This window comes from Chryseobacterium indoltheticum (assembly GCF_003815915.1).
Classification (GTDB): Bacteria; Bacteroidota; Bacteroidia; order Flavobacteriales; family Weeksellaceae; genus Chryseobacterium; species Chryseobacterium indoltheticum.
The window spans coordinates 3,400,178-3,861,550 of the sequence record NZ_CP033929.1 but is presented as its reverse complement, the minus strand read 5'-3'; the positions used below and the strand labels follow the sequence as shown (position 1 = coordinate 3,861,550).

Here is a 461,373-nt window from a genome sequence, read left to right as displayed (position 1 = left end):
TTTAAAGAACTAATCTGATTTTCTAATCAAAAATAATTATAAACCGCTTCTTGGAGGCGGTTTTTTTGTGCTTGTTTACTTTTTTATATTTATTAAATTTAAAATATGTGGTATATTATTATTAATATGGTATTAATTTTGTATAAATTATTATGAATTAACCAAAATATCACATTATGAAAAAAGTATTTACTTTTATCGGACTTGTTTCGATGACAGCATTTTCTAATGCTCAGATTGTTATTAATGAAATTTATACAGGTGGCGGGCTTTTAGGAGCAGCCATTACAAATGATTTCATAGAATTGAAAAATATTGGTTCTTCTAATGCTTCTCTCAATGGCGCAACTATTCAATATGCATCTTCCAGTGGCGCTTTTACTCAGTACAACACGATACCTAACATTACGTTGACTCCGGGACAGACGTACTTAATTCAGCAAGGCTCTGATGGTTTAGGCGGACTCGTTAATTTACTTAACCCCAACCTTATTGTAACTGTTCTTTTGAATTTTGATGGTTCACCTGGTGTCGGTGTTGGTATTGGTCTTTCACTTACTTCTGGAAAAGTCGCTTTAGCGAGTAATGCAACGCAGGTTACGTCACCAACTTCTACCAATGTGTTAGACTTTGTAGGCTACGGTTCGGCAAATCAGTTTGAAGGTGCGGGGTCAGCTCCGTCGCCAACCATTTTAAATTCGATTTCCAGAACGATTGGGGATACCAATAATAACAATGTAGATTTTACGGCGACTTTACCTACGCCACAATCAACATCGGGAACTTTAGCGGTAAATGATATCAATAATCTCTCTAAAAAAGCAGGGTTTATCAAAAATTCACTGGTTAAAAATGATGAAATTATTTTCGATGCAGAAGTGAAAAACCTAAAAGTATATACATTATCTGGTCAGTTGGTAAAAACAGCTTCTGTAAAAGATGGAGCTTCTTTAAATGTTGCTGAATTACAAAAAGGTAATTATATTGTAACAGGATTGGTGAATAATCAACCGGTTTCTCAGAAGATTTTGAAAGATTAATTATAGATTAAATTTATATTAAGGAGTTGTCGTCAGACAACTCTTTTTTATTTTAATACCAGCCTCTCCTCGCTGCATTAATGATCGTACTCAGATTCAGAACCAAAGTATATCGTATTCTTTTTCCATAGTCTTTAAAGCCGGGCTCAAAACCTAAAGAAGACTGCACCGGAAGGTAGATTTCAAGAAAATCAGGGATTAAACGGACTTTCAAACCGCTGTCCCAGATAAACTGTGTTGGGTTATTTTTGTTTTTATATACACCGGCATCTGCATATACATGGAAAATTTTCCAAACGCTGGAGTCTACATTGAAAGAAGTAATCCATTGATTAACGGTTCCCGGAATGAAAGATTTAAAACCACCATCAGCTAAAATAAACTGTTGGGATAAAATTCCACTTGATGCACTTTGTCCTAAAAGATTGTATGAAAAAGAATAATCTGAAACCCTTGAAATTCCATAATTAAACGTATTGTTCCGGGTTTCGTTTCTGACAAAATATCCGGCAAAAAGCCTTAAGCTAAGCTTCTGTCTTGGTGCAAATTCCCATCTGTAAAAACCTTCCGCAGTAATTTTGTTGTAATCTTCCATTCCCTGAGTACTCAGACTGAAGCTTTTCTCGTGAATCATCTGATTATCGGTGTAGCCATACCCAACTGTCCAAAGATTATACTTGTCGTAATCACGGTTGGCAATCATTTTAGCGTTAAGATCACGTTCAAAATAAGTGTAAGAAATTCCTAAACCACGGCTTACCGTACTTCTCGGATTTTTTCGGAAATTAATATTCGAGTACAGTGAATTTTTCTGATAAGCCAGATCATAATCGTAATGGAAATAGGATCCCGAAACCCCAAAAGTCAATCTCTGAATCACACTTTCTGCAGGCAGAAAAGAGTAGGAAACTGATCCCGAGCCTGTCATTTTTCCTGTTCCTGTACTGAATGACGGAGTTAATGAATACAGAAATTTCTGATCAAAAAGTGATTGGTTTTTAAAATTCACACCGATCAAAAATTTATCGTAAGTATTGGTGAAACGTATTCTTGGATTCAGGTATATTTCATTAAACTCAGGATTCGGAATATCTTTTATGAGTTTAAATTTAACTTTTTTTGCATTCGAAAATAATCCTTTTGTATAAAGAAAGTTATCTCTGTAATTCGCTTCCGGAAATATATAATCGTTATTTAAAGTGATTTTATAAATATCTTGTGACGGAAGACTTACCGTTTTCAGTTTTTCATTCTCTTCGGTTTCTATCCAGTAAGAAGTTCTGTCGCCGCTTCTGGTTTGGGTTTCCAGCTTTACAGGGATCGCTTCATCTGTATTTTTTGCAATTTTAATATCAAGCAAATCATTATTTACTCTGAAATTCTTCAGTTTAAAATTGACTCTGTTTTTCTGCTTTAAAAATCCTTTCAGATATGACGTTGAAGGTTCTTCTTTTGCAAGTTGATCTAAAAAATCTTCCGGGTAAGCTTGTTTATCCGTATTTTCAGCGATGTAGTTTTTTAATAAGCTGTTAAATTTTTCTTCACCCATTTTATCGGCAGAATAACTGAAAAGACTTCCCGTTTCAAAACTGCTAATCGCCATGTCGTTAAAGTTACTCAAGACAGAAAAAGGCTCATCGATTTTCTGATCGAGATTCTGAGACATGATATATTGGTAAGCCAAACCGTAACGATCTAATAATTTTACCCTTGAAGCATGGAATAATTTTAAAGGTTTAATTCCTAACAAACTGGTCTCAGGAAGATTTCCAAGGAGTTTTGCGTCTCCATAGAATTTTTTGAGATACTGAATTTCAAGATATGATTTTAAACCATTTTTGAACCAATGATTTTCTTGTTTATCGGTTATGATGCTTTCATCAAGAATTTTCTTTGAGATGATTCCAAAGTAGTCCAAATCGATATTTTCAGCATCCGAAAATAATTTAAACCTAAATTTCCAGAATTTAATATCATTATTTCCGAAAAAATCTTCTTTTGCTCTGAATTTCTCCGAAATAAAAAGCTGTTCAGGTACAAAACCGATTTTATCTTTAATGAATCTCAATTGCAACGGAAGGTAAAACTCAAGATTCTGAATGTCCTGTTTGCTGATATTGTATCCAAATTTTATTTCGGTCTTAATATCATCTGTATTTACTTTTATCGTTGGAAAATTATTCTTTGAAATAATAAATTCGGGATCCGAATCTAAATATCCTTTAAACGAATTAGGCTGTATCTGCTGAAGATTACTTTGGATAAAAGAATTTGTAGGAGTATCAAAATCAACCGACCAATACGTGTTGAAGTTTACAGATTCTTCAATATCGTGATAATCTCTTCCGGAAATATTCTCCGGATCAAAATGATCGGGAACAATAAAGAAATATTTTAGTGCAATATCCTGCTCGGAAGTGCCGTAACCGGTAAATTTTTTGTCAGGAAGCTGCAGTTTATATTGCAGTTGAAACTTAATGCTTTTTCCTGTTGGTAACGCTTCATTTAAATTAAGAAATAAATTTTCTTCGGAAGTATTGGAGACTACAACAGGTTGGTTTTCTGTAGTTTTAATGTTGAGTTCTAAAACTTTTCCTAGCTCTTTCTGTTTTGCAAAATGAAGACTGTTGTTGCGGTCTTCCAGTTTTCTGTACACTAGAGAAGTTCCTCTTTTGTTGTATGCAGCGATCCAGTTGAGAAGTTTAATGTTGTTCAGAGCTTTATCAGAATGATTATGATAGACAATATCCTGATTGATTTCAAGCGTTTTTCTGTCCTTCGATAATTTTGCATGAATGTAAATACTATCCTTTTGTGCAGAAACCTGTACAACTCCCCAAATCAAAAAAAGGCCAATGCTAAACTTTTTCAATATCTCAATAAAGCTTCAAATATAACGTATTTTAGATACAATTCTTATGATTTTTAGTTAACATTTATTAAAAATAAGAAGTATTCTATGTGCTCCATAAAATAAAATTTGCTCCCAAGTACATGAGAGCAAATAGTGATTTATTTATTTTATAATGAAGCTAAATAGGCGTTCCAACCTTCGTTTTTATATGTAAGAGCAGCTTCTGCGGGATCTTCAGATTTGTAAATTCCTCTTCCTACGATGATAAAATCGGTGTGAAGTGTTTTGAAAACATGATCCGGAGTATTGTACTGCTGACCTTTTCCGTCACCTGAATCTGCTAAATTAACTCCTGGAGTAAATAATAAAATTTCTTCAGGAAGTGCATTTTGAGAAACTCCGCCAATTACGTTGGGATGAGATAAAGCTATTTTTAAAGCCTCTTCTCTGTAGCTGTTTGTCGTTAAAGTACCTTTTGAAGACATTCCGATAATGGCAACAACACCTACATTTTTGAAGCAGTCTAAAGATTCGAAACCTCCAATAACCTGTGAAGTTACAAAATCTGCCCAGTCTGTAATTTTGAAAACTCCGCTTGTGAACTGTAGTTCCTGTGTATTTCCGATGTCGGCAAATTTTCTGTCTTCCATCAGTAAGAAGTTGTGCTTTGTAGCCAATTCTTTCAAAGGAACGATCGTATTTTGATAATCGAAATCTGAAATAATATCGATATGTGTTTTTAAAGCAATAATATTTGGTCCCACTTTTTCAGCCAGTTCCAATAGCTCTTGGGTAGTTGTGACATCAGCCGACGCAATCAGGTTTGATTCTTTGGCTAATGCGGTTTCTAATAACTTTTTTGAAACAGAATGCTGGGCATTTTCAAATTTTTCCTGGTAAGAAAGTCTTTTCTTTTCTTCAAACTGAATATGATTTCCCTGCAAAAAATCCTGAATTCTTTTTACTTCGTCATCGCTCAATTCACCGTTTTCCTGAAGAATAGTACAAACTTCAGAAATATTAAATAAAGTATGAACTCTGAAACCTTTGCTTTCCAAAAGCTGTTTTCCGCCTTGCTCTCTGTCTAAAACCACAACGATGTCGGCTACTTTAAGATCTTCCTGTTCTACTTCAGCAATGGTCTCGATCAAAGATTTCCCGGAAGTGATGACATCTTCTACCAACAGGCAGTTTTGCCCTTTCTGGTAAATTCCTTCGATCATTTTTTTTGTTCCGTACTCTTTTGCTTCTTTTCTTTTTATAATTAATGGGATGTAGCTTTCCAGTGACATTGCAGTTGCCATAGGAAGTGCTGCGTAAGGAACTCCGCAAATCAGATCAAAATTATCTAAAGGAAGCATTTCCAGTAAATAATTGGCTAGGTTTTTTAAAATTTTAGGATCTGATGCCAAAGGTCTTAGGTCTACATAAAACGGGCTTTCGATACCGCTTTTTAATGTAAATCTTCCGAATTTGATGATGCCCAGTTTGTAACACTCCAAAAAGAATTCTTTCTTACTTTCCATTAATTTTTTATTAGATAGTGCAAATTTAAGGATTTGATGTTAAAGTCAATTGTGAATTATGAATTTTGCTATAAAAGAGATTTTAAAATTTACCATTAAGAGCATTAACAGTTGAAGAATTGTTAAGAATCAATAAATGATTTAGGGATGTTGCTTAATGATTTACTTTAGTAAAACATAAAAAAGTCTTAATTGAGTTAATTCTTAAAAATTTAATTTCCTTAATGTTTAAAAATCATCTTGATTAAGAAGTGCGTATTAAAAAAACATCCCCGAAAGGATGTTTAGTTAAATTATTTAAACGATTTCTGCATCAATGATTTTCCCACCGTTTGTACTGTACTTTTGTTCGGCTTCCCAAAGTAAAAACTTATCCACTTCCCTGATTAGCTTAGGAATAGCTAAAGATAAAACTGCCAAGTCATCTAAAACTCCTGCTACAATAATAAAATCTGGAATGATATCTATAGGAGAAATTACATAAAGAAGACCAACCAACGGTAAAATAAGATCGATTGCTTTTACCGGATACATCCCTTTTCTCCACATATTCATCATTCTGAAAATATCGGGTATTTTTTTTACGAAGCCTTTGTGGGCAATTGCCTCTTTGGCAAGACTGAGTTTTGAATATTTCATTTTGTGTTTGCTTTTAAAATAATTTTCAACTCTTTGAAATTCGCAAAATTTGTACCAACTTAATCAAAATTTTAGTTAAAGTTATTTAACAATATTATCTATAAACTGATGAATAGATTCTGCATCCCAGTCAGTTGCAGCATCTTCTTTAATCAAAATTCTTCCGCTCTTATCAAGAAGAAAGGTCGTAGGAAAAGCTTTTGGAAGTATCTTTTCAGAGATCGGGCTTTGTGCGATATACACCGGAACAGTGTAATTATTTTCTTTTAGAAATTTTCTTACGGTAGCTTCTTCATCTTTCATTGCGATCAAAACAAAATCTATATTTTCTTTTCTTCTATCGTACAATCTTTGTATTGACGGCCACTCTTTTCTGCACGGAGGACACCATGTTCCCCAAAAATTCAGAAAAACAGGTTTGTTCTTAAAGTTTTTCAGATTGGTACTCGGTACGTTGATGCCCTGCAAGTCGACATCGTAATCTTCATCACTGATGTGTACCGCATTTTCTATCGTAGCAATTGGGAAAAATTGATCTTTTAGAAAATTACGTATTCCGGGAACAAAAAAAATAACGCCTAAAACTACGAGGATAACAACGTAAGTAGTCAGTTTTTTCATAGATATATATTTACAGTAATTCTAAAATTTCCTGAATGGCATCTTTGCCTCTGTTTCTGGAATAATATACCTGAAGATCGTTGTAAAAACTCTCTCTTGGATAGGCTTCAGGATCGGCTTTAAATTTTAATAATAATTCATGCCCGAATTTTGGACGTGGTCCCCAAGAATTTTTCACATTAAAGTTTTCATCTAAAATAATAACTTTCGGAATAGACTCTGTTCCGTTGGTCAAAAACTGATTAATTAAACTTTTATCGCTGTCTCTCAAGAAGATTTTCACTTCATTATGACCCTCAAAAAACTTCGCCAAAGCAGGAACCGTCGCACTGGCATCACCGCACCAGGCTTCAGATATAATTAAAATCTTCCCGTTGAAATTTTTTGATGTAAGCTCATTGATCTGTTCTTCGTCGATGACAAATTTTTTCAGCGTTCTATCCATTCTCTGGATCCCAAGCTCGTAATACATCTTATATTCAGCATCGTGCGGAGTCGCAGGATTTTCAAGTCTTTCGTTGGCATTTTGAAGATATTCTTCAAATGATATGGCTTTGTCCCAGTAATTTTTCATTATTACTAAAATTAAATTTAAAAATGATTAATATTTCGTGTTTTATTGATCAGAAACAGATCAGCTAAAACAAATGCGGCTAAACTTTCCACCACGGGAACCGCTCTCGGCACCACACAAGGATCGTGTCTTCCTTTTCCTTCTACCGTTACTGCATTTCCGTCTTTATTAACGCTATTTTGAGGTCTCAAAATGGTTGCTACAGGTTTGAAAGCAACACGGAAATAGATATCCATTCCGTTGGAAATTCCACCCTGAATTCCACCTGAAAGATTTGATTTAGTAGAAAAATCGGTGTTAAATTCATCATTGTGCTCACTTCCGGTCATTTTCGCACCACAAAATCCGCTTCCATATTCAAAACCTTTGCAGGCATTGATGTTAAGCATTGCTTTTGCCAGTTCGGCCTGAAGTTTAGAAAAAACCGGTTCACCAATTCCCACAGGAACATTTTTGATGACGCAGGTAATCGTACCGCCAATGGTGTTGCCTTCTTTTTTGATCTCTTTAATTTTTGAAATCATTTTTTCGGCAGTTTCGGTATCGGGACAACGTACTTCATTGCTTTCAGTTTTAGAAAAATCTAAATCCTGATAAGGTTTTACACAGAAAATTTCACCTACGGAAGAAACATAAGCGTTAATTTCAATATCTTTTAAAAGTTGTTTTGCTAAAGCTCCGGCAACCACCCAATTGATGGTTTCTCTTGCAGAAGATTTTCCGCCGCCGCGATAATCTCTGATTCCGAATTTCTGATCGTACGTGAAATCTGCATGACTTGGGCGATAAGAAGTCGCAATATGATCATAATCTTTTGATTTCTGATTTTCATTTTCGATCAAAAAGCCAATTGGAGTTCCCGTGGTTTTACCATCGAAAATTCCGGAAAGAAATTGTACGGTATCACTTTCTTTTCGTTGGGTAACGATTGCTGATTGACCGGGTTTTCTGCGATCCAGCTCATATTGAATTTTTTCGAAATCGACTTCCAGACCTGCCGGGAAATTATTGATGATTCCGCCGTAAGCTGCGCCGTGACTCTCGCCAAATGTGGTAAGGCTGAGAAGATTACCTAAAGTATTGAACATACTACAAAATTACCGTTTTTTATTCAGATAATAAAGCCTTTGGCAATTGGTTTACTGATAACTCTTTTTGATGATTTCGATTGTTTTGTCGACTTCCTTTTTTTCTTTAATATTAAGCTTCTTCCAGATAAAACCCTTTTTCAGGTTCTTTTTATCAATGAGTTGTGGGAAAAACATTTCTTTTTGATAATCAATAATATAGCTTTCGGAGATTGCAGGAATAGGAGTGTCAAAACTGAAAGGATATCTTTTTGAAACGTTAAATTTAAGATCACCAATTTTAAAAGAATTGTATTGATTATAGATATAGTAAGAAGGCTTTAAAACCTGTTTTACTTCGAATTGAGTTAAGTTTCTACCCAATCTAAAACTTGGGATGAAGTGCTGAACGATTTTTGGATAGGAAAAAAGACTTACAAAAATTATAGCTAAACCCGAACCAATTAAAAGCGCATATTTCTTATTTAAACTTTCGAAAAAGACTACGAAAAACATAACGAAAAATACATCGATGAAGAAACGGTATTGTGCAGAAAAAAGTAATACCAAAATGCTTTTAATCAATATTGAAATACAAATTAAACTGATGATTTTTTTTCTTTTAATAATAGAAAACACAGTGAATCCTATTAAACTTGTAACGAAAGAAATGTTGATAACTGATTTGATTCCGTCCAGAAAAAGCCAGTTTTTAATATAATCAAGCCATGAGAATTTTAAAATTTCGGCATAAGAATACTGCTCATCAAAAGTTTTTACTTTGGCAAATTGTGATGATGCTTTTAAAAGTTCCGGATTGGGTTTCCAGGAAATTCCTAAATCAAATATCGTAAAAGGAAAAACAGGATACCCAAATGTCCAAATATTTTTTATGATAAATAGAAGAAAAACCAATGATCCGAAGATAAGTTTTTTATACTGAAATTTAGAAATGAAAATAGAATAGAGCAGTACGAAAAGCGGCAACCAGATCACGGTTGGTTTAATTGAGAAAGTAAAAACAGAAAATGCGAATAAAAAAGAAAGGTTTTTGTTTCCGGATAAAATTTCATTTAAAATAATCAGAGAAAATACAATTGCGGGAAGATCCGGGCTTGGCGATTGTGAAAAAACAAGTAAAATGGGAATGAAAATAATTTGAACCCAGCTTTTATTCTCGACAATATACATTCCGTATATAATCAATAAAACGGCATTAAGCTTAAGAAAAGGATCTGCAAAATTACTGAACCCTGCCTGTATAATATGCCAAACCGACATCTGTCCCAGTACCAGATCGAGATTTGAAATACCTTTAACCAAGCCATATTCTGTGAGCCATTTTATTGTAGGAACATAATATCCGAAATGGTCTGCAATAAAAGGATAAAAAGAGCCTGAAAACAAGATCAATATTACTAAAACACCCAAAACGATGGAATCTCTTTTTGAAATTTTAAAACAATTTGTATAAAGTTTGTCTTTAAAAAAGTAAAAAATCCCGATTAGAATTGCAGGCATTTCAACGTATAAATTCAGCGGAACAAAAAATGATAAGACCGTGAAAATTAAGCCGATCGAGAAGATCCCGGTTAAGGTTTTCCCTGAGATTCCGGATAGATTTTTCCCAACTATAATTTCAGCCAGTTTACCCCAGCCCATTAAAGTTGTGATTAGAAAAATTGCGGAGAATAGGATTAATAGCATAAAAAAAGATTGCCTAAAAATAAGCAATCTTTCATGTTTTTGAAAATATTTAATTATTTGGGTTGTACACGACCACTTTTTCTATCTTGTGATCTACCTAAAGTATATCCTGTTGCACCCCCGATAATACCACCAACTACGGCACCACCACCACGGTTTTTCTTATTAACAATTGCTCCCAGAGCAGCACCACTTACTACACCAATTGCGGTACCTTTTGCAGCTTCACTTATCCCTTTTTTCTTAGCTGTTGTAGTTCCTTGTGATGAAGAGTTGCTTGCCTGGCTTCCATTATTAGAAGAAGGCGCATCTCTGTATATTGTTTTGGTTTCTTTGATTACCTGAGGTTTTGCGGCAGCTGCTGTTTTAGCTTTTTCAACTTCAGCTATACTATCGCTTTTCTTTTGTGCCTCGTAGGCAAATCTTTCTCTCTCGATTGCCAACTTTTGCTTTTCGATATCAAGCTGTCTTGCCTGAAACTCCAGTTTCTGCTGTTCTAATGTTTTTTCAGCAACTTTATTATCATCTTTCTTACAGGCGGTCAATGTAAATATTGAGATCACTCCTGCTAAAACTATATTTTTCATAACTCAAATTTTTCTATCTCTTAAACTTTTGAAGTCTAGACAATGATAATTTCAATTATGAAGCCAAGGTTTAGTTAAGGAATGTTAAAATTTTAAAAACGTTAATATATTCGATTGCTGCAGAGATTCAAAATTTACCAGTACTGTTTCATTTTAATGTAAATCTCTAATTGTAGAGAATTTGTTTTTTGTTATTGTCTGTAATACATATATTTATACTACTAAAACTAACCAATGGAAATGTCAGATTGTATTTTACTGTTTCAGAATTTTATATTATTAGGAAGTGCTTTACTAATTATCTTTTTGATTTCTGTTTTTCTAAATCGACAAAGCAGTAATTCGGGATTTTGGTATTACAGCCAAGGATTTCCTCATTACAAAAAGTATTTTTCGAAAAGAAAGGCTTATTGATTTTATTATAAGTGAATTACTGCAAATATTCAATTTGTTTAACCATTTTTACGCATAAAAAATCCCTAAACTATTGTAGATTAGGGATTAAAATAAGAGGTGCCTAGCGGATTCGAACCGCTGTAGATGGTGTTGCAGACCACTGCCTAGCCGCTCGGCCAAAGCACCATTTTTAGGTGGTGCAAATATAGGAAAATAAAAATATTCTCCAAATTTTTTACGCAATTTCTTTTACTCCAATTGCATCAATTTCGTTCTTACTCTGTCTTTCAGCCTCATAATTTCTGATGTTGATTACTCGAGTATCGCTCCAGCTATCATGCCATCCGTTTTCTCCAAAAAAAGATAAGGCATCGAAAGGAACCAATCTAATTATGTTTCGATTAAAATAATCTTTCACAGTAGGTTCTGTTCCATCTGTCATCAGTACTTTTGTGCCGGTCACGAATTTTCCCAGACTTCTTCCTTTGGTAAAATATTCCATAAGAAAAATATAGAAGAAAAATATAACGCTGGTGATGATAATATCTGCAACTCTTCCTAATTCTGCTAGCTGATCAAAGAATTTTGTGAAATAATACATTCCAAAAATTCCATCAAGAATGCCGCCTGCAAGACCTAAAGCGAAAAAAATTAAGTTAAACGCAATTCTGTCAACAAGAATATTTGCGAACCTCATCCCTTTTGTAGCTCTGTGTCTGTCAATAATTTGTAAATATTTTCTCATGATTATATAGTTTTAGTTTAAAATCCTTTTAAGGTAAATCTCAAGTTTGCATTAATATCAATTACAGCTGTAATTCCGGAGTCGTTCAAAAGAATCTGATGGGGTTTCAGATTAAAAACCTTACCGGTCATTCTCAATCCTTTATAATATTCTTTATTGAAAGCTTCTTCGATACTTTTTTTAGATGATGTTTCAAGATCATTTGTCAGAATTCCGTATTCATCTTCTATCATCTTCACAATTTTCCCTTTGAAAAGAGAAGTTGCTAATTTCTGCAGCATATTTGATGTTCTAAGCTTGAATTTGGTGTCGGAAAGTACAATTTTCCTTTTAGCTTCGTCATAAACAGGAATACCTGAAATAAAAGCGGTTCCGTTCACATAACCCTCCGTTTCAGCCTCGATCATAATACGGTTTGCTTCTCCGTAAACATTGATATCTGTAATTTTAACTTTAGAATTTCTGATATCAAATTCTTTATTTAAAAATGTTTTTTTTGCAATACCGGTCGCTTCAGAAAAAGGAATGTTAGCAGTAGTCTGCAGTAAAAATTGATCTGCTAAAAGAGGAATAAAATTAAAATTCATCACCATTTTTACAGGCTGCGAAGCTTCTGGTTTTGTTCCTGTGTAAGTTTCCGAAAAAATATCGATGCCGATATTGGTATTGATTTGATTGCCGTAGAATTTCAGCGGCGTAATATTTACGTTGATCGGCGTAATTTTCAACCAGGTATTATATTCTTCAGAGATATTGAAAGGCTGAGAAAATGCATTCCACGCCAAAACAGCATATTGTTGAAAGTTGAGCTGTTCGGCCATTTGTTTATCAATAATTTTGGAGAAATTCTGCTGTTGCTCTTTCAAACTTTTTTCGACTAAAGACGTAATAGGAATCTTAATTTTTCCAAAATCAAGCACCGGTTTTTTTACCCATTTAAAACCCATTGGTTGTGTCGAAGTGCTTATCGTCCAATTATTTTTAAAGCTTAAGGCCGTTTTAAAATACATTACCGTTTCAAAAGTCGTTTCCTGATACGTATAAACTCCCAAAGTTCCGAGACCTTTTTCTGCCCATATTTTTAGAGGAACTTCAATCAGTATGTTTTGATTGACATCTCCGACTAAGCGTATCGGTCGTGTTTTCCAGACTTTTACTTTAAACTGGTCATTATCGTTATCAGTATAAGAATCATCCTGAAAGATCATGTCTTTTACCGAAGCATTAATAATATTGCTGATTTCCGATAACGGAATGGTTACCGGCATTGTTATGCTCGACTTTATTTTCGGAAAATTATAAATAGGATTGCCGGAAATGTTGCTTTGTCCAAAAATACCGACAGAAAACAAAAGAAATAATATTTTGAATATCTTCATCTCACTGTATTTTTATTTTTAAACCGAAAATTACTCATTTTCTGTAATTCCGCCCAATAAAAAGCTTTTTTCCAGCTCAATACTTGCACCTTTCATTTCGCCCTTCATTGGCGGGCTTGTTTTGGTAATTCTTAATTTGATGTAAGAGATCTGATTAAATTTCTCGTTGATTTTTGTGATAATTCTTGCTGCAACATGTTCCAACAATTTAGATTGAATCTTCATCTCATCATGAATGATATCGTTAATATCAGCATAACTGATTGTGTCATTCAGATCATCAGAAGCTGCAGCATCCCACAAATCTGTGTGAATTTCAGCGTTTAAAATATAATATGTTCCGATACTATTTTCTTCGGGAAGAACGCCGTGATAAGCGTATATTTTTACATCTTCTAAAAAGATTTTGCTCATGTTTTTTTATATTAGACAAAAGTATTATATTTAATAAATAAACAAATCAAATAAATATGAAAAATCTAAAAAAATTAAACAGAGGAAGTTTAAAATCAATTAACGGTGGAGCAGGTCCTTGTAATGCAAATTGTCCTCCGGGACCTTACGGCCCAGGCCCTGATTTTCCAAGTTCGTGTGAGGCATACAATGCTTTACCAAAATGTTGCCAATCTAAAGTTTTAGTACATATGGATTGCGTAGATGGAGGACTTTCATAAATTTTAATGACCTCTCAGTGGAAAAGTAAAAGAGCTGTCTCATGTGAGGCAGCTCTTTTTATTATTTAATACTTTTTGAAAAGTCTGGCGGTAAGTCAACTGGCTTAAGTACTTTCTGAAGAATCTTTAAATATTCAAAGGGATTATTTGGTTTCTTTCGTGTAAAAATCAATAGTGATAGTTATTGATGCAACTAACTAAAGAGACTTCGAATTGTGGATATATAAATAAAAAAAGTACCCGTTATAGAGTACTTTGCATTTTAGCAATTTTCTGGAATGTATTGTCCTTTGGGAACGCATTGCGGGATTCCGTGACATCCTATTTTGCATTCATAGCTAATTCTACATTCTAAATTACATTGTAAATTTAAATCTCCACCTTTCAGTTTTTTTAAGCTTGATCGGTCTAATTTTTTTAAATTTTTCATTGAAAGTATTTTTTTGTATTCCAAATATAATGAATTTTTTTTAAAAAAATATTTAATATTTTAGAGGAATATTTATGAATTTATTTAATACTTTTCGAAAGATCAAGCATTGCCTCAATTGGCTTCAGCGCTCTTAGTCGAAGTTCTTCTTCAATGATAATCTCAGGAAGTTCATATTTCATGCACAAATACAGTTTTTCCATTGTGTTTCGCTTCATATAAAAACATTCCGAACAGTTACAGCTTTCGTCAAAAACCAAGGCTGGAATTAATTCTTTGTGCGGTGCACGCTTTCTCATTTCGTGAAGAATTCCTTCTTCAGTGGCAATGATAAATTTCTGACAATCATCTTTTTCAACAAAATTCAAAAGAGCAGAAGTAGAACCGATGAAGTGAGCCAGTTTTAAAACAGCTTCTTCACTTTCAGGATGTGCAATCATCTTTGCATCAGGATTATCTGCTAATTGCTGCGCAATTCTTTCCATTGAGAAAGCTTCGTGTACGATGCAGCTTCCGTCCCAAAGAATCATGTCACGACCGGTTTTTTTAGATAAATATCTGCCTAAATTTTTATCCGGAGCGAAAATAATTGGTCGGTCGGTCGGTAAAGCTTCAATCACCGTTTCAGCGTTTGAACTGGTTACAATGATGTCGCTTTCTGCTTTTGTTTCTGCATTACAGTTGATGTACGTTGCGATTAAAGCGTTCGGATGTTGCTCACGCATTTTTCTCAAACCTTCACCACTGCAGCCGTCTGCCAAAGAGCATCCAGCCATTGTATCGGGAAGGACAACTTTTTTCGTCGGATTCAAGATTTTTGCAGCTTCGGCCATGAAATGTACTCCGCAGAATACAATCATGTCGGCGTCTGTATCTTTTGCCTGCCTTGCCAATTGAAGAGAATCTCCAAGGAAATCAGCAATATCCTGAATTTCTCCCGGTTGATAATAATGCGCCAAGATAACGGCATTTTTTTCTTCCTTCAGTTGAAGAATTGCTTTTACCAAGTCTTCTCCCTGAGGAATATCAATATCTTTTAAATCTAAAAATCCTTTTACAGGAAGTGTAGATTTGGCTTTTTCTAATGTTTCGGTGCTCATTTCAGCCTCAATGTTTTTGTTCATTAGAAATTAGAAGTTAGAAATTAGAAGTTAGCAATGATGTTGTTTGAATTTATAGTTTTCAAACTTCCATCATCCAGCTTCCATCATCCAGCCTTTAATTCCCAATAAAATTTTTTATTAAACTTTCTATTTCTATTTTTGCTTCACTCAAATCGCTGTTAATGACGATTTTGTCAAATTCTATCGCGTAGGTGAGCTCTTCTTCGGCTTTTTCCACGCGGGTTTTTATGGTTTCGGCATCATCGGTGTTCCTTGAAATCAATCTTCGTTCCAATTCGGCAATCGAAGGTGGTTCTATAAAAATGGATAATGCTTTTTCTCCAAAATATTTTTTTAATGAAATTCCGCCTTTTACGTCTACATCAAAAATAACAACTTTTCCCTGATTCCAGATCTTTTCTACCTCAGATTTTAAAGTTCCGTAATATTTATCAGTATAAACTTCCTCAAATTCAACAAAAGCTTCTTCAGAAATTTTCTGTCTGAATTCGTCAGGAGAAATAAAATGATAATCAACAGCGTGAGTTTCACTTCCTCTCGGCTGTCTCGTTGTGCATGAAATGGAAAATTCCAATTCCGGAATTGCTTCCAGAGAATGTTTTACCAACGTTGTTTTTCCACTTCCCGATGGCGCTGAAAATATGATAACTTTATTCATGTTTTTTAGTTATGAATTATGAATTATGAGTTATGAATTATGAGTTATTCGAAAAATATGCAAACAAGCAACTTATAACTCATCATTTATAACTTATAACTGTTTACAACACGTTTAACGTTTGCTCTTTTATTTTTTCCAAATCATCTTTCATCATCACGACCAATTTCTGAATTTCAGCGTGATTGGCTTTTGATCCTAAAGTGTTGATTTCTCTTCCGATTTCCTGTGAAATAAACCCAAGTTTTTTTCCATTAAAATCTTCATTTTCCATCACTTCAGAGTAATATTTCAAATGCTGTGAAAGTCTCACTTTTTCTTCCTGAATGTCTAATTTTTCAGTGAAATATGCCATTTCCTGGTAAAATCTTGTTTCATCAACGTTTTCAAACTCTTTTAAAGTTTTCATGTAACGTTCTTTCACTGCATCAATTCTCACTTGCTCATAAGGAACAACTTCTGCCAAAGATCTATCAATATTTTTGATATTTCTTTCCAGTTCTTCGTGAAGAATTTTTCCTTCAGTCTTTCTGAATTCCTGGAATTTGTCGACTGCATTATTTACAATTTTCGCCAAAGATTCCCATTCACCTTCAGTTAATTCATCTGGTCTTGAAGTGATTGCATCCGGAAGCCTTACCGCCATTTTAAGGTATTCAAAATCAGGTCCGTCAGAAGCGATATTTTTAAGCTCATTCATGTAAGAATCGATCAAACTTCTGTTGATTTTCACATCATTGGTTTCTTCAAGATTCTCAATATTAATGTAGCAATCTACCTTTCCACGGATGATTCTATCGTTTAGAATTTTTCTTACTTCAAATTCTTTTTCTTTGTAACGTAAAGGAATTTTAATATTTAAATCAAAGCTCTTACTGTTCAGTGATTTAATATCGATCGAAATTTTTTTTCCTTCAAAAACACCTTCGGCTCTACCAAAGCCGGTCATTGATAAAATCATAGTTTTTTATTGTCGTACAAAGATAAACATTTAATTTAGCAAACTGGAAATATCCGTGATATAGAAAGTGAAATTATGACGAAGAAATAAGAGGTTTTTTCACTTTTAAAATGACTGTAAGCGTATGAAAACATTGATTTCTGTAGTGGGAACTACCGGTATTGGAAAAACAAAACTCGCCATTGATTTAGCTCGCCAATTCAATACAGAAATTATTTCCTGTGATTCCCGACAGTTTTTTAGCGAAATGAAAATCGGAACGGCGGCACCTACTGAAGAGGAGCTTTCACAGGCAAAGCATCATTTTATTGGTCAGCTTTCGGTAAAAGATTATTATTCTATCGGTCAGTTTGAGCATGATTCTTTAGAATTACTCGACCAACTTTTCAAAAAATACGACATTGTCATTATGGTTGGCGGAAGCATGATGTATGAGAAAGCGGTAATTGAAGGCTTAAATGATTTGCCTGAAGCAAATGACGAAAATCAGGAAAAACTGGAGGCGATTTGGCAAACTGAGGGAATCGAAAAACTTCAGGAAATGTTGAAAGATTTAGATCCTGAATATTATGAAAATGTTGATATTCATAATCAAAGAAGGCTTTTGCGAGCAATTGATATAATTTGGCAAACCGGAAAAACATATTCTGAAAATATTTCTCACGACAAAAATCCAAGAAACTTCCAAACAATAAGAATTGGCATTGAAGCGCCACGGGAAACGATTTATGAAAGAATCAATCTACGTGTCGATAAAATGATGGAAAACGGCTTGCTCAATGAGGCTAAAAATCTTGATGATTTAAGAAAATCGCAGGAAGGAAGAACTTTGGCATCACTCAATACAGTTGGTTATTCTGAGCTTTTCAAATATTTTGATGGAGAATGGGATTTGGATTTTGCGGTTTCTGAGATTAAGAAAAACTCGAGAAGATTTGCAAAACGCCAATTGACTTGGTATAGAAAAGAAGAAAATATTCATTATTTGCAGGTTGGATATTCAGAGAAAGATTTTAATGGGTTGATTGAATTTATAAACGAGCAAACTAAAAAGTAATTTTTTAGCGCAAAGTTTTATCTAAAAACTGTATCATCTGTAAGGTGCAAAGAATAGCGACAAAGTCGCCTAAGGCAGTAGCTTCGTCAGAATCAATTTTATTGATTCCAACCTTTGCTCCTTAATAATATTCAGAGTAAAAATAAACCTTTGCGTTAAAAAAAATTAGCGCACACTTTGTCATTCCGAAGGAATCTCAACAACGCAATTACAGAACTCTACAAACAAAGCTTAGATTCCACGCTTCACTTCGTTTCGCTCTGAATGTCAAAAGGAGTGTTTAGATAATAACTTTAAACAAAAAATGCGATCCCGAAAGACCGCACTTCAAACAATATAATTAAATTTACTACTTCCATCCGCCACCTAAAGCTCGGTACAAATCTACAATACTGCTCAATCTCTGTCTTTTTACGGACGCAAGATTCAGTTCAGCCTGTAAAGAATTTCCCTGAGCGGTAATCACTTCTAAGTAATTTGCCATTCCGCCTCTGTAAAGCATTTCGGCGCTTTTAATTCCATTTTTCAACGTTGCAACTTGTTCGGTTGCTTTTTGTTCCTGAACTTTTAAACTTTCGTTTGAAACCAAAGCATCAGAAACTTCGCCTACCGCATTCAAAACAGACTGACGGAACGCCAAAACGTTTTTCTCTCTCTGAATTTTAGCAACATTTAAATCTGTTTTCAATTGTCTTTTCTGAAAAATAGGCTGAGTCAATCCTCCTAAAACAGATCCAAACAATGAAGCCGGAATTGAAAACCAGTTATCAACTTTAAATGAATTAACTCCACCGGTTGCTGTAATTTTCAATGCAGGATACATATTTGCCTGAGCAATTCCCACGATTGAATTTGATTCCAATAAAACCAATTCCTGCTGACGAACATCCGGACGGCGACTCACCATCGCTGCAGGAAGTCCCGCAGAAATATCCTGTGGTAAAGAAGTGTCCGACATTTCAATCGTTCTGTTGACTTTATTTGGATTTTCACCAACCAAAATACTCAATGCATTTTCCTGAATGGCAATATTTTGCTCCAATTGAGTGATCAAAAGTTCTGTCGATTGCTTTTGAGCAGTAGCTTGCTGAACTCCCAAAGAAGTCGTGTCACCGCTTTGCCATAATTTTTCTGTAAGCGAAAGCGTATTGGTGCTTAAATCTAAGTTTGATTTTGCAATCTGTAATTGTTTATCAAGCATCAATAAATTGTAATATCCCTGAGCAATCGCTGCGACAACCTGTGTCTGAATCGCTTTTGTCGCTTCATAAGTCTGCAGATACTGCATTTTTGAAACTTCCTGCTGATTTTTAATTTTCCCCCAAATATCTGCTTCCCAAGATAAATTAAATGCAGCATTATAATCTTCAACATGACTTTGACCTAAAAATAAATTTAAACTTTGTCCATTCATGCTGTTTTTTGAAGGCTTTGAAATCTGCGCAGAAACTCCGAAACCAACATCAGGATATTGAAGATATTTTGCCTGTTTCAGTTTTTCCTGTGAAGAAGCGACCTGTTTTAAGGCAATCTGTAAATCGTAATTATTTTTAATTCCTTTTTCAATTAAATCCTGTAAAATGGGATCGTTGAAAAACTGTTTCCATTCTAAGTTTGCGACGCTTGCAGTGTCTGCGGTTGCAGTATATTTGAATGTTTCGGGAAGTTCGGGTTTCGTTTCCTGATAGGCCAATTTCGGCACACAAGAAACTGCACCTAATGCAATCCCAAAAGCGATGATTATATTTTTTACTCTTTTCATAAGTCTATATATTTAAATTGATCACAAAACTTTGAGTAGTAAGCAAAGTTGTCTTTAGTAGGAGAAAATACTTTGCTTAATTTGAACCATGAAGAACAATTAAGGAGTTAAGTTTGGGTTAAGAAAAATCAATAGATTTTTAAGAATTGTACTTCAAGCGAAGCTCATCTTAATATTCTTAACTTCTTAATAAAAATCTTAATGGTTCAGAAATTCTTAAAAATTAAATTTGAAGAAAAATTTTTGTGCGAATTTCAGATCTCAAAGTTTTGTTAATCATTTTTTTATTAATGTGCTGTTGCCAAAAGTTCTTCCTCCAATTTTTGTTTTTGAAGTCTTTTGTTTTTTCTGCTCGGCATTTTTTCATGTAAATATTGGAAGATCACATACATCACCGGAATGATGAAAATTCCGAAGACAACTCCTGTAAACATTCCACCAACGGTGCTGATTCCGATGGAATGATTCCCTTTTGCTGCTGCACCTTGAGTCCAAACTAATGGAAGCATACCGATGATAAAAGCAAATGAAGTCATCAAAATGGGTCTCAAACGTAATCTTGAAGCCTGAAGAGCCGATTCAATCAGTGTTTTTCCTGCTTTTCTTCGCTGAACGGCAAATTCGACAATCAGAATCGCGTTTTTCGCCAACAATCCGACGAGCATAATTAGACCAACCTGAACGTAAATGTTATTATCAATTCCAGCTAATCCTGTGAAAGCAAATACTCCAAAAATCCCAGTTGGAATCGTTAAAATAACTGCAAATGGAAGAATATAACTTTCGTACTGAGCTGCCAATAAGAAATATACAAATAAGATACTTAGCATAAATACAAAAGCAGTTTGTCCACCGGTTTTGATTTCTTCACGGGTAATTCCTGTCCATTCGTAACCATATCCACGAGGAAGTGATTTTTGAGCAACTTCTTCTACGGCTTTGATGGCGTCTCCGGTACTGTAACCAGGTTTCGGAGTTCCGTTGATCGTAACAGCGTTGAATAAGTTGTTTCTTGAAACCGTTTCAGGTCCGAAAGTTCTTTTTAAAGTGACCAAAGTCTTTACAGGAACCATTTCACCTGTTTTATTTTTAACATAAATTCCTTCCATGGAATTCGCATCGGTTCTGTAAGGAATATCTGCCTGTGCCATCACTCTGTAATATTTTCCAAATCTGTTGAAATCTGATACAAAACTACTTCCATAATATATCTGCATCGTCTGCATCAATTCTGTCACAGAAACTCCCAGCTGATTGGCTTTATCGGTGTCTACATCAATTGTATATTGAGGATTTCCGGCTGCATAAGTGGTGAATGCAAAAGCAATTTCCGGACGTTTCATTAATTCTCCGATAAATGCCTGAGTGGTTGTTCCCAATTGTTCAAAAGAACCGTTCGTTTTATCCTGCAACATGAATTCAAACCCTGAAACGTTACCAAAACCCTGTACAGTAGGGAAGTTGAAGAAGAATGCACTGGCATCTTTTACCTGAGCAACTTTTCCTGTCAGGGCTGCTGCAATCTGATCCGGATCTTTCACTTCGCCACGATCTTCAAAGTCTTTCAATTTAATAAAACCTGCAGCATAGGGTGATGCATTAGAATTACTGATGAAGTTCATTCCGTCGGCAACCCAAAGGTGGTTTTTTGCTTTTTCGCCGTTGATGATTTTGTCAATTTGCTCAGTTGCTCTGTGCGTTCTGTCTAATGAACTTCCCGGAGGCGTATTCACAGCATACAAAACAAATCCTTGATCTTCGGTAGGAATAAATCCTGTAGGAGCTTTATTGATTAAGAAAACACTTGCCGCCGTGATCAACGCTAAACCTGTAACGGCAACCCATTTATTTTTAATTAAAAATTTAAGGCTGTAGATGTATTTTCTGGTCATGTTGTTGAAGCTTTTGTTGAAAGCGTTGAAAAATTTCGCTCCAAAACCTTTTTTCTGACCGTGCTCGCCATGTTCTCCCTGAGGATCATTTAATAATAAAGCACATAAAGCAGGACTTAAAGTCAATGCATTAACCGCTGAAATCAAAATCGCAATCACCAAAGTAAAAGCAAACTGTCTATAGAAAACTCCCGCCGGACCTTGCATGAAACCAACCGGAATAAATACCGCACACATTACCAATGTAATGGAAATAATCGCTCCCGAAATTTCACTCATTGAGTTTGTAGTCGCCTGTTCAACGGGCATTCCTGTCTGTTCCATTTTTGAATGGACGGCTTCTACGACGACAATCGCATCATCCACAACAATTCCAATGGCTAAAACCAAAGCAAATAAGGTCAACATATTGATACTAAAACCAAACATCTGAAGGAAGAAAAATGTACCGACAATCGCTACCGGAACGGCAATCGCAGGAATTAATGTAGATCTGAAATCCTGAAGGAAAATAAATACCACAATAAACACCAAGATAAATGCAATTACTAACGTTTCCACAACCTGATGAATCGACGCATCCAAGAAGTCTTTGGAATTGTACATGATGATGGGCTCAACTCCCTTTGGAAGTGAAGTTTTCATCTGCTCAACCTGCTTTTCAATTTCAGTTAGAATTTCGTTTGCATTAGATCCTGCAGTTTGTAAAATCGCAAAACCTGCAACCGGTTTTCCGTCAACTCTGTTCGCAGCGGTGTATGTGTAAGAACCAAATTCTACTCTTGCAACATCTTTTAATCTTAAAAATGATCCGTCGCTATTAGACTTGATGGCGATATTTTCGTAGTCTGCATTTTTGTTTAATTTACCTTTATATTTTAAGATATATTCGTAAGTTTCCTTGCTTCCCTGCCCTAAACGTCCCGGTGCAGCTTCTAAGTTGTGATCTTTTACTGCTGCTAAAACTTCCTGCGGAGAAAGATTGTTGGCGGCTAATCGGTCTGGCTTCAGCCAAAGTCTCATTGAATAATCTCTCGTCCCGAAAACCTGTGCCTGAGCAACTCCCGGAATACGTTGAATTTGTGGAATTACGTTGATTTTCAGATAATTTTGAAGGAAAAGTTCGTCATATTGTTTTGGGTCATCACTCGAAAGTCCCATAAACATAATCATACTGTTCTGAACTTTCTGAGTTGAAATTCCAGCCTGTACAACCTCCTGCGGAAGCTGGCTCATCGCTTTCGAAACACGGTTTTGAACATTTACCGCTGCATTATCAGGATCAGAACCTTGTTTGAAAAACACACTTAAAGTCATTGATCCGTCGTTACTTGAGTTAGACGTCATGTACGTCATGTTCTCAACACCGTTCACCGCTTCTTCAATAGGGACCGCAACGGAACGGGCGACAACTTCAGCATTCGCTCCCGGATAAAATGCTGTCACCTGCACACTCGGTGGTGCAATATCGGGAAACAGCGTAATCGGAAGGTTGAAAACCGACATTGCTCCCAACAGCAACAATATAATGGAGATAACCGTAGAAAGTACCGGTCTATCTATGAATTTTTTTAACATAAGAAGTTTATTTTTTAATGTTGTTTAAACGCTTTTCTGACTTTTGTATTAAAAGTTTTTAAGCGGTTTTACAAAGGTCTTGCTTTCAAAAGGCTATCAGAAGAGATCGCTTTTGGCTGAATCGCAACGCCATCTTTCAATGCTCCGATTCCGGTGTAGACGATTTTTTCGCCTGCAGCAAGTCCTTCAGAAATAAAGTAATAACTATCTGTTTTTCCAGAAATTGTTATTGGTTTGCTGGTTACTTTTTTATCTTTTCCAACTACATAAACGTAGGTTTTATCCTGTATTTCGAAAGTTGATTCTTGTGGAATGACAAGCGTGTTTGCAAATAGTTGCGGCATACGAACTCGGCCTGTATTGCCAGTTCTCAATGCTCCGTTTGCATTTGGGAAAACTGCGCGAACGCTGATTGCTCCTGTGGTTTTATCAAACTGTCCGTCGACGATGCTCATCTTACCTTTTTCAGGATACGTGGTGTTATCTGCGATAACTAAATCTACCATCGGCATATTTTTAAGCTTCTCGTTTAATGTTGCTCCGGGATATTTTTTCTGGAAACCAATGAAATCAAGTTCACTTAAAGAGAAGTATGCGTAAATTTCACTGATGTCTGATAATAAAGTCAATGGATTAGCATCTGTTCTTGAGATCAGACTTCCTTTTTTGTAATGAATTCTTCCGATGTAACCGCTTACGGGTGCAGTTATGGTTGTGAATCCTACATTGATTCTAGCTCCGCCAACTGAAGCTTTTGCCTGTGATCCTGCTGCAACTGCTGCTGCATAATTGGCTTTTGCAGTTCTCAGTTGTACATCAGAAACTACTTTTGCGGCAACCAACGGCTGAAGTCTGTCAACCTCAACTTTAGCTTTTTGAATATTGGCATTGGCAACCTGTAAATTGGCGTTTGCCATATTCATCTGCTCTCCGTAAGCTCTTGAATCTATTTTGAATAATGCTTGTCCGGCTCTTACATAAGCGCCTTCTTCCACATAAATTTTATCTAAATATCCGTCAACCTGAGATCTGATTTCTACATTATTTTTTCCTTCCAATGCGGTTGGAAATTCCTGATAAATGGTTGCTGGTGATGTAGTAACGGTGTAAACTGGCAATTCGGGAGCGGGTGGAGCAGCATTACTGCCTTCTGCTGCTTTTGTGCAACTTTGTAAAAGAATGATACTCGATATAAGTACAATAATTCTTGCTTTTGCAGTTGTTTTCATTTTAAGTTTATTTTTTTTAATGAAGTATTAAATTAGGTAATGTCGTTTTTTAATTAATATTGTTATGTTTTCTAACGGCGTTAACTTAAAAGCTAAAAAAAATAACAGATTTTAATTGTCGGGTCAATGTGTCATTTTCATGAATATAATTTTAAATTGGATTTTGTTTATGAAATATATGTTGATTGTGTTATTTTATCTAACGGTGTTAATATGAATAGGCAAGAGCATTCCACAAGAATTTGGTAGGCTAATAATTATTTAATTTATATGAAAACCTTGATAATCAGTATCAATTTTTCCTAACGGTGTTAATATTAAGTTCAAAAAAAATTTACAAAGATTTAATAAAAGCCGAAACAGTTTCGTCTAAAGTCGTTTTATTCATTGTTGATGGGATGTCATCATTTCTCATCATCATAATAGAAATCAATCCATGAACCGCTGAAAACAATGCGTGAGATGAATGACAGGCATTATCCTGATTTGAACCTTTTTTCTTAATAATTTCAAAAGTACAGTCAAAAATCATATCCTGAAAAGAAGAAAACTCTTCTTTCATCAAACCCTTTCCGCTGCATTGCATTCCCAAACCAAACATCAATTGGTAATATTCTTTATTTTTAAATGCGAAATTCCAATAAGCGTCAACAATTGCTGTCAACTGATCTTCCGGAGTTTCGTGTTTTTTCTGAGCTTTTAGTAATTCTATTTGAAGGCAATGAAATCCGTTGATAGAAATTTCATATAAAATCGCTTCTTTGTTTTCGAAATGATCATAAACAACAGGAGCGCTGTACTCAATCGCATCAGCTATTTTACGAATAGAAAGCGATGCCCAACCGTCAGTTTTAGCCAAGGTGAATGCAGCCTGCAAAATATTTGCACGGATAGATTCTTTTTCTCTTTGACGACGTTCATGTAAACCCATGATTTTATTTTACTAACAGTGTTAGCAAAACTACAAACTTTTGAACACATCTTCCAAACAAATTTTTAAATTTAATTTTGAAGAAAAGACTTTCAAAAACTTCTATCATTGTCAAATGTTGACGGAATGGGAGTTCGCATGAGTTATTTTTTAATTATTGTAAAAATTAATAGAATAAATAGCCTGACTCAATTATATGATTGTTTTAGCAACTACTAAAAGAAATCTTTATCTTTGTGAACAAATAAAAGATATGAATACTCCCTCAAATATGTTGGCGTTAGGCACAAAAGCCCCGTTTTTTGAACTTCCGAATCCTTCAAAAAGTAATGAAATTCAGTCATTAGATGATTTGAAAGGTGAAAAAGGTACATTGGTGATTTTTATGTGCAATCATTGTCCGTTTGTGCTCCACATTATCGATAAGTTGACAGAGCTATACGAAGATTATAATGAGGCAGGAATTGAGTTTATCGCAATTAACTCTAATGACGTAGAAAAATATCCTGCAGATTCTCCTGAAAAAATGATTGAATTCCAGATTGAAAGAAAATTTGATTTTCCGTATTTATATGACGAAAGCCAGTCTATTGCAAAAGCGTACGACGCAGCTTGCACACCAGATTTTTTCTTCTTTGATGATAAATTAGACCTTATTTACAGAGGTCAGATGGATGATTCAAGACCTGGAAATCATAAAGATGTGACGGGTGAAGATCTGATTATTGCTTTTGAAAATCTTTTAATCGGTGAGCCACAGGAAGAAATTCAAAGACCAAGTATTGGTTGTAATATCAAATGGAAGTAATTTTTCATTCTAAATAAAAAAAACCGTCAGATTCTGACGGTTTTTTTGTGAATCAAAGTCTATTTTAAAAACGGATTATACTGTTTTTCAAAACCAATCGTTGTAGGATTTCCATGACCCGAAAAAACTTGTGTTTCTTCATCCAAAACAAATAGTTTTGTTTTAATTCCTTCAATCAATTGATCATAATTTCCTTTGTACAAATCTGTTCTTCCGATGCTTCCTTCAAACAAAACATCCCCGGAGATCATAAATTTTTGAGTTTCGTTATGATAAACAACACTTCCCGGAGAATGGCCCGGAACATGGTAGATTTTAAATTTTTCACCGTCGAAATCGAGCTCGTCGCCTTCTTTGATGTAATTTAGGTCAACCTTAATATGATCAAGCGTAAAGCCAAATCTCATTCCGCTGATCTGAAACATATCCAAAACTTCTTTGTCATCCTGATGCATCGTGACAGGAACTTTAAAAGTATCATAAGCCCACTGTAAACCCAAAACGTGATCAATATGAGCGTGAGTCAATACTATTTTTTGAATGTTTAAATTATTTTCAGTGATGAAATTTGAAATTGACTGAGTTTCCTGCTCATTCATATTGCCAGGATCAATCAACCATGCATTTTTATTTTCATTAAAAAGAACATAAGTATTTTCACTCGCAAAATTGAACACGAAGGCCTGTATCTGAAACATATTCTGAATATTTTTTTATCAAAAATACAATATTCTTTAGAGATTTGTTATCTTCGTCATAATGAAAACGTTGCAGATATTTTTACTCAGTTTAGGTTCGCTGGCTTTCGGGCAGAACATTCAAAGTATTCAGTTGTTTAATCCTCAGACCAATGACGAGACGCCGGTAATCACGATGAATCAGCAGTTGGTGTTGAGTTTCGATGATTTAACCAATTCAAGCGAACTTTACCGATACACCATTAAGCATTTCGACAGAAATTGGGAAGATGACAATCTGTTTTTCAGTGAAATTGCGAATGGTTCGATGAATGCGTTGCTGGATCAGTTTCAGTATTCTTTTAATACGCTTCAGGCTTACACCCATTATACTTTGAAGTTTCCGAATGAAAAAATACAACCAAAAATTTCAGGAAATTTTGAATTAATTGTTTACAAAAGCTCGGTAGACCAGCCACTTTTCAAAAGACGATTTTCTGTCGTGGAAGATAATGTGAATTTAGCGTTGAATATTTCAAGAATTGCAGATGCCAAAAATCCGAATATCAATCAGAGAGTAGAAGTACAAGCCGTTGCAAAAGCAGGTGATTTAACTTCAAATGTAAATTCTATTTCACTTACCGTGATGCAGAATAACAATCCCAATATGAAGATTACGAATCAGAAACCGAGCGCAACAATGGGAAATAAATTGCTTTTTCAACAGTTGAATCTTGCTTTCCCCGGAAATAATGAATTTTATTATTTTGACAATAAAAATATGAGAATGGCTGCAGATATGGTGCGTGAAACCGGGATTGTAGATGGCGTAAATCAAACATATCTTCATCCGGTTTGGGCATATCCTTTAAATTATCAATATCAGCCTGATGTAAATGGAGCCTGGTATTACCGAAGAAATGATTTAGGCTTAGAAAGAGATGCTGCTCGTGAAGCTGATTATGCTTGGGTGCACTTTTCTTTAGATTCTGACCCGATGGATAAAGAATTGTATATCGTGGGCGGGTTTAATGATTTTAAAGCAACCAAAGAATTCCAGATGCATTATGATGAAGCCGCTAAACAATACATTGCAAAAATTTATATGAAGCAAGGTTTTTATAATTATATTTTAGCTTCCAAGGAAGCAAACGGATCATTGAATCTTGGAGAAGTTAACGGTAATTTTTGGCAGACAGAAAATTTGTATCAGGCATTTTTATATTATAAACCTTTCGGAAGAAATTATGATGGTTTGGCAGGATACGGAGAATTCAGAACGCCGGTGAGATAATACAGGAATTTTATATTTTAAAATAAAAAACCTTCCAAATTTTGCACATTTGGAAGGTCTGTCGAAAGTGTTTAATGTCTTAATAACTAGACATCAACAGAAAAATTAAACTATATAATAATGTCAAAAAAGTTCTATACAAAAGGATTCTTAATTATTTTCCTTAAAAATTGCCGTTATAAAAAGACTATCATTATCTTCAAACAAATAATAAATCTGTACCGGGAAATTTTCCGTTTTATAAACCTGAAGTTCCCTGGTTTTTATATCTAATTTTTCGTAATCGTTCAAAATAGTATTGATCGATTCTTTTAAATCATTCAAAAAATACTTGTCTTTATTTTCCTCCTCCGCATTAAAGACCCGCATCAGCATTCTAATGTCATTTTTTGCAATTGATGACAGTAAAACTTTCATTACGCACAGATTTTTTCTAATTCTGATATGTTTTCAAAGAAATCAAGTTTCGTAGCAGGATTTTCTGTGTGAAACTGAATTCTGCTGGAAACTTCATCAAGCTGAAACTGCGAAGCATTAGATTTTACAGTTGCATCGAGATTGTCAACAATTCTAATGAATGCCTCTGCAAGTTCCGGAGTGAAATTTTCAATCTTCTTTTTTAAGATTTCTATACTTGTATCCATTATTTCTAAAAATTTTAGGTAATGTCTATCTTTTGATAGGGTAAAAGTATGAAAAATATTTAAAAAATAAAATATACCCCTATTAAAATTATACTTATTTTCTAAAAAATTAATTTATTAATGGTTTTTAGTGTTTTTTTTGGGGGGGTGTTATTGGAATTAAATAGAAAAAGGACATCTGATTATCAAATGTCCTTTTGTATTTTTAAAAATAAGATTTAAACTAGATAAAACTCATTAAGCTTCTCTTCACAGAGAGTTTTTACAACGTCAATCCAGCGGTCTTCATCGTTCAGACAGGGAATATAGTGGAAATTTTCTCCGCCACCATGCTCAAACTGATGTTTTCCTTCTACAGAAATCTCTTCCAAAGTTTCCAGACAGTCGGAAACGAAAGCCGGACAAACAATTGCAAGGTTTTTAATTCCTTTTTTGCCGATGGTTTCTAAAGTTTCATCAGTGTAAGGTTCCATCCATTTGTCTTTCCCTAATCTTGACTGGAAAGTGACCATCACTTTTTCTTTAGGCAAACCTAATTTTTTAATCACAGAATTGGTCACATCAAAACATTGATGACGGTAACAAAACTGATGACTCGGATTATTTTCTCTGGAGCAGCAATCATTCAGATTACAGGTGTTTGTAGGATCTGTTTTATAGATGTGCCTTTCCGGAACGCCGTGATACGAAAACTGTAATGCATCAAAATTTTCAGGAAGTTTTTCTCTGATGCTTTCTGCAAGACAGTCGATGTAAATTTCTCTATTGTAAAAAGGCTGAATGTAATTGATTTTAATTCCCGGGAATTTCTTCTTTCTTACTTCTTCTGCTTTTTCAATCACAGTTTCCGTTGTGCTCATCGCATATTGCGGATACAACGGGAAAAGAACAATCTCAGAAACTCCTTGATCGACTAACTTCTGAATACCGGCTTCAATACTTGGTTGCGCATATCGCATCCCGATTTCTACCGGAACATCAACGAGTTTTTGAAGTTTTTTCTGAATTTTCTGAGTGATCACAATCAATGGCGAACCTTCATCGGTCCAAACTGTTTTGTAAGCTTCGGCAGATTTTGTGGGTCTTGTATTTAAAATAATTCCCTGTACCAAAAGTGCACGGAAAAACCATCGGTAATCAATCACCTTTTCGTCCATCAAAAATTCATCCAGATATTCTCGTACATCAGGTACAGAGGTAGATCTTGGTGAACCGAGATTCACTAATAATATTCCTTTCATATATATAAGTAATGAGTAATTGGTAATGAGCAATAAGCAGTATTTAAAATTACTTATTACTTATTACTAATATTTTTATCCGTTTACGGCTTCCACTCTTTCTACTAATTCCGGAACGAATTGTTTTAAAATATTTTCAATTCCGCCTTTTAAGGTAGCTGTTGAACTTGGGCAGCCTGAACAAGCACCTTGTAGCAACATCTTTGCCGTTTTGTTGGCAGCATCATATTCCATTAAAGAAATTTTTCCGCCATCGTTCTCTACTGCAGGAGCAACATATTCATTTAAGATATCTGAAATTTTCTGCTCGTCATCGGTGTAATCTCTGTTGATGATCTTTTCTACAGGATTTTCGTGTTTTTGAGATTCTATATTTGAAATTATACCTCCGCTTTGAAGATATTCTGCAATATAACCACGAACTGCCATCATTACCTGATGCCATTCAACAGAATTGTCTCTGGTAACCGCTACAAAATTATCTGAAATAAATACTTCTTTCGCAAAATCAAATTCTGTAAAAATAGCCTGAGCCAAAGGAACTCCTTCAGCTTCGTTTCTAGATTTTACTTCTACAAAACCGTCCATCAGCATTTTGCTTGCCACAAATTTCATTGCATTAGGATTCGGAGTCATTTCAGCATAAATCTCAATCATTTCTTTTTTCTTCTGAAGGTAAATTCTTGGATTTGCCAGAAGCTCGTCTTCAATTACATTTTTCAGACTGTCAACAACATGTTCCCATTCTACAGTATCCTGTTTTGCAATTGCTACAAAGTTGGCGGTAATAAAAACTCTTTCAACAAAAGGATAATTAAAAAGCTCTTGTGCCAAAGGAATTTCTGATATATCTGAATCTCTGTCCAACTCTAAAGACCCGGGAATCAAGTTGTAATCAGCAACAAATTTCATCACTTTTGGGTTTTCTGTTGGTTCTATAAGTATCGTACGCATTTTTTCGTTAAATTTGAGAATACAAAAATACGGATTTAGAAGTTAGAAGCTAGATGTTGAGAGTTAGATTTTTGCTATCACTGTAATTTGCAATTTCAGATTTAATTTTCAAATTAGCTTATTATCAAATTTTCAAATTATTTTAAATGGCACTTATAAAAGAACTTTTAGGAAAGACACCGCAAATTGGAGCAAATACATTTTTGGCAGAGACCGCAACTATTATTGGTGATGTCGTGATGGGGCAAAACTGCAGTATTTGGTACAATGCAGTAATAAGAGGTGATGTGAACTATATCAAGATGGGCGAAAAAGTAAATGTGCAGGATAATGCCATGTTGCACTGTACGTATGAAAGGTTTCCTCTGGAAATCGGCAATAATGTTTCGATCGGTCACAACGCAATCGTTCACGGATGCAGAATTCACGACAATGTTTTAGTTGGAATGGGTTCTATCGTAATGGATGACTGTACAATTGAAGAAAACTCTATTGTTGGCGCAGGTTCTGTGGTAACGCAAGGAACTCATATCAAATCTGGTGAGGTTTGGGGTGGTGTTCCTGCCAGAAAAATTAAAGATATTTCTGCGGTACTTCTGGAAGGTGAAGTGAACAGAATTGCAGATAATTATGTGAAATATTCTTCTTGGTATAAAGATTAAGGTCACAAAAAAATAAATGTAAAAAGCTCTGACTATTAGTTCAGAGCTTTTTTAGTAAATAGTGTCTTTTTAACCGCAAAAGATTCAAAAGATTTTTCTGGGCTTAAATTATTCAAAAGTTTGCAAAAATGATTGACAATGTAGGTTTTTTACATTTTGTAAACTTTTGAATTTTATTTTCGTTATTATTTCTTTTGAATCTTTAGCGGTTAAAATATTTTTTATCATGCAGTAAAAAACTAATTTAAATTATTAATAAATCAAAACTGCTTTTTCGTCTTGGCATCTTATGCCCGATGGTTCTGCAATCATCATACAATCTGAAGTAATGCCGTATTTTTTATTAAATTCAGACATGGTCTGGGTATAATTTTCAATTCTTGTAAGAATTGAAGTCTCCAGTTTTTTAGGATAAGCAATATATGAGACGGGTCCACCGCAAGCTTTAGCTCCCATTGGCGCAAAAGCCCAGTCTGAAGATGTGGTGCATTTTTCTTTAGCGATTTCAGATTCGATGATGCTTTTTAATTTATCTAAATTGGCTTCATCATATTTTTTGCTGCTTTCATCAGCAGGTCTATCCAGAATATCTATGGGCAAATTCGTATTGTCAGCAGACTTTGAGGAGGCGCATGAAGTCATTGTAAATGCGCTGATTAATGCAAGAGCTGAGTATTTAATGAGAGAATTTTTCATAAATTATTTTTTTTAAGCGAATCAAAGTTTATGCCTATTCACATTTTCCGTAATTTTGCAGACGATGAACAATCATTTTTTTGACTTAATTGAATACACCAGCCGAAGCGTTTTTCTTACAGGAAAAGCAGGAACGGGGAAGACCACATTTCTAAACGAATTTGTAAAGAAAACGAAAAAAAAGCACATTGTTGTAGCGCCCACCGGAATTGCTGCAATCAATGCTGGCGGAGTTACCATTCACTCGATGTTTGGGTTGCCTTTGCGTACTTTTTTGCCGACCACAGACCGTATCGACAGTAGTTTGGCGAATAATATTATCGATCTTCAGCAGCATTTCAAATATAGAAAAGATAAGCTTAAACTCTTAAGAGAAGTTGAGGTTTTGATTATTGATGAGGTTTCGATGCTTCGTGCCGATGTTTTGGATATGATGGATTTTTCTTTGAGATTTATTCGTAGAAATAATCAGCGTTTTGGTGGCGTTCAGATGTTGTTCATCGGAGATTTGTATCAGCTTCCACCGGTGGTGAGAGACGAGCATGTTTTAAAAATGTTTTACAATTCGCCTTTCTTTTTCGACAGTTTGGCGATTAAAGATATTCCGTTACTGACGATTGAATTGACAAAAGTGTACCGTCAAACCGATCAGGAATTTTTAGAAATATTAAATGCTATTCGTGACGGCGATGTTGCCAATATAGATTTTAATCATCTGAACGAAAGATATGATCCGGGTTTTGAAGCCGGAGAAGAACCTTACGTTTATCTCTGTTCGCACAACAAAATGGCAGACGATATCAATCAAGAAAAACTGAAAGATATAAAAGTAAGTCCCAAGTCTTACGAAGCTAAACTTTTTGGTGAGTTTAAAGAAAATCAATATCCGAATGAGCAGTTTTTAGAATTAAAGGTCGGAGCTCAAGTCATGTTTATCAGAAATGATATTTCAGGTGAAAAAAAATATTTCAATGGTAAATTAGGCGAAATTTCTTCTCTAGACGAAAACGAAATTAAAGTCATTCTTGACGGAAGCGAAAGAGAAATTACGGTAAAAAGGGAAGTTTGGGAACAGAAAAAATACTCTCTCGACACCGATAAAAATATCAAAGAAGAAGTGTTGGGAAGCTTTGAGCAGTTTCCTATAAAATTGGCTTGGGCGGTGACGATTCACAAAAGTCAGGGTTTGACGTTTGATAAAGTGATTATTGATGCCGGAAAAAGCTTTACTGCGGGTCAGGTTTACGTTGCCTTGTCACGTTGCCGAACGTTGGAGGGAATTGTTTTAAAATCTAAAATTACTCCAGAAGTTATTTTTAAAGACAACCGTATTCTGAAATTTCAGGGCGAAACGCAGGCAAATGATAACGTAGAAAGTATTTTAAATCAGGAAAAATACGATTACAGCATCAGAAAACTGCTTCGTACGCTAGATTGTCAATGGTTTTTAAAAGAAGTAGAACAGTGGAATAACCTTTCAATTGTTACCAAAAGTATCGACCGTTCAAAATCTAATCAGCTGTATCTTCAGTTGAAGCGAGATGTTTTGAATTTGGGTAAGATTTTTGAAAAACTGGAGCGGATTATTTTCCAGAAAGTGAATCTATTTATTGAAAAGAAAGAAGACTGGTCAGAGATTGAAAGCAAATCAAAAGGGGCGGTGAATTTCTTTTTTACAGAAATCAGAGATAAAGTTTTTAATCCGCTAAAAGATTTTTATGCTGAAATAAAAGGCGCCAAAGGATTAAAACAATACAATGAAGAACTCAAAAACTGGCTTGAAGATATTGAAGAATACCTGAACAGTCTAAAGGAAATTCATTTGCTGGAAACCAAACTTCTGGATGAAAAAAATGATAAGGAGGTCAGCATGAAAATTGCAAAAGTTCCGTCTCAGGTTCTTACTTTCCAGTTGTTTGAAGAGGGGAAAACGATCTCGGAAATTGCGATGGAAAGAGGTTTGGTAAAAGAAACGGTGATTGGTCATTTGGCGAAATTTGCTGAACAAGGTTTGTTGGATATTGCAAGAGTGATTACTTCCGATAAAATTAAAACGTTTAAGGAAATGTTTCACAGAGATCCAAAGGAAACTTTAAATGAATGGAAAACTGCGTTACCAAATGATTTTGAATTTAATGAAATTAGGATTTTGATTAATCATTTTACGTATCAGAAGGAGAAAAATAATAGCTAAAATAATATTATTTCACCTTCCTGTAATGTTTCATATTCAAAATCAGTATGATCATAACCATTGTTTATTTTCCATTCTTTATTATAGATGAATGAAATAAAATCTCCAATATAAGGCCTTGATTTATTGTGGATTATAGGATGTTTGTATTCTAGCCAAATTTTCAAAAAATCATTTTTTTGTGCTGAATAATTTCCAAAAATTTTTGTGGAATTCAGTAATGAAACAATTGTTTCGGCCAAAAGTCCGTTATTTAATTTGTTTCGTGATGATTGGTATTGATAGAATTCAAATCCAAGATCGTCTCTAAATTTTGATGATGATAAGTTCCAGAAAATTCTCGTTTCGTGATATTGGGACGTAGTTAAATTAAGTTTATATCTTCTTGAATTTTTATTGTGAATAATTTCTTCATGAAAGTTTGAAGAACTCCCATCTTTTATAATGAATTCAATTTTATTTTGTGAATATATCATTACGTAAAAATTTTACCTTAAATATAAAAATATTGTACAACTTCTAATAGTTTTTCCCACAACACACCAATCAATTCCATCAATTACAAAAAGTAACCAATGCAATTTATTAGCCTTAACTTTGCTTGGTTAAATTTAATAAATGAAAAATTTTAATATATCCGTGCTTGATTTGGCTCCCGTAAAACAGGGGAAAACCATTCACGATACTTTTCAGGACAGTCTGTCTTTGGCAAACTTTGCTGAAAATTTAGATTATAAAAGATTCTGGCTTGCCGAACATCACAATATGGAAAGCATTGCCAGTTCCGCAACCTCGGTTTTGATAGGTTTTATCGCCAACGGAACAAAAAAAATAAGAGTCGGCTCTGGAGGAATTATGCTTCCAAATCACAGCTCTTTAGTTATTGCCGAACAATTCGGAACTTTAGAATCACTTTTCCCGGGAAGAATTGATCTTGGTTTGGGAAGAGCTCCGGGAACAGATGGTCTGACGGCGCAGGCTTTAGGAAGAAATCCGGCAATCATCAATGAGCAATTCCCGAGACAGATTTTAGAATTGCAGAAATACTTTTCCAAAGAAAATTCAAATGCTTTGGTTCGTGCAATTCCGGGTGAGGGTTTAGATATTCCGATGTATATTCTCGGTTCTAGTACAGATAGCGCCTGGTTGGCTGCAGAATTGGGTCTTCCGTATGCTTTTGCAGGACATTTTGCTCCTGAACAAATGGATATGGCTTTTAAAATTTATAGAGAACATTTTGAGCCTTCAAAATATTTAGACAAACCTTATGTTTTGGCTTGTGTGAACGGTGTTGCTGCAGAAACTTCTGAAGAAGCACACTTTCTTTCTACGACTTTATTTCAGGCGTTCATTAATATTATCAGAAACGACAGGAAACCTTTTCCAGCACCGATTGAAGATATGGATACTGTTTGGTCGGCGACGGAAAAATCGATGGTTTTACAGAAATTAAAATTTAGTTTTATCGGAAATCAAGATGAAATTGCTGAACAGATTAAAAACTTTCAGGAAAAATATCAGGTGGATGAATTGATGATCAATTCTCATATCTATGACCACCAGAAAAGACTGGAATCGTATGAGATTATAAGGAAAGCCACAGATTCTTTGTTTTAATTTTAAATCCCGCAGATTTCACAGATTGACGCAGATATTTTTAAGTTTAAAATGAAAATCAAACATTTTGAAAATTATGTATTCTCAATATTTCAAAGCTTTGGCTAAAAACTTATATGACTCATGTGTTAAAATCTTCTGCAACTTTTATAGTTAAGCGAAAGCGGTCGCACAAACCGCTCATATTAATTGTTGATGCTTATTTTTATGAGTATCTTTGCGAAAATTTAAAGTAAAAATGTCTGATATTAAATTAAATACTATTCCTGAGGCCATTGAAGACCTTAAAAATGGTAAAATAATCATAGTGGTAGACGATGAAGACAGAGAAAATGAAGGTGATTTTCTTTGTGCTGCCGAACTAACGACACCTGAACTGATCAATTTTATGGCTGTTCACGGAAGAGGGCTTATTTGTATGCCGCTTCCTGAAAAAAGATGTGATGAATTAGGATTAGATGTAATGGTAAGCCGAAGCAGCGATCCTAAAGAGACTGCATTTACCGTTTCTGTAGACCTTTTAGGTGACGGAACTTCTACCGGAATTTCTGCTCAGGACAGAGCAAAAACCGTTTTAGCTTTGATGAATGAAAAGTCTAAGCCTACAGATTTTATGCGTCCGGGTCATATTTTCCCTCTTCGTGCAAGAAAAGGTGGCGTTCTGAAAAGAGCGGGCCACACCGAAGCAGCAATCGATCTTACTTGTCTTGCAGGTTTGAAAGAAGGTGGAGTGATCTGTGAGATTATGAATGAAGACGGATCGATGTCTCGTTTGCCGGAATTGTTTGCTTTTGCTCAGAAACATGATATGAAGATCGTATCTATTGAAGATCTGATTCATTATCAGCTTAAAAAAGGAAATCTTATCGAAAGACTGGAAGAAAGAAAAGTAAACACTGCTTATGGTGAATTTGACTTTTTTGCTTTCAGAGAAACCTCAAACGATCAGATCCACTTTGCTTTAACAAAAGGGAGCTGGGCTGTAGATGAGCCGGTTTTGGTGAGAGTACAGTCTTCTGATTCTTATTTTGATGTGTTGACAAGATTAAATAACGGTGAAAAACCATTGTTGGAAAAAGTAACATCAATGGTGAATGAAGCAGGAAAAGGAGCGATAATTTTTATTAATAATGTATCTAATTCTGAAAATACACTAAAAAAATTACAGCAGTTTTTAAATTATCAGGACGGACAGCAAAAGCATCCAACTGCTGCTTTCAATTACAGAGATTACGGAATCGGAACTCAGATTCTGAAAAATTTAGGAATTAATAAATTTAAAGTAATCACTCAAAATCCTACTGTAAAACCTCAGGTTGGAGGTTATGATGTTGAGGTGACAGAGATGGTTCAACTTTAAAAGTGAAATATTAAAATGTGAATTGTCAAAAGTCAATTTTGCTTCGCAAGTGAATTTGTTGCAGTTTTTGAATTGACAATGAAATTAATTGACTTCAGAGAAAATTCACTATTCACAATAAAAAATGGCTTGATTTTCTCAAGCCATTTTTATTTCGTCGAAATTTCTAAATCCGTTTAGAAAATCTTTAACATTCATTCTTTTCTTTCCTTCCAACTGTAATTCTGAAGGGAAATACATTCCGTCTTTTGTATAGATTTTAAATTCATTTTTTGAAATTTCTAAACTTCCGATTGGTTTTCCGTGATCTGAAAGTTCAAATTTTCCGTTGTATATTTTTAATCCTTTTTCTTCTTCACCAATTTTTAAAGTCGTGAAAGCTGCCGGATAAGGCGACATTCCTAAAATAAACTGATGAACTTCTTTTGAATTTTTCGTCCAGTCGATTCTGGTGTCTTCTTTGAAGATTTTAAAAGCATTTTTAGGATGTTCTACTTCAGGCTGAGGTTTTTCTATGATTGAATTTTCTGCTAGTCCATCCAATGTTTTTACCACCAATTTTGAACCCATTTCCATTAATCTGTCGTGCAAACTTCCTGCATTTTCATTTTCTAAAACCGGAATTTCTTCCTGTAATAAAATATTTCCTTCATCAATTTTTTCGTTAATAAAGAAAGTGGTTGCACCAGTTTTTTCTTCACCGTTAATTACCGCATAATTAATTGGAGCGGCACCTCTGTAATCTGGAAGCAATGAAGCATGAAGATTGAAAGTTCCCATTTTTGGCATTTCAAACAATACTTTAGGCATCATTCTGAAAGCGACTACTACAAAAACATCAGCATCTAATTTTCTTAATTCTTCTAAAAATTCAGGATTTCTCAATTTTTCAGGTTGAAAAACAGGAATATTGTTTTCGGAAGTATAAATTTTTACAGGAGACTGATTGATCTTTTGTCCTCGTCCGCTTGCTTTATCGGCAACGGTTACAACGCCTACAACTTCGTGATGAGATTGATGAATGGCTTCCAATGCAGTCTTTGCAAACTCCGGAGTGCCCAAAAAAACGACTTTCAATGATTTCATAATGCAAAGATAAACTCTTGAGTTATAAGTTAGAAATTATGAGTTATGAATTTTTTAATTGTTATTACTTATTACTTATGTCAACGCATACGTTCTAAAATTCAGCATTTTTACTTTTCCGGAATCTAATAAGAAAATAAGATTTTCTAATATATTTTCTTTGGTCTGAAATTGTAACTGCACAGAAATTTCTTCAATAGTTGCTGGCTTTTTATTTAAAACATTCAAGATTTCCAGAGAAACATTTTTACCAAAGATAGATTGTTTGTTTTTTTCGCATACAGTGCATTGTCCGCAGTTTTTAGTGTTTTTTTCGCCAAAGTAGGAGAGGATCAATTTCATTTTGCAGTATTGATTGTCCTCGATGAAAAATTTCATCTCTTCCCATTTCTGGATTTTGTTTTTCTGAATATGCTCAAAAAGATTCCAATATAGGCTGTTGATAGCTCTTTCGTCCCGTGGTTTCAAAAATTTTACACTTGCCAAAGCTCCATCAATATATTCAAGATAATTTTTCTGCTGTAATTCTTTCAGACGTTCTTTGATCAGATGAATACTCACTCCTATTTTATTGCTTACATTTTGCTCGCTAAACATCACTTTGTGTGTTGTAATTCCTGAAACGGAACGCAAAAGAAGTTCGATAAAATAAGCATCTTTCTGGGGAAGCTGATCAATTTCATCAGGCTTAATTAAAAGTTCGAGTGACGATAAACTTTTGTTGCTGTTGTGGAAAATGATTTCCTGGGTATGAAGGAAATTCAGAACGTTTTTAATCTTCGCTGTTGAAAGTTTCGTGAAACTTTGGATTCCTGAAGCATTTAATTGGAAAACTTTTTCGGGAAGCTCAAATTCAGCCACCTGAAATTTGGAATACAAATAAGAGATAATCTTTAGAAACTCAGCTTTATTTGGAATCTGATTTCTTAGAATTTGATCAAAATTTGAAATCTCCTGTTTGTTCCAAAGCATGAATGCATAACTTTTTTTTCCATCTCTTCCGGCACGCCCTATTTCCTGATAATAATTTTCAATCGACTGAGAAGGAGAGAAGTGAATGACGAAGCGTACATTATCTTTATCGATTCCCATCCCAAAAGCATTGGTTGAGATTAATACATTTTGATCACTGTTGTTCCAGAAATTTTGTCTTTCGTTTTTTTCTTTTGTTGATAACCCTGCATGGAAATAATCAACATTCTGAATCTTATGTCTGTGAAGAAATTCAGTGAGTAATTCGGCATCTTTTCGGGTTCTCACATAGATGATTCCCGACTCTTTAGCGTATTTAAGGATGTTAAAAACCTTTTGATATTTATCTGAAATCTCTTCGGTGAAAATTTTAATATTGTCTCTTTTGAAACTTTTTTGAAATACCTGTGGATCTTTAAGTTCCAGTTTATTTTTAATTTCATCTAAAACTTTTGGAGTTGCCGTTGCGGTTAATGCAAGACACGTAATTTCCGGATTGTTTTTTCTGAAATCTTTAATGTTCTGATAACTGGGTCTGAAATCTTGTCCCCATTCTGAAATACAGTGCGCTTCATCGACTGCAATAAATGACAACTGAATTTCCTCAATTTGTTGAATAAATAATTTATTGGTTAATCTTTCGGGTGAGACATATAATAATTTTGTGAGGCCGTCTTTGCATCTGTTATAAATGACTTCGGCATCAAACTCATCCAATTCCGAACTAAGATATTCTGCTTCAATTCCTCTGAATTTTAATTGGTTGACCTGATCTTTCATCAATGCCAATAAAGGTGAAATGACAAGACAAGTTCCTTCCTGAAGCAAAGCGGGAAGCTGATAACATAATGATTTTCCGGCACCGGTGGGAAGAAGAACTAAGGTGTCTTTTCTGTTAATAACAGAGTCTATAATCTGTTCTTGCGCATCTCTAAATTGATCGTAACCCCAAAAATGTTTAAGGGTTTTATTTTTAAGTTCATTAAAATCTTGCGAGGAAATCATAAGGTAAATGTAAGGAAAGTATTGACACAAAAAAAGCCACGCAATGCATGGCTTTAATTATATAATAAGAATTTTTTATTATTTAGCTTCGAAGTAAACTCTTCTGTTTGCTCTGTTTTTCCATTCAGGACATTTGGTAGCAGGATCACACTCTGGGTACTTAAGGTCTTTTTCACCTCTACCTACAGCGTTTAATTTAGAAGAATCTACACCATTTTTGATCAAATAGTTTTTAACACTGTTTGCTCTTCTTTCAGACAATTTTTGGTTGTACTCGTCAGAAGCTCTGGTATCAGTTGCTCCAATTACGGTATAGGTACCGCTTGAAGAGTTGATATAGCTTACAGCATTGTTTAGGATAGGTGTGTTATTTGGTAAAATTCTGTCCGAATTTAAATCAAACTCGATTCCTTCCATGTTAGTCACAGTTTCGTCAATTGGTCCTACCGGAGTAGTCGGCGTCAATGGACATCCCTGATTTTCTACCGGGCCAGGAACTGTTACACACTTGTCGTAAAGATCGATTACACCGTCTAAATCTGCATCAAGAGCTACACCAGCACCGTCAACTCTTGCTCCTGCAGGAGTATCAAGTTGTCTGTCCCAATCGTCGCAAACTCCGTCATTATCGGCGTCTCCTTTTTTACAAACTTCAATATCCTGGTTTTTGTTAGCCAAAACATCTAATTTATAATAAATCTCTTGTAATGGGTCATGCCACATTAGGTGAGATTCGTGTTTTCCTAATTTTAAAGATAGACCAATTGTAGCGTTGAAGAAGTTATCAGAAACCTGCTCTTCTCTTTGATTAATAGCGCTATATTGAGCTCCACCACCGTCAAATTCATCATCACCTGTGTAAACATACATTAGTCTTCCTTCAAGATCTAATCTTCTGTTTACTTTAAATTTAAGTCCAGCTCCTGCTTGTCCGAAGAAAGAACCAAATTTAAAAGGTTTAATTTCTGTCATTAATCTCTGTCCGTTAGCATCTTTCTGATAGGCTCTGTAGGCAATTGTACCAATACCTGCATAACCATGTAATGCCCATCTGTACGTAGACTTGTTATCAACTCTTCTTAAAAGATTTGAAAAATTAATATCTCCCAATAAAGAGATTGCATCATATTGTGTTCTTGCACCTACTTCATTTAAATTATTAGAAGGAGCAGGATCTTTTGTATTGAACCAACCTTGTCTTGTTTCACCTCTGTCATACTGTAAATTAATACCGAAAGCATGAGTAATTGCTTTGTCGACACTCACATAAGCAGAGTAACCGAAAAGATTTTTACCGTTACCGTTTTTAATGGAAGTTAAATCTCCCGATTGAAGTAAAGGTACACCTGCACCAAATGACACTGCCCAATCATTAAATCTTTTAGATTTTTGAGTGAACGGTGAAACGTTGGCAGAGCCAGAAGAAAATGTATTTGGATACTCGTCGGTAGAAACTACGGCTATTGAATCTTGTGCATAGCTCGCTGTAGGAACAGCTAGTGCTAAGGCAACAATTGCTAAACTTAATTTCATAGTATGTATTTTTTTATTTAGTTAATTAAATGAATTATTATTTGATGCTTAATTGGTTGGGCAGCCATTATTATCAACTGACCCAGGAACAGTTACGCATTTATCATATAAATCGATGACACCATCAAGATCCAGATCCAATGCTACACCGGCACCATCAACTCTCGCTCCTGCAGGAGTGTTCAGTTCTCTGTCCCAGTCGTCGCATACGCCATCATTATCGTTGTCCCCTTTCTCACATACAACCAGATCACTTGCTGTATTTTCTAGTACATTTGCTCTGTAATAAACTTCTTGTAAAGGATCGTGCCACGTTAGGTGAGACATATGTTTACCTAATTTAAATGATACACCTAAATTAACGGTAAGCATATTATCTGATCTTTTATCATTGATCATGTTATATTTTGAGTTACCACTGGTAGGATCGTAATCTGCAGGCTCTGCATAACCGCCACCGTCAAATTCATCATCACCACTGATAACATACATTGCTCTGGCTTCGATATCGATAAGTCTAGAAACATTATATTTCAGACCCGCACCAAATTGGTAAAAAAATGAGCTAATATCAAGTTTTTGATCTATAAACAAAGGTACTCTTCTAGGTGAATTGCTCCATCTAAATTCATCATTATCGTGTAAAGATGTGTTGAAGCTCATTAAGCCGATTCCTCCATAACCATGGAAAGCCCATCTGTAAGGTGAATGATTATCTGCTCTTCTCAGAAGATTAGACAAATTAACATCTGCTAATAGAGCAATCTGATCATATTTTGTCTTTGCTTCTCCTACACCCGCTGTTAACCCACGAGAACCCCACTGTATTCCTTTTTGGTTGGTTTCACCTCTTTGGTAGGCAAGGCTTATTCCGAATGTATGAGAGATTTGTTTGTCGATACTTACATAGCTGTTGTATCCCCAATTAACCTTTTTATCATAAAAAGAAGTAAGATCCGAGTTCATCATAAATGCTGCACCGCCACCTACAGAAATAGACCAATCGCTGAATCTTCTTGCTTTATTGTCAAATTTTTGAATATTTGCAGAGCCGGAAGAGAACGTATTGGGATACTCATTGGTAGAGTTTACGGAAATACTGTCCTGTGCATAGGTAGCAATAGGCAAAGCGGCCAATAATAATAAACCTAATTTCATACAATATGTTTTATGTGTTTGTTTTTTTAAATAAATCCTTTAATAATATCCTGGAAAATTCCCTTTCAAAAAGATGTCTGTTATGAGGGATTTCTAATCTTTCTGATACAAATTTTAATTCACCATACTTTACAATATCAATATCTATAATTCTGTCTGTATAAACTTTTGAAACTGTAGAATCAGTAAGCCGACCCATATCAATTTCTATTTTTTTCACGTAATCAAGCAGTTGTATAGGTGATAGGTGAGTAGATATTATTGTTGCAATATTACAAAAAATATTAGAACTGGCAAATTCTACGGGTTCTGATGTTAAGTATTCACTTTTTTTTAATATTGTACAGGTCTCACTTAGTTTGTTTAAAGCGGTGTCAATATTATTTTTTTGGTCACCAATGTTACTTCCTAGTAACAAAACCACCTTATGTTGCGACATATCGGAAAATGATTGTTTATGAAGAGTTTCTTTAAAAATGTATTCGCAAATATAGTGGCTATTGTCATATTATGTTTCGTGTTTTTCTTCTTTTTTATTATTATGATTGCGATCAGCTCAGTGAGTGGAGAGAAATCTGTTAATGTAAAAAAGAATTCTGTTTTAACTATTAATTTAAAGACATCTATTATTGATAGTCCTACAGAAGAACAACAAAGTATCTTTAATTTAAAAGATAAAAATACAAACATCCTGATTTATGATGCTGTAGAAGCTATTCATAAAGCAAAAAATGATGATAATATTAAAGGTATAAGTATCGAAACAGATAATATTAATGCAGGAACTACGCAGATTGATGATCTGAGAAATGCCATCGAAGATTTTAAAAAGAGCGGAAAATTTGTTTATGCATACGGGAATTCTGTTTCTCAGGCTTCTTATTATCTAGGTTCTGTTGCAGATCAGTATTATCTGAATCCGTCTGGTGGAATTGAGCTTAAAGGTCTGGCAACTGAAGTTACTTTCTTTAAAGATTTTGCCGAAAAATATGGTATCGGTATTGAAGTAATCCGTCACGGTAAGTTTAAATCTGCTGTTGAGCCTTTTTTAAGAAATGATATTTCTCCCGAAAATAAAGAGCAATTGAGTACTTTATTGAATGATATCTGGGGGAATACTTCATCAAAGATGGCAGCTTCAAGAAAAATGCAGTCTGAGGAATTCAAAACTGTTGTTGACAGCTTATATGGAATGATTCCTGATTTAACTGTAAAATATAAATTGGCAGATAAACTGATTCAGAAAACTGAATATGATCAATTGATCAGAACTAAGCTAAGTCTTGCTGAAAAGGATAAATTAAACAAAGTTTCACTTCAAAAATACATCGATTCATTTGATGATAAAGACAGCTCTGGTGAAAAAGTAGCGGTTTTGTATGCATCAGGTTCTATCAATAATGGCGATGAATACAGTGATATTTATTCTGAAAAATATATCAAATACATTAAAGAGCTTCAGAAAGATGATAAGGTAAAAGCGGTCGTTTTAAGAATTAATTCTCCGGGGGGAAGTGCAAATGCTTCTGATGAGATTTTATTTGAACTTCAACAGTTGAAAAAAACAAAACCTCTAGTAGTTTCTTTTGGTGATTACGCTGCTTCAGGCGGTTATTATATTGCAATGGGTGCCGATAAAATTTATTCTGAACCGAATACTTTAACAGGATCTATCGGAGTTTTCGGAGTATTGCCTTACTTTAAAGATATTGCCAATAAAAACGGCGTGCGTTCTGATATTGTTGCTACCAATGCCAACTCAGCGTATTATTCTTCATTGCACGGTCTTACGCCTTATGGAGTAAATTTAATGACGAGAAGCGTAGAAGGTACTTACAAAAGATTTGTATATTTTGTAACACAGAACAGAAAGAAAACTTTCGAGCAGATCGATAACATCGGAGGCGGAAGAGTTTGGAGCGGAGTTCGTGCAAAAGAAATCGGTTTGGTAGACGAATTGGGAACTTTAAATGATGCCGTGAAATTTGCTGCACAAAAAGCAAACTTGAAATCTTACAACGTTGCTTCTTATCCTAAAAGAATGACTGCTTTTGAGCAGATTTTTGATGACATGAATGAAGACGACATCTCTGCAAGAGTGATCAAAAACAAAATTGGTAAAGCAAACTATGAAATTCTGGAACAGCTTACCGATGAGAAATTAAAATCAGAGGTGAAAATGGAAATGCCTTACAGAATCAAAATCAACTAAATTATATTGTTCATAAAAAATCCCGATTTGAAAATTTCAAATCGGGATTTTATTTTTTTTTAAAGGATTTTTTTATTTCCTAGTAGCCATTCCGTAAAGCCAAAGTACAATGATAGCACCACCAATGGCAAGGAACCAGCTTCTGAAGTTCCAGAAAGAATCTACATCACCCCAGTGAAGAATATATACTCCAATAAGGCCACCGATGAAGGCACCAACGATACCAAGAATAATCGTGATAAGCCAGCCACCGCCTTGTTTTCCAGGCATAATCATTTTAGCAAGTGCTCCTGCCAATAGACCAAAGATAATCCAAGTAATAAATCCCATAATTTTAATTTTTTAATGTTAATAATTTGAATAATTTGTTTTCAAAAGAGAATTTATCTCTTCTTGAAGAACGAATCTACAAACTCTGTACCATTAAAAAGTTGAAGGTCTTGCATCTTTTCTCCAACACCTATATATTTTACCGGAATCTGAAACTGATCTGAAATACCAATGACAACTCCGCCTTTTGCGGTTCCGTCTAATTTGGTTACTGCTAAAGCATTCACCTCAGTTGCTGCTGTGAATTGCTTGGCCTGTTCAAAAGCGTTTTGTCCTGTAGAGCCGTCAAGAACCAATAAAATTTCATGAGGCGCATCAGGAATTACTTTCTGCATCACCCTCTTGATTTTAGAAAGCTCATTCATCAAATTAATTTTATTGTGAAGCCTTCCTGCCGTGTCAATAATAACCACATCAGCATCTTGAGCAACGGCGCTTTGCACGGTATCAAAAGCTACAGAAGCAGGGTCAGAGCCCATGTCCTGTTTTACAATAGGAACGCCCACTCTTTCACTCCAGATAACAAGCTGGTCTACTGCTGCAGCTCTAAATGTATCTGCAGCACCCAAAACTACCTTTTTGCCTTCAGATTTAAACTGATGAGCCAGCTTTCCGATAGTGGTCGTTTTTCCTACGCCGTTTACGCCGACAACCATAATAACGTATGGTTTTTTACTTGTATCAATGTTGCCGCTTCCTGCATGAGGATTTTCCAAAAGAAGCCCGGAGATTTCTTCACGTAGAATTTGGTCTAATTCGTTTACGCCGACATATTTGTCTCTGGCAACACGTTCTTCAATTCTCTCAATGATTTTAATGGTCGTAGAAGCGCCAACGTCTGAAGCAATAAGTATCTCTTCCAGATTATCCAGAACCTCGTCATCTACTTTGCTTTTGCCGACTACGGCTTTAGTCATTTTTTCAAAGAAACCCTGATTAGATTTTTCCAGACCTTTATCTAAAGTTTCTTTTTCTTCTTTTTTGAAAATATTTTTAAACCAACTCATTGTATGAATTATGGAATTTTAATTAATGATGGAAGCTGGGCGTAGGAAGTTGGATGTTAAAACCACAATGTCTTATTTTGTAAACATCCGGCATCCAACATCTGACTTCCAGCTCAGAAAGCAAAGATAACAAAAAAACTACCCAAAATATGAGTAGTTTTTTGTATTGTAAATAAAGTTGTGAATTATTTTTTCAAATAACCGTCAACTTCGTCTGCATTCATTACTTTTTCTTCGAAAACGTAAGCTCCTGATTTAGAAGACTTCACCATTTTCACGACTTTAGTCATTTTTTTTGACTGTCCGCTTTGTAGGGTTGCTACTACTTTCTTTGCCATGGTAAATTATATTTATAAATTACTTGATTTCTTTGTGAAGGGTAGATCTCTTAAGAACCGGATTGTATTTTTTCAATTCCAATCTTTCTGTAGTGTTCTTTTTATTTTTTGTAGAAATGTATCTAGACATTCCTGGCATACCGCTTTCTTTGTGCTCTGTACATTCAAGTATTACTTGAACTCTATTTCCTTTTTTTGCCATGATTTTAGTTCTTTTTAATCAATCCTTCTCTGATGCCTCTTTCGATAGCCTCTTCGATTCCAATCTTGTTAATGATTCTCAATCCATGAGCTGAAACTTTAAGCGTAACATGCTTGTCTTGCTCTGGAAGGTAAAATTTCTTTTCCAATAAGTTAATTTCAAAACGACGCTTCGTTTTGTTATTAGCGTGGGAAACGTTGTTACCAACCATTGCACGCTTTCCTGTTATCTGGCAAATTCTTGACATATCTCGATGTTCTTATTTGTATAATATTTGAGGTTGCAAAATAACGAAGTTTTTTTTAGATAGACAAGTCTTTGTATAAATTTTATAATAAATATTTATCATTTTTAATGACTTACCCATTCATTTACATTCTTTAAAGTCTCTCAGATGCGGTCATGTGATAAATATCAGTCTTCATTTTAAACCTGAAATAATATTTGACAGTATCTTTGTTTTTAATTAATCTAAATAAAAATAAAATGAAAAAGTTGTATATTTTTGCTTTTTTTATTCCCATGATGTTTCAGTCTCAAACTTTTTCTGAAGTTTCCAGCAGCATAAAAAATTTCTATTACGGATCCAGCGACATCGGGGATTTTAATAATGACGGAAAACCGGATGTTGTATACAATGGTGCTGTAGATAATAATGCAGACGGAACCGCAGATGTTACATTTAACGAAGCTTATATTAATAATAACAGTGTTTTTTCTGCTTATGGAGATTTAGGAACAGATGTTACGCATTTAGGAGATATTAAATTTATAGATTATAATAATGACGGATTATTAGATATTGTTTCTACAGGTTTGAGTTATCAGGATGTTGTTAATTATAAGCATTATCGATTTTTAAATACAGGATCAGGCTTTTCGAAAGTTGAAGATACTGCCGGAAAAGTTTACGGCTCTATAGAAGTTTTTGATTTTAATCATGATGGAAAACAGGATTATGCAATCAACGGGCCTCAATATGTGCACGGAACCGGTTTTGTCTATGATTTAAGTTTTTACAAAAACTCAGGAAATGGTTTCCAATTAACTCAGTCATGGCTTTCCGGAACGCAGAACGGAAGTTTTAAAGTTTTAGACCTGAATAACGATCAGCTTTTAGATGTAGTTATTTTCGGGTATGACAAAGATACAAATCCAGTTTTTAAAGTATATCTAAATTCGAATGGCACACTTCAGGAATCTCAGACTTTATTGCCTTTAGCCAGTGGGAAATTGGCTTATGCAGACTTCAATGCAGATGGTTTTTTAGATTTGGCGGCGATTGGTCAGGATGGAAATTATGATGAATATCTTGGAGTCTTTATGAATGACGGAACGGGACAGTTTACAACACATGCAATTTCCGGAGAAGGGCTTTCTGCTTCAAGTGTAGATGTTGGAGATCTTAATAATGATGGGTATTACGATTTTGTAGTCATTGGTGATGATAAAAATAATGACGGAGCGGTGAATGTTTTTCTTTACAATCCGGCTTCTCAATCTTTTACAAAAGCGAGCAATACTTCTTTGTATAATCTTGGCGGAACAGGAAATGTAAGGCTTTTTGATTATGACGGAAACAATCATCCAGATGTTTTAATGACGGGTTTCGATTGGGCTGATCCTGATTTAAATTCATTCACTAAATTGTATAAAAATACATCTACGGAAACAAATTTAAAACCAACCGCTCCAACTCATTTAAATTTAAACAAAAACGGGAATACATTCAATTTTACATGGAGTGGCGCAACCGATGATAAAACTCCGGTCAATGCTTTACAATATGAAATTAAAGTCGGAACAAGTCCGGGAGCACAAGATGTAGCGAAATATATTGTGACCACACCTTCCTGGTTTTTAACACTTGATTCTTCTATTCAGCAAGTATATTGGAGTGTAAGATCAATTGATGCATCCAAAGTTTACTCCGATCCATCGGTAGAAAATACATTAGGCGTAAATGATTTTTCACCGAAGACAAAACTGTCGATATATCCAAATCCGGCTTCTGAAAAAGTTTTTATTAAAGGTGAAAAAGCTTCTGCAGTAGAAATGTACTCAATGGATGGTAAAAAACTCAATGTACAGCTTAACAGCGATCAGTCGGTAACCGTTTCTGATCTTCCAAAAGGAATGTACATTCTGAAAATTAAAATTAAAGATAACTGGATAACCCAAAAACTAATGATCAAGTAAATAGTAGTTTGAATTTGATTTTTAAACTTAAATTAAACAGAGAAAACCAGCTGAAAGGCTGGTTTTCTATTTATATGAAACTTTCAATATTTAAAAGTTTACTTTTTGTTTTCCTTCTTTATTTTATTCTGAAACCTTTTAATCAGAAAATAAAAAAGCAAAAATCCCAACGAAAAAATAGAAAGTCTTGAGAGAAAATCTCCTGCTCTTACATAAAATGTCTCACCTTCATAAAGATTAACTTTAGCAAATAAAGTAGTCTGATCGCCGTAGAAAGTGTCTTCTAAAATTTCACCTTTTGCATTAATATGGGCAGAAATTCCACTGTTTGCAGAACGTACAATTTCTCTTCGGGTTTCGATGGCTCTCATTCTTGCGTAAGAAAGAAGCTGTTTGTGACCTTCTGTTACGCCCCACCAAGAATCATTGGTCATGATTCCGAGGAAATTGGCTCCTTTTTTTACGTAATCAGTTACAAATTCACCATAAATACTTTCATAGCAAATAATCGGTGCGATCTTTCCTTTATTATAAGGGTTTGAAAATGCAACACGCTCTTTATCTGTTCCAAGCGAAGCAACTGTTCCTCCCAGATTGATCATCGCATCGCCTAAAAGAGGTTTTAAAACATTCATGTAAGGGAAAATTTCAACACCCGGAACAAGCTTTCCTTTGTGATAGACTTCAACCTTTTGATTCGGAATAATCTGAACTGCAGAATTATAACTTTCTACCCAAGCTCTGTCATTGATTTGATAGGCATCTTTGGGTAAATTATTTTTATCAAAGAAATATTTGTGAGAAGAAATTCCTGTCGCAAAAACAGAACCTGGATGTTTTGCAAGAAAACCTTTTACGTTATTAAGTAGTTCACTTTTTTCAAAAGCAGTTTCAGAAATAGAGCCTCTCCCGGGAATTGCCGTTTCGGGAGCGATATAATAATCAATCTTTCCTTTGGTATTGTTTTCAGCTAAAGCTAAAAGCTCATTCTGAATGGTGATGCTGTCTTTAGAGTATTTCTCACCATAAGGATCAAGATCCGGCTGCAACATTAAAACGCTGACTTCACCAATCGGTTTTTCATTAAAACTATTGAATTTTATCAACGAAATAATCATCGGAAGACCGATCAAAAGTACCGTTGCAGAAACATTGATGATTAAATCTTTTCTTTTTCTTCCGGCTTCCCAAATTCTGATGGTGTAAAAGATGAGTAAATTAACTAGCAAGATCCAGAAACTTCCGCCAGTTGCGCCCAGAGTATCATACCACTGAATAAGTTTCGGATATTCTGAAAAAGCATTTCCAAGATTCAGCCAAGGCCACGTTAATTCCCAATTGAGATGAAATTTTTCAAAACTCATCCATATTGCTACTAAAAAAGCCATTCCCCAATACGTTCCCTGTGCATTTTTATACCAATGATAACATTGAAAAACCAATGAATATAAAAAAGAATTGACCAAAACCGGAAATACAACGGCCATCATAGAATGACTTCCATCCGGGTTTTTTGATCCGTACAGCCAGCCTGTGGTCACAAGATTCCAAATAACAAAACACAGATAAGAAAGACCGAAAACGACCCAACTTTTTCTGTTGTAATTTGAAAATTTAGAAACGCCATGTTCCATCATCAGAAGCGGAACGAGGGCAAAGAATATAAAAAACGGAACTCCGTAAGTCGGCCACGAAACCGATAGCAACATCGCTGAAATGAGCGTAAGTAAGACGTATTTCATTAATTTAGTTTAACACACAAATTTACTGTTTTTGAAATGAATAACTTTGCAAATGATGTTAAAGAAATTTTATAAATTCATCATTTTACCGTATGCCATTTTTTTGCTCTATCTGATGTTTTTCGGAATGGGAAGATTGCAGTATGAGGATAATATTGTGAGAATTAAGCCGATTGTTTCAACAATTTGGTTTGTTCAGGAAACAATAAGCTGGCTTGATATTATTAGAATTGTCTTGGGAAATGTGGTAATGTTTATTCCTTTTGGTTTCTTAGGCTGGATTTTTCCACAGTTGAAAAATTTAAAAAATCTAGTCATCACTTTTGTTTCTGCCATTGTGATTGTAGAAGCGTTGCAGTATTTTTCAAGATTGGGAGTCTTTGATGTGGATGATGTTATTCTGAATACTTTTGGAGTATTTCTGGGTTGGCAAATTAAAAGAGTCTTGGAAACTAAATTAAGCAAATTTGTAGTTGAATAATTCAACGTCAAGTTTGTCATTCTGCAGGAATCTTAGCTATTTTAAAAATCTTGTATAGATTCCTACGGAATGACAAATTAAATGTATTAATTAGTGAAAAAATTACCCATTCAATTCCTTAGCACGTTTTTCAGCATTTAAAATTCCCTGTTGCAGAATTTCTTTAAAATTATTTTCTTCAAAAGTTTTTAATGCGGCTTCTGTCGTTCCGCCTTTTGAGGCCACATCTTTTATCAGGTCTTCCAGGCTTTTATCAGAATTATTGATCAAATGATAAGCGCCCAACATCGTTTGCTTTACGAACAGTTTAGACAAATTTTCATCAATTCCCATTTGTGTTCCGGCTTTAATCATTGCATCTACGATATAATAAAAATATGCTGGTCCGCTTCCGGAAAGTGCGGTAACTCCGTCTAGTAAATCTTCATTTTCCAAATAAACAGATCTTCCGGTGCTGTTTAGAAGTCTTTCGATATTCATTAACTGATTAAAAGAAATTCCTTCTGCAGAAGTATAGCCGGTAATTCCCATTCCCAAAAGAGTAGGAGAGTTGGGCATTGCTCTTACAACGGATTTGTGATGTAAAGACTTTTGGATTTTTTCAATTTTAATCCCTGCCATAATCGACAATATCATCTGATTTTCGTTTAAAGAAAACTGAAAACTTTCCGCTACTTTTTGAAAATCCTGTGGTTTTACGGCAATGATGATTAAATCGGTATCTAAATTTTTTACCTCTTCAAATACAGAAATTTCAGATTTGGGGAATTCTTCTTTTATTTTCAGAATTTTTGATTGACTTCTGGTGATTAGGTGAAGGTTTTCAGGTTTTATAAGTTCATATTTCAAAAATGATTTTGAAAAAGATAAACCCATATTTCCGGCTCCGATGATGGCGATTTTCATTTGCGATGTTTTTTTATTTATTCTTTTAAATATTTTCTGAATGTCAAAGAATAGAGATCATTGAAAGTGATGAAGTTAATGTTTTTAAATAGAATTCTATCAGGTGTTTTTTCAATTTTTCCCGTAGCGTCGTAATTTTTAATGACGACTGACTTTTCATTTATTTCTAAAATTTCTCCGATTGAAAATATGTTTTTCTTTTTTGTGGAACTTTCGACGATGCAGTGAAAATTTTGCTTTTTTAAAGACTTAAATAAGGACTCAAAATTCTTCAATGAAGTATTGCTGATGATTTTTTGATTGAATTTTATCAAGCCCTCTTCTGAAAATATTTTCTCAGAAGTTTTTTCGAATTTCTTGTGACGAGTGCCTTCAATTCTGTTGTAAGGAATGATTTTAATTCCGTCTAAAGTAAAATTGTGAGACTCCTGAATCATCAGAAAGTTTTCAGAAACATTCAGGATAAAGCCTGATGTAAGTTCTTCCGGACATTCTTCGGAAAAGAAAACTTTTACATAATGAGTTTTATCGATATGATTGTGAATCGTCTGTTTTAATTCTTTATCAGAAGATTTTTTACCAGTCATAGCTATTTTAGAAATATTTGAACTAAAATAAGCTATTCTATTAAAACGAACGAAGAATTGATTTTAAAAAGAGATTAATTTATTCCACAGGAAACTCAGGTCTTCTCATTTTATATTTTGTTCCTGAAAGGGATTCAAGAAAAGAAACTAAAGCTTTTACTTCTTCTTTATTTAGATGTAGAGGTTGCATTAAAGGGGTCTGTATAAAAATTCCATAGATCTGTGCAGCTTCATGGTTGTAAGTGTTCCATTTTCTTTTCTGTCAATAGTGGTTAAACCTTTACCTTTTTCGACAAAATGACGATCTCTTCAAGTTTATCGATAGGTTGAAGCTGAAAGTTTAATGTTTTTAAATAACTGACAAATGTCAGACGAGTGGTATGAAGAGGTTTTGGCTAAAGAATATTCACTTCTCGTTCGAGTTCAATGCCGAATTTTTCTTTTACGGAATCAATAATTAAAGCTGAAAAATCAAAAATTTCTTTTCCGGAAGCATTCCCTGTTGCGTTGATGATGACTAAAGACTGTAATTGATGTGAAGCAACGTTCCCGATTTGTTTTCCTTTCCAGCCACATTGCTCGATAAGCCAGCCTGCAGGAACTTTTACGAAGTTTCCGTTCGGATAACCTTGAATATTTTCAAATTTTAATTTTAAATCTTCAAACTGAGCTAAAGGAATAGTTGGATTTTTAAAAAAACTTCCGGCATTACCAATTTTTTTCGGATCTGGAAGTTTGCTTTGTCTAATGTTGATCACAGCTTTTGAAACATCCTGAATTGTTGGATTTATGATGCCTAAATTTTCCAGTTCAGATTTTATGGCGCCATATTCTGTTTTAATGCTGTGGTTTTGAGTGGTCAATTTAAAACTAACTTCCAAAATCACATATTGGTTTTTTCCTTCCTGCTTAAAAATGGAATCTCTGTACCCGAATCTGCATTTTTCCAGATCAAAAGTTTCAACTTCTAATGTTTGTAAATTCAAAACTTTACAACTCACAAAATGATCTTTTATTTCGGTTCCGTAAGCACCGATATTCTGCATTGGTGAAGTTCCCACATTTCCAGGAATCAGAGAAAGATTTTCGAGTCCGCCATAGTTTTTACCCAAGCAATACATGACGAATTCATGCCAGTTTTCTCCGGCTTTCGCAGTTACTAAAACTTCGTTTTTATTTAAAAATTCTTCAGAAATTCCTTTTAAATTTAACTGTATCGCTAAACCGTCAAAATCTTTTGTGAAAAGAATATTGCTTCCACCACCCAAGAATAGGAGAGGGAGCGTTTGAGTGTTTGAGTGTTTTAGAGTTTCGATTAATTCTTCTACAGTATTTACTTCAACAAAATATTTTGCTTTTGCTTCTACTCCAAAAGTATTGAAAGGTTTTAGTGAAAAATTTTCCTGCATTGGATTTAGTAAATGTTTAGAATTAATTTAAAAATGAAAATTTATTGATATTCCTGAGGAATAATCTTTAAAAGCTCTTGCTTGAAACGGGCAAACTGGTTGTAATGGATGTCGTTTTGCGAATTGACGTACACATGTGATTTCTTACTGGTTTTGATTTGAAAACTCTCATCAATTCCATCAATTGGCTGAATGCTTGATGAGCTTTTGATGCTGTCTAAATTCTTGATTTTAAAAGATGACGTAAGGTTTTTCCATGTTTCCGGATTTATTGCCGAATGCCATTGCCTGTGTGTTTTTTCTGAAGTTTTCCCTGTTTCAAGATGAATGGAATCTTTGGTGACTTTGATGACCTTATAATAACCGAGCTCGCCCCCAATCTCTGAGAAACCGATGAAAGTGATCGCTTCGCTTTTAGAATTCGAATTTTTATCAGCAATTTTATCGCTGCACGAAAAAAAAATCAGCAGTAAAAACATTGAAACGAAAATTTTCAAATCACTTATTTTTACTGCCGACATATTTGTATTATTAAAGATTGAACTCTAATTTATATTTTTCAAGTGCATTTTTTAAGATCTCCGCACTTTTTCTTAAATCTTCTTCTTTCAAAACGTAAGCAATTCTTACTTGTTTTTTTCCTAATTCAGGATCGCTGTAAAAACCTCCTGCAGGGGCAACCATAATGGTTTCGTTATTTAGGGTGTATTTTTCAAGAAGCCATTGTGCGAATTTTTCAGTATCGTCTACCGGAAGTTCGGCAACGCAATAAAATGCTCCTTTTGGTTTTGGGCAAATAACTCCCGGAATTGCATTTAGTAAATCAACCAAAACATTTCTTCTGTGAGTATATTCTTCTCTTACAGCTCTGATGTATGCGCCGTCATTTTGATGAGCGGCAGTTGCAGCGATCTGTCCCAAAAGTACCGGACTTAATCTTGCCTGTGCAAAAAGCATTGCAGCATCGTGGATCTTTTTTGAACGGGTAATTAAACATCCGATTCTTACGCCACACATTGAGTAACGCTTAGATTCAGAATCGATGATGATACAGTTTTCGCTTAGTTCAGGAAAAGCAAGCATTGAAACTTGTTGTTTTCCGTCATACACATATTCTCTGTAAACCTCGTCAGAAATGACAACAATGTCATATTTTAAAGCAATTTCAGCTAATTTCTGAAGTTCTTCACGGGTGTAAAGATATCCTGTAGGATTTCCAGGGTTGCAGATAACGATTGCTCTTGTTTTAGCCGTGATTTTCTTCTCGAATTCTTCAATCGGAGGAAGTGCAAAACCAGTGTCAATAGAAGAAGGAATGGCAACTACATTTACATTGAATGTGCTTGTAAATCCGTTATAATTTGCATAATAAGGTTCAGGGATAATCACTTCGTCACCATCATCACAAAGAGTAGAAATGGCGAAATTTAAAGCTTCAGATCCACCATTGGTAACGATAAAATTATCAGGAGTAAGATCTGTAAAATCTAAAGAGTGGTAATATTCTGTCAATGCTTTTCTGTATTCAATATTTCCTTCTGAAAGAGCATATTCCAAAACTTTTAAATCAATGTTTTTTAAAGCATTCAAAGCGGTTTCAGGAGTTTCTATATCCGGTTGCCCGATGTTCAGGTGATATACTTTTGTACCTCTTTGTTTGGCCTGTAAGGCAAAAGGAACCAGTTTTCTTACCGGCGAAGGCGGCATCTGTTGTGCTCTGTTTGAAATGTTTGGCATTGTCTAAAATTTGTATGCACAAAAATAACAAAATATTTCGGCTCATGGGAAAATATCTTAAATGATATTAATAGTATTATGCTCTGAATAGGAATTGCATTTTTAGTGTTAATAATTCAAAAATGATATAGTTAGAAATTGTGTAATTGTTTTAGGATTGATTATAATTTGTTAATATTCAAAATTTATTAAAAATAATTTAAAATTAGAATTGTGGATTTGAATTTAATTCATAGTTTTACGGCGAACTAAATAAAAAATAATTATGAAAAAACATCAACCAGCTCTTTTGCTGGGTGTGCTGGGACTTCTGACCAGTTCGCTTGCATTAGCACAAAATTATCAGACAATGCCGATACAGTCAGGTTTTAACGAAGACGTTATAGCTAATGGAATTGGTACGGCATTAAGCTCTACATCAGCAATTTTAGATGGAGATTCTTATGTTTTTGTAGCTAAAAACTTTCAGGCTACAGCAACCAGCCCAGCAATTACTTACGGAGTTCCTATTGATGGAATTATCAATTCTGCTGTTATTTCAACTCCTGGTTTAAGTTATCAGCTAGGGAATCTTAGTACGGTAAATTCGCTAAAATTATCTAACACAAATCTTACAGGAACCATGGTGTTTACTACACCAAAAGCTGCTACGAAACTGTATATGCTGTCAACAAGTGGAAGCGCTGCTTCTACGCTTACAGTGACTGTAAACTTTACTGATGCTACCAGCCAGCAAATAACAGGTATTGCAGTTCCTGATTGGTACAACGGATCTGGTTTTGCGGTTCAAGGTTTAGGAAGAATTAATAGAGCAACTGACGGATTGGATGCAGCAGGTGGTACCAACCCAAGAATGTATCAAGCTGCATTAGATATTGATGTAGCAAACCAGGCAAAGCCAATTCAAAGTGTAACAATCACAAAGACTTCTACTTCTAATGGATTTCCTAATGTTTTTGCTTTCTCGGCGGATGCTTATTCAACTTGTGCGCCTCCTGTATTGCAAGCTGCAACAAATATAACGGCAAATGGCGTAACCCTTAACTGGACTGCTTCATCAAGCTCGCAAGCTACTACTTACGGGGTTTACTACAGTGTAAGTTCTACGGCTCCAACTTCTTCCACTGCGCCGATTTTAAATAATGTTTCTGGAGTTACCACCCCTGTCGGAGGTTTAATGTCGAACACGACATATTATTATTGGGTAAGAACAAATTGTGGAGGTACAACAGCTCAAAGTGTTTGGTCTTTTGCAGGAACTTTTAAAACGGCTTGTGGACCGATGACCTCTTTATCTGAAAATTTCGATTCTTATGCTACAGGTACGACGCTCCCGGATTGCTGGGTTAGAAATTTTGTTAATGGAACCATGTCAATAAGTTCTTCTACACCGGCATCAGGAACAAGAAATATTTATCAAACAAATACTTCTACTCAAACACCGAGTACAGTTGTCTTACCAGAATTCAGCAACATTAATGCTGGTACTCATTGGTTAAGATTAAAAGCAAGGGTGAGTGCTGCAACCGGTACATTGAATGTTGGATATGTTACGAATCCTACAGACCCAAGTACTTTTGTGTTGCTTCAGGCCTTAAGCATTGCCAATACAAACTATACAAGTACTAATCCTCAATATACGGTGATTGTTCCTTCTTCTGTTCCTGCAAATGCAAGATTGGCGGTACGAAACACCGCAGACGGAAAAGGATATTACTGGGATGACGTTATTTGGGAACCGGTTCCTTCATGTTTACCTCCTACAGCTGTCACTCCTTCTGCTATTACTGCTAATACTGCTACGGTTTCATGGGCTGCACCTTCTTCTGTTCCGGCAAGTGGATATGAAGTATATTACAGTACAACAAATACGGCTCCTACTTTCACAACTGTTTTAAATGCTACAAACTCTGCAACCTCTGCTACGACCTCCGCACTATTGAACGGATTGTCTGCAGTGACTACTTATTATGTTTGGGTAAGATCAAAATGTTCAGCCACTGATGTAAGTGAATGGTCATTTAGTTCAACATTTACCACAGAATGTGCTACGGTAACTGCTCCTTTCAGTCAAACATTTGATAATGGAGCTCTTCCAAACTGTTGGCAGAATCTAAATCCTACAACTACTGGAACATACGCTTTTTGGAGATTTTCTGGAAGCCCAGGTTATGGTGTAAGTACATCATTTAATGGAAGGACGGCTGGGACATATGCTTGGGTAGATGCCAGTTCACCTTATGATGGAGTGCATAATGTTCAATTAGTTACTCCTTTTATAGATTTAACGGGATTAACGCAGCCTTATATTTCTTTTGAATGGTATAAAAATCACTCATCATCCAGTTCAACTATAATACCATCAACTTTTGCTGATAATAAACTTATTGTGGAAGTGAATAATGGAAATGGTTGGGTGTCTGTATTTAATGATAGCTCAAATTCTGGACAATGGAGAACAGTAGAAATTCCTTTGCCTTCTTCTTATATAGGAACGACTATTCAGGTTAGATTTACTGTGGACAAGGATACGGCTGGTAATGCATACTTTTATGATGATTTGCTGTTAGATAATATTGAAGTAAAACAAAATCCTAATTTATCAACTTCAGAAGTTGCTTCAGCTAAAAAAGATGTTAAAGTTTATCCTAATCCATTCAGGGATATCATTAATATTTCTGAGTTAAAGGATATTAAGACAATCAGAGTTACTGATGTAGCGGGAAGAACTCTTAAAACTATAGAAAATCCTACGAAGGAAATCAGTTTAGGCTCATTAAATTCAGGACTTTATTTGATTACAATGTATTTCAAAGACGGTTCTCAAAATACGGTGAAAGCCACTAAAAAGTAAATTATTTTTGAATTATTTTTTTTAGCAGCCTTGCATTTATGTAAGGCTGTTTTTATTTTCAGAAAGATTTCAATTTAATTAAAGCCTTTTATTTTAAATTTGTTAAAAATTGAAACAATGCAAATTCCATCAATATCAGTAGAAGATTATATCTCACAAATTCCGGAAGAAAGACAGGAGGTTTTCAAAAAAATGTTTGATACAGTCAACGATAATTTACCTCAAGGTTTTAAGCAAGGGGTAAGTTATGGAATGATCGGCTGGAATGTTCCTTTAGAAACTTTTCCGGCAGGTTATCATTGTACGCCGGGATCGCCACTGCCTTTTATGAGTGTGGCTTCACAGAAAAGTTTTATCGCTTTGTATCATATGGGGATGTATGCAAAACCCGAACTTTTAGATTGGTTTGTGGCAGAGTTTCCAAAGCATTCAAAAAGAAAACTGGATATGGGAAAATCTTGTATCCGTTTCAAAAAAATGGATGAAATTCCTTTTGAATTAATTGCCGAACTGAGTAAAAAAATGACTGTAGATGAATGGATCAATATTTATGAAAACAATCTTAAAAAATAGATTCCGAATAAACTTGCTTTTCTTCTTTTCAATTCTTTTTTTCGTTTTAAGTTGTAAAAATTCTCAGACTTTAGGCTTGAAAAACGGAGATTTACTGTTTGTGACGGCAAAAGAAAGCGGTTTGTCGGGTGCGATCAATAATGTAACGCAAAAGCAGAAAAATGCTTCGTTTGATCATATCGGAATTTTACAAAAAGATAAAACAGGTGTCTTTGTTCTTCACGCAGCACCAAAAGGTGGTTCTCAAAAACAAAATTTGAATGAATTTCTAAAAGATCAGGTCAATGACGGACAAAAAGTGGTTGTTTATAGGTTAAAACCTCAGTTTCAGAAAAATATTCCTGATGCAATTGAGAAAGCAAATTCTATGGTGGGCAAACCTTACAATTTCAATTATATTTTAGACGATAATTCTTATTATTGTTCAGATTACATCGAAAGAGCATTTAGAAAAGATAAGATCTTTACATTAGAACCGATGACTTTCATTGATCCCAAAACCGGGAAAACAAATATGTTTTGGGAAGAATTTTATGCTAAAAAAAATCTTAAAGTTCCGGAAGGAGAACTGGGTTGCAATCCAAATGGTCTGGCGGGTTCAGACAAAATCGAAAGGATAAAAGAATTATAATAAAAATTTATTTTTGCCACGAATACACGAATTTAATTTGGAAATAATTTAAAATTCGTGCATTCGTGGCTTTTTTATAATCATTTGAGTGTTGTAAAAATGGGAGAAACTGGAGGGCTTCTCTTTTTTTGTGCTAAATTTTAAAATTATTACCCTACTAATTTGGTAGACTAATATTTTTTTATACTTTTGTGAAAGAATTAATGAGAAAATATTTAAAAATATGTAATTCAGAAAGTATTATTTAATCAAAAATGTTTTAGTTATGATTACAACCAATTTGCAGGCTTTGCCAAAAAATGTAAACCTTATCAAGAAAGAATTGATCCTTGAAGTAGAACTGAATGGAAAAATGAAATTCGATCATCTTTTAAATGCTATTTATCAGCAGATGGGAATTTGTTACAAAGTATTAAGCGCAAATGTGGAGTATATGAACGGAAACAATTTTGGCTCATTTCAATTATATATCAATGCAACAGATGAAGAATCTCAGGAACTTGAATTTTTCCTGAATAACAATAAACTCTTGAATACCACTGTCGAATATACCTGCAGAAAGTATTCATAAAGCTGTACGTCCATATAGTTTGAGGAGCGTTCAATTTATTGAGCGCTTTTTTTATTTTTTTAATCTAATTATGTTAAGATTATTCTGGATTACCGTCTGTTCGAGTAAAATTCTGCAAGAATTTGTACTGAGAAATTTTGTTATCAACTTCTCGATAAGATTTTCCAAAATCTACTCGAAGTAACGGAATTAATATTCATTATAGATTTTATTCAATTCTCAGAGAAAAAGATTATTTTTAATCTAAATTAAATTACAAAATTATGATTGCACTTATTGTTATTGGTGTGTTAGTTCTTGCAGTACTTTACGGAGTATCCATTTACAATCGCCTTGTAAAACTTAGAAATCTCGTTCAGGAAGCTTGGAGCAGTATTGACGTAATGCTTAAAAAACGTCACGATTTGATTCCCAATTTGGTTGAAACGGTAAAAGGCTACGCTACTCACGAACGTGAAACATTAGAAAATGTAACAAGAGCTAGAAATTTAGCAGTAGGCGCAGATTCTGTAGAAGGAAAAGAAATTGCTGAGAAAAACCTGAACCAGGCAATGGTGAATTTATTTGCAGTTGCAGAGCAATATCCCGATCTGAAGGCCAATGCAAACTTCCAGCAACTACAGGCTGAGTTGAGTTCAATCGAAAACGATATAGAAAAATCCAGAAGATATTACAACGGAACGGTAAGAGAAAACAATACTTTGGTAGAATCTTTCCCCAGCAATATTGTCGCCAATATGTACAAATTTGAGAAGTCTAAATTCTTTGAGCTTGATAATATTGCCGAAAGAGAAGTTCCTAATGTAAAATTTTAAGGAATGAAAAAGATTGTAGCATTTCTTTTTCTCCTTTTCTTTTCTCTGGGTTTCGCACAGGATGCTGACGGAACTGTAGCTGTTGGTGAAGAACAAAGCGGTTTGCTGAGCGGTTCTGAAAAGATTTTATCCTTTCATGCAGATATTGATGTAGATAAAAATTCTGGACTCAGTATTACCGAGAAAATAAAAGTTCACAGCCTCGGTGAAAATATCAAAAGGGGGATTTTCCGATCGCTGCCTTTGGTAAGAAATCTGAACGACAGAACTCAAAAAGTGAAATACAATATCGTTTCGGTAAAGAAAGATGGTGTTGATGAAGATTTTCACGAAGAAATTGAAGACGGTTATCTTAAAGTGTATGTCGGAAATAAGGATGTCATCTTATCTCCGGGAGATTATAATTACGAAATAAAATATACTACCGAAAAACAAATTGGTTTTTTTGAAAAGTATGATGAATTATACTGGAATGTGAATGGCAACGACTGGAATTTTCCCGTTGACAGTATTTCGGCAAGAGTAAATCTTCCGCAAGGAGCAGGAATCTTACAAAACTCTTGTTATAAAGGTGGCTACGGAAGTACTTCTCAGGATTGTATGGCTAAAGTTCTTTCTGAGCATTCAATCGAATGGAGTGCGAAAGATTTGGGATCTGGTGAAGGTTTAACAATTGCAGTTGGCTTTAAAAAAGGAATTATGGTTCCGCCGCCACCGCCCACTTTTCTTGAGAAATTTGGAATTCTGATTGGCGGAATTATCATCTTTTTAGGATTGCTGTTGTATTATTATTCAACATGGAAAAAATACGGTGTTGATCCTGAAATGCCTACTGTTTATCCACAATTCAATTCGCCCGAAGATTTGTCACCGGCTTCTTTAGGCTTTATAAACAGTGAAAGTTTTAAGAATAAATATCTGACTGCTGCTTTGGTTAATTTAGCCATAAAAGGATATGTTCAGATTGTTGAAGATGAAGATCCCGGAATTTTTGGTTTGTTTAAATCGAAACAGTTTACAGTAAAAAAGCTGAAAAATCCAGATCAAGATTTAGCAAAAGAGGAAATTAATTTGATGAACAATTTGTTTTCAAACCTTTCAGATAGCATCAAATTCGACGGAAAATATGATTCTAAAATCGAACAGGCTGTTAGAAGTTTTCAATCAACGCTTAAATTTCAGCATGATACATTGTTAAATGCGGGGAATAATTCTAAAAAGCTCATTTTACCAATTTTAGTCATTTTGGGAGTTTACTTTCTCGGACTTTTTGTGAGTTTTACCATTTTCCCGGAATTTGAAAAAGTATTTTTAGGAATTTTTATTCTTGCTATTTTAACGGTGGCTTTTGTGATTGCGATCGTTTTATTCAAATTCTATCCTGGTTTGTTTAAAATCTTCCTGATTTTCCCTGTCATCGCATTGGTGCTTTTGGGAGTTCTTCTTTATAAAGGAAGCGATTTTACGATTGACAATAATTTTAATGTATGTTATATTTTTATTGTCTTGAGTTTTATGTCTCTCGTGATTTATCAGTTTTTAATTAAACGACCTTCAGAAGAAAAACTTAGAAAAAAATCTTTGATTGATGGCTTTAAAATGTACATGGGAGCCGCTGAAAATCAACAAATCAAATTTCACAATCCACCGGAAATGACGCCACAATCTTTTGAGAAATTGTTGCCTTTTGCGATGGTTTTGGGTGTGGATGATATCTGGGGTAAGAAATTTGACGATTTGCTCAAAAAAATGTCTTACGAATATCAAAGCAATTGGTATGTTGGCTCATCCATGAATCATTTTGCGATGGCAAGTGTGCTCAATTCAAGTTTAACACAATCAATACAATCTTCAGCGACACAACCTTCAAGTTCGGGAAGCAGTTCTGGTTCCGGTTCAGGCGGCGGCGGATTTTCCGGCGGCGGTGGCGGTGGCGGTGGCGGCGGTGGTTGGTAAAATTTTAGATATGAAAAATTTTATACAAGTCTTTGCTGTATTCTTCTGTATGCTTGTTTTTGCACAGAATGAGGTGGTTGCATTACCTGTTGTTGAGGAAGATTCTTTAGGTTTTAATCAAAATAATATCCAGAGGGAAAGAATTGTTTCTTTTCATTCTGATATTCATATTGCCGAAAACGCTGACGTTACTGTAACAGAAATCATCAAAGTTTTTGCGAATGGCAATGAAATTAAAAGAGGGATTTTCCGTGCTTTACCAACGGTAAGAAAAATTAATGGCAGCAAAGAAAGTGTTTACTATAAAATCATTGCGATTGAAAAAAATGGTGTAAAAGAACCTTATAAAACCAAGAAAGAGAATGGTGTTTTTACGATTTATATTGGTAATAAAGACTATCAACTTGCCTCAGGTTTTTATACTTACAAAATTGTTTACCAAACGCAGGATCAGATTGGGAATTTCAAAGGATATGATGAGTTTTACTGGAACGTCAATGGAACAGATTGGTCTTTTCCTGTGGAAGATATTCAGGCAACGGTTCATTTACCGAAAAATGCAGATATTCTCCAAAATTCCTGTTATACAGGTAATGAAGGGAGTACAGAACAAAACTGTACCAGTGATTTGATCTCTTCCACGCAAATTATTTTTAAAGCAAACCATTTAAATGAGCATCAAAATCTTACGGTAGCTGTAGGTTTTAAAGCCGGTGTTTTAAAAGAACCTTCTGTTTTTTCTAAATGGATTAAAAGAAACTGGACGAGCCTTTCATTGGTTATCGTTGGTTTTTATCTATTGTTTTTCTACTATAAAAACTGGAGAAAATATGGAAAAGATCCAGAAAAACCTGTCGTTATTCCACAGTTTAATGCACCCAATAATCTGTCGCCTGCATCTTTGGGATATATCGATAAAGGTAAATTTGATGCCAATCTGGTGACCGCAAATCTTGTCGATCTTTCTGTAAAAGGTTTTGTAGATATTGATGAGGTGAAAGATATTAAAGAAACTTTTCTCTCAAAAATGTTTACTTTAAAAAAGCTGGGATCAGAAAATGATAATTTGCAGGGTGATCAAAAGCTGCTTCTGAAAAATTTATTTGGAAAAGAAAAGACAATTTCGGTAAGCGGAACGTACAATTCTAAAATCAAAAAGGCGGTAGATAATTTCAAAGAATTTATTATTGATGAAAATAAAATTTTTGTAGATAAAGTATCCAATAAAAAAATTGTTTACAAAGCCCTGAAAATTATTCTTGTTACTTTTTTTCTTGCATTAATTGTAAACTCTTTCGTAACATGGAGTTTTCAAACTTTAATGATAGCTTCTGTTATCAGTATTTTTGCGAGTCTGTTTGCTGTAATATTGGTAGCGACATGGCAGGAAGGAAACAAACTGATTTTTCTAGTAGTATTGTTTTTCTCGCTGACATTTATTATTCCTATGTTTTTCATGGCATTTGGAGGTTCTGATGATATTACAACCTTTGAATCGAACTGTTTCAAGTTTTTAATATTTGGGATCATTTCCATTTTAATATTTCGTTATTTGGTCAATAAACCGAGTGAAGAAAAAGTAAAAATGGAATCTGAGATTGATGGTTTCAAAATGTACCTGAGTGCTGCTGAAGAAAACCAACTGAAATTTCATAATCCTCCGGAAATGACTTCAGATGTATATGAGAAATTTCTTCCGTATGCTATTGTTTTTGGAGTCGAAGGAATTTGGGGGAAAAGATTTAGAGATAAACTTCAGGAAACTATGGATTCTGCTGAACCGTATGAAAATGTTCAGTCTCATTTTGGATATGGATTTGCGGGTGCTTTTACAAGTACGCTTAGTGAAACCACGGTAGCTCCGGTGAGCAGTTCTTCATCTTCGTCCTCATCAGGTTCTTCATCGAGCTCGTCCTATTCTGGTGGTTCCGGATCAAGCGGATCTTCCGGTGGCGGGTCTTCCGGCGGCGGAGGTGGAGGCGGTGGAGGCGGCGGTTGGTAAAACAATCTTCGCTCAACAGATTCAAAAAATTGTTGAATTTAAATCTGCCTAAAACTTAAATGTGTTTAAAATTTAATAAAAAAAAGCGTTCAGAAAATTAATTCTGAACGCTTTTATATTTTAAATTGAATCGTAAAAGTTAATTTTGCTAATAACTAATAACTAATAACTAATAACTAATAACTAATAACTAAATCAAATTCTCTCAATATCTGCTCCTATCGCTTTCAATCTTCCATCGATATTTTCATACCCACGGTCGATTTGTTCGATATTATGAATAATTGATTTTCCTTCGGCTGAAAGTGCAGCAATTAAAAGTGCATTTCCTGCTCTGATGTCCGGAGAAACCATGGTTGTTCCACGAAGTGGAGATTCCTGATTTAAACCGATAACTGTTGCTCTGTGCGGATCACACAAAATGATCTGAGCGCCCATATCGATTAATTTATCAACGAAAAATAATCTCGATTCAAACATTTTTTGATGTACCAAAAGACTTCCTTTAGCCTGTGTTGCCACGACTAAAATAATAGAAAGTAAATCTGGAGTAAATCCTGGCCAAGGCGCATCTGAAACCGTAAGAATAGATCCGTCGATAAATTTCTGGATTTTATAATGTTCCTGAGATGGAATATAAATATCGTCACCGCTTTGCTCCAACTGAATTCCCAGCTTTCTGAATGTGTTTGGAATAACTCCTAATTGATTCCAGTTTACATTTTTGATGGTGATTTCAGATTTTGTCATCGCAGCAAGACCGATCCAAGAACCAATTTCTACCATATCCGGAAGCATAGTGTGCTCAGTTCCGTTCAAATGAGTTACTCCTTCAATCGTCAATAAATTTGAACCGATTCCTGAAATATTTGCACCCATTCTGTTCAGCATTTTACAAAGTTGCTGTAAATATGGCTCGCAAGCTGCGTTGTAGATTCTGGTTTTTCCCTTCGCTAAAGCAGCAGCCATCACGATGTTTGCAGTTCCGGTTACAGAAGCTTCTTCCAAAAGGATAAATTTTCCGTTAAGCTCTTTAGCTTTTAATGAATAGAAATATTCTTCCTCATCATAATTAAATTCTGCACCAAGTTCTACTAAACCCTGAAAGTGAGTATCTAATCTTCTTCTTCCTATTTTGTCACCTCCGGGAGTCGGCATGTAAGCTTCCCCGTAACGAGCCAACATCGGTCCCATCAACATGATTGATCCTCTCAGTTTGGCACCGTCTTTTTTAAATTCGTTAGATTTTATATAATCAAAATTGACATTATCTGCCTTGAAAGTGTAATCTCCATGAGCGTTTTTGGTAACTTTTACCCCGAAGTCTCCCAAGATCTCGATTAGTCTGTTGACATCATGAATGTCTGGAATATTTTTAATTCTTACCTCTTCATCAGTTAACAAAACTGCACACAAAATTTGAAGAGCTTCATTTTTCGCTCCCTGTGGAGTGATTTCACCTTGCAGTCTTTTTCCTCCTCTTATTTGAAATGTTCCACTCATTACCTTCTGTTCTTATGATTATTGTTGTTATTGTTAAATCTTCTTTTAGCGGGTTGGTTTTTGTTGTTTGTGTTTTTATTGTTATTATTCCTGTTGGCATTGGTAGCGTAGTAGATTTTGCTTTTTTCTAAGCTTTCTATACCGGTAAGGTCTAATCTGTTTTCAGAAAGTTCTTTCAGATGACGGAAAATCACATCATCTGTTACATGTTCTTTATTATAAACATTGTAAGACTTTTTCATGTTGTTGGCAATCACTTCGATTAAAGCCTCTTTTTCGTCGCCTGCGTCAAGCTCGATTGCTTTTTCTATAAGCTGAAGAATACTTTTTCCGTAAAATTTGAAATCACCCTGAAGTTTAGGATATTCCATTCTTTTGGGCTTTTCTTCAAGTTCTTCTTTTGTAGGGAAAGGATATGGGGAATCTACATCCAGGTCATGATTGGCAAGAATGTAAAGGTGATCCCAAAGTTTATGTTTGTAATTTTCTTCGTCGCGGAGCTGTGGGTTTCTCTGACCCATAAAATCAATGATTGCCATTGCCATTTCGTTTCTTTCGTCTTTGTCTGAAACTTCTTTGCAACGCTCAACCAACTGTTGTATTATTCTGCCGTATTCCGGCATATTGAGATGAGTTTTTTGGGTATTGTATTCCATAGTCTGCAAATATATGGATTAATAAAAATAATGTTCCGAAAAACTTAAATGTTTATAAAAATTTAATGGAAATATTTAAAGTATTTATATAATAATCAGATACCAAATTCTGAACCAAATCAGACTTCGATAAATTTCTTTTTCTGATGTTGATCGGGTAGGAAGCACTTTTGAGCCGAAAGCTTCATTCTGTTTTCAGAAATTTTATCATAAACCTTGTCACTTATAAAGGCCGGAATTAATTTCCCGATCACTGATATATTATAAATTCCACCGAGAAGAGTGGCGATTTTTAAAACAGCTTTAGATTTTACAAGATAATAGCGATGAGGTTTCCAAAGGTACAGGGTGTTGAATTGTTTTGTTTCTAAACCTCTTTCCGATAAAAATTTCTGCCCGAAGTCTGATTGCAGAGAAGAAAACATAAACTGATCTTTTTTATCTCTTTCAAGAATCCATTGTACCCAAAAATTGCATACACCACATTCGCCGTCAAAAAATACAATATGTTTTTGTTCCCAGATTTCAGACATAGTTCTTATTGGGTTTTAAATTTTGTTTCCTGAATTTCTCTTTTGAAATAAGTAATCAGTTCTTTTCTTTGAGCATCGGTAAGCTTTGCATCCTGATGTCCCAGAAAATAAGATTCTAAAGGCATTTCATGTTTCTCAAGCATTTCTACACATTCTTCCATTTTATGAATTTGCCTTTTTGGTTCGTAAGTGGCAAATGTAGAGAAATTAAGATGCTTTCTTCCTTCATCAATATGATTTTTTATCCACCAAGAAGCCGGAGCGATACTCGTGTACCAAGGATATTTCGTTTCATCAGAATGACAGTCGTAACATGAATTGGTGATCATTTGCGCTATTTCCGGAGATGTATTGGTTTTAATTTTTAAAAAATCCATTCCCGGATTTAGCGGTTTGTTCGTTTTATCAATCGGAAAAAATTGAATGATTATAAACGCAACAAGAATAACAACAATTACTTTTTTCATAAGATTTGAGTTCTAAACAAATAAAGATATTAAATTTTAAGGAATTAAAAAATATGTTAAATATTGAAAACAACCTTTAAAATTGAATTATTCTAAATATATGAAGTTGTTATTGTTTTTTATCTAATATAATGCCAGATTTCATTACCTTAATTGCATTATTATATATCTTAGGATTAAACTAGTATTCAAAAACATGTTATAGTTTTTAGCTATCGTAAAAATATTATTAATAGATTGTATTTATTAAAAGAGCGTTGTAAGTTTGTATTGATAATAACATTAAATAAAAATTAAACTATATGGAAAACGATTTAAATGACATTAGTAAATGTCCGTTTCACAATGGAACGATGAAAAAAGAAAATGTTGCAGGACACGGAACCAACAATAAAGATTGGTGGCCGGATCAGTTGAGAGTTGATATCCTGAGACAGCATTCTTCTTTATCAAATCCTATGGAAAAAGATTTTGATTATGCTGAAGCATTTCAAAGTCTCGATCTTGAAAGTGTGAAAAAAGATCTCCATGCATTAATGACCGATTCACAAGATTGGTGGCCGGCAGATTTCGGTCATTACGGTCCTTTATTTATCCGTATGGCTTGGCACAGCGCAGGAACGTATCGTGTAGGTGACGGAAGAGGCGGTGCGGGAGCAGGACAACAGCGTTTTGCACCTTTAAACAGCTGGCCTGATAATGTGAGTTTAGATAAAGCAAGAAGATTACTTTGGCCGATCAAACAAAAATATGGTCAAAAAATATCTTGGGCTGATCTTTTAATTCTTACAGGAAATGTTGCGCTTGAATCAATGGGTTTCAAAACTTTTGGATTTGCAGGAGGCCGTGAGGATGTTTGGGAGTCGGATCAGGACGTTTATTGGGGAACTGAAAAAACCTGGCTGGGTGGCGATATGCGTTATGCGCATGGTTCAGACGGCGTTGTAGAAGGTCGCGGTGTTCTTCCAACCGATGATGATGCCGATGGAGATGTTCATTCAAGAAATCTTGAAAAACCTTTGGCGGCGGTACAAATGGGGCTTATCTATGTAAATCCTGAAGGGCCGGACGGAAATCCTGACCCAATCTTAGCAGCAAAAGATATTCGTGATACTTTCGGAAGAATGGCAATGAATGATGAAGAAACAGTTGCGTTAATCGCAGGCGGACATACATTTGGTAAAACTCATGGTGCAGGTCCTGCAGATCATGTAGGCAAAGAACCTGAAGCAGCCGGAATTGAAGCACAAGGATTTGGATGGAACAGTTCTTATAAATCTGGAAAAGGTCCTGATGCAATCTCAAGCGGATTGGAAGTAACATGGACTGAAAAGCCAACAGAATGGAGCAATCTTTTCTTCAAGAATCTATTTGAAAACGAATGGGAATTAACTAAAAGTCCGGCCGGAGCTCACCAATGGGTAGCGAAAGACGGAGCCAACATTATTCCTGATGCATTTGATCCTGATAAAAAACACAGAGCAACGATGCTTACCACAGATCTTTCGTTAAGATTTGATCCTGTCTATGAAAAAATATCAAGAAACTTTTTTGAAAATCCTGATGCTTTTGCAGATGCCTTTTCTCGTGCCTGGTTTAAATTGACTCACCGAGATATGGGGCCAAAAGTTCGTTATTTAGGTCCTGAAGTTCCGGCAGAAGAATTAATCTGGCAAGATCCAATCCCTGAAGTGAATTATGAATTAATTGATCATGCTGATGTTGAATTGCTGAAAAGCAAAATATTAGATTCTGGGTTAAATATTTCTGAATTGGTTTCTACGGCTTGGGCTTCTGCGTCAACTTTCAGAGGAAGTGATAAACGCGGTGGTGCAAATGGTGCAAGAATTCGTTTGGCTCCGCAAAAAGATTGGGCGGTAAATAATCCTGTTCAGTTGCAAAAAGTTTTAGGAGTATTAGAAAATCTTCAAAAAGAGTTTAATGATGCTCAGGGTGGAAACAAAAAGATTTCATTAGCTGACTTAATTGTTTTGGCAGGAAATACAGCCGTTGAAAAAGCAGCCAGAGATGCTGGGCAAAATGTTACAGTTCCTTTTGCTCCGGGTCGTATGGATGCTTCACAAGAACAGACAGATGTAGAATCAATGGGATATTTGGAGCCTGCAGCTGATGGATTTAGAAACTATTTAAAGAAAAAATTCTCTGTTTCTACAGAATCCTTATTAATTGATAAGGCGCAATTATTAACCCTTACTGCACCCGAATTAACGGTGTTGATTGGTGGAATGCGTGCCTTAGATACCAATTTTGATGGTTCTAAAAATGGAATATTCACTCAACGTCCCGGAGTTTTGACTAATGATTTCTTCGTAAATCTCTTGGATATGGGCACGCAATGGAAAAGTATTTCAGAAGATAGCGAATTGTATATGGGAACTGACCGATCAACTGGGCAACCAAAATGGACGGCCAGTCGTGTAGATTTAGTTTTTGGGTCAAATTCTGAATTAAGGGCGATAGCTGAAGTATATGCTAGTTCAGATGCTCAGGAAAAATTTGTAAAAGATTTTGTCGCAGCTTGGACTAAGGTAATGAACTTAGATAGATTTGATTTAAAATAATTTTTAATAATCATATAGTATGAAGACAGTCGTTTGGCTGTCTTTTTTGCTTTAGTTATTATGGTAATTGGTGTAATTTTATTAAAAAATTGAATGATAAAAAACCACTATTTCAAAATATCATATTCACAATCAAAGAGATTTTTACTGCTTAAATAATAAAAGCTTACCTTTGCAAAAAATTGAGCTCCAAAAGTTGGAGTAACTCATTGATAATCTTGTCCTATCGCTTTGTCGAAGGATTATTAAACATTTTTTATGTCAAATATTGTTGCTATTGTTGGGCGTCCCAACGTAGGAAAATCCACGTTATTTAATCGTTTATTAGAAAGAAGAGAGGCTATTGTAGACTCTACTGCAGGGGTAACCAGAGACCGTCATTACGGAAAATCTGACTGGAATGGTGTAGAATTTACCGTAATTGATACCGGAGGTTACGATGTTAATAACGATGACGTTTTTCAGGAAGAAATTTCTAAGCAGGTACAGTTGGCTATTGACGAAGCTACATCAATCATTTTTATGCTGAATGTAGAAGAAGGTCTTACGGATACGGATCATGAGATCCACGAAATGCTGAGAAGATCAAACAAGCCTACCTATATTGTAATCAATAAAGTAGATTCTGCTAAAGAAGAAGTGGATGCAACCGAATTTTATCAGTTAGGAATCGACAAATATTATACTTTATCTTCTGCAACAGGTTCTGGGACAGGAGAGATTTTGGATGATATTGTAAGAGATTTTCCATCTAAAGATTATACAGATCCTTTCGAAGGATTGCCAAAAATTACCATTGCAGGCCGTCCAAACGTAGGAAAATCTACAATGACCAATGCATTGCTTGATGCAGATAGAAATATTGTAACTGATGTTGCAGGAACTACAAGAGACAGTATCCAGACATTATACAATAAATTCGGACACGAGTTTGTTTTGGTAGATACTGCCGGAATGCGTCGTAAATCTAAAGTAAATGAAGATTTAGAATTCTATTCTGTAATGAGATCAATTCGTTCTATTGAGTATTCTGATGTGGTTATTATCATGGTTGATGCTACTTTAGGATGGGAATCTCAGGATATGAATATCTTTGGTCTTGCTCAGAAAAACAGAAAAGGTATTGTGATCGTTGTCAACAAATGGGATTTGGTTGAAGATAAGCAAACCAATACAATCAGAGATTTCGAAAAATCTATCAGAGATAAAATCGGACAATTCAGTGATATTCCAATCTTGTTTGTTTCGGCTTTAACGAAGCAGAGAATTTTGAAAGCAGTTGAAATGGCAATGGTCGTTTATGAAGATCGTAAGAAGAAAATTAAAACTTCTAAATTAAACGAAATTATGCTTCCGATTTTCGAGCAGACTCCACCACCTGCAAATAAAGGTAAATACATTAAAATCAAATATTGCGTACAGCTTCCAACTCCGTCGCCACAGTTTGTATTCTTCTGTAATCTACCGCAATACGTTAAAGAACCTTACAAGAGATTTACTGAAAATCAATTGAGAAAAGAATTCGGATTTACCGGAGTTCCGATCGAAGTATATTTCAGACAAAAATAATTTTACCAAATCCCTTTTAGATTTTCTAAGAGGGATTTATTTTTATTTCATAATTTTGCAATAAGCTTATTCAAAATAATGACAGTAATACTTTCACAACAATTTTCTTTAATAAATTCATATATTAACGAACTTCGAAATGTAGAAATTCAGCATGACCGAATGAGATTCCGTAGAAATATGGAAAGAATCGGAGAAATTGCAGCGTTCGAAATCAGTAAAAGTTTAGAGTATGAAGAAATTGAGATTCAGACTCCTTTAGATACAATTAAGGTTAAAGAAATTGCTGTTCAACCGGTAATTACCACCATTTTAAGAGCCGGAGTTCCTTTATTTGAAGGTATTTTAAATTATTTGGATAAAGCAGATTGCGGTTTTGTTGCAGCGTATAGAAAGCACGACGCCAACGATTATTTCTCAATAAAACAGGATTATCTTACCTGCCCGAATATTGACGGAAGACCTTTAATTGTTGCAGATCCTATGTTGGCCACCGGAGCTTCTTTAATTGAAGCGATCAAAGATCTATTAACAAACGGAACGCCTACTCAACTTCATATTGTAGCAGTAATTGCTTCAAGACAAGGTGTAGAAACGATCGAAAAAGCGTATCCCGATGCGAAAATTTGGGTAGGAGCAATAGATGAGAATTTAACATCAAAAGGATATATAACACCAGGTTTGGGTGATGCCGGAGATTTGAGCTACGGAGAAAAACTTCAGAGATAGTTTTAAGATATTTTAAATTTAAAATAAATTATTGGTTGTATTTTTTAAATACGACCAATTTTTCGTTTGTATTACAAGTGTTATTCGTCCATTGCTATTACCAAAACACTTACTTTGTTATTTCGTGCTTTCAGGATTTCCCAGGCAATTGAAGCCAGTGTATTTCCTGTGGTGAAAACATCATCTATCAATAAAATATGTTTATCTGTAATGTTTTCAGTAATTGAAAAAGTATTCTGAGTTTCCAGACGATGTTGCTTGTCTTTCAATGCCTGAGCTTTTGAATAGTGATTTCTTTTAATTAAATTATGACTAAAAGGAATCCCATAAAACCTCGATAATGTTTCCGTAAACAAATGCAGTTGATTATAACCTCTTTCCTTCAGCTTCTTCGGATGCAATGGAACAGAAACCAACACATCAGGTTTTTCTTTTTTGAAATCTAAACGCTCCGTCGTCCATTCTGCTAAAATCTTTCCGGCTTTTTCACGGCTTTTATATTTTAATTCATGAATGATTTTTCTACTTAAATTTTCCTTTTCAAACTTCATTAATGCAAAAGCATTTTTGATAGGAAAAAGAAGTTTACATTTCTCTTTAATATAATTTTCTTCAAAAAAATTGAAATGTGTAAAGTGAATTTGTTCAAAGCAAAGATTGCAGACAAGTAAATCACCGTCAATAATCCGGTTGCAATGAATGCAACGATTCGGAAAGAAAATATCTAAAATCATTTGTGTGTTTATTGTAACTAAGATAGTGAAAATAGCTGGAAGATAGATGTTTGAAGTTGGAAGCTTTTATTATGACACTTGCTTAAATGCTCTTAATCAAAATAAACTTTGTTTATTTCTAAAAAAAATATACACTTGTTTCAGCGAGTAGTAATCTATAGAAGTTCTTAAATTCTTAATTATCTTAATGTTAAAGTTTTACAGAATTTTATTATAAAAATATTCTCAATGCATTAAACTTCCATCATCCATCATCCAGCTTCCAACTCCCAACCTAAAATCCCTACGAATCTTCTCAATAGAATTTTTCATACTCGAGTTAAAATATTCTTTTTCAAGACGAATTGGCGGCGACTGCCTGACTTCGCAATCTGGAATACTGCACGATTCACAAGTCACACCGACATTGATGGTTTTTAAAGTTTCCGATTTAATGAAATTGATCTTTTTTATAGTTTGCGAGTTCAATAAAATTCCTAAACAATAACTTCTGTTGCTTCCATCCGAAAACGGATTCTTCTGTGAAGTGGAAATCACCAGATAACTTACGCCTTGATCTTTGTAATGAGAAATTTGTGCATCCGTTAACGTTTCATTTTCTGTTAAATCATATAGGTTTTTTATGGCAATCCACCTTCTGCAGTAATGTTCGTTGGTGGCGTTGGCATGTGGAGCCTGTTGATGATTAAGATGCAATTCCTTTAAGATCTGAATTTTATCTGAATTTTTCTTCTTAACCAGACATAAATAAAACAAATCTTTAATTCCCAACTCTGAAGAAAGAATATTTGTTAATCTATAATAAAATGTTTCCGGCGAATGAGTGAAATTTTTAATTAAATCTTCGAAATTAGTGGGTTTCCAATCGTTTTGCAGAAAAAATTCGGAAGTTTTCTCAACTGTTTTTTCTTTTGAAATCAATAAAGCTCCTGCGAAATAGGACGCATAAAAATTATTTAGAATTTCTTCAAAACTTCCAAAATCCAGCCAGGAATACGTGTTTGGACGATTCTTTAGTTCTAAAACATTGAATCCGATTTCTTTAGCAAAAATAAAAGTCTTCTGATCTTGCTCTAATTTTTTGTTTAAAAGCAACAGTTTTTTTTCAGGGATAAATAATGAACGTAGATGATCCAACGTTCCGTATCGTTCAAAATCTTCAGATTGAATAGCGTAATTGAATTTTTCAGTCAGAATTTTTTCTAAAACATCAGGTTGTAAGTTTTTGCTGATTTCCAACAGATTTTCTTGGGCAAATTGTACAATTTTATCCTCAATTTCAGGAAAATAATTATCATACAATTCCTGAAACGAACGCAAAACTGCAAAATAAAATCGCTCTTTTCCTAGATTATAATTCTGTGAAATCTCTATAAGAGCATTAATAAAAGCAGTTACTTTTTTCGGAGCATCGCTAATGATGCTGATGAGATTATTTTTGTTAATTCCGAAAAGATCCAAAGGAATTTCTTTAAAAAAATCAGATTGCAGAATTTCGTTAAAAGGGGCTAAGCTTTTATCAAGTTTTGTCGAAACCAAATCATCAAAAGTACAGTTCAGAGATTCTGAAAGCTGAATAATCTTATCATGTTTCGGATATTTTTTTCCGTTTTCAATTTCATTGAGATAAGATTTTGATAAACCGGTCTTCACAGCAAGATCCTGCAAAGACCAATTTTTCTTTTGTCTCTGCTGTTTTAGTTTCAGTCCGAAAACCGTTTTGATAAAGTTACTATCAGAATTCATGATTCAAATATAATATTTAGAAGCGATTTTTAGCATAATAATTTTTAAAATAAATTTAGCGAACGTTCGCTGTATGTGAAAATTTTTATTTAGGTTTGTAATGTCGAATCACAAAATCAATAGGTTATGAAAACAAAAACACAATTAAAAATAAAGTCTCAACACGAGTTTGAAGAAATTTTCACTAATGATTTAATCGATTTTTTGGTAGAGCTCCACCAAAATTTTAATCAAAAGAGAATTGATCTTTTAGAAGCAAGAAAAAAGACGCAACAGGAATTTGATCAAGGAATTCTTCCGAAGTTTTTACCTGAAACTAAAGAAGTCAGAAACGGAAATTGGGTTTGTGCTCCGCTTCCGGAAGATTTGCTCGACAGAAGAGTGGAAATTACCGGACCGGTTGACCGAAAAATGATAATCAATGCTCTTAATTCTGGTGCGTCAACATTTATGGCAGATTTTGAAGACAGCAATTCGCCAACCTGGAAAAATTGTATGGAAGGACAGATCAATCTTTCGGATGCAATTAGCCGAAGAATTGATTTTAAAAATGAACAGGGAAAATCTTATCATTTGAATGAGAAAACGGCTGTTTTACTGGTTCGTCCAAGAGGTTTGCATTTAAATGAAAAACATGTTGAAATTAATGGTGAACAAACTTCTGCTTCGCTAATCGATTTTGGAATTTACTTTTTCAGAAATATAAAAAGGTTGCAGGAAAACGGAAGTGGAGCTTATTTTTATCTTCCAAAACTAGAACATTACAAAGAAGCTCGTTGGTGGAATGATGTTTTTGTTTTTGCTCAAAATTATTTTCAAATTCCGAAAGGAACTATTAAAGCAACAGTTTTGGTTGAAACAATCACGGCTTCTTTTCAGATCGACGAAATTTTATTTGAATTAAAAGAACACAGTTCCGGTTTGAATTGCGGACGCTGGGATTATATTTTTTCATTCATTAAAAAATTCAGAAATCTTCCTGAGTTTATCGTTCCCGACAGAGATCAGGTGACGATGACTTCACCTTTTATGAGTGCTTATTCTAAAAGAGTAATTGAAATATGTCACAAAAGAAATGTTCATGCAATTGGCGGAATGGCGGCACAAATTCCTATTAAAAACGATTATGAAGCGAATAGCCAGGCTTTCGGAAAAGTAAGAAATGATAAAGAACGAGAAGTAAAGAACGGTCACGACGGGACTTGGGTGGCGCATCCGGCTTTGGTTTCTGTAGCGAAAGATATTTTTGATCAATTTATGCCAGAAAAAAATCAAATCGATAAAAAGTTTGAATATCAAATTACTGAAAAAGATTTGCTGGAAATTCCAAAAGGTGAAATTACCGAAAAAGGAATTCGTAAAAACATCAATGTCGGAATTCTTTACATCGAATCCTGGTTAATGGGAGCTGGAGCAGCAGCTATTTATAGCCTAATGGAAGATGCCGCAACAGCAGAAATTTCGAGAACCCAAATCTGGCAATGGCTGAAAAATGAAGCGATATTAAATGATGACAGAACATTGACGAGAGAAATGATCCTTCAATGGGAATTTGAAGAATTGGAACGAATTGAAAGATATGTGGGTGAAGAACGTTTCAAAAATGGAAAATTTAATCTGGCAAAAGAACTTTTCAACGAACTGATTTTCTGTGAAAACTTTGAAGAATTTTTAACCTTAAAAGCATATCCATTTATTTAAGTGGGAGAGTGAGTGAGTTTGAGGGTTGTAGTGTCTGAGTGTTTAAAGCGATTTAGGAGCTACTAACTAACTAACTAACTAACTAACTAACTGTAATTAACATCAACAAATAATTGAATCATAAATAGTATGAAAACAAGACAAGATCAAATACAGGAAATAGAAAAAGACTGGCTGGAAAACCCACGTTGGAGCGGTGTAAAAAGACCTTATACAGCGGAAAATGTTTTAAAGCTTCGTGGTTCTTACAAATTAGATTATATGATTGCGACTGAAATGTCAAAGAAATTTTGGAACAAACTAAATTCTCAGGATTTCGTTGCAGGATTGGGTGCATTAACAGGAAATCAAGCGGTGCAGGAAGTTGACGCAGGTTTAGAAGCTATTTATCTTTCAGGATGGCAGGTTGCGGCAGATGCGAATTTATCTGGTGAAATGTATCCTGATCAATCATTGTATCCTGCGAATTCAGTGCCTTCTGTAGTGAAAAAAATTAATAATGCTTTGTTGAGAGCTGACCAGATACAATCGGTAAACGGAGGTGGAGAAAAGGAATATTTAGTTCCAATCATTGCCGATGCAGAAGCTGGTTTTGGCGGAAATCTAAATGCTTATGAATTAATGAAACAAATGATTGAAGCCGGCGCTGCGGCCGTACATTTTGAAGATCAGTTATCTTCTGCTAAAAAATGTGGTCATTTAGGCGGAAAAGTTTTGGTGCCGACTCAGGAAGCGATCAACAAATTGATTTCGGCTCGTTTGGCGGCTGATGTTTTGGATGTTCCAAGTTTAATTATTGCAAGAACAGATGCTGATGCTGCGGATTTACTGACTTCAGATATTGATGACAGAGATAAAAAATTTGTAACAGGCGAAAGAACTTCCGAAGGTTTTTATGTGGTGAAAAATGGAGTAGAACAGGGAATCGACAGAGGTTTATCATATGCTCCTTACGCAGATTTAATCTGGATGGAAACTTCAAATCCCGATCTTGAGCAGGCAAGACAATTTGCTGAAGGAATTCATGCCAAATTTCCGGGAAAAATGCTGGCTTATAATTGTTCGCCATCTTTCAACTGGGCAGCAAGACTGAGCGTTGAAGAAATGTTGAATTTCAGGGAAGAATTGGCGAAATTAGGCTATAAATTTCAGTTTATTACGCTGGCTGGTTTCCATGCATTGAATACGGCGATGTTTGAATTGGCTTTAGCATATAAAGAAAAAGGAATGGCTGGTTATTCTGAATTGCAGGAGCGGGAATTTGCTTTGCAGCAAAAAGGTTTCAGAGCGGTGAAACATCAGTCTTTTGTGGGGACGGGATATTTTGATGAGGTTCAGAATATTGTGACAAGCGGTTCTTCGGCCACCGTTGCGATGAAAGATTCTACAGAAACAGCACAGTTTCATTAAAAAAATTAGAGATAATTTGTTGGAAAAACGCAAAGGCGCAAAGCTTAATTGAATTATAACGTTTAAGGCGCAAGAAAATCAAAGATAAAATCTTTGCACATTAAAAGAAATGCTTTGTAGATTTTCTTGCATCTTTGCGTTTTCCAACAGAAAATTATTAAAAAGTTCCATTTTAAATAAATTTAGTTGTTTGAAACCTTCTCTTTGAGGAGGTTTTTATATTTTATGCCTTATTTTTGAGTAAATATTTGAAGAAGATGAGTTTGATTTTTGAAAAGCAAATAAAAATTACGGAAGAGTATATCGATTTAAATAATCACGTCAATAATGTGCAATATGTAAAATGGGTAGAAGAAATTGCCGCTGAACATTGGGATTCTGTAAAACATAAACTAGATTTTCCGCATGATATCTGGATGCTTCTCGATCATCATATTCAATATAAAAAACAGGTCTATTTAGGAGATATAATTACAATAAAAACCTATCCGAAATCACCGGAAGGAATCCGGCAGCCCAGAAAAGTTGAGTTTTACTGCAATGATGTTTTGGTTGTCGATTCTCTTACGCTTTGGGTTTTTATTGATAAAAATACGCAGAAAATTAAGAGGCTGGATGAGAATTGGCTGAGTTTACTTTGATTTTTGATAAATATGTTTATTTTCGTGCATCTATAAAACTACATGGAAACAAAATATACAGAAGATCATTTTGAAGAGTTCGAAAAGTACGATGTCCTTACCGATAAAGATATTTTTACAAAAATCTGGACTGAACCAAGAAGGATTTTCAAATTTATAAATGATACTCAGTACGAAAAATATTTATACATTCTGATGATTTTTGCAGGCATGGTAAGAGCTTTTGATCGTGCCTCTTCAAAAGATTTGGGTGACCATTCTTCTATGTTTTCAATTGTTTTTGGCTGTGTAATTTTGGGAGGAATGTTGGGATGGATTTCCTACTACATTTATGCCGCGCTATTAAGCTGGACAGGCAAATGGCTAAACGGCGCAGGAAATACATCTTCAATTTACCGGATGATGGCTTATGCAATGATTCCTTCAATCATCGGATTGGTGTTTGTATTTTTACAGATTGCGGTTTATGGTCTCGGTTATTTTAAAAATAATTCAGATTATCTCGAATCCGGTATTGCGGGAAGTATCGTTTTTTGGATTTCATTTGCCATGGAAATTCTTTTATCACTTACATCTCTTGTTTTTACGGTGATCGGGCTTTCTGAGGTACAGAAATTTTCGATAGGAAAAGCAATCGTCAATCTTATTTTACCAATTGCTTTTATTGTGGTGCCGATTGTGCTTATCGTAGCTATTTCTATGGTGTTTTAGTTTAATTAAAAATAAAGTCGAAGGAAAGGTTATTCGTTTAAATATTGAATTTCCTTATCTTTGTGCCATGATACGTATTACAAAAATTTTTACATTCGAAACTGCTCATGTTTTGTACAATTATGACGGAAAATGTAAAAATATGCACGGGCATTCTTATAAGCTTTTCGTTACGGTAAAAGGAAAACCTGTAAATGATCTTGAAAATCCTAAAAACGGAATGGTGGTAGATTTTGGCGATATTAAAGATATTGTAAAGTCTGAGATCGTTGATGTTTGGGACCATGCTGTTTTAATTAACGGAGTTTCTCCGCATAGAGAATTGGGTGAAGGTTTAGAAAATCAAGGTCACAAAGTGATCTACTGTACTTTTCAGCCAACTTGCGAAAATATGTTGTACGCCATCGCTGCAAAAGTAAAATCAAAACTTCCGGAAGGAATTTCTTTAGCATATCTTAAACTTCACGAAACCGAAAACTCTTACGGAGAATGGTTTGCAGAAGATAATTAATATTTTTTTACTGAATTTAAAATATAAAAGGTGCTTAAAACAACCATCAATTTAGAGCCGGGAAAAAAAGTATACTTTGCTTCGGATCAGCATTTTGGAGCTCCCAATCCTAAGGAGAGCAAAGTGCGTGAAGAAAAATTTATCCGATGGATGAATGAGATCAAAGAAGATGCTCAGGTTTTATTTTTGATGGGTGATCTCTTTGATTTTTGGCACGAATGGAATCACGTGATTCCAAAAGGTTATGTGCGTGTTCTCGGAAAAATTGCCGAGTTGAAGGATTGTGGTATTCAGGTTTATTTTTTTGTAGGAAACCACGATTTGTGGATGAAAGATTATCTTGAAGAAGAAATTGGCTGCACCGTTTTTTATAAGAAACAATATTTTGAAATTTCCGGAAAACAGTTTCTTTTAGCACATGGTGATGGTTTGGGACCTGGAGATAAAGGGTATAAAAGAATGAAAAAAGTCTTTACAAATCCTGTTGCGCAGTGGTTTTTTAAATGGCTGCACCCAGATATTGCGATGAAGATTGCGTTGTATATGTCGCAGAAAAACAAAATGATTTCAGGAGATGAAGACAAAGCTTTTTTGGGTGAGGATAAAGAGTTTTTAATTATCTATTCTAAAAAGAAGCTCGAAACAGAAAAAATAGACTACTTTATTTATGGTCACCGTCATTTGCCGATGGTTTTAGATTTAGCTGAAAATTCAAAATACATCAATCTGGGAGACTGGATTTCCTATTTCACCTACGGAGTTTTCGAATACGACTTTCAATTGAAGATTTTTGAGAAACAGGAATAAAAAAATTACCCCATAAATGAGGTAATTTCCGAAATAAAGGTATAAACCTTTATTACTAATCCATATTCCGGGGTTTCAATTGCAATAACCCGACCAAATCTTTAATTTTAATATTAAAAAATAATTAAAAGCTATGCTTGTTATAATAAATGCTTCATTTTGAGCTAATAAGAGGTTTTAAAATATTTATATCATTGGAAAATATATTCGACATAAAGACAGAGCATGACTTTTTGGCTGCATCAATCAGGACATTTCGTTGTCAGTATGACAATATAGAAGTGTACAGAAAGTTTGTTGATTATCTGAAAATCAATCCGGAAGAAGTGAGAAGTTTAGACAAGATTCCATTTTTGCCTATCGAAATGTTCAAAAATCATCAGATTTTAGATAAAAATGTTTCAACTGATCTGTTTTTTCAGAGTTCAGGAACAACGCAGATGAATTTGTCTAAACATTTCATTGCCGACGAAAATATATATAAGGAAAGTATTTATAGAAGCTTTGAACAATTCATCGGAAAACCCGAAGATTTTATTTTTCTCGGATTGCTGCCAAGTTATCTCGAGAAACAGAACTCTTCGTTAATTTACATGGTTGATTTTTTAATGAAAAAATCGGGAAAACCTGAAAATGGATATTTCCTTTACAATCATGAAGATTTATTTAAACTTTTAAATGATCTAAAAGATAAAAAAGTCATTCTTTTCGGAGTTTCTTTTGCGCTTTTAGACTTTTTAGATTTCTGTAATTCAAACTCGCAAACACTCCGGTTTTCTAATGCGCTTACTGTGATTGAAACCGGTGGAATGAAAGGCAGAAAAGAAGAAATGACCAAAGATGAATTATTGGTAATTTTGCAGGAAGGCTTTAAAACAGACAAAATTTATTCTGAATATTCTATGACCGAGCTTCTTTCGCAGGCATATTCTTTAGGACAAAACGAATATCAATGTCCAAACTGGATGCGCATTTTAATAAGAAATGTAGAAGATCCGTTTAGTTATGAAAAACATGGAAAAACCGGAGCGATTAATATCATCGATTTGGCAAATATTCACTCGTGTTCGTTTATTGCCACTCAGGATTTAGGGAAAATTGTTTGTGATAAATTTCAGGTTTTAGGAAGAATTGATCATTCAGATATTCGGGGTTGCAGTTTGTTGGTGAGCTGATTGGGTTGGAGAGTTTTAGAATGGGAGAATTTTAGAGTTTAATAATTGTTTCTTAAAAGTAATTAATGTTAAAAATAGAGGAACTGGTTCATGCTTATATTCATTCTCAATGTGATTTTGAGAAGGAGATTGTGTTGACCAATCATTTTCAGGCAGATTGGGAAGCGGATATTTTGGTGATTAATGCTGAAGGTTTCAGTCACGAAATAGAAATTAAATTGTCTAAAAGTGATTTTAAAAATGATTTTAAAAAATCATATGTTAATGCTTCGACCGGTGAGAAATTTCTAAAGCATGATAAGATTTGTTGCGGCGATTATATCTGCAATTCTTTTAGCTTTCTTTTGCCAATGGGAATGATTGAGCATTCTGCGATTCCTGAACATTGCGGGATTATTGAGTTTTATCATAATGTAGATTCTTGGGAAACCGAATTTTATTTAATCCGAAAACCTGTGAAAGTTCATGAAGACACTTATTGGAATCTCACTGATAAAGATCTTTTTATAAGAAAAATGGCACTTAATCTATTATATAAAAAAATGGAGGTGAAAGGAAAACATGAAGAGCTGATCTTTAAAAATCCTTTTGAGATCAAGAAAGCAAAATAAAAATTCCTGCCAAAAAGACAGGAATTGATTTTTATATAGAAGTTTATTAATTTGCTGATTCTGGTTTTTCTATCATAAAATTATAGGTAAAAGCTGCAAAAATTCCTCCTAAGACGGGAGCTGCAATGAATAGCCATAGCTGAGTAAGAGATTCGCCACCAGCAAATATTGCCGGGCCGATACTTCTTGCCGGATTTACAGAAACTCCAGTTATTTTAATTCCAACAATATGAATTAAAACCAAAGAAAATCCAATTGCTAAACCTGCAAATCCACCATTGATATTTTTTGTGGAAGTTGATCCTAAAATTACCATCAAAAAGATGAAAGTGAAAACAAATTCTGCAACAAAAGCCGCAAGAGTATTATATTGATCGAGGTAGCCTGTTCCCCAACCGTTGGATCCTAAGGCCCAGGGTTTCATTTCTGCGCCAGGATGATTGGTGAAAATAAGATAAAGAATACCTGCTCCAATAATGGCTCCTAAAATCTGAGCAATAACGTAGCGAACTGCTTCGCCCATTTTCATTCTTCCTGCTGCAACCATTGCGATAGAAATTGCAGGATTGATATGGCATCCCGAAATGTGGCCAATTGCATAAGCCATTGCAACAACACTTAGACCAAATGCGAAAGAAATTCCTAAAAGTCCTACTCCTGTAGTTCCGTCTGCACCTGCGATTACAGCGCTTCCGCAACCCATTAAGACCAAGACCATAGTGCCGAACATCTCAGCTACGAATTTTGAGGTTTTTGAAATCATCTCTTATTGTATTTTTATGATTAGTAAGCTAATTTACAAAAATAAATAATTCAATGATTTTTTATTTTCAGTATTTATTATTACATGATATTGGATTTATTTTTGAGGATATTTATGGTAATTAACTTTTTTTAAGGTATTTTTTTTAATCGTAAAATAGTATGTCATTGCATTAAATTAATATCTTTGAACGTAAGAAAGTCAATATTTATCCGTTTTACATTTTAAATGATATTTAATGAGGAAGTATCTATTTATAATCCCTTTATTTTTTAATCAAATTTTTCACAGTCAGCAATCCAAAAAAACGCTGCCTTGTTATGATCTTACGGAAGTTTTAAAAGTTGAGCCAACTCCGCTTTATAAACCACATTTGGATGCTTCGAAAAGCTTTAATGTGAAACTTCTGAAAAATACAGCAACCGTTCAGAAATATATCAATAACGGGAAATTTCATTCCATCAAAAAATCAGGAAAAGGCTTTAAGGTTCAGAAATTAGATTATAGCAGAGCCTGGATGGTTTCTAAAGGAAAGGCGACTTTAGAAAAAATTGGTGCAAGATTCAGTAAAGAAACAAAAGGTCATACTTTTACAGTTTCATCAATTACCAGAACAATTGAAGATCAATGCAGGTTGAGAAGAGTGAATTCTAACGCAAGTTTAGGGATTAGTTCGCATAATTACGGTAATTCATTCGATATTTCTTACGTAAGATTTAATGGTGTTTTAAAGAATAATCCAAAAATGGAAGCTGCATTAGAAAAGGTGCTGAAGTATTATGCGGCTGCAGGGCGCATTTATTACATAAAAGAAAAACAACAGAGCTGTTTTCATGTGACGGTGAGAAACTATTAAATAATTGTTAATTATTTATGATTATTTGTATGATTGTTTTTGTCTTAATAGATTTATTGAATAATTATTTAAAATATTAATATGAGAATTTTAACAAAAGCTGATTATGATTCAGCAGTTTTAGAATGGGAAAAATTTAAACAAAATCAGGATGATTTGGAGATTGTTTTACCAAAAAACTCAATTTTTAATGTCTATTCAGAAAATATTGAATGGCTTAAAGAAAGAAATAATAATAGTGAGTTTTGCGCAGAAATAGGAATCTATAATCAACAAGTTATTCTTATTACAATTCCTCTTGATGAAGATGGAAGAGCTGTTGCAATTGAGGAATATCCTTATTGTATTTTAGAGCTTTTACAAAATAATTTAGAATTTGTAGAAGTAGAAAGCTCAATGACTGTAAAAAAAACAGTTCTTTCTACAAATTTTGAAGAAATTAGCAATGAGTCGGAGGTTATCAATTCGGTAATAAATGAACCGTTAATTGATAAAGAACTTGCTATTTCAATACTCCAACTTTGGCAAACAGAGGGATATAATTGGCTTGATGCAGAAAAAAAGGAAAATGGAGGTGTAAATATTTTTGAAAAATTCTACGTTCCTTCAGTGCCAATCTTGTCTTCTGAAAATGAAATTAATTTTGTGAGTGCTTTTGCATTGAGATATTCTGAAATTTATAAGAAAGAACTTCCAACGTTATTATTCATTTCTACTTCTAGAATTGAGCAAGTGTTAAGCTTTGAAACTATTTCTAATACTTACGATTATGCAAAACCTTGTCCGCCGATTTGTAAAATACCGGGAACAGGAACAGGAACAGGAACAGGAACAGGATCAGGATCAGGATCTTCAGGAACTGGAACATCTGGAGGTGGAAGCGGAAGCGGAAGCGGAGGCGGTGGATGGTAATTTTGATAGATTATTGAATTCAAATTTAGATGAATAGTTGCCTATATTAGGAAGTTTCCATAATTTTATGCTCCTAAACTAACCATAAGTATGACAACATTAAACAGAGAAGAGTTTACAAGTGCAATTTCCGAATGGAAAGCAATATCAGAAAAATATCAGGAACTTAAACAACTGATTTCTACAAGTAATATTTTTGAATTTGGTATTGAACAGATTCAATGGCTGATAGAGAGAAATAAGTATAATGAATTTTGTGTAGAAGTAGGAGTGTATAAAGGTGCAATGATTCTTATTTTATGTCCAATCGATGAAAAAGGTTTTAAAATTGAGGAAGATGTTTATCCTTTCAGTTCACTTGCAAAATGTGATGGTGACATTAGATTGTTGGAGACAAAAGAATATACAATTGTAAAACATGCTGTTCTTTCCAATGATCTTCGTAAAATAGACGACAGTGCTGATACGTATTTTCCGATTGCAAATGTTCCTTTGTTGGAACAAGATAAAGTAGTTGCAGCTATTGAAAGCTGGAGAAATGATGGGATGGACTGGTTCTATAATGAATGTGAAAAATACGAGCAAACTAAACTGAGAAATATTTTTGAAAGATTTTATGTTCCAAATCAAGATTTCAATCAAACTGGAAAATATCTTGACAAATTGATTTGTTCTTTTGGGTTAAAATACTCTGCAATCTTTCAGCAAACTTTAGTAACTCTTATCTTTATTTCATATTATAAAGGAGATAAACTAGGAAATGGTGTAGGAACGAGTATGGAAATGATTTCAAATACTTATGATTGGTCAAGACCCTGTCCTCCCATTTGTAGGTTGTAGTGTAAAATGCATAACTATTTTATCTTAACATGGGGAATAACAAATTTTCTTCTTCTTGTTTCTTGCATTTTTGGAGTTAAAAAATATTCAACATTAAGAAAAGAAGAAAAACAATATATTATATATATTGTTTTTCTTTTTATAATTGAAGGTGTTACCAATCTTTTGACACAATATTATAATTTTGAAAATACTTCGTTCTTGTATCCCATCTATATAGTAGGAGAGTTTTTAATATTATCAAATTTGTTTATTAAAAAATTAAACCTTTCGAAATATTGTAATATCCCCATTCTTATTTTAACTCTAGGATTTATTATTTTGAATCAGTTTTTTTCGATTCTTAGCAATGAAGATTATGGAAAAGTAATCTCAAATGTTATTATTATCTGTTTTTGCGGTTTTGTTTTATTACAAGAAATCAAGGGTACTCGACACAAAAACCGTTTTCTATTGGTAGATGCATGTATGTTTTTCTATTATGCAGTATCTGTTTTTGTATTTATTATTCAAAATCAAATAGCAGTTTTAAACGAAAATGATTACTATATGATTTTAGGAGTTAATAATATTTTATCGAGTATTTTGTATTGTTCAATCGTATATACCTTTTTAAAATTAAAGAAGTAACCTTAAATATCAATCTGCTTATTCTGATAATTGTAACACTTGCAATTATCGTGTTTTTTATATTGATGGCTTACAAAACTTTTGTAGACCGTATTATAAAAGAAAAAGAAATGCAGAATTTAGCAGAAATTCAGCATCAGAAAAAGCTGGTTTTAGAAAATACCAAAGTGCAGGAAGAAGAGCGTAAAAGAATTGCGATTTCAGTGCATGATGATATAGGAAACAGATTAAACATTCTCTCTTTATGGCTGAATAATCTTGATATCGAAGATGATTCTACTTCTGAAGTTATTGCTAATCAGATTTCAGAATTAATAGACAGTACCAGAAATATTTCGCACTCGCTTTATCCTGTGAATTTAGAAAGATTAGGCTTGATTTTGTATATCGAAGAGCTGATTACCAATTTGTCGGCAAGAATCAGTATTTCACTTTTTGTTTTCCCAAAATACATCCAGAAAGATCTTTTTATAGAGGTTCAAATTTATCGGATAATACAGGAGTTTACAACAAATGTGATCAAACATTCAAGTGCAGATAAAATTGATATTCTCATTAAAGATTTTAAAGATTTTACAGGAATTGTTATCTTTGATAACGGACAGGGATTTGATTATGAAAAGGTGAAAAAAGGAATGGGAATCAAAAATATAGAATCAAGGCTACAGTCTATGGATGCCCAATTCAAATGGAAAAGTATCATAAATAAAGGAAGTCGATTAATATTTAAAATTCAGAAAAAATAATGAGCCACCATATAAAAATTGCCTTGGTTGATGATGAGCAGTTGATTCTTGAAGGAGTAAAAATGCTGTTGTCAAAAGAAAAAAACTTTTCGGTAACGATGATGGCAAATAACGGAAATCTCTTTCTCGAGAATCTTGAGACATGTTCTACAGAAGATTTCCCGGATATTGCTTTAGTTGACGTTCAGATGCAGCCTATGAACGGTTTCGAATTGGTGGAGATTCTCAAAGACAAATATCCTGATCTTAAAATTATTATCCTTTCGTCCCATTACAAAACATCGGTTCTTGGCTATATGGTCAAGTTGGGGGTTTCTGCTTTTCTGCCGAAAAATTCCGATAAAAAATTATTTATAGAAGCGATATCAAAAGTCTTCGAAAACGGCATTTTCTTTACGAATGAAGATCATGAGATGCTTCTTTCTTACATGAATAGTACTTCCAAAAAAAAGTCACTCTTTAGTATGGATGATGATCTTTCTGAAAGAGAAAAAGACGTCGTGAAGTTGATTTGCCAGGAATTTACCAATCACGAGATTGCAGAAAAACTCTTTATTAGTCCGCGAACGGTAGAAAGTCACCGGCAAAGAGCTATCGAAAAAATTGGCGCTAAAAATACAGTTGGAATTGTTATTTACGCCATTGTTAACAATATTTATTCTCCTGCTTAAAAAAACATATAATCCGTATTTATACGGATTTTTATATTTGGGTATTTCTACTCATTATACTTTTTATTTTACTGCGTTATTTTGCTGTGCTTATTTTAACGGAGTTTTTTTCTTTAGTAATGAGTAAATACACCTGCTGAGTTTCTGAAATAAATTCTAGGCAAATGTTTTTAAAAATTTAGCGGGGAGCTGTCATTTTTGACGGCTCTTTTTTTATTTTCCTGTCATTCATTTCTTTTCCGTATTTTTGCACCCGAAAAAGATTCATATTCAATATTCACTTTTAATATTCATTTCAAATGCTTTCTGTTCAGGGTTTAGGATTACATCATTCAGGTAATTATTTATTTCAAAACGTAAATTTCACCATCAAAAAGGATGATAAAATTGGTTTGGTCGGTAAAAACGGAGCGGGGAAATCTACGCTTCTGAAGATGCTTTCCGGCGAAATTACTTTCTATGAAGGAAACGTAGTTCCTGAAGGAAATATTACCATCGGTTTCCTGAAGCAGGATCTTGATTTTGTGAAAGGAAGAACTGTCTGGAATGAAACCATGCAGGCTTTCGAGCAAATTAATGCATGGAAAGATGAACTGGAAGAAATAAATCATCAATTGACGGTAAGAACCGATTATGAAAGTGATTCTTATACAGATTTGATTAACAGAATGACCGATTTGAATGATCTTTTGATGCATCACGATGCCTATAATCTGGAAGGTGATATCGAAAAAGTTTTGTTTGGTTTAGGTTTTAAAGCGGATGATTTCCAAAAAATAACTGACGAATTTTCCGGAGGCTGGAGAATGAGAATCGAATTGGCAAAATTGCTGCTTCAGAAAAACGATTTGATGCTTCTCGATGAGCCTACCAATCACCTGGATATGGAATCGATTATCTGGCTCGAAAACTTCTTGAAAGATTATCCGGGAGGAATTCTTCTGGTAAGTCACGATAAACAGTTTATGACAGCCGTTTGTAACAGAACTTTTGATGTAAATAACAGAAAAGTAGACGATTATAAAGCCAATTATTCCAAATATTTGGTGATGCGTGAAGACCGTCGTGAAAAGCTGATTCAGGCTAAAAAGAATCAGGATGCGGAAATCAAGCAGATGGAAGATAACATCAACAAATTCCGTGCAAGTGCTACAAAAGCTTCTTTTGCGCAGTCTTTGATTAAAAAATTAGATAAAATAGAGCGTATTGAAGTGGATAATGAAGACGTTTCTAAATTCAATATCCGTTTCGTACAGTCACAGGTTCCCGGGAAAGTTATTTTCGAAGCCGAAAATCTAGGAAAAGCGTATGGCGAAAAACAAATTTTTGATGATGTAGATTTTATCGTTCAAAGAGGCGACAGAATTGCTCTTCTCGGACAAAATGGACAAGGAAAAACAACTCTGGCAAAAATTCTTTCAGGCGATATAAAAGATTATTCAGGAAGCTGGAATTTAGGCCATAACGTCAATATTGGTTACTTTGCTCAAAATCAGGAGGAAGTTTTAACGCCAAATAAAACGGTACAGGAAGAAGCCGAAGATGCAGCAACCGAAGAAACAAGACCTAGAGTAAGAGATTTATTAGGATCTTTCCTTTTTCAGGGTGAAGCTGTAAATAAAAAGACAAAAGTACTTTCCGGAGGTGAAAGAAACCGTTTGGCGCTTTGTAAACTACTTCTTCGTCCTTTCAACACATTGATTATGGATGAGCCTACCAATCACCTGGATATTCAGTCTAAGGAGATTATCAAATTGGCTTTGCAGAAATTTGAAGGAACGTTAATCGTGATTTCTCACGATAGAGAATTTTTACAAGGGCTTTGTGACAAGATTTACGAATTCCGTGACGGTAAAATGAAAGAATTCTTAGGTGACATCAACGAATATCTTGTTTTCAGACAGAAAGAAAGCATTAGAGAAATCTCTGCAGAGAAGGCAAAACTTCACACAGATGATATTAAGGCTAAGGTTGAGGTTAAAGTGGAGCCAAAAGCTGATGTGCCATCGACTGTGATGGTAAGCAAAGAACAGAAAAGTATTCAGAATAAACTAAAGAAAGTAGAAGAAAAAATTTCTGAACTGGAAACAGCAATAGAAAATTTCGAAGCGTCTTTCACCAAAGAAAATCCTTCTGAAGAAACGTTAGAAAAATACAATAAAACCAAAGAAGATCTCGACCTTGCATTGCAGGAATGGGAACATTTGGGAACACAATTGGATTAATTTCTAATTAAATACTAAAAAATATCCGTCTCATTTGTCATTCCATAGGAATCTAAACTTTGATTTTTACAATTCAATCTCTAAAAATTCCGCATAGATTCCTACTAAATGACAAACAGGATGAAGGAAACAGTTAGTATTAAAGATGTCTGAGGTTCTCGAAGCGTCTCAAAATATTTTTTTGGATGGTTTGTAACAAAACAGCATTCATTTCTACATATTATTCAAAGCATTTTAATAAAACTTTATCTAAGTTTTTAATTTATTTTTATAATTTTGCCCAATGATTTCTAAGAAAGGTAGACAATTAAAGAATTTTATCTCAAAGCTGATGCTTGGGATTTACTTCTTTGCGCTCTTTTCTTCAAGCTTTCACAGCCATGAGTCTGCAGATTTTAAGCATTTTAATCTTAAAAAAACTGAAAACTCTATTTCAAAAACTGATGCGAAAGAAAAAGCAGGCGACTGTTTGGCTTGTCATTTCTTAGCAACAGGAAACACTTTATTACCAGACGAATTTAGTTTCACGTTGATCAAACATACTCATGAGGTAGAGCAGGTTTTTGCTGTACAGGAAAAAATCTGGTCACAAACTAAATTTTCATTTCAACTTCGCGGACCTCCCGCAATTTCATAATCAATAGATTCTTTTTCGGATTTTTTTTGCTTTAAATTTTTCAAATTTGAATAGTTTTAGCTGCATGATGTTATTTTAATTAAACTAGACTTTTTTAAAACTGTTAAGGTAAATTTAGGAGTTAAGTTTCATTAAGAGAATCATATAGATTTTTTAGGTATCTCTTAAAAAGCTAAGCTGAATTTAATTATTCTAAACTACTTCAATAAGATCTTAATGATTCAAGATTGAACGTAAAGGTTTACAGTTTCAAGTAAAAAATCCAATTCAAAATTTTTAACGGATGTATTTTTCATGTTATTCATTTATAATAATGAGTAATTTGAAACATACACAATCAATCTATTTTACAATGAAATTGATATATAGTGTACTGCTTATCCTATGCGGATTTGCAATAACAAACGCACAGAAAACTTACACGGTAGCGGGAACTGTTCAGGATTTTCACGATAAAACCATGCTGGAAAATGCAGTGGTGAAAATCGGAGATTTTACAGCCAATACCAATAAAAAAGGGGAGTTTTCATTTAAAAATATTCCTGCAGGAAATTATCAGCTCATTGCTAAACATGCTCTGTGTGATGATTATACTGAAAATGTAGGAGTCAACAGAGATTTGCATTTAGCAATTACTTTAGAGCACCATATGGGTGATATAGAAACCGTAACCATACACGGAAGCCACAAAACCAAAGGTTCTGTGATTATGCGAACACTTGATAAAACGGAAATCGAAAGAAATTCTACAGAAAACCTGGGGAATTTGTTATCGAAAATATCTGGAGTTACGGCACTTAAAACAGGTAATAATATTTCAAAACCTGTAATTCACGGTTTGTATGGAAGCCGAATTGCAATCGTGAACAATGGCGTGAAGATGGCGGAACAGGAGTGGGGTGTAGAGCATGCTCCCAATGTAGATGTAAATGATTTTGAGCACATCGATGTCGTGAAAGGTGCTTCTGCATTGAAGTATGGAAGCGATGCTGTCGGCGGAGCAGTAGTTTTGGAACCTGCTGTTTTGCCCAAAAGAAATACCATTATGGGAAATATAAAACTTTCCGGTATTTCTAATGGTAGAGGAGGTGAAATATCAGCGAACGTAGCTAAAACGTGGACTAACCAATGGTTTGTAAAAACGGGCGGGAGTTATAAAAAGTTGGGAGATTTATACATTCCACATCACACGCTTCAAAATACAGGAGCTGAAATAAACTCTTTTAATTTCTCGTTTGGAAATCATGGTTTTATGCAAGGTTTTGATGTTTCATACAGCGGAATCAATCAGGAATTCGGGATTTTCAAAGGTGCGCATTTAGGAAATAATGTAGATTTCAGAAACGTCTTCAAGTTCGGACAGCCTTATTACCTTGATAATTTCAGTTATGATATTGTGAATCCTAAGCAGGAGGTTGAGCATCATATTGCAAAACTGTCGGCTTACAAACGTTTTGAAAACTTTGGAAAACTAAGCTTTCAATATAGTTTTCAGATGAATCGCCGTAAGGAATTTGATATCAGAAGAGGAGAGCTCAATGAACTTCCTTCGATGGATCTGCGGTTGATTACACATTCTGCCAGTCTTACTCATCTTTTAGAACGAGGAAACTGGAGCTTAGAAAGCGGTCTTTCGGCAGGTTTTCAGGATAACTATCCAAATCCTGCAACGAAAGCAAGACGTTTAATTCCTGATTACTATAAGTATGATGCAGGTGCTTTTTCTGTATTCAAATATAAATTCAGTTCAACGCTAAATGCAGAAGCCGGGGCGCGATATGATTTCAGCAGATATGATGCTTACAAATATTATGATGCAAAAGACTGGAACGAAAAATTTGCAAGTCGTTATCCCCAGTTCTTTGTACAGGAAGCCGACAGCCGAATTTTGACACGTCCTATCCTAGATTATCATAATTTTTCTGCCAATTTGGGATTCAATTATAAGCCCGATAATAATTTTGAACTTAAATTAAACTTCGCACGAGCAGACAGAACTCCGAACCCTGCAGAACTTTTCTCTGATGGGCTTCATCATTCTGCTGCAATTATCGAGGAAGGAGATTTATCTATTCAGAAAGAAACGGTTTATAATGCTAACCTTTCGATGATTGGGAAATTCAATGTTTTGAAAGGATTGCACGTTGAGGTGAATCCATATTACATGATTTCAGACAGTTTTATCAATCAGGTGCCAACGGGTATCGAATCTTCAAACAGAGGAGTTTTCCCGGTTTGGAGCTATCAGCAGATTAAAGCCAGAATTTTCGGAATTGATGCAGATGCAGAACTTAATATTCTTGATAATTTAAAATGGAATACGAGTTTCAGTGCATTAAAAGGAGATGATCTTACCCATGATGAGCCTCTGATCTTGATGATGCCGGCTAATCTGAGAAATGCGGTTGAGTTTAAACTGAATACACCCAAAAACTTCTATGTACGCTTGGAAAACGAAAGTGTCTTCAGACAGAAACGTTTCCCGATCAGAAATCAATACCTTGATTTTATTGAAGATGGCACTACATTCAATGAAGAACTCGACCTCAGTACACCTCCTTCAGCATACACATTATTCAATGCATCTGTAGGTGCAGACCTATTTAAAAATCTGAATCTAAATTTCAGAATCAATAACATTTTTAATACAGAGTATCGTGAATATCTTAACAGACTGAGATATTTTATGCCGGAATCCGGTAGAAACTTTATCGTTACTCTGAAATACAATTTCTAATTATTAATACTTAAAATTAAATTTAAAATGAAAAAATTATTCAACATAACACTATTACTTTTAGCTACAGTTTTTATCTTATCATGTAGAAACGGAGATGATGATATCCCGGAAGATATCCATGAGCATGACGAGATTGGTAAAGTGGTTTTAACATTGACCAATAAAGCCGATGCTGCAGATATTCAAACGGTAAACGTAATTGGTGGAGTTGCAGATGCTCACCTTCACTTGCACCAGGGAGATACCTATACTGCTGTACTGGATTTTCAGATCAAGCATGACGACCATTACCATTCTTCAGATGAAATTGTAGAAGAAAAAGATCATCATTTTATCACTTTTGCACCTGCAAATGCTGATATCGTTGTCTTGAGAGCTGCAAACGACATTGTAAGAACAGACGGAAACAAAATAGGGTTAAAAACAGAATGGACCATTAATTCTACACAATCTACAGGAAAAATGAATATTAAATTGATTCATGCGCCTACTTCTGTAAATCAAAACTATCCTTCTGCTACCAACCAGTTGGGGCAAACTCAGGGAGGCGAAAGTGATGTAGACATTACTGTTGATACACACTAAAAGTTAGCTCAGACAAATTTTTTAAAGTATAAAAGACATTATTTCGGTAATGTCTTTTTTATTTTAACGTATTATAACAAAAGGAATGTCTTGTTTTAATAAAAAATTCATATTTTTGCAACCTAAAATTTTAATCAATAATGAAGGTTACCGCAAAAAACCATGATGATGTAAGTGCATTGCTTACAGTAACATTGGAGAAATCTGACTACAAAGAAAAAGTAGAAAAGCAATTGATTAATTATGCTAAAAATGCACAAGTTCCTGGTTTCAGAAAAGGGAAAGTGCCTTTGAGTATGGTTAGAAAGCAATATGAAGCAGGGATTGCATTCGAAGAAATCAACAAACAAGTTTCTGATGCTTTAAATAACTATATCAACGAAAACAAACTAAGATTAGTTGGTCAGCCGGTTCCACAGCCTGTAAATGATTTTAATCATAATGCAGAGCAGTTGGAAGTAGCTTTCGAAGTAGGTTACGAGCCTGAGTTTACTATTGATTTGGCTAAATATGAAGCACCTCACTACAAAGTTTCGGCTTCTGAAAAAGAAATCAACAAGAGCATAGAAAATATGCAGAAGCGTTTTGCTGAGCAGGTTCCTCAAGATAAGATCACTAAAGATTCTTACATCAACTTCGAGATTACTCAGGTTGTAGAAGAAGGTGCAGAAGGAGAGCACAATCACGCACCAAAAATGGCTACCATTACAGCTGAAAACAAAGCTGCTTTCAAGTTGCTTAAAGGTTTGAAGATGGATGAGTCTGTAAAAGTTTCTAAAGAAACTCTTGCTGCTGACGAAGATTTGGCTAAAGAATTAGGTTTCGCTAAAGAAGAAGTTGAGCATTTACACCACGCTGAAGTTGAGGTAAAAGTAAAAGATTTCTATAGCTTAAACTTGGCAGAACTTAATCAGGAGTTATTTGATAAAGTTTACGGTGAAGGAAACATCAAAACTGAAGAAGAGCTTAAAGATAAAGTAAAAGCTGAATTGGATGAATACTTCCAGCAAAATGCAGACGTACACTTTGTAAATAAAGTGTTGGAGCAGGTTTCTGAAAAAGAAGAAGTAAAACTTCCTGAGTCTTTCCTGACGAAGTGGTTGATCTTCTCTAACCAGAACATCCAGTCTGAAGAGCAGGCGCAGGCAATTCTTGAAGCTGAGAAAACTCAATTGAAATATCAAATTATCGAAGGTAAATTGATGTCAGACAACAATATTCAATTAGATTATGCTGATGTTTTGGCTCAGGCTGAGCAGTTGGTAAAAAATCAATTGGCAATCTACGGAATTCACCACTTAGGTGATGAAGAAGTTCAAAAATATGCTGCTGAAATGTTGAAAGACCAAGAGCAGGTAAGACAAATTTCTTCTGAAGTAGCAATGGCTAAATTGAAAGACGTTATCCTTGAAAAAGCAACTAAAAAGGAAACTGAAATCTCTCACGACGAGTTTTTAGAAGAATTGAAGAAATAATTTATTCTGATATAAATATTTGAAAACCTCCAAGAAATTGGAGGTTTTTTTGGTTTGTAACCTAACTGAGAGTAATATATAAATAATATATTTTTCACTATTTACTGTTTTGTTAATACAATATCTTTAGTTTCCGTAATCGACCACTTTACCCTGTGCATTGGTTTTATAAAGCTATCCTCTGCCTTTTTCCAGTTCGGGAAGAAGCTTTGCTTTATGCTTACTTTCATCAAGAGAAATTCTTTTCGAGGTAAGCTGAAATTTTGAGCTGTCATTAATAAAAGACTGACCTCGGGAAATTGATCCGTTCTACAGGAGTAAGCTGTGATAGCCACTATAAGAATCAGACACAGCCTGAGCAATAGATTTTTTTCATAAATTAAATGTGATTTTTAAAGCGGTAATATACTTTTTCATAGAATAACAACAAGGAGATAAATAAGAAATATTTTTTCATCTGCCTATTAAAAAATTCTTTACATTTGATTTAAGATTGAAGAATAAAACTCAATCCTACAAAACACAAAAAAATGAATGAAAAAAAACAATCCTCAAAAACAGGGCAGTAACTCCTAAAATACCCCTCCGAAAGCCTCCTGTACACTAGTAAGAAACTTTCGGCAACTCTTGAAACCTTCTTTCACCCCTGCGACAGACTTACGGGAACCCACGAAAAGGCAAAACACCCTAGTAAGAAGCTTTCGGGAAATCTTTAAAAATATTTTCAAAATATCATTGAATCAATAACTTAATAAAACACAAAACAATGAACGCAATTGATTTATTTAAACTTCGTAATGCAGAATACCTACAATACGTAAAAGACTATCTGGCCATCCTTAATCTGAATAATCCACAACAGTTGGAGATTGAAGCCAAGCTTACCGATCTCACAGCCAGAACCACAGAGCTGGAAACCCTTTACAAAAAAGCACTGGCAAGCGAAAAAACACAGGAACTATTGGCTCTCGATGAAAGAAGAGATGATGCCGTGAACGGTATTTTTTATTTTCTTTTGGGCAACACCTATCATTTTGAAACCGACAGACAGCAAAAGGCAGAGTTGCTTCTTGGCAATATGGCGCTCTATGGAAGTGGTATTTCCAGGCTCAATTATCAGGCAGAGACCGCCACCATCAATAATCTTCTCCGTGATTGGGAAAACAAATCGGAGCTTGCAGATGCCATCATCTTATTTGATCTGTCATCATGGGTAAATGAAATGAAAGCTGCCAATGAAGAATTCAATACTCAATATCTTTTGCGTACGCAGGAATACGGCGATGCTAATCCTGACACCATTAAAAGCAAAAGAGAAGAGACCAATCTTGCGTACTATGCGCTTAGAAACAGGGTAGATGCACTGCATCTTTTGATAGAAACACCACCCTCACCTTACGCCACCGTGATCAATCAGCTGAATGCATTGACGGATCAGTATAATGTATTGCTGGTTAACAGAAAACCTGGCTCGGCAGATCCGGCTAACCGAGAAGGTTTGACTAAATAATAACGCCTTAATAGCCTTGTCAAGGCTCCTTATCAAAATGAAAACCTCCAAGAAATTGGAGGTTTTTTTGGTTTCAAAAAGAAGAGATCTGGATTTCATTTTTTTTAATTAATCTACTCGAAAGTTAGAGTTACAAGTACATCAAAGTCAGAAATTTTTGCCAATAAAGTTAATGTTGATATAAAGTCTATAGTTTATTAAAGAATTTAATCTGCAGATTATTTCATTTTTATGCAATATGATTATCTTTATGCCTTTAATTTAATAATGAAATCATATTATGCTTTTGCGAGAAGTAAATAGGTTTCACAAGCTTTTAAACAAATAAATATTTTAATATGAAAAAGATCATCATTCCGTTTTTCTGTGCGGTACTATTTACCACTACTGTGAATGCGCAGACGGCAACGGTAGAAACAACGTCAGCGGTAAAATCTAAACTTTCTCCTCAACAGGTTATTGATAATTACCTGAACGGGCTTGGCGGGAAAAGTAAACTTGAATCTGTAAAAACAACGATTACAGAAAATACAATGTCTATTCAGGGAATGGAAATTGCGATGAATACCAAAAAAATGGGTAACAAATTCAAATCTGTGCAGTCGGTAATGGGCCAGGAAGTTACTCAGATGTTTGATGGCGAAAAAGGATACGTTAACCAGATGGGTACAAAAAGTGATTTGCCTGCAACGGCAATTCCTGAATTGAAAAAAGGGAAGACGATTGATGCTTTAGGATATGATGCGGCCAATTTCAGTGGGGTAACCGTAGAAAAATTAGACGGTAAAGATTATAATGTACTGACTTCAGATAAAGGTAAATTCTATTTTGATACGACGACAGGTCTTTTGTATAAATCGAACTCGCCAGTGGGTGATGCGCTAATTAAATCTTACATCACCGTAGACGGAATCAAATTTCCGGGAGATATTGAAGCTGAAGGAAACGGGCAGAAGGTGGTTATTAAAACATCAAAAGTTACCATTAATTCTGGTGTTACTGATGCAGATTTTAAATAATCATTATCAATTATATATTGGAAACCGGCTTTTGCCGGTTTTTTTGTTTTTAAACTTTAACGCAAGTTTAACTAAATAGTTAGTGATTAAATTTCTTCAGTATGGGATTAAATGTTATTTTTATCTCAGATAAAATAAATCAAATTGTATGAAAAAAAATCTATCGTCCATAATTGCGGTCATTTTTATGTCGTCTATGGCTTTTGCACAGAATATTCCTATGGATGCTTCTGTAAGAACAGGTACTCTTCCGAACGGATTGAAGTACTACATTAAAAAGAACACATTACCCGAAAAGAAAGTTGATTTCAGACTGGCCATCAATGCCGGATCTATTCTTGAAGACGAAAACCAGAGAGGTCTCGCTCACTTTATGGAGCATATGAACTTCAACGGAACCAAAAACTTTCCAGACAATAAATTGGTAGACTTCCTACAGTCGATCGGGGTGAAATTTGGTCAGCACCTTAATGCTTACACAAGTTTTGACGAAACCGTTTACATGCTTCCCGTTCCTTTAGATAAACCAGGCAATCTAGATTCCGGTTTAAAGGTAATGGAAGACTGGGCTTTTAACGCAACATTGACCGATGAGCAGATCAACAAAGAAAGAGGTGTTGTTTTAGAAGAATTAAGATTAGGCTTAGGTGCAGATAAGAGGATGTCTGATAAATATTTGCCAAAATTATTACACAAATCACAATACGCCAATAGATTACCAATCGGTACTAAAGAGGTGCTTCAGAATTTTAAGCCTGAAGTAATCAGACAATTTCACAAAGACTGGTACAGGCCAGATTTGATGGCATTGGTGGTAGTGGGAGACATTAATGTAGATGAGGTAGAAAAGAAGATTAAAGAAAATTTCAGCAAATACAAAAATCCTTCTAAGCCGAGAGAAAGAAAATCTTTTGATCTTCCGAATCACACAGAAACTTTGGTGGCGATAGAAACCGATCCGGATGCTACCAATTCTATGGTTCAGTTTATCATGAAGGATGAAGGCTCGTATACACCGGATGTTACCGTAGAGCAATACAATCAAAGTTTAATCGAAAATCTTGCAACTCAGATGCTTAATAACAGATTGAGAGAATTGGTAAATTCAAACAATCCTCCGTTTACGTTCGGATCTGTTTATCACGGCGGAACGTATGCAAGAACTAAGGAAGCTTTCCAGGGATTTGCGTTGGTAAAAGAGGGCAATCAGATAAACGCTTTGAAAGTACTTTTAGAAGAAACTGAAAGAGCAAAAAGATTTGGCTTCACACAAAGTGAGCTCGACAGAGCAAAATCTCAGGTGATGTCTAATATGGAAAGCTCGTACAACAACCGCGACAAAACGGAAAGCGACGTTTTGGTAGACGAATATGTAAGAAACTTCCTGGAGCAGGAACCAATGCCGGGAATTGCCTGGGAATTTGAAGATGTGAAAAACTTCTTGCCGTCAGTTACGTTGGCTCAGACCAATAATGTGATCAAGAAAATGGTAAAAGAAGACAGCAGAGTAATCATCATTACCGGTCCTAAAAAGGACAATGTAAAGATGCCTACAGAAGCTATGGTTCTAAAGACATTTGAAGATGTAAAAATGGCTGACCTTAGACCTTATGAAGAAAAGGCGACCATTAAAAATCTGGTAAAACCATTTAAATCTGACGGGAAAATTGCTAAAACTGAAACCGATGCAAAATTAGGCACCACAACATGGACGCTAAGCAACGGAGCAAAAGTAACGTTCAAAAAAACAGACTTTAAAGATGATGAAATTGTTTTCTCAGCAAGAAGTTTAGGTGGAAACTCGTTATTGAGCGACGCAGATTACAATAAAACTCAGTTTGCTTATCAGGCATTAACAGAAGCAGGAGTAAACGGCGCATCTAAAGCCGAACTTACCAATTATCTGGCAGGAAAACAGGTAAGCGTAAATCCTTACATCAGCAGCACTTTGGAAGGAATATCAGGTAGAACCAATCAAAAAGATCTTGGTACGGCTATGGAGCTTCTTTATGCCTATTTTACAGGCTTAAATTACAATCCGGAAGCGTTCAATGCTTATATTGTAAAGCAGTCTGCCATGTTGGATAATATTCTGTCTAATCCCCAGACGTATTTTGCAAGTGAACATGCTAAGTTTACGAATCAGAAAAATCCGAGATTTATCGGCATTCTTCCATTGGCAAAAGACTGGGCGGCGACTGATTACAAAAAAGCATACGATGTTTATAAAGAGAAATTTGCCAATGCCGGAAATTTCCATTTCTATTTTGTAGGAAATATTGATGAAGCTACATTTAAAAATGAAGTTTTACAGTATATCGCAAGTTTACCGACGACCGGAAAAACAACCAAATTCAAAGATACCGGCTACAGATCGATAACAGGAGATCATACCAAAGTATACAAAAAAGGTAAAGATCCGAAGAGTCTGGTGCAGATCGTTTATTCGGGTGAAACTACTTACAACGAGAAAGAAGCTTTGGCACTTGCAGCTTTAGGTGAAGTGGCTACCATCAAAGTAATTGAAAAACTGAGAGAGGACGAGAGCGGAATCTACGGCGGTGGAGCAAGAGGATATATGGGGAAAGTACCTTATAATAACTACAGCTTTAGCTTAAGCTTCCCTTGCGGACCTGAAAATGCAGATAAACTGACGAAAAGTGCAATTGCAGAAATTCAGAAACTGATCGATAAAGGGCCTGAGCAAAAAGATCTTGATAAGTACAAAGAAGGGGAGATCAATGATTACAAAACAGACATCAAAGACAATTCTTACTGGATGAATGCTATTTCTAAAAATCAATTAGACGGAAGCGATAAGTATGACATCTTAAATTATCAGGAAAAAGTAAAAGCATTGACTGTAAAAGATCTGCAGGATGTTGCTAAAAAATACCTGACAAAAAACAGAGTCGTTGCTACTTTAATGCCTGAAGACGGGTGGGAAAGTGCTCCTAAGAAAGAAACTTCTGCAGCAGTAAAAGCCAGCGCAGTAAAATAATCTTAATTGATTACATATAACGAAACCACCGCAGAAAAATTTCTGCGGTGGTTTGTTTTTAGAGTAATGCTGTGATGTTTTTAATTTAATAGGACTTCATCCTTTTCTTTATTAAGCCGTTCCTTCGGGACCTTAAATCATTGAAAAAAATAATGATTACAACAAAATCATTTATTTTTCAACTATCAACTATCAACTATCAACTATCAACTATCAACTATAATTATTTCCCATATTCTTTCTTCCACTCTTCCGCAACATCGCTCAAAGTAGTGTAAAAATCTTCACCGTATTTTCTGGTAAGAGGGGTTTTAAGAAATTTGTATACCGGAACCTGAAGTTCTTTTCCTAATGTACAAGCATCGTTACAAATGGGCCATTCATGATAGTTTAAAGCAGAAAATGTAGAATATTCTGTAACTCTTATAGGATATAAATGACATGAGATTGGCTTTTGCCAGTCAATAGCACCATCTTCGTATGCCTTTTCGATCCCGCATTTGGTAATTCCTCGATCATCAAAAGTTACATAAGCGCATTCTGCATCTTCGATCATCGGCGTTACGTACATTCCGTCCATAGGATCGGTTGTCCATGTTCCTTGCTCGTCTAATGCTTTAATTCCTGCTTCTGTAAGATAAGGCTTTATTTTATCATAAATATTATCTAAAATCACAAGCTCGTCTTTATCTAAAGGCGCTCCTACATCACCTTCTACACAACATGCACCTTTACATTTGGTAAGGTTACAAACAAATTCTTCAGAAAAAATATCTTCAGAAATTAATTTATCGTCTATTTGAATCATAATCTTTTTTTTTAAAATAAATTGAAATGCGTACCTGCCTTAAAAGCAACTAAGCTTATAATTGTTAACCATACACTCGCTTCCTGCATCCAGTATTTGGGTAAAAACTTCATCATACGGCTTAAAATAATCGTTGACGGAAAAGCCAAAAGCAATAAATACTCATAGGTCTTATCCATATAAAGAATGATCGTTATAAGCTGTGCTAACGAAAAAACGAGCAGGAAAGTATATTTGTATCTGCTAACCGGGCTTTTCTTATTGTAATGCGTAAAGTGATCATAAATTGCATAGATCAGCATCAAAGCAATTGGAATCAACGAAAAGAGGTCTAAGTAATCAGTTACCATTTTCATTTTTCCGAAAGGAATATAATCTGTATTCCATGAGCTGAACTGAAAGAAAAACATTACCGAGAAATAGCTTAACCCAATCATGACAATTCCCAATAGAAATCTGAAAATATTTAGGCCAATTCTTTCTGAAGTAACAATAAGGTGAATCAGTACAAAAATCATCATCGGCCAGGTGGTCGGCAGAAATATAAAGTTTAACGCAACAATAGAACCTACCAAAACATATGACTTCTTTCGGAGGTCTTCATTAGTACTTGTTAAAAGTAGCAAGAGGAAAGAATTGGTAAGAATGGCAACGGCAATTCCTAGGTCGATACTACCGTCATAAAGTCCAAAAATAAAAAATGTGTAGAGGAATAATGGCAAATGAGTATGATAATTGAGATCTATCGCATTAAAACAGAAATATCCCAGCGCAATTCCAATAAAAGTAATTCCGGCAATAACGCCCTCATAAGTATTGAAATTCAGTATGTTAAATAATATTACGATTAAAAGAAGAAAACCAATATACACAGGAATTGAAAAAATATTGCTTTCTTTTGAAAGTAATCTAAACATTTTTTATAAATTTGTGCAAAGTTAATTTAAAAAAGGAAAATAATGACGTCTTTCTTTCTATTCTTGAGTGATGCATTCAAATGGGCATTTGGTTTCTACGATATTTTCGGAAACGTATTAAACTGGATTTTGTTCGCAGTATGCTGTGTACTATTCACATATTGGTGCTACGTTTTGGTAGTAAATCTTGGAAACAACAAAGACAAAGAGTATTATTCTCCGACAGAAGGGAAGAACCCTTACTACGATCCTGCGATCTATAAAAAAGAAGGTTAATTAATTGGTTATATAGAAAAAGACCGGTCAAAATTTTTGATCGGTCTTTTTTATTTTTTCAGTTGGAAACTATTCATGAATGGGAAGAACCAACACCGGAATTTTTGAACTTTTCGTTAATCCTTTGGTTAAACTTCCTACAAAAACATCGTAAATGCCACTTCTTCCGTGAGAACCCATTACAATGTAACTGGCGTTTTTAAGGTCAGAATATTCCAGGATAATATCTTTTGCGATGCCCTGCTTCAAAATATGCTCGCATTCTACATCGTGAGCAAGAATTCTTTGGTTGATCTTATTCAGAAGCACCAATTCTTCTCTGATCTCATTTTCTTCTACTTCCGGAAAATACTGATATCCCATATCTCCGATGGCAAAACCAATATCTGTCGGCGCAACATGTATGAGGCAAATCTTTCCGTTTACTTCTTTGGCAAATTTTACGGCACCGTCTACAAGCTGATCTGTTTTCTCTCCAAAATCTACAGGTAAAATAATATTAATCATAAGTTTGAATTTGTAATTTTAGTCTTTTAAAGATATGAAAAAAACAGACCAACTCAAATGATAATGTTACATAATTCTTAGATCCAAGACTTTTTCATTTTCAAGATATGCTTCCAATACATCATTTTCAGATACCTTTCCTACACCTTCCGGAGTTCCTGTAAAAATCAGGTCGCCCACTCTCAATGTAAAATACTGTGAAACGAAAGCAATAATATCATCAATACTGAAGATCATATCTTTTGAGTTTCCTTGTTGTGCTTTTTCTTTATTTTTTAGAAGTGAAAAATTCAGAGATTCAAGATTATAATTTTCTTTTTTAAAGAAATTTCCTACTACTGCAGAGCCGTCAAAACCTTTTGCCAGTTCCCAAGGAAGACCTTTAGATTTCAGATCGCTCTGAAGATCTCTTGCTGTAAAATCTATTCCCAAGCCAATCTCATCATAATGTTTGTTAGCGGCTTCTTTCTGAATATATTTTCCACCTTTTGAGATTTTTACCACCACTTCCAATTCGTAATGTACATCATTCGAGAATTCAGGGATGTAAAAATCATTGCCTTTCAGAACTGCGGTGTCGGGCTTCATAAAGATCACAGGTTTATCGGGAATAGCATTTCCCAATTCTTTTGCGTGCTCGCTGTAATTTCTTCCTATGCAGATTATTTTCATAATTTATTTATTTGTCATTGTGATGAGCCAAGCGAAGAAGCAGTCTCAGAATCACTTATTATTCATTTTATTTATTGCTAATTTTTTTTAGAAGCTTTTTCCCGCTTTTCGCTGTATCTTTTGTTACGCTGCGCTGCACAAAAGGATGTCGCTGCAATCGGGGCTAATAAAAATTGTTGTGTTAAAAACCACCCCGTCAAAAATTTCTTTGAAATTTTCGCCACCCCTCCAAAGGAATTTCGCGTGTCATTTCAAATGTATCATTGCGAAAAGTGGAATTAGCTTGTGCTAAGTTTATTTAAGCAAAACAATCTCAAAATTTATCCTCAATCATTTAAACTTCCATCACCCATCTTCAAACTTCCAACTTCCTAATGCGTAAACACATTTTCACAATAGTAACAAACATATCTGTCGCTTGAAAGCAAAGAAATTCCAAAGAAACTTGTCGAGCTGTCATCTTTATAGATGTGATTTGAACCACATTTCGGACAGACAAAATCAAATTTCGGATCTTCAACAGTATGTTCAACTTCTAAAGAAAATTTGTTGTTTTCGTGATAATCAGCTAAAATCTTTTCAGCGTTTTCAAAATCATCTTCAAAAACCTGTAACTGAATTCCGCCAACAGCCTGCGAAAGCAACCAATCTGATTGTATCAATTGTTCGTTTGCGATAAAACTGTTAATGTTGCTCTCGGCAAGAATCTGCTTGTCGCGATTGGCTTCAAGTGCAGTTTCGTAAAATTTAAACTTAACTAAGTTGCTCATCCTTTTTAATTTTTTATAACTCAATTTTCATACCTTATAGAAAATTAAGATATTTTTATCACATAAGAGACAAAGGTTTATAAAATAAATTAAAGTCTTTGATTTCTTTTGCTGTTGAAAAAAGATTAAAACTTACTTGAAAGCTGAATTTTAGTGAAAACTTTTTTCGTGTATAAAGGGAAATCGGCATTTTGAAGCCATCCGAAATATCCCAAATCTTTTTGGAAAACTTCTTTTACAACCTGACCTTTGTATTTTCCGAAAGCAAAAATTTCCTGATCTTTTGCGTTATAATGAATCATTCCTGCTAAATCTGCAAATCTGTTCTGAGTAGAAAACTCACTGAGTTCGGCAACTTCATTAGGAAGATCATCGTATTTTCCAACTTGTGCGTCCAAAACTTCGAACGTTGCCAAAACATCGGCTTCTGCAGAGTGAGCGTTTTCTAAAGTTTTTCCACAGTAAAATTGGTAAGCGGCACCCAAATTTCTTGGTTCTTTTTTATGGAAAATTGTTTGTGCATCCACTAATTTGAATTTGTTTAAATCAAAATCAAATTCGGCACGCAGTAATTCTTCAGCCAACAAAGGAACATCGAAACGGTTTGAATTAAAACCTCCCAAATCAGCTCCGGAAATCATCTCAACAATTTTTGGGGCAATTTCTTTGAAAGTTGGTGCGTCTTTGATGTCTTCATCATAAATTCCATGGATTTCACTTGACGAAACAGGAATCGGCATTTCGGGATTTACTCTCCATGTTTTGCTTTCTCTTGAAGAATCGGGATTTACTTTTAAAATACAGATTTCAACAATTCGGTCTTTTCCAACGTTGGTTCCTGTTGTTTCAAGATCAAATACACAAAGCGGTTTGTATAGTTTTAAGTTCATTTTTTTCTGAGTTATGAGTTGTAAGTCATGAATTATGAGTTATTGAGAACTAATAATTCATAACTATTTAAGTTGTTTTTGAAAGATAATTGAAATAAAAATATAATAAAGAATAACCATCGGGATTCCGACGATTTTAAATATCGCTAAAATAAGAATTGAGCCAATTAATAAAGCTAATTTCGGATAATTATCCTGTAGTTTCATCGATTTGAATTTCATGGCAATCATTTTAATCGGACTGATAAGGATCCAAGAAGAAATAATTGTTAAAATTATTAATGGAAATAACCCAATTTGAAGAATATTAAAGTTTGAAATATTAAAGAATTGTGGCACTTGATGAGGGCCTGATTGTGATATATAATAAATCCCAAAAATCAAAATTGTATTTGAAGGAGTATTTAAACCTTTAAAATAATATTTCTGTTCTTCGTCAAGGTTAAAAATTGCTAATCTCAAACAAGAGAAAAGCGTAATTAAAAATCCGAAATATTTAATTTCAACAGGAAGCTGCAATCCGAAAACTTCATTTCCGAAAGGTTCCAGCATTTTAAACATCGCCAATCCCGGAATGAACCCGAAACTTACCATGTCTGCCAAAGAATCTAGCTGGGTCCCCAAATTGGAATTGGCTTTTAAGGCTCTTGCCACAAAACCATCGAAAAAATCTAAAACCAAAGACAAAATAATGCAGATTGCAGTCGTTTGGTAATCACCTAAAATCAAATGTACAGCACCAACGCAACCCGAAAAAAGATTGCCCAGCGTAATGGCGTTTGCCAGATTGTTCTTAATGAAATTCATAGAAGCAAAATTACATTTTTTAAAAATTTTAACCTTAATTAATGTCAACTAAAAATTACAATCCTTTGAAATCGCTATAACTAACAGTGATAGATAAGTCAATGTATATTGGCGATTGCATATAACCTTTAAAAAAATAAATATCTACATATGAATTTAATGTAATTTTGCAACCGATAAATAATTGACTTTTAAAAACATTACTATTTAACAAATGAAATTTTTCAAAGAATTCAGAAAAGAAGAAATCTTCGTTCTATGTTACAGGATTTTCTTGGCTTTTGTTTTTTATCAGATTGCGAGACTTTTGTTTTGGTTTTTCAATAAAGATTTAATAAAAGTAGACAGCATTGTAGATTATCTGAGCTTGGCTTATCATGGGATTGCTTTTGATCTTACAGCGATTTTGTATGTGAATGCTTTGTTTATTTTGTTAAGTTTAATTCCGATTGTCATCAATACAAAAAGTGGGTATCAGAAATTTATGATCTGGCTGTATTTTATCAGCAACGGAATTGCGTATGCGATGAATTTCGGGGATTTTATTTACTATAAATTTTCCCAGGCAAGGCTTACTTCTGCAGCTTTTCAGGTAGCAAAACATGAGACGAATATTTTAAAAGTATTCACCGCTTCTATTACAGAGCATCCTTTTGTGATTATTTGGTTTGTATTTTTAATGGCTGCATGGGTATTTCTGTATAAAAGATTTAAAATTGATTATAAAAAACCGGTAAAGCTCATTCCTTATTTTATTTGGTCTGTGGTGACTTTGTGTATTTCTGCGGTATTAATTGTTGGCGGAATAAGAGGTGATTTCAAACACAGCACAAGACCAATTAATTTGGTTGATGCGAATAAATTTGTAAAAACTCCGCTTCAAGGGAACTTAGTTCTGAACTCTACTTTTTCGTTTTTCAGAACAATGGGAACGAATAATTTTAAAGAAGTTCATTTTGTCGATCAGAAATTTATTGATGAAAATATCAATCCCTACAAAACTTACGACAAACAGGTTCAGGACAAACCAAACATTGTGATTTTTATTGTGGAATCTTTCGGTAGAGAATATTCCGGAGCTTTTAATAAAGATAAAAACATTAAAGATTATGTTTCTTACACGCCGTTTATCGACAGTTTGGCAAATGAAAGTCTTATTTTTCCTAATACTTTTGCCAACGGAAGGCAGTCAATTCACGGAATGAGTAGTATTTTGGCAGGAATTCCTAGTTTGATGGATGCTTTTACGAGTTCGCCTTATTCTAATCAGAAAATTCAGTCGATTGTTTCGGTTTGTAATGATATGGGTTACGATACATCATTTTATCACGGTGCTCCGAATGGTTCGATGGGATTTTTAGGTTTTGGAAATATTCTTGGTTTTAAACATTATTTCGGAAAAGATGAATACAATCACAATGAAGATTTTGATGGAATGTGGGCAATCTGGGATGAACCGTTTTTACAATATTTTGCTAAAAATGTAGGGAAAACAAAACCTTTTATGGCAACCGTTTTTACAGCATCTTCACACCATCCGTTTAAAATTCCTGCAAAATATAACGGGAAATTTAAAAAAGGGAACATTGAAATTCATGAACCGATGCAGTACACCGATTATGCGATTAAAGAATATTTTGAAACTGCTAAAAAACAGCCTTGGTTTAAAAATACCATTTTTGTCTTTACAGGAGATCATACCAATCAGGTGTATTATTCTGAATACGAAAAAGCGATGAACCGTTTTGCGGTGCCGTTGATTTTTTATTCTCCAAATCCTGAATATCAATTAAAAGGGGTGAATAATGAATTGGCGCAGCAAATTGATATTTATCCTACTTTGGCAGATTTAATCGGATACAATAAAAAAATTAGAAGTTGGGGTAGAAGTTTGGTGAGCGAAAAAAAATATCAGCCTTTGATTGTAAACTCAGACGGAACTTCGGAGCAGTTTATCTATGGAAATTATATTTACAGATTCGATGGTAAAAATATTATCGGAATTTATGATAAAAGCGATTTAGGTTTTCAAAACAATCTGAATGATAAAATAAAATCTCCGGAAACCGAAAAAGGAAAACAAATGGCAAAAGCATGGTATCAGGATTATATGAGCCGCGTAATCAATAGAAAATTGAATTAATTTTTTATTTGTTTAATTTTAAAAAATGCTCTTTCTGTTGTTATATATGCAAAGGATAATAAAAATGTTTGTGCGTTTAAAATTTATGTCTATTTTTAACTAATTAAGAATTTAAGAATCTATAATTTAAATTAAACTCTATAATATGAAAAAATTATTAGCAACATTTGTACTTTCACTATTCAGTGTGATGTCATTTGCACAAATCGAAGGAAAATGGAAAACAATAGATGATGAAACAAAACAAGCAAAATCTATCGTTGAAATTTACAAAAAATCTGACGGAAAATATTACGGAAAAGTTTCTCAGTTATTAATAAAACCAACAAATCCTAACTGTACAGGCTGTAAAGACGACAGAAAAGGGAAACCAATTTTGGGATTGGAAATCATCCGTGGTTTAGAAAAAGACGGTGATGAATTTACAGACGGAACAATTACAGATCCAAAAACAGGTAAAACTTACAAATGCACCATTACAAAAAGCGGTGATAAGCTGAATGTGAGAGGGTATATGGGAGTTTCTCTTTTAGGAAGAACGCAGGTTTGGCAAAAAGTAAACTAAACAGTTTAAAATAATATTAAATATAAGACAACTCAGCAATGTGTTGTCTTTTTTGTTATGTAAATAATAAAAAAACACTATTTTTGTACTCTAAATTTTTCAAATAAATATGGCAGAATATACTTTTCGTGAAGTGATTGCGCAGGCAATGAGTGAGGAAATGCGTAAAGACGAATCCATTTTTCTAATGGGAGAAGAGGTTGCAGAATATAATGGTGCATACAAAGCTTCTAAAGGAATGTTGGATGAGTTTGGTGCTAAGCGCGTAATCGATACACCTATCGCAGAACTTGGTTTTACAGGAATCGCTGTGGGCGCTGCAATGAATGGTAACAGACCAATTGTAGAATATATGACATTCAACTTTGCGCTTGTTGGTATCGATCAGATTATCAATAATGCTGCAAAAATTCGTCAGATGAGTGGTGGTCAGTGGAACTGCCCGATTGTTTTCCGTGGTCCTACAGCTTCTGCAGGTCAGTTGGGAGCAACGCATTCTCAGGCTTTTGAAAACTGGTTCGCAAACGTTCCGGGTCTTAAAGTAGTCGTTCCTTCAAACCCTTATGATGCGAAAGGATTATTAAAAACTGCAATTCAGGATAATGATCCGATAATTTTCATGGAATCTGAACAAATGTACGGAGACAAAATGGAAATTCCTGAGGAAGAATATTACTTACCAATAGGAAAAGCTGATATCAAAAGAGAAGGTACCGATGTAACTCTAGTGTCTTTCGGGAAAATCATGAAATTAGCTCTTCAGGCAGCTGAAGATATGGCTAAAGAAGGTATTTCTGTTGAGGTTATCGATTTAAGAACAGTTCGTCCTTTAGATTTCGATACTGTTTTAGCTTCAGTAAAGAAAACAAACAGATTGGTGATTTTAGAAGAAGCTTGGCCATTTGGTTCTGTATCTTCAGAGATTACTTATATGGTACAGCAGAAAGCATTTGATTATCTGGATGCGCCAATCAAGAGAATTACTACTCCTGATGCTCCGGCTCCATATTCAGCAGCTTTATTCGCAGAATGGTTCCCGAAACTTGAGAAAGTAAAAGAGGAAATCAAAAAAGCGATGTACGTTAAATAATTATTATACGATTATAGAAAAAAACTTCCGAAAGGAAGTTTTTTCATTTATACAATGCATGACTATTTTAGTTGAGGGTCATAAATTTAGTATACATTTGCGCTTTCAAAATAATTAGCTGACATGGCAGAAGTTACAGAAGGAGGTCATCATATAGACCTTAAAAAGCTTTCATTTGTAGGAGTTATTGTTTCTCTGGGGATTGTTTTCGGAGACATCGGTACATCACCGCTTTACGTAATGAAAGCAATTGTCAATGCAAGGAAAGATGGCTCAACGATGCCTTTCGACACTTATATTGAAGGTGCACTTTCTTGTATTATCTGGACTCTAACTCTTCAGACGACTTTAAAATATGTGATTATCGCTCTTAAAGCAGATAACCGCGGTGAAGGTGGAATTTTAGCTTTATATTCTTTAGTTAAAAAGCTGAAAAAGAAATGGCTTTACGTCGTCGCTATTATCGGAGCATCAACCTTGGTTGCAGATAGTGTGATTACGCCTTCTCTTACCGTAATGTCTGCGATTGAAGGGCTTAAAATCTACAATCCTGATACGCCGGTTGTTTTTATAACACTTTTTATTCTCTTTATCGTTTTCGTCGTACAACAATTCGGAACCGCTTCCATTGGGAAATTCTTCGGGCCTATCATGGTGACGTGGTTTTTGGTTTTGGGAGGTTTCGGATCAATGCATATTTTTGATCATATCGAAATTTTAAAAGCATTCAATCCCGTATATGCTTATAACCTGATTACCCATTCGCCAAGTGCAATTGTAATTATGGGTGCTGTGTTTTTATGTACAACAGGAGCTGAAGCTTTATATTCGGATCTTGGGCATTGTGGAGCAAAAAATATCCGTGTAAGCTGGATTTTTGTTAAATTAATGCTGATTTTGAATTATTTAGGACAGGGTGCTTGGTTATTAGATAATTACCAGCAAGTTTTCACGGGTGTCAATCCTTTCTTTGGAATTATGCCTGAATGGGCGGTTTTACCGGGAGTGATTTTGGCAACTTTGGCTGCAATTATTGCAAGCCAGGCGGTAATTACCGGTTCATTTACGATGTTTTCAGAAGCAATGTCAATTTCATTCTGGCCCAATCAGCATATTGAATATCCTTCTGGAGTAAAAGGACAAATGTACATCCCGAGAATCAATTGGGGATTGATGTTTTTCTGTTTTATTGTTGTTATTTTCTTCCAGAAATCAGAGCACATGGAAGCAGCGTATGGTTTAACGATAACCATAACAATGTTGATGACCACTATCTTATTAACATATTGGTTAAGCCGGACGAGACTTAATAAAGTGTTCCTTTTTGGTTTTGTAGCGATTTATCTTTTCCTTGAATCTGGATTCTTCTATGCTAATGTGATTAAATTCTTCGATGGCGGTTGGCTTACAGTAGTTTTGGGTGGTTTTATTGCAGTTTGTATGTATGCATGGTACAACGGAAGGCTATTAAAATCAAACTTTACAAGCTATGTGAAAATTGATAAATACGTCTCTATTATTAAAGATATGAAGCTCGATGAGACAATACCAAAATATTGTACCAATCTTGCCTATCTGAGCCGTGCAAAGCGTAATGATGAAATAGAATCGAAAATTATTTATTCGATTATCAAAAAACAACCGAAAAGAGCAGATCATTATTTTATTTTGAGCATAGTCAATCAGGAAGATCCTTATACTTTCAAATACAGTGTTGATGAGATTTTGCCGGGAACAATCTATAAAATAAATTTCCTTTTAGGGTTTAAAGTTGATCGCAGAATCAATGATTATTTCAATATGGTTTTAAAAGATCTTATGGCAGACGGTACAATTCCATCGCGAAGCAGCCACCCTTCTTTGAGGGCTCACAATATTCCGCCAGATTTGAAGTATGTGATCATAGATAACACCTATATTAACGATATTCTATTAACGGTAAAACAAAAAATAACGTTAAATATTTATAATTTTGTTAAATATATAGGGAGTGATGACTTCAAATCTTGGGGGGTTACTTCACACAATGTTGTCGTAGAATCGGCTCCACTAACGGAAGAAACCATCTCAAGCAGTAAGATTCAACAGTCGGAATTCCGAAGATCAAATTTTTAATACTTGCATTACAGAGCTTAAATACATGATATTGATTTAAATAAAAATCGATAAATTTGTAGTAATAAATTTTTTAATGGATACTTTACAAAAAGAAAAAAATATAGCTTTAATAAAAGACGTTTTACGAAATTATTTACTTGAAAAAGGCTTTCGTAATACGCCTGAACGATACACAATTCTGGAGGAGATCTATAATATGGATCATCACTTCAATGTAGATGATCTGTATCTTCTGATGATGCAGAAAAAATATCATGTTTCTAAAGCTACGATTTACAACACTATCGAGATTTTCCTTGATGCAGGCTTGATTCGTAAACATCAGTTTGGTGAAAAAACGTTGACTTCATCTTCTTACGAGAAATCTTATTTTGATAAACAACATGATCATTTGGTGATTTACAAAAAAGATTCAGATAAAGAGATTGAAGAAATTATCGAATTCTGCGACCCTAGAATTCAAGGAATTAAAGAAGCTATAGAAGGAGCTTTCGGCGTAAAAATTGATTCTCATTCGCTGTATTTTTATGGCACTAAGAATGATTAATCAATGAGACTGATTCTTTTTCTATTCTTATTTATTTCTTCGTTTGCTCTTGCTCAGGTTGCCCCAAAACCTGTGCAACGAGATCCTTATTTACAAAATCCTGTCAAAAATCAGCCTCCGAAAAATCAACCCGGGAATAAGGTAAAGATTATTCACGCTGATGAAATTAATAAAGACACCAAATATGATGGCAATCGTTATCTTACAGGAAACGTTGTCATAGAGCATCAGGGGTCTATTCTTTCTGCCGATGAAGTGGTGATGTATGATGCAGAAAACTTTGTAAAAGCAATAGGCAATACAAAACTTCAGAACAGCGATGGCTCGGTAATTACATCCGGCGAAATGGAATACGACGGAAATACCCAAAAAGGTGTCGGTAGAAAAAATGTAGTGCTTACAGATCCTAAAGGAACAGTCATCAAGACCGACATTATGTATTACGACAGAGTCTCTAATCAGGCTTATTTTAATACGGGAGGTACTATCAATGATGGCAAAAGTACGACGTATACAAAATCGGCAACCTATTTTTTGACAACCCGAGTGATTGATCTTACAGGAAGAGTGAAAATTGTAGATAAAGATTATACTTTAGAAGGAGATAATGTGGTTCAGAACCAAAATACAAACATTGTTACCATCAACGGTTATACTACAATTACCAACAATAAGAATCCAAAGAACAGAATTATTACCGAGAAAGGAACTCATAATATGAATACCAAAGAGTCTTTTCTTACGAAAAACTCCAGGATTTATTACAATGACAAAATTCTTACAGGAGATGAGATGTATTACAATCAGCTCACCGGATTCGGAAAAGCTACAGGAAATGTAACGCTTGACGATCCTCTAGAGAAAAGATATGTGAAAGGTGGGTATGGTGAAATTTTCGAAAAGAAAGATTCAGCAATGATGACCAAAGAGCCTTATGCTGTTAAGATTTTTGAAAAAGATTCACTTTATTTTGCATCAGAAAAAATTCTGACTTATCAGAAGCCCGATACCGCAGATATTACCAAAAAGAAAAGTTACTTGAGAGCTTTCAAAAAAGCCAGAATTTACAAATCAAATGCACAGGGAAGAGCAGATTCTATCGCCTACAACGAGACAGATGGAATTATGCACATGTATACGGATCCAATTTTGTGGAGTGGCGAAAAACAGGTAACAGGTGATAAAGTGGAAGCTTATTTTAACACAGAAACCGAAAATATCGATTCTTTAAAAGTGATAGGAAATGGTTTTGCGATTGCGAAAGTAGATTCTTTAAATCTTCTGGATGAATTTCATCAGGTAAAAGGAAAGTTGATGACGGTGTATTATGAAGGGCCGGATATCAAAGAAATTAAAGTAATCGGAAATGCCGAAGCAATAACGTATGCCGATGAATTTAATAAGAAAACAAAGGTTAACGACAGAATAGGCGTTACCGTTTCATTGTGTGGGATTATCGGTGCGTTGTTTGATCAGCGTCAGGTGCAGATTATTTCCTGCAGTATTGGTGCGGCTGCAAAGACGTATCCGATGAGCCAGATTTCACCTGAGCAAAAAAAGTTTGAAGATTTCAACTGGAATACCAAAGACCGAATACGGAAATGGCAGGATATTCTCGTCGACTCACCAAATTATGAAGAAATAAAATACGAGCCCAACGATGCGCTTTACAATAAAGTACAGGAAGTTGCAGAGAAAGAAAAGGCTAAAGAAGAAGCTAAAAAACCTAAAAGGGTAAGAAAATAAATAATATAAAAGACCGGTTTTTGAAGCTGGTCTTTTTCTTTTGTAAATATTTGCTTGTTTTGGAGAGCCTTGTCAAGGTTCAAAGCCTTGAAAATGGTTAATCTTCTACTTAGTTATTAATTCATACGCATGAACTTATAAAATGATGCGTATGAGTTATCCAATTCATGCGCATGGTTTACCAAACTTATGCGCATCAATAAAAACTGCTAATATGCATATCTTCAAAATGTTTGGTTTTTTTTAATATTTTCCATGTTTTCTTTTCGTTTAGCTTTATTATTAGAGTTTAAATTTCTGCATCTGATGAATGTTTTTTAGCTTTGCCTAAAATTTTTCATACAATGGAAATGCAAAACGATTTTTTTAAATATCAGGCTCAAACGACGCAATTTGCAGTAGGTTTTGAAGTAGAAAAAGCAGAAGGAAGCTATATTTTTGGAAAAGACGGAAGAAAATATCTCGATTTTGTAGCAGGGGTTTCTGCCAATACTTTGGGGCATTCGCACCCGAAAATAGTTAATGCTATTAAAGAGCAGGCTGATAAATATCTTCATGTGATGGTGTATGGCGAATATGCACAGGAAAAGCCTGTAGAATTGTGCCGATTATTAGCTGAAGCAACTCCTGATCCTTTAGAAATTACTTATTTGGTAAACAGTGGGGCAGAAGCAATCGACGGCAGTTTAAAATTAGCAAAAAGATATACTGGTAGAGAAGAAATTGTTTCTTTCAAAAACTCTTATCATGGCAATACGCACGGTGCATTAAGTGTTTCAGGAAATGAAATCCACAAAAGAGAATTCCGGCCTTTATTGCCAATGGTTTCTTTTATTGAGTTTAATAATGAAAACGATTTCGATAAAATTACAGAAAGAACAGCCTGTGTACTTCTTGAAACCATTCAGGGAGCTGCGGGATTTTTAGTTCCGGATACTGATTATTTAATTAATCTAAAAAAGAGATGCGAAGAAGTAGGGGCGCTTCTTATTTTAGATGAAATTCAACCAGGTTTTGGACGAACAGGAAAACTCTTTTCCTTTGAGCATTTCGGTATCGTTCCCGATATTTTGGTGATGGGAAAAGGAATGGGCGGTGGTGTTCCTGTCGGAGCATTTATGAGTTCTAAAAAAATAATGGATACGCTTTCTCATTCTCCCAAATTAGGTCATATCACAACTTTTGGCGGAAATCCTTTGATTGCTGCAGCTTCACATGCAACATTAAAGGAAGTTTTAGAAAGCGGGTTAATGAATGAAGTTGATGAAAAAGAAAAGTTATACAGAGAACTTTTGGTTCATCCTAAAATAAAAAACATAAACGGTAAAGGGTTGATGCTTGCTGTAAATCTTGGAACTCCGGAGTTTACACTCAATGTTGCCAAAAAATGTATGGAAAAAGGTCTTATTGTCTTCTGGCAGTTGTACCGAAATGAATACCTGAGAATTTCGCCGCCGCTTACTATATCTAAAGAAGAAATTACAGAAGGATGTAAGATTATTCTTGATGTTTTAAATGAAGAAGAGTAGAAATATCAAGCTATAAAACCATACTTTTTCTTGACGTTTTTTGATGTAATTTACTTTTAAAAACCACTATTAAATTTCATTTTGAAGCAATGGAAATATTTCTGATAAAAATCATAAAAATATAGATAGAATTTTGCGTAATAAAAAAATTAATTTATATATTGCGTGACGTTAAAAACAAGTTATATGGCGAAACATAAAGTCCATTACGAATTCCCAATGCACTGTCTTTCAGAGATTTTGTATGAATATTTGGCAACTGCCGAGGGATTGTCTGAATGGTTTGCGGATGAGGTGATAGAGAAAGGCGATGATTTCTTTTTCAGTTGGGGTGGAGGTCCTGCTGAAAAGGCTACTTTAATCAGATATAAGCCTGAAGGTTTCGTACGTTACAGATGGGAAGAAGACGAAGGAACAAAAAATTTCTTCGAAATGACTATTACAATTGATGATATTACAGAAGATCTAGCTTTAAATATTACAGATTTTTGTGAAGAAGGTGATGAAGAAGAAAATGCAATGTACTGGGAAAATCTTATAGAAAACCTTAGAATAAAATTAGGTGCAGCTTAATTCAGCGGTACTGTTTAATGAACAAAACTGATGAACGATTTATCGTTCATTATTTTTTTTTAAAAGAATTAAATTTTGAAAAATACCTATTTTACATCTGACGAACTTGAACTGAAAAACCGTGCATTTCTTTCCGGAGATGCTGTGAAGGTTTCTTTCTTTATCAGAAATTCAAAATTAATCATGGATGAAGAATGCTATTTCTTTTTAATGGCTTCCATGAGAAAAATGAGAATGAATATTCCTCTTAGTTACACGCTGGAGTTTTTTCAGAATCTTTTTAATGCAAAAGTAATCGAAGGCGAAGGAGTTCAAAACGGAATTATCAATTTCCTTGTATTCAGAAATTCAGACGGAGCTATTTTATCTAAATCATCTGTTTCATATTATTTTGAAGTAGACGAAATGGACGATGTTCTTTCTATTCATCAAAGACCTTTAGAATTAGATTTAATTAAGGAGATCAATGTTAATAATAATCTTTTGAGTAACATCAGAGTTCATTGTCCGGAAAATATTTATGGTGGAATTTACGCTCAGGAAAATGATTTGGATGACGTGATTTTATTAAATCCAAACAAGCGTATTGCCCGTTCTACAAGCGGAAATCTTTTGTTCCTAGAAGGAGATGTTATCAAGATACCAAAACAGTCGGAAGGAGCTTATATTTCGCCTTTGCTGGAGAATTTTGTGACCTTTTTACACAAAAATAATCTTGCCGATACGCAGGAACATGAAATTATTGCTTTTGAATCTCAGAAAGCGGAAGAAATTCTGTTGATTTCAGATGAAAAAGGAATCTTTTCTGTAAAGAAAATTAGAAATAAAACTTTTGAAAACGCCCGCTTCACCGAATTGGTTGAAAGCTGGAGAAATAGTTTCTAAAATTGACAAACCCGGTAAACAACATTTAAAGTCCTTTACCGGGTTTTATTCTGATTAAGATCAGAAACTGTATTTTTATTATTGTTCGTTGATGAAATCAGCAAATTTCTGGGCAATTTCTCTTTGTCCGTCGCTGTTGTTCATGTATTCTCTTTCTTTTGTATTATTAATGTAGCCTAATTCTACCAAAACTGCAGGAGATTTTGAATTTCTAAGGATGTGTAGATTTTCTTCTTTAATGCTGCATTCTCCCAACTTTTTAGATAATTTTTCAGCTAAAGATTTTGATTCTGAAGTTTTCTGCATGAAAATTTCGTGACCGCTTTTATTGGTGTTTGCTTCAGGAGTTCTGTTGATGTGAAGCGAAATGACCATTTCGGGGTTCAGCTTGTTGATTTGTTCCGTACGCTCTGTAAGTGTGGTGCTGGTATCCTCGCTTCTTGTTAAAATCACCTCATATGTACCGTCTTTATCACTTGCTTTTTTGATTTGCCGAGCGATATTTAAAACCATATCTTTTTCTGAAACACCATTCATAGTGGCTCCAAAATCATTTCCGCCATGTCCGGCGTCTATTACGATAATCTTTTTGGTTTCGGTTGAGAAAGAAAGCATTGCAGCAGATGCGAACGATACAGCTAGTAATTTTAATGCTTTCATGATTAATTATTTAAGAGTTATCAAAGAACGTGAAAAGTATCTTAAAAATTGTACAAGAAAAGCTTAAAACTTTGTTAAATTTTAAATCGCTTCATTGTGAAGTAATGACTAATTTAGGGAAATGTCTTCAGGTGCATTTGCCCACAGAAGAAACTCACCACCAAGGTTTTGCATAATCGATTTCCATAATGTATGATCATTGGGAAGTGTATAATCTAGGTTATAAACATCTACAACCGTCCATACTTTTTGCAAAACTTCATTTTCCAGCTGTGAGGCAGACCATCCCGAATATCCTGAAAATATTTTTACATCCTGAATGCTGATTTCATTCTGCAAAACAGCATTTATGATCAGTTCAATATCTTCTGTAAGGTAATATTCATCGTTAATGGCGGTGAAATTTTCCGTTACTTTTTTTCCTTTAATAATAAAAAAAACTTTGTCGTTTTCTACAGGCCCGCCATCGTAAACTTCAATATCAAAATCAAAAAAATTCTTGAAACGATTACTCATTTTGCTGTTCTTCTTATTAAGGATCAAGCCAAATGCTCCATCTTCGGTGTGATCTATAATCAGCACGACCGATCTCGAAAAAATATCGCCGGAAATATCAGGTGTGGAAATTAATATTTTACCTTTGTATGAGTAATTCATACTCAAATTTAATAAAAATTATTTATGGAAAACCTCCACGATAAAAGAAAAATATACGAAAAATCTCAACTTATTGAAACTGAGATTAAAGAGAATCCGATTGAGCAATTCAGAGACTGGTTCTTGGATGCGTCAGAAAATCCTTCGATTTCTGAAGCCAATGCAATGGCGGTTTCTACGTTGGAGGAAGATGGTTGTCCGCGTACAAGAATGGTTTTATTAAAAGAATATACTTACGAAGGTTTTATTTTTTATACCAATTACGATAGTAGAAAAGGAAAAGCGATCGAAAAAACGCACAAAGCCTGTCTTCATTTTTTCTGGCCGGGTTTAGAAAGACAGATTATCATCAAAGCAAATCTTGAAAAAATTGCTGACAATTTAAGTGACGGTTATTTTCATTCAAGACCGAAAGGAAGCCAGCTTGGTGCTGCAGTTTCGCCTCAAAGTCAGGAAATCCCCAACAGAAAATTTTTAGAAGAAAAATTAAAAGTATTAGAAAAGGAGTATGAAAATAAAGAAGTTCCAAGACCGAAAAATTGGGGTGGTTATATCGCAAAACCTTACGAAATAGAATTTTGGCAGGGAAGACCCAACAGATTGCATGACAGAATTATCTATACATTAGAAGATATTGACTGGAAGATTTCTCGATTGGCACCATAATTTGATTACTAAAATGTTGCGTTATTATTTGTAATAAAAAAACCCCATCAAAAGATGAGGTTTTCTTTTTTATAATCAAAAGATTATTTTTTCTTTTTACCAGCTGCAGGAGCATTTGCTGTAGCAACAGCAGCAGATAAGTCTGCACCTGCTTTAAATTTAGCAACAGTTTTAGCTTCGATGTTAATTGGTTTTTTAGTTGCAGGGTTAATACCTTGTCTAGCCGCTCTTTCAGATACTGAGAAAGTACCGAAACCTACTAGAGACACTTTTCCTTCTTTTGTCTTCAAAGTAGTAGTTACGTTAGAGATAAATGATTCTAATGCAGCTTTTGCAGCAACTTTAGTAATACCTGCGTCTTTTGCGATGGCGTCGATTAATTCAGACTTGTTCATAATTTTTAATATTAAAAGTTAGTTAGTTATAAAAGCAAATTTAAAACAATTTTCAAATTGTGCAAATTTTTTGTAAAAACTTATTGATTTTTTTTACAATTTCTCAAAATCAATTAAAATTTGATAATTCAGGTTTTTACGAAAAATCTACGTTTCGAGGAACTAAAATCATGCCAACTACTTATGTATATTGACTTTCCTAAATTTACATTATTTGTTTTTACATTTATTAAATTCCTAATTTAGTATCAAGAATTGATTTTTTTTATGATATGCTTGTTAAGTTTGTAAAATAAATATAGATAATTTAGTTTGAATAAAATTAATGACCTCAATTTATGATAGTTGTAATTTTCATTTTAAAATGATTTTATTAAATATTATTAATAAATTTGCACCATGTTAATAGAAGTATTTAAATCTAAAATTCACAGGGTACGAGTTACGGCTTCAGACCTTAATTATATTGGAAGTATTACCATTGACGAAGATCTTATCGAAGCAGCCGGTTTGGTAGTCGGAGAGAGAGTTTATATCGTTAATGTCAACAACGGAGAACGTTTTGATACATACGTGATCAAAGGAAAGAGAAAATCGGGTGAGGTTTGCCTTAATGGTCCTGCAGCAAGAAAAGTACAGCGTGATGACATTATCATTATCATCGCTTACGCACAGATGACCCCAGAGGAAGCACAGGAGTTTCAGCCAAAAATAGTTTTCCCGGACGAAAAAACCAATCTTCTTACTTAAGATATGGAGAAGAAATCTAATAAAACTTTAAAATCTTTTTTAACCATAGTAATTTCGCTTGCTTTTGCAGGCTTTTTTTTGTGGTTGGCGCTTAGAGGATTCGATTTTAAAGTCGTTCAAAAATCATTGGCTAAAGCAAATTACCTTTGGGTGGCTTTTGCTGCTGTATTTGCACTTTTAGCCTATTGGTTCAGGGCCATTCGTTGGAATTTATTATTAGAACCGATGGGACATAAGATTTCGAGTTCTAATGCACTTTGGTCTTTGTCTTTCGGTTATCTGATGAATCTTACAATCCCGAGAAGTGGAGAAGTGGCTAGGGCTACAGCTTTATATGGAGTTGAAAAAGTTCCTGTAGATAAATCTTTTGGAACAATTATTCTGGAAAGAGTGGTTGATTTGATCTGCATGTTGGGATTTTTAGGATTAACCTTGATTTTTAAATATGATGCCATCTTGGCTTTTTATAAAAATTCGGGGATCAATATTAATCCGAATAAAATACTTATTGTTATTGGAGGATTGGCTGTAGCAGGAGTTTTATTTTTTGTTTTTAAAAATAAATTTGTTAATGTTCCTGTTTTAGGTAAAATAATAGGTTTTATTGATGGTATTCTATTAGGTCTTACATCAATTTTTAAACTTAAAGAAAAAGGAAAGTTCATTCTATATACGATAGGAATCTGGATTTCTTATTATTTTGCAGCCTATTTGGTTTGTTTTGCTTTGCCTGAAACATCAGATTTTACTTTCGCAGACGGCTTTTTCATTATCGTTGTAGGAACTTTGGGTATGATCATCCCTGCAAGTGGCGGAATTGGCGCCTTTAATCTTGCTATGAAATATGGTTTTATGGCATTATTTCTTGCAATGGGGAAAAGTGCTGAGTTTGGTGGCGAAATGGGTTTGACGTATTCATTTATCTCGCTTCCGTTACAGATCGTGGTTATGTTGGTAATGGGATTAATTTCCATTCCGATGTTGGCAAAAGCACGTAATACTATCACTGAAAAATAAAAATTACTTATTTTAAAATATATAAATCCTGTTTCATTTGAAGCGGGATTTTTTTTGCTTAAAAATTTTATCAAATATTAAAAAAAGTTTAAAACTGTATGACTTTTTATCATTAATTTGGTTAATTCAAAAATCAAATCTATCTTAAGGGAAAAATTATATTTAGAGATTATGGCGATTAATTTACAGAAAGGGCAAAAAATAGAATTAGGGCTTACAAAAATGACAATCGGTTTAGGATGGGATCCGAATGAGAGTCATGCAGGTGGTACTTTTGATTTGGATGCTTCAGCAATTATGATTGACTCCGACAGAAAGCTTGTTGGTGACGAGTATTTTGTTTTTTATAATAACTTAAATTCTCCAGACGGAGCTTTACAACATACAGGAGATGATCCCGATGGGAAAAGTAGTGATGGAGATGATGATGAAGCTATTGTTATCGATCTTGAAAAAGTAGATCCAAGAGTGGAAGAAATTCTTTTTGTGGTAACGATTGAAGATTTCGAAAGAAAAAAACAAAACTTCGGAATGGTAAGAAACTCGTACATCAGGGTTGTTGATAATAATAACCAGCAGGAAATTGCAAAATATGAATTAGATGAAGATTTTTCTATTGAAACCGGCGTTGAATTCGGACGTCTTTACATAAGAAACGGAAGCTGGAAATTTGAAGCTTCAGGGATTGGGTACAGAGCAGATCTTGGTTTCTTTTTAGAGAAATACTATAAAGGTCAAATCATCAAATAAATAATAGATTACATTACTAGAAATCGCACAAGCTTGTAACCTTTGCTGAGTGAAACGCCTTTGCGAACGAGAATATTCTCAATTAGATAAAAAAAATCTTTGCGCACTTTGCGTTAAAAAAAAACAAATTTAAAACAACACAAAAAAGATATTAAAAATGGCAATTAATTTACAGAAAGGTCAAACGATAGATTTAAGGAAAAACGACCGTGGAGAAAGTGTTTATGACCTGTCTCAGGTAACCATCGGTTTAGGATGGGATGTTCGTAAACAAGGAGGTTTTTTCGGGAAAATGTTCAGTAAAGAAGCAGAATATGATTTGGATGCAGTTGCTTTTCTTCTTGATGGAAACGGAAAAGTTGCCAACTTAGGAAGAACGGTTCAGACTAATGACGGAAGACAAATGGGATTGTATCAAGGAGATGTAATTTATTTCAATTCGATGCAGCATCCAAGTGGTCATATCTGGTTAACCGGAGATAACAGAACCGGAGCCGGAGATGGTGATGATGAGCAAATTATTGTAAAATTGGAGCAGCTTGACGAGCGTTATCAAAAAATCATCTTTGTAGTAACCATTTATATGGGCAGAAAAAATAATCAGCATTTTGGCATGATTGATAATGCGTTTATCCGTGCGGTTGATGCAAGAGGAAAAGAAATTACAAAATACAGTCTTTCGGGTGATGCGAGCATGAACGGAATGTGTTCTATGGTTTTCGCTGAAGCATACAGACACAACGGCGACTGGAAATTCCGTGCTTTAGGTGAACCCAATCACACTGACAGTTTTGTAGATATTCTTAAAAACTATTCTTACTAATCAATTTAAACAATTCTATTTTTAAAGTATTACGTTTGCGCACTTTGCGTTAAAAATAGAATCATAAATAAGTTTTATCAAGATTAAATTTTCTTTTAATAGGAATTTAGTTTTGATGAAACTTTTAAAGTTTAGCAAAATGAACAGAAGATTATTAGCGTATTTTCTGCTGGATACTTCCGGCTCGATGAATGGCGAACCCATTCAGGCGCTGAACAATGGTTTCAACGGATTAATAAGTGCGCTCCGCTCAGATCCGCAAGCGATGGATACATTGTATTTAAGTGTCACTACTTTCGATCGTGAAGTAAAAAATATTATTCCGATGGTTGATTTGGCGAGTTTTCACCCAATGGAAATCACGTGTCCCGATAGCGGTCCAACTCACACAGGAGCAGCCTTGGAATTGGTTTCAGCATTACTTCAGGTAGATTTAATTAAAGGATCAACTGAAGTAAAAGGCGACTGGAAGCCTCTTCTTTTTATTTTCACCGATGGTAAACCTTCAGATATTCAAAAATACAGACAGATGATTCCTGTAATTAAAAATATGGATTTTGGTGTCATTGTTGGATGTGCTGCAGGTCCAAAAGCTGATGAAAGCTTCCTGAAAGAACTCACCGATAATGTAGTAAAACTAGATACAACCGATGCTGCAACCTTATCTTCATTTTTTAAATGGGTAAGTTCATCCATCACCATGGGTGGAAAATCACAAGGAACAGGCGAAAACATCAGCCTTCCACCACCACCATCAGAATTGAATATTATTATTTAAAATCTGTCACTAAAAATTATAAAAAATCAAACCATTAAGATGATTTAAGTAATTAAGTTTCATTAAGAAAATCAAATAGATTTTTTGAAAAGCAGGCTGCTAAAAGCGACGCCAAAACTTAATATTCTTAAATCCTTAATAGAACCTTAATGGTTAAATTTAAAATCTTCTAAAATTAAAAATGATGAGAAGACTTCCCATTTATTTTTTGGTAGATATTTCCGAATCGATGATTGGCGAGCCGATTGATCAGGTTCAGGAAGGTATTTCAACCATTGTAAGAGAACTAAAAAAAGATCCCTATTCATTAGAAACCGTCTGGATTTCCGTTGTTGGTTTTGCCGGTGAAGCAGAAGTGATTACGCCGTTGCAGGATATTATTTCCTTTTATCCGCCGAAAATTCCTGTAGGAAGCGGAACTTCTTTGGCGAAAGGTCTCTTTAAAGTAATGGATTGTATCGATAAAGACATTGTAAAAACCACTTACGACAGAAAGGGTGACTGGAAACCTCTTGTTTTTCTTTTTACAGATGGTGTTCCGACCGATGATGCACAAATTGCCATCGAAAAATGGAATAAAAACTATCACAGAAAACCAAATACGATTGCCATTTCTATTGGGGACAATACCAATTATAAATTGTTGGGTTCGCTTTCAGATAACGTCTTGTTGTTTAATAACAATTCAGAAAATTCTTACAAAGAGTTTTTCAAATGGGTAACAGATTCCATTAAGACGACAAGCCAAAGCGTGACGGAAGCCAATAAAGAAGGAATCAATCTATCTAAAATCGACCACAGTATTTTAGAAAAAGTTGATCCCGAAGCTCAGCAAAGATTTCCAGATAATAATTTTGTAGTGTTAAACGGAAAATGTTCAGATTCCAAGAAACCATATCTAATTAAATATAAAAAAGCATTTACCGACTCCGGAATTGCAGGGATGCAGACCCGATATTACCGATTGGAAGGTACGTACAGAATAGACGATGCTTCGTATTACCGACTTTCTTCGGCACAGAAAAGCAGTCAGAAAATTTCTGTGGAAGAACTTCATGGTGCTCCGTCTTGCCCACATTGTGCTAATCCGATTGCTTTGGCGACTTGTTCTTGTGGTGGAATTCACTGTTTAAAAGGTGAAGGCTACAACGAATGTCCTTGGTGCGGAACCGGCGATCATTACGGATTCAGCAATGAAGGGTTTGATATCAACCGAACTTTAGGCTAAATGGAAAATACAATCAGGCAGATTTTGGAAAATCACGATATCCATGATCGTAAAATATTGGATAAAATAGTTTCAAAGCTGTTGACCCAAACGGAGATTCAAACTCATGTACAGCTGATTATAGAAGCTCAGAACAAAATTATGCACGAAGCAATCATTTATAAAGAAAGAGAAGAATTTGCTGACGCATTTTTTCCGATTACCAATGCACATTCCAAAAAGAAATACGAATTTGTTTTTCCGATGGCGCAATTTCCGAATATCAGAATTAAAAATATTTCTGGACTGGAATTGGCTGGTTTAAATTTTGAAGAAAATACAATCAAAGGAATTCCTTTTGAAAGCGATACTTATGATTTGAAGATCGAATTTTTTCATATTAACGACGAAGAAAATTCTGAATTTAAAAAAGCTCAACTTTTCGTCAACGCAGATCCAAAAGATTTGTGGAAAAACATTCCTTCCGATAAAGAAGCACCTTTTCACAAAGCAGATAAAGCAAAATTTAAAGGAAATTTTTCAGATAAAAAAATTGTGATCGCTTCACAAAGAGGTCGTTCTCATGCTCATGAAGGAAAGTTCAGAGATGATGATTTTGCGGTCAATGAATTACCCAATTCCTGGAGTATTATTTCAGTTTCCGATGGAGCAGGCTCTGCGCAATTGGCAAGATATGGCTCTGAATTGGCTACTCAATCAATCAACGATTATTTTAAAAATGCAGAAGTTTTAACCGAACTTGATATTCATCTCAATAAAATTTTCAATTTAGAAAATGATTATTCAGAAGCGAAACAAAATATTATAAAAATTCTTTATGAAGGAGTTTCTGATACTTTTAAAACTTTGAAGGAAAAGGCAGATGAGTATGAAGTGACTTTAAAAGATTTGCATTCCACTTTAATTTTTGCTTTGGTTAAAAAGTTTGACTTTGGATATATTATCTTGAGTTTTGGAGTAGGTGATTGCCCTATTAATCTGATTAACGAAGATTTTTCTGATGTTAAATTGCTAAATACAATGGATGTCGGCGAATTTGGAGGCGGTACCCGTTTTGTTACAATGAATGAAATTTTTGATGAAAATATTTCTTCACGTTTCAAAATAACGCATGCTAAAGATTTTTCTAAATTGGTTTTAATGACCGACGGAATTTACGACCCGAAATTTATCACCGAAAATAAACTGGAAGACATCGAAAGCTGGAAAACTTTTTTTGAAGATTTAAATGGTAAAAATGAAGATGAAGCGAAAGTAGATTTTCAAAACGATGAAACAATCGATGAACAATTACTTTCCTGGATGGATTTCTGGAGCAAAGGAAATCATGATGATCGAACTTTGGCGGTGATTTATTAAATATAAAGTTAAGAAACTTATGAAAATAAAAGATTTATTAAAAATCGTTTTTAGAATTTTTGGTCTTTACACAGTTATCAATTTATCATTTACATTTTTTCCTGAACAAATTGCGATTGCATATTTAAGTAGTTCTGGAGCTTTTTTACCTTTTGATCCAGATAGCTCAATAATGCAGACCTGGATTTATTTTATAGTGGTTTTATTATTAATTACAGCTGTATTTTACTTATTGATTATAAATCCGGATATTATTATTAATAAACTAAAACCTAAAAGTTTTTTAGAAGAAACGATTAATTTTGATAAATTAAACTCCGAAAGTTTACTTCAAATTGCAATATTATCCATTGGAATCTTAATATTGTTTGATTCCATACCCAATCTCATAAATAAATTATCACTTCTTTTCAAACTGCAAAGTATGAACGAACATTTAGACGATAATTTTAATACCGTTAGTTTAAATTATGAAATTATTACAGAATCAGTCAAAGTGTTGTTGGGCTTAATTTTTATAATATTTCAAAATCAAATAGGTAAAGTTTTGTATCGCCAAAATGTTAAATAAGAATCTTTCATGAAAAAAACAACCTCCGTTTCCTCGATTTTAGATGCTGCAAAATCCTATGAATATGTAGATGAAAACCCTGTAAAAGGTGGGGTGAAAGACGTTTATTTTTCGCCTGACAGAAAATATGTGGTGGCTTTTTACAGAACACCTTTAGAAAACGAACAAAAAGAAAGAATCAAAAGAATTGTTTCAACCTATTTGGTGAATATTCAGAATGGAAATGCTTCAGAATATTATTTGGATGAGGTTTTCAGATGGCCTTATGATATCGTTCAGAAAAATAATTTAACAGGAATTGTTGTTCCTGTCTACAGTCAAAAATTCTTTTTTGCCAAAGGATATGTAGGTTCAGACAATATTGCGGGCGGCGATAAAGTAGGAAAGTGGTTTACGGCTCCGATGTTTAGAAATCAACATTATCCGCTTCGTCTGGATAAATCTGAATTGGGAGATTGGTTAAGTTACTTTCAAATCTCCATCAATATTACTCGAGGAATTAAAAAACTGCATCAGATGGGTTTGGCGCATTCAGATCTTTCTTATAATAATATTTTGGTTGACCCGGTGACGAGATCTGCCTGTATTATTGATATTGACGGATTGGTGGTTCCAAAATTGTTTCCACCTGAAGTGATTGGAACTGCAGATTTTATTGCTCCGGAAGTTTTAAAAACAAAACATTTGCATCTGCATGATCCCGGAAGACAGCTTCCGAATCAGAAGACAGATCTTCATGCTTTGGCGGTTCTTATTTATATGTATTTGCTTCGTCGACATCCTTTAAGAGGTGGTAAAATTTGGGATCTTGATTCTGATAAAGATGAAATATTATCGATGGGAGAGAAAGCTCTTTTTGTAGAGCATCCAACGGATTCCAGCAATAAAGTACGAGTAGAATATCTTAAAAAATGGGATGCTTTTTGGGGTGATCCCAATAAAATTCCATACACCGTTACCGGACCTTATTTATCTGAATTGTTTAAAAAAGCTTTTATCGACGGGCTTCATGATCCGATTAAAAGACCTTTGGCGAATGAATGGGAAACGGCTTTGCTGAAAACAGTAGATTTAATTCAGCCTTGTCATAATCCTGAATGTAATGAGAAATGGTATGTTTTTGATAATACGCAAACTCCGAGATGTCCGTTTTGTGGAACTTCGCACAAAGGAACTTTACCGGTTCTTGATCTGTATTTTAAATATGATGATGAGGTTTGGAAACCCGAAAACCACCGATTGATGGTCTATCATAATCAATATCTTTTTAAATGGCATGTTTCACGAAAAATAATCCGCAATGAAAGTCTGACTTTTGAAGATAAAAAACCAGTTGGGTATTTTACTTTTTATCAGGATAAATGGGTTTTGGTGAATCAGACGTTGACTTCTATGAAAGATTTAAACGAACAAAAAGAGATTCCGCCCAATTCAATGGTTGAATTGTCTGAAGGCAAAAAAATATTGCTTTCCAATGAAGAAGGCGGAAGAATTATTTATGTGACGATGGCGAATCAATAGAAGATATGTTTAACTAAAAGAATGTTTAACCATTAAGAAACATAAAGTTTTGTAAAAAAGAATTATTAAGAATTTGACTTGTTTAATAATAAGCATTATGCTTAAGAATATCTTTGATATTTTCTTAATCAATCTTAATCGTTTAAATTTCTTAATGGTTTAATTGTCATTTGATTTACATCAATTCAAAAAAATCTCTTTTCCCAATCTTTATTTTCGTCTCTTTTAAAAGCTTAATTTCTGCATTTGGATCATTGATTTTCATATTGTTAATTTGAATTCCGCCGCTTTCAATTAATCTTCTGATAAAAGATTTACTTTCGTTGTTTTTCAACTGATGACAAAGTTCAATCAAGCTTATTTTCGATTTGTTTGGAAATAATGATTCAATAGAAACTGGCTCAAATACTTTCTCCTCAAAATTTTTATTCTGAAACTGATTGATGAAAAACTGTTCTGCAAGCTCAGCAAATTCTTCATTATGGTATTGAGAAATAATATTTTTAGCAATGACTTTTTTGATGTTCATTGGGTTTTCACCGTCTGTAATTCGAGATTTTAAATTCTGTTTTTCAGTATTAGAAAAGTTAGTTGTCAAGTCGATAAATTCATTAATTAAAGCATCAGGAATGGACATTGTTTTTCCAAACATTTCATTGGGTTCGTCTGTTAAGCCGATGATATTATTTAAAGATTTACTCATTTTTTCTTTTCCATCAAGTCCTTTTAATAAAGGCATACACATCAAAATCTGTGGTGACATTTGATGAGTTTCCTGCAGTTGCCTTCCCATTGTGCAGTTGAAAAGCTGGTCGGTTCCGCCCATTTCAATATCACATTCTATTTTTACCGAATCAAATCCCTGTAAAATTGGGTACACCAATTCATGCATTGCAATCGGGGAATTTTCTGTAAATCTTTTGTTGAAATCATTTCTATGCATCAGTTGAGCCACCGTAACTTTTGACATCAACTGAATAACTTCTGAAAAATTCAAAGAATCCAGCCAGTCAGAATTAAAAACAATTTTCGTTTTTTCTACATCAATTACTTTTGAAAGCTGGTTGATATAGGTTTCTGCATTATGCTGTACTTCTTCAGCGCTCAAAGGTTTTCGGGCTTTGTTTTTCCCGGTTGGATCACCTATTCTTGCCGTAAAACTTCCGACGATGATGATAATTTGATGTCCCAAATCCTGAAACTGTTTTAGTTTTTTCAAAACAACGGCGTGTCCCAAATGTAAATCCGGCGCAGTGGGGTCAAAACCAAGTTTGATGACGAGTTTTCTGTTTTCTTCTTTGGCTTGTTTTAATTTCTGTTCCAAACCGTTTTCAGGTAGAATAATTTCTACGTTTTCTTTTAGTATATTAATCATTTTGTTACGTTTTAAGCATAAAAAAGCCCGAACAATTTGTTCGGGCTCTTCAATATTGTAGTTTAAATTTTATTGAATTTTAGGTATAGAAATACTGCCCGAACGATAGAACGGGTAATAATAATTGCTGAAAAACGGTAAGCGTAAAATGCTGTTTAATTGTTTCATTGTTTTGCAAAGATAGAAATTTAGATTGAAAATTGTATCTGTTTATTACAAGCAATCATTTTTCAACTCGATCGGATTTTCAAAACTTTTTAAAAACTCTATTTACTATTTATCAAATTTCTCGATTACTTTTATAAATAAAAACCCCAAAAGCATTGCTTTCGGGGCTGTATTTTGTTTAAGATTAAATCTTATTATTTTCTCGGTTTTTCTACTCCGATCCATGCTTCACCTTCTCTTTTTACCTGGCTTAGAATGAATGTTTCAAAATCGTCTGTCTTGTATTCGATGTTATCTTTATTTTGCTCGAAAGGCATAATGTAGAAGAAATCTTTATCTGTTTTGTCAGCTTTAGACCCTTTTTTTACAGTAGGCATATATTTTCTTTCAAACTTGTACTTCGGAAGATATTGCTTTACAGAAGCATAAAATTTAGCATTATCTTTTTCGTTAGGAATGATATCAACGATTTTAAATTTATCATTTTTCTTGTCAACCCAAAGATAATAATTGGTCTCTTCTTGTGTCTTTTTATTTAGAGAAGCAAATCCAAAAAATTCTTTAGGAACCAATTGCTTGATTTTTTCAGCGTCTACTTTTGTGAAATATTCACCTTGTGAAGGGTCTACATACGTTTCCAAATTGTAAAGCAAAACTTCATTGTTCTGGAAGTTTTTGTTTTTGAAATATTGGTCTAAAGATAATTCTGCTGTTTTTCTAAGTTCTTTTCCTCTGTCATCCAATTTTTTTGTTGGGTTTTGAGGATTTACTTTTTTTACAAAATTGTAGAGTACAACAGGTTTTACATCTGCAAGGTGAGGAAATGTTTTAAGCTGTTCAGCTTTTACCAACCAATAATATTGCTGATAGTAATCATCTTTGTCAACTGGTTTTACACTTTTATAAGAAAGAGCGAGTTTTTTAGAATTGAGAAATTTTCCGTATTTACCTTGTCCGAAAGCTAAGCTTGTACACAGTAAAGCAAAAAAAATAGTAATGTTTCTTTTCATTTTACAACAGAGATTATTTTTTATTTTCCAAATATAATTATTTATTAGATAATAAGTTTAATACTTAGTTAAATTATACAAATATTATTGATTTTATTGAACGAAAAATCCTGTACGGATACAGGATTGATAAATTTGGTCTATTTTAGTAAGACGTTTCATGTACTTTTACAGCTCGTCCACTCGGGTCGTTCATCTTTTTGAATGCTTCGTCCCATTCTAATGCGATAGGAGTGGAGCATGCTACAGAAGGAACCGATGGAACGGTTGCAGCTGCAGTTTCGCTTGGGAAATGTTCTTCAAAAATTGTTCGGTATCGATATTCTTCTTTGTTTTGCGGAGTGTTTAATGGAAATCTGAATTTTGCATTCGCCATCATTTCATCAGAAACATATTTTTCAGCAATATCTTTTAAAGTGTCGATCCACGAATAACCAACGCCATCGGAAAACTGTTCTTTTTGTCTCCACGCAATAGAATCTGGTAGAAGATCTTCAAAAGCTTTACGTAAAACCCATTTTTCAATTTTTCCTTCTTCTTTGCGAATCATTTTATCTTCGGGGTTTACATTCATCGCAATATCCATGAATTCTTTATCCAAAAACGGAACTCTTCCTTCAATTCCCCAACTCATCAGTGCTTTGTTGGCTCTTAAACAATCGTATAAATGAAGTTTATTAAGTTTTCTTACCGTTTCATCATGGAATTCTTTAGCGTTCGGAGCTTTATGGAAATACAAATATCCACCAAACAATTCGTCTGCACCTTCACCTGAAAGCACCATTTTTATTCCCATTGATTTGATGACTCTTGCCAAAAGATACATCGGAGTAGAAGCTCTGATTGTTGTTACATCGTAAGTTTCCAAATGATAAATCACATCCCGAATTGCGTCAAGACCTTCCTGAACGGTAAAGTTAACTTCATGATGAATAGAACCGATATGTTCCGCCGCTTTTTTTGCAGCGGCCAGATCGGGAGAACCAACCAATCCAACGGCAAAACTGTGCAGCCTCGGATACCACGCTTCCTGGGTGTCGCCACTTTCTATTCTCTGTCTTGCAAATTTTGCGGTAACAGCAGAGATAATTGAAGAGTCTAATCCTCCCGAAAGCAAAACGCCGTAAGGAACATCACTCATCAATTGTCTGTGAACAGCATCTTCCAATCCTTTTCTGATTGCCTGAATATCTGTAACGTTGTCTTTTACGGCATCAAAGTTCTCCCAATCTCTTTTGTACCATTGCTGAAGCTCATGCCCTTCAATATTATATAAGTAATGTCCCGGTAAAAAAGTTTCAATTTTTTTGCAGATTCCTTCCAGGGCTTTCAGTTCTGAGGCAACATAATAGTTTCCCTCTCTGTCCCAACCTTGATAAAGCGGACAAATTCCCATGTGATCTCTCGCAATCAGATAAATATTGTTTTCAATATCGTATAATGCAAAAGCAAAGATGCCGTTTAATTTTTCAATAAAATCTTTTCCGTATTTCTGGTAAAGAGCAAGAATAACTTCGCAATCAGACTGAGTTTGAAATTCATAATCGGGAAATTCTTCTTTTAGTTCTCTGTGATTGTAAATTTCACCATTTACGGCAAGTACAATTTTTCCATCTTTTGAAAACAAAGGCTGTTTTCCTGAAGCCGGATCTACGATAGCTAATCTTTCATGAGAAAAAACAACTTTTTCACTTTGAAAAACTCCACTCCAATCCGGACCGCGATGACGGATTTTCTTAGACATTTCCAAGACTTGAGGTCTTAATATTTCGGTTGACTGTTTTGCGTCAAATAGGCAAACGATTCCGCACATATATTATTTATTTGAAACAAAACTAGATATATGATTTAAAAATTACAACTAAAAATTTCATTTGGTTTAAATTTTTAACTTTAAAGGAGTTTTTAGTTAAATAATTCAATCAACACCGTTGAAATTTACAGATAATCTGAATTTTTTTCACAATATATTTTTTGTGGTTCATTAAGAGACAATAATTAAATTTTTTTTCAGATTTGTTATAGCTAATTCAAATATTTTTCTCACCTTTGTTGCTCGAAATAATTTTTTTTCATCATTTGTGTTTTTACCTCCTTGTAATAATATTGCAAGGAGGTTTTGTTTTTACTCATTACCAAGTAAAACACCCGAAATATTCCATGCGCTGAAGCTTGTTCCTTCCGGCTCTCCTTGAGGGATTTTCACCTGAATAGTATGTTTTCCTGCTTTTAAATCTCCTAAAGAAATGAAAACTGGATTAGTTACCGTTCCGGGACACCAGTTGGATCTGCTTAGATCTGAAGATGAAAGTCCGTCAGCAAAATTTCCCGAAGCCGGATTGAATAATCGGTAAGAACCGCATTCTGTTCTCCACGGTGTAAATGAAAATGCTATTTTTCCGTCCAGATAAATTGAATTGGCTTTAGGAATAAACTCGTCGCCGTTTTCCCAGCCTCCATGTCCGGTGGTAATGTATCTTAACTGTGCATTTTTAAGATCTTTTTCTAAATTAAATTCCACAAAAAGTCCTTTGTCGTTGTTAAACATCGTTGCATAATCCTGACCGGCCATTTCCATAATATTGGTTGTGTTGAAAAGCGGAATAACTTTATTATTTTTGTTAACAATCTGTTCGCTGTTGTGAATTGTAATATCTAAACTCACTTTGTGACCGCCTTTGTCATAGTTTCCAATGAAAGTCCCGATCCAGAGCTCTTTTTCAGAAAGGGAAGGCTTTAATTCTGTAATATCCTGACGAAACGGACTTATAGTTTGCCAAGTTTTGTCTTTTAATTCAATATGATTGAATTTATTGATGCCGAAAGAGGTGAAAAATCGCATCAATTCAACTGCCGGCTGATAATTTTGGTTAGAAACGACTCCGTAATATTGTTTTCCATTGCCATTTTCGTATACGGGAAGTGTTTTTGCACCTTTTTCTAATCCATCAAAAAATGTTTGTGACTTTTCTTCAGGAATAAAAAAAACGGTTCCTGTTCTGTCGTAAGCATCGCCGTTGGATTGTTGCTTCAATTCGACAAAAATATTATCGCCTTTAGCAATTTTAGGAAATTTTATCTTCTTTAAAATAATAGTTCCATTGGCAAATCTTTTTACTTTTTCATCTGATTTTGATTGGTCTGAGAAATTAATTATTTCATTTTCGAAAACTTTTAATGTCGTAAATCTGCTTTTCCAAAGTAAATCTTTATAGCTCAAAAGATCTGTCGTAGGAATAGTCTTGCTAATAATCTTATCAATTCCAGTTATTTTAATTTTCTTCAGCGAAACAGCAGTTGTTGCTGAATTACCGTTTCTTTCAATTTGTAATACCAATCCTAAATTCTGTCCCAAACTTGATGGTCCGCCTTTGATTTTTAAATCATTCGTATACCAAACTTCAATCGTGTTTGAATTGATTTTTGTAACTGCTTTTTTACAATTGTAGCCTAAAATCTTTTTAGTTTGTGCAGTCAACTCAAATTCTTGTTTAGCAATTGATTCTTTGTCTGAAGTAGAAATAGCTTCATTCGGTTTTAAAAAAGCATACGAAACAATCGTATTCGAAGGTTTTTCAATCTTGCTGATTTCAAACGGATAATCACTTTTCTGTTCTTTAATTTTTGTATTTAAAATAAAGTTTTCATTTTCATTAACCCAAACAAGAACTGAATTTTGATTGGGCTGAACTTTTCCGTTGTACGAACTTTCATATTGGATTTCGTAGGTCTGGGAAAAACTTAAAACAGATAAGAAAATAGAAAAACTTACTAAAATTGTTTTAAACATAATGTATTGATGGTTTTTACAAAGATAATGTTTGATTTAGATAATAAAAACTCTGAGAAAATCCTTGAAAATTAGGCTTGAGTTTAATAAAAAAACTACTCCAAAAAATAGAGTAGTTTAATATAGTTTATTGTGTGAATTTTTTAAGAAAGTCTCTCAATCAAAGCCATGTAAAAACCATCGTAACCTTCACTTGGCATTACTCTCTGATCTTTGATCATTTTATAATTAGGATTGTTTTTGATAAATTCATCTACTTGCAAATTGTTTTCAGAAGGCAGAATAGAGCATGTTGCATACACCATTTTACCACCAACTTTCAGCATTTTAGAGTAATCCTGCATGATTTGCTGTTGCTCTTTCTTAATTCGATCGATAAAATCCTGATCGATTTTCCATTTACTGTCGGGATTTCTTTTTAAAACTCCCAAACCAGAACATGGCGCATCAATCAAAAGTCGGTCTACTTTATCGTGAAGACGTTTGATTACTTTCGTATCAGAAATCATTCTCGTTTCAATATTGTGAGCTCCGGCTCTTTTTGCACGACGCTTCAATTCGGCCAACTTCCATTCGAAAATATCAAGAGCGATAATTTGTCCTTTGTTTCCCATCAAAGCTGCTAAGTGAAGGGTTTTTCCACCGGCACCTGCGCAAGCATCAACTACTCTTTGGCCTTCTTTTACATCCAGAAAATAACCGATTTTTTGTGAAGAAGCATCCTGTACCTCAAACAAACCTTCTTTGAAAGCCGTGGTAAGAAATACATTTTTCTTTTCCTCAAGCTGTACCGCATCAGGATAATTTTTAATAGGATAAGCAACCACATCTTCATCTGCAAGATCAGAAATAAGCTCTTTTGGAGTAGTTCTCAGAGAATTCGCTCTTAAAACGGTCGGTGCTTTTTCATTTAAAGCAAACATTTCCTTTTCCCACTTATCGCCCAATTCTCTTTCTAGAGTTTCAACAAGCCATTCCGGGATAGAATGTTCAATTGCTTTGGTAGGAACGGTTCCTTTTCTAAGTTTTGTAGTAATGTCGGCAATCTTGATTCCTTCAAATTCTTCAAATCTTTTGTAATTGGTCTTGCTCCAAAGCAGATAAGCAATAATCAATTTATAGATGTTGGTGGGTTTCACACTTTCACCCATGTAATATTCAAGGCGTTTTTTCCAACGGATAATATTATAGAAAATCTCAGAAACAACGGCTCTATCCTGGCTTCCCCATTTTCTGTTCGCTTTCAAAAGTCTTTCGATTACTTTATCGGCATATTTGTTTTTTTCGAAAAATGTTTCCTGTAAAGCATCGTGAATACCGATTGCCAGGTTTCTGTGAATTAATTCCATAAATTGCTGTAAGCTGTTTGAACTTGCAAAAATACGAATTTATGTTTAAAGTTAATGATTTGTAGTGATGACTTATAAATTGTGATTTTTGTGTTATAATTAATTTTTAAAAAAGAGGTTGTTTACTTTTGCCTAACTTCTAACTTCTAACTTCTAACTTCTAACTTCTAACTTCTAACTTCTAACTCAAAAACCTACCTTTGCAAAAATTAATAAAATGAGTGACGCAGTTATTTGCCCGAAATGTAGTTCTGAATTTACGTATGAACAAGATAACTTAATGGTCTGTTCACAGTGTTTCCACGAATGGGATCCTAAGGAAGTGGGAAATGAAGATAAGATTTTAGACATCAATGGAAATGAGCTCCAAAATGGAGATTCGGTAATTGTAATGAAAGATCTTCCGGTAAAAGGTGCTCCGAAACCTGTAAAATCAGGAACTAAAGTGAAAAATATCCGCTTAAGACCAAACAGCGATCATAATATTGATTGTAAAATTGATGGTTTTGGCGCAATGGCTTTGAAATCTGAATTTGTAAAGAAAGCTTAATATATAAGAAATGTTGGTTTTTGGTAATTAGAATTGTCTTTAAACTAATTGCCAAAAATCAATAAAAAAAGGAAAGAGTTGGACAGGGTAATCTTTCAAAGACTTTATTGCATTAATGCTAATGTAGGTCTGGAAGGCAGAAAGAGAATTAACCAAAAATTTCCTTATGTTGTTGTCTTACAAATATATAGAAATATTACAGAAACGGTTGGCTAAATCATTGAAAATTATCCACATACTAACATTAAGTGGTTTAATGTTTTCTTAATATAACACTTAAAGATATTATTCGAAAGTAATCTGAACTGAATTTTCAAGCAGCTGATTACTAAATATCACCATTTCCCTGTTTTTAAATTTAATCTTATTCCAGTAATGATTTCCTGCGAATCTGCTTTCCAAAACTTCAGCTTCAACACCATTTTCAGATATTTTGATCTGATGTGGATAATAAAAAAATCTGGAAACCGGTAAGTATGAAATTTCATTCTCACTGAAAATATTTACTTCCCCAAAAAGCTTTGCTACATAAGGATTGTAAGGATCTTTATATGTTTCTTCTGCGCTATTATTTTGAATAAGTCTTCCGTTTTGTAGAACGATAATTTGATCAGTCCATGCAATAATATCCTGCAGTTCGTGAGTAGAAATTATCAAAGAGATATTATTTTCTTTTACATACCTGAACAGTTTTTCGCGAAGCTCAATTTTTCTTGCAAAATCAAGATTACTAAACGGTTCGTCAAGTAAAAGTAACTTTGGAAGTACAGAAAGTGCTCTCGCAATGGCGACTCTTTGCTGTTGCCCGCCACTTAAATTTTTTGGTAAAACATTCGCAAATTCAACCAAACCAACAACATCCAAAAGTTCTAAAACTTTCTCTTTTTTCTTGGCTAAATTGATATTGGAAATAAATTTACCCACGTTATCTGCAACCGTTGCATAAGGCATCAAATCAAAGTTTTGTGCTACAAACTTCATTTCAGCTTCACCCGGAACGAGATTTCCTTTAGGACCCATCAGTTTTCTGCCTTCAAAAACAATTTCCCCCTGATTCCAGTCGTGTAACCCGTAGATAAGACTTAGTAACGTAGATTTTCCACAACCGCTTTCACCTGCCAATGCGATGATTTTACCTTCATCCAGTTTCAGATTAAAGTTTTGAAAAAGCGGTTTTTCCTGAGAATGAGAAAAATATAGATTGTTTATCTCTAATAGCATACTGCAAAAATAAGGGTTTTTGAGGAAGACTGGCATATTTTTAGTAATTTAGCCATGCATAAATTATATCAAAATGAAAAGAATATTATTTTCTCTCGCTATTCCGGCTTTATTAACTGTTGTTTCTTGTTCTAAAGAAAAACCGGTAACAAGTGATACCAATGAGGTTACAACAACGAAAGACGGAAGCCGATTTGTTTTGGATACTTTAAACAGTAATGTAGAATGGAAAGGGTATAAAGTTTTTAAATCTGAAAATACGAGTCATTTCGGAACCATCAAATTTGAAAGCGGTGATGTAACGATAAAAGACGGGAAGCTCGAAAGCGGAAAATTTGTGGCTGATATGGCGTCTCTAAGTTCTGAAGATTTAAAAAATGATGCGGAAAAATTAAAAAAACTTAATGGTCATTTGAAAAGTGCTGACTTTTTTGAAGTTGAAAAATTTCCGACAGCATCTTATGAAATTACAAAAGTAAGCCCTTCCGCAGAAGGTGATTATAATACCGTATTAGACGGGAATTTAACGGTGAAAGGTATTACAAAACCTGTTCAGTTTAAGGCGAATGTTGCTGTAAACGGGGGAGAAGTGAGTATTGCAACTGAACCTAAAGATATTATGAGAGAAGAATTTGGAGTGAAATTTCAATCTCCTGCTGCAAATGGGGTAATTAAAAATGAAGTAACGCTGCAGATTAAGGTAAAGGCTTTAGAAAAAAAATAAGTTAAGTAACAAAGATGGGTAAGGCAATTTTAATAATCAGTATCGCTTGTCTGATCTTTTTATTAAGTCTTCAGGTTCTTTATTATATTTCTTATAGCAATCAGATTATTCAGATTTTTGCAGAAATGTTTACCATTTCATCTATGATGTTTGTGATTTTTGCATTTTTCTTCAGTTTGATCAATGTATTTAGAAAAAAGAAAGAGTATAATCTCGTTTTTGGAATTAATGTTTTAACAATTTTGATAAGTGTTGCTGCAACAGTTTTAGATTAAATGAAATCAACTTTAATAAAAAATATATAATCTGTTTCTCACGAGACAGATTTTTTTATGATAAATTGAAAAGGTTTTTTAAACTGAAAATCGTATTTTTGCAAATACATTTTTTTGAAAGGGTAAAACAATGATTGAAAAGATAGAAGAATTGCTTGTTGAGGTCAATGGCTTCAATACGACAAGTAAAGAGGAAATAGAAAACTTCCGAATCAAGTATAATGGGAAAAAAGGAGTTCTGAATGATTTTTTTGAAAAATTTAAAGAAGTTCCAAACGACCAGAAGAAAGAGTTCGGACAGAAAATCAATACTCTGAAGCAAGCGGTAAATGTAAAGCTGGAAGATCTAAAAAATGCTTCTGCTTCTTCTATTATCCTGGAAAAAGAAGATCTTACAAAACCTGCTTTTCCTTTAGATTTGGGATCGAGACATCCCATTAATTTAGTAAAAAACAGAATTATTGAGATCTTTAAATCCATTGGTTTTGCCGTTGCAGACGGGCCGGAAATTGAAGATGACTGGCACAATTTTACTGCGCTTAATCTTCCGGAATACCACCCGGCAAGAGATATGCAAGATACTTTCTTTATCGAGCAGAATCCTGATATTTTATTGAGAACGCATACTTCTTCGGTACAAATTCGTTATATGGAAGAAAACGAACCGCCTATCAGAATTTTGTCTCCGGGAAGGGTTTTCAGAAATGAAGCTGTTTCTTCGCGTTCGCATTGTATTTTCCATCAGATCGAAGGTTTATATATTGATGAAAAAGTAAGTTTTGCAGATTTAAAGCAAACGATTCAGTTTTTTACAACTGAGCTTTTTGGTAAATCTAAAATCAGAATGAGACCTTCATATTTCCCTTTTACTGAGCCAAGTGCAGAGATTGATGTGTATTGGGGATTAAATTCTGAAACCGACTATAGAATTACAAAAGGAACAGGTTGGTTGGAAATTATGGGCTGCGGAATGGTAGATCCAGCTGTTTTGAACAATGTAAATATCGACTCTGAGAAATATTCAGGTTATGCATTCGGAATGGGAATTGAAAGAATTGTAATGCTTCTTTATCAAATGAGCGACATTAGAATGTTTTTTGAAAACGATATCAGAACTTTAGAACAGTTTAAAACATTATAATTTAAAATATTAAATAAATTTAAATCCTGTGAATTTTCGCAGGATTTTTTATTAACTTTATAAAATCACTTAAAGACGAAGTTTTTTAAAAAAACATACAGTCTTTTGATGAAATTTAGAGAATAAAATATAGTTGTTTCAATAAATATTTTAATCTAAATAAGTGATAGTGTGCCAGAATGTTTTTTACAGCCTGTGAATCAGACTTTTAATCTGGAATGATTGTAAAAAGCTTTAAATACATGTATATGAAATCAAAAGAAGACCGTCCAAAATCATTGAATTTTAGATTCAGAAAAATTGTTCACTACTCTCTTATCTTTTGTATTCTATTAATACAGCTTATTATTGCAGCTTTTTTTTATAACGAATTTATCAATAGAAAAAATTTAGCATTTATAGAAAATCAACTGAAGGAAGTGCTTTCTCTGGAAAACTTAACAGATGATTCTCGAAAAGAGCTTTTGAATGCTCAGGATTTTCTTCAGCAATATTTAACTAAGGCTGACGAAAAATATTTGAATTCCTATTTTGTGTCCTTAGATAAACTTGGTAAAAATTTAGATAACATCAATCGATATGAGTCTAAATATCCGAGGCTAAAAAATATATTAAAATTTAAAAAAAATGATTCTCTAGGAAGTAAAAACCTAAAGACGTTGATTGATTCTACTTATCAGTATTCTACAAAATCAAATTTTAGGGCTCCAACTTCTATACCTTCTATTAAAAAATATGATGGCAATTACAATCTGGATAAATATGATTTTCAAGTAGAAACAAAAACGATTACAGATACTATTAAGAAAAAAGGACTTTTTGGTCGTTTGGGAGACGCCATCACAGGAAAGCAAAGAGTGCGTAAAGAAAGTACGATCATTACTGTAAATAAAGGTAAAATACCTGAAGCCGCTGCCATAAAAGCAGATATGGACAGTATTATGAGCCTTGTTCAAAATCACTATTCTGGTGAAATAAAAAAAATGCAGGTGCAGGTTGCTGGAAAACAAAATGACGCCAATAAGTTTTATACCATTTTTAATAATCTTCTGGTGTATAGTAATGGCGTAATGAATATCTATGATTTTGCGATTAAAGATTCTAAAGCTGATCTTGAAAAGCAATATGCTCTCCTAAATTCTGAAAATAATAAGATTAGAACAAATCTGATTTTGGGGGCAATGGCTTTGATGTTTATCGTTTCCATATTAATTATGTATCTGACAAGAATTGCATTTGTATACGAGAATCAGCTGAAAGCAGCCAATAAGCAAATTAAAGAAAACCTTAATTTTAAAAACAGAATTCTAGGAATGCTGAGCCACGAATTGCGCTCGCCTCTGAAGATTATCGGCATTTTTATCAGAAAGATTGATAAAAAAACCAATGACGATAGTATTAAAGAATATTTAAAGTCAATTAGTTTTACCAACAAAACTTTATTGATGCAGGCAAATCAGATTTTAGAATATACCAAAAATCAACATGTAGAAAACCATCTTGTTCCTGTAGTTTTTAATCTTAAAAACGAAGTGACCTCTATTTTAAACTCAATAGAACCATACATTGAAACAAGAAATAATAAATTTATTGTTGAAGAAAATATTGATCCGGAAATTGAAGTGTATTCTGATAATACGAAGATTAATCAGATCTTTATGAATATACTTGCCAATGCAAATAAATTTACTGAGAACGGAGAGATTAAGGTCGTAACCAAAGCTGAATCTGTTGATGAAAGCTATGTTTCTCTGATGACTACAATAAGTGACACAGGGGTTGGTATTTCTAAATCTGATCTCGAAAAAATATTCGAGCCTTATTATCAGGGAGTTTTATCTGAAGGGGTTGAAAATTTGGGCGCAGGTTTAGGTTTAAGCTTATGTAAGGAGATTGTAGAATTGTATTCTGGAAATATCTCGGTAGACAGCGAACAAAATGTCGGTACAACAGTACGTTTTACTATTAATTTGAATATCAATAAATGAATAATTTAGAAACTAAAACCATTAATTTTTTACTTGCCGATGATCATAGTCTCATAAGGCAAGGTATAGAATTTCTTATCGAAGAAATTGGTTTTGAAGGCGAAATTTTTCACGCATCCACTCTAAAGAAAGTTTTAGAAACGGTAGGGGTGCAGCAAATAGAAATTGTAGTAATAGACGCTATTTTCCCGGACGGAAACAGCTTAAATATAATTGCTGAAATCAAAGCGCTGAAACCAGAAATTAAAATTCTGGTTTTTTCCGGAGTTGATGAAAATATACAGTCTATAAAATATATTAATGCCGGAGCAAACGGCTTCCTCAGTAAAATGAGTGAAGAAAAAGAGATAAAAGAAGCAATTCTTAAAATTCATGAAACCGGAAAATATATTTCCTCAATTACACAGAATTTACTGATTGATTCTTTACACAACCGAAGCATCATTAATCCTTTGCAAAAGCTTACGGAAAGGGAGCTGGAAATCGCGGAAATGTACGCAAAAGGATATGGTAATCTCGAAATTGCAAATAATCTGAACGTAAAACAAAACACGATAAGCACGATTAAAAAAAGGATTTTTGATAAACTACATATCGAGAACATTGTTGATTTGGCTGAACTGATCAAAAATCAACATTAGTTTTTATCCTTTTACTATTAATTTTATAGATAAATATCGACAATCATGTCATAATACATCTACAATACATATTGTGGAGATTCCCCTGTATCTCCCTATTTTTACACTATAGAAATACGGGAAAAATTATCTCTTTAGGAATGATTTTTAATTTGTAAATCTAAAATAAGTTCAGGTTTTGAAAATACTAAATAAATAATTGTCATCATTACAGCTGAAAAGCTCTACGAAAGATGCCTTTAATCAAAAAGAAATAATAAAACAGTAAATATAATCACGGAACTGAAAGGCTTTGTCCTATATACCGGAAAAGAAAGTTTTATAATAATCCTAGAAAATGATTTCAAAAAGCATGTTAATTTAGGTTATGGAACCTTCGGATTTTTTCGGAGGTTTTTGCATTTAAATAGTTGTTTTTTTGCAGAGCTCGACGTAAGAGATGTGAATGCAACTTAATTATGTTGTCGATAAATATCTATAAGAACATCGAAATACATCTACAATAAATTGGCTGAATAAAACTCAATATTTTCTTATTTTTACATTATAAAGATGAATGGAAGAATTTTTAAGTCGCTAATCCAAAATAAACTCAGAATTTTCAGATTATTTAAATAATAATTAATTAAGTTTTAAACTTAGTTTAAAAGGGTGAAGGATGAAAAATAATTAGCGACTAAACATTAAAATTAATTTTTTTTATACTAAAAATACAGATTGATTTTAAGAGAAATATAATCTTCTAAATGTTTATTGCAGAGTTAAAAAAAAATTGTGATAATGGAAACGATAAAGTTTTTTTATAATAGTCCTAGAAAATGATTTCAAAAATATGTAAATTTAGGATGTAAGGTCTTCGGAGTTTTTCGGAGGCTTTTTGTTTATTTAGCAGAGCTCCAATTTTTAGTTTTCAACATTATGTATTAAAAATCAGAATTTACAATCTGCTTTCAGTAAAATAAAGATTTACTCAATAGTTTTTTGTAGATAAATATCTACATGTGGATCGAAATACATCTACAATGTCTATAGTGTAATTACTGTCATATCTTCCTATTTTTACATTATAGAAACGAACGAAAAAGTTCTTTAGAACGTTTTTTATTTGTTATCTAAATAAGTTGAGATTTTAAAAATATTTATTAAAATAAATTTAAAATTTTGAAATTGGTTGAAAACACGAATGATGAGAAAAAAAGTATGCCGAGTTCATTACAACTTATAAAAACACAATTGATTAACCTAAGTGTCATCTTTACAGAGCTGAAAGGCTCTGTAACAGGTGCCTTAAATCAATTTTAAATAATTTATTCAAATAATAAATGCCCCTTAGGTTACTTATAAAGTTAAAACTTTATAATAAGTGAAAGGGTGGAGTTTTTCATAAATACTTTGAATAGTATTCTACAAGTTTGTTAATTTAGGTTGATAAGTCTCCGGAAAAGTTCCGGAGACTTTTTCTATTTTGTAAACTTCAACGGAAATTTCACATTTTTATAATCATCAATACTTGCCTTTAAAGAACCAACTGCCAATTCAGCTTTTAGCAGCAACGGAATATGGTTGTAATCATTACTTACCCACATTGTAACACCTTCTTTTTCTTTAAAAACTCTTCCGCTCTTTACCGAAGGAATGATCTTTAAAGCACTGATGGTTCCGTATTTTGTCTTTAAATTTTCAGTTCCGGTCACTTTAAGCTGGAAAGGAAACATTTCGTCATCAATCCACACATTCATATTAATAATAGTTCCTACTTTTAGTTCAGCAGGAGTTTTGCTTCTGAGATAGTAAAAACATGAGAGCATATCTTGCACACCTTTTACAGATTTTATGGTTTTTGAACCATTGGCAGGCGTTTTTTTATCAGTTAAAACCAATGTGTGACTGTCGTGGTTAAAAACAGTTTGCAAGTGTTGTCTGTAGCTACCTTCTTTCACATTTCTTACATAAAAACTAGGCAATTCTGTAGCGATATTGATATAGCTTTCATATAAATCTTCAACTTTAAAAAAAGCTTTTACAGCACCTGTTGTTTGCCCGGTTCCTTTTACGTATAAGTGTGGGGCGCCTTTATAATTAACTTTTTTGGTCGTGAGATTGGCCGATCCGGCGTTTAAAAACCCATAGTGTATTCTTAAGGTGATCGATTCGCCGTCTGCCACATTGTTAAGTTGTGAATAGCCCAAAAAGAAAGCAAATATTGCTGTAATGGTAAGTAACTTCTTCATAATTTAAATTTTGCAAAAACACTGCCAATTTTTTCATTATCAGCTTATTGCGTCTTTTTGATAAATCTCAGTTTTTTATTTGAGCATAATTAAATATGCTTCGCATTAAAATTAGTAAATTTGCAGCTACAAATTATTAAATTATCATCATATTATGATCACTACAGATATATTGATTATCGGAGCAGGACCAACGGGACTATTTGCTGTGTTTGAGGCTGGTTTGCTTAAAATGAAATGTCACATCATCGACGCACTTCCTCAACCGGGAGGTCAGTTAGCAGAATTATATCCTAAAAAGCCGATTTTTGATATTCCGGGTTATCCGTCTGTAAATGCAGGTGAGTTGGTCGATAATTTAATTGAACAGATCAAACAGTTTCAGCCGGGATTCACTTTGGGAGAAACCGCTGTTTCTTACACAAAAGTAGATGACGAGTGGTTTGAAGTAATTACTAATAAAGGCACCGTTCACAGATGTAAGGCTATTGCAATTGCAGGAGGTTTGGGAACTTTCGAGCCGAGAAAGCCTACGATGGAGAACATTGCAGACTACGAAGAAAAAGGCTTGGAATATTTTGTAAAAGAGCCTGAGCATTTCAGAAATAAAAAAGTGGTTATCGCCGGAGGTGGAGATTCTGCTTTAGACTGGAGTGTTTTCTTATCTAATGTGGCAAGTGAAGTGACTTTGATTCACAGAAGAAATGAATTCCGTGGCGCTCTGGATTCTGTAGAGAAAGTTCAGGAACTGAAAAATCAGGGTAAAATTAAATTGATTACTCCTGCTGAAGTTACTGCGATTAAAGGTGACGGAAAAGTAGAAGCGATTACTGTAGCAGTTGACGGGCAAGATCCTTATGATATAGAAACAGATTATTTCATTCCATTATTCGGTTTGACTCCAAAATTGGGTGAAATTGGAAATTGGGGATTGAATATTGAGAAAAATGCAATTGTGGTAAACAATGCTTTAGACTATCAGACTAATATCAGCGGAATTTATGCAATTGGTGATATCAATACATATCCGGGGAAATTAAAGCTGATTCTTTGTGGTTTCCACGAAGCTACTTTGATGTGTCAGAGTGTTTATAACAGATTAAATCCTGGTAAAAAATTCGTTTTAAAATATACGACAGTAAGTGGAGTAGATGGTTTTGACGGAAGCCGTAAGGAAGCTGAGAAAGCAGTTGTAAAGAAAATAGATTAATTTGGTTTTTAGGTTTTGGTTGATGGTTGTTAGTTAATGCATTTCTGAAAACCAACAACCAACAACCATCAACTAACAACATTTATAATAATGAGCGATATAAATATAAAAATCACCGATAGAGAAGGTGTTACTCACGAAGTGGTTGCTCCAACGGATATGTCGATGAATTTGATGGAAATTATCCGTTCGTATGAATTGGCAGAAGAAGGTACCATCGGAGTTTGTGGCGGTATGGCGATGTGTGCTTCATGTCAGGTTTATGTGATAAGCGATCCCGGACTAGAGCCAATGGGCGATGAAGAAGATGCAATGCTTGGTGAAGCTTTCCATGTGAAAGAAAACAGCAGATTGGGTTGCCAGCTACACATGGCGATGGAGATGGAAGGTCTTGAAGTGGAGATTGCTCCGTATCCTTAGAACATTTTATACATAATAAAAAAACTCCCGAAGGTTTTCTTCGGGAGTTTTTTGTTGATAAACTTTATGTTTTGCTTTCCAAATAATTAATTAACCAAAGTATCGGCGCACCTTGTATCAAGGAAATCTTTATTTTACTATTAGTCACATTTTCATTTAAAGATTTTAAATAGTCTACTTGTCTTGCAGTAATTTCTTCCTTGTGCTTGACCAGATTTTCTTCCAGTTGGGTTAAATCAAATATCTGTAAATCTTTAAGCTGTGACGAGAAATTGTTTGATGAAATATAGGTAGAATCAAACTTAGGATTTTCGGTAAGCTTTAGAGCTTTCTTGATCTCATTTTCAATTTCACGTAAAAGCTGATTCTTTTTCACGAACGCAATAATCGTAGATTCATTAATTTCTATGGATTTCTCTTTGCTTTTTAAATTTTTACTGACCGTATTTTCAAAGTCCTGAATTTCTTTTTTTAGCTTCGTAAATTCAATATCCGCTTGTTCAAGTAATGCGGCTACTCTGTAGAATGTTCGCTTTGCTTTTTGAGGAATCTGAGTAAAAGATTTATAGCCCAGATCATGTTCTATCTCTGCCCACGAATGTTGAAGTATACTCCTTATCTGAATTTCAAATTTAATATCTTTATACTCCTCATATCCTGCTGTTTGTGCTTTATGATCATTTAGTTGTAAAATATAATGAACGCTTCTGTACCCGAATTTATCAATCTCAATATTTCTTTTATCAATTGAGTTTTCCCAATCGATTTTAAATTCTTTATTTAGGATTTCCTCTATTTTTGAAATATCGTCTTCAAAATAAGTAATAATTCGCAATGCCAAAATATCTGTAATATCCTCCAGCTTTTCATATTTATTCTTTTTAATGACTTTTTGAGCAAGGCTTTCTTTGGTTTTTATCCGGCTTATGATTTGATGGATTGAATAATTTTTACATAATTTCCTTAAAATTTTTTCGACTTTGAAACTAAAGGAAGAATACAAGTGAGATTTTTCCTCATATTGAATTAGTATTTTATTTAAATCCTCGTTTATCATAATAATTAGCCATTATTTAAATTTACAAACTTTTAATTATAATCATTTATTAGTTACTTTTAAAGCCTAGGTTTTTTCTAAACTTCCTCCTTTGAAATCCATTTTCCGACAGACGGAGCCCGGTAATTTTTCATTTTCTCCAATAATTCATCAATAGAATCACTCACCAGAAGCATTTCCTGATTGATTTGTTTTAAGAATCCTTTATCAACCATATTCTGTACCAGCTTGATCAAATCATCATAAAAACCATTGATGTTCAGAATGGCAATCGGTTTTTTATGAAGTCCGAGTTGCGCCCAGGTTATCATTTCAAAAAACTCTTCTAAAGTACCATAACCGCCGGGAAGTACAATCACGCCGTCACAAAGATCATTCATTTTGGTTTTTCTTTCGTGCATGGTTTCTACCAAAATAAGTTCGGTAAGGTCTTGATGAGCGATTTCTTTAGATTGCAAAAAGTGGGGTAGAACTCCTATTGCTTTTCCGCCCTCCTGTAAAACTCCGTCAGCGACTGCACCCATCAATCCGACATTGGCACCGCCATAAATGAGTTGAATATTTTGTTTTGCCAAAGTCTGTCCTAGCAAAATTGCCTGTTCTTTATATATTTCATCAGAACCAAAACTTGATCCGCAGAATACTGTGATGCTTTTCATTATTTTAATTTTTCAATTATTTTTTCCATTTTATTTTTACGGCAGACATGATTTCCAATTCTAGTCTTGTGTCTGATAAAACTTCAAATCCGTTTTTTAAATAGAATTCGAGTGGTGATTTGTAAAAACTACCGTTTCGTTTTTTGTCATCGCTATGGTCGATAACCCAGCCGTTCATCTCTTTTTTATTTTGTTTAAGCTCATTCAGAACTTTTGTTCCCCAACCTTTACCATGAAGATTTTCTGAAAGAATAATTGCAAACCATGTTTCATTTTCTCTTTTAAAAGTAATTGCCCAGCCTTGAATTTTTTCATCATTATTTGCTAAAAGAAAATGCTTGACTTCATTGAGCTTTTCAAGATAACTTTCGAAACCGCCCATATTTTTATAAGCAAGTTTTTCCGGATATTCATTATTCCACAATTGTAAAACCTGTTCTTTTTGTACTAGATTAAGTTGATGGGTGGTTGTGATTTTCATAATAATGTTTTATCATTTTTGAGATAAACTCTAACACAAATTTTCATTTTATCATTCAATAGGGGTGGGCTTCAGCCCACCTATAAAATTAAATTTTCCATTGGCTTTAGCCAAAACCTACATAAAATTATATTTTTCTCTAAACTCTTGATATTCTTCTTCAAAGGTTTTCTTCTGATGATGAATATGTTGGTTTTTAATATAATTTCGAACTTGTTCAACCATTGATTCTGAAACAGAAACCGCAAAATATTCTTCTTGCCATGCAAATTTTTCTTTCGTCAAACAATTTTTATTAATCCAATAAGAAGACTCACCTTTTATTAACTGAACAATATTTTCAATGTTTTGATTTGAGCTTAAAGAAATTAAGCAATGACAATGATCAGAATATCCATTGACTATATCCATGAAAATTCCTTTTTCTGTTGCGTTTTCTTTAATATGTCTCCAAACTTTAATACGCTTTTCTAATGTGCTAAAGTATGGAATTCTATTTTTTGTTGAAAAGACAATATGGATATAAATTTTGAGATAAGACATTTGTGTTGTTTTCTCAAAATTAGAAATTAATTTTTTAAGTTTTGGCTAAAGCCAAAGGAATGTTTTTTTATCACAAACGGGCTAAAGCCCGTTCCTATTGAATAACATCATATTGTGAATTTTTGATTTGAACGTATTTTTGTCATTCAATAGAGGTAGGCTTTACCCCACCTACAAAATATGATTCTTCCTTCGGCTTCAGCCAAAACCTAGAGTATTAAAAACAAAAAAATATCCAAAATCAATCGACTTTGGATATTTTCAATATAAAAATCACATTCTTATTTTAACGGAATGTTTGCTAAAATATCTTTCGTGAAACTCCAGAATTTCTGGGTTGAAGAGATATTTGCCTTCTCATCCGGAGAGTGAGCTCCTCTAATGGTTGGTCCGTAACTTACCATTTCCATTTCAGGATAATTTGCACCGATAATTCCGCATTCCAAACCTGCATGACAAGCAACAACGTGTGGTTTTTCTGCAAATTTTTCGGTGTATATTTTTTCTAAAACTTGTACAATTTCAGAACCTGGTTTTGGTTTCCATCCCGGATAAGAACCGCTGAATTCAACGTTCATTCCGGCTAATTCTGATACCGATTTTAATTGTTCTGCAACAGAATCTTTAGACGAATCTACCGATGATCTTGAAAGATTCAATATTTTCAAACCACCTTCTTTTAATTCTACTCTTGCAATGTTGTTTGACGACTCTACCAAATCCTGTACATCCGAGCTCATTCTGTAAACGCCGTTGTGAAGAGATTTTAAGACTAAAATAATCTTCTTTGAATCATCCACAGAAAGTGCTTTATCAGAACTTGTAGAGTTTTCAATATTAATTTGAAGATGAGCTTCAACAGATGCAAATTCTTCTAAAATTTCTTTTTTGATTCCGTTGGTTACGTTTTCAATAAATTCACCAGCATTTCGCACAGAAATTAAAGCTACAGATTCTCTTGGTATTGCATTTCTCAAACTTCCACCGTCAATAGAGATCAATTGAACGTTTTGATTTTCCAAAGCTTTGTAAAGAATTCTTCCCATGATGATATTGGCATTTCCAAAACCTTTATGAATATCCATTCCTGAGTGACCGCCTTGCAAACCTTTTACTTCGATTCTCACGATTTGTCCGTTAGAAGCTTCTGTTGGATAGTTTTGGGTTACCGTAACATCAATTCCACCTGCACATCCGATGTCGATTTCGTCATCTTCTTCTGTGTCTAAATTTAAAAGGATTTGTCCGGTCAATTGTCCGGGTTTTAAACCTAAAGCTCCGGTCATTCCGGTTTCTTCATCAATAGTGAAAAGAGCCTCCAAATCCGGATGTGGAATGTCTGAACTTTCAAGAACCGACATAATGGTTGCAACGCCTAAACCGTTATCTGCACCTAAAGTTGTACCTTTTGCTTTTACCCAGTCTCCGTCGACTTCCATCTGAATCCCTTGAGTTTCAAAATCAAAATTCACGTCGTTGTTTTTCTGGCAAACCATATCCAAATGCGACTGCATAACGATTGATTTACGGTTTTCCATTCCCGGAGTAGCCGGTTTTTTAATAATCACATTTCCTACTTCATCTACAGTGGTTTCCAGTCCTAAATTTTCACCAAATTCTTTGATGAAAGCGATTACTTTTTCTTCTTTTTTCGACGGTCTCGGAACTGCATTTAATTTGGAAAAATTCTTCCAGATAATTTGCGGTTCTATATTGGATAGTTCCATAAAAATTTATTTTTATCAAAATTACGAAATCGCTATGATTTAGAAACAAAAATACCAACTAAAACTCGGCGATTGCATATGATAAATAAAAACATAAATAAATACATATGAAATAAAAAATGCTCCCGAAATTCAGGAGCAGTATTTTTAGAAGCAAAAAGAGGGTTAGCATCCGCATTCACCATAAATAGGTGTTTTGGTAATGCTTCCGTCCGGTTTTTCAATGGTTAAAGTACCTTCAAAAATTAAAGCTTCTTCTTGTTTTATTTTTTTTCCTTTCACAGAGATTTTATAATTCTCATTTTCAATTTCCTTGGTCAGCTCTTCGCCAGTTTCCATATCGCTTGAAGAAATCAAATTCATGGCGATTCTTTTTCCGTCGAGCTTCATGTAAGCTGTTTTTCCTGCATCATCGGCGTAAATGTACTGTTCGTTTTCAAAATCTGCTTTGTTTTTTGCAAAATAGCAAGAGCATTCTTTGATTTCTTTCGGGAAAGGAAATACATCAACTAAAACTTTCTCAGGTGCAGAATCTGTTTTAGTAGAATCCTGAACCACATTCAAAGAGTCTGAAGGTTTTGAATCTGTAACGGCTTCTTTTTCCTTTTTACAGGCAACTAAAATTAATGCTGAAAAGAGAATGATAAAATATTTCATGTGTTTAAGTTTTTGTCTATAAAGATTGTAACTAATTTAATGAATAACTGCTTCAAAATGTAAGCCATCATCAATAGTTAATTGCAATCTTGGTATTATCCTCTTGCTCTTTCAAGTAAAACCATCATTAATAGAGATAAAACGACTAAACTTTCGTCTTCATCATCAATATCAATCAGTCTGTCAAGCTGAAATCTTCTTCCAAACATCGAAGGCATTTTTTTTAGCTTAAAATATTCTTTTCCGTCGATTCCTTTTACGGTGTAAGACGGGTTAAGGAAATATCCGGTAAACATTCCGATGATTGGGATTTCACCAACCATTCCGTCGAAAAATTTTACCCAAGCATTATCTTCCGTGATGGTAAATTTTTGCTGATCAGCCTCGTCTAAAACATTGTAAGAAGATTTCCAGATAGAACGCATTCCTTTTCTTGCCAATCTCCCGAAATTTTTTCCGATCGTATCTTTAATAGAATAAGATGCATTAAAATCAATCCATTGGTTCGCCTGAATTCTGAAAAGTTCTTTGGTTTTGCTTTCGTCATTGAAAACGATAACATCTTCTTTTAGTTTAAACATCTTCTGACGAACGTAAGCTACATAATTTCCTTGTCTGTCTGTAATGTTGAAATCGCTGGCAAGCGTTGTGATTTTAAATTTAAAATCCAGCGGATAGTTGAGATTGTTAAGTACCATTTAGTTTATTTCTGTTTAATATTTTGATGATCAAAGATAGTGGTTTTTTCAGATTTATGGTTGATAAGTGACTAATTCTGCAAGGTGAAACTATCACTTCAATTTTAACCTGTAAACTTATCGGCCTAATTGAATTTTGACTATTACATTTTACAACTATAATTCTTATTTTTGTGCTATGGATTACCCAAGTAAAGTATTGGCAAAAGCAGTTGAAGAGATTTCCGGGCTTCCGGGTATTGGGAAGAAAACTGCTTTGCGTCTTGCGCTTCATTTACTAAAACAGCCCAATTCCAGAGCGACAAGTTTGGGGACTTCAATTATCAATCTGGTCAATGAAATTAAATATTGCAAAGAATGCCACAATTTTTCAGATTTTGAGATTTGTGAAATTTGCAGTAATGATAAACGCAGTAATGAGCTGATTTGTATTGTGGAAGATGTACGTGACGTGATTGCTATCGAAAATACCGGAAAATACAGAGGGAAATACCTTATTTTGGGCGGAAAGATTTCTCCGATGGAAGGGGTTGGTCCTCACCAATTAAATATTCCTAGTATTGAAAAGAAGTTGCAGCAAGGTTTGGCAAAAGAATTTATCTTTGCTTTAAGCGCAACAATGGAAGGCGATACTACAGCGTATTATATTTACAAAAAATTCAAGAACTCGGGGGTTCAGTTTTCAAGTATTGCAAGAGGGATTTCCGTAGGTGATGAATTGGAGTACGCAGATGAAATATCTTTGGGTAGGTCGATCACCAACAGGCTTCCATATAACGAAAAGGATTAAAAATGAATAAGAAACTTTCAATCATTATCGTTAATTATAATGTGACTCAGCTTCTGAGAAACTGCCTTCTTTCTATTCAAAAATATTGTGAAGGAATCGATTACGAGGTTATTGTGATTGATAATAAGTCTACTGATAGTTCTTGGGGTGACCTGATTCCCGAATTTCCGGAAGTACATTTTATTGCTTCTGAAAAGAACGAAGGTTTTTCCAAAGCTAATAACAGAGCAATAGAAACGGCAGCAGGAGAATATCTGTTGATTTTAAATCCGGATACAGAACTGGAAGGTTTTTATTTAAACGAAATTTTAAATTTTGCTGATTCTAAAACCAATTTCGGATGTCTGGGCGTGAGAATGCATGATGCAAACGGAAATTTCCTTCCGGAAAGTAAACGTTCGGTTCCTGATATGATCAATTCTTTCGAAAAATTATTTACCAATTTCAAAAAGAAAAATTCAAAATCATATTATCGAAATGATGTAGATGAATATGGTGTTGCAGAAGTAGAAGTTATCACCGGAGCATTTTTCCTGGTAAAAAAAGAGGTTTACGAGAAAGTTGGTGGTCTTGACGAAAGATATTTTATGTACGGTGAAGATATTGATCTGTGCTATACTTTATTGAATAACAATTATAAAAACTATTATTACGGAAAAGCATCTATCCTTCATCATAAAGGTGAAAGTACGGTGAAAGATGAGTTGTATCTTGAGCGATTTTACGGAGCGATGCAGATTTTTATTGATAAATATTATAAAGTGAATAAACCTCTGCAATATTCATTTATGAAAGCCGGTCTAAGGCTAAGGCACAAAATAGAAAAAATAAAACTCAAATAAAAAAGCAACTCAATGAATTGAGTTGCTTTTTTTATCTTAAATAAAGTACTTCTTATTTATTTGCCGGAACACTTACCGGAGCCGTAGATTGAGAAGCCGGAGCTTTCTCTACAGGAGCTTCAGATTTAGTTGGAGCTTGTGGAATAGTCGGTGCTGCTTGTTTAGGTTTCCCTGTAACAACAACGCTTATCAAAATAAGAACGATGATTACCGCTCCTAAAGTCCAGGTTGACTTTTCCATAAAGTCATTCGTTCTCTGTACTCCAAACTGTGCAGGAGATGCACCTCCGAATGTACTAGAAAGACCGCCACCTTTTGGGTTTTGAGCCATAACAACGATTACCAATAAAACGCTGGCAATCATAATAAGAATCATTAATAGTGTAAATATAGTATCCATTAATTTTAATATCTTTTTGAATGGGCAAATTTAATGTTTTTTTACCGAACTGCAAAATAAGATTTAAGCTAAAATAAAAACGGCAGCGATTGCTACCGTTTTTATTAAAATATATTAATTCTTATTTGAAGTCAGAATCTTTAGCCTGGTTTACTTCGTATGATTTTACTTTCATCACCATTTCCGCACCCATTTGATTAACTGTAATCGTATAAGGCATTTTCACACCAGCAACGTCCTTGTAATCTGCAAAAGTTGTAGGAACTGTAAATGTTTGTCCCTGCGTTGATACAGTTTCAGTTTCACCAGTTTTAAGACCAGTTTTTACGCTATAATAATATGCCTTATCACCAGATTTGATTGCATAAGAATCTTCACCGTTGATTTTTTCAATTCCTGTCAACTTGTAATCTCCAGATTTAGAAAAACCTAATTCTTCGAAAAGCTCTGTGGTTTTCAGGTTATCAGCAATTTGTTCCTTAGTCATCTGAACTTTTTGTCCACCTTGCTCCGAGTATCCTGTTTTACCATCAAAAACCTGTTTCTGAAGAGTCATTGCCCCCATAGAAACGATTTGTATTTCTTTTCCTCCTTGAGCTTTTGTTGTTTTTATATCGATGTTTTGTCCTTGCATAGACATTGAACCAGTCATTGTGTAAGAATTCACTTTCGACAAATTAGCTTTTCCACCAATTGCATTAATGTACTTATCAACAACAGAAGCTACAGTTACACTTGGGTCAACTTTTTGTGCTGTCGGTTTAGCAACAGGATTTGCATACGCATCATAATATTTTACAGGGTAACCTAATTTTTCTAATCCTTCAGAAATATCAGATGCTTTACCAGCAATGAAAATTCTGCTTTGGTTGGGTAAAATAGTTGTTTTTACTGCATTAGAAACATCAGCTGATGTTACTTTATCAATAGACTTTAAATAATTGGTGTAGAAATCATCCGGAAGATCCTGAACTTTTTGGTTTACAGCAAATCTTGCAATGGTTGCAGGTTGCTCTAATGCCATAATAAAGCTTCCTTTCAATTTAGCTTTAGCATTTTCAAGTTCGTCAGCTTTTACCGTAGAGATTGCATTAATTTCATTTAAAAACTCTTTTACAGCTTTATCAGTTACCTCATTTCTTACACTTGCTTCTGCAGAGAAAGAAGGTGAGTATTTGCTTGCGCTCATATCGGAATAAGCTCCGTATGTAAATCCGTTTTTCTCACGAAGATTCATGAAAAGTCTGGCTTCTCCACCACCACCAAGAATATAGTTGGCGATTGTTGCAGGGAAGTAACTAGGATCTTTCATTTTCAATGTGTTTAGGTTTCCTACAGACACTACAGATTGTACTGCAGAAGGAACGTCTACTACATTGATCTCGGTTTTTGCAACATTAGAAGCTGGTTCTAATGCAGCGAATTTTGTATTGGCTTTTTTCCAGTTGCTGAAAGCTTTTTCAACCATTGGTTTCACCTGATCATATTTTACATCCCCTACAATTACAAGATATGCATTGTCTGGAGCGTAATATTTTTTATAAACATTCTGAACGTCAGCTAACTGAATTTTTTTGATCGATTCTTCAGTTTCAAATTCACCTCTTGAAGTGTTTTTTCCGTACGCTAATGCGTTTGAAACTCTTGAAGCGATTGCATCTGCGCTTTTTTCTGAAGATTTCAGACCTTCAACAGCTCTGTCTTTAGACTTTTGAATTTCGTCAGCAGAAAATTTAGGATTGATGATTGCATCAGCCATTAAACCTAAAACTTCAGGGAAGTATTTTGAAAGAGAGTTTGAAGAAGCTCCTGCAGAAGAGAAGTTTAAGTTAGCTCCTAAGAAATCAATTTTTTTATTGAATGCATCTTTGCTTAAAGTAGTTGTTCCGTTACCAAGCTGATCTGCCATGATCTCGCTTACTCCAGCTACATCACCTTCGAAGTAAGGTTGTCTGTCCATAGAAAGACTTACATTTACTCTTGGCAATTTGTTGTTTTCAACCACCATTACGGTCATTCCGTTTTTAAGCTGAAAAGTTTTTGGTTTCGCAATGTTGATTGCAGGAGTTGGTCCCGGCTTTGGCATTGCATTGATATCAATTTTTTGTGCAGAAAGCATTCCTGAAAATAAAAATGCTACGGCTATATAGGTAAATTGTTTTTTCATTGTAAAAAATTTAAATTGTATAATCATATTTTAAAACACGAGGTTTTTATATGATTACTTTTTCTCAGGTAAGTAATTAAGGACAACTCTTTGGTTAGAATTCAAATACTTTTTAGCCGCATTCTGTAAGTCCTGCTTAGTAATCGATTTGTAAATGTCGATTTCTTTATTAATCAGGTTAGTATCTCCCATCAATACGTGGTTTGTAGCTAAAGAAGCTGCAATCCCCTGAATGCTTGAGTTAGCATTTACAAACTGATTTTCATACTGATTCTGAAGTTTTTGATAATCTTCATCAGAAATTAAAGTAGTCTGAAGTTTTTTGATTTCGGCATCAATGTCTGACTGTAAAGTCTGCTTCGTAGTTGCTCCCATCGGGATTGCAAAGAATGCGAAAATACCGTAATCTTCAAGACCTTGGTTGAAAGCTGCTACCTGAAGTGCTTTTTTCTCCTGATCTACCAATTTTTTGTATAAAACTGAAGACTTACCGTTGCTTAAATAAGATGAAAGCATATCTAAAACATAAGCATCTTTTTCTTTGTTACCCGGCGTTCTATATGCAAAAACATAAGCAGGAAGCTGGATGTTTGGGTCGTATGCCGTTACTTCTTTTTCTTTTGTGATAGGCTCATCTTTCGGGAAGTTTTTAGGATATACGGTTCCTTTAGGAATAGCTCCGTAATATTCTTTAATCCATTTTTTGGTCTGCTCAGGCTTGATATCACCAGCTACAACTAAAGTTGCGTTGTTTGGAACGTAATATTTTTTGTAAAACGCCTTGAATTCATCCAATTTTGCAGAATTCAAATCATCCATAGATCCAATTGTAGACCATGTATATGGATGTTTGGTGAAAAGATTTTTCTGTACGTTTGTGAAAAGATTTCCATAAGGCTGGTTATCCATTCTCATTCTCTTTTCTTCTTTTACAACTTCTCTCTGGGTATCTACACCTATCTGGTTGATCTCTGCATGACGAAGTCTTTCAGACTCCATCCAAAGACCTAATTGCTCATTGTTTGAAGGGAAAGTTTCGTAGTAATATGTTCTGTCGTTCGTTGTGTTTGCGTTATTTTGTCCACCATTTGAAGAAACTATTTTAAACCATTCTCCTCTTTTGATATTTGGTGTACCTTCAAATAAAAGGTGCTCAAAAAAATGGGCAAAACCTGTTCTTCCAACTACTTCATCTTTTGCTCCCACATGATACATTACACCTGTTGTTACCACCGGTGCAGAATTATCCTGATGTAAGATTACGTGTAAACCATTTGGTAAATCATACTCTTCAAACTTGATTTGTTGTGCATTCAGCATTGCTCCAAAAAAGGCAGCTGCTGCAACACTAAGAAGTCGTTTTTTCATAAAATAGAAATTGTTTTGTCAATTAGTGTCAAATTTAAATTAATTGTTACAAGTTTTTTAATATTTTTTTAAGAATTTTACAGGAGTTAAATTGGGAATAAAAAGGTTTTAAAATTTTAATTATTCTCAAATTTCATTATGAAGCAGTAAAATACCACAGCAAAATTCAAATTTGAATTCTCCTTATAATACACTAATTTTGTGTTCCCAAATTTTTTTGCAGTATGGATTATCTGAAAGGACTCAACGAATCACAATATGAAGCTGTTACCACTTTACAAGGACCTTTGATGGTGCTTGCAGGAGCCGGTTCCGGAAAAACGCGTGTACTTACAATGCGTATTGCGCATTTGATTACCAATGGCGTGGATCCTTTCAATATTCTGGCATTAACCTTTACCAATAAAGCGGCAAAGGAAATGAAGGAACGTATCGCCAAAGTGGTTGGGCAAAGCAATGCACGAAGCCTTTGGATGGGAACTTTTCACTCAGTTTTTGCAAGAATTCTACGAAGTGAGGCGCATTATTTGGGTTATCCGTCCAATTTTACGATTTACGATCAGCAGGATGCTTTGAATGTCATCAGAAAAGTGTTGAAAGACATGAATATTGATGCCGATTTATACAAACCTAAAAAAGTTCAGGCGAGAATTTCCAATTACAAAAATAACCTGATTACCGTAAAAGCATATTACAACAATCCTGAATTAATGGAGGCTGACGAAAAAGCCAACATGAAATTTATCGGGAAGATTTATGAAAAATACGTAGAAGCCTGTTTCAAAAATGGCTCAATGGACTTTGATGATTTATTATTGAAAACCAATGAACTTTTAACAAGGTTTCCGGAGGTTTTAGCAAAATATCAGGATAGATTCAGATATATTCTTGTGGATGAGTACCAGGATACGAATCATTCTCAGTATTTGATTGTAAAAGCTTTAGCATCAAAGTTTGAGAATATTTGTGTGGTTGGAGATGATGCGCAGTCAATTTACTCTTTCCGTGGTGCCAATATTTATAATATTTTAAATTTCAAAAAAGATTATCCGGATGCCGTGACGGTTTCTTTGGAGCAAAATTACCGTTCGACACAAAATATCGTCAATGCGGCGAATGTGGTGATTGCTAAAAATTTGCAGCAGTTTAAGAAAAATGTCTTCAGTGAAAATGAAGTCGGTGAAAAAATCAAGGTTTACCGCTCGCTTTCTGATGCAGATGAAGCCAATTTCGTCGCCGGAAATATTTGGGAACTGAGCAATCGAGAACAGAAAAAATTCAGCGATTTTGCAATTTTATACCGTACAAACTCTCAGACACGAGCTTTTGAAGACTCTTTGAGACGAAAAAATATTCCGTATAAAGTATATGGAGGTTTGTCTTTCTACCAAAGGAAAGAGGTGAAAGATTTGATCGGTTACCTCCGTCTTTTAGTCAATGAAAATGATTCTGAAGCTTTAATGAGAGTAATCAACTATCCGACAAGAGGAATTGGTGAGACGACTCAAAATAAATTAATTGTTTTTGCGGATTCGCAAAATCTTCCGGTGTCTAAAGTTTTAGACAATCTGGGAATATATGCGCCACAATTGAAATTCAACAATGGCGTTTTAACAAAACTGAGCGATTTCTGGTCAATGATCAAAGCATTTCAGGTTTTGCTTAAAACTGAAACCGCATACAGCGTTGCAATGGAAGTGGCAAAACGAAGCGGTTTGATTAAGTTTTTAAAAGATGATCAAACTCCTGAAGGAATTTCACGTGTAGAGAACGTTCAGGAATTGATGAACTCTATGCAGGGTTTCATTGAAGAGCAACAACAAATTGAAGACGGAGATCCAAGCTTACCAAATTTCCTTGAAAACATTGCACTTTCTGCCGATACCCAGCGAAAAGATGACGATGAAGATATGGTTTCGCTGATGACGATTCACCTTTCAAAAGGTCTTGAATTTCCGGTAGTCCATTTGGTTGGATTAGAGGAAAATCTATTCCCAAGTTTTATGAGTTCGGCAACCCGTGAAGATTTGGAAGAAGAAAGACGTTTATTTTACGTTGCCTTGACAAGAGCTGAAAAACAGGCATTTTTCTCATATGCCGTTTCCCGTTTTCAATGGGGAAAAATTACCGATGCCGAGCCGTCAAGGTTTTTGAGTGAAGTAGATGAAGAATATATTGAATTTTTGAATCCTGCGATCGAAAAGAGATTCATCAACAATGCAGGCATCACTTCAAATATTTTTGATGAGCATCCTTCAGAAATGAGAAGCTTTAAAAAAGTTGAAAAGAAAACAATATCTAAGACTGAAAATGATAAGCCGATTGCTGAGCCGAGAAAATTGAAACCGGTAAGTACTGCAAAAATTATCAATCCAAGCGGAGCTTCTTCGCAGGATATTGAAGTGGGTGACAAAGTGAGACACGACCGTTTCGGAATAGGTGAAGTAAAATTCCTGGATGGAACTGATCCTCAGAATATCAAAGCAAAAGTTGTTTTCTTACACGAAGGAGAAAAGAATTTGATCTTGAAATATGCTAAGCTGACTAAGATTTAAAAACGAAATTTCATTATAAATTATTAAACAGACTTTCTTAGAAGGTCTGTTTTTTTATAAATTGTTATCTTTAAATTCCTAAAAATTTAAAATGAAAAAACTTCTTATATTTTTATTCATAACAATCACTTCAATATCAATATTTTCTCAGGAATATCAAACCATTTCCAATGTTCATTATTACGATGAGAAAACAAATAAATCTGATGTTTATATTAACGAAAGATGTGTTTTGGATGTGTATGTTCCAAAAAATATAAAGAATTTTTCAACAGTCATTTGGTTTCATGGTGGCGGAATAACGGGTGGAGAAAAACATATTCCCGAAGAACTAAAAAATAAAGGAATTGCGATCATCGCTGTCAACTACAGACTGTCACCTAAAGTAAATGCTCCAAAATATATCGAAGACGCAGCGGCGGCAACAGCCTGGGTTTTTAATAATATCAAAAAATCTGGCGGAAGTGAGGATTTAATTTTCATCTCCGGACATTCGGCGGGTGGTTATCTCGCTTCGATGGTAGGTTTAGATAAATCTTATTTACATAAATATAAAATAGACGCCAATCAATTGGCCGGAATTATTCCTTTCAGTGGACAGATGATCAGTCATTTTACCACCAGAAAAGAAAAAGGAATTGATGAACTTGATGCACGAATTGATGATATGGCACCGCTCCACTTCATCCGCACAGACGCACCGCCATTGCTTTTAATAACTGGTGATCGTGAAAAAGAACTATTAGGGAGATACGAAGAAAATGCTTACATGTGGCGAATGATGAAACTGAAAGGGCATAAAGAAACCACACTGTACGAACTTGATGGCTTCGATCATGGCGGAATGGCTCATCCTGCTTTTCCATTGCTTTTAAATGAAATTAACAGGATTGAGAAACTTAAGAATGTACAGTAATGAGAATGTTTCTGGCTATCTTATTTTTTCTGAATATTTCATGTGAAAATAAGGAAAGGTATACAGTAATTGGTGTGTGGGAATTAAGCGAATCTACAACAGATAATGGGGCAAAATTTGTTAAAAATGATGATTTTGAATACCTTATTTCATTTAGTAAAGATAGTATGTATACCCAAAGTTTAAATGGTAAAATATTTTCTGGGATATATAAAATCAGCCATAAAAATATTTTGGAATTAATTGACCCTGTGATAAATGATACTGTTTTATATTCTTACAGATTTGAAAAGGAAAGATTAATTTTAGATGAAATAGATTTGAAAGGAAGTTTTATTTGCGATGAAGGTTGTTCAAAAATTTTCGTAAAAATCAAAAAATAAAAGAGACGCAAAATCAAATTGCGTCTCTTTTATAATCTAAAAATTATCTCTCGACTAATTCTTTCACCGTCTCGCCATAGAAATCGGTATGTGAAGTTTTAACTTGAAGCAGCTGGTACCATTTTCTAAATGCACCAACAAAAACCACAAGCATCAGTACCATTGCCACGACTGCTAACGTTGCCAATAAATATTGCTGTTTGGGAATGTAAATATCCATTACCTGAATATATCCTGCCCAAAATGTGATAATCGCCATAAAAACTCCTGGGATCGCCGAGCAAAGTGCATATTTTCCTCGATTTAATCTAATAAGCATCGTTGTACAGACAATCAATCCGCAGGCTGCGAGCAACTGATTACTGATTCCGAAGAGTGGCCAGATGCTGCTTACGTTTCCGGTAAACACTAAATATCCCCACGCAAAAGTGAAAAGCAAACTGCTGATGATAATTCCGGGAGTCCAGTTTTTATCATTAAATTTAGGTATTACAGATCCCAGCATTTCCTGTAAGAAAAATCTTCCGACTCTTGTGCCTGCATCAATAGCGGTCAAAATAAATACGGCTTCAAACATAATTGCGAAATTATACCAATACGCCATCAGCTGATCCATGTAAGGGATTTTATTGAAAATATGAGCCATTCCGACTGCTAGAGAAACGGCTCCTCCGGTTCTTCCGTGCAGATCAATTCCTATTCTTTCTGAAAAATAATCAATATCAACACCGTGTAAACTAGGATGTGTTGCTAAGAAAGCGTCATAGGTATCTTTTGGTGTGTTGATGGCAAAATAATCTCCGGGCATCAAAGTACAAGCAGCGATTAATGCCATTAATGCAACAAATCCCTCTACAAGCATTGCTCCGTAACCTACAAATAGAATTTCCTTTTCTCGGTTCAGCATTTTCGGAGTCGTTCCTGTCGCAATTACTGCATGGAAACCTGAAATCGCCCCACACGCAATGACAATAAAAATAAAAGGTAAAACCGGACCGCCGATTACGGGGCCACCGCCGTTCACAAATTCTGTTAAGGCCGGCATTTGAATGGTTGGGTGAATGACTATAACCCCAATGGCCAACATGATAATTGTTCCTATTTTTAAGTAAGTTGATAGATAATCTCTTGGTACCAAAAGCAGCCAGACCGGAAGCACAGAAGCTAAAAATCCATACAGAGGAATTGCAATAGAAATCGTTGTAATATCCCATGAGAACATATTATTTATCGTTTCATTTTGCATTAAATTATGTCCGCCAATAATTCCGGCGATCAAAAGAATACCGCCCAGAATACTTGCAAAAGTCACAGAGTTTTTTCTGTATCGCATGATCAATCCCATGATAATAGCAATCGGCATTGTGATAACCACGGTAAACAATGACCACGAAGCTTCATGCATCGCATTGATACAGGCTAATGAAAGTCCTGCCAACGTTAAAATTAAGATGAATAAAATCGCAAAACCTGCAACAGTTCCGGTTGTTTTACCAATTTCTTTGGATGCGATAGTTGCTAAACTTTGTCCTTTGTGTCTTACAGAGGCAAAAAGTACGACCATATCGTGAACGCCGCCTCCCAATACACAGCCAATTAAGATCCAGATGGCACCGGGAAGATAACCGAATTGAGCAGCCAAAACAGGTCCTACCAATGGTCCTGCTGCTGCAATTGCTGCAAAGTGATGCCCAAAAAGAACATTTTTGTTGGTGGCTACATAGTCTTTTCCGTCTGCAAATTCTACAGCGGGAGTAGTATTTTTGTCATTCAGACGGAGTACTTTATTGGCTAAATAGATTCCGTAAAAACGGTAGGCAATCGCAAAAATGAGCAGTGAGGTAAATACTAAAGTCAGTGCATTGATTCCATTTAGAAATTCCATATTATTTCAATTTTATATGATTAAATAATTAAGGTTATTGCTTTTTTACTATTAGTAATTTAAGCATTTGGCCAAGTTACCTGTTTTTCATATAAAATAGAACGATATGTATATCAATCTAGCAAATTTGTACTGTTTTAGAAAGTGGATTTGAATTTAAATAATTGATTAATAATTGTTTAGATTATTGCTTCAATTTGAAAAAGTATATAATTTAATAATGTAATTAATGATGAACAACTGTTGTTTTTTCATGTGAAAGAATGAACTTAATCATTTCATCGTTAAGCTCGTCCTGATAGGTTTTATCTGTATTTTTAAAGCCATGGTTGCCTTTTTTCACAACGATTAATGAATGTTCGGTTCCTGCTTTTTTCAGCATTCTGTTGAGTCTCTTCGAATGTCTTAATGGTGCTACTTTATCTTTATTCCCGTGAAGCATCAGTGTAGGAACTGTATTTTGAGTATAATTAAGCGGAGATATAGTTTTGCAGACCTCAATCACTTTTTGTCTGTTTGTTTTAATATCATATCCGGTAAGTCCATGCGCAAGATTGGTTCTTATGTCGATGATTTTTTGCGAAATTAAACCTACAATAAAAAGCATTGGTTTGGGAGCTCTTGTATGAAGCAGTGTGTTCATATCAGTCGGTCCGAAATTATCAACTACATAATTTACTTTCGCCGAATATTCTGAAAGCTCAGGATCTCCCAAAAACTCATTATCCTGCGTGTAGGCGCTCAAAAGTGATAAGTGAGCCCCTGCAGAAACGCCCCACATTCCGATGTTGTTTTCATCAAGGTGATATTGATCTGCGTTTTTACGAATCCATCTTATCGCATCCTTGGTATCCTGAATGGGCGCCGGGAAGTGCAGATTCTCGGAAACCAAACGGTAATTGATGCTGATGACAGTATAGTTTTTTTCTAAAAGTTTCAAAATGGTATTTTCAACATAATTATCTGCAGTAATTATTTTGTCACCTTCCACCCAAGCTCCGCCATGAACATAAACCACAACGGGAATTTTTTTATCATCCGTATTTTTTGGGCGGTAAATATCGAGCTGTATTTTTTTACCACTTTCGTCAGTTTTATACGCAATATTTTCTGAAACATTGGCTGCCTGAAAAAGGACTTGGCTTTTCTGTTTCTGTGAAAACCCAAATGTAGAGATGGTAATTATAAGCACAAAAAATAGGTTTGTAAAAAACCTATCTGTATGTTTATGTAAAGTGTAAAAGTTCATATTCTATTGTAAATGGTTTGTTATTTCACCAATTCCTCAAATAGTTTTTCAAAAGTTTTGTCCAGATCTTTTGATTTTCCGGGATGAGGTCTTGAAGTCTGTACCACCAAACTTCTTACCGCAGTGAGCCACCGGAAACGTTCAGGGATTTCTAATGATGCAATGGGACCGCCATCTTTTGTTCCGTCTGCTATTTTTTTGAAAGCTTCAAGATTCTGATAGACATCTTCATAATCCAATTTGCTATGCATCAGTTTGAATTTATCTGGACACAAATAAAATGCCATTCGGATAAATTTTTCTCTCTTCGAAAACATAACCAGGCCAATATTGAAAAATTCTTCTCTTTCAACCTTTGGTACCAAACGTATTATGGCGTATTCGTATATTTTATCCTCTTGCATTTTTTGCTTCGTTTACAAAGATTTCAGAATTTTCTAATCGGGTTTTCATAAAGTTGAAATAGACTTCTCGTATTTCATCCGGGCTCTCTTCGGCGTCATCCCAATGCAGCCAATCTTGCGGTATTAGATTGATAATTGCTCTGAAAACCTCATCATTCAACACCTCATGAGCAAATTTATCGGCTTCATCCAACATGGTTGCCTGAGGAAGCAAAACGTGATCTTTCACATACTTAAAAGGAGTTTTTGCCGCAGTGTCAAAATTCTGCCAAGAATGGTGAAAGTAAAATGAAGCACCATTATCAATCACCCACAATTCTTTATGCCACATCAAAAGGTTGGTATTCCTGAAAGTACGGTCGATATTCGTAATAAACGCATCGAGCCAGACAATTTTTGAAGCCAAAAATGGATCGACTTTAATACTCGGGTCAAATGCAATCGACTCTGAAAGATAATGAAGTCCTAGATTGAGACCTTCAGAGAATTTCAATAAATCCTGAATTTCTTCATCAGCTTCTGTTCGTCCAAAATCGACATCGAGATTGGCGAAAACAAGCTCTGGAATAGGTAAACCTAAAGCTTCTGTGATTTTTCCTCCTAAAAGTTCTGAAATCAACATTTTTACACCATGACCGGCTCCGCGAAATTTTAAAACATATTTAAAATCATCATCGGCTTCTGCTAAAGCAGGAAGTGAGCCGCCTTCGCGAAGCGGAAGAATATAGCGCTGTACGGTAACTGTTCTTAAATCCAACATGATGCAAAATTAAGGTTTTCCTTTGTGTTTAATAGTATTTGTATTATTTTTAGGTTTAAAAATATGAAAATCACAAAAAGTAAAAATATCATTCTCTCAAATCCGGAAACCAAAACGTTTTTAGCCGATGCTTTTTATGCTGAAACCGATAAGAAATTGCCTTTAGTGATTTTTGTGCACGGCTATAAAGGGTATAAAGATTGGGGAGCGTGGAATTTGATGGCAGAAAATTTTGCAGAAGCTGGTTTTTTCTTTGTTAAATTTAATTTTTCCCATAATGGAACTACTGTTGACAATCCTGAAAATTTTGCAGATCTGGAAGCATTCGGAAACAATAATTATTCGAAAGAACTTTCAGATTTAAATTTTGTGATAGATCATTTTGCTAAAGATTCAAAAATAGACAATCAGAAAATAGTTTTAATCGGGCATAGCCGCGGCGGTGGAATTTCTATTATTAAAACCTGTGAAGATGAAAGAATTAACGGGTTGGTTACTTTGGCAAGTGTAGATACTTTAGAAAGATTTCCTACAAAAGAAAAATTTGAAGAGTGGAAAGAAACTGGTGTGTATTATGTAGAAAATGGGAGAACGAAACAACAAATGCCGCATTATTACCAATTTTTTGAAGATTTTAAAAATGATGAGCACCGCTTCGATGTAGAGCGGTCAATGGAAATGGCAAAAGCACACGTTTTAATTATTCATGGGACTTCTGATGAAAGCGTAAGTGTAAAAAATGCTGAACATCTTCATATTTTAAATCCAACTTCTGAATTATATTTAATCGAAAATGCAAATCATACTTTTGGAGCAAAAGAACCTTGGGAAGAAGATGATTTACCAAAAGATCTGAAAGAAGTTGTAGAAAAATGTATTGAATTTGTTAATACTAAAATTGTAATTGACTAAAAAAGGAGTGAAAATTTTCACTCCTTTTAATTTGAATCTAAATTGATTTAATCAAAATTTTCCAGGCTTCTTCAATTTTACTTTCAAGTAAAAATTTCTGAGCTTCAAGATGAATTTTTTCATCATCATGACAGTTTTCAGAAGGTAAAACTTCCACATTGGCCAACATTCCCAAATCGTTTCCTGTAAAAATTTTGCTGTATTTTATAGAATCAGGAAGAAGATCAAAACCAATTCCTTTAGTTACTAATGGTTTTGGGACTTCAAAAAGATTATTTTCATTGTTTCTAGAATACCAGTTTCCTCCAAGGCGTGCAACCATATCCAGTTTTTTCTGATCCAGATTTCCTTCTTCATTCAGATATTCTTCTCTAATATGAATTTTCTGTACTTCACAAATAACCAAATTACCAGCGCCACCTTGATCTCCTAAAGATTTTACTTCTAAAACTTTACATTCAAAATTAACAGGACATTCTTCTATTAATTTTGGTTTAACCAGATCAGCATCTTTCATCGTCAAACCAGATTTAATAAATTCGTTAACTCCGTCACCATATTCTGTTGAAGCTAATGAAATCTGCTGTACGATCGGAAAGTTTACGGTTCCAATAACTACTTCAGAAGTTTCTAAAACATTTTCTAAAGTATGTTTTGTGGTATTGTCTCGCACTCTTCTCGATGGTGAAAAAATCAAAATCGGAGGAACGGTACTGAACATATTAAAGAAACTAAACGGCGACAAATTGCTTTCACCATTTTTATCAACCGTAGAAGCCAACGCAATCGGCCTCGGTGAAACAGCAGTCTGCATTATTGTTTGTAATTGTACAGGAGTTATTTCGGATGGGATTACTGTTTTCATTTTTATTATTTTACACTTAATTAGGCTTAAGTATTCAAATTATGTTAAAAAAAGATGCTTCGAATTCGCTCAGCATGACATTTCTAATACTAACTGTTTTGCAGAATGTTTTAGCGGTGTTATGCTGAGCCTGTCGAAGCATCTAAATATTCTTATTTAAAAATATAATTATTTAGTCGGAATAATTTTTCCAGAAACCTCACCGAAACCAACTCTCATTCCATCTTTTTCAGCCCAAGCTTTCATCGTTACAGTATCATTGTCATCGATGAATTTTCTTTCCTCACCATTGCTTAACGTAATCGGGTTTTGCCCTCTCCAAGTTAATTCCAGCATAGAGCCGAAAGATTTTGGATCACTTCCTGAAATCGTTCCGCTTGCGTACATATCACCAACTTCTACGTTACAGCCATTTACCGTGTGATGAGCCAGTTGCTGAGTCATGTTCCAGTACATGTGTTTGTAGTTGCTTTCAGAAATTAAGTTAGCTTCACCATTTTCAGGCTGTAAATAAACTTCTAAATTGATATCGTAATTTTTATCCCCTTCAAATTTTAAATAATCTAAAACTTCAGGATCTTGTGTTGGAGAAGTTGTTTTGAATGGTTCTAAAGCTTCCAGAGTAACTACCCAAGGAGAAACTGATGAGCCGAAATTTTTTGCCAAAAACGGTCCCAACGGAACATATTCCCAAGATTGGATGTCTCTTGCCGACCAGTCGTTGAAAACAACCATCCCGAAAATTGCGTCTTCAGCTTCTTTTGTAGAAATGCTTTCGCCCATTTCGGTGTTTTTGTTGACGATGAATGCTATTTCAAGCTCAAAATCTAATTGTTTGCATGGTCCGAAAACCGGTTTGTCTGCATCTGCAGGTTTCATCTGACCTTTCGGACGATTGATATCAGTTCCCGAAACAACGATTGATGAAGCTCTTCCGTGATAACCGACAGGCAAATGTTTCCAGTTTGGAAGTAATGCGTTTGCCGGATCTCTGAACATTTTTCCGACATTGGTAGCATGCTCAATGCTGCTGTAAAAATCGGTGTAATTTGGAATGTGAACAGGCATCATCATTTTTACCTGATCCAGATCGTAGAATGCTGCTTCTATCGTTTTTTCATCCTTAGATAAAATAGAACCTTCAAGTAATAACTCCTGTATTTTAAGACGTACGGCGTTGGTAACTGGTTTCCCAAGTTCGATAAATTCGTTTAAAGTGTAAGCTTCAAAAATATTGTCATCAAGACCTTCGATTTCTTCAAAATACGCTAAATCATATAGGGTTGCCAGATCTACGACCTGGTCTCCGATTCTTGTACAGCATCCAATGAATTCTTTATTGAAAACAGCTACTCCAAAAGGAATATTGTGGATTGAAAAGTCTGAATTTGATGAATATTCTACAAATGATTTCATAATTTTTGTAATTTAATTTAGATTAGAATAAATCAATAATGATTTTACTTTTTAGCTTTAATCTTTGGGTTAGAAAAAGATTCTTCATCGATCCATCTGTCTTTGTTGTTGACGTCGATAAGGTACAAAATACCATCCTGTCTGGTAAGTAACAGGGTTTTGGTAACCGGAATCGGAACTTTTTTGCCTTCGAGCAAATCTGCTCTCAGCGAAATGATGTTTTTTCGGCTTCTTATAATATCACCGGAAAATACATTAGAAGTACTTTCTCCGGTAGCTTTATCGTCAAATATTTCAACATAAGTAGCTTGCTGGCCTTTTATAACAATGAAATTTCTTTCTGTATGATCTGCCAGATCTTTAATGAGAACAAACTTCTTATTATCTATATTGACAGATTCCAGATTTTGATTAATACCTTTTCTCTCTTCAAGACGGGTAAGAATTCCGTTTAATGTTCCATATTGGGCTTTAAAGCCAAAAGTGGCTCCCAAAAAAAAGATTCCTATCAAAAGTTTTCTCATAATACTGTGTTTTATAAAAAAGTTTTGTCAAGATCTGCATCCTGACAAAACTCTGTATTTATTATTTTATATTAAAGATTTCCTCTTTTTTCCTGCTCTCTTTCTAATGCTTCGAACAATGCTTTGAAGTTACCTGCACCAAAACTTTGTGCACCGTGTCTTTCAATGATTTCGAAGAATAGAGTAGGACGGTCTTCTACAGGTTTTGTGAAGATCTGAAGCAGATATCCTTCCTCATCATGATCAATAAGTATACCTAAAGACTGAAGTTTTTTAAGATCTTCGTCAATGTGCCCAACTCTTTCAGGAACCAATTCGTAATAAGCTTCCGGCGGAGCTGAAAGAAATTCTACACCACGCTTTTTAAGCTCAGTTACTGTATGAATGATATCTTTTGTTGCCACAGCGATGTGCTGTACACCTTCACCTTCGTAGAAATCTAGATATTCTTCAACCTGAGATTTCTTTTTACCTTCTGCAGGCTCATTGATCGGGAATTTTGCGAAACCGTTACCGTTCGACATTACTTTAGACATCAAAGCAGAATATTCTGTGTTGATTTGCTTATCGTCAAAAGAAAGGATGTTTACAAATCCCATTACTTTTTCGTACCATTCAACGGTAGGAATCATTCTGTCCCAATCTACGTTTCCTACACAGTGGTCAACGTATAATAGACCAGCTTCTTCCGGTTGGTAAGCGCTTTCCCATTTTTCGTAACCAGGCATGAAAGGACCTGTATAATTTTTTCTTTCGATAAACATGTGAACAGTTTCTCCGTACGTGTAAATTCCTGACATTCTTACTTCACCGTGCTCATCAGTTAAAGTTACTGGCTCTAAATATGGTTTTCCACCTCTTTTTGTTGTTTCTTCGAAAGCAGAATAGGCATCATCTACCCAAAGTGCCAAAATTTTAACACCATCACCGTGTCTTTTTACATGCTCATTGATTGGAGAGTCAGACTTAAGACCTGTTGTAAGAATCAATCTGATTTTCCCCTGCTGTAGAACGTAAGATGCACGATCTCTTACACCTGTTTCAGGACCTGCATAAGCAACTGACTGAAAACCGAATGCGGTTTTATAATAATGTGCAGCCTGCTTAGCGTTACCTACATAAAATTCAATGTAATCTGTACCATTAATTGGTAAAAAATTCTCAGCTTGAGCAATTTTTTCGGCAAATGTTAGTGTTGACATATTTTCTATTTTTACTTTTATTTAACGGTTGCAAATTACAAAATTCCTGTAAATAATTAAAAACAAAATTGTTATGCAATCGATTGTCTTATTCGTAAGGAATATTAAAGTTTGTTTAAGTATGTTTAAGTTTATTGTTATTTTGTCATTTACTTTATATTTGTTAAAGATACAGGATGTTGAAAACAAAATTATTTCAAACAAAGAAAGCCGTAATTATTTACGGCTTTTACTTTTTATTATTTAACCTTCCCGCATCGGGATTATAATTATCCCATATTTTCCACTCATTATTTATTTTGCGGATAAAATAAATTTGTGTGTTGAGCTGGTTGACAAAGTGCTCTTCTCCGGTTTCTCCTACCTTGAAGAGAAGATTCCAAAATTCCTGGGTCTCAAGAATCTTTTTATCGGGATCGTCTGTTATAATGTTCACATCAAATATTTCAAAATTTGAACGATTGTTTTTAGTGACAAGTTCAAACTGTTTTTCACAAAGTTCTTTACTGAACGCTGATGCTCTTTCAAGAAACGGAGAATTGTCAAATACCCAATCCTCGAATAAGTCTAATTTTAATGTGGGGAAATTTTTATATAATTTGAAAACGGCTTCGCAATACTGATAAACAATATCTGTTGAAAAAACATCGCTGCTTGCTTTTTCTTCGAGTATCTTGTTTTCTTTAATATCATGAATGTATGAGTTGAGATCTTTGAACCCCAAAAAGATGCATATTTTATCAAGTGTTTTTAAAAAACGCAAATCATTGTGGGTTTTATCTTGATAATCATTTTCGAAAAAACGCTGTAAGGTGATGTGTGAAATTGTATTTCCTAACTCAAATATTTTATCATTTTTGAGTTCTTCAGATGAAGCTAATTCTTCTTTAATGATTTCTGACAGAATGATGTAATGACTTCTTTTCCATTCCCCTACTGTTCCTAAAACTGAATCTTTAATTTTTGGATGCTTGGCAACCTTTTCTTTTATAGAATTATAAATCGTCTTCATTAATGTAATATTTAAACAACAAAAGTTTTTGACAAAGGATTGCCAAAAACTTCATGGTTATTTAACTAATGTAAGAACTTTTTTTGTTTGAAAAGCTATGTTTTTTATTTTTTTAATGTTTAAACCTCTCATAAGCTGCTCTTTCCAGCATTTCCCGGTCATCAGGATGTGCAATGCTGATTAATTCTTGTGCTCGCTGACGAAGATTTTTACCGTATAAATAAGCCGTTCCGTATTCGGTTACCACCCAATGAATATGGCCTCGTGTCGTCACTACTCCGGCTCCCTGTTTTAAAAAAGGTACAATTCTGGAAACTCCTCTTTTTGTTCTTGAGGTAATGGCAATAATTGGTTTTCCGTCTTCGCTTAATGCAGCTCCTCTCATGAAATCCATTTGTCCGCCAATTCCGCTGTATTGCATTGTTCCGATAGAATCTGCACAAACTTGTCCGGTTAAGTCGATTTCGATAGCCGAATTGATAGCAACCATTTTTTTGTTTCTCATAATATTAATCGGGAAATTAACATTACTTACATCATCAAATGAAAAAACGGTATTATCATCTACGTAATCATATAATTTTCTCGTTCCGAAACAGAAACTCGTAATGGTTTTGTTATCGTTGTAGCCTTTATATTTATTATTGATGACATCGTTTTGAATCAAATCGATCACTCCATCACTTAACATTTCGGTGTGAACACCCAAGTCTTTGTGATTTCCGAGACATTTTAAAACCGCATCCGGAATGGTTCCGATTCCCATCTGAAGAGTTGATCTGTCATCAATAAGTTCGGCAACATTTTTTCCAACCAGCATTTCATCGGGACCTACTTTAGCACCGTAATCAACGGTTGGAAGTTCTTCCTCATGCCAAACCAGTTTATTAATTTTACTGATATGGATCATTCCGTCACCATGAGTTCTCGGCATCAAAGGATTTACGATAGCGACAATAGTTTGAGCGGTGTCTACAGCTGCTCGTGCAATATCCACAGAGGTTCCCAATGTACAGAAACCATGTTTGTCTGGCGGAGATACAGTGATGAAAGCTACATCAAGCGGTAAAATATTTTTTCTGAAAAGAATTGGGATTTCACTTAAAAATACAGGTACAAAATCTCCTCTGTCAGAATTCACGGCATCACGCACCGGCGTTGAAACAAATAATGAGTTCACAAAAAATTTGTCTTTGTATTCTGGTTTGGCAATTTCTACATTTCCCTGTTGGGTAATAGAAACCATTTCTACGTTATCAAGTCGGTGAGACTGTCTTGCCAATTCGTCAATTAAATGATTCGGAGTACATGCGCTGCCGTGAAAAAACACGCGGTTTCCGCTCTTTACAGTATATACAGCTTCTTCTGCACTTATATAATTGTACATTTTCTAAAATTTTACAGTTATAATTCTACGGTTTTCGTTGATTGTTTAAAGTTACTTCATATTGTTAGCACCGGAAATAAATAAGAGAAAATATTTATCATGTTTTAGTGAAATTACTAAAAATAAAGGACTGAATGTGTAAATCCAGTCCTCAATTTTTTTTAACAAGTTTAGAGCTTAAAGCTAATTGCCAAAAGCTGTATTATTCCTGCGAACGATCTTCCAGACTATGATCTTCGCTTTCCAGCCAAGAAGTTTTATAAGAAGGATCTTCCACTTTCATTGCCTCTTCGGTAATTTTTAAAGGACGGAAAGGGTCTACCATTACAGCATATTCTTCAGTGAATTTTTTACCGATGCTTCTTTCCATTGCTCCGGGATGAGGCCCGTGAACGATTCCTCCAGGGTGAAGTGTAAAATCCATTAAATCAATATGATTACGGCTCATAAAATCACCTTCTGTGTAGAATAAAACTTCGTCAGAATCAATATTCGAGTGGTTATAAGGTGCAGGAATTGCCATCGGATGATAATCATACATTCTTGCACAAAACGAACAAACTACAAAATTATGTGCCTCAAAAGTCTGGTGAACTGGCGGCGGTTGGTGTATTCTTCCTGTAATCGGTTCGAAATTTTTGATATTAAATTTATAAGGATAAAAATAACCATCCCAACCTACAACATCAAATGGATGCGTTGCATAAATGAAATCGGTAATCTGGTTTTCTTTTTTTACTTTAATTAAAAATTCTCCTTTTTCGTCTTTGGGCTCAATAAAAGTAGGCGCGATGATGTCTCTTTCGCAAAATGGAGAATGTTCCAAAAGTTGTCCGAATTCGTTTCTGTATCTTTTTGGAGTGTAAATCGGTGAGTGGCTTTCAACTACGAAAAATACGGTGTCTTCAGACTGTAATTCAACCTGATAAATTGTTCCTCTCGGAATGATCAGATAATCGCCAAAAGAAAATTCAAGATTTCCAACAAAAGTTTTCAAAATACCGCTTCCGTTGTGAACATATAAAAGCTCATCACATTCGGCGTTTTTGTAAAAATAATCCATTGATTTCCTTGGTTTTGCCAATCCCATTTTGAGATCATTGTTCACCAAAAGAAATTTTCGGCTGTCCATAAAATCGTCTTCGGGAGTGACATTCATTCCTTTAAACATTCTTGGAGTCACGTTTTTGTCTACGGCAATTTTCGGAGTCACATCTTTAGGTTCGCCAATCGATTTTATTTGAGTGGGGCGATGAGTGTGATATAGCAAAGAAGAAATTCCATGAAAACCTTCCGTTCCGAAAAGCTGTTCGTAATAGAATTTATCTTCTGGAGATTTGAAAACTGTATGCCTTTTTTGAGGGATATTTCCCGACTGATGGTATCTCATTTTACTTTTATATGTTGAATCTCAAATTTAATATTTTTTAATGAATTGAAATTAAAAACAAATTTTATTTAAGTTTTGTTGTTCTAAAAATAAATGTTAGTTTTGTCTAACAATTTTATTTCATGAAACGAATATTACTTTCTGCCGTTTTACTATCATCATTTTGTTTTGCTCAGAAAACAGACAGTTTAGGTTTGAATAGAACTCAAAAAACCGATTCTGTTAAAGTTTCTGAGAAAAAAGAAATGAGAACAAATGATATCGAAGATGTTGTAATTACCGGAACCATAAAACCAATTAGCAGGTCGAAAAGTCCGGTTGCTGTAGAAATTTACAGTCAGAAATTTTTTCAAAAAAATCCGACTCCAAATGTTTTTGAAGCGATTGCAATGGTAAATGGTGTAAAACCTCAGCTGAATTGCTCGGTTTGTAACACGGGAGATATTCACATCAACGGTTTGGAAGGGCCTTACACGATGATTCTGATTGATGGAATGCCAATTGTAAGTTCACTTTCCACAGTGTATGGTTTGAGTGGAATTCCAAATAGTTTAATTGACAGAATTGAAGTGGTAAAAGGTCCGGCTTCGTCACTTTACGGATCTGAAGCGATGGGCGGAGTTATCAATATTATCACAAAAAATGCTTTGACAGCTCCGAAATTGAGTATTGATCTGATGACAACAAGCTGGGCAGAAAATAATGTCGATTTGTCTACGAAATTTAATGTATCTGAAAATATAGCTTCACTTTTAAGTTTAAATTATTTTAATTCAACCAAAAGATTTGATGAAAATAGAGACAATTTTACTGATGCAGCATTACAAAACACAATTTCAGTTTTCAATAAATGGAATTTTAAAAGAAAGGAAAACCGACAGGCAAGTTTTGCATTAAGGTATTTATATGAAGACCGTTTTGGCGGAGAAATGCAGTGGAATAAATCGTATCGTGGAAGTGATGAGGTGTATGGTGAAAGTATTTACACAAATCGGGTAGAAGCTTTTGGAGCCTATCAATGGCCGATGAAAGAAAATATTGTGACGCAGTTTTCTTACAATTTTCACGATCAAAACTCTTTTTACGGAACCAATCCTTTTGAGGCGACTCAAAAAGTAGCCTTTGCTCAAACGTATTGGGACAAAAAACTAGGAAATCATGATTTGATTTTAGGCGTTACTTTCAAAAGAACTTTTTATGATGACAACACGCCCGGAACTTTATCCAGCGATGGATTGACCAACGAACCGATGAAATCACCGATTTTAGGAGCTTTTATTCAGGATCAATGGGAAATTAATCATAAAAATACTTTGTTGTTAGGATACCGATTTGATTATGATAAAATACATCACGCTGTGCATTCGCCTCGTTTTGCATGGAAATTTTCTCCGAATCCTTATCATACTTTGCGCTTCAATTTCGGAACGGGTTTCAGGGTTGTCAATTTATTTACAGAAGATCATGCAGCGTTGACGGGCTCTCGAGATGTTGTAATCCAGTCTAATTTAAAACCGGAAAAATCAGTTAACGGAAATCTGAATTATGTCTGGAAAATTCCTGTTGGTGACAAGTTGATTAATTTGGATACTTCTGCGTTTTATACTTATTTCAGCAATAAAATTGTCGGAGATTTTGATACGGATCCTGAGAAGATTATTTATGATAATCTTAATGGTTACGGAATTTCAAGAGGTGCTTCGATGAATGTAGATTATAGTTTTAATTTTCCGTTAAGTGTAAATCTTGGGGTCACCTATTTGGATGTGTATCAAAAATTTGATGGTGAAACTGAAAAATCCCAACAACTTCATGCCCCAAAATGGAGTGGAACATACAGCCTGACGTATAAATTTCCGAGTAATTTAACAATTGATTTTACAGGACAATTCTACGGATCGATGCGATTGCCGGTTTTACCAAACGATTACCGATCTGAATATTCACCGTTCTATAATCTTGCCAATATTCAGGTTTCGAAAAGCTTCAAATCGGGATTTGAAGTGTATTGTGGAATTAAAAATCTGTTCAATTTCACACCAAAAGATCCATTGATGCGACCTTTTGATCCGTTTGATAAAAATGTTGACGACCCAATCTCTAATCCGAATCGTTATACTTTTGATACCACGTATGGATATGCTCCGATGCAGAAAATCAGAGGTTTTTTAGGCGTGAAATATATTTTAAAGTAAGATTGATCTGTATATGTTTTAACGCAAAGATTTATTTTTTAGATATAAATATTTAAGGAGCAAAGATGAATCAACAAGTGATTTGATTAAGCTATATTTTCAAGCTTAGCGAAGCAAATTTATTTGCCTTTGCCTTTGCCTCTTAAAATAATATGCTATCCTAAATAAATCTTTGCGTCAAATGAATTCTGAAATAATGAAGGTTAAAAATTTGATAAATGAAAAACCTAACGATATTTTTATTTTTAATGTTAGTGCCGAGTTTTTGTCTTTCACAGATAAAAACAGGCACTTTTTCGGATTGGGAAATTCAGCAACAGAAAAAAGTAAAACGTACAATTATTCATATTTATACCGATTGGTGTGCGGTCTGCAAAATCGAATCTTTTCATTTAAATAAAGACAAAGAATTGGTCGAAATGATGAATGATAATTTTTATTTCATCAATTTTGAAGCTGAAAAAACAAAAGAAAAAATCAACTTTCAGGGAAAAGAATTCAGCTATTTACCCAACGGGAACTCTGGAATTCATGAGCTGGCTTTAGCTTTATCTCAAAATCAAACTCAACCCGTTTATCCGTTGTGGATTATTTTAAATGAAAACCAGGAACTTATTTATTATCATGAAGGGCAATTCAAACCTGAAAAAATGAAACAGAAATTGTTGGAGATTTTAGCTTTGTAATCTTTTATATCAACAAAAAATCCCCAAGCTTAAAAGCTGAAGATTATATCTGTACAGAAAATAGAATAAAATCAATTTTTATCCAGCCAGGAATTCACAAGCGTAGGATGAGCCTTCACCCATTGCTTAGCCGTAGATTCTTTGTCTTTGCTGTTTTCCATTTTAGTCAAAAGATCGGTCATGGTTTGGTCATCAAAATACATCTTAGAAAAGAATTTTATCAATTCAGGATGGTCTTCTCCAAAGCTTTTTCTGCTGTAGGTTTTGATTTTTTCTGCTTCTCCAAATGTTTTTTTCGGGTCTTCTAAAAATTTAAGTTTCATTTTACCAAACATCCAGTGAGGTTGCCATGCTGCTGCAACAATCCATTCCTTACGTTTTATTGCATTTTGAAGCTCGGTAATCATGGCAATTGTAGAAGAATTGATCTGTCGATAATTCAATTTGTAATCAACGATAGCTCGGTCTGTTGCAGAGGTTAATCCTGCTCCTTTTTCGATACCGATGATTCTGTGCTTAAATTTCTCCTCATATTTCGGCAATTCTTCAATAGAATTTATAGGTACATAATCAGGAACTACCAAACCAATTTTTCCGTTGTCGTAATTTGTTCCAATGTTCATCAGCTCCGGAAATTTAGCTATTTTATTTGCGTGAGTGTAAGGTAGCCAAACTCCCAGAAAGAGGTCTGTGTCTTCGTTATTCATAGAAGCGAGAATCATATCTGTGGAAGCTTTTTGAATCACAACATGATATCCCTTTTCATCCAAAATAGCTTTTACAACGTGTGTCATTGCAACATCTTCTGCCCAGCCATCTACCATTCCGATGTTGATGTATTTGGAATTTTTTAAGTTTTTACAAGAAATAAATATTCCAAAAATAATAACAGAAGTAATTAATAATAAATAATTTATTCTTTTCATTTTGCTGTTTTTTTCTTTACAAATCCCTGAGTAATCCGGTCGAGAATAATGGCTAAAATCACGACAGATAAACCGCTTTCAAATCCTAAACCGATATCCAGATTATTAATTCCTTCCAAAACTTTTTCACCCAAACCGCCTGCCGCAATCATTCCGGCGATTACAACCATTGATAATGATAATAAAATAGTTTGATTGATTCCTGCCAAAATAGTGTTGGTTGCCAAAGGAAGTTCTACTTTAAATAAGATCTGTCGATTGGTGGCTCCGAAAGCTCGGGCTGCTTCTACGATATCTTTAGGAACAGATTCAATTCCCAAAGTCGTTAAACGTACTGCAGGTGGCATAGCAAAAATAATCGTTGCAAATGCACCAGGAACTTTACCGATACTGAAAAATAATACAGCAGGAATTAAGTAAACAAAAGCAGGCATGGTCTGCATTAAATCTAATAACGGACGAATAATTTTTGCCGCAAATTGATTTTTTGCCGCCCATATTCCGAGTGGGACAGACAGAATTAATGCGGTAAGTGTTGCAACAAAAATAAGTGCTAATGTTTCCATGGTTTCTTTCCAGAATCCCATCAAAAATATTAAAGTAAGTCCGGCTGCCGTCATAATTGCGGTTCCTTTTCCTGCTTTCCATAAAGCTAATAATGTGAAAAGTAGAATGATGATGTAAAAAGGCGTGTTGACTAAAGCCCATTCAATTCCTAAGATTGAAGAGTTACCGACATTTTTTATGACATCAAATACAGGTTTTGCGTTATCTGTAAGCCAATTGATAGCGGTTTCTACATATTGGCCAATATCTATAGTTTTATTCATCTTATTGGTTGTTTGCGATTTCTTTTAATTCTATAATCTCTTCTTCATTAAACTTGGTAGCCTCGATAATGAGTGACAATTGAGTGACAAGGCCTAAAAATTTATTGGTTTCATCAACCACAGCAATTGCTGATTTGCTTCCCGAAATCAAAGGCAGCATTTCTTCGACGGTGGCTTCCGGATATACCGACGGAACATTACTATTAATCACAGATTCAACAGTTGGTTCTTTTTTCTTTGCGATTTGAACAATATCACTAAGCGTTACAAAACCCAGAAATTTATTTTGAAAATCTACAACTGGTAAATTTTCCAGACCTGTCGTTCTCATTTTTCTAAGAGCACCTTCGGGACCATCTTTTCTGAAACGAACAACAGTTGGCTTATCGAACATTAAAGATTTCGCTGTAATAATCGTTTTACGGTCAACTTTTTCTACAAAAGCTTTCACATAATCGCTCGCCGGATTGGTTAAGATGTCTTCTGCAGTTCCTATTTGTTCGATGACACCGTCTTTCATAATGACAATTCGGTCTCCGATTTTAATGGCTTCATCCAAATCGTGAGTAATAAAGACGATAGTTTTCTGTAAAGTTTCCTGTAATTCTAGCAGCTGATCCTGCATTTCAGATTTTATCAACGGATCGAGAGCTGAGAAAGCTTCGTCCATCAACAAAACTTCGGGATTGTTTGCTAGAGCTCTTGCTAAGCCGACTCTTTGCTGCATACCTCCGGATAACTGTGAAGGTAATTGATTTTCGAAACCATTTAAACCTACAATGTCTAATGCTTTTTGCGCTTTTTCTTCACGAATGGCTTTGCTTTCTCCCCGTATTTCAAGTCCGAAAGCAGCATTGCTTAAAACAGTATGATGAGGTAGTAATCCGAATTTCTGAAACACCATACTCATTTCCGTTCTTCTTACTTCAAGAAGATCTTTGTTGTTTTTATCGGTAATATTATCGTTATTGATATATACTTTTCCTGCAGTCGGTTCATTCAGTCTGTTCAGACAACGCAGTAAAGTTGATTTTCCACTTCCTGAAAGTCCCATAATGACAAAAAATTCACCTTCATAGATTTCGAAGCTGGCTTTGTTGATTCCAACGGTGCATCCTGTTTTTTCAAGAATCTCTTTTTTAGAAAAACCTTTATCCAGAAGTTCTAGCGCCTTTTCTTTATTTTTTCCGAAAATGATCGTGAGATCTTCAACTTTAAGTTTTACTTTTCGATTAGTATCAATTGTATCCATATTCAGAGTTTGTTAATGTATTTGAAATAAGAAATTGAAACAATGCTGCTTTAATGAATGTACATACAAGCAAAATGTTTAGTATAAATTTTTATAATCACATTGAATCACAAAATATATACAAAAACATATCCACTTTGTGATTATGTTAACTGTTTCAAAAGGTTTTATTTTGACAAAGAATGTATTACGTCAAAAAAAGAAATCAATCTTTTTTAAATTGAATCAAAGAATAATTATCATCACGATAATTAAAGATATTTGCCAGAACAACTTTAATTTATAATCATGCTAAAAGCATAAAAAAAGCTGTACATCAATTTCTTATGACGGTGCAAATTTACGGATTTTATATTTAAACGAAATTTAAGGATGTAATGTATTGAATTATAGGTGATTGTTTTTTTTTTTTTTTTATTTTTTGCTTAAAAAAGTGAATTTAAAAATAAATGATAGAAAAAATTGTGTTCTCAATAATAAGTATTTTTGAACTAAATTATTTCAAAAGCACAGCAACAATCGCCAAAATTGCCGGCAAAGCCTGAACGAAAAAAATCTTCTTTGTTGCTGAAATGGCGCCGTAAATTCCTGCAATCGCTACACAGCTCAAGAAAAATAATGCAATATTGGTTTGCCATTTTTCATCTTCTATAAAAAAAGACCAGATCAATCCTGCTGCCAAAAACCCGTTGTACAATCCCTGATTGGCGGCCAACCCTTTTGTGGGTTTAAACATTTCGGGTGGTAAAGCTGCTTTGAAAACTTCTTTCCCTTTGGTTTCCCATGCAAACATTTCCATCCAAAGAATGTAAAGGTGTTCTAATGCGACAACTGCGATTAAGATTTTGGCAACGATTTCCATGATTTATTGTTTGTTATTGTAAAACTAAAAAAATAAAGTTAAGTTTGGTTACATAATTTCAAAAATGGAAACTTTCAAAGCACATTTAGATAAATTTATTACAATCAGTGATGAAGAATTTACTTCGATATTTTCTTTCTTTCAGGTTTTGGAAGTGAAGAAGAAAGAGAATTTGATGCTTGAAGGTGATCTTTGCAAATTCAAATATTTTGTTTTAAAAGGCTGTCTGAGAAAATTTTTCGTGAATGAAAAAGGGGTGGAACAAACCACAGAATTTGCCATCGAAAACTGGTGGATTTCTGATACTTTTGCTTTTGAAAAACAAGTGAAAACAGATTTTAATATTCAGTCTGTTGAGCATTCTACGATTTTAGCGATTGATTTCCAATCTCAGGAACTGTTGCTTCAAAAACATCCGGTGATGGAACGTTATTTTAGAATGGTTTACCAAACCGCTTATGCAGCTGCCGAAAAAAGAATTCGCTATATTTATGAGATGACGAAGGAAGAATATTATGTGCATTTCAGCACTCTGTATCCTTGGTTTATCCAAAGAATTCCACAATATTTACTGGCTTCTTTTTTAGGTTTTACCCCGGAATATTTAAGTGAAATAAGAGCAAAATTACGTTCTTAAACCAGTTTAAGATTTTTACAATTCCTAATTCGCAACTTTGTCCTGTTCATAAAAACAAATGCAATGACAGGCAAAGATTCCATATTTCCACAGTTATTTTTAAGGTTAGCGATTTCGATGACGATGCTTTCTGCAGTGGCAGACAGATTCGGTTTGTGGGGTGACAACTCAGCTTGGGGAAACTGGGAAAACTTTGAAAAGTATACCCAACAATTGACGTTTTTTCTACCCGAAATGTTAAGCACATTTTCTGCTTATGCCGCTACATTTTTTGAAATACTTTTTCCATTGATGTTGATTTTAGGGTTTAAAACAAAAATAGCAGCTTACGGATCCGGATTTTTACTGCTTGTTTTCGCTTTATCAATGGCCATTGCTTTAGGAATAAAAGCACCTTTAGATTATTCGGTTTGGGTAGGAAGCGCGGCGGCTTTTTTATTGGCAACACAAAAAGAATTTTATTTTTCATTAGATACATTAACTAAAAAATCATAAACGTTATGAGTGCAAGAATCAACATGGCAACTGCAGATGCTGCCGCTTACAAAGCAATGATGGGATTGGAAGGATATCTTCAAACCATTTCTTTAAACCATATTCAGAAAGAATTGATCAAGATCAGAGCGTCGCAAATCAACGGATGTGCTTTCTGTCTGGATATGCATACAAAAGACGCAATGAAATATGGTGAAACTCCTCAAAGAATTTATCTTCTAAACGCATGGAGAGAAGCGTTGGAACTTTATACAGAAGAGGAACAAGTGCTTTTGGCAATGACGGAAGAAATTACTTTGATCAGCCAAAAAGGTCTGACTGAAGAAACGTATTATAAAGCTAAACAATTGTTTGATGAAGCTCAGATTCCTCAAATTATTATGGCAATTGTCACCATAAATGCTTGGAACAGAATTGCAATTTCTACCCATTTGCCGATTGCAAAGTAAATTTTAGATTTATTTAAAATAACTAATAAAAATCGCTTCCCAATTATTGAGAAGCGATTTTCCTTTGAAGGAATTAATTTTACTGTTTGCAATTGAGCTGCAGAACATTTGCATTTAAAGGCTGTTCGATTTTTCGATCTAATTTTTGATCATTCAAAGTTACATACACTTCCATAGAACCTGTTCCGACATGCAGAGACAAAATGTGTCCGCCAAAAGCATTGAATTGATCATCAGTCGCTACACCGTGAACGTGAATTGACGGACCTTTTTCGTTCCATGCGATTGAACCCGTCAAATTTCCCATTTCCACTTTACTGAATGTTTTAGGATTAAATTTTTTAGCATTAAAATCATAAAATCCAAAAGTTACTTCTGATGCAAAGCCAATTCCCGTGAAGCTTGCAGACGAAATATTTTCTGTTTTCGCCAGATTTTCAATATTGGAAATTACGTCATCACCTTGTCGCAATACCATCAGATAACCTGTCGGCGTTTTGATGTAACGACAATTGTCTTTTTGTTGTGCTGAAAAAGTATTCGTAATTAAAACTGTAAATAGTAATATAATAGTTTTTAATGCCTTCATAATCAATTGAATTTAAATTTTTAGAATGAAATTTTCACACCAAATCAACAATATGTTTGCTTGGAAATTAAATTTCTTTTAGTTCAGAATTAATAAAATTCAATTCTTCCTGTGATAGATCAAAAGATATTGTTTTTGCATTTTCAATCGCTTGCTGTGCATTTCTTGCTCCGGCTAAAACCACTGTAATTGCTGGTTGTAAAGTTGTCCAACGTAAAACTAATTGAGAAAGAGTAATTCCTTTTTCCTTGGCAATTGGTTCTATTTTTTCTAAGAAATTTTTTACTTTATCTAAATCAAATTGTGAAAAATAGCCGTTTCTGTGATCGTTTTCTTTTAATTGATCTTCTTTAAAATATTTTCCTGTCAGAAGACCTCTTTCCATCGGACTGTAAACGATAATTCCTGAATTATTTTCTAAAGAATAGGAAACTAAATCATTTTCAATCGCACGGTTCAACATGCTGTAAGGAACCTGATTGCTTGCTGATTTCAGTCTTTTATTGGCTTCTTCCATTTGTTCAACAGAATAATTGCTCACACCTGCTGCACGGATTTTTCCTTGTTGAATCAACAGTTCCATCGCTTCCATGGTTTCACTAATTGGCGATGTAGAATCTGGCCAGTGCAATTGTAAAAGATCGATGTAATCTGTTCCTAATCTTTTTAAACTTTCCTCAACTTCCTTAATAACATTTTCTTTTGAAGCAAATTTATACACGGGAAGTATTTTGCCGTCATCATTTGCATCAAAGAAAAATTCACCTTTTCCATTATTGCTTCCATCCCAAACCAATCCGAATTTTGTCAACAACTGAATTTTCGAACGGTCTTTTCCTTTGATAGCTTCACCAATCATTTCTTCACTCAATCCGAAACCATAAAAAGGTGCAGTATCAATGGAAGTTACACCATGATCCAAAGATGCATGAATTGAGTTAATAGAATCCTGTTTTTCATTTCCACCCCACATATTTCCACCGATAGCAAACGCTCCGTGAGTAATCACTGAAAGTTCTAGATCTGTGTTTCCTAATTTTCTATATTGCATTTTTGTTCTAATTTTTAAATTTATTTAACCGCAAAAATTTTCTATTTCGTTTGTCATTCCGTAGGAATCTCAGCAAAATCAATTTAATTCTAAGAGTTTAGATGTCTGCGGAATGACAAAAAGGATGGTTAAATAACTATGTATTATTTTTTTAATTCCTTTAAAATAGCTTCACCTACACTTTTTGCAGACTGAGGATTTTGGCCTGTAATGACTCTTTGGTCGCTTACGACATAATTTTGCCAAAGCCCTGATTTTTCAAATTTCGCACCTCTTTCCTTCAACTTATCTTCCAAAAGAAAAGGAACTACGTTTGTTAATTTTACTTCAGCTTCCTCTTCATTCGTAAAAGCGTTGATTTTTTTTACCATCCACCAAATACTTTCCGTTATCGAGTTTAATATTCACCAAACCAGCCGGACCGTGACAAACTGCGGCTACAATTCCTCCGTTTTCATAAATTTTTGAAGCAATTTTTGATAATTCTGTATTGTCTGCAAAATCCCACATTGCGCCGTGACCGCCTGCATAAAAAATGGTAGAATAATCATTTGGATTTACTTGTGAAGGCTGTAAAGATTGGTCGATTTTACTTTTGTCTTTACTTTCCCAAAACTCTTTGTTGACAGGGTCTTTTAAATCAAATCCATCAACAGGAGGAGTTCCGCCTTTCGGACTTACAAAATCAATTTCGTAACCGGCTTTGTGAAGAACTTCCCAAGGATGCGAAACTTCACCCAGATAATATCCGGTTTCTTCGCCGGTGTCACCTTTTTTGTCATGACTGGTCACGACAAATAAAATTTTCTTTTTCATATTTTTTGATTTTTTGGTTTGTGATTGTACGAATCCTACTGTAAATAATGCAAGAATTAATAATGCTAATTTTTTCATATTTAAATAATTTCAGTTAAATAAATTTGAGGTTTTTCCTGCAGCTTTTCATCAACCAAATTTCCAAAAGCTTTTATGTAAGGCTGTTCGTTATGCTGTTTCAATCCTTCTTCGCTTTTCCAGATTTCGTAGAAAACAAAATGATTTTTATCTTCAATTCCTTGATGAAGTGTGTACAATTCGTTGGCTTCTTCTTTTCTGGTTTCTGTTACCATATTTTGAAGAACTTCCAAAACTTCGGCTTTGTGCTCTTCTTTTGCTTTTATTATTGCGGTAAGATAGATTTTCATTAGAGTAATTGTGGTTTTAATTCTTTTTCAAAAACGTTTGTAAGATGCTCTCTGTATAATTTCATATCGCGTTCGATATTTGCATTTTTCTCTACATCATGGAAGTGGAAGCTCTCCATTTTTTCTAAAGAAACGAATGCATTCATTCTGTGAAAACCAAATAATGGTCCATTGTCTACACTTGTTTCGTTGAAAAATTCTCCGGGAAGCGTGAAGGCTGTTTCGGGAGCATTCCAGCTTGTGGTTACCATATATTTCCTGCCGCCCAACATTCCACCTGTTCCGTAGTTGATTTTCGGATTTTCAGAAGTTCTTCCGTCGCTCATGTAAATTCCTTTTGCATGACCGGCTGTGAAAACTTCATCAATATATTTTTTCAAACCATTCGGTAACTGAAACCACCAAATCGGAGTGTGGTAAATGATATAATCTGCCCAGACAAATTTTTCTACTTCTTCGTGTTTGTTGTAATTATCACTTGCGTTGGTGATTTGCACTTCTACATTTTCAAATCTTTTTAAAACTTCCAATGTGTTTTCTGCAATTGTCTGATTATATTTTCCTCCTGAATGTCCGAAGTTTTGTCCACCGTTGATGATTAATACTTTTTTCATTTTGTATGATTGTTCAAATTTTACTCTGCAAAGTTATGCTGGGATTTTGTATAATTAAAATAATATAAATCATACCTTTGTATTATAATTCTGATAAATCGTGAAGTGAATAGTGAATAGTCAATTTGCTCCGCTGGTGAATTTATCATATTTAAATTGATGATTAACTCCAAAGCAAATTAGTAATTGAAAAACAAAAAATTATGGTAAATCTTGAATGGTACCGCACTTTTAAAGCAATCTATAAAACCGGAACATTAACCGGAGCTGCAGATTCTCTGTTTATTTCGCAACCCGGAGTAAGTTTGCATTTAGGCTCATTGGAAGCATATGTTGGGTACAAATTATTTGACAGAACCGGAAGAAAAATGATTCCGACCGAGAGAGGAAAGGTTTTATTTAATGCCGTCTCAGAACCTTTGACCAAGCTTGAAGAAGTTGAAAAGAACTTTCAGAAATCTACTGAAAAACATACACCAACCATCAGTGTCGGAATGTGTTTTGAGACTTTTCAAACTACTTTGGAACAGTATGTTTCGACGCTGGATTTTAATTTAATTATCAGTTTTGGTGAGTATCCCGAAATGCTGGATCAGCTGGATAAAGGAATTTTAGACTTAATTATCACTCCCAAAAAAGGAACGTCGCCCAATATTCTGCATGAAGCATTTTCTTCTGAGCAGATTATTTTGGTAGGTGGAAAAGATATTGATACAGAGAGTTTTGGTGAAGTTTTAAAAACCAAAGATTTTCAAAAAATTGAAAGCTGGCTGAAAAATGAAAAATGGTACGGTACAACCGGCGATATGGAACATCTTTTTCAGTTTTGGCTAATGAATTTCGGGCATAAACCTAATTTCAGACCCAATTATATTGTTCCGAACTTAAATTCGATTATCCGTTGTCTGAAAGGAGGAACCGGATTAGCTGTCGTTCCTGATTTTTTATGTAAGAATGAAATTGAAAGCGGCGAAATACAACTGATTTGGGAAGGCGATAAAAAATTGGAAAACACTCTTTACTTTGGCTGCCGAAAAAAGACAATGTATCAATCTGAAATCGACCACATCAAAGGACTTTTCAGACAGGTGATGAGTGGAGTTGAGGCATGAAATTAAAGAATCGTTATTTGAAATGGTATAGGAAGCATGAGCGTTAAGAAAATTTAAATTTAATCCGTTAAAAAATTCCCACTGTTTGAGCATCTTACAATTTTGAAATTAATGATAAATTATAAATTCATGCGAGTTTTGGGAATTTTAGGATTAAATTTTAATTTTTAGCGAAGGATTCCAAACCTTGAATTTTTGCTTCTTTTGTTTTAAAACAAAGAAGAATATACTATCTTTGCATCACACAAAACCCAAAACATCAGACATGTAGAATTTAATTTCTTTCAGATTTAATAAACAATAACGGAAAATGTTATTGCAGTTTAACCTTACTAAAAGAAAGAAATTATGCTTTTTCTACACAATATATCCTTTGGGTTTCCTGCGGGAAATCTGCTTTTTAATTCTATCAATTTAACGATACTTTCTCACTCAAAATCGGCTTTGGTCGGAAGTAACGGCATGGGGAAATCTACCTTGCTGAAAATTATTGCCAACGAAATTGAACCTTTGGCAGGAAATGTCAATATTCAGGGTGATCTATTTTATGTTCCGCAAATGTTTGGAAATTTTAATGATTTGACGGTTGCGGAATGTTTGAAAATAGATAAAAAACTCAATGCACTTCAAAAAATTACCGATGGCGAAGTGGATGAAATTTATTTTGAAACTTTAAATGACGATTGGGACATCGAAGAACGCTGTCAAACCGCTTTACAAGACTGGAAACTTGAAGATTTAAATTTAAATCAAACCTTAGAAAGCTTGAGTGGCGGACAAAAAACAAAGGTTTTTCTTGCCGGAATTCAAATCAATCAGCCTGAAATTATTTTACTCGACGAACCCACAAATCATCTCGATTTGGAAGGTAGAAATCTTTTGTATGATTTTATTGAAAAAACAAATTCAACGGTTGTGATTGTGAGTCATGACCGAACTTTGCTGAATTTAGTTGATACTATTTTTGAATTAAGCAATCAGGGAATTTCAACGTATGGAGGAAATTATGATTTTTATGCCGAACAAAAAGCAATCGAAAATGAAGCTTTGCAAAACGATATTCATTCTAAAGAACGAGCGCTGAAAAGAGCTAAAGAAAAGGAACGTGAAACTTTGGAGCGAAAACAAAAACTTGATGCGCGAGGAAAAGGAAAGCAGGAAAAATCGGGGGTTGCAAGAATTATGATGAATACGTTGCGAAATAATGCGGAGAAAAATTCTTCAAAATTAAAATCTGTTCATGCCGAGAAAATCAATGATATTTCGGGGGATTTGCGGGATTTGCGTTCGTCGGTGAGAAATGCAGATCAGATGAAAGTAAATTTTAATGATTCAGAACTACATTCGGGGAAAATTTTGATTTCGGTGGAAGAAATTAATTTTAAATATCACAAAGAAAATCTTTGGAAAGAGAATCTCAATCTTGAAATCCGAAGTGGAGACCGAATTTCTATCAAAGGCTCAAACGGTTCGGGGAAAACGACGTTGATAAAACTATTATTAGGAGATTTACAACCTTCTGTCGGAACTATTTTGAAGTCCGATTTTCAGACGATTTATATTGACCAGGAATATTCTTTGATTGATACAAATGCAACGGTTTATGCTTTTGCCGAACAGTTCAATGATAATGCAATGCCGGAATCTGAAGTTAAAACTTTGCTTTCAAGATTTTTATTTGGAAAGGAAACCTGGGATAAAAAATGTGATTTTTTGAGTGGTGGAGAACGTCTTCGACTTCTTTTGTGTGGACTTTCCATCAGCAATAAAGCTCCCGATATGATTATTCTCGATGAACCAACGAATAATTTAGACCTTCAAAATGTAGAAATTTTGACGAATTCCATTAAAGATTATCATGGAACTTTGCTGGTGATTTCGCATGATGAAGTTTTTTTGGATGAGATTGGGGCGATGAGTGAGGTTTTGTTGCAGTAAAAAATACCAATAATGTTGTCATCATTCCGCAGGAATCTAAGCGGTTGAAAGGTTTCTGCGGAATGGTATTTATTTAATTTCTGAAAGTGTCCATCTAAAATAAATATTAGTATTGATGAGATCAATAAGAACATCTTCTAAATTTTTAATAAAGTTGTCACCTAAATTCGCTGGTGTCTTTTTTAAAACCTCTTCGAGTTTTTCTTTTGTGTAATCATGACTTTTCACTTCATTATTTTCGTCACGTACAAGATAATAAATCTTATTTCTTAATAGAACAGATATTAATTCATCAAGTTCTTCATTTTCATCATCTTTATATATATCATTAATTATTAGATCATAATTATTTTTTTGGATATTGTAATCTTCTTGAAAAAGTCTAATTAATCTTTCCTTGTTTAATTTGCTGATTACTTTAACAATAGCATGTTTATGCCCTGTAGCACTTCCAAATTCAAATATTCTTCCGTCTTTTTTTACAAGAAGTATTGGACCTTGACCTATTAGACATACCTTTTTATCTCTTGCTTGGTAACCAAAAACGAAAAGTTCATCGTAATCTTCTGTGTAACTGACTTCAACATGATCTCCAGCATTATTTAGTACATATTCTTCGGCTATTTTTAGAAATTCATCTTTTGAGTTTTCCTGCATTTTATTTTAAGTGTTTTTTGTGAAGATTGTTTAAGAAATTTTTTCGGTTAAAGTTTTTTATGAATCCTGAGTTTTCGCCTTTTCGCAATTCAGTTTGTAATTGTGATTGATTTTTCATAAGGTGTTTCTAAAGAATTTATTTTCAAATATAATCTAATTAAATGGTGGATTTCTAAATCCAACCACATGATTTCCACCCCACGAAAAAATAAAATCCACCGCAAATTTGCCCACCCAATTTTTTAAAAGTAATTTTGCATGAATCTAAAATAAAAGTAAAATATGTCAACTTACGTAGTTGTAGGTCTTCAGTATGGAGATGAAGGTAAAGGAAAAATAACAGATGTTTTATCGGCAAAATCAGATTATGTGGTGCGTTTCCAAGGGGGCGACAACGCTGGTCACACGGTTTATGTAGGCGATGAAAAGTTTGTTTTGCACCTTCTTCCATCGGGAGTTCTTCAGTGCAAAGGGAAGTGTATCATTGCCAATGGTGTAGTGGTAAATCCTAAATCTTTCATTAAGGAGGTGAATCAGATCGAAAGCAAAAACATGAGAACTGATCACATTTTTATCAGCAGAAGAGCGCATGTCATCATGCCTTACCACATTCTTTTGGATACTTACCGTGAAGAAGAGCACGGAGGAACACAAATCGGAACGACGAAAAAAGGAATCGGACCATGTTATGAAGATAAGATCGCAAGAATCGGTATCAGAATGGTAGATCTTTTGAATCCTGAGATTTTAAGAGACAAAATTGAGAAAAACTTAAAAGTTAAAAACTCTCTTTTCGAAAAATATTACGATAAGCCGACTTTAGATGTCGAAGAAATCTACAATGAATATTTAGAGATCGGAAAGCAGCTTCAAGACAGAATTGTAGATACTGAATTAGAATTAAACGAAGCCATCAGAGACGGTAAAAATGTATTGTTCGAAGGAGCGCAAGCTTTGATGTTAGACATCGACTTCGGAACATATCCATACGTAACTTCATCTTCTCCGTCAACAGGAGGAGTTTGTACAGGAGCAGGAGTTCCGCCAACATCACTTCAAAACCTTATTGGTGTTGCCAAAGCATATTGTACAAGAGTAGGAAACGGACCTTTCCCTTCTGAATTAGACAACGAATTGGGTGAGAAAATCAGACAAATCGGTGGTGAATTTGGAGCAACTACTGGAAGACCGAGAAGAACAGGTTGGTTAGACCTTGTTTCTTTGAAGCATGCTTGTATGATTAATGGGATCAATAACTTGGTAATTACGAAATTAGACGTTCTTACAGGAATTGAAAACCTTAAAATCGTTACGCATTACAAAACTGAAGACGGAAAAATCATCGATTATTTCACTTCTTCAACAGAAAAATTGTACAATTACGAACCAATCTATCAAGATTTACCGGGTTGGAACGAAGATTTGACAAAAGTAAGAAGCTACGACGAACTTCCTGATACGGCTCAGAAATACATCGAGTTTATCGAAAAATATTTAGGAATCAACGTATATTTAGTTTCTGTAGGCCCTGAAAGAAGCCAAAACATTATCAGAAAAGAATTATTCTAAGGAATATTTGAAATAAATTAAAAGAGACTATCAATTTGATGGTCTCTTTTTTTGTATCATTGCGAGAAGCGAAAGCTACGAAGCAATCTTAAACGAGCAAGAATAAATAAATCCAGTCATTCAGAGCGAAGCGAAAGCGCAGTGAAGAATCTCTATATACTCAAACTCTCTCACTCTCAAACCCTCAAACTCTCCAACTTAAATAAGAAGCTATTTCCCGCTGTCCACTATATCTTTTTTGTTTTTCCCGAACCTGATTTCCTTCACCAAAAAAAACAAAAAAGGATGCCGTTCCCATCGGGGCTAAGAAAGCGGTTCTCTGTTTCAAATAAAGTTGTAGCGAGTTTTTTTTCGTATTCTGAACCATCCCGTCAAAAATTCTTCCGAATTTTCGCCACCCCTCCAAAGGAGGGTAATTCAATACCTCCAACATCAAGCTTCCTTCACCCAACCTCAAAAACCTTATTCGTAAAATAGTTAAATTTTGAAGTTTAACACTGATTTTGATATAGGGTTGGGTTTTTGTTAAGTTTTTGGCAGAAATTTTGATATTGTTTCAAAGATTATTAACAATCATATTGAAAACTGATAATCTATATATTAACAATTTAATTTTATAGTGATGAAACACCTAGAACACAATCAGGAATTTCGACTGAACGAAATCCTTTTCGAAAACCGTAACAAAGCGTATGGTGCGTATGTATTAAGAACAGAATCAGACAGAATTTTAACCAAAGCATTTTTTATAGGTGTTGGTTTATTGGCTGCGGTTTCTATTATTCCGGTCGTTATTTCTGCGTTTAATTCTGCAGAAGTTACTGATACAAGCTTTACTCCAGATCCACCAGTAATGATTAATGTGGATAAACCGAATGATCCGCCTGCTGAAGTTTTACCACCACAAACTGTAACGCCACCACCTCCAAGTGTGAGACAATACGATTCACAAGTGGTAACACCAACAAGAAATGCAGATGAGAGTAAGATTGTAAAAGATATTCCGAAAGATGCAATTGCAGGAGTGAAAAATGATTTTGTAGCACCACCTGCTCCAAGAATTAATGTGCCTACAAGTGTAATCTCAGGTCCGGGAACAGTTGTTCCTCCAAAAGTGGTTCCGACGGTAGATCCAGGACCGGATAATTCTGTAAAAGATGCAAATGAACTAAGTGTAACTGCAAAATTCGAAGGAGGGATTGATGCTTTCAGAAATAAGGTGATGAACAGATTTGATGTTTCTGCTTTTGAAGATGAAGGAAGTGTAAATACAACGGTTACCTTTATTGTAGAAAAAGACGGTACCATTTCAGATATTAAAACCAACGGAAAAGATGCTTCTTTCAATGCTGAAGCAATCAGAACCATTAAAGCGGTAAAAGGAAAATGGATTCCGGGTAAAAATAAAAAAGGAGAATCTGTAAGAAGTTATTTCAAGTTTCCTATTTCAATGAAATTTGATAATTAATATCTTAAACACAAATCTCAATAGTTATCCACAAAGATTTATTTTTGTGGATAATTTTTTTAATGTCTAAAATGCTTGTTAACAATATTTTAACTCTATTTTCGTTTTAGTCATTCCCCAAGAGCAGAGAAAAAAGTGTATTTTTGAGGCTTAAAGTTTGAGCAATGGCAAAAATTATAGGTATCGCTAATCAGAAAGGTGGAGTAGGAAAGACTACTACTGCCGTAAATTTAGCTGCAGCATTAGGAGTTTTAGAAAAGAAAATACTGATCATTGATGCAGATCCACAGGCAAATGCAACATCCGGTCTTGGTGTGGAAGAAGTGCCGTATTCTACCTATAATCTTTTGGAGCACAGTGTTGAAACAAGAAATTGCATTCAGAAAACAACGACTCCGAATCTTGATATCGTACCTTCTCATATCGATTTGGTAGCTGCCGAAATTGAATTGGTAGACAAAGATAACCGTGAGTATATGCTGAAAAAAGCATTGCAGGAAGTGAGAGACGATTATGATTATATCATCATCGACTGCGCACCGAGTTTAGGTTTGATTACGGTAAATGCATTAACAGCTGCAGATTCTGTGATTATCCCGATTCAGTGTGAATATTTTGCTTTGGAAGGTCTTGGTAAGCTTTTGAATACGATTAAAAACGTTCAGAAAATTCACAATAAAGATTTAGATATCGAAGGATTGTTGTTGACGATGTATGACAGCCGTTTAAGACTTTCAAATCAGGTAGTGGAAGAGGTAAATGCACACTTTCCGGAAATGGTTTTTGAAACCATCATCAGCAGAAATGTAAGATTGAGTGAAGCGCCAAGTTTCGGTGAAAGTATCCTTAATTATGATGCTGAAAGTAAAGGCGCCATCCAGTATATTCAGCTTGCAGAAGAAGTGTTGCTGAGAAACGAAAATTTAGTAAAAAATTAAAATGATTTTTGTATTTAATAATTAAACAATTATCATTAATCAATAATCATTTATACAAAAATGAAGGACAAAAAAAGAGCGATGGGACGTGGTTTGGGAGCAATTCTAAGTGCAGAATCCAAAGCTACGGTCAATACAGCAACTGATGAGGGAGCAGATAAATTTGTAGGAAATATCATGGAAGTTTCCATTGAAGATATTTATCCGAACCCGACACAGCCAAGAACTTATTTTGATGAAAAAGCATTAAACGAACTTGCACAGTCGATTACGAACTTAGGTGTTATACAGCCTATTACGTTAAGAAAAGACGGTGAGAAGTTTGAGATTATTTCCGGGGAAAGACGTTTCAGAGCGAGTAAAATTGCAGGATTAACGACTATTCCGGCATATATTCGTTTGGTGAATGATCAGGAGCTTTTGGAAATGGCTCTTGTGGAAAATATTCAGCGTGAAGATCTTGATGCTATCGAAATTGCGCTTACCTATCACAGACTTTTGGAAGAAATCGGCCTTACTCAGGAAAATTTAAGCCAAAGAATAGGAAAAGACAGAAGTACGATCACCAATTCGATGAGATTGTTGAGATTGAGTCCGGATATTCAGAATGCAATCCGAAGCGGAGAAATTTCTGCCGGTCACGGAAGAGCAATCATCAGTCTTGAAAATGAAGAGCATCAGCAAGTTTTATTTGATTTAATTATCAAAGAAAAACTGAATGTACGTCAGTCTGAACAAGCGGCGACTGCTTTGAAAAATCCAAAATCTCCGGCTGCTAAAAGAGCAAAAGCTGAGCTTTCTAATAATTATAAAAGAGCGCAGAAAGCAATTTCAGATATTCTTGATGTGAAAGTGGAGATAAAAACAACAGGTACCGGCAAAAAAGGCAAGATTGTTTTAGATTTTAAAAATGAAGATGAGCTGGAATATATTTTATCTCATATTAAATAAATGAAAAAAATAGTTTTCACCTTTTTTCTTTTTTTATCAGGATTAGCTTTCTCACAAACCAATCCGAGAGATACTATCAGATTAGAGCATTATGCGACTGATACTATTCCTGCTGCAAAACCTCAGGCTCAGGCTGAAGCTCAAGTCGTTGATGATATAGAAAAAGCAAACGCACCCGCATCTCTGAAAATAAAAAAACTGAATCCCACAAAAGCAGGTCTATATTCTGCTGTATTACCGGGTTTGGGACAGGTTTACAATAAAAAATACTGGAAAGTTCCCGTTGTTTTGGGAGCAGTAGGAACCGGAGTAGGTATCGCAGTCTGGAACCAAAATCAATATAAAAAGTATCGTGAATATTATATTGCAAAACTTAATGGTGCTCAAAATGACTTCTTAGACAGAAACCCAACTCTTGATAAAGTGGCGTTAGGAAATGCGCAAGACAGAGTGAAGAGGCAGAGAGATTATGCAATTGCGATTACAGGTTTAATTTATATTTTAAATATTGTAGATGCTGTTGTAGATGCCCATTTATATGAAGGTCGTAAAGATCCTGATTTAACATTAGCTCCTGCGGTAATCTATGATGATCTTAATACAAATCCTCCGAAAACAGGCTTGGCTTTAAGTTTCAGATTCTAGGAAAATAATAAATAGTAAGATAATAAGTTTCAAAATTTTATGAAAATAGCATTAGTTGGATACGGAAGAATGGGGAAGATTATCGATGAGATTGCCTTAAAAAGAGGACATGAAGTTGTTGCCCGACTGAAAGAAACTCCGACTGCTGAAAATCTTAACAACCCGGATGTCGTGATTGAATTTTCACTTCCTGAAGTGGCTTTTGATAATATTAAAGCTTGTCTTGAAAATAAAATTCCGGTGATCTGTGGAACTACAGGCTGGCTGGAAAGAAAATCTGAAGTTGAACAATTAGCTGTTGAAAATGAAACGGCGTTTTTATATGGTTCAAATTTTAGTTTAGGGGTGAATTTATTTTTTGCTTTAAATGAAAAATTAGCTGGTTTGATGAAGAATGTTGATGAATATTCTTGTCAGCTGGAAGAGATTCATCATATTCACAAACTAGATGCCCCAAGTGGAACCGCAATTTCTCTTGCTGAAGGAATCATTAAGAACAATGATAAATTTGATGCATGGAAGCTGGAAGAAACTCAGGAAAAACAATTGGGTATTTTTGCCATCCGTGAAAATGAAGTTCCGGGAACTCACTCTGTTTATTACAGAAGTGAAGTAGACGAGATCGAAATAAAACATACAGCATACAACAGAAACGGCTTTGCTTTGGGAGCGGTAGTTGCTGCTGAATGGATTAAAGATAAAAAAGGAAACTTTACAATGAAAGATGTTTTAGGACTCTAGATTTGTAACAAAATTTCTACATTGCAAACTAATAATAGAGAATTTGTATAAGAATCTATTACTTATTACACATTGCTCATTAATCATAATTACAGATTAGGCACAAAAATTTATGAATTATTTTTTAACGTATACAGTTTATGTTCTCATTTTATCAGTATTGATGGGACTTTCCACTTGGAAGCTGTTTAAGAAATTGGGGTATAGTCCGTTATTCGCATTTATACCTTTCTATAATTATTTCATTATACTTAAAGAAACGAAACACCCGAAATGGTGGGCGATTTTATCATATTTACCGATTGTAGGTCCTATTATGATGAGTGTTTTTCATTTGTATTTAATGAAAAAGTTCGGGAAAAGCCTATTTAAAGATCAGTTATTGACGGTAATTTTGCCGTTTATCTATATGGCAACGGTAAACTATTCTAAAGAAACCGAGCTTGAGGATGAAAATGATTTGTATTTAACGGAAGAAGAAAAAAACGCAAAAAAGAAAGATACCTTTATGGGATCAATCACTTTTGCGGTAGTTTTTGCAACCATCATCCACGTTTTTGTTACACAGCCTTTCGGGATTCCGACCGGTTCAATGGAACGAACTTTACTGGTTGGAGATTTCCTTTTTGTAAATAAATGGAGCTACGGTTACAGATTGCCAATGCGTCCTGTAGCCATTCCTTTCCTACAGGGAACAATAATGGATACCGGTGAACCTGGAAATCCTAAAGATGATCCAAAATCATATGTTGAAGGAATAAAATTACCATACGAAAGAATTTTCCAATTCAGTAAGCCTCAGAGAAATGATATTGTCGTTTTCAACTATCCGAGAGATTCTGTGCATGCTTCACTAGACAGAGCAGATCCTTATGTAAAAAGATTGGTTGCTGTTGCAGGAGATACTTTTGAGATGAGAGACGGTAGACTTTTCGTCAACGGAAAACCTGAAACTGTTTTAGGAGATCAGGAAGTTCAGCACAGATATATTGTAAACACAGGAAGTCAGTTAGATATTCCAAGTTTATATAACACGTTTGGATTTTTACCTGTTCAGGAAGGGCAAAATGAAAAAGGCGGATTTGTATATTATTTTCAGGGCTTAACTGCAAAGACAGCTGCTGAAATTAAAAAACTTCCTCAGGTAATTGATATGCAGGAACATATTCAGCCGAAAGGTGAATCAGCTATTGCATACCGTGATGAGACAAGAACCAAAATTGATACTACGAATTCTATATTTCCGATTAACAGTGGATGGAATCAGGATCAGTATGGTCCGTTAAAAATTCCAAAAAAAGGAGATGTGGTTACAATAAACCAACAGACATTCCCTGAATATCAATGGATTATTAAAAATTACGAGCATAATTCATTAGAAAACAAAAACGGTAAAATATTCATCAATGGAAAAGAAACGAATCAATATACAATCCAACAGGATTATTATATGATGGTGGGGGATAACAGAGATGCTTCTCTTGATGCGAGATTCTTTGGTTTTGTTCCTGAAGAAAATATCGTTGGAAAACCGATGTTTACTTGGATGAGTTTGCAAGGGGCGTTTAGTGATAATGGATCATCGTATCAGGCACCATTTAAAGTTCGTTGGGACAGAATGTTTAAAGCAACCAATACCGGAGAAGCCGACAAAACTTCTTATTGGTGGATTGCAGCAATGATTCTTGTTCTTTTCTTTGGCTGGGAATATCTTATGAAATTATTCGGAAAGAAGAAAAAAGAAGACGAGATATAATTAAAATTAAAAATAAATAAAATGAAGTGTTTGAAAAAATGCTTCATTTTTCTATATAATAGTTATGCAGAATATATTATTACCGGTGTTTTATTTACCGCCAATTTCATGGTTTTCAGAATTTTTGAATCCTGAAAATGAAGTTGTATTCGAACAGTTTGAAACTTTTCCGAAGCAGACCTTTAGAAACCGTACCAATATTTATGGTGCTAATGGAAAGCTTTCATTAATTATTCCGATCAATCACAATGGAAGCCGTGAATTTAAAAATACTGAAATGTCTTATCGCGAAGATTGGCAGAAGCTTCATTGGAAATCTATTAAAACAGCCTATCAAAGTTCTCCGTATTTCGAATATTATGAAGATAAGCTGATAAAGCTTTTCGAAAACAAAGAAAAATTTCTATTAGATTTTAATATCAAAAGCATTAAGATTATTTTAGATATTTTAAAAACAGAAAAGGCATACTCTTTGAATAAAGAATATATCAAAAATCCGGAAGAGGTTAATTTTAGAGAAAAATTTTCTGCGAAAACACCTTCAGAATATGAGATGGATGAATATTATCAGACGTTCTCAGATAAAATGGGATTTTTGAATGATTTGTCGATTGTGGATCTTATTTGTAACAAAGGCCCGGAATCGATGACTTATATTAAACATATTAAAAAATTATAATCAGAGAAAGCTGTATAATTGGTAAAATGCCGATAGATATTGCTTTTGTGGATGATTATTAAATTAATAAATAAATTCTACATATGAAAAAGGTAATGTTAGCCGCTGTTTTTTTAGCAGGCTTTACTTATTCATCAGCTCAGCAGACTCCTGCAGTTGATCCAAAAGAAAATAAAGATTTAATGACTTGGTATCATAAAGATTTTGCGACGACAAAAGTTTATGGTGTTAATACAGAAAATGCATACAAGTTTTTAGAATCAAAAGGTTTAAAACCTAAAACAGTAGTTGTTGGTGTTTTGGATAGCGGAGTTCAGGTAGATCACCCTGGCTTGGTGAAAAATATGTGGAAAAACCCTAATGAAGTTCCAAACAATGGTAAAGATGATGACGGAAATGGATACATAGACGACGTTCATGGATGGAATTTTATCGGTGGAAAAAATGGTGACATCGGCATTGATAACATGGAAGTTACCAGAGTTGTTGCAAAATACAAACCTGTTTTTGAAGGAGATAATTCGACTCAGAATAAAGCAAATCAGGCAAAAATGCCGGAAGAGTTTGCCATGTATATGAAGTCTAAAGAGCTTTTTACTAAAAAAAGTATTGATGCAAGACAGAGTTTTCAGCGTTATTCAATGATCAATGATGCTATTCCTTCAATGGTAGCTGTTTTAGACGGTAAACCATTAACGGCTGAAAATATAAAAAACAGAAAGCCATCAACCCAGCTTGAAGCGGTCGCATTGGAAGTTCTTACCAATGTTGCCAAAGATCCTGCATTCGCCGGAAAAACACCTGCTGAGATTGAAACATTAATGAAAACTGAAATGAAGGGTGCGCTAGATCATTTTGGTCCAATGGCAAAGCAATATGATCTTAATTATGATCCTAGAGCAGAAATTGTAGGCGACAATTATAATGATTATTCTGAAAGAATTTATGGAAATAATCATTACCAAGGCCCAGATGCAGAACATGGAACACACGTTTCAGGAATTATTGCTGGTCTGCCACAAGGAAAAGAAGTACAATATGGTGTGGCATCAAGAGTTGCAAAAATAATGTCGGTAAGAACAGTTCCCAACGGTGATGAAAGAGATAAAGATGTTGCCAATGCGATAAGATATGCAGTAGACAACGGAGCAAAAATTTTAAATATGAGCTTCGGAAAACCAGTTTCGCCAGGTAAAAATGTAGTTTGGGATGCGTTTCAATACGCTCAGGATAAAGGTGTTTTGTTAGTGAAAGCTGCCGGAAACGAAAATGAAGATGTTGCGGAACATCTGGCTTATCCTACCAACTTTAAAAATGTTACAGACGAAGCACCTTTTGTGAATAATGTAATGGTGGTAGGCGCAAGTACCAACAGAAATAACGAATTGAGAGCCAGCTTCTCAAATTACAATAAAAAAATGGTGAATGTATTTGCTCCGGGAGAAGAAATTTATTCTACGATTCCTACCAACGATTACAGTTATCAGCAAGGAACGTCTATGGCATCACCTGTAGCAGCAGGAGCAGCGGCGGTATTGCTTGCTTATATGCCAAATCTTAAACCTGCACAGATTATTGAAGCTTTAGTAAAAACAAGCAATTCAAGTACAGAAAATGAATTCGGAGAAAAATCTCAGGCAGGCGGTGTAATCGATGTGAAAAAAGCAGCAGAATACGCTTATACTAATTTCTACGACGGAAAATCGAATACTGTTAAAACAAAAACTGTTAAAAAATCGAGACCGGTTAAGAAATCTGTAAAGAAATAGTAATCAAATACATTTAAGAAATAATTTATAAATAAGCCTGAGTTTTTCAGGCTTGTTTTTTTGAATAAATAAAATTTGGCACGGTTTTTTGTATTATCTTTAATGTTAAAATAATAAAACTACAATATGAAAAAGCTATTACTTGCAAGTATAGTGGGAACCTCACTTTTTGCAGTGTCTTGTTCCACAGTGAATAAAGCTAAAAATGCACAAGCCGTAAGATCAGAATTTCTAAAAATGAAAGGTGATTGGCAGATTGTAAGTATCGACTACGATAAGGCTTATAAAATTAAACCTTTCGACGAAGGAGCAGATGCACAATGCTTTGTAGGAAGTCACTGGAGATTTATTCCAAACAATTACTCAGGTTCTTATACATTAAATGGCGGAGGATCTTGCCCTAAATTTATACAGCCGATTAAGGTAGATATTAAAGGTGATGTTTTCACTTTCAAAAAAATTGTAGACGGTACAAAAGCAAAACAAAATACAGCTGGATATACTCTAAACGTAGTTAATTCTATGACTGACCAGTTTTCTTTAGAGCAAAATGTTCCATTTGAAGGAAGTTCTGTAAAAGTTGTTTACAACTTCGAAAGAACAGGAATGGACTATACTAAATAATAAATAAAATATTTTAAAATGAAATTTAATAAAACATATATCGCAGGATTATTTTTATCATCAGCTTTGTTATTAACGAGTTGTGAAGCCGTACAAAATTCAAATCACCAACAGAGAGGTACTGCAGTAGGAGTTGCTTCAGGAGCTGTAATTGGTGGTGTATTGGGGAACAATGTAGGTAAAGGTAAAAATGCTGCATTAGGAGCTGTTTTAGGTGGTATTATCGGTGGTGTTGCAGGTAACGTTATCGGTAATAAAATGGATAAACAAGCAAAAGATATCAAAGAAACTTTGCCTGGTGCAGAGGTAGAAAGAGTAGGAGATGGTATTAAAATCACAATGAATGAAAGTATTGTTACTTTCGCATTTGATTCATCAGACCTTACGGCTCTTGCTAAAACAAATCTTGATAAATTGACTAAAGTTTTAGTTGATAATCCAGATACCAACATCAATATTTACGGACATACTGATAGCAAGGGAGCAGATGATTACAATCAAAAGCTATCAGAAAGGAGAGCAAATTCTGTAAAATCTTATTTAATGTCTAAAGGGATTGCATCAAGCAGATTATTTGCTTTAGGAGAAGGAGAGGCAATGCCTGTTGCTTCTAATGATACTGATGCAGGCAGAGCAAAAAACAGAAGAGTTGAGTTTGCGATCACAGCAAATGAGAAAATGATTAACGACGCTCAACAGGGTCAATAGTCATTTAACATATAAATATTATTTCTTAAACCGCTTTGGCGGTTTTTTTGTATTTTTATACCTGATTTTTTTGTCGTAAAATCACTATTTTTGCAATCGAAACCACATAAATGAAGAAATATTTAAAATTACTTCGGGTAGAACAATGGGTGAAGAATCTTTTTGTTTTCGTTCCGCTTTTTTTCTCTGGTAATGTTAAAAATTTAGATTTACTTAGTAAAAGTATTTTTGCATTCATCATATTCTCTCTCGCTGCAGGCGTTGTTTATATTCTTAATGATTATAACGACATCGAGGCAGATCAAAAGCATCCCGAAAAAAGACGGCGCCCGCTTGCAAGTGGAGCTGTTTCGAAGAAAACGGCAATAAGCATTTTAATAGGATTAATCATTGTGGATCTGGCATTGATCTTATTTGCACAATACTATTTTAATACCCCAATCTGGAAATTCGCATTCATAATCGTGTTTTATTTCGTGATGAATCTTGCTTATACATTCAAATTAAAGCACGTTCCCATTATTGATATTTTTATCATTGCTATTGGTTTTGTACTTCGTGTACAGGCGGGTGGTTACATTACAGGGATCTTTATTTCGCAATGGGCAACTTTATTGACATTCGTTCTGGCGTTAGTTCTTGCAATAGGAAAACGACGAGGCGAGCTTATTAATGCACAGGTTTCAGGGAAAACAAGAAAATCTTTGGATGGTTACAATGTGCAGTTTGCAGATATTGCGCTTTCTATTTCGGTGACGTTGGCGATAGTGTGTTATCTTATGTTTACGCTTTCTCCGGAGGTTCAGCTCAAATCACATTCCAGTATTTTTTATACCGTAATATTTGTTGTTTTTGCATTTCTAAGATATTTGCAGCAAACATTGGTTTATAATCGTACAGAATCTCCTACGAAGATTTTGTACCGAGATCGGTATATTCAGATTACTTTGGTGATGTGGGTTATCTCGTTTTTAATATTGATCTATTTTAAAGAAAGTATTCATAATTTTAATCTACTGTAATTATGAAGCAAAATTTCATACAAAAAGTTACAAACTGGGGCAATTTTCCCATCGTAGAAAAAGAAATGAAGTCGGAAGACAGCTTCAGAAAGATTAAAGAATTTGTTCTGAATAATAACGAAGTAATTGCAAGAGGAAACGGTAGATGTTATGGTGATGCTTCATTAGGCGAGCATATTTTTTCTACTAAAAAATTAAATAAATTCATCAGTTTTGATCGGTTAAACGGAATTGTCGAATGTGAGTCCGGTGTTTTGTTATCTGATGTTTTAGAAATATCAGTTCCGCAGGGATATTTTCTTTATGTAACTCCAGGGACAAAATTGATTTCAGTGGGCGGAGCAATTGCTTCTGATGTTCACGGAAAAAATCATCATTCTGAAGGTTGCTTTTCAGAATATGTGCTCGATTTTAAACTGATGACAGAGAATGGCGACATCATAATCTGTTCTAAAGAAGAGAATTCTGAGAAATTCTATGCTACAATCGGCGGAATGGGACTTACAGGAATTATTCTTTCAGCAAGATTTAAACTTAAAAATATTGAAACAGCCTACATTCGTCAGGAAAGTATAAAAGCTGAAAATTTAGACGAAATATTTAGGCTATTTGATGAAAGTGAAAGCTGGACTTATACGGTTGCATGGATCGACTGTCTGCAAAAAGGAAAAGATATAGGAAGAAGTATTCTGATGAGAGGCGAGCATGCTTTTGCGCACGAGCTTCCTCAGAAGTTTTCTAAAAATCCGTTAAGATTAAAGAAAAAATTTTCTCCGACTGTTCCCTTCTATTTTCCCGGATTTGTCTTGAATGCTCTTACTGTAAAGCTTTTCAATCTGTTATATTATAAAAGACAGACAAAAAAAGAGGTGAAGAATATTATTGATTACGAAACTTATTTCTATCCTTTAGATGCTGTTAATGATTGGAATAAGATTTACGGTAAATCTGGTTTCATCCAATATCAAATGGTGATTCCGAAAGAAAATGGAAAAGAAGGAATGAAAAAAATTCTTGAAACCATTGCCAACAGCGGAAACGGTTCTTTTCTTGCCGTTCTGAAATTATTCGGGAAAAATAATCCTGAAGCATACAATTCTTTTCCAATCGAAGGATATACTCTTGCGTTAGATTTTAAGGTAAATTCTAAGCTGAAAAAACTGGTTGAACAATTAGATCAAACCGTGCAGGAATTCAGAGGCAGAATTTATCTTACCAAAGACAGCATGAGCAAATCTTCGCTTACCGATTATCTCAAAAACGTAGAAAGTTCAAAATTTGTGTCTTTACAGCACAAAAGAATCTTAAATAATAAGTAAAATGATAGTTCTCGGAAGTACATCGGAAGTGGCACAGGCTTTTGTGGAAAAAGCTTTGCAGGAAGGCGAAAAGTATGAAAGAATTTATCTTTTTACCTCAAACAAAGAAGCAACGGAACGCTTTGCAAAACATATCGATGTGAAATTTTTGCAGCAATCTGAAATTATTGAACTCGACTTGACGAAAGACATCAATTATTTTGATTTCGATCACGTCAATTCAAATGTCCTGTTCTGTGCGACCGGTTATTTGGGAGAAAGCACTGAAGATGGTTTATACGACAATAAAAATACAGAACGGATTATTGATATTAATTATTCAAAATTGGTTCCTGTTATGAATTATTTTGCTCAAAAATTTGAAAGCAAAAGATCCGGGACAATTATCGGACTTTCGTCGGTTGCAGGAGATCGCGGAAGACAGAGTAACTTTATTTATGGAAGTGCAAAAGCAGCGTTTACAGCTTATTTAAGTGGTCTTCGTAATTATCTTTTCGGAAAAAAGGTGCATGTTTTAACCGTAAAACCTGGTTTTATGGCAACAAAAATGACAGAAGGTTTACCATTAAACCCGAAACTGACTGCCACGCCAAAGCAAGCTGCAGAATGTATTTACAGCGCATTCAAAAAACAAAAGAATGTTGCATACGTTTTACCGATTTGGGGCGTTATAATGTTGATCATCAGAAATATTCCTGAGTTTATATTTAAAAAATTAAAGCTTTAACTGTAGCATGAAAAAATTGTATTGTTTTGATTTTGACGGAACTATTACCTATAAAGATACCATGTTTCTGTATCTTAAATTCTACAATCCTTCCAAGTTCCGCGTGCAGTTTTTGAAGCATATTCCACTTTTTATTTTATTAAAACTAAGATTGGCTGAGACCGAAAAAGTAAAAAGAAGTTTCATTGGTTCTGTTTTGAAAGGGCAACTTCAGTCTAAAATAGAAGAAAAATCTAAACAGTTTTTTGAGGAAAATTATCCTAAAATTGTCAGAGAAAATGCTTTAGATTTTATTAAAAATATAGATAGAGAAAATACACAAAGTCTTTTGGTAACTGCCTCGTTAGATATTTGGGCTAAACCTTTTGCCGAAAAATTACAGATGAATCTTGTTTCTACAAAGGCAGAGTTCAAAAATGGGGTTTTTACAGGAAACTTTATTGGTAAAAACTGCAATGGAAAAGAAAAATTAGAACGTATAAAAAAAGAAATTTCAGACTATAAGTACGATAAAATCATAGCGTTTGGAGATACTTCAGGAGATAAGCCAATGCTGAAATGGGCAAATGAAGGTCATTACCAATTTTTTCATTAATTTTGAAGGATTAATAAAAGTAAAATGAATAAACTGCTGATTTTTTGTTTTGCAACCCTGATGAGTTGTACAAGCACAATTGCACAAAAATCTGATGATATGCAGAATAAAGGTGAAATTATAATGTCTGAATCACAAGGTGGTGCCGAGCAGGCTGGCTTTGTAATTATAAAAGATGAACAGGAATTTCAGAATGTAATAAAATCTAAACAGGGAACTTCGCTTGTAGAACTAGGAAGTGAACCTGTCGTAAAGTATCCCGCATTTCCTGTTAATAAGAAGGTAGTTCTGTATAATATAGGCTCATTCAGGGCAGGTGATCATACCGTGAGAGAAATAAAAAATATTTCTGTAAAAGATAATGTGCTGTATGTGGAAGTTCCGATGCGTGAATCGGGCGGAATGCAAATTCAGGTACTTTCAAACCCTTGGTTTATTTTCTCAGTCCCTTCAAACTATCAATTCACTTCAGTACAATTAAAATCTTCAAACTAAAAAATGAATAAAATATATTTAGATAACGCTGCTACAACGCCTCTTTCAGAAGAAGTAATCGATGCAATGGTTGATACCATGAAGGTGAATTTCGGGAATCCTTCTTCTACACACAGTTTTGGTCAGGAAGCAAAAATTCTTATAGAAAATGTAAGAAGGCAGGTTGCAGATTATCTACATGTAACTCCCGCTGAGATTATCTTTACCTCTTGCGGTACAGAATCTAATAACATGATTATCAAATCAAGCGTTGAGCATCTTGGTATTGAAAGAATCATCAGCTCGCCGATGGAACACAAATGTGTTTCTGAGAGTATTCTGGATATGAAAAACAGAAAAGGTGTTGAGGTTGCTTACATTCGTCCCAATGAAAAAGGAGATATTGATTTAGCTAAACTAGAAGAATTACTTAAAAGTTCAGATAAAAAAACATTGGTGAGCTTAATGCATGCCAATAACGAAATTGGAAACATCGTTGATATTAAGAAAATAGCGCAGCTTTGCAAAGAAAATAATGCGCTTTTTCATTCTGATACCGTACAGACGATGGCACACATGAATCTTGATTTTTCAGACATTCCTGTGGATTTTGCATCATGCAGTGCTCATAAATTTCATGGTCCGAAAGGAATTGGTTTTGCTTTCATCAGAAAATCTAGCGGTATGAAAGGTATTATCACGGGTGGTCCTCAAGAAAGAAGCTTGAGAGCAGGTACCGAAAATGTTGCAGGTATTGCTGGTTTAGGTAAAGCTCTGGAGCTTTCATTAAACAACATGGAAGCTTATACACAGCATATGCAGGATATTAAACAATATACAATAGAGAGGATCTCTGCAGAAATTCCTGATGTGAAATTTAACGGTAGAAGCTCAGAAGCGGACAATAGTTTGTACACTTTGGTAAGCCTTTTACTGCCTTACAAAAATCCTTTAATCGGATTGCAGCTTGATATGAAAGGGATTGCTGTTTCCCAGGGGAGTGCATGCTCATCTGGAGCTTCAAAACCTTCCATGGTCATGATGATGGTGCTTTCGGAAGAAGAAATGGATCACTGTACTCCTTTGCGTGTATCTTTCAGCCATATGACAACAAAACAAGATATTGATGTTTTTGTAGATGCTTTGAAAGAAATTTCTAAAGATTTTGTTATAGAAAATACAAATGTTGAGCATAGATAAGCTTTTCATTTTAAAATGGTAATTTTGACTCAGGAAATTAAATAGAATATTAATAATTAAAAGATAAAAAAATGGCTTTAGAAATTACGGATAGCTCGTTTCAGGAAACGGTTTTAAAATCAGATAAACCAGTATTGGTAGACTTTTGGGCAGTATGGTGTGGACCATGCAGAACTTTAGGACCGATCATCGAAGAAGTTGCAACAGATTTTGAAGGTAAAGCTCTAGTAGGAAAAGTAGATGTAGACAACAACCAGGAAATTTCTATGCAATACGGAATCAGAAATATCCCTACAGTTCTTATTTTCAAGAATGGTGAGGTAGTAGATAAATTGGTTGGTGTAACGCCAAAAGAAGTAATCGCTGAGAAATTAAGCGCACACTTATAAAAAAAATCATTTGATAATGAATGCTTTCCGGTTTGGGAAGCATTTTTTGTTTCTAAAGATTTGCAGAATTGCCAAAAATTTGTATTTTTGCAATCACAATAACGGAAGATACTTCTGAAAGTTGTGAAAAAGATCCGGTAGTTCAGCTGGTTAGAATGCCGCCCTGTCACGGCGGAGGTCGCGGGTTCGAGTCCCGTCCGGATCGCATAAAAAAGCTTTAAAACATTTGTTTTAAAGCTTTTTTTATTGTTGTATTTGAGAAGGCAATTTTTATAAATCATTCAATTTGATGTAATAATGTTGTGGATTGGTAACGATAAATCTAATTATTAAAATTACATACAAATTAATTGCACGAATTATTTTGAAGAAAAAAATTCTAAGAATATTTCCAATCACCAAGATTTGTTGAAATATTGCAATAAATTTTCTGAAGATGCTTTGAAAATTGATCTTATGTCTGTCTTGCAGCGTGCTGATACTATTTTAATATTAAGCTTAATTTAAAATAATCAGATTGATAATCTGTGATTTATCTCCAATTGTAAGAAAATTAATAATTATAGTTTGCAGATAATCAAAAAAGCTATATATTTGCAACCACAATAAAGGAAGGTAATTCTTCAGGCATTGTGAAAAGATCCGGTAGTTCAGCTGGTTAGAATGCCGCCCTGTCACGGCGGAGGTCGCGGGTTCGAGTCCCGTCCGGATCGCATAAGTTTTACAATTTTAACTTTAATAAAATTGATCCGGTAGTTCAGCTGGTTAGAATGCCGCCCTGTCACGGCGGAGGTCGCGGGTTCGAGTCCCGTCCGGATCGCAAAAAATCTTTAAGATTTATTCAAATCCCTTAAAACAACGTTTTAAGGGATTTTTTTGTTTCAGATTAAGTAATTTTTGGATTCATTCTGATGATTTTAGCAATTCAATTAATATATAAATCTCAATTTTATTTACACTAAAACACACTCTTTCATATTATATTATACCTTTAAATGCATTGTAATGCTGCATTGTTCTAAGCTATTTTTAAAGCCTATTATTAATAGATTTCCATTCTGTATAATTTGTCTAATATCTTTCATGACTAAGAAATATATCTTACAAGACATATTTGTTTACTTTTATGCAATCTTAGATGTAAATATAATTGCCATTCAATTGGATAACATCCAATAAGAGTGACAGGTAACTAAAAAGTTTCTTTAACTTAGTATTATGTTTCAACATTGTCGGCAAGATAGTTGTAGTTTTAAAAGCAAATCAAAAATAGTATATATGAATTCACAGTTTGATACAGATCTGCAGATTGGAAAGAGTAATATCGATACTTTTCGATCTGATGTATTGGAAGGACTAAGCAGCAATCCCAAAAAAATGTTTTCAAAATATTTTTATGATAAAGCAGGTGATCAGATTTTTCAACAGATCATGAAGATGCCCGACTATTATTTAACCAACTGTGAACTTGATATATTTAAAAATAAAACCCAAGAATTAGCCGATATTATTTTAGGTAACGATGAACCTTTCGATTTGATTGAGTTGGGCGCTGGTGATGCAATGAAATCATCTTATCTGCTGAAGTTTCTGGTACAGAAAAATATTGATTTTACTTATATGCCAATTGATATTTCAGGAAATATTCTTTCAGTGCTCAATGAAAAATTCAGTAAAGAACTGCCGACAATGGATATCGTTACTTTAGAAGGCGATTATTTTAATATGCTCGATAAGGCAACTTCTATTTCAAAAAGACGAAAAGTAGTTCTTTTTTTAGGGGGAAACATCGGTAATATGGATTTAGAAGAATCTTATAATTTTTGCCGTGAGCTCAACCAAAAGCTAAACTTAGGTGATCTTTTGCTGATCGGGTTCGATTTAAAGAAAAATCCACATACTATACTCAATGCCTATAATGATACCGAAGGCATTACCGCATCATTTAATCTAAATCTTCTTCTGAGAATCAATCGTGAATTGGAAGCAGATTTTGATGTTACTCAATTTCAGCATTATCAAACGTACGACCCTGCTTCAGGAGCATGCAAAAGTTATCTCGTAAGTCTTGAAAAACAAGATGTTCACATAGATAACCATATATTTAGCTTTGAAAAAGATGAGTTGATCGATATGGAAATATCCCAAAAATTTTCTAAAGCTGATATCAATAAACTGGCAGAAAGCTCAGAATTTCATGTTCTTGCAGAAATTACCGATTCCAAAAACTGGTTTGTAGACTCTATCTGGCAAGTTGTTTAATCTAAATAATTCATATGAAACCAAATTCAACTATACTTACAGAAGAAATTGGCGTTAACAATTTTTTGAAACGTTATTCTGATATTAGAAATCATTCAGTTAAAATCTGCGAACCTCTGGAAATTGAGGATTATGTGGTGCAACCAATCGTTGATGTAAGTCCACCCAAATGGCATCTCGGCCATACAACATGGTTTTTTGAAACTTTTATTTTACAACCAAATTTTCCTGATTACAAGGTCTTCGATTCTCAATATAATTTTGTTTTCAACAGCTATTATGAGACGGTAGGAGCCAGAGTAATACGTACAGATCGAGGGAATCTGAGCCGTCCGTCTGTTGCTGATGTCTATAAATACCGAGAATATGTTGACGAAAAAATGAAAAACTTTCTTGAGAACGGTCTGTTGACAAAAGAGATAGAACCGCTATTGGAACTCGGTCTCAATCATGAACAGCAGCATCAGGAATTATTATTGACTGACATAAAATATATTTTGGGACACAATCCGCTTTTTCCGGCTTACAGAAAACAGCTTGATATAGAAAAGAAAGTTTACCGCAGTAAAGAAATGCTTAGTTTTTCAGAAGGTGTTTATGAAATTGGTTTTAATGGTACAGGTTTCTGTTTTGATAATGAGTTGGGAAGACATAAAGTTTATTTGAATGATTTTGAAATTTCAAGTGAAGTGGTCACCAATAACGAGTATTTAGAATTTATAGAAGCTGGCGGCTACCAAGATTTTAGATATTGGCATGCAGAAGGCTGGGATTGGGTAAAGCAGAAAGAAGCAAAATCTCCTTTGTATTGGCATTTGATTGATGGCAAATGGATGAATTATACTTTGGATGGTCTGAAAGAATTAGATTTAAATTCTGCAGTCTGTCATATTAATTTTTATGAAGCCTCAGCTTTTGCTTCCTGGAAGGGTATGCGTCTGCCTACTGAAGCAGAATGGGAAGTTGCCTCTAATCAATTGGAATGGGGAAATCGCTGGGAATGGACAAATTCTGCATATTTGCCTTATCCGGGTTTTACCAAAGAAGCAGGCGCTGTAGGTGAGTACAATGGAAAATTCATGGTTAATCAAATGGTTCTTCGTGGTGCATCTGAAGCAACCCCAAATGGACACAGTAGAAATACATATCGAAACTTTTTTCAAACAGATCTTAAATGGCAATATACAGGAATTCGACTTGCTCGTTAGTATTGATTTGACTCACTTATTTTAAGAAAACAATTGCTTTATGAGAGATTAAAAATAATAGCTTCTAAATTAATGTGTTAATTTTTTTTTATTGCATAGTGAACATATTTTATTTATTTTTGCATTCAAATCATTTATAAAGATAAATATAATAAGTATTATTACTTATAATATATAACAAATAGCAATATGAAAATTTCAAATAGTAAGTTCGTTAAGGCGGCGACCTATGTCCTGCTATTTATTTCTGTTTTACCGATTTTTGGTATTATTCTCTATAAACATATTTTTCTTGATTTATTTTTTTGCGGAGTTATAGTCCTTATTCTCACATTTCTAATAAGAATAAGGAGTACTGAAGTTGAAAATTCTGGAGGTTGCTTTACTGTAAGACAAATTCATCCATTTTCACCAAAAGGATATGTACGTCCGAAAGTTGAATTTCCAATTACTTTAATTCAACAGTTTATGATTAAAGAAGGATTCGTTAAAGATCATTTAAACCTAAAAATTCAGTCCCAAAGTTCAAGAAAGAGCATTCATGTGGATCTGGTTTTCTTTGATAGAAAGCAAATCAGAACATTGCAGTCTGCGATGCAAAGCCAATTGTCGTTTTAATATCGCTCTACTTTATAATCTTATCTTAAAATTTGTAATGTATTTTATCTTGTAAGTTTAGAAATTATCTAAGTTGCATTACAATCTCTCTTATCAATATTAATATAGATTCATAATTTTAATGGTCTCTTTTTTGCCATTAAAACGTTTTTCTTCGTTTTTATTTACTGCTCTTTCATTAAAATAAATAAATAATTGAAATTAATATTGTGAGTGTCATTTATTTAGCATACATTTGTAAAATAATAAGGCAACTGAATAATCTGTATTAGATTTAATACTAATCAGATTTTTAAATAGCCGATTAATTTTGTCATTAATATTTTAGGTGTACTGCCTTTTAAGAAGTTCGATTTTCACTCTTAAATTCTATTCATCCATTTTTTTTCTCTCAAAATTTATTATTGTTTTGATTTATAATCAAAATACTGGGATAATCCCTATAAAACAGAATACAATTTTTAATACATAATACAATGCAACAAGGAACAGTAAAATTCTTTAACGAAACAAAAGGATTTGGTTTTATTACTCCATCAGCTGGTGGTCAAGACATTTTCGTACACACTTCAGGTCTAATTGATAATATTCGTGAAAATGATGTCGTAACATTCGATTTACAAAATGGAAACAAAGGTGTTAATGCAGTTAACGTTAAAATAGCGTAACTTCAATTAATAACTATATAGTTATAAAGAGAGCAAATAATTTATTTGCTCTCTTTTTATTTTAAGAATCCAGCCACATTTAATATTGATTATCAAGTTTTGATTTAATATCGGCTAGGTCAAGAGCTATCTTTTCCAGTGAAGCTATTGTATTCCCTTCGTTGTCCTTTATTTTTCCTGAATTCATCAGGCTCTCGTAAAGGATCATATTTCTTTGAAATTCCAAAGCCTTTCCAGTGAAAAACTGATCGATTGCGCCTCCTTTGATAAATGGAACTTCTTTATCATCAAACGCATCCACCAGAAGCTGTTTCGTTTCTAACAAATCTTGTAATAAAATTTCTTTTGTTGATTTTTTAAGCATTTGTATTAAATTTTTATAACACTAAGTTACAAGAAAGAGTACAATCTGTCAAAAAAAATTCAATATAAACTAAACATCATTATCCTACGAATAAGTAATCAACATAAAAAGATAATTATCTAAACCACTAGAAATCATATCTTTTTAGTATATTCAGTTTATGAAAAAACTGCTTTTCTTTTGGAGTGAGTTAAAATCAACCTTTTGGTTTGTTCCGGTGATTATTATCGTTGGAGCCATATTTTTTGCAATTCTTATTTTAAGTATTGACGGAAATTTAGCATTAAAAAACGAAGGCATCAAAAGATTCTTTTTTATAGGAAGTTCAGCTTCAGCGAGGAGCGTACTTTCTACCATATCAGGAGCGATGATTGGGGTTGCGGGTACTGTTTTTTCTGTGACTTTGGTCGCTTTAACGCTTGCTTCCTCACAATTCGGACCCCGATTGATCAGAAATTTTATGTATGTACGATTAAATCAGGTAGTTTTAGGAACGTATATTTCAACATATATTTATTGCCTTATCGTATTAAATACAATAAAAGATACCGAAGATTACAAGTTTATTCCTTCATTATCTATCTTATTCTCCATTCTTTTTGCGGTGATGAATATTGTGCTGCTTATTATATTTATCCATCGTATTGCGATAAGTATTCAGGCCGATCATGTTATTTCGGAAATTTCTGTTTCCATCGGCAAAGAAGTCAAAAAATTATTTCCCGAAACTGAAGATGATAAGCAGGAAGAACCAATTATTGCTGATTTAAAAGAAGAAACCGCAATTTATCGGAAGGAAATATCTATTCCTGCCACTCAATATGGATATGTACAATATGTCGATATTGATGCTTTATTACAATTGGCTACAGAGAGTAAAAGCCTTATAAAACTCAATTATAGACCTGGAAGTTACATTGTAAAAGGAATTGATTTGGGTACTTTTTATTATCATGAGATTGAAGAAGATATTTTAGAAAAAATACAAAAGCAGTTTATTTTGGGAAGCGCAAGAACGTCACAGCAGGATATTGAATTGTCTATTCACCAGATGGTAGAAATTGCGGTACGAGCGTTGTCTCCGGGAGTAAATGATCCGTATACTGCGATTTCCTGTATAGATAATCTGACTTCCACACTGTGTTATCTGTCAACTAAAAAATTTCCGCCAAGCTATCGTTTTGATGACGAAGAAAATCTTCGCGTAATTACCAATGCATATGATTTTGAACTGGTTACTGATGTTGCTTTCAATCAGATAAGATTATATTCTTCCGGGAATACTGCCGTCGTTCTCAAATTAATGGATGCTTTGGTGCTTATACATAAAATGGTAAAAAACCAAAAATATAAAGACGCTGCAAAGAAACATGCAAGAAAGGTGCTCAATGTTGGTCAGCAGTGTATAAGCGATAAAGAGGATCTTGAAATTTTAACTGAAAAATCTAAGCAAATTCTCGGATAATCATTCTTTATAAATACCAAATTATTCGAAATTAAACTATTTTTTTTTAAAATCGGTGTCAAAATTCATAACGGATTAACTATTCAGTTTGGTCAAAATAAAAGACTTTGCTATACATTTTTATTGTTCTTTTTTGTGTGAAGATAAATCGATAAGTAAAATCAGTATAAATACGTACTTGTATATGTGTTGCAATTTCTAATTTTGACAATAATCATTTAACATAATAATACAGAGATAAATTCATCAATATTTTATTTGAAATAGATTAAAAGATTAGTATTAAACATTTATGATTTATTATATTATTATAATCAAAATAAATGTATATTTGTTAATGATTGTTAATTAATAATTTGTATTTGTTAATAATTATAAAAAAGATAAACCGACCGAAAACTAAGTTAACATGAAAAAAATTCTGCGAAAAATTCCCCTCTTAATTTAATGATCACTTATGTGTGAAATTTAAACACAGTACAGTCGCATGCTCTTCTATACATAGAAAATGTAGCATATTGCATATTGTTGTTTTGTACTCTCTCTATATCCCGATGAAATAATTCAAACCGGGAGTTATAGCTCTGTCAACTCTACTTGATGATCTCAAGAGTTTTAATCTATTCACTAAAGATAAAATTTATCATTTTCAATCAAAAAAAAACAAATAACTATGGAAGGAACAATAGGAGAAATCCGCCTTTTTGCCGCAAACTTTGCACCTAGAGATTGGTCGTATTGTAATGGTGCATTAATTGCAATCAGCGCAAACACCGCTTTATTCTCTATTTTGGGAACCACTTATGGAGGAGATGGAAAAGTCACTTTCGGATTGCCCAATCTTGCAGGAAGATCTGCTGTGGGAGCAGGGCAGGGACCGGGATTGTCTTACTACGCATTAGGTGAGATGACGGGGACAAATACTACAACACTTACAATTTCTAATCTTCCGCCGCATACTCATACTGCGGGAGGAAATATTGTGATTCCGGCATATTCGGAAGAGGGAGATTCTGCAACTCCTACAAATAATGTTTTGGCTTCAAAGGGATCTATGTATACATCTCAGGCAAGTGATTCTAGTACCAAAGCAACTCCTTTGAATATTCAAGTGGGAGTTACTGGCGGAAGCATACCTATTAATATTACTCAGCCTTCATTAGGAATGAATTATATTATTTGCATGTATGGAGTTTTCCCATCTAGAAGTTAATCTTAAGTCATTCTGAATTTTTTTAAACTAATAATAATTAAAACTAAAATACTATGGAAGGTTATATAGGAGAAATTCGATTGTTTGCGGGAAATTTCGCTCCACAAGGATGGTTTTTCTGCGACGGAACAGAATACAGCATAGCAAATTACTCTACACTTTTTTCAATCTTAGGAACTACTTATGGTGGTAATGGGCAAACTACATTTGGTGTACCAGATTTACGTGGTCGTGTTGCTGTAGGAACAGGACAGGGAGCTGGTTTACAAAATATTACATTGGGTCAGGTAGGAGGTACAGAAAATGTAACAATGAACACTTCACAAATGCCGATGCATACCCATAATGCAATGGCTACTATTGCATTTCCTGCTTTTTCAGAAGGAGGAGAAACGGGTTCCCCTTCGGGAACAATTTTAGGAGGACTTCAAGGTGCTTATGCTACTCAACCTGCAGATACAAATATTGCTCCGGCAACAGCTTCAGGGGCTTTATCTGCCGTAGGTAGCGGTAATCCTTTTGAAATTTTACAACCTGTTTTGGCTGCCAATTATATTATTTGCTGCGAAGGAATTTATCCAAGCAGACCATAATTAAGTAAATTTTTAATTCTAAAAAACTAATCATCATGGATGGAACAATGTCAGAAATAAGAATGTTTGCGGGAAATTTTGCTCCAAAATCTTGGGCTTTTTGTCAAGGGCAAACATTAGCAATCAATACAAATCAGGCTCTTTTTGCGCTTTTAGGAACCATGTACGGTGGAAATGGAGTTACAACATTTATGTTACCCAATTTTGCGGGTAGAACTGCTATGGGAACAGGAAGTGGAGCAGGAATTGATAACTGGACTCTTGGAGAGATCAATGGTACACCGACGGTGACGTTACTTACTCCCAATCTGCCTATGCACAATCATGCTTCCGGAACAGAAACAGCTTCTATTCAAACGTTTTCTGAAGGAGGTGATACAGGTTCTCCCTCAAATGCCACACTTGCATCATTACCAGGTTTATATTCAAGCCAACCTGCAGATACAGCATTAAGACCAATTACAACGGCATTCAGCTTAAGCGTTGCAGGAGGAAGCCAGCCTATTAGTATTCAGCAGCCGTTTTTAGGAATGAACTACATCATTTGTTTATACGGAATTTTCCCTTCAAGATCATAATTAATAATACAAAAGCCTCTGATAGTTTATTCGATTAGAGGCTTTATCGAAAAAATATGAAAATAGCTTTACTTTTACCACGATCTGTTATTTATCCTTCAATGTCTTTTGATATGATGGATGGCTTTAAGCATGCGTTAAAAAATATTGGCTTGGAAGGTCATCACGAAATCATTTCAGCGGGAATAGGTGTTGCCGCAAAACATGAAGAGATCTATGAACGTTGCGAGCAATTTCTTTTGGAAGGTGCGGATATTATCATTGGATATATTAATCCTATTTCAGCAGAGTTTATTCACCCGCTTTTCGAATCTTCAGGGAAAACGTTGCTTGTTTTAGACAGCGGATATCATTTTCCTGCTTTTCAGGGGAAACTTTCTAATGCATATTTTATTTCTCTTCAGGGAGGTTTGTGTACAAGGGTTATTACTCATAAAGCAATTGAAGATGGGCATAGAAATTTTGCATTTACGTGCTCTTTTTACGATGCGGGCTATCGTCCATCTTATATCTATCCAGCTGCTGTTGAAGAGAAAGGTGGTACCATAGGCTTTAATCATGTTACGTCTTTACGCCGTGAAGATTTCACTCTGGCTCCACTTACCGAATATCTTGAGCAGCAAAAAGAAACTGCAGTTCTTGCAACATTTTGTGGCGATATGGCAGATGATTTTTTCAGAGCCGGGAATAATCTTGTAAATAATCACTCGGTGTACGGAACGGGTTTCACATCCGATGAAGCTTGGCTTTCTAAAATGCCTTATCCTGGAAGCGAATGGAGTTCTTCCGTAGCTTGGTCTAAAACTTTAAAAACGCCTGAAAATGAAACTTTTGTAAGTATAATGAATAATATTAAAGAAGGTAAAGCCAATCTTTTCTCTTTATTGGGATGGGAAGCTGCTCTTTTTATTGCATTTGAAAACGAAAATTTCGATGGAATTACAATCAATTCGCCGCGCGGAAAAGTATATATGAACCCTGAAAATAGATTCACGGAAGCTTCGGTTTATTATGCAACAGTTTCAAAAGATGAAAATACAGGAAACAGCCTTCTGAAAGACGTTGAGGTTGCCTCGGTGACAGAATCTGAACGTGAAAGTTTAAATAATAATATTAAATACATTCAGAGTATTGAAGCTAATTCTTGGCTTAATGCTTATGCGTGTCTAGAATCATAATGACAGCATCCAAAATAGCAGTTTTATGCAACAATCGCATGGCTATTCCGGCTTTGCAGGCTTTAGCTTCGCAAGGTCGACTTTGTGCTTTAGGAGTACCTGAAGCAAATACAGATGTCATCGATTTTTGTTTAATGCTTTCAAAACAATCCGGAATTCCATTATTAATAATTAAAAAAGAAAATCTTTCTGCTCAGCTAGAAGAATTGATCACTAAAACAAATGCTCAATTTATTTTCACCATGACGTTTCCCTGGAAGATACCTGCAGAAGTTTTAAATAAACATCAGGGTAAATTCTACAATTTTCACTACGGATTATTGCCTGAAATGAGAGGCGCAGATCCTGTTTTTGAATCTATAAGAAGTGGTGCAAAAGAAACTGGGATTACCGTTCATGCCATTGAAAATAAAATTGATAAGGGTGCAATTATTTTGAAAAAAATTTTACCTCTTTCAATAAATATGACTCACGGTGTGCTTTGTACCAACTTGTCATGGCTGGGAGCAAATTTATTAAGTGAACTTTTAATCTTGTTGAAAAATGATTCTAAAGGCATAAAACAAGACGAAGTTAATGCTAAATATTTCGCAAAACCTGCAGCTGCAGATGTTTGTATTTCTTGGCAAAAGCATGATGCTAAAACCATCGAGGCTCTATCGAGAGCGTGTAATCCGTGGAATAAAGGAGCATATACACAATGGAATGGCTGGAATATAAGAGTGGTGGAAGCTACAGTAATTAATGAAACTTCACATCAGTCTGAGATTCCCGGAACTATTCTGTCGTTAGACGAAAATAATGGACTCATTGTGAAATGTAATAATGAAACTCAACTTAGATTAGATATCATCTACACAGATGAAGGATTTATGAGCGGTCACAAATTGTTTGCTTTTGGTATGAAAAAAGGCAGCCGGTTTGTGAATCTTTAACCTAAAAATGAATTAAATATGAAAAATTTTTATTCAAAAATCAAAACGCTGACAAAGGCGGTCCTCATAGCAGGATCGTCATTGTTGGGCTTTACAGCTAATGCGCAAACAACCCTCTTAGCAGGGGATATTGCGTTTACAAGCTATGATTCTACTCCTTTAGCAGGAGTGGGAGACAAGTTTTCTTTTGTTCTGCTTACAAATATTTCGGCAGGAACAACTATTAGTTTTACTGACAGGGGCTATAATGGCTCTGGATGGCAAGCTGCTGGAGGAACAGAATCTGCGATTACCTGGGTAAGTAGTACGGCAATTCCCATGGGAACAGAAGTACATATAGTAGGACTTGTAGCTTCCACTTATAACCCGGTAACCTGCACATCAGCTACAAATGGTACTGTTACACTTACTGATGGTTCGTCCACCAATGGTCTTTCATTAGCCAATACGGGGGATCAGATTATTGCATTTCAGGGAGGTAACGGAGTTATTACAGGAAGCGGAGCTTACTGTATTGCAGGAATTAACTACCTGTATTATCCAGGAGGAGGAACTACAACTGCAGGATGGAATGTTGGAGTTCCAGCAGGTCCCAATTCTTCATTAATGCCTCCCGGACTTATTGGAGGAACAAGTGCATTTTATACAGGGGCACAATCAGGAAATATTGTTGCTCAATCAGGAAAGTTTAACTGTACAGGTACACCAACTTCTACAGCGGCTTCAGTACGCTCGGCGGTAATGACTATGGGGAACTGGTCGCTTTTAGCTTCTGCAGGTACAATGGCATATTCAGGGTGTCAGTTTATCGGTAGTAACCCAGTAATTACAGGAAACCCACCAAACAGAACGCTCTGTTCTGGCGGAAACACAACGTTTTCTATTACTGCAACGGGAGCAACTTCTTATCAATGGCAACAAAATACAGGGAGTGGTTTTGTTGCTATACCTAATGGGGCGCCATTTTCAGGAGTTACCACAACTACGTTAACAATAACGGGAGTAACAGGAACAATGAGTGGATATCAATATCGTTGTGTTGCCACTAATTCTTCAGGATCTGCTACTTCAAATTCGGCGACCTTAACGGTCTCATCGATTTCTGGAAGTATTAGTAAAACAAATGTTTCATGTAATGGAGGTACCAACGGAACTGCCACAGTTACTGCGTCAGGAGGAATTGGACCTTATACGTATTCATGGTCACCAAGTGGCGGAACAGCAGCAACGGCTACAGGATTAGCCGCAGGAAATTATACTGTAACAATAACAGACATTATTGGATGTACAACTACAGCAACTGCTACAATCACTCAGCCGACTGCAATTTCAGGCACCACAGTAGTTACGAATATTGCATGTAACGGAGGTTCAACAGGAGCTATCAATTTAACACCAACAGGTGGATCAGCGCCTTATACGTTCAACTGGGGCGGAGGAATCACCACAGAAGACCGTACAGGATTATCTGCTGGAACTTATACGGTAACCATTACTGATGCCAACGGATGTTCGGGAACAGTAACGGCAACGGTGACTCAGCCAACGGCGATGAGTGCAACGGTTTCACAGACAAATGTATCATGTAACAGTGGCTCAAACGGAACCGCAGGAATTGTTGTAGCGGGCGGAACAGCACCATATACGTATTCATGGTCTCCAAGTGGTGGAACAGCAGCAACAGCTACAGGTTTACTTGCAGGAACGTATACCGTAACGGTAACCGATGCTAATGCATGTACGTTAACAAGAACAGTAACGATTACTCAGCCGACTGCAATTTCAGGCACCACAGTAGTTACGAATATTGCATGTAACGGAGGTTCAACAGGAGCTATCAATTTAACACCAACAGGTGGATCAGCGCCTTATACGTTCAACTGGGGCGGAGGAATCACCACAGAAGACCGTACAGGATTATCTGCTGGAACTTATACGGTAACCATTACTGATGCCAACGGATGTTCGGGAACAGTAACGGCAACGGTGACTCAGCCAACGGCGATGAGTGCAACGGTTTCACAGACAAATGTATCATGTAACAGTGGCTCAAACGGAACCGCAGGAATTGTTGTAGCGGGCGGAACAGCACCATATACGTATTCATGGTCTCCGAGCGGAGGAACAGCAGCAACAGCTACAGGTTTACTTGCAGGAACGTATACGGTAACGGTAACAGATGCTAATGCATGTACGTTAACAAGAACAGTAACGATTACTCAGCCGACTGCAATTTCAGGAACGACAGTAGTTACAAATATTGCATGTAACGGCGGTTCAACAGGAGCTATCAATTTAACACCAACAGGTGGATCAGCACCTTATACGTTCAACTGGGGCGGAGGAATCACCACAGAAGATCGTACAGGATTATCTGCTGGAACTTATACGGTAACCATTACTGATGCCAACGGATGTACAGGAACAGTAACGGCAACGGTAACTCAGCCAACGGCAATGAGTGCAACAGTTTCACAGACAAATGTTTCATGTAACAGTGGCTCAAACGGAACGGCAGGAATTGTTGTAACGGGCGGAACAGCACCTTATACATACGCATGGTCTCCAAGTGGTGGAACAGCAGCAACCGCTACAGGATTATTAGCAGGAACGTATACGGTAACAGTAACAGATGCTAATGCATGTACGATAACAAGAACAGTAACGATTACTCAGCCGACTGCAATTTCAGGAACCACAGTGGTTACAAATATTGCATGTAACGGCGGTTCAACAGGAGCTATCAACTTAACACCAACAGGTGGGTCGGCACCTTACACGTTCAACTGGGGAGGAGGAATCACCACAGAAGACCGCACAGGATTAGCAGCAGGAACGTATACGGTAACCATTACTGATGCCAACGGATGTACAGGAACAGTAACGGCAACAGTGACTCAGCCAACGGCAATGAGTGCAACAGTTTCACAGACAAATGTTTCATGTAACAGTGGATCGAACGGAACGGCAGGAATTGTTGTAACAGGAGGAACAGCACCTTATACATACGCATGGTCTCCAAGTGGTGGAACAGCAGCAACCGCAACAGGTTTACTTGCAGGAACGTATACTGTAACAGTAACCGATGCTAATGCATGTACGTTAACAAGAACAGTAACGATTACTCAGCCGACTGCAATTTCAGGCACCACAGTAGTTACGAATATTGCATGTAACGGAGGTTCAACAGGAGCTATCAATTTAACACCAACAGGTGGATCAGCGCCTTATACGTTCAACTGGGGCGGAGGAATCACCACAGAAGACCGTACAGGATTAGCAGCAGGAACGTATACGGTAACCATTACTGATGCCAACGGATGTTCGGGAACAGTAACGGCAACGGTGACTCAGCCAACGGCGATGAGTGCAACGGTTTCACAGACAAATGTATCATGTAACAGTGGCTCAAACGGAACCGCAGGAATTGTTGTAGCGGGCGGAACAGCACCTTATACATACGCATGGTCTCCAAGTGGTGGAACAGCAGCAACCGCTACAGGATTATTAGCAGGAACGTATACGGTAACAGTAACAGATGCTAATGCATGTACGATAACAAGAACAGTAACGATTACTCAGCCGACTGCAATTTCAGGAACCACAGTGGTTACAAATATTGCATGTAACGGCGGTTCAACAGGAGCTATCAACTTAACACCAACAGGTGGGTCGGCACCTTACACGTTCAACTGGGGAGGAGGAATCACCACAGAAGACCGCACAGGATTAGCAGCAGGAACGTATACGGTAACCATTACTGATGCCAACGGATGTACAGGAACAGTAACGGCAACAGTGACTCAGCCAACGGCAATGAGTGCAACAGTTTCACAGACAAATGTTTCATGTAACAGTGGATCGAACGGAACGGCAGGAATTGTTGTAACAGGAGGAACAGCACCTTATACATACGCATGGTCTCCAAGTGGTGGAACAGCAGCAACCGCAACAGGTTTACTTGCAGGAACGTATACGGTAACAGTAACCGATGCTAATGCATGTACGTTAACAAGAACAGTAACGATTACTCAGCCGACTGCAATTTCAGGCACCACAGTAGTTACGAATATTGCATGTAACGGAGGTTCAACAGGAGCTATCAATTTAACACCAACAGGTGGATCAGCGCCTTATACGTTCAACTGGGGCGGAGGAATCACCACAGAAGACCGTACAGGATTATCTGCTGGAACTTATACGGTAACCATTACTGATGCCAACGGATGTTCGGGAACAGTAACGGCAACAGTGACTCAGCCAACGGCGATGAGTGCAACGGTTTCACAGACAAATGTATCATGTAACAGTGGCTCAAACGGAACCGCAGGAATTGTTGTAGCGGGCGGAACAGCACCTTATACATACGCATGGTCTCCAAGTGGTGGAACAGCAGCAACCGCTACAGGATTATTAGCAGGAACGTATACCGTAACGGTAACAGATGCTAATGCATGTACGATAACAAGAACAGTAACGATTACTCAGCCGACTGCAATTTCAGGAACCACAGTGGTTACAAATATTGCATGTAACGGCGGTTCAACAGGAGCTATCAACTTAACACCAACAGGTGGGTCGGCACCTTACACGTTCAACTGGGGAGGAGGAATCACCACAGAAGACCGCACAGGATTAGCAGCAGGAACGTATACGGTAACCATTACTGATGCCAACGGATGTACAGGAACAGTAACGGCAACAGTGACTCAGCCAACGGCAATGAGTGCAACAGTTTCACAGACAAATGTTTCATGTAACAGTGGATCGAACGGAACGGCAGGAATTGTTGTAACAGGAGGAACAGCACCTTATACATACGCATGGTCTCCAAGTGGTGGAACAGCAGCAACCGCAACAGGTTTACTTGCAGGAACGTATACTGTAACAGTAACCGATGCTAATGCATGTACGTTAACAAGAACAGTAACGATTACTCAGCCGACTGCAATTTCAGGAACCACAGTGGTTACAAATATTGCATGTAACGGCGGTTCAACAGGAGCTATCAACTTAACACCAACAGGTGGGTCGGCACCTTACACGTTCAACTGGGGAGGAGGAATCACCACAGAAGACCGCACAGGATTAGCAGCAGGAACGTATACGGTAACCATTACTGATTCCAACGGATGTACAGGAACAGTAACGGCAACGGTAACTCAGCCAACGGCGATGAGTGCAACGGTTTCACAAACAAATGTTTCATGTAACAGTGGAAGTAACGGAACAGCAGGAATTGTTGTAACAGGCGGAACAGCACCTTATACGTATTCATGGTCTCCAAGCGGAGGAACAGCAGCAACCGCAACAGGATTATTGGCTGGAACATACACTGTAACGGTAACAGATGCTAATGCATGTACAATCACTAGAACAGTAACGATTACTCAACCGACTGCAATTTCAGGAACTACAGTGGTTACGAATATTGCATGTAACGGAGGTTCAACAGGAACTATCAATTTAACACCAACAGGTGGATCAGCACCTTACACGTTCAACTGGGGCGGAGGAATCACCACAGAAGATCGTACAGGATTATCAGCAGGAACTTACACCGTAACCATTACTGATTCCAACGGATGTACAGGAACAGTAACGGCAACGGTAACTCAGCCAACGGCGATGATTGCGACAGTTTCACAAACAAATGTTTCATGTAACAGTGGTTCAAACGGAACGGCAGGAATTGTTGTAACAGGCGGCACGGCACCTTATACGTATTCATGGTCTCCAAGCGGAGGAACAGCAGCAACCGCAACAGGATTATTGGCTGGAACATACACTGTAACGGTAACAGATGCTAATGCATGTACAATCACTAGAACAGTAACGATTACTCAACCGACTGCAATTTCAGGAACTACAGTGGTTACAAATATTGCCTGTAACGGCGGTTCAACGGGAGCTATCAACTTAACACCAACAGGTGGATCAGCACCTTACACGTTCAACTGGGGCGGAGGAATCACCACAGAAGATCGTACAGGGTTATCAGCAGGAACGTATACGGTAACCATTACTGATTCCAACGGATGTACAGGAACAGTAACGGCAACGGTAACTCAGCCAACGGCGATGAGTGCAACGGTTTCACAAACAAATGTTTCATGTAACAGTGGAAGTAACGGAACAGCAGGAATTGTTGTAACAGGCGGAACAGCACCTTATACGTATTCATGGTCTCCAAGCGGAGGAACAGCAGCAACCGCAACAGGATTATTGGCTGGAACATACACTGTAACGGTAACAGATGCTAATGCATGTACAATCACTAGAACAGTAACGATTACTCAACCGACTGCAATTTCAGGAACTACAGTGGTTACGAATATTGCATGTAACGGAGGTTCAACAGGAACTATCAATTTAACACCAACAGGTGGATCAGCACCTTACACTTTCAACTGGGGCGGAGGAATCACCACAGAAGATCGTACAGGGTTATCAGCAGGAACGTATACGGTAACCATTACTGATTCCAACGGATGTACAGGAACAGTAACGGCAACGGTAACTCAGCCAACGGCGATGATTGCGACGGTTTCACAAACAAATGTTTCATGTAACAGTGGTTCAAACGGAACGGCAGGAATTGTTGTAACAGGCGGAACAGCACCTTATACGTATTCATGGTCTCCAAGCGGAGGAACAGCAGCAACCGCAACAGGATTATTGGCTGGAACATACACTGTAACGGTAACAGATGCGAATGCATGTACAATCACTAGAACAGTAACGATTACTCAACCGACTGCAATTTCAGGAACTACAGTGGTTACGAATATTGCATGTAACGGAGGTTCAACAGGAGCTATCAATTTAACACCAACAGGTGGATCAGCACCTTACACGTTCAACTGGGGCGGAGGAATCACCACAGAAGATCGTACAGGGTTATCAGCAGGAACGTATACGGTAACAATTACTGACGCTAACGGATGTACAGGAACAGTAACGGCAACGGTAACTCAGCCAACGGCGATGAGTGCAACGGTTTCACAAACAAATGTTTCATGTAACAGTGGAAGTAACGGAACAGCAGGAATTGTTGTAACAGGCGGAACAGCACCTTATACGTATTCATGGTCTCCAAGCGGAGGAACAGCAGCAACCGCAACAGGATTATTGGCTGGAACATACACTGTAACGGTAACAGATGCGAATGCATGTACAATCACTAGAACAGTAACGATTACTCAACCGACTGCAATTTCAGGAACTACAGTGGTTACGAATATTGCATGTAACGGAGGTTCAACAGGAACTATCAATTTAACACCAACAGGTGGATCAGCACCTTACACTTTCAACTGGGGAGGAGGAATCACCACAGAAGATCGTACAGGATTATCAGCAGGAACTTACACCGTAACCATTACTGATGCTAACGGATGTACAGGAACAGTAACTGCAACAGTGACTCAGTCGAGTGCAGTTGCAGCTCCGACTGGTGCAGCAACGCAAAGCTTTAATGCAGGAGATACTTTGAGTGCTTTGGTAGTTGCCGGGCAGAACATCAAGTGGTATGCTTCAGCTACAGACGCTGCTAACCATACAGGAAGTTTACCAACAACCACAGTGATTGTAAATAATACAACTTATTATGCAACTCAAACGGTGGGAGTTTGTGAATCGACAGTTTCATTGGCAGTTCTTGCTTACAATGCGAGTTTAAGTGTAGGTAACGCTACAAAACCAAAATCAGAGATGCAAATCTATCCTAATCCGGTAATGGATATCCTTAACATAAGTGGAGAGGAGAAAATTACAAAATTAGCTATTTACTCTGCAGATGGTAGAAAAGTTACCGAGAAAACATTATCGAAAAATGAAAGAAGCATTAATGTTCATTCATTAGTTCAGGGTGTTTACTTGATTCAGGTATTTACCAAAGATGATGTAAAAACATTTAAGTTTATAAAAAGATAAATTTAATTATTAATTAATCTCATAACTTAATGATCAGCCAGTAGCAATTAATTGCTGCTGGCTTTTTTATATAGGCTCAGAAAAAATCAAATAAACATTAAAAGATACAATGGAATATCTATCATATTTTACAAAAAGTGCTTCGTAAAACCTATATAGTTTTTAAAAGTGATCAGTAAATAGTCAAGCAATCAAGAAAAGAAGGGATGAAAATTACATTTTGCTAACTTCATTTATTCTAAATCAATTATTGATTGCAGAAAATTATTATCGGAATAATTTTTTCTGTAAATTTATTCAAGACTTGTAGAATTAAAAGTCCTGGGTTTTTAAAATTTAGGTCTGATATTTGTAAGGCTATATCAGACTGAATGAACTATTATATTTATGAAAAAACTAACTTTGAAAAAATCAATATTTTACACTTTATTATTCGCATTAAGCCTTGCTTCCTGTAAAAAAGAAGAGGCGGTAGATCAAAATCAGCAACAGACCTCAACTGCAGAGGATATTGCAAAAAGTACAGCCGATCCCGATTCTATAAAAACAAAACCTGTAGAAGAATCTGCCCCGCCAATGATGCAGGAGAACGGATTTTACAATGCATTTGCGATTCCCAAAGATAAAAAGCTGAGGGATTCTCTGTATGCAGTTTTCAGTAAAAAATATACCGAAAGAGAGCGTTATGCAATTTTAGCATTAAACCGATTAGATTCTAAAAGCAAATGGAATTCTGATACACTGGTGGTTCCTGCAAAAATAGATACCACTTTAATGGCATATTCACCTTTCCCGATGCAGCTTGATGTGTTGAGCGATGTAAAAAAGTTTGTCATCTTTTCATATCCTATTCAGGCGTATGGAGTGTATTCAAATGGTGCTTTGGTAAAATGGGGGCCAACAAGTATGGGTAAAAAGTCGGCTCAGACCGACAGAGGCCTTATGTTTGCCAATTGGAAAAAGAAACTTGCCATTTCAACTGTAAAAAGTGAATGGAAACTTCCTTATAATTTTAATATTCACAATACTCACGGAATAGGATGGCATCAATATGATCTTCCGGGTTATCCGGCATCACATTCTTGTCTGAGATTATTGATGAAAGATGCAATCTGGTTATATAACTATGCCGATACATGGATTTTAAATCCGGGTGGAGCCACCACAAAGGCGAAAGGAACACCGGTAATGGTTTTCGGAGATTACGGATGGGGGAAAAGAAAGCCTTGGAGAAATCTTCTGAACGATCCCAATGCCAACAATATTTCCGTTGAAGAAATGACAAAACTGATTCAGCCGAACGTTGAAAAAATGATTTTCGAACAGACTAATCGTGAAAAAGTAGCCGATTCTATAAAATTGGCTAAAGCTACACCAGCGCCTGTTCAGGAAACAGAATTTTCAGAAAACTAAACTAATTTTTCGAATTTTAAAGTAGACTCCTCCGCAAATTTGCGGAGTTTTTTCATTTCAGCTTTAGCCTTACTTTGTCCGAATCTTGCTGCTGCATAAGTAACGGCAATAAAGAAAAGCATTACAAATGAAGCATGTAGCGCCCACGGATATTCGTGGCTGTTGATTTGGTTTTCTACATAATACATCGTGAAAAAAGTCATCCACGAAATTGAAAACAGGAAATAAAGAAACATAAAAAATGTCCAGACTGCAGAACTGGGACCAAAGACGCCTCTTATAACCGTAACTTCTTCATCAAGCTCGGTTCGGAGGGCTAAACAAGGTTTCCAATAATTATCATCTTTGGTTAAAACAGAAATGGTTGCAACCTCGGTGTTTACATTCCCTGTAAACTCGTCCTGATGCTCAGTCAAATATTTTTTCAGATTTTCGGCATACGTTTCCTTACTGAGATGCGTATACATTTTAAATCTTGGGCGGGTTCTTATTTTATCTAAAGTTGTTTCTTTTGTTTCCATATTATTCTTGATAGGGAATTGGGTCTTCTAAGGTAAAAGAAAATTTCAGTTCCAGGCCTTTTCTGTTTACAGTGATATAGATAGTTTTTCCTTCATCAGATTTCATCATTTCCATAATTTTATTTAGCGTCATCTCTGAAGTTTTTTTACCATTGATAATGATCAGTTGATCATCTTTTTTCAAACCGGCTTTACCTGCAGGAGAATCTTTTCGTACGCCGGCTATTGAAAACAATGGTTTTAAAATAAATTTATACTGAAGATTACTATTGTATGTTTGAATATCACCTGATGTAGATTTTTCATTTAGCGTTCTGAAAGTTAAATAATCTTTTTCCCATTGCAGCCCGTCTTGTTTAAAATCGAGCCCGCTCATATTAAAATGAAAAGGGTCTTGATATCGATTATTTTTTCGAAGATAGATCTTTTCGTTTTTATAATCAAAAGCAACAGTGAATCTACTCATAATTTCTCCACCGATGGAGCCTTTTCTGTCTTTGGCTAAATTAAGATGCTGAATAGAAAACTCATCGGGCATTGCAGTCAGCGGTTTTTCAAACTTAAAATTTCCAAGATGAAGCTGATGAATTCTGCTTCTTTTCCCATAAATATCACCATTAAATCCTCTCCCTAAAAAGTCTTCAATATTGGGTCTGTTGTACACAAAATCTTTTATTAAAGTAGGAAATAGCCAGATCGCATCACTATTCCCAATATCAATAAGCATTTTCGACGGTTTTTTTTCGCTGGTCATTTCGACATCAGCAAAAATGTAAGGTTTGTTTTTTTCAATTGAAATGGTGAATTCTTCAAATTTTCTAATTTTCTTTTCAAATAGTTTGCGGTCTTTGAAAACGGTAATTTTTTTTGAACTGTAATCTATAATGATCGGGTAGTCTTTAAAAAAATGATATCCCATAAATCCGTTCACAGGAATTCCGATGTGTGAGGAAATATTGAATTCCTCATCTTGGATAATGTAGAGCATCAGAGAATCATTAACTAAGTTTTTACCGATTTTACCGGTATTGAGATCAGATTTAAAACCTTCAATACTTCTGTTGCCGCCCAGCCCGGAAAACTTCATTTTTTCCATTTGGCTTAGCTTTATTTCTTTGTCTTCGAGACTGAAAATTGTGTTTTCTGTTACACCGCTATCAAGCATAAACGTGAGCTCGGCTCCATTGATATTGATCGGAATGAAGATTAAATTATTGATTAATTTAAAAGGAATAACGACTTTACTTCCGTTTTTAATTTCAAACCTGTTCTGTGCATTCATCAAAATGCCCAATAGTACGATTGATATTAAAAACCTGAATTTCATTCATTGAAATTAGTGAAATATATGATATGGTACAAAAAAAACATTCTTTAGGAAGAATGTTTGGTATTTTGAGAATCGTTAATTGTTATTTTGAGAAAAATTCCATCAAATCGATGTAGTTTTTTTGATTGACACCATGGCCGCTCATATATTCTCTGAATGTAAAGTAACAGCTCAGATCATACAGAAGATCTGCAGCTTTTCTACCCCATTCCATAGGGATAATGGCATCATCTGTACCATGAGAAACAAAGAAACGGAGATTTTCTAGTTTCTTTTTATCTTTCACAATATCAGTAAGTAATTTTTCTTCCGGATAGGTACTCAGACAGGCTACATAGTTGAAAAGATCGGGATATTTTAAAGCTAAACTGTAACACAAAATTCCACCTTGGCTAAAGCCGCAGAGATGGGTTTTATTTCTGGTGAGACCATATTTGTTGGTAATTGCCATGATGTTTTCTAAAACACTTTCAAGAACTTCTTTTGCCTGATCGAGATCAATAAATTGTTCAGGATTGTTAAAATCGATATCAAACCAAGAATATCCTTCAAACTGAGTGGGTTTCGGAGCTCTGAAGCTCACAATAATCCAGTCTGCAGGAAGACTTTCTCTGAAGCTGAAAAGATCTTGCTCATTGCTGCCATAACCGTGAAGCATGAAAAGAATGGGGGTAATCGAACTAATGTTTTCGGGTTCTCTTACGATGTAATCTAAATTCATCTTGCAAAGATAATAATATTGAGATTTTAAATTAATAATTTAAACCGAAAAGCTTGTAAAGTATCAAATATGGTAAAGAATCTCTATCCTAAAAGGTATACGGAGTCTTTTGTTGATTTGATATTATTTGGAAATATATGTTGGAAAATTTTCATAATAATTATTTTTATATTGATAAAAAACCTATATTTGAACCATTAAAAAATCTATTTGGAGAAATGAAGCAATTTTACAAATCAAAAAATTTACTTAGACTTTCATTTTTAGCAGTGATATTATTTTCAGCAGCTTCTGTTTTTAATTCTTGTAAAGATGATGATGACGAAGACCAGTTTCAGGATCACTTGGTACAGTTTGAAGCAAAAATTATTAATGGTGGTACAGCTCCCACTCCTCCTGTTAGTACTTTCAAAACGATTATTACGCAGGTAGGAACAAAACAGGAAACATTGTATGATTCTCCTGGTTTGGTTTGGACAAGCGGTGAGTTTTTTGTAAACTCTAGCCAGTCACAATTAAATTTAGCTGCCAATGCCAACCTTTTAAATGCTGATTCTAAACTGATCATATCAATCTATATAGATGGTGAGGTTGCAGAAACAGACACTATACAAGGAAGCGGAACCAAAGAAGTTGCGGTAGCACACAGTTTCCTAGAATTATAATTAATATTAATTTTATTATACGAAAAAACACCTCTGTACTGCAGAGGTGTTTTTTATTGGTATTTTTTTCAAAAAATTATCTCAAACTTCTTACATTCACCTCCGGTTTTTCGCCTTGAGGAACAATAAAGATAGCATTATCAGTAATAGTTTCTCCGGAATCAAAATAATAACTACCGATCACAGGCAAGATGTTGGTAACCATTTTTCCCGATTTGTCGTAAGCGGTGTACGATGCATTTATCAACTGAGTTTTCATTTTAAGCTGAATCTTTTTTGAAGTTAGTTTTGCTCCTGTAGCGTTCACGCAATCGAGTTCTACAATTCCGGTATCCATTACAATTTGTGGGTAAGAGGTAAGTCTGATATTGTAAGATTTATCAGACGTGTTTTTTACCGAAGCCGACACTTTGTAGCGGTCAAAAGTTTTTCCGCCAACTTGTACACTTTCTTTGTTGGTAATATTAAAGCTCACTTTCATTCCGTTTACATCCGCAGTTTCACCATCAGAGATTTTCTGGGCTTTTGCAAAATTTTCGAAGCTTAAAAATGTGAGTACAAAAAGGAGAAGAATTGAGTTTTTCATAATAAGATTTTGAATGATTAGTAATATAAATTTACAAAATAAAACCGTTTTCTGGATATTAATATTTTATCATATTCAGAAAACGGATAAATATCATAAAATTTTAAGCAAAATTTATTTGATTTTCGCAATCCATTCTGTGCCACTGATATCAGTTAATTTTATCAGCGATATTTTTTCGATTGAAGAAGAATTATCTTTCAAATCGATCGTTAAATCAGCTTTTGAGCCTAACGGAATAATTAAACTGTGTTTTCCGGGCTTTACTTTTGCTACATAATGATTATGGATTTTTTCTTTAGAGAATTTTGAAAGTTCAGCTCCATTCATTGACTGAATAACTTCTCCTTCTTCATTTAATAAATCGATTCCGATAAGAAAAGAACCATAAACGTCTACACCTTCTGTTCTGTAAACCTCAAATTTTACCTGCGACTGATTCATTTTTATATTGGAAATTTCAACTTTGGGCTTCACAGATTTATTATGCAAAGTTCCAAAAATACCGCCATGAAAATATTGATTGGTGTATAAAGTCAATCCAAAAATAAGCAACGAACCTACAAGTACAAAGCGTTTAGAATTTTTAAGAGGAAATGCACCCGAACCGAGCCATTGAAACCATTTTTTCTGAGTGAAGCTGTATTTTTTATTTTTAAAATATTGGTCTAAAGAATAAGTTCCGCTACCCGTAAGAAAAAGCGTAAAGCCGCAGGCGATTCCGAGAACTCCTATTTGCCATTCATCTAAACAGGTCGTTCCTATCCATCCGGAACCTAGCAAAATTCCCATTGCCAAAGCAAAAACTCCTGCAGCCATTAATCTTGTGAAGAGTCCCAAAATAATAAATAATCCTACGATCGCTTCAATGATGGTGAAGCTGACCATTGAGGTTTGAAGCGCATCAGGATGAGTAACCAGATATTCAATAATGGGTTTTATTCCTAAAGCATTCGGTAAGAAATGATTGAATTTTTCGCCGATATATCCGGCTTCATCAGGAATAAGTTTGTTTTCTAGAATAAGTCTGCGCCAGAAAGCTGAAAAGTAGGTCCAGCCAATTACGAGGCGGATTGATAATGTATATAAACCAGCCATGTCAGTGGGCTGATTGGTCATATTTTTTGTCATTGAAGTTTATTTAAAAGTTGGTGTTAAAAATGATTAGAACTTATTCTAAACCATATCCAGTTTCAATCTTTTAAATAAAATATACTTTGGAGGACTGTTCCCGGAAGTGTTTCCGGAATACGATTTTTGAGAAAAAATAGGCTTCTCAGAATTTAAATTTACCGATTGTAAAAAATCTGAAAGTGCAATTCCTTTAAATTTAAAATCTGCTTTTGAAACGGAAATTTTCGAAGAAGAATTAAAACTTTCGCAACCGGAAAATGAGGGTGCTGTGGTTTTTATTTTGTTGAGAGCACTGATGTGCTGAATGTCAAAAATATCTAAAACATTTCTCTTTAATGAACAGGGAGATAACGAAAACACCACCACAAGCAACATTACAACTGCTTTGTATATCTTCATATGGAGTTTTATATTTGACATTCGTACAAAACTACGGTTTTCAAAATTAAGAGGGCTGCAAATATTTCCATTATACATGAATTTAATAGTAGAAAAATATTTTTAAACATCATATTGAAACATTAATCGCAGCTTCCTTATTCTTATCTTTGTCTCTTTTTAAAGCAATAAAAACACTTTTACTTCAATTGAAGAATCTCAAATATTATTTAGCCGCCATCTTTGCTTTCGCAACCTGGGGAACATTCAGTCTGGTTTTAAAACCGTTGCATTCTTATGCATCTTTAGATATACTTTTTTACAGAGTTTTCAGCTGTGCATTGATTATGTCGCTGGTAACGATTCTTTTCAGAAGAGCAAAGCTTAAAGAAAATTTAAAATATTTTAAGAGTATTTCTCAGAAAAGTAAATACAGAATAATAGGTTTAAACGTTTTAAGCAGTATTTTGCTCACGGGAAATTGGTTTTCGTTTATTTATGTGATGAATCATATCAGCGTGAGAGCGACGTCAGTTGCTTACCTTGTATGTCCGATTATTACAACGATTCTTGCTTTTTTTATTCTTCGTGAAAAACTGACAAAACTACAATGGCTTTCGGTATTTTTAAGTGGAGTAGGATGTGTTTTGCTGTCGTATTCGAATCTTCTTGATATGTTGTACAGCAGTTTGATTGGCTCTACTTATGCGTGTTACCTCATTGTGCAAAGTACCAACAAGAAATTTGATAAGTTTCTGATTCTCAATTTTCACATGATTTTATCAGCATTGATCTTGTTGCCGTTTTTTCCTAAATATTCAGGGTCTATTCCTACAGATTTTACGTTCTATTTTTATATTGAAATTATTGCGGTGATGTACACGATTGTCCCTTTGTTGCTGAATTTGTATGCTTTATCAGGAATTGCCTCCTCAAAAGTGGGAATGATTCTTAATATCAATCCAATCATTGCCTTTATCTTGGCAGGAGCAGTGTATCACGAAGCTCTTGGAGGTTTACAGATTTTGTCTTACGCTATTATATTTTTAGCGGTTATTATTTTTAATGCAAAGGAAATTTTCAGGTTAAAGACTAAAGAAGCGGTGTTTAGATAGCTGAAGATTCAAACTAACAATTTAAATGCTTTCTTTGTGCATAATTCCCCATTTTTCCAACTCCTGGATAACGGGTTTTAGCTGATATCCGATTTCTGTTAATTCATATTCCACTCTTGGCGGAACTTCTGCAAAAACGGTTCTTGTAATAATTTTATCCTCTTCCAGTCTTCGAAGTTGAAGCGTAAGCATGCGTTCTGTAATATTTCCCAAACTTTTCCTTAGTTCTCCGAATCTCAGTTTTCCGTTGATCAGATAACTGCAGATGGCAAGTGACCATTGTCCGCCAATTAATTTTGAAGCATACAATTCAGGACATTCATCGGTGAGTGCTTTTTTATTCGCAAAGTTGGTTGAAGTTTCCTTTATTTTAGTCATTACTTACATTTTTTATAGTACCATACAATTGGTTGCTAATATACCAAATGTAAGTTACACCTATTATTTTTGTAAAAGAAAATTTAAACCTTATAAGAAACTAAACGTCTTTTTTACCGCAAAATCATCAAAAGAAATGATTGAAAAAAGAGAAATTCAAAAGTTTACAAAATGTAAAAACCTTACTTATTAGTTGTTTTGTTAGCTTTTGAAAAACTTAAATCAGACTAAAATCTTTTGACTCTTTGCGGTTTAAAAAAAGTCATATGTTAAAAAAAGAAATTTAAAAATATGAAAACATTAGTAATCGTTACTCACCCAAAAATGGAAGAGTCATTAATCAACAAAAGATGGGTGGAAGAATTGAAGAAGTTTCCCGAAAAATATACCGTTCATGAGTTATATGAAAGTTATCCTGATGAAAATATCGATGTTAAAAAAGAACAGGAATTGATTGAAGCGTACGATAAAATTATTTTCCAGTTTCCGTTTTATTGGTTTAGCAGCCCGCCTTTATTAAAAAAATGGATGGATGAAGTGCTTTTGCACGGTTGGGCTTACGGAAGTAAAAGCGGATTCAAAGTAGGTGGTAAAAAGATTGCTTTGGCAATATCTGTAGGAGTAGATCTTGACGATTACAGTGCAGAAGGAAAATATAAATACACGATGAAAGAATTGACAAGACCTTTTGAACTCAGTTTTGAATATGTGAAAGCAGATTATAAAGAACCATTTGTTTATTATGGTTTGGAGCATAATATTTCTCCGGAATGGATTGAAAAAAGCGTTCCACTGTATCTTGATTTTCTCGATCAATTTTAAAAATAATGATTAATAAACAACGCTGCTGACAGACACTTGTCAGCAGTTTGTATTACCTTTACTTTTCAAAAATAAAATAATGGATCAAAATAATTTAGATAAAATCATAGAACGCTCTTTAGAAATCAGAACAAAATATCACGAGTTAGAAGTTCAGCAAAATGGAAGCGAGTGGACACTGGAGCAAGATGCTTTGGCGTATCTTACTGATGCCGGATTGGTGGGCAGAAATGTGATGTCGCACGAAAAGACCTGGTCAAAACAGAATTCTGAAGCCGAACTTGAGCATAAATTGGGTGAAAATATCTGGTGGCTTATTGTTTTGGCAGATCGCACCGGAATTGATATCAAAGACGCATTAAATAAATTTTTAACCAAAACAGAAAACCTATTCTAATGAGTTATTGTTCAGCAGTCGAAAAAATGCAGCCCGAAAGCAGAAAAGAGCTGCACAAAAAATATCACGACAATCATTACGGATTTCCGATTCATGATGATAATGAATTGTTTGGAAGGTTAATTATGGAAATCAATCAGGCAGGATTGAGCTGGGAAACGATTTTAAAGAAAGAAGAAGGTTTCAGAAATGCTTACGATAATTTTAATATCGAAAAAGTTGCTGCTTACACTCAAGAAGACCGTGAAAGATTATTAAGCGATCCCGGAATTATCAGAAACAAATTGAAAGTAAACGCAGCCATCGAAAATGCAAAAACCATTATAGAACTGCAAAAAGAATTCGGCTCTTTTGAGAAATGGCTGGAGCATCATCACCCCAAAGCTTTACAAGAATGGATGAAATTGTTCAAAAAAACGTTCAAATTTACAGGCGGTGAAATCGTGAATGAGTTTTTAATGAGCATTGGTTTTCTAAAAGGTGCGCACGCAGAAGATTGCATTGTGAATGAGGCGATCTTAAAGCATGATCCGATGTGGAGGAAAGGGTAGGCTTTTGAATTTAATTTCTTTTCCTAATTATAAAACCAATTATCAATAAAATAATTCCTAACACAAAAACGGGTATCCAGAAAATAAAACAGAATTGTGAAAGTTGAATGACAAAGCTGGAAAAATCTCCCCGTGCTGTAAACATTGAGATCCCAAAAACAAACATGATTATTGACAATGGAATCATTGAGCCACCGATAATGAGCAAATATTTGTAAAGTTGTTTTGTTTTCATTTTATGATCTATTCAAAACTTTATTAATTCTTTTTTCAGCTTCTTCTTTTGTAATTCCTTTATAGAAGTCATCAACAAAAATATGCTCATGGTTTTGATGCGGATAGATTAATGGTCTTCCTTGTTGATTGTTGATGTAAACATCCATTGGTATTGGATGATTAAATTCATAGTCAGGCAAATAATTGGCAAGCCAACCAAAACATCCACTTTCAAATTCTTTATTATCATAATTTTCAACATATTCATTAAAGCTTTTCTCGCTCAATGAAACCCAAACTCCATAGTCTAAATCCTGGCAACTATCGCTGACTTCCTGTACTAAAACTGTTCTGATGAAATAACTTGTTTCATCAGGATATTTAATAATACAAAAGTCGGAACTTACTTCAGTGTTTCCTAATTCTTCTTCTGAAAGCTTCATGTAAGGAATTGGAAATTTGTACGTTATTGCAGGCCAATCTTCTTTTTCTTTGCCACAGCATTCGCAGATGTATGTCATTTTTATTTATTTTTTTTCAATTTGGCTTTTCAATCGTTCTATCAACATCGTAATGATTCTTTTATTAAAAACTTTGCTGTCAGATTGATAGACTTCCATCTCCTCTAAAGTAAACATTCCGATGGTCATGCCGATAAAAGTGTTTTTCAGCACAGCGTCTTTTTGTACACTCTGTTCGATAAATATTTGTTTTTTTGAAACTGACAGAGATCCGAAATCTGCTTTTTGCCGCAGAGCATAGTTTGTAAACATTGACAGATACAGATCATTCTGAAGTTTCAAAATGGGACGCAGCGTTTTATTTTGAAATACTTCTGTTTCAGTGGTTGTCTCTGAATTAACAATATTTAAAGATTCCCTTAGGTCTATTTTGGTAATCATAGGGTTGTATAGATTAATTTCTGGTAGTAAATATAAACCCAATTTGTCATTCTGACGAAGGAAGAATCTCAATTATTAATAATAAGTTATATTTTTATTTTCGAATGGATTATTAAAAATAAATTTTTTATATCTACAAGAATATCTGCTAAAATTTCAAAGTGAGCAGCAGTGTGAGGTTGACCATTAATGAAAGTTATTATATACCTTTTATAATTAATCACTTCATTTTTTGAGCAATAATAACCATTATTATGTATTGTATTTCTAATTTTTAATAGTATTGATAATGCATTCCATTCATCACTTTCGGCTATCCCAAAATAATTGAAAATATCTTTTAAAATTTTAGAAATTGTAATTTGGCGAGTTTTATTATTAGGAAATATTACATTATAAATGTTGCGAAAGTAATTTTCAACTATTGATACGAAATTGTAAATGAATGAGGATTTGGTTTGGGTATAATAATTCTGCAGTACTGAATTATAGTCATTTATTGAATCTGTAGGAAGTATTCTGTCAAATATTTGTTTATTAAGTATATTATCTGCAAAGTTTTGAAGATTTAGGTTTAAAAATATTATTGTCTTATCAACATGATTAATAAATTGCCCATCAAATTTTTTATCAGATAAGTTATTTTTGAAGTAAATTTCTTTATAATCTAATCTAATTTTTTCAAATTGAATAATAATTGCTACTACGTCTTGTTTCATTATTTATTTACTTTGCTAATTTCAAATCTACGTTAATACTGAAATCCAACCCAAAATCACCCCACCGTCGGTGTATCTTCTTCATTCAAAATCTTTTTTTCTTTCATCGCAACCATCATTCTTTCGGGTTTGTATTCTGTCCAGTCGAGTTGATTGAGGAAATCGAGTGCGGCAACAAAGCCGTTTCACTTATTTTCTAAAGATAATGATTCAAAATGCACAACGGGTTACATATATAATAATTTATAATTTCACAACACTCTCATTTTCATATCAAAAAAATCATTAATTTAGTTCAAACCTAAATAAACACAAAGCGATTTTTATACTAACATTTAAAATCATAAATGATGGGAATTACAAATTTAAACAACACGCATTTAGACAATGCAAAACTGGCATCTATTCTTGATGCAATTACAACTCTTGAGATAGCTCTTGAAGATTTTAATATCAATCTCTCTCCGCAAGACCGCAAACGCTACGGAAGCATTAATGAGCAAAACAAACTTTTGGTCAACAAAGTGTACGATTACAATAAAAACCAACCCAACCTCAGCGCACCTGATCTGGATTGGCAGGAATTTGAAGATGATTACAACTCTCGGAGAAATCTGGAAGGAATGATTTCCAGGTTCAATAGTCTGGTTACAAAACTGGTAGATGCCAAGACGCTTCACGATTACGACAATTATCATGCGGCACTCGAAGATTATGCATTTACAAGCTATAAAGCGGGAAGTTCTGCATCAGGCTTTCAAACGAAACAAGCAGATTTGAAACAGTTTTTCGGAAGAAGTAGCGCTCCTAAAAAGCCCGATACCGAGACACCAGAATCTGAAAGTGTATAGGTCTAATTAAAATTAATGATCCTCAAACAAATCGTTTGAGGATTTTTTTTTAATGGAATGATTGTTTATAGATTTTTTGAAGTGTTGTACAGAACTTATATAATTATTAATGTTGGCGTTAATCTAAATTATACTTCCGTTTCGGTTCTGTAATGGTTGTTTGCGGTTGTTTTGACCATCGTTTCAGTTGTCGACTTAATCGACCAGGTCTTTAACCGAAAATTTGTGGTTCCGAACCGAATCGTTTTGGGTTCTGCACCGAATCGTTTACGTCTTAAACCCAAAGGTTATGGTTCTGAGCCGAATCATATTTCTAAACAACCGAATCGTTTGGGTATTTCACCGAAAATGTATAGTTCTTAACCGAAATGATGCTCCTAATAACTGAATGATTTTATTTTTTACAACAGTATACATTTTAGCATGTACTGTTTTATGTAATGTAGAGCACAAGCGAGACGCTCGCACTATTGGGAGCGGGGATTTATGTAAAATTACTGCAAATCTATTTTGAGATACTTCTTTGATTTATCGTAGAGATTCTTCATTTCGCCTCACTTCATTCAGAATGACAAAGTTTTTTGTGCATAACAAATTCACTCCCTCCCTAAAACGCTCCAACTCTCCAACCCAAAAATCACCCCACCGTCGGTGTATCCTCTTCATTCAAAATCTTTTTCTCTTTCATCGCAACCATCATTCTTTCACGTTTGTATTCTGTCCAGTCAAATTGATTGAGGAAATCAAGAGCGGCAACAAATCCGGCGTTGAACAGCTGTTCTTTTTCTTCTCTTTTCATAAAAAAATTAAGCCAGCTACTCGTTCCGCAGTTCACGGTTTTAATGCTGTACAGATTGTAAAATGAATATTTGGTCAGGAAAGATTTGTCATTAAAACCTTTAAGAGTTTCGATGATATTTCCGGCGTAGGAAAGGGGCGTTTTAAGAATTTGCTCGCTCGTTTTTCCTTTCTCTTCATTGATTGCCGAATCACTCGTTAACTGTACTCCAAAGAGTGGAAGTCTTGGATAGAAAATATCGGTCACATGAAAAAGATCGATCGGAAAATTTGAAATACTTCCGCCATCGATAAAAATCCCGACAGAATAAATGTTTTCTTTTGAGGTATTCATCCAGAATTTCCAGGCGTATTGTACAGAATCATCGTCTTTGTTGATGAGCTTTTGCATCGGCTCAAAAAAGAAAGGAACAGACATCGAAGCACGCACAAATTCAGCTGGACTGATGTGTTTCAGTTCTTCTTCAGACCAGTAAAGATTCGCCATAATAGGAAGCTGTACTTTTATTTTGGCGTTGATGTCGGTTGTGATAACCATATATTCAGATTTCAACTGATAAAACGGATTGTTTTTATAATAATCGTTGTTTTCGATGCCTTCAAAATAGATTCTGTATTGTGTTTCATCAATGTGTTCCAGATTATTCATTTTTATTTCTTCAATTCCGTTTAACGCATTGGTGTAAAATTCCATTCCGTTGCCGTAGCGGTAATTGAGATTGAGCTCATATTCCTTTTGAATGAATTTTTTATTGAGTTCTGCGACCGTTTTTATTCCGAAATCGTTGAGTATATTTTTCATGGTGTCTTCAAACACATTTCCGGGATTGAGTCCGCTGTTGCTTTTCTGGAAATTCAGGTATAGTTTTTTTAGAATTAAGACCAAAATAATCAGAGGAACAAGCGGAATCAGAAAATACAGCTTGGCTTCTCTTGTTGTTTCAGAGGAAAGAATAAACGGTAAACTTATTAATCCAACCGTCAGAATAACCGTAATAATTAAATTGATTTTAAAGAAATTCTTATTGTTGAGCATCGCATGAATGGTACTTTTTACATAGCTTTTTCCATCCATAAAATCAGCAAAATTCCAGTTAAAAAGTATTTCTTTAATGACTTCGCTTTTGGCTTCTTCCTTCGTTTTGCAAGCTGCAATCAACATGGTATTAATTGCTCCTGCGCTGGTTCCGGCCACTTTCAGAAAACGGATTCCGAATATTTCGAGTCCGTAGAGATATCCTACCAAGGCACTTCCCCAAACACCGCCTCCTTCCTGTACAAATTCTATATACTGGTTTCCTTCAGCATCCAGAAGATCAGAAAATTCTCTTTTCGAAATATTTTCGTGCAGTGCTTTCAGCTTTTCTTTGGATTCCTGAGAAAGTATATCTTCATCAAGAATTTTTTGGAGGGTTTCGGATTTCATGGTTTGGTGTGGTGTTTTTGATGTTGAATTTCGATTAATTATTAAAAAAAATCTACACTCAGTTTGTCATTCCGTAGGAATCTAAATACTTAAAATTTTTTCTGCTGAGATTCCTGCGGAATGACAAAAAGGACTAATAAGTTTAAAATGAATTACCATTGCTTTCTCCTTGCATAAATAAATGTACAGATTACAATCACTCCCATTGTCCCTAAAGTGTAAAAATATCCTTGTTTTGTATGCAGTTCGGGCATATTGTCGAAGTTCATTCCGTATAAACCGGCAATAAAAGTAATGGGTAAAAAGTAAACCGAATAGATGGCCAAAACTTTCATTACCTGATTGGCTTTCTGATCAGAAAGCGCCAGAAACATCGAAATTAAGTTGGTAATCTGAATGTTGAGGTGATCAAAATCGGCAACTACATCTTTATGTTTATCTTTTAGATCTACAAATTCAGAATCAGGAAGATTGAGGAGTTTAAATTTATCAACAGCATCTGTAGAAATCGTTAAAACCCTCGAATTTAGGCCCGATTTTCTTTTCAGCTTATACAACCTGCGGATTTGATTGGTATGATTGGTGTTTTTAAGGAAAATTTCGTTTTCAATATTATCCATCGTTTCAAATAAGCTCAGCGATTCATCATCAAAACTTTTCATAATGACCAGAGCAATCATCAACGCAACTTTATCGGGAGAACAGTTTTCCTGGCTTGCCGAAAGCTGTTTCTTGGTTTCCGTAATACTTTTAGTTTTCAGCCTGTGTACAGTGATAATAGTATTTTCTACAAGGAATATCCCGATTTTTGTACTGATATCACTTATGGTGTTAAGGTTTTTCCTTTCCAGCTCGGTGCTTTCACGCAAAAGAAAAAATTTGACATTTCCGTCGGCTTCGTATTTGGGTAAGTGATTGGGGTCTAAAGTATCTTCCAGAAGAAGATTGTTGATTTCGTAGCGTTCATGAAGGTACTTCATGTCTTCTTGTGTAGGCGCTTCCACGTCTATCCATTCGCATCCCGAATCTCTGTATATTGTGTCAATAGGCATAAAGTAAAAATACTATTAATTTGAAATATGATGTATGAAATAAATTTTATCTTTACCAAAATTAGAAAACTATATGATTAAAAGTACAATAAAAGGGATCGGATTTCATGTTCCGGATCATGTGGTCACCAATGATGATTTAGCAAAACTAATGACCACCAATGATGAGTGGATTACCGAGCGTACCGGAATAAAAGAAAGAAGACACAGAATAAACCGAAATGATGCTCAGGAAACGACGGCATATCTTGGTTTCAAAGCTTCTGAAAAAGCGTTGGAAAAAGCTGGTTTGACGGCAAAAGATATTGATTATATTGTTTTTGCCACGCTTTCTCCGGATTATTATTTTCCGGGATCTGGTGTTTTGCTTCAGGATATGTTGGGTTGTGATACGATCGGAGCTTTGGATGTGAGAAACCAATGTTCAGGATTTGTCTATGCGATGAGCGTTGCGAATGCATTTATAAAATCGGGAACGTATAAAAACATTTTGGTTGTAGGCGCTGAAGTTCATTCTTTCGGACTTGATTTTTCTGATCAGGGAAGAGGTGTTTCTGTCATTTTCGGTGATGGAGCAGGAGCAATTGTGCTTTCTGCAACAGAAGATGCAAATGCAGGAGATATTTTAGCAATGAATATGCATTCTGAAGGGAAATACGCCGATGAATTGTGCACGCAGTTTCCGGGATCAAAATACGGGTGGAGCGACAGAATGAGAAAAGAGCCTGAAAATGTAACCGATAAAGAAGTGTACCCGATCATGAATGGGAATTTCGTTTTTAAACATGCGGTGACAAGATTTCCTGAAACCATGAAGGAAGCTTTAGATAAGGCAGGAAAAACAATTGAAGATGTTGATATGTTTATTCCGCATCAGGCAAATTTAAGGATTGCACAGTTTGTACAGCAGAAATTTGGTTTGCCAGATGAAAAAATCCATAATAATATTCAGAAGTACGGAAATACAACAGCAGCTTCTATTCCGATTGCTTTAAATGAAGCGATTGAACTGGGAAAAATCAAACGAGGCGATCTAGTGCTCCTTTCAGCTTTCGGAAGTGGTTTTACGTGGGGAAGCATTTTGTTTGAGTATTAAATTGTAAAATAGATGCCACGAATGCACGAATTATTCATCTAAAATAAAGGTTTTATTCGTGCATTCGTGGCAAAAAAAAATAAAAAAAATCCGAAAAACTATTCGTTCTTCGGATTTTCTATGTTTTAAAATTAAAGATTAAAGGCTCTTCAATAATTTTTCTGTGTCTGCAGTATCTTCACCCGCTGCTTTTCCAAGATCTACTGATTTCTGTGCCCAGATTTTAGCATTTTTCTTGTCTCCAATTTTGTTGTAAAGGTTTGCCAAAGTATCTGTATTTGCATAATTTTCATTCTTATTTACAGATTCCTGTGCCCATTTTACAGCAGTTTCAAGAGAAGATTTAGTGGTAACATTTTCAAAGAAATTCCAAGCTAAAGAATTAAGTTGGTCTGCGCTTAAAGCCGAAGTATCTTTATTCAGTTCAATAGTGATTTTTTCATAGGTTGCAAAATCTTTATCTTTCAAAGCTCTGCTTGCTTTTACTCTTTTCAAAAGGTTCTCTGCTTCATCTTTAGTCATGAACTTTTGAGTTTCTGCAAGGAAATAAGCTTCATCCAACTTTTTTGTTGTTGTGTTGTAAGCTTTGCTCATTACCGTATTTACCTTCACGTTTTTATCAATGCTTTCAACGTTTTTCTCAGGAATTATTTTCAGGATATCAGCCTTTCTTTCTGTAAAAATCTTGTAAGGTGCACCGTCTGTACTTTTCATAGCCTGTAAAAGCAGCTGTAGATTATCCTGAGTGATTGCAGGTTTTGCAGCAAAATAACGTTCCAAAACTTTGTTAGAAAATTCTGTATCATTATAAACCGTTAATCCGGCAAGATTTAAAAGGAACTCAGAATCTTTTTCTCCTTTTTCAAATTTTTGCTTTAAAGCTGTTAGTCTTTTATTTGGATCTCCTGCATCCATTGCAAACTGGATGAAATCTTTTTCTTCAACATATCCTATGGTTCTGTGAACTTCTTCACCATCACCATTGATGAAAAGATAGGTTGGGAATACTTTCACATTGTATTTTTTTGCCAGATCAATACCTTCACCTTTCTCCATGTCAATTTTTGCATTGACAAAGTTGGCGTTGTAATAATCACCAACTGGTTTTAACGGGAAAATATTTTTCACCATCAATTTACAAGGGCCACACCAAACTGCATAAGCATCAATAAAAACAAGTTTGTTTTCTTTTTTTGCTTTCGCTAAAATGGTTTTGAAGTTACTGCCTTCTTCAAATTTAATTCCTTGTGCAAGTGCAAGTGCTGCAAAGAAAAGGAATGATAATATTGCTGTTTTTTTCATGAATTTTTTTTGTTGGATACAAATGTAATAATTAAGTTAAATAATTATTCTCTTTTTAATAAAAATAAGAGGATCATTTTAGAAATTATGTATCTCCGCTTTTACTTATAATTCACAATTTAACGCAAAAGCAGGCTTAAACTTAGTAAAGAAATACAAAAAGTTATAAAATATGAGAATTGCAGACAAGCATTTTAGAAATAATTAAAAAATAAAATCCATAGAATTTTCTACGGATTTGCTTTTTTATCTTGAGCCTCCTACCGAGGTATTGGGTTTTGACTCTTTACTGCTGTAATCGGTTGGCGAGGCGGCAGTGTCCCGTAAAGGTTTTGGAGTATCAGTTTCCGCTTGGGTAGGCTCAGAATGTGCTGCTGCTGTATCACCTGATATATTTCTCAAAGAATCTTTATTGTGATTTTCTTTATATTCTTCCCTGTTTTCTTTTTTGTCTGCGCAGCTTCCTAAAGTTATTAAGCCTAAAAGCATTGCTATTCCTAATTTTTTCATATTTAAAGCATATTGGTTAGTTAATCAAATATAAAAAATCTGCCGAAATTATCAGCAGATTTATGTTTTTATAAGATCTATTTCTTATTTCATTGGTGCTGCCGCTGTGTCTACCGGCATTTTCATAGTGTCCGGGCTTTGCATTGGCGTAGAGGTTGAGTCTATGCTTGTCGTAGAATCTGCTGTAACAGTCATTGAGTCCTTGTTTTCTGAAGACATCCGTGGTTCTTTTGATCCGCAGCTTGCGGCAACTAAGCCTATTCCGAAGGCAAATAACATTAACTTTTTCATAATATTTTATTTTTATGGTGTTTTAATCCATACCCAATTATCATTCCAAAAAGTGTAAACTTTATATTAAAATTCGGTAATATTTGTTAAAAAACTGGTAGGGGTTATAAATTGTCGTAGTTCTACTACATCAAATCGTAGAATTACTACAATTTTCGAAATAATTATTCTAAAATTTTAAAGATATTATTGGTGTATCTATCTTTGGGTTATAGAAATCACAAAAAATACTAACGATTAAAATTTACTTATCATGGCAGCAAATTCAAGAGGAATCTTAAAATTCAACGGCAGCGAAGGTCAAAAATTATTAAAGCTGAACTACAGCGTTTCAAGATCAACAGACGTTTCAGGTAGAGTAGCATCAGACCCATCAAATGCGCTTATCAAACTAACGATCGAGGCAACAGAAAAATCTGACATCCTTGAGTCATTGTTAAACGGAAAGTACAAGCCAACAACTGGTGAAATTACATTCAACAAATCTCACGAAGAAGGAACTCTAATTACTTTAAACTGGGAAAACGGTTACGTAATTCAGCATGAGGTAGACTTCGACGCAGTAGACGAAAACTCAATGTTGATCAGCTTTGTTGTAAGTGCTGAGAAAATCAACTACGGAAACTCTGCTTACGAAGGAGTTTGGCCGACAGTATAACAGCAATTCATCAAGGTTTATTAGAGATTCAAAAAAAGACTGTCCGAAAAGACGGTCTTTTTCAGTTCATCGTATATTTCAGTGTTGATTTTTGTACAACTTTATTTTTTATGGCAGCTGATCCTTCTTCCACTCCCGCTTTTTTTATTATTGGTTAGCTACCAAAAATAAAAAAGAGCTCCGTTCAAGCAGGGCTGCGATTGAGTCTATTTTATAAGAATTCAGTAAAATATCACACTCTTACCAGTAAACAGATAGCTAAAAGCCTGAATATAAAAAATTTATAACTTAAAATTTAAATGAATAAATAAAATTTAATATCTTTAATCCACCACATAATCACAACAATATGAATACCTTAGAAAAAAACGGAGGTTCCGCTTTCCGCCCATCACAGAATGCGGCCGGGATCTCAGAGAATCACCATACCGGGATCAACCGCTTGGTAAAATTATCTTTGGTCATTGAAGGTAAGGTGATCAAATATTACAAGCATTTCAAGCTTACCCAAAGTTCTCAGAAACATCACGAATTTACGCTGACATTAGCTCACGATACTTTAGGCGACCGCCAAACCCATACTTTAGAAGAAGCGAATAAGTTTTTAGGCAAAAGATTAACGGCCGTTATTTCTTATAAAGACATTGAAAACAGTCCGGAACGTACTTTTGTCGGTGTCATCACCGGCGTAGGTTTCAGTCAGGAGAAAATGAGCTTGGGAAATATTATTTTATCGGGTTACAGCCCGACTATTTTATTGGATGGGGCACCGCATATTCAGAGCTTTGGTGGAAATCAGGCTGTCAATATGGGAATTATTGCTGAAGAAGTGATTAGGCAGGGTTTAGATAAAAGCCGTTTTGATATCAGAATCGATACAAATGATTATTCTCAAATCATTTACAGCAGTCAGTATGATGAAACCCATTATAACTATCTGGCGAGAATGGCAGAAGCGTATGGCGAGCAGTTTTATTACGACGGTGAAGTTCTTCATTTTGGAAAATTACCTCCACAAAATCAACCGATCAAATTAACCTACGGAAGTAGCGCGAATGACATAAAGGTCGAATTAAAAGCAGTTCATACGAAACCACAATTTTACGGTTACAACAGCAATAAAAATGAAAAACTGACATCGGGTTCTACTCCGATTCAACATGTTGGAGATTTGGCAAAAACAGCGTATCAGCACAATGATGCTATTTTTAAAACACCATCATTACGAGTTGCTCCGATAAAAGCAACCACCCATTTGGATGTTGAATACTCCCAAAAAAGCACATCAGGAAGTGAAGGCGTGAATGTCTTCAGTGTTTCAGGTTCTACAACAGTTCCTTTTTTACATCCGGGATGCAGTGTCGATATCGAAATGCGGAAACCGGATACGAATGAAACATCCTATTTCACAAAAATCATGGTTACAGAAACAACGCATGAGATTGATACCATCGGTCATTACACCGGAAGTTTTCAGGGAATTGCATCTGATACAGGATTTTTACCTAAGCCGGAATTCGCAATACCAATTGCTCAACCACAAATTGCCACTGTAATTTCAAATACCGATCCGGAAGGACAGGGAAGAGTTCAGGTAAGATTTGACTGGCAAACAAACGATACTACTCATTTTATAAGAATGATGAGTCCCGATGCAGGAGGAACCGACCAAATCACCCAAAACCGAGGTTATGTTGCCATACCGGAAGTTGGTGATCAGGTAATGGTGAATTTCGTACACAATCATCCTGATCGACCTTTCGTGATGGGAGGAATGTTTCATGGTGGAACGGCGCTGGGAGGATTTGCAGACAACCGAGTAAAATCTATCATGACAAGGAGCGGTCATAAGGTAGTTTTCACAGAGGATGAAAGTATTATTATCACAGATAAATCAGGCAACGAAATTCATCTGGATACTACGGGAAGTAATATCAATATCACCGCTCCAGAGACGATGACGCTGAATTGTAAGAATATGTTTATTAATGTATCTGAAAATATGACAACGAGTGTAGGAATGGATCAGTCTGATACTATTGGAATGAACAGAACCCAAAGTATAGGATTAAACGCTACCCAAAGTGTGGGAGCTATGAAAATGACTTCTGTAATTGGAGATACAAGCATGTTTATTACAGGAAAGTTGACGGAAATGATTGAAGGAGATGTTACAAGTGAAGTGAAGCAAGGCAAAACTGTGGTTAATTCTGATCAGGGAGTTGAAACCACTTCAAATGGTTCTATAAGTAAACATGCCCAAAAAGAAGTTCAGAATAACAGTGGTGAACGAAGTAAAAACTATTAACATCATCTGATTATGAGTAGAACACGAATTGTAAAAGGGAAGATAGTAGAAGTTATTGAGAAAGATTATAATATTTTTTCTGAAAGTAATATTATATACAATGCTGCTGAAATGGTTACTGAAAAAGGAGAAACCAAAGGAGTAAGCTATGGTATATCTGGAAAACCGGAGAATTTAGGGGTTAAAACCTGTAATTATACTCCTGCAGCTATTGGAAAAGGAGCATGTGATTATTATGTAAATCGTATGAAAAATTTTATGGATCGACATACTGATTGTATACATACTCCTCCCGTATACTATTATGGTCCTTTAAGGGATATAAAGGAAAAAGGTAAATTATCTGAGTATGAGAAAGCAGTAATACGTCTCAAAGTTTTAGCTCAGATGAGACTTAGTATCTTTGGAAACGTAGATGGACATGTAGAAATAGAGGCTGCTGAAAAAGAAAGATTAAAGAAAGACAATATGCTTCCTCACTATTCAAAAGCAAATAAAACGGTAATTCCTACACCTAACGGGAGTTATGGCTATAAATATTGTACTTCATTTACGAATGAATTGATGCCGAAACTAACAAAACATGGACAGACTTGGCTGAATCAGGCCAAAAAAAAGCTACAAGATTATATGGAAATGGGAGTAGTTGATAAGTTTTTTATTTCTAAATATAATACATCTTACAACATTAAAAATAGTCTTACTAAAAAAGATGGCAAAACAATAATTGATAAAACTGGGAAAAAAGTTGAAAAATTTTATACAAATATAGAACTATATAATACTAAATTTCAGAGTTTTGCATTTGCAACACATCCGGATGCTTACAATCCTCTTGAGATGTCAAAACTGCCTGCCCAGGATTTAATAAGAATTCTTCTTACACCAGAAATGAAAGAGTGGATGGGAGCAGAAACATGGGAACAAGCTTGGATTATGGCTAAAAATATGAATTATGGAAGTGTAACAAAATCTTCTTGGGAACAATTAAAGACTGATACAAAACAGGCAGTTGAGAGTACAAAAAATAATCTAAAAAAATATTGGGATGAAATTTTTAACTAAATCATATTTTTTATGCATAATTATTCTCAGTGTAAGTTTAGTTTCTTGTCAAAATAATAGTGAATCAAAAATGGATTGGAAAATAATAGATTTTAATAAAATACAAGGCGAAAAGCCATTTAATACTTATTTTGATGCATTAAGTAGATATAATTTTAATCAAATACTTAATCATAATAAGGATGTATTTTTTTTACTAGGAGATGATAGCGAAGAAAATCATGATAATTATAATGCAATTGTTTATAGCACAAAAAATTTTGGAAATTCTTGGAAAAAAAATGCTTTCGGAAAAGGTACTGTTAAAGAAGGTTTTTCTTTAGATAATGAGGTATTTATTATAGTAGATACTAATAGATTTCCTACTTCAAGCGAACGATCAAGTATATTGTATAAGTCAAATGATTTCGGAGATTCATGGACTGAGATTTTTAAAGAAGATGAAGGAAATATATCAAATATAAACTTTTACTCACAAAAAGCGGGTATTGCTGTGTTTTCAGTCAAGAAAGGCAATGATTTTGTTTATGAATATAGATATACAAATGATGGTGGTGAAAATTGGATATATTTTGATCTAAATCCTGATTTCAATGCTGTGATGACTTCTGATGAAACGGTATTATTTATTGAAAATAATATTAATGTCTATGAATTGAACTTAAAAGATGGAAAAAAAACATTACTTGAAAATTTAGCTGTACCACAAAATATGGAATTGGCTTATATTCGAAAAGATGAAAAAAATAGCAAACTCATTGCTTATTATTTCGGATCAGAGCAGAATAGTACGAAAAGTGGTATTTGTTATTTAGATAAAGGGCAGTATATTTCCTTACCAGATGAATATTATATAAACACATATGATGATTTTTTTTATACTTTGATAGATGATAAACCATATTCTAGTTATGCCTGGAGTGACGACAGGGGTAAAACCTGGAAGACCAAAAAAATTGAAGAATTTTTTATCGTACCAACACCTACGGGATATGCTGATAAAGGGTATGTTTACAAACTAGCGGCGTTATTTAAAGGAAGCCAAGAGGAAAAAGGTGCTAGATTGGTTATTGGGCATCCTGTAATTAAATAAATGCAACTAAGCCAGATAATTTAATCAACAAATTGCTTTGAATAAATGTTTTTTTCTTAAAATTCCTTAAAATTAATCATATTCAAGAGATAATTTTATTTAAAATAGCTCAAAACCTCTTTGTACGAAGGGGTTTTCTTATGTTCGTATCGAAAGTAGTAGAACTACTACACAAAATCGTAGTATTACTACAAAAACTGAGATTTATCATATTTATAGTTCCAAAAGAAATCAATGGCTCTATCTTTGGATTAGAAATAACAACCAAATCACAAAATATTAACTGTTTAAAATTTACAAAACATGGCAGACAATTCAAGAGGAATCTTAAAATTCAACGGAAGCGAAGGACAAAAATTACTAAAGCTTAATTACAGCGTATCTAGATCTACAGACGTTTCAGGGCGTGTAGCATCAGATCCTTCCAACGCTATCATCAAATTAACGATCGAAGCAACAGAGAAATCTGAAATTCTTGAAAGTTTGCTTAATGGTAAATATAAGCCAACAACTGGTGAAATTACTTTCAACAAATCTCACGAAGAAGGTACTTTGATTACTCTTAACTGGGAAAACGGATACGTTATTCAGCACGAAGTAGATTTTGATGCAATAGATCAAAACTCTATGTTAATCAGCTTTGTAGTAAGTGCAGAAAAAATCAACTATGGTGGAGCTGCATACGAAGGCATCTGGCCGGGAGTATAATTTCTCTCTTATGAAATGATTAATGTGTATGAATAAAACTATTCATACACATTTTCAATATACTACCATTTTTGTTTTAAATCATCCTTAATTTCAAAACTTTCCGGTTATGAATCAAAGTGAAGTAAACGAAATTCAAGAATTAAATTCATTTAAATATGCTTGGTACAGAAACGGAAAATATTCTGTTAACGTCAAGTCATACCTTACCTTAGGCAACGGAAAAGCAAACGAAACAGAAACAGAAGAAATCTGGGAAATTATTCCCGGAGAATACAAGCATATTGATATTCTGATCTCAGATAAAAAATATATTCGTTTCGATGCACAGATGAAACCTTTCTACGAAATTCTGGATAAGGTAAATAAAGCAACTGAAAATCTTGCCTTACTTCTCAGCGAAGATAAAACGATTGAAAAGATTGAAAATGATGAGGAAATTATTGAGAAATGGGAAGAGATCAAACGAAAAGAACTTCGTTTTCTGCAATTGGTAAAAGAATCTTACAACGAAATCATCAATATTTATGATAAAGAATTTCAGAGGATTGATGATAATATTAAAGCAAATCTTATTTACCAGATACTTTTCTATCCGTTTCCGAATACCGGAGTCAATTTCACAAATGAAGGTCAATTCAAAGAAAGAGAATTTCTTTCGACCCTTTTTCCGGGAGAGAAAATAGTGTACGATACAAACTATCAGTTTGTAGATAATAAAGATAAATTTCAGATGAATATCGGAGGAAAACTTAAAAGTCACACCGGCGATTTTGATGAAATTTATGCTAATAATTATCAGAAAGCTTTAAATATTCCTTTAGAATATGATTTGATGCTGGAGGGAGAATATATTTATAATCTCGATTCCGTATTATCAGAAATTGTATTTCATGTAAAGGAAAAGCTAAACGAAAAAATGCTGTATGTCTGCAGGTATCATATTCAACTAATAACATAAACAATATGAGTCAACTGTATATCGCACAAGAAACTCCGCTCATGTGTACAAGCGGAAGACGGCTGATCGGGATAGGAGTCAGTTCTCAGTCGAGCGTTTATCTAAAAAATGGTTCCAAACTGATGGCGACAGAAGATGATCGTTTCAAAGACAATTTTATCTGTCCGCAGATGATGGTTGCCGGAGCTATTGCCGGAGTCGGAATCGCCGCTGCATTTGGTGGTGGATTGTTTGTTTTGGCTGCTGCAGCTTGGGCTGGAAGCGCACTTATTGATGATTGTCTTAATATTTGTTCATTTCTTACCAAAGGAAGTGACTGGACGAATACGCATCAAAAAGTAAAAGTTGAAGGTAAAAAACCTCTTCTTCAAAATTCTACGCTTAATTGTTTTTTGGGTGGAACGGTCAAGTTTCATCTTCCTACACCTGCTAAGATTACAGAGTTAAGTAACGCTGCATCGATGGCGCAGGATTCTTATAATGATAATTCTGATGAAGCAGCACAAATTGGTGAGTATACAAGAATGAATACTGATGACCAGGCAGTGCTAGACGACATGTTTGGTCCCGGAAATTTTATTCCTGAAGATTTTAATACGAATCGTGACGATGGATTTTACGCTTCTTTATACAAAAATAATACTACAGGAGAGTATTTTGTAGCTTTCAGAGGGTCAGAACCTAAAGGGATGCAGTTTTATCATGACTGGTTTATAGAAGATGGCGGGCAGGCTTTTGGTGCTCAGACCCCACAGATCGAAAAAACAATGCGTCTGGCAGATAAAATGAACCAAGCAACCAACGGAAATGTCTCTTTTACAGGACATTCTTTGGGTGGAGGAAATAGTGCAATGGCGTCTTATTACACAGGATTACCGGCTTATACTTTCAACACGCGAGGTGTGCACCAAAATACTTTAGATTTTTTAGATGAAAACAATGCGGTAGGATCTACTTCCAATATCACCAATTACAGTACCAGTAATGATATTCTTAATGCACTTCAGAATAACAGAGAAGGTCTTTTATCGACTCTTGCAATTTCAAGAATTCCCGGACTGAATAATCTGGCGCTTTTTGGCGGTCTTACAGGTGCCGTTCCACGAGCTTTAGGCGAACAAAACGAAATTTTCGGGTACATTCCGGATAATGAAGGAATGAATCTTAAAACATTCGGAAGCGGTCACAGCGCATATGCAGATGCTGTAGAAGCGATGATTGCAACCATTAATACCAATGTAATTGCAACAAACCCATAATCCATGAAAAAAATAATTTTTTTAATCTTTTTTACCATGACGTTATTTTCCTGTCAGGATACAAGATCCCGAAAAACTCAAAACAAAGAGCAATACCCTCCTCAAAAACTTTTTGAAGGAAAACAGTTAGAGGCTGCACAGAAAATTTTTGATGAAGATAATTCAGGGTTAGAAAGTGTTTTAAAAGATGATCCGCAAATCATCAACCAGCTGAGTGATAATAAAGGATATACGTTACTCATGTATGCTTCCGTTGTAGAAAATCTTCCTGCAATGGAAATTCTCCTTAAAAACGGAGCAGATCCCAACATTGTGGTTCCTAATGAAGGATTAGGCTTACCCCTTTCTCACGCAGTTGCCTTAAATAATTACAAAATGGCAAAGCTTTTATTCAAATATAAAGCTAATCCAAATCCTGAATTAGGGAATAGTCCGCTTTGCAATGCAATGTCTTTGGGAAATGAACAAATCGAGAAAAAAATGATCGATTTTTTGTTGGATAATGGTGCAGATATTAATCATATATCTTATTTGGGGCACAATATTATGGAAGAAGCAGCACGTAATTTGTCTCAATTCCGTATCGCATTATATCTCTTAGAAAAGGGAGGAAATCCCAAAATAAAAGGAACTGAGCTTTCTCCAATGGCAAAATATATTGAGTACGAAAAAAAGAAAACATCGGAAAATAAAAATCCTAAAGCTGTTGATTATTATGAAAACCTATTGAAAGTCTCAACTATACTTCAAGAGAAATATCACATTACATTTCCTGTAAAAGACGATCCGAAAGCAGAAGCAAAACTGCGAATAGAATTGTATGAGAAACTGAGCGAAAAAGATAAAAAATCTGTGAACTTTAATAAAAATTACGGCGAAAACAGATATAAAGAAGATCAAAAATTGTTGTTACAATAATACCATACTTAAAGAATGAATCGTAGTATTACTACAAAAAGTAAAATTTTAGGCTTAATTTTTTTTCTTTTGGTAATAATATGATTAAATTTAAAATAATAAGAAAAAACAAAAATTTTCGTAATACATAATACGAAAATTTTGTCATCTCTGATGAGATAAGAAAAATAAAAAACCAAATTCACAAGTTTAAAGAAAAATATTATGTTTCAGGATAATACAATAAAACCACAGCTTTCAGGCGAGATAAAGACTGGTGCGACACAAAACCTTCGGGAAGAAGCGTCAAAAGAAATTGCAGATAAAGCCAGCGAAAATATCAAAAACATAAACTCAAAGATTAGCGAACCCATTAATGGAGTAGCACAAAAATCTAATATGTTTATGAATCAGATGGCTCAGACAAACAATCCTGCAGTTATAGAAGAAAAAGTTTGGGCAAATCAACCAACTTCAAAAATTCACAATGCTTTGGCAATAGCCACAAGTCAGGTTTTAGGAATCAACAGAGTGGTAAAGCTCGATTTGATTATCGAAGGAAAAGAAATTAAACATTTTAAGCATTTCAAATTAAATCAAAGCGCTATAAAACATCATGAATTCAGCATTACTCTTGCTCATGATACGCTTGGTTCTGCAGAAAATCATAATCTTGAGGAAGCCCAGAATTTTTTAGGGAAAAGACTAACTGTAATTTTTAAATATAAAGACGTTATCGACGGTCCTGAAAGAAATTTTGTAGGAGTTATTACAGAAGTAGGTTTCAGCCAAGAAAAAGGCAGTTTAGGAAATATTGTTCTGAGTGGTTTCAGCCCGACCATATTATTAGATGCGGCTCCTCATATTCAAAGTTTTGGGGGTGCCCAACCGATTAGCCTAAACAGTATTGCCCATCACGTTATCAAAGAAGGACTTGGCGGAAATAAATTTGACTTTAGAGTAGATGCTCAATACGGAAACGTTTCTTACAGTTCTCAGTACGAAGAAACACATTACAACTATTTAGCTAGAATTGCAGAAGCTTACGGCGAGCAATTTTTTTACGACGGTGAAGTTCTGCATTTTGGAAAGCTTCCACCTGCCGAACAGCCTGTAAAGCTGACTTATGGAAGCAGTGTGAGCGATATTAAAATCAAAATGAAAGCTCAACATGTAAATCCTTCATTTTACGGGTACAACAGCAGTAAAAACGAAAAGCTGACGACGGGAAGTTCAAAAATCACCCACGCTTCAGATATTGCAAAGCGAGCGTACGAAATTTCAGAAAAAACATTTACAACGCCATCTTTAAGAGTTGCGCCGATAAAAGCAGCATCTTTTATGGATATTGATGCCTCACAAAAAGGTACGGCCGGAAGCAATGCTTCGCAGGTATTTATTACTTCAGGAGAAACAACGGTTCCATTTTTATATCCTGGGTGTACTGCAGATGTTGAAATGAGAAAACAAGATACCAATCAAACCTCTTATTTCACCAAATTAATGATGACTGAAGTAACGCACGAGGTTGACGCAAGAGGATATTACACCGGATATTTTGAGGCTATTGCTGCAGACAGCGGATATATTCCACGTCCGGTTTTTGAAAATCCAAGAGCTGAGGCTCAGTTTGCGAAAGTTATCGCAAATGCAGATCCTTTAAATCAGGGTAGAGTACAGGTTCAGTTCGATTGGCAGAGTGGGCCGGATACCTCAGAATTTATTCGAGTAATGACTCCGGATGCCGGAAGCAGTGATAAAGTAAATAAAAACCGTGGTTTTATGGCGATTCCTGAAGTTGGTGATCAGGTGATCGTAAATTTCGTTCATCAACATCCTGACCGACCGTTTGTAATGGGAGGAATGTTTCATGGTGGAGTTGGCGGCGGTGGCGGAGCCGGAAATAATGTTAAAAGTTTATCCAGTAAAAGCGGAAATATTATTTGTCTGAATGACGGAGCAGGAATTGAAATTAAAGACAGAAACGGTAATCATGTCACATTAAGCGGAACGGGTGATGTGACCACTCTTGTGAGTAATGATAATAATGAAGATATTGGTAATAATCATACCACCAATGTAAAAACCAAGACTACAATTAATGTCGGAAAAGATCAGAGTGTTTTAACAATGGATAATGCCGGAAATATTTCTTTGGAAGGAAAAACACAGATCGAACTTAAAGTCGGCGAAAATAAAATAACGATTAAAAAAGATTCAATTACTATTTCTGTAGGAAACGGAATGCTTGATATGAACTCAAAAGATAACGCATTACTTGTTACTCAAAATAATCTTAGTTTACATAGTAAATCAAATACATCAATTAATGCTACAGGTAATACTGTCGTGACAGGTAAACAAGTTGATATAAACTAAATAAAAGATGGAATTGTTGGAATACCAAATTCAGGAGGGTGATACATTAGAACTAATTGCTGAAAAATTTAAAATATCAATAAATGAACTTATTAATTATCATAACAGTAACTCTTCTTTAACAAAACTAATTTCAGGAGACTATCTTCCTATACATTTATCTACCATAATAATAAACCCCGAAGTAAATAACAAACGGGAGATTGATTATTTATTTATTAATGATTATAAAATTATTGCAGAAAGTGAATATTATACTTTTAAAAAACTAATCTATACTTCAAAAACGGAAAGTATTGTAGAGATTAAAAGTATTGTGAGTAATACCTATGAAATAAATCAAAAATCAAAAGTAATTACATGTAGCTCTCCTCATTATGATAGCTATTTAATCCTGTTATCATTATTGGATAAGCCTTTTGAAAATTTAATTGTTTCTACCGACCATAGTGGGAAAATAGTTAAAATAGTTAATCAAACTGAGATAGAGGAAAAATGGGAAATCGTAAAAATAGAATTAAATGAAATGACAGATGATAAGGAAATGTTGAAACAAATAATAGAAACAAGTAAAAGCATATATTCTGATTCGTTAAAACATATAGTAGCAAACATACAATATAATCAAATATTTCCTCAACTTTTTGAAAATAAATTAAACACAAATAGTATAAAGAACAGCCATTCATTAGAACTTTACTCTTCCTTATTTTCTGGCAATAAAATTTGGTTGAAGATAAATACAAAAAAAATTGATAACGGAGAAGATTACTTTGAAATAAAAAATAAGAGCTTTTTAGAAAATAAAAATAAAGATATTCTTAAAGATTTGTATGATAAAACCTACAGAGAATTATTAGGGAATAATTTTGAATATGATTTTAGTTTAAGATCTAAATATAAGCTTGACAAGACAGGACATATAGAAAAGTGTTTATCAGAATTTACCGAAAATATTAATGACACAATTGTGTCTAAATGCAATTACGAAATTACCAAAATATAATATGGGAAATGTATATGTACCTGATGAAACATGGTTAGTATGTACATCAGGAATGAATAAAAAACAGATAAAAGTTCACAGTCAGTCATCAATAAAAAATCAGAATAAATATTTAGCAACAATTGATGACAGAACTGGAGGTAATTTTGTATGTTCGAAAATGGTTATCGCCGGAGCGTTAATTGGTGCTGCTGTTGGTGCTTTGATTTTTTTTACAGGTGGTGCGGCAGCATTAGCATTAGGATCTGTAATGGCTATTGGTGCTACAGCTGGAGCCGCTACAGGTTTAGCCGCTGCAATATCATTTCCCATTTGTGCTATGACGACTTTAATGTATGATTGGGCACCAGTACATCAGAATGTCGAATTTGAAAATAAAAAAGCATTAATAGGAAGTTCTACATTAGATTGTTTATTTGGAGGTAAAATTATTATTTGCTTTTCTGAAGAGTACGCAGATGCAATTGTAAATAAAAACAGAGTAGATACTTTAAGAGATACGGTGGTTATTATTGGGCTTTCTTATTTTGGGGGAAGTTTATTTCAAGGGGTTTCACAAGGTGTACCGGCACTGCTTACTGCGGTAAAGGCAAAGAATTGGATTGCATTAATACAAGCGGGAAGTGTTGTTGGAGCAAATTATACTGCAGGTAAAACCTATGACTGGTTAAAAGATGTAACAGGTATGGGTAATGTAATTAATCCTGAAAGTTTGGGGTCAACTGCGACATCGACTTATGATTACGTTAGTTCTCCGGAAGGGGGACTTTGGGGAGGTGCTTCAGAAATTGAAAATGTAAATACTCAAATCACTCACACATCAGTTACTCAAAACACTTCTATAAATCAAAACAGAACTACAATAATTACACCTAACGGAGAGGTAATTTTACCAAGTACTACAGTACAGCAAACAACCGTAGGAACCCAAACAATATATTCGTCTACCAACCCCAATGCAAGTCCTCGTACAACAAACATAAATATAAGTTCATCAAGTTCATCTACAACGGGATATCATTCGCCATCTATTACAGAAATTAATAATACAACAAATAATTCCAATCTCAATATTCAGACCAATGCTATGAACCAGCTAAAATCAACGGTTGGTAAAGGTCTTATCGAAAATGTTATTAAAGATATTGGTGATTTTGTTACATTCAATCTAATGGCAAATTTTGGTGAAGAAGAAATTGCTCAAGCTTTATTAAATCATGAAGTAGAGGCTGTGAAAGGTATAAATGTAAGAGAAAATGAATTTTAATATAAAGATTTTTATAATAATATTAATCTCAATTGCTGGTATTTTATATGTGCCTTTAAAATTAATTTTTTTAAAGAGTAATCTTATTAGTATAAATGGAGCTTTAACTGAAGTAACAAAATCATTTACAAGAGTTCCTTTCTATAAGTTTCGTATAGCAGATTATACAAATGAATTTTATAACTCTGGAACAGGAGTTTTATCAAATTTGAAGGATGATAAAAAGATATTATATAATAAGAATGATAAGCACATTACTTTTTTTGTAAATAAAAAAGACTTTCTGAAGCTCAAAAAAGGAAAAGACATCCAGTATATTGGATTACAAAAAAAGAATGTTTTTATAGACATCTTTTACTATTATTTTTCTCAATTTGGCAAACTTCCTTTTTTTGTTTTTTGTATTTTAATGATGTGTTTAAATGCTTATGCAATCTATACTTTCAAACTCAAAATTTTTGAATTTTTAATCGTTGTTTATCTGTTTTATGGTATTTTAATTTTAGTATTATGAGAAAAATTATTGCAATAATTGGAGTTTTTGCTCTACTATCCTTCATGTCCTATAAATTTTTATTTAAAAAAGATGAGCAAAAGTATTTAGATAAAGGAATAGAATACTTTAATGAAAACAGATACAAAGAAGCTTTGGTTTATTTTGATATGGCTGAAAAATTAGGTAATACTGATGCGCTTAAATACTCTGGTGTAATCTATTTAGAATCTGGTAATCCTAAAAGAGCAATACCAAAATTAAAAGGTTATCTCAGCCATTTAGATTCTCAGCATGAAGATAATAAGATTATACTGAATGATTTAGGAGTGGCTTATTTTAAAATTAATGATATTCAGAATGCAAAACTATATTGGAAAAAAGCCTCTGAACGTGGCAATCAGACAAGCATGAATAATTTAAAAGAACTTGAAAAAAATAATATTAAATAATTAGAATACATAATTTAAGCCGATTATAAGTCTTTCAGAATATACTTCTCCTTCATATAAATAAGTTTATTAGGAAAAGATTTCTGACAAATTCTATTGATTCAACTGTTGAAAATAATTTGTGAATATTGTTACAAAACGAAACTTTAGAATACTAGATTCAATTAATCATCTTAAAAAATATTTTTTTTGGTAAGTAAAATTTAAATCATAACTTTCTAACATCTTTTCTCAAGTTATTTAGAATTTAAAACTCCATCAACTAACAATTTTGTAAGTTCTAGATTCATCTTATATTTTACAATTGTATGTGAGGACAGCTAATTAAAATATAAATTTGTGAAAATAGATAGCTACGAAAACATCTTACATAAAAAAGAAAATCAGAACTAAAAATTTTTAATTCTGATTTCCCTATAATATTGTAAAGTAATTGATTTATTTAGACTCCAAATCAACAGTATAACTTTTAGGGCTGTATTTTGTAAGCGATCCGGTTGCCGCATCAATTCCTACACCGATTGCGCCGCCAAGAAGAATGTTTAGTAACGTTACCGGATTAAAAGTTTTGGTAAGCTTCACTTCTTTAGTCTCGAAACCTTCTTTTTGAAACATCACCATTTGTTTACCCAAACCTCTCGGGATTTCTGCTGTACAAGGTGTTAAACATTTTTCAACTCCTTTATGGATTACTTTTGCACCTTCCGGTGTTGTGGTAAATGTGATTGAATCTTTGGTTCCTGTAAAAATGGTCGCACAAGATGTAGTAGAAAGCACAATGCTTAAGCCAAAGACAAGTGATAAAGTTCTTTTCATTTTTGATTAGATAGTGTTTTTAATTTTAATTTTTGCTGAAACAGAATATTTTAGCTCTAATTTTCAGTAATGCGAAAATATATTTTTTAAGTCGAATAAAAAAATATTCATTTCGTTCAGAATTAAATTACTCATTTAAGAATAAAATGTTTTCAGCTTCTTTTTCACTTTTAGTAGGGTAGTAAATCTCTTTAATTTGATTATACCAAACTGATTTTTCAAATTTTGACTTGTTGATTGATGCTTTGACAGAGTTTGAATAATAAACTTTACTGTTGATTAATAACTTAAATCTTATTTTAGTTTTAAAATTTCCGTTATATTTTTTTGAATTTAAAGCGATGACTGCTCCAGATTTGAGATTAATTTTTTTGAGATAAGATACTCCACAATCGGAGTTAACCCAAAACTCAATCGGTTTCCAGTCTTTATCTTGAGTTAAAGCTTCCTGAATAAGAGTTAGTTTATTATCTTGAGGAATAAAGTGTAAATTTTCTTGCTTGTTGTTTTTTACATATATAGAAAATACCGAGTCATTTTTAATCTCAGCAAATGCCAAAATTGAATCCTTACTATTTTTGATAAATAGCTTTTCTATCCTTGAATCTGATTTAAATAACTCGTTAATTTGATTCTCATTTAAAAAAAGTTCAGTCTGTATATTTTGAGAATATATAGTGAAGGATAATATTATAGAACAAAAAGTAAATAGTTTTTTCATTATTTGTGAAATGTTGGTTAGCTTTAATTTTAAAAATCAAACCCTTTTTCCTTGAGTTTTGTTATATTAAAATAAACTCCGGGCAATTTATATTTGTCTTTTTCTAGAGCTAAATAATCACAATCGCCGGTTAAGCTCTGCGAAGCAATTTCTAACTTCAACATATTCATCACAACATATTCGTGACTTACAGCAATTACATGAAATCCTGATGCACAATCTCTTCCGTCTCCCGAGCTGAAAATAGCGCCGAATAAACCATAAAAATTTTGAGAAACTTTGTTTGCCATCGCTTCATTACCATCTAAATGATAAATGTAGCCAAGAAAATTCATCACACGCAGATTGAGAGGAAACTCTTTTAGTGAAGCATTCGATATTTTTATAATTTCTGCGTAATCAGATTTTTTTAAATCCTTACTTTGAAAATATGGGATAAGCTTTTTATCATTTTCTGAAGTTTTATACGGATGATAGTCTTTCTGAAAGGTATATCCAAAATACAAATGCTTGTATTGATCACTGGTAATGAGCGTGTCATTTGCTTTCAGTTTATCCATCAATTTCGGATAATAATATTCTGAATCTTTATTCTCAATATTTGTCTGAATGGCTTTATAGTCCGGAGCTTCATATTCTTTTGTTTGAGAATAAATAAAACCCGGGACAAAAAGTAGAGAAAAAAATAGGATATATTTTATCATGATGCTTTAGAATATTTTAATTTCTATTTTCTCGTACTGCACGAATCAGTTTTTCATTTCTCTTTTCAGCTCGTGAATTTTGTAATGATAATGCAGCCCATATCGCTGCAGGAATCCAGCCCAAGATTGTAATTTGCAAGATAAAACATATAATTCCTGTGATGATTTTTCCTCTCACAATAAAGGATAAAAATGGAAGTAAAATAGCAAGTAACATGGTTTGAAGTTTTTAAATTAATTGATTTCTAATGTGAATGTGGATCAAAATATGCCTTGAAAGTAAGCGGATTTTCACGCATATTTTCAGCAGTTTCCAGATATTCATGATATTCTTCGGGATTTATTCCCATATCCACCATTACGATTGCAAGATTAGTGTACAGATTTTTATCTTCCGAACCCAAATCTAATGCTCTTTTTAAGACTATAAGAGCATTTTCATACTCGCCCGAATCACATAAAATAGCTCCGAGATTAATCAAAGCAGATGTGTTTTCAGATTCTATAGATAAAATATCTTCAAGTTCTTTAATCAAAAGATCGTTGATATCATCCCAATGATCCTCATTTTCCCATCTTTTTGCCTGAAGTCTTTTTACATTTTCTAATCTGTGGGTAATATTATTCATGGCGTAAAATTACGAAATTGTAAATACTTATTTTCCTTTTACCTGCGCTTTCCAAACAGCCATTTCGGAATTTCATCGGTTACCAAAAAAGGAATCACAATATTATTATGATTAAGATTGTTGAAGGTTGTAAAGATCAAATTTTTATTGAAAGAAAGTTTGTCGTACAATTCAACGCTGCCAATATATGGGTTTTCATCATCATTTTTACCATGAATTAACCAGATATTTTTTTCTTTAATTTTAGTAAGATTCGAAAAATCAGGAACCGAAGCCACGGAAACAATCGCAGCAAATGTATCAGGACTCAGATTCATAAGATTTTGGGCAGTCGAACCTCCCATTGAATAACCAATCAGATAGATTCTGTTTTTACCAATATTCGGATATCCTTTTTTAAGAGCTTTAATTAATTTCAGTAAAGCAAAAACTTCGTCAGATGGTTTTGAAACCTGAATACCGTCTTTATTAATCTTATAATTTGTAGAGCGTTTAATAAACTGTGGCGCTACAACGTAGCATGGAAACTTTTCATAAATTTCATCCCGCAGCCATATTTTAGCAAATGGCTCAAGCTGATTTTCATTATCGTTTCCGATCCTTGTGGAATTATGAAAGGTAATAACCAAAGGATATTTTTGATTGATGAGGTTATTTTTAGGGATTAAAAATCGATAAGGAATTGTAATCTCATTTTCTGCAAATGTTTTCTTTTGAAACGCATTGGTGTTTAAACTGTTTAATAATTTTCTGTTGTTCAAAAAAGTAAGCGTATCAACTTCCGTTTCCCGAAATTCTTTCTTTTGTGCAAAAGCTTTATGGATGGTGAAAACTAATAAAAGAATTATTTTAAATTTCATAACTGGTAAGATTATTAGAATGCAAAAAGTTAGTTGTATAAACTTGTTTTATGGATTGTTTTAATTAAAGTTTTTTCTTCCGCTTTTGTTTCATCCGAATTTTGAACAGAAACATAATCTATTGTAATTTGAGGTTTGTTTTTCTTGAAAATAATGGAAAATATTGCGAAAAGTAAATGTGAATTTATGATTTATTGAAGTGTTAGCTGTACTTATTTTATTTTTACCAAATAGTTTCAAAATATTCACAAACAATTTTCATTTCTTCATTTGGTTTTTCACCAAATTTATTCATTTCTTCAGTATAATAATCCCAATGAACCTTTTTCCAATATTCTAAGGTTTTATTACCTTCACCTTCAAGTTGAGCATATTCAGATGTAATATCTTTATATTTTACAATTTCGACCTTTGTTGTTCGAATTATTGCTTTGGGATTTCCATTCCAATCTGTAACAATGGCAATATCTCCAACTTTTGGAAGTTCTTCTTTATTTTTTTCAAACCACCAAACGGATGGTGAAGTTGCTTGTTTTATTTTTTTAACTACTAAATCGGCACATTCATCTGCATCCTTTTTATTGTCACAAAAGTAAAATGATTGTGGTTGTATCGTATTTTTGTATTCAACATTATTTTCTTGAAATTCTTTCCAATACTCTGTCATATCAATTTCTTTTTTATTGCAAGACAATAAACTTATAAAAATAAAAAGGAATATAAATCTATACATGATTTTTTTCTGTGTTTACAGGTAATGTTTAGGCGCTTTGCGTTAGGGCAGGAAATCGAAGCAAAAAAGCTGGTATTATTACTAATGTTTAATTGAAAAACTACTGTTGAATTTTGCACTTCAGCCCGCCTGATACAAAACCCTTGTTAGCAGTGGTTTTTATTTCCACTTTTCTGTCCATTTCTTTTCGTTTTCTGTTAATATTTCTGTGTTTGGTTCATAGTTTGGATTTGAAATGTACCAATCCATTTTTTTGTAAAAAGTATTCAACTCTTGATTTTGAAAAACATAACCACGTCTTGCGAAAGGTAAATTCTTTAAAATTTTTCTTTGTAAATCGTTCTTTGGTTCATTTATATTTTCTTCTTGATAATAACTGAAAGGAATATATTCTAAATTTTGAATTCCAATATAATTTTGAGCGTAAAGAAATAAGTCTCCGTTAATTTTGAAATTCTTTTTTTGGAAAATTAAATTTCCTTTTTGTAAATGGAATTTTGTTGCATCATTTTCAATAAATGAATTTTTAACGCCTTTAACGTCTTCTGTTTTACCAATTCCGTTTAAAAGCCATTCATTTGCGTTTTTGTAAAATGATTTATTGATAGAGAACGTTTCGAATTCGCCAATATCAATAATTAATGTAAAATCATCTATTTGTTTGTTTGCCCAACGATTGGCGGCAGTTAATACATATTCAAAATCATAATTGTAGTCAATTGAACCTGACAAGTCGTAGTTGTAGGTATGTTTTATAATATTGACGCCTTTTTTGAAATTTGCTTCAAAATGATACACGTAATAAAAGTCAACATAATTTACACTTGCATTATCATCGAATTTAGGAATGCCTTTAGATTTTATTTTCCCGTTTTCAGTATATAATGAATCAGAAACATAAGCAACATTGTATTTTAAAATATTGTTATTTAGGTCTACTGTAAAATCTCTCATATACGGATGGTGTCCATTTTTTGGCGTTCCATCAACATCACCTTCAGGCGAAAAAGCTTCGAAACCAATAGTTAATTTTTTGTCTTCGTTTGGATTAAAAAATTCATAGTAGACAGTTACTTCTATAAAGTTATTTCTGACTTTTTTAAGCGTCAAAATTTCTTTTCTGACAGTAATTTCTGTTTCATTGATTGGAATGAGTTGATTTCCTTTTGCGAAAAAAGCTCCGTCATTTGCAAATACAGAATAATTTATAATTATAAATAATATTGTAAAAATGTGTCTTGTCATTTGGTGTCGGTTTTTTCTATTGATTAAACCAGTTAATTGTTTTTTCAATAACCATCTTCCAACCGTCAATTTCAGGTTTCTCAAGTATATTAAAAGAATGGTCAGCATTTTCGATAAGTTTTAATTCTACATTTTTCCCTTTTGTTAGTAAAGTTGTATAAGCGACTGTTGCAGATTCAGGATGTACTGCTTTATCCGAAGTTCCTTGAAGAATTAATATTCTCCCATTATAGTTTGATAGTTCATCAATAACAGAAGTTTGTAAAAGACTCGACCAGCGTAAATACGTAAAGCCCAAAAATTTCTTTTCGGTATTAGTTGGGTCGGCTAAAATATCCGCCCATTTTTCTTTGACATAATTTATTCTTTCTTCCGAAGTCGGCATATTATGTTCCTTCGTATTGAAAAATGTTCCGTCATCTGCAAATTTATATAAACTGTAAAGTTGTGAAGGACCTTCTCCAGCCATAATTGCAACATTAGATATTTTGTCTTTCATTAAATTTGCAACTCTTGATGCGACAACACCTCCTTCCGAATGTCCAGCCAATAAAATTTTGTGCTTATCTATTTTTTCATTTTGTATAACATAATTTATTGCATTTACAATTGTGTTACTCCAACTTTCAAGAGAAAATTTATGGTCAAAAGATTTGGACTCTCCTTTTTGCAAATATTTAACTCCTGGTTTTTCGGCAATTAAAACTCTGTATTTTTCTTGTCCAACATTAAACCAAGCCATATGTCCGGAAGTAGGAACAATCTGCCCGTTTCTGTTCTCAAATAATGAATTTATTCCCGAACCTTGAACATAAATAATTAAGGGCAAATTTTCTTTATGAGAAGTTACAGAAAGATAAAATGTTATTGTGTCTTTGTCTATTTTAAGTTCGTATTTGTCATAAGGTAGATTTGGCAAGAAGTCAATTTTTGCTTTTTGTGCGAATATTGAATTTGCTAAAAGAATGAAGAAAATAATTGGTCTAATTTTCATTTTATATACTGTTTTTTATAAAATTATGGCTAACGTTTTGGGGCTTTGCGATGGTGGGGCAATCGAAGCACAAATCTTCAATTTTGACAAAAGTTCAATCGAAGAACTGCCGTTGAACTTTGCAGTTTCGCCCCACTATTGCAAAACCCTTGTTGTGCGATTGTGCTTTTCTAATCTTTTTTTTCGAATTTTGTCATAAACCCAGTTCTCATATTCATTTTAGTAAAAACATCGTAATATCCGTTTCTACAAATGAATAACGTAGCGGAAGTATGATTTCTACTTTCAATTTCCTTGATGTACTTTTTTTGACTTTCGTTTAAGATGACATTTTTATAATCTAATTTTCCATCTGATACAAGAGCAATTATTTTATCTTCAAAATTCCATTTTTTTATGTCGTAAGACGACATTCCTGATGAGATATTCGTCAAAGTTGGATTACCATATAATTGGGTTAACTCTGTTGAGAATTTTTCTATAATTTCAGTCTTTATACTGTCAGTTGTGCCAGAAATTATAAGCAGATTGTTTTTTAAATCTGTTATTGCATTTACTTCATCGAATTTTAAATTTTTAAAAAAGCCGACACAATAATCTTTATTCCAATTGCTTCTGCCTATACCTGTTTGGCGGTAAGTAATCGCATATGGTTCAACAATTCTAAAATCATTTCCATCAACGTCAATCGTATCCGCATCAGCTTGAAAGAAATAAATTTCTTTTAGGTCGCTCTTCCTCATTTTATGATAATCTGTCCATTCCGCTCTCAAAGATTTTGAATAATATTCTTTTGTGTTAAATCTTCCGAAATTTAGTTTTTCAAAGTCAAGATTTCCATCTTCTAAACTTGATTGGCAAGAAGCAAAAAAAGGTAAAATTGTAAATAGTAATAAGATTTTTTTCATTTGTTTTTCTGTAAGTCTATCTTTGGCGAATGTTTGTTTAGCATATCGCACAACTTCCAAATTTACGCATTGCGTCAATCCAATTTATATAACATTCGCAAAGCTAATTTTTGAAATTAATTTTATTTTTAGTTGATGTGTTGGTTTTTAGTTGTTTATGTGAAATTTTGTTGAAAATATTTTTCGGATTGACGAATGTTTAGTATTTTTGGTTAAAACATACATTGATGAAATATTCTCAAATATTCAGACAAAAACTTGAAATTGCAAGGTACAGCGAATCCACAATCAAAACTTATATCTCTACTTTAACTTCATTTTTCAAATCAATTGATGGTACTGCCATCGAAGAGGTGAACGAAACTATTGTTGAAAAGTATCTGTATCATGAGATAAGGGAGAAAAATATTTCGCAATCATTTCAAAAACATATTTTAGGAAGTATTAAACTGTTTTATGAAATAATGTTTAGTAGAAAATTTTCTTTGTCACATTTATATCCAAAAAGAGTAGAGCACCAATTACCAAAATATCTCAACAAAGAAGAAATTTTAAAAATGATTGGATTAACTGAAAATTTGAAACATAAATCGATGATAAGTCTCTTATATGGATGTGGTTTAAGAGTAAGTGAATTAATTAATTTAAAAATCACAGATATAGATTCAAAATCTGGAAGAATCTCGATAATTCAGGCTAAAGGAAAAAAAGATCGCTATGTAATGCTGCCAAAATCTGTATTGCCGTTGCTTAAAGAATATTTTGAAAAGTATTTTCCACAAACCTATCTCTTCGAAGGCGGAAAAAACGAAAAATATTCACCCCGAAGTGTTCAGCAAGTTGTAAAGCAGGCGGCTTTAAAGGCGAAAATACAAAAATTGGTAACACCTCATATCCTACGCCACAGTTTTGCAACACATCTTATTGAAAATGGTACCGACATCATATATATTCAGGAGCTTTTAGGACATAACAGTGTGGTGACTACTCAAATTTACACGCATATTACAGATTTAACCATAAGAAAAATTCAAAGTCCTCTAGATATTAAATTTTGAGAACTTTGAATTTGAATGATTTACCCAAATGCCCTCTTCAACAAACTCTCCACTTTCGGCTCACTTCCTCTGAAATTCTTATACAATTCCATCGGATCTTTCGTTCCGCCTGAAGAAAGTAAAATTTTAAATTTTGCGGCAGTTTCAGGATTGAAAATTCCGGTTTCCTTAAAATATTGAAAGGCATCGGCATCCAAAACTTCCGCCCATTTGTAAGAATAATATCCCGCGGAATATCCGCCCTGGAAAATATGTGAAAAACTTGGGCTCATCGCTGTTTCAGGATTTGCAGGATACAATTGCGTTGCTTTCGTATAATCATCTTCAAATTCTTTTACACTCTTATTCTCCAACTCTGCAACTTTGGTATGATAATTCATATCGAGCAATCCAAAACCAAGCTGTCTCATCGTTTGATAACCTTCCATAAAGTTTTTCGACTGTTCGATTTTCTCAATTTTTTCATCAGGAAGAACTTCTCCTGTTTTATAATGTTTGGCAAAAGTTTTTAAAAATTCCGGTTCGTAACAGAAGTTTTCCAAAAACTGAGAAGGCAATTCTACAAAATCCCATTTCACAGAAGTTCCTGAAAGATTTGGGTATTGCGTATTTGCCAACATTCCATGTAAGGCATGACCAAACTCGTGGAATAAGGTGGTCACTTCCTGAAACGTCAGTAAACTCGGTGTATCTTTTGTCGGTTTGCTAAAATTACAGACGATAGAAATATGCGGACGAGAATTTTCACCGTCTTTTTGATATTGATTTTTATAGCTCGTCATCCAGGCTCCGGCTCTTTTGCCTTTTCTTGGAAAATAATCGACGTATAAAAGAGATTTAAAAGTTTTTTCAGGATTGTGACTTCCATCTTCCAACTTCTCGCTTCCAGCCTCAAAAACCTCATATACTTTCACATCTTCATGATATTTCGGAATGTCATTTCTTTCCTTAAAAGTCAATCCGAAAAGTTGTTTTGCCAGACCAAAAACAGCATTTTGAACCTGATCTAAAGGAAAATAAGGTTTTAATTCCTCATCATTCAGATCATATTTTGCTTTACGAAGTTTTTCGGCATAATATGCGTGATCATAACCTTGCATTTCATCGATTCCGTCGGCTTTTGCTAAAGCTTTCAATTCTTCGATTTCTTTTTCAGCGTAAGGTTTTGCTTTAGTCAATAATTCATTTAGAAAGTCGATTACTTTTGTCGGCGATTTTGCCATTCTTTCTTCCAGAACATAATCTGCGTAATTCGTATAACCTAATAATTCTGCCTTTTGCTGTTTTAGACTGAGAAGCTCCTTTATTAAATTCTGATTGTCAAATTCTCCACCGTCAAAAGACTTTTTGCCATTTGCCAACGCAATTTCTTTTCTCAATTCACGGTTTTCAGCATACGTCATGAACGGAATATAGCTTGGATATTGCAATGTCACAACCCAACCTTCCAGATTTCTTTCTTTAGCCTCTTCAGCATATTGTTCGATAATTGCTTCCGGAATTCCTGCCAAATCTTCTTTATTGGTGATATGTTTGAAATATTGATTGGTCGAAGCCAACACATTTTGCCCAAACTGAAGGGATTTTAAAGATAAATCCATGCTGATTTTCTTTAACTTTTCTTTGTCTTCTTCGTTTAATAAAGCACCGCTTCTTACAAAACCTTTATACGTTTCATTCAAAAGCATTTGCTGCTCTTCGTTCAGATTATATTTCTCTTTTTGGTCATAAACTTTTTTGATTTTATTGAAAAGAGCTTCATTTTGAGAAATTTTTGAAGAATATTCGGTTAAAATTGGTGAAACTTCCTGAGCAATTTTCTGGAGCTCATCACTTGTTTCTGCCGAATTTAAATTAAAAAATATATTCGAAGCTACATCAAGCTGTTCACCCGAAAAGGCTAATGCTTCAATGGTATTTTTAAAAGTTGGTTCTTCCGGATTATTAATAAGAGCATTGATTTCTTCTTCAGATTGTTGAATTAATGCTTTGAAAGCAGGAAGATAATCTTCATTTTTTATTTGATCAAAAGGTGCTGAATGATATGGTGTATTGAATTTTTCTGTTAAAATATTCATTGACGTATTTTTAATTGATGTAAATTTAATTATTTGATTTGAATTAATTTTTTATGCGCAAAAAAGATGCCTTGATCTTCATTTGTGACAAATGTACCTAATGAGGAATATTCTTGTCATAGGAAAAGATGGCGTTGTGATGAAATGTTTAATTTTGATTTTAGATAAAAGGATGAAATATCGTGTTATTCAAAGTATTTAGCTTTTTGTTTACGGTCAAAAGCAACTTTAATATTTATAAACTATGAAATCACCATTAAAAAGATTTCCAAAAAAGACTGATGCAGATTGGTGATTCTATATAACGAATAAAAAACTTTAAAAATCTATATATGAAAACAATTTTAAAAATTATTGGTGGGATTGTCCTCTTAATCGTTGTGTATGCAATCATTGCAATGCTGGCTTTTGGTAAAAATTACCATTACGAAAAATCGATGGTGATGAATGCTCCGAAAGAAAAAGTTTGGCAGCAGGTCGCTTCAATGAAATCTTTTAATGAATGGAATCCCTGGATGAAATTAGATAAAAACATGAAAATTGTGTACACCGGAACTCCCGGTGAAGTAGGAGATAAGTATTGTTGGGACAGCAAAAATGATGATGCAGGCGCCGGATGTCAGGAAATTAAAGAATTGGTTGCCAATGAAAAGCAAAAAACAGAAATGACTTTTAAAAGACCTTTTGAAGGACAGGCGATTTCGGATATTGTTTTAACTTCCGAAGGAAATTCTACAAAAGTGACCTGGAGTATGGATACCGAACAAGAAACGTGGATGAAAATTATGAGACCGATGATGGATTACCAAATGGGAAAATCTTACGATGAAGGTCTTACTAACTTAAAAGCTTTGGTTGAAAAATAAATGTAACTTATAATAAATTTCTAAAAAACTGCTTTCAAATTGTTGAAAGCAGTTTTTTATTTAAATATGTTAAAAATCTCATCTGTCAAGGTTCTATTAAAAAAAATAAGCAACTTTTTAAATTAAATATTATCTTTATGTAAAGATTACGATGTATGCAGAAGGCGATTTACAATAAAAATGAATTGCGGATTTTTGTAAGAGATATGATTTCTGGAAAAGTAAAAACGTTAGAGTTTTATTTGAATTTTACTTTGGAAGCAAGCCGCGAAATAAAAAAAACTTCAAAATACGATTCGATCCGTGAAGAAATGCAGGATGAGATTTACCATTTAGATAAGCAGATGGCCAACTTAAGAAATATGCAGCAACAGATGAAGAAAGTTTTGAATTCTGAATCTGAACATGCCAAGTTAGGTTCATTAGTAATTACCAATAAAGCCCGTTTTTATATTTCTGTTTCTTTGGGTGAATTTTTCTTTGAAGGCGACCGTTTCTATGCTATTTCTCCCGAAAGCCCAATGGCTCAGAAAATTATCGGCATGAAAGCCGGCGAAGAGTTTACCTTAAATAAAATTCATCAGAAAATTGAGGAAGTGATATAAAAGAACCATGTAAAAAGTAAAAAGATGCAAGTGAAATAGCCACAAATACACTAATTTTTTTCAAGTTTTAAAACTTATATTCGTGAATTCGTGGCATCAAAAAAGCAACCAAAAATTTAGTAAAAGCATATTACATCCAAAAAAAAACTCCCAGCTTTTCATAACTTGCTTCCATCTTTTCCTTAATTTTGTGTTCATGAATAAAGCAGAAGTTTTAAAAGAAATCATAGAACAAAGAAGAAGCATCTTTCCAAAAGATTACAGCGAAACAGAAATTTCTCAGGAAATAATCGAAAAGATTCTTCATTCGGCAACATTGGCTCCCAATCATAAACGTACAAAACCTTGGCGTTTCAAAATTTTCAAAGGGGACGAAAAAGCAAATTTGGCTGTAGAAATGCAGGAAATTTATAAAGCAAGTCAAGCTCCGCAAGTCTTTTTAGAAAAGAAATATCAGGATATAGGTTTTAAAATCAACAAAGCAGATGCTGTAATTTCTATCGTTGTTAATTTCAGCGGAATGGTTCCTGAGTGGGAAGAGATTGCAGCGGTTTCTATGGCGGTGCAGAATATGTATCTTACCTGTACAGCAAATGGAGTAGGCTGCTATTGGAGTTCACCAAAAATTGTCGACCATCTGAAAGATTCTTTAACGATCGAAGAAAACCAGAAATGTCTTGGTTTGTTTTACATGGGAAATGTTGATTAGTTCAATGTAACAATCTAATAATGTAACAATTTAACAATGTAGCAGTTTACCAATTATTGTAGTAAGGTCGTGTGTGAATTTTAGACTAATTTCATAGCCCTGATTGCAGCGACATCCTTTTTCTGCGTTGGCTTGAAAAAAGTGCCTGCGAAAAAGATATAGCGGAAAGCAGGTTCCCGGCTCCTGAAAAATATTCTTCTAAAACTTTTTACTTGAGCCATTTTACTTGAAACTTTTTACTATCTTTGCACACTTAAATATTTAACCGGGACGAGTTCCCATAACATTCAAACATTATGTCAGTAAAAATCAGATTACAAAGACACGGTAAAAAAGGTAAGCCTTTCTTCCACATCGTAGTTGCAGATGCAAGAGCTAGAAGAGATGGTAGATTCATCGAAAAACTAGGTACTTACAACCCAATTACAAACCCTGCTACAATAGATTTAAACGTTGATTCTGCTGTAAAGTGGTTAAACAACGGAGCTCAGCCAACTGATACGGCAAAAGCTATTCTTTCTTATAAAGGAGTTCTTTACAAAAAACACTTACAAGGTGGTGTTGCTAAAGGAGCTTTTGATGAGGCTGAAGCTGAGAAGAGATTCAATGCTTGGGTAGAGTCTAAAGAATCTAAAGTACAAGGTAAAGTAGACGGTTTGGCAAATGCTAAAGCTGACGCTAAAAAAGCTGCTTTTGATGCTGAAACTAAAGTAAACGAAGCTAGACTTGCTGCTGCTTCGCAAGCTGAAGCTGATGCAAAAGCTGCTGAAGAAGCTGCAAACGCACCTGCTGAAGAAGTTACAGAAGCTACGGAAGAACCAACTGCTGAAGCAGAAGGAACTGAAGAAACTCAGGCTTAATTCTTTTAAAAAGATACAAAGCAAAGGCACGATTTTTCGTGTCTTTGTTGTTTACAACAAAATAATCTGTTTTTACTTTTTGAAACAGATTTTTAAAACTCTCACGTCATTATGAAAAAGGAAGACTGTTATTTATTAGGAAAAATCACACGCAGACACGGGCTTGCCGGAAATGTTATCCTTAAGCTGGATACTGACCAACCCGAGCTTTATAAAAAACTAGATTCTATTTTTGTAGAAATCAACGGTTTGCTGGTGCCTTTTTTTATTGAAAAATCTTCTTGGAGCAAACTTGATGCTTTGAATATTGCTTTTAAAAATTCTTCTGAAGCTTTGGTAGATCAGTCTTTAGGGAAAAGCGTCTATCTTCCTTTGACGAGTCTGCCTGTACTTACCGGCAAACAATTCTATTATCACGAAATTATCGGATACGAAATTTTTGATGAACAAGATAATAGCTGTGGTATTATCAGATCAGTGAATGACCAAACGGCGCAGAATTATTTTGTAACCAATCTTGATGGAAAAGAAGTGGTAATTCCATTAATCAAAGACTGGATTCTTGAGGTAAACCGTGAAGAAAGATTCATCAAAATGCAAATTCCGGAAGGTTTAATCGATGTATTTTTGGTACCTTCGAAAAAGGATGAGTAAGATTACAAGTCTTTTTCCCATTTATAGAATCCAAAAACTACAATTCTATTTTCAGCAGGTGAAATTTCGTAGACAATAAGATATCCTTTTACAATTAAATCACGTATGTTTTCATCTTCGAAAAATATAGATTTTCTATTTATTTTTGGATTGTTTGAAATTTCTTTAATTTTTCTAAAAACTAACTGATTAAATTTTCTTGCGGCAGTTTTTTTATCTAAAGAGATATATTCTATTTGCCTTTTTAGTTTGTTTGTGAAAACAGATGTTACTTCAATTTTCATTTTCAGAAATAAAATTGTCAATGTCCTTTTCTGCCTCGTCAATGCTTATTAAGTTTGATTTTCCTGATTTGTAAACTGCATAATCTTCATTTACAAGCATCTTTAAATCATCGAAATTATTATCAGTTTTACGTTCCAAAATTCCATCTACATATCCTAAAACTTGTTGTAGAATTTCTTTTGGTGCTGTTTTTAATTTATGTTGAATCTCTTTATAGATAGATTCTTCTAAAGCTGTCATAATTCGCAGATTTTTATCAAAGGTAAAAATTATATTTTTAAACACAATTACTCTCCGACTCTTAAAAGCTCCAACCTAATCACGCCTTCAACTTCTCCTGCAATGCACTAATTTGATCATACATTTTATTGAAAAACATTTTGCGTTCCCGGTTTCCGGAAGTATTCAGTGATTTTGAATTTTTAAGTTCATGTTCAAAATAAACCAATGTATCATTGCACGTATTTTCGTCGTTGGTCATCATGTATCCAAACATATTGAAAGGAATAAAAAACGACGATTGATATTCATTTTTAAATAAAATATTGTTGCTTAAGATCACCAAATCGTTGACATATAATTTAAAATCAGGATTATGCTGTATTTTATATTCAATATTTTCTATGACACTTCTCACTTCTTCCAAAATCAACACAATATCTTTATATTTTAAAAGACCCATTTCAGAGTAGAAAGAAATCTGCATCAGAATACTCATGATCGTGGTGTCATTCCAAACTTCAGTTACATTCTGATTTTCGTACAAATCTTTCAGCATTTCATTTTTTGGCGAATGATAAGGAAGATCAAAATCTTCAAAAGAACACAGAAATTTATCTTCGTTCAGCAGATTCATCCATACATAAAATTTAAAACGGGAAAGAATAGTATCTGAAATGGTATAAAAAAAAGGAATATCTTTCGCAGAATAATAGACTTTCGACTGATTAATACTTTGGAAAACATCCAAAATCTTCAACGAACTTTCAAAAAAGTGCAGTAAATCTTCTTGTGTTTTTACAGGACGTGTTCTTTTTACAACCAATTGATTTTCTGTTCCCAAAAACTGGTCGATTGAAATTTGGTAATACTTAGCCAGTTCCACCGCTTCTTCAAAACTGAATTTGGCTTTCATTGAAGTTCTCCGATGTGCTGCATCGTAGCTGATGTTGAGAATATTGGCGATCTCGTCATTCAGAGATTTGTCGCCGATCTTCTTTCTAATTTGTTTCAATAAAACTTCCTGATTCATGGTATTTGCGATTTTCACAAATGTAGAGATTTATTTTAATTTTTTTTCGCATTCGTAAAAGTGGTTTTCAAAATTAGCTTTGAAGTATAATTTTAAAAATTTACAAAAATGAAAAAGCAATTTTTTTTAATCATGACTATTTTAATAAGTAGTTTGATGCATAGTCAGGATAGTTTATCGCATAAAAATGAGAAGGCAAAAATTTTTGGAGTTTCTCCTTCAAAAAAAACTAAAAATGTAAACGGTGTGTTGTTAAAATATTATGATGAAATTGATAATGAAATAACACCTAAGAAAGTAAACGGTCTTGGTTTAGGTTTTAATGGTTTGGGTATTTTTTTTCCGGTTCTTCTTCTTGTAAATATAGGAAGTATCAATTCTTGGGAAATTAATAATGCAGATTTTGAAGATTTACCTAAAAAAATGAATACGATAAATGGAATGCAGTTGGCGATAATAAATATGGAACCAACGGTAACTAATGGGTTTGAGCTAAGTTTATCAAGTAATATTAGTGCTCCTTCTGTTATCAATGGAGTTTCTGTTTCACCTCTGTACAATTTTCATCACACAACAAATGGGGTGACGATTTCTACATTTGCGAACGTCAGTAAAAAATGCAGGGGGTTGCAAGTCGCTCTTATCAATGTCTGTAAAGATTCAAAAGGATTACAGATAGGTTTTTGGAATGAAAATGGAAAAAGAAAATTACCTCTTATTAACTGGAATTTTAAATCTAAAAAGGAAAAATTATGAAAAATATACCTTATATATTAATAGCAATACGCTTTCTTTTAGCGCCAATAATTTTCTTTTTAGCTTATGTAAAAGGTGAAGAATCAAGGTTTGTAATTTTAGCTTTAATGTTTATTGGTTTACTTACCGATATTTTTGACGGAATCATCGCAAGAAAAGTTGGAGTTTCCACAGAAAAATTAAGAAGACTCGACAGTCAGGTAGATTTGGTATTTTGGCTCTCTTTAGGATTGGCAACATACTTTCTTAATAGCGAATTAATAAAAAGTCATTGGCTAAGTATTGCATTAATCTTCATTATGGAAGGCTTATGTTACATCATAAGTATTTTAAAATTTGGAAAAGAAACCTGTACTCACGCTTTTTTATCTAAAATGTGGGGATTGAGTTTACTGATTGCTTTCACTTATTTAATCGGATTTCAACAGGCAGGTTGGGCTTTTCATCTCACCATAATTTTAGGAATCGTTTCTCATATTGATGTTATCTTAATAATTTTAATTCTTCCAAAATGGCAGTACGATGTACCGAGTTTTTATCGCGCATGGCAAATTAGACAGGGAAAGCAAAGAAAAAAAACTACTTTTTTTAATTAAATTAGGAGAAAAATCATCAACGAAATAATCATTTTTAAATCAAAACGGCGTAATCATTAAAAGTTGCGCTGTTTTTTGTAAATTTGCAAACATTAATTTTTATACAAAAATTTATCAATCAACAAATGAAAAAGCAGACGATTAAAGAAGTCCTTCAAGACTACAAAAAAGTATTACATCATGACATTACAGTTTACGGTTGGGTAAGAGCATTCCGTTCAAATCGCTTTATTGCACTAAATGATGGTTCTACAATTAATAATTTGCAGATTGTAGTTGATTTTGAAAATTTTGACGAAGAAATCATTAGTAAAATTAGTACAGCTTCTTCACTGAAAGTAGTAGGAGAGGTGGTAGAAAGTCAAGGAGCCGGACAAACTGTAGAAATTATCGCTAAAAAAATCATTATTTTAGGAGATAACTTTACTGAAGAAAGAGACAAAACGATTCTTCAGCCAAAAAAACATTCTTTGGAAGTGTTGAGAGATCAGGCGCATTTAAGATTCAGAACGAATTTATTTGGTGCGGTTTTCAGAGTACGTCATGCGGTGAGTTTTGCAATTCACTCATTTTTCAACCAAAACCAGTTCTTTTACATCAACACTCCGATTGTAACAGGAGCTGATGCAGAAGGAGCGGGTGAAATGTTTGGCGTAACCAACTTCGATTTAAACAATATCCCGAGAGACGAGCAGGGAGATATCGATTTTGCTCAGGATTTCTTCGGTAAAAAAACAAACTTAACGGTTTCAGGACAGCTTGAAGGTGAAACTGCAGCAATGGGATTGGGAAGAATCTATACTTTCGGACCAACCTTCCGTGCAGAAAACTCAAATACAACGCGTCACTTAGCAGAATTCTGGATGATTGAACCGGAAGTTGCTTTCAATAACTTGGAAGATAACATCGATTTGGCAGAGGATTTCCTGAAATATGTGATTCAGTACGTTTTAGATAACTGTAAAGATGATTTAGAGTTCCTAGATAAACGTTTTGCAGAAGAACAAAAATCAAAACCAGAAAAAGAAAGAGCAAAAGAAGGGTTAATTGAAAAGCTGGAAAATGTAATTGCTAAACGTTTCAAAAGAGTTTCTTACACCGAAGCAATTGAGATTTTATTAAATTCAAAAGAAAATAAAAAAGGAAAATTTGCTTATCCAATCGAAGAGTGGGGTGCAGATCTTCAGTCTGAGCACGAAAGATTCTTGGTAGAAAAGCATTTTGAATGTCCAGTAGTTTTATTTGATTATCCAAAAGAGATCAAAGCATTCTACATGAAGCTCAACGACGACAACAAAACCGTTGCTGCAATGGATGTACTTTTCCCTGGAATCGGAGAAATCATCGGCGGATCAGAAAGAGAAGCAAGATTAGACGTTCTGAAAACTAAAATGGCAGAAATGCACGTAGACGAGCACGAACTTTGGTGGTATTTAGATACCAGAAGATTCGGATCAGTTCCGCATGCAGGTTTCGGACTTGGTTTAGAAAGATTAGTTCTTTTCGTAACGGGTATGACCAACATTCGTGACGTGATTCCTTTCCCAAGAACTCCAAAGAACGCAGAATTTTAATTCAACATTATATATTAAGAATGTCTCTGAAATCTTCAGGGACATTTTTTTGTGTAATATAAGTATTTTCAACTCTCAAACTCTCCAACTTTTTTCTTGTAGCTCTTTCCGGCTTTCACTACTCGCTTTTTTGCGCCATGCTTTACCTTTTGCAGCAAAAAGAGCTCAGACATGCCGTTCTATGGTAAGTTTGCATTAGTAAAAATAGATTAATAATTTGGTTAAAAAAATCAACCAAAGAGCAAAAGCAGCAGGATAAAGGCAGACGCTTCACTGATACTAAGATATCGCCCCGGATTTTATTCCCCTGCTGCTGTTTTCTTCCAAATCCGGATAGAACATTGTTGGTAAAACTTTTACCATGGTGGATCAGAAGAAAACCTCTTTAATAAAGAATTTGTTATGTCAAAATTATCAAAAAAAGTGATTGGTGTAGATGTAGGAGCAAAGTTTTTAACGGTAAGTTTTACGGATAATGTAAATCAAGATCAGGTTTTTAATATCCAAAACAATCAACGCTCGATTTTATCGTTTCTCAAGAAATTTCCCACAGAAGATTATTGTTTGGCTATCGAAGCCACAGGTAATTATAGTAGTCGCATACTCCATCTTTCTTTGGATAATGGTTTTGAATCAAGTTTGATTAACTGTATGTCTGTTAAATATTTTTCAAGGATGAAAAATATCATCAGCAAAACTGATGCAGAAGACGCCAAAGTCATCAGACTTTATGGAGAGATTTTTCGTCCGGAAGTTTATATTCCCAAAAGCATCGAGATTGAACATCTTGACCAAGAAATAAAACTTCTGAATGATCTCGAGGAAGAGAAGCGACGGTATTCGGTAAAGCTAAAGTGGCTTCGTTACAATCCTCAGCTCAATCCCAACACGGAAAAACATTATGAAAAGAGATTAAAACAATTAGATAAAGAAATACGGGAAGTAGAAATGAGGCTTCCACAACTTCAAGATGAAGAATTTAGAGAAATAAAAGGTTTGATACAAAGTGTTTCGGGAATTGGGGAGAAGACCTCCCTTCAACTGATGACCGCTACATCTGGTTTTAAAAATTTTGATTCATCGAAATCACTCGTAAAATATTTTGGATTGGCTCCACGTATTTATCAATCAGGAAAGAAATCATATTCTCCCGGTAAGTGCCGTACATCCAAAACGCACATTAGAAGTTTGCTATATGTTTGTTCCTGGACGGCAATAAAACATAATACGCAGTGCAAAGAACTTTATCTGCGACTATTGGAAAAAGGAAAGCCTAAAAACTTGCATTAATTGCAGTTTGTAACAAATTACTGAGATTTGTTTTGGTGTTGTGAAAAACAAAACTGCATATCAACAAAATTTTCAAAAAAACTTTAAAATTTTAACCTGAATAATTTGCATAGTAACATAGAACATCCGGGCTATGACTGCAGTTCGTTATAGAGCCTTTAGTTATCTGTAGAATTTCTATTTCAAAGTTTCAAATTCAAAATCCAAGATTTAGATTATTCTTTTATAATTTAATTTGGATGTATCCATTTATTTGATCAACCCCAATTATTTATAAGTATGATTTTGAAGAGCCACAGAGTGGCGACCGGTTAATAGGCATTACAAAAAGACGAGATTAAGCTCCGTAGGAGCGTTACCTTTGTAGCAAAGCATGTGTTTTTAGAATATAAGCTCCATCGGAGGGGTACCTAAAAGCCATTCAATTTCAATCTTCTTTTATATCTTTGTCTTTTCTTTACTAAGTGAAACGCCTTACTCTACCTTATAATATAATACAGTTGCAAATAAAAAGCTTTTGTTTACTGTTACGATAAAAACCAGACTGTTATATTTCTCAGAAGCCTTCTTTTTTATAAACTTTTCCTTGCCCGATCCTAAACCTCCCATACAACTCTCCAACCCTCCGACTCTATAACCCTCCAACCCTCAAACAACCCAAACCCTCAAAATTATTCTTCCAGGTAACCAATACCTTAGCTTTAAATATGAATTAAAATTAAACATAATGTTACATAAATTAGGATTGTGTTGTATAAAAGTTCTACTTTTGCCCCACTGAAAAACGAGAGTGATTCGGTAGCGCAGAAGAGCTTTTAAGGAGGCGGAAACGATAAAACTAATGTCATCTACAGATGGATAAAGATCAATAAAGACTTTCAATTTTTTTAGAAATAAAATTTGGTAAAGATAAAAAGATTTGTATCTTTGCAGTCCGGTAAAACGGGAGCGCAGGAGTAGAGAGGTTTGGATGAGGATTTAGGGTCATCAAAAAACTTTAAAATTTCTTGAAAAAACATTTGGCTAATTAGAAATAAAGTTTTACTTTTGCACACGCAAATCGGTACTGAAAACGACAGAAAATGTAGGTATCGTAAAAAGCGGAAGAGAAGAGATCATTGAAAAATAATATACAACCAAGTAAGGAAAAACTAAAGCGTAAAATAACTTTGAGTGAGTCAGACAAACATACAATGGAGAGTTTGATCCTGGCTCAGGATGAACGCTAGCGGGAGGCCTAACACATGCAAGCCGAGCGGTAGAAGATCTTCGGATCTTTGAGAGCGGCGTACGGGTGCGGAACACGTGTGCAACCTGCCTTTATCAGGGGGATAGCCTTTCGAAAGGAAGATTAATACCCCATAATATAATGAGTGGCATCACTTATTATTGAAAACTCCGGTGGATAGAGATGGGCACGCGCAAGATTAGATAGTTGGTAGGGTAACGGCCTACCAAGTCAGTGATCTTTAGGGGGCCTGAGAGGGTGATCCCCCACACTGGTACTGAGACACGGACCAGACTCCTACGGGAGGCAGCAGTGAGGAATATTGGACAATGGGTGAGAGCCTGATCCAGCCATCCCGCGTGAAGGACGACGGCCCTATGGGTTGTAAACTTCTTTTGTATAGGGATAAACCTTTCCACGTGTGGAAAGCTGAAGGTACTATACGAATAAGCACCGGCTAACTCCGTGCCAGCAGCCGCGGTAATACGGAGGGTGCAAGCGTTATCCGGATTTATTGGGTTTAAAGGGTCCGTAGGCGGATCTGTAAGTCAGTGGTGAAATCTCATAGCTTAACTATGAAACTGCCATTGATACTGCAGGTCTTGAGTAAAGTAGAAGTGGCTGGAATAAGTAGTGTAGCGGTGAAATGCATAGATATTACTTAGAACACCAATTGCGAAGGCAGGTCACTATGTTTTAACTGACGCTGATGGACGAAAGCGTGGGGAGCGAACAGGATTAGATACCCTGGTAGTCCACGCCGTAAACGATGCTAACTCGTTTTTGGGTTTTCGGATTCAGAGACTAAGCGAAAGTGATAAGTTAGCCACCTGGGGAGTACGTTCGCAAGAATGAAACTCAAAGGAATTGACGGGGGCCCGCACAAGCGGTGGATTATGTGGTTTAATTCGATGATACGCGAGGAACCTTACCAAGGCTTAAATGGGAATTGACAGGTTTAGAAATAGACTTTTCTTCGGACAATTTTCAAGGTGCTGCATGGTTGTCGTCAGCTCGTGCCGTGAGGTGTTAGGTTAAGTCCTGCAACGAGCGCAACCCCTGTCACTAGTTGCCATCATTCAGTTGGGGACTCTAGTGAGACTGCCTACGCAAGTAGAGAGGAAGGTGGGGATGACGTCAAATCATCACGGCCCTTACGCCTTGGGCCACACACGTAATACAATGGCCGGTACAGAGGGCAGCTACCTAGCGATAGGATGCGAATCTCGAAAGCCGGTCTCAGTTCGGATTGGAGTCTGCAACTCGACTCTATGAAGCTGGAATCGCTAGTAATCGCGCATCAGCCATGGCGCGGTGAATACGTTCCCGGGCCTTGTACACACCGCCCGTCAAGCCATGGAAGTTTGGGGTACCTGAAGTCGGTGACCGTAACAGGAGCTGCCTAGGGTAAAACAAGTAACTAGGGCTAAGTCGTAACAAGGTAGCCGTACCGGAAGGTGCGGCTGGAACATCTCATTTTAGAGCGTCTTTAGACGATAAACAAAACACGTATCGCAAGATACAATGTACTTACTTAAAGTTCATGCTTTAGTTTTTTATTTGGTTGATATATAAGTAAAGGAAAAAGTTAGAAGTAAAAAGCTCCAAGTAATTGGAACGTTAAGATTACTCATTACCTATTACTTATATAATATATAAAAAAATACAAAACCCACTAGAAATTAGTAACAGGGAAGAGAGATTTTAGAATTAGAAATTAGAAGTTAGTCGTTAGAAATTAGTCTAACATCTAAAATCTAGCCTCTAATATCTAAATAATGAAGTCTCGTAGCTCAGCTGGTTAGAGCGCTACACTGATAATGTAGAGGTCGGCAGTTCGAGCCTGCCCGAGACTACTAATTAAGGAGTTAGGTTATAGGTATTAGGAGTTAGGAAAAGCGCAAGCCAAATACTAACAACCAAACACCGACAACTAACAACTACTAGAGGGGGAATTAGCTCAGCTGGCTAGAGCGCCTGCCTTGCACGCAGGAGGTCAAGGGTTCGACTCCCTTATTCTCCACAGTTTTGCGAGTTTGATTTAAAAGTACGATGGATAGAGCCAAAACAAATATTCATTTATCAGACAAGCAGAAAGACATTAAGATCATTGACATTAACGGTAAAAATATCACAAAGAGAAAACCGAGCGCAATTAAGCGTTTGAGTTTACAAAAAATAGATTAGTAGTAATACTAATCAAAAAAATACTGAACTAATTAATAATTAGGAAAGAAATCGTTAAGGGCGTATGGCGGATGCCTAGGCTTTCAGAGGCGAAGAAGGACGTGGTAAGCTGCGAAAAGCTCGGGGGATTGGCACACACGAATTGATCCCGAGATGTCCGAATGGGGCAACCCGTCTGGTTGAAGACCAGTCACTCCGCAAGGAGAGCAAACCCGGAGAACTGAAACATCTAAGTACCCGGAGGAAAAGAAATCGAAGAGATTCCGTAAGTAGTGGCGAGCGAACGCGGATTAGCCCAAAAGTCTTTATATATTTAAAAGAATGTTCTGGAAAGAACAGCCGTAGAGGGTGATAGCCCCGTATTTGAAAGGTATATTTAGATGATAAATGAGTAGGGCGGGACACGTGAAATCCTGTCTGAATATGGGGGGACCATCCTCCAAGGCTAAATACTCCTGAAAGACCGATAGTGAACAAGTACTGTGAAGGAAAGGTGAAAAGCACTTCGAATAGAAGGGTGAAATAGAACCTGAAACCGTACGCCTACAAGCGGTCGGAGCCCACAAGTTGGGTGACGGCGTGCCTTTTGCATAATGAGCCTACGAGTTAATGTTACTAGCGAGGTTAAGGACTTCAGGTCCGGAGCCGGAGCGAAAGCGAGTCTGAATAGGGCGCTTAGTTAGTAGTATTAGACGCGAAACCTTGTGATCTACCCATGGGCAGGTTGAAGCTTTGGTAACACAAAGTGGAGGACCGAACCGGTTGACGTTGAAAAGTCTTCGGATGACCTGTGGGTAGGGGTGAAAGGCCAATCAAACTGGGAGATAGCTCGTACTCCCCGAAATGCATTTAGGTGCAGCGTCGTGTATAAGTTTATTAGAGGTAGAGCTACTGATTGGATGCGGGGGAGTCAAATCCTACCAATTCCTGACAAACTCCGAATGCTAATAAATGTTCCACGGCAGTGAGGGCGCGGGTGCTAAGGTCCGTGTCCGAGAGGGAAAGAACCCAGACCAACAGCTAAGGTCCCCAAATCTCTATTAAGTTGAAGCAACGCGGTTGGACTGCATTGACAGCTAGGATGTTGGCTTGGAAGCAGCCATTCATTTAAAGAGTGCGTAACAGCTCACTAGTCGAGCGGTCCGGCATGGATAATAATCGGGCATAAATAGAGTACCGAAGCTATGGATTTACAACCGTTGGGTTGTATCTGGTAGGGGAGCATTCTGTTTGCACAGAAGCAGTATCGTGAGATATTGTGGAGCGTACAGAAAAGAAAATGTAGGCATAAGTAACGATAAAGCGGGCGAGAAACCCGCTCACCGAAAGACTAAGGTTTCCTCAGCCATGCTAATCAGCTGAGGGTTAGTCGGGACCTAACGCGAACCCGAAAGGGGTAGTGGATGGACAATGGGTTAATATTCCCATACTTGCTCACACTAAAAAGGGGACGGAGTGCCGTACCTGCTGGAGACTGACGGAATAGTCAAGGCCTAGCCTTCGGGCGAAGCTGCTGCAGGGAAAGTGCTTCCAAGAAAAGCCGAAGTGAAGCAACCCGTACCATAAACCGACACAGGTAGTCGAGGAGAGAATCCTAAGGTGCTAGAGTGAATCATGGTTAAGGAACTAGGCAAAATAGTCTCGTAACTTCGGAAGAAGAGACGCCAGCAGCAATGCTGGCCGCAGTGAAGAGGCCCAGGCGACTGTTTATCAAAAACACAGGACTCTGCTAAATCGAAAGATGCTGTATAGGGTCTGACACCTGCCCGGTGCTGGAAGGTTAAGGAAGGGCGTTAGCAGCAATGCGAAGCGTTTGACTGAAGCCCCAGTAAACGGCGGCCGTAACTATAACGGTCCTAAGGTAGCGAAATTCCTTGTCGGGTAAGTTCCGACCTGCACGAATGGTGTAACGATCTGGGCACTGTCTCAACCATGAGCTCTGTGAAATTGTAGTCTCGGTGAAGATGCCGAGTACCCGCAATGGGACGAAAAGACCCTGTGAACCTTTACTATAACTTCGTATTGACTTTGAGTAAGTAATGTGTAGGATAGGTGGGAGACTTTGAAGCAGGCACGCTAGTGTTTGTGGAGTCAACGTTGAAATACCACCCTTTACTTACTTGGAGCCTAACTTCTTTTAGAAGGACACTGCGTGGTGGGTAGTTTGACTGGGGTGGTCGCCTCCAAAAGAGTAACGGAGGCTTTCAAAGGTACCCTCAGCACGCTTGGTAACCGTGCGTAGAGTGTAATGGCATAAGGGTGCTTGACTGTGAGACCTACAAGTCGATCAGGTGCGAAAGCAGGACATAGTGATCCGGTGGTTCCGTATGGAAGGGCCATCGCTCATAGGATAAAAGGTACTCCGGGGATAACAGGCTAGTCTCCCCCAAGAGCTCACATCGACGGGGAGGTTCGGCACCTCGATGTCGGCTCGTCACATCCTGGGGCTGGAGAAGGTCCCAAGGGTTGGGCTGTTCGCCCATTAAAGTGGCACGCGAGCTGGGTTCAGAACGTCGTGAGACAGTTCGGTCTCTATCTATTGCGGGCGTTAGATGTTTGAGAGGGCTTGAATCTAGTACGAGAGGACCGATTTGAACAAACCTCTGGTGTATCAGTTGTTCCGCCAGGAGCACCGCTGAGTAGCTACGTTTGGAAGAGATAAGCACTGAAAGCATATAAGTGCGAAACTCGCCTCAAGATGAGACATCTTTTAAGGGTCGTTGGAGATGACAACGTTGATAGGCTATAGGTGTAAAGTTGGTAACAGCATAGCCGAGTAGTACTAATTACCCGTAGATTTATAGCCTAATTGGCAACTGCTTAATTGCGCAATTAAAGGTTCTCTCTTTGTGAATATTCTTATCGATTAAAATCAGGTATCGGATGATAGATACAAGGTAGCAGGTAGCAGTTTAAAGCTATTACCTAAAGCCTATAATCTGCAACCTAAACCTTATATACAACCTTTAGGGTGGTTTTAGCGGTGGGGCTCACCTGTTCCCATTCCGAACACAGAAGTTAAGCCCACCAGCGCCGATGGTACTGCGAAAGCGGGAGAGTAGGTCGCCGCCAGTTTTTTTTAAAGTCTCATACATTCATTTGTATGAGACTTTTTTTTGCTCTAAACCTAAATAATAAGTAATAGGTAATTAGCAATGAGTAATTTTGATAAGTGATAAGTGATAGTTGTTAGTTGTTAGTTGTTAGTTGTTAGTTGTTGGTTGTTAGTTGTTAGTTGTTAGTTGTTGGTTGTTAGTTGTTAGTTGTTAGTTGTTAGTTGTTAGTTGTTAGTTGTTAGTTGTTAGTTGTTAGTTGTTAGTTGTTAGTTGTTAGTTGTTGTTTCGCTCCTTCGGAGCTTATGAAAATGATGCTTTATGCGCTACAAAGGTTGCACTCCTCCGGAGTATTTGTTAGGTTTTACCTTTTATCTTGAGTGTAAATCTTACTTAAAATCTTGAGTTTTGAGCTTTACATTTAAAGATGATAAATATTGAATTCTAAAAAGATGAATTTGAAGATTTAATTGTAATTAATGGACAAATATTACTTTAAAATGCCGCTTACCCTAGCCCGGATGTTCTATGTTACTATGCAAATTATTCAGGTTAAAATTTTAAAGTTTTTTTGAAAATTTTGTTGATATGCAGTTTTGTTTTTCACAACACCAAAACAAGTCCTCAGCAACTTGTTACAAACTGCAATTAATGCAAGTTTTTTAGGCTTTCCTTTTTCCAATAGTCGCAGATAAAGTTCTTTGCACTGCGTATTATGTTTTATTGCCGTCCAGGAACAAACATATAGCAAACTTCTAATGTGCGTTTTGGATGTACGGCACTTACCGGGAGAATATGATTTCTTTCCTGATTGATAAATACGTGGAGCCAATCCAAAATATTTTACGAGTGATTTCGATGAATCAAAATTTTTAAAACCAGATGTAGCGGTCATCAGTTGAAGGGAGGTCTTCTCCCCAATTCCCGAAACACTTTGTATCAAACCTTTTATTTCTCTAAATTCTTCATCTTGAAGTTGTGGAAGCCTCATTTCTACTTCCCGTATTTCTTTATCTAATTGTTTTAATCTCTTTTCATAATGCTTTTCCGTGTTAGGATTGAGCTGAGAATTGTAACGAAGTGACTTTAGCTTTACCGAATACCGTCGCTTCTCTTCCTCGAGATCATTCAGAAGTTTTATTTCTTGGTCAAGATGTTCAATCTCGATGCTTTTGGGAATATAAACTTCCGGACGAAAAATCTCTCCATAAAGTCTGATGACTTTGGTGTCTTCTGCATCAGTTTTGCTGATGATATTTTTCATCCTTGAAAAATATTAACAGACATACAGTTAATCAAACTTGATTCAAAACCATTATCCAAAGAAAGATGGAGTATGCGACTACTATAATTACCTGTGGCTTCGATAGCCAAACAATAATCTTCTGTGGGAAATTTCTTGAGAAACGATAAAATCGAGCGTTGATTGTTTTGGATATTAAAAACCTGATCTTGATTTACATTATCCGTAAAACTTACCGTTAAAAACTTTGCTCCTACATCTACACCAATCACTTTTTTTGATAATTTTGACATAACAAATTCTTTATTAAAGAGGTTTTCTTCTGATCCACCATGGTAAAAGTTTTACCAACAATGTTCTATCCGGATTTGGAAGAAAACAGCAGCAGGGGAATAAAATCCGGGGCGATATCTTAGTATCAGTGAAGCGTCTGCCTTTATCCTGCTGCTTTTGCTCTTTAGTTGATTTTTTAACCAAATTATTAATCTATTTTTACTAATGCAAACTTACCATAGCAGCGGTTACCCCGCAACGGAATGGGAAAGTTGAAGGTTTAGCTTTGGCGAAGAAAGGCGTGAGGAGTAATAGCGGATAGCCGGATAAAGCTCCTGAAAAAATTAAGCAGTCAATTAAATGGACTAATCTATCCTGAAAATTTTTGTAAAAATATAAAAGCCAACAGATGATCTATTGGCTTTGTAAATTTAATACTACAAAAATCGTGCTAATGATGGTTTTTACAAAAAAAAATATTAAATTCGTAGATGTTATGTTAACAGACACAAAGTAGAATATGCTAAAACAACATTTACAACTTAAATTAGGACAGAAACTTGCTCCTCAGCAAATTCAGCTGATGAAGTTGATTCAGCTTCATACTTTGGAGTTTGAAGAAGAACTCGAAAGAGAACTTGAAGAAAACCCAGCTCTGGAAGTTGCTAAGGATGAATCTAAAGAAGATGAATACTCTACTTTAGACGAAAGCTATGAAAGCGAAGGTAACGAAAGTATTGAGACAGATTTTGACGTCAATGAATATCTGTATGATGATGAACCAAGCTATAAAACGGCTTCAAGTAACTATTCTGCCGATGATGAAGATTTTGATAATGAAAGTCTCCTTACTGAAGGACAATCGTTGTATGATTATCTAATGGAGCAAATCAATCTTATCAACATCAATGAAGAAGATTTGAAAATTGCTGAATATATCATTGGTAATTTAGATACCGATGGATATCTAAGAAGAGAGATCAAAGCGATTGTTGATGATCTGGCTTTTTCGCAAGGGATTTATACAACCAAAGAGAAAGTAGAAGATATACTTGAAAATTATATTCAGAAACTAGATCCGTCGGGTGTAGGAGCTAGAGGGTTGCAAGAATGTCTTTTGCTTCAGATTGAGAAAAAAGTAAGTTCTGATAAAGCAGTTTCATTGGCTGCTAATATTTTGAGATTCCAATTTGATGCGCTTACCAATAAGCATTACAATAAAATCATTCAGAAGTACGATATCGAAGAGGAAGATCTGAAAGATGCTTTAGAAGAAATCTCAAAATTATCACCAAAAGTAGGCGGAAACTTCGAAACACAAACAATTACCATTAATCAGGAAATTATCCCGGATTTTGTAATTCAGGTGAAAGATGGTCTGGTTATACCAATGCTTAACAGCAAGAACGCACCGACGTTAAGAGTTTCTGAGGAATATAAAGATATTTTAACGACTTATTCTCATGATAAAAAGTCTTCTGAGCACAAACAGGCTGCGTTATTTATTAAACAAAAATTAGATGCCGCAAAATGGTATATTGATGCTATTAATCAGCGTCAGAATACTTTGCTTCAGACGATTAATGCTATTGTGAAATTTCAGCATAATTATTTTATCACAGGCGATGAGAAGTCATTGAAGCCTATGATTTTAAAAGATATTGCTGATATTACAGGTTTCGATATTTCAACGATTTCCAGAGTTGTTAAAAGTAAATATGCAGATACTCCAAACGGAATTCTTTATCTTAAAGATTTGTTTTCTGACAGTTTAACCAATGATGACGGTGAAGAAGTTTCTACTAAAGAAATTAAAAATCATCTTCAGGAAGTAATCAGCAAAGAAAATAAAAGAAAACCTTTAACGGATGATGCCTTAGTGGTGATCCTTAAAGAACAGGGATACAATATTGCAAGAAGAACGATTGCAAAGTACCGTGAACAGCTCAATATTCCGGTTGCAAGACTTCGAAAAGAACTTTAAAATAGAAAAAAGCATTTCAGATTTGAAATGCTTTTTTTTTATTGCTAAATATTCATGAATATTTTTAATTTTCTTGAGATTCTATTTCTTTTAATTGACTTAAATTTTTATCGAGCCTGCTCATAATAATTCCATAAACCAATCTATAATAGACCCAAATTAAGGATACGCATAAAATTGTACCTATAATAATTCCTACTAAAAAACCTATAAGAGTAGAATTACTGACTTCAATATTTTGAATATTAATAATGTAAAAAGTAAAACCTATAAATGCACTCATTAGAACTAATAACAAACCTATATTAGTTAAAATAAAAGCATTCACAGTTTTTTTGAAGGTGATTATTCTTATAATAAACAGCTTAAGGTCTTCTTCAATTTTAATTTTACGGTAGTTTTGATAAAATTTAAGCACAAAAAATCCGGTGACAACAAGACTTAAAATTTTTACAATTAAATAAATATTATCTAGCTTAGCGACAAGCTGGCTATCTTTGTGAACGCCCATCTTCTCCAAAATACTCAAGAAACTGTCTGACTCATTACTTTGTATAAGATAAAATACTCCTAAAACGCTGAAAAATAAAAATTCGATCACGCTGATCCAGAAAATATATTTCATGTAATTGCGTGACTTTTTATTGAGCATTTTCAGAATCTCATTATTGTCGTATTTCGGTTTTACAGGTTGTTCCTGCCAGGTTTTCTTAAAGCTGTCTAAATCAAATTCAGGCATGTTTTTCCATTTTTTCTTTAAGGATTTTCTTTAATCTGTTCATTTTCACACGTGCATTTACTTCCGTAATACCCAGGTTTTCGGCGATATCCTTATAAGGCAAGTCGTCGAGATACATCATTACAATTGCCCTTTCTACATTCGGAAGAGTTTTTATGACGGTGTAAAGAAGTGAAATTTGCTGCTGTCTGTCATCATCATCTTCAACAAAATCTCTGTGATTGATGTCTAGCTCGTTTGTTTGTAAACTTTTGCTTTTTTTTCTAAAAAGAGTGATGGCTGTGTTGAGCGCAACACGATACATCCATGTAGAAATTTTTGAATTTCCTTTAAAAGAATCATAGCTCCGCCAAAGCTGCAAAACAATTTCCTGGAAAAGATCTTCTTCATCTTCCAGCGAATTGGTGTACAGACGCGATACTTTAATAATCAATCCCTGATTATCTTTTACAAGCTGTGCAAACTCTTTCTCTTTAGAAATCAAAATAAATGTATAACTGCACGAAGATAATAATATAATGTAACAATGTAATAATTTAACAGTGTAACAATTTTAAAAAATCAGGAATTCTTTCTAATTGGTAAATTGTTACACTGATACATTGTTATATTTAATTATCTTTGCAGCCACGAGAAAGTCGGCTTGTTGATTCTTACTTCGGTAAGGGTAGGAAAGTCCGGACACCATAGAGCAGCAAAGCGGATAACATCCGTCATCCGTGAGGATAGGACAAGTGCAACAGAAAGCAGGTACAGTTCGGCTGTAGTGAAACCAGGTAAACTCTTTGCGGTGCAATGATAAGTATATCGGTTCTTTTCAGTAATGAAAATAGGGGCGGCTCGTCCTGAAAGCCGAGGGGTAATCAGCTCAAGTTTTGCAGCAATGTAAAACGTAGATAAATAACAGGCACTTTTTTTAGTACAAAATCCGGCTTATAGATTTTCTCGTGATTTTATTAAATTGCCACGAATACACGAATGACTTTTATAAATATATTTCGTGCATTCGTGGCAACTTTACTTGATCCTTTTTACTTTTTCCTTGGCTCTTTTACTCGCTTTCCAACTGTTTTTTAGCATCATCCAAACCAGCTTTATCTTCTTTTGAAAGCTCCGGGAATTTCAAATCCATTTTTTCTAAAGTATCGATGATGATCTGTACTGCAGAAAGTCTTGCAAACCATTTATTGTCTGCAGGAATTACATACCAAGGCGCTTCATCTTTTGAGGTTTCATTGATGGCCGTTTCGTAGCATTCCATATATTGGTCAAACAAAGCTCTTTCAGGTAAGTCTGCGGTCGAAAATTTCCAGTTTTTTTCCTGCTCGTTGATGCGGTCTAATAATCTTTTCTTTTGTTCGTCCTTAGAAACATTCAGGAAAATTTTAATAATTGTTGTTCCGTTTTGAGCGAGATGTTTTTCGAAGTTTCTTATGCTTTCATAGCGGTTTTCCCAGAACTTTTTATCAAAATCTTTTACAGAATCCCAAGTTTTTTCACTTAAATTATATTCAGGATGTACTTTACAGACCAAAACACTTTCGTAATGAGAACGGTTAAAAATACCGATCATTCCTTTCTGGGGTAAAGCTAAATAATGTCTCCATAAAAAATCATGCGAATACTCTCTTGAACTTGGGGTTTTAAAGCTTGTCACATTACAGCCTTGAGGATTTACACCACCAAAAACGTGCTCAATCAAGCTGTCTTTTCCTGCAGCATCCATTGCCTGCAGAACGACCAAAAGTGATTTGCTTCCGTCGGCATACAGTTTTTCCTGTAGCTCACGGAGTTTATCCTTTTCCTGAATCAGTAATTGTACACCTTCCTCTTTAGTGAGTTTACCTTTGTATTCTGTTGATGATTTTTTTATTGAAAATTTTTCTTTAATTAAAAAGTCGTCTGAGAAATTATTAGCCATGTTTTTATTTAAAGTTTAGAATTAAATCAAAATTTTATGTTTAATAGATGTCATTAACCATTAACGATCAACCAAACCCAATATAAATGTAATAAAAAAACCGCCTCGATTGAGACGGTTTTAAATTTTTTTGAGTAAAAATTATTTTTTAGCAGCAATTTTAGCCGCTTTTTTCTCAGCTTTAGCCGCTGCTTTTTGTTCTGCAGCAGTTAATGGTTTTGGCTCGGGAGCATTAGGAGTTACTTCACCTTTAATGTAAATTACGCTTCTGCTATTTACAGGATCATTAGAAAATACCTCAATCATTTTGTTGAATGGAGAAACACTTGCTGTGTTGTATCCAACTTTAATTTTAGCTGATTTTCCAGGTGCAATAGGAGCTTGGCTAAATTCTGGAGTAGTACATCCGCAAGATGGCTTTACATTCGAGATGATAAGAGGCTTATCTCCTGTATTGGTTACTGTAAAGAATCTTGTGCCGTCAGAATTTGGTTTTATTTGACCATATTCATAAGTCGTTTTGTCAAATGTAATAGTTTGTGCAGATGCTAATGCAAATGTTCCGAATAATGCAATTCCTGCTAATAAGTTTTTCATATTCTTGAAAGTTAATATGTTTGTTAGATAAATTTTGAGAAACAAAGTTAAAAATTATTTTAATTAGTGCTTACATTTTTTTACTTTAAACTATTTTTGCAAATTATAAGTTAAAGAAACCAGAATTTATGCAGATTTCAGAAAAGTATAATCCACAGGAAACAGAACAGAAATGGTACAATTACTGGCTGGAAAACAAATATTTCCACTCAGAGCCCAACGAAAAGCCACCTTACACGATTGTAATTCCTCCGCCAAACGTCACAGGAATTCTTCACATGGGGCATATGTTGAATAATACCATTCAGGATGTTTTGGTCCGCCGTGCAAGAATGCAGGGCTTCAATGCTTGCTGGGTTCCGGGAACAGATCACGCTTCAATTGCTACCGAAGCGAAAGTTGTTGCCAAACTGAAGTCTGAAGGAATCAATAAATCTGATATTACCCGTGAAGAATTTTTAAAACACGCTTGGGAATGGACTGACAAATACGGCGGAACAATTCTTGAGCAATTGAAAAAGCTAGGATGTTCTTGTGATTGGGACAGAACCCGTTTCACGATGGAAGAATCACTTTCTAAGCAGGTAATCAAATCTTTTGTTGATTTATATAACAAAGGACTTATTTACCGTGGTTACAGAATGGTCAACTGGGATCCGGAAGCGAAAACAAATATTTCTGATGAAGAAGTAATCTTTAAAGAGCAAAACGGAAAATTATATTTTCTTAAATATAAAATCGAAGGTACAGAAGAGTTTCTTTCTGTAGCGACAACACGTCCTGAAACTATTTTCGGGGATACTGCAGTTTGTATCAATCCTAATGATGAGAGATATGCTCATCTGAAAGGTAAAAACGTAATTGTACCAATTGTCAACAGAGTTATTCCGATTATTGAAGACGAATATGTTGATATAGAATTCGGAACAGGTGCTTTGAAAATTACGCCGGCTCACGATATTAATGACTACGAAATCGGACAAAAACATCAGTTGCCAATGATTGATGCTTTAGACGATGATGGAAATCTAAATGAGCACGGATTACATTACGCAGGTAAAAACAGATTTGATGTAAGAAAACAAATCGCAAAAGAATTAGAAGAAAATGATCTTTTGTTGAAAGCAGAAGATTATGTAAATAAAGTAGGAACTTCAGAAAGAACGGGTGCGGTTATTGAGCCTAAAGTTTCTGTTCAGTGGTTCCTGAAAATGTCTGAAATTGGAAAGCCAGCTTTAGATGTTGTAATGGATGATGAAGTAAAATTCTATCCTGAGAAATTTAAAAATACTTACAAACACTGGATGGAAAACATCCGTGACTGGAATATCTCTCGTCAGCTTTGGTGGGGTCAGCAAATTCCCGCTTTCTATTATGGAGACGGTGAAAATGATTTTGTAGTTGCTGAAACAAAAGAAGAAGCAGTAGAACTGGCAAAGCAAAAAACCAACAACGATCAACTAACAACTGACAATTTAAAACAAGACGAAGACGCTCTTGATACATGGTTCTCATCTTGGTTGTGGCCAATGTCTGTTTTTGACGGGTTGAATAATCCTGATAATAAAGACATCAATTATTATTACCCGACTTCAGATTTGGTAACAGGTCCGGATATTATTTTCTTCTGGGTTGCGAGAATGATTATGGCCGGGTTGGAATACAGAAAAGAAGTTCCTTTCAAAAATGTTTATTTTACAGGAATTGTAAGAGATAAGCAGAGAAGAAAGATGTCAAAATCTTTAGGAAATTCACCAGATCCGTTAGAATTGATGGATAAATACGGCGCAGATGGAGTTCGTGTTGGTATTTTATTGAGTTCTGCAGCCGGCAATGACCTTCTTTTTGATGAAGATTTAATGCTTCAGGGAAGGAATTTCATGACAAAAATCTGGAGCGCATTCCGTTTGATCAACATGTGGAATCATGAAGATAAACCCGCAAACGCAACAGATAACCAGACGATCGAATGGTTTGAAAATAAATTGAATAAAACGATTGTAGAAATTGATGATCAGTTTGAGAAATTCAGAATTTCTGATGCTTTACATTTGATTTATAAATTAATTTGGGATGATTTCTGCGGTTCTTATTTAGAAGCAATTAAACCAAATTATGGTGAAGGCATTTCTAAAGAAGTTTACCACAAAACAGTAGCTCTTTTCGAAGAATTGATGAAATTGGTTCATCCGTTTATGCCTTTCCAGTCAGAAGAAATCTGGCAGTTGATTTCGGAAAGAAGTATTGACGAAGCTTTAGTGATTGCACAACAGAAAAAAGCAGAAGGATTTAATGAAGATATTATTAAAAACTTTGAAACAGCTTCAGAAATTATTTCAGGCGTTAGAAATTACCGTCAGACAAAAGGAATTTCTCCAAGAGAAGCGGCTGAAATTTATACAAACGCTTCAGAGTTTGCAAATGAGCCTGTCATTAAAAAATTGGCAAACGTTTCCGAAATTCATTTCGGAGCAAAAACTGAGAAGCCGAGTTTTACATTTTTGGTAGGAGCAACGGAAGTTTCGATCCCGTTAAGTGAAAACTTAGATTTGGGAGAAGAAAAGATCAAAACAGAAGAAGAATTAAAATATCTAAAAGGATTCTTAATTTCTGTTGATAAAAAATTGTCTAACGAAAAATTTGTTGCCAACGCAAAACCAGAAGTGGTAGAAAGCGAACGCAAGAAACAAAAAGATGCGCAGGATAAGATTGCGATCTTGGAAGAAAAGCTGAAAAGTTTATAAAAAATAAGGTTGAGACTTAGGCTAAGGTTGAAAAATGATCTTAATATTAGCCTCAACCTTAACCTAAAAAATTAAAATGACACATCTAGAAAATATACAGAAACTATTCTCCAAAGACTTCGTAGAAAGTCCGTTATTGGAAAGTTTTGAAGTGGGAAAAATATATCTTTCTACCGGAAATCTGGTTGCTTGTGACCCTTTGATTACAAATGATATGCAACCTTTTACTACTCAATTTCCAAAAGGAGATTTTCAGGTTTTATTGCATAAAGAAAGAGAAAGCAATTGTGTTGCTTATGCCGAGATTATTTTTAGTGATGCCAAAATTTCAGCATGGAAAATGGCAACAACCAAGGAACAGAACCTGAAGGATTTAGCTGAAGGTGAAGTGTTTGGCTATCCTGTAGAAAGCGGAATGGGCTGTTTTATGGATGTTCAGACTCAAGAACAGCTTAATCTTCTTGAGCAGAAACTTTTCCAGAGAAAAGGAGATGACTTTATGGGAATTTATGAAGAGTTCTTTCATGAGCATTTTTTTGATGAAAACGGGGCCATCGATCAATTTGCGTTTTTAAAACCTACTGAAGAAAATGCTGGAAATATTTTTGCCTTTGAAACGGGCTATGGTGAAGGCTTTTATGCAAGCTATGTAGGGTTTGATGAAGGAAATAATCCGGTAAAAATTATTACTGAATTTATTGAGATATTAGTCAGCTAAAATTTGCTTACATTTAAAAGTAGTTTTTTTAAAAATAAGACTATTTATATTTATGATGAATTTTTCTTCAGTGCACCCAAAGATTGTCGTTGTAGGCAGTTGTTCATTAGATTTAATATTATATGCTGATAAAATACCGTCTCATAATGAAACGGTAATGGCCACGTATTCTGAAAACTATTTTGGAGGAAAAGGTGCCAATCAGGCCGTTGGTACAGCAAGATTGGGAGCTGGTGTTTATTTTGTAGGTTGTGTCGGGATAGATCCTTTGGGGCAACAGATAATGCGAAATCTTGTCAATGAAAACGTGAATGTAGGTTTTGTTTATGAAACCGATCAGGAAGCTACAGGTATTGCCTATGTTACGAGCTGCAACGGAGAATTTTCTGTGGTTGTAGATTCCGCTGCCAATAAAAAAGTAACTGTGAAGCAGATTGATAATGCTGAAAGGTATATTCACTCATCAAACCTTGTTCTTTTGCAGTTGGAAATCCCAATGGAAGTTGTAGAACATACAGTGAGAAAAGCCAAAAATCTTGGGAAAATAGTTGGTTTGTATGCTTCTCCTGGAGCGAAAGTAAATGAACAGATTTTGGACCAGGTCGATTTTATCATCGCTCGAAGCAATGAGCTTTCTGTTATTTTTGGAGAAGACAAAAGGGAAGAAATACTTAAGAAATATTTTAATAAGCTTTTTGTAAGAGACGAAACCAATTCTACAATTTATTTTGACGGAACCGAGATGAAATATTTTCGCAATGAAAATGAAAGCATGGTTTACAAAATGGGAATGGGCGACGCTTTTACATCGGGTTTTGCAGTGGCATTATGCCACGGAAATACCATTGAAGACTGCGTGAAATTCGGAAATCTTGTGTCGTCTAAAGTATCGCTAGGAAAGGGTGCGCAAACAGCACTTCCATATCTTAAAGATCTTAGGTAGACTCTATTTAATGCATATTGAAAACTCTTTTAAATAAAGATTTTTAAAACTAAAATTTCCACATTTGATGTGGATTTTTTATTATATACCATGGAAAAACTGACTCTCACCACAAAAGATCAATTTCAACTTAGCGCACATATTTTTAAACCAGAAAAATCTAATGAGAAAATTATTCTCATTAATTCTGCAACGGGGGTAAAGCAGCAGGTTTACTTTTCTTTTGCTCAGTTTTTTGCAGAACAGGGGTTTACTGTTATTACTTACGATTATCGAGGAATTGGATTATCAAAACCTGAAAAAATGAGAAATTTCAAAGCCTCAATGCGAACCTGGGGAAGTGAAGATTTTAAAAGGCTTACAGAATTTGTAATAGAAAATTTTCCAGATTATCAGAAGTTCTGTTTAGGGCATTCTGTCGGTGCTCTAATTATCGGGATGAATGAAAATTCTAAAGTATTTGAAAGATTTATTTTCGTAGCTACCCAAAATGCTTTTATTGGAAACCTGAAATGGAAGACCAAATTGGAAGCTTTTTTCGGTTTTGGGTTTGCCCAGCCTTTTTTTACCGAGCTATTTGGTTATTTCCCAGCACATTGGTTTGGTTTGGGAGAAAGTCTTCCAAAAAATTGCGCTTATGACTGGAGAACCTTAATTTTGAACCGGAAATCTACCGGAAAATTATTGCTTAAAACGAATGATTATTCAAAAGAATTAAACCAAAAAGTATTGGTATTATATGCTGAAGACGATGTTTGGTTAACCGATAAAGGAGTGAAAAGTCTCCTTAATGATGTTTATCCTAATCTGAAACCTGATTATAGATTTTTACAGACTTCAGAATCTGAAAAAGGTGAAATAGGACATGTCAACTTTTTCAGAAGCTACAATAAAAAACTTTGGAATATTATTCTGAATGAAATTAAAAATTAGGCAATTAAAATTCCCATCTTCTGGAGGAGTGGATAAAATTCGAAAGAATTTTTGACGGGGTGGTTTAAAAATAAATTATATCAAAATTCAAAAATGAACATCATACAAAACACAATACAGTTTGTAAAAGAGAAACTGGAAGGCGCAGAAGCAGGTCACGACTGGTTTCACATCGAAAGAGTCTGGAAACTATCAAAGAAAATTGCTCTGACTGAAGATTGTAACCTTGAGGTTGTTGAGCTTTCTGCTTTATTGCACGATATTGCCGATCCTAAATTTCATAATGGAGACGAAACTGTCGCCTTAAAAATTTCAAGAGAATTTTTAGAAAGTCAGAATGCCGAAGAAGAAATTATTCAGCAGGTTTTATTTATAATTCAGAATATTTCATTTAAAAATAGAAATGAGGTTCCTGCTGATTTACCGATTGAACTTAAAATTGTACAGGATGCCGACAGAATCGATGCGATTGGCGCCATTGGTGTTGCGAGAACTTTTAATTTTGGTGGTTTTAAAAATAATCTGATGTATCATCCGGATATTCAACCAAAACTGAATATGTCTAAAGAGGAGTACAAAAAATCAAACGGCACAACGATTAATCATTTCTATGAAAAGCTTCTGCTGTTAAAAGATTTGATGAATACGAATGAAGGTGAAAAAATAGCCGAAGAAAGACATCAGTTTATGCTGACTTTCCTCGACCAGTTTATGAAAGAGTGGAATGTGGATTAAGAACCTCATCAACAATCTTTAAATAAGTATCTTTGCACTTATGGGATTTATCATTTTTGTTATTTTTCTTTCGCTTGTTTTCTCACTTTTTTTTTCAAAGCTGAAAAGAGGAAAGTTGGGTCAGCTGGCTAAACTTTTCAGGATTGCAAGTGTGGTTTTTGCGGTCTCGGTTTTTACCTATTGGTTTATTAAAAAATCTGTAATAGGTGTTGTAAACAATTCTCTGTCGTTGCAGGTTATTAATAAACTTCCGCAGCCTTTAGACTTTTATGTCATCAATCTCAATAATCTTGATAAAAATACACCTTTAGAAACCAAGCATATCGGAAAAATCCGTCCCGAATATTACAGAATAGAGTATCTGAAAATGACGAAGTCTGATGAATACTGGATTGCCGGGTATTTAGGAAAAAAAAATCTGGTTTACTTTTCCCAGCATTCTGTTCCCAATAAAAATATGGATCAGATGATTGAGGTCCAGAATTACATCAACCAAAGCGAAAAGCTTTCTGCAATAGCAAAAAAGGAAATAGAGGAAGACAATTACCAAAATATGCTGATGGGAATTTGGGTAACGCTTTGTTTTCTTTTACTGTTTCTAAACTTTGTTTTATTAGTAAAAAAGAAATAATTCTAAAATAAACTAGGCATATTTTCCTGCCCCATTTTAGGAATCAGAAGATCAGTTTTCCATTCCTTGTTTAGATTTTCAATAAAATAAGCTGAAAGAAGCGGTGATGCTTTCTCAATGTTTTGATGAACGAAAAAATAAAGATTCTGAAGACCTTCTTTTTTCCATTTTGTAAGATGTTTCAACCAATCGTCTAATCTTTGGTAATCACTTTCATCGTTGGCACCAACATATCTGATGAATGCGTTTGGAGTCGTTAGTCGCATGTGAAGCATATCTCTTCTTCCGGCAGTATCTACGATAATATTGGTGATATTGTTGTTTTCAAAAAGCTCGCAGGTTTTATCAAAAATCTCTTCATCAGTAAACCATTCGGTATTTCTGAGTTCGATGGCTAAAGGTACTTCTTTGGGCCATTTATTTACAAACTGTTCTAGTCTTTCGTAATCTTTTGGTTTAAAATTATCGTGAAGCTGTAGAAAAACCATTCCTAATTTCTCATCAAAATTCAAGACAGCCGTTGCAAACTGTGTAACTACATCATCAATATTCAGAAGCCTTCTAAAATGAGAAACCGTATTGGTAATCTTTGGAAAAAACTTAAAATTCGCCGGTGTTTTTTCTTTCCACGTTAAAACCTGTTCAGAGCTTGGCATTCCGTAGAAAGTAGCATTCAGCTCAATTGAATTGAACTGTGTGGCGTAATATGTCAGTTCGTCCTTTGTTCCTTTCGGATAAAAGCCTTTAAGATCAGTTTTATTCCATTTTGCGCAGCCAATTGATATATTTTCAAGTCCTTTTTTATTTTGCTTTAAAATTTCTTTAGTTCTTGAATGGTCTTTTGGTAACGTAAAATCTATTTTTGAAGGATCTTCTACTTGTCCGAATTTCATAGATTGAGGTTTTAAGGATTATTGAATGATGCTTTAAACAAAGATAATTAAAATTGTTAGAAAATTACTTGGGATTCTTTTCAAGTGTAATTGCATCTATTATTAAACCGATCTGAGTGATTACTTTACCTATGTTGTTTTCAATTTCACAATTAGTAAAGCGGATAATTTTCATCCCATTATCTTGTAAACTTTGAGTTCTCTCATCGTCTTTTTTAATCTGTTCCGGAGCATTATGGTATTCTCCGTCGACCTCAATAATTAGTTTTAATTGATGACAATAAAAGTCAGCAATAAATAAACTAATTGGGTGCTGCCTCCTGAATTTATGACCTTTCAGCTGATTGCTTCTAAGTTTTTCCCATAGAATTTTCTCTGCTTTAGTTTCATTATTTCGTAAAGATTGTGATTTTAAAAACGAACTTGATGGAGCTCCTTTCCACATTCCATCATCGTAATTAGGTTTTAATTTTTTCATTTGTGTTTTTATTAAAGCTAATAAATTTTCGACATATCACAATTTGCTCCCTTTAGTGTCGGGCAACAATTCTCTACAGAAATCAAAAATCATTTTCCCCAACCCTAAAGGGAGTGATTTTAGATTTTAGGAAATACAAGCGTTCGTTAAAAGTTGAAAAGATGGAGTTATTTATTTTTGGTAAAAATATTTTGATTGCGCAAAATAGTGGGATATGAAATTTGCCCCCTTTAGGGCTGGGGCAACAAATTCTCTACAGAAATCAAAAATCATTTTCCCCAACCCTAAAGGGAGTGATTTTAGATTTTAGGAAATACAAACGTTCGTTAAAAGTTGAAATGATGCAGATTATTTGTGATAAAAATATTTGAGTGAAAAATAAATGTGATATGAAATTTTCTCCCTTTAGGGCCGGAGCAACAAATTTCTCTAACCAAATTTCGATTTAGTAAAACAATTTCATTCCCCATCTTCCAACTCAAAAATATCTTCAACTTTCTTATCAAAATATTTCGCAATTTTCAATGCTAAAACCGTCGATGGAACATATTTTCCTGCTTCCATGGCATTAATCGTTTGTCGAGAAACTCCGATTTTTTTTGCTAAATCTTCCTGTGTGATATTTTTTATGGCTCTTTCGAGTTTAATTTTATTTTTCATTTTTTAATTAATAAATAATTAAATCTGAAAACATACAAAACCAAAGGTAAGAACATACTGAAGATCATTGCTGTGAAAAAGAGGCTTCCAAAAATGGATATAAATAAAATAAGAACAATAGAATAGGTTGCAATCAAACTCCAGAAAACGGACTTTAAGCGTAGACTCGAAATATACTCATCTTCAATTTTTTCTTTGGAAAATCCGACCAAAATTCCGCCGATAATAATTAAAACTCCAAATAAATTGGGGAATAAATCAATGTTTGCGGTTTGCAGAAAACCTTGGTCTTCATTATTCAAAAATCCTGAATTATAGATGACTGGCAGAGAAATTTCAAAGTTCATCACTCCAGATAGAGAAATTAATCCCAGAATTAATGACGGGATAAAAATAAACCAACCGATCATCTTAAAATGGTGCGGAAAAAGTTGTAATGTATTCATGCGACTAATTTTAATAAAACAAATGTAAAGAATATTTTACAATATGTAAAGTTTATTTTACATTTAATTTAAAATAAAAACCGCAGAAAAAATTTCCGCGGTTTCAATATTCACAGCCAAAACTTGGCTCTTTAAACTTTTTACTTGACTCTTCAATTAAGCTTCACAAGCCGAGCAGCTCACAAAATTCACCATCATTTCCTTAGAAACAGACGAACTTCTTTGGTAATACAAAGTTTTCACACCTTTCTTCCAAGCTTCGATGTAAAGGTAATTCACATCTTTTACAGGCATTGTTGAAGGAATCTGCAAGTTCAGAGACTGAGCCTGATCGATGTATTGTTGTCTTTGTGCAGCCTGAGAAATAATTTCCATTGGAGAAATTTCTTTAAATGTTTTGAATACTGCTTTTTCTTCATCAGTCAGTTCAGTCAGGTGTTGAACAGAACCATGGTTTAGCATAATTGTTCTCCAAGTTTCTTCGTTGTCAAGACCTTTTTCTTCAAGCAATTTAGCAAGATATTTATTCTTACGCATGAAGTTTCCTTTCGCCAAACCTGCTTTGTAGTAATTTGATGCAAAAGGCTCAATTCCTGGAGAAGTTTGACCTAAGATTGCAGAACTTGAAGTCGTAGGAGCAATCGCCATTACCGTTGTATTTCTCATACCGTAACCTTTCAATAATTCAGGTTCTCCATAGATGTTTGCTAATTCTTTAGATGCAATATCCGCCTGCGCTCTGATGTGTTTGAAAGCTCTTGCATTAAACTGTGTCGCCTCAAAACTCTCAAAAGGAATCATGTTTTTCTGAAGATAAGAATGATATCCCAAAACCCCCAAACCTAGCGCTCTGTGACGCAATGCAAAATCTCGTGCTCCCTGAAGATAATAATTTCCTTCAGTTTTCTCAATAAATTCAGATAAGACAGCGTCAAGGAAATAGATCGCCAACTGTACTGCGTTGGTATCTTTCCACTCGTCGTATAATTCTAAGTTCATAGAAGACAGACAACAGATGAAAGATTCCTGTCTTGTAGACGGAAGCATAATTTCCGAACAAAGGTTACTTGCATTAATCGTCAATCCAAGATCTTTATAAACCTGAGGTTTGTTTCTGTTAACGTTATCGGTAAAGAAAATATAAGGAAGACCTTTTTGCTGACGGCTTTCCAAAACTCTTGCCCAGATTTTACGCTTATCGGCATCACCGTCGATCATATCCTGCATCCAGTAATCCGGAACGCAAATTCCGGTAAACAGGTTCTGAATCGGACTTCCGATGTCTTTAATTGATAAAAATTCTTCAATATCACCGTGGTCAACATCAAGATAGGCCGCAAAAGCACCTCTTCTAACGCCACCTTGAGAAACCACATCCATAGAAGTGTCAAACAATTTCATAAACGAAACTGCTCCTGAAGATTTTCCGTTATCGGTTACTGCAGTTCCTCTGTTACGAAGTTCCCCGAAATATCCTGAAGTTCCGCCCCCGATTTTCGTCTGCATGATCACTTCACCCATTTTGTGGGTAATTCCTTCAATGCTGTCCGGAATATGCACGTTGAAACAAGAGATTGGAAGACCTCTCTGCGTTCCCATATTCGCCCACACCGGAGAAGAAAAACTGATCCATCCTTTCATGATCATCTCCTTGAAAGCCGGCTGCAGTTCAGGTTTGTATAATTTTTTTGCTGCGGCAGTTGTGATTCTATCGATTGCACCGTCTACGGTTTCGCCTTTCAGAAGGTAACCTCTGTTCAGCATTTGCTCAGATTCTTCGTTGAGCCACCAGATATTGTTGTTTTGTTCTTCCATTCTTTATATTTTTTTGTTGCTTCAGAGTCTTCCGTCGCAGTGAGTTTACACTGAGCTTGTCGAAGTGAAGCAATTTTTTGTTTTACTATTATTTTTTTATTTAGAAGCATTTTGTATGTGCTTCTTCTCAATTTTCTACCTGCTTTCCGCTATATCTTTTTTGTGATTGCGAACAACATTAATTTATCATTTTCACTTTTCTGCCACCGCAATCACAAAAAAGGATGTCGCTGCAGGGCTAGGACGACGTTTTGTTTTTTATTACCACTGAATTCTGTCATTGCGAGAAAGGAAGCATCTCTTTGAATCAATTTAATCTTCCCACTTCTGAATCAACCTTGACAAGGTTCTTTGTGCAAAAGCAACCGCATTAAGTTTTGGCTAAAGCCACATGAACTTCTTCTCTTTTGAAAACGGGCTAAAGCCCGTTCCTATTGATGTCTCTGCCAAACCTCATAGGTTTTCAAAACCTATGAGGTTTTTTAATAGCATCCATTTATTTTCGTCATTACGAGGCACGAAGCAATCTCATCTTTTCTGCAGATGCTTCGACAAGCTCAGCATGACATCGCTAATACTAACTGTTTTTACGCTCGCTTCGCTCGCACCCCGACTTGAACGGAGCTCTTTTGTTTATATTGGTTCTCCCTTTAGGGAGTTAGAGGGTAAACAAAAAGCGGGAGTGGAAGGCGGAAACTGGCGCCCAAATCATTTAAAATCTAAAATTTAAATTTAATATTTAGAAAAGATCATTCGCCGTAATACTCTTATCATGCTTCGTATAATCCACCGGCCTTTTTGCAAAGAAATCATCCATAGAATTGGCGAAAACTTCCTCTTCGAACCATTTCATCGGACTGTACTGTTCAGCTGTCGTGTTGTAACGTTTTTCCATGTTGATCTTAGTTAAACTTTCGTCAACACGGTATTTCATAAAGTTAATTAAATCTTGTTTTGAGAATTTATCAAGCTCACCCATTTCAAAGATCCAATCAAGAATTTCTCCTTCAAGCTCGATTGATTGGTCTACCAAAGTGTAAATATCTTCAATGTCAGAATCAGTTAAAAGATCAGGTTGCTCCTCACGTATTTTATTGATCAGATAAATTCCTCCATTCGCATGAATCTGCTCATCAATAGATGTCCACGCAATAATATTGGAAACATTTTTCATGAAACCTTTAAATCTTGTGAAAGACAAAATAATTGCAAACTGCGAGAATAAAGACACATTCTCAATCAGAATACTGAATAAAAGCAAAGACGAAACATATTCTTTCGGAGTTGCAGAATTAGCATGCTTCAGCACATTTGATAAGAAATCTATTCTCTTTTTCAATGCAGGAACTTCTACAACATGGGTAAATTCTTCGTTATATCCTAAAACTTCCAGCAAACGCGAATACGCTTCAGAATGACGGAATTCACATTCAGCGAATGTAGATCCCAAACCATTCAGTTCAGGTTTTGGTAAGTGGTGATATAGATTACCCCAAAATGACTTTACAGAAACTTCAATCTGAGCAATCGCCAAAAGTGCATTTTTTACTGCATTTTTTTCGTGAGGCTCAAGTTGTGACTGAAAATCCTGAACGTCTGCCGTAAAATCTACTTCCGAGTGTACCCAGAAAGATTTGTTGATTGCTTCTGTAAACTGAAGAACCTCAGGATACTCAAATGGCTTATAGCTTACTCTTTTATCAAAAATTCCCATATTGAATTGTAATGTCTTTTGTTTTGTAATAAATAGATTTCTGAAAATACAATCATATAATTGATAAGTATTTGATTTTTTGAAAGTTAATCGGGTGATTGATTAATCTTGAATCTCAACTATTTTCTTTCATAATCTACCTACAAAGTTAGAGAATGAAGACTGATTTTAAAAGGGGTAAACACTAATTGACTGACTTTTAACCTTAAAAGTTTTCCACATTTACATGAAACTCCCTTTGCCATTGGATTAGAGGAACTTAAGCAGCAGAAACAAATTGCTGGCAATGATTCTGGTTAAACAATAATTTTTAACTTATTGAATTTCAAAATGTAATGTATTAAACAGGTGTAATTTAAAAAGAATTTTTTAATCTTGTAACAAAATGATTGTAGTAGCTACTTATAAGACATAAAAACATCCAAAGCTTAATGTTAGTAATTCAGGATCTCAATAAATCATACGACACGGGCAAGAGTAAACTGCACGTTCTCAAAGGAATCAACCTCAATATTTCTGAGGGTGAATTTGTCTCTATTATGGGAAGTTCGGGTTCGGGAAAATCAACTTTACTGAATATTATCGGAATTCTTGATGAAAAAGATTCTGGGATTTACGAATTGGATGGTATTCCTATCGAACATTTAAATGAAGTAAAAGCTGCTGAATACCGCTCACGATTTTTGGGATTTGTGTTTCAGTCTTTCAATTTGATAGGTTACAAAACAGCTATAGAAAATGTAGCTCTTCCTTTATATTATCAAAATGTTTCAAGGAAAGAGAGAAATCAAAAAGCATTAGAATATCTTGAGAAAGTAGGCTTGGCACAATGGGCAAATCATTTACCAAATGAGCTTTCGGGTGGTCAAAAACAAAGAGTTGCCATTGCAAGAGCATTAATTACAGATCCAAAAGTAATTCTTGCCGATGAACCAACCGGAGCATTAGATTCAAAAACCACGCATGATATTATGAAACTTCTTCAGGACATCAACAGTGAAGGAAAAACAATCATCGTTGTAACACACGAGCCTGATGTTGCCGCTCAGACCAAAAGAAACGTCATTTTACGAGACGGAATTATAGAAAGTGACGAGTTTATAAAGCAAATTGTGCTTTAAGGGTGAATTGTGAATGGTCAATTTTTCTTCGCAAGTGAATTTTTAAACAGGTGCAATAATTATAAAATAAACACAAATGAGTTTTAAAATGAGAAAAAATGTTTTTAAATCTAAATCATTATAAACTCGATGTCTATAAATCGGCAAGAGAGTTAAGATTTGAATGTTATAAAATATTAAATAGTCTTCCAACTGAAGAAAAATTTAATTTAACAGATCAAATAAGAAGAGCTTCAACTTCTGTAGTCTTAAATATTACCGAAGGTTGCTCTAGAAAATCTGAAATTGAAAGAAAAAGATATTTTGAAATTTCAAGAGGCTCAGTAATAGAATTGGATTCTTGTTTTGATATAATTATTGAATCTGAATATCTTAATCTGGTTGATTTAGAAAAAGCGGGAAATAAATTAAAAACAACATTTATCCTTTTGAGTGGAATGTTAAAATAGTGAATGGTCAATTTTTCTTCGTAAGTGAATTTTTAGAAGAGTTAAAATTAACAATTGACTCGAAGAAATTGACAATTGACATTAAAAATAATTGACTTTTTTACAAAGTAAAAAAACAAAAATATGTTTGACCTAGATCGTTGGCAGGAAATATTCAGTTCGATTCGCAGTAATGTATTGCGAACGGTGCTTTCGGGCTTTACCGTGGCATTGGGGCTGTTTATTTTTATTGTTCTTTTCGGAATTGGAAGTGGTCTGAAAAACGCTTTTACAGAAGGCTTTGCGCGAGATGCCCAAAACCTGATTACCATTTATTCAGGGAAAACAACGATTGCTTACAATGGTTTGCAATCTGACCGTACCGTGACGATGAACAATGAAGATTATGATTTCTTAGTAAATAATGATAAAGAAAAAGTAGGGTATTCAACACCGAGATATACCGCCAATTTGATGGTGAAGTATGGTAAAGAAAGTGGTTCTTATCAAATCAACGGAGCCGATCCTGAAGAAAAATACATCGAAAACAGAAAAATGTTGGAAGGGCGTTACGTCTCGTCAATGGATTTGGTACGGAAGCAAAACGTTGCAGTGATAGGGAGAATGGTACAGCGAGATTTAATAAAAAATGGAAGCCCGGTTGGTAAAGATTTAGATATTAATGGAACCATGTTCAAGGTTATTGGAGTGTTTTCTGATGATGGAGGGGATAATGATGAGCGACATATTACAATTCCTATTACCACGTTACAGCAGATGAAAAAAGGTTCGGATACGATAAGTACGGCATACATTGCTTATAATGAAAATCTAACTCCGGAAGAGGCAATAAAATATGGTGATAAACTGAAAGACGGTCTTAAAGCCCGAAAAAATGTTTCTCCCGACGATGAAAATGGAATTCGTGTTTGGAATAATGCTAAAAATATGAATGAAACTTTCATGTTTATGGCGGTTCTTACGGGAATTGTAACGTTCATTGGATTGGGAACTTTATTGGCAGGAATTATCGGAATCAGTAACATCATGGTTTACATCGTTAAAGAAAGAACCAAAGAAATCGGAGTGCGAAAAGCAATTGGCGCAAAGCCGGGAAGTATTGTTGCTTTGATTGTTCAGGAAAGCGTTGTAATAACGGTCGTTTCAGGATTTGTAGGAGTTGGATTGGGGGTTTTAGCCTTACATCTAATAGGAGATAATTTAGAAGAATATTTTATTAAAAACCCAAGCGTGGGCTGGTACGAAATTATCGCCGCATTCATTGCTTTGGTAATTTCAGGATTAATTGCAGGCTTCGTTCCGGCTTACAGGGCTTCAAAGATTAAACCGATTGAAGCATTAAGAACGGAATAATTTAATTTGAAAATTTGATAATCAGTTAATTTAAAAATGAAATTATGAATTAACTCTTAACTCATAATTAATAACTTATAACTCAACAAAAGTGAACATTTTATTTAAAAAAGATACATGGCAGGAGATTTATTATTCACTCAAGAATAATAAGCTTCGTACGTTTCTTACCATGATTGGCGTGGGCTGGGGAATGTTTCTTTACGTTGTTTTACTGGGCTCTGCAAAAGGAATGGAAAATGGTTTTGATAAATTATTTTCAGGTTTTGCGACCAATTCTATTTTCCTGTGGGCACAAAACACATCAATTCCTTACGAAGGCTTTCCGAAAGGGAGAGCGATGGATCTGAAACTTCAGGATGTCGATATGCTTCAGCGAAAAATCAATGAGATTGAATATATTTCGCCAAAAAACTCACGAGGTAACTTCGGAAGTGCAGGAGAACAAATGTCTAGAAATGGAAAAACGGCGACCTATAGTCTGAATGGAGATTATCCTATCGGAAATAAAATTTCAGAGAAAAAACTTATTTACGGAAGGTATTTAAATGATGCTGATGTTTCACAAAATAAAAATGTAGCCGTCATTGGCGAAGAGGTTTATAAAAACTTTTTTGATTCTAAAAAGAATGAAAATCCTATTGGTAAATCAATCAATGTAAAAGGTATATTCTTTAATGTAATTGGTGTATTCAGAGTGAAAAGAGGTGGCGGAATGGATAATGATCAGACTGTTTTTATCCCGCTTTCCACGTTTACGAAAATCTATAACGACGGCGATAATGTAGATGTTTTTGCGATTGTAAGTAAACCAAATGCAGACGTAAATGATGTGGAAGATAAAGTAAAGAGTGAATTGAAAAAGAAAAACAAGGTTTCTCCTGAAGATACCAATGCTTTTGGAAGTTTTAACCTTGGAAAAGAATTTAAAAAGCTGACAGGATTTTTAACCGGAATGCAGCTTTTAACCATCATTGTAGGAACTTTAACTATTCTTGCAGGCGTAATTGCAATATCGAATATCTTATTGATCACGGTAAAAGAAAGAACAAAAGAAATAGGGATCCGAAGAGCTTTAGGCGCAAAACCTTCAGAAGTAAGAAACCAGATTCTGCTTGAAAGTGTCGTGATTACATTAAGCTCGGGTTTACTCGGGTTTATTTTCGGAATTTTCGTTTTGATGATCTTTAATACGCTAACTCAAAATCAGGATGATTTTCCATTTTACAATCCAACAGTCAATTACAGCAATGTATTCAGCGCAATGACGGTGATGGTTGTTTTAGGATTGATTATTGGGATGATACCTGCACAGAGAGCAGTTAAAATACGCCCGATCGAAGCATTGAGGAGCGAATAAATTTGAAAATTTAGATAACGAACAGCAATCAATATTTTAAATAAATTAAAAAAAATAAACTATATATGAAAAAGAAATTTACCTGGAAAAAAGGCATCTACATATTTTTGGGGCTTTTGTTTGCGGTAGCATTATTTTCAGGAATCAGCTATGTGGTAAAATCAAATTCTACCCAAAGTGAGGCTTTTCTTACCCGGAAACCTTCTATTCAGAATATGGAAGACAAAGTGATGGCAACAGGAAAAATCGTTCCTAAAGAAGAAATCGAAATTAAGCCGAATATCGCAGGGATTATTGAGAAAATTTTGGTAGATGAAGGAGATAGGGTAGAAGCCGGACAATTGATTGCAACGGTAAGAATTGTTCCGAATATAGCGGAAGTAAATAATGCAACACAAAATGTGCAAAACGCACAGCTTCAGATTAATAATGCAAAAATGAATGTTGCAAATATGCAGACTCAGTTTGCAATGTCTGAAAAATTGTTTAAGCAAGGTGTTGTTTCAAAACAGGAATATTTGACGGCTCAGCAACAATTATATACGCAGCAACAAGCTTTGAGAAATGCAAACCAACAATTGGTAACTGCACAAAAAACTTTGCAGATTGCAAAAACAGGAGCTATTCCGGAATTGCAGGGTCTGGCGACAACACAAATTCGTTCTAAAGCCGCAGGAACTGTTCTTGAAGTTCCGGTAAAAGTAGGAAGCCAGGTAATTGAAGCCAACTCTTTCAATGCCGGAACAACGATATGCTCTATTGCAGATTTGAATTCATTGATTTTCCAGGGTGAAATTGATGAAGCACAAGCCGGAAAACTGAAGCAGGGAATGGATATGAAAATCGTAATCGGAGCTTTGCAGAATAAGTCTTTTCCTGGAAGGCTGACAATGATCGCACCAAAAGGAAAAGATACCAACGGAACGATAAAATTCCCGGTAGAAGGTGATGTAAACAATCCGAATAACGAATACATCAGAGCCGGTTTCTCAGCCAACGGAGAAATTGTGATGAGTTCACAGAAAAATGCATTGCTTTTGGATGAATCTTTAATTCAGTATGAAAAGAAGAATGGTAAAGACGTTCCTTTCGTTGAGGTAAAACAGAAAGACGGCAAATTCAAAAAAGTATATGTGAAGCTTGGTGCAAGCGACGGAATCAATGTACAGATTCTGTCAGGAATCAATCAGAATTCTGAAGTAAAAGTTTGGAACCCTTCCGATAAAGATAAAGAAGAACTGACAGAGAAAGCTAAGAAATAATTCAAGTGTAAAAGTTGATACTTTAAGCATGAAAAAAATATTTTTACTTTTACTTGTTAGTTTAACAAGTCTGTTCTTTGCTCAATCTGCTAATTATAAAACTGCGGCTGATCTTTTTCAGAATAATTACAATTCTGGAAATTATAATGATATTTTTAATAGTTTCTCGCCTGAAATGCAGAACGCTTTACCTCTTGAAGATACCAAGCAATTTCTGTCTAATTTGAAATTGCAGTTTGGTAAAATAGAGAGTAAGGAATTTATAGCTTATCAAGAAACCTATGCTGCTTATAAAACCAAATTTGAAAAAGCAGTCTTGGCTGTGAATATTTCTCTGAATGATCAGAACAAAATCAACGGTTTTTTTGTAAAGCCTTACGAAAAGTCAGAAGAAAACAGAGTTCAGGAAAATAGTAAAACAGTAAATGCTTTGCGTCAATTTCCTAAAAGTGTAAGTGAAGCTATATTTTTAAATGCAAAAGATTTTCCGAATAATACTCAGATTTCAATTGCATATATAGAAAGTGGGAAAATTCATTTTTACGGAATTATAAAACAAAATGATACGATAAAAAGTATTGAAAACCACAACAATGTTTTTGAAATAGGCTCTATTACAAAAACTTTTACTTCAACTGTTTTAGCTTCATTAGTTGAAGATAAAAAGATTAACTTAAACGATAATATCAATTCTTATTATTCTTTTCCGTTTGCAGGAAATAGTAAATTAAACTTTAAGAGCTTAGCCAATCACACTTCTGGTTTACCACGTCTTCCGAATAATTTGGACTTAACCAACGAAAGTAATCCGTACAAGAATTATGGTAAAAAAGAAATTGAAGCTTATCTTAAAGATAATTTAAAATTAAAAAATGATCAAGTAAAATATGAATATTCAAATTTAGGAGCCGGATTATTGGGATATACATTGGGAATAAGTCAAAAAACTACATTACAGCAATTATTGCAAAGAAGGATATTCGATAAATATAAAATGAACAATTCTTTTTTAAGCTCAAAAAATCTACAAGACAAACTTGTCGACGGACTAAATGCGAGTGGTGAAAAAGTTTCCAATTGGGATTTTGATGTTTTGTTCGGTGGTGGTGGGATTTTGTCTACGACCGAAGATTTGGCAAAATTTGTTGAGGCTCAGTTTAATGCTAAAAACACTGAACTTGCATTAACAAGAAAACCAACTTTTATAGTCAATGAAAAAATGAAAGTCGGATTAGGATGGCATATTCTGAAAAATAAAAATAATAGCGAATTTTTTTGGCATAACGGAGGAACGGCCGGATATTCTTCGTCTTTAGCTTTTAGTACTGAAAGCAAGAATGCCATTATCATTTTATCAAATGTTTCAGCATTTAATCCAAAAGCACAAAATATCGATAAATTGTGCTTGGAGTTGCTAAATAGCACAAGCGAAACGAAATAAGCAAAATAATTTTACCCTGAAATAAATGCAAAAAGTCCCACATTTTCTGGGACTTTTTTGATGTATTATTCTCAAATAAAGTTTATTTGGATGAAATTTAGCCTAAAAAATTAATTTCTTTATCCTTAAATTTATTTTTAACCACCAGTTGATTGGCGGTCTTCAACATTTTTCTGCGAAGCTTAGCCAATTTTCTTACATTTTTATCTTCGCTGTAATCAAAAATATTGTCTTTGAAACTGAAGGTGTCCCCATCTTTAAATTCGATGTTGCTTTTCTTAAGTTCCCCATGCAGCATAAGGTTGGTCATGCTTTTAAGAATCAAATGTTCAGATTCACCAAGAGATTTTAACGACTTAAGTAAGTGTTTTTTGTATTTTTTCTTTCCCATAACTCTAAACGATTTTCGATTTTAAGATTATGCAAATATATCATTTAGTTAAGACTATTTTGTAACGATTCCAGTCAAATTTGCCAATCTTGCATATTTTAAAAAGGCAATGTTTAACAAAGCAAATTAAATGTGATTCCGTATTTAACGATAAATTAAATTTTCAATATTAAACTTATTATCGTAATATTGCAATATTAAAAATGAAATATGGGGCTTACAAAGACAGAAATTTTTAGTGAAGAACAAAACAGATTAGCTAAGCTTTTCAAAGTTTTGGGTCATCCTGCAAGGATTGCGATTTTGCAACATATTATCAACCAAAAAGCTTGCATCTGCAATGATCTGGTGGAGGAATTGGGTTTGGCGCAGGCTACCATTTCACAACATCTAAAAGAACTGAAAAATATAGGAATCATCAAAGGCTCTATCGAAGGAAAGTCGGTTTGCTATTGTATTGATGACGAAGTCTGGAAAACGATGCAAACTGAATTAGGATTGTTTTTTACTCAGGACATTCAATCAGAATCATGCTGTTAAAGACATTTTTTTATTTATCATCATCGTTATATAGCAATATTACAATATGTATTTAATTAAATATACTTTATATGAAACTTTCAAAGATTAAAGAAATTTTACCATCATTAAAAAATGTAGAATTTCAACTGGAAAACGGAAATTTTGTACCCGAACATTTTCACGTAACAGAAGTCGGGCAGATTACCAAAAACTTTATCGACTGTGGCGGAGTGATTCGTACAGAAAAAGTAGTCAATTTCCAGCTATGGAATGCTGATGATTTTGAACACCGTCTAAAGCCGATAAAACTTTTACATATCATAAACCTTTCCGAAGAAAAATTAGGTATTGAAGATTTAGAAATTGAAGTAGAATATCAATCTCAAACGATAGGAAAATATGATTTAGAGTTCAACGGTAATCACTTTGTTTTAGTAAATAAAACTACAGCTTGTCTGGCTCAGGATGCTTGCGGAATTCCTTCAGAAAAACAAAAGAAAAATTTGTCAGAATTAACTTCAGATTCAGGTAATTCTTGTGAACCCGGAAGTGGATGTTGCTAGTTTTTTCCAGCCACGAATGCACGAATATTAGAAGGATTCGTGTATTCGTGGCATAACAATATAATTTAAATTCGAAATGAAACAAGAAATTAAAGAACGTTGCGAAATCATCAGCAAAAATTTTAAAGAAATTAATCCTGAAAGAAAAGTTCTGTTAGAAAAACTAGCGAGTCATATTCAGGAGAAATTAAATTCAGGCAAAGAAATCAACTTGGTATACGTTTGCACGCATAATTCCCGCCGTAGTCATTTGGGGCAAGTTTGGGCAAAAGTCGCTGCCGATTTTTATGGTTTTAATGTTAACACTTTTTCTGCAGGTACAGAAGCGACATCTTTTAATAAAAATGCTATTAATGCATTGATTTCATCAGGGCTTGAAGTAAAAAAAATGGACGAAACTCTCAATCCTAAATACAAAGTTATTTTTGGAGAGAATAAATCGAATCTTTGTTTTTCAAAAACCATTGACGATGAAACCTTGCCTAAAGAAAATTTTGCGGCAGTAATGATGTGCGGAGATGCAGATGAAAACTGCCCGTTTATTCCCGGGTGTGATTTAAGAATCGGGACGACTTACTTTGACCCAAAATCTTACGACAATTCTATTCTTCAGGATGAAAAATATACCGAAAAAAGCAACCAAATTGCGATGGAATGTCTGTATGTTTTTTCTTTAATTAAAAAATAATTGAATGCAACCCAAACTCAGGTTTCTCGACCGGTATCTTACTCTGTGGATTTTTCTGGCGATGGCAATCGGAGTAGGTTTAGGCTTTTTATTTCCTAATATTTCATCCGTTACGAATTCGCTTTCGGTCGGAAGTACCAATATTCCGTTAGCAATCGGTTTAATTTTGATGATGTACGCACCGCTTGCAAAAGTAGATTATTCGCTATTGCCAATAGCTTTTAAAGATAAGAAAGTATTATCACTTTCATTGCTGCTCAATTGGATTATTGGTCCAATTATAATGTTTATTCTAGCCATTATTTTCCTGAAAAATGAACCGGATTATATGATTGGATTAATCTTGATTGGCTTAGCAAGATGCATTGCAATGGTAATCGTCTGGAATGATTTAGCGAAAGGAAACCGGGAATATGCTGCACTTTTGGTCGCCTTGAACAGTGTGTTTCAAATTTTTTCTTACAGCTTTTTTGTATGGTTGTTCATCAATGTTTTACCACAAAAATTAGGATTGGGTAGTTTCAATGTTTCTGTACCCATGAAAGATGTAACGCAAAGTGTTTTAATTTATCTTGGGATTCCATTTTTGGCAGGATTTTTAACACGTTATTTTTTAGTAAAATTAAAAGGTGTAGAATGGTACAACAGGAAATTTGTACCAAAGATTTCTCCGATTACATTGTATGCTTTATTATTCACCATTGTATTGATGTTTAGCTTAAAAGGTGATAAAATTGTTGAACTTCCGATGGATGTTTTGAAAGTAGCAATTCCTCTTGTTATCTATTTTGTATTGATGTTTTTAGTAAGTTTTTTAATTAATAAAGTGATGAATGTTTCTTATGATAAAAATGCTTCAATATCATTTACAGCTACAGGAAATAATTTTGAATTGGCGATTGCCGTTGCCATTTCTGTCTTCGGAATTCATTCTGCACAAGCTTTCGTTGGCGTTATAGGTCCTTTGATAGAAGTTCCGGTGTTGATTTTATTGGTAAGAGCCAGTTTGTGGTTAAAGAGAAAATTCTATTAAAATTAAATTGAAAAAGTAAAGATTTAAGTGTAAAAATCATTGTAGTAAATACTTAAATCTATACTAAATTCCGTATTTTTGGGGTTCAAAATCTAAAAATCTAAGAATAAATGGACATTATTTTTGACCTTATCGAAAAAGAAAGAGAAAGACAATCCCACGGATTAGAGCTTATTGCTTCAGAAAACTTTGTTTCTGAAAATGTAATGAAAGCAATGGGAAGTGTATTGACGAATAAATATGCAGAAGGATATCCGGGAAAAAGATATTACGGAGGTTGTGAAGTAGTAGATGAGGTTGAAACATTGGCAATCGACAGAGCAAAACAGCTTTTCGGGGTTGATTATGTAAATGTTCAGCCGCATTCTGGTTCTCAGGCAAATGCAGCAATTTATTTGGCAGTGTTGAAACCTGGAGATAAAATCATGGGGATGGATCTTTCTATGGGAGGTCACCTTACTCATGGTTCTGCAGTTAACTTTTCAGGAATTCAGTATGACGTAGTTTCTTACGGAGTACAGCAGGAAACTGGTTTAATCGATTATGACCAAATGAGAGAAGTAGCGTTGAGAGAAAGACCAAAAATGTTAATTGCTGGTTTCTCGGCGTATTCAAGAGATTTAGATTATGCAAAATTCAGAGAGGTTGCAGACGAGATCGGTGCGACACTTTGGGCAGATATTGCACATCCTGCAGGTTTGGTTGCAAAAGGATTATTAAATTCTCCATTCGAACACTGTCATGTTGTTACCACGACGACTCACAAGACTTTAAGAGGTCCAAGAGGAGGGATGATCATGATGGGTAAAGATTTTGAAAATACGTACGGACACAAAACTCCAAAAGGAGAAATCAAGCAAATGAGTCAGGTTCTTGACGGAGCTGTTTTCCCAGGAATTCAGGGTGGGCCGTTGGAGCATGTGATTGCTGGTAAAGCAATTGCTTTTGGTGAAGCTATAGACGATAAGTTCTTAACTTATGCAAAACAGGTTAAATCTAATGCTCAGGCTTTATCAAAAGCGATGGTAGATTTAGGTTTTGATATTGTAAGTGGAGGTACAGACAATCACCTGATGTTGGTTGACCTTAGAAACAAGGGCGTAAACGGAAAAGAAACTGAAAAAGCTTTAGTAAAAGCGGATATTACTTGTAATAAAAATATGGTTCCGTTTGATGATAAATCTCCGTTCACTACTTCTGGTATCAGATTAGGAACTGCAGCGATCACGACAAGAGGTCTTAAAGAAAATGATATGAATACCATTGCAGAATTAATTTCTGAAGTAGTAGACAACATCAAAAATGAAGAAGTAATCGCAGACGTTAGAAAAAAAGTAAACGGATTGATGGAAGGTAAAGCTTTGTTCAATTATTAAGAATTGCTTTAAGCTGATAGCAATTTGCTTTTGGCTTTTCAATATAAAACAAAAAGAGGTGCAAATATTTTGTGCCTCTTTTTTGCAAATTGTAATTTTGAACTATCAACTATCAACTATCAACTATCAACTATCAACTATCAACCAAACTATGCAGCCCGATAAAAAGCTTTTTACATTTGAAGAAACCAAACAGAAACTGGTCAACTATTGTGTGTATCAGGATCGTTGTCATGCTGAGGTTGAGCAAAAAATGCGGGAATTTGTTTTAATTCCCGAAGCGAAAGAGGAGATTCTTCTATACTTGATGAAAGAAAATTACTTGAATGAAGAAAGATTCACCCGAAGTTATATTCGAGGAAAATTTTATATTAAAAGCTGGGGAAAAACAAAAATTAAAATGCATTTAAAGCAAAAAGGGATTAATGATAGACTAATCTCTACCTGTTTTGATGAAATTGATGAAGAAGATTACCAAAAGACACTTCATAGAATTTATGATAATTATAGTTCAAAGTTAAGCGGTTTGCAGAATTATCAAAAAAAATCAAAAACTATTAAATATCTATTAAGTAGAGGCTTTGAATATGAAAGTATTTTACAGATAATTGAAAATTAATGTAATCGTAATTTTAAGTTTTTATTGAGTTTTTCTTAAAGACATAGTTTTGTCTGACGAAAAAAAAATAATTTATGGATTTAAAATTACAATGTAAATCAAAAGCGATATATGCGTTTTTGATGGCTCTTTTCTCGGTGTGGGGATGGGGGCAAGTGATTCAGCACACCTTTGCTGCAACATCGGGAAATATAACTTCTAATATTTCGTTCGCATCGGCTCAGAATAGTTCAAGCACGGCGCCAGCAATTTTTACTGATGGTTTACGTCTTTATCCTGGTGGGGCAAATGGTGGTGGTTCAGTAACAATAACCCCAACAAATGGAATTGTTATTACAAAAGTTAAATTTTTTGCCACTCAAACACAACCTATCAGATATTCAATTAATGGAGGAACTGCTGTTTCAATGGCTTCTTCTTCTACTTATGAAATAACTGGAACAATTTCTTCGAGTTTAAGATTGAATAATGCGAACACAGGTACAGGTGGAGGTGCAAACCAGCTTAGATTATCTGGTGTAGAAGTTACTTATCAAACACCTACAAGTAATCCTCCAATAGTTACTGCGTCTTCATTTACAGGATCGGTTGGAACAGTTTTTACAGAATTGATTCAAGCAACAGAAGGTCCAACATCTTATACATTAATAAGTGGAAGTAACTTACCTTCGGGATTGACTTTAAATACAGTAACAGGTGAAATTTCTGGTACACCAACTTCTGCAGGCTCTTTTACAACTAATATTACAGCCACAAATTCAATTGGAACTTCGAATCCAGCTGCTATTTCTTTTACAATAAATAAAGGAAACCAAACAATTAATGGTTTTGCAAATCAAACAAAGTTTGTCAGTAGCCCATCTTTTACTTTTTCTGCAAATACAGATGGAGCAAATTTACCGATAACATATATGAGCTCAAATCCTTCTGTAGCGACAATATCAGGAAATACAATAACAATAGCTGGAGTTGGAACAACAAATATAACTGCTACGCAACCTGGAAATAATGACTGGAATTCTTTCAGTCAACAAATTATTTTAACAGTTGCAGCAGATCCGATAACATATAACGGTGTAGGAAGATTTGAAAAAATTACATCATTATTAGATTTAACAGATGGTTATTACGTTTTTGTTGGAGATACAAGTAATGCAATGTTAAATAGTATTTCCAGCAGTAAGCTGTCAGCATCAAATGTTTCGGCAATTAACAATGTTATTACAAATCCTTCTGTAAATATTGTTTGGAAAATACAAACAGATGCTGGAAATATTAAAACTATTTACAACGAATCAATTGATAGATACGTTTCTGGAGGTGGAAGTAATACAAATATTTCATTAGCAACAAGTGTTTCAGGAAGTGGACAAAAATGGCAAGCGAACACTGTAAGTAATTTATTTAGATTTACTAACGTAAGTCAAACAGGAAGAGCTTTGTGGTATAACGGTTCAGTATTTGGACAATATTCAACTACAAATATTTCAGGTTATTATGATTTGGAACTTTTCAAAAGAATAGAAACCACAATTTGGAACGGTACTTCTTGGTCAAACGGAGCTCCAGATGCTAAAGATGTAATTATTACAGGTTCTTATTCTACTGTGTCACAACCATCTTTCACAGCTAAAAATATCACCATTAAAAACGGTGGAGTTTTAGAACTTACTTCAAATAATACAATTTCAGCTGTAGATGTAACGGTAGAAGATGGCGGTAACCTAATTCAGAAAGACGGCTCTGTTTTATCTTATACAGGGGCTTTCAAAGCATTGAAAAACGGAACAAGCGAAGTTAATAAATATGCATTTTGGTCTTCACCTGTCGTTGATCAAAATTTAACTAATATGTATACAACTGGAACACCAGCGTTTATTACAGTATATGATACGGCTACAGATTCTTATGTAAATGCAGCTTCTACAACTTCTGTATTTGCGAAAGCTTACTCGATTAAAACTCCGGTTGCCAATGCTGCTTTAGTTTTTGAAGGAACTCCAAATACCGGAACGCAGACTTATACATTAGCGACTTCTGGGAACGGCTTTAACTTAATTGGTAACCCGTATCCTTCAAGCTTAAGTTTAGGTGCTTTCTATACCGCTAACGCAGCAAGAATTTCAAGCACATTCTATTTCTGGGATAACAAAAGCACGAATGTAACGCTTCAAAACGGTGCTACCACTACAAATTATGGATATGCTACATTCAATGCTGCTAACGGTGCAAATCCTACCTGGGTGCCTGCTCCAAATGGTAATGGAGGAACTGCCGTTGTTCCGACAGGTGCGGTTGCAAATATTGGTCAGGGATTTATTGTTAAAACTTTAAATACATCTGTTGATACTTCTTTGACATTTAATAATGAAATGAGAGGTGCTACAAATGGTACTTTCTTCAATAAAAATAATTCTGCAACCGAAGGCAAATTCTGGTTAAGACTAAATTCTGAATACAATACCAACAATACTTTTGCAGTAGATTATACAGACGGAGCTTCAGATTCATTCGATAATTATGATTCTAAAGCGATAGGAATGGGTTCTGACGGGTTCTATACCTTAGCAGATTCACAAAAATTAATTATTCAAGGGAAAGCAAGTTTTGATATCAATGATGTAGTTCCTGTAGGACTTAAGCATTTCCAAAACGGAAACTTTACGATTGCTTTAGTACAGAAAGAAGGATTGTTTAATAACGGACAGGCAGTTTATCTGCATGATAAAATAACAGGTGCCTACACAGACCTTCAGAATAGTGCCTATACATTTAGTGCAAACGCAGGAGAAACTGCTGATAGATTCGAGATTGTTTATAAGCTCAATGTTTTGGCAACTGCAGAAATTAAAAAAGATGCTTTTGAAGTTTTCAGAGACGGTCAGGATTTCGTTGTAAGAAACGATAAAAATGTTGAAAAAGTAGAAATCTTTGATGCAGCTGGAAGAAAAATCCAGACAATTAATGAGAATTCTAAAGTAATTCGTGTACAGCTTTCTTCTAAAGGTGTTTATATCTTGAAGGCATTATCACAAGGTAAAGAGTACACAAAAAAAATAATTAAATAAGAAAGAATTATGAAAAAGATTATAATAATGTTTGTGATGGTATTGTCAGGATTTGTTTTTGCACAGGAATCTTCGGATAATCCATTTATATATGATAATGGTACTGATACTACCGAGCTGCAAGAAGAAGATATTTTGCCTGCAAATCCGGGTGATCCGGGATTAGCACCTATCGATGATTATATTCCGGTACTTTTAATAATTGCAGTTGGCTTAGCAATAGCGTGTGCAAATAAGAAGAAGACAGCTTAAGAATAGTCATTTTATTATTAATTTAATCTTCCGGAATTACTTCCGGAAGATTTTCTTATTTATAACAATAAATTAAATTAAGTCTCATTTATCTTAAATTTCAAACTAAAAATAGTTTTAAGATAAGAAACTGTGTTAAATATTTATCTATTTCATTTTGAATGTGGTAGATTATTCTTTTAAATTTTAAGTATATGGGTATTAAGTAAATGAAAATATATTTTTAAACTGATTTTTTTATAAAAATAATATCATTATATTTGCGGAATAATCAAAATATCAAAATGTTGGATGAAAAAGCTGGATGATGCTTTTAGTGCGTTGTATAAAGGGGATAATATTGTAAAACTCACAGAGCTAAGATATATACCGCGATGGATTGTCATTATTATTGATATTTCAATTATACTTCTATCAATATTTTTGGCATATATACTTCTAGATAGACTGCGCGTACAGGTCAATTTCCCCAATCATCGTTTAGAAAAAAGAATAATACTTATTGCGGTTAATTTATTGTTTATGTTTGTTTTTAGAACATACGCAGGTATAATAAGACATTCTACTTTTTTTGATTTATTTAAGATTGTTTTATCTTCAGGCAGCACTTTAGTAACATTAATATTTTTAAATTTTTTTATAGAGCTTCTGTTTGATAAACCACTTTATTTATATCCTACTTTATTTCTTTACTTTTTTATTTCGATTTCGCTGATGTTCTTCTTCAGAATGGTTACCAAGCAATTTTTTAATATTTTAATTGATATTAAAGGGGCTTCGTCAAAAACCAGAGTGGCAGTTGTGGGGATAAGTGATGCATCTGTTTCTTTAGCAAGAGCAATACTTCATAATCCTAATTATCCTTATAGGTTAGAGGGTTTCGTAACGAAAAGATCAGATTCTAACAAAGCAGTTCTGCTGGGACATAAAATCTATAATAGTGACTATTTTTTTAAGAATAAAAATATAACCGACAAATTTGATGCAGTTTTGATTATTAAAGAGATTATGTCAAAACAAGAGCTCGAAGAATGGATGACGTTGGCTTTAGACCACGGACTGAAAGTTTTGAAAGCTCCTACATTGAGTAAAATGCGTGATTCTGATTTGGTCGGTGGAATTCGTCAGCTGCAAATAGAAGACCTGTTGAATCGGAGACCTATAAAAATAGAAAACGAAGAGGTTACAAGAAGGCATGCTGGGAAAAGCGTGCTGGTAACAGGTGGAGCAGGTTCTATCGGTAGCGAAATTGTGCGTCAGGTCGCTCAGTTTAGTCCTTCGCTGATTATTGTGCTTGATCAGGCAGAATCTCCTTTATACGAATTGGAACTTGAATTGCTCGAAAAATTCCCTGATCAGAAATTCAAATTTGTCTTAGCGGATATTTCCAATTCCTACAGGCTTGAAAAAATATTTGAACTCTATCATTTCTCAATGGTTTATCATGCAGCGGCTTATAAACATGTGCCTTTAATAGAAGAAAATCCGCATGAAGCCATTTTCGTAAACGTATTAGGGACAAAGAATGTCGCACTGCTCTCAAAAAAATATAAAGTAAACCGTTTCGTAATGGTTTCTACAGATAAAGCCGTAAACCCTACCAATGTAATGGGTGCCTCAAAGAGAACGGCTGAGCTTTTTGTGCAGTCTTTACAGAATACGGAAGGCAATACAACAAAATTCATTACTACGCGTTTTGGAAATGTGTTAGGATCAAATGGATCAGTGATTCCGCATTTTAGAAAACAAATCGAAAAGGGTGGTCCCGTTACTATCACGCATCCCGATATTATACGTTATTTTATGACGATACCTGAAGCGTGCGAGCTGGTACTTCAGGCAGGGACTATGGGAGATGGTGGTGAAATTTATGTTTTTGATATGGGCGAGCCTGTGAAAATATTAGATCTTGCAAGAAGAATGATAAAGTTATCAGGATATATTCCCGATGAAGAGATTAAAATTAAATTTATTGGCTTAAGACCCGGCGAGAAACTTTATGAGGAACTATTGAGTAATAATGCAACTACAGTTCCTACACATCATGAGAAAATTATGATTTCTAAAGATCCTTATTTGGGATTTGAAGAGATTGATTTATTATGCAAACAAATTATAAAATCTGCAGTTAAAAGAGATAAGATACAGGTAGTCACCCTTTTGAAAGCAATTGTTCCGGAATTTATAAGTAATAATTCAGAGTTTGAGCTTTTAGACATAAAAGACAATGACATTATTGTGATGAGTGACCAAAGCCCAAGCATTCAATTGAGTAATAATTGAATCATATTTGTTAATAATCGTTAAAACGAATTAAACAATAGTTTAAAAAATCTATTTAAAAAATAATAAACCTATTTTTGTGAAAAATTTTCAGAAATGATTTTAAAAAAATATTTTATTTACAGTGTAGTTGGCTTAGCGATAGCCTCATGTACACCAAGACAGGAAATTAACTATATGCAAGATATTGAAAGTGTCGCATTAGATAATTCGATTAAAAACAGTAGGAGTACATTACAGCCTGGTGATAAATTAATTATTACTGTGACAGCTAAAGATATGGACGTGGTAAAGCCATTTAACCAAACTTATTCTTCAAGTGCAACAATAACACAGTATTCTAATCCAAGTTCAAATAATCTTCCTCAGCAGCTTCCTGTTTCAGGACCTACATATATTGTAGATACAGATGGGAATATTACATTTCCGCAAATTGGTACTGTAAGTACAAAAAATGAAGATGTAGAAACGATGAAGGCCAAATTAACTAATCTCATTTCACAATATGTCAAAAATCCAGATGTAGATTTAAAATTAATAAATTTTAAAGTTGCTGTTTTAGGAGAGGTTACAAGACCAGGAACTTATGTTATTCCCGACGGAAGTACAACACTTTTGGGAGCTTTGGGTCTAGCTGGAGACCTTACTGTATATGGTGTCAGAACAAATGTATTGGTCGTAAGAAATGTCGATGGAAAGATCACAAAAGAAAGGATAGATTTGACGAGTGCGCAGTTTATAAATTCACCATACTATTACCTTAAGCAAAATGATATGATCTATGTGCAGCCTAATGCGAATAGAGAAAAGGCAGCACGAATTGATCCAAATACAGGATTGTACATTTCGGTTGCATCAGTTATTGCTTCTTTAGTGATTGGGGTTTTGGCTCTTACAAAAAATTAATTTAAGAGAATTCTTTATAGTGGATTATAATCAAATGCAAAATGAGATTCAGGAAGAGTCTTTAAATATCAGGGAAATTGTTAAACCTTACATTCATCGGTGGTATTGGTTTATCATAGGTGCTATTGTAGCCGTTATTGTCGCATGGTTCTTTTTAAGATACAGCATTCCGGTGTATAGCACAGAATCAACCTTATTAATTAAAGAAGTTAAAAAATCAGCAGCAGGCCAGCCTGATATGTCTGTGATTTCAGAATTAAGTGGTATTGGAGGGATGGGTACCAACTCAGTAGACAATGAAATTGAGATTCTGAAGTCTAAAAAACTGATGCTCTCAGTAGTAAGAGAATTAGCACTAGAAACTAATATTTATTCTAAAGGAAATATAAAAGATAGCGAATTATATAAAGAAACTTCTCCTTTTCTAGTAAGGATTATCAGCGAAAAGAAAAAAGCTAAATATCCGAAAACAGAAGTTATCGCTAAAGTAAAAGGCAATAAAATCATCATTGAATCTGAGAGTTTCAAGAAAGATATTCAAACTGAATTCAATAAATCGGTTACAATGCCTTTTGGTGTGGTAATGTTCCAGAAAAATCCCAAATTTAAATCAACTACATCAGAAAAATCAACTGCACAGTTCAGACTGCAATTTATGTCAGGAATGGACAGGGCAATATACTATCTTGCGAAACTCAATGTAAATTTGGTACAAAAGGAGGCTACAGTTCTTAAAATTTCAATCAGTGATCCTATTTCTGACAAATCGGTCGATATTTTAAATAAGCTTGCTGTAAATTATAACCGTGAAGCAATTTTAGATAAGAACTCTGAAGCACAAAAAACAGCTAGTTTTATTGATGAGCGTATTAACCTCATCAGTAAAGAATTAGGTACCGTAGAGTCTCAGAAAGAAGATTTTAAGCTTCGGAACAATATCGCAGATATTCAGACTGAAGCTGAATTATCTTTGAAAACAGCAGTAGATACCCGTCAAAAACAATTGGAGAATGAATCTCAGCTTGAGTTGATAAATAGTTTATTGAATTCTATCAGCAAACAGGGAACATATCAGGTTTTACCGCTTAATGTAGGTCTTACAGATCAGAATATCACATCTAATATTGCAATGTACAATCAGTTGGTCATTGATAGAAACAGATTACTTGAGAGTTCCACGACAGTCAATCCGGTTGTTCAGAATATTACCAGTCAGATAAACAGCATGCGTAGCTCAGTAATTCAGAGCTTACAAAAAAGTCAATCTGCATTTCAGATTTCAATTGGAACAATTACGGGTGAGCAAAATAGATTATCAAATAGAATCTCTAAAATTCCGGTTCAGGAAAAAATGTTCCGTAGTATTGAAAGACAGCAAAATATTAAAGAACAGCTTTATTTATTATTACTTCAAAAAAGAGAGGAAGCTGCTATATCATTGGCAATTGCTGCTCCAAAAGCTAGAATTGTTGACGATGCTTTAACGAACCCTGTTCCGGTCTCTCCGAAAAAAATGATTATTTATCTCGGAGCATTGATTATAGGGTTGCTAATTCCTTTTGCCATTATTTATCTTCTAGAATTATTTAACAATAAAATTAAAACTAAACAAGATCTTGAAAAACTGCTTGATGGAGGAACTGTAGTTGGAGAGCTTCCGTCTTTACAAAAAGGCGATCCTGAAATTGTTCAACTTAATGATTTATCTCCTTTAGCAGAAGCGTTCAGAATTTTAATTACCAACATTAATTTTATGTTGCCAAAAAACAAAAAAGGCAATGTGATTTTTGTTACCTCTACAGTTAAAGGTGAGGGAAAAACATTTACCTCTGTTAATTTAGCGCTTACATTGGCAACACCGCGGAAAAAGGTAATTATTATTGGGTCAGATATTCGAAATCCACAGTTACAGAGATATAATGAAAGCAGAAGAGGATTGATTGGTCTTTCAGAATTTATGTATGATGACCAGATGAATGTTTCAGAAATTATTCATCCCACTTCATTCAATCCGTATTGCGATGTGATTTATTCAGGTGCTATTACTCCAAATCCTACAGAATTATTATCAAACGGAAGATATCAGGAACTCGTTGAGAGTTTAAAACCAATGTATGACTATATAATATTGGATACTGCTCCATTAATGTTGGTAACAGATTCATTTTTAATTGCTGATGTAGCAGATATTACAGTATATGTTACCCGTTCTGGTTATACTGAAAAAGAACTGATAAGTTTTATCAATAAACAAATTAAAGATAAGAAAATTAAAAATGTGGGGATGGTGCTCAACGATGTGAGTAAGATGAATAGTGGTTATGGTTATGGTTATAAATATGGCTATGGATATGTGGCAGATTCAAAAAAAGGATTTTTAGCGAGATTTTTAAAAAAATAATTAATTCTAAATAGAACATGAAATTGTATAAAATAGCTGTTATTGGACAGGGATATGTTGGTCTACCATTGTCTTTGGAATTTTCAGATCATTATTCTGTATTAGGATATGATATTAATCCTCAAAGAGTTGAACAGCTTAATAATGGAAATGATATAACTTTGGAAGCTGACTTAAGCAAGCTTAATAATAGTCTTAGTACATATTCAAAATCCAACGGTAAACTTGGATATAGAGCTACGAGTGAAATATCAGATATTTCAGATTCCAATGTGTATATTGTCACAGTTCCTACACCAATAGATAAATATAATGCTCCTGATTTAGTACCATTGATATCGGCATCCAGGATGCTCGGGAAAATCATTAAAAAAGGAGATATAATTATTTATGAATCTACAGTTTTTCCTGGTTGTACAGAGGAAGAATGTGTGCCGATTCTTGAACAATATTCAGGATTAAAGTATAATGAAGATTTTTTTGTTGGATATTCTCCCGAAAGAATCAATCCAGGAGATAAAATAAATACACTCACAAGTGTGAAAAAGGTTACATCTGGATCAACTGAAGAAATTGCTGAGGAAGTAGATCAACTATACAAAAAAATTATAACTGCGGGTACTCATAAAGCTCCAAGCCTTAAAGTAGCAGAGGCATCAAAAGCTATTGAAAATGCACAGCGCGATGTTAATATATCTTTTGTGAATGAATTAGCCTTAATTTTTGACCGAATTGGTATCGATACCCATGATGTGCTAGAGGCTGCAGGTACAAAATATAACTTTCTAAAGTATAAGCCAGGCTTGGTCGGTGGGCATTGCATTTCTGTTGACCCATATTATTTAGCTCATAAAGCAGAGCAACTTGGATATCATCCTGATGTCATCTTATCAGGACGTCGCGTCAATGATTCTATTGCAAAGTTTGTAGCTTCTAAAGTTGTTAAGCTTCAAATTGCTAAAGGTGGTGTTATCAAGAATTCAAATGCAATAATCTTAGGAATTACCTTTAAAGAAAACTGTCCGGACGTAAGAAATACCAAAGTTGTAGACATTTATAATGAATTGAAAGACTATGGAGTAAATGTAGATATATATGATCCGTGGGCAAGTAAGGAAGAAGTAAAGCATGAATACGGAATTGATATACTTGATGCTCTTACAGTAGGCAAAAAGTATGATTCTGTAATTATAGCAGTTGCGCATGACGAGTTTTTGAAAATGGACTTAAATACCATTAAAAATAATAATTCAGTGGTCTTTGATACTAAAGCTTGTATTGATAGAAGTCTGGTAGATGCTAGACTATAATGATTTTAATTTGATGAATAGTTTATTTAATAAATTATAAGCAATACCAAATTATAATATATAATACTACAAGATTGTTATTCAGCAATTTTAATTTAAGAAGATGCAGGGTAAAATTGCCAAAAACACTTTAATGCTTTATTTTAGAATGTTACTATCGATGGTAGTGACATTATACACATCTAGAATAGTTCTTAATACCTTGGGAATTGTAGATTTTGGTGTATACAATATAGTTGCCGGCGTTATTGTTATGTTTGGTTTTTTAAATAATGCCATGACTGCCTCTACCCAAAGATTTTTAACGTACGAAAAGGCGAAAGATAATCTTGCCGGCCTTAAGAAAATTTTTAATATCAGCATTACAATTCATCTAATTATCGCAGTTGTAATTTTATTACTTGCTGAATCTATTGGATTATGGTTCCTAAATACACAACTTAATATTCCAGATGATAGAATGATTGCTTCAAATTGGGTATATCAATTTTCTGTCATCTCATTCGTTGTTTCTGTATATTTTGTTCCTTATAATGCAGTGATAATTGCTAATGAAAAAATGAATGTTTTTGCATTGTTAGGTATTGCTGAAGTAGCTTTAAAGTTAGTAGTGGTTTTTATGTTATTATTGATAGATTATGATAAACTAATTGTGTACTCATGTCTATTGTTAATAGTTTCTGTATTAATAAAAATATCGGAAAAAATCTACTGTAGTCTATCTTTTGATGAAAGTAAAAAAAATAGATTTGAATGGGATTCTGATCTAATGAAAGAAATGGGTGATTTTGCAGGATGGAATCTTTTTGGTGTGGTTGCCGGTGTAGGATATTCACAAGGTATAAACATATTTCTCAATATTTTTTTTGGAACTGTTGTGAATGCATCTCGTGGTATCGCCTTTCAGATACAAGGAGCCGTAAGCAGCCTTATTACAAATTTTCAGATAGTTCTAGCACCTGTAATAACAAAAAACTACGCTAGAAATGAATATAAACAAGCATTCGATTTAGTTTTTTCATCATCAAAATTATCAATATACCTATTATTAATCTTTTCAATACCTTTAATTATTGAGACAGAATCTATATTGATGTGGTGGTTAAAGGTTGTACCACCATACAGTGTTATTTTTACACAACTAATAATCGTAGATTTGCTGATATCCTCGTTATCCGGACCTTTGCATATTTTAGTACAGGCGACGGGCAATATTAAGCGCTATCAAATTCTTGTAAGCGGAATTCTGCTTTTGAATGTGCCTTTTTCATATCTATTTTTAAGATTAGGATATTCTCCGGAAATCACAATATCAATATCCATATTCTTTTCAGCTCTTGCTTTGTTTGCACGACTGTTTATTCTGCATCTTAACATGAAGTTTCCTGTTACCGAATATCTTAAAAAAGTAGTTTTTAGAATATTAATAGTGGCGATATTTTCGTGGATAATTCCTTACTATGTTAGTGTTTATTTGCAAGAAGGGATTTTTAATTTTTTAATAATTTTTATCATTGCAGTAATCAGTATTCTAATTTCTGTACTTTCTTTAGGTCTTGATTCGGTTGAGAAGAAATTTGTATTCTCAAAAATTCGTACTTTTTTGAATAAACAATTATGAAGATTTTAATAATTACGAAGAATGTAGGTAAGACAGCACCTGGAATTGTATTTGAAAGATTACTCTTTGGACTTTCGTCCTGTCATGATGTCGACTTAATTGTAAGTGATTATGCACCCTCTATAGATTTATCGAATATAAAAAAAATTATTAAAATTACTAACCCAATTTTAAGCGGTAAATTATTAAAGATTTTTATGATAATCTTTAAAGTTAATCCTATCAATTTTATTTGGGCATTAAGAGCGAAAAGAAGAATTCTAAAAGAAAGAGAAAAATATGACCTTGTTTTAGGATTAGTTTCATTTGGGCACTATGAGGGATTAATAGCTGGTTCAGTCATTAGCAAACTATTGAAGACAAAACTTGCGGTATACACTGTGGATGCAATTCCTGCCCCAACGAGCTGGATGCCTGAAGATTTATTCTACATTGCATTAAAAAAAATGATAAAGAAATATTTGTCAAAAGCTGATGCATTATTTTCTTCAAATAGAGAAATGCTCAATTATCAGATAAATATAGTGTCAAGTAAAAAGAAAATTTTTTCTGGGGTAATATTTACACCTGCATTTGGATCGTTTCAAGTACTTCCTGTTAAGAGTAATACAGATAAAAATATTTTTCTTTATACCGGAGGTATCTATGGAGCTAGAAATCCTGAATACTTGTTGGAAGGATTTAATAAACTTTTAAAAAAATATCCAGAATCGCAACTAATTTTTGTGGGTTCCTCACTACCAAATAAAACCTTAAATAAGTTTTCAGAAGAAGTTATAGACAAGATTTTATTTTTACCTTTTACAGTAGATCTTGTACCATATTATTCTATGGCAACGGCACTTTTAGATATCGATTCTGATGTTGAAAATGATATCTTTTTGTCAAGCAAGATCATGAATTATTTAATGGTTGACAGAATTATTATTTCAGAAACAGGTTTTAATAGTCCATCGAGACATCTTTTTAAAAATATAGATTCGATTTTGCAGTGTTCACATAATCAAGATGCGATATGTGATGCAATGGAGAAAGCAATTCTTATTAAAAATAACGTGAACTATGAAGGTCGGTTCCCACTTATAAAATTATTTCAATTGGAGAATGTAATTGATAATCTGAATGCCGACTTAGAAAAATTACTATCAAATAAAATTTAAATTTTTGTGATATGAAGTATAGAAATATTGAGTTTAGCTTATCCCAGCTGCTATTTCTTATTATATATAAAGTTTTTTTAGTTTGGATGCCAAGCTCAACATGTCCAATAGTTGGAAGTGTTTTTCGAAAACTAAGATTTTTATGCTGTAGGAAAATTTTTTTACAGTGTGGTAAGAATGTTAATATTGAACGAGGTGCCAATTTTGGTTCAGGTTTCAGACTCAGAATTGGAGATAATTCTGGAATTGGAATCAATTGCACGGTTCCCGGAAATATTTTGATAGGCAAAAATGTAATGATGGGACCAGAATGTTATATTTTGTCTACAAATCATTCATTTGATAGAGTCGATGTACCGATGATAGAGCAAGGAAATACAGTTCAGCTAGATACAATTATAGAAGATGATGTATGGATTGGTAGACAGGTAATTTTTACACCCGGTAGAATTGTTAAAAAAGGTTCTATAATAGCTGCTGGATGTGTTTTAAGTAAAAATTTCTCTGAGTATAGTATTATTGGTGGTAATCCATCAAGAATAATTAAAACTAGAATTTAGTGATGGTAAAGCTTATTACATGAAATGTTTAAAAAAATGATTAATGAGAATAACTAGAAGCAACTACTTTCAAAAACTTAATCGTTTTGATATTTATCTTATGCTGCTAATTTTTTCGCAAATATTAGGAGCTTATGGTGGTTTTTTTCAAATAACAAGGGTTTTTAGTTTAATACTTTTTTCTTTTTTATTTCATTCACTTTCTATAAAAAATTTCAGAACGTTTAGATTTTATATCTATTTCCATATTGTATTTATTATTTATAGTATGTTTTTTTTAGTGTTTGGGAAATATGTTGAAACAAAGACTCTGTTGGCAATTGTTTATGGGATTATAAATATTACGATATGTTTGAATTTGATAATACTTTCTTCAAAATGTAATGATTTTTTCAAAAGTGTTTGTTTGGGCATTTTTTTATTTCTGATTGTTGCTATTCCTCTTTCGTTTTGGGAGATACAAACAAATGTACATTTTATTACGGTCATTGTAGATGGAACTCAGGTTGGAGGAACAGATATTCTCCGCATTTATACCTCGTTGTTTTTTGGAAATTATAACAACTATAATATGGTATTAATGATGATGACTCCATTTCTATTTAGTTATATGTTATTGTATAAAAAGTGGTTTCCATTAATTTTTTTAGCAGCAATACTTTATATTTTTAGTGTAAACGGTACACGCTCTGGGGTTATAATGTTTTTGATTCAACTGCTATTATTTTTAATTTTATCAAAAAAAATAAAATTTTTATTTTTTGTAATACCGATTCTTTTTTTCTATATACCCACAATAGATTTAGATTCTCTTATTATTTTTAAAAGATTTGAGGTATTAGGAGTTGAAGATAAAGAACGTTCTGATTTGATTGGAATAAGTATTCAGGCTTTTCTTGATAGTTACTTTTTAGGAATAGGTCCTAATGCGTTTAGTAATTATGTTGCAGAGAAATTTCCAAATTACATTGGGGCAAATCATAATTTATTATCTGAAATACTGAGTCAATATGGTCTCTTCATTTTTTTATATTTTGTATATATTTTGATACGAACTTTTAGAAAATTTTATGCTAATATCCGATATAATCCTGTGATTGTTTTTTCATTGATAGGTTTTCCTTTCGTAATTGTGGTTAACAGTAGTTATTTATTAGGTGTTAATATCTGGATTTTTTTAACAGTTCTTTTGATAATTAATATTCGGAAATTAAAACATACTTCAAAATGATACAAAAACTATACGCAAACACAATAGGAAAGTATGGTAAAATTTATTCCTTGATAAGATTTTTGTTAAGAAATTACTACAACTTTATTTTTCCTTTACATGTTCAGTTGAAGAAAAAACATAGCCTTTCTAATGATGATAAAATTATTGTTTCTCTCACATCTTTTCCCAAAAGAATAAATAAAGTTTGGATGGTTATAGAAACAATGTTCAATCAAACACACAAACCGGATAAAATCGTTTTAACACTATCCGAATTGCAGTTTCCAGACAAAAAACTCCCACAGAAACTGTTAGAACAAACGCAAAGAGGGCTTGAAATTATTTGGACAAAAGATGATATACGCTCTCACAAAAAGTATTATTATACGATGCAGAAATATCCAAATTCGATTGTAATTACTGCTGACGATGATATTTTATATGAAAAAAGTTTGATTGAAAAACTAATTGAATTTCATCAAAAATATCCGAATTATATTTTATGTAACTCAGGGGCATTAAAAATAGGAGAAAATTATCTTAATTGGAAACGCCTATTTTTTCAACCAACTCAACCAGCGTTTAATGTTATGCAATTGGGAGGGACAGGGACGTTATATCCACCACACTCATTATATAAAGATGTTTTTAGAAAAGATATTTTTTTAGAAACTTGTCCTTTAGCAGACGATATTTGGCTTAATGCCATGACAGTTCTTAATGATAAAAAAATTGTAATAACGGATTACGGTTATTGGCAAATGCCAATTTTGTATAAGGATAATGATACTTTACATAGCGTAAATAATGGTGAAAACCAGAATACCCAACAAATAAGTAACCTTATAAAAAAATATGGAAAAGAGTTTGAATCTAAATTTATTGTAAATGAAGAGTAAGAATATGCAAAATAATAATACCTGTTGTCTGTTTAACTATGCATCTCACTATAGATTACCTATTTACAAAAAAATAGACGAGGAATTGAACGCTGATTTTTATTTTGGTACTATTCCGGGCTGCACAATAAAAAAGTTTAATTATCAAGATTTACATAATTTTAAAAAAGAGTTTAAAACATTAAAATTCAAGAATTGTTATTGGTATATTGGCAGTTTAAAATTATTGTTTAAACCATATGAAAATTATATTCTTACAGGAGATCCATTGATTTTGTCCAATTGGATTATTCTAGTTTGGGCAAAAATTTCAGGAAAAAAAACTTATTTCTGGACACACGGGTGGTATGGTAGAGAAACTACAATAAAGAAACTAATAAAAAAATGTTATTTTGGGTTAGCTACGGAAATTTTTTTATATGGAGAATACGCTAAAGAATTAATGATAAAAGAAGGTTTTGACGAAAATAAATTACATACTATTTATAATTCTTTGGATTATGAAAAGCAAATTTTAGTCAGAGATAGTTTAAAGTCATCGGATATCTATAGAGATCATTTTAAAAACAATCACCCGGTGATTATTTATATTGGAAGAATTCAAAGAAGTAAAAAAATAGAATTAGCAATTGAAGCAATGCTTTTATTACAGCAACAAAATCTGTATGTTAATTTTGTGATTTTGGGTGAATCCAAAGATTATGACTTTAAAAATGAAATAGAACGCTATGGATTAAAAGATTTTATTTGGTTAGTCGGTGCCTGTTATGATGAAGAACAGATAGGCAATTATATTTTTAATGCGAATATATGTGTTTCTCCTGGAAATGTTGGTCTTACAGCTATTCATAGCTTAATGTATGGAACCCCTGTGATTACTCACAATAATTTTCCAAACCAAGGTCCAGAATTTGAAACGATAATAGAAGAAAAAACAGGAATGTTTTTTAAAGAAAATAATATTGAAGATTTAGCAGATAAAATATCTTATTTAATTAATAATCCAGTACAAAGAGAAGACTGCTACAAAGTGATTGATGAAAAATGGAATGTAAATAATCAGGTAAGAATATTAGAAAATATTTTATGAAAATAATTATTGATAATTCTAATTTATTTGCTGGCGGGGGCTTGCAAGTTGCGATATCGTTTTTAAACGATTTGTTTGTGTTGGAACTTGCTAACGAATATCATATTATCCAATCTCCAAATAGTTCTGCTCAAATTGATAAAAAACATTTTCCAGCTAATTTTAAATTTTATGAGCTTAATTCAAAAGAGTATTTGAGTATTTTAAAAAGAAAACGAGAGGTAAAAAAAATAGAAAATACAATTAAACCTGATGTTATTTTTACAACATTCGGTCCTTCTTATCATAAAAGTAACTTCCCAAAAGTAGTTGGTTTTGCTTATGGTTATATTTTATACAGAGACAGTATTTTTTATAAAATATTGAGTATAAAAGAAAGAGTTAAACATCAATTAATAAACACTCTTAAAACTTACCTTTTTAAGAAAAATAGTGATTCTCTAATTTTTGAAACTGAGGACGCTGCCAAAAGATTTTTTGTTTCCCAAAAAATAAAAAAATATGTTGTTAGTAATACCCTAAATAGCATATTTGACAATCGTAAAAGATGGCAGGAGTTAGAGTTTTTTCAAAAGACAGAATTAGATATATTGTGTTTATCTGCTAATTATCCTCACAAAAATTTAGATATTATTCCTTCGGTAATTGATGAAATGTTAAAAATTAATAGCAATTTATATTTTAAATTTCATATTTCAGCAAGTAAAAAAGATTTTAATTTTGATGAGAAATACAATATGTATATTAATTATTTGGGAAAAGTAGAATTGGTAAATTTACCATCATTATATACTAAAATGAACATTCTTTTTATGCCAACATTATTAGAGATTTTTTCCACGACCTACTTAGAAGCAATGTTTATGAAAGTACCAATGGTTTGTTCAGATATGAGTTTTGCAAGAGATATTTGTGGAGACGCAGCGTTGTACTGCTCAGCTTTAAATCCAAAAGAATATGCTACGGCTGTAATAAAAATACATTGTAATAAAGAACTAAATGAAAGTCTTATTACAAAAGGAACAGAAAATTTAAAACGATTTGGAACAAGTATGGATCGTACAAAAAAATATTTAGAGATACTAAAAAAACACGCTCAATAAAATGAACTCAATAAAAAATAAAACCCTTTTAATTACAGGTGGAACCGGCTCTTTCGGAACAGCCGTTCTCAACAGATTCTTACAAACCGATCACTTCAAAGAAATCCGTATTTTTTCTCGTGATGAGAAAAAGCAGGATGATATGAGAAACTTATACAAAAACGATAAAATAAAATATTATATCGGTGATGTAAGAGACTATGCTAGTGTAGAGCCAGCAACAAGAGGTGTTGACTATATTTTTCATGCAGCAGCATTAAAACAAGTTCCATCTTGCGAATTTTTTCCAATGCAGGCTGTGAAGACTAATGTTGAGGGAACTCAAAATGTAATTCGTGCAGCTACTGCGAATAAAGTACAGAAAGTAATTTGTCTTTCAACCGATAAAGCCGCATATCCGATCAATGCAATGGGGATTTCCAAAGCGATGATGGAAAAGGTAGCCGTTGCAGAATCTAGGAATACATCTGAAACCGTGGTTTGCCTTACCCGTTACGGAAATGTGATGGCTTCACGAGGCTCTGTAATTCCATTGTTTTTAAATCAGATTCAAAAAGGAGAGCCTATTACAATTACAGATCCTAATATGTCAAGATTTTTTATGTCATTGGAAGATGCTGTTGACTTGGTTTTATTTGCTTTCGAACATGCAAATCCTGGAGATTTATTTGTAAACAAAGCTCCGGCGGGAAGTATTGGTGATTTGGCAAAAGCATTAATTGAATTAACAGGTAAAGAAGTTCCTGTGCAGGTAATCGGAACACGTCACGGAGAAAAATTATACGAAACTTTGTGTACTCGTGAAGAAATGGCCAAAGCAGAAGATATGGGCGATTTTTACCGTGTTCCTGCAGATAATAGAGACTTGAATTATGCTCAATATTTTTCTGAAGGTGAGGAAGAAGTTGCGCAAATTGAAGATTATCATTCACATAATACTGAGCAGCAAGGTGTAGAAGGCTTGAAAAAACTGATTTCTACTTTACCCCTTATCCGAAAAGAAGTTTTTGGGGAAGATGTAATGCAGTATCCTTATTAGAAAGTAAAAGGTAAAAGAGCCAAGTTAAAAGTTAAAAGGAAATCGATGCTGTTAGAAGGTAAAAAACATCAGGACGAGAGAGGAATCATTACGTACAACAATGATTTTAATGCCTCACAGATCAAAAGAATCTATACGATTGAAAATCATTCGACAGATTTTATTCGTGGTTGGCAGGGGCATATGGTTGAACAGAGATGGTTTGCTTGTATGAAAGGAAGTTTTAGTATTTCTGTGATTGCTGTAGATGATTTTACAAATCCTTCGAAAAATTTAACAGTACAGAAATATCTTTTAACAGATGATGTCTTAACTTACCTTCATATTCCGTCAGGTTATATTACTGCGATTCAGGCGAAGGAAGATAACAGTAAACTTCTGGTCTTAGCTGATTTTGATTTAGGAGAAATCAATGATGAGTTTAGATACAGTTTAGATTACTTTGACAATATCTAAATTATAAAAATTATATTGTAGCAGATGGTTGTAATAACCAGAGCTAGAAGCCAAAAGCTAAAAGCAATTTAAATATGAAAAAAATCGGAATTACCGGTCAAAATGGTTTTGTTGGAAAACATTTGTACAACACTTTAGGACTGTTTCCTGAGGAATTTCAAAGAATAGATTTTCAAAAAGAATATTTTGAAAACGAAAATGAACTAGATCAATTTGTTGCAAATTGTGATGTTATTATCCATTTGGCTGCAATGAACCGTCACGAAAATGAGCAATTTATCTATGAAACTAATGTTGGATTAGCTCAAAAACTAGTTGATTCCCTGAAAAGAGCCAATTCAAAAGCTCATGTTATGATTTCTTCTTCAACACAGGAAGAAAGAGATAATCTATACGGAAAATCAAAAAAAGAAGGAAGACAAGCTTTAGCCAATTGGGCAGAAGAGAATGGCGGTAAAATTACAGGATTAATTATTCCTAATGTTTTCGGTGCTTTCGGAAAACCATTCTATAATTCATTTGTTGCTACGTTCTGTCATCAGCTGACGCATGGTGAAACACCAACAATTGCCAACGATGGTGAGGTGAAATTAATTTATGTTCAGGAATTGGTAGATACGATTGTTAACGAAATAAGAGAAGGCAACAGCAAACCGGAATTCGTTATAGATGCTACAGCAACAAAAAAAGTTTCAGAAGTTCTAGTATTATTAAATGATTATAAAACAAAATATTTTGATGGCGGAGAAATTCCTGTGATCAATAATACATTTGAACATAATTTATTCAATACATTTCGATCATACATCGATTACAAAACCCATTATCCGGTAAAATTCACCCAACACACAGATCCTCGCGGAGCTTTTGTGGAAGTAATTCGATTAGGGATCGGGGGACAATGCTCATTTTCAACCACTGTTCCCGGAATTACCAGAGGAAACCATTATCACACCAGAAAGATCGAGCGTTTTGCCGTAATTAAAGGAAAAGCTTTAATTCAACTGAGAAAAATTGATACTGACGAAGTATTAGATTTTTATCTTGATGGTAACGAACCTGCTTATGTAGATATGCCAATCTGGTATACCCATAATATTAAAAATATCGGAAACGAAGAACTGTACACTATTTTCTGGATCAACGAAGCATTCAATCCAGAAGATGCAGATACGTATTTTCTTGAAGTTTAAGAATATCAATTTAAATAAATCAACAGCTGAAAGGCAGAAGCGAATCGCCAAATGCCAACAGCCATTAGCTATATGAAAAAACTAAAAGTAATGACGGTCGTAGGAACCCGTCCAGAAATTATTAGATTATCAAGAGTTTTAGATGCTTTAGATGCTTCTGAAGCAGTAGAACATATCATCGTTCATACAGGACAAAACTACGACTACGAACTAAATCAGATCTTTTTTGAAGATTTAGGACTTCGTAAGCCGGATTATTTCTTAGAAGCAGCAGGAAAGACAGCCACAGAAACGGTAGGAAATATTTTAATTAAAATAGATCCTTTGTTGGAAGAGCTAAAACCCGATGCGTTTTTGGTTTTAGGAGATACCAATTCATGTTTGTGTGCGATTCCGGCGAAGAAAAGACATATTCCTATTTTCCATATGGAGGCAGGAAACAGATGTTTTGACCAAAGGGTTCCTGAAGAAACGAACCGTAAAATAGTAGATCATACCTCAGATATCAATTTAACGTATTCAGACATTGCAAGAGAATATCTTTTAAGAGAAGGATTGCCTGCGGATAGAATCATCAAAACAGGGTCTCCAATGTTTGAAGTTCTGAATCATTACCTACCACAAATTGATGCTTCGAATGTCCTTGAAAAATTAAATTTAGAAGAAGGTAAATTCTTTGTAGTATCTGCTCACCGTGAAGAAAATATCAATTCTGAAAAGAATTTTAAAGGATTAATGGCTTCTTTAAATGCGATTGCTGAAAAATATCAATATACTATTATTGTTTCTACGCATCCACGTACTCAAAATATGATTGACAAGATGCAGATTGAGATGCGTCCAGAGATTCAGTTTTTGAAGCCACTAGGTTTTCACGATTATAATGCTTTGCAAAAGAGAGCGTATGCCGTACTTTCTGATTCAGGAACTATTTCTGAAGAGTCATCAATATTAAATTTCAGAGCTTTGAATATTCGTCAGGCGCATGAAAGACCGGAAGCAATGGAAGAAGCAAGTGTAATGATGGTGGGCTTGTCTCCAGAACGTATTTTGCAGGGGTTAACTCAGGTTTTACAACAAAAAATAGGAACAGAAAGAAATTTCAGACCTGTTTCTGATTATTCAATGCCGAATGTTTCTGAAAAAGTGGTGAGAATTATTATTTCATATACTGATTATATTAAAAGAACTGTTTGGTCAGAAGAAATTTAGGAACGTGAAAATTTTAATAGTTACCCAATATTTTTATCCCGAAAATTTTAAAAGTAATGATTTGGCTTTTGAAATGCAAAACCGCGGTCATGATGTTACAGTACTTACGGGTCTGCCGAATTATCCAGAAGGTGAAATATTTGAAGGGTATGGCATTTTCAAAAATAGAAAACAAGTAATTAATGGAGTTAAAATAATCAGATCAATATTATTGCCCAGAGGAAAAGGTAGTGGTATAAGATTATTTGCTAATTATTATAGCTTTGCTTTTTTTGCATCTATTAAAGCCTTCTTTTTGGGTTTAAACAATCGTTTTGATGCTGTAATTGTTCACGAGCCATCTCCGATTACACAATACTATCCCGCTTTATTAATAAATAAAATCTGGAAAACTCCTGTTTATTTCTGGGTAATGGATTTATGGCCGGAGAGCTTATCTATTGCTGGAGGAGTTAAAAATAAATTTGTTCTGAATTATTATACCAATGTCATTAAAAAGTTCTATGAAAATGCAGAGAAAATTTTAATAACATCTAAAGGTTTTAGGGGGGCAATTAATGAAAAAGGAAACTTTGATGATAAGATAGTATACTTTCCCAATTGGGCTGAAGATGCAATTTCTGAAGGGAATAAGAATTTTCCTATTCCGGAATTACCTGAAGGATTCAAGGTAATGTTTGCTGGTAATATAGGAGAAGCTCAAGATTTAGATAGTATAATGAAAGCCGCTCTTGAATTGAAAGATAAAAAACATATTCAGTTTATTTTAGTTGGAGATGGCCGAAAAATGCCGTTTGTTAAAGACTTCGTAGATCATAATAATCTCAATGATACTATAAGTATTATGGGGAGATTTCCGGTTGAAGCAATGTCCAGTTTTTTTGATAAGGCAGATGTAATGTTGGTTACCTTGAAGGATGATCCAATATTTAACCTTACGGTACCTGCGAAATTACAGGCTTACATGAGTGCATCAAAACCTATTGTGGCAATGCTAAATGGAGAAGGTAGCGAAAATATAATTGATGCAGAATGTGGTTTTACAGTTCCTGCAGGAGATTACGTGGGTTTATCTGAAACGATACTTAAAGCATCTTCTTTATCTGCTGACGAGCTTAGAGTAGTAGGTGAAAACAGTAGGGCATATTATGAAAGATATTTTAAAATGTCGGCGTGTATTTCAAACTTAGAAAGTATAATATCTAAATAATTAGTAGCTAAAAAAATTATGAAAGTAATCATAACAGGCCACAGTGGTTTTGTAGGAACAAATTTATCATATTATTTAGATAATCAAAATGTAAATATATCTAATGTATCATTACGTAATGATGAATGGAAAAGCAAAATTGATCAGAATTCAGATGCAGTAATCCACCTGGCTGGTAAAGCACACGATACCTCAGATGTTTCAAATCCTGATGAATATTATAAAGTAAACCGTGACTTGACCATAGAATTATTTAATGAATTTTTAGTTTCGGATATTAAAAAGTTTTTTTATTTCAGTTCTGTAAAAGCAGCAGCTGATACAGTAGTAGATAGTTTAACAGAAGATGTAGAGCCAAATCCAATCACTCACTATGGGAAATCTAAAATAGAAGCGGAAAATTACATTACCAATCAGAAGTTGCCAGAAGGTAAAAAAGTATACATTATTCGTCCATGTATGATTCACGGTCCGGGTAACAAAGGAAACCTCAACCTTTTGTACAAGTTAGTGGAAAAAGGAATTCCTTGGCCTTTGGCGGCTTTTGAAAATAAGAGATCGTTTTTAAGTATTGATAATCTTAATTTTCTGATTCATCAAATGCTCAAAAAAAATATACCGTCTGGGATTTATAACTTTGCGGATGACAAGTCAATCTCTACAAATGAACTCATCTTAACAATAAACATAGCGCTAGGCAAAACAGCCAAATTGTGGAAGATTTCAAAAGATTTAATTGAAGGAATTGCTGGCTTTGGAGATAAATTGCATCTACCTTTAAACACAGAAAGATTGAAAAAATTAACTGAATCTTATGTGGTTTCCAACCAAAAAATAAAATCTGCATTAGGAATTGACAAACTTCCTTTTTCTGCAGAAGAAGGATTAATAAAAACAATAAAAAGTTTTAAAACCAAATAAAATATTAATAACTGAATTTAAGCATATGATACGCATATTTGATTTCCTTTTTGCATTCTTTGGTTTACTGTTCTTATGGCCAATTTTAATTATCCTCTATATCATCGGTTTGTTTGATACAGGTTCACCGATTTTTGTCCAGGAAAGAGTAGGGCGCTTTAAAAAACCTTTTAAATTAATAAAATTCCGTACGATGCCTGTGAATACAAAATCTGTAGCAACGCATCTTTCAAAGGATATTTCAATTACTAAATTTGGAAGTTTTCTGCGTAAATCTAAATTGGATGAACTTCCACAACTGATAAATGTTTTAACAGGAGATATGAGTTTGGTAGGACCTAGACCAAATTTGTATAATCAAACGGAATTGATTAAAGAAAGAGATAAAAGAGGCGTTTATAATGCTGTTCCTGGAATTACGGGGCTTGCCCAAATTAACGAAATTGATATGTCTACTCCTGTAAAATTGGCAGAAAAAGATGCTGAAATGCTGCAGAATTTAACGGTTTCAGATTATATTAAATATATTTTTGCTACCGTAGGTGGGAAAGGACAAGGGGATAGAATAAAAAAATAGTTTATTCGTAATAGAATTAAAAGTCAGATAATGAATGACAAAATTTGGCTTTCACTACCTCATAAATCTTGGAATGAGTTCTATTTTATTGAAGACACTTTACAAAAAAGGTGGGTACATCACAAGGTGAAAAGATTGATGAGTTTAAATAGTCAATTTCAGTGTTTTTAAAGAATGATATAAATCTTAATTTCTTCTAGTTCTGCAATCCATGCAATACATTCATTACTAATGCTTGTTTTCGTTTGATGTATTTATTGTAAATAGTAGTGTTTGTTGATTTTAATTACTGTTTTGTGTGAAAATTTTATACATTTGATAAAATTTAAATAAAAACACAATGACGACAAAACAAACCAATCGGCTGGAGATGGCCAAAACATTAAAACAACTTTTTTCTGTTGAGCAGGCAGCATATGCAGAAAATAATCCTCTTATCGTCAGAGTATCAGAGCTCAATACTTTCATTGAAAATATTGATGTAATAGCAGGAGTTCAGAACATCGATACTACTGCAAATACCGCTCTCAAGACCAATGCTAAAGCATTGATGATTAATCTTACTGTAGCTTATGCCAATACCGCAGCAGATTTTTTTGACGGGAAAGACAGCCCTCTTAGTAAACAGCTCACTACCAATAAATCTAAAATACAGCGTCTGAGCGGCGTAGAGGCAAAAATCTATTGCGATAAGTTGTACAAGCTGGTGGCAGATAATAAGGTAAGCCTTAGCCCAGATTACGTTACTGCTGCAGAACTGCAGGAGTGGCAGAACGCGATCACAAATTTTGATGCCAAAGCCTATGATGCCGGTCTCACCATAGATACAACACAAAATGCCACTCGGGAGCTTGATGAAGAGTTTAAGAAGCTGAAACAGTGTATTACAAAAATTGACAGGCTTATGAAAAAATATGATGTACTGAATTTGTCATTTTACGGAAAATATAAAATATCAAGAAAAATTTCAGACCTTGGTACCCGTCACAAAAATGACCTTCCTCCTGAACAGTTATAAGATAAACCTAAAACATTATCTGATAATATCATAGATATCAATCAGTACGAATTCGGCAATACAATACCTAGGTTTCAGCCGAGGTATTGTATTGTAAGCAAATGAAATTAAGCGAACTGACTTGGTAATGAAATTAGTCACTCAGCCTTCGATTGAGTGCCAGAAAGTAAGTACTTTATTGGTAAACCGAAGTTAATAGGTTAGAAGCTATCGTAATTTGGTTATTTTACTATGTATAACATAGAGATAACATTGCAAAGGGTAAAGATATTTTTGCGACTAAGACAGATGCATTTGCATAACTAAGAGATCAATTAATAAAGCGGGTATCTTGTGTTGATAAATGTACAGATACATTTGCGATGAGGGCGGATGTCTTTATTCAATAGACAGATGATTTTGTCAAGGGTATAGATTAGTTTGCGACTCAGGCAGATGTATTTGCACAACTGACAGACAAGTTGACAAAGCGCACGGTTTTCGTTGAGAATGATACCGAGAAGTTTGAGAGTAGGGCAAATGCATTTACGCAATAATCAGGTGATTTTGTTAAGTATACAGATAAGCTTTCAGGTACGGCAGGTAAATTTCTTTTAACATTGACAACCGGTAATTGACAAGTGAAAATTAGAAATTTATTTAAAGAAAAAATTGTGCAGTATTTATACAATTAAGATTAAATTTGGGTTCAATAAAAAACAAAGTATGATGAAAAAAAAAATTTGGCTTTCACCTCCTCATTTGTCGGGGAATGAACTTTACTTTATTGAAGATGCCTTTGAAAAAAACTGGATAACTTCATTAGGAAATAATATTAATGAGTTTGAATACAGTCTTCAGTCATTTCTGAAAAATGATAGTGAGGTTTGCGTTTTAAACTCTGCAACTTCGGCTATTCATTTGTCATTAATAATGTTAGGTGTCACAAGAGAAGATGAAGTTGTCACTCCTTCTTTTTCGTTTGTTGCTTCTGCCAACCCAATCGCTTACTGCGGTGCGACACCGGTTTTCATAGACTCAGAAAAAGATACCTGGAATATGTGTCCAATAGCTCTGGAACAGGCAATTCAAGATAGAATTACAAAAGGCAAAAAGCCAAAGGCTATTATTGTTGTTCATTTGTACGGAATGCCTGCGAAAATGGATGAGATCACTGCTATTGCTAAAAAATATAAAATTCCCTTAATTGAAGATGCAGCAGAAGCATTAGGCTCCACTTACAAAGGAAAAGCTTGCGGAACGTTCGGCCGCTTCGGTATTTTGTCTTTTAATGGAAACAAAATCATTACCACTTCCGGCGGAGGTGCTTTGGTTTGTCACAGTCAAGAAGATAAAGATAAGGCTGTTTTTCTTTCGACTCAGGCCAGAGATAATGCTCCTCACTATCAACATTCGCATATTGGATATAATTATCGGATGAGCAATATTGTGGCTGGTATCGGCCGCGGACAGATGGAAGTTTTAAACGACAGAGTAAATGCACGCAGAAAAATGCACGATTTTTATGTTGATGTTTTTAAAGATATTGAAGGCGTAAACGTTTTTTCAGAGCCGACTGAAGATTATTACTCCAACCATTGGTTGTCAGCAATTGTAATTGATGAAAAAATAGCTGGAAAAAATCGTGAAGATTTAAGATTGGCTTTTCTTGAGGATAATATCGAATCAAGACCACTTTGGAAACCTATGCATCTACAACCTGTTTTTGCAGATGCTCCTTATTATGGAACAGATATATCTGAAAAATTATTTGATAATGGTCTATGCATGCCTTCAGGATCGAATCTTTCTGATGCTGATAGAGAACGAATCGAAAAGATAATCAGAAAGTTTTTCTCTTAACGATCAGAAATGACGCTTTTCAAAATTAAATAAAATTAATACTTTAGTAAAATTACACTGCTTTATTTCTCCCGGAAATAAGCAGTGTAATGTTTATCAATGGTTTATAATGTTTTTGAGAGGAATTCTTACCCCATAGAATCCACTTATAACCCTGTTTTAAAATTCTCATTTATAAAAAATCAACTTCTTTCATTATATTTACAGCCCAATTTGATTAAGTGAAAAAGAAATATCCCTGGTGGAAAGCAATAATGGATTTTACTCTTGGTTTTATCGGCATTGTTAGTTTGCTGCCTGTTTTTTTTATTTTAATGATAATCGCATCATTTGATACGGGGTTTCCGGGTATTTTTATGCAGCAAAGAATTGGAAGATTTGGAAAAACATTTATTATTTATAAGTTCAGAACCTATCATACTAAAACATTTACAAAATCCTCTATTGGACGATGGATGAGAAAAACCAAACTGGATGAACTACCACAGCTGTTTAATATCCTTAAGGGAGATATGTCACTGGTTGGCCCTAGACCGGATATTGCAGGATATTATGATGTTCTTCAGGGAGAAGAACGATTAATTTTAGAACTAAAGCCCGGATTAACAAGTGAAGCCGGAATTAAATATAAAAATGAAGAAGAAATTTTAAAACAACAGAAAGATCCGTTACTGTATAATGACAGGGTTCTTTTTCCTGAAAAAGTGAAAATGAATCTTAATTATTACCATACTCTTTCTTTTAAAAATGATATGTATATTTTACTTAAAACTTTCTCTGTTTTAAGATAATGATGCTGAAAATAATTATGAAGTTCACAGAAAAATTCTTGTCAAAAACTCTTTTGATAGCTTTTGTTTTTTTATTGATAAAAATAAAGGCACAACAAACCGAGATTAAGCTAAATGCAGCGTTTGTTCCATTAACAATGTTGAATGTTGCTATAGAAAAGCCACTAAATAAAAAGTTTTCTATACAGGCTGAGGGTTTTATATCCCCTTGGAAATCACTTTACGGTAAAAATATGCAGTTCTATATGGGAACACTGGAAGGGCGTTATTATTTTGATGAAGTAATGAAAAAATGGTATATTGGAGCTTACGGTTCTATCGCTGCTTTCAATATCCAGAAGTGGAATTACTTAAGATCTACTGTAGTGTATGATGCTGATGGTAACCCTGAGCTCTTGTCAAATGGAAATGTCCGCGTGACAGAGCGTTATCAAAAAGGGTTAGCTTTTATTTTCGGGATTAGTGGCGGTTATCATTATAGTATTAATGATCAGTGGGGATTAGATATTTATGCAGGAATAGGAGCAACGCAATCATTATACAAAGGCTATTTTAAAGATAATAATGTACGCTACGACGGTGCAGAAGGTTGGAATAAAAGTGGAGAAGTGATCCCGACAAGAGGTGGGGTAATGCTAACTTATAAATTGAAGTAATATTCAGGTATTTTTAAAAATCTGAAATTCAAGAGTTTTATTGAATTTTTTAATTTTAATATGTTTAATTAAGGATATTCGATAGCTCAAATAATAACAAATAATATTTAGATAAGAAATATATATTTTACAGGTGCTTTTATATTAGAATAAGTTAAAATAATCAATATATTTGCAATTCTTTCAGAAAAGTAAAAATTCTTTATAAAAAAATAAGTTTATTGCTATAAATATGTACAAAGCAAAGCAAAAAGAAATAAATGTTGGCGAAATTATAAAACCCTACATTTCTAAATGGTGGTGGTTTTTACTAAGTGTCTTGTTAATGATACTGTTCGGGATATTTTATATAAAAACTGTTGCTCCTGTATATAATATTCAGTCTTCTGTTCTTATAAAAGATGCAAAAAAGATGTCCTCTGCTTCTGGTGACTTTAGTGTTTTGCAAAGTCTCGGAGGTCTGTCTTCAATGGGAACGAACAGTATCGAAAATGAGATAGAAATTTTTAAATCAAAGCAGATTGTATCAGATGTTCTAAAAAAACAAAATTTACAAACTAGCCTGTATGTAAAACAAGGTCTTCATCATTTAGAATTATACAAATCATCTGCGCCTATTAAGGTGATTGTTGTTAATGAAAAAGAAGTAGAGCAAGGGCCTAAAAAGCCTATAGAAATTAATTTGAAAGGTAATAGTTTTGTTTTGTCTTCAAAAGAATGGGATCAGGAAATCAAAGGAGAGTATAATCGCACCATTAATCTTCCGTTCGCAAATATTATTGTTACTAAAAATCCAGATTTTAAACCATCTACATTAAATAAACTAGATAAAAATCATTTATTTCTTAATTATAGTACTTTTGAAGCAACAGTAGATAGTTACCAAGAAGCCTTACAGGTTAATTTAGTGGAAAGAGAGGCTACAGTAATTGCTTTGTCTATTGCAAGTCAAAATAAAGAAAAAGGGAAAGACTTTTTAAATAATTTAGTTTACGAGTACAACCATGACGCTGTAAAAGATAAAAACAAAGAGTCGGAAAAAACAACACAGTTTATAGACGATCGTATTGTAATTATTTCTAAAGAGTTAGGAGACGTAGAAGATAAAAAAGAAAACTACAAGTCTCAGAATAATATTGTGGATTTGCAAACTGAAGCAAGAATTAACCTTCAGACTAAAGAAGTTACCAAATCTAAACTTCTTACACTCGGAACACAATTGGAGTTGCAAAATATTTTGCTCAACTTTTTAAACAATAAGGATTTAAAAGAAGTCTTACCTGTAAATATAGGAATAGAAAATGGCGATGCTGCAAAAAGTATTTTAGAGTATAATACTTTAGTAATGAGAAGAAATAATCTTCTTCAAAATGCTACTCCAGAGAACCCGATGGTAAAAGAAGCAGATGCGCAGCTACAGGCTATGAAGTCTTCTATTCGCCAGTCTTTATCTAAAAGTATTACTGCTATAAATTTAGCAAAAAATGCAGCTGAATCTGAACTTAATAATTCTGAAGTAAAAATTGGCAGTATTCCTGCGCAAGAAAAGGTTTTCAGGAATATTGAAAGACAACAGCAGCTTAAAGAAAGTTTGTATTTACTCCTTCTTCAAAAAAGAGAGGAAGCAGCAATTTCAATGGCAATAACAGTCGAAAAAGCGAGAATTGTAGATTCAGCTTATGTTCTTAAGAAACTTGTTGCTCCTCAAACAAAGGTTATTTTGCTTATTGCTGTATTAATCGGGCTTTTGATTCCGGCTGTTTACATTTACCTTAAAATATTACTTAATACTACAATTACGAATAAAAACGATGTGGCAAAATTATCTTCAACGAAAGTTCTTGTAGAATTGCCCCATATAAATAAAGGCGATAATGATACAGTACAGCTTAATGACCTATCTCCATTGGCAGAAGCTTTTAGGATTCTTATTACCAATTTTAAATTCTTATTGCCTAAAAAAGACTCTTCAAAGATTATTTATGTAACTTCTACAGTAAAAGGTGAAGGTAAAACGTTTGTTTCTGTAAATCTTGCACTTACTTTGGCTACCCCGAAACATAAAGTTTTGTTGATTGGTGCTGATATTAGAAATCCACAGTTACAGAGATATAATATAGAGAAAAAAAATGCTAAAGGTCTTACAGATTTTCTTTACGACCCGGAAATAGAACTTAGCGAAATCATTCATCAGTCTAAAAGAAACAATAATTGTGATGTTATTTTTTCCGGAACTATACCACCAAACCCCACAGAGCTTTTATCGAATGGAAACTTTAAAAAGCTTTTGGATATTTTTGGAAATCAATATGATTATATCATTATAGATACAGCTCCTATAATGTTGGTTACAGATACTTTGCTATATTCTGAATATTCTGATTTAGTCTTGTATGTCGTGAGATCCGAGGTTACTCGAAAAGATTTTATAGAGTTTTCGAATAACCTAATTGCAGAGCAGCAACTTAAAAATGTTGGTTTCGTAATTAACGATGTAAGTGCTAACAATTTTGGTTATGGGAATAAATATGGTTATGGGTATAGTGCTATGGAAAAAAAATGGCTCCAGAAACTAAAAGATAAGTTGTTTTAGATGTATATAGAAGTTTTCTAATATTGAAAACTTTAATTCACTTTCTTTACAACGTCGAAAATAATGGATTCAACAAAAAAAACACTAATAAACGTTATTACATCAGGCGGACAAGTTGCGTTGGTGGGATTGATTTATTATTTTTTATATAAATTTCTTTTGGATGAGTTAGGTATTAAACGCTTAGGAGTTTGGTCTGTTGTAATGTCTGCATCATCATTAGCGAATCTTGCTGATCTAGGAATAGCGACTTCGATGGTAAGATTTGTAGCATTGTATGACTATCAAAAAAATATGAAAAGGATTCCACATCTTATATTTACAGGTGTAATGTTGAATTTAATTATTTTTATTCCTATATGTTTAATTATTTGGCCTTCTGCTTATTTTATATTAGAGAATATTATTGAAAAAGATTACATTGATCTTGCCCATGAATTACTACCATTCTCATTAATATGTGTATTACTAAATTCTTTAGCAGGAGTATATGGGTCGCTCTTAGATGGTTTTAGAAAAAACTATTTAAGAAATTTTATTTTTACTCTTTCTTCTGTAATATTCTTTCTACTTTCGTTCTGGAGTGTTAAAAAATATGGGTTAATCGGGGTCGTATGGTCTCAAGTGATTCAATCTTTAGTATCTCTTGTTTTATGTATATTGGTGTCAGCGAAATTGTTCAAGTTTAATCCTTTAAAATGGAGATGGAACTCTTATATTTTCAAGGAAATTTTCAGCTATGGAATTAAATTTCAGGTTACTTCAATTACTGGTATTTTAAATGAACCTGTGACGAAAATTCTTTTAGCAAAGTTCGGAGGTTTGGCCTTTACAGGTTATTATGAAATGGCAAATAAGCTGATAATGCAAATCAGAGGTGTTATCGTAAGCGCAAATCAGAGTTTGATTCCATTATTAGTTAAGGAAAGCGTGGAAAGTAAAAATAAAACTTATTTTTCAGTATTGAGTATTAGTTTTGCAGCAGTTTTTGTAGTTGCATTAATATCATTGTCATCTATAAATATTATCAGTGTTTTTATTTCAGAAATATGGATTGGAAAGCATGAAACTATTTTTATTAATATACTTTTGTTTTTGTCCATCTGTATGTTTATAAACCTATTATCTGCACCAACATATTTTTCATTAATTTCTACAAGCAAATTAAATCCTGTTATTCAATCACAATTATTAATGGCAATTATCAATATTACTTTAGGATTTATTTTAGGTAATATATTCAAAGGTTACGGGATTGTTTTTGTATGGATGATTGTAGTAATTGTGGGTTCTCTATATCTTTTAAACTCTGTAGGTTTCAAAAATACATTTAGTTTTTTACAAAAATATCGTACATCAGTATTTTTTCTGTTTACAACGTGTATTTTAAATGTTGCTTTATCTTGGTTATACAATGATTCTGCATATGTCTTTTTTATAATTAATATATGTTTGTCAGCCTCTATAATTTACATAAGTTTGATTTATAAAAGAGAACCTTCCAGTTAGTTTGCTGTGCTACGAAAAATAATTTAATTAATGAGACTTTGTACCATTATAATATTATATCATCCTGAAAAAGAAAATCTTGAAAAATCTCTTTTGTCATTTAGTAAAGAGACAGATTATGTTTTTTGCTGGAAAAACTCTGCAATCAATGATAAATGTTTAGCAGTCATAAATTTATATTCAAATATACAAGTTTTGGGAAATGAAGAAAATGTTGGGATTGCAAAAGCTCTTAATGAGTGTGTTAAAATTGCAAAATTCCGAGATTTTACTCATATTTTGTCGATGGATCAGGATAGTTATTTTGATCAAGATATGATTTCAAAATATAAATTAAAGATTATAAATGTTACAGAAAAAGATATTGCTATATATGGCGTTAACCCCTTACAGGACGGAAAAACACTTTATGAAAATACTGGCGATAAACTTAATGTCACCGATACAATTACTTCAGGATCTATTTTTATTATTGATAATTTTAAAAAATATGGATATTTTGAAGAAGAATTATTTATTGATGCTGTAGATTATGAATATTGTTACCGTTTAAAAAAATATCATAACCAAAATACAATTGTTTTTACAGATATAATATTGAATCACACAGTAGGATATGTAGAAAAGACAAAGCTTGGTTTTAAAATTAATAATTATTCTGCATTTCGTACATATTTTATTGTTAGGAATCAACTTTCTATTTGGAGAAGATATCCATCCCTTTTTCCATATAAATACAAAGTAGTATTATTAAAAGACCATATTTTATTCCGAACAGTTAAAATAATTTTAGCGGAGAAAAATAAAATTATTAAATTAAAATCAATATTTTTAGGAATACTGCATCACGTGACAAAAAAATCTGGATACTATAATATCAATGTAAAAAAAACTGAAAAATGAGTGAGAAGAATGCAATATTCACCATATGCGCAAAAAATTATTTGGCACAGGCTCTTACACTAAAAGAATCTGTTTTAAAACATAATCCCGAAATTGATTTTTATCTTTTTTTGGCTGATGAAAAAACGAAAGATATTAAGGATGTTGATGTAGTAGAGCTTGATGATTCTTGGATTTCTGATTGGAAGGGGATGGCATTCAAATACAATGTTATAGAATTTGCGACTTCTATAAAACCTTTTTGCTTTAATAAATTATTTAATGAAGGGTACAATAAAGTTATTTATCTCGATCCTGATATTTTTGTTACAGATGATCTGAGAAGTATTTATGATGATTTGCAAAAATATTCGATGGTTGTTACACCTCATTACAATCATATTGAAACTAACTATACTGGCGCAGTTACAGAAGAAGAGCTTTTATTTGTAGGAATTTACAATTTAGGATTCGGTGCCATAAAAAATAATGATGTTGGCAGACAAATCGTGGAATGGTGGATGGACAGACTTTCTAATAAATGTTTTGCAGATAAGGAAGATGCTTTGCATGTAGATCAAAGATGGATAGATTTTTTACCTGGTTTTTTTCCGAAGGATATAAAAATATCCCATCATCCCGGAATTAATATTGCCATTTGGAACCTTCACGAAAGAGAACTTAAAATAGAGAATGAGAAATATATTATTGAAGATTTAAGAACCAAGGAAAAATATCCACTTTTATTTTTTCATTTTTCTGGTTTTGACCCTTACAACAGAACGGTTATCAACAGAAGGCATCCCAAATATAACGTCAATGTTTTCCCCTCATTTATAACAATTATCAATACCTATTCAGATTTTGTAAATAAAATGAATTATGAATGTTTTTCAAAATTGAAATACTCTTTTAATAATTTCAATAACGGAGAAGTCATTATTCCATTACATCGAAGATTATTTAGAATATATTTGGAAAATCATAATATTAGCTTGGATCCTTTCAATACTGATAATTCATTTTATAAAATACTAAAATCAAAAAGACTAATTCTAAAAGATAAAACGATAGATTATAATTCAGGCATTACTAAAGAAAGAAACATTAATATATCAGGAATAGACAAAATATATAATGCATTAATAAAAATTTTCATCTTGGTTTTCGGTGTAAAACGTTATTACTTTCTTATTAAATATGTGAGAATGAAAACAAGGCTTGAAAGCCAAGTTTTTTTAATTGATAAATAATTTATTTAATAAGATTATATTTAAGGAATATTGTTTATTAATTTTAAATATGAGAATAGGTTTTGATGCTTTTCCTTTACAGAAAAATCCCAGTGGAATTGGGAAGTATGTAATGAATATAATCGAGGAAATTATAAAAAATATCCCCGATTCAAATTATTTTGCCTATTCGAATCGAGAAGTTATCTTATCCGATTATTGCAATCCTAAAGTAAAAAAAAGAGAATTTTATAATGGATTATATGGTAAAATGCCAGGGAAAGTATGGCTGAAGGCTTTTGCAGGCAAACATATAAAAAATGATAATTTAGATTTTTTTATTTCTACAACAGGTTTCTTTCCCATATTACCTTCTAACGTCAAAAGAATAGTAATGCTGCATGATTTTAATGCCAAATTAGTTCCAAAAACAATGGGAAAAATGCATTATTTAACTCATCTGATATATTTTGAAAAAGATGTTTTGAGTGCAGATTTTGTAATATCGAATAGCTTGGGAACTGCAGATAAACTATTTCATTATTTTAAAAAGAAAACAGATGAAATTATCAATCCTCCTGTATCTGCAATATATCATCAAAAACCACAGAACAAGATTGATGAAGTCTTAAATAGGTATAAAATAAAAAGAGATTATATACTTTTTGTCGGTAATCTTGAGCCCCGAAAAAATTTAACTTTTGTTCTGAATAATTTCATAGAATTATTAGAGCAAAAAAAAATAAGCAATGTAGAATTAGTGATTGTAGGCCTTAAAGGATGGAATGATACAAAAATTCAGGTATTATTAAACAAATATTCGGATAATGTAAGAGCATTGGGATATGTGAGCGAACTAGATTTGCCGGTATTATACTCTGGTGCAAAAGTATTTGTATTCCCATCATTATATGAAGGTTTTGGAATTCCAGTAAGAGAAGCGCTTCTTTCTGGAACACCGGTAATTACCTCAGACATACCTGAACTTCGGGAAGCGGGTAGTATTGCTTTGCATTCTGACATGGTAGTATATGTAGATCCAGCTGATGCTAAAAATTTTAAAAAACATGTAATTAAATATATTGATGAGAAAAATGTAAGAAAAGCAAGTATAAATCCGGAGATAAGTATAAAAAAGCTTTGCGATTTTTTACAATCAATATAATCTTTCAGACCCTATCTGGAAATTTTTAAATACAATCTATTAATAATCTTTCTAAAAAAGAAATATGAGTTCGATATCATTAGAAAATGAAGAAATAAATAATGTTGTTCCAGAGCATAGCTGTAACAAGATTTATCTGCTATTGTTGAGATTTTATTTTATCTTTTTCCCAATGTATCCCTTACTTTCAAAATTTGTAGGAACTTCTCTATGGAAAGATGGGCTTTATATTTTCTTTTGCCTCACTGGTTTTACCGTTTTTATTAAAAATAAATTTTTAATCTGGTATTTTTTAGGATTATTTCTTACCATTCTTTTCCAAATTGTACAAGGATACGATTATTTGGAATATTTAACATGGTTTTTGATGGGACCACCTCTTTATCTCTATTTTCGGTACATAAGTGCAGAATCATTTAAGACAGATCTCTTCATTCTTATAGGGATTATGACAGCGGGTTTTGTATTTGTTTTCTTCTACGAAATTCCGGCGAGAGACTCCATGTTTTTTGAAATTAGTGGTGAAAAAGGGTCATCCGGTTTCTTTCTTAGAGGTGATGAAGTACGTGCAAGATTTAGTTTTGTGAGCCCGATGGCATTTAGTCAATATTCTTGGTTTATTGCCCTAACGGTTTTGTTTAATAAAAACGTTAGCAAAATTATTCGGATTATTTTCATTGTATTGATGCTTATCTCTATCTTTTATTGTAATACTAGAGCCGGTATCTTCTTGACAATAATTACAATAGGAGTTTATTTCTATACAAAATTTAATCTTCACAAAATTAAAATATACAATTTTCTTGTAATTGTAGCAATTTCTGTAATTGTAATTTTTAAAAATGTTATTTCAGGACAAACAGCTAATCATGATAATGAAACGCTGTCTGATGGGTTAAGAATGATTTTGCTTTTAGATGGTATTGAAAAGTCCAAAGAAAGTTTTTTACTCGGAGTTTCGGGACATTATTTTTCACCAAGAGCCGAAGATTGGTATGATTTTGAAAACTCATGGCTATCTTTAATTGTATGTTTCGGAATGGTAGGAATTTTCTTATTGATTTTACTTTTCAATAAGCTTATTTTCACCACAAATAATAAGTATCTGATGTTTTACATAATACCGTGGATGGCATATTCTTCAATTTTCCCTGTTTTACAAGAGGCAAATGCCGTTTTTATTACATGGTTTATAATCGCAGCAGTCTTGAATATTGATAAGTGGAATGAGTTGAATGGAATTGAGCCGGATGAGAATGAAGAAGATAATCTTATAAGCGAAACAGAATGAAAGTAATTGTAAACGCTCGTTTCTTGACACAAGCTATTACCGGCGTTCAAAGATTTGCTATTGAGTTGTCAAAACGACTTGAAAGCACTCCACATATTCAGATAGAGTTTGTTTCGTCAAAAGGAATTATTCATTCGGATCTTGCAAAAGAGCTTGATGTGAAAGTAATCGGCCAATTTCAAGGGCATCTTTGGGAGCAGATCGACCTTCCTATCTACTTAAAAAAAAATAAATCACCATTACTAGTTAATCTCTGCAGTACAGCTCCAAGTTTTTATAAAAATCAGATTGTTACACATCATGATATTACGTACATAAGACATCCTGAAAGTTTTTCGAAAAAATTTGTGGAATTCTATAAATTAATTGTACCATTAATGCTTAGAAATTCTAAAAAAATTATTACAGTAAGTGAGTTTTCTAAAAGTGAAATTTCAAATTATTATAATGTTTCTAAATATAAATTTACAGTAATATATAACGGTGTTGATACTAATGAATTTACCAATACTGAAGCAAAAAATGTTTCGAAACGGAAATATATCTTGGCTGTGTCTTCGAGAAACTATCATAAAAATTTTCAGGGATTAGTTGATGCTTTTAAGAATATACAGCATATACAACAAGATGTAGATTTATTTATTGTGGGGTATTCTTCGTTAAAATCATTTAATGAGATCAAATTAGATGTTGAAGATTTAGAAAAACAAGGCAGAATTCGTTTTTTTGGTAGAATAGATGATCAAGAATTGATTTCATTATATCAAAATGCATCACTTTTCATCTTTCCTTCTTTTTATGAAGGTTTTGGCATTCCTCCTTTGGAAGCTCAGGCTTGTGGTTGTCCTGTAATAGCATCTGATCAGGCGAGTATGCCAGAAATTTTGGGTAATTCTGTATTGTATTTTAATCCATATTTAAAAAAAGATTTGGAAGAAAAAATTTTATATTTTTACAATAATCCTCAATTAAAGCAGCAGTTTACCGAAAGTGGATTAAAAAATATAAAAAGATTCGATTGGAAAAGTTCTGCGAAGATTCTTCAAGAAATAGTCAGATTTTAATAATTTGTTATAAAACAATTATATGATAAGTAAAAAGTTAATAATTTGTATCATAATTCTAAGTGTTTTTATTAATATAAAAAGTCAGATTCTTTCCAATGATACTGATAAAGTAATCATAGATTTATCTGTAAAAGGTAAAAAAAGAGAGTCTGTAGTTGGTTTCTTGCATTTTAACGAATTAGAGCCTCTTGAAAAGGATATTGTAGAATTAAAGCCAAAATATTGGAGGTTTGGTGCAAAGCTGAAAGATAATCCTGTAAAAAGAAAAGAGCAAGTAAATATTTTGTTAAAATATGATATAGTACCCATAATTGTTTTGAGCGACATTTATGATGAAGAACATTGGTATAAGGAAAAAGGTGGTTGGATTAGACCTTCTGATGATCCACGAAAATTTGCCACAATGATAAAAAGTCTATATGAAGATTTAGGACAAAAGGTAGTTTTTGATGTTTGGAACGAGCCTAATGGAAAAGAAGTTTGGGGTGGAACTAGAGAAGAATATTTTAAAACATTCAAAGTTGCACATGATGCTTTAAGATCATCACCAAATGGCAATAATGCTTTAATAACAGGACCGTCTATCAGTGAATTTAATCTTGAATATATAAAAGCTTTTTTAGATTATTGTAGTAGACATAATCTAAAATTAGATATTTTAAATTGGCATGACTTAGGAAACCAAAAAAATGCAATAGAATTACAGAATAATATTAAAAAAGCAAAAGAACTTATAAAAAAGTACCCCAATTTAAGTATAAAAAGTATTTATATTCCTGAAATTGTAGGAGTGGATGAGCAATTTAACCCTCTTACATTATTCACCTATCTTTACTCATTAGAAAAAGAAAATGCACAAGGAGGTTGCAAAGCTTGTTGGGATAATCCTGATATTAAAGGTGAAAATAGCTGTTGGAATAATTCACTTGATGGAATATTGTCTGCTAATGGAGAAAGAAGATCTGTGTGGTGGGTTTACAAGTATTATGCAGAGAGCCTAAAATCAAGACTAGCTTGGTTCACGCAGAATAAGGAATTAATGATAATTCCATATTTAGATGACGATAAATCTTCAGTAAATATTATTTTAGGGAATATTGGAAAAGAAAAAAATGTTAATTTCAATTTTATCAAAAATGAACTAAACTACAAGTTTAAAAATAAAAGTAAGGTTAATGTTGAAATTTTCCGCATATCAGAAAAAAAACTTAATATGAAACAATTGCCCGAAAAAATCAGCAATTATTCAATTAAAAATTACAAACAAATAAATTTTTCGATGAAAAATATTAATAGTGAAGATGTCTATATAATCAAATTAAATTAATATATCTTTGAAAATTTGAAATGAAAATAGCGATAATTCACGACTGGTTAGATAAATATGGTGGTGCAGAAAGAGTAGTGACATCCTTTGATAAAATAATATCATTTGATTATTATTTTGCTTATGCTGACGTAATGAATGATAGTGATAAACTTAAAATGTTTAATGGAAAAAATCCAACAATTATCAAAAGTGATTTGATGAAGATTTTAGGGACTTATTTCCGCTTTGCATTTCCACTTTTTCCTTTTATTACAAAATGCTTTAACAGTCAGGTTCATAATAAATATTCGGTAGATTTGCTTATAAGTTCCTCTTGGTGTTTGTCAAAGGGCTTTAGAATCAATAGTGAATTTCATATTTGTTACATTCAAGCAAGAAATTTCAAATATATTTGGGATGAATATAAAAACTATTTCCCGGGGATATTAGGATATATTTTCATCCCTTTTAGAAAATACCTTCAAAATTTTGATATAAAAATGTCAAAAAATCCAGATCATATAATTGCAAATTCTAAATTTGTACAGAAATGGATTAAAGAGCATTATAAATTAGATTCTACGGTAATATATCCACCTGTTTCTGTCGAAGATTTCAGTTTACGTAAAACAAAAATTTCCGATTCAAAATATTATGTTACAGTAGGTAGATTAGTAAAATATAAACGCTTTGATCTCCTGATTGATGCTTTTATTAAACTAAATAAAAAATTAATTGTAATTGGAGATGGAGCAGAAAGAACGAATTTAGAAAAAAAGGCTAAAAATAATGATAATATTATTTTTACGGGATTTTTGAGCTCAAACGAAATCAGTAGTTATATTAGTAATGCACGTGCGTTTGTTTTTTCATCAATTGAAGATTTTGGTATAGCTCCTGTGGAAGCTCAGTCTTGTGGTACCCCTGTAATTGCATATGCTAAAGGTGGAGTCTTGGAAACCGTTGTTGAAAATAAAACAGGAGTTTTTTTTAAAAGTCAGGATGTAAATGCAATTCAAGATGCTGTAAAACATTTTGAAAACATTTTGAGCAATTTTGATTCAGTATTGATTCGTGAAAATGCTCAAAATTTCAGTGAAGAAGCATTTGCTGAAAATTTAAGAGTATTTCTAAAAAAGAACGTTTACAAATAAATCGTAATAGTAAATTAAAAATAAGACTTAATTTTGTGGTAAATAACGATGATAATATCGTTAAATTAGTCCATATATATTTAAGGGAAAAGATTTATAATAAAAAAATGAAAATAAAACAAACGCCGCTAAAAGACTGTTACATTATAGAACCAACTATTTTCGAAGATGACAGAGGCTACTTTTACGAAAAATTTAATGAACAAAAATTTGAAGAATTGACTGGTATGAACGGTCATTTTGTTCAGGATAATATTTCTAAATCTTCATATGGAGTTTTAAGAGGTCTGCATTTACAAAAAGGGGATAAAGCACAGGCAAAATTAGTTTCTTGTTTAGAAGGTAAAGTTCTTGATGTTGCAGTAGATTTAAGAGAGGATTCTCCTACTTTTGGTCAATGGTTTTCTCTTGAATTGACAGGCGAAAATAAATTACAACTTTATGTTCCCAGAGGTTTTGGTCATGGATTTTCTGTGCTTAGCGAAACAGCCATATTTTCTTATAAGTGTGATAATTTTTACGATAAACAATCAGAAGGGGGAGTTCTTTGGAATGATACCGACCTTAATATCGATTGGCAACTTCCCTTAGCAGATATTATTTTATCAGATAAAGATCAAGTTTTACCGACGTTTGCATTGAAAAATTTTTAATATATTAGAAGTTCATTAAAAGCTGAAATAAATAGTACTTCATTTAAAAGTAAATACTGTCACAAATGGTTGGAATATTGTATGTTAGTTTATTTTTTTAAACATTTATCCCGGATTTTTTTGATAATAGATTATATCATTATCAATTTCCTATTCATATTTGGGAGGCCATTTTTTTTTGAATTTGACCAAAAAGATTTTACTCAAGAATATAGAATCCAGTTAATTCTTCTCAATATATTTTGGTTTGTAATAACCATAATAATTAAACCTTATAAAAATTTAAAAGTTAAAGAATCATCCTTGCATTTTAATTCGTTAACGAAGGCTTTTGCATTATTCATACTTACTACCATTGTTTTTCTGTTTCTTATCTTTTCTATTAAAATCAACTATAGAAATGTAATTCTCTATTTCATTTTTGTTGGTTTTTTTATGGCTTTTACTCGGTTTTTACTTTTTCTGTACAGAAAAAAAAATAGAGTAAAATTAGGAAGAAAGCTTTATTCTTTTAATACTGTATTAGTCGGTGAAAATAAATTGTCTACAACATTACTATCTAATAATAATCTGAGAAGAGCTCTTGGGATAAGAGGAACCTATACAATTATTAGTACCGAAACCAAAAATAAGTATTTGGGTAGAATTGATAAATTATTTTATGATTTGGAACATTCTAAAATAAGTAGTATTATTTTCTGTGATGATAATATTGACGTTGAAATTTATAAACAAATCGTTGAAATTGCAGAATATAAAATGATAAGAATCTATATGGTTCCCGATTTTAAATATGGTAATTTAGGTCCTAATTATTTTGATGTAATTCATGAAATTCCATTTTTGAGGCTTATAAGAGAGCCTCTTTCGAATGCTAAAAAACAGCTTTTGAAAAGAGCATTTGATGTGGGTTTCTCACTGTTCGTAATAGTGTTTTTACTATCGTGGTTGGTTCCGATTGTTGCTTTAATTGTAAAAATAGAGAGTAACGAATCCGCATTTTTTCTACAAAAAAGATCAGGTCTTAATAACGAGCCATTCAATTGTATTAAATTCAGAAGTATGATGAGCAATAAACATGCTGACATTCAGACTGCAAGAAAGGATGATTCAAGGGTAACCAAATTTGGAGCATTTATGCGAAAAACAAGTATTGATGAATTGCCTCAATTTATTAATGTTTTTCTTGGTGAGATGTCAATTGTTGGTCCAAGACCTCACATGTTGTCTCAAACAGAGATGTACTCTAAGATTACAAAAAAATATATGACCCGACATATCGTAAAGCCGGGTATTACAGGCTGGGCTCAAGTGATGGGTGCAAGAGGTGAGATATTTTCGCATAGAGATATGGAAAAAAGAATAGAAAAAGATGTTTGGTATATACAAAACTGGTCTTTCTTTTTAGATATGAAAATTATATTTCTAACCTTGTATAATATCATAAAAGGAGATGAACAAGCATATTAATTGCTGTAAATGAAAGAAAACGCCCCAAATTTTAAAGAAAAACAGTTTTTAACTAACTAAAATAATTTTTTTACGAATCGTTTACTATATATTTGTAGTATGGCGGAAATGATAATTATTGGTATTAGTGTACTGTTGCTGGTATCTTATTTTTTTGATATTACCACAAGGTTTTCGAAGGTTCCGTCTGTAATTCTATTGTTACTGACCGGGTGGTTTCTTAATCAGATCAGCGGGCTTTTTGATTTTATAATCCCCAATCTCAACAGTTTGCTCCCAATTTTGGGGACTATAGGTTTAATTTTGATTGTGTTAGACGGCTCTTTAGAATTAGAGCTCAACCGTTCCAAAAAATCCCTGATTAATAAAACAATTATAGTTGCTCTTATTCCCGTACTCATTATCGGGATTGGTTTTGCTACTTATGTGCATTATGAATGGGGCTTCCCTTTCAAACAATCCTTAGAGAATATCATTCCGTTTTGTATTATTTCAAGTGCGATTGCAATACCGAGTTCTATAAATTTATCGGCATCCAAGAGAGAATTTGTAATTTATGAAAGCAGCTTGTCGGATATATTAGGAGTTATATTTTTCAATTTTGCCACTTTTGGAACTGCAATTACACTGTCAAGTGTAATGGTTTTTACTTGGCAGTTTTTTTTAATGTTAATTATTTCGGTTGTCGCATCGCTTATTTTAGCATTTTTACTAGGCAAAATAGATCATCATATAAAATATGGGCCAATTATTATTTTAACGATTTTAATTTATGAAATCTCAAAAATATATCATCTTCCTGCGCTTATTTTCATCTTGTTTTTCGGATTAGTACTTGGGAATATCGACGAAATGAAGCATTTAAAGATTTTAAAAAGCTTTAGATTAACAAAAATGAACCGTGAGGTGAAGCATTTTAAAGACGTTGTTGTGGAAGCTACATTTATCGTAAGATCTATTTTCTTTTTAGTTTTTGGCTTCGTTATCCAAACGGAGGATATTATAAACCCCGAATCTTTGGTTTGGTCCGTTTCTATACTTTTCTTTGTGTATCTGATACGATATATCATGTTGAAATTAGCAAAAATGGAGATGTCTCCCTTGCTTTTGATTGCGCCAAGGGGCTTGATTACCATTTTGTTGTTTTTGGCCATTGCTCCCGAACAGAGAATTCCGTTTATCAATCAGTCGGTGATCGTTCAGGTTATTATTATCTCAACGCTTATCATGATGATCGGAGTTTTATTTAGCAACAAAGAAATCAAAAAGGTCGAAGAACAGCTTGCTGATGAGCATCCCAAAATATAAAATATAAGAACCGATTATGGTTCTTTTTTTTATCACTAAATTTGCAGCCTGAAATTTATTCATCAATTTATGAGAACCAAATCTGTAGGTAAAAAGAAAATTAATATCGTAACGCTTGGATGTTCCAAAAATGTTTACGATTCGGAAGTGCTGATGAGCCAGCTGAAAGCCAACGGAAAAGAAGTTGTGCACGAAGATAGAGGGGATATCGTAGTCATCAATACCTGCGGTTTTATCGATAATGCAAAAGAAGAATCTATCAATACTATTCTAGATTTTGTTGAGGCAAAAAACAGAGGTGAAGTTGAGAAAGTCTTCGTTACTGGATGTCTTTCAGAAAGATATAAACCAGATTTAATAAAAGAAATTCCTGATGTTGACCAGTATTTCGGAACGAGAGATCTTCCTATTTTACTGAAACATTTGGGCGCAGACTATAAACACGAATTGGTTGGTGAAAGATTAACCACCACACCAAAGCATTATGCTTACCTTAAAATTTCTGAAGGTTGCGACAGACCTTGCTCATTCTGTGCCATTCCTTTGATGAGAGGTGGCCACGTTTCTACACCGATTGAGAAATTGGTGAAAGAAGCTCAGAAACTGGCGAAAGTAGGGGTGAAGGAATTGATTTTGATTGCTCAGGATTTGACCTATTACGGTTTAGATATTTATAAAAAGAGAGCTTTAGGTGAACTATTGAAAGAGTTGGTAAAAGTAGAAGGAATCGAATGGATTCGTCTTCATTATGCATTTCCAAGTGGTTTTCCGGAAGATGTTTTAGATATTATACGTGAAGAACCGAAAGTTTGTAACTATATAGATATTCCGCTTCAGCATATTAATTCTGATTTGTTGAAATCTATGAAACGTGGTACAACGCACGAAAAAACAAATGCATTATTAGATAAATTCAGAGAAAAAGTGCCGGATATGGCGATAAGAACTACGTTAATTGTAGGTTATCCTGGTGAAACGGAAGAAAGATTCCAAGAGCTGAAAGAATGGGTAAGAGAGCAGAAGTTCGACCGGTTAGGATGTTTCACTTATTCGCACGAAGAAAATACAGGAGCTTACGTTTTGGAAGATGATATCCCGCAGGAAGTAAAAGAAGCTAGAGTAGAAGAGATCATGGAGCTGCAGTCGCAGATTTCGTGGGATAAAAATCAAAAGAGAATCGGTGAGGTTTATAAATGCGTCTTCGACAGAAAAGAAGGTAATTATTTTGTGGGTCGTACTGAATACGATTCTCCCGATGTAGACAATACCGTTTTGGTTTCTGCCGAAAACACCTATATTTCAATTGGAGATTTTGCGAATGTAAAAATTACCTCCGCAGAAGAGTTTGATTTGTACGGAGAACTTGTTTAAGTTTAAAGATAAAAAAGTAAAAACCAATGATTTTTCATTGGTTTTTTATTTTAATGAAAATTTAATTTTAATTTTTAGTTAAATTTTTTAATAATATAATGTTCAAATTCTTTTCCTGCTGAAAATATTCCTGTTAAAAGCACCATCAAAGCTAGAATAAACACGATTTTATTGTTTTTTAATTTTTGCATTGTGTTTTATGATTTAATGATTTGTAGAGGATTACTTTAATAAATTACAGCCGTTTTTGGAATTATTTATTTTTAGTAATATATTGGTATTCAAATAGTTGTGTTTTTATGAATACTGAATTATACAGCAATTAGTTAATTAAATTAACTTTTAGGTCTTTTTTTTAACGTTTTTTAACACCACGGTCTAAAATCCCTATTTATAGGAACTTACGGTAATAATTATATTTTATTTATGTTTTCTTTAACGTTTCTTAACTTTTAAAATAGGCAGGTAATAAGTTTACATATACTTTTGCCTCGTCAAACAAGTAAAAGTTCAAAATGATGAAAAGATTCATTCTCGTAATCATAATGATGATTTCAACACTAGGTATTTATTCATTTACGAATAATACTGTAGATGCGAAGAAAACAAGTTATGCATCGTACTACCACGATAAATTTAACGGTAGAAAAACAGCAAGCGGTGAGGTTTTTGATAATTCAAAACTTACTGCAGCGCACAGAACGCTTCCTTTTGGAACCGAAGTTAAGGTTACCAATCTGAACAATGGAAAAGAGGTGATTGTAACGATTAATGATAGAGGGCCTTTCCATTCATCAAGAGCTTTAGATATGTCTAGAGCAGCGTTCGATGAAATCGGAAATACCGATCGCGGTACCATTCCGGTGGAATATGAAATTGTCGATTAATTTATGATTTAAATTAGAAAGCCAGCTAAATTTTTAGCTGGCTTTTATGTTTTTAGAGGTTAAACTCAATCAAGGCGGGGCAATGATCAGAATGTACCGCTTCTTTCAAAATAACGGCTCTGCTGAGTTTGTCTTTTAAAGAATAGGAAGCGAAGTTATAATCCAATCGCCATCCTTTGTTATTGGCTCTTGCATTTTGACGGTAACTCCACCAGGTATAATTGTCGGGTTCACTGTTAAAAAACCTGAAACTGTCAATCAATTCGCATTCTTTAATAAAATTGGTCATCCATTCTCTTTCCATCGGTAAAAAGCCTGAAGTGTTTTTTAAACCTACAGGATTGTGAATATCGATCGCCTGATGACAGATATTAAAATCTCCGGAAATAATAAGATTCGGAATTTCTTTCTTTAAATTTTTAATATATTCTAAAAAGTCGTGGCAAAACTGCATCTTAAATCCCAGCCTTTCAATATTAGACGCTGAAGGTACATAAACAGAAATCACAGAGAACTCATCAAAGTCTGCACGGATGATTCTCCCTTCATTATCATAGCTCTCAATTCCGCAACCATATTCTACATGATTCGGTTTTATTTTAGACGCAATTCCGACTCCGCTATATCCTTTTCTCTGTGCAGAATGCCAAAAACTGTGATAGCCCGCTTTTTCAAGACTTTCAATATCAATCTGATCGTTTCCTGCTTTACTTTCCTGAATGCAGATAATATCCGGATCGGCAGTTTTCAGCCATCCTAAAAAATCTTTTGTGAAAGCAGCTCTTATTCCGTTAACGTTGTATGTGATTAATTTCATAATTCAAAAGTATTAAAAAAGCTAAATTATTTGAAATTTTAATGTTGATGAAAACTAAAAATATTGATATTCAGCTGTGAAAAAAATGATTTTCCATTATTGGAATTGCATTTTTCAAAATAGTATATTGCAGATCCAAAGACGAAATCTATTTATGATTAAATTTTTACTCTCTATATCTTTATATCTTTTCGGTCTACAACTATTTTTTTCTCAAAATATAAGACATTTGTCGGTAGATGATGGTCTTCCGCAATCTTTTGTTTCTGCTTTGGAACAAGATGAGGAAGGCTTTGTATGGATTGGAACCCGGAACGGACTTTCCCGATATGACGGACAAAATTTTAAAACTTTTCAACATCATTTTAATACCAATAATTCTCTGGCTTCAAATACCATAGATTATTTAAGAAAAGGCAGACAAAATGGTCTTTGGATAAAGTACGAAACTGCAGGAATCGATTACTTTGATACAAGTTCGGGTAAAATAACACATATTATCAATACAGCATTTTTAGAAAAAAATAACATTGATATTCATCGGAAATCATGGTTGGTAACACAAGACGGTTATCTGTGGTTTAAAACCATAAAAAATGAACTCTTCAGTTTTGATATTCAAAAGAAAATTCTGAGCCGCAGAAATCTGAATTTTAATTCTGACGAGATTATTTACAACATTCTCGAAGACAAAAACAAAAATATTTGGGTATTAACACAGAAAAACCTAAAGTTTTTTGACAAAAAAAAGAACAGCTTTACAGACATTCATATTCCTTATAAGATGTTTACAAATAAGCTGTATCAGAATAATATCGAGGCAGTACTATTTCATCAGTCAAAAAATGGAGAATTGATGTGGGCAGATAAAGACAGGTTTTACTTTTTTGATCCTGTGAAAAAAACATTTAAAAACGAAAAGCTGCCATTTTCTTCTATTTATACTATTAAATTGTTGAGTACAGATATTCATGGTAAAGAATATTTTGTTGCAGACAATGCTATTTATCGCTACGATAAGGCTTTAGGTTTTAGGAAAATTGCGGCTGTCAACTTAGAACAAAACAGACCGCCGCAAGCTTTTCTTGTAGATAATTCCGGGTTGCTGTGGATTGGTGGTGATGCCGAAGGAATTTATACAGTAGATCCAAAACTCAATTTTCGGTCCTTTTCTTTTGAAAAAGATTTTGCGACAGATCTGTTGAAAAACTATTATGGCGTTTCCCTTAATGATTTTTTTAATTGGCCAGAGGTGAACGGTATTTTACCGGCTTCCTATTTTCTAAGATCTGCGACAACTCCAAATAAAAACTGGATCGCGCTAAACCGTATTGTTTCTTACTATGATCATCTACAGAAGAAAATTTTCCGTTTACCCGAATTACCAAAGATAAAAAGCGAACCTTTTGCTCCGATAAAAGGAATAAGTCTGTACGATGAATCTCCGATTGTGATTGATGAGCTGAACAATATTTATCTATTTCAGCAGTCAAGATGGAAATTTTTATTTTCTTTAAAGAATTTTAATGCTAATATAAAAACGGCAAATATTTATTTTGACTTTAAAACTAAAATACTTTGGGTTATAACGGAATCTCACGGGATATTGAAAGTGAATCTTGAAACCCAAAAAATCTATCATATTAAAAACAACACAAAAAGTCTTCCCGTTAATCATTTAATTTCTCTCGTTCCTGATCAGAAAAATGATGATATTTTGTGGATTGGAAGTAATGATGGACTAATACAGTACAGTAAAAAAAACAATAAGGGTAAAATCTTTTCAGGAAAAGATGGTTTTCCGGATAATGTTATCTATTCGATTCTTCCGGATAAATCTGGAAACCTTTGGATGGGAACCAATAAAGGTCTTTTGAAATTTGATCCTACAACATATAAAGTAAGAACTTTTACACGTTCTCACGGTTTGGAAAATATTGAGTTCAACAGGTTTCATCAATTAATGCTTCCCAACGGAAAAATGGCATTTGGCGGTGCAAAAAGCGGAGTGGTTTTCAGTCCGGAAGATATTAAAAGTGATCATTTTTCACCTCCGACTGTTATTACCCAAATTGCTCTCAATAATGAGAATATCGATCTTGTTGAAAGAAACCTGAAACCTTTAAATCAAATTGAAGAACTTTCTGTAGATTATTTTGAGAATACGGTTTCTATAAATTTTGCAGCACTTCAGTATGATGACTCAAAACAAATTTGGTATCGTTATCGGTTGAAAGGGTATCAGGATGAATGGATTTTTGCAGGAAACAATGCAGAAGCCGTTTTTACAAAACTTCCTCCCGGAAATTATATTTTTCAGGTCAATGCAACCAACACAACCGGAAACTGGAGTAACCTCATCAAATCTTTGACCATAAAAGTGACGCCGCCTTGGTGGAAAACTTGGTGGGCAATAACATTGTATGTGATACTATTGATTGGAGGAATTTTTTGGCTGATAAGATTCAAAATCAATCAGGAAATTATTAAAAACTCAATAAAGCTAAAGCAGAAAGAAGCGCACGAGTTGCGTAGGCTAGATAAAATAAAAACGAAATTTTTCGCCAATATTGCTCACGAATTCCGAACTCCGCTGTCTCTTATCGTGGGTCCGGCAGAACAGTTGAAATCTGTAGAATCTCAGCACGAGAAAGAAATATTATTTGGAACGATAAAGAAAAATACAAACAGCCTTATACAGCTTACAGATCAGTTGATTGACGTTGCAAAGCTTGAAGCAGGCGTTTTGAAACCTCATTTTGTCTGGGGAGATGTAGTTCCTGTTATTTCTAATATTGTAAATGCCTTTTTGGAAACGGCTTTCGAAAAAGGAATTGCGCTCAGTTTAGAATCTCCGGATAAAGCCGAATTTTTGTTTTCAATCAACACTTTAGACCGAATTTTATATAATTTGATTTCGAATTCTATTAAGTTTTGTGAAAATGGCGATACAATTACGGTGAAAGTAGATAAAGAGATCAATGGTTTATCCATTCAGGTTATTGATTCCGGGGCGGGAATTCCGGAAGATGAACAGACAGAGATTTTTGAAAGATATTTTAAAGGTTCTAATCAGGATCAATTGCAGGGAAATGGTTTGGGGCTTTCGCTTGTGAAAGAATTGGTAGATCTGCATCACGGAACAATTAATATGACAAGTTCTACGCAAAATCCTTCCGGAACTACATTTTCGGTTTGGCTTCCTTTTGAGGCTCAAAAAGATCATTTAGCTGAAAAAGCAGAGCATCAAGAAAATTCAGAAGAAAAAGCGACGATTCTTATTGTGGAAGATCATGAAGAATTGGCGCAGTTTATTGCAGGAAATTTAGCTGGATCGTATCATGTTTTAACTGCAGAAAACGGAAAAAAAGCGTTGGAAATTACTCTGGAAAAAATGCCGAATCTTATTGTAAGTGATGTTGCAATGAGCGAAATGGATGGTTTTGAATTTTGCAAAGCCTTAAAATCTGATGTTACCATCAATCACATTCCTATTATTATGCTCACCGCAAAAGCTGATGCCGAAAGTAGACTTGAAGGTCTTTCTTACGGAGCCAACGATTATGTTGTAAAACCGTTCAGCGTAGAAGAGTTGAAATTGAGAATAGAAAATCTGCTGAATTTACAAAATCGTCAATATGAAAATTTTCACAAACAGCTTTTGCAGCCTGAAACAAATATTGCAGAATCCGAAACAAAGCAACCTGATTCTACAAATAATCTGCACAAAGAATTTCTCAACAGAATTTATGAAATCATAGCCGAAAATTTAGATAATAGCGATTTTAGCGTAGACGAGTTAGCTTCCGAATTATCGATGAGCAGAACGAGCCTTCACCGTAAAGTAAAAATGATGTTTAATATTCCGACAGGAGAAATCATTAAAATTTACAGGCTTAAGAGAGCTGCAGAATTATTAAAGCAAAATTACAGTATTTCTGAAGTTGCTTACATGACAGGATTTAATAGTCCGTCTTATTTTACCAAATGTTTTAAAGAGTATTTTGGTAAAACACCCAATACATACCACTGAAACAGACGTTTGCAACGAAATTGATAGTTTTTGCAACGAGAGTGCTTTTCTGCTTTTCCCACGAGATGTACTTTAGCAAAACAAAATTATTTCAGTATGCATAAAAATCTACTTACGAGCAAATTAAAATTTGCAACATTATTTACTGTCTTATTAGGATCGGCTTCGGGACTGAATGCTCAACAAAATGCTCTTAATTTTGACGGAACAGATGATTATATCCAAACCAACTATCCCGGCGTTTTAGGAAATGCACCCCGTACAGTAGAAGCGTGGATAAAATTACCCACAACTACTGCTGGAGAAAATCTGGTAGCAACTTGGGGATCCGATAATGTAAACGGAGGAAGATTTACGGTAAGAATTAATAATGTGAGCGGATTGTATAAGTTAAGGATTGAAAACAAAGGCGGCGGAGTAAACGGTACAGTTACTCTTAATGACGGAAACTGGCATCACATTGCCGTAACTTATGATAACAGCTTATCTACCAATAAATATAAATTGTATGTAGACGGTAATTTAGACACCGAAGGAAATATTAGTACAACAACGAATACTGTGGCACTTACCAATATGATTATTGGTAGAAGGATTATGCCAAGTCTTGGTGGTTTTTTTAATGGAAGTATCGATGAAGTGCGTGTTTGGGATAAAGCTCTTACACTAGCGGAAATTCAGGCTAATAAAAATTATGAATTTTGTACGCCGCCAGCAAATCTGAAAGCCTATTTTAAAATGAATGAAGGAACGGTTAACTCAAATAATGGTACTGTAACTTCTATTGCCAGTGCTGTCGGTTCTTATACCGGTACTTTAAATAGTTTTGCTTTAAACGGAACTGCTTCAAATTATATTGCAGGATCATCAACGCTTGGAGCGGTAAATATCAATAATACAGTTACTGTTTCAGGATCTACATTAACTGCTGCACAAGCGGGCGCAACTTATCAGTGGATCAATTGTAGCAACGGAAATGCTCCGGTTGGGGTGACTACGCAGTCTTTCACACCTGCTGTTGCAGGAAACTATGCCGTAATTGTTACGCTTGCAGGTTGTACACAAACGTCTTCTTGTCAGTCGGTAACTTTGGGAGTACATGATGTTGAAGCAATTCCTGAATTGACTTTATCACCAAATCCTACCAACGGGATTCTAAATATCACTGCCAAAAATGCAATCGAAAAAGTAGAAATTACAAATTTTGCAGGTCAGAGATTAATAGATTTTCAGCCAAATTCTGCGAATGCAGAACTCAATATATCACAGTTGAAAGCAGGGGTGTATTTGGTGAAGGTAATCTCAAAGCAACAAGCGAGAGTTTATAAAATAATTAAAAAGTAGTTTTTTTTTCATAAATCATTATTACTAATCCATATAATGGTTTTAGCCTCTTCAAATTATGAAGAGGCTTTTATTATTTTTATACTTAAAACTTTATTTAGGTTCCAGAATACTGATAGGAATGATGCATTCTTCCAAAGAAATTCCACCGTGCTGATAAGTCTCTTTATAGTAATTTACAAAGTGATTGTAGTTTTTGGGATAGGCTAGAAATGTATTGTTTTTGGCAAAAATATATTTAGAGCTTAGGTTTCCTTTAGGTAAAAACAGTTTTTCAGGATTGCTCACTGCCCAGACATCTTTGTCATCGTACGTTAAGCTTTTTCCTGTTTTGTAACGGATGTTTGTTGAGGTTTCTCTGTCACCAACGACGCGGCTGGGTTTTTTCACATAAACAGTTCCATGATCGGTTGTAATCACCAGTTTGAATCCGTTTTCTGCAGCTAGTTTAATAATTTTAATTAAAGATGAATTCTCAAACCAATTCGATGTTAACGATCTAAACGTTTTATCATCTCTGATCAACTGATCAACAATATGATTATCGGTTTTTGCATGCGAAAGAATATCGATAAAGTTGTAAACGATCACCAAAAGATCATTGTTTTTGTGCTGATTAAAGTCATCATAGATTTTTCTTTCAAAATCAGCATTCAGAACTTTAAGATATTTCATCGATTTAGAACTTAAACCAACTCTTTTCATCTGATCTTCTAGGAAGTCACGCTCAAATTCATTTTTATTTCCTTCCTCATTATCGTTAAACCATTTGTCCGGGAAACGTTTTTCGATTTCTGAAGGCAACAGACCTGCGAAAAATGAGTTTCTCGCATATTGTGTGGCGGTAGGAAGAATACTGTAATAATAATCTTCTGAAACTTTATTGTAATATTTGGTGAAAAGAGGCTCAATTACTTTCCATTGGTCGTATCTAAGATTGTCGACCATTAAAAGAAGCACTTTGTCTTTCTCAACCTCAGTCTTTATTTTATCTTTAAATAAGGTGTGGCTCATCATTGGCTTATCCGAACCGTTCAACCAGTCTTCGTAATTATTTTCGATAAATTTAGCAAACTGAATATTGGCTTCCTCTTTCTGTGACTGCAGAAGGTCTGCAAATTCGTTATCAGCAACTTTATCAAATTTAAGTTCCCAATTCACGATTTTTTTATAATATTCTGCCCAATCCTGATATGTTCTCAGGTAAGAAAGTTCCATCGAAAGGTTTCGGAATTCCTGCTGATACTGCAAAATAGTTTTCTGCTCTACCAAGTTATCTTCCTGAAGGTTTTTCTTCAACGAAAGTAAAATCTGATTTGGGTTTACAGGTTTTAAAATATAATCTGCAATCTGCGAGCCGATCGCTTCTTCCATGATGTGCTCTTCCTCACTTTTGGTTACCATCACGATTTTCAAAGAATTATCTTTATCTTTAATCATCGGGATAGCTTCAAGACCGGAGATTCCCGGCATATTTTCATCGATTAAGGTTAAATCGAATTTTTCAGAATCAATAAGTTCTAAAGCTTCATTCACATTGTTCACAGGAGTTACGATGTAACCCTTCTTTTCCAGAAAAACGATATGAGGTTTTAGTAAATCTATTTCATCATCAATCCATAATATTTTGTTTGACATACAAGTTTATTTTTTATGCGGGATATGTATCAAAACTGTGACCAAAACTTTATAAAACCTCACAAATTAAGAGACTTAAAAGTTAAATCTTCGTTAAAGATTTTTATCTCAAATTATTTCATGAAGATAAGATAAATACAACGATTTATAAACAAATTTTAATGTTTATATTCTAAATAATAATCGCCTGTTTTCTTAGAATTGACTTTAAAAACCTAATTTTGCAATAGTCTCAGAATTTTTCCATGCAGAATAAGCTTAAAATTATCAACGACCCTGTACACGGTTTCATAAAAATCCCTCACGAAATCTTATTTGATGTTATCGAACATCCATATTTTCAAAGATTAAGAAGGATTTCACAAACCGGACTTTTGAATTTAATTTTCCCCGGAGCAACCCATACACGATTTCATCACGCTATTGGTGCGATGCATCTGATGTTTACTGCTTTGGAAACCTTAAAGCAGAAAGGAGTTGCTATTTCTGTTGAAGAGGAAAAAGGAGCGATGTTAGCAATTCTGATGCACGATATCGGTCACGGCCCGTTTTCTCATGCCCTGGAAAGTATGTTGATGGATGACTGGCATCACGAAAACCTTTCATTATTATTAATGAATAGACTGAATGATGAATTTGGCGGACAATTATCGACAGCGATAGAAATGTTTCAGGGGAAGTACCACAGAAAATTCTTTAATCAGCTCATCAGCTCACAACTGGATGTTGATCGTTTAGATTATTTGAACAGGGACAGTTTTTTCACGGGAGTTTCAGAAGGAAATATCAATACGCAAAGGATTATTTCAATGATGAATGTCTGCGAGGAAGAATTGGTAATCGATGCGAAAGGTGTTTATTCTATTGAAAACTTCTTGACGGCAAGAATGTTTATGTATTGGCAGGTTTATTACCATAAAACTTCGGCGTTGGCAGAATTTATTTTGGTAAAAATCCTTGAAAGAGCAAAATATCTGGTTTCAGAAGGTGTCGATTTACCGGCCACAGAAAATTTGAAATATTTTTTACACAGAGGAAAAAGTGCAGCTACCGACGAAGATGTTGAGCGTTTTACACAGCTTGACGATAATGATGTTGTTCAGGCGATGAAATTATGGCAGAAGTCAGAAGATTTTGTTCTTTCTTACTGGTGCAAATGCGTCATTCAGCGTAATTTTCCAAAAACTATTATCTCATCTCATCCTTTTGACGAAAAGTTTATTGATGAAAAGATACAAAACACCAACGATTTTTTTGGAATTGATAATGGTGACGAATTGGTACATCAAATTACAAGAAGTCTGCTTCCGTATGATACAGAAAAACAGCCGATTTACCTTCTTCAAAAAAGCGGAAAAGTCTTAAAATTGGATGAGTCGGAGGATCAGCTTTTGTCTGGCCTCATCGTTCACAAGACGAAAAGATATATCCTCGCATTTCCGAGAATGTGACACTAAATTTTCTTAAATAATATTAAAATCGATATTCCATAAACTAAAAAATGTTTGCGAATAACAGAATTTCTTATCTTTGCAGAATATGGAATTTACAGCTTCGCAAATTGCAAGTTTTATTGACGGAAAAATTATAGGTGACGAAAACGCACTTATTACCGGAGTTTCACCGATTGAGAGCGGAGAATCCGGCCATCTTTCTTTTGTTGCGCAAGATCGTTTTGCGCATCACTTAGAGACTTCGCAATGTTCGGTTCTTATTGTTACCGAGACCCTTATCAACAAAGATCAATATAATCCTACAATTATAGCTGTAAAAGATGCCTATCTTTCTTTTCAGGTTTTAATGAATCTGTACCAGGAAATGCAAGGCAAAAAAGAAGGGGTAGAAGATGGATCTTCCATTCACGACACTGCTGTAATAGGAGATAAAGTATATATCGGCGCTTTTACCTATGTTTCAGAAAAGGCAAAAATCGGTGAAGGTTCACAGATATTTCCGCAAGTCTATATTGGTAAAGGCGTGAAAGTCGGTAAAAACTGTAAGATAGACAGTGGTGCAAGAATCTATGATTACTGCATTATTGGTGATAACTGTGTAATACATTCCAATACCGTAATCGGTGGCGACGGATTTGGTTTTCAGCCGACTCCGGAAGGCTTTCAAAAAATTCCTCAATTAGGAAATGTTATTATTGAAGATAATGTGGAAATAGGTTCTAACTGCAGTATCGACAGAGCTACAATAGGCTCTACAACCATCGGAAAAGGTACAAAAATCGATAATCTGATTCAGATTGCACACAACGTAAAGATTGGTGCAAACAATGTAATTGCTGCACAAGCGGGAATTGCCGGTTCTACCACTATTGGAGATTGGAACCAGATTGGCGGTCAGGTTGGCATCGTTGGTCATATAAAGATAGGAAGCCAGGTGAAAATTCAGGCGCAGAGTGGAGTGAATTCCAGCGTTAATGATAAAGATACCGTTTATGGTTCTCCTGCGATCAGTTATAATGACTATCTTCGAAGCTACGTGCATTTCAGGAACCTTCCTGAACTTGCGAAAAGAATAAATAATCTTGAGAATAACTCAAAAGATCATACTAATGAGTGATATGCAAAAAACCCTTCAGGAAGAGGTTACTCTTTCTGGAATAGGTCTTCATACTGGTAAAGAAGTAAAATTAACCATTAAACCTGCAAAAGAAAATACAGGTTTTGTTTTCGTACGAACAGATCTTGAAGGGCGACCTCATGTAGAAGCAGACGTAAATTACGTGGTGGCTACAGAAAGAGGAACTACTTTGGAAAAATTGGGCGTTAAAATCAATACTTGTGAGCATCTTTTGGCTGCTTTGGTGGGTTGTGATATCGACAATGCTGTTTTAGAAATGGATGCTTCAGAACCTCCTATTTTAGACGGCTCTTCAAAGTTTTTTGTTGAAGCAATCGAAAGTGTAGGTATCGTAGAGCAAACTGTCGCAAGAGAATATCTTGTTGTAAAAGAAGTATTGAGCTACAGCGACCCTGCAACCGGTTCAGAAATTACAATTATCCCTTCAGATACTTATGAGGTGACGACAATGGTAGATTTTGGAACTAAAGTTTTAGGAACTCAGAATGCTACTCTTAAAAATATTTCAGAATTTAAAGAAGAAATTTCTTCTGCAAGAACGTTCAGCTTTTTGCACGAATTAGAAATGCTTCTTGATCATGGTTTGATTAAAGGTGGAGATATTTCAAATGCAATTGTATACGTTGATAAGGATTTGACTCCTGAAACTACAGAAAAGCTGAAGAAAGCTTTTGGTAAAGATCACGTATCAATTAGACCTAATGGTATTTTAGATAATTTAACTTTAAACTATCCAAACGAAGCGGCAAGACACAAATTATTAGATGTAATTGGTGATCTAGCGTTAACGGGTGTGAAGATTAAAGGAAAAGTTATTGCCAATAAGCCCGGACATTTTGTAAATACTCAGTTTGCGAAAAAGCTAAACCGCCAGTGGAAACTACAGAAAAAGAAAAACGTTCCTGAGTTTGATTTAACGAAAGAGCCTGTTTTCGACATCAACGGAATCATGAAGTTGATGCCTCACAGACCTCCTTTTTTATTGATCGATAAAATTCTTGAGCTTTCTGATTCTCATGTGGTTGGTTTGAAAAATGTAACAATGAATGAACCTTTCTTCGTTGGGCATTTTCCAAAAGAGCCAGTAATGCCTGGAGTTTTACAAGTGGAAGCTTTAGCACAAACAGGAGGAATCCTGGTTTTGGCAAGCGTTCCGGATCCTGAAAATTACTCTACATACTTCATCAAAATAGATAAGGTGAAATTCAAAAGAAAAGTTGTTCCCGGTGATACAATGATTTTCAAAATTGAGTTAATAGAGCCAATCAGAAGAGGTATTGTTCATATGCAGGGATACGGATATGTTGGTGATACTGTAGCAGTAGAAGCAGAATTGATGGCTCAAGTTGCAAAAAATAAAATTGATTAAATGATTCATCAATTAGCGGCCGTTGATAAGCGTGCAAAAATCAGCAAAAATGTTGTAGTAGAACCATTCACTACCATTGCTGGTGATGTTGAGATAGGAGAGGGAACCTGGATTGGCTCAAACGTAACCATTATGGATGGCGCCAGAATCGGTAAAAACTGTAGAATTTTCCCTGGAACTGTAATTTCTGCAATTCCTCAGGATTTAAAATTCGACGGTGAAGATACCCAGACCATCATTGGAGATGATACAACAATCAGAGAATGTGTAACGGTTAACAGAGGTACCAAAGCTTTAGGTTTTACAAAAATTGGAGCCAATTGTCTGATTATGGCAACATCTCACATTGCACACGACTGTGTAATTGGCGATCATGTAATCATCGTAAACGGTTGCGGTATTGCAGGACATGTTGAGATTGGCGATTACACGGTTATGGGAGGCTTATCTGCCGTGCATCAGTTTGGTAAAATCGGAAAACATGTAATGATTTCGGGTGGTACTTTGGTGAGAAAAGATATTCCGCCTTATGTAAAAGTAGCAAGAGAACCGATGTCATATGCGGGGATCAATTCTGTAGGGTTACGAAGAAGAGGATTTACAAATGAGAAAATCTTCGAAATTCAAAAAATTTACAGAGCTATTTTCCAGATGAAAATGAATGTTTCTCAAGCCGTTTCACACATCGAAAAAGAGATGCTCCCTACTGCTGAAAGAGACGAAATTCTTCAGTTTATCCAAAACTCACCAAGAGGTATCGTAAAAGGATACGGAACCGGTAAAGAATAATTTAAGATGATGAAAGCTTTAGTTTTGGTTTTTACAGCTTTATCAGCATTTGTTTTTGCTCAGAATGAAAAATTAAATGATGTAGAATTCTATTATGGTTTTACGGATTACAAAAGCAGAAATTTATCAAAGTCTGATGTTTATGCCGAAATCAAAAGCCAAAATGAAAACTATGTTCAGATTTCATCTTTTAGATTTGCAGATACAGATAAAAAAGCGAGGAAAGAGAATAGGGCTTGGCTTATGAAATATAATGATAAATTATATTTTAATATGACCTATGCAGCTTATATTTTCTCCTATGATACTTTTTGTAAAGTTGATATTATCGGAAAAAAACACATTTTGTTGTATTTAGATGAAATTAAAGACAAAAAAGCAATCTCCTATAATAATACGAATTCTGGAGGCGTTTTGACAGAAGTTATATTCAATACGAAGCCAAAATTTTCTTGGAAAGATAAAAAAGGAAATTCCTATAAGGTACTTTTAATAGATATTGATAAATCAAACAATACAAGTGATGACAGAGATGTAAGCTTTGGACATATTGTTGATACAAAGAAAATTTTAAAGATTACAAATAATGATCCTGAAGTTATTTCTAAATTGAAGAATGATCAATACTATTTAGAAGATATTATAGCTTTGGTGAACAACGAAAATAATAAATAACATACATAAAAATTAATGGCAACAAGTAACGATATCAGAAAAGGTCTTTGCATCGAATTCAGCAATGATATTTTCAAAATTATTGAGTTTCTTCACGTAAAACCAGGGAAAGGTCCTGCTTTCGTAAGAACAAAAATGAAATCAGTAACCAACGGAAAAGTTCTTGATAACACTTTTTCTGCAGGTCACAAAATTGATGAGGTAAAGGTAATTACCAGAAAATTCCAATATCTTTATGATGACGAGAATGGTTTCCACTTTATGAATAACGAAGATTTCTCTCAGTTATACTTAAACAAAGAAATGATTGAAAACTCAAACTTGATGAAAGCAGGTGAAGAAGTGACGATCATCTTGAAAGAAGCTGACGAAACTCCGCTTTCTGCCGAGCTGCCACAATCAGTTTATTTAGAAGTTATAGAAGCTGATCCGGGAGTGAAAGGAAACACTGCTACCAATGCCCTGAAAAACGCAATCGTTGAAACAGGAGCTCGAGTAATGGTTCCTTTGTTTATCGAGCCGGGTGACAAAATCAAAGTAAGCACAGAAGACGGTTCTTACTTAGAAAGAGTAAAATAAATATTGCAGAAAGCTGGAAGCGTGAAGTTTTCAGCTTTCTTATTATAAAAGCTTTTTGGCGGTGTTCAAGAGCCTTTTTTATCTTTTATGGCAGCTTTTTCCGCCCTCCGTTCCCGCTTTTTTGCCTCCGCTTCGCTTCGGCAAAAAGAGCTCCACTCAGGTCGGGCTGCAATGTAGACAGAAAAATAAAATTTGTCAGAACATCAGATTTTGACGAAATTAAAAGATCATAAAAACCGTGTCAAGGTTTCAGACCTTGACACGGTTGAAAATTAAAACATCATTTAAAAATATGACGTTTCATCAGCCACAGCAGCTTAAAACCATTGCAGATCTCATCGGAGCAAAATTTATTGGCTCTGAAGATTTTGAAGTATTGGGAACAAATGAAATTCACAGAGTAAAATCTGGCGAAATTGTATTCGTGAACCACCCCAAATATTACGATAAAGCTTTAAATTCTGCAGCAACCATTATCTTGATCGATAAAGAAGTAGACTGTCCGGAAGGCAAGGCGCTTTTGATCTCGGATGATCCTTTCAGAGATTTTAATAAGATCAATACCCATTTCACAAGAATTTATAACTTCACCGAAACACTTCATGATGTTGAAATTGGCGAGGGTACAAAAATTCATCCTTCAGCAGTTTTAGGAAACAATATTACTATCGGAAAAAATACTTTGATTTTTCCAAACGTTGTGATTGGTGACAGAACAGTGATTGGCGATAATGTCGTTATTCAATCCAACACCGTTTTGGGAGGTGATGCATTTTATTACAGAAAACTCAACGGGAATTTCGACCGCCTAATCTCTGTAGGAAATGTAATTATCGAAAACAATGTAGAAATAGGCAATGGTTGTACCATCGATAGGGGAGTGACAGATTCTACGATCATTGGTGAAGGTTCAGTTTTAGATAATCAAATTCAGATTGGCCACGACACCGTGATTGGTAAAAGATGTCTGATTGCATCTCAAGTTGGCATTGCAGGATGCTGTATCATTGGTGATGAGGTCACTTTGTGGGGGCAGGCTGGTATTGCTTCCGGAAATACGATTGAAAGCGGATCTGTAATTTTAGGCAAAACAGGGGTCAACAGAGATCTTAAAAAAGGCACTTATATCGGAATGTTTGCCGAAGATTTTAAAACCTATCTGAAGAAAGAGGTGAAGTTGAGAAATATGGAATAAAGGTAAATTTAAAAATATTGCCGATGCTTTAGTCTGTTTTCGTATACAAAACAGAACATTAGATAAAAAAATCCTCGCATTTTGCGAGGGTTTTTGTTTATATGTCACACGATACAGTAGTGCGGAAGCGAGGATTATTTACAAAATCAAAATAGCCTTCTGAGGTTGCAAAAAACTGTAGACCAATAGTGCCTCCGGCAATACCTGTTTTTGTTCTGTACTGAAATCCATCAATATATTGTGTCGTTCTAAAAGCGTCAGTTTGTTTTTTCTCCAAAAATAATCAAGAGTAGGGGAATACCTACTCTTGATTTGGTTATTTGTATTTTAATTATGCTGAAAATCAGTTTTTTGAATTTTTAAAAGTCAATATCACTAACTCTGAAACATTATCTTATTTAATAATTATTAATTGCTTAGATCTTCCTACACTTTTGAGTATATTATATTTCCTAATTGTTTAAAATTACTAATACAATCATTCTTATTAAACGCTTTTGTTTCGACTGTATTGCCATCAGAATTTGGTATAGAAATAATATAATCATCCTTAAAAAGAATTCTTAAACCAAATGGTTCAGGATTACCTTCTATATTTAAAACATCTATTTCCTCAATTTCAGCATTAATAATTGCTTTAAATTTTTCAGATTTAGTCACATCGTAATATTCCCTCCCTATAATTAAGCTGTCGTCTTCGGCTTTCATCCATGTTTTCATTCGAGGATAAAATTCATCCCAAGTATATATATACTGCGGTAATGATTCATCAAAAATGTAAGGAGACCATAATTCATCCTTATCTACACTTATAATGCATAATTTATTGGGTTCATCTTTGAAAACGAAACCAAAAGATATATCAATATCACATTCATTTTCTTCTCCCCACGGCGTCCAGATAACAAGAAATAATCTGGAAACCTTTTTATTAATTAATTCCTTAAATTCTATCATATAAAATTATCTTAATGGTTTTGCAAGTTGGCACCAATTATTTAGATGTCTTATTTAGGACGGTAAACCATCATTAAACTTGAAAAAAGTAAATGATGGTCAATTATTTTAAAGCTGTCCTTAACCCGAACTTAGGTTATTATAAGATGATTGCATCCAATTATTTAGAAGAACAATGATGAAGTCGTTCCAGTCTTTTTTCGGGAAATAAAATACCATTAAAATCAAAATATATAATACCTGTAATACTATTTTTATGTTTAATAATAGTGTCAGTTTCAAGATGTATTTTAAATTTATTCATAATCATTACTAGCTGTGAAATATTACCCAAATTACTTAAGAAATATCTTTTTCTTCCTCTAAAGGTGGGCGAACAAGATAAATGAATCGTTGTTCTACAGCTCCAATTTTTTTTAAATTTTCTTTAGCTTGTATTAAGCTCACAGCATTTGCTCCTCCTATATATGTTGGGTCTAACATTTGTACCCCGTCATCCTCCTAATAGCAGACTGGACAAATTTGAAAAGTATTATTGGCTTTATTGTTTAATGTGAAATATTCACAACATGGACATTGATGTTTTTTGTGTTTATTATTTACCATATAATTGTACTTGTTTACGATAATAATCTAGTCCTTGAGAGAGACGAAAAAATGTTTCAATGTAGCCCTTTCGATGTATTTTTAAAAACTCTCCAGTTTTAGAATTAAATTTAAACATCCATCCTTGTTTAGATGTAAATCCATAAATATTTCGTCCAATCTGGTTATCTGCTAAATTAATTGCTCTATTATAGAAAGCTTGTTTTGATATTGTTCCCCCTGAAGACTATTACCTCAACAGTATTTCCGTTTGTATTATTATAAAAGATCAGCAGTATTCATTAGATTTTTTATGTTTGAAATAGTAAAAATGTAGCAAAATAAAAAAAATCCATTTGATAAAAGTACATTAACATCTATATTATCAGCACTTATTTCCGTAATATTATATCCCGCTGGAAATAAAATCTTAAAGTTTTCCATTATTTATAAATTTTTAAAATTCTATTAATTACTTGTTATTGATTAGCCTTATTTAATCCAAATGAAAAAACTCATCTACAAAGTTTCGATTATCATCAAGATATAAAATGTAGTGTCCTACCTTTTTTTCAAGATGTTCAATATCTATATTAACTCTATAACAGTTATTTAACCATTCATTTTTATTATAAAAAATATATTGAACCTCATTTATAATAAACATAAAATTAAGTTCGCCATATGTATCAATTATTTCATTAGCTAATTCATCATCCCCTAAACATTTATTAAGATATGATTTACTAAGTTCAAAAATATCTTCTATGTCTTTTTTATAATTCATTTTTTATATATTATTAATGTCCCGATATTTTTTCAAAAAATATATGTCCCTTTGCATTTGCATTTCCATATATTCTTATGTCTCCACCCTTACCTAAGATTTTAATTTTATATGCATAGCCTGTTGCTTTAGCTTCTGTAGCTGTAAGTTTAACTATTCCACTATTATTTACAGGCGAGACTATGCCTTTATCAATTGCTTTTATAACTTTTTTTTGTATGACCGGATCTAAGGAATTAAATATTGATTTTTTTACCCATCCAGAAGTTTTATGTAAATTTTTTAAGGCTTTTCCTCCTGCACTTATTTCTCCTCCTGGAGTTGGTTCCATTGCAGCGAAAAGTAGAATCCCGGTAAGTTCGGCAGTTTTGTCTTTTGTTGATAATCTTGGGATTAGGTCTTCTTTTCCGCCAATCATCTTAATACCTAATCCTACCAATCCAAAGCTGTCTTCCAAAGTACCTATTGCTCCATTAACAACTCCTTTTAATAAGTCATTTTCTCCAGGGCAACAGTCTGTAAAATCATTTCCATCAAGATAATTTTGCATCCAAGGGCTCAATGAGCTTTCATTAGAAGAAGCTAACAAAGCATCCAAAAGATCCCCCACTGTTACCGAACCACCTCCGCCGCCGCCATCCGGATTACTTCCACTATTATAAGTTAATGAGCTATAAGATGAATAAGAATTCTGTGTAGGTCCGTTCGCATAGCCATGATAATTCCCAGAAATCCTCCATTTCACTGTGCCATTCTCCATTTTCATCGTATGATCCCATTCCATCGGGGTCGGTAAACTTGACAGGATTGTTCATTGCATAATGATATGGTGACCATCTTCTATAGCTTTCTGCCAGTGGATCCACCACACCCCATCTTCCAAGATCCGGCATATACATTCTCGCACCATAGTCATACATGCCAGACTCTTGCAGTTCCTTTCCGTTGTACTTGTATTGGTAGGCATTCTGTGTAGTAGCCGTGTAATTATGCAGTAACCCAAACGGATAGTATGTGTTACTCTCTACAATCTCTCCCGGCTGCCATGATACGATACACGTAGGGATGTTAAAGGGCGGTTTTCCGGGTGTACATTTGGCCGTTGCAAACTGTCTTGGCTGGATAATACCGTCTTTATTGGTATCAGAATAGCTAAGTCTTACATTTCCCAGATGATCGGTAAACTGGTAAATATATTGGTTAAGCCATGCATCATAATATCCCTCCGAGGTCGGAATGATCCTGAGCTGCATTTCAGCCACTTCATTGGGGTCTCCTATTGATCCGTCAACTGATTCCGAGGTTCTGGTAGATTTATACTGAAACCCGTCCAGATAATTGGTTTCTATATCTCCAAAGATCTTCTTCACTTTTACCCCGTCTGCACGGTAGGTATATTTTGATACGGTACCGTTCTGGGTAACTTGGTTCGGTAAATTTAAATAATTAGATTAAAAATGTTTTTATCTTCAAAATAAACAACAGTAGGGAATGTCTACTCTTGTTTTTAAATATTTATTTTTAATTAATTATGAAAATTAGTGATTTAAGTTTTATAAAAGCTTCATCACTAACTCTAATTCATTACCTTAAATATCAATCACTATTGGAAACCAACAGTTCTAATACATTGCCACTTTTATATAATATCATTACCCCAAATCGCTAAGAGGAATCGTATAGCAAATAATTAAAAAGAGATTGATTAATAATAAAATTAAAACTATTATTATATTAATTTTCTTAACAGATGTAATAAAGAGAAATACAAATATTTGATAAACATATATTACAACTCTGTCAAAACTTATTGCAAAAAAATGATTAAAATTCTTATCAAGCAAATTTGTTGATTCTTTGTAAAATATTCTAATAAAAAATATAAGAATAGTTAATACTAATACAGTTACTTTTAGTTTCATATTTTTAATTTATTCAAAAGTTCTTCCTCCTAAATATCGATGTGTACTTATATCATAAAAACTATATCTTGACCAAATATGATTTTGAGGACCTTTAATCATATCAATGTTTACCGTAATTCCTTTCATATTGGCTGCGTTTTTAGCATGCATATCATTGTAATTGCTTTGAACATCTCTATACATTTCTGTAAAGTTTTTAGCGTTAGAACTCTCAATCATAATTGTTGTAGACCCCAACACAAATATAAGTGTTGCAGGATTCAGAGATTTAGTGCCCTCCTTAACAAAATCATAAACACCCTTCAATCCACTTATTCCTGGCGTCCAGTCCATCACACTATCTACATTATTTGTAAGTTCTTCTGTTTGCTTAATTATCTGTTTAATTCTAAAATAGTATTTTCATGATCTAATTGATATTGTATCTCAGTTGTTTCAATACCCCAACTATTAAAATTAGTTTTATTTTTTAAATATTTTCTAATAGGGTTTGGCTCTTCTTGTATAAAACTAAATCCATTACCAATATTTGCCTTCATCCAAGAGCTCAATGAGCTTTCATTAGAAGAAGCTAACAAAGCATCCAAAAGATCACCCACTGTTACCGAACCGCCTCCGCCGCCATCCGGATTAGTTCCACTATTATAAGTTAGTGAGCTATAAGATGAATAAGAATTCTGTGTAGGTCCGTTCGCATAGCCATGATAATTCCAGAAATCCTCCATTTCACTGTGCCATTCTCCATTTTCATCGTATGATCCCATTCCATCGGGGTCGGTAAACTTGACAGGATTGTTCATCGCATAATGATATGGTGACCATCTTCGATAACTCTCTGCCAACGGATCTACAACTCCCCATCTTCCAAGATCCGGCATATACATTCTTGCACCGTAATCATACATTCCGGTCTCCTGCAATTCCTTTCCGTTATATTTATATTGGTAGGCATTCTGTGTAGTAGCCGTGTAATTATGCAGTAACCCAAACGGATAGTATGTGTTACTCTCTACAATCTCTCCCGGCTGCCATGATACGATACACGTAGGGATGTTAAAGGGCGGTTTTCCGGGTGTACATTTGGCCGTTGCAAACTGTCTGGGCTGGATAATTCCGTCTTTATTGGTATCAGAATAGCTAAGTCTTACATTTCCCAGATGATCGGTAAACTGGTAAATATATTGGTTAAGCCATGCATCATAATATCCTTCCGAGGTCGGAATGATCCTGAGCTTCATTTCAGCCACTTCATTGGGGTCTCCTATTGATCCGTCAACTGATTCCGAGGTTCTGGTAGATTTATACTGAAACCCGTCCAGATAATTGGTTTCTATATCTCCAAAGATCTTCTTCACTTTTGTTCCGTCTGCACGGTAAACATTCTGGGTTACCTTAGCATTTCCGTAATCTACTTCGGTAAATTTTTAAAAATTAAAACAATTTCTTCCATCACTAAATCTTATACACAAGGAATGATTCTCAATCATTTGATATGTTTTATCTTCAAAATAAACGAGAGTAGGGAGTTCCCACTCTCGTTTTTAAATATTTATTTTTAATTAGTTTTGAAAATTAGTTATTAAAGTTACAAAGGCTTCATCACTAATTCTGATAGATTACAAATATCTATTCACCTAATATTGATGCAGAAGTTGGAATTTTTTTATTCTTTTTTAAGTACAAATCATTTAATTTGTCTTTGGCAGTTGAGTTATTCATTTCATAGGCTTTTAATAAATAATATAACGATACTTTTTTATCTTTTTCAGATATATACTTATTTCGATTATCTAATAAATTCATAATATAATAAGTATCAAAATATGCTTCACCATAATTATGTATTTTACCCATTTTTATTGAATAATACAAAAATTCTTGCGACCGTTCGGCAATAAGAAAATCTTTGAAAGCCTCTTGATAAGACAATGTGTCACCATATATAATTGCGCTATCTAATAATTTTTTTTTTCTTTTTTTATCATCATAATTCGCTATATATGGATTTTCTTCTTTAGTAATTGAGTCATTTTTATTTATTAAAGAAGTTTGCAAGTCATTAATATTTTTTTCTTTTTTAGAACAAGAAATGAATAATTTGACAATTAAGAATATTATTAAAAATTTTTTCATAATAATTTAGTTAGTATTTTAATAATTGAAAATAGTTGAATGGTAATCTGTTAATTTCTTTTCCATTTTTGTAAAAAACAGCAGAACCAAAATTATCAGGAAAATCCAAGTTAACGTTAACTTTTTTAATTACTCCATTTCCATTAATTACATTTTTACCAAATCCTACATATCCATCAAATCCTATAACTAAAGTATTTGTATGTTTTTGTGATATAAGCCTTGCAATTGATGTTTCTCCATTTAATTCTGATCCGGACATACAAGCATAAAGTATAAGTATACTGTTCTTCATAGAATCAACTTTAGACCAATTTTTATTTTTTTTGTTCATTTGAATATCAAATTTATCGGCTGTCACTATTTTAGTTTTTTCATCTTGTAGAAGACCAACGTTTCCATGTCCAAATACCCTGAAAATACCATCTCCATCTGTATTTATATTTTTCTTCAAAGATTCTTCAAAAACTCTATGAAACATTTTGGGCTCCTTACTACTAAAAAAATTAACTGGTTCTTCGTCTGTTCCAAACTGTGTAAAATCAATACCAGCAAAATAATCAGTTGAACTGTTACCCATTTCCGCTAACAAAGCATCCAAAAGATCCCCCACTGTTACCGAACCACCTCCGCCGCCACTATCCGGATTAGTTCCACTATTATAAGTTAATGAGCTATAAGATGAATAAGAATTTTGTGTAGGTCCGTTCGCATAGCCATGATAATTCCAAAAATCCTCCATTTCACTGTGCCATTCTCCATTTTCATCGTATGATCCCATTCCATCGGGGTCGGTAAATCTTATTGGGTTTTTTCATATCTGCCACACGATAAAATCGTGCGGTAGCGAGGGCAACGAGGAAGAAAACTAACTTTGATATGTCACATCTATTTCTTTTAGATGCTCTATAGCAAGTTTAGCATTTGGTTTTCCTTTCATTTGTTGCATAGACGTTTCGATAATATGATTTAAAGTATTAAAATCTCCCTTTATTTTTAGAAGTGTAGTTAAATATTTAAATCTCCCTATCTCAGTAGTGCCTGCATTATTTTCATTGAGCCAGGAATTAATTAAACCCTCATCAGACAGACGTTTATTAATTTCAGGAATTATTATATTCTGGATGTTATCTACCAGATCCTGAGTATAAGTATTCAAGTCATCCGTGAAGTTGATTATCCACCAATAATCTGGACTGTTAGGCATAAATGCACCAACTCTCGAATTCCATTGGCATTGCTCTATTTCTGGTTTTGATAGATTATTATAATCGTATTCTGATTGTCCTAAAACATTAGAATAAATTCCAAAATTAATTGTAAATTTTAGTACGTCTTCAGTACTTTCTCTACTTTTTTGAAAGTTTATAATTCCATAGTTTTTGTCAAGTTCTAAGTGAAAACTATTTCCTTTCTTACTAAACCCTAAACTTTTGAGAAAGGGTGTGAGTTTTTTTATAAGTTCTTTAAAAATATCCATATTTACCAATTTCCTGGTTTTCTTATTAATTGTACAGGATAGCCCTGAGTACCGAGCCAAGCATCTTTTAGTTTTTGAAGAGGTAGATAACGAGAACCTCCCACCTTTGCTTCAATACCTCCCAAGTTAACGCCCTTATGCCAAACTTCTAAATCCATATAGCGAGCTCCAAATGGAGTTTTTTTATACACTTCAGTATAAACCGTTCGTCCTTCTGCTCTCAATGCAGTAGCTAGCTCATCTCTAAATAAATTACCTGCCGTTCTATTTGCTTGTACTAATGGAACATGCTCAAGATTCGCTAATATTCTCGGTGCAATTCTGCCATACAAATTATTTGCAATTCCTGATAAAAAGGTACCACAGCCTGTAACTGCATTGGGAGATTCAAAACAAGAAGCTTTTCTATTTCTAATACATATCCTTAAGATGCTCTATTTTAAAGGAGTATGCATCTAGCGCTGTGTTTAGTAATTAAAATTATTGAAAAACTTTATTCAAATCAGATTTCAATAATTCCATATTTGTATCCAATTTTTTCTTCTTGACAACTTCTTTAAGTAAGTCTATCTTTTGCAAAATAGTTTGTTTTAAATAATTAAAACGACCTTCCTCTGATTTACTAAAGAAATTTTCATCAGTTATGATTATCGGTATCCCGATTGATTTTTCATTCTTTCTGTATGATTCTATTTCCTTCAGCATATCTACTTCATATTTCATTGGGTTTACATAAAATTGAAATAAAGCTAATTTCAAATCTTTTCCATAATCTTCACTATTCAGTGTTTTTAATGTATTACAAATTCGATTATCTCCATAAATGTATGTATGAAATAAATCACCTTGATGTTTTGCAGTTGATTTTTGGTCTTCAGTTGCATCGTACATCAACGATGGATAAGAGACAAAACAACCAAAAATATTTTTATCATTAGTCATAATTAATGCATATTAAAATTTAAAGGTCCACGTAAAATTTGATTCTGTTGAAACTCCCATTGATAGGCAGCAGCTCTATTTGGAAATAATATTTTTTCTACCATAACTTTATCAGACATAAAAGCTTTTGTATATCTTGATTCTGCTTTTAAAGCTGAAGTGATACCATTTTTTAAAAAAGTACCATCTACGTGATGGAGTTTATATCCCCAAGTAGGTCTAAGACTTTTTAAAGAGTTACCATGTACTACAGCTGTTTCACTAAAATTCGCCAATACTCTCGGAGCAATTCTGCCATACAAATTATTTGCAATTCCTGATAAATATTTCCCTGCACCAGCCGCTTTCCAACCTGCAGATAAGCCATCAATTAGTTAGCTTTTGTTATTCAAAATCAGGATAATTGTCAGGATATTTATTTCCTTTCGCTAACTCAACAATTCCTAGAGGATTTATTACCAATCCTATAAATGCATTTCGGTTCTCTCCTTCTAATTTACCTACTTGAGTAAAATTTTCATCATTGATCCTCCATATATACCATTTATTAGAAATTTTAGTAGGTTCTTCACCTTCTTTTCTTGCATATTCTGAAGTACCCTTAAATAATACATCTTTTATATTTCCTACATTGGAACTTTCACCTTCTTTCTTCCAAAGATTAAGTTTTAAACCAAAATCACATCCGCAATGAGCATATACTTTTACATTATCCTTTATGATGTTTTCCATATCAGGATTTTCCCCTAAGAAATATTTTTTTTCAAAAATCCTTACAACATCACTATTTAGCTGTGTTAAGTCAAATGCTATTAATTGCATATACCTTTTTTCTTCGTCGTTAATAGGCACTGAAAATATATCACCTATTTTTGTCTTTAATTTTTTTGCCATCATTCGAAATCAGGATACACAAAGTTAAATTTTCCCGTTTTTATTCGTTCAGCTATTGCGAAAGGAGGCATTACAATTCCAATTTCTGCATTACGGTTTTCTCCTTTTAGTTTTCCAACTTTTTTAAAATTATCATCGCTTATTTTCCAAACGAACCAGTCTTCAGAAATGTAGACTTGGTGTTTTCCAGGAGCGTGTCCAGCATCATTTGTATCTCTAAAAAGTATATTTCCAGATTCTGGGTAGACGGAATGCTTACCCTCTTGTATAAAAAGATTTTGTTTTACACCCACATTTATCATTGTATGAGCGTGAAAGTCGATTTCTCCTGAAAGCAATTCACTATAATCGGGTTGCACCTCTTTAGAATATTCCTTTTTATAGGAACGAATCACATCGCTGTTAAGCTGTGTTAAATCATTTGCGATATATTGAAAATATTTTTTATTCCCGTTATCTAATTCTACGGAGAAAATATCTCCTATTTTTGTTATTACTCTTTTTGCCATAATTATCTGATTAAGGTGGCGTTACACCATAAAAACCCCATTTTTTTGGAGAGATAGAATTTATTTTGTTTAATAAAACACCTCCGTTTTTCTGTAATCCCCATTGATTGATAAGGTTCTGTTCCATTACTCGAGCTTGTGATTTGGTTAAACCAGAAGCTCCTTCTATTGTTCTAAAAAATAGAGATCCTTTTTCACCACCTGCTGCCATATGTTCTGCAAATCGTAAAGCTGGGTCACGGCTTGTAATTCCTGCATATCTAATATTACCTGCTGCATCAAGACCATGATAAACAGAATACGTTCCTGTTTTGCTAAAATTAGCTAAAATTCTTGGTGCAATTCTGCCATACAAATTACCAGCAACTCCTGATAAATATCTACCTGCCCCAATGGCTCTCCAACCTGCAGAAACCAAACTTCCACCCGCAAACTGCATTGGCAGTTCCAAAAATATAAATTGTTCAACAGCTTTTGTCTCCTGACAGATTTTACAATTCGCTTCCGCTTGATAATAGTTACTCCAGTTTTGTTCAAAGTTCCAGTTCTGTAAAGCGCTTAAAATTCCGCTGTCCATCATCAGACCGTTATAAGAGCCAGCTCCTTTGCCTCCATCATTTTTCCAAGGTATCAAAATTTGTTCAAGCAATACATCTGCTGTGCTGCCTCCGCCATCGCCTGTAGACATGTTGTTTATTAACGAACTGTAGCTTTTGTAGTTCATGGAAGATCCTGAATAGTCCATCGTTCCGCCCCAGTTATTGGTAAATCCATCACCTGTGTTAGTCCATGTCGTACCTGAAGGAGAGCCCCAGACTTCATCTATAAAAGACTGTGAAAGCATCCCATCAGGATCAATAAACATTATAGGATTATTGTTGACATAATGATAAGGAGAGAAATTCGGGGTGACTTCCGCCAGTGGATCTACTACTCCCCACCGTCCCAAATCAGGCATATACATTCTTGCACCGTAATCATACATTCCGGTCTCCTGCAATTCCTTTCCGTTGTATTTATATTGGTAGGCATTCTGTGTAGTAGCCGTGTAATTATGCAGTAACCCAAACGGATAGTATGTGTTACTCTCTACAATCTCTCCCGGCTGCCATGATACGATACACGTAGGGATGTTAAAGGGCGGTTTTCCGGGTGTACATTTGCTCGTTGCAAACTGTCTTGGCTGGATAATACCGTCTTTATTGGTATCAGAATAGCTAAGTCTTACATTTCCCAGATGATCGGTAAACTGGTAAATATATTGGTTAAGCCATGCATCATAATATCCTTCCGAGGTCGGAATGATCCTGAGCTGCATTTCAGCCACTTCATTGGGGTCTCCTATTGATCCGTCAACTGATTCCGAGGTTCTGGTAGATTTATACTGAAACCCGTCCAGATAATTGGTTTCTATATCTCCAAAGATCTTCTTCACTTTTACCCCGTCTGCACGGTAGGTATATTTTGATACGGTACCGTTCTGGGTAACCTGGTTCGGTAAATTTAAATAATTATACTGAATTGAAGAAATGCCTTTATCGAGATGATTGGTCATATTTCCATTGGCATCATAAGCGATCGTATTGGGAGCAGAAAGATAAGGGTATCCCGATGCATTCTGCTGTTCATCGGTCACTTTCGTCAGCTTGTTTCCGCTGTATTCATATCTCAGGTTATCGATCATCGTGGCAAATGTATTTCCTGTCAATACGCCTTCTGATCTTTTCAGCCTTTGAATGCTTCCGTCTATATTATAGTCTATCTTTTCAAAATATTCCTTTGCTGCTTCATTACCCGCCTTTTGGTAAAACCCTGCAGAAAGTCTGCTGAGTTCATCATAGACATAGCCGTATCTTTTCAGAGGCTCACTTTCTTCAGTCAAAGTCTTCCACGATACTTCTGCAATATTACCGTTATATCTCGGTTTTACTTTCAGCTCAGGAAAATCCGTATTTGGGGTTTCTAATCCTTCCACTTCATTGTAATTGATCTTATATCCGAAAAGGTCACTTCCAAGGTTCGCAGGATCATTGATCCTGATCAGACTGCCATGAATATTATAGGTATACTTTACGGTCTGTAGCGGGGCGGCTATAGTGTTACCCACTTTTTTCACCGTTACCTGCCCAAGATCATTATAGGTATTCTGAGACAGAACTTCCTCCGGGTTGTTATCTATCTGATGCTTTTGTACTAGGAGCCTGTTTTGGCCGTCGTATTCAAAGGTGTTTGTAATGATCTTTTCAGTATCTGTATTCAGCCTTTTATGATAAGTTTTGGTTTTCGTGACAGCCCCTGCAAAATCCATATCGGTTTCAGTTTTTGTATAACCACCCAGATGATTCATCGAGTGAGAACCAATGCCCCGTCCGTCTTTATCGTACCACATATGAGATTGCGTCCACAGATCATCTTCTATATTTTTAATATACGATGAAGTGGGCATTCCCTTCAGGCTGCGGTAGCTGGTTATTCCATTGGAGGTATACATAGTTGCTGCAGAAGACAAGGTAGGTTTCCCCAAAACAGCAGCGGGTCTGGCGGGCGATCCGGGTGCATACTCATCATAGTAATTCACACTAAGTACCGTCATGCTGGCTGTTGGGAAAGCTGCGTTAGTATAATAAACTGCCTGTCCGCCAGAGGTAAAAGAAGTTGTGCTTCTGCTTTCGTTGTTTATTGCATTGGCAGACATATTGTTGAGGGTAGCCTGCATAGCGGCTCTTCCCGATGTATTGGCAAAATGCCCTGTATACACCGTTCTCCCAAACTTATCGTATTTCACAAAAGACCATTGCTTGAGGTGTTGGTTGGCATCCTGAGACAGTACAAGTCGGTTTTGTTTATCATACACAAAATATTCCCAAAAGTCTTTCCCCGGGAGTCTTTTTTCTACCATCCTGTTGCGGTTGTCATACTTATACTGGTAGCAGTACACATCCAGAATAGTCTGAGTCAACACATTCCCGCTCTGTGCAATTTTTTCGTTGGCTTTCGGGGTGATTACCAAAACCAGCTGGTCATAGATATTATAAAGATAATAGGTATCCACAGGCGCGGTTCCACTCATCTTCCTTGCCAGTATAATCTGTCCCTTAGAATTTTTGAAATCAATACGCTTAGTGCCATCTTCATCGGTAGTGGTGCTTTTCATCAGCTGATTTTCTGCATACCAGCTTACCGTAGGTAGTGAAAAAGAAACTGTAGCATTGCTCCAGGATGAAGTGAATACATGTTTTTTTACCTGATCAGAATCAATATTTGCCTGATAATCAAATTTCTGAGTGTGGCCGTAGCCTTTTTTCCAGGCATCTCCGGGTTTTGCGGTCTCCATGATCTGCCCCAAAGGAGAATCTTCAGGAATCTTTTCGCTGTACGCATTCGAAACTCCGTAATACGAATTGATGTCGCCCTCAGAAACCGTCTGTATTCCAAGGTTAGAAGTGGCCATTGGCAAAGGCAGAAAGTCTTTGTTCTGTCTTCCGAGCTCATCGTAATAAACAGGTACCACAAGATCTTTTCCTGTCACGGTAGATTTTACCGAAACCGTTTGCTTGAGTCTTCCCAAGCCATCGAAGTATTGAATTGCCTCCGCTTTTTTGCTTCCGTCTTCCGAAAGATAGGTTTTAGAGTAAATATAATTTTGTGTAGAGGTCTGTCCAAAGATTACCCCCGATAAAAATAATATATTGAAGAGTACTAGTATTTTTTTCATGACTGTGTTTTATTGTTGATAATGGTATCCGTATTCCTTCAGTGTATTTCCGTTGGCATCCTTTACTTTTTCCAGCCTGTTGAAGCTGTCATAAATATACATCTCGCGAATCCCGTTAGGGGGCAGCACATTGGTAACTCCTACCATTGGATCATAGGTATAGGCAGTGATGATAAAACCCGACAATGCTGAATTGTTTTTAAAGCTTTCCAGCTGAGCAAGCAGTGCCGTTTCTTTGGCCGGAGCAGCAGAAGCCGCAGCATCAGCATCTTCGTTGGAGGCATTTATGATTGCAGTAATAAGGTTTTGCGGAATATCAGAAAGCCTGGCACCTTCTATTTTTGCAATAGGCATCGTTTTGTTGTATCCCCAGATGATGGTGACAGGAGCACCGTTTGAAGCTCCGTCGGGAGTGGCTGTGTACTGCACAAGGTTTCCTGAATCGTCATATACATCGTACTTCACCGCCGTAAGGCTGCTGGTTTGGTCATCCGGCAGGTAGCTGAGTACAGAAGTAGGATAGAGCTGCTGAGCATTGTCGTATTTAGTTTCATTTTTTGCAATCACCATACCGTCTCTTTTTATTTCGGTCTGCAAAGGCACCGTAACCATATTGGCAGCAATCAGTGCCGTATGGTTGGTGTCTTTAGAGTATTTGTAACGGGTCTCTGTAATGCTGCCGTCAGATTGGGTGGTTTTCTGCATCTCAACACTTAAGCCTCCGGCTTCCGAAACAGAGGTTTCCGATCTGGTAGTGACTCCACGCTGACCCGAATCAAATACTTTTGAATCTACTGTATGGTTTTTAATAAAAGAAGTCAGTGTATTATGCCCCTCGTTTCTGTATGTGACAGTACCTGTTGACTGGAGCGTATACTCATGATTTTCTGATGCCTTCAGTACATTCTGTGCATTATATACTTCTTTCTTTGCCAGAAGGCCTCCCGTGGTGATATTCAGGTGTGGCCAGAATAGCGAACCGAAATTCCCGAGCTGGGTTTCAGGATAGTCTGAAGGAGTTTTAAAGTAGTATTTCGTATAGCCTCCGTTTTGCCCGTTCAGCACTTTTAAGTTTTTATAAATAGGATTGCTTATTGACTCCCCGTTTCCTGTACTGACAAAAAAAGGATCTCCTGATGAGGTATTGGCATCATCAAAACGGTCATAGACAAATGTTTCTGTTTTGGCAGGGGTTGCTGTAGCAGCATTCTCGAAATAACGAATACTTTCGATTCTGAGGCTTTTATCGGTAAGTGCGTTTTTATAAGGCGGAGTCTTGAGAGCAATTTCGTAGATATCAATTGTTCCTCTTCCGCCTGTAGGTGAAAGGATTTTCAGTGTATAATTACCGGAGTCCGGATAGTATTTTTTTGTGGTGATGAGGTCTGCCTCATTTACACAAAGCTGGTCACCGATGTACGGAGCACCCCCGGATGAAGATGCAATACTGTAATCCAGCCCCGGATCAGCATTCGGATCAAAAGGGTGGGGATAGGTTTCCAGCTTTCTGAAACGGGCATACAGAGTAGCATTCGGTGATGCCGTAAAGCTGAACTGGGAGGCCAGATGCGTATCAAAATCCACATTCAGAACCGGCTTCAGATACTGAAACTGCGGATGAGAGAATTCTGTAAAACCTACTTCCTGTGCGATATAATTACTGAGATCCTCTACTGCATATTCCTTGGTCTCAAAATTGTATTCTACAACTCCGCCTGTCGGCAGTTTTACTCTTTTCAGTGTTCCGAAAGGAAAATATTTAGGGTCGTCAAAGTGCATGATCTCATCATCACACACAAAATAATCTTTAAACTTGCCCGGTATAGGTCCATAATCTTTAGGACTTCCTGACCTGTTGTATTCAAAAGCAGTGGTTTCGGTTTTAGAAAGGCTTCTGTCATACTTTATTATTTCTGTCAGTATTCTTTTCCCAGGTATGATAGAGCTGCTAAGCATATTGTACACAAAGGCGTACTTGTTCATGAGATCCCCGGCTTTGTTTCTCACCGTTATCGTTGTGAGCTTATAGGGGTCATTAAATGCTTGAGGCACCAGTTCCTTTACATAATCAAAATCTATCGTCCCGTAATCTCTGGAAGTGATCTTCTTGACTTTACAGGTCTGCTGGCTAATTTCCTGCGGATAAGCCTGTGGAGCGCTTTTATTCTCAATCTGGTATTCCACAGCATAGAGTTCCTGCATTCTGTTGTTGTACACTTTTGTGAGGTAGAAAGCAGATTTATAAACGCCTGCCAGGCTTGCAAATTTATTGGCTGCTCTGCTGTTGACATCAAAAAGGTATATCGTACCTTTGTCGTCGGTTATTTTAAAGCTCTGGAGCAGAAGTGTAGCATTATTGGCTTCCCGTACATATTCGATTTTTACATTAGAAGGGGTTAGCTTTACAATCTCAAACGTATTGTTTACAGTGTCTCTTACAAACCTGAATTTGCCTGATTGACCTCCAAAGCTGTAATAATAGATATCATCAAAAGGATTTTTATTGTAGTTACCAGCATCAGTTTTATAAAACCTTTCATCTGTTCCGTTAATTATTTCTCTTGAGATTACCGCATTAGCTCCCAGAACGGTCCAGCCTAATCCGGCTTCACTAGCTCTGTCATCACTGAACATGTTGCCTGGGTGATAGCTTAATGCAATATTTATATTCACATCTTTGCTGTGTGTTGGAAGTGATGTCAGTGGAAATGAGATATTCGGAATCCCTGTCGCATAAGAGACAGGTGTATTTACATAGGTAGATAACGATGCTACTGAAGCTTCTGGCTTTGAAAATCCTTCATCCAGATTTTGACCAAAGTATAAATGCGCCATCGCAGCCGATAGCAGTATAGATATTTTTTTCATGTGTTTATTTTTTAATAATTTTTGCATTCGCAGTTTTCTCAGTATCAGTTTTTGTCACAATCAGATAAGCTCCCTGAATAAGGTTCTGCGTATTGATTTTAGTCACTTTATTCTTGGTTTTTAAACTTTGTAATTGTCTGCCTCCCATATCGTAAATAATAATATCAGCCTCCATGAAATCAAATCCAATTTCAACGTAAGCATAATCTGACACAGGATTCGGATAGATTTTAATATTCTGTTTTTCGATTAACTGATCAATTTGCGAATCTCCCAACTTTACAATCTTCCAGTTCTCTTTTCCTAGTTCTTCAGCGCTTGTTCCCGCTAAAACAATAGAACCATCCTTATTCATCTTCAGATCAGAAAGCCTTTCCTCTTTCTTTCTCGATTCTCCTTTCACATGTTTTCGCCATTGCTCGTTGCCTTCATTGTCAATATAAAGCATCCAGAATGTTTCATCATCGGCTTCAATCCTTCCTTCAGCCTGAGTGTAACCACCCAACAATATTCCTTTGGTTAGGTCTTGGTTCTTTTCTCTTTTATCCTGACTCTTATTAATTACATTCATCCCCATCAGAATATCTCGATTCTTAAAGTTGTAAGATTTCTGCCACTGTTCATCTCCTTTTGTGTTTAAAGAAATCAGCCAAACATCAGTTCCTTCTTCAATTCCGACGGTTTTGTTTCCCCATCTTTCCGACCTTGATTCTCCACCAATAATATATCCGGATGAAGTAAAAACCATTGTTCTCAAATGATCATCTCCTTTACCTCCAAAATTCTTTTCCCATTCTATTTTATTGTCTTTGCTAAGCTTGATTACCCAGTAATCACCTTCACCAAAGTTCTCAGTGGACTTGGAATAATTGATAGATGATAATTGATCGTTGATTTTATTACTCGACGGTTTATCATTGATCATTGATCTCTTATCATTGATAAACTTTCCACTTCTAGAGTATACTCCCAGCAACGCTCCTCCATCAGGTGTAGGAATCATCTTTTCCACTTCATCCAAACCTCTTCCTCCTAATATTAATTCTGAAAGAACTTTTCCGCTTTTATCGAGCCTTGTTACGGTCACATCTTTAGAGCCGAATCCGTTGGCTGAATTCTGAACATTTCCTGCCACCATAAAACCAAAGTCTGCGGTCTGAATTACAGATCTTGCTTCTTCATCCTGCGATGTTCCTAAAGTTTTTTGCCACAATTCATCTCCGAATTCATTAATTCTGATAAGCCAGATATCAGATCCACCTTTAGAAGCATCTTTTTTATCTAAACCTTTTCCCGAATGCGACGTTCCCGCCAAAAGAAATCCACCTTCCTGCGTAGCAACCGTTGCCGATAAAAAGTCGTGGTTTTTTCCTGAGAAATATTTCTCCCAGACTTCTTCTCCCTGTTGATTGAGTTTTACGAGATGAAAATCGTAGCCGTTATTCTGCTTTGAAGCTACAGATGACACTGCAGTTTTACCTGCTGCCTGAATACTGCTCCCTGTGATAAGATATTGCTGATCGACTGTCGTGGTGACTTGCGAGAGAAAATCCTGAGTAGAAGATTTAATATCTTTCTGCCATATCACCTCCTGAGCATTTAGAATAGCGGTACTGCTTAGCAGTAATGCACTCATGTACAGTTTTTTCATGATTTGCGTTTTTTAATTATTATTACTTTGCTAATTTAACTTTTTTTAACACATGTCACAACTGTTTGATACAAGTCTTGTAAGTATATGATTTTATGCTGCAAAAGAAAATCATTGTTGCGACAAAAAATGACGTGTTATTTTATATCATGAAGCACTGAAAAATTTAGGTTTATTTATGTATTGATCTCCATTCCACAATTGGACAATACAGAAAAGATGAGACTTTCGAAGCTTAATAATTAATTTCTGTTTCTAATAAATTTAATAACAATCAAGTAGAATGTTTGTGTATTTATTAATTATTATTGTTTAATATTGAATATGTCGAAATATTTTCTAAATTTGTTCTTATTCTTAAATAAAAACACAATGACGACAAAACAGTCCAACAGGCTGAACATGGCCAAAACTCTACGACAATTCTTTTCTGCTGAACAGGCAAAATACGCAGGTAATAATCCTGTGACAGTAAGAATTTCAGAACTGAATACTATTGTTGATCATCTCGACAGTTTAGTGGCAATTCAGACGACCGATACTACAGCAAATACAGGTTTAAAAGCAGATGCAAGATCATTAATGATTAATCTTACGGTGGCGTATGCCAATACAGCTGCTGATTATTTTGATGATAAAGACAGCCCGTTGAGCAAACAGCTTACCACGAGTAAATCTAAAATTAACGGATTGACTGGTGTAGAAGCAAAAATTTATTGCAACAGGCTTTATAATGTGGTCAATGATCATATCGGAAATCTTAGTCCTGACTATGTAACTGCTTCCGAAACAAGTCAGTGGTTGGCTGCTATTAATAATTTTGATGCCAAAGCGTATGACGCAGGGGTAAGTATCGATACAAGCCAGAATGCCACTCAGGATCTGAAAGCAGAATTTAAAAAATTAGGAACATGTTTACAGAAGCTCGACAGACTGATGAAAAAGTATGATATCCTAAATCCCTCATTGTACGGGAACTACAAAATTTCCCGTAAAACAGCAGATCTCGGAATACGCCATAATGAAATTCCATCACAGAATTAAAAAAGAATGGCTGATATTTGATTACCTGATAATTAACCATTGTGCATTTAATTATCTTTCGAAAATATCTGCAATGCCTTTGTTAGCCTGATATCAGTATTTATTTATTTATTTATTTATTTACAATTCTTTGTCTTTCCCAGCATTCTTTTATCGCTGGGAAAGACAAATTTTTTATAATAAATAGCCTGAGTTCGGGTTAAGTAATAATCGTAAAATATTAACCGTTAGTTTATTATATATTTGCCGCAAAGGTAAATTTTATGCTCTTATAATAAAGTAAGCAAAGATTAATCAACAAGTTGATTTTATAAAGCTTTTGCTCAAGCTTTGCGAAGCAAATTTATTTGCCTTTGCTTTCTAAAATTAGAAAGTTTAATTATAAAATCTTTGCGTTTAATGATTTAAAAACTATTATCAGAATCTCTTATCCCGAACTGAGGTTAAATATTATTTTTAAGGGTAAGCAAGAATACAAAAATGTAAATAATCAGTCACTTGACGATATCTGTAAAATGCACAATGTGTTTGATGATTGTTTAGCATAACATATTGCACTGTCAAATAGTAAAAAGTAAATGCTATCAGACAAAATAGGGTAGTACTACATCTTTCTGACCAGATAAGACGGCTTTTCGATTCATACAGATTACTTTCCGAAGCAGATAGATCATATTTTGAGTATGACAGACGGTAGTTTTAGTGGTATTGCTAACATTTAATCTGTGACAGATGATTTTATTGAGAAGCAACATGGTATTTGTGCATAACCGGATTACTTTACGAGTATTTGAGCCGACATTCAGTGTGATGTTGACTGTATTCTTTTACAGTCAGCAGAGTTTTCAGCAGAGCTAAACAATTTTGCTTAACGGTAACGTACAATAATTAAATCACACTAAGCCTTTGCTGTCATCTTATTTCAAATTTTTCGCAGAATCTGATATTCTTTTTTAAACCGTCGATCATAAAGAGGTAGCGAGTTTTTATTTGTATTACCATGTAAATCAGTTATTTATGTTTTGGTTTACATGGTTTTTATATAGATTGTTTTTCCCATATACAATTAAACTTTTGATTTTATATTTTCCGATACCTTATATATCATAAAATGGAATTAAGATTCACATTAAGGTTTTATTCAAATTCAAAGAAAAATAAGTAAATTTGTGAGCATTAAAATAAATAAATTTAAAAAACAATAAAATGTCAATTTTAGTAAACAAAGATTCTAAAGTAATTGTACAAGGATTTACAGGTAACGAAGGTACTTTCCACGCTGGTCAGATGATCGAATACGGAACAAACGTAGTTGGTGGTGTTACTCCGGGGAAAGGAGGAAGCGAGCATTTAGGTAAGCCGGTATTCAATACGGTAGCTGATGCTGTATCAAAAGCTGGAGCCAACGTAAGTATTATTTTCGTACCGCCTGCATTTGCTGCAGATGCTATCATGGAAGCTGCTGAAGCAGGTATCAAAGTGATCGTTTGTATTACAGAAGGTATTCCTGTTGCAGATATGGTAAAAGTAAAATCTTATATTGCAGACAGAGAGTGCAGATTAATCGGACCAAACTGTCCTGGAATCATCACTTCTGAAGAAGCTAAAATTGGTATTATGCCAGGTTTCGTTTTCAAAAAAGGTAAAGTAGGGATCGTTTCAAAATCAGGAACACTTACTTACGAAGCTGCTGATCAGGTGGTAAGAGCTGGTTACGGTATTTCTACAGCAATCGGAATCGGTGGTGACCCGATTATCGGAACTACAACTAAAGAAGCTCTAGAATTATTCATCAACGATCCTGAAACTGAAGCGGTTGTAATGATCGGTGAGATCGGTGGTGGTCTTGAAGCTGAAGCGGCAAGATGGTACAAAGCAAGTGGTTCTACAAAACCAGTTGTAGGTTTCATCGCAGGGCAAACTGCTCCTAAAGGAAGAACAATGGGGCACGCTGGTGCAATCGTTGGTGGTGATGAAGATACAGCTCAGGCAAAAATGGAAATCATGAGAGAAAACGGGATCAACGTTGTAGATTCTCCTGCTGACATTGGTGCTACTGTAGCAAAGATCTTAGGATAAGCGAAAAACAAATATGATATGAAAAAAATTTTATTAACATCTGCATTGGCCTTTTCTTTTTTATCGTTCGCACAAATCGATTTAAGAAGTACAAGATTTGGTCTTACAGCAGGTGCAAACTATTCCAGAGTTAAAAATGCACACAACCCTTCAGGAGCAAGATTTGCTTTTCAGGGCGGGCTTTTAGCTTTAATTCCAATGGGTGGAGCAGATCAGTTTTATTTGCAACCCGAGGTTACGTATTACGGAGCCGGCGAGTCAGGGAAAAATAAAGATTCGAAAGGTGCTGATGGTTATGATGCAGTATATGCCAATAACTATTTAAGCGTTCCGATCTACTTTAAAGGGTATTTTTCTGAAGCAGAATCAGAATTTTTTGGATTAATTGGTCCGAGATTTAATTTCTTGCTGAGTCAGAATGTAAAAAATGCTCCTGTAGGAAGACCTTATTACGATCCTAATGTAACCGTTCCTGAGTATCCGAAGATTAATGGTAAAGCAAATAGCTTTAATTTCGCCATTGGTGCAGGAATAGGATATAGCTACAAAAGACAGTTGGAACTCGCTTTAAAATATGATTTAGGACTTTCAAATACGTATCCTAATCTTGTTGAAAGTTTTACGCAAGATCCCAATACGGCTAAAAAGAAATCCGAGCAGGTTCTCAGTTTGACTTTAAGCTATATTTTTGAATAAAATTTTTTAATCAAAATATACAAAATCCCGAAGTTTATACTTCGGGATTTTTGTTTTTATAAATATCTTGGTAGCTTTTTGCTTTTTATAGTATAAAAATTCTTAGTATTTTTTATTCTTTTTAATGTGACTAACCATTGCTATGTGAAACGACTTTGCGATCGAAAAATATTTATAATAATTAAAAAGTCTTAGCGATCTCAGCAGGTTTTACCCTCTGATCCACTTCCAGATTTCTTTCATGGTCGCCTTATTTCCATACATCAAAATTCCAACTCGGTAAATTTTTCCGGCTAGGAAAATCATAAATATAGTTGTTCCTAAAAGCAAAGCAATCGACAAAGCAATCTGCCAGGCCGGAACTCCAAACGGAATCCTCGCCACCATCGCAACAGGTGAAGTAAATGGAATAATCGACATCCAGAAACCAACCGGTCCGTCAGGATTATTGATTACAGAAATACTTCCGTACATCCCTAAGGTAAGCGGAAGAATGGCAAATAAAGTGAACTGCTGCGTTTCCGTTTCATTGTCAACAGCTGAACCAATTGCAGCGTAAACAGAGCTGTAAAACATATATCCCAAAAGGAAAAATACGATGAATACAAAAATAATCAACGGGAAATTTAATTCTAGTAAACTGTGAGAAACCTGTGTTGCAATTTGTGCAATATCAAGTTTGCTCATCAATTCTTCATTTCCTCCGGGAATATTTTTCTGAAGTGAGGCAAATCCTGTGTTCAAAACTAAAGCTCCGACTACAGACATCATAATCCATACAATAAACTGCGTTAAAGCAACCATGGTTACTCCGAGAATTTTACCCATCATCAATTCAAAAGGTTTTACAGAGGAAATGATAATCTCTACAACACGGTTGTTTTTTTCTTCCAAAACGCTTCGCATGACACGTACACCATATATGATGATAAACATAAATGTTACATACATCAAAACCATACTCAAAGCGCTTTTTACGCCAAATGCCAAATCTGAATCTTCTTTATTGTCTTCAGAGACATTGATGGTTTTTAAAGTGAAACTTTTGTCAAGATCAGCAAGTTGAGCTTCCTGAATTCCAAGTTTTTTTATTTTCTCTTTTTTGATGACATTTGTAATGTCTGAAATAATTTGTTGTTTGGTATCAAAACCTATTTTGGTGTTTACAACCAATCGTGTGCTTTTTTCTAAATCATCAAAATTATTGCCTGATAAAACCGGAAGAATTAAAATTCCGTCAAGACTTTCGTTGCCTTTTAGGTTTTTAACTTTAGCCTGTTCTTCAGCGGAAGGAATAAAAACATAATTGATTTTCTCATCAGACTTCAGTTGTCCTTTAAAAAGCCCGCTGTTATCAACCACCTCAATCACATTGTGAGATTGATTGGCTTTAAACATCATTCCGATAACCGCTCCGAAAGCAATGATCATTACCGGAGCCAGCAAAGTGAGTATAACGAAGGATTTTTTCTTAACCTGCGTAAGAAATTCCCTTTTTGTAATTAAAAAAATATTGTTCATAAAATTAAGAGTGATTGCTTACCGCATTGATAAATACTTCATTCATGCTCGGAATTCTTTCGTCGAAAGATCTTACTTTTCCTACATTGACCAAATCTAAAAGAATATTATTCTGATCTGCTTCGTTTTTCAGATCAAAAGAAACCAAATTGTTTTCATTAGTCATGTTGAAAATTCCATACTTGTCTTTAAACTGATCAAACTGGTCATCGTTGACTTCAGATAAAGTAATTCCAAAAATGTTTTTCTTGAATTTTTCTCGAACATCAAAAACTCTTCCGTCAATTATCTTTTTAGAATTATTGATCAACGCTACGTAATCGCACATTTCTTCTACACTTTCCATTCTGTGTGTAGAAAGAATAATAGTGGTTCCGTTATTTTTAAGTTCGATGATCTGATCTTTAATTAAATTGGCATTCACCGGGTCAAAACCTGAAAACGGTTCATCCAAAATTAAAAGATGGGGTCTGTGAAGAACCGTTACAACAAACTGTATTTTCTGAGCCATCCCTTTCGACAGTTCAGACAGTTTTTTCTTCCACCACTGATCGATATTGAGTTTATCAAACCATTTTTTTGCTTCATTCAGGGCATCATTTTTTGTCATTCCTTTCAGTTCACCGAAGTAAAGAATCTGATCTCCAACGCTCATGTTTTTATAAAGACCACGTTCTTCCGGCATGTAGCCGATGTCTTTAATATGATTCGGATTCAGTTTTTCTCCGTTAATGAAAACGTTCCCAGAATCGGCTTGTGTAATCTGATTGATTATTCGGATGAATGAAGTTTTTCCTGCTCCGTTTGGCCCTAGAAGACCGTAAATACTTCCTTTCGGAACGTGTATGCTAAAATCGTCTAATGCGGTCTTTTTTCCGGCATTGTAGGTTTTAGTAATTTGTTCAGCTTTTAGCATTAAAATTGTTTTTACAATTAGTTATGAAATATCCCGAAAGTTACGGAATAATTAAAAAAAAATGTGCTAAAAGAAAAAATCCTGATGATTATCAGGATTTGAATATTATTGTTTTACTATTTGAGTAACTTTCTGTGTATTGTCACTTAGAATATATCGTATCAGATACTTTCCGGGTTTCAATCTCTGAATATTAATTTCAGTATTGTTACTGTTTACATTGTAGCTAGCAACCTGGGTTCCTAGTATAGAATAAAAAGTAACATTCTTTATTTTTAATGAAGCATCTTTAGCTTTCACCATCAAAAAATCTTTAGCAGGATTCGGATATGCTGTAAGCACACCGTCATCAGATTTTTGATTTGTGGAGGTTGGCTCTTTTATTTGTGCTTTCAAATTGTCAGAAAACATGATAGAAGCGCCAAAAAATATAAATAAAAGTAAAAGTTTTTTCATCAACGATAAATTTGCTTAAATATTACTAACAAAAATAATAAATTATATAATTCTCTGCAATAGTTTTTTGTAGAACTTATATTAAATTTGCAATAAATTATTCAAAAAGTATTCCAAAGATGATATATTCTAGAAACAGAAGACTAAGAGTGAATGAATCGATGAGAGGTTTGGTAAGAGAATGCAGTCTTTCAGTGAACGATTTTGTAATGCCTATTTTCGTCATGGAAGGTGAAAATAAAGAAGAAGCCATCGCTTCAATGCCCGGAATTTTCAGGCGAAGCATCGATCTTACGGTAAAAGAATGCAAAGAATTATTTTCTTTAGGAGTAAAGGCGGTTAATCTTTATATGAAAGTTTCAGATGATTTAAAGGATAATACCGGAAAAGAATCGTGGAATAAAGATGGTTTAATGCAAAATACTATTAAGGCAATTAAAGACGCTATTCCTGAAATGGTGATTATGCCTGATGTAGCTTTAGATCCTTACTCAATTTACGGTCACGACGGAATCATAGAAAACGGAAAAATCATCAATGATGCTACCAATGATGCGCTTGCAAAAATGGCTGTGTCACATGCTGAAGCCGGAGCTGACATTGTGGCACCGAGTGATATGATGGATGGCAGAGTTTTAGCAATTCGTGAAGCTTTGGAAGAAAGCGGATTTCATGATGTGGGAATTCTAAGTTACGCGGCAAAATATGCAAGTTCTTTTTACGGGCCATTCAGAAGTGCTTTAGACAGCGCACCAAAAGATGATATGGAAATTCCGAAAGATAAAAAAACCTATCAGATGGATTTTCATAATTCCCGTGAAGCGTTGAATGAAGTTTTCAAAGATGTGGAAGAAGGTGCAGATATTATTATGATCAAACCAGGACTTCCGTATTTGGATATTGTCGCAAAAGTGCGTGAAGCAATTGATTTGCCGATTGCAGTTTATAATGTAAGCGGAGAATATGCAATGCTGAAAGCAGCTGCTCAAAATGGCTGGCTGGATAATGATAAAGCAATCATTGAAAGTTTAACTTGCTTCAAAAGAGCAGGAGCAGACATGATTTTCACATACGCAGCAAAAGAAGCTGCAATGATTTTAAACAGGTAAAAGAGTTTAAAATGATGAGTTATGAATTATGAGTTAATTTCAAAGAGATCTTCTGTTTCAATCAACTCATAATTCATAATTTTTAACTCATAACTAAAAAAGCTTATTCCACATCAAAGTTTTTTCCTTTTACAAATTTCGCTGCAAAAGGAGCTTGGTTTCCGGAATATTTTAAAACAAAATGTTTTTTGGTATCGGTATCCACTTTTGCTTCTACATTAACATTAGTTGTCTGAAAACTGACATCCAAACTAATTCCCGATTCTTTTTCAAGAAAAATTTCTACACTTTCAGCATAAAATAAAGAAGTGCTTAAGTAATTAAACTTAATATTTTTACGGTAGGTTTTAGATTTTGATTGCGTGAAAGCTGAAAAACTCTTCAAAATTTCGATTCCTGGTGAATCGATATTGGTAATTCTCGATTTTGTAACTCCATTTACACGGATAGAAAAATTTTTTGCGCTGTTGATATTTCCGTTAATTCCAATGTTAAATAAAGAGGGTAACGACAAACCGTATTCGATCATGCTGTCTTTGGTGAATTCAAAATCTGGAATTAACGCTGTATGTTTTGGAGTATTTAATAATTGATTTTTAACCGTATTTAACTGTTCACCCGAAAATAAATAACCGATGAGGTTGTTATTGGTTGTGCGCCAGTTTCGTCCGTTCCACTCGTAGATTTCACAAAGTAAAGTATCGGTTGACGAATGGGGGAGAAGCTCGATATCCTGCCACTTAAAAACTTCTTTTGCATAAGGTCTTCTGTTAATCAGGTTGATTCCCAGATCCAGCGCCATTAAGTCGCTTAATTGTTGATTGGTTTGCATAATTATTATTTATGATTTGGTGATTTAAAATTAAATAAAAATTGTCGAAATTGATCTTAATTATCATCACAATTTAAAGGATTCACAAGATTTAATAATAGATTGACATGAATAAAATCTTCTGTAAACGACGTTGCTTTAAACTTACTCAAAAACATTTGTCAGCATAGTTTTAAAAAAGTAATTTAGTCTTTTGAAATCACCATGATTACGCATGGTTTTAAGAATAACGAAAATTTACCTATGAAAATATACACCAAAACAGGGGATAAAGGTCAGACCGCTTTATATGGCGGAACGAGAGTTTCAAAAGCCAGTGCAAGAGTTGACAGTTACGGAAATATTGATGAGCTGAATTCTTTTATCGGAATCTCTAAAAGCCATATCACTGATGAGGAGGTTTTAAAACAGCTGAAAAAAATCCAGTTTGATTTATTTACAGTGGGCTCAGAAGCGGCAACTCCGGTTGATAAACTGATGTTGGCTAACGGAAAGTCTCGTCTTTCCTTGATTATTTCTGATACAGAAATTGAAGAACTCGAAAATTGGATGGATGGTTTTGAAGATAAACTAGAGCCTCTTCAATACTTTATTCTTCCGGGAGGCGGAAAATCGGCGACTTTTTTACATGCTGCAAGAACGATTTGTAGAAGAGCGGAACGTTCATTGGTATTCTTAAATGAATCTGAAGAAGTGCGTCCCGAATTGATCAAATATCTGAACCGTCTTTCTGATTATCTGTTTGTTTTGGCAAGATATATCTCAAAAATCAACAACGAACCGGAAGAATACTGGAATCCGAATGAAAGATAAAGCACTTCTTTTTATCAACGGTGACGCCCCGCAATCTTTCCCTGATTTAGAAAAATATAATTTAATTGCCTGTACAGATGGTGCTTTTCATTATTTGCAAGAGCTGGGTTTTCCTTTAAATAAGCTAGATTTTATTTCCGGTGATTTTGATTCTCATATTGGGTCAGACGAAAATGTGTATCAGGATAAATTTATTCTTACACTGGATCAGGATAAAACAGATTTTCATAAAGCGTTAGAAATTATTTTAGAAAAAGGATTTCAGGAGGTTGATGTTTTAGGAGGAAGTGGAGGAGAACAGGATCATTTTTTAGGAAATCTTACGGTCGCTTATTCATTTAAGAATAATTTAAACATAAAATTTTATGACGAGTTTTCTGAATATTATTTTATTCCGAAAAATTTCTCTCTGAAAAATGTGAAAAACAAGATGATTTCTCTGTATCCTTTTCCTTCAGCTGAAAATATTACGACAAAAGGGTTGAATTGGCCATTAACAAATGATAGTTTAAGCATGATCTCAAGAATTGGTACTCGGAATTTTGCAGCAGAGGATGAAATTTCTATTGAATATGAATCTGGAGATCTTTTGTTTTTTGTCGGAATTAATGAAATAGAATATCCTGAAATATATTGAAACAATTAATAAAAATATCATTCGTCATTATCAGTGTTTTTTGTGTTTTATCCTGTAAGACACAAGATTTTTCTACACCTGAATACGGAATTTCACAAACTGAAAACCAATTTAAAATTAAAAAAGTAACCAATTTCAGAACAGTAGGGAATATTAAAAATATTGATGGCAGAATTTTAAAAGAGGGAAAGTTTTACAGAAGCGCGCATTTGCATCAACTAAAGAACAAGTCTATAAAAGAGTTTCAAAAGTTAGGAATTAAAGAAATTATTGATTTGAGAAATTCTAAAGAAATTTCACAGAAACCCGATGTAATTCCTCAAAATATTGATTATAAAAATTATTCTGCTTTTGAAGATGAAGGAGATCAACTTGATCAGGCGAAAAAGCTTGTTTTAAGAGGGAAAGTTAAAGGTTCAGATGCGGACCAAAGAATGCTTGACTTTTATAAAACTTACTCAACAGAAAATCCAGAAATCATTAAGAAAATTATTCATGAGATTTTAGATTCAGAAAATCCTGTTTTATATCACTGTACCGCAGGAAAAGACAGAACCGGAATAATAACCGCGTTGATTTTGACAATTTTGAAATTTGACAGAGAAACTACTGAAAACGATTATCTTCTGTCAAACAATTACCGAAAGCAATTAGTTCAGAAAAGACTTCGTCTTGCCAATAATCTGCATTTTTTATATCCAAAAATGGATTTGAATGTTATCGAAAAATTAAGTTGGGTTGAAAAGGACTATTTGGATGCTTCTTTTTCTGAAATTGATAATAAATACGGCTCTATCGATATTTATATTCATCAGGTTTTGGGAATTACTGAGAATAAGAGAAGCGAATATATTCATAAGTTCACGTATTGAGTAAAGACTAATTTTTTAGTCGAAAAACAGTAGAAATTTATAATAAATTTAACGCTAAAAAATCAAACTTTTTTAGCAATTTTGCATTCTTAATTCACTTGTTAAAAAATGAAAATAAAATACTCGGAACTTATTGATCAGACATTGTATTTTCCAACGGAAGAATTCAATGTTTCTGAGAACAATTTGTCTTTTCACGATATTCCTTTGATGGAAGTTGTTGAGAAGTTTGGAACGCCTCTTAAGGTAAGTTACCTCCCGAAGATTTCTCAAAATATTCAAAAAGCAAAAGGCTGGTTTAAGGAAGCTTTTGAGAAAATCGATTACAAAAAAAACTACAGATACTGCTACTGTACAAAATCCAGCCATTTCAAATTTGTAATTGAAGAAGCTTTGAAGAACGATATTTCTATCGAAACATCTTCAGCTTATGATATGGATATTGTGAAGTCGCTTTACACAGAAGGTAAAGTTGATAAAAATATTGAGGTGATCTGTAATGGTTTCAAAACGGATGATTATCTGGCGAAAATTTCAGATATGATCAACAGCGGTTTTGAAAATATCACTCCTATTTTAGATAATTACAGAGAGCTTGATAAGTTAACTGAAAGTATCGACACTACTTTCGATATCGGAATCAGAATTGCTTCTGAGGAAGAACCGAAATTCGAATTTTATACCTCAAGATTAGGAATCGGATATAAAGATATTATTCCTTACTATAGCCAGAAAATTGCTGAGCATCCGAATGCAAGGCTAAAAATGCTTCACTTTTTCATCAATACCGGAATCAAAGATACCGCATATTACTGGAATGAATTGTACAAATGTCTTCGTGTGTATGCACGTTTGAAGAAAATTGCTCCGGAAGTAAATTCACTGAATATCGGTGGAGGTTTCCCAATTAAAACTTCTTTGAATTTCGATTACGATTACCAATATATGGTGGAAGAAATCGTTTCTCAAATTAAAAAATTCTGTGAAGAAGAAGGAGTAGAAGAACCGAATATTTATACAGAATTTGGAAGCTTTACCGTAGGAGAAAGTGGTGCAAATCTATATAAAATTATTTCTCAGAAACGTCAGAACGACAGAGAAAAATGGAATATGATCGATTCTTCTTTCATGACAACTCTTCCAGATACTTGGGCGATTTCGAGACACTTTATTATGCTTCCGTTAAATCGTTGGGAAGATTCTTATGAAAGAGTTTTCTTAGGTGGATTGACTTGTGATTCAGATGATTATTACAACTCTGAACAGCATACCAACGCGATTTATTTGCCAGTTTTCAGCGATACGAAACCTTTGTATATAGGTTTCTTCCATACAGGAGCTTATCAGGAAACAATTGGTGGTTATGGTGGAGTTCATCACTGTTTAATGCCTCAACCGAGACATATCCTGATTCAAAAAGATGAAAATGGAGAATTCCAATATGAGATCTTTAGAGAAAGACAGGAACCTGAGGATATTTTGAAATTATTAGGATATTAATAGCGAAGAGTCATTTCTTTTAATAGAAAAGAGCTTCGGCACGTTTAGATAAAAACAAAGCTCTCCAATTTGGAGAGCTTTTATATTTTAAAAATGTTTAGAAATTTTATCAACTTCGATTTCCGAATAATCTGAAATCACAACATTTGCTAAACTATAATCCTGATTGTGAGAATGGAAGCTTTTATAAGCTGCGCAAAAAATATTGGCTCGGTGCGCTGCTAAGATTCCGTTGGTAGAATCTTCAATAACCATACAGTTTTCAATAGATTCATTGGCCATTTTTGCTGCAAGCTGGAAAATTTCAGGATGAGGTTTTGATTCTTTTAAATCTGCACCGCTGATCTTTCCGTTAAAATATTTTTCTAAACCAAACTTTTCAAAAACCATATTAATAGTGGTCATACTTGCCGAAGAAGCAACAATTAATTTGATGTTGTTTTCGTAATAATGCTCAATCAACTTTCTTACTCCTGGAATTAAATCAAATTCTTCATCGTTGTAAAAGTAATCTTTAAAATGAGTTCTTTTAATATTGGTAATATCTTCGTGAGTGTGTGATAAATTAAACTCAGAAATTAAAGTTTCACAAACTCTTTTTGTAGAAGCTCCTGTAAAAGAAGTATAAAGGTCTTCAGAAACCTCGATTTCTAGCTGGTTGAATGTTTTGAAATAAGCTTTTCTATGAAGAGGTTCTGTATCAACAATTACCCCATCCATATCGAAAAGCACAGCTTTTAAGGACATAAATTTTTATTTTGTGCAAAATTAATGTTTTATTATGTAAAGATTAAACGATTTAAAAATTTAAAAACTCATAATTTATAGCTCATAACTTTAAACACTTACAATTTCTTCTTCTTATCTTTGCGGCAAATATTTTAATCTTTAAATCATTTAATTTTTAATTATAAATTATGAAATCGCCGTGATTTGGAAAACAGAAGCCAATGAATATGTAGCGATTGCATATATCCTTTAAAAACAATAAATATCTTTATATGAAAACATACGCAGGAATTCCTGAAGAAAATGCTTCATTAGAAAATTCAAAAGTAGTTTTGGTAACAGTTCCTTACGATGGAACTTCAACTTGGGGAAAAGGTGCCGATAAAGGTCCTGAATTATTCCTTGATGCTTCTGAAAACATGGAGCTTTACGACATCGAAACAGGTACAGAACCTTATTTGGAGGGAGTTTATTTAGCTGGAGAAGTTTCTGAAAATTCTACGCCTGAAGCGATGACAGAAGCGGTTTATCAGAAAACAAAAGAGCTTTTGGCAACAGATAAATTGTTTACTCTTTTTGGTGGAGAACATTCAGTTTCTATCGGTTCGATTCGTGCAGTAGGAGAAAAATTTGAAAATCTTACCGTTTTACAATTAGATGCTCACACAGATTTACGTCCGGAATTCCATGGTTCTACTTCTAATCACGCTTGTGCGGTTTTTGAAGCGAATCAGAAACATAATTTAGTACAAGTGGGAATCCGTTCTATGGATGCTGAAGAAGTTGAATATTTACCGGAGGGAAGAGTGTTTTTCGCTCATGAAATTGCCAATAATGAAAACTGGGTGAATGATGTTTTAGAAAAAGTTTCAGGAAATGTTTATATTACGATTGATTTGGATGCTTTCGATCCGTCAATTGCTCCTTCAACAGGAACTCCGGAACCAGGCGGTTTGCAATGGTATCCAACATTAGAATTATTAAGAAAAGTTTTCGAAAAATGTAACGTTGTTGCTTTTGATATTGTTGAATTAATGGATTCTGCGTATTCAAAACCAAGTGCCTTTTTAGCAGCAAAACTATATTATAAAATGTTGGCATATTATCACATCAACAAAGACTAAAATTCCGCAGGAAACGGATTTTTTCTTTCAGTTTTTCTTTGGAAATTTGTGATACAAAACAAAATGAAATGTTCACACAAGACGAAATAGATTATCAGAGAATTGCCAAAGCAATAGAATTTATTCAGAGCAATTTTAAGCTTCAGCCCAATTTGGATGAGGTTGCTGGAAAAGTAAATCTAAGTCCGGCACATTTTCAGAGAATATTTACAGATTGGGCAGGAACAAGTCCGAAAAGATTTTTACAGTTCATCAGTCTTGAACATGCAAAAAGTTTACTGAAAGAAGAAAAAGCCACGCTATTTGATGCTGCATTAGAGACCGGACTTTCAAGCACAAGCAGATTGCACGATTTGTTTGTGAAAATTGAAGGAATGTCGCCTGCAGAATATAAAAATGGCGGGAAAAATTTACATATCAATTATAGTTTTTCTGAAAGCCCATTTGGAAAAATAATCACAGCTTCCACCGAAAAAGGAATCTGTTATATGGCTTTCGAAGAAGATAAAGAAAATGCATTGAGAGATTTACACAATAAATTTCCCAATGCATCTTTTTTTGAAAAACATGATGAGCTTCAGCAAAATGCATTATCAATTTTTACAAAAGACTGGTCAAAGCTCAATACCATCAAGCTTCATTTAAAAGGAACCGATTTTCAACTCAAAGTCTGGGAAAGTTTATTAACGATTCCAATGGGGAAATTGTCAACTTATGGAAATTTAGCTGATAAAATAGGAAATCCAAAAGCTTCTCGGGCTGTCGGAACTGCCATTGGAAGCAATCCTGTTGCGTTTTTAATTCCTTGTCACCGTGTGATACAATCTTCAGGGAAAATTGGCGGTTATATGTGGGGAAGCGATAGAAAACAGATGATAATTGGTTGGGAAAGTTCGAAGGTTTATTTGGAAGATTAGAATTGAATTATTTTTTGAACCATTAAGATTTGTTTTTAAAAAGTTAAGTTTAATTAAGGAAAATCAAATAGATTTTAATGAAGTTGACTGCTTAAAGCGAAGCTCAACTTAACCATCTCAACTCATTAATAGAATCTTAATGGTTTAAAATTAAATATTGAAATTTAAAGATGAATTTATTCGACGACATACAAGATTTCCCAATCAACATCCTTCCCAAAGACGGCACTGCAGAATATTACGGAAAGATTTTTTCCGATGCTGAATGTGAGAAATATTATCAATATTTACTTAATCAGATTCCGTGGGAAAATGATGAAGCGGTTATTTTTGGAAAACTGATTTATACCAAAAGAAAAGTTGCCTGGTTTGGTGAAAAAATCTTTGAATACACCTATTCAAACCGCACGAAATATGCAAAACTCTGGACTCCCGAATTATTAGCCTTAAAACAAAAATGTGAAGAAGCTTCAGGAGAAACTTACAATTCATGTCTTTTGAATTTGTATCACGACGGAAGTGAAGGAATGGCGTATCACAGCGACGGTGAAAAAGATTTGAAGAAACACGGAGCAATCGCATCGTTGACTTTCGGAGCGGAGAGAAAGTTTTCTTTCAAGCATAAAATTTCTAATGAAAGAATTGACATTTCATTGGAGAACGGAAGTTTGTTGGTGATGAAAGGAATAACGCAGGAAAATTGGCTGCATCGACTTCCACCAACGACAAAAGTAAAAACTCCAAGAGTAAATCTGACTTTTAGAACTATTGAGGAATAAAGTTTTTTTAACGCAAAAATTGTAAAGTTAAGTTTGTCATTCCGTAGGAATCTGAACTTATTTATTAGAATTTAAATTTTAAAAATAAAGCTTAGATTCCTACGGAATGACAAATTTGATGCAGAATTTTCTCTCGCAGATTAAGCAAATTTCGCAGATGATTGTGTTTAAAAAGATCTGCGTTATCTGCAAAATCTGCGAGAGAATAAAAAAACAAAAAAGCTGTTCAAACCGAACAGCTTTTATCGTTTATTTCAAAACCTCAACTTCAATCGAAGAATCTTCAAAAACCTTAATAAACGCTTTCGTATAATCTTCTTTCGTAGCAAAATTGGGATTGTCTAAAAATTTCTGAGGATTAATGGCGAAAAGCGGAAACCATGTTGAGGAAATTTGTATCTGGATTTTGTGTCCTTTCTTGAAAGTATGAACCACATCCTGCAATCTGAAATCCACTGCTGTTTTTTGATTGGCAACTAAAGCTTCCCCTTTTTCTCTGGAGTTCCTGAATCTTGCAGGCATGATTTCACTTCTTACCATTTGATGATAATTTCCGTAGATCACGCCGTCTTTCTTTTCAGCAGGTTTAAAGTCTTCAGGATAAACATCGATCAATTTCACTGCAAAATCGGCATCAGTGGAAGTTGAAGCGATATTTAATTTAGCCATCAATTCTCCTGCGAAAGTAAGATCTTCCGTTAAAATATCTGTGGTGAAAGTCAGGACATCGGGTCTTCCGACAGCAAACCTTTGATCTTCGGACATGTAATTTCTTGGTGTAAATCCGTTAAAATCTTTCAGATTATCAGAACTTAAAACAGGATTGTTCGGATCACTATAATATTCTGAAAACCCTTGTCCTGAATTGTTTTTCAAAGTTCCGTTTGCTAAGTAAAAACTAACTTTTTTAGCTTCTTTGGGAGGATACGTTGCAAATTCTCTCCACTGCTTTGCACCTGTATCATACATCAAAGCTTCCGGTAAACCGGCATCCTGTTTTGTATTTCCTTTTAGATAATGATTGAAGAATTTTGTTTCAATATTTTTCTGATAATAGGTTGCGATGCTGTCTCCGAAGTAAATTTGATTGTGAAAATGTTTTCCATCTTCGCGTCCCCAACCTCCGTGAGAAAATGGTCCCATCACGATGGTGTTTTTAGCTTTAGGGCTTGTTTTTTCAATGGTTTTGTAAATATTTAAAGGTCCTGAAAGATCTTCTGCATCAAACCATCCACCAACGGTCATTACAGCATGATTGATGTTTTTAAGATGTGGTAGAAGATTTCTTTTCTGCCAATATTCATCGTAATTGGGATGATTCATAATTTCGGTCATGAAGAAATTATCTTTATAATATTTTTCATATCCATCTTTTAATGTTCCCATATCCCGGTAAAATTTTAAACCGTCTTCTGAAGTTTGTTTCACGAAAGTATCCATGTACCACGCTTTGTTTTCAGCTTTTGTTTTCTGAATTCCAAAAACAGGGAAGGTTCTGAAATACCCCATCATAAATCTTCCGTTATGTAGGAAATCATCGTTCCAGAAATCTGAAATCGGAGCTTGCGGAGAAGACGCCACCAAAGCAGGATGTTGCGCCAAAGTTCCTACCGCAGTGTAGAATCCTGGATATGAAGTTCCGAACTGACCGACTTTTCCATTGTTGCCTTTAATGTTTTTTACCAAATATTCTACCGTGTCGTAGGTATCTGTACTTTCGTCAACATCTTTCTTGGTTTTTCTCTCAACTTGTGGTGTCATATTGGTGAAGATCCCTTCACTCATGTATCTTCCGCGCACGTCCTGATAAACAAAAATATATTTGTCTTTCATTAAAAACTGATTCGGACCAATTCTCTGTTTGTATTCGTTTTCACCGTATGGCGCAATACTGTAGCAGGTTCTTTGCATCAGAAAAGGATATTTATTTTTATTCGAAATATCTTTCGGAATGTAAACCGCCGTAAATAATTTTGTTCCGTCACGCATCGGAATATAAAATTCCTGTTTTGTGAAATTGTCTTTTACATACGTGTCTTTTGGTTGGTTGTTTTGTGCAGTTCCTACAAAAAACAAAAACATCAACAACATTGAAAAGTAGTTCTTCATTGATAAAATTTTGATGCTAATTTAATGATTAAATAGTTTTGGTGGTTATGGTTTTAAAAATGAAATGGTGGGCAATGAAAAAGACCGGAATTTCTTCTGGCCTTTTGTTGTTTTTGATTAACCTTGTCAAGGTTATTTTTACTCTGAATATTAACCTTGACAAGGTTTTAGTTATATTTTCTCCTTTGCTGGCGCAAGCGTCTCGCTTGTGTCCGCTCTTAACAAAAGGTACGAGCAAGATGCTCGCACTAGCATGGTGTTTCTAAAATTTTTTTGAAGCTTCTTCAATCCATTCAGATAGCTTTTGATAATCTTTTAACTCAATTTGCCATTTATATTTCTCAGCTAATTCCCAAGCGCCTTTAGTAAATTTAGATGTTGTAATTAGACAAGATTTTGTTGCTTTATATTCATTATGGGCCCAAAGTAAATTTCTTACAGGATCTACACCAACTTTATTTGACCATTTTTTTGCTTGAATTAGATATCTCTCTTGTCCAAATGATGTTGATTTATTCAATGCAATAATATCAATGCCTCCATCTTTTGACCCTTTTAAAACTTCTACTTCATATTCAAATTTTTCCAATATTTTTGCTAAAAGCAATTCAAAGTTTCTCCAATTAATAGATTTAGCTAATTCTTCATTACTTATTATTTCTTTATAAATTTGTAAATCAATTTCATTCAAATCATATTTTCTTATTTTTTCGTTATTAATAAGAATATTCTGGATTTGCAGAAGAAGTATTTCCCTATGATTATTATTCCAGTCAGAATATTCATACCAATTGTAAATAGGGTTATTAAAATAAAAATTTTCATCAGAATCTATTGCTTCTTTGCTATTTTCTATATAAAATTCATCATCATCATCTAAATTGAAAGAAGGATTCCTAAGTGTGTCATAAACTATGTTTAATAATGATAATCCTAAATCTTTACCTTTTAAATCGGTATTATAGTAGTTTGCTAATATAACACTACTTCTTTCATATTTATTCATTTCAATTAAATATTCCAATTCATCATTTAAAAGAAAATGAGAGTTATATTGTTTTTTAATGTCATTAGTTATGTATTCTAAAATGGAATCCATAATGTCTATATTGATAAAGTCTCGATCCTTCAATTAAATTATTATTTGGATTAGCTTAATGCTGATTCTAATTATCAAATATACAAAAGGTAGCAAAAATAAAAGTTATTCAAACTGAAACAACTCCATTTCCTTCAAACTCATCATACATTAACACCAAACACCCATGTTTGTCCTCACAATCAATTTACATAAAGTCCAAACAGGGTTGTTTGTATTCAAAATCAATTGACATTGAATTGAAACAGGGGTGTCTGTACTTAAAATCAACATACATTGAGTATAAACAACAGTGTTTGTATTTAAATACAATTTATTTTATATTTGATTAAAGTAATTTTTAAATTATTAATAATAAAAACACATTTGACGTATGAAAATTTCACTACAAAGAGTGAGCACCAAAGATTTGGCGACACTCACAGAAAGAACGATCACCGTTTCGACTTCCGGAAAATATCCAATGTTGGCCAATCATCCTTTGATGAACGAGCTCACGACGCATTATGCAGATTATGATGCGGTGTATACCAAAAAATCTTTCAGCGGAAAAGGAAAAGATGTTGCAGCGGCAGATCACGACAGAGATATTGCTTTCAGCAGCCTTAAAGCTTTTCTAAATGGATACCGACAGGTGTTTTCGGTGCCGAATTATCAGGATGCGGAAGACTTGTATCAGATTTTTGTGCAGTTTGGTTTAGACCTTGATCGGATGAGCTATTCTTCACAAACGGCGCAGATGAAAAAACTGATTGAAGAGCTGCAGTTTCCTGCAAATACTCAGAAGATCGCCAACCTGTCTTTATCTGTTGCTTTTGCTGAAATGAAAACCAGGCATGAATATTTTGAAGATATTTTTGAGGAACAGACAGAAGCTAATGCAGGTCTTCGGCAAATGGAAAGTGCATCATCAGTGCGCCGAAGTTTAGAAAAAACATTGAGATCTTATTTTAATATACTCACTGCGATGAAAGAGGTTCCCGATTGGAAGGATGCTTACGCTGAGGTAAATGAATTGGTAAAAGCTGCTAAGAATTCAACTATTGACAGGAAGAAAAGTGCAGATGAACCTGAATAATAATTCGTTGTGCATTTGGTTCATTCTCGTCAGCTCGAGTAGATTTTTGAAAAAAATCGTATCGAGAAGTTTTTGATGGAAGCAGGTTTTGTGCTTCCGTTCACTGATTCTCGATACATCCCGATTTCATCGGACACTCGAATTGACGAATCTACAATCAAAATTTTTCAAAACGCAAAGTATGGATTGAGTACAATATCAATTTTAAAACAAAAATAACCGGAAATATTCTCCGGTTATTTTTCAATAAATGATCGTATTTTATTTTACTTCTGCTTTCTTTCCTGCAAACTTGTTAAGCTTCATGGTTAAAGAAAACATTACATAACGTTTTAGAATTAAATCTTCACGGTCTTCAAAATAAGTGTTGGTAATGGTACGTCTTACACTTTGGTTTTGATTAAGAACATCGTACACTTTCACCTTTGCAGTCAACTGTTTGTTAAAGAATGAATATCCCAAACTGGTGTTCCAGAAGTAGAAATCTCTTTTGAAGCCGGGCGCAATGTTTGACGTTGTGTTGTATTCAAAATCATTTCCAAAAACAAGTTTACTTTTAAAAACATAATTGGTCAATTCCATCTTTAAAATCTGATTGCTGGTTTTTACATTTCCAACGCTGTAATTTTTGTATTCTGAGAAATTGTAACCCAAAGAATAAGATGGTTTGATGGTGATTTTATCTTTTAATTCATACGTAAAGTTGAAGCTTGGATTGATGCTGTATGTTTCGCTGGTAAACTGATCTGCATTGATGAAGCCTCTGTTGTAACCGTAATTCATATTAAATCTTGGGCTTAAAATCAGTTTATTCTGTTTCCATTTGAATGTTTTAGAAAAACCACCGCCCAGGTTTACATATTTGTTTCCGCTGACGTTGGCATATGTTACAAACTGCTTCCCAGAGTCGTCGTAGTAAGAATAGTTGGTTACATCATTATTATAGTAATTGAAACTTAAGTTCATATAATAATTCATGTTCTTCACGATATTATAATTGCTGTAATAAATGTACGTAGAGTTTTGCCATTTGTTTTTTAGTTCCGGATTTCCACGATAGCTCACCAAAGGATTGATGTTGTCTGTAAACGGACTCAACTGTTCTGCTGTCGGAATTGAGAAGTCGCCATTATTGTAAATACTCAGTCTTTTGTTGTCTGAAAACTGATATTGAAAATTCATATTAAAGCTTGGCAATGTAAAACTGTTTTGCAGATTGTATTGTTGGTTATTGAAGAATGAGTTCACATTCATATCTGTAATATCTACACTTGCCGATGCCCAAAAGTTGATTTTCTTTTTATTAAGTTCATAACTTATTTCTGGGCTGAGCTGATTAATTTTTTGACTCATCGTATTTGACAAGGCATCGTTGTAATCGGAATACTGACCGTTACTCAAATCAAAATCATTGACGTCTCGTAAGTTTCTGCTCAATTTATTTTCGTACGTCAAGTTTACAGTTATATTCGATGAATCAGATATCGGTTCGGAATATGCAGTCGTAAATCGATATCTATTGGTTTGATTTTTTGTTTTGGAAAGCTGATTTCTTATATCATTCGGATCTGTGGTTTGATAGAAAATCGTTGAGGATGTATTGGTATTTTCTTTTTTTGATTCTGAAATCGTGGTGTTCATATTAGCAGAAACCACACGTCCTTTTTTCTTAAATTTTCTTGAGAAATATAGATTTGGCGAGAAATTATTGTTTTCTGATTTATTGCTTGTGTAAGAGTCACTTTCGTTAAGAAGTAAATTATCTCTTAAAGTAGATGATTTTGAATTGTTAAAACTAAAACCTTCCATTCTGGAAAAATTGGGTGAGAAATAAATATTGGTAAGCGTATCAATTTTAATTCTAACTGAGGTGTCAAAATTATATTGTTGCGTTTCGTTTTCACCATTGTTTTCAGAGTTGGTCTTTAAAGTAAAATCAGGAAGTAACGTCGTTCTGGAAACTTTAGATCTTGTTTCTAAATTATTATTGATGTGCATTAAACTTAAAGTCTCCAAATCTGAATTTTTATCAAATTTATCGCTGTAGTTAAAACCGATTGTTGTGCTTCTCTGGATTCCTTTCGTATTGTTTCCGCCTTGTGTGTAATAGGTATTTCCGCCGTCTGTAATCACAGATCCGCCTTGCATAATCCACGAATTTCTGCCGTGTCCCATACTGTCGAAAACCTCATCATTAGAAAATCCCTGAGAATTGATATTGTTTGACGAAGCCAAAAGGCTGATTTTGGTATCTTTTTTAAAATAACTTAAAAGCAAGCTGCCTTCATAGCGTTCATCAGAACCGTAACCAGCTGTTAAGCGTGATAGTAAACCTTTGTTTTTCTTTTCGTCAATATTAAAATTAATGGTTGTATTATTTGATTTTGCAGCTTTGCCACTCAATTCCTCTTCCTTGGTTTTTGTAGTAGTAAACTGAATGTTTTTAATAATATCAGCCGGAAGATTCTGCAATGCTATTTTCCCGTCTTTATCGAAGAATGGTTTTCCGTTGATCATGATCTGGTCAACTTCTTTTCCGTTAACGGTTATTTTTCCGTCATTGCTAATTTCAACTCCCGGAATTTGCTTTAAAAGTTCTTCAATTTTACTGTCCGGTCGCACTTTTATGGCCGAAGCATTAAATTCAATCGTATCTTTTTTAATTTTAACAGGCGAAGCTGTAATCTTTACTTCTTCAATATTTTGAATGGAGTTTTTTTCAAGTTCAATTTCTCCCAGCGGAACCGATTGGTTAATTATCTCAAAACTTTTTGAATACGATATGTATTTGTCAGCTTCAATTTTCAAAATAGTTGACTCGGAGAGCTCATCAGTTTTTAGAGAAAATTTTCCTTCACTGTTAGTCGGTGTGTAATTGACAATAGAGGAATCTTTTTGTTTCAGTAAATAAACGGTTACATTTTCAATTGGTTTCTTTTCAAAGTTTAAAACTTTTCCGTCTATGCTAAATTTTTGTGCATTTAGTAATAAATTGCTGACTACAAAGAACAGTAACCAAATTTTTTTTCTCATTATTGATGTTTAAGTCGCAAAAGTAACAAAAAAAACATCCCAACAAAGGGATGTTTCGTGTTTTTTTAAACTTAAGTTAAAAATTATGCCTTCAAATATCTTGAGTAGGCATAACCTTCCTGTCCGTCGGCAGTTTTTACTTTCCACCAATCATCAGAAGTTTGCTCAACTAAAGTTACAGAAGCACCTTTAGCCGCTTTTCCTACAACAGCAGCTTCAGTAGAAGGCTCTTGTCTGATGTTTAGATTAGAATCTTCAGTAGCTACTGTAAGATTTGCACCTGCTGCAAGACCTGCAACCTGTACATCAATATTAATATCAGTTGCAGAATAGGTAGAGTCAATGGTACCTAGAGCGTTCCAAACTGCGTCTTTTGCAGCGGTATTTGATGCATTTCCGGAAACATAAAGAATGCCATCCTGCTCCTGAACCTGAAGATTAGAAACTCCTGCAGACTGAGCAGCAGCAACTACGCTTGAATATTTATCTTGTAATGTGCTCATCTTTGATTATTTTACAACTAAGTTATTATTATATTTTCCAACTTTTAAAGCATCTACAGATTCTTTAATTTTTCTAGCCTGAATAGCAGATACATTTCCTGTAAGCGTTAATTCTCCGTTTACAACTTCTACTTTTACAGAAGGGAAATCTTTCACTGCATCCTGCACTTTTTGCTGAATCATAGGATCTACAGCAGATGCAGTTTCTACAGGCGGTGGTGGTGGCGCAACCTCAACAGTTGCCATATCATGTACATCTTTTACTCCTTTTATTTCTTTAAGAGATTTTATAGCAGCGTCTTTTTCAGCCTGAGTTGCAAAGGTTCCGCCAAGATGGGCAACGCCTTCTTTCACTTCGATAGTTGCAGTAGGACTAGCCGCAACAATAGTTGTTGCCTGCGTCTGAAGATCAGCGTCAGAAACTTTCTTTTTACACGAAATAGCTCCAAATGATATTGCCAAAGCTAAGGCAGACATTGTGATTGTTTTTTTCATAATTAAGATAATTTAATGTTTTCGTTAGACTCAAATGTAATAATAAAATCTATACCAATTATCTAAAAAAATAATAATTATACAAAAGTTAGTCTTTTAAGTTTTTAATAATGTGTGGTTTAATTTCTAAATAATTAAATTTTATGCGCTTGTAAACAAACTTTTATCCACAATTATAAAACTATTATATTTGTGGCAATTGATAATAGATATGAAAGGACAAAACAAACTATTTATTGCCATCATTGTTTCACTTATTTTGGGTGTAGCAATCGGAGGCTTCGTTCATTTACAATATCCTGACAGCGCAGAGCCGTTTTCAAAAAACATAAAACTCCTGGGAACTATTTTCATCAGACTGGTTCAGATGATTATCGCCCCTTTGGTCTTTACAACTTTGGTGGTGGGAATTGCCAAAATGAGCGATATTAAAATGATTGGTAGAGTAGGATCAAAAGCAATGCTTTGGTTTATTTCTGCATCTCTTGTTTCTCTTTTCATCGGTTTGATTTTGGTAAACTGGCTTGAACCGGGACATGTAACCAAACTTCCGATACAGGATGCTGCTTCTGCCGAAGAACTTTTAAAATCGAGCAAAGGGTTTTCAATGGAAGATTTCGTAAAGCACGTTGTTCCTAAAAGTATTTTTGAAGCTTTTGCGACGAACGAAGTACTTCAGATTGTCGTTTTCTCGATTATGTTTGGAGTTGCTTTAGCTAATTTGGGAGACGAATATGCACAGCCTGTTATTAAATTATTTGATGTGATTGCTCATGCGATTCTTAAAATGGTAGGTTATATCATGTGGTTTGCACCGCTTGGTGTACTGGGTGCAATTGCAGCTGTTGTCGCAACAAATGGTTTTGAAATCTTTAAAGTATATGCCATTTATCTAAGAGACTTTTTCTTTGCGATCGCTGTTTTATGGCTTGTTTTATTGATTGTAGGATATTTAATCTTAGGAAACCGTCTTTTCGAATTGTTAAGAAGAATAAAATCACCTCTGTTAATTGCTTTTTCCACCACAAGTTCGGAAGCTGTTTTCCCTAAACTGGTTGAAGAATTAGAAAGATTTGGCTGTAACAATAGAGTGGTGTCATTTATTTTACCTTTAGGATATTCATTTAATTTGGATGGAAGTATGATGTATATGACATTTGCTTCGATCTTTATCGCTCAGATTTACGGAATTGAAATGTCTATCGGACAACAGATTACAATGCTTTTGGTATTAATGCTAACATCAAAAGGGATTGCCGGAGTTCCAAGAGCTTCACTGGTAATTATCGTGGCAACTTGCTCCATGTTTGGAATTCCACCGGAAGGAATTGCTTTAATTCTTCCTATCGATCACTTCTGCGATATGGCGAGAAGTATGACCAATGTTTTAGGAAATGCTTTAGCAACGTCTGCCGTTTCAAAATGGGAAGGGCAGCTTGATAATCATGGGGGAGATATGTAGTTAATGGTGAAATGTCAATTTAACTTCGTTAGTGAAAATGTGAATTATTAATGTGAAATTCACAAGCAAGGCGAATTCACAATTGACAATTCATTCTTTATAAATTTATTTAGCTTAGGCTAATGAATGGTCAATAGTGATTTTTAATCTTCATTATTGACCATTTTTTTTTTGAAGCTTTATCCCGCTTTCCATTATATCTTTTTGGTTACGGGTTCCGCTTCGCTCCACCCGCCACCAAAAAGGATATCATTTCAATGGTAAGTTTGCATTAGTAAATGTACTTTAATAAATTAGTTAAAAAATTAACCTAAAGATAAAAGCAGCAGGATAAAGGCAGACGCTTCACTGATACTTAGATATCGTCCCCGATTTTATTCCCCTGCTGCTGTTTTCTTCCAAATCCGGATAGAACGTTGTTTAGCCATAACTTTTACCATGGTGGATCAGAAGAAAACTTCTTTAAAAAAGAATTTTGTATGTCAAAAATATCAAAAAAAGTAATTGGAGTAGATGTCGGAGCGAAGTTTTTAACAGTAAGCTTTAATGATTTTGAAAACAGAGATCAGGTTTTTAATATAGAAAATACCCAGCGCTCTATTTTGTCATTTCTAAAGAAACTGCGGATAGAAGATTATTGTTTTGTCATTGAGGCCACAGGAAATTACAGCAGTCGTATTTTACATTTATCCTTAGTTCAGGGCTTTGAATCAAGTCTGATAAACTGTATGTCTGTTAAGCATTTTGCAAGGATGAAAAACATCATCAGCAAGACAGATGCTGAAGATGCCAAGCTGATCAGGCTTTACGGAGAGATGTTTAAACCTGATATTTATACTTCTAAAAGTGTTGATATTGAACATCTTGATCAGGAACTAAAGCTTCTCAATGATTTGGAGGAAGAAAAAAGGAGATATGGAGTGAAGTTAAAATCTCTTCGCTATAATGCTCAGATTAATCCAAACACAGAAAAACATTATGAAAGAAGATTACAACAATTAGAAAAAGAGATTAAAGAAGTTATAAGCCGTCTCCCTGGGCTCCAGGATGAAGAGTTTAAGGAAACAAAAGCATTACTACAAAGTGTATCTGGCATTGGTGAAAAGACATCTCTTCAACTGATGACGGCTACTTCAGGATTTAAAAACTTTAATTCAGCAAAATCATTATCTAAATATTTTGGCTTGGCACCCCGTATTTATCAATCGGGAAAGAAATCATATTCCCCGGGAAAATGCAGAACCTCAAAGAATCATATCAGGGGCTTGTTATATGTTTGTTCGTGGACGGCAATTAAGCATAACAAACAATGTAAAGAGTTTTATGAAAGACTTCTTTCTCAGGGGAAACCTAAAAAATTAGCTTTAATTGCAGTATGTAACAAGCTACTGAGAATATGTTTTGGAGTGGTAAAAAATAAAATCAATTATCAACCAGATTATCAAAAAAACTTTAAAATTTTAACCTGAATAATTTGCATAGTAACATAGAACATCGGGGCTAGGGTTGCAGTCGTATTTTCTTTATAGAATAACCACAAACTTTGTCATTCTGAAAGAATCCAAGCATAAATCTTTTCATTTTTTCTGATACTATAAATTAAGATTTCTCCAGAATGATAAATATTATATTCCTTTGCTGAGTGGAACGCCTTTGCGAACGGAAAATATTTTCAAACATTTTAAAAAAATCTTTGCGATCTTTGTGTTTAAAATAGATTCTTCAATCCACTGCATTTCTTTCAGAATGACAAACGTATGGAAGTTAAAAACTTAGAATATGAATTTACAAAATCATAAAAATCTAATTCAGGAAAACGGCTTCACAGTAATCAACAATATTTTTTCAGATACAGAAATTGAGGAAATCAGCAAAGCCATTCAGAATATTGATACTTCAAAAGAAACGTTCAGAAAATCGGAAGATCTTTTTGCAATCAGACAGATTTTAAAGGAAGTTCCCCATGTGAAAGATTTGATATTTAATGATAATTTAAAAACGATCATTGAAGAAATTTTCGGCGAAAAGTATTTTGCGGTAAAAAGCATTTACTTCGATAAACCTGAAAGATCAAACTGGTATGTTGCATATCATCAGGATTTAACAATCTCTGTCGATAAAAAAATAGATTTAGAAAACTTTGGACCTTGGACGACCAAACAGAATCAGTTTGCCGTACAACCGCCTTTAGATATTCTTGAAAATATCTTTACCATCAGAATTCATTTGGATGAAACCGATGAAAATAATGGCGCTTTAAAAGTTGTTCGAAAATCTCATTCAAAAGGAATCTACAGACCCGAAACCATCGATTGGAATGTGGAAACAGAAAATATCTGTAACGTAGAAAAAGGCGGAATAATGATTATGAAACCTTTGCTTCTTCACGGCTCCAACAGAACGACAAACGGAAAGAAAAGAAGAGTAATTCATATAGAATTTTCAGATAAAGAATTGCCGGAAGTGTTGAACTGGTCAGAGAGAATGAATTGACGCCCAATTTGTCATTAAGAAAGAAAGAGAAAGTATTGAAGAATCTCTTTCATTAATATTAGATGCTTCGATAGGCTCAGCATGACATCGCTAATACTAACTGCCATGGTGCAGTAAAAATAAATATAATGCTTAAAAATGCCATGTTGAGCAAAGTCAAAGCATTCCAAAAACGCAAAATACAAAACAAAAAACCTCTTCCAAATCGGAAGAGGTTTCATTATTTTTAAATTTAAACTTATTATTTCACAGAAATCTCATCCACAAAAACATAAGCTTCACCTCCTGCACCTTGATGCCATTCTGGAAGTTTACCGAAGTGATACGCTTTTACTTTTACATATCTTGCTTCAGTAGGAAGAATCGTCGTTCTGAAATCTTTTACTTGAACATTGGTGTCCTTCGGATCGATGTCATTCTCTAAAGTTTTAAGAAGAATAAATGTTTTTCCGTCCATTGAAGCGTAATATTCCACTTTTTTAGGCATTAAAATCCACGCTCTGCTGTCCTGTAAATAGGTTGACGAAATTTCGTTGATCTGCTGTGGAGATTTAAAATCAATTATTGCTTCTACAGTTTGACCTTGGTAACCTTGCCATTCACCTTTTCTCCAGTTGGTGTCACCGTTGATTCCATCGATAATTGCCAATTTTCCTCCTGCTGTATATTGCGGATTTACGGTTGCATTAATCGTTACATCCCAATGATTAGGTCTTCTGTTGAAGTTGGCTGTGGTAATACCGCTTTTTTCACCATTTCTTTCAGCATAAGTAGAAACCTGTGTTGTTTTGTTAATGGTAAATGGTTCCTTATAGACTTTAAAAGTTTTCCTCACGTTGGCATCATTTTCATCCAAAGTCATGTAATAAATTTTGTCTTTTTCATTCAAGGGAGTGATTTTTACCTGAGTTGTAAACTCAAAAAGACGATCTGCGCTAATGATTGGCGAAGCAGTTTGTTCTGCATATTTCATGTCTTTAACCGGTTTTACGTTTTCAAAACCTAAATATTTAAGCTCACTTTTCGGAGTGTTTTTAGTGATGATTCTTGTCGTTCCGTCTTCCAAATGTAATTTAATTTCATCAAAATAAGGCGTTACGGTTTCCCATTCAGGTTTCCCTGGCGTAACTGAATAAATTCCCATTGAGCTTAAAATAAACCACGCACTCATTTGTCCGCAATCTTCATTTCCAATCAAACCATCTGGAGTGTTTTTGTAGAAATTATCAAGAATAAATTTGATTTTCTCTTCGGTTTTCTGAGGTTTATCAACTAAATTATAAAGATAAGCGATGTGGTGACTCGGCTCGTTTCCTTGTGCGTATTGGCCGATCAATCCGGTAATATCTACCTGCTCTCTTCCTGTTGTTTTATCTGAAGCCGAGAAAATAGCATCAATAAACTGTTCAAATTTTTCTTTTCCGCCATGTGTCTGAATCAATCCCGGAATATCCTGCGGAACGAAATATGAATAATGCCAGGAATTTCCTTCCGTATAATTATTGTTAACTTCACTTGGGTCAAAAGGCTCGTACCAGTTTCCGTTTTTTCTTGCCTGCATAAAACCGTTCGCTGGATTGTAAAGATTTTTCCAGTTCTGTGAACGTTTCATGAAGTATTCGTAATCTTCTTTTTTGTTTAAAATTTTTGCCATTTGAGCGATACACCAATCGTCATAAGCATATTCTAACGTTTTAGAAACACTTTCGTGTTCATCATCAATGCTGATATAATTTTTCTGTTTATAAGCATTTAAACCAAAAATATCCTGCATCGCTGAATTTTTTGCGGCTTCATAGGCTTTTTCATAATCAAAACCGGTGATTCCTTTTGCCATTGCGTCTGCAATTACAGAAACTCCGTGATAACCGATCATACATTCCGTTTCATTAGAAGCCAGTTCCCAAACCGGAATTCTTCCGCCTTGTTCACGTTGTTTAATGAAAGTATTTATAAAATCAGCTGTTCTTTTTCTGTCAATTAACGTCATCAAAGGATGCGCACCTCTGAAAGTATCCCAAAGCGAGAAAACAGAATAATATCCGAAATCATTTGCCGTGTAAAATTTATTGTCTCTTCCGCGGTATTTTCCGTCAACATCCATATTGATATTCGGTTGTGTGAAAACATGATACATTGCGGTGTAGAAAATTGCCAGTTTGTTTTTATCGTCAGATTTAACTTCAATTTTTGAAAGTTCTTTATTCCAGTCTGTAACCGCTTGATTTTGAATTTCATTGAAATCATTAGACTTACCTTCAGCTAACATGTTTTTTCCGGCACCTTCATAACCTGTAGGAGAAATCGCCACTTTTACACTGATTTTTTCACCTTTTTTTACTGCTGAGGTAAATGCTAAAGCTAATTTAGTTCCCGAAAAAGTATTGTTTTCGTTTTTACCGTTAAAGCTTTTACTTGAAATTTTCATTGGTTTTGAAAACTCAATTCTAGCATAAATGTACTGGTTAGTTGCCCAAGCTTCACTTCTTCTGAAAACCTCAATCGTTTTGCTGTCAATTATTCTTACTTCACCTTCCAGAAGTTTATCTCTGTGATTTAAGTCTAAAATAATATTAGCGTTTCCAGCTTTGTTGAATTTGTATTCGTGATAACCCACTCTTGCGGTGGTCGTCAAACGAACATCAATGTTATTTTTATCTAATTTAACTGAATAAAAACCAGCCGTTGCTTTTTCGTTCTTATGAGAAAATTTTGATGAATATTCTTTGGGAGTCAAACCCGGTTTCCCCATTGTCGGCATCAACATAATGTCTCCGTAATCTGAAACTCCTGTTCCGTTCAAGTGAGTATGAGAAAATCCGTAGATCACAGAATCTGAATAATGATAACCGCTGCAGCCGTCCCAACTTCCGTCTATTCTTGTGTCAGGTGAAAGCTGAACCATTCCGAAAGGTACAATGGCACCGGGAAAAGTATGACCGTGACCGCCCGTTCCGATAAAAGGATTTACATATTGCGAATAATTTTGCGAAAATGAATTATGAGCAATTAATCCTAAAAGAACGAATAATATTTTTTTCATGGATATTAAATTAAAATCGCCCCTAAAATACATAAATTTTAGGTTAGCAAAAGAATTTATCTATCAACATGTTTATTGATTCTAAATAGCTAAAATTTCCGTAAATTTGTGCTCAATTTATATTTTTATGTTGACTAAAGAAAAGATTCAGGATTTCCTTAAAGAAATTGAAGTTGATGACTTGGTGTCTAATTTTCAAGTGATGGGGAATGACGTTTATATAGATATGACAGCGCATTCGCCGGCAATGCACGAAAAGAAAAAGCTTGAAGCAGCAATGAAGCAGGCTTTTGCAAGTGAATTTGGCGAAGAGATTAATTTGAAACTTAAGATAGTTTCTCCGGAGCCAAGTGAGGTTCAGCTGAGCCAGATTAAAGGAAAGCAGATTCCTGGAATTCAAAATATTATTGCGATCGCATCCGGAAAAGGAGGTGTTGGTAAGTCTACCGTTGCTGCCAATCTTGCGGTAACGTTAGCAAAAATGGGCTTTAAAGTAGGTTTATTAGATGCCGATATTTACGGGCCATCTGTTCCTACGATGTTTGATACAGAAGGTCAAAAGCCAATTTCTGTTGATGTAAACGGAAAAAGCATGATGAAACCTATCGAAAATTACGGTGTAAAGATGCTTTCTATCGGATATTTTTCAGGAGCAAATCAGGCGGTCGTTTGGAGAGGCCCAATGGCTTCAAAAGCATTGAACCAAATGATCAGAGATGCAGCTTGGGGAGAATTAGATTTCTTATTAATCGACCTTCCTCCGGGAACTGGTGATATTCACTTGTCGATTATTCAGGAAGTTCCGGTAACCGGAGCTGTGATTGTAAGTACACCTCAACATGTTGCTTTAGCGGACGTTAGAAAAGGAATTGCGATGTTTAATATGGAAAGTATCAACATTCCTGTTCTTGGGTTGATAGAAAATATGGCCTATTTTACTCCGGAAGAGTTACCTGACAATAAATATTATATCTTTGGAAACCAAGGAGCGCAATATTTAGCTGAAGATTTAAATATTCCTGTTTTAGGAGAAATTCCTTTAATTCAGAGCATCAGAGAAGCAGGTGATGTAGGAAGACCAGCTGCTTTGCAGGAAGGTTCTAAAATTGCTGAAATTTATACGGAAACTGCGAAAAAAATGGTTGAGAGTTTACTAGAAAGAAATAAGTTTCTTCCGCCAACTGAAGCCGTAAAAATTTCAACAATGGCTGGTTGCTCACCAAAAAAATAATTAAAAATAATTTCAAATACATTTTTGAAAACCAAACCCAAATATGGAGACAAATACAACACACGAAGACACTGTAACCCGAGTAATGGAAGCTCTGGAAAGCATTCGTCCGTTTTTGAATAAAGACGGCGGTGATATTGAGCTTTTGGACGTAAAAGACAATACTGTTTTTGTAAAACTTTTAGGTAACTGTTCGGCCTGTTCTCTTAATTTCTCAACATTGAAATTAGGCGTAGAAAACAGCATCAAACAACATGCTCCTGAAATTGAAAAGGTAGTAAATGTAGAGTAAAAAATACGACAATATATTTTTTGAAGGCAGATCTTGAAGGTCTGCCTTTTTTTAGTAGAAAAATGTTGGGTACAACCTTGTCAAGGTTATTATTCACCTACTGATTAACCTTGACAAGGTTTTATCTAAATCAGTAGAAGCGAGCTTTAACCCGTTTAAAAATTTAAGAATTCATTTAGCTTTAACCAAAATTTATTGCAAGTTTATTTTAATGTCGAAATCTTCAAATGTTTGCAAAACTTCATTGAATTTAGATTTAAAAAGCTTCTTGCTTTTCTGATGGTTTTTCCAAGTTAATTCTTTAATTGAAATAACTCCAAAATCTCCTCTCAAACAATCGTAAAGAGCCGGAATGTTTCTTCCAAAATATCCTGCAACTCCATTGATTTCTTCACCAAGTGTACAAAAGAACTCATCAATATTATTAAAATGATCTCCGTTGATTTCTATTATTAAGTTTTCTTTTGAAGGCTCAGTATTCATATTGTTTAAAGCAAAGACTAACCAACCCTGTAATTCATTCTTTTGAAAACTTTTCCAAATGTCTCTAGCATTAATTTGGTTATTGATCTTCATTTTCCATGCTTTATAATAACCTTTTGGTTGATGCCAAACATATCCACTCAAGCTGAGATTATTCTTCTCTGATTTTGAAATTTTAATATTACTGATGAATGTCCTGTAATAATCGAATTATTCTGATCTAAAAGATAAATAGAACCTTGGTTGTCAGAATTGGCAATCGATTTTTCTATTTCTAATTTTAATCGCGCTGGATTTTCCACATTAATTAGCCTAAGTTTGCGAAAACCAAAATTGGTTTTATTGCTTTCGAGATTTTTCACATCTTCAATTAGAGAAATGATTTGTGGTTCTTCGAGTGTATCAAGTGCGAATGCAAACATAATATAAGTTGAAAATTAAAAGTAATGATTTTCTATCAAAAAAGCCCCGGAAAAATTCCGAGGCTACAAAAGTAAATTATTAAGTAAAAAAATTATTTAACGATGAATCTCTTCACTTCACCTTCTGAAGTTTTAATTAAATAAACTCCGGTGTTTAGTTTTGAAGTATCAATGGTTAATGCGTTTTTCTCTTTTCCAAGAAGTTTACCGCTCATATCGTACAACTCATAACCTTGAGCTCTGTTGAAATAAAGAGTATTTCCTTTGTTTACAGGATTCGGGAAGATGTTGAAGGTTGCCTTTTCTTTTTTCACTTCACCTGTTGCTAATGTTGGAGAAAATACGACTTCGTACATTGATAACGTTCCGCTGATTTCGTTGGCAACGACTACGTAACCTTTTCCGTTATTCATATTTGCGGGAGGAATGTATGTGATTCCTTCCGGACCGTTGTCTCCACCAAATGCGGAAGTCATTCTTGAATGTTTGTAATCTGTAAAGGTTACATTGTTTGGATCTGTTATGTTATAAACCATCACACCGCCTGTTCTTTCCAGAGTGATGAAAGCGAAAGTTTGTCCGTTGATTGTCCCTAAAGTTACGCCTTCCGGTTCCGGTCCTTTTGCGCGGCTTCTGCTTTTTGCTCCATTGGCTTCGTTATCAGCATTGAAAATCAAAGGATGAGTGGCTGCAATATATCTTTCAAATCTGTCACCGCTGTCGTAAACGATTTGTTTTGTATCGGCATTGAAAATCGAAAATGATCTTGCTCCCAATGCATGAATTTCTTCAAAATCTGTGTCTCCGTCTGTATTTCCGTTTACATTGGTCACTCTGAATCTTCCTAAATTATGCGAAGCTTTTAAAACAGAAGCATTCGGAAAAAGTGTTGAGTCTAAAGTATAACCGTTCGCTCCAACGGTTGTTCTTTCACTAAATCCACCTAAGTCTTTTTCGTCGCCTTCGTTTGCGGTAACCAGATAATTGGTGTTTCCAACTTTGAACGAAGCCATTGCATCGGGATTGTAATACGCTTTGACAGGCCAGTTGGCGATCAAAACTTCACCATTGTTATCGGAAGCATCAAAACCATTTCCTGGAAGACTCATATCTTTTTTGCCTAATCCCCAAATATTTCCTAAAGTATTGTTACTAAGATTAACTTCGATAATTCCGTTGTTTTCCTGACAAGAAACCCATGCTTTCTGGCTGTCTGGGCTTATGGTAATATATTCAGGCTCAAGATCCTGCGCCAAAGTACTTGTAGATTTTACTTTTCTTCCGCCTGAACTTATGAATGCAGCTTCCTGGCTGTTGTAACCTGCAAAACCAAGTGTCGTCACGTTTGACTGGCTTAAATTATTAATTCCACCGGAAATATCAATAATACTGATTGAACCTTCCGGATCTACCGTGTAAGCATCATTTGGTTCACCTTCATTTGCAGTCATTACTTTTGTTCCGTCTGGAGTAAATGTGATCATATCCGGTAAAACTCCTACGGTGACTTGTTTTAGGAAATTTCCGTTGATGTCGAAGAAAACTACCGATCCGTTTTGTTGAGCGTTTGTTCCGTTTGGTGAGGCTACAGCAACAAGCCCGTTTTTCACGGCGATACTTGTAATTCCACCATAAGGAGTCATATTCACGGTGTTGATTACTGACGGAGCTAATGGATTGGTGAAATTAATAATATCAAAAACATCCGTTAAAGAACTGATGGTGAATAATTTTTGAGTTGCAGGATCATGAACTACAATTTCTGTAGAACTGTTATTATTTCCTGAAGGATCAAAACTTCCGATATAATTTAATGAAATTTGGTTGGAAGGAACTGGAGCCGCTTTATCATTATCGATAATATAAACGGTAGAAGTAGTGTCTCCGGTAATCGTTGTTCCTACAGGATTTTCTAATCCTAAAACAAAATATTCTGCCTGTTGCTCTTCCAAAGTATCATCAAGAATCGGAATATTTACCGTAACACTTGTTGTAGAAGGCGTAATGTTGATTGTTTGGCTTGTAAAGGTAAAATCACTGCTGTTTGCGGTGTTAAAAGAAGCAGGTTTCACAATCAAATTTACTGTTGCATTAGAAGGATTGGTCACATTTATTTTAAATGCTAAAGTTCCTGCGTTTTCATTAACCTTAATTAAAGTTTTATCTAAAGAAATACTTGTTCCTGCCGTTGTGAAAACACTAGAAGTTACTGTGGTCACTGCATTATCGGTTGTATCTTCTACCATATTTGGTTTTAAAGCTAAATAATAAGCCTGATTCGGAACTAAACCTCCTGTAGGAATTATCGTAATTGCATTGTTGGCAAAAGTTGTAGTAAACGGAACTGCATTTCCCGTGGAGTTTCCTAAACGTAATTCAACTAAACTTTGTGCATTTGCAGAAGTAATTGGAGAGTTATCGATTAATCTTACATTTTCGTTAAAAGTGATCGTAGGATTTACTGTTGTAGAAGCATTATTGACGTTGTTTGCAGGTAAATAAGCAACGGTTGGTGGAGTAGTATCGGTTCCGCCAACTGAAGTTGCATCTAGTGTGAAATTATCGAATCTGTTATTTCCAACAGCTCCGCCACTGCCTTGAGTAAATTCAACTTTTAATTTAAAATTAGGGTTATTTGAAACTCCTGTCACATTCGAAAAATCAAACGTGATGAGTTGTGGATTGGCATCTTGTGAAGTAACCGTTTGATACGGGACAAAAGTAATTCCGTCTAAAGAGTAAGACCAGTTTTGATTTCCTGCACCCGAACCAGATCTTCTTGTAGAAAATTTTACAACAACATTGTTATATCCTGTCGTTGGCAAATTAAATTGTACATTTCCGTTGATCGGATAATTGTATCTCAAATGCGTTCCGGAAGCATCTCCGTTTCTTGCATTAAGATTTTCAACATTAAAGTTTTGTGATGTTCCGCCAGCAAAATCTATGAAGGTATCTGTACTTCCTGTTCCTGTAGAAACAGCGGTGATAGAACCGTTTAGAAGCGTTGATGTAGGTGCTGTAATGGCGGAAACAGATGCATTATTATTAAAGTTCCAATAGTGAACTAATGTGATTTGTCCAGAAGCTGCGCCGTGAAATAAAGCAGCAATAGGTAATAAGCCTCTCAAAAGGTATTTGTTTTTCATTTTTACTCAATTATAGATTTGTGCAAAAATGAGGTTTGAAAGTTGTGAGGCTTTTAAGCGAATTTTAAGATTTGATTAATAATTTGTTCGTATTGTGGAAATTCTTTAATAAATTGTTAATTATGAGAAAAACGTGCTTATAATATTATTAAAAATCAGTTCAAAAACTGGTCTTGAAAGCAATGTCATATTTAATTTTAATTTAGGGTAATTGCATAAAGCTTGCTCCGATCACTTTCAATGTGCCGTCGAAGCGTTTCCAAACTCTAAAATATCTAAATTTTCCTTCAATTGGTGTTTCCATCATTTTTCCTTTCGCTGTCATTGTAACGATTGAAAGTGCGGTATCACCCGATATTTTAATGTCGTCAATTTCTGTTGAAGCTTCTTCAATAATCATTGTTTTCGCTTTGTGTGAGTTGAGATCCATTTCTTTAGTTACTATTTGCCCTGTCGGTGAAACTGCGACCAAGTCATCATGCAATAGCTGGTCAAGTAAATCAACATTGCTTACACGTTGAGCCGAAAAAAGCTTGTTTTCCGCTTCAACAACATGTTCTTTCGTAATTTCTGTATTGTCCATTTTGTTATTTATTGGCGTTTAATATTGTTGATAATGTTTCAAGGAGTGCTATGTTACGGAAATTGAGGCGCAATCTCCATTTAGAAATTTTCACCAAGAACTTATATAGCTTCGGTCATTTGTCCGTCTCGCTTTTCCATTCATGTTCAATGTCTGTCATTAATAATGCGTTGTCAAAAGTTACCGAACCTTGTGGGAAAATTTCTTCGTTTTCAAAAAAGCTTGATTTTACTTTCAAAACATCAAGTGGCCTAACTTCCCACTTATATGCTTTCAATCTAAGTCCGTCAAATTTATCTTTGTTTGGTGAGTAACCAAGGTCGCCATTTTCAAAAAAATCAGAAGCGTTATTTAATGTTTCAAAAATAGATGTGTCGCTAAACAAATTTGTTTCAGTAGCGTCAATTAGTATTTCAGTGCCGTCCGAACTCTTAAAATCAATATGATAATTTCCTTTTTCTTCTTCTACATTAAATTTTGCGTGATAGTGTCTTCCAGGAAATATTCGTCCGCCAACCCATGTATTTAATTTTAATGAAGTGTCTCTGCGAGGAATGTAAACTCCTGATTTGGTCTCACCGTTTTCGTCCCATTCTACAGCAATTCTGTGAGCCCCATTTTCAGAATTTACTCCAATGAAGTCAGGTAGACCTTTTGGTTTTATGTTTTTCAATCTGATTAAGCAAATTCCAACGATAGCTTTGTCCTTATAAATTTTTGGTCTAAAAGGAAATGGAATAATCTTCTCCACAGATTTTGGATCAGCTGTAAAATTGATTAAAATTCTTCGATCTATATATCCGTGGATGGTTGGGATTTTCATTGTTGTGTCTTTTTTTATCATTGATGATGACGAAAGTATTGGTGGCTAAGTGATTATTCAGGATTCACACAAACCCGTCATTTCGCCAATACGATTTTGTGAGAAGTATTTATAATCCAATTAGCTGAATATCTTTTATAAAGTTATTTAACCAATCAATTCTTTTATGTCCACCTTTATAATTTGAAAAAGTTACTTTATAATTTTTTGATTTAATTAATTCAGCTAAAGCTATATTGTAGTCAATAATAGGTTCTGGTTCTTGATTTCCATATCGAATGATAATATTTGAAATTTTATTATTGGATTTTTTTAAATTATCTTTATTTGCTCCAGCAACTGAATATAAAATATAAGATTTAAAAAAATTAGGATATTTGTCTAGTAAACTAATTCCAAAACCTGCACCATTTGATACCCCATAAAAAAATCTTTTCTTCACTTTTATTTTCAAATATTCTTTAACATACTCATCAACTTCACTTATGAAAAATTCAAGGTGATTTATATATCTAGAATAAAGATCCGAACCAATTTCAGCATCATTGTTTTCTATATATTCATAATTTCTTAGCTGTAAGTATGAATTTGGTATACCTGTTTCATTTGAATTTACACCAACTATAATAAACTCCGAAATCAATTTATTATCTATTAAACTATCAATTTTCGATTTATATCTTTCATTTAGAAATTGACCATCAGCCATAAAAATCAAATTATATTTTTTTTGGCAGAAAATTTTTTCGGGAAATATAATGTTCAATCACGAGTTTCATTTAAGGAATTGCTTTTGATCGAAAACTTTTTAATTTCTGAATTTTGTGCACTGACAAAATAAAATGATAATAAAAGAGTTAAGGTTAATAAAAATTTCATTTAAAATCTATTTGAGTTTAATTTATGTACTATGCTTTTTAATATTTCACATAAAATCCAAATATACAAATTGCACAAATATAAATTATATACTATTGCGTCAATGTAGTTTAAGAATTATTATAAGTATTTGAATTTTATGTTATTAAGCTATAATTTGTTTTAGATAAACGCAATTGAAATTAAAATCAAAAAAGTTATTTCTCTCCCGAAACCCTTTCATAAATATTGTGAATCAAACCATCCGCAACAGAAATTTTTGGTACAAAAATTTTATTGATATCTGCCCAATGCATTACAAAATTGTAGATTTTCAAAGCATGAACCAAAACATCGGCTCGGTCTTCTCTGAAACCATATTTTGTCATTCTTTCTTCCACGGTAAGATCGTTGAATTCTTTGTAGGCTTTTTTTAAGTAGGCAATAGACATTGGTTTTCCGTCTTTGGTTTTGCTCATCGAAAAAACTTTGTTGATATTTCCACCTGAACCGATGGCTACAACTTGTTTTTTACTGCTGATATTTGCCTTTATTTCTTCTTTCATTTCTTTCCAGTTGTCGTCTGTTACAAGATTATTGAGAAGACGAATTGTTCCGATATTGAAAGATTTTTCGTAGATCATTGTGTCGTTTTCGTAAAACGTAAGCTCGGTAGAACCGCCACCCACATCTACATAAAGATAAGCGAAATCTTTGTCGAGACCTTCTGCAACGTGATTTTCGTAAACTAAAGTTGCTTCTTCGTCTCCGGAAATAATTTCTATTGTAAGATTTGCATGATTTTTTACTTTTTCGATAATTTCATTCCCATTTTCGGCATCACGCATCGCACTTGTAGCGCAGGCTCTGTAATGTTCTACTTTGTAAACTTTCATCAAATCACTGAAAATCTTCATAGAATCTAAGACCATTTTTTCTCTTTCTTCGCCGATTTTTCCAAGAGTGAATACATCCATTCCCAATCGCAGAGGTATTCGCAGTAGATTTAATTTAATATATTCAGGCTTTCCATTTTGAATTTTTACCTCATTGATTAAAAGTCGGGCCGCATTACTTCCTATGTCTATCGCTGCAATGATCATTTGATTGTATTTTATTGAATTTCAGTTGTTTAAAATTTTAAAATTTGTGTTTTTAAAGACGAATTTACAAAATATTATTTCGTACCCTTTTATTGAGGCTATTTTACAGTAGTTTTTGCTTTCAGATATTTATACGTTTCAATCTGAGAGCGGCATTCTTTTTCACCGTTGCTGATGTATTCGTTGCTCAGTTTTTTGTCTAAAATTCTTGCTTTTACATTATCCTTTAACTGAATATCAAGAATATCTTTCAGCTCTTTTTTAAGATTTTTATCGGAAATTTTTACCGCTGCTTCAATTCGGTGATCCAAATTCCTATTCATCCAGTCGGCAGAAGAAATATAGATATCTTCAGAGCCTTTATTGTAAAAATACATTACTCTTGCATGCTCCAGATATTCATCAACAATGCTTATTGCTTTTATTTTCTGTTTAAAATCTTTTTGATTAATGGCACAATAAATTCCCCTCACAATCACTCTTATTACTACACCGGCTTGCGCTGCCTCGTACATTTTGATAATTAAAGCACGGTCACTTACCGAATTTGCCTTAATGATCATTTCTGCTTTTCTTCCGGCTTTGGCTTCTTCAATTTCTTTATCAATATAATGCTCAATTTTTTCGCGCATAAATAGCGGACAAACCAACAAGTTTTTGCAGGTCTTCAGAACCGACAGATAATCTTCTTTTGGTTTTTTCAGAACGGTAAATACTTTATTAATATCTGCCATAATGCCTCTGTCTGAAGTCATTATCAAATGATCACCATATATTTTAGCCGTTTTTTCATTAAAGTTTCCGGTGCTTACAAAACCATATTGTAGGGTTTTATTGTGTGCTCGTTTTTTAATAATGCAAAGTTTGGCGTGTACTTTTTTGTCAGGAATTCCGATTAAAACAGTGATTCCTTCAGGCTCAAACATTTCTTTCCACATCAAATTCGATTCTTCATCAAATCTTGCCTGGAGCTCGAGCATAACGGTCACTTCTTTACCATTTCTGGCAGCGTAGATCAACGCATTGCTTATTTTTGAATTACTTGCCAAACGGTAAGCGGTAATCTGAATCGATTTCACATCAGGATCCATTGCAGCTTCACGCAAAAGGTCGATTACCGGTGTGTAGGTATGATAGGGAAAGCTCAATAAAACATCTTGTTTCAGAATAACATCTGTCACTCTTTCGCCATGCTCAAAAGCCTGATGCGTAAAAGACGTTCTTTCTACCGGTTTTTTGCTGTATTCAATGACATCGGGGAAATCCATAAAATGTTTGAAATTGTGGATCTTTCCGCCAGGAATAATACTGTCTTTTTTGCTTAAATTTAATTTTCGGATCAGCAATTCGAGCATTGCTTTATCCATGTCTTTATCGAAAACAAACCGGGTCGGTTTTCCTTTTCTACGGTTTTTAAGCCCTTTTTCTATTTTTTCGGCAAAATTGGTTTTGATGTCGTTATCAATATCCATTTCTGCATCTTTGGTTACTTTAAAAGCATTGGCAGAGAACTCGTCATATCCGAAATAAGAGAAAATATGCGGTAAGTTGAATGTGATAACGTCCTCAAGCAGCATCACGTTTTTTTCTTCAGGATCTTCTGTTGGCAACAGTACAAATCTTCCTACAAAACGCGACGGAATTTCAATAATTGCATAATTGCTGTGATAATTCCAGTCTTTTTTTCTCATCGCAACACCCAGATAAAGACTTTTGTCTCTCATGTAGGGCATTGGAGTGTTTTCGTGAAGAAGAATCGGGATAACGTTGGCTTCTACCACTTCATCAAAATATTGTCGTACAAATTCTTTCTGTTTGGCAGTGAGGTTTCTTGAAGTTTTAATGAAAACCTTCTGGTCTGCCATCTCAAGCTGAATTTTTTTCCAGGTTTTATCGAAGTCAGCTTGTTGAGTCATAACAATCTCGTTAATTCTCTGAAGAATTTTCGAAGGCGGCTGATAAAATGATTCGGCAATTACTTTTTCTTTAAAATCCATCGCACGCTTCAGACCGGCAACACGTACTCTGAAAAACTCATCAAGATTATTTGAGAAAATCCCAAGAAAACGAATTCTAAGATGAAGTGGCACGTTTTCGTCCATCGCTTCCTGTAATACTCTTTCGTTAAATGCTAACCAGGTAACATCTCTGGGATTAAAATGTAAAGACATATTTGTGTATAAAATTTATCAAAAATACTAATAAAACTGTTCTTTCAGAAGATTCTAAAGTTAATTCTTAATTAAATTTTTAGTTGAAGGAAAAGTCAGTAAAACAGTGAAATTATTTTTAAACACATAAGTCACTTAGGTTTACAGGAAAATTTTGAAAGCAACAGAATATATCAGTTTTGAAGACTTCGACAGGCTCGGCATGACACCATCGATGATTACAAAAAAATCTAAATAATTTCATCATGAGCTTGTCGGAGGATCTTGTAAACTTTTGAATATCTGTTAAACATATCAAAAATCTTTGTCTCTTTTTACGGTAAAAAATAAGTTTATTACTGTCATCATATAACATTTTATGTTTAAAATTTGTCTCGGTTTTATTTAAAAATAATTGAAACTGTCAATTTGTCACAAAAATTCTAATGGTACAGATATTGAGAAAGTGAGAGTGTAATCAAATTTAAAAATTAGAAAAAATATAAATATTATGAGTAAAATAATCGGAATTGACTTAGGTACAACCAACTCTTGCGTTGCAGTAATGGAAGGTAAAGATGCTGTAGTTATCCCTAATGCAGAAGGAAAAAGAACAACACCTTCTATCGTAGCGTTTACAGAAGATGGTGAAAGAAAAGTAGGTGATCCTGCAAAAAGACAGGCTGTAACAAACCCTAACAAAACTGTATATTCTATCAAAAGATTCATCGGAACACATTTCAAAGATGATGCTTCTGAAGTTTCAAGAGTGCCTTACGCAGTGGTAAGCGGACCAAATGATACGGTAAAAGTAAAAATTGACGACAGAGAATATACTCCACAGGAAATTTCTGCAATGATTCTTCAGAAAATGAAGAAAACTGCTGAAGATTATCTTGGACAGGAAGTAACAAGAGCGGTAATCACTGTTCCGGCTTACTTTAATGATGCTCAGAGACAAGCTACAAAAGAAGCAGGAGAAATCGCTGGTCTTAAAGTAGAAAGAATTATCAACGAGCCTACAGCAGCAGCTTTGGCTTATGGTATGGATAAATCTCACAAAGATCAAAAAATCGCTGTTTATGACCTTGGTGGTGGTACTTTCGACGTTTCTATCCTTGATTTAGGTGACGGCGTTTTCGAAGTATTATCTACAAATGGTGATACACACTTAGGAGGTGATGACTTTGATGATGTAATTATCAACTGGATGGCAGACGAATTCAAAGCTGAAGAAGGGGTAGATCTTAAAGGTGATGCAATTGCATTACAAAGATTGAAAGAAGCAGCTGAAAAAGCAAAAATTGAATTGTCTTCTTCTCCTCAAACTGAAATCAATCTTCCTTATATCACAGCTACAGCTACAGGTCCTAAACACTTAGTGAAGACTTTAACTAAAGCTAAATTTGAGCAGTTATCTGCAGATTTGGTAAGAAGATCTATGGAGCCTTGTAAAAAAGCACTTTCTGATGCAGGTCTTTCTATCTCGGATATCGACGAAGTAATCTTGGTAGGTGGTTCTACAAGAATCCCAATCATCCAGGAAGAAGTTGAAAAATTCTTCGGTAAAAAACCTTCAAAAGGTGTTAACCCGGATGAGGTTGTAGCAATTGGTGCAGCAATCCAAGGTGGAGTTTTAACTGGAGATGTAACTGACGTTCTTTTATTAGACGTTACGCCACTTTCTTTAGGTATCGAAACAATGGGTTCTGTTTTCACTAAATTAATTGATGCAAACACTACAATCCCAACTAAAAAATCTGAAGTATTCTCTACAGCTTCTGACAATCAGCCGGCTGTAAGCATCAGAGTAGGACAGGGTGAGAGACCAATGTTCAACGATAATAAAGAGATTGGTAGATTTGACCTTACAGATATTCCACCAGCACAAAGAGGTGTTCCTCAGATTGAAGTAACTTTCGATATCGATGCAAACGGAATCTTGAGCGTTTCTGCTAAAGATAAAGGAACCGGTAAAGAGCAGTCTATTAAAATTCAGGCTTCTTCAGGTCTTTCTGACGAGGAAATCGAAAGAATGAAAAAAGAAGCTCAGGAAAACTCTGCAGCCGATAACAAGAGAAAAGAAGAAGTTGAAATTTTCAACAAAGCTGACGGATTGATCTTCCAGACTGAAAAGCAATTGAAAGAGTTTGGTGATAAATTATCTGCTGACAAAAAAGCAGCTATCGAAACAGCTCACACAGAATTGAAAGCAGCTTTCGAAGCTAAAAACGGAGACGATGTAAAAGCTAAAACTGAAGCTTTAGATGCAGCTTGGATGGCAGCTTCAGAAGAAATGTATGCACAAGGACAAGGTGCAGATGCAGGAGCTCAACAAACTCAAGGTCAGGCAAACGGAGCAGAAGATGTTCAGGATGCAGACTTTGAAGAAGTCAAGTAAGTAGCAATTATCATCGATTAATATCGATTGAAATAAATTAGCAAATCGCTGTAAATGTAATGTTTACAGCGATTTTTTTTGTTTTTGTATTTTTTATTAATAGTTGATTTTAATCGATTTTTGTCGTAATTTTGTATCTCATTTGTACCGCGTCTTAATAATGGAATTTCTGCGTCTTATTATGTCTTATTCGGTCTAGCTTGATTTTTATTCTTTAAAATAGTTGTTTTATGGGCTTTAGTAATCTTAGAATACCAAAACTTTGCGAATTTTGTGAAAAACCATTTGAAGCGAAAAAAGTTACTGCTAGGTTTTGTAGTAAATATTGCTCAGAAAAGTCAGGAAAAAGACAGAAACAATTGGCTAAAGAAATGGAAGCGAGGCAAACGCTTTTAGAAAAATCCGTTTCTAAAATTGCAGATATACAAACTCGACCGTACATTTCCGTGAGTGAAGCAGTAACACTTTTTGGAATATCAAGAGATACTATTCACAGATTAATTAAAAGTAAAAAAATACCTGCCATCAATTTGGGAGAGCGACTTACTCGTGTAAGCAAAATCGATATAGAAAAAATGTTTACGGCAGTTGAAATGCCAGATAAGTCAAAGGAAATTCCTGAGAAACCCAATTTTGAAGTTGGTAATTGTTATACAATTTCCGAAATTAGTTCAAAATTCTACGCTGATCCAGGAACTGTGACAAACCTAATTAAAAGAAACAAAATTCCGACAAAGAAAGTTGGAAGTTTCGTGTATGTTCCTAAAAATTTAATTGATAAAATTTTTGACGGAAAATGAAAGAGCTATTAAAAACCAAAGTTACCGTACGATTGCGAAAATCCGAATTCCGAAAAGAATGGTTTATTTATTTGGAAAGTTATCCTGTGATGATTCCTGGTAAAGATAAAGTTCAGAGAATCCGGGAATATTTAAACAGAAGCGTCACAACCGTAGATTTTGATAAGAAAAGACCTGCAAGAACAACCCAAGAATCCGTTTCATATAAACCTAAAAGAGATGACAATGGTATAATTGTTTGCAAAAGCGAAAACGATCGCGAGACAATGTTTTATGCAGATTCTATGCGTAAATTACGTCAGAGAGAATATGATAATATTGAACTTTACAGCGAACTCGACAAAATTCAAGTAGAACAAAAAGAAAAATCGCAGGAGAATTTTGTGGGATATTTTGATCGGTTGGTTAATAAAAGACATAAAAACAATTCCGAATCTATTCAAGTAAATTGGTATCGCTCAATAGAATTTCTAAAAGATTTTGGAGGTGAAAAAATTATGTTTTCTCAGATCAACACTAAATTCTGTGAACACTTTAAATCATATTTGTTGACTGCGAAAAGTGGTAGCAATAAGCAAGAGATTATTTCTCAAAATACGGCTTCAACTTATTTTTCTGTATTCAAAGCTGCATTAAAACAAGCTTTTATTGATGGATATTTTACGACTGATATTTCTGCTAAAATTAAAGCGATTCCGCACGAGGAATCAAGACGAGAATATTTAACACTTAATGAACTTAATACTTTAGTTGAAACTCCCTGCGAACTTGAAGTTCTTAAACGAGCAGCACTTTTTTCAGCTTTAACAGGTTTACGCCATTCCGATATTCAGAAACTAACGTGGAACGAAATAAGTATTGAAAACGATCAGGCAAAAATAATTTTACTCAAAAAAAGACAAAAGGTGTAGAATATATGCCGATGTCTAAACAAGCATTACAACTGTGTGGTGAAGTAGGTCTTCCAGATGATTTGATATTTAAAAATCTAACTAATCCAGCTTGGATTTCCCGACCACTCAAGAAGTGGATTGAAAGTGCTGGAATTACTAAAAAAATAACTTTCCATAATTTTAGACACACTTTTGCAACGCTTCAACTTTCGAGTGGAACTGATATTTACACAGTAAGTAAAATGCTAGGTCATACGAACGTAAAAACTACGCAGGTTTACGCAAAGGTTGTTGATGAAAAGAAAAATAAAGCTTCGACTGCTATTCATCTGAAAAATTTGTAAATACCAACTTAAGTTCACAGGTATTAATCATAAAAATATTGACGTAAAGGTCTTAGATGCCAACAAAAAGGTCATTACTAGCACTGTCAAAAGCATTTTTGAAGGATAAACAATTCTTACCAGATTTTGTATTAGATCATGTAATGATAAAAAGTACAAGCTGAGAAAAAAAAATCTAAATAAAAGGCAGCTAATCAAAAGTTATTAGAGCAGTCTCTAATGCAGATTGCAATAATAAAATCACCTCCGATATCACTGTTACTACAGCAACTTTTCTTTTGGATATTTCAAAAGATAAAGTGCATTTTCCATTCGACAGTGGGAAGTGATGGTAGTCAACCGAGGACAAAGGCTAACTAATGAGCGTCAAGTACATTTGAAATTGATGTAGAATACTAAATTTACAAAAGGTTAGAGTGATATCCGATTAAGAAATTATAAGATATTGAATAGTGCTACATTTAGGCTGAAGTTTCAAAAAAGTTTAATTAAAATCTAAACAAAATACTGAGGTTCAGTATTTCCTAAAGACAGGTAGAAATTTTATATGGTCCGAAATTTTTAACGCAACATATCTCGAAAAATATACAGTTATGGTTGCCGGAAAAAAAAGATCACAATCCATGCGGAAATATATCAACAGAACGGTTGAGACTGTTGAATAGCACAGAAGCAAAATCGTACATAATGATAGTCTATCTACATTCAAACCGAACCAAAATGATAATGATACCACAAATATAGAGTCTCTGCTATCAGAATTATTTATCTTTTTTGTTAAATATATAAATGAAATACTATGGATGATCATGACATTTCTTTCAATAATTTACCACAGGCAGTCGCCTATCTGATTAAAGAAGTGGGTGATCTTAAGTTATTACTTAAAAAAGAAAATACAGTAGGAGCTAGTCCTACCAAAAGAATTCCAATAGGTATTGAGGAAGTTTCAAAACTTATTGGAAAGGCAAAATCAACAATATATTCATTGGTTCAAAAAAGAATAATTCCTTGTTACAAAAATGGGAAGAAACTTTATTTTTTTGAAGATGAACTTTTAGATTGGATCTCTAATGGTAAACGCAAGACCATGAAAGAATTGATATTTGAAAGTGAACAGTACAAAAAAAAGAATTCTGGAAAATAATCACATTCGGTAAAAAAAATGCTTAAGCTGTCTTATCTATAACTGAAAAATTTCATCGTAAATCGTGTAATATTTATCGAAATTCCTTCAGATTTAAAAATAGTATAATCTCTTACGGAAGCTCTAGGAATATATATTAAAATGTTTAGACTATTCGAAATGTAAAATTATAAACGATTTACAAATTCTTTTACTAAGCATAAATATCAAATTAGCTCTCAAAAATTATAAAAAACTTTTTCGGAAAATCTACTCTTAATTTACTGTCGGTTTTCTGTACAATTCTTGATTTTAAGAATTAATACTTTTTCATTACATACAGTGTTCATTTTCGTTGTTCACAAATTCAAATTACACTATATTTGTTATAAATGAGTAAACTGTAATTATGTTAATTGGATATGCAAGAGTGATCAAGTTTGAACAAAATTTAGATTTACAAACTGATGCTTTAAAAAATATTGGAATTGAAAAAATTTATGTCGACAAAGTTAGCGGTGTTAAATCTGAGAAACCATAACTCAACGAACTAATAAATTTTATGCGAAAAGGAGATACTTTGACAGTTTGGAGACTAGATAGAATAGGACGAACGACTGTTGGGTTAATTCAATTTGTAACAGAACTAAATGAAAAAGGAATACACTTTAAATCTATTTCAGAAAATATAGATACAAGTTCTGCAAGTGGTAAACTAATCTTTCAAATATTTTGTGTTTTGGCTGAACACGAAAGAAATGTTTTAATCGAAAGGACTAATGCAGGTCTAAGTCTGCAAGAGCTCGAGGGAAAAATGGAGGCAGGCCAAAAGGAATGACTGAAAAATATAGAAAAATTGCCCCTTTAGTAAAGACATCCTACGAAAGTAAGAATCTTCCTATTGAGGAAATTATGAAAGCTTTTAATATTGGAAGTAAAGCGACATTTTATAAAATAATAAAGTCTTAAAACGTTTAATCAATAGTTATATAGCCAATCAACTTAATATTTTAATTCAATTTTTTTTGGTCGTGAAAAAAGAACAAAAATATAATACTACCTAATCACATATGCATAGAGTCATTTTTTTTTCAAAGGAAGATTTAGCATCCTATCACATGATGAATAAGATTGATGAGTTTTTTAAAAATAAAAAAAACGAGAATCCTATCGAATCTATTAATGATATTCTAGAACGTTATCACATTATTGAATATTTTTGATAATGGTTTTTCACATGAAAAATGGACTAAAAATGAACTAAAAGTATATGAAAGTATCATAAAAGAATTTAAAAAAGTTCCGCTGGATTGTCCCAAATGCTGAACACCTGTAGATTCTAAGGGGCCGTCGGCGGTGGTGCTTCCAAATCCTACAGCATGTTCGCCGCCAGATTGGGCTTATCAATTTAGCACTCCGTTCTTAGCCGTATTGAACTTAGGATTCTGTTTCGTTGAATGACTTTAAAGGATGTATTTTTAGAATTCCATCATTGAAAACATTACTTAGAATTATGGCAACAAAATTTCTTGCAGATACTTTCTTAGCTTTAACAAGCTGCTTAATTTCAGAAAGGTCTTCAGTACCTTTTAGTTTTTTCAATTCTAAATCAATTGGAAACCCGATATGCAATAATCTATCGAAATCTTCCATGTTCATGAAATTCTTTTCATTTATTTGCTCTTGAACTTTTACGAATTCTGTTTTATCTAATAAACCATTTTCGCAAGTCAAAGTTATATGTTGATCTAAAGTCATTGTTTTAATTATGATTGTAAAGATACTAAACTTCGCTCACCCATCTTAGCAAACATTTTCCGGAATATTTATCTATCCTGAAAACTACCAATCTATTTTCCATCGAAATACCGATAAACAAACCTTTTAGATCGCCATTGATCTCAACATAAGCGAATTGCAAACGTTGTCACTAGAACCGTAGCAAACAGTCATATAATTGATATTTTAGGGCAATTCCTGATTCCTTACTGTCTTCAGTACGATAACAGTTTGTTGTCGTTTGCTAATTGCAAATTGTTTCCTTCTTCCGAGAATTTTTTAGTGTCGAAATTCACTCTTAAAAGGGGGCTTTTTTTTTTCACGAAGACAGAATTTTCTTCAGATCAGACAACATTTAAGACAAAGAATTTGAATACGAAAAAATAAGCGAACTTAACAAATTCAAAAAGAAACTTTCACTTAAGACAACTTTCAACTTAATAGTGAAGACAAGAAAAATAGGTAAGACTTAACGAGAAATAAAAAATGGATAGAATAGAATAAAAACTACTGCTGCCTCGCATTTTTTGTTAGGCTGGCTGATGTGCAAGCATCCTCTTTTGTGCTTCTTATGAACTTTAGTAATAAATTAAAATCTTGTGCTCCTAAACCCGCCAGAACACAAGACCAGAAAACGTTGGCGGTAATTGTAACAAACCTATGGCATTAGACTTTCACAGACCTGACAACAAAGAATATTTGTTCGGCCTTGACGACAAAAAGTATAAAAATCTTCACGAAATCTTCACGGAGTATAAAAATTGGACGGGCATTTATGTTGACCCGTATGGCGACGTAAAATTAACAATTGAAAATCAAAAAATGATTGTGAAAATAATTGACAATTACATTGAGAAAACAAATTTAAACACAGACAAACAAAAAACAATTGACATTTTGGAATTTAGGACGTTATTGAAATATTTTTCACATCAAAATTTAGAGATTGAAATAATAGGCGACTAAAATGGAACTTCAATATTTTAAGAACAAAACTTAAAGACAAACAAACTAATTCGGTCCGATTTTTACTTGTTACAAAATATAACTTTTGACATACTAAACATTTGACAACAAGGAATTTTAGGAATTCAGAAAAGCTGAAAATAATTTGGAAATTACATAACCTATAAATCAGATTCTACAATACGTAAATTTGAAAGTTGTTCCGTGAACAAAACCATAATCTCTCAAAAAGAAAAACAGAAAATAAATGAGAAAAATAATTACATTTTTACTTTTGACCGTAGTACACGTATCAATTTATTCACAAGAAAAAGTGCTATACGATATATTGAAAATGTCTGACGTGATTCAGGTAAGCTTAGAAGTTGAAAATAAGCCAAATGGTAATTTTCACTTGATTAAAATTGACACGCTCATTGTAACAGACAATGAGGGGCGAAGACCTTCGGATAATTTCATTCATCGTATTTACAGAAGAGCTAATGTCTTGGCACGATATGAAGTTGATAAGAAGAAAAAATACAAAAATTTCAATGTTAAAGGTGTGATAAAGTACTTCAAGCCATCAGTAAACAAAAATTCATATTTCAATTTGGGCAAAATCAAAAATTTGAAAAAAAATATTAATTTAATGGATAAAAGTATCACCAATAAAAATCCTAACATTTTATTCAGTATTGTAGATTCTACAACTGTGGAAAAGGTATTTCCAAACTATGAATATAGAACCAACGATAGAGACGAGTACAAGAGAATTGACTTTAAGAATTATGATTTAATTTATGCATATAAAGCTGACAAAAAACAAGATTTCGTAGTAGCGGTAAATGAAGAACTTGAACCTGGTTATAACATACTAACGTTGGTCGATGAAAAAACAGGAATTGGTTACAAACTTATAAAGTTGAAAAGAGATATGACTCCGAGTGAAAAGCAAGAAATAACAATCGAATTGATGATTGAAAATGAAAATTCGATTACATTAATTCCTTTCGATTTCAAAAACGTGGAACCCAGAAATTTTTGAAAATGCAAATCTCACAATGCGGATTTTGCAATAGGTGGCGACGCCGCAAAGTTTAATGCAGTTCTTTATTGAATTTTTTTGCAAAATTGAAGATTTGTGCTTCGATTTCCTCACCATCGCAAAGACCCGGAACGTTATCCATAGGTGAAAATTAAATCCTAGAAAATGATTTTTTATCTTTGATTAGGTCATGTGACTGAAAATAGATGTATACATTTGCCTGCTATTTAACACAATCATCATACAGACAGAATGAAAGAAATTATTTGCCCTTATCCTTGGGACTGCGGAAAAAACTTTGACCCTTTAGAAATGGAAAAGAATGACTTTGAATTTTTAAAATCAGCGGCAGAAAAAAGGATGACTTTTATGTTTCTGCATTGCCCAAAATGCGAAAGACAATTTCAGTTTGACACAGTTCAATGGAAAGCTGACGGATTTGGTTTTTCAGAACCGAAGATTGTAGTGGAGAAAAAGAAGAAAACAATCAAACAATTAACGGCTATTCTTGCAAAAGCAAAAATTGAAATACCGACTGATTATTTTGACTATTTGACAGGTAACAACTTTAATTCTGTAATATCAATTTTTGCAGACGAAGATGACTTTTACCTTTATAACTTAAACGAACTTTGTGAAAAAATAAATGTGGACGGAAAATCATATTTGACAATTAGACAACTTAAAGGTTTTGCAAGCTCCTTAGAGGAAATAATTGAAGAAAAACCGCAAACGACAAAAGAACAACAGTTTAGTCTGACTGAACTTTCATATTGTTTGGCGATTGGCTACGAGAATACACGAATATTATTTATTGACAGTCGGGACAACAATTCCTTATGGGTATTTCATTCTGATGGTGGAGGCGATTGTGAAAAAACGAATATAACATTAGACCTTATTACGAAGAAAATAACATGCAGGTAATAAGGGGTTTGAAATAGTAGGCGGAAAGTCATCAATCCAAGTTTTGAGCTTCGGTAGATCGATCTGCCCGCCATCGCCAAGCCCGAAACGTTAAACTAAGACTAAGTTTCAAAAAACGCATCTTAACGGTAGTAAACCAAGGAATGAATGAAACAGAAGAATTATTGTGAGATAAATACGAGTACTGATCCGAAGATAATTGGTCGAGGAGAATTGCCTTTGCCGGTTGAAATCAAAAATAAAATATTCTTTGAACAAAGAAAAAAACACACACTTAACATCAATGATTACTTTAAAGATGAGAAAATATTATAATACGATATTGTTTTAGAATAAGCAATTTAACATCATTTTAGCTGAGTATAGATCTAAGTAGAAAGTTTTTATATTTTTGTAACGGTCAGTTAGCTGAAAAGTATAATCTATTTTTTGTAGACAGGTATGAGACTTCCCGAAGAATTTGAAGATGAGTATGTAAAAGAAGTCCTGTACAGCACTTCTTTGAGAAATCTTCAAAATGAAGAATGGAAACTGATCGAAGGTTTTGAAAATTATGCCATTTCAAACTATGGGCGGTTAAAGAGCAGAGAACGTTTTGTTTCTCTTCCAACAGGACACGATTGGAAGCTGCCGGAGTTAATAATGAAACTAATTTTTGTGAAGCAATCAAATGCTTATCTTAAAAGCAATAGCTATAATGTTCATTGTACCTTATCCCTGGAAGGTAAAAAATATAGAAAATCAGTAGCCCGTCTGGTATATTATCATTTTAACGAAAGGTTTGATTTGAATGACCGGCGCATTGCAATTATCTCAAAGAACGGTAACGGACTTCATGTTCATTCCTGTAATTTATTAAAGGTTTCAGCAAGTGAAAGACGCTTAAGAATATTCACAGGCAATAGAGCAAGAAACCGCCATGTTATCTATCAGCAACCGGTTAATCAATACACAGTAGAAGGTAAACTGGTTTCTTCATTTGACAGTATTTATGAAGCTGCCAAACAAATAGGACAAAGTGCTGAATCTATCATGGATGTTATCCATAAAGAATTTTTGACAGCTGGTGGATTCCGTTGGTTTCTGCAATCCTATATTCCCGAGAAAGCAGATTTTAAAGTGAGTGGCCAAGGTGATAGTAAACCTGATGTGTTGAATGTTTCTCTTTGGAAAAAACTGGGAAAACCAAGTGTTGACCATAAAAAACCTCCTGCATGTATGAATATGTCTTTACAGGATCTGCCGGATGAAGGATGGAAGCCTATTCCTGGTTTTGATGAAAGGTTCTTGATATCTGATAAAGGGAGGGTTAAAAGGACGGAGGGATGGACAGTAGCAGGTAGAAGAATCTTTCTAAAAGAACAAATCTTAGCCCAATTTGTACATATTGACGGAACTCATCAGTCTCTGTACACAATTTTGAACTATAAGGGCAAAAAAACTGCTATTACAATTTCCAAACTTTTATTTTACTGTTATGTAAGAGAATTTGATATATTTGGTAAAACCTTTTTTGTCATAAACAATAATGATCCATTCTGGAACTTGGATCACAGCAAACTGTCGCTACACTCAATACATTCAGTGCTAAAAGGAAAAATATGAAATCACCTTTTCGCTTTAGGTGCAATGATATAAGTAATTGGTCTCAGAAAACGATTATTAGAAATGTACTTATTTGCCTTTCAGTCCATGCTGAGCGCTCCATTTCTTAGGTTTCATTCCAAAATGCTGCTCAAACAACCTTCCGAAATAACTCAAATTAGTAAAGCCTAACTGATATCCGGCTTCAGAAACTGAAAGATGTTTTTCCTGCATCAATCTTGCTGCTTCCTTCATTCTTAGGTATTGGCAGTATTCGTAGATACCTTTCCCAAAAATTTGTTTGAAAAGCTTTCTGAGCTTTAGCACATTCATACCACTTATTTTTACCAGTTCGTCTTGTGTCAAAGGATCGTCAAGAGAAAATGAAATCGCATCCCTTACACGGTAAAGAGCTGCTATTTCATCACCACGAAGGCTTTGATATTGGACATATTGTCGCTTGGAAAGGTTTTTAAAAAGCAGGTATAACAGCTCCAGTGCTCTTAATTTGTAGTAAGCTTCGGAAAGTATACCGGATACCGGAGTTCCGGCAATCTCAGTAACAAGATCAGCCATCTCCGGCGACATAAATTCTTCAATCAAAAATGTTTTTTCATCATCGAACAGATAACGGAATGTCTCTTGATCTTTGCCAATGAAACTTTTAAGAAAATCGAATTCGATCAGTATCGTAATCTGGGTAATGGTAAGCCCTTTTGGAAATACTACTTCGCTTTCCAGATGCAATGGCGTTACACGAATATGTGGTCTTGCCTGGAGGGATTTTTCAGAATATTGATATGTATGATTATTCGAGGAATGATTAAAGATGTTCTGGAAAGAAAAAAGCAGGCCTTTCGTTACAGTATTAACAGGTTTTCTTTTGTATATAAATGTCTCCTCTGCAATCACAGACCTGATCATCAGCAGCATTTCAGGGAGCATATCAACGATATGAATCTCGTTGAGCCTCAAGAGATGCATAGTGGCACTAAAATCAGATGCTGGCATTCCTAATTTCTCTGCCAAATCAAGCATTTGCTTCTCGTTGTTTGTTGAGCTCATTTTATGGACTATTTTTATTATAAATTGGACTATTTTATCCTTAAATGTAAAGCTAATTTTGCAATAAGAATTTAAAATTTTTTAGAAATGAGAAAAAATATATTAATATCAGGCGGAGGAATTGCAGGATTGACTGCAGCAAAATTGCTGTCAACACAAGGACATCAGGTTACCGTAATTGACAGGGCTTCTTCCTTTGCGAAGTCAGGTTTCCTGATATCACTTAAGAGCTTTGGCGTCAGGATCATGGAGGAACTCGGTTTGACTGCAGAACTGCAGGCAGTATCTTCTCCATCCGAGTTTGTAAGCTTTTTAGAAAAAGACGGGCAGGTTATTCAACATATCAGCTATGAAAAGATGAACGAGAATATTGAACGTTCCGTACTGATTTCCCGTGGTCAACTTCATAATGTGTTATATGATTGTTTAAAAGGTCAGATAAATGTATTTTTCAACACAACGATTTCCAAACTTACTTCAATAGGCGAGAGAACAGAGGTGGTATTATCTGACGGACGCGAAATGGAAGCTGATATCATTATTATTTCTGAGGGTTTACGTTCTTCAACACGGGAACGTTACTTCACGAATGCTCGAATAGTAGATTTCAATACACTTTATATGGGTGGAAGACTGCAAATTGAACATTCCTGTAATGTGGGTGATTTTAAAATTTATATCGATGTGAATAAGATGCTCTCTATTTATCCGATTGCTAATAATGAAATTGCTATCCAATGTTATATCCACCATAAAGGTGATCTCGCAACGATGAAGGAAAGACCGGCGGAACTGTTATACCGCTCTTTCGGTCATTATGGCATCGAAGTAACGGATCTGCTCAATCGTTTTGCTGAAGAAGGCATGATGTTCATCGATAAGATGGGAATGGTAGACGCACCTGACTTAGTCAATGGAAATATGGTTTTGCTTGGTGATGCAGGCTATTGTCCCACCGCACTTTCAGGAATGGGGGCATCACTTTCAATCTATGGAGCTAAGGCATTGTCTCATTTTATCAACAAAACACCTGATGATTTAAGATCCGCCTTCAACAATTATAATGGATTGATGCAACCGATTATCCACAAATTCCAAAGTAATGCGAGAAATAATGCTACCTCTTTTATCCCTGCCGATGAGCAGCAGCTTCATCAGTTTATCAATACTTTCAGGGCGGCTTCTGACATCGAACTTAAAAAGATTATGACTGATCCGATCATACTCACCGAAGATCAATTGAATTTTAAAATCAGTTAAGTGATGAACTTCAAAAAAATATTTTCCATCATTTTTGGATTTGGAACCATTGGTCTTTTAAGTTCAGTATTTGCTAAAATACAGGGCATTTTCTTTCCCGCTTCTATGCAGCTGTTTAATCGGCTTACATGGACTTCTTATGATATCATTCAGCTTATCACCAAATTAGTATGCGTTTATCTTAATTGTATTGCAGGAGGTATGGTAATATCATTATTTGGCGGGGAAAAAAGAGAGCAGTATATAACGGCAATCAGCATCCTGTTGATCGTAATATGGTTGTGGATAAGCATTATTCATCCCTTATGGTTCTGGGCATTGTTGCTTACAGGGATTATCCCTTTTGTTCTGATTGGAAGTAAAATTAAAAAAAATTGCAGCCATTAAAATGACGAATACAGATCAATAATATTAAGTACGAAAAATCAAAGACCTTATTTAAATTCTATTGAAGGAAATTGAAATACTAAGGACACTTCCAAGAAACATTGACAGATGCTTAAGATTTATATATAGATCTTGTATTTTATAACTATTACCTGAAATGTTTTGTGCTAGTGGATCTTAAGACCCATAAGTTCACACACTCAGCATAAAATATTATCTTAAAAAATGAGCAAAAACTTATTTGGATTTTATTAAATTAAATTGCCGAATGTTTGATGTGCTTTGTAAACCCTAACAACAGCAAAAAATCTCAAAAAAAGATTGCATTAAAAACTTAAAAAGCACCGATAATTAACTATTGGTGTTTTCGCTTATTATCACAGTGATTTTAATTTGTAGGCTCAAATTTCTTAATTGCTTTCAATGTAGTTGGAGTAAATAAATTGACCAGATTTCCGTCAGGATCTCTAAATAAGAAAGAATTATTTCCCCACGGCATTATCGTCGGCCTTTGTACAATATATGGTTCTAAAAAAGGTGCTAGTCTATTATATTCTTTTTCTACATCCTCAACCATAAATTCAATAATTGCTGTCCGGTTTTTAGCTGCCTGAGCTACACTTTCACCACCGAAAAACTGAAGTGTATTAATACTTGCAATAGCCAAAGTAGCTGTTTTCGTCTGTAATTCTGCAAAGTCAGGAGTAAAGCGTTTAATAGTCAATTTTGTGATGTGTTCATAAAATTTTATTAAAGCCTCCACATTGACAGTAATTATTCTGATAGATACTAAATTCATAATGCTTAATTTTCTGAAACAAAAATACGCTGACTTTGTGACAACAGTCTGTCAGTAGTCCTTGTGGTGTTTGAATTAATGTGAAATATTAAAGACATTTCTCTAATATTGATTAATATGTTGAAGATATTTTTGCAAAAAAGCAATTTTTTGATTGTACTAAACATTACATTTACAACTAGTTTACAAATCATTTTCTTATCGTTCTTTGAGACTAAATTGATCATTAAAAAGGCCAAAAAAAAATGTTGAAGTTCAAAATTACAATGGAAACGGATCAACATTCAAATTATATTTTTTTTTGGTAAAAAAAAGTACAGACCAAAAAATCAGTCTGTACTCCAAAAATTAACTGTTCTAACTATTAGTTTTTGATCAATGTTTTCTGTGTCCTTTTAGTACCTTCTTTCACGACAATAAAATAGGTCGCATTGGGAAGAGCTGAAATGTTTAGTTTTTCATTGTAATCACCTGTGGATGACTGTACATCTTTATTTAAAAAAGTCTTACCTGAAAAATCAATAATCTGCAGATTGATTTTATTTTCAGTTGATTTAAATTTCACCGTTACCTCGTTCTTAGCAGGATTAGGATAAATTTTAATATCTGAATTGCTTTTTACTGCTTCATTTACGGCTAAGCTTCCAAGATCACACGTCGGGATTCTGTTGGTTCCGTCAATTCCCCAGGCAGTCAGTACCGGGATACAAAGCCAGTTGAGTACTGTAGGAAAGTGGTCGGTTTGCCTAGGTGTGTTCAGATAATTCTGAATGGTAAATGTTTCTGAGGTCTGAAGATCTCTTGTCGGAGAACCGGTAATCGTTGCATTATTGCCCAATGGTCCCGAATCTGTTAAGGTATTTCCTGATGCCTCAGTCATTTTATAATTGGCTAAAAGATTAGAGTAAAAAGGATGCGAACTTGTAACATCCTGATTTGCCCACTGAACAATTGTTTCATTCGATAGTTTAGCATTCCAAATTCTTACGTCCTTGTATGAGGCAGCGAGATTAACACCATATGTATTGGTTCCATCCTGATTAATGGTCAGCGGTAAATTTGAAGTGATGTCACCTATGGTATTCATTTTCCCAACAGTTACGGGGACTCCGTCGTCATACATTGTTGCCAGACCATCTCTGTCGAATGTTACAGCGATATGTTTCCACTGATTCGTCACAAGTTTTCCACCAATTAAATCCAATCTGTTACTTCCGTCACCAATATTCATTTTAAAGGTCTGCCCCGAATATCCTGAAATGACAAAGCCTTTGTTAGTTCCACTGTTCCAATTTTTATTACCAATCAATACTGGATCACTGCTGTAATTGGCATTTGGCTTCACCCAAAATTCTATCGTAAAGTCCTGATTGGTTCCGAAATTAAAGGCCGTTTGAACTATAGGTTTTGCAAACGTTCCTGCAGGAAAATTCAGACGGTTATAGGTTGGAGTATTCTGACTTTGAGTTTTGGTGATTTGCTGAGACGTAAATGATGGATTGGAGTAAATGGAAAAAATATCTCTCTCCGAAAGGTTGGCTCCACCGTGGGCAGTATCTGTAGCCCCATGATCGGTGGTAAATACTACCAACCAGTTTTCGTTGTTGTACGTACTTCTGTTTTTCATTGCCGTCAGGATTTCACCTATGTATGTATCCGTGGTTTGAATGGAATTGACATATTGAGGTACAGCCGAAGAAAAGCCGTACGAATGGCCTGCATGATCCACATCATCAAAATCTACAAAAAGCACATCAGGATTATCATTTTGCAGGGCATTAACCGCTGCATTTTTAACTGCAAGATCAGTTGAGAAGTTGGTTTTTACATCTGCATTCTGAATAATAGTATTGTTGATGGGCGCCCAGTGTGCCAGGGAGATGGTTTTTAAATTTGAATTGTAGGTTTCAATCCTTGAAAGAAAATCGGGATAAGCTGTAAAATTGGGAGCCGTAAAATTGTTGTCCTGTACATTATGTTTATTATGGAATACTCCTGAAAGCATCGTACTCCAGCCGTTTCCACTCCATGTCGGAGCCAGGGTAATGGCATCTAAAGAGTAAATTGATGTCGGCAATAATGCCTTGATGTTAGGGGTATTGGATGACATCATCACATCTGGCCTGCATCCGTCAATCCCTATAAAAAGGACTTTTTTGGTCTGAGCACTCATCAATGCGCTGGTTATGACCAATAGAGAAAGAAGTTTTGTTTTCATAATAACTATTTTAAAGATTTAATTTTGAAATTGAGTTAAAACTGACTACAGAATTCCTTCTGTAATCAGTTTTTTTGAAGTAATTAAAAAAGAATATGTTCAGCCTCCGAAAGGTTATTTAAAATATGATCGGGCAATGCTTTTTTAAGTTGTTCTCTGGATTGTGCACCGCTCAGGACTG

Annotated in this window: 421 protein-coding genes, 6 tRNA genes, 3 rRNA genes, 1 other RNA gene and 6 pseudogenes (2 of these 437 only partly in view); 251 read left to right on the top strand and 186 right to left on the bottom strand. The window is 34.3% G+C overall.

Going from position 1 to position 461,373, the window contains the following annotated elements; translation table 11 throughout:
* Window positions 1–13: the end of a T9SS type A sorting domain-containing protein gene (locus EG358_RS17850; protein ID WP_076560950.1), read on the top strand. 920 nt of this gene lie to the left of the window's left edge; the window shows 13 of its 933 coding nt (coding positions 921–933); its start codon lies beyond the left edge, outside the window; it ends in the stop codon at window positions 11–13.
* 163 nt (window positions 14–176) lie between these two features.
* On the top strand, window positions 177–1,040 hold the full coding sequence (locus EG358_RS17845; protein WP_076560953.1) for a lamin tail domain-containing protein: 864 nt from the start codon (window positions 177–179) through the stop codon (window positions 1,038–1,040).
* 52 nt (window positions 1,041–1,092) lie between these two features.
* Here EG358_RS17845 and EG358_RS17840 read toward each other — a convergent pair whose 3' ends face one another.
* The 12 genes from EG358_RS17840 to folB all read right to left on the bottom strand — a co-directional run bounded on the left by EG358_RS17840 (window position 1,093) and on the right by folB (window position 13,549).
* Window positions 1,093–3,912, bottom strand: coding sequence for a gluzincin family metallopeptidase (locus tag EG358_RS17840; RefSeq protein ID WP_076560955.1), 2,820 nt, complete (start codon window positions 3,910–3,912; stop codon window positions 1,093–1,095).
* 149 nt (window positions 3,913–4,061) lie between these two features.
* The gene (gene pyrF, locus EG358_RS17835) at window positions 4,062–5,420 is read right to left on the bottom strand and encodes an orotidine-5'-phosphate decarboxylase (protein WP_076560958.1); all 1,359 of its coding nucleotides are present in this window, start codon (window positions 5,418–5,420) and stop codon (window positions 4,062–4,064) included.
* A 297-nt stretch (window positions 5,421–5,717) separates the two neighbouring features.
* Window positions 5,718–6,059 carry a DUF1232 domain-containing protein gene (locus EG358_RS17830; RefSeq protein ID WP_076560960.1) on the bottom strand — a complete coding sequence of 114 codons (342 nt, stop codon included), beginning with the start codon at window positions 6,057–6,059 and terminating at the stop codon, window positions 5,718–5,720.
* An 81-nt stretch (window positions 6,060–6,140) separates the two neighbouring features.
* Window positions 6,141–6,680, bottom strand: a complete 540-nt coding sequence (locus EG358_RS17825) for a TlpA family protein disulfide reductase (protein ID WP_076560961.1) — start codon at window positions 6,678–6,680, stop codon at window positions 6,141–6,143.
* Window positions 6,681–6,690: 10 nt separating this feature from the next.
* The gene (locus EG358_RS17820; protein WP_076560962.1) at window positions 6,691–7,254 is read right to left on the bottom strand and encodes a thioredoxin family protein; all 564 of its coding nucleotides are present in this window, start codon (window positions 7,252–7,254) and stop codon (window positions 6,691–6,693) included.
* 17 nt (window positions 7,255–7,271) lie between these two features.
* Complete coding sequence (aroC, locus tag EG358_RS17815) at window positions 7,272–8,342, bottom strand: chorismate synthase (protein ID WP_076560963.1); 1,071 nt, start codon at window positions 8,340–8,342, stop codon at window positions 7,272–7,274.
* A gap of 51 nt (window positions 8,343–8,393) precedes the next feature.
* Entirely contained in the window at window positions 8,394–9,983 is a 1,590-nt protein-coding gene (locus EG358_RS17810; RefSeq protein WP_228421368.1) for an LIC_10190 family membrane protein, read from the bottom strand.
* 98 nt (window positions 9,984–10,081) lie between these two features.
* Complete coding sequence (locus EG358_RS17805; RefSeq protein WP_076560965.1) at window positions 10,082–10,615, bottom strand: glycine zipper domain-containing protein; 534 nt, start codon at window positions 10,613–10,615, stop codon at window positions 10,082–10,084.
* Between the two features lie 511 nt (window positions 10,616–11,126).
* Window positions 11,127–11,197 (bottom strand) — tRNA-Cys (locus tag EG358_RS17800).
* A gap of 49 nt (window positions 11,198–11,246) precedes the next feature.
* Window positions 11,247–11,756, bottom strand: coding sequence for an RDD family protein (locus EG358_RS17795; protein WP_076560966.1), 510 nt, complete (start codon window positions 11,754–11,756; stop codon window positions 11,247–11,249).
* A gap of 17 nt (window positions 11,757–11,773) precedes the next feature.
* A complete protein-coding gene (locus EG358_RS17790) occupies window positions 11,774–13,135 on the bottom strand; it encodes a DUF4403 family protein (RefSeq protein WP_076560967.1) in 1,362 nt (453 codons plus the stop codon).
* Window positions 13,136–13,165: 30 nt separating this feature from the next.
* Window positions 13,166–13,549, bottom strand: coding sequence for a dihydroneopterin aldolase (folB, locus tag EG358_RS17785; RefSeq protein ID WP_076560968.1), 384 nt, complete (start codon window positions 13,547–13,549; stop codon window positions 13,166–13,168).
* Window positions 13,550–13,605: 56 nt separating this feature from the next.
* Between folB and EG358_RS17780 the strand changes: the two genes are divergently transcribed.
* Window positions 13,606–13,809: a bacteriocin-like protein gene (locus tag EG358_RS17780; RefSeq protein WP_076560969.1), complete on the top strand. Its 204-nt coding sequence runs from the start codon at window positions 13,606–13,608 to the stop codon at window positions 13,807–13,809.
* A 262-nt stretch (window positions 13,810–14,071) separates the two neighbouring features.
* Here EG358_RS17780 and EG358_RS20100 read toward each other — a convergent pair whose 3' ends face one another.
* From EG358_RS20100 to EG358_RS17765, 4 genes are all read right to left on the bottom strand, one after another.
* Entirely contained in the window at window positions 14,072–14,239 is a 168-nt protein-coding gene (locus EG358_RS20100) for a bacteriocin-like protein (protein WP_407919824.1), read from the bottom strand.
* Between the two features lie 80 nt (window positions 14,240–14,319).
* Window positions 14,320–15,339, bottom strand: a complete 1,020-nt coding sequence (gene nadA / locus EG358_RS17775; protein ID WP_076561150.1) for a quinolinate synthase NadA — start codon at window positions 15,337–15,339, stop codon at window positions 14,320–14,322.
* Between the two features lie 118 nt (window positions 15,340–15,457).
* Window positions 15,458–16,021, bottom strand: a complete 564-nt coding sequence (gene gmk / locus EG358_RS17770; RefSeq protein ID WP_076560970.1) for a guanylate kinase — start codon at window positions 16,019–16,021, stop codon at window positions 15,458–15,460.
* A 103-nt stretch (window positions 16,022–16,124) separates the two neighbouring features.
* A complete protein-coding gene (locus EG358_RS17765; RefSeq protein WP_076560971.1) occupies window positions 16,125–16,982 on the bottom strand; it encodes a YicC family protein in 858 nt (285 codons plus the stop codon).
* Window positions 16,983–17,106: 124 nt separating this feature from the next.
* Between EG358_RS17765 and miaA the strand changes: the two genes are divergently transcribed.
* Entirely contained in the window at window positions 17,107–18,039 is a 933-nt protein-coding gene (gene miaA / locus EG358_RS17760; protein ID WP_076560972.1) for a tRNA (adenosine(37)-N6)-dimethylallyltransferase MiaA, read from the top strand.
* A gap of 349 nt (window positions 18,040–18,388) precedes the next feature.
* On the opposite strand, the gene EG358_RS17755 is transcribed toward miaA, so the two are convergent.
* The 4 genes from EG358_RS17755 to EG358_RS17740 form a co-directional block, all read right to left on the bottom strand.
* Window positions 18,389–19,801, bottom strand: a complete 1,413-nt coding sequence (locus EG358_RS17755) for an efflux transporter outer membrane subunit (protein WP_076560973.1) — start codon at window positions 19,799–19,801, stop codon at window positions 18,389–18,391.
* 287 nt (window positions 19,802–20,088) lie between these two features.
* Complete coding sequence (locus EG358_RS17750; protein WP_076560974.1) at window positions 20,089–23,271, bottom strand: efflux RND transporter permease subunit; 3,183 nt, start codon at window positions 23,269–23,271, stop codon at window positions 20,089–20,091.
* Between the two features lie 68 nt (window positions 23,272–23,339).
* Window positions 23,340–24,500, bottom strand: a complete 1,161-nt coding sequence (locus EG358_RS17745; protein WP_076560975.1) for an efflux RND transporter periplasmic adaptor subunit — start codon at window positions 24,498–24,500, stop codon at window positions 23,340–23,342.
* A gap of 334 nt (window positions 24,501–24,834) precedes the next feature.
* Window positions 24,835–25,431 (bottom strand): TetR/AcrR family transcriptional regulator, encoded by a 597-nt coding sequence (locus EG358_RS17740; RefSeq protein WP_076560976.1) that lies wholly within the window; start codon window positions 25,429–25,431, stop codon window positions 24,835–24,837.
* Between the two features lie 253 nt (window positions 25,432–25,684).
* On the opposite strand from EG358_RS17740, the gene EG358_RS17735 reads away from it, so the two are divergent.
* Window positions 25,685–26,239 (top strand): thioredoxin family protein, encoded by a 555-nt coding sequence (locus EG358_RS17735; RefSeq protein ID WP_076561151.1) that lies wholly within the window; start codon window positions 25,685–25,687, stop codon window positions 26,237–26,239.
* A gap of 59 nt (window positions 26,240–26,298) precedes the next feature.
* On the opposite strand, the gene EG358_RS17730 is transcribed toward EG358_RS17735, so the two are convergent.
* On the bottom strand, window positions 26,299–26,937 hold the full coding sequence (locus EG358_RS17730; protein ID WP_076560977.1) for an MBL fold metallo-hydrolase: 639 nt from the start codon (window positions 26,935–26,937) through the stop codon (window positions 26,299–26,301).
* A 61-nt stretch (window positions 26,938–26,998) separates the two neighbouring features.
* Between EG358_RS17730 and EG358_RS17725 the strand changes: the two genes are divergently transcribed.
* Window positions 26,999–28,210: a type IX secretion system plug protein gene (locus EG358_RS17725; protein ID WP_076560978.1), complete on the top strand. Its 1,212-nt coding sequence runs from the start codon at window positions 26,999–27,001 to the stop codon at window positions 28,208–28,210.
* A gap of 150 nt (window positions 28,211–28,360) precedes the next feature.
* On the opposite strand, the gene EG358_RS17720 is transcribed toward EG358_RS17725, so the two are convergent.
* The 4 genes from EG358_RS17720 to EG358_RS17705 all read right to left on the bottom strand — a co-directional run bounded on the left by EG358_RS17720 (window position 28,361) and on the right by EG358_RS17705 (window position 31,049).
* On the bottom strand, window positions 28,361–28,627 hold the full coding sequence (locus tag EG358_RS17720) for a hypothetical protein (protein WP_076560979.1): 267 nt from the start codon (window positions 28,625–28,627) through the stop codon (window positions 28,361–28,363).
* Entirely contained in the window at window positions 28,627–28,854 is a 228-nt protein-coding gene (locus EG358_RS17715) for a hypothetical protein (protein WP_076560980.1), read from the bottom strand. The genes EG358_RS17720 and EG358_RS17715 overlap by 1 nt, the downstream gene beginning before the upstream one ends.
* Window positions 28,855–29,072: 218 nt before the next feature.
* Window positions 29,073–30,095, bottom strand: a complete 1,023-nt coding sequence (hemH, locus tag EG358_RS17710) for a ferrochelatase (RefSeq protein WP_076560981.1) — start codon at window positions 30,093–30,095, stop codon at window positions 29,073–29,075.
* A 75-nt stretch (window positions 30,096–30,170) separates the two neighbouring features.
* Window positions 30,171–31,049: a NifU family protein gene (locus EG358_RS17705; RefSeq protein WP_076560982.1), complete on the bottom strand. Its 879-nt coding sequence runs from the start codon at window positions 31,047–31,049 to the stop codon at window positions 30,171–30,173.
* A 146-nt stretch (window positions 31,050–31,195) separates the two neighbouring features.
* On the opposite strand from EG358_RS17705, the gene EG358_RS17700 reads away from it, so the two are divergent.
* Window positions 31,196–31,711, top strand: coding sequence for a gamma carbonic anhydrase family protein (locus tag EG358_RS17700; protein WP_076560983.1), 516 nt, complete (start codon window positions 31,196–31,198; stop codon window positions 31,709–31,711).
* Between the two features lie 252 nt (window positions 31,712–31,963).
* Here the strand turns inward: EG358_RS17700 and EG358_RS17695 are convergent, their stop codons facing one another.
* On the bottom strand, window positions 31,964–32,407 hold the full coding sequence (locus EG358_RS17695; RefSeq protein ID WP_076560984.1) for a hypothetical protein: 444 nt from the start codon (window positions 32,405–32,407) through the stop codon (window positions 31,964–31,966).
* Window positions 32,408–32,471: 64 nt separating this feature from the next.
* Here EG358_RS17695 and EG358_RS17690 point away from each other — a divergent pair, with 64 nt between their 5' ends.
* Window positions 32,472–34,601, top strand: coding sequence for a helix-turn-helix domain-containing protein (locus EG358_RS17690; RefSeq protein WP_076560985.1), 2,130 nt, complete (start codon window positions 32,472–32,474; stop codon window positions 34,599–34,601).
* On the opposite strand, the gene EG358_RS17685 is transcribed toward EG358_RS17690, so the two are convergent.
* Window positions 34,598–35,077 carry a hypothetical protein gene (locus EG358_RS17685; protein ID WP_076560986.1) on the bottom strand — a complete coding sequence of 160 codons (480 nt, stop codon included), beginning with the start codon at window positions 35,075–35,077 and terminating at the stop codon, window positions 34,598–34,600. The two genes, EG358_RS17690 and EG358_RS17685, sit on opposite strands and share 4 nt — an antisense overlap.
* A 142-nt stretch (window positions 35,078–35,219) precedes the next feature.
* On the opposite strand from EG358_RS17685, the gene EG358_RS17680 reads away from it, so the two are divergent.
* Window positions 35,220–36,218, top strand: coding sequence for an LLM class flavin-dependent oxidoreductase (locus EG358_RS17680; RefSeq protein ID WP_076560987.1), 999 nt, complete (start codon window positions 35,220–35,222; stop codon window positions 36,216–36,218).
* Window positions 36,219–36,456: 238 nt separating this feature from the next.
* Window positions 36,457–37,578, top strand: coding sequence for a 3,4-dihydroxy-2-butanone-4-phosphate synthase (gene ribB, locus EG358_RS17675; protein WP_076560988.1), 1,122 nt, complete (start codon window positions 36,457–36,459; stop codon window positions 37,576–37,578).
* Between the two features lie 138 nt (window positions 37,579–37,716).
* Here the strand turns inward: ribB and fmt are convergent, their stop codons facing one another.
* The 5 genes and pseudogenes from fmt to folK form a co-directional block, all read right to left on the bottom strand.
* Entirely contained in the window at window positions 37,717–38,664 is a 948-nt protein-coding gene (gene fmt, locus EG358_RS17670) for a methionyl-tRNA formyltransferase (RefSeq protein WP_076560989.1), read from the bottom strand.
* Between the two features lie 75 nt (window positions 38,665–38,739).
* Window positions 38,740–40,641 (bottom strand): RecQ family ATP-dependent DNA helicase, encoded by a 1,902-nt coding sequence (locus EG358_RS17665; RefSeq protein ID WP_076560990.1) that lies wholly within the window; start codon window positions 40,639–40,641, stop codon window positions 38,740–38,742.
* 78 nt (window positions 40,642–40,719) lie between these two features.
* Complete coding sequence (locus EG358_RS17660) at window positions 40,720–42,174, bottom strand: OmpA family protein (protein WP_076560991.1); 1,455 nt, start codon at window positions 42,172–42,174, stop codon at window positions 40,720–40,722.
* Between the two features lie 54 nt (window positions 42,175–42,228).
* A pseudogene (locus tag EG358_RS17655) lies at window positions 42,229–43,332 on the bottom strand (OmpA family protein); the annotation flags it as partial.
* 10 nt (window positions 43,333–43,342) lie between these two features.
* Complete coding sequence (folK, locus tag EG358_RS17650) at window positions 43,343–43,771, bottom strand: 2-amino-4-hydroxy-6-hydroxymethyldihydropteridine diphosphokinase (protein WP_076560993.1); 429 nt, start codon at window positions 43,769–43,771, stop codon at window positions 43,343–43,345.
* 18 nt (window positions 43,772–43,789) lie between these two features.
* Between folK and sppA the strand changes: the two genes are divergently transcribed.
* On the top strand, window positions 43,790–45,544 hold the full coding sequence (gene sppA / locus EG358_RS17645) for a signal peptide peptidase SppA (protein WP_076560994.1): 1,755 nt from the start codon (window positions 43,790–43,792) through the stop codon (window positions 45,542–45,544).
* A gap of 72 nt (window positions 45,545–45,616) precedes the next feature.
* Here sppA and EG358_RS17640 read toward each other — a convergent pair whose 3' ends face one another.
* From EG358_RS17640 to rpmB, 5 genes are all read right to left on the bottom strand, one after another.
* Window positions 45,617–45,874 (bottom strand): GlsB/YeaQ/YmgE family stress response membrane protein, encoded by a 258-nt coding sequence (locus EG358_RS17640; RefSeq protein ID WP_076560995.1) that lies wholly within the window; start codon window positions 45,872–45,874, stop codon window positions 45,617–45,619.
* Window positions 45,875–45,927: 53 nt separating this feature from the next.
* The gene (gene ftsY, locus EG358_RS17635; protein ID WP_076560996.1) at window positions 45,928–46,881 is read right to left on the bottom strand and encodes a signal recognition particle-docking protein FtsY; all 954 of its coding nucleotides are present in this window, start codon (window positions 46,879–46,881) and stop codon (window positions 45,928–45,930) included.
* Window positions 46,882–47,066: 185 nt separating this feature from the next.
* A complete protein-coding gene (locus EG358_RS17630) occupies window positions 47,067–47,219 on the bottom strand; it encodes a DUF4295 domain-containing protein (protein WP_002976755.1) in 153 nt (50 codons plus the stop codon).
* 19 nt (window positions 47,220–47,238) lie between these two features.
* Entirely contained in the window at window positions 47,239–47,421 is a 183-nt protein-coding gene (rpmG, locus tag EG358_RS17625) for a 50S ribosomal protein L33 (RefSeq protein WP_027373683.1), read from the bottom strand.
* Between the two features lie 4 nt (window positions 47,422–47,425).
* Window positions 47,426–47,668: a 50S ribosomal protein L28 gene (gene rpmB / locus EG358_RS17620; protein ID WP_034760742.1), complete on the bottom strand. Its 243-nt coding sequence runs from the start codon at window positions 47,666–47,668 to the stop codon at window positions 47,426–47,428.
* A 239-nt stretch (window positions 47,669–47,907) separates the two neighbouring features.
* Between rpmB and EG358_RS17615 the strand changes: the two genes are divergently transcribed.
* The gene (locus EG358_RS17615) at window positions 47,908–49,620 is read left to right on the top strand and encodes a T9SS type A sorting domain-containing protein (RefSeq protein WP_076560997.1); all 1,713 of its coding nucleotides are present in this window, start codon (window positions 47,908–47,910) and stop codon (window positions 49,618–49,620) included.
* A 98-nt stretch (window positions 49,621–49,718) separates the two neighbouring features.
* Here EG358_RS17615 and lnt read toward each other — a convergent pair whose 3' ends face one another.
* The gene (lnt, locus tag EG358_RS17610) at window positions 49,719–51,362 is read right to left on the bottom strand and encodes an apolipoprotein N-acyltransferase (RefSeq protein ID WP_076560998.1); all 1,644 of its coding nucleotides are present in this window, start codon (window positions 51,360–51,362) and stop codon (window positions 49,719–49,721) included.
* A gap of 52 nt (window positions 51,363–51,414) precedes the next feature.
* Here lnt and EG358_RS17605 point away from each other — a divergent pair, with 52 nt between their 5' ends.
* A complete protein-coding gene (locus EG358_RS17605; RefSeq protein ID WP_317043426.1) occupies window positions 51,415–51,843 on the top strand; it encodes a VanZ family protein in 429 nt (142 codons plus the stop codon).
* Window positions 51,844–51,945: 102 nt separating this feature from the next.
* Here the strand turns inward: EG358_RS17605 and proC are convergent, their stop codons facing one another.
* The 5 genes from proC to EG358_RS17575 form a co-directional block, all read right to left on the bottom strand.
* Window positions 51,946–52,749: a pyrroline-5-carboxylate reductase gene (proC, locus tag EG358_RS17600; protein ID WP_076561000.1), complete on the bottom strand. Its 804-nt coding sequence runs from the start codon at window positions 52,747–52,749 to the stop codon at window positions 51,946–51,948.
* Between the two features lie 17 nt (window positions 52,750–52,766).
* Window positions 52,767–53,336, bottom strand: coding sequence for a hypothetical protein (locus EG358_RS17595; protein WP_076561001.1), 570 nt, complete (start codon window positions 53,334–53,336; stop codon window positions 52,767–52,769).
* A gap of 395 nt (window positions 53,337–53,731) precedes the next feature.
* On the bottom strand, window positions 53,732–54,745 hold the full coding sequence (gene murB / locus EG358_RS17585; RefSeq protein ID WP_076561002.1) for a UDP-N-acetylmuramate dehydrogenase: 1,014 nt from the start codon (window positions 54,743–54,745) through the stop codon (window positions 53,732–53,734).
* A gap of 41 nt (window positions 54,746–54,786) precedes the next feature.
* Window positions 54,787–55,242: a hypothetical protein gene (locus EG358_RS17580; RefSeq protein ID WP_228442352.1), complete on the bottom strand. Its 456-nt coding sequence runs from the start codon at window positions 55,240–55,242 to the stop codon at window positions 54,787–54,789.
* 34 nt (window positions 55,243–55,276) lie between these two features.
* Entirely contained in the window at window positions 55,277–56,482 is a 1,206-nt protein-coding gene (locus tag EG358_RS17575) for a pyridoxal phosphate-dependent aminotransferase (protein WP_076561004.1), read from the bottom strand.
* A 265-nt stretch (window positions 56,483–56,747) separates the two neighbouring features.
* Between EG358_RS17575 and EG358_RS17570 the strand changes: the two genes are divergently transcribed.
* The 7 genes from EG358_RS17570 to EG358_RS19740 all read left to right on the top strand — a co-directional run bounded on the left by EG358_RS17570 (window position 56,748) and on the right by EG358_RS19740 (window position 65,884).
* Window positions 56,748–59,336: a fibronectin type III domain-containing protein gene (locus tag EG358_RS17570; RefSeq protein ID WP_076561005.1), complete on the top strand. Its 2,589-nt coding sequence runs from the start codon at window positions 56,748–56,750 to the stop codon at window positions 59,334–59,336.
* 117 nt (window positions 59,337–59,453) lie between these two features.
* Complete coding sequence (locus tag EG358_RS17565; RefSeq protein ID WP_076561006.1) at window positions 59,454–59,909, top strand: DUF1801 domain-containing protein; 456 nt, start codon at window positions 59,454–59,456, stop codon at window positions 59,907–59,909.
* Window positions 59,887–60,540 (top strand): YiiX/YebB-like N1pC/P60 family cysteine hydrolase, encoded by a 654-nt coding sequence (locus EG358_RS17560; protein WP_228421370.1) that lies wholly within the window; start codon window positions 59,887–59,889, stop codon window positions 60,538–60,540. Before EG358_RS17565 ends, EG358_RS17560 begins: the two co-directional genes overlap by 23 nt.
* A gap of 265 nt (window positions 60,541–60,805) precedes the next feature.
* Window positions 60,806–61,111, top strand: coding sequence for an NIL domain-containing protein (locus EG358_RS17555; protein WP_076561007.1), 306 nt, complete (start codon window positions 60,806–60,808; stop codon window positions 61,109–61,111).
* Window positions 61,112–61,374: 263 nt separating this feature from the next.
* Window positions 61,375–61,926, top strand: a complete 552-nt coding sequence (locus tag EG358_RS17550; protein WP_076561008.1) for a LemA family protein — start codon at window positions 61,375–61,377, stop codon at window positions 61,924–61,926.
* A 3-nt stretch (window positions 61,927–61,929) separates the two neighbouring features.
* Complete coding sequence (locus EG358_RS17545) at window positions 61,930–63,882, top strand: DUF2207 domain-containing protein (protein WP_076561009.1); 1,953 nt, start codon at window positions 61,930–61,932, stop codon at window positions 63,880–63,882.
* A gap of 10 nt (window positions 63,883–63,892) precedes the next feature.
* Window positions 63,893–65,884, top strand: a complete 1,992-nt coding sequence (locus EG358_RS19740; RefSeq protein ID WP_159436377.1) for a DUF2207 domain-containing protein — start codon at window positions 63,893–63,895, stop codon at window positions 65,882–65,884.
* Window positions 65,885–66,079: 195 nt separating this feature from the next.
* On the opposite strand, the gene murA is transcribed toward EG358_RS19740, so the two are convergent.
* The 4 genes from murA to EG358_RS17520 form a co-directional block, all read right to left on the bottom strand.
* The gene (gene murA, locus EG358_RS17535) at window positions 66,080–67,387 is read right to left on the bottom strand and encodes a UDP-N-acetylglucosamine 1-carboxyvinyltransferase (protein ID WP_076561011.1); all 1,308 of its coding nucleotides are present in this window, start codon (window positions 67,385–67,387) and stop codon (window positions 66,080–66,082) included.
* Window positions 67,387–68,043, bottom strand: coding sequence for a DUF4290 domain-containing protein (locus EG358_RS17530; RefSeq protein ID WP_076561012.1), 657 nt, complete (start codon window positions 68,041–68,043; stop codon window positions 67,387–67,389). Before EG358_RS17530 ends, murA begins: the two co-directional genes overlap by 1 nt.
* Before the next feature lie 119 nt (window positions 68,044–68,162).
* Complete coding sequence (locus tag EG358_RS17525; protein WP_076561013.1) at window positions 68,163–68,576, bottom strand: thiol-disulfide oxidoreductase DCC family protein; 414 nt, start codon at window positions 68,574–68,576, stop codon at window positions 68,163–68,165.
* Between the two features lie 5 nt (window positions 68,577–68,581).
* A complete protein-coding gene (locus EG358_RS17520) occupies window positions 68,582–69,043 on the bottom strand; it encodes a heme-binding domain-containing protein (protein WP_076561014.1) in 462 nt (153 codons plus the stop codon).
* 302 nt (window positions 69,044–69,345) lie between these two features.
* Between EG358_RS17520 and katG the strand changes: the two genes are divergently transcribed.
* The 3 genes from katG to upp all read left to right on the top strand — a co-directional run bounded on the left by katG (window position 69,346) and on the right by upp (window position 73,923).
* Window positions 69,346–71,625, top strand: coding sequence for a catalase/peroxidase HPI (katG, locus tag EG358_RS17515; protein ID WP_076561015.1), 2,280 nt, complete (start codon window positions 69,346–69,348; stop codon window positions 71,623–71,625).
* A 258-nt stretch (window positions 71,626–71,883) separates the two neighbouring features.
* On the top strand, window positions 71,884–73,194 hold the full coding sequence (der, locus tag EG358_RS17510; protein ID WP_076561016.1) for a ribosome biogenesis GTPase Der: 1,311 nt from the start codon (window positions 71,884–71,886) through the stop codon (window positions 73,192–73,194).
* Window positions 73,195–73,272: 78 nt separating this feature from the next.
* Window positions 73,273–73,923: a uracil phosphoribosyltransferase gene (gene upp / locus EG358_RS17505; protein WP_076561017.1), complete on the top strand. Its 651-nt coding sequence runs from the start codon at window positions 73,273–73,275 to the stop codon at window positions 73,921–73,923.
* A gap of 80 nt (window positions 73,924–74,003) precedes the next feature.
* Here the strand turns inward: upp and EG358_RS17500 are convergent, their stop codons facing one another.
* The 3 genes and pseudogenes from EG358_RS17500 to EG358_RS17495 all read right to left on the bottom strand — a co-directional run bounded on the left by EG358_RS17500 (window position 74,004) and on the right by EG358_RS17495 (window position 76,403).
* Window positions 74,004–74,474 carry a ComF family protein gene (locus tag EG358_RS17500; RefSeq protein ID WP_317043428.1) on the bottom strand — a complete coding sequence of 157 codons (471 nt, stop codon included), beginning with the start codon at window positions 74,472–74,474 and terminating at the stop codon, window positions 74,004–74,006.
* 126 nt (window positions 74,475–74,600) lie between these two features.
* Window positions 74,601–74,657, bottom strand: a pseudogene (locus EG358_RS19975) (hypothetical protein); the annotation flags it as partial.
* 225 nt (window positions 74,658–74,882) lie between these two features.
* Window positions 74,883–76,403: a helix-turn-helix domain-containing protein gene (locus EG358_RS17495; protein ID WP_076561019.1), complete on the bottom strand. Its 1,521-nt coding sequence runs from the start codon at window positions 76,401–76,403 to the stop codon at window positions 74,883–74,885.
* A gap of 126 nt (window positions 76,404–76,529) precedes the next feature.
* Between EG358_RS17495 and aceB the strand changes: the two genes are divergently transcribed.
* The 8 genes from aceB to EG358_RS17455 all read left to right on the top strand — a co-directional run bounded on the left by aceB (window position 76,530) and on the right by EG358_RS17455 (window position 83,970).
* Entirely contained in the window at window positions 76,530–78,104 is a 1,575-nt protein-coding gene (gene aceB, locus EG358_RS17490; RefSeq protein ID WP_076561020.1) for a malate synthase A, read from the top strand.
* Between the two features lie 129 nt (window positions 78,105–78,233).
* Window positions 78,234–79,514, top strand: a complete 1,281-nt coding sequence (gene aceA / locus EG358_RS17485; protein WP_076561021.1) for an isocitrate lyase — start codon at window positions 78,234–78,236, stop codon at window positions 79,512–79,514.
* 257 nt (window positions 79,515–79,771) lie between these two features.
* Window positions 79,772–80,155, top strand: coding sequence for an acyl-CoA thioesterase (locus EG358_RS17480; protein WP_076561022.1), 384 nt, complete (start codon window positions 79,772–79,774; stop codon window positions 80,153–80,155).
* A 42-nt stretch (window positions 80,156–80,197) separates the two neighbouring features.
* Window positions 80,198–80,866 (top strand): Yip1 family protein, encoded by a 669-nt coding sequence (locus EG358_RS17475; protein WP_076561023.1) that lies wholly within the window; start codon window positions 80,198–80,200, stop codon window positions 80,864–80,866.
* 67 nt (window positions 80,867–80,933) lie between these two features.
* On the top strand, window positions 80,934–81,377 hold the full coding sequence (locus EG358_RS17470; RefSeq protein ID WP_066675476.1) for a 6-pyruvoyl trahydropterin synthase family protein: 444 nt from the start codon (window positions 80,934–80,936) through the stop codon (window positions 81,375–81,377).
* 30 nt (window positions 81,378–81,407) lie between these two features.
* On the top strand, window positions 81,408–82,184 hold the full coding sequence (locus tag EG358_RS17465; protein ID WP_076561024.1) for a UDP-2,3-diacylglucosamine diphosphatase: 777 nt from the start codon (window positions 81,408–81,410) through the stop codon (window positions 82,182–82,184).
* 194 nt (window positions 82,185–82,378) lie between these two features.
* Window positions 82,379–83,359, top strand: coding sequence for a long-chain-fatty-acid--protein ligase (locus tag EG358_RS17460; RefSeq protein WP_076561025.1), 981 nt, complete (start codon window positions 82,379–82,381; stop codon window positions 83,357–83,359).
* 65 nt (window positions 83,360–83,424) lie between these two features.
* A complete protein-coding gene (locus EG358_RS17455) occupies window positions 83,425–83,970 on the top strand; it encodes a hypothetical protein (protein ID WP_076561026.1) in 546 nt (181 codons plus the stop codon).
* Between the two features lie 46 nt (window positions 83,971–84,016).
* Here EG358_RS17455 and aqpZ read toward each other — a convergent pair whose 3' ends face one another.
* Window positions 84,017–84,733 carry an aquaporin Z gene (gene aqpZ / locus EG358_RS17450; protein WP_076561027.1) on the bottom strand — a complete coding sequence of 239 codons (717 nt, stop codon included), beginning with the start codon at window positions 84,731–84,733 and terminating at the stop codon, window positions 84,017–84,019.
* Between the two features lie 238 nt (window positions 84,734–84,971).
* Between aqpZ and EG358_RS17445 the strand changes: the two genes are divergently transcribed.
* The 13 genes from EG358_RS17445 (at window position 84,972) to EG358_RS17380 (ending at window position 102,580) form a co-directional block, all read left to right on the top strand.
* The gene (locus tag EG358_RS17445; RefSeq protein ID WP_174565096.1) at window positions 84,972–85,589 is read left to right on the top strand and encodes a DUF5715 family protein; all 618 of its coding nucleotides are present in this window, start codon (window positions 84,972–84,974) and stop codon (window positions 85,587–85,589) included.
* Window positions 85,590–85,670: 81 nt separating this feature from the next.
* Complete coding sequence (locus EG358_RS19765; protein ID WP_076561028.1) at window positions 85,671–86,501, top strand: hypothetical protein; 831 nt, start codon at window positions 85,671–85,673, stop codon at window positions 86,499–86,501.
* 90 nt (window positions 86,502–86,591) lie between these two features.
* A complete protein-coding gene (locus tag EG358_RS17435; protein WP_076561029.1) occupies window positions 86,592–87,341 on the top strand; it encodes a hypothetical protein in 750 nt (249 codons plus the stop codon).
* 695 nt (window positions 87,342–88,036) lie between these two features.
* Window positions 88,037–88,717 carry a sensor histidine kinase gene (locus EG358_RS17425; protein WP_083677051.1) on the top strand — a complete coding sequence of 227 codons (681 nt, stop codon included), beginning with the start codon at window positions 88,037–88,039 and terminating at the stop codon, window positions 88,715–88,717.
* Window positions 88,717–89,388: a response regulator transcription factor gene (locus EG358_RS17420; protein WP_076561031.1), complete on the top strand. Its 672-nt coding sequence runs from the start codon at window positions 88,717–88,719 to the stop codon at window positions 89,386–89,388. Before EG358_RS17425 ends, EG358_RS17420 begins: the two co-directional genes overlap by 1 nt.
* A 299-nt stretch (window positions 89,389–89,687) precedes the next feature.
* On the top strand, window positions 89,688–91,613 hold the full coding sequence (locus EG358_RS17415; RefSeq protein ID WP_076561032.1) for an ABC-F family ATP-binding cassette domain-containing protein: 1,926 nt from the start codon (window positions 89,688–89,690) through the stop codon (window positions 91,611–91,613).
* A gap of 283 nt (window positions 91,614–91,896) precedes the next feature.
* Window positions 91,897–92,250: a hypothetical protein gene (locus EG358_RS17410; RefSeq protein ID WP_076561033.1), complete on the top strand. Its 354-nt coding sequence runs from the start codon at window positions 91,897–91,899 to the stop codon at window positions 92,248–92,250.
* Between the two features lie 352 nt (window positions 92,251–92,602).
* The gene (locus EG358_RS17405; RefSeq protein ID WP_076561034.1) at window positions 92,603–94,987 is read left to right on the top strand and encodes a TonB-dependent receptor; all 2,385 of its coding nucleotides are present in this window, start codon (window positions 92,603–92,605) and stop codon (window positions 94,985–94,987) included.
* Between the two features lie 27 nt (window positions 94,988–95,014).
* On the top strand, window positions 95,015–95,575 hold the full coding sequence (locus EG358_RS17400) for a hypothetical protein (protein ID WP_076561035.1): 561 nt from the start codon (window positions 95,015–95,017) through the stop codon (window positions 95,573–95,575).
* A 140-nt stretch (window positions 95,576–95,715) separates the two neighbouring features.
* Window positions 95,716–97,050, top strand: coding sequence for a trigger factor (locus EG358_RS17395; protein WP_076561036.1), 1,335 nt, complete (start codon window positions 95,716–95,718; stop codon window positions 97,048–97,050).
* Between the two features lie 766 nt (window positions 97,051–97,816).
* Window positions 97,817–98,560 carry a DUF6261 family protein gene (locus tag EG358_RS17390; RefSeq protein WP_115596452.1) on the top strand — a complete coding sequence of 248 codons (744 nt, stop codon included), beginning with the start codon at window positions 97,817–97,819 and terminating at the stop codon, window positions 98,558–98,560.
* Between the two features lie 338 nt (window positions 98,561–98,898).
* Window positions 98,899–99,579, top strand: coding sequence for a hypothetical protein (locus tag EG358_RS17385; RefSeq protein ID WP_076561038.1), 681 nt, complete (start codon window positions 98,899–98,901; stop codon window positions 99,577–99,579).
* Between the two features lie 148 nt (window positions 99,580–99,727).
* Window positions 99,728–102,580 carry a M16 family metallopeptidase gene (locus EG358_RS17380; RefSeq protein WP_076561039.1) on the top strand — a complete coding sequence of 951 codons (2,853 nt, stop codon included), beginning with the start codon at window positions 99,728–99,730 and terminating at the stop codon, window positions 102,578–102,580.
* Between the two features lie 223 nt (window positions 102,581–102,803).
* On the opposite strand, the gene EG358_RS17375 is transcribed toward EG358_RS17380, so the two are convergent.
* Both EG358_RS17375 and EG358_RS17370 read right to left on the bottom strand, forming a co-directional pair.
* Complete coding sequence (locus tag EG358_RS17375; RefSeq protein ID WP_076561040.1) at window positions 102,804–103,388, bottom strand: DUF3109 family protein; 585 nt, start codon at window positions 103,386–103,388, stop codon at window positions 102,804–102,806.
* An 11-nt stretch (window positions 103,389–103,399) separates the two neighbouring features.
* Window positions 103,400–104,305, bottom strand: a complete 906-nt coding sequence (locus tag EG358_RS17370; RefSeq protein ID WP_076561041.1) for a DUF6427 family protein — start codon at window positions 104,303–104,305, stop codon at window positions 103,400–103,402.
* Between the two features lie 42 nt (window positions 104,306–104,347).
* On the opposite strand from EG358_RS17370, the gene EG358_RS17365 reads away from it, so the two are divergent.
* Window positions 104,348–104,581, top strand: a complete 234-nt coding sequence (locus EG358_RS17365; RefSeq protein WP_076561042.1) for a DUF6341 family protein — start codon at window positions 104,348–104,350, stop codon at window positions 104,579–104,581.
* 69 nt (window positions 104,582–104,650) lie between these two features.
* Here EG358_RS17365 and EG358_RS17360 read toward each other — a convergent pair whose 3' ends face one another.
* The 5 genes from EG358_RS17360 to EG358_RS17340 form a co-directional block, all read right to left on the bottom strand.
* Window positions 104,651–105,088 (bottom strand): universal stress protein, encoded by a 438-nt coding sequence (locus tag EG358_RS17360; protein WP_076561043.1) that lies wholly within the window; start codon window positions 105,086–105,088, stop codon window positions 104,651–104,653.
* A gap of 66 nt (window positions 105,089–105,154) precedes the next feature.
* A complete protein-coding gene (locus EG358_RS17355; protein WP_076561044.1) occupies window positions 105,155–105,760 on the bottom strand; it encodes a fumarylacetoacetate hydrolase family protein in 606 nt (201 codons plus the stop codon).
* 371 nt (window positions 105,761–106,131) lie between these two features.
* Window positions 106,132–106,530 carry a putative signal transducing protein gene (locus EG358_RS17350; RefSeq protein ID WP_076561045.1) on the bottom strand — a complete coding sequence of 133 codons (399 nt, stop codon included), beginning with the start codon at window positions 106,528–106,530 and terminating at the stop codon, window positions 106,132–106,134.
* Window positions 106,531–106,655: 125 nt separating this feature from the next.
* Window positions 106,656–107,420 (bottom strand): 3'-5' exonuclease, encoded by a 765-nt coding sequence (locus tag EG358_RS17345; RefSeq protein ID WP_076561046.1) that lies wholly within the window; start codon window positions 107,418–107,420, stop codon window positions 106,656–106,658.
* 63 nt (window positions 107,421–107,483) lie between these two features.
* Window positions 107,484–108,227, bottom strand: a complete 744-nt coding sequence (locus EG358_RS17340; protein ID WP_076561047.1) for a CDP-alcohol phosphatidyltransferase family protein — start codon at window positions 108,225–108,227, stop codon at window positions 107,484–107,486.
* 214 nt (window positions 108,228–108,441) lie between these two features.
* On the opposite strand from EG358_RS17340, the gene EG358_RS17335 reads away from it, so the two are divergent.
* The 9 genes from EG358_RS17335 (at window position 108,442) to EG358_RS17295 (ending at window position 119,423) form a co-directional block, all read left to right on the top strand.
* Complete coding sequence (locus tag EG358_RS17335) at window positions 108,442–110,370, top strand: LTA synthase family protein (protein ID WP_076561048.1); 1,929 nt, start codon at window positions 108,442–108,444, stop codon at window positions 110,368–110,370.
* 145 nt (window positions 110,371–110,515) lie between these two features.
* The gene (locus tag EG358_RS17330; protein ID WP_076561049.1) at window positions 110,516–110,935 is read left to right on the top strand and encodes a DUF2147 domain-containing protein; all 420 of its coding nucleotides are present in this window, start codon (window positions 110,516–110,518) and stop codon (window positions 110,933–110,935) included.
* Between the two features lie 109 nt (window positions 110,936–111,044).
* On the top strand, window positions 111,045–112,025 hold the full coding sequence (locus tag EG358_RS17325; protein WP_076561050.1) for a pyruvate dehydrogenase complex E1 component subunit beta: 981 nt from the start codon (window positions 111,045–111,047) through the stop codon (window positions 112,023–112,025).
* A 123-nt stretch (window positions 112,026–112,148) separates the two neighbouring features.
* On the top strand, window positions 112,149–114,140 hold the full coding sequence (locus EG358_RS17320) for a KUP/HAK/KT family potassium transporter (RefSeq protein ID WP_076561051.1): 1,992 nt from the start codon (window positions 112,149–112,151) through the stop codon (window positions 114,138–114,140).
* 76 nt (window positions 114,141–114,216) lie between these two features.
* Window positions 114,217–114,690: a Fur family transcriptional regulator gene (locus tag EG358_RS17315; protein ID WP_047399628.1), complete on the top strand. Its 474-nt coding sequence runs from the start codon at window positions 114,217–114,219 to the stop codon at window positions 114,688–114,690.
* Window positions 114,691–114,693: 3 nt separating this feature from the next.
* Window positions 114,694–116,436: an OstA-like protein gene (locus EG358_RS17310; protein ID WP_076561052.1), complete on the top strand. Its 1,743-nt coding sequence runs from the start codon at window positions 114,694–114,696 to the stop codon at window positions 116,434–116,436.
* Between the two features lie 350 nt (window positions 116,437–116,786).
* Window positions 116,787–117,965, top strand: a complete 1,179-nt coding sequence (locus EG358_RS17305; protein ID WP_076561155.1) for an aspartate aminotransferase family protein — start codon at window positions 116,787–116,789, stop codon at window positions 117,963–117,965.
* A 186-nt stretch (window positions 117,966–118,151) separates the two neighbouring features.
* Window positions 118,152–118,538: an START-like domain-containing protein gene (locus tag EG358_RS17300; RefSeq protein ID WP_076561053.1), complete on the top strand. Its 387-nt coding sequence runs from the start codon at window positions 118,152–118,154 to the stop codon at window positions 118,536–118,538.
* Window positions 118,539–118,613: 75 nt separating this feature from the next.
* Window positions 118,614–119,423, top strand: a complete 810-nt coding sequence (locus EG358_RS17295; RefSeq protein ID WP_083677048.1) for an aminotransferase class IV — start codon at window positions 118,614–118,616, stop codon at window positions 119,421–119,423.
* Between the two features lie 78 nt (window positions 119,424–119,501).
* On the opposite strand, the gene EG358_RS17290 is transcribed toward EG358_RS17295, so the two are convergent.
* Together EG358_RS17290 and EG358_RS17285 are read right to left on the bottom strand one after the other, a co-directional pair.
* Complete coding sequence (locus EG358_RS17290; RefSeq protein ID WP_076561055.1) at window positions 119,502–120,083, bottom strand: N-acetylmuramoyl-L-alanine amidase family protein; 582 nt, start codon at window positions 120,081–120,083, stop codon at window positions 119,502–119,504.
* Between the two features lie 108 nt (window positions 120,084–120,191).
* A complete protein-coding gene (locus EG358_RS17285; RefSeq protein ID WP_076561056.1) occupies window positions 120,192–120,740 on the bottom strand; it encodes a YqgE/AlgH family protein in 549 nt (182 codons plus the stop codon).
* A 24-nt stretch (window positions 120,741–120,764) separates the two neighbouring features.
* On the opposite strand from EG358_RS17285, the gene pdxH reads away from it, so the two are divergent.
* Window positions 120,765–121,406 carry a pyridoxamine 5'-phosphate oxidase gene (gene pdxH, locus EG358_RS17280; protein ID WP_076561057.1) on the top strand — a complete coding sequence of 214 codons (642 nt, stop codon included), beginning with the start codon at window positions 120,765–120,767 and terminating at the stop codon, window positions 121,404–121,406.
* 83 nt (window positions 121,407–121,489) lie between these two features.
* Here the strand turns inward: pdxH and EG358_RS17275 are convergent, their stop codons facing one another.
* Complete coding sequence (locus EG358_RS17275; protein WP_076561058.1) at window positions 121,490–121,801, bottom strand: HU family DNA-binding protein; 312 nt, start codon at window positions 121,799–121,801, stop codon at window positions 121,490–121,492.
* Window positions 121,802–122,200: 399 nt separating this feature from the next.
* Between EG358_RS17275 and panD the strand changes: the two genes are divergently transcribed.
* The 9 genes from panD to EG358_RS17230 all read left to right on the top strand — a co-directional run bounded on the left by panD (window position 122,201) and on the right by EG358_RS17230 (window position 130,598).
* Complete coding sequence (gene panD, locus EG358_RS17270; protein ID WP_066679682.1) at window positions 122,201–122,551, top strand: aspartate 1-decarboxylase; 351 nt, start codon at window positions 122,201–122,203, stop codon at window positions 122,549–122,551.
* 3 nt (window positions 122,552–122,554) lie between these two features.
* A complete protein-coding gene (locus EG358_RS17265; RefSeq protein WP_076561059.1) occupies window positions 122,555–123,568 on the top strand; it encodes a lysylphosphatidylglycerol synthase transmembrane domain-containing protein in 1,014 nt (337 codons plus the stop codon).
* Window positions 123,569–123,739: 171 nt separating this feature from the next.
* The gene (locus EG358_RS17260) at window positions 123,740–124,318 is read left to right on the top strand and encodes a TerD family protein (protein ID WP_076561156.1); all 579 of its coding nucleotides are present in this window, start codon (window positions 123,740–123,742) and stop codon (window positions 124,316–124,318) included.
* 157 nt (window positions 124,319–124,475) lie between these two features.
* A complete protein-coding gene (locus EG358_RS17255; RefSeq protein WP_074230012.1) occupies window positions 124,476–125,141 on the top strand; it encodes a TerD family protein in 666 nt (221 codons plus the stop codon).
* 139 nt (window positions 125,142–125,280) lie between these two features.
* Entirely contained in the window at window positions 125,281–125,919 is a 639-nt protein-coding gene (locus EG358_RS17250) for a vWA domain-containing protein (protein WP_076561060.1), read from the top strand.
* A gap of 181 nt (window positions 125,920–126,100) precedes the next feature.
* Window positions 126,101–127,147, top strand: coding sequence for a TerY-C metal binding domain-containing protein (locus EG358_RS17245; protein ID WP_317043427.1), 1,047 nt, complete (start codon window positions 126,101–126,103; stop codon window positions 127,145–127,147).
* On the top strand, window positions 127,148–128,506 hold the full coding sequence (locus tag EG358_RS17240; RefSeq protein ID WP_076561061.1) for a PP2C family serine/threonine-protein phosphatase: 1,359 nt from the start codon (window positions 127,148–127,150) through the stop codon (window positions 128,504–128,506).
* A 19-nt stretch (window positions 128,507–128,525) separates the two neighbouring features.
* Complete coding sequence (locus tag EG358_RS17235; protein WP_076561062.1) at window positions 128,526–129,077, top strand: hypothetical protein; 552 nt, start codon at window positions 128,526–128,528, stop codon at window positions 129,075–129,077.
* A gap of 9 nt (window positions 129,078–129,086) precedes the next feature.
* Entirely contained in the window at window positions 129,087–130,598 is a 1,512-nt protein-coding gene (locus tag EG358_RS17230; RefSeq protein WP_076561063.1) for a helix-hairpin-helix domain-containing protein, read from the top strand.
* A 175-nt stretch (window positions 130,599–130,773) separates the two neighbouring features.
* On the opposite strand, the gene tyrS is transcribed toward EG358_RS17230, so the two are convergent.
* The 5 genes from tyrS to EG358_RS17205 form a co-directional block, all read right to left on the bottom strand.
* A complete protein-coding gene (gene tyrS / locus EG358_RS17225) occupies window positions 130,774–131,973 on the bottom strand; it encodes a tyrosine--tRNA ligase (RefSeq protein ID WP_076561064.1) in 1,200 nt (399 codons plus the stop codon).
* 362 nt (window positions 131,974–132,335) lie between these two features.
* The gene (locus tag EG358_RS17220; protein WP_076561065.1) at window positions 132,336–133,151 is read right to left on the bottom strand and encodes a hypothetical protein; all 816 of its coding nucleotides are present in this window, start codon (window positions 133,149–133,151) and stop codon (window positions 132,336–132,338) included.
* Between the two features lie 145 nt (window positions 133,152–133,296).
* Window positions 133,297–134,964: an asparagine synthase B gene (gene asnB / locus EG358_RS17215; RefSeq protein WP_076561066.1), complete on the bottom strand. Its 1,668-nt coding sequence runs from the start codon at window positions 134,962–134,964 to the stop codon at window positions 133,297–133,299.
* Window positions 134,965–135,276: 312 nt separating this feature from the next.
* Entirely contained in the window at window positions 135,277–136,941 is a 1,665-nt protein-coding gene (locus tag EG358_RS17210; protein WP_076561067.1) for a GLPGLI family protein, read from the bottom strand.
* 143 nt (window positions 136,942–137,084) lie between these two features.
* Window positions 137,085–138,290 (bottom strand): RsmB/NOP family class I SAM-dependent RNA methyltransferase, encoded by a 1,206-nt coding sequence (locus tag EG358_RS17205; protein WP_076561068.1) that lies wholly within the window; start codon window positions 138,288–138,290, stop codon window positions 137,085–137,087.
* 217 nt (window positions 138,291–138,507) lie between these two features.
* Here EG358_RS17205 and EG358_RS17200 point away from each other — a divergent pair, with 217 nt between their 5' ends.
* Window positions 138,508–138,840, top strand: a complete 333-nt coding sequence (locus tag EG358_RS17200) for a zinc ribbon domain-containing protein YjdM (protein WP_076561069.1) — start codon at window positions 138,508–138,510, stop codon at window positions 138,838–138,840.
* A 285-nt stretch (window positions 138,841–139,125) separates the two neighbouring features.
* Here the strand turns inward: EG358_RS17200 and EG358_RS17195 are convergent, their stop codons facing one another.
* Window positions 139,126–140,061 (bottom strand): sulfate/molybdate ABC transporter ATP-binding protein, encoded by a 936-nt coding sequence (locus EG358_RS17195; RefSeq protein WP_076561070.1) that lies wholly within the window; start codon window positions 140,059–140,061, stop codon window positions 139,126–139,128.
* 73 nt (window positions 140,062–140,134) lie between these two features.
* Here EG358_RS17195 and EG358_RS17190 point away from each other — a divergent pair, with 73 nt between their 5' ends.
* The 5 genes from EG358_RS17190 to EG358_RS17170 all read left to right on the top strand — a co-directional run bounded on the left by EG358_RS17190 (window position 140,135) and on the right by EG358_RS17170 (window position 144,830).
* On the top strand, window positions 140,135–140,785 hold the full coding sequence (locus EG358_RS17190; protein WP_076561071.1) for a YceI family protein: 651 nt from the start codon (window positions 140,135–140,137) through the stop codon (window positions 140,783–140,785).
* A 14-nt stretch (window positions 140,786–140,799) separates the two neighbouring features.
* Window positions 140,800–141,060: a hypothetical protein gene (locus tag EG358_RS17185; RefSeq protein ID WP_076561072.1), complete on the top strand. Its 261-nt coding sequence runs from the start codon at window positions 140,800–140,802 to the stop codon at window positions 141,058–141,060.
* 130 nt (window positions 141,061–141,190) lie between these two features.
* On the top strand, window positions 141,191–142,201 hold the full coding sequence (pheS, locus tag EG358_RS17180) for a phenylalanine--tRNA ligase subunit alpha (protein ID WP_076561073.1): 1,011 nt from the start codon (window positions 141,191–141,193) through the stop codon (window positions 142,199–142,201).
* A 248-nt stretch (window positions 142,202–142,449) separates the two neighbouring features.
* Entirely contained in the window at window positions 142,450–144,189 is a 1,740-nt protein-coding gene (locus EG358_RS17175) for a sensor histidine kinase (RefSeq protein ID WP_076561158.1), read from the top strand.
* Entirely contained in the window at window positions 144,186–144,830 is a 645-nt protein-coding gene (locus tag EG358_RS17170; protein ID WP_076561074.1) for a response regulator, read from the top strand. Before EG358_RS17175 ends, EG358_RS17170 begins: the two co-directional genes overlap by 4 nt.
* A 1,460-nt stretch (window positions 144,831–146,290) precedes the next feature.
* Here the strand turns inward: EG358_RS17170 and EG358_RS17165 are convergent.
* A complete protein-coding gene (locus tag EG358_RS17165) occupies window positions 146,291–147,061 on the bottom strand; it encodes a DUF3108 domain-containing protein (protein WP_076561075.1) in 771 nt (256 codons plus the stop codon).
* A gap of 154 nt (window positions 147,062–147,215) precedes the next feature.
* On the opposite strand from EG358_RS17165, the gene EG358_RS17160 reads away from it, so the two are divergent.
* Together EG358_RS17160 and EG358_RS17155 are read left to right on the top strand one after the other, a co-directional pair.
* Window positions 147,216–148,271, top strand: coding sequence for an NAD(P)/FAD-dependent oxidoreductase (locus tag EG358_RS17160; protein ID WP_076561076.1), 1,056 nt, complete (start codon window positions 147,216–147,218; stop codon window positions 148,269–148,271).
* A 90-nt stretch (window positions 148,272–148,361) separates the two neighbouring features.
* On the top strand, window positions 148,362–148,691 hold the full coding sequence (locus EG358_RS17155) for a 2Fe-2S iron-sulfur cluster-binding family protein (RefSeq protein WP_076561077.1): 330 nt from the start codon (window positions 148,362–148,364) through the stop codon (window positions 148,689–148,691).
* A gap of 64 nt (window positions 148,692–148,755) precedes the next feature.
* Here EG358_RS17155 and EG358_RS17150 read toward each other — a convergent pair whose 3' ends face one another.
* The 7 genes from EG358_RS17150 to EG358_RS17120 all read right to left on the bottom strand — a co-directional run bounded on the left by EG358_RS17150 (window position 148,756) and on the right by EG358_RS17120 (window position 154,513).
* A complete protein-coding gene (locus EG358_RS17150) occupies window positions 148,756–149,748 on the bottom strand; it encodes a GTP pyrophosphokinase (RefSeq protein WP_076561078.1) in 993 nt (330 codons plus the stop codon).
* Between the two features lie 77 nt (window positions 149,749–149,825).
* A complete protein-coding gene (locus EG358_RS17145; protein ID WP_076561079.1) occupies window positions 149,826–150,407 on the bottom strand; it encodes an LOG family protein in 582 nt (193 codons plus the stop codon).
* 16 nt (window positions 150,408–150,423) lie between these two features.
* A complete protein-coding gene (locus tag EG358_RS17140) occupies window positions 150,424–150,888 on the bottom strand; it encodes a GNAT family N-acetyltransferase (protein ID WP_076561080.1) in 465 nt (154 codons plus the stop codon).
* 117 nt (window positions 150,889–151,005) lie between these two features.
* On the bottom strand, window positions 151,006–151,431 hold the full coding sequence (gene tnpA, locus EG358_RS17135) for an IS200/IS605 family transposase (protein ID WP_076561081.1): 426 nt from the start codon (window positions 151,429–151,431) through the stop codon (window positions 151,006–151,008).
* Between the two features lie 281 nt (window positions 151,432–151,712).
* Window positions 151,713–153,158, bottom strand: a complete 1,446-nt coding sequence (locus EG358_RS17130; protein ID WP_076561082.1) for an aminoacyl-histidine dipeptidase — start codon at window positions 153,156–153,158, stop codon at window positions 151,713–151,715.
* Between the two features lie 165 nt (window positions 153,159–153,323).
* A complete protein-coding gene (locus EG358_RS17125; RefSeq protein WP_076561083.1) occupies window positions 153,324–153,815 on the bottom strand; it encodes a hypothetical protein in 492 nt (163 codons plus the stop codon).
* A gap of 95 nt (window positions 153,816–153,910) precedes the next feature.
* Complete coding sequence (locus EG358_RS17120; protein ID WP_076561084.1) at window positions 153,911–154,513, bottom strand: LURP-one-related/scramblase family protein; 603 nt, start codon at window positions 154,511–154,513, stop codon at window positions 153,911–153,913.
* A gap of 178 nt (window positions 154,514–154,691) precedes the next feature.
* Here EG358_RS17120 and recR point away from each other — a divergent pair, with 178 nt between their 5' ends.
* Together recR and EG358_RS17110 are read left to right on the top strand one after the other, a co-directional pair.
* The gene (gene recR, locus EG358_RS17115) at window positions 154,692–155,303 is read left to right on the top strand and encodes a recombination mediator RecR (RefSeq protein ID WP_076561085.1); all 612 of its coding nucleotides are present in this window, start codon (window positions 154,692–154,694) and stop codon (window positions 155,301–155,303) included.
* Window positions 155,304–155,305: 2 nt separating this feature from the next.
* A complete protein-coding gene (locus EG358_RS17110) occupies window positions 155,306–156,145 on the top strand; it encodes a glycosyltransferase family 2 protein (protein ID WP_076561086.1) in 840 nt (279 codons plus the stop codon).
* Window positions 156,146–156,197: 52 nt separating this feature from the next.
* On the opposite strand, the gene secG is transcribed toward EG358_RS17110, so the two are convergent.
* From secG to EG358_RS17095, 3 genes are all read right to left on the bottom strand, one after another.
* Window positions 156,198–156,545 (bottom strand): preprotein translocase subunit SecG, encoded by a 348-nt coding sequence (secG, locus tag EG358_RS17105; protein ID WP_076561087.1) that lies wholly within the window; start codon window positions 156,543–156,545, stop codon window positions 156,198–156,200.
* 121 nt (window positions 156,546–156,666) lie between these two features.
* Complete coding sequence (locus EG358_RS17100) at window positions 156,667–158,712, bottom strand: M16 family metallopeptidase (protein ID WP_076561088.1); 2,046 nt, start codon at window positions 158,710–158,712, stop codon at window positions 156,667–156,669.
* A 54-nt stretch (window positions 158,713–158,766) separates the two neighbouring features.
* On the bottom strand, window positions 158,767–160,080 hold the full coding sequence (locus EG358_RS17095; protein ID WP_076561089.1) for a M16 family metallopeptidase: 1,314 nt from the start codon (window positions 160,078–160,080) through the stop codon (window positions 158,767–158,769).
* A gap of 224 nt (window positions 160,081–160,304) precedes the next feature.
* Here EG358_RS17095 and EG358_RS17090 point away from each other — a divergent pair, with 224 nt between their 5' ends.
* From EG358_RS17090 to EG358_RS17080, 3 genes are all read left to right on the top strand, one after another.
* Window positions 160,305–162,635 (top strand): ATP-dependent helicase, encoded by a 2,331-nt coding sequence (locus EG358_RS17090; protein ID WP_076561090.1) that lies wholly within the window; start codon window positions 160,305–160,307, stop codon window positions 162,633–162,635.
* Between the two features lie 91 nt (window positions 162,636–162,726).
* Window positions 162,727–163,551 carry an alpha/beta hydrolase gene (locus tag EG358_RS17085; RefSeq protein ID WP_076561091.1) on the top strand — a complete coding sequence of 275 codons (825 nt, stop codon included), beginning with the start codon at window positions 162,727–162,729 and terminating at the stop codon, window positions 163,549–163,551.
* 5 nt (window positions 163,552–163,556) lie between these two features.
* Window positions 163,557–163,934, top strand: a complete 378-nt coding sequence (locus EG358_RS17080; RefSeq protein ID WP_123890150.1) for a hypothetical protein — start codon at window positions 163,557–163,559, stop codon at window positions 163,932–163,934.
* A gap of 43 nt (window positions 163,935–163,977) precedes the next feature.
* On the opposite strand, the gene EG358_RS17075 is transcribed toward EG358_RS17080, so the two are convergent.
* From EG358_RS17075 to EG358_RS17060, 4 genes are all read right to left on the bottom strand, one after another.
* Window positions 163,978–165,819, bottom strand: a complete 1,842-nt coding sequence (locus EG358_RS17075; protein WP_174565097.1) for a carbon starvation CstA family protein — start codon at window positions 165,817–165,819, stop codon at window positions 163,978–163,980.
* 226 nt (window positions 165,820–166,045) lie between these two features.
* Complete coding sequence (locus EG358_RS17070; RefSeq protein WP_228421372.1) at window positions 166,046–167,011, bottom strand: alpha/beta hydrolase; 966 nt, start codon at window positions 167,009–167,011, stop codon at window positions 166,046–166,048.
* 77 nt (window positions 167,012–167,088) lie between these two features.
* On the bottom strand, window positions 167,089–167,472 hold the full coding sequence (locus tag EG358_RS17065) for a DUF3037 domain-containing protein (protein WP_076561094.1): 384 nt from the start codon (window positions 167,470–167,472) through the stop codon (window positions 167,089–167,091).
* Window positions 167,459–168,232 carry a HipA family kinase gene (locus EG358_RS17060; protein WP_076561095.1) on the bottom strand — a complete coding sequence of 258 codons (774 nt, stop codon included), beginning with the start codon at window positions 168,230–168,232 and terminating at the stop codon, window positions 167,459–167,461. Before EG358_RS17060 ends, EG358_RS17065 begins: the two co-directional genes overlap by 14 nt.
* A gap of 63 nt (window positions 168,233–168,295) precedes the next feature.
* Between EG358_RS17060 and EG358_RS17055 the strand changes: the two genes are divergently transcribed.
* On the top strand, window positions 168,296–169,144 hold the full coding sequence (locus EG358_RS17055; protein WP_076561096.1) for an alpha/beta hydrolase family protein: 849 nt from the start codon (window positions 168,296–168,298) through the stop codon (window positions 169,142–169,144).
* A gap of 37 nt (window positions 169,145–169,181) precedes the next feature.
* Here the strand turns inward: EG358_RS17055 and EG358_RS17050 are convergent, their stop codons facing one another.
* The 7 genes from EG358_RS17050 to EG358_RS17020 all read right to left on the bottom strand — a co-directional run bounded on the left by EG358_RS17050 (window position 169,182) and on the right by EG358_RS17020 (window position 176,940).
* A complete protein-coding gene (locus EG358_RS17050; RefSeq protein WP_076561097.1) occupies window positions 169,182–170,009 on the bottom strand; it encodes a flavin reductase family protein in 828 nt (275 codons plus the stop codon).
* A gap of 168 nt (window positions 170,010–170,177) precedes the next feature.
* Window positions 170,178–171,425 (bottom strand): fumarylacetoacetase, encoded by a 1,248-nt coding sequence (fahA, locus tag EG358_RS17045; protein ID WP_076561098.1) that lies wholly within the window; start codon window positions 171,423–171,425, stop codon window positions 170,178–170,180.
* 44 nt (window positions 171,426–171,469) lie between these two features.
* A complete protein-coding gene (locus EG358_RS17040) occupies window positions 171,470–171,949 on the bottom strand; it encodes a hypothetical protein (RefSeq protein ID WP_076561099.1) in 480 nt (159 codons plus the stop codon).
* A gap of 71 nt (window positions 171,950–172,020) precedes the next feature.
* Complete coding sequence (hppD, locus tag EG358_RS17035; RefSeq protein ID WP_076561100.1) at window positions 172,021–173,151, bottom strand: 4-hydroxyphenylpyruvate dioxygenase; 1,131 nt, start codon at window positions 173,149–173,151, stop codon at window positions 172,021–172,023.
* Window positions 173,152–173,380: 229 nt separating this feature from the next.
* The gene (locus EG358_RS17030; protein WP_076561101.1) at window positions 173,381–174,163 is read right to left on the bottom strand and encodes a hypothetical protein; all 783 of its coding nucleotides are present in this window, start codon (window positions 174,161–174,163) and stop codon (window positions 173,381–173,383) included.
* A 112-nt stretch (window positions 174,164–174,275) separates the two neighbouring features.
* A complete protein-coding gene (locus EG358_RS17025) occupies window positions 174,276–175,550 on the bottom strand; it encodes an acetyl-CoA hydrolase/transferase family protein (protein WP_076561102.1) in 1,275 nt (424 codons plus the stop codon).
* A 202-nt stretch (window positions 175,551–175,752) separates the two neighbouring features.
* Complete coding sequence (locus EG358_RS17020) at window positions 175,753–176,940, bottom strand: homogentisate 1,2-dioxygenase (protein WP_076561103.1); 1,188 nt, start codon at window positions 176,938–176,940, stop codon at window positions 175,753–175,755.
* A 122-nt stretch (window positions 176,941–177,062) separates the two neighbouring features.
* Here EG358_RS17020 and EG358_RS17015 point away from each other — a divergent pair, with 122 nt between their 5' ends.
* Together EG358_RS17015 and EG358_RS17010 are read left to right on the top strand one after the other, a co-directional pair.
* Window positions 177,063–179,135 carry a TonB-dependent receptor plug domain-containing protein gene (locus EG358_RS17015; RefSeq protein ID WP_076561104.1) on the top strand — a complete coding sequence of 691 codons (2,073 nt, stop codon included), beginning with the start codon at window positions 177,063–177,065 and terminating at the stop codon, window positions 179,133–179,135.
* Between the two features lie 218 nt (window positions 179,136–179,353).
* Window positions 179,354–179,821 carry a thioredoxin family protein gene (locus EG358_RS17010; RefSeq protein ID WP_076561105.1) on the top strand — a complete coding sequence of 156 codons (468 nt, stop codon included), beginning with the start codon at window positions 179,354–179,356 and terminating at the stop codon, window positions 179,819–179,821.
* A 71-nt stretch (window positions 179,822–179,892) separates the two neighbouring features.
* Here EG358_RS17010 and EG358_RS17005 read toward each other — a convergent pair whose 3' ends face one another.
* The 4 genes from EG358_RS17005 to EG358_RS16990 all read right to left on the bottom strand — a co-directional run bounded on the left by EG358_RS17005 (window position 179,893) and on the right by EG358_RS16990 (window position 183,691).
* A complete protein-coding gene (locus EG358_RS17005; protein ID WP_076561106.1) occupies window positions 179,893–180,747 on the bottom strand; it encodes a glycine betaine ABC transporter substrate-binding protein in 855 nt (284 codons plus the stop codon).
* A complete protein-coding gene (locus EG358_RS17000) occupies window positions 180,744–181,577 on the bottom strand; it encodes an ABC transporter permease (protein WP_076561107.1) in 834 nt (277 codons plus the stop codon). The genes EG358_RS17005 and EG358_RS17000 overlap by 4 nt, the downstream gene beginning before the upstream one ends.
* 1 nt (window position 181,578) lies before the next feature.
* Complete coding sequence (locus tag EG358_RS16995) at window positions 181,579–182,829, bottom strand: quaternary amine ABC transporter ATP-binding protein (protein WP_076561108.1); 1,251 nt, start codon at window positions 182,827–182,829, stop codon at window positions 181,579–181,581.
* 496 nt (window positions 182,830–183,325) lie between these two features.
* Window positions 183,326–183,691 carry a DUF1304 domain-containing protein gene (locus tag EG358_RS16990; protein WP_076561109.1) on the bottom strand — a complete coding sequence of 122 codons (366 nt, stop codon included), beginning with the start codon at window positions 183,689–183,691 and terminating at the stop codon, window positions 183,326–183,328.
* 64 nt (window positions 183,692–183,755) lie between these two features.
* Here EG358_RS16990 and EG358_RS16985 point away from each other — a divergent pair, with 64 nt between their 5' ends.
* The 3 genes from EG358_RS16985 (at window position 183,756) to EG358_RS16975 (ending at window position 185,272) form a co-directional block, all read left to right on the top strand.
* A complete protein-coding gene (locus EG358_RS16985) occupies window positions 183,756–184,328 on the top strand; it encodes a Crp/Fnr family transcriptional regulator (RefSeq protein ID WP_076561110.1) in 573 nt (190 codons plus the stop codon).
* Window positions 184,329–184,391: 63 nt separating this feature from the next.
* On the top strand, window positions 184,392–184,823 hold the full coding sequence (locus tag EG358_RS16980; protein WP_076561111.1) for a DoxX family protein: 432 nt from the start codon (window positions 184,392–184,394) through the stop codon (window positions 184,821–184,823).
* A 5-nt stretch (window positions 184,824–184,828) separates the two neighbouring features.
* A complete protein-coding gene (locus tag EG358_RS16975; RefSeq protein WP_076561112.1) occupies window positions 184,829–185,272 on the top strand; it encodes a carboxymuconolactone decarboxylase family protein in 444 nt (147 codons plus the stop codon).
* Window positions 185,273–185,351: 79 nt separating this feature from the next.
* On the opposite strand, the gene EG358_RS16970 is transcribed toward EG358_RS16975, so the two are convergent.
* The 6 genes from EG358_RS16970 to EG358_RS16950 form a co-directional block, all read right to left on the bottom strand.
* A complete protein-coding gene (locus tag EG358_RS16970; RefSeq protein WP_076561113.1) occupies window positions 185,352–185,861 on the bottom strand; it encodes a PPC domain-containing DNA-binding protein in 510 nt (169 codons plus the stop codon).
* 67 nt (window positions 185,862–185,928) lie between these two features.
* Window positions 185,929–186,912: an aldo/keto reductase gene (locus EG358_RS16965; RefSeq protein WP_076561114.1), complete on the bottom strand. Its 984-nt coding sequence runs from the start codon at window positions 186,910–186,912 to the stop codon at window positions 185,929–185,931.
* Window positions 186,913–187,055: 143 nt separating this feature from the next.
* On the bottom strand, window positions 187,056–187,283 hold the full coding sequence (locus tag EG358_RS19885; protein WP_228421374.1) for a type 1 glutamine amidotransferase family protein: 228 nt from the start codon (window positions 187,281–187,283) through the stop codon (window positions 187,056–187,058).
* Window positions 187,252–187,806 carry a type 1 glutamine amidotransferase domain-containing protein gene (locus EG358_RS19880; protein WP_228421376.1) on the bottom strand — a complete coding sequence of 185 codons (555 nt, stop codon included), beginning with the start codon at window positions 187,804–187,806 and terminating at the stop codon, window positions 187,252–187,254. The genes EG358_RS19885 and EG358_RS19880 overlap by 32 nt, the downstream gene beginning before the upstream one ends.
* A gap of 2 nt (window positions 187,807–187,808) precedes the next feature.
* A complete protein-coding gene (locus tag EG358_RS16955) occupies window positions 187,809–188,096 on the bottom strand; it encodes a putative quinol monooxygenase (protein WP_076561115.1) in 288 nt (95 codons plus the stop codon).
* Complete coding sequence (locus tag EG358_RS16950) at window positions 188,096–188,710, bottom strand: NAD(P)H-dependent oxidoreductase (RefSeq protein WP_076561116.1); 615 nt, start codon at window positions 188,708–188,710, stop codon at window positions 188,096–188,098. Before EG358_RS16950 ends, EG358_RS16955 begins: the two co-directional genes overlap by 1 nt.
* 203 nt (window positions 188,711–188,913) lie before the next feature.
* Here EG358_RS16950 and EG358_RS16945 point away from each other — a divergent pair, with 203 nt between their 5' ends.
* Window positions 188,914–189,822 (top strand): LysR family transcriptional regulator, encoded by a 909-nt coding sequence (locus EG358_RS16945; protein ID WP_076561117.1) that lies wholly within the window; start codon window positions 188,914–188,916, stop codon window positions 189,820–189,822.
* Window positions 189,823–190,170: 348 nt separating this feature from the next.
* Window positions 190,171–191,760, top strand: a complete 1,590-nt coding sequence (abc-f, locus tag EG358_RS16940) for a ribosomal protection-like ABC-F family protein (protein WP_076561118.1) — start codon at window positions 190,171–190,173, stop codon at window positions 191,758–191,760.
* A gap of 69 nt (window positions 191,761–191,829) precedes the next feature.
* On the opposite strand, the gene EG358_RS16935 is transcribed toward abc-f, so the two are convergent.
* Window positions 191,830–192,417 carry a hypothetical protein gene (locus EG358_RS16935; RefSeq protein ID WP_076561119.1) on the bottom strand — a complete coding sequence of 196 codons (588 nt, stop codon included), beginning with the start codon at window positions 192,415–192,417 and terminating at the stop codon, window positions 191,830–191,832.
* A gap of 282 nt (window positions 192,418–192,699) precedes the next feature.
* On the opposite strand from EG358_RS16935, the gene EG358_RS16930 reads away from it, so the two are divergent.
* The 25 genes from EG358_RS16930 to EG358_RS16810 all read left to right on the top strand — a co-directional run bounded on the left by EG358_RS16930 (window position 192,700) and on the right by EG358_RS16810 (window position 214,747).
* Window positions 192,700–193,986: an adenylosuccinate synthase gene (locus EG358_RS16930; protein WP_076561120.1), complete on the top strand. Its 1,287-nt coding sequence runs from the start codon at window positions 192,700–192,702 to the stop codon at window positions 193,984–193,986.
* A 622-nt stretch (window positions 193,987–194,608) separates the two neighbouring features.
* Window positions 194,609–195,454 carry an energy transducer TonB gene (locus EG358_RS16925; RefSeq protein ID WP_076561122.1) on the top strand — a complete coding sequence of 282 codons (846 nt, stop codon included), beginning with the start codon at window positions 194,609–194,611 and terminating at the stop codon, window positions 195,452–195,454.
* Between the two features lie 164 nt (window positions 195,455–195,618).
* Complete coding sequence (locus EG358_RS16920; protein ID WP_076561123.1) at window positions 195,619–196,392, top strand: ParA family protein; 774 nt, start codon at window positions 195,619–195,621, stop codon at window positions 196,390–196,392.
* Between the two features lie 60 nt (window positions 196,393–196,452).
* On the top strand, window positions 196,453–197,343 hold the full coding sequence (locus EG358_RS16915; protein WP_076561124.1) for a ParB/RepB/Spo0J family partition protein: 891 nt from the start codon (window positions 196,453–196,455) through the stop codon (window positions 197,341–197,343).
* A complete protein-coding gene (locus EG358_RS16910; RefSeq protein WP_076561125.1) occupies window positions 197,344–197,988 on the top strand; it encodes a DUF5683 domain-containing protein in 645 nt (214 codons plus the stop codon).
* A 39-nt stretch (window positions 197,989–198,027) separates the two neighbouring features.
* Window positions 198,028–198,729, top strand: coding sequence for a 4-hydroxy-tetrahydrodipicolinate reductase (gene dapB / locus EG358_RS16905; protein ID WP_076561126.1), 702 nt, complete (start codon window positions 198,028–198,030; stop codon window positions 198,727–198,729).
* Window positions 198,730–198,841: 112 nt separating this feature from the next.
* On the top strand, window positions 198,842–200,485 hold the full coding sequence (gene lepB / locus EG358_RS16900) for a signal peptidase I (protein ID WP_076561127.1): 1,644 nt from the start codon (window positions 198,842–198,844) through the stop codon (window positions 200,483–200,485).
* Window positions 200,486–200,549: 64 nt separating this feature from the next.
* Complete coding sequence (locus EG358_RS16895) at window positions 200,550–201,164, top strand: WbqC family protein (RefSeq protein ID WP_076561128.1); 615 nt, start codon at window positions 200,550–200,552, stop codon at window positions 201,162–201,164.
* An 83-nt stretch (window positions 201,165–201,247) separates the two neighbouring features.
* Window positions 201,248–202,933 carry a S8 family serine peptidase gene (locus EG358_RS16890; protein ID WP_076561129.1) on the top strand — a complete coding sequence of 562 codons (1,686 nt, stop codon included), beginning with the start codon at window positions 201,248–201,250 and terminating at the stop codon, window positions 202,931–202,933.
* Window positions 202,934–203,059: 126 nt separating this feature from the next.
* A complete protein-coding gene (locus tag EG358_RS16885) occupies window positions 203,060–203,557 on the top strand; it encodes a lipocalin family protein (RefSeq protein ID WP_076561130.1) in 498 nt (165 codons plus the stop codon).
* A gap of 18 nt (window positions 203,558–203,575) precedes the next feature.
* Window positions 203,576–204,265, top strand: a complete 690-nt coding sequence (locus EG358_RS16880; protein ID WP_076561131.1) for an OmpA family protein — start codon at window positions 203,576–203,578, stop codon at window positions 204,263–204,265.
* 110 nt (window positions 204,266–204,375) lie between these two features.
* Entirely contained in the window at window positions 204,376–205,287 is a 912-nt protein-coding gene (locus tag EG358_RS16875) for a UbiA prenyltransferase family protein (RefSeq protein WP_076561132.1), read from the top strand.
* A gap of 2 nt (window positions 205,288–205,289) precedes the next feature.
* A complete protein-coding gene (locus tag EG358_RS16870; RefSeq protein ID WP_076561133.1) occupies window positions 205,290–206,606 on the top strand; it encodes an FAD-binding oxidoreductase in 1,317 nt (438 codons plus the stop codon).
* A 1-nt stretch (window position 206,607) separates the two neighbouring features.
* Window positions 206,608–207,333 carry an SDR family NAD(P)-dependent oxidoreductase gene (locus tag EG358_RS16865; RefSeq protein ID WP_076561134.1) on the top strand — a complete coding sequence of 242 codons (726 nt, stop codon included), beginning with the start codon at window positions 206,608–206,610 and terminating at the stop codon, window positions 207,331–207,333.
* A 7-nt stretch (window positions 207,334–207,340) separates the two neighbouring features.
* Entirely contained in the window at window positions 207,341–207,928 is a 588-nt protein-coding gene (locus EG358_RS16860) for an HAD-IB family hydrolase (RefSeq protein WP_076561135.1), read from the top strand.
* A 24-nt stretch (window positions 207,929–207,952) separates the two neighbouring features.
* The gene (locus EG358_RS16855; RefSeq protein WP_076561136.1) at window positions 207,953–208,423 is read left to right on the top strand and encodes a hypothetical protein; all 471 of its coding nucleotides are present in this window, start codon (window positions 207,953–207,955) and stop codon (window positions 208,421–208,423) included.
* A 3-nt stretch (window positions 208,424–208,426) separates the two neighbouring features.
* Window positions 208,427–209,602, top strand: coding sequence for a cysteine desulfurase family protein (locus tag EG358_RS16850; RefSeq protein WP_076561137.1), 1,176 nt, complete (start codon window positions 208,427–208,429; stop codon window positions 209,600–209,602).
* A 71-nt stretch (window positions 209,603–209,673) separates the two neighbouring features.
* Window positions 209,674–209,991 carry a thioredoxin gene (trxA, locus tag EG358_RS16845; protein WP_076561138.1) on the top strand — a complete coding sequence of 106 codons (318 nt, stop codon included), beginning with the start codon at window positions 209,674–209,676 and terminating at the stop codon, window positions 209,989–209,991.
* Between the two features lie 131 nt (window positions 209,992–210,122).
* A tRNA-Asp gene (locus tag EG358_RS16840) sits at window positions 210,123–210,196 on the top strand.
* 434 nt (window positions 210,197–210,630) lie between these two features.
* Window positions 210,631–210,704: transfer RNA gene (locus EG358_RS16835), tRNA-Asp, on the top strand.
* Between the two features lie 33 nt (window positions 210,705–210,737).
* Window positions 210,738–210,811: transfer RNA gene (locus tag EG358_RS16830), tRNA-Asp, on the top strand.
* A 458-nt stretch (window positions 210,812–211,269) separates the two neighbouring features.
* Entirely contained in the window at window positions 211,270–212,253 is a 984-nt protein-coding gene (locus EG358_RS16825; protein ID WP_076561139.1) for an L-histidine N(alpha)-methyltransferase, read from the top strand.
* Window positions 212,254–212,267: 14 nt separating this feature from the next.
* The gene (egtB, locus tag EG358_RS16820; protein ID WP_076561140.1) at window positions 212,268–213,461 is read left to right on the top strand and encodes an ergothioneine biosynthesis protein EgtB; all 1,194 of its coding nucleotides are present in this window, start codon (window positions 212,268–212,270) and stop codon (window positions 213,459–213,461) included.
* Window positions 213,462–213,650: 189 nt separating this feature from the next.
* On the top strand, window positions 213,651–214,079 hold the full coding sequence (locus EG358_RS16815; protein ID WP_076561141.1) for a hypothetical protein: 429 nt from the start codon (window positions 213,651–213,653) through the stop codon (window positions 214,077–214,079).
* 476 nt (window positions 214,080–214,555) lie between these two features.
* Complete coding sequence (locus EG358_RS16810) at window positions 214,556–214,747, top strand: cold-shock protein (RefSeq protein ID WP_076561142.1); 192 nt, start codon at window positions 214,556–214,558, stop codon at window positions 214,745–214,747.
* A gap of 79 nt (window positions 214,748–214,826) precedes the next feature.
* On the opposite strand, the gene EG358_RS16805 is transcribed toward EG358_RS16810, so the two are convergent.
* Window positions 214,827–215,111: a hypothetical protein gene (locus EG358_RS16805; protein ID WP_076561143.1), complete on the bottom strand. Its 285-nt coding sequence runs from the start codon at window positions 215,109–215,111 to the stop codon at window positions 214,827–214,829.
* A gap of 160 nt (window positions 215,112–215,271) precedes the next feature.
* Here EG358_RS16805 and EG358_RS16800 point away from each other — a divergent pair, with 160 nt between their 5' ends.
* The 8 genes from EG358_RS16800 (at window position 215,272) to EG358_RS16765 (ending at window position 230,421) form a co-directional block, all read left to right on the top strand.
* Window positions 215,272–216,576 (top strand): DUF2254 domain-containing protein, encoded by a 1,305-nt coding sequence (locus EG358_RS16800; RefSeq protein ID WP_076561144.1) that lies wholly within the window; start codon window positions 215,272–215,274, stop codon window positions 216,574–216,576.
* Between the two features lie 673 nt (window positions 216,577–217,249).
* A complete protein-coding gene (locus tag EG358_RS16795; protein ID WP_076561145.1) occupies window positions 217,250–217,789 on the top strand; it encodes a phage tail protein in 540 nt (179 codons plus the stop codon).
* A 53-nt stretch (window positions 217,790–217,842) separates the two neighbouring features.
* Window positions 217,843–218,382, top strand: coding sequence for a phage tail protein (locus EG358_RS16790; RefSeq protein WP_076561146.1), 540 nt, complete (start codon window positions 217,843–217,845; stop codon window positions 218,380–218,382).
* 35 nt (window positions 218,383–218,417) lie between these two features.
* A complete protein-coding gene (locus EG358_RS16785; protein WP_076561147.1) occupies window positions 218,418–218,960 on the top strand; it encodes a phage tail protein in 543 nt (180 codons plus the stop codon).
* Between the two features lie 56 nt (window positions 218,961–219,016).
* On the top strand, window positions 219,017–220,138 hold the full coding sequence (locus EG358_RS16780; protein WP_123890148.1) for an ABC transporter substrate-binding protein: 1,122 nt from the start codon (window positions 219,017–219,019) through the stop codon (window positions 220,136–220,138).
* Window positions 220,138–221,073, top strand: coding sequence for a formyltransferase family protein (locus EG358_RS16775; protein WP_083677049.1), 936 nt, complete (start codon window positions 220,138–220,140; stop codon window positions 221,071–221,073). Before EG358_RS16780 ends, EG358_RS16775 begins: the two co-directional genes overlap by 1 nt.
* Before the next feature lie 18 nt (window positions 221,074–221,091).
* Window positions 221,092–229,008, top strand: a complete 7,917-nt coding sequence (locus tag EG358_RS16770; RefSeq protein WP_115596468.1) for a T9SS type A sorting domain-containing protein — start codon at window positions 221,092–221,094, stop codon at window positions 229,006–229,008.
* Between the two features lie 387 nt (window positions 229,009–229,395).
* Window positions 229,396–230,421: a L,D-transpeptidase gene (locus EG358_RS16765; RefSeq protein WP_076562712.1), complete on the top strand. Its 1,026-nt coding sequence runs from the start codon at window positions 229,396–229,398 to the stop codon at window positions 230,419–230,421.
* On the opposite strand, the gene EG358_RS16760 is transcribed toward EG358_RS16765, so the two are convergent.
* The 3 genes from EG358_RS16760 to EG358_RS16750 form a co-directional block, all read right to left on the bottom strand.
* Window positions 230,418–230,942, bottom strand: coding sequence for a hypothetical protein (locus EG358_RS16760; protein ID WP_076562714.1), 525 nt, complete (start codon window positions 230,940–230,942; stop codon window positions 230,418–230,420). The genes EG358_RS16765 and EG358_RS16760 overlap by 4 nt on opposite strands.
* 1 nt (window position 230,943) lies before the next feature.
* The gene (locus tag EG358_RS16755; protein WP_076562716.1) at window positions 230,944–232,269 is read right to left on the bottom strand and encodes an aspartyl protease family protein; all 1,326 of its coding nucleotides are present in this window, start codon (window positions 232,267–232,269) and stop codon (window positions 230,944–230,946) included.
* 85 nt (window positions 232,270–232,354) lie between these two features.
* Window positions 232,355–232,993, bottom strand: coding sequence for an alpha/beta hydrolase (locus EG358_RS16750; RefSeq protein ID WP_076562718.1), 639 nt, complete (start codon window positions 232,991–232,993; stop codon window positions 232,355–232,357).
* A 218-nt stretch (window positions 232,994–233,211) separates the two neighbouring features.
* Here EG358_RS16750 and EG358_RS16745 point away from each other — a divergent pair, with 218 nt between their 5' ends.
* Window positions 233,212–233,658: a hypothetical protein gene (locus EG358_RS16745; RefSeq protein WP_076562828.1), complete on the top strand. Its 447-nt coding sequence runs from the start codon at window positions 233,212–233,214 to the stop codon at window positions 233,656–233,658.
* Between the two features lie 76 nt (window positions 233,659–233,734).
* Here the strand turns inward: EG358_RS16745 and EG358_RS16740 are convergent, their stop codons facing one another.
* The 3 genes from EG358_RS16740 to EG358_RS16730 all read right to left on the bottom strand — a co-directional run bounded on the left by EG358_RS16740 (window position 233,735) and on the right by EG358_RS16730 (window position 235,777).
* Window positions 233,735–234,244 (bottom strand): hypothetical protein, encoded by a 510-nt coding sequence (locus tag EG358_RS16740; RefSeq protein ID WP_076562720.1) that lies wholly within the window; start codon window positions 234,242–234,244, stop codon window positions 233,735–233,737.
* Window positions 234,245–234,358: 114 nt separating this feature from the next.
* Window positions 234,359–235,375: a TQO small subunit DoxD gene (locus EG358_RS16735; protein ID WP_083677100.1), complete on the bottom strand. Its 1,017-nt coding sequence runs from the start codon at window positions 235,373–235,375 to the stop codon at window positions 234,359–234,361.
* A 45-nt stretch (window positions 235,376–235,420) separates the two neighbouring features.
* On the bottom strand, window positions 235,421–235,777 hold the full coding sequence (locus tag EG358_RS16730) for a hypothetical protein (RefSeq protein WP_076562722.1): 357 nt from the start codon (window positions 235,775–235,777) through the stop codon (window positions 235,421–235,423).
* Window positions 235,778–235,965: 188 nt separating this feature from the next.
* Between EG358_RS16730 and EG358_RS16725 the strand changes: the two genes are divergently transcribed.
* Window positions 235,966–236,871, top strand: coding sequence for an EamA family transporter (locus tag EG358_RS16725; RefSeq protein WP_076562831.1), 906 nt, complete (start codon window positions 235,966–235,968; stop codon window positions 236,869–236,871).
* A gap of 21 nt (window positions 236,872–236,892) precedes the next feature.
* On the opposite strand, the gene EG358_RS16720 is transcribed toward EG358_RS16725, so the two are convergent.
* Window positions 236,893–237,249, bottom strand: a complete 357-nt coding sequence (locus EG358_RS16720) for a winged helix-turn-helix transcriptional regulator (RefSeq protein WP_076562724.1) — start codon at window positions 237,247–237,249, stop codon at window positions 236,893–236,895.
* A 291-nt stretch (window positions 237,250–237,540) separates the two neighbouring features.
* Here EG358_RS16720 and EG358_RS16715 point away from each other — a divergent pair, with 291 nt between their 5' ends.
* The 3 genes from EG358_RS16715 to EG358_RS16705 all read left to right on the top strand — a co-directional run bounded on the left by EG358_RS16715 (window position 237,541) and on the right by EG358_RS16705 (window position 239,019).
* Window positions 237,541–238,071 carry an NAD(P)H-dependent oxidoreductase gene (locus EG358_RS16715; RefSeq protein ID WP_076562726.1) on the top strand — a complete coding sequence of 177 codons (531 nt, stop codon included), beginning with the start codon at window positions 237,541–237,543 and terminating at the stop codon, window positions 238,069–238,071.
* A 79-nt stretch (window positions 238,072–238,150) separates the two neighbouring features.
* Window positions 238,151–238,468: a nucleoside triphosphate pyrophosphohydrolase family protein gene (locus EG358_RS16710; RefSeq protein ID WP_076562728.1), complete on the top strand. Its 318-nt coding sequence runs from the start codon at window positions 238,151–238,153 to the stop codon at window positions 238,466–238,468.
* Window positions 238,468–239,019, top strand: coding sequence for a DNA-3-methyladenine glycosylase I (locus tag EG358_RS16705; RefSeq protein WP_076562730.1), 552 nt, complete (start codon window positions 238,468–238,470; stop codon window positions 239,017–239,019). Before EG358_RS16710 ends, EG358_RS16705 begins: the two co-directional genes overlap by 1 nt.
* A 236-nt stretch (window positions 239,020–239,255) precedes the next feature.
* Here EG358_RS16705 and EG358_RS16700 read toward each other — a convergent pair whose 3' ends face one another.
* The 3 genes from EG358_RS16700 to EG358_RS16690 all read right to left on the bottom strand — a co-directional run bounded on the left by EG358_RS16700 (window position 239,256) and on the right by EG358_RS16690 (window position 240,856).
* Entirely contained in the window at window positions 239,256–239,756 is a 501-nt protein-coding gene (locus tag EG358_RS16700; RefSeq protein WP_076562734.1) for a DUF2199 domain-containing protein, read from the bottom strand.
* Between the two features lie 6 nt (window positions 239,757–239,762).
* Window positions 239,763–240,137: a hypothetical protein gene (locus EG358_RS16695; RefSeq protein WP_076562736.1), complete on the bottom strand. Its 375-nt coding sequence runs from the start codon at window positions 240,135–240,137 to the stop codon at window positions 239,763–239,765.
* A gap of 86 nt (window positions 240,138–240,223) precedes the next feature.
* Window positions 240,224–240,856 (bottom strand): hypothetical protein, encoded by a 633-nt coding sequence (locus EG358_RS16690; protein WP_076562738.1) that lies wholly within the window; start codon window positions 240,854–240,856, stop codon window positions 240,224–240,226.
* A 347-nt stretch (window positions 240,857–241,203) separates the two neighbouring features.
* Between EG358_RS16690 and EG358_RS16685 the strand changes: the two genes are divergently transcribed.
* Complete coding sequence (locus EG358_RS16685; protein ID WP_394337937.1) at window positions 241,204–241,707, top strand: hypothetical protein; 504 nt, start codon at window positions 241,204–241,206, stop codon at window positions 241,705–241,707.
* A gap of 637 nt (window positions 241,708–242,344) precedes the next feature.
* Here EG358_RS16685 and EG358_RS16680 read toward each other — a convergent pair.
* Both EG358_RS16680 and EG358_RS16675 read right to left on the bottom strand, forming a co-directional pair.
* Window positions 242,345–243,931, bottom strand: a complete 1,587-nt coding sequence (locus tag EG358_RS16680; protein ID WP_076562744.1) for a patatin-like phospholipase family protein — start codon at window positions 243,929–243,931, stop codon at window positions 242,345–242,347.
* Between the two features lie 152 nt (window positions 243,932–244,083).
* Window positions 244,084–244,983, bottom strand: a complete 900-nt coding sequence (locus tag EG358_RS16675) for a magnesium transporter CorA family protein (RefSeq protein ID WP_076562746.1) — start codon at window positions 244,981–244,983, stop codon at window positions 244,084–244,086.
* Window positions 244,984–245,056: 73 nt separating this feature from the next.
* On the opposite strand from EG358_RS16675, the gene EG358_RS16670 reads away from it, so the two are divergent.
* Complete coding sequence (locus EG358_RS16670) at window positions 245,057–246,079, top strand: 3-oxoacyl-ACP synthase III family protein (RefSeq protein WP_076562748.1); 1,023 nt, start codon at window positions 245,057–245,059, stop codon at window positions 246,077–246,079.
* Between the two features lie 138 nt (window positions 246,080–246,217).
* Here EG358_RS16670 and EG358_RS16665 read toward each other — a convergent pair whose 3' ends face one another.
* Together EG358_RS16665 and EG358_RS16660 are read right to left on the bottom strand one after the other, a co-directional pair.
* Window positions 246,218–247,381: a thioredoxin family protein gene (locus EG358_RS16665; RefSeq protein ID WP_076562750.1), complete on the bottom strand. Its 1,164-nt coding sequence runs from the start codon at window positions 247,379–247,381 to the stop codon at window positions 246,218–246,220.
* Between the two features lie 246 nt (window positions 247,382–247,627).
* Window positions 247,628–247,891 carry a hypothetical protein gene (locus EG358_RS16660; RefSeq protein ID WP_076562753.1) on the bottom strand — a complete coding sequence of 88 codons (264 nt, stop codon included), beginning with the start codon at window positions 247,889–247,891 and terminating at the stop codon, window positions 247,628–247,630.
* 544 nt (window positions 247,892–248,435) lie between these two features.
* On the opposite strand from EG358_RS16660, the gene tssD (EG358_RS16655) reads away from it, so the two are divergent.
* From tssD (EG358_RS16655) to EG358_RS16595, 13 genes are all read left to right on the top strand, one after another.
* Window positions 248,436–248,840 (top strand): type VI secretion system tube protein TssD, encoded by a 405-nt coding sequence (gene tssD, locus EG358_RS16655; RefSeq protein ID WP_076562759.1) that lies wholly within the window; start codon window positions 248,436–248,438, stop codon window positions 248,838–248,840.
* 349 nt (window positions 248,841–249,189) lie between these two features.
* Window positions 249,190–251,148 (top strand): type VI secretion system Vgr family protein, encoded by a 1,959-nt coding sequence (locus EG358_RS16650; RefSeq protein ID WP_076562762.1) that lies wholly within the window; start codon window positions 249,190–249,192, stop codon window positions 251,146–251,148.
* A 12-nt stretch (window positions 251,149–251,160) separates the two neighbouring features.
* Window positions 251,161–252,213, top strand: coding sequence for a hypothetical protein (locus EG358_RS16645; RefSeq protein WP_076562767.1), 1,053 nt, complete (start codon window positions 251,161–251,163; stop codon window positions 252,211–252,213).
* Between the two features lie 70 nt (window positions 252,214–252,283).
* Window positions 252,284–253,306: a WD40/YVTN/BNR-like repeat-containing protein gene (locus tag EG358_RS16640; protein ID WP_123890146.1), complete on the top strand. Its 1,023-nt coding sequence runs from the start codon at window positions 252,284–252,286 to the stop codon at window positions 253,304–253,306.
* Between the two features lie 303 nt (window positions 253,307–253,609).
* Window positions 253,610–254,014 carry a type VI secretion system tube protein TssD gene (gene tssD / locus EG358_RS16635; protein ID WP_076562771.1) on the top strand — a complete coding sequence of 135 codons (405 nt, stop codon included), beginning with the start codon at window positions 253,610–253,612 and terminating at the stop codon, window positions 254,012–254,014.
* Between the two features lie 109 nt (window positions 254,015–254,123).
* Window positions 254,124–254,975, top strand: a complete 852-nt coding sequence (locus tag EG358_RS16630; RefSeq protein WP_076562774.1) for a hypothetical protein — start codon at window positions 254,124–254,126, stop codon at window positions 254,973–254,975.
* Between the two features lie 5 nt (window positions 254,976–254,980).
* On the top strand, window positions 254,981–256,234 hold the full coding sequence (locus tag EG358_RS16625; protein WP_076562776.1) for a PAAR-like protein: 1,254 nt from the start codon (window positions 254,981–254,983) through the stop codon (window positions 256,232–256,234).
* Between the two features lie 3 nt (window positions 256,235–256,237).
* Window positions 256,238–257,152, top strand: a complete 915-nt coding sequence (locus EG358_RS16620) for an ankyrin repeat domain-containing protein (protein ID WP_228421468.1) — start codon at window positions 256,238–256,240, stop codon at window positions 257,150–257,152.
* 204 nt (window positions 257,153–257,356) lie between these two features.
* Window positions 257,357–259,510, top strand: coding sequence for a type VI secretion system Vgr family protein (locus tag EG358_RS16615; RefSeq protein WP_076562778.1), 2,154 nt, complete (start codon window positions 257,357–257,359; stop codon window positions 259,508–259,510).
* 7 nt (window positions 259,511–259,517) lie between these two features.
* Window positions 259,518–260,516: a LysM peptidoglycan-binding domain-containing protein gene (locus EG358_RS16610; protein WP_076562781.1), complete on the top strand. Its 999-nt coding sequence runs from the start codon at window positions 259,518–259,520 to the stop codon at window positions 260,514–260,516.
* 1 nt (window position 260,517) lies between these two features.
* Window positions 260,518–261,783: a PAAR-like protein gene (locus tag EG358_RS16605; protein ID WP_159436399.1), complete on the top strand. Its 1,266-nt coding sequence runs from the start codon at window positions 260,518–260,520 to the stop codon at window positions 261,781–261,783.
* Window positions 261,773–262,297 (top strand): hypothetical protein, encoded by a 525-nt coding sequence (locus EG358_RS16600; protein ID WP_076562784.1) that lies wholly within the window; start codon window positions 261,773–261,775, stop codon window positions 262,295–262,297. Before EG358_RS16605 ends, EG358_RS16600 begins: the two co-directional genes overlap by 11 nt.
* Window positions 262,294–262,728: a tetratricopeptide repeat protein gene (locus EG358_RS16595; RefSeq protein ID WP_123890144.1), complete on the top strand. Its 435-nt coding sequence runs from the start codon at window positions 262,294–262,296 to the stop codon at window positions 262,726–262,728. Before EG358_RS16600 ends, EG358_RS16595 begins: the two co-directional genes overlap by 4 nt.
* Before the next feature lie 438 nt (window positions 262,729–263,166).
* On the opposite strand, the gene EG358_RS16590 is transcribed toward EG358_RS16595, so the two are convergent.
* The 10 genes from EG358_RS16590 to EG358_RS16545 all read right to left on the bottom strand — a co-directional run bounded on the left by EG358_RS16590 (window position 263,167) and on the right by EG358_RS16545 (window position 270,338).
* Window positions 263,167–263,544, bottom strand: coding sequence for a PEGA domain-containing protein (locus tag EG358_RS16590; RefSeq protein ID WP_076562787.1), 378 nt, complete (start codon window positions 263,542–263,544; stop codon window positions 263,167–263,169).
* 127 nt (window positions 263,545–263,671) lie between these two features.
* Window positions 263,672–264,265, bottom strand: a complete 594-nt coding sequence (locus EG358_RS16585) for a hypothetical protein (protein ID WP_076562789.1) — start codon at window positions 264,263–264,265, stop codon at window positions 263,672–263,674.
* Between the two features lie 29 nt (window positions 264,266–264,294).
* Complete coding sequence (locus EG358_RS16580; protein WP_076562790.1) at window positions 264,295–264,969, bottom strand: DUF4919 domain-containing protein; 675 nt, start codon at window positions 264,967–264,969, stop codon at window positions 264,295–264,297.
* A gap of 16 nt (window positions 264,970–264,985) precedes the next feature.
* The gene (locus EG358_RS16575) at window positions 264,986–265,186 is read right to left on the bottom strand and encodes a YqaE/Pmp3 family membrane protein (RefSeq protein WP_076562792.1); all 201 of its coding nucleotides are present in this window, start codon (window positions 265,184–265,186) and stop codon (window positions 264,986–264,988) included.
* A gap of 28 nt (window positions 265,187–265,214) precedes the next feature.
* Window positions 265,215–265,598: a tetratricopeptide repeat protein gene (locus EG358_RS16570; RefSeq protein WP_076562794.1), complete on the bottom strand. Its 384-nt coding sequence runs from the start codon at window positions 265,596–265,598 to the stop codon at window positions 265,215–265,217.
* A 38-nt stretch (window positions 265,599–265,636) separates the two neighbouring features.
* A complete protein-coding gene (locus EG358_RS16565) occupies window positions 265,637–266,458 on the bottom strand; it encodes a carboxylesterase family protein (protein ID WP_076562796.1) in 822 nt (273 codons plus the stop codon).
* A gap of 223 nt (window positions 266,459–266,681) precedes the next feature.
* Window positions 266,682–267,191 carry an ASCH domain-containing protein gene (locus EG358_RS16560; protein ID WP_083677102.1) on the bottom strand — a complete coding sequence of 170 codons (510 nt, stop codon included), beginning with the start codon at window positions 267,189–267,191 and terminating at the stop codon, window positions 266,682–266,684.
* Between the two features lie 159 nt (window positions 267,192–267,350).
* The gene (locus tag EG358_RS16555; RefSeq protein WP_076562834.1) at window positions 267,351–268,436 is read right to left on the bottom strand and encodes a YARHG domain-containing protein; all 1,086 of its coding nucleotides are present in this window, start codon (window positions 268,434–268,436) and stop codon (window positions 267,351–267,353) included.
* Between the two features lie 16 nt (window positions 268,437–268,452).
* The gene (locus tag EG358_RS16550) at window positions 268,453–269,430 is read right to left on the bottom strand and encodes an alpha/beta hydrolase family protein (RefSeq protein ID WP_076562799.1); all 978 of its coding nucleotides are present in this window, start codon (window positions 269,428–269,430) and stop codon (window positions 268,453–268,455) included.
* A gap of 170 nt (window positions 269,431–269,600) precedes the next feature.
* On the bottom strand, window positions 269,601–270,338 hold the full coding sequence (locus tag EG358_RS16545) for a hypothetical protein (RefSeq protein ID WP_123890142.1): 738 nt from the start codon (window positions 270,336–270,338) through the stop codon (window positions 269,601–269,603).
* A gap of 227 nt (window positions 270,339–270,565) precedes the next feature.
* On the opposite strand from EG358_RS16545, the gene xerA reads away from it, so the two are divergent.
* Window positions 270,566–271,396 (top strand): site-specific tyrosine recombinase/integron integrase, encoded by an 831-nt coding sequence (gene xerA / locus EG358_RS16540; protein WP_076562804.1) that lies wholly within the window; start codon window positions 270,566–270,568, stop codon window positions 271,394–271,396.
* Between the two features lie 20 nt (window positions 271,397–271,416).
* On the opposite strand, the gene EG358_RS16535 is transcribed toward xerA, so the two are convergent.
* Complete coding sequence (locus EG358_RS16535) at window positions 271,417–273,474, bottom strand: M3 family metallopeptidase (protein ID WP_076562805.1); 2,058 nt, start codon at window positions 273,472–273,474, stop codon at window positions 271,417–271,419.
* A gap of 332 nt (window positions 273,475–273,806) precedes the next feature.
* Here EG358_RS16535 and EG358_RS16530 point away from each other — a divergent pair, with 332 nt between their 5' ends.
* From EG358_RS16530 to rimM, 5 genes are all read left to right on the top strand, one after another.
* Entirely contained in the window at window positions 273,807–274,340 is a 534-nt protein-coding gene (locus EG358_RS16530) for an SRPBCC family protein (RefSeq protein ID WP_076562807.1), read from the top strand.
* Between the two features lie 155 nt (window positions 274,341–274,495).
* Window positions 274,496–274,945 carry a hypothetical protein gene (locus EG358_RS16525; RefSeq protein WP_076562809.1) on the top strand — a complete coding sequence of 150 codons (450 nt, stop codon included), beginning with the start codon at window positions 274,496–274,498 and terminating at the stop codon, window positions 274,943–274,945.
* A gap of 196 nt (window positions 274,946–275,141) precedes the next feature.
* Window positions 275,142–275,654, top strand: coding sequence for a nitroreductase family protein (locus tag EG358_RS16520; RefSeq protein ID WP_076562811.1), 513 nt, complete (start codon window positions 275,142–275,144; stop codon window positions 275,652–275,654).
* 296 nt (window positions 275,655–275,950) lie between these two features.
* Window positions 275,951–276,514, top strand: coding sequence for a 30S ribosomal protein S16 (locus EG358_RS16515; RefSeq protein WP_076562813.1), 564 nt, complete (start codon window positions 275,951–275,953; stop codon window positions 276,512–276,514).
* Between the two features lie 111 nt (window positions 276,515–276,625).
* Entirely contained in the window at window positions 276,626–277,168 is a 543-nt protein-coding gene (rimM, locus tag EG358_RS16510) for a ribosome maturation factor RimM (protein ID WP_076562815.1), read from the top strand.
* A gap of 2 nt (window positions 277,169–277,170) precedes the next feature.
* Here rimM and EG358_RS16505 read toward each other — a convergent pair whose 3' ends face one another.
* The 3 genes from EG358_RS16505 to EG358_RS16495 all read right to left on the bottom strand — a co-directional run bounded on the left by EG358_RS16505 (window position 277,171) and on the right by EG358_RS16495 (window position 278,723).
* Complete coding sequence (locus EG358_RS16505) at window positions 277,171–277,452, bottom strand: type II toxin-antitoxin system RelE/ParE family toxin (RefSeq protein WP_076562816.1); 282 nt, start codon at window positions 277,450–277,452, stop codon at window positions 277,171–277,173.
* Window positions 277,442–277,693 (bottom strand): hypothetical protein, encoded by a 252-nt coding sequence (locus EG358_RS16500; protein WP_076562818.1) that lies wholly within the window; start codon window positions 277,691–277,693, stop codon window positions 277,442–277,444. The genes EG358_RS16505 and EG358_RS16500 overlap by 11 nt, the downstream gene beginning before the upstream one ends.
* Window positions 277,694–277,772: 79 nt before the next feature.
* On the bottom strand, window positions 277,773–278,723 hold the full coding sequence (locus EG358_RS16495; protein ID WP_228421469.1) for a helix-turn-helix domain-containing protein: 951 nt from the start codon (window positions 278,721–278,723) through the stop codon (window positions 277,773–277,775).
* A gap of 90 nt (window positions 278,724–278,813) precedes the next feature.
* On the opposite strand from EG358_RS16495, the gene EG358_RS16490 reads away from it, so the two are divergent.
* From EG358_RS16490 to rrf, 9 genes are all read left to right on the top strand, one after another.
* The gene (locus tag EG358_RS16490; RefSeq protein ID WP_076562822.1) at window positions 278,814–279,461 is read left to right on the top strand and encodes an LA_2272 family surface repeat-containing protein; all 648 of its coding nucleotides are present in this window, start codon (window positions 278,814–278,816) and stop codon (window positions 279,459–279,461) included.
* Entirely contained in the window at window positions 279,458–280,057 is a 600-nt protein-coding gene (locus EG358_RS16485; RefSeq protein ID WP_076562824.1) for a CDP-alcohol phosphatidyltransferase family protein, read from the top strand. Before EG358_RS16490 ends, EG358_RS16485 begins: the two co-directional genes overlap by 4 nt.
* A gap of 125 nt (window positions 280,058–280,182) precedes the next feature.
* Window positions 280,183–281,631, top strand: coding sequence for an asparagine--tRNA ligase (gene asnS / locus EG358_RS16480; protein ID WP_076562826.1), 1,449 nt, complete (start codon window positions 280,183–280,185; stop codon window positions 281,629–281,631).
* 402 nt (window positions 281,632–282,033) lie between these two features.
* Window positions 282,034–282,921, top strand: coding sequence for a transposase (locus tag EG358_RS16475; protein ID WP_228422012.1), 888 nt, complete (start codon window positions 282,034–282,036; stop codon window positions 282,919–282,921).
* A 1,190-nt stretch (window positions 282,922–284,111) separates the two neighbouring features.
* Window positions 284,112–285,628 (top strand): 16S ribosomal RNA (locus EG358_RS16470).
* Window positions 285,629–285,931: 303 nt separating this feature from the next.
* A tRNA-Ile gene (locus EG358_RS16465) sits at window positions 285,932–286,005 on the top strand.
* Window positions 286,006–286,098: 93 nt separating this feature from the next.
* Window positions 286,099–286,172: transfer RNA gene (locus EG358_RS16460), tRNA-Ala, on the top strand.
* Window positions 286,173–286,380: 208 nt separating this feature from the next.
* A 23S ribosomal RNA gene (locus EG358_RS16455) occupies window positions 286,381–289,142 on the top strand.
* 161 nt (window positions 289,143–289,303) lie between these two features.
* Window positions 289,304–289,411: ribosomal RNA gene (gene rrf, locus EG358_RS16450) — 5S ribosomal RNA — on the top strand.
* Together the 16S, 23S and 5S rRNA genes with 2 tRNA genes alongside form the textbook arrangement of a ribosomal RNA operon.
* A gap of 525 nt (window positions 289,412–289,936) precedes the next feature.
* On the opposite strand, the gene EG358_RS16445 is transcribed toward rrf, so the two are convergent.
* Together EG358_RS16445 and EG358_RS19875 are read right to left on the bottom strand one after the other, a co-directional pair.
* Window positions 289,937–290,653, bottom strand: a complete 717-nt coding sequence (locus EG358_RS16445; protein WP_228422006.1) for a transposase — start codon at window positions 290,651–290,653, stop codon at window positions 289,937–289,939.
* Window positions 290,650–290,925 carry a hypothetical protein gene (locus EG358_RS19875; protein WP_228422005.1) on the bottom strand — a complete coding sequence of 92 codons (276 nt, stop codon included), beginning with the start codon at window positions 290,923–290,925 and terminating at the stop codon, window positions 290,650–290,652. The genes EG358_RS16445 and EG358_RS19875 overlap by 4 nt, the downstream gene beginning before the upstream one ends.
* Before the next feature lie 500 nt (window positions 290,926–291,425).
* On the opposite strand from EG358_RS19875, the gene rpoN reads away from it, so the two are divergent.
* Entirely contained in the window at window positions 291,426–292,889 is a 1,464-nt protein-coding gene (gene rpoN, locus EG358_RS16440) for an RNA polymerase factor sigma-54 (protein WP_076562149.1), read from the top strand.
* Window positions 292,890–292,953: 64 nt separating this feature from the next.
* Here the strand turns inward: rpoN and EG358_RS16435 are convergent, their stop codons facing one another.
* Window positions 292,954–293,628 carry a beta-carotene 15,15'-monooxygenase gene (locus EG358_RS16435; protein ID WP_076562148.1) on the bottom strand — a complete coding sequence of 225 codons (675 nt, stop codon included), beginning with the start codon at window positions 293,626–293,628 and terminating at the stop codon, window positions 292,954–292,956.
* Window positions 293,621–294,112: an RNA polymerase sigma factor gene (locus tag EG358_RS16430; protein WP_076562147.1), complete on the bottom strand. Its 492-nt coding sequence runs from the start codon at window positions 294,110–294,112 to the stop codon at window positions 293,621–293,623. Before EG358_RS16430 ends, EG358_RS16435 begins: the two co-directional genes overlap by 8 nt.
* 146 nt (window positions 294,113–294,258) lie before the next feature.
* Between EG358_RS16430 and rnpB the strand changes: the two genes are divergently transcribed.
* Window positions 294,259–294,580, top strand: an RNA gene (rnpB, locus tag EG358_RS16425) — RNase P RNA component class A.
* Window positions 294,581–294,679: 99 nt separating this feature from the next.
* On the opposite strand, the gene EG358_RS16420 is transcribed toward rnpB, so the two are convergent.
* Window positions 294,680–295,549, bottom strand: a complete 870-nt coding sequence (locus EG358_RS16420) for a polyphosphate kinase 2 family protein (protein WP_076562146.1) — start codon at window positions 295,547–295,549, stop codon at window positions 294,680–294,682.
* Between the two features lie 141 nt (window positions 295,550–295,690).
* On the bottom strand, window positions 295,691–296,146 hold the full coding sequence (locus tag EG358_RS16415; protein WP_076562145.1) for a DUF1573 domain-containing protein: 456 nt from the start codon (window positions 296,144–296,146) through the stop codon (window positions 295,691–295,693).
* 128 nt (window positions 296,147–296,274) lie between these two features.
* Between EG358_RS16415 and EG358_RS16410 the strand changes: the two genes are divergently transcribed.
* From EG358_RS16410 to EG358_RS16385, 6 genes are all read left to right on the top strand, one after another.
* Window positions 296,275–298,890: a valine--tRNA ligase gene (locus EG358_RS16410; protein ID WP_076562144.1), complete on the top strand. Its 2,616-nt coding sequence runs from the start codon at window positions 296,275–296,277 to the stop codon at window positions 298,888–298,890.
* Between the two features lie 76 nt (window positions 298,891–298,966).
* A complete protein-coding gene (locus tag EG358_RS16405; protein WP_076562143.1) occupies window positions 298,967–299,608 on the top strand; it encodes a DUF4241 domain-containing protein in 642 nt (213 codons plus the stop codon).
* 55 nt (window positions 299,609–299,663) lie between these two features.
* Window positions 299,664–300,551 (top strand): ribokinase, encoded by an 888-nt coding sequence (locus EG358_RS16400; protein WP_076562157.1) that lies wholly within the window; start codon window positions 299,664–299,666, stop codon window positions 300,549–300,551.
* 90 nt (window positions 300,552–300,641) lie between these two features.
* The gene (locus tag EG358_RS16395; protein ID WP_076562142.1) at window positions 300,642–301,484 is read left to right on the top strand and encodes an alpha/beta hydrolase family protein; all 843 of its coding nucleotides are present in this window, start codon (window positions 300,642–300,644) and stop codon (window positions 301,482–301,484) included.
* 93 nt (window positions 301,485–301,577) lie between these two features.
* Window positions 301,578–302,219 carry an HD domain-containing protein gene (locus tag EG358_RS16390; protein ID WP_076562141.1) on the top strand — a complete coding sequence of 214 codons (642 nt, stop codon included), beginning with the start codon at window positions 301,578–301,580 and terminating at the stop codon, window positions 302,217–302,219.
* Between the two features lie 40 nt (window positions 302,220–302,259).
* Complete coding sequence (locus EG358_RS16385; protein ID WP_083677086.1) at window positions 302,260–302,850, top strand: hypothetical protein; 591 nt, start codon at window positions 302,260–302,262, stop codon at window positions 302,848–302,850.
* Window positions 302,851–302,852: 2 nt separating this feature from the next.
* On the opposite strand, the gene EG358_RS16380 is transcribed toward EG358_RS16385, so the two are convergent.
* The 6 genes from EG358_RS16380 to EG358_RS16355 form a co-directional block, all read right to left on the bottom strand.
* Entirely contained in the window at window positions 302,853–303,743 is an 891-nt protein-coding gene (locus EG358_RS16380; protein ID WP_076562140.1) for a DUF72 domain-containing protein, read from the bottom strand.
* A gap of 64 nt (window positions 303,744–303,807) precedes the next feature.
* The gene (locus tag EG358_RS16375; protein ID WP_228421454.1) at window positions 303,808–304,221 is read right to left on the bottom strand and encodes an endonuclease domain-containing protein; all 414 of its coding nucleotides are present in this window, start codon (window positions 304,219–304,221) and stop codon (window positions 303,808–303,810) included.
* A gap of 459 nt (window positions 304,222–304,680) precedes the next feature.
* A complete protein-coding gene (locus EG358_RS16370; RefSeq protein ID WP_076562139.1) occupies window positions 304,681–304,881 on the bottom strand; it encodes a helix-turn-helix transcriptional regulator in 201 nt (66 codons plus the stop codon).
* A complete protein-coding gene (locus tag EG358_RS16365) occupies window positions 304,878–305,327 on the bottom strand; it encodes a hypothetical protein (protein ID WP_076562138.1) in 450 nt (149 codons plus the stop codon). The genes EG358_RS16370 and EG358_RS16365 overlap by 4 nt, the downstream gene beginning before the upstream one ends.
* Before the next feature lie 156 nt (window positions 305,328–305,483).
* A complete protein-coding gene (locus EG358_RS16360) occupies window positions 305,484–307,142 on the bottom strand; it encodes a ribonucleoside-diphosphate reductase subunit alpha (protein ID WP_076562137.1) in 1,659 nt (552 codons plus the stop codon).
* Between the two features lie 739 nt (window positions 307,143–307,881).
* Window positions 307,882–308,856: a ribonucleotide-diphosphate reductase subunit beta gene (locus EG358_RS16355; RefSeq protein WP_047442389.1), complete on the bottom strand. Its 975-nt coding sequence runs from the start codon at window positions 308,854–308,856 to the stop codon at window positions 307,882–307,884.
* 431 nt (window positions 308,857–309,287) lie between these two features.
* On the opposite strand from EG358_RS16355, the gene EG358_RS16350 reads away from it, so the two are divergent.
* From EG358_RS16350 to EG358_RS16325, 6 genes are all read left to right on the top strand, one after another.
* Window positions 309,288–309,977 carry an ABC transporter ATP-binding protein gene (locus EG358_RS16350; RefSeq protein WP_076562136.1) on the top strand — a complete coding sequence of 230 codons (690 nt, stop codon included), beginning with the start codon at window positions 309,288–309,290 and terminating at the stop codon, window positions 309,975–309,977.
* 98 nt (window positions 309,978–310,075) lie between these two features.
* Window positions 310,076–310,426, top strand: a complete 351-nt coding sequence (locus tag EG358_RS16345; RefSeq protein ID WP_076562135.1) for a four helix bundle protein — start codon at window positions 310,076–310,078, stop codon at window positions 310,424–310,426.
* Between the two features lie 123 nt (window positions 310,427–310,549).
* Complete coding sequence (locus EG358_RS16340) at window positions 310,550–311,779, top strand: ABC transporter permease (RefSeq protein WP_076562134.1); 1,230 nt, start codon at window positions 310,550–310,552, stop codon at window positions 311,777–311,779.
* A 91-nt stretch (window positions 311,780–311,870) separates the two neighbouring features.
* Window positions 311,871–313,139: an ABC transporter permease gene (locus EG358_RS16335; protein ID WP_076562133.1), complete on the top strand. Its 1,269-nt coding sequence runs from the start codon at window positions 311,871–311,873 to the stop codon at window positions 313,137–313,139.
* Window positions 313,140–313,204: 65 nt separating this feature from the next.
* A complete protein-coding gene (locus EG358_RS16330) occupies window positions 313,205–314,401 on the top strand; it encodes an efflux RND transporter periplasmic adaptor subunit (protein WP_076562132.1) in 1,197 nt (398 codons plus the stop codon).
* Window positions 314,402–314,429: 28 nt separating this feature from the next.
* Window positions 314,430–315,842, top strand: a complete 1,413-nt coding sequence (locus EG358_RS16325) for a serine hydrolase (protein ID WP_076562131.1) — start codon at window positions 314,430–314,432, stop codon at window positions 315,840–315,842.
* 97 nt (window positions 315,843–315,939) lie between these two features.
* Here the strand turns inward: EG358_RS16325 and EG358_RS16320 are convergent, their stop codons facing one another.
* Window positions 315,940–316,233 carry a hypothetical protein gene (locus tag EG358_RS16320; protein ID WP_076562130.1) on the bottom strand — a complete coding sequence of 98 codons (294 nt, stop codon included), beginning with the start codon at window positions 316,231–316,233 and terminating at the stop codon, window positions 315,940–315,942.
* A 210-nt stretch (window positions 316,234–316,443) separates the two neighbouring features.
* Here EG358_RS16320 and EG358_RS16315 point away from each other — a divergent pair, with 210 nt between their 5' ends.
* The 44 genes from EG358_RS16315 (at window position 316,444) to EG358_RS16100 (ending at window position 367,706) form a co-directional block, all read left to right on the top strand.
* Window positions 316,444–316,773: an ArsR/SmtB family transcription factor gene (locus tag EG358_RS16315; RefSeq protein WP_076562129.1), complete on the top strand. Its 330-nt coding sequence runs from the start codon at window positions 316,444–316,446 to the stop codon at window positions 316,771–316,773.
* A gap of 71 nt (window positions 316,774–316,844) precedes the next feature.
* On the top strand, window positions 316,845–317,318 hold the full coding sequence (locus tag EG358_RS16310; RefSeq protein WP_076562128.1) for a DUF6428 family protein: 474 nt from the start codon (window positions 316,845–316,847) through the stop codon (window positions 317,316–317,318).
* Window positions 317,319–317,394: 76 nt separating this feature from the next.
* Window positions 317,395–318,006 (top strand): low molecular weight phosphatase family protein, encoded by a 612-nt coding sequence (locus EG358_RS16305; RefSeq protein ID WP_076562127.1) that lies wholly within the window; start codon window positions 317,395–317,397, stop codon window positions 318,004–318,006.
* A gap of 4 nt (window positions 318,007–318,010) precedes the next feature.
* Complete coding sequence (gene arsB, locus EG358_RS16300) at window positions 318,011–319,039, top strand: ACR3 family arsenite efflux transporter (RefSeq protein WP_076562126.1); 1,029 nt, start codon at window positions 318,011–318,013, stop codon at window positions 319,037–319,039.
* 110 nt (window positions 319,040–319,149) lie between these two features.
* Window positions 319,150–320,415, top strand: a complete 1,266-nt coding sequence (glyA, locus tag EG358_RS16295) for a serine hydroxymethyltransferase (RefSeq protein WP_076562125.1) — start codon at window positions 319,150–319,152, stop codon at window positions 320,413–320,415.
* Between the two features lie 151 nt (window positions 320,416–320,566).
* Window positions 320,567–321,034, top strand: a complete 468-nt coding sequence (locus EG358_RS16290) for a regulatory protein RecX (RefSeq protein WP_076562124.1) — start codon at window positions 320,567–320,569, stop codon at window positions 321,032–321,034.
* Window positions 321,035–321,108: 74 nt separating this feature from the next.
* Window positions 321,109–324,102, top strand: a complete 2,994-nt coding sequence (locus tag EG358_RS16285; RefSeq protein WP_076562123.1) for a putative Ig domain-containing protein — start codon at window positions 321,109–321,111, stop codon at window positions 324,100–324,102.
* Window positions 324,103–324,111: 9 nt separating this feature from the next.
* Complete coding sequence (locus tag EG358_RS16280; RefSeq protein ID WP_123890140.1) at window positions 324,112–324,354, top strand: hypothetical protein; 243 nt, start codon at window positions 324,112–324,114, stop codon at window positions 324,352–324,354.
* Window positions 324,355–324,645: 291 nt separating this feature from the next.
* Window positions 324,646–326,637, top strand: a complete 1,992-nt coding sequence (locus tag EG358_RS16275; protein ID WP_076562121.1) for a polysaccharide biosynthesis protein — start codon at window positions 324,646–324,648, stop codon at window positions 326,635–326,637.
* 96 nt (window positions 326,638–326,733) lie between these two features.
* Window positions 326,734–327,543 (top strand): polysaccharide biosynthesis/export family protein, encoded by an 810-nt coding sequence (locus EG358_RS16270; RefSeq protein ID WP_076562120.1) that lies wholly within the window; start codon window positions 326,734–326,736, stop codon window positions 327,541–327,543.
* Between the two features lie 19 nt (window positions 327,544–327,562).
* A complete protein-coding gene (locus tag EG358_RS16265; RefSeq protein WP_456236603.1) occupies window positions 327,563–329,944 on the top strand; it encodes a GumC family protein in 2,382 nt (793 codons plus the stop codon).
* A 17-nt stretch (window positions 329,945–329,961) separates the two neighbouring features.
* Window positions 329,962–331,254: a nucleotide sugar dehydrogenase gene (locus tag EG358_RS16260; RefSeq protein ID WP_076562118.1), complete on the top strand. Its 1,293-nt coding sequence runs from the start codon at window positions 329,962–329,964 to the stop codon at window positions 331,252–331,254.
* Window positions 331,255–331,357: 103 nt separating this feature from the next.
* Window positions 331,358–332,875, top strand: coding sequence for a lipopolysaccharide biosynthesis protein (locus EG358_RS16255; RefSeq protein WP_076562117.1), 1,518 nt, complete (start codon window positions 331,358–331,360; stop codon window positions 332,873–332,875).
* The gene (locus tag EG358_RS16250) at window positions 332,872–334,035 is read left to right on the top strand and encodes a glycosyltransferase family protein (protein ID WP_076562116.1); all 1,164 of its coding nucleotides are present in this window, start codon (window positions 332,872–332,874) and stop codon (window positions 334,033–334,035) included. Before EG358_RS16255 ends, EG358_RS16250 begins: the two co-directional genes overlap by 4 nt.
* An 11-nt stretch (window positions 334,036–334,046) precedes the next feature.
* Window positions 334,047–334,595 (top strand): acyltransferase, encoded by a 549-nt coding sequence (locus tag EG358_RS16245; RefSeq protein ID WP_076562115.1) that lies wholly within the window; start codon window positions 334,047–334,049, stop codon window positions 334,593–334,595.
* A gap of 43 nt (window positions 334,596–334,638) precedes the next feature.
* Window positions 334,639–335,826 carry an O-antigen ligase family protein gene (locus EG358_RS16240; protein WP_076562114.1) on the top strand — a complete coding sequence of 396 codons (1,188 nt, stop codon included), beginning with the start codon at window positions 334,639–334,641 and terminating at the stop codon, window positions 335,824–335,826.
* A complete protein-coding gene (locus EG358_RS16235) occupies window positions 335,823–336,707 on the top strand; it encodes a hypothetical protein (protein WP_076562113.1) in 885 nt (294 codons plus the stop codon). Before EG358_RS16240 ends, EG358_RS16235 begins: the two co-directional genes overlap by 4 nt.
* Window positions 336,697–337,797: a glycosyltransferase gene (locus tag EG358_RS16230; protein WP_228421452.1), complete on the top strand. Its 1,101-nt coding sequence runs from the start codon at window positions 336,697–336,699 to the stop codon at window positions 337,795–337,797. Before EG358_RS16235 ends, EG358_RS16230 begins: the two co-directional genes overlap by 11 nt.
* Window positions 337,794–338,900, top strand: a complete 1,107-nt coding sequence (locus EG358_RS16225; RefSeq protein ID WP_076562112.1) for a glycosyltransferase — start codon at window positions 337,794–337,796, stop codon at window positions 338,898–338,900. Before EG358_RS16230 ends, EG358_RS16225 begins: the two co-directional genes overlap by 4 nt.
* Before the next feature lies 1 nt (window position 338,901).
* On the top strand, window positions 338,902–339,939 hold the full coding sequence (locus EG358_RS16220) for a polysaccharide biosynthesis protein (RefSeq protein WP_076562111.1): 1,038 nt from the start codon (window positions 338,902–338,904) through the stop codon (window positions 339,937–339,939).
* Window positions 339,940–339,984: 45 nt separating this feature from the next.
* The gene (locus EG358_RS16215) at window positions 339,985–340,395 is read left to right on the top strand and encodes a WxcM-like domain-containing protein (RefSeq protein ID WP_076562110.1); all 411 of its coding nucleotides are present in this window, start codon (window positions 339,985–339,987) and stop codon (window positions 340,393–340,395) included.
* 74 nt (window positions 340,396–340,469) lie between these two features.
* Window positions 340,470–341,588: a polysaccharide biosynthesis C-terminal domain-containing protein gene (locus tag EG358_RS16210; RefSeq protein WP_076562109.1), complete on the top strand. Its 1,119-nt coding sequence runs from the start codon at window positions 340,470–340,472 to the stop codon at window positions 341,586–341,588.
* Between the two features lie 72 nt (window positions 341,589–341,660).
* Window positions 341,661–342,800 carry a non-hydrolyzing UDP-N-acetylglucosamine 2-epimerase gene (wecB, locus tag EG358_RS16205; RefSeq protein ID WP_076562108.1) on the top strand — a complete coding sequence of 380 codons (1,140 nt, stop codon included), beginning with the start codon at window positions 341,661–341,663 and terminating at the stop codon, window positions 342,798–342,800.
* Window positions 342,801–342,804: 4 nt separating this feature from the next.
* Window positions 342,805–344,010 carry a glycosyltransferase family 4 protein gene (locus EG358_RS16200; protein ID WP_076562107.1) on the top strand — a complete coding sequence of 402 codons (1,206 nt, stop codon included), beginning with the start codon at window positions 342,805–342,807 and terminating at the stop codon, window positions 344,008–344,010.
* Between the two features lie 18 nt (window positions 344,011–344,028).
* Window positions 344,029–344,931 (top strand): NAD-dependent epimerase/dehydratase family protein, encoded by a 903-nt coding sequence (locus tag EG358_RS16195; RefSeq protein WP_174565105.1) that lies wholly within the window; start codon window positions 344,029–344,031, stop codon window positions 344,929–344,931.
* 25 nt (window positions 344,932–344,956) lie between these two features.
* Window positions 344,957–345,508 (top strand): sugar transferase, encoded by a 552-nt coding sequence (locus EG358_RS16190; RefSeq protein WP_076562105.1) that lies wholly within the window; start codon window positions 344,957–344,959, stop codon window positions 345,506–345,508.
* A gap of 340 nt (window positions 345,509–345,848) precedes the next feature.
* Window positions 345,849–346,526, top strand: a complete 678-nt coding sequence (locus EG358_RS16185; protein ID WP_076562104.1) for a hypothetical protein — start codon at window positions 345,849–345,851, stop codon at window positions 346,524–346,526.
* Window positions 346,527–347,234: 708 nt separating this feature from the next.
* Entirely contained in the window at window positions 347,235–348,368 is a 1,134-nt protein-coding gene (locus tag EG358_RS16180) for a DegT/DnrJ/EryC1/StrS family aminotransferase (RefSeq protein ID WP_076562153.1), read from the top strand.
* 221 nt (window positions 348,369–348,589) lie between these two features.
* Complete coding sequence (locus tag EG358_RS16175) at window positions 348,590–349,159, top strand: sugar transferase (RefSeq protein ID WP_394337936.1); 570 nt, start codon at window positions 348,590–348,592, stop codon at window positions 349,157–349,159.
* Window positions 349,160–349,176: 17 nt separating this feature from the next.
* On the top strand, window positions 349,177–349,815 hold the full coding sequence (locus EG358_RS16170) for a DUF3575 domain-containing protein (RefSeq protein ID WP_083677087.1): 639 nt from the start codon (window positions 349,177–349,179) through the stop codon (window positions 349,813–349,815).
* 232 nt (window positions 349,816–350,047) lie between these two features.
* Window positions 350,048–352,408 carry a GumC family protein gene (locus EG358_RS16165; protein ID WP_076562103.1) on the top strand — a complete coding sequence of 787 codons (2,361 nt, stop codon included), beginning with the start codon at window positions 350,048–350,050 and terminating at the stop codon, window positions 352,406–352,408.
* Between the two features lie 63 nt (window positions 352,409–352,471).
* The gene (locus tag EG358_RS16160; protein WP_076562102.1) at window positions 352,472–353,917 is read left to right on the top strand and encodes a lipopolysaccharide biosynthesis protein; all 1,446 of its coding nucleotides are present in this window, start codon (window positions 352,472–352,474) and stop codon (window positions 353,915–353,917) included.
* A gap of 30 nt (window positions 353,918–353,947) precedes the next feature.
* Window positions 353,948–354,820 (top strand): glycosyltransferase, encoded by an 873-nt coding sequence (locus EG358_RS16155; RefSeq protein WP_076562101.1) that lies wholly within the window; start codon window positions 353,948–353,950, stop codon window positions 354,818–354,820.
* Complete coding sequence (locus EG358_RS16150; protein ID WP_076562100.1) at window positions 354,817–356,052, top strand: glycosyltransferase; 1,236 nt, start codon at window positions 354,817–354,819, stop codon at window positions 356,050–356,052. The genes EG358_RS16155 and EG358_RS16150 overlap by 4 nt, the downstream gene beginning before the upstream one ends.
* Window positions 356,053–356,101: 49 nt before the next feature.
* Window positions 356,102–357,196 carry a glycosyltransferase family 4 protein gene (locus EG358_RS16145; RefSeq protein WP_076562099.1) on the top strand — a complete coding sequence of 365 codons (1,095 nt, stop codon included), beginning with the start codon at window positions 356,102–356,104 and terminating at the stop codon, window positions 357,194–357,196.
* A 64-nt stretch (window positions 357,197–357,260) separates the two neighbouring features.
* The gene (locus EG358_RS16140; RefSeq protein ID WP_123890139.1) at window positions 357,261–358,487 is read left to right on the top strand and encodes an O-antigen ligase family protein; all 1,227 of its coding nucleotides are present in this window, start codon (window positions 357,261–357,263) and stop codon (window positions 358,485–358,487) included.
* On the top strand, window positions 358,484–359,551 hold the full coding sequence (locus EG358_RS16135) for a glycosyltransferase family 4 protein (RefSeq protein WP_076562097.1): 1,068 nt from the start codon (window positions 358,484–358,486) through the stop codon (window positions 359,549–359,551). Before EG358_RS16140 ends, EG358_RS16135 begins: the two co-directional genes overlap by 4 nt.
* A 22-nt stretch (window positions 359,552–359,573) precedes the next feature.
* On the top strand, window positions 359,574–360,881 hold the full coding sequence (locus EG358_RS16130; protein ID WP_076562096.1) for a GH39 family glycosyl hydrolase: 1,308 nt from the start codon (window positions 359,574–359,576) through the stop codon (window positions 360,879–360,881).
* Window positions 360,882–360,901: 20 nt separating this feature from the next.
* Window positions 360,902–362,017: a glycosyltransferase gene (locus tag EG358_RS16125; RefSeq protein WP_076562095.1), complete on the top strand. Its 1,116-nt coding sequence runs from the start codon at window positions 360,902–360,904 to the stop codon at window positions 362,015–362,017.
* 107 nt (window positions 362,018–362,124) lie between these two features.
* Window positions 362,125–362,670, top strand: coding sequence for a dTDP-4-dehydrorhamnose 3,5-epimerase (gene rfbC / locus EG358_RS16120; protein WP_076562094.1), 546 nt, complete (start codon window positions 362,125–362,127; stop codon window positions 362,668–362,670).
* Window positions 362,671–362,751: 81 nt separating this feature from the next.
* On the top strand, window positions 362,752–364,140 hold the full coding sequence (locus tag EG358_RS16115; protein ID WP_076562093.1) for an exopolysaccharide biosynthesis polyprenyl glycosylphosphotransferase: 1,389 nt from the start codon (window positions 362,752–362,754) through the stop codon (window positions 364,138–364,140).
* A 99-nt stretch (window positions 364,141–364,239) separates the two neighbouring features.
* A complete protein-coding gene (locus tag EG358_RS16110) occupies window positions 364,240–365,448 on the top strand; it encodes a cation:proton antiporter (RefSeq protein WP_076562092.1) in 1,209 nt (402 codons plus the stop codon).
* Between the two features lie 69 nt (window positions 365,449–365,517).
* Window positions 365,518–366,819: a 30S ribosomal protein S12 methylthiotransferase RimO gene (gene rimO, locus EG358_RS16105; protein WP_076562091.1), complete on the top strand. Its 1,302-nt coding sequence runs from the start codon at window positions 365,518–365,520 to the stop codon at window positions 366,817–366,819.
* 515 nt (window positions 366,820–367,334) lie between these two features.
* A complete protein-coding gene (locus EG358_RS16100) occupies window positions 367,335–367,706 on the top strand; it encodes a septal ring lytic transglycosylase RlpA family protein (protein WP_076562090.1) in 372 nt (123 codons plus the stop codon).
* 52 nt (window positions 367,707–367,758) lie between these two features.
* Here the strand turns inward: EG358_RS16100 and EG358_RS16095 are convergent, their stop codons facing one another.
* A complete protein-coding gene (locus EG358_RS16095; RefSeq protein WP_076562089.1) occupies window positions 367,759–368,523 on the bottom strand; it encodes an exodeoxyribonuclease III in 765 nt (254 codons plus the stop codon).
* 154 nt (window positions 368,524–368,677) lie between these two features.
* Between EG358_RS16095 and EG358_RS16090 the strand changes: the two genes are divergently transcribed.
* Window positions 368,678–372,556, top strand: a complete 3,879-nt coding sequence (locus tag EG358_RS16090; protein WP_076562088.1) for a hybrid sensor histidine kinase/response regulator transcription factor — start codon at window positions 368,678–368,680, stop codon at window positions 372,554–372,556.
* Between the two features lie 96 nt (window positions 372,557–372,652).
* On the top strand, window positions 372,653–373,900 hold the full coding sequence (locus tag EG358_RS16085) for a LamG-like jellyroll fold domain-containing protein (protein ID WP_076562087.1): 1,248 nt from the start codon (window positions 372,653–372,655) through the stop codon (window positions 373,898–373,900).
* A gap of 93 nt (window positions 373,901–373,993) precedes the next feature.
* On the opposite strand, the gene porX is transcribed toward EG358_RS16085, so the two are convergent.
* A complete protein-coding gene (gene porX / locus EG358_RS16080) occupies window positions 373,994–375,538 on the bottom strand; it encodes a T9SS response regulator signal transducer PorX (RefSeq protein WP_076562086.1) in 1,545 nt (514 codons plus the stop codon).
* Window positions 375,539–375,783: 245 nt separating this feature from the next.
* On the opposite strand from porX, the gene EG358_RS16075 reads away from it, so the two are divergent.
* The 7 genes from EG358_RS16075 (at window position 375,784) to EG358_RS16045 (ending at window position 382,737) form a co-directional block, all read left to right on the top strand.
* On the top strand, window positions 375,784–376,989 hold the full coding sequence (locus tag EG358_RS16075; RefSeq protein WP_076562085.1) for an HD domain-containing protein: 1,206 nt from the start codon (window positions 375,784–375,786) through the stop codon (window positions 376,987–376,989).
* A gap of 88 nt (window positions 376,990–377,077) precedes the next feature.
* Window positions 377,078–378,109: a UDP-3-O-(3-hydroxymyristoyl)glucosamine N-acyltransferase gene (gene lpxD / locus EG358_RS16070; protein WP_076562084.1), complete on the top strand. Its 1,032-nt coding sequence runs from the start codon at window positions 377,078–377,080 to the stop codon at window positions 378,107–378,109.
* Complete coding sequence (locus EG358_RS16065) at window positions 378,102–379,499, top strand: bifunctional UDP-3-O-[3-hydroxymyristoyl] N-acetylglucosamine deacetylase/3-hydroxyacyl-ACP dehydratase (protein WP_076562083.1); 1,398 nt, start codon at window positions 378,102–378,104, stop codon at window positions 379,497–379,499. Before lpxD ends, EG358_RS16065 begins: the two co-directional genes overlap by 8 nt.
* Complete coding sequence (gene lpxA, locus EG358_RS16060) at window positions 379,500–380,288, top strand: acyl-ACP--UDP-N-acetylglucosamine O-acyltransferase (protein ID WP_076562082.1); 789 nt, start codon at window positions 379,500–379,502, stop codon at window positions 380,286–380,288.
* Window positions 380,289–380,294: 6 nt separating this feature from the next.
* Window positions 380,295–380,963, top strand: a complete 669-nt coding sequence (locus EG358_RS16055) for a hypothetical protein (RefSeq protein WP_123890137.1) — start codon at window positions 380,295–380,297, stop codon at window positions 380,961–380,963.
* 15 nt (window positions 380,964–380,978) lie between these two features.
* On the top strand, window positions 380,979–381,542 hold the full coding sequence (gene efp, locus EG358_RS16050) for an elongation factor P (RefSeq protein ID WP_066678330.1): 564 nt from the start codon (window positions 380,979–380,981) through the stop codon (window positions 381,540–381,542).
* A 292-nt stretch (window positions 381,543–381,834) separates the two neighbouring features.
* Window positions 381,835–382,737: a UDP-3-O-(3-hydroxymyristoyl)glucosamine N-acyltransferase gene (locus EG358_RS16045; RefSeq protein ID WP_076562080.1), complete on the top strand. Its 903-nt coding sequence runs from the start codon at window positions 381,835–381,837 to the stop codon at window positions 382,735–382,737.
* A gap of 426 nt (window positions 382,738–383,163) precedes the next feature.
* On the opposite strand, the gene EG358_RS16040 is transcribed toward EG358_RS16045, so the two are convergent.
* The 18 genes and pseudogenes from EG358_RS16040 to EG358_RS15955 all read right to left on the bottom strand — a co-directional run bounded on the left by EG358_RS16040 (window position 383,164) and on the right by EG358_RS15955 (window position 401,183).
* On the bottom strand, window positions 383,164–383,694 hold the full coding sequence (locus EG358_RS16040; protein ID WP_076562079.1) for a hypothetical protein: 531 nt from the start codon (window positions 383,692–383,694) through the stop codon (window positions 383,164–383,166).
* A 339-nt stretch (window positions 383,695–384,033) separates the two neighbouring features.
* Window positions 384,034–384,300: pseudogene (locus EG358_RS16035) on the bottom strand (CPCC family cysteine-rich protein).
* A 475-nt stretch (window positions 384,301–384,775) separates the two neighbouring features.
* On the bottom strand, window positions 384,776–385,066 hold the full coding sequence (locus tag EG358_RS16030; protein WP_076562078.1) for a hypothetical protein: 291 nt from the start codon (window positions 385,064–385,066) through the stop codon (window positions 384,776–384,778).
* 13 nt (window positions 385,067–385,079) lie between these two features.
* Entirely contained in the window at window positions 385,080–385,826 is a 747-nt protein-coding gene (locus EG358_RS16025) for a hypothetical protein (protein ID WP_123890135.1), read from the bottom strand.
* 16 nt (window positions 385,827–385,842) lie between these two features.
* Window positions 385,843–386,313: pseudogene (locus tag EG358_RS16020) on the bottom strand (RHS repeat-associated core domain-containing protein); the annotation flags it as partial.
* 684 nt (window positions 386,314–386,997) lie between these two features.
* A complete protein-coding gene (locus EG358_RS16015) occupies window positions 386,998–387,324 on the bottom strand; it encodes a hypothetical protein (RefSeq protein ID WP_076563143.1) in 327 nt (108 codons plus the stop codon).
* Window positions 387,325–387,752: 428 nt separating this feature from the next.
* A pseudogene (locus EG358_RS20065) lies at window positions 387,753–388,379 on the bottom strand (RHS repeat-associated core domain-containing protein); the annotation flags it as partial.
* Window positions 388,380–388,617: 238 nt separating this feature from the next.
* Window positions 388,618–389,124, bottom strand: coding sequence for a hypothetical protein (locus EG358_RS16005; RefSeq protein ID WP_076562075.1), 507 nt, complete (start codon window positions 389,122–389,124; stop codon window positions 388,618–388,620).
* A gap of 10 nt (window positions 389,125–389,134) precedes the next feature.
* On the bottom strand, window positions 389,135–389,905 hold the full coding sequence (locus EG358_RS16000; protein WP_076562074.1) for a hypothetical protein: 771 nt from the start codon (window positions 389,903–389,905) through the stop codon (window positions 389,135–389,137).
* Window positions 389,906–389,992: 87 nt separating this feature from the next.
* Window positions 389,993–390,604, bottom strand: coding sequence for a DUF4304 domain-containing protein (locus tag EG358_RS15995; protein WP_076562073.1), 612 nt, complete (start codon window positions 390,602–390,604; stop codon window positions 389,993–389,995).
* Window positions 390,605–390,606: 2 nt separating this feature from the next.
* Window positions 390,607–390,936 (bottom strand): hypothetical protein, encoded by a 330-nt coding sequence (locus tag EG358_RS15990; protein WP_076562072.1) that lies wholly within the window; start codon window positions 390,934–390,936, stop codon window positions 390,607–390,609.
* A 148-nt stretch (window positions 390,937–391,084) separates the two neighbouring features.
* A complete protein-coding gene (locus tag EG358_RS15985) occupies window positions 391,085–391,546 on the bottom strand; it encodes an Imm44 family immunity protein (RefSeq protein WP_076562071.1) in 462 nt (153 codons plus the stop codon).
* 2 nt (window positions 391,547–391,548) lie between these two features.
* Window positions 391,549–391,848, bottom strand: a complete 300-nt coding sequence (locus EG358_RS15980; RefSeq protein ID WP_123890133.1) for a hypothetical protein — start codon at window positions 391,846–391,848, stop codon at window positions 391,549–391,551.
* Between the two features lie 82 nt (window positions 391,849–391,930).
* Window positions 391,931–392,443 (bottom strand): hypothetical protein, encoded by a 513-nt coding sequence (locus EG358_RS15975; RefSeq protein ID WP_228421450.1) that lies wholly within the window; start codon window positions 392,441–392,443, stop codon window positions 391,931–391,933.
* Window positions 392,440–392,949 (bottom strand): hypothetical protein, encoded by a 510-nt coding sequence (locus EG358_RS15970; RefSeq protein ID WP_076562068.1) that lies wholly within the window; start codon window positions 392,947–392,949, stop codon window positions 392,440–392,442. The genes EG358_RS15975 and EG358_RS15970 overlap by 4 nt, the downstream gene beginning before the upstream one ends.
* Window positions 392,950–392,959: 10 nt before the next feature.
* Complete coding sequence (locus tag EG358_RS15965) at window positions 392,960–396,664, bottom strand: DUF6443 domain-containing protein (protein WP_076562067.1); 3,705 nt, start codon at window positions 396,662–396,664, stop codon at window positions 392,960–392,962.
* Window positions 396,665–396,673: 9 nt separating this feature from the next.
* On the bottom strand, window positions 396,674–399,532 hold the full coding sequence (locus EG358_RS15960) for an RHS repeat domain-containing protein (protein WP_123890131.1): 2,859 nt from the start codon (window positions 399,530–399,532) through the stop codon (window positions 396,674–396,676).
* Between the two features lie 4 nt (window positions 399,533–399,536).
* Window positions 399,537–401,183 carry a T9SS type A sorting domain-containing protein gene (locus EG358_RS15955; RefSeq protein WP_076562065.1) on the bottom strand — a complete coding sequence of 549 codons (1,647 nt, stop codon included), beginning with the start codon at window positions 401,181–401,183 and terminating at the stop codon, window positions 399,537–399,539.
* 372 nt (window positions 401,184–401,555) lie between these two features.
* Here EG358_RS15955 and EG358_RS15950 point away from each other — a divergent pair, with 372 nt between their 5' ends.
* The 3 genes from EG358_RS15950 to EG358_RS15940 all read left to right on the top strand — a co-directional run bounded on the left by EG358_RS15950 (window position 401,556) and on the right by EG358_RS15940 (window position 405,002).
* Window positions 401,556–402,227 carry a hypothetical protein gene (locus tag EG358_RS15950; protein ID WP_076562064.1) on the top strand — a complete coding sequence of 224 codons (672 nt, stop codon included), beginning with the start codon at window positions 401,556–401,558 and terminating at the stop codon, window positions 402,225–402,227.
* Between the two features lie 1,206 nt (window positions 402,228–403,433).
* Window positions 403,434–404,306, top strand: coding sequence for a succinate--CoA ligase subunit alpha (gene sucD / locus EG358_RS15945; RefSeq protein WP_076562062.1), 873 nt, complete (start codon window positions 403,434–403,436; stop codon window positions 404,304–404,306).
* A gap of 18 nt (window positions 404,307–404,324) precedes the next feature.
* Window positions 404,325–405,002 carry a porin family protein gene (locus EG358_RS15940; protein WP_076562061.1) on the top strand — a complete coding sequence of 226 codons (678 nt, stop codon included), beginning with the start codon at window positions 404,325–404,327 and terminating at the stop codon, window positions 405,000–405,002.
* A 210-nt stretch (window positions 405,003–405,212) separates the two neighbouring features.
* Here EG358_RS15940 and EG358_RS15935 read toward each other — a convergent pair whose 3' ends face one another.
* The 3 genes from EG358_RS15935 to EG358_RS15925 form a co-directional block, all read right to left on the bottom strand.
* Window positions 405,213–406,523, bottom strand: a complete 1,311-nt coding sequence (locus EG358_RS15935; RefSeq protein WP_076562060.1) for an ABC transporter permease — start codon at window positions 406,521–406,523, stop codon at window positions 405,213–405,215.
* A 4-nt stretch (window positions 406,524–406,527) separates the two neighbouring features.
* Window positions 406,528–407,439, bottom strand: a complete 912-nt coding sequence (locus EG358_RS15930) for an ABC transporter ATP-binding protein (protein WP_076562059.1) — start codon at window positions 407,437–407,439, stop codon at window positions 406,528–406,530.
* Between the two features lie 105 nt (window positions 407,440–407,544).
* Window positions 407,545–407,895, bottom strand: coding sequence for a T9SS type A sorting domain-containing protein (locus tag EG358_RS15925; protein ID WP_076562058.1), 351 nt, complete (start codon window positions 407,893–407,895; stop codon window positions 407,545–407,547).
* Window positions 407,896–408,014: 119 nt separating this feature from the next.
* Between EG358_RS15925 and hemB the strand changes: the two genes are divergently transcribed.
* Window positions 408,015–409,004: a porphobilinogen synthase gene (gene hemB, locus EG358_RS15920; protein ID WP_076562057.1), complete on the top strand. Its 990-nt coding sequence runs from the start codon at window positions 408,015–408,017 to the stop codon at window positions 409,002–409,004.
* 103 nt (window positions 409,005–409,107) lie between these two features.
* Here the strand turns inward: hemB and EG358_RS15915 are convergent, their stop codons facing one another.
* Complete coding sequence (locus tag EG358_RS15915) at window positions 409,108–409,836, bottom strand: hypothetical protein (protein ID WP_076562056.1); 729 nt, start codon at window positions 409,834–409,836, stop codon at window positions 409,108–409,110.
* A 243-nt stretch (window positions 409,837–410,079) separates the two neighbouring features.
* Between EG358_RS15915 and EG358_RS15910 the strand changes: the two genes are divergently transcribed.
* The 4 genes from EG358_RS15910 (at window position 410,080) to EG358_RS15895 (ending at window position 413,658) form a co-directional block, all read left to right on the top strand.
* Window positions 410,080–410,649 carry a cob(I)yrinic acid a,c-diamide adenosyltransferase gene (locus tag EG358_RS15910; protein WP_076562150.1) on the top strand — a complete coding sequence of 190 codons (570 nt, stop codon included), beginning with the start codon at window positions 410,080–410,082 and terminating at the stop codon, window positions 410,647–410,649.
* Window positions 410,639–411,286, top strand: coding sequence for a thiamine diphosphokinase (locus EG358_RS15905; protein ID WP_076562055.1), 648 nt, complete (start codon window positions 410,639–410,641; stop codon window positions 411,284–411,286). The genes EG358_RS15910 and EG358_RS15905 overlap by 11 nt, the downstream gene beginning before the upstream one ends.
* A complete protein-coding gene (locus EG358_RS15900; protein WP_076562054.1) occupies window positions 411,283–412,158 on the top strand; it encodes a tyrosine-protein phosphatase in 876 nt (291 codons plus the stop codon). The genes EG358_RS15905 and EG358_RS15900 overlap by 4 nt, the downstream gene beginning before the upstream one ends.
* 108 nt (window positions 412,159–412,266) lie before the next feature.
* Complete coding sequence (locus tag EG358_RS15895; protein ID WP_076562053.1) at window positions 412,267–413,658, top strand: type III PLP-dependent enzyme domain-containing protein; 1,392 nt, start codon at window positions 412,267–412,269, stop codon at window positions 413,656–413,658.
* Between the two features lie 87 nt (window positions 413,659–413,745).
* On the opposite strand, the gene EG358_RS15890 is transcribed toward EG358_RS15895, so the two are convergent.
* Window positions 413,746–414,405, bottom strand: a complete 660-nt coding sequence (locus tag EG358_RS15890; protein WP_076562052.1) for an HAD family hydrolase — start codon at window positions 414,403–414,405, stop codon at window positions 413,746–413,748.
* Window positions 414,406–414,659: 254 nt separating this feature from the next.
* Between EG358_RS15890 and speB the strand changes: the two genes are divergently transcribed.
* The 3 genes from speB to EG358_RS15875 all read left to right on the top strand — a co-directional run bounded on the left by speB (window position 414,660) and on the right by EG358_RS15875 (window position 417,207).
* A complete protein-coding gene (speB, locus tag EG358_RS15885; RefSeq protein WP_076562051.1) occupies window positions 414,660–415,511 on the top strand; it encodes an agmatinase in 852 nt (283 codons plus the stop codon).
* Window positions 415,512–415,579: 68 nt separating this feature from the next.
* Window positions 415,580–416,428 (top strand): bifunctional helix-turn-helix domain-containing protein/methylated-DNA--[protein]-cysteine S-methyltransferase, encoded by an 849-nt coding sequence (locus EG358_RS15880; RefSeq protein ID WP_076562050.1) that lies wholly within the window; start codon window positions 415,580–415,582, stop codon window positions 416,426–416,428.
* 170 nt (window positions 416,429–416,598) lie between these two features.
* Window positions 416,599–417,207, top strand: coding sequence for an alpha-ketoglutarate-dependent dioxygenase AlkB family protein (locus EG358_RS15875; RefSeq protein WP_076562049.1), 609 nt, complete (start codon window positions 416,599–416,601; stop codon window positions 417,205–417,207).
* A 249-nt stretch (window positions 417,208–417,456) separates the two neighbouring features.
* Here the strand turns inward: EG358_RS15875 and EG358_RS15870 are convergent, their stop codons facing one another.
* Together EG358_RS15870 and EG358_RS15860 are read right to left on the bottom strand one after the other, a co-directional pair.
* Window positions 417,457–419,316, bottom strand: coding sequence for a CocE/NonD family hydrolase (locus EG358_RS15870; RefSeq protein WP_076562048.1), 1,860 nt, complete (start codon window positions 419,314–419,316; stop codon window positions 417,457–417,459).
* Between the two features lie 262 nt (window positions 419,317–419,578).
* Window positions 419,579–420,415 (bottom strand): restriction endonuclease, encoded by an 837-nt coding sequence (locus tag EG358_RS15860; RefSeq protein WP_076562046.1) that lies wholly within the window; start codon window positions 420,413–420,415, stop codon window positions 419,579–419,581.
* Between the two features lie 373 nt (window positions 420,416–420,788).
* On the opposite strand from EG358_RS15860, the gene EG358_RS15855 reads away from it, so the two are divergent.
* Window positions 420,789–421,493, top strand: coding sequence for a DUF6261 family protein (locus EG358_RS15855; RefSeq protein WP_076562045.1), 705 nt, complete (start codon window positions 420,789–420,791; stop codon window positions 421,491–421,493).
* A 261-nt stretch (window positions 421,494–421,754) separates the two neighbouring features.
* Here EG358_RS15855 and EG358_RS15850 read toward each other — a convergent pair whose 3' ends face one another.
* From EG358_RS15850 to EG358_RS15840, 3 genes are all read right to left on the bottom strand, one after another.
* Window positions 421,755–424,526, bottom strand: coding sequence for a TonB-dependent receptor (locus EG358_RS15850; RefSeq protein WP_076562044.1), 2,772 nt, complete (start codon window positions 424,524–424,526; stop codon window positions 421,755–421,757).
* 83 nt (window positions 424,527–424,609) lie between these two features.
* Complete coding sequence (locus EG358_RS15845; RefSeq protein ID WP_076562043.1) at window positions 424,610–425,029, bottom strand: SH3 domain-containing protein; 420 nt, start codon at window positions 425,027–425,029, stop codon at window positions 424,610–424,612.
* 6 nt (window positions 425,030–425,035) lie between these two features.
* Complete coding sequence (locus EG358_RS15840; protein ID WP_076562042.1) at window positions 425,036–425,524, bottom strand: BON domain-containing protein; 489 nt, start codon at window positions 425,522–425,524, stop codon at window positions 425,036–425,038.
* A gap of 211 nt (window positions 425,525–425,735) precedes the next feature.
* Between EG358_RS15840 and EG358_RS15835 the strand changes: the two genes are divergently transcribed.
* The 3 genes from EG358_RS15835 to EG358_RS15825 all read left to right on the top strand — a co-directional run bounded on the left by EG358_RS15835 (window position 425,736) and on the right by EG358_RS15825 (window position 429,479).
* Complete coding sequence (locus EG358_RS15835; protein WP_076562041.1) at window positions 425,736–426,986, top strand: dicarboxylate/amino acid:cation symporter; 1,251 nt, start codon at window positions 425,736–425,738, stop codon at window positions 426,984–426,986.
* A 479-nt stretch (window positions 426,987–427,465) separates the two neighbouring features.
* Window positions 427,466–428,455, top strand: a complete 990-nt coding sequence (locus EG358_RS15830; protein WP_076563147.1) for an IS110 family RNA-guided transposase — start codon at window positions 427,466–427,468, stop codon at window positions 428,453–428,455.
* A gap of 310 nt (window positions 428,456–428,765) precedes the next feature.
* Entirely contained in the window at window positions 428,766–429,479 is a 714-nt protein-coding gene (locus EG358_RS15825) for a phytanoyl-CoA dioxygenase family protein (protein WP_076560490.1), read from the top strand.
* Between the two features lie 241 nt (window positions 429,480–429,720).
* Here EG358_RS15825 and EG358_RS15820 read toward each other — a convergent pair whose 3' ends face one another.
* The gene (locus tag EG358_RS15820; protein WP_076560492.1) at window positions 429,721–432,522 is read right to left on the bottom strand and encodes a GH92 family glycosyl hydrolase; all 2,802 of its coding nucleotides are present in this window, start codon (window positions 432,520–432,522) and stop codon (window positions 429,721–429,723) included.
* Between the two features lie 127 nt (window positions 432,523–432,649).
* On the opposite strand from EG358_RS15820, the gene EG358_RS15815 reads away from it, so the two are divergent.
* The gene (locus tag EG358_RS15815; RefSeq protein ID WP_076560494.1) at window positions 432,650–433,753 is read left to right on the top strand and encodes an Mrp/NBP35 family ATP-binding protein; all 1,104 of its coding nucleotides are present in this window, start codon (window positions 432,650–432,652) and stop codon (window positions 433,751–433,753) included.
* A 43-nt stretch (window positions 433,754–433,796) separates the two neighbouring features.
* Window positions 433,797–434,045 (top strand): NifU family protein, encoded by a 249-nt coding sequence (locus EG358_RS15810; RefSeq protein WP_074229552.1) that lies wholly within the window; start codon window positions 433,797–433,799, stop codon window positions 434,043–434,045.
* A gap of 192 nt (window positions 434,046–434,237) precedes the next feature.
* Here EG358_RS15810 and EG358_RS15805 read toward each other — a convergent pair whose 3' ends face one another.
* The 8 genes from EG358_RS15805 to ppk1 all read right to left on the bottom strand — a co-directional run bounded on the left by EG358_RS15805 (window position 434,238) and on the right by ppk1 (window position 443,637).
* Window positions 434,238–434,621, bottom strand: coding sequence for a barstar family protein (locus tag EG358_RS15805; protein ID WP_123887187.1), 384 nt, complete (start codon window positions 434,619–434,621; stop codon window positions 434,238–434,240).
* Window positions 434,622–434,668: 47 nt separating this feature from the next.
* The gene (locus tag EG358_RS15800; protein WP_076560498.1) at window positions 434,669–434,950 is read right to left on the bottom strand and encodes a hypothetical protein; all 282 of its coding nucleotides are present in this window, start codon (window positions 434,948–434,950) and stop codon (window positions 434,669–434,671) included.
* Window positions 434,951–435,042: 92 nt separating this feature from the next.
* On the bottom strand, window positions 435,043–438,099 hold the full coding sequence (locus tag EG358_RS15795; protein ID WP_076560500.1) for a choice-of-anchor I family protein: 3,057 nt from the start codon (window positions 438,097–438,099) through the stop codon (window positions 435,043–435,045).
* 202 nt (window positions 438,100–438,301) lie between these two features.
* Complete coding sequence (locus EG358_RS15790) at window positions 438,302–438,682, bottom strand: nuclear transport factor 2 family protein (protein WP_076560502.1); 381 nt, start codon at window positions 438,680–438,682, stop codon at window positions 438,302–438,304.
* A 115-nt stretch (window positions 438,683–438,797) separates the two neighbouring features.
* Window positions 438,798–439,505, bottom strand: coding sequence for a DUF2071 domain-containing protein (locus EG358_RS15785; RefSeq protein WP_076560912.1), 708 nt, complete (start codon window positions 439,503–439,505; stop codon window positions 438,798–438,800).
* 109 nt (window positions 439,506–439,614) lie between these two features.
* Window positions 439,615–440,214 carry a hypothetical protein gene (locus EG358_RS15780; protein WP_115596385.1) on the bottom strand — a complete coding sequence of 200 codons (600 nt, stop codon included), beginning with the start codon at window positions 440,212–440,214 and terminating at the stop codon, window positions 439,615–439,617.
* Between the two features lie 367 nt (window positions 440,215–440,581).
* Window positions 440,582–441,466 (bottom strand): Ppx/GppA phosphatase family protein, encoded by an 885-nt coding sequence (locus tag EG358_RS15775; RefSeq protein WP_076560506.1) that lies wholly within the window; start codon window positions 441,464–441,466, stop codon window positions 440,582–440,584.
* A gap of 98 nt (window positions 441,467–441,564) precedes the next feature.
* Window positions 441,565–443,637, bottom strand: a complete 2,073-nt coding sequence (gene ppk1 / locus EG358_RS15770) for a polyphosphate kinase 1 (RefSeq protein ID WP_076560508.1) — start codon at window positions 443,635–443,637, stop codon at window positions 441,565–441,567.
* Between the two features lie 490 nt (window positions 443,638–444,127).
* On the opposite strand from ppk1, the gene dnaK reads away from it, so the two are divergent.
* The 6 genes and pseudogenes from dnaK (at window position 444,128) to EG358_RS15745 (ending at window position 450,018) form a co-directional block, all read left to right on the top strand.
* Window positions 444,128–446,017, top strand: coding sequence for a molecular chaperone DnaK (dnaK, locus tag EG358_RS15765; protein ID WP_076560509.1), 1,890 nt, complete (start codon window positions 444,128–444,130; stop codon window positions 446,015–446,017).
* Window positions 446,018–446,247: 230 nt separating this feature from the next.
* Window positions 446,248–446,817, top strand: coding sequence for a helix-turn-helix transcriptional regulator (locus EG358_RS15760; RefSeq protein WP_076560511.1), 570 nt, complete (start codon window positions 446,248–446,250; stop codon window positions 446,815–446,817).
* On the top strand, window positions 446,814–447,728 hold the full coding sequence (locus EG358_RS15755) for a site-specific integrase (protein ID WP_228421355.1): 915 nt from the start codon (window positions 446,814–446,816) through the stop codon (window positions 447,726–447,728). The genes EG358_RS15760 and EG358_RS15755 overlap by 4 nt, the downstream gene beginning before the upstream one ends.
* Window positions 447,729–447,739: 11 nt before the next feature.
* Window positions 447,740–448,054: a site-specific integrase gene (locus EG358_RS19870; RefSeq protein ID WP_262487811.1), complete on the top strand. Its 315-nt coding sequence runs from the start codon at window positions 447,740–447,742 to the stop codon at window positions 448,052–448,054.
* A gap of 799 nt (window positions 448,055–448,853) precedes the next feature.
* Entirely contained in the window at window positions 448,854–449,201 is a 348-nt protein-coding gene (locus EG358_RS15750; protein WP_076560513.1) for a helix-turn-helix domain-containing protein, read from the top strand.
* A 388-nt stretch (window positions 449,202–449,589) separates the two neighbouring features.
* A pseudogene (locus EG358_RS15745) lies at window positions 449,590–450,018 on the top strand (recombinase family protein).
* 599 nt (window positions 450,019–450,617) lie between these two features.
* Here EG358_RS15745 and EG358_RS15740 read toward each other — a convergent pair.
* Window positions 450,618–450,938, bottom strand: coding sequence for a hypothetical protein (locus tag EG358_RS15740; RefSeq protein ID WP_076560515.1), 321 nt, complete (start codon window positions 450,936–450,938; stop codon window positions 450,618–450,620).
* A gap of 681 nt (window positions 450,939–451,619) precedes the next feature.
* On the opposite strand from EG358_RS15740, the gene EG358_RS15735 reads away from it, so the two are divergent.
* The 5 genes from EG358_RS15735 to EG358_RS15720 all read left to right on the top strand — a co-directional run bounded on the left by EG358_RS15735 (window position 451,620) and on the right by EG358_RS15720 (window position 455,484).
* On the top strand, window positions 451,620–451,925 hold the full coding sequence (locus EG358_RS15735; RefSeq protein ID WP_076560517.1) for a hypothetical protein: 306 nt from the start codon (window positions 451,620–451,622) through the stop codon (window positions 451,923–451,925).
* A 247-nt stretch (window positions 451,926–452,172) separates the two neighbouring features.
* Entirely contained in the window at window positions 452,173–452,952 is a 780-nt protein-coding gene (locus tag EG358_RS15730; RefSeq protein WP_123890127.1) for a hypothetical protein, read from the top strand.
* 252 nt (window positions 452,953–453,204) lie between these two features.
* Window positions 453,205–453,879: a hypothetical protein gene (locus EG358_RS15725; RefSeq protein WP_076560521.1), complete on the top strand. Its 675-nt coding sequence runs from the start codon at window positions 453,205–453,207 to the stop codon at window positions 453,877–453,879.
* A 147-nt stretch (window positions 453,880–454,026) separates the two neighbouring features.
* Complete coding sequence (locus tag EG358_RS19730; protein ID WP_164462486.1) at window positions 454,027–454,194, top strand: hypothetical protein; 168 nt, start codon at window positions 454,027–454,029, stop codon at window positions 454,192–454,194.
* A 126-nt stretch (window positions 454,195–454,320) separates the two neighbouring features.
* Window positions 454,321–455,484: an NUMOD4 domain-containing protein gene (locus EG358_RS15720; protein WP_076560523.1), complete on the top strand. Its 1,164-nt coding sequence runs from the start codon at window positions 454,321–454,323 to the stop codon at window positions 455,482–455,484.
* A 69-nt stretch (window positions 455,485–455,553) separates the two neighbouring features.
* Here the strand turns inward: EG358_RS15720 and EG358_RS15715 are convergent, their stop codons facing one another.
* A complete protein-coding gene (locus tag EG358_RS15715) occupies window positions 455,554–456,528 on the bottom strand; it encodes a helix-turn-helix domain-containing protein (RefSeq protein WP_076560525.1) in 975 nt (324 codons plus the stop codon).
* A gap of 87 nt (window positions 456,529–456,615) precedes the next feature.
* Between EG358_RS15715 and EG358_RS15710 the strand changes: the two genes are divergently transcribed.
* The 3 genes from EG358_RS15710 (at window position 456,616) to EG358_RS20060 (ending at window position 458,384) form a co-directional block, all read left to right on the top strand.
* Window positions 456,616–457,788 carry an FAD-dependent monooxygenase gene (locus EG358_RS15710; protein ID WP_076560527.1) on the top strand — a complete coding sequence of 391 codons (1,173 nt, stop codon included), beginning with the start codon at window positions 456,616–456,618 and terminating at the stop codon, window positions 457,786–457,788.
* Between the two features lie 3 nt (window positions 457,789–457,791).
* Entirely contained in the window at window positions 457,792–458,175 is a 384-nt protein-coding gene (locus tag EG358_RS15705; RefSeq protein WP_076560529.1) for a hypothetical protein, read from the top strand.
* A gap of 125 nt (window positions 458,176–458,300) precedes the next feature.
* Complete coding sequence (locus EG358_RS20060; protein ID WP_083677043.1) at window positions 458,301–458,384, top strand: PDDEXK nuclease domain-containing protein; 84 nt, start codon at window positions 458,301–458,303, stop codon at window positions 458,382–458,384.
* A gap of 179 nt (window positions 458,385–458,563) precedes the next feature.
* Here the strand turns inward: EG358_RS20060 and EG358_RS15695 are convergent, their stop codons facing one another.
* The 3 genes from EG358_RS15695 to EG358_RS15685 all read right to left on the bottom strand — a co-directional run.
* Window positions 458,564–458,974, bottom strand: coding sequence for a VOC family protein (locus EG358_RS15695; protein ID WP_076560531.1), 411 nt, complete (start codon window positions 458,972–458,974; stop codon window positions 458,564–458,566).
* A 364-nt stretch (window positions 458,975–459,338) separates the two neighbouring features.
* Entirely contained in the window at window positions 459,339–461,192 is a 1,854-nt protein-coding gene (locus tag EG358_RS15690) for an alkaline phosphatase family protein (protein WP_076560533.1), read from the bottom strand.
* Window positions 461,193–461,275: 83 nt separating this feature from the next.
* A protein-coding gene (locus EG358_RS15685; protein WP_076560535.1) for a phosphonatase-like hydrolase crosses the window boundary here: on the bottom strand, window positions 461,276–461,373 show its final stretch. 571 nt of this gene lie beyond the right edge of the window; 98 of the gene's 669 nt are visible here — the last part of the coding sequence; its start codon lies off the right edge, out of view — the gene reads right to left on this strand; the stop codon is at window positions 461,276–461,278.

Coding starts and splice junctions, on each gene's coding strand:
- EG358_RS17845 (WP_076560953.1), top strand. CDS start 177: ATGAAAAAAGTATTTACTTTTATCGGACTTGTTTCGATGACAGCATTT.
- pyrF (WP_076560958.1), bottom strand. CDS start 5,420: ATGGAAAGTAAGAAAGAATTCTTTTTGGAGTGTTACAAACTGGGCATC.
- EG358_RS17830 (WP_076560960.1), bottom strand. CDS start 6,059: ATGAAATATTCAAAACTCAGTCTTGCCAAAGAGGCAATTGCCCACAAA.
- EG358_RS17825 (WP_076560961.1), bottom strand. CDS start 6,680: ATGAAAAAACTGACTACTTACGTTGTTATCCTCGTAGTTTTAGGCGTT.
- EG358_RS17820 (WP_076560962.1), bottom strand. CDS start 7,254: ATGAAAAATTACTGGGACAAAGCCATATCATTTGAAGAATATCTTCAA.
- aroC (WP_076560963.1), bottom strand. CDS start 8,342: ATGTTCAATACTTTAGGTAATCTTCTCAGCCTTACCACATTTGGCGAG.
- EG358_RS17810 (WP_228421368.1), bottom strand. CDS start 9,983: ATGGGCTGGGGTAAACTGGCTGAAATTATAGTTGGGAAAAATCTATCC.
- EG358_RS17805 (WP_076560965.1), bottom strand. CDS start 10,615: ATGAAAAATATAGTTTTAGCAGGAGTGATCTCAATATTTACATTGACC.
- EG358_RS17795 (WP_076560966.1), bottom strand. CDS start 11,756: ATGAGAAAATATTTACAAATTATTGACAGACACAGAGCTACAAAAGGG.
- EG358_RS17790 (WP_076560967.1), bottom strand. CDS start 13,135: ATGAAGATATTCAAAATATTATTTCTTTTGTTTTCTGTCGGTATTTTT.
- folB (WP_076560968.1), bottom strand. CDS start 13,549: ATGAGCAAAATCTTTTTAGAAGATGTAAAAATATACGCTTATCACGGC.
- EG358_RS17780 (WP_076560969.1), top strand. CDS start 13,606: ATGAAAAATCTAAAAAAATTAAACAGAGGAAGTTTAAAATCAATTAAC.
- EG358_RS20100 (WP_407919824.1), bottom strand. CDS start 14,239: ATGAAAAATTTAAAAAAATTAGACCGATCAAGCTTAAAAAAACTGAAA.
- nadA (WP_076561150.1), bottom strand. CDS start 15,339: ATGAGCACCGAAACATTAGAAAAAGCCAAATCTACACTTCCTGTAAAA.
- gmk (WP_076560970.1), bottom strand. CDS start 16,021: ATGAATAAAGTTATCATATTTTCAGCGCCATCGGGAAGTGGAAAAACA.
- EG358_RS17765 (WP_076560971.1), bottom strand. CDS start 16,982: ATGATTTTATCAATGACCGGCTTTGGTAGAGCCGAAGGTGTTTTTGAA.
- miaA (WP_076560972.1), top strand. CDS start 17,107: ATGAAAACATTGATTTCTGTAGTGGGAACTACCGGTATTGGAAAAACA.
- EG358_RS17755 (WP_076560973.1), bottom strand. CDS start 19,801: ATGAAAAGAGTAAAAAATATAATCATCGCTTTTGGGATTGCATTAGGT.
- EG358_RS17750 (WP_076560974.1), bottom strand. CDS start 23,271: ATGTTAAAAAAATTCATAGATAGACCGGTACTTTCTACGGTTATCTCC.
- EG358_RS17745 (WP_076560975.1), bottom strand. CDS start 24,500: ATGAAAACAACTGCAAAAGCAAGAATTATTGTACTTATATCGAGTATC.
- EG358_RS17740 (WP_076560976.1), bottom strand. CDS start 25,431: ATGGGTTTACATGAACGTCGTCAAAGAGAAAAAGAATCTATCCGTGCA.
- EG358_RS17735 (WP_076561151.1), top strand. CDS start 25,685: ATGAATACTCCCTCAAATATGTTGGCGTTAGGCACAAAAGCCCCGTTT.
- EG358_RS17730 (WP_076560977.1), bottom strand. CDS start 26,937: ATGTTTCAGATACAGGCCTTCGTGTTCAATTTTGCGAGTGAAAATACT.
- EG358_RS17725 (WP_076560978.1), top strand. CDS start 26,999: ATGAAAACGTTGCAGATATTTTTACTCAGTTTAGGTTCGCTGGCTTTC.
- EG358_RS17720 (WP_076560979.1), bottom strand. CDS start 28,627: ATGAAAGTTTTACTGTCATCAATTGCAAAAAATGACATTAGAATGCTG.
- EG358_RS17715 (WP_076560980.1), bottom strand. CDS start 28,854: ATGGATACAAGTATAGAAATCTTAAAAAAGAAGATTGAAAATTTCACT.
- hemH (WP_076560981.1), bottom strand. CDS start 30,095: ATGAAAGGAATATTATTAGTGAATCTCGGTTCACCAAGATCTACCTCT.
- EG358_RS17705 (WP_076560982.1), bottom strand. CDS start 31,049: ATGCGTACGATACTTATAGAACCAACAGAAAACCCAAAAGTGATGAAA.
- EG358_RS17700 (WP_076560983.1), top strand. CDS start 31,196: ATGGCACTTATAAAAGAACTTTTAGGAAAGACACCGCAAATTGGAGCA.
- EG358_RS17695 (WP_076560984.1), bottom strand. CDS start 32,407: ATGAAAAATTCTCTCATTAAATACTCAGCTCTTGCATTAATCAGCGCA.
- EG358_RS17690 (WP_076560985.1), top strand. CDS start 32,472: ATGAACAATCATTTTTTTGACTTAATTGAATACACCAGCCGAAGCGTT.
- EG358_RS17685 (WP_076560986.1), bottom strand. CDS start 35,077: ATGATATATTCACAAAATAAAATTGAATTCATTATAAAAGATGGGAGT.
- EG358_RS17680 (WP_076560987.1), top strand. CDS start 35,220: ATGAAAAATTTTAATATATCCGTGCTTGATTTGGCTCCCGTAAAACAG.
- ribB (WP_076560988.1), top strand. CDS start 36,457: ATGTCTGATATTAAATTAAATACTATTCCTGAGGCCATTGAAGACCTT.
- fmt (WP_076560989.1), bottom strand. CDS start 38,664: ATGAAATCATTGAAAGTCGTTTTTTTGGGCACTCCGGAGTTTGCAAAG.
- EG358_RS17665 (WP_076560990.1), bottom strand. CDS start 40,641: ATGATTTCCTCGCAAGATTTTAATGAACTTAAAAATAAAACCCTTAAA.
- EG358_RS17660 (WP_076560991.1), bottom strand. CDS start 42,174: ATGAAATTAAGTTTAGCAATTGTTGCCTTAGCACTAGCTGTTCCTACA.
- folK (WP_076560993.1), bottom strand. CDS start 43,771: ATGTCGCAACATAAGGTGGTTTTGTTACTAGGAAGTAACATTGGTGAC.
- sppA (WP_076560994.1), top strand. CDS start 43,790: ATGAAGAGTTTCTTTAAAAATGTATTCGCAAATATAGTGGCTATTGTC.
- EG358_RS17640 (WP_076560995.1), bottom strand. CDS start 45,874: ATGGGATTTATTACTTGGATTATCTTTGGTCTATTGGCAGGAGCACTT.
- ftsY (WP_076560996.1), bottom strand. CDS start 46,881: ATGAGTTGGTTTAAAAATATTTTCAAAAAAGAAGAAAAAGAAACTTTA.
- EG358_RS17630 (WP_002976755.1), bottom strand. CDS start 47,219: ATGGCAAAGAAAGTAGTAGCAACCCTACAAAGCGGACAGTCAAAAAAA.
- rpmG (WP_027373683.1), bottom strand. CDS start 47,421: ATGGCAAAAAAAGGAAATAGAGTTCAAGTAATACTTGAATGTACAGAG.
- rpmB (WP_034760742.1), bottom strand. CDS start 47,668: ATGTCAAGAATTTGCCAGATAACAGGAAAGCGTGCAATGGTTGGTAAC.
- EG358_RS17615 (WP_076560997.1), top strand. CDS start 47,908: ATGAAAAAGTTGTATATTTTTGCTTTTTTTATTCCCATGATGTTTCAG.
- lnt (WP_076560998.1), bottom strand. CDS start 51,362: ATGAAATACGTCTTACTTACGCTCATTTCAGCGATGTTGCTATCGGTT.
- EG358_RS17605 (WP_317043426.1), top strand. CDS start 51,415: ATGATGTTAAAGAAATTTTATAAATTCATCATTTTACCGTATGCCATT.
- proC (WP_076561000.1), bottom strand. CDS start 52,749: ATGAAAATCGCCATCATCGGAGCCGGAAATATGGGTTTATCTTTTTCA.
- EG358_RS17595 (WP_076561001.1), bottom strand. CDS start 53,336: ATGACTGGTAAAAAATCTTCTGATAAAGAATTAAAACAGACGATTCAC.
- murB (WP_076561002.1), bottom strand. CDS start 54,745: ATGCAGGAAAATTTTTCACTAAAACCTTTCAATACTTTTGGAGTAGAA.
- EG358_RS17575 (WP_076561004.1), bottom strand. CDS start 56,482: ATGCCAAACATTTCAAACAGAGCACAACAGATGCCGCCTTCGCCGGTA.
- EG358_RS17570 (WP_076561005.1), top strand. CDS start 56,748: ATGAAAAAACATCAACCAGCTCTTTTGCTGGGTGTGCTGGGACTTCTG.
- EG358_RS17565 (WP_076561006.1), top strand. CDS start 59,454: ATGCAAATTCCATCAATATCAGTAGAAGATTATATCTCACAAATTCCG.
- EG358_RS17560 (WP_228421370.1), top strand. CDS start 59,887: ATGAAAACAATCTTAAAAAATAGATTCCGAATAAACTTGCTTTTCTTC.
- EG358_RS17555 (WP_076561007.1), top strand. CDS start 60,806: ATGATTACAACCAATTTGCAGGCTTTGCCAAAAAATGTAAACCTTATC.
- EG358_RS17550 (WP_076561008.1), top strand. CDS start 61,375: ATGATTGCACTTATTGTTATTGGTGTGTTAGTTCTTGCAGTACTTTAC.
- EG358_RS17545 (WP_076561009.1), top strand. CDS start 61,930: ATGAAAAAGATTGTAGCATTTCTTTTTCTCCTTTTCTTTTCTCTGGGT.
- EG358_RS19740 (WP_159436377.1), top strand. CDS start 63,893: ATGAAAAATTTTATACAAGTCTTTGCTGTATTCTTCTGTATGCTTGTT.
- murA (WP_076561011.1), bottom strand. CDS start 67,387: ATGAGTGGAACATTTCAAATAAGAGGAGGAAAAAGACTGCAAGGTGAA.
- EG358_RS17530 (WP_076561012.1), bottom strand. CDS start 68,043: ATGGAATACAATACCCAAAAAACTCATCTCAATATGCCGGAATACGGC.
- EG358_RS17525 (WP_076561013.1), bottom strand. CDS start 68,576: ATGTCTGAAATCTGGGAACAAAAACATATTGTATTTTTTGACGGCGAA.
- EG358_RS17520 (WP_076561014.1), bottom strand. CDS start 69,043: ATGAAAAAAGTAATTGTTGTTATTCTTGTTGCGTTTATAATCATTCAA.
- katG (WP_076561015.1), top strand. CDS start 69,346: ATGGAAAACGATTTAAATGACATTAGTAAATGTCCGTTTCACAATGGA.
- der (WP_076561016.1), top strand. CDS start 71,884: ATGTCAAATATTGTTGCTATTGTTGGGCGTCCCAACGTAGGAAAATCC.
- upp (WP_076561017.1), top strand. CDS start 73,273: ATGACAGTAATACTTTCACAACAATTTTCTTTAATAAATTCATATATT.
- EG358_RS17500 (WP_317043428.1), bottom strand. CDS start 74,474: ATGAAGTTTGAAAAGGAAAATTTAAGTAGAAAAATCATTCATGAATTA.
- EG358_RS17495 (WP_076561019.1), bottom strand. CDS start 76,403: ATGAATTCTGATAGTAACTTTATCAAAACGGTTTTCGGACTGAAACTA.
- aceB (WP_076561020.1), top strand. CDS start 76,530: ATGAAAACAAAAACACAATTAAAAATAAAGTCTCAACACGAGTTTGAA.
- aceA (WP_076561021.1), top strand. CDS start 78,234: ATGAAAACAAGACAAGATCAAATACAGGAAATAGAAAAAGACTGGCTG.
- EG358_RS17480 (WP_076561022.1), top strand. CDS start 79,772: ATGAGTTTGATTTTTGAAAAGCAAATAAAAATTACGGAAGAGTATATC.
- EG358_RS17475 (WP_076561023.1), top strand. CDS start 80,198: ATGGAAACAAAATATACAGAAGATCATTTTGAAGAGTTCGAAAAGTAC.
- EG358_RS17470 (WP_066675476.1), top strand. CDS start 80,934: ATGATACGTATTACAAAAATTTTTACATTCGAAACTGCTCATGTTTTG.
- EG358_RS17455 (WP_076561026.1), top strand. CDS start 83,425: ATGTTAAAAATAGAGGAACTGGTTCATGCTTATATTCATTCTCAATGT.
- aqpZ (WP_076561027.1), bottom strand. CDS start 84,733: ATGATTTCAAAAACCTCAAAATTCGTAGCTGAGATGTTCGGCACTATG.
- EG358_RS17445 (WP_174565096.1), top strand. CDS start 84,972: ATGAGGAAGTATCTATTTATAATCCCTTTATTTTTTAATCAAATTTTT.
- EG358_RS19765 (WP_076561028.1), top strand. CDS start 85,671: ATGAGAATTTTAACAAAAGCTGATTATGATTCAGCAGTTTTAGAATGG.
- EG358_RS17435 (WP_076561029.1), top strand. CDS start 86,592: ATGACAACATTAAACAGAGAAGAGTTTACAAGTGCAATTTCCGAATGG.
- EG358_RS17425 (WP_083677051.1), top strand. CDS start 88,037: ATGGCTTACAAAACTTTTGTAGACCGTATTATAAAAGAAAAAGAAATG.
- EG358_RS17420 (WP_076561031.1), top strand. CDS start 88,717: ATGAGCCACCATATAAAAATTGCCTTGGTTGATGATGAGCAGTTGATT.
- EG358_RS17415 (WP_076561032.1), top strand. CDS start 89,688: ATGCTTTCTGTTCAGGGTTTAGGATTACATCATTCAGGTAATTATTTA.
- EG358_RS17410 (WP_076561033.1), top strand. CDS start 91,897: ATGATTTCTAAGAAAGGTAGACAATTAAAGAATTTTATCTCAAAGCTG.
- EG358_RS17405 (WP_076561034.1), top strand. CDS start 92,603: ATGAAATTGATATATAGTGTACTGCTTATCCTATGCGGATTTGCAATA.
- EG358_RS17400 (WP_076561035.1), top strand. CDS start 95,015: ATGAAAAAATTATTCAACATAACACTATTACTTTTAGCTACAGTTTTT.
- EG358_RS17395 (WP_076561036.1), top strand. CDS start 95,716: ATGAAGGTTACCGCAAAAAACCATGATGATGTAAGTGCATTGCTTACA.
- EG358_RS17390 (WP_115596452.1), top strand. CDS start 97,817: ATGAACGCAATTGATTTATTTAAACTTCGTAATGCAGAATACCTACAA.
- EG358_RS17385 (WP_076561038.1), top strand. CDS start 98,899: ATGAAAAAGATCATCATTCCGTTTTTCTGTGCGGTACTATTTACCACT.
- EG358_RS17380 (WP_076561039.1), top strand. CDS start 99,728: ATGAAAAAAAATCTATCGTCCATAATTGCGGTCATTTTTATGTCGTCT.
- EG358_RS17375 (WP_076561040.1), bottom strand. CDS start 103,388: ATGATTCAAATAGACGATAAATTAATTTCTGAAGATATTTTTTCTGAA.
- EG358_RS17370 (WP_076561041.1), bottom strand. CDS start 104,305: ATGTTTAGATTACTTTCAAAAGAAAGCAATATTTTTTCAATTCCTGTG.
- EG358_RS17365 (WP_076561042.1), top strand. CDS start 104,348: ATGACGTCTTTCTTTCTATTCTTGAGTGATGCATTCAAATGGGCATTT.
- EG358_RS17360 (WP_076561043.1), bottom strand. CDS start 105,088: ATGATTAATATTATTTTACCTGTAGATTTTGGAGAGAAAACAGATCAG.
- EG358_RS17355 (WP_076561044.1), bottom strand. CDS start 105,760: ATGAAAATAATCTGCATAGGAAGAAATTACAGCGAGCACGCAAAAGAA.
- EG358_RS17350 (WP_076561045.1), bottom strand. CDS start 106,530: ATGAGCAACTTAGTTAAGTTTAAATTTTACGAAACTGCACTTGAAGCC.
- EG358_RS17345 (WP_076561046.1), bottom strand. CDS start 107,420: ATGAACTTAAAACTATACAAACCGCTTTGTGTATTTGATCTTGAAACA.
- EG358_RS17340 (WP_076561047.1), bottom strand. CDS start 108,227: ATGAATTTCATTAAGAACAATCTGGCAAACGCCATTACGCTGGGCAAT.
- EG358_RS17335 (WP_076561048.1), top strand. CDS start 108,442: ATGAAATTTTTCAAAGAATTCAGAAAAGAAGAAATCTTCGTTCTATGT.
- EG358_RS17330 (WP_076561049.1), top strand. CDS start 110,516: ATGAAAAAATTATTAGCAACATTTGTACTTTCACTATTCAGTGTGATG.
- EG358_RS17325 (WP_076561050.1), top strand. CDS start 111,045: ATGGCAGAATATACTTTTCGTGAAGTGATTGCGCAGGCAATGAGTGAG.
- EG358_RS17320 (WP_076561051.1), top strand. CDS start 112,149: ATGGCAGAAGTTACAGAAGGAGGTCATCATATAGACCTTAAAAAGCTT.
- EG358_RS17315 (WP_047399628.1), top strand. CDS start 114,217: ATGGATACTTTACAAAAAGAAAAAAATATAGCTTTAATAAAAGACGTT.
- EG358_RS17310 (WP_076561052.1), top strand. CDS start 114,694: ATGAGACTGATTCTTTTTCTATTCTTATTTATTTCTTCGTTTGCTCTT.
- EG358_RS17305 (WP_076561155.1), top strand. CDS start 116,787: ATGCAAAACGATTTTTTTAAATATCAGGCTCAAACGACGCAATTTGCA.
- EG358_RS17300 (WP_076561053.1), top strand. CDS start 118,152: ATGGCGAAACATAAAGTCCATTACGAATTCCCAATGCACTGTCTTTCA.
- EG358_RS17290 (WP_076561055.1), bottom strand. CDS start 120,083: ATGAAAGCATTAAAATTACTAGCTGTATCGTTCGCATCTGCTGCAATG.
- EG358_RS17285 (WP_076561056.1), bottom strand. CDS start 120,740: ATGAATTACTCATACAAAGGTAAAATATTAATTTCCACACCTGATATT.
- pdxH (WP_076561057.1), top strand. CDS start 120,765: ATGGAAAACCTCCACGATAAAAGAAAAATATACGAAAAATCTCAACTT.
- EG358_RS17275 (WP_076561058.1), bottom strand. CDS start 121,801: ATGAACAAGTCTGAATTAATCGACGCCATCGCAAAAGACGCAGGTATT.
- panD (WP_066679682.1), top strand. CDS start 122,201: ATGTTAATAGAAGTATTTAAATCTAAAATTCACAGGGTACGAGTTACG.
- EG358_RS17265 (WP_076561059.1), top strand. CDS start 122,555: ATGGAGAAGAAATCTAATAAAACTTTAAAATCTTTTTTAACCATAGTA.
- EG358_RS17260 (WP_076561156.1), top strand. CDS start 123,740: ATGGCGATTAATTTACAGAAAGGGCAAAAAATAGAATTAGGGCTTACA.
- EG358_RS17255 (WP_074230012.1), top strand. CDS start 124,476: ATGGCAATTAATTTACAGAAAGGTCAAACGATAGATTTAAGGAAAAAC.
- EG358_RS17250 (WP_076561060.1), top strand. CDS start 125,281: ATGAACAGAAGATTATTAGCGTATTTTCTGCTGGATACTTCCGGCTCG.
- EG358_RS17245 (WP_317043427.1), top strand. CDS start 126,101: ATGATGAGAAGACTTCCCATTTATTTTTTGGTAGATATTTCCGAATCG.
- EG358_RS17240 (WP_076561061.1), top strand. CDS start 127,148: ATGGAAAATACAATCAGGCAGATTTTGGAAAATCACGATATCCATGAT.
- EG358_RS17235 (WP_076561062.1), top strand. CDS start 128,526: ATGAAAATAAAAGATTTATTAAAAATCGTTTTTAGAATTTTTGGTCTT.
- EG358_RS17230 (WP_076561063.1), top strand. CDS start 129,087: ATGAAAAAAACAACCTCCGTTTCCTCGATTTTAGATGCTGCAAAATCC.
- tyrS (WP_076561064.1), bottom strand. CDS start 131,973: ATGATTAATATACTAAAAGAAAACGTAGAAATTATTCTACCTGAAAAC.
- EG358_RS17220 (WP_076561065.1), bottom strand. CDS start 133,151: ATGAAAAGAAACATTACTATTTTTTTTGCTTTACTGTGTACAAGCTTA.
- asnB (WP_076561066.1), bottom strand. CDS start 134,964: ATGTGCGGAATCGTTTGCCTATTTGACGCAAAACAGTCAACCGAAATA.
- EG358_RS17210 (WP_076561067.1), bottom strand. CDS start 136,941: ATGTTTAAAACAATTTTAGTAAGTTTTTCTATTTTCTTATCTGTTTTA.
- EG358_RS17205 (WP_076561068.1), bottom strand. CDS start 138,290: ATGGAATTAATTCACAGAAACCTGGCAATCGGTATTCACGATGCTTTA.
- EG358_RS17200 (WP_076561069.1), top strand. CDS start 138,508: ATGAGTGACGCAGTTATTTGCCCGAAATGTAGTTCTGAATTTACGTAT.
- EG358_RS17195 (WP_076561070.1), bottom strand. CDS start 140,061: ATGCTATTAGAGATAAACAATCTATATTTTTCTCATTCTCAGGAAAAA.
- EG358_RS17190 (WP_076561071.1), top strand. CDS start 140,135: ATGAAAAGAATATTATTTTCTCTCGCTATTCCGGCTTTATTAACTGTT.
- EG358_RS17185 (WP_076561072.1), top strand. CDS start 140,800: ATGGGTAAGGCAATTTTAATAATCAGTATCGCTTGTCTGATCTTTTTA.
- pheS (WP_076561073.1), top strand. CDS start 141,191: ATGATTGAAAAGATAGAAGAATTGCTTGTTGAGGTCAATGGCTTCAAT.
- EG358_RS17175 (WP_076561158.1), top strand. CDS start 142,450: ATGAAATCAAAAGAAGACCGTCCAAAATCATTGAATTTTAGATTCAGA.
- EG358_RS17170 (WP_076561074.1), top strand. CDS start 144,186: ATGAATAATTTAGAAACTAAAACCATTAATTTTTTACTTGCCGATGAT.
- EG358_RS17165 (WP_076561075.1), bottom strand. CDS start 147,061: ATGAAGAAGTTACTTACCATTACAGCAATATTTGCTTTCTTTTTGGGC.
- EG358_RS17160 (WP_076561076.1), top strand. CDS start 147,216: ATGATCACTACAGATATATTGATTATCGGAGCAGGACCAACGGGACTA.
- EG358_RS17155 (WP_076561077.1), top strand. CDS start 148,362: ATGAGCGATATAAATATAAAAATCACCGATAGAGAAGGTGTTACTCAC.
- EG358_RS17150 (WP_076561078.1), bottom strand. CDS start 149,748: ATGATAAACGAGGATTTAAATAAAATACTAATTCAATATGAGGAAAAA.
- EG358_RS17145 (WP_076561079.1), bottom strand. CDS start 150,407: ATGAAAAGCATCACAGTATTCTGCGGATCAAGTTTTGGTTCTGATGAA.
- EG358_RS17140 (WP_076561080.1), bottom strand. CDS start 150,888: ATGAAAATCACAACCACCCATCAACTTAATCTAGTACAAAAAGAACAG.
- tnpA (WP_076561081.1), bottom strand. CDS start 151,431: ATGTCTTATCTCAAAATTTATATCCATATTGTCTTTTCAACAAAAAAT.
- EG358_RS17130 (WP_076561082.1), bottom strand. CDS start 153,158: ATGGAACTATCCAATATAGAACCGCAAATTATCTGGAAGAATTTTTCC.
- EG358_RS17125 (WP_076561083.1), bottom strand. CDS start 153,815: ATGAAATATTTTATCATTCTCTTTTCAGCATTAATTTTAGTTGCCTGT.
- EG358_RS17120 (WP_076561084.1), bottom strand. CDS start 154,513: ATGGTACTTAACAATCTCAACTATCCGCTGGATTTTAAATTTAAAATC.
- recR (WP_076561085.1), top strand. CDS start 154,692: ATGGATTACCCAAGTAAAGTATTGGCAAAAGCAGTTGAAGAGATTTCC.
- EG358_RS17110 (WP_076561086.1), top strand. CDS start 155,306: ATGAATAAGAAACTTTCAATCATTATCGTTAATTATAATGTGACTCAG.
- secG (WP_076561087.1), bottom strand. CDS start 156,545: ATGGATACTATATTTACACTATTAATGATTCTTATTATGATTGCCAGC.
- EG358_RS17100 (WP_076561088.1), bottom strand. CDS start 158,712: ATGAAAAAACAATTTACCTATATAGCCGTAGCATTTTTATTTTCAGGA.
- EG358_RS17095 (WP_076561089.1), bottom strand. CDS start 160,080: ATGAAAAAACGACTTCTTAGTGTTGCAGCAGCTGCCTTTTTTGGAGCA.
- EG358_RS17090 (WP_076561090.1), top strand. CDS start 160,305: ATGGATTATCTGAAAGGACTCAACGAATCACAATATGAAGCTGTTACC.
- EG358_RS17085 (WP_076561091.1), top strand. CDS start 162,727: ATGAAAAAACTTCTTATATTTTTATTCATAACAATCACTTCAATATCA.
- EG358_RS17080 (WP_123890150.1), top strand. CDS start 163,557: ATGTTTCTGGCTATCTTATTTTTTCTGAATATTTCATGTGAAAATAAG.
- EG358_RS17075 (WP_174565097.1), bottom strand. CDS start 165,819: ATGGAATTTCTAAATGGAATCAATGCACTGACTTTAGTATTTACCTCA.
- EG358_RS17065 (WP_076561094.1), bottom strand. CDS start 167,472: ATGCAAGAGGATAAAATATACGAATACGCCATAATACGTTTGGTACCA.
- EG358_RS17060 (WP_076561095.1), bottom strand. CDS start 168,232: ATGTTGGATTTAAGAACAGTTACCGTACAGCGCTATATTCTTCCGCTT.
- EG358_RS17055 (WP_076561096.1), top strand. CDS start 168,296: ATGAAAATCACAAAAAGTAAAAATATCATTCTCTCAAATCCGGAAACC.
- EG358_RS17050 (WP_076561097.1), bottom strand. CDS start 170,009: ATGAAAACAGTAATCCCATCCGAAATAACTCCTGTACAATTACAAACA.
- fahA (WP_076561098.1), bottom strand. CDS start 171,425: ATGAAATCATTTGTAGAATATTCATCAAATTCAGACTTTTCAATCCAC.
- EG358_RS17040 (WP_076561099.1), bottom strand. CDS start 171,949: ATGAGAAAACTTTTGATAGGAATCTTTTTTTTGGGAGCCACTTTTGGC.
- hppD (WP_076561100.1), bottom strand. CDS start 173,151: ATGTCAACACTAACATTTGCCGAAAAAATTGCTCAAGCTGAGAATTTT.
- EG358_RS17030 (WP_076561101.1), bottom strand. CDS start 174,163: ATGAAGACGATTTATAATTCTATAAAAGAAAAGGTTGCCAAGCATCCA.
- EG358_RS17025 (WP_076561102.1), bottom strand. CDS start 175,550: ATGTACAATTATATAAGTGCAGAAGAAGCTGTATATACTGTAAAGAGC.
- EG358_RS17020 (WP_076561103.1), bottom strand. CDS start 176,940: ATGAGATACCATCAGTCGGGAAATATCCCTCAAAAAAGGCATACAGTT.
- EG358_RS17015 (WP_076561104.1), top strand. CDS start 177,063: ATGAAACGAATATTACTTTCTGCCGTTTTACTATCATCATTTTGTTTT.
- EG358_RS17010 (WP_076561105.1), top strand. CDS start 179,354: ATGAAAAACCTAACGATATTTTTATTTTTAATGTTAGTGCCGAGTTTT.
- EG358_RS17005 (WP_076561106.1), bottom strand. CDS start 180,747: ATGAAAAGAATAAATTATTTATTATTAATTACTTCTGTTATTATTTTT.
- EG358_RS17000 (WP_076561107.1), bottom strand. CDS start 181,577: ATGAATAAAACTATAGATATTGGCCAATATGTAGAAACCGCTATCAAT.
- EG358_RS16995 (WP_076561108.1), bottom strand. CDS start 182,829: ATGGATACAATTGATACTAATCGAAAAGTAAAACTTAAAGTTGAAGAT.
- EG358_RS16990 (WP_076561109.1), bottom strand. CDS start 183,691: ATGGAAATCGTTGCCAAAATCTTAATCGCAGTTGTCGCATTAGAACAC.
- EG358_RS16985 (WP_076561110.1), top strand. CDS start 183,756: ATGGAAACTTTCAAAGCACATTTAGATAAATTTATTACAATCAGTGAT.
- EG358_RS16980 (WP_076561111.1), top strand. CDS start 184,392: ATGACAGGCAAAGATTCCATATTTCCACAGTTATTTTTAAGGTTAGCG.
- EG358_RS16975 (WP_076561112.1), top strand. CDS start 184,829: ATGAGTGCAAGAATCAACATGGCAACTGCAGATGCTGCCGCTTACAAA.
- EG358_RS16970 (WP_076561113.1), bottom strand. CDS start 185,861: ATGAAGGCATTAAAAACTATTATATTACTATTTACAGTTTTAATTACG.
- EG358_RS16965 (WP_076561114.1), bottom strand. CDS start 186,912: ATGCAATATAGAAAATTAGGAAACACAGATCTAGAACTTTCAGTGATT.
- EG358_RS19885 (WP_228421374.1), bottom strand. CDS start 187,283: ATGGTAAAAAAAATCAACGCTTTTACGAATGAAGAGGAAGCTGAAGTA.
- EG358_RS19880 (WP_228421376.1), bottom strand. CDS start 187,806: ATGAAAAAATTAGCATTATTAATTCTTGCATTATTTACAGTAGGATTC.
- EG358_RS16955 (WP_076561115.1), bottom strand. CDS start 188,096: ATGAAAATCTATCTTACCGCAATAATAAAAGCAAAAGAAGAGCACAAA.
- EG358_RS16950 (WP_076561116.1), bottom strand. CDS start 188,710: ATGAAAAAAGTATTAATCATCAACGGTGGACAAAACTTCGGACATTCA.
- EG358_RS16945 (WP_076561117.1), top strand. CDS start 188,914: ATGGTAAATCTTGAATGGTACCGCACTTTTAAAGCAATCTATAAAACC.
- abc-f (WP_076561118.1), top strand. CDS start 190,171: ATGCTTTTTCTACACAATATATCCTTTGGGTTTCCTGCGGGAAATCTG.
- EG358_RS16935 (WP_076561119.1), bottom strand. CDS start 192,417: ATGCAGGAAAACTCAAAAGATGAATTTCTAAAAATAGCCGAAGAATAT.
- EG358_RS16930 (WP_076561120.1), top strand. CDS start 192,700: ATGTCAACTTACGTAGTTGTAGGTCTTCAGTATGGAGATGAAGGTAAA.
- EG358_RS16925 (WP_076561122.1), top strand. CDS start 194,609: ATGAAACACCTAGAACACAATCAGGAATTTCGACTGAACGAAATCCTT.
- EG358_RS16920 (WP_076561123.1), top strand. CDS start 195,619: ATGGCAAAAATTATAGGTATCGCTAATCAGAAAGGTGGAGTAGGAAAG.
- EG358_RS16915 (WP_076561124.1), top strand. CDS start 196,453: ATGAAGGACAAAAAAAGAGCGATGGGACGTGGTTTGGGAGCAATTCTA.
- EG358_RS16910 (WP_076561125.1), top strand. CDS start 197,344: ATGAAAAAAATAGTTTTCACCTTTTTTCTTTTTTTATCAGGATTAGCT.
- dapB (WP_076561126.1), top strand. CDS start 198,028: ATGAAAATAGCATTAGTTGGATACGGAAGAATGGGGAAGATTATCGAT.
- lepB (WP_076561127.1), top strand. CDS start 198,842: ATGAATTATTTTTTAACGTATACAGTTTATGTTCTCATTTTATCAGTA.
- EG358_RS16895 (WP_076561128.1), top strand. CDS start 200,550: ATGCAGAATATATTATTACCGGTGTTTTATTTACCGCCAATTTCATGG.
- EG358_RS16890 (WP_076561129.1), top strand. CDS start 201,248: ATGAAAAAGGTAATGTTAGCCGCTGTTTTTTTAGCAGGCTTTACTTAT.
- EG358_RS16885 (WP_076561130.1), top strand. CDS start 203,060: ATGAAAAAGCTATTACTTGCAAGTATAGTGGGAACCTCACTTTTTGCA.
- EG358_RS16880 (WP_076561131.1), top strand. CDS start 203,576: ATGAAATTTAATAAAACATATATCGCAGGATTATTTTTATCATCAGCT.
- EG358_RS16875 (WP_076561132.1), top strand. CDS start 204,376: ATGAAGAAATATTTAAAATTACTTCGGGTAGAACAATGGGTGAAGAAT.
- EG358_RS16870 (WP_076561133.1), top strand. CDS start 205,290: ATGAAGCAAAATTTCATACAAAAAGTTACAAACTGGGGCAATTTTCCC.
- EG358_RS16865 (WP_076561134.1), top strand. CDS start 206,608: ATGATAGTTCTCGGAAGTACATCGGAAGTGGCACAGGCTTTTGTGGAA.
- EG358_RS16860 (WP_076561135.1), top strand. CDS start 207,341: ATGAAAAAATTGTATTGTTTTGATTTTGACGGAACTATTACCTATAAA.
- EG358_RS16855 (WP_076561136.1), top strand. CDS start 207,953: ATGAATAAACTGCTGATTTTTTGTTTTGCAACCCTGATGAGTTGTACA.
- EG358_RS16850 (WP_076561137.1), top strand. CDS start 208,427: ATGAATAAAATATATTTAGATAACGCTGCTACAACGCCTCTTTCAGAA.
- trxA (WP_076561138.1), top strand. CDS start 209,674: ATGGCTTTAGAAATTACGGATAGCTCGTTTCAGGAAACGGTTTTAAAA.
- EG358_RS16825 (WP_076561139.1), top strand. CDS start 211,270: ATGAATTCACAGTTTGATACAGATCTGCAGATTGGAAAGAGTAATATC.
- egtB (WP_076561140.1), top strand. CDS start 212,268: ATGAAACCAAATTCAACTATACTTACAGAAGAAATTGGCGTTAACAAT.
- EG358_RS16815 (WP_076561141.1), top strand. CDS start 213,651: ATGAAAATTTCAAATAGTAAGTTCGTTAAGGCGGCGACCTATGTCCTG.
- EG358_RS16810 (WP_076561142.1), top strand. CDS start 214,556: ATGCAACAAGGAACAGTAAAATTCTTTAACGAAACAAAAGGATTTGGT.
- EG358_RS16805 (WP_076561143.1), bottom strand. CDS start 215,111: ATGCTTAAAAAATCAACAAAAGAAATTTTATTACAAGATTTGTTAGAA.
- EG358_RS16800 (WP_076561144.1), top strand. CDS start 215,272: ATGAAAAAACTGCTTTTCTTTTGGAGTGAGTTAAAATCAACCTTTTGG.
- EG358_RS16795 (WP_076561145.1), top strand. CDS start 217,250: ATGGAAGGAACAATAGGAGAAATCCGCCTTTTTGCCGCAAACTTTGCA.
- EG358_RS16790 (WP_076561146.1), top strand. CDS start 217,843: ATGGAAGGTTATATAGGAGAAATTCGATTGTTTGCGGGAAATTTCGCT.
- EG358_RS16785 (WP_076561147.1), top strand. CDS start 218,418: ATGGATGGAACAATGTCAGAAATAAGAATGTTTGCGGGAAATTTTGCT.
- EG358_RS16780 (WP_123890148.1), top strand. CDS start 219,017: ATGAAAATAGCTTTACTTTTACCACGATCTGTTATTTATCCTTCAATG.
- EG358_RS16775 (WP_083677049.1), top strand. CDS start 220,138: ATGACAGCATCCAAAATAGCAGTTTTATGCAACAATCGCATGGCTATT.
- EG358_RS16770 (WP_115596468.1), top strand. CDS start 221,092: ATGAAAAATTTTTATTCAAAAATCAAAACGCTGACAAAGGCGGTCCTC.
- EG358_RS16765 (WP_076562712.1), top strand. CDS start 229,396: ATGAAAAAACTAACTTTGAAAAAATCAATATTTTACACTTTATTATTC.
- EG358_RS16760 (WP_076562714.1), bottom strand. CDS start 230,942: ATGGAAACAAAAGAAACAACTTTAGATAAAATAAGAACCCGCCCAAGA.
- EG358_RS16755 (WP_076562716.1), bottom strand. CDS start 232,269: ATGAAATTCAGGTTTTTAATATCAATCGTACTATTGGGCATTTTGATG.
- EG358_RS16750 (WP_076562718.1), bottom strand. CDS start 232,993: ATGAATTTAGATTACATCGTAAGAGAACCCGAAAACATTAGTTCGATT.
- EG358_RS16745 (WP_076562828.1), top strand. CDS start 233,212: ATGAAGCAATTTTACAAATCAAAAAATTTACTTAGACTTTCATTTTTA.
- EG358_RS16740 (WP_076562720.1), bottom strand. CDS start 234,244: ATGAAAAACTCAATTCTTCTCCTTTTTGTACTCACATTTTTAAGCTTC.
- EG358_RS16735 (WP_083677100.1), bottom strand. CDS start 235,375: ATGACAAAAAATATGACCAATCAGCCCACTGACATGGCTGGTTTATAT.
- EG358_RS16730 (WP_076562722.1), bottom strand. CDS start 235,777: ATGAAGATATACAAAGCAGTTGTAATGTTGCTTGTGGTGGTGTTTTCG.
- EG358_RS16720 (WP_076562724.1), bottom strand. CDS start 237,249: ATGACTAAAATAAAGGAAACTTCAACCAACTTTGCGAATAAAAAAGCA.
- EG358_RS16715 (WP_076562726.1), top strand. CDS start 237,541: ATGAAAACATTAGTAATCGTTACTCACCCAAAAATGGAAGAGTCATTA.
- EG358_RS16710 (WP_076562728.1), top strand. CDS start 238,151: ATGGATCAAAATAATTTAGATAAAATCATAGAACGCTCTTTAGAAATC.
- EG358_RS16705 (WP_076562730.1), top strand. CDS start 238,468: ATGAGTTATTGTTCAGCAGTCGAAAAAATGCAGCCCGAAAGCAGAAAA.
- EG358_RS16700 (WP_076562734.1), bottom strand. CDS start 239,756: ATGACATACATCTGCGAATGCTGTGGCAAAGAAAAAGAAGATTGGCCT.
- EG358_RS16695 (WP_076562736.1), bottom strand. CDS start 240,137: ATGATTACCAAAATAGACCTAAGGGAATCTTTAAATATTGTTAATTCA.
- EG358_RS16690 (WP_076562738.1), bottom strand. CDS start 240,856: ATGAAACAAGACGTAGTAGCAATTATTATTCAATTTGAAAAAATTAGA.
- EG358_RS16685 (WP_394337937.1), top strand. CDS start 241,204: ATGATGGGAATTACAAATTTAAACAACACGCATTTAGACAATGCAAAA.
- EG358_RS16680 (WP_076562744.1), bottom strand. CDS start 243,931: ATGAAATCCGAAACCCTCCAAAAAATTCTTGATGAAGATATACTTTCT.
- EG358_RS16675 (WP_076562746.1), bottom strand. CDS start 244,983: ATGCCTATTGACACAATATACAGAGATTCGGGATGCGAATGGATAGAC.
- EG358_RS16670 (WP_076562748.1), top strand. CDS start 245,057: ATGATTAAAAGTACAATAAAAGGGATCGGATTTCATGTTCCGGATCAT.
- EG358_RS16665 (WP_076562750.1), bottom strand. CDS start 247,381: ATGAAAAAAACAGCAATATTATCATTCCTTTTCTTTGCAGCACTTGCA.
- EG358_RS16660 (WP_076562753.1), bottom strand. CDS start 247,891: ATGAAAAAATTAGGAATAGCAATGCTTTTAGGCTTAATAACTTTAGGA.
- tssD (WP_076562759.1), top strand. CDS start 248,436: ATGGCAGCAAATTCAAGAGGAATCTTAAAATTCAACGGCAGCGAAGGT.
- EG358_RS16650 (WP_076562762.1), top strand. CDS start 249,190: ATGAATACCTTAGAAAAAAACGGAGGTTCCGCTTTCCGCCCATCACAG.
- EG358_RS16645 (WP_076562767.1), top strand. CDS start 251,161: ATGAGTAGAACACGAATTGTAAAAGGGAAGATAGTAGAAGTTATTGAG.
- EG358_RS16640 (WP_123890146.1), top strand. CDS start 252,284: ATGGATTGGAAAATAATAGATTTTAATAAAATACAAGGCGAAAAGCCA.
- tssD (WP_076562771.1), top strand. CDS start 253,610: ATGGCAGACAATTCAAGAGGAATCTTAAAATTCAACGGAAGCGAAGGA.
- EG358_RS16630 (WP_076562774.1), top strand. CDS start 254,124: ATGAATCAAAGTGAAGTAAACGAAATTCAAGAATTAAATTCATTTAAA.
- EG358_RS16625 (WP_076562776.1), top strand. CDS start 254,981: ATGAGTCAACTGTATATCGCACAAGAAACTCCGCTCATGTGTACAAGC.
- EG358_RS16620 (WP_228421468.1), top strand. CDS start 256,238: ATGAAAAAAATAATTTTTTTAATCTTTTTTACCATGACGTTATTTTCC.
- EG358_RS16615 (WP_076562778.1), top strand. CDS start 257,357: ATGTTTCAGGATAATACAATAAAACCACAGCTTTCAGGCGAGATAAAG.
- EG358_RS16610 (WP_076562781.1), top strand. CDS start 259,518: ATGGAATTGTTGGAATACCAAATTCAGGAGGGTGATACATTAGAACTA.
- EG358_RS16605 (WP_159436399.1), top strand. CDS start 260,518: ATGGGAAATGTATATGTACCTGATGAAACATGGTTAGTATGTACATCA.
- EG358_RS16600 (WP_076562784.1), top strand. CDS start 261,773: ATGAATTTTAATATAAAGATTTTTATAATAATATTAATCTCAATTGCT.
- EG358_RS16595 (WP_123890144.1), top strand. CDS start 262,294: ATGAGAAAAATTATTGCAATAATTGGAGTTTTTGCTCTACTATCCTTC.
- EG358_RS16590 (WP_076562787.1), bottom strand. CDS start 263,544: ATGAAAAGAACTTTATCACTTGTCTTTGGCTTAAGCATTGTGCTTTCT.
- EG358_RS16585 (WP_076562789.1), bottom strand. CDS start 264,265: ATGAAAAAACTATTTACTTTTTGTTCTATAATATTATCCTTCACTATA.
- EG358_RS16580 (WP_076562790.1), bottom strand. CDS start 264,969: ATGATAAAATATATCCTATTTTTTTCTCTACTTTTTGTCCCGGGTTTT.
- EG358_RS16575 (WP_076562792.1), bottom strand. CDS start 265,186: ATGTTACTTGCTATTTTACTTCCATTTTTATCCTTTATTGTGAGAGGA.
- EG358_RS16570 (WP_076562794.1), bottom strand. CDS start 265,598: ATGAATAATATTACCCACAGATTAGAAAATGTAAAAAGACTTCAGGCA.
- EG358_RS16565 (WP_076562796.1), bottom strand. CDS start 266,458: ATGAAATTTAAAATAATTCTTTTATTAGTTTTCACCATCCATAAAGCT.
- EG358_RS16560 (WP_083677102.1), bottom strand. CDS start 267,191: ATGTATAGATTTATATTCCTTTTTATTTTTATAAGTTTATTGTCTTGC.
- EG358_RS16555 (WP_076562834.1), bottom strand. CDS start 268,436: ATGACAAGACACATTTTTACAATATTATTTATAATTATAAATTATTCT.
- EG358_RS16550 (WP_076562799.1), bottom strand. CDS start 269,430: ATGAAAATTAGACCAATTATTTTCTTCATTCTTTTAGCAAATTCAATA.
- EG358_RS16545 (WP_123890142.1), bottom strand. CDS start 270,338: ATGAAAAAAATCTTATTACTATTTACAATTTTACCTTTTTTTGCTTCT.
- xerA (WP_076562804.1), top strand. CDS start 270,566: ATGAAATATTCTCAAATATTCAGACAAAAACTTGAAATTGCAAGGTAC.
- EG358_RS16535 (WP_076562805.1), bottom strand. CDS start 273,474: ATGAATATTTTAACAGAAAAATTCAATACACCATATCATTCAGCACCT.
- EG358_RS16530 (WP_076562807.1), top strand. CDS start 273,807: ATGAAAACAATTTTAAAAATTATTGGTGGGATTGTCCTCTTAATCGTT.
- EG358_RS16525 (WP_076562809.1), top strand. CDS start 274,496: ATGCAGAAGGCGATTTACAATAAAAATGAATTGCGGATTTTTGTAAGA.
- EG358_RS16520 (WP_076562811.1), top strand. CDS start 275,142: ATGAATAAAGCAGAAGTTTTAAAAGAAATCATAGAACAAAGAAGAAGC.
- EG358_RS16515 (WP_076562813.1), top strand. CDS start 275,951: ATGTCAGTAAAAATCAGATTACAAAGACACGGTAAAAAAGGTAAGCCT.
- rimM (WP_076562815.1), top strand. CDS start 276,626: ATGAAAAAGGAAGACTGTTATTTATTAGGAAAAATCACACGCAGACAC.
- EG358_RS16505 (WP_076562816.1), bottom strand. CDS start 277,452: ATGAAAATTGAAGTAACATCTGTTTTCACAAACAAACTAAAAAGGCAA.
- EG358_RS16500 (WP_076562818.1), bottom strand. CDS start 277,693: ATGACAGCTTTAGAAGAATCTATCTATAAAGAGATTCAACATAAATTA.
- EG358_RS16490 (WP_076562822.1), top strand. CDS start 278,814: ATGAAAAAGCAATTTTTTTTAATCATGACTATTTTAATAAGTAGTTTG.
- EG358_RS16485 (WP_076562824.1), top strand. CDS start 279,458: ATGAAAAATATACCTTATATATTAATAGCAATACGCTTTCTTTTAGCG.
- asnS (WP_076562826.1), top strand. CDS start 280,183: ATGAAAAAGCAGACGATTAAAGAAGTCCTTCAAGACTACAAAAAAGTA.
- EG358_RS16475 (WP_228422012.1), top strand. CDS start 282,034: ATGTCAAAATTATCAAAAAAAGTGATTGGTGTAGATGTAGGAGCAAAG.
- EG358_RS16445 (WP_228422006.1), bottom strand. CDS start 290,653: ATGAAAAATATCATCAGCAAAACTGATGCAGAAGACACCAAAGTCATC.
- EG358_RS19875 (WP_228422005.1), bottom strand. CDS start 290,925: ATGTCAAAATTATCAAAAAAAGTGATTGGTGTAGATGTAGGAGCAAAG.
- rpoN (WP_076562149.1), top strand. CDS start 291,426: ATGCTAAAACAACATTTACAACTTAAATTAGGACAGAAACTTGCTCCT.
- EG358_RS16435 (WP_076562148.1), bottom strand. CDS start 293,628: ATGCCTGAATTTGATTTAGACAGCTTTAAGAAAACCTGGCAGGAACAA.
- EG358_RS16420 (WP_076562146.1), bottom strand. CDS start 295,549: ATGGCTAATAATTTCTCAGACGACTTTTTAATTAAAGAAAAATTTTCA.
- EG358_RS16415 (WP_076562145.1), bottom strand. CDS start 296,146: ATGAAAAACTTATTAGCAGGAATTGCATTATTCGGAACATTTGCATTA.
- EG358_RS16410 (WP_076562144.1), top strand. CDS start 296,275: ATGCAGATTTCAGAAAAGTATAATCCACAGGAAACAGAACAGAAATGG.
- EG358_RS16405 (WP_076562143.1), top strand. CDS start 298,967: ATGACACATCTAGAAAATATACAGAAACTATTCTCCAAAGACTTCGTA.
- EG358_RS16400 (WP_076562157.1), top strand. CDS start 299,664: ATGAATTTTTCTTCAGTGCACCCAAAGATTGTCGTTGTAGGCAGTTGT.
- EG358_RS16395 (WP_076562142.1), top strand. CDS start 300,642: ATGGAAAAACTGACTCTCACCACAAAAGATCAATTTCAACTTAGCGCA.
- EG358_RS16390 (WP_076562141.1), top strand. CDS start 301,578: ATGAACATCATACAAAACACAATACAGTTTGTAAAAGAGAAACTGGAA.
- EG358_RS16385 (WP_083677086.1), top strand. CDS start 302,260: ATGGGATTTATCATTTTTGTTATTTTTCTTTCGCTTGTTTTCTCACTT.
- EG358_RS16380 (WP_076562140.1), bottom strand. CDS start 303,743: ATGAAATTCGGACAAGTAGAAGATCCTTCAAAAATAGATTTTACGTTA.
- EG358_RS16375 (WP_228421454.1), bottom strand. CDS start 304,221: ATGAAAAAATTAAAACCTAATTACGATGATGGAATGTGGAAAGGAGCT.
- EG358_RS16370 (WP_076562139.1), bottom strand. CDS start 304,881: ATGAAAAATAAAATTAAACTCGAAAGAGCCATAAAAAATATCACACAG.
- EG358_RS16365 (WP_076562138.1), bottom strand. CDS start 305,327: ATGAATACATTACAACTTTTTCCGCACCATTTTAAGATGATCGGTTGG.
- EG358_RS16360 (WP_076562137.1), bottom strand. CDS start 307,142: ATGGAAGAACAAAACAACAATATCTGGTGGCTCAACGAAGAATCTGAG.
- EG358_RS16355 (WP_047442389.1), bottom strand. CDS start 308,856: ATGGGAATTTTTGATAAAAGAGTAAGCTATAAGCCATTTGAGTATCCT.
- EG358_RS16350 (WP_076562136.1), top strand. CDS start 309,288: ATGTTAGTAATTCAGGATCTCAATAAATCATACGACACGGGCAAGAGT.
- EG358_RS16345 (WP_076562135.1), top strand. CDS start 310,076: ATGTTTTTAAATCTAAATCATTATAAACTCGATGTCTATAAATCGGCA.
- EG358_RS16340 (WP_076562134.1), top strand. CDS start 310,550: ATGTTTGACCTAGATCGTTGGCAGGAAATATTCAGTTCGATTCGCAGT.
- EG358_RS16330 (WP_076562132.1), top strand. CDS start 313,205: ATGAAAAAGAAATTTACCTGGAAAAAAGGCATCTACATATTTTTGGGG.
- EG358_RS16325 (WP_076562131.1), top strand. CDS start 314,430: ATGAAAAAAATATTTTTACTTTTACTTGTTAGTTTAACAAGTCTGTTC.
- EG358_RS16320 (WP_076562130.1), bottom strand. CDS start 316,233: ATGGGAAAGAAAAAATACAAAAAACACTTACTTAAGTCGTTAAAATCT.
- EG358_RS16315 (WP_076562129.1), top strand. CDS start 316,444: ATGGGGCTTACAAAGACAGAAATTTTTAGTGAAGAACAAAACAGATTA.
- EG358_RS16310 (WP_076562128.1), top strand. CDS start 316,845: ATGAAACTTTCAAAGATTAAAGAAATTTTACCATCATTAAAAAATGTA.
- EG358_RS16305 (WP_076562127.1), top strand. CDS start 317,395: ATGAAACAAGAAATTAAAGAACGTTGCGAAATCATCAGCAAAAATTTT.
- arsB (WP_076562126.1), top strand. CDS start 318,011: ATGCAACCCAAACTCAGGTTTCTCGACCGGTATCTTACTCTGTGGATT.
- glyA (WP_076562125.1), top strand. CDS start 319,150: ATGGACATTATTTTTGACCTTATCGAAAAAGAAAGAGAAAGACAATCC.
- EG358_RS16290 (WP_076562124.1), top strand. CDS start 320,567: ATGCAGCCCGATAAAAAGCTTTTTACATTTGAAGAAACCAAACAGAAA.
- EG358_RS16285 (WP_076562123.1), top strand. CDS start 321,109: ATGGATTTAAAATTACAATGTAAATCAAAAGCGATATATGCGTTTTTG.
- EG358_RS16280 (WP_123890140.1), top strand. CDS start 324,112: ATGAAAAAGATTATAATAATGTTTGTGATGGTATTGTCAGGATTTGTT.
- EG358_RS16275 (WP_076562121.1), top strand. CDS start 324,646: ATGAAAAAGCTGGATGATGCTTTTAGTGCGTTGTATAAAGGGGATAAT.
- EG358_RS16270 (WP_076562120.1), top strand. CDS start 326,734: ATGATTTTAAAAAAATATTTTATTTACAGTGTAGTTGGCTTAGCGATA.
- EG358_RS16260 (WP_076562118.1), top strand. CDS start 329,962: ATGAAATTGTATAAAATAGCTGTTATTGGACAGGGATATGTTGGTCTA.
- EG358_RS16255 (WP_076562117.1), top strand. CDS start 331,358: ATGCAGGGTAAAATTGCCAAAAACACTTTAATGCTTTATTTTAGAATG.
- EG358_RS16250 (WP_076562116.1), top strand. CDS start 332,872: ATGAAGATTTTAATAATTACGAAGAATGTAGGTAAGACAGCACCTGGA.
- EG358_RS16245 (WP_076562115.1), top strand. CDS start 334,047: ATGAAGTATAGAAATATTGAGTTTAGCTTATCCCAGCTGCTATTTCTT.
- EG358_RS16240 (WP_076562114.1), top strand. CDS start 334,639: ATGAGAATAACTAGAAGCAACTACTTTCAAAAACTTAATCGTTTTGAT.
- EG358_RS16235 (WP_076562113.1), top strand. CDS start 335,823: ATGATACAAAAACTATACGCAAACACAATAGGAAAGTATGGTAAAATT.
- EG358_RS16230 (WP_228421452.1), top strand. CDS start 336,697: ATGAAGAGTAAGAATATGCAAAATAATAATACCTGTTGTCTGTTTAAC.
- EG358_RS16225 (WP_076562112.1), top strand. CDS start 337,794: ATGAAAATAATTATTGATAATTCTAATTTATTTGCTGGCGGGGGCTTG.
- EG358_RS16220 (WP_076562111.1), top strand. CDS start 338,902: ATGAACTCAATAAAAAATAAAACCCTTTTAATTACAGGTGGAACCGGC.
- EG358_RS16215 (WP_076562110.1), top strand. CDS start 339,985: ATGCTGTTAGAAGGTAAAAAACATCAGGACGAGAGAGGAATCATTACG.
- EG358_RS16210 (WP_076562109.1), top strand. CDS start 340,470: ATGAAAAAAATCGGAATTACCGGTCAAAATGGTTTTGTTGGAAAACAT.
- wecB (WP_076562108.1), top strand. CDS start 341,661: ATGAAAAAACTAAAAGTAATGACGGTCGTAGGAACCCGTCCAGAAATT.
- EG358_RS16195 (WP_174565105.1), top strand. CDS start 344,029: ATGAAAGTAATCATAACAGGCCACAGTGGTTTTGTAGGAACAAATTTA.
- EG358_RS16190 (WP_076562105.1), top strand. CDS start 344,957: ATGATACGCATATTTGATTTCCTTTTTGCATTCTTTGGTTTACTGTTC.
- EG358_RS16185 (WP_076562104.1), top strand. CDS start 345,849: ATGACGACAAAACAAACCAATCGGCTGGAGATGGCCAAAACATTAAAA.
- EG358_RS16180 (WP_076562153.1), top strand. CDS start 347,235: ATGAAAAAAAAAATTTGGCTTTCACCTCCTCATTTGTCGGGGAATGAA.
- EG358_RS16170 (WP_083677087.1), top strand. CDS start 349,177: ATGAAGTTCACAGAAAAATTCTTGTCAAAAACTCTTTTGATAGCTTTT.
- EG358_RS16165 (WP_076562103.1), top strand. CDS start 350,048: ATGTACAAAGCAAAGCAAAAAGAAATAAATGTTGGCGAAATTATAAAA.
- EG358_RS16160 (WP_076562102.1), top strand. CDS start 352,472: ATGGATTCAACAAAAAAAACACTAATAAACGTTATTACATCAGGCGGA.
- EG358_RS16155 (WP_076562101.1), top strand. CDS start 353,948: ATGAGACTTTGTACCATTATAATATTATATCATCCTGAAAAAGAAAAT.
- EG358_RS16150 (WP_076562100.1), top strand. CDS start 354,817: ATGAGTGAGAAGAATGCAATATTCACCATATGCGCAAAAAATTATTTG.
- EG358_RS16145 (WP_076562099.1), top strand. CDS start 356,102: ATGAGAATAGGTTTTGATGCTTTTCCTTTACAGAAAAATCCCAGTGGA.
- EG358_RS16140 (WP_123890139.1), top strand. CDS start 357,261: ATGAGTTCGATATCATTAGAAAATGAAGAAATAAATAATGTTGTTCCA.
- EG358_RS16135 (WP_076562097.1), top strand. CDS start 358,484: ATGAAAGTAATTGTAAACGCTCGTTTCTTGACACAAGCTATTACCGGC.
- EG358_RS16130 (WP_076562096.1), top strand. CDS start 359,574: ATGATAAGTAAAAAGTTAATAATTTGTATCATAATTCTAAGTGTTTTT.
- EG358_RS16125 (WP_076562095.1), top strand. CDS start 360,902: ATGAAAATAGCGATAATTCACGACTGGTTAGATAAATATGGTGGTGCA.
- rfbC (WP_076562094.1), top strand. CDS start 362,125: ATGAAAATAAAACAAACGCCGCTAAAAGACTGTTACATTATAGAACCA.
- EG358_RS16115 (WP_076562093.1), top strand. CDS start 362,752: ATGTTAGTTTATTTTTTTAAACATTTATCCCGGATTTTTTTGATAATA.
- EG358_RS16110 (WP_076562092.1), top strand. CDS start 364,240: ATGGCGGAAATGATAATTATTGGTATTAGTGTACTGTTGCTGGTATCT.
- rimO (WP_076562091.1), top strand. CDS start 365,518: ATGAGAACCAAATCTGTAGGTAAAAAGAAAATTAATATCGTAACGCTT.
- EG358_RS16100 (WP_076562090.1), top strand. CDS start 367,335: ATGATGAAAAGATTCATTCTCGTAATCATAATGATGATTTCAACACTA.
- EG358_RS16095 (WP_076562089.1), bottom strand. CDS start 368,523: ATGAAATTAATCACATACAACGTTAACGGAATAAGAGCTGCTTTCACA.
- EG358_RS16090 (WP_076562088.1), top strand. CDS start 368,678: ATGATTAAATTTTTACTCTCTATATCTTTATATCTTTTCGGTCTACAA.
- EG358_RS16085 (WP_076562087.1), top strand. CDS start 372,653: ATGCATAAAAATCTACTTACGAGCAAATTAAAATTTGCAACATTATTT.
- porX (WP_076562086.1), bottom strand. CDS start 375,538: ATGTCAAACAAAATATTATGGATTGATGATGAAATAGATTTACTAAAA.
- EG358_RS16075 (WP_076562085.1), top strand. CDS start 375,784: ATGCAGAATAAGCTTAAAATTATCAACGACCCTGTACACGGTTTCATA.
- lpxD (WP_076562084.1), top strand. CDS start 377,078: ATGGAATTTACAGCTTCGCAAATTGCAAGTTTTATTGACGGAAAAATT.
- EG358_RS16065 (WP_076562083.1), top strand. CDS start 378,102: ATGAGTGATATGCAAAAAACCCTTCAGGAAGAGGTTACTCTTTCTGGA.
- lpxA (WP_076562082.1), top strand. CDS start 379,500: ATGATTCATCAATTAGCGGCCGTTGATAAGCGTGCAAAAATCAGCAAA.
- EG358_RS16055 (WP_123890137.1), top strand. CDS start 380,295: ATGATGAAAGCTTTAGTTTTGGTTTTTACAGCTTTATCAGCATTTGTT.
- efp (WP_066678330.1), top strand. CDS start 380,979: ATGGCAACAAGTAACGATATCAGAAAAGGTCTTTGCATCGAATTCAGC.
- EG358_RS16045 (WP_076562080.1), top strand. CDS start 381,835: ATGACGTTTCATCAGCCACAGCAGCTTAAAACCATTGCAGATCTCATC.
- EG358_RS16040 (WP_076562079.1), bottom strand. CDS start 383,694: ATGATAGAATTTAAGGAATTAATTAATAAAAAGGTTTCCAGATTATTT.
- EG358_RS16030 (WP_076562078.1), bottom strand. CDS start 385,066: ATGAATTATAAAAAAGACATAGAAGATATTTTTGAACTTAGTAAATCA.
- EG358_RS16025 (WP_123890135.1), bottom strand. CDS start 385,826: ATGGAGAATGGCACAGTGAAATGGAGGATTTCTGGGAATTATCATGGC.
- EG358_RS16015 (WP_076563143.1), bottom strand. CDS start 387,324: ATGGACTGGACGCCAGGAATAAGTGGATTGAAGGGTGTTTATGATTTT.
- EG358_RS16005 (WP_076562075.1), bottom strand. CDS start 389,124: ATGAAAAAATTTTTAATAATATTCTTAATTGTCAAATTATTCATTTCT.
- EG358_RS16000 (WP_076562074.1), bottom strand. CDS start 389,905: ATGGGATCATACGATGAAAATGGAGAATGGCACAGTGAAATGGAGGAT.
- EG358_RS15995 (WP_076562073.1), bottom strand. CDS start 390,604: ATGGATATTTTTAAAGAACTTATAAAAAAACTCACACCCTTTCTCAAA.
- EG358_RS15985 (WP_076562071.1), bottom strand. CDS start 391,546: ATGACTAATGATAAAAATATTTTTGGTTGTTTTGTCTCTTATCCATCG.
- EG358_RS15975 (WP_228421450.1), bottom strand. CDS start 392,443: ATGATGGCAAAAAAATTAAAGACAAAAATAGGTGATATATTTTCAGTG.
- EG358_RS15970 (WP_076562068.1), bottom strand. CDS start 392,949: ATGGCAAAAAGAGTAATAACAAAAATAGGAGATATTTTCTCCGTAGAA.
- EG358_RS15965 (WP_076562067.1), bottom strand. CDS start 396,664: ATGAAAAAAATACTAGTACTCTTCAATATATTATTTTTATCGGGGGTA.
- EG358_RS15960 (WP_123890131.1), bottom strand. CDS start 399,532: ATGAAAAAAATATCTATACTGCTATCGGCTGCGATGGCGCATTTATAC.
- EG358_RS15955 (WP_076562065.1), bottom strand. CDS start 401,183: ATGAAAAAACTGTACATGAGTGCATTACTGCTAAGCAGTACCGCTATT.
- EG358_RS15950 (WP_076562064.1), top strand. CDS start 401,556: ATGACGACAAAACAGTCCAACAGGCTGAACATGGCCAAAACTCTACGA.
- sucD (WP_076562062.1), top strand. CDS start 403,434: ATGTCAATTTTAGTAAACAAAGATTCTAAAGTAATTGTACAAGGATTT.
- EG358_RS15940 (WP_076562061.1), top strand. CDS start 404,325: ATGAAAAAAATTTTATTAACATCTGCATTGGCCTTTTCTTTTTTATCG.
- EG358_RS15935 (WP_076562060.1), bottom strand. CDS start 406,523: ATGAACAATATTTTTTTAATTACAAAAAGGGAATTTCTTACGCAGGTT.
- EG358_RS15930 (WP_076562059.1), bottom strand. CDS start 407,439: ATGCTAAAAGCTGAACAAATTACTAAAACCTACAATGCCGGAAAAAAG.
- EG358_RS15925 (WP_076562058.1), bottom strand. CDS start 407,895: ATGAAAAAACTTTTACTTTTATTTATATTTTTTGGCGCTTCTATCATG.
- hemB (WP_076562057.1), top strand. CDS start 408,015: ATGATATATTCTAGAAACAGAAGACTAAGAGTGAATGAATCGATGAGA.
- EG358_RS15915 (WP_076562056.1), bottom strand. CDS start 409,836: ATGCAAACCAATCAACAATTAAGCGACTTAATGGCGCTGGATCTGGGA.
- EG358_RS15910 (WP_076562150.1), top strand. CDS start 410,080: ATGAAAATATACACCAAAACAGGGGATAAAGGTCAGACCGCTTTATAT.
- EG358_RS15905 (WP_076562055.1), top strand. CDS start 410,639: ATGAAAGATAAAGCACTTCTTTTTATCAACGGTGACGCCCCGCAATCT.
- EG358_RS15895 (WP_076562053.1), top strand. CDS start 412,267: ATGAAAATAAAATACTCGGAACTTATTGATCAGACATTGTATTTTCCA.
- EG358_RS15890 (WP_076562052.1), bottom strand. CDS start 414,405: ATGTCCTTAAAAGCTGTGCTTTTCGATATGGATGGGGTAATTGTTGAT.
- speB (WP_076562051.1), top strand. CDS start 414,660: ATGAAAACATACGCAGGAATTCCTGAAGAAAATGCTTCATTAGAAAAT.
- EG358_RS15880 (WP_076562050.1), top strand. CDS start 415,580: ATGTTCACACAAGACGAAATAGATTATCAGAGAATTGCCAAAGCAATA.
- EG358_RS15875 (WP_076562049.1), top strand. CDS start 416,599: ATGAATTTATTCGACGACATACAAGATTTCCCAATCAACATCCTTCCC.
- EG358_RS15870 (WP_076562048.1), bottom strand. CDS start 419,316: ATGAAGAACTACTTTTCAATGTTGTTGATGTTTTTGTTTTTTGTAGGA.
- EG358_RS15860 (WP_076562046.1), bottom strand. CDS start 420,415: ATGGATTCCATTTTAGAATACATAACTAATGACATTAAAAAACAATAT.
- EG358_RS15855 (WP_076562045.1), top strand. CDS start 420,789: ATGAAAATTTCACTACAAAGAGTGAGCACCAAAGATTTGGCGACACTC.
- EG358_RS15850 (WP_076562044.1), bottom strand. CDS start 424,526: ATGAGAAAAAAAATTTGGTTACTGTTCTTTGTAGTCAGCAATTTATTA.
- EG358_RS15845 (WP_076562043.1), bottom strand. CDS start 425,029: ATGAGCACATTACAAGATAAATATTCAAGCGTAGTTGCTGCTGCTCAG.
- EG358_RS15840 (WP_076562042.1), bottom strand. CDS start 425,524: ATGAAAAAAACAATCACAATGTCTGCCTTAGCTTTGGCAATATCATTT.
- EG358_RS15835 (WP_076562041.1), top strand. CDS start 425,736: ATGAAAGGACAAAACAAACTATTTATTGCCATCATTGTTTCACTTATT.
- EG358_RS15830 (WP_076563147.1), top strand. CDS start 427,466: ATGTCAAAAATATCAAAAAAAGTAATTGGAGTAGATGTCGGAGCGAAG.
- EG358_RS15825 (WP_076560490.1), top strand. CDS start 428,766: ATGAATTTACAAAATCATAAAAATCTAATTCAGGAAAACGGCTTCACA.
- EG358_RS15820 (WP_076560492.1), bottom strand. CDS start 432,522: ATGAAAAAAATATTATTCGTTCTTTTAGGATTAATTGCTCATAATTCA.
- EG358_RS15815 (WP_076560494.1), top strand. CDS start 432,650: ATGTTGACTAAAGAAAAGATTCAGGATTTCCTTAAAGAAATTGAAGTT.
- EG358_RS15810 (WP_074229552.1), top strand. CDS start 433,797: ATGGAGACAAATACAACACACGAAGACACTGTAACCCGAGTAATGGAA.
- EG358_RS15805 (WP_123887187.1), bottom strand. CDS start 434,621: ATGAAGATCAATAACCAAATTAATGCTAGAGACATTTGGAAAAGTTTT.
- EG358_RS15800 (WP_076560498.1), bottom strand. CDS start 434,950: ATGTTTGCATTCGCACTTGATACACTCGAAGAACCACAAATCATTTCT.
- EG358_RS15795 (WP_076560500.1), bottom strand. CDS start 438,099: ATGAAAAACAAATACCTTTTGAGAGGCTTATTACCTATTGCTGCTTTA.
- EG358_RS15790 (WP_076560502.1), bottom strand. CDS start 438,682: ATGGACAATACAGAAATTACGAAAGAACATGTTGTTGAAGCGGAAAAC.
- EG358_RS15785 (WP_076560912.1), bottom strand. CDS start 439,505: ATGAAAATCCCAACCATCCACGGATATATAGATCGAAGAATTTTAATC.
- EG358_RS15780 (WP_115596385.1), bottom strand. CDS start 440,214: ATGGCTGATGGTCAATTTCTAAATGAAAGATATAAATCGAAAATTGAT.
- EG358_RS15775 (WP_076560506.1), bottom strand. CDS start 441,466: ATGATCATTGCAGCGATAGACATAGGAAGTAATGCGGCCCGACTTTTA.
- ppk1 (WP_076560508.1), bottom strand. CDS start 443,637: ATGTCTTTACATTTTAATCCCAGAGATGTTACCTGGTTAGCATTTAAC.
- dnaK (WP_076560509.1), top strand. CDS start 444,128: ATGAGTAAAATAATCGGAATTGACTTAGGTACAACCAACTCTTGCGTT.
- EG358_RS15760 (WP_076560511.1), top strand. CDS start 446,248: ATGGGCTTTAGTAATCTTAGAATACCAAAACTTTGCGAATTTTGTGAA.
- EG358_RS15755 (WP_228421355.1), top strand. CDS start 446,814: ATGAAAGAGCTATTAAAAACCAAAGTTACCGTACGATTGCGAAAATCC.
- EG358_RS19870 (WP_262487811.1), top strand. CDS start 447,740: ATGTCTAAACAAGCATTACAACTGTGTGGTGAAGTAGGTCTTCCAGAT.
- EG358_RS15750 (WP_076560513.1), top strand. CDS start 448,854: ATGGATGATCATGACATTTCTTTCAATAATTTACCACAGGCAGTCGCC.
- EG358_RS15740 (WP_076560515.1), bottom strand. CDS start 450,938: ATGACTTTAGATCAACATATAACTTTGACTTGCGAAAATGGTTTATTA.
- EG358_RS15735 (WP_076560517.1), top strand. CDS start 451,620: ATGGCATTAGACTTTCACAGACCTGACAACAAAGAATATTTGTTCGGC.
- EG358_RS15730 (WP_123890127.1), top strand. CDS start 452,173: ATGAGAAAAATAATTACATTTTTACTTTTGACCGTAGTACACGTATCA.
- EG358_RS15725 (WP_076560521.1), top strand. CDS start 453,205: ATGAAAGAAATTATTTGCCCTTATCCTTGGGACTGCGGAAAAAACTTT.
- EG358_RS19730 (WP_164462486.1), top strand. CDS start 454,027: ATGAAACAGAAGAATTATTGTGAGATAAATACGAGTACTGATCCGAAG.
- EG358_RS15720 (WP_076560523.1), top strand. CDS start 454,321: ATGAGACTTCCCGAAGAATTTGAAGATGAGTATGTAAAAGAAGTCCTG.
- EG358_RS15715 (WP_076560525.1), bottom strand. CDS start 456,528: ATGAGCTCAACAAACAACGAGAAGCAAATGCTTGATTTGGCAGAGAAA.
- EG358_RS15710 (WP_076560527.1), top strand. CDS start 456,616: ATGAGAAAAAATATATTAATATCAGGCGGAGGAATTGCAGGATTGACT.
- EG358_RS15705 (WP_076560529.1), top strand. CDS start 457,792: ATGAACTTCAAAAAAATATTTTCCATCATTTTTGGATTTGGAACCATT.
- EG358_RS15695 (WP_076560531.1), bottom strand. CDS start 458,974: ATGAATTTAGTATCTATCAGAATAATTACTGTCAATGTGGAGGCTTTA.
- EG358_RS15690 (WP_076560533.1), bottom strand. CDS start 461,192: ATGAAAACAAAACTTCTTTCTCTATTGGTCATAACCAGCGCATTGATG.